The 455,276-nt window shown below is 63.0% G+C and carries 431 protein-coding genes, 9 tRNA genes, 3 rRNA genes and 1 other RNA gene (2 of these 444 running past the window's edge); 220 read left to right on the forward strand and 224 right to left on the reverse strand.

Annotated features, from left to right (window positions below; genetic code table 11):
- Positions 1–2,042, forward strand: the 3' portion of a protein-coding gene (locus VR863_RS01060) for a TonB-dependent receptor (RefSeq protein WP_324826587.1). 475 nt of this gene lie to the left of the window's left edge; the window shows 2,042 of its 2,517 coding nt (coding positions 476–2,517); its start codon lies off the left edge, out of view; the stop codon is at positions 2,040–2,042.
- A gap of 91 nt (positions 2,043–2,133) precedes the next feature.
- On the opposite strand, the gene VR863_RS01065 is transcribed toward VR863_RS01060, so the two are convergent.
- A complete protein-coding gene (locus tag VR863_RS01065; RefSeq protein ID WP_324826588.1) occupies positions 2,134–4,935 on the reverse strand; it encodes an ATP-binding protein in 2,802 nt (933 codons plus the stop codon).
- Positions 4,936–5,117: 182 nt separating this feature from the next.
- Between VR863_RS01065 and VR863_RS01070 the strand changes: the two genes are divergently transcribed.
- Entirely contained in the window at positions 5,118–5,738 is a 621-nt protein-coding gene (locus VR863_RS01070; protein ID WP_324826589.1) for a TonB family protein, read from the forward strand.
- A 21-nt stretch (positions 5,739–5,759) separates the two neighbouring features.
- Here VR863_RS01070 and VR863_RS01075 read toward each other — a convergent pair whose 3' ends face one another.
- The 6 genes from VR863_RS01075 to VR863_RS01100 all read right to left on the reverse strand — a co-directional run bounded on the left by VR863_RS01075 (position 5,760) and on the right by VR863_RS01100 (position 13,171).
- Entirely contained in the window at positions 5,760–8,315 is a 2,556-nt protein-coding gene (locus VR863_RS01075) for an HWE histidine kinase domain-containing protein (RefSeq protein WP_324826590.1), read from the reverse strand.
- The gene (locus VR863_RS01080) at positions 8,312–8,770 is read right to left on the reverse strand and encodes a biliverdin-producing heme oxygenase (protein ID WP_324826591.1); all 459 of its coding nucleotides are present in this window, start codon (positions 8,768–8,770) and stop codon (positions 8,312–8,314) included. Before VR863_RS01080 ends, VR863_RS01075 begins: the two co-directional genes overlap by 4 nt.
- 221 nt (positions 8,771–8,991) lie before the next feature.
- Positions 8,992–9,303, reverse strand: coding sequence for a polyhydroxyalkanoic acid system family protein (locus VR863_RS01085; RefSeq protein ID WP_324826592.1), 312 nt, complete (start codon positions 9,301–9,303; stop codon positions 8,992–8,994).
- The gene (locus VR863_RS01090; RefSeq protein ID WP_324826593.1) at positions 9,303–10,061 is read right to left on the reverse strand and encodes a hypothetical protein; all 759 of its coding nucleotides are present in this window, start codon (positions 10,059–10,061) and stop codon (positions 9,303–9,305) included. Before VR863_RS01090 ends, VR863_RS01085 begins: the two co-directional genes overlap by 1 nt.
- Position 10,062: 1 nt before the next feature.
- On the reverse strand, positions 10,063–11,274 hold the full coding sequence (locus VR863_RS01095) for a toxic anion resistance protein (RefSeq protein WP_324826594.1): 1,212 nt from the start codon (positions 11,272–11,274) through the stop codon (positions 10,063–10,065).
- Positions 11,275–11,437: 163 nt separating this feature from the next.
- On the reverse strand, positions 11,438–13,171 hold the full coding sequence (locus VR863_RS01100) for a fatty acyl-AMP ligase (protein WP_324826595.1): 1,734 nt from the start codon (positions 13,169–13,171) through the stop codon (positions 11,438–11,440).
- 130 nt (positions 13,172–13,301) lie between these two features.
- Here VR863_RS01100 and VR863_RS01105 point away from each other — a divergent pair, with 130 nt between their 5' ends.
- From VR863_RS01105 to VR863_RS01120, 4 genes are all read left to right on the forward strand, one after another.
- Complete coding sequence (locus VR863_RS01105; protein WP_324826596.1) at positions 13,302–13,886, forward strand: regulatory protein RecX; 585 nt, start codon at positions 13,302–13,304, stop codon at positions 13,884–13,886.
- Entirely contained in the window at positions 13,853–14,368 is a 516-nt protein-coding gene (locus tag VR863_RS01110; RefSeq protein WP_324826597.1) for a DUF192 domain-containing protein, read from the forward strand. The genes VR863_RS01105 and VR863_RS01110 overlap by 34 nt, the downstream gene beginning before the upstream one ends.
- Positions 14,369–14,429: 61 nt before the next feature.
- The gene (locus VR863_RS01115; RefSeq protein ID WP_324826598.1) at positions 14,430–14,828 is read left to right on the forward strand and encodes an NADH:ubiquinone oxidoreductase subunit NDUFA12; all 399 of its coding nucleotides are present in this window, start codon (positions 14,430–14,432) and stop codon (positions 14,826–14,828) included.
- Positions 14,825–15,328, forward strand: a complete 504-nt coding sequence (locus VR863_RS01120) for a DUF2155 domain-containing protein (RefSeq protein WP_324826599.1) — start codon at positions 14,825–14,827, stop codon at positions 15,326–15,328. Before VR863_RS01115 ends, VR863_RS01120 begins: the two co-directional genes overlap by 4 nt.
- Here VR863_RS01120 and aat read toward each other — a convergent pair.
- Entirely contained in the window at positions 15,268–15,951 is a 684-nt protein-coding gene (gene aat / locus VR863_RS01125) for a leucyl/phenylalanyl-tRNA--protein transferase (RefSeq protein WP_324826600.1), read from the reverse strand. The genes VR863_RS01120 and aat overlap by 61 nt on opposite strands.
- An 84-nt stretch (positions 15,952–16,035) precedes the next feature.
- On the opposite strand from aat, the gene VR863_RS01130 reads away from it, so the two are divergent.
- Positions 16,036–16,111, forward strand: a tRNA-Trp gene (locus VR863_RS01130).
- Between the two features lie 87 nt (positions 16,112–16,198).
- Here VR863_RS01130 and VR863_RS01135 read toward each other — a convergent pair.
- Entirely contained in the window at positions 16,199–19,015 is a 2,817-nt protein-coding gene (locus VR863_RS01135; protein WP_324826601.1) for a hypothetical protein, read from the reverse strand.
- A 244-nt stretch (positions 19,016–19,259) separates the two neighbouring features.
- Here VR863_RS01135 and VR863_RS01140 point away from each other — a divergent pair, with 244 nt between their 5' ends.
- Positions 19,260–20,147: an LOG family protein gene (locus VR863_RS01140; protein WP_324826602.1), complete on the forward strand. Its 888-nt coding sequence runs from the start codon at positions 19,260–19,262 to the stop codon at positions 20,145–20,147.
- On the opposite strand, the gene thiD is transcribed toward VR863_RS01140, so the two are convergent.
- The 3 genes from thiD to glmM are packed head-to-tail and all read right to left on the reverse strand — an operon-like array spanning position 20,144 to position 22,502.
- The gene (thiD, locus tag VR863_RS01145; RefSeq protein ID WP_324826603.1) at positions 20,144–20,944 is read right to left on the reverse strand and encodes a bifunctional hydroxymethylpyrimidine kinase/phosphomethylpyrimidine kinase; all 801 of its coding nucleotides are present in this window, start codon (positions 20,942–20,944) and stop codon (positions 20,144–20,146) included. The genes VR863_RS01140 and thiD overlap by 4 nt on opposite strands.
- Positions 20,941–21,165 (reverse strand): DUF1272 domain-containing protein, encoded by a 225-nt coding sequence (locus VR863_RS01150; protein ID WP_324827547.1) that lies wholly within the window; start codon positions 21,163–21,165, stop codon positions 20,941–20,943. The genes thiD and VR863_RS01150 overlap by 4 nt, the downstream gene beginning before the upstream one ends.
- Complete coding sequence (glmM, locus tag VR863_RS01155; RefSeq protein ID WP_324826604.1) at positions 21,165–22,502, reverse strand: phosphoglucosamine mutase; 1,338 nt, start codon at positions 22,500–22,502, stop codon at positions 21,165–21,167. Before glmM ends, VR863_RS01150 begins: the two co-directional genes overlap by 1 nt.
- Positions 22,503–22,675: 173 nt before the next feature.
- On the opposite strand from glmM, the gene VR863_RS01160 reads away from it, so the two are divergent.
- Entirely contained in the window at positions 22,676–23,287 is a 612-nt protein-coding gene (locus VR863_RS01160; RefSeq protein WP_324826605.1) for a superoxide dismutase, read from the forward strand.
- Positions 23,288–23,353: 66 nt separating this feature from the next.
- Here VR863_RS01160 and VR863_RS01165 read toward each other — a convergent pair whose 3' ends face one another.
- The 3 genes from VR863_RS01165 to VR863_RS01175 form a co-directional block, all read right to left on the reverse strand.
- A complete protein-coding gene (locus VR863_RS01165; protein ID WP_324826606.1) occupies positions 23,354–24,529 on the reverse strand; it encodes an AI-2E family transporter in 1,176 nt (391 codons plus the stop codon).
- Positions 24,530–24,596: 67 nt separating this feature from the next.
- The gene (locus tag VR863_RS01170) at positions 24,597–25,205 is read right to left on the reverse strand and encodes a sigma-70 family RNA polymerase sigma factor (protein ID WP_324826607.1); all 609 of its coding nucleotides are present in this window, start codon (positions 25,203–25,205) and stop codon (positions 24,597–24,599) included.
- Positions 25,205–25,381, reverse strand: coding sequence for a NepR family anti-sigma factor (locus VR863_RS01175; protein WP_324827548.1), 177 nt, complete (start codon positions 25,379–25,381; stop codon positions 25,205–25,207). The genes VR863_RS01170 and VR863_RS01175 overlap by 1 nt, the downstream gene beginning before the upstream one ends.
- A 244-nt stretch (positions 25,382–25,625) precedes the next feature.
- On the opposite strand from VR863_RS01175, the gene VR863_RS01180 reads away from it, so the two are divergent.
- Complete coding sequence (locus tag VR863_RS01180; protein WP_324826608.1) at positions 25,626–27,254, forward strand: CHASE domain-containing protein; 1,629 nt, start codon at positions 25,626–25,628, stop codon at positions 27,252–27,254.
- Between the two features lie 125 nt (positions 27,255–27,379).
- Here VR863_RS01180 and VR863_RS01185 read toward each other — a convergent pair whose 3' ends face one another.
- On the reverse strand, positions 27,380–28,171 hold the full coding sequence (locus VR863_RS01185) for a response regulator (protein ID WP_324826609.1): 792 nt from the start codon (positions 28,169–28,171) through the stop codon (positions 27,380–27,382).
- Between the two features lie 142 nt (positions 28,172–28,313).
- Between VR863_RS01185 and VR863_RS01190 the strand changes: the two genes are divergently transcribed.
- Complete coding sequence (locus VR863_RS01190) at positions 28,314–29,060, forward strand: Crp/Fnr family transcriptional regulator (protein WP_324826610.1); 747 nt, start codon at positions 28,314–28,316, stop codon at positions 29,058–29,060.
- A gap of 284 nt (positions 29,061–29,344) precedes the next feature.
- Here the strand turns inward: VR863_RS01190 and VR863_RS01195 are convergent, their stop codons facing one another.
- The gene (locus VR863_RS01195; protein WP_324826611.1) at positions 29,345–29,776 is read right to left on the reverse strand and encodes a response regulator; all 432 of its coding nucleotides are present in this window, start codon (positions 29,774–29,776) and stop codon (positions 29,345–29,347) included.
- Positions 29,777–29,893: 117 nt separating this feature from the next.
- Positions 29,894–31,051: an N-acetyltransferase gene (locus tag VR863_RS01200; protein WP_324826612.1), complete on the reverse strand. Its 1,158-nt coding sequence runs from the start codon at positions 31,049–31,051 to the stop codon at positions 29,894–29,896.
- Positions 31,052–31,198: 147 nt separating this feature from the next.
- Between VR863_RS01200 and VR863_RS01205 the strand changes: the two genes are divergently transcribed.
- Positions 31,199–32,293, forward strand: coding sequence for a fatty acid desaturase family protein (locus VR863_RS01205; RefSeq protein WP_324826613.1), 1,095 nt, complete (start codon positions 31,199–31,201; stop codon positions 32,291–32,293).
- A 93-nt stretch (positions 32,294–32,386) separates the two neighbouring features.
- On the opposite strand, the gene VR863_RS01210 is transcribed toward VR863_RS01205, so the two are convergent.
- The 7 genes from VR863_RS01210 to VR863_RS01240 all read right to left on the reverse strand — a co-directional run bounded on the left by VR863_RS01210 (position 32,387) and on the right by VR863_RS01240 (position 39,016).
- Complete coding sequence (locus tag VR863_RS01210; RefSeq protein WP_324826614.1) at positions 32,387–32,641, reverse strand: hypothetical protein; 255 nt, start codon at positions 32,639–32,641, stop codon at positions 32,387–32,389.
- A gap of 69 nt (positions 32,642–32,710) precedes the next feature.
- The gene (locus VR863_RS01215; protein WP_324826615.1) at positions 32,711–33,229 is read right to left on the reverse strand and encodes a GNAT family N-acetyltransferase; all 519 of its coding nucleotides are present in this window, start codon (positions 33,227–33,229) and stop codon (positions 32,711–32,713) included.
- Positions 33,226–34,323, reverse strand: coding sequence for an LPS export ABC transporter permease LptG (gene lptG, locus VR863_RS01220; RefSeq protein WP_324826616.1), 1,098 nt, complete (start codon positions 34,321–34,323; stop codon positions 33,226–33,228). Before lptG ends, VR863_RS01215 begins: the two co-directional genes overlap by 4 nt.
- Before the next feature lie 8 nt (positions 34,324–34,331).
- On the reverse strand, positions 34,332–35,552 hold the full coding sequence (locus VR863_RS01225) for an LptF/LptG family permease (RefSeq protein WP_324826617.1): 1,221 nt from the start codon (positions 35,550–35,552) through the stop codon (positions 34,332–34,334).
- Positions 35,553–35,644: 92 nt separating this feature from the next.
- The gene (gene clpS, locus VR863_RS01230) at positions 35,645–36,007 is read right to left on the reverse strand and encodes an ATP-dependent Clp protease adapter ClpS (protein WP_324826618.1); all 363 of its coding nucleotides are present in this window, start codon (positions 36,005–36,007) and stop codon (positions 35,645–35,647) included.
- 211 nt (positions 36,008–36,218) lie between these two features.
- Positions 36,219–37,037: a phasin family protein gene (locus VR863_RS01235; RefSeq protein WP_324826619.1), complete on the reverse strand. Its 819-nt coding sequence runs from the start codon at positions 37,035–37,037 to the stop codon at positions 36,219–36,221.
- A gap of 107 nt (positions 37,038–37,144) precedes the next feature.
- Positions 37,145–39,016, reverse strand: coding sequence for a PHA/PHB synthase family protein (locus tag VR863_RS01240; RefSeq protein WP_324826620.1), 1,872 nt, complete (start codon positions 39,014–39,016; stop codon positions 37,145–37,147).
- A 134-nt stretch (positions 39,017–39,150) separates the two neighbouring features.
- Between VR863_RS01240 and VR863_RS01245 the strand changes: the two genes are divergently transcribed.
- The 3 genes from VR863_RS01245 to VR863_RS01255 all read left to right on the forward strand — a co-directional run bounded on the left by VR863_RS01245 (position 39,151) and on the right by VR863_RS01255 (position 41,983).
- Positions 39,151–40,338 carry an LL-diaminopimelate aminotransferase gene (locus tag VR863_RS01245; RefSeq protein ID WP_324826621.1) on the forward strand — a complete coding sequence of 396 codons (1,188 nt, stop codon included), beginning with the start codon at positions 39,151–39,153 and terminating at the stop codon, positions 40,336–40,338.
- Positions 40,339–40,440: 102 nt separating this feature from the next.
- Positions 40,441–41,211: a winged helix-turn-helix domain-containing protein gene (locus VR863_RS01250; RefSeq protein ID WP_324826622.1), complete on the forward strand. Its 771-nt coding sequence runs from the start codon at positions 40,441–40,443 to the stop codon at positions 41,209–41,211.
- Positions 41,183–41,983, forward strand: a complete 801-nt coding sequence (locus tag VR863_RS01255) for a crotonase/enoyl-CoA hydratase family protein (RefSeq protein ID WP_324826623.1) — start codon at positions 41,183–41,185, stop codon at positions 41,981–41,983. The genes VR863_RS01250 and VR863_RS01255 overlap by 29 nt, the downstream gene beginning before the upstream one ends.
- Positions 41,984–41,986: 3 nt before the next feature.
- Here the strand turns inward: VR863_RS01255 and VR863_RS01260 are convergent, their stop codons facing one another.
- Positions 41,987–42,766, reverse strand: a complete 780-nt coding sequence (locus tag VR863_RS01260; RefSeq protein ID WP_324826624.1) for an acyl-CoA thioesterase — start codon at positions 42,764–42,766, stop codon at positions 41,987–41,989.
- Between the two features lie 125 nt (positions 42,767–42,891).
- On the opposite strand from VR863_RS01260, the gene VR863_RS01265 reads away from it, so the two are divergent.
- Together VR863_RS01265 and VR863_RS01270 are read left to right on the forward strand one after the other, a co-directional pair.
- Positions 42,892–42,965 (forward strand) — tRNA-Cys (locus VR863_RS01265).
- Between the two features lie 47 nt (positions 42,966–43,012).
- Positions 43,013–43,088, forward strand: a tRNA-Thr gene (locus VR863_RS01270).
- A gap of 190 nt (positions 43,089–43,278) precedes the next feature.
- On the opposite strand, the gene VR863_RS01275 is transcribed toward VR863_RS01270, so the two are convergent.
- Positions 43,279–43,710: a hypothetical protein gene (locus VR863_RS01275; protein ID WP_324826625.1), complete on the reverse strand. Its 432-nt coding sequence runs from the start codon at positions 43,708–43,710 to the stop codon at positions 43,279–43,281.
- A 188-nt stretch (positions 43,711–43,898) separates the two neighbouring features.
- On the opposite strand from VR863_RS01275, the gene VR863_RS01280 reads away from it, so the two are divergent.
- The 5 genes from VR863_RS01280 to VR863_RS01300 all read left to right on the forward strand — a co-directional run bounded on the left by VR863_RS01280 (position 43,899) and on the right by VR863_RS01300 (position 48,979).
- Positions 43,899–45,356, forward strand: coding sequence for a hypothetical protein (locus VR863_RS01280; protein ID WP_324826626.1), 1,458 nt, complete (start codon positions 43,899–43,901; stop codon positions 45,354–45,356).
- A gap of 53 nt (positions 45,357–45,409) precedes the next feature.
- Complete coding sequence (locus tag VR863_RS01285; RefSeq protein WP_324826627.1) at positions 45,410–45,796, forward strand: hypothetical protein; 387 nt, start codon at positions 45,410–45,412, stop codon at positions 45,794–45,796.
- A complete protein-coding gene (locus VR863_RS01290; protein WP_324826628.1) occupies positions 45,796–46,221 on the forward strand; it encodes a hypothetical protein in 426 nt (141 codons plus the stop codon). Before VR863_RS01285 ends, VR863_RS01290 begins: the two co-directional genes overlap by 1 nt.
- A gap of 25 nt (positions 46,222–46,246) precedes the next feature.
- Complete coding sequence (locus VR863_RS01295) at positions 46,247–47,587, forward strand: serine hydrolase domain-containing protein (protein ID WP_324826629.1); 1,341 nt, start codon at positions 46,247–46,249, stop codon at positions 47,585–47,587.
- Between the two features lie 249 nt (positions 47,588–47,836).
- Positions 47,837–48,979, forward strand: a complete 1,143-nt coding sequence (locus VR863_RS01300) for a mechanosensitive ion channel family protein (RefSeq protein WP_324826630.1) — start codon at positions 47,837–47,839, stop codon at positions 48,977–48,979.
- A gap of 110 nt (positions 48,980–49,089) precedes the next feature.
- Here VR863_RS01300 and VR863_RS01305 read toward each other — a convergent pair whose 3' ends face one another.
- Together VR863_RS01305 and VR863_RS01310 are read right to left on the reverse strand one after the other, a co-directional pair.
- Entirely contained in the window at positions 49,090–49,467 is a 378-nt protein-coding gene (locus VR863_RS01305; protein WP_324826631.1) for a glycine zipper 2TM domain-containing protein, read from the reverse strand.
- 79 nt (positions 49,468–49,546) lie between these two features.
- Positions 49,547–50,185 carry an EF-hand domain-containing protein gene (locus VR863_RS01310; RefSeq protein WP_324826632.1) on the reverse strand — a complete coding sequence of 213 codons (639 nt, stop codon included), beginning with the start codon at positions 50,183–50,185 and terminating at the stop codon, positions 49,547–49,549.
- Positions 50,186–50,690: 505 nt separating this feature from the next.
- Here VR863_RS01310 and VR863_RS01315 point away from each other — a divergent pair.
- Positions 50,691–51,080, forward strand: a complete 390-nt coding sequence (locus VR863_RS01315) for a DUF302 domain-containing protein (protein ID WP_324826633.1) — start codon at positions 50,691–50,693, stop codon at positions 51,078–51,080.
- Between the two features lie 35 nt (positions 51,081–51,115).
- Here VR863_RS01315 and VR863_RS01320 read toward each other — a convergent pair whose 3' ends face one another.
- The 3 genes from VR863_RS01320 to VR863_RS01330 form a co-directional block, all read right to left on the reverse strand.
- Entirely contained in the window at positions 51,116–53,665 is a 2,550-nt protein-coding gene (locus VR863_RS01320; protein WP_324826634.1) for an outer membrane beta-barrel protein, read from the reverse strand.
- Positions 53,666–53,693: 28 nt separating this feature from the next.
- Positions 53,694–54,281, reverse strand: coding sequence for a CC0125/CC1285 family lipoprotein (locus VR863_RS01325; protein ID WP_324826635.1), 588 nt, complete (start codon positions 54,279–54,281; stop codon positions 53,694–53,696).
- Positions 54,282–54,352: 71 nt separating this feature from the next.
- Positions 54,353–55,555, reverse strand: coding sequence for a hypothetical protein (locus tag VR863_RS01330; protein WP_324826636.1), 1,203 nt, complete (start codon positions 55,553–55,555; stop codon positions 54,353–54,355).
- Between the two features lie 370 nt (positions 55,556–55,925).
- Between VR863_RS01330 and VR863_RS01335 the strand changes: the two genes are divergently transcribed.
- A complete protein-coding gene (locus tag VR863_RS01335) occupies positions 55,926–56,303 on the forward strand; it encodes a hypothetical protein (RefSeq protein ID WP_324826637.1) in 378 nt (125 codons plus the stop codon).
- A 74-nt stretch (positions 56,304–56,377) separates the two neighbouring features.
- Here VR863_RS01335 and cysN read toward each other — a convergent pair whose 3' ends face one another.
- Entirely contained in the window at positions 56,378–58,297 is a 1,920-nt protein-coding gene (gene cysN / locus VR863_RS01340) for a sulfate adenylyltransferase subunit CysN (RefSeq protein ID WP_324826638.1), read from the reverse strand.
- Complete coding sequence (gene cysD / locus VR863_RS01345; protein ID WP_434784951.1) at positions 58,297–59,277, reverse strand: sulfate adenylyltransferase subunit CysD; 981 nt, start codon at positions 59,275–59,277, stop codon at positions 58,297–58,299. The genes cysN and cysD overlap by 1 nt, the downstream gene beginning before the upstream one ends.
- 23 nt (positions 59,278–59,300) lie before the next feature.
- Between cysD and VR863_RS01350 the strand changes: the two genes are divergently transcribed.
- Entirely contained in the window at positions 59,301–60,314 is a 1,014-nt protein-coding gene (locus tag VR863_RS01350; RefSeq protein ID WP_324826640.1) for a helix-turn-helix transcriptional regulator, read from the forward strand.
- On the opposite strand, the gene VR863_RS01355 is transcribed toward VR863_RS01350, so the two are convergent.
- Together VR863_RS01355 and VR863_RS01360 are read right to left on the reverse strand one after the other, a co-directional pair.
- Positions 60,311–61,048, reverse strand: a complete 738-nt coding sequence (locus tag VR863_RS01355; protein ID WP_324826641.1) for an acyl-CoA dehydrogenase family protein — start codon at positions 61,046–61,048, stop codon at positions 60,311–60,313. The two genes, VR863_RS01350 and VR863_RS01355, sit on opposite strands and share 4 nt — an antisense overlap.
- The gene (locus VR863_RS01360; RefSeq protein ID WP_324826642.1) at positions 61,045–62,181 is read right to left on the reverse strand and encodes an acyl-CoA dehydrogenase family protein; all 1,137 of its coding nucleotides are present in this window, start codon (positions 62,179–62,181) and stop codon (positions 61,045–61,047) included. The genes VR863_RS01355 and VR863_RS01360 overlap by 4 nt, the downstream gene beginning before the upstream one ends.
- A gap of 123 nt (positions 62,182–62,304) precedes the next feature.
- Between VR863_RS01360 and VR863_RS01365 the strand changes: the two genes are divergently transcribed.
- Complete coding sequence (locus VR863_RS01365; RefSeq protein WP_324826643.1) at positions 62,305–63,729, forward strand: aldehyde dehydrogenase family protein; 1,425 nt, start codon at positions 62,305–62,307, stop codon at positions 63,727–63,729.
- Between the two features lie 68 nt (positions 63,730–63,797).
- Here VR863_RS01365 and VR863_RS01370 read toward each other — a convergent pair whose 3' ends face one another.
- From VR863_RS01370 to VR863_RS01410, 9 genes are all read right to left on the reverse strand, one after another.
- The gene (locus VR863_RS01370) at positions 63,798–63,926 is read right to left on the reverse strand and encodes a DUF2474 domain-containing protein (RefSeq protein ID WP_324826644.1); all 129 of its coding nucleotides are present in this window, start codon (positions 63,924–63,926) and stop codon (positions 63,798–63,800) included.
- A complete protein-coding gene (gene cydB / locus VR863_RS01375) occupies positions 63,926–64,933 on the reverse strand; it encodes a cytochrome d ubiquinol oxidase subunit II (protein ID WP_324826645.1) in 1,008 nt (335 codons plus the stop codon). Before cydB ends, VR863_RS01370 begins: the two co-directional genes overlap by 1 nt.
- The gene (locus tag VR863_RS01380) at positions 64,930–66,375 is read right to left on the reverse strand and encodes a cytochrome ubiquinol oxidase subunit I (RefSeq protein WP_324826646.1); all 1,446 of its coding nucleotides are present in this window, start codon (positions 66,373–66,375) and stop codon (positions 64,930–64,932) included. The genes cydB and VR863_RS01380 overlap by 4 nt, the downstream gene beginning before the upstream one ends.
- A gap of 109 nt (positions 66,376–66,484) precedes the next feature.
- On the reverse strand, positions 66,485–68,266 hold the full coding sequence (locus VR863_RS01385) for a SulP family inorganic anion transporter (RefSeq protein ID WP_324826647.1): 1,782 nt from the start codon (positions 68,264–68,266) through the stop codon (positions 66,485–66,487).
- A 1-nt stretch (position 68,267) separates the two neighbouring features.
- Entirely contained in the window at positions 68,268–69,497 is a 1,230-nt protein-coding gene (locus VR863_RS01390) for an NAD(P)/FAD-dependent oxidoreductase (RefSeq protein WP_434784952.1), read from the reverse strand.
- 23 nt (positions 69,498–69,520) lie between these two features.
- On the reverse strand, positions 69,521–69,934 hold the full coding sequence (locus VR863_RS01395; protein ID WP_324826648.1) for a protein tyrosine phosphatase family protein: 414 nt from the start codon (positions 69,932–69,934) through the stop codon (positions 69,521–69,523).
- Positions 69,934–70,353, reverse strand: coding sequence for a DUF6691 family protein (locus VR863_RS01400; protein ID WP_324826649.1), 420 nt, complete (start codon positions 70,351–70,353; stop codon positions 69,934–69,936). Before VR863_RS01400 ends, VR863_RS01395 begins: the two co-directional genes overlap by 1 nt.
- Positions 70,350–70,799 (reverse strand): YeeE/YedE family protein, encoded by a 450-nt coding sequence (locus VR863_RS01405; protein ID WP_324826650.1) that lies wholly within the window; start codon positions 70,797–70,799, stop codon positions 70,350–70,352. The genes VR863_RS01400 and VR863_RS01405 overlap by 4 nt, the downstream gene beginning before the upstream one ends.
- A complete protein-coding gene (locus VR863_RS01410; protein ID WP_324826651.1) occupies positions 70,796–71,728 on the reverse strand; it encodes an MBL fold metallo-hydrolase in 933 nt (310 codons plus the stop codon). Before VR863_RS01410 ends, VR863_RS01405 begins: the two co-directional genes overlap by 4 nt.
- A gap of 72 nt (positions 71,729–71,800) precedes the next feature.
- Here VR863_RS01410 and VR863_RS01415 point away from each other — a divergent pair, with 72 nt between their 5' ends.
- Entirely contained in the window at positions 71,801–72,457 is a 657-nt protein-coding gene (locus VR863_RS01415) for a peroxiredoxin (protein ID WP_324826652.1), read from the forward strand.
- A complete protein-coding gene (locus tag VR863_RS01420; RefSeq protein ID WP_324826653.1) occupies positions 72,454–72,798 on the forward strand; it encodes an ArsR/SmtB family transcription factor in 345 nt (114 codons plus the stop codon). The genes VR863_RS01415 and VR863_RS01420 overlap by 4 nt, the downstream gene beginning before the upstream one ends.
- 40 nt (positions 72,799–72,838) lie before the next feature.
- Here the strand turns inward: VR863_RS01420 and VR863_RS01425 are convergent.
- A tRNA-Ser gene (locus VR863_RS01425) sits at positions 72,839–72,930 on the reverse strand.
- 230 nt (positions 72,931–73,160) lie between these two features.
- On the opposite strand from VR863_RS01425, the gene VR863_RS01430 reads away from it, so the two are divergent.
- The 6 genes from VR863_RS01430 to VR863_RS01455 all read left to right on the forward strand — a co-directional run bounded on the left by VR863_RS01430 (position 73,161) and on the right by VR863_RS01455 (position 78,497).
- On the forward strand, positions 73,161–73,949 hold the full coding sequence (locus VR863_RS01430) for a DUF1134 domain-containing protein (protein WP_324826654.1): 789 nt from the start codon (positions 73,161–73,163) through the stop codon (positions 73,947–73,949).
- Positions 73,950–74,055: 106 nt separating this feature from the next.
- Positions 74,056–75,237 carry an amino acid aminotransferase gene (locus VR863_RS01435; protein WP_324826655.1) on the forward strand — a complete coding sequence of 394 codons (1,182 nt, stop codon included), beginning with the start codon at positions 74,056–74,058 and terminating at the stop codon, positions 75,235–75,237.
- Positions 75,238–75,777 (forward strand): GNAT family N-acetyltransferase, encoded by a 540-nt coding sequence (locus VR863_RS01440; protein ID WP_324826656.1) that lies wholly within the window; start codon positions 75,238–75,240, stop codon positions 75,775–75,777.
- Between the two features lie 396 nt (positions 75,778–76,173).
- Complete coding sequence (locus VR863_RS01445; RefSeq protein ID WP_324826657.1) at positions 76,174–77,055, forward strand: OmpA family protein; 882 nt, start codon at positions 76,174–76,176, stop codon at positions 77,053–77,055.
- Positions 77,056–77,273: 218 nt separating this feature from the next.
- Positions 77,274–77,627, forward strand: coding sequence for a UrcA family protein (locus tag VR863_RS01450; RefSeq protein ID WP_324826658.1), 354 nt, complete (start codon positions 77,274–77,276; stop codon positions 77,625–77,627).
- Positions 77,628–77,750: 123 nt separating this feature from the next.
- Positions 77,751–78,497 carry a hypothetical protein gene (locus tag VR863_RS01455; RefSeq protein WP_324826659.1) on the forward strand — a complete coding sequence of 249 codons (747 nt, stop codon included), beginning with the start codon at positions 77,751–77,753 and terminating at the stop codon, positions 78,495–78,497.
- A 34-nt stretch (positions 78,498–78,531) separates the two neighbouring features.
- Here the strand turns inward: VR863_RS01455 and VR863_RS01460 are convergent, their stop codons facing one another.
- The 6 genes from VR863_RS01460 to VR863_RS01485 are packed head-to-tail and all read right to left on the reverse strand — an operon-like array spanning position 78,532 to position 82,443.
- Positions 78,532–79,149: a riboflavin synthase gene (locus VR863_RS01460; RefSeq protein WP_324826660.1), complete on the reverse strand. Its 618-nt coding sequence runs from the start codon at positions 79,147–79,149 to the stop codon at positions 78,532–78,534.
- Between the two features lie 7 nt (positions 79,150–79,156).
- Entirely contained in the window at positions 79,157–80,137 is a 981-nt protein-coding gene (ribD, locus tag VR863_RS01465; RefSeq protein ID WP_324826661.1) for a bifunctional diaminohydroxyphosphoribosylaminopyrimidine deaminase/5-amino-6-(5-phosphoribosylamino)uracil reductase RibD, read from the reverse strand.
- Positions 80,118–80,573 (reverse strand): hypothetical protein, encoded by a 456-nt coding sequence (locus tag VR863_RS01470; RefSeq protein WP_324826662.1) that lies wholly within the window; start codon positions 80,571–80,573, stop codon positions 80,118–80,120. The genes ribD and VR863_RS01470 overlap by 20 nt, the downstream gene beginning before the upstream one ends.
- 42 nt (positions 80,574–80,615) lie before the next feature.
- Positions 80,616–81,338, reverse strand: coding sequence for a M48 family metallopeptidase (locus tag VR863_RS01475; RefSeq protein WP_324826663.1), 723 nt, complete (start codon positions 81,336–81,338; stop codon positions 80,616–80,618).
- The gene (locus VR863_RS01480) at positions 81,335–81,835 is read right to left on the reverse strand and encodes a YcgN family cysteine cluster protein (RefSeq protein WP_324826664.1); all 501 of its coding nucleotides are present in this window, start codon (positions 81,833–81,835) and stop codon (positions 81,335–81,337) included. Before VR863_RS01480 ends, VR863_RS01475 begins: the two co-directional genes overlap by 4 nt.
- On the reverse strand, positions 81,823–82,443 hold the full coding sequence (locus VR863_RS01485; RefSeq protein WP_324826665.1) for an SCO family protein: 621 nt from the start codon (positions 82,441–82,443) through the stop codon (positions 81,823–81,825). The genes VR863_RS01480 and VR863_RS01485 overlap by 13 nt, the downstream gene beginning before the upstream one ends.
- Before the next feature lie 63 nt (positions 82,444–82,506).
- On the opposite strand from VR863_RS01485, the gene VR863_RS01490 reads away from it, so the two are divergent.
- The 5 genes from VR863_RS01490 (at position 82,507) to ssb (ending at position 86,596) form a co-directional block, all read left to right on the forward strand.
- A complete protein-coding gene (locus tag VR863_RS01490) occupies positions 82,507–83,121 on the forward strand; it encodes an ankyrin repeat domain-containing protein (protein WP_324826666.1) in 615 nt (204 codons plus the stop codon).
- Complete coding sequence (locus VR863_RS01495; RefSeq protein WP_324826667.1) at positions 83,108–83,785, forward strand: COQ9 family protein; 678 nt, start codon at positions 83,108–83,110, stop codon at positions 83,783–83,785. The genes VR863_RS01490 and VR863_RS01495 overlap by 14 nt, the downstream gene beginning before the upstream one ends.
- Positions 83,786–83,852: 67 nt before the next feature.
- Entirely contained in the window at positions 83,853–84,092 is a 240-nt protein-coding gene (locus VR863_RS01500) for a FeoA family protein (protein WP_324826668.1), read from the forward strand.
- Positions 84,089–85,963, forward strand: a complete 1,875-nt coding sequence (gene feoB / locus VR863_RS01505) for a ferrous iron transport protein B (protein ID WP_324826669.1) — start codon at positions 84,089–84,091, stop codon at positions 85,961–85,963. The genes VR863_RS01500 and feoB overlap by 4 nt, the downstream gene beginning before the upstream one ends.
- Positions 85,964–86,050: 87 nt before the next feature.
- Positions 86,051–86,596, forward strand: a complete 546-nt coding sequence (gene ssb, locus VR863_RS01510) for a single-stranded DNA-binding protein (protein ID WP_324826670.1) — start codon at positions 86,051–86,053, stop codon at positions 86,594–86,596.
- A 19-nt stretch (positions 86,597–86,615) separates the two neighbouring features.
- On the opposite strand, the gene VR863_RS01515 is transcribed toward ssb, so the two are convergent.
- The 3 genes from VR863_RS01515 to VR863_RS01525 form a co-directional block, all read right to left on the reverse strand.
- On the reverse strand, positions 86,616–87,428 hold the full coding sequence (locus tag VR863_RS01515; RefSeq protein WP_324826671.1) for a hypothetical protein: 813 nt from the start codon (positions 87,426–87,428) through the stop codon (positions 86,616–86,618).
- An 86-nt stretch (positions 87,429–87,514) separates the two neighbouring features.
- Positions 87,515–88,045 carry a YceD family protein gene (locus VR863_RS01520; RefSeq protein ID WP_324826672.1) on the reverse strand — a complete coding sequence of 177 codons (531 nt, stop codon included), beginning with the start codon at positions 88,043–88,045 and terminating at the stop codon, positions 87,515–87,517.
- Positions 88,042–88,557, reverse strand: coding sequence for a ubiquinol-cytochrome C chaperone family protein (locus tag VR863_RS01525; protein ID WP_324826673.1), 516 nt, complete (start codon positions 88,555–88,557; stop codon positions 88,042–88,044). Before VR863_RS01525 ends, VR863_RS01520 begins: the two co-directional genes overlap by 4 nt.
- Positions 88,558–88,714: 157 nt before the next feature.
- On the opposite strand from VR863_RS01525, the gene VR863_RS01530 reads away from it, so the two are divergent.
- The 4 genes from VR863_RS01530 to VR863_RS01545 are packed head-to-tail and all read left to right on the forward strand — an operon-like array spanning position 88,715 to position 91,522.
- Positions 88,715–89,179 (forward strand): outer membrane protein assembly factor BamE, encoded by a 465-nt coding sequence (locus tag VR863_RS01530; RefSeq protein WP_324826674.1) that lies wholly within the window; start codon positions 88,715–88,717, stop codon positions 89,177–89,179.
- 48 nt (positions 89,180–89,227) lie between these two features.
- A complete protein-coding gene (gene hslV, locus VR863_RS01535; protein WP_324826675.1) occupies positions 89,228–89,788 on the forward strand; it encodes an ATP-dependent protease subunit HslV in 561 nt (186 codons plus the stop codon).
- Positions 89,789–89,816: 28 nt separating this feature from the next.
- Entirely contained in the window at positions 89,817–91,118 is a 1,302-nt protein-coding gene (hslU, locus tag VR863_RS01540; RefSeq protein ID WP_324826676.1) for an ATP-dependent protease ATPase subunit HslU, read from the forward strand.
- Entirely contained in the window at positions 91,118–91,522 is a 405-nt protein-coding gene (locus VR863_RS01545) for an ACT domain-containing protein (protein ID WP_324826677.1), read from the forward strand. The genes hslU and VR863_RS01545 overlap by 1 nt, the downstream gene beginning before the upstream one ends.
- Positions 91,523–91,529: 7 nt before the next feature.
- On the opposite strand, the gene VR863_RS01550 is transcribed toward VR863_RS01545, so the two are convergent.
- From VR863_RS01550 to VR863_RS01585, 8 genes are all read right to left on the reverse strand, one after another.
- A complete protein-coding gene (locus VR863_RS01550) occupies positions 91,530–92,306 on the reverse strand; it encodes a hypothetical protein (protein ID WP_324826678.1) in 777 nt (258 codons plus the stop codon).
- A 47-nt stretch (positions 92,307–92,353) separates the two neighbouring features.
- The gene (locus VR863_RS01555) at positions 92,354–93,847 is read right to left on the reverse strand and encodes a SulP family inorganic anion transporter (RefSeq protein WP_324826679.1); all 1,494 of its coding nucleotides are present in this window, start codon (positions 93,845–93,847) and stop codon (positions 92,354–92,356) included.
- A gap of 106 nt (positions 93,848–93,953) precedes the next feature.
- Positions 93,954–95,774: an ABCB family ABC transporter ATP-binding protein/permease gene (locus VR863_RS01560; RefSeq protein ID WP_324826680.1), complete on the reverse strand. Its 1,821-nt coding sequence runs from the start codon at positions 95,772–95,774 to the stop codon at positions 93,954–93,956.
- A 51-nt stretch (positions 95,775–95,825) separates the two neighbouring features.
- Complete coding sequence (locus VR863_RS01565) at positions 95,826–96,797, reverse strand: retroviral-like aspartic protease family protein (RefSeq protein ID WP_324826681.1); 972 nt, start codon at positions 96,795–96,797, stop codon at positions 95,826–95,828.
- A gap of 104 nt (positions 96,798–96,901) precedes the next feature.
- On the reverse strand, positions 96,902–98,359 hold the full coding sequence (locus tag VR863_RS01570; protein ID WP_324826682.1) for a lipopolysaccharide biosynthesis protein: 1,458 nt from the start codon (positions 98,357–98,359) through the stop codon (positions 96,902–96,904).
- Positions 98,356–99,384: a glycosyltransferase family 2 protein gene (locus VR863_RS01575; protein ID WP_324826683.1), complete on the reverse strand. Its 1,029-nt coding sequence runs from the start codon at positions 99,382–99,384 to the stop codon at positions 98,356–98,358. Before VR863_RS01575 ends, VR863_RS01570 begins: the two co-directional genes overlap by 4 nt.
- Positions 99,385–99,421: 37 nt before the next feature.
- Positions 99,422–100,318, reverse strand: coding sequence for a glycosyltransferase family 2 protein (locus VR863_RS01580; protein WP_324826684.1), 897 nt, complete (start codon positions 100,316–100,318; stop codon positions 99,422–99,424).
- 167 nt (positions 100,319–100,485) lie between these two features.
- Complete coding sequence (locus tag VR863_RS01585; RefSeq protein ID WP_324826685.1) at positions 100,486–100,704, reverse strand: hypothetical protein; 219 nt, start codon at positions 100,702–100,704, stop codon at positions 100,486–100,488.
- A 314-nt stretch (positions 100,705–101,018) separates the two neighbouring features.
- On the opposite strand from VR863_RS01585, the gene VR863_RS01590 reads away from it, so the two are divergent.
- From VR863_RS01590 to moaC, 10 genes are all read left to right on the forward strand, one after another.
- Positions 101,019–102,507: ribosomal RNA gene (locus VR863_RS01590) — 16S ribosomal RNA — on the forward strand.
- Positions 102,508–102,689: 182 nt separating this feature from the next.
- Positions 102,690–102,766 (forward strand) — tRNA-Ile (locus VR863_RS01595).
- A 16-nt stretch (positions 102,767–102,782) separates the two neighbouring features.
- Positions 102,783–102,858 (forward strand) — tRNA-Ala (locus tag VR863_RS01600).
- Positions 102,859–103,148: 290 nt separating this feature from the next.
- Positions 103,149–105,941, forward strand: a 23S ribosomal RNA gene (locus VR863_RS01605).
- 113 nt (positions 105,942–106,054) lie between these two features.
- Positions 106,055–106,169 (forward strand): 5S ribosomal RNA (gene rrf / locus VR863_RS01610).
- The 16S, 23S and 5S rRNA genes sit together here with 3 tRNA genes alongside, the layout of an rRNA operon.
- A gap of 121 nt (positions 106,170–106,290) precedes the next feature.
- Positions 106,291–106,367: transfer RNA gene (locus tag VR863_RS01615), tRNA-Met, on the forward strand.
- A gap of 414 nt (positions 106,368–106,781) precedes the next feature.
- On the forward strand, positions 106,782–107,123 hold the full coding sequence (locus tag VR863_RS01620) for a hypothetical protein (protein WP_324826686.1): 342 nt from the start codon (positions 106,782–106,784) through the stop codon (positions 107,121–107,123).
- A 331-nt stretch (positions 107,124–107,454) separates the two neighbouring features.
- Entirely contained in the window at positions 107,455–109,074 is a 1,620-nt protein-coding gene (locus VR863_RS01625) for an alpha/beta hydrolase family protein (RefSeq protein ID WP_324827550.1), read from the forward strand.
- A 208-nt stretch (positions 109,075–109,282) separates the two neighbouring features.
- A complete protein-coding gene (locus VR863_RS01630) occupies positions 109,283–110,818 on the forward strand; it encodes a catalase (protein ID WP_324826687.1) in 1,536 nt (511 codons plus the stop codon).
- Positions 110,819–111,067: 249 nt separating this feature from the next.
- A complete protein-coding gene (gene moaC, locus VR863_RS01635) occupies positions 111,068–111,541 on the forward strand; it encodes a cyclic pyranopterin monophosphate synthase MoaC (protein ID WP_324826688.1) in 474 nt (157 codons plus the stop codon).
- A gap of 79 nt (positions 111,542–111,620) precedes the next feature.
- Here moaC and VR863_RS01640 read toward each other — a convergent pair whose 3' ends face one another.
- Positions 111,621–112,256, reverse strand: coding sequence for a TetR/AcrR family transcriptional regulator (locus VR863_RS01640; protein WP_324826689.1), 636 nt, complete (start codon positions 112,254–112,256; stop codon positions 111,621–111,623).
- A 73-nt stretch (positions 112,257–112,329) separates the two neighbouring features.
- Here VR863_RS01640 and VR863_RS01645 point away from each other — a divergent pair, with 73 nt between their 5' ends.
- Genes VR863_RS01645 through VR863_RS01660 form a run of 4 tightly spaced genes read left to right on the forward strand, consistent with a single transcriptional unit; the run spans position 112,330 to position 116,675 of the window.
- On the forward strand, positions 112,330–113,466 hold the full coding sequence (locus tag VR863_RS01645; RefSeq protein ID WP_324826690.1) for an ABC transporter permease: 1,137 nt from the start codon (positions 112,330–112,332) through the stop codon (positions 113,464–113,466).
- Positions 113,466–114,209, forward strand: coding sequence for an ABC transporter ATP-binding protein (locus tag VR863_RS01650; protein WP_324826691.1), 744 nt, complete (start codon positions 113,466–113,468; stop codon positions 114,207–114,209). Before VR863_RS01645 ends, VR863_RS01650 begins: the two co-directional genes overlap by 1 nt.
- Position 114,210: 1 nt before the next feature.
- The gene (locus tag VR863_RS01655) at positions 114,211–115,194 is read left to right on the forward strand and encodes an efflux RND transporter periplasmic adaptor subunit (protein WP_324826692.1); all 984 of its coding nucleotides are present in this window, start codon (positions 114,211–114,213) and stop codon (positions 115,192–115,194) included.
- On the forward strand, positions 115,191–116,675 hold the full coding sequence (locus VR863_RS01660) for an efflux transporter outer membrane subunit (protein ID WP_324826693.1): 1,485 nt from the start codon (positions 115,191–115,193) through the stop codon (positions 116,673–116,675). Before VR863_RS01655 ends, VR863_RS01660 begins: the two co-directional genes overlap by 4 nt.
- On the opposite strand, the gene VR863_RS01665 is transcribed toward VR863_RS01660, so the two are convergent.
- The 4 genes from VR863_RS01665 to VR863_RS01680 all read right to left on the reverse strand — a co-directional run bounded on the left by VR863_RS01665 (position 116,603) and on the right by VR863_RS01680 (position 123,884).
- Positions 116,603–117,367 (reverse strand): SDR family NAD(P)-dependent oxidoreductase, encoded by a 765-nt coding sequence (locus VR863_RS01665; protein ID WP_324826694.1) that lies wholly within the window; start codon positions 117,365–117,367, stop codon positions 116,603–116,605. The two genes, VR863_RS01660 and VR863_RS01665, sit on opposite strands and share 73 nt — an antisense overlap.
- 87 nt (positions 117,368–117,454) lie before the next feature.
- Positions 117,455–120,442, reverse strand: coding sequence for a TonB-dependent receptor domain-containing protein (locus tag VR863_RS01670; RefSeq protein ID WP_324826695.1), 2,988 nt, complete (start codon positions 120,440–120,442; stop codon positions 117,455–117,457).
- Positions 120,443–120,596: 154 nt separating this feature from the next.
- The gene (locus VR863_RS01675) at positions 120,597–122,636 is read right to left on the reverse strand and encodes a 3-hydroxyacyl-CoA dehydrogenase NAD-binding domain-containing protein (protein WP_324826696.1); all 2,040 of its coding nucleotides are present in this window, start codon (positions 122,634–122,636) and stop codon (positions 120,597–120,599) included.
- Between the two features lie 12 nt (positions 122,637–122,648).
- A complete protein-coding gene (locus VR863_RS01680; RefSeq protein WP_324826697.1) occupies positions 122,649–123,884 on the reverse strand; it encodes a serine hydrolase domain-containing protein in 1,236 nt (411 codons plus the stop codon).
- A 177-nt stretch (positions 123,885–124,061) separates the two neighbouring features.
- Here VR863_RS01680 and VR863_RS01685 point away from each other — a divergent pair, with 177 nt between their 5' ends.
- Together VR863_RS01685 and VR863_RS01690 are read left to right on the forward strand one after the other, a co-directional pair.
- Positions 124,062–125,798, forward strand: a complete 1,737-nt coding sequence (locus VR863_RS01685) for a class I adenylate-forming enzyme family protein (RefSeq protein WP_324826698.1) — start codon at positions 124,062–124,064, stop codon at positions 125,796–125,798.
- On the forward strand, positions 125,795–127,033 hold the full coding sequence (locus tag VR863_RS01690) for a TetR/AcrR family transcriptional regulator (RefSeq protein ID WP_324826699.1): 1,239 nt from the start codon (positions 125,795–125,797) through the stop codon (positions 127,031–127,033). Before VR863_RS01685 ends, VR863_RS01690 begins: the two co-directional genes overlap by 4 nt.
- Here the strand turns inward: VR863_RS01690 and VR863_RS01695 are convergent.
- The 13 genes from VR863_RS01695 to VR863_RS01755 all read right to left on the reverse strand — a co-directional run bounded on the left by VR863_RS01695 (position 127,025) and on the right by VR863_RS01755 (position 145,648).
- Positions 127,025–128,326: an MFS transporter gene (locus VR863_RS01695; protein ID WP_324826700.1), complete on the reverse strand. Its 1,302-nt coding sequence runs from the start codon at positions 128,324–128,326 to the stop codon at positions 127,025–127,027. The genes VR863_RS01690 and VR863_RS01695 overlap by 9 nt on opposite strands.
- Complete coding sequence (locus VR863_RS01700; protein WP_324826701.1) at positions 128,323–129,387, reverse strand: acyl-CoA dehydrogenase family protein; 1,065 nt, start codon at positions 129,385–129,387, stop codon at positions 128,323–128,325. The genes VR863_RS01695 and VR863_RS01700 overlap by 4 nt, the downstream gene beginning before the upstream one ends.
- Positions 129,388–129,402: 15 nt before the next feature.
- Positions 129,403–130,614 (reverse strand): acyl-CoA dehydrogenase family protein, encoded by a 1,212-nt coding sequence (locus VR863_RS01705; RefSeq protein WP_324826702.1) that lies wholly within the window; start codon positions 130,612–130,614, stop codon positions 129,403–129,405.
- Between the two features lie 91 nt (positions 130,615–130,705).
- Positions 130,706–131,440: a 3'(2'),5'-bisphosphate nucleotidase CysQ gene (locus VR863_RS01710; RefSeq protein ID WP_324826703.1), complete on the reverse strand. Its 735-nt coding sequence runs from the start codon at positions 131,438–131,440 to the stop codon at positions 130,706–130,708.
- Positions 131,441–131,530: 90 nt separating this feature from the next.
- The gene (locus tag VR863_RS01715) at positions 131,531–132,823 is read right to left on the reverse strand and encodes a sugar MFS transporter (RefSeq protein ID WP_324826704.1); all 1,293 of its coding nucleotides are present in this window, start codon (positions 132,821–132,823) and stop codon (positions 131,531–131,533) included.
- Between the two features lie 113 nt (positions 132,824–132,936).
- Positions 132,937–135,321, reverse strand: coding sequence for a glycoside hydrolase family 3 protein (locus VR863_RS01720; RefSeq protein WP_324826705.1), 2,385 nt, complete (start codon positions 135,319–135,321; stop codon positions 132,937–132,939).
- Positions 135,322–135,403: 82 nt separating this feature from the next.
- Positions 135,404–136,603 (reverse strand): MFS transporter, encoded by a 1,200-nt coding sequence (locus VR863_RS01725; RefSeq protein ID WP_324826706.1) that lies wholly within the window; start codon positions 136,601–136,603, stop codon positions 135,404–135,406.
- On the reverse strand, positions 136,590–137,651 hold the full coding sequence (locus VR863_RS01730) for a LacI family DNA-binding transcriptional regulator (RefSeq protein ID WP_324826707.1): 1,062 nt from the start codon (positions 137,649–137,651) through the stop codon (positions 136,590–136,592). Before VR863_RS01730 ends, VR863_RS01725 begins: the two co-directional genes overlap by 14 nt.
- Before the next feature lie 65 nt (positions 137,652–137,716).
- Complete coding sequence (locus tag VR863_RS01735) at positions 137,717–139,216, reverse strand: tryptophan halogenase family protein (RefSeq protein ID WP_324826708.1); 1,500 nt, start codon at positions 139,214–139,216, stop codon at positions 137,717–137,719.
- Positions 139,213–140,244, reverse strand: a complete 1,032-nt coding sequence (locus tag VR863_RS01740; RefSeq protein WP_324826709.1) for a cupin-like domain-containing protein — start codon at positions 140,242–140,244, stop codon at positions 139,213–139,215. The genes VR863_RS01735 and VR863_RS01740 overlap by 4 nt, the downstream gene beginning before the upstream one ends.
- Positions 140,237–140,956, reverse strand: coding sequence for a SapC family protein (locus VR863_RS01745; RefSeq protein WP_324826710.1), 720 nt, complete (start codon positions 140,954–140,956; stop codon positions 140,237–140,239). The genes VR863_RS01740 and VR863_RS01745 overlap by 8 nt, the downstream gene beginning before the upstream one ends.
- Complete coding sequence (locus tag VR863_RS01750; RefSeq protein WP_324826711.1) at positions 140,953–142,506, reverse strand: tryptophan halogenase family protein; 1,554 nt, start codon at positions 142,504–142,506, stop codon at positions 140,953–140,955. Before VR863_RS01750 ends, VR863_RS01745 begins: the two co-directional genes overlap by 4 nt.
- Positions 142,507–142,618: 112 nt before the next feature.
- Complete coding sequence (locus VR863_RS01755; protein WP_324826712.1) at positions 142,619–145,648, reverse strand: TonB-dependent receptor; 3,030 nt, start codon at positions 145,646–145,648, stop codon at positions 142,619–142,621.
- A 233-nt stretch (positions 145,649–145,881) separates the two neighbouring features.
- Here VR863_RS01755 and VR863_RS01760 point away from each other — a divergent pair, with 233 nt between their 5' ends.
- The 6 genes from VR863_RS01760 to VR863_RS01785 all read left to right on the forward strand — a co-directional run bounded on the left by VR863_RS01760 (position 145,882) and on the right by VR863_RS01785 (position 151,218).
- On the forward strand, positions 145,882–146,472 hold the full coding sequence (locus VR863_RS01760; RefSeq protein ID WP_324826713.1) for a flavin reductase family protein: 591 nt from the start codon (positions 145,882–145,884) through the stop codon (positions 146,470–146,472).
- A gap of 57 nt (positions 146,473–146,529) precedes the next feature.
- A complete protein-coding gene (locus VR863_RS01765) occupies positions 146,530–147,507 on the forward strand; it encodes an NAD(P)H-dependent flavin oxidoreductase (RefSeq protein WP_324826714.1) in 978 nt (325 codons plus the stop codon).
- Between the two features lie 13 nt (positions 147,508–147,520).
- Complete coding sequence (locus tag VR863_RS01770) at positions 147,521–148,663, forward strand: acyl-CoA dehydrogenase family protein (RefSeq protein WP_324826715.1); 1,143 nt, start codon at positions 147,521–147,523, stop codon at positions 148,661–148,663.
- A 10-nt stretch (positions 148,664–148,673) separates the two neighbouring features.
- Complete coding sequence (locus VR863_RS01775; protein WP_324826716.1) at positions 148,674–149,411, forward strand: SDR family NAD(P)-dependent oxidoreductase; 738 nt, start codon at positions 148,674–148,676, stop codon at positions 149,409–149,411.
- 11 nt (positions 149,412–149,422) lie between these two features.
- Positions 149,423–150,445, forward strand: a complete 1,023-nt coding sequence (locus VR863_RS01780; RefSeq protein ID WP_324826717.1) for an aldo/keto reductase — start codon at positions 149,423–149,425, stop codon at positions 150,443–150,445.
- A 98-nt stretch (positions 150,446–150,543) separates the two neighbouring features.
- Positions 150,544–151,218: a response regulator transcription factor gene (locus tag VR863_RS01785; RefSeq protein WP_324826718.1), complete on the forward strand. Its 675-nt coding sequence runs from the start codon at positions 150,544–150,546 to the stop codon at positions 151,216–151,218.
- Between the two features lie 62 nt (positions 151,219–151,280).
- Here the strand turns inward: VR863_RS01785 and VR863_RS01790 are convergent, their stop codons facing one another.
- Positions 151,281–154,004: a TonB-dependent receptor domain-containing protein gene (locus VR863_RS01790; RefSeq protein WP_324826719.1), complete on the reverse strand. Its 2,724-nt coding sequence runs from the start codon at positions 154,002–154,004 to the stop codon at positions 151,281–151,283.
- Positions 154,005–154,123: 119 nt separating this feature from the next.
- Positions 154,124–155,695, reverse strand: coding sequence for a beta-helix domain-containing protein (locus VR863_RS01795; RefSeq protein WP_324826720.1), 1,572 nt, complete (start codon positions 155,693–155,695; stop codon positions 154,124–154,126).
- A gap of 246 nt (positions 155,696–155,941) precedes the next feature.
- Here VR863_RS01795 and VR863_RS01800 point away from each other — a divergent pair, with 246 nt between their 5' ends.
- The 10 genes from VR863_RS01800 (at position 155,942) to VR863_RS01845 (ending at position 167,387) form a co-directional block, all read left to right on the forward strand.
- Positions 155,942–156,325 carry a hypothetical protein gene (locus tag VR863_RS01800; RefSeq protein WP_324826721.1) on the forward strand — a complete coding sequence of 128 codons (384 nt, stop codon included), beginning with the start codon at positions 155,942–155,944 and terminating at the stop codon, positions 156,323–156,325.
- A 160-nt stretch (positions 156,326–156,485) separates the two neighbouring features.
- Positions 156,486–157,115: a lytic transglycosylase domain-containing protein gene (locus VR863_RS01805; RefSeq protein WP_324826722.1), complete on the forward strand. Its 630-nt coding sequence runs from the start codon at positions 156,486–156,488 to the stop codon at positions 157,113–157,115.
- Between the two features lie 4 nt (positions 157,116–157,119).
- Positions 157,120–157,422 (forward strand): TrbC/VirB2 family protein, encoded by a 303-nt coding sequence (locus VR863_RS01810; RefSeq protein WP_434784953.1) that lies wholly within the window; start codon positions 157,120–157,122, stop codon positions 157,420–157,422.
- Between the two features lie 2 nt (positions 157,423–157,424).
- Entirely contained in the window at positions 157,425–157,709 is a 285-nt protein-coding gene (locus VR863_RS01815; RefSeq protein ID WP_324826723.1) for a VirB3 family type IV secretion system protein, read from the forward strand.
- Positions 157,710–157,727: 18 nt separating this feature from the next.
- Positions 157,728–160,157, forward strand: coding sequence for a VirB4 family type IV secretion/conjugal transfer ATPase (locus VR863_RS01820; protein ID WP_324826724.1), 2,430 nt, complete (start codon positions 157,728–157,730; stop codon positions 160,155–160,157).
- A complete protein-coding gene (locus VR863_RS01825) occupies positions 160,154–161,326 on the forward strand; it encodes a TrbL/VirB6 family protein (RefSeq protein ID WP_324826725.1) in 1,173 nt (390 codons plus the stop codon). The genes VR863_RS01820 and VR863_RS01825 overlap by 4 nt, the downstream gene beginning before the upstream one ends.
- Positions 161,326–162,105 carry a TrbG/VirB9 family P-type conjugative transfer protein gene (locus tag VR863_RS01830; protein WP_324826726.1) on the forward strand — a complete coding sequence of 260 codons (780 nt, stop codon included), beginning with the start codon at positions 161,326–161,328 and terminating at the stop codon, positions 162,103–162,105. The genes VR863_RS01825 and VR863_RS01830 overlap by 1 nt, the downstream gene beginning before the upstream one ends.
- A gap of 11 nt (positions 162,106–162,116) precedes the next feature.
- On the forward strand, positions 162,117–163,229 hold the full coding sequence (locus tag VR863_RS01835; RefSeq protein WP_324826727.1) for a TrbI/VirB10 family protein: 1,113 nt from the start codon (positions 162,117–162,119) through the stop codon (positions 163,227–163,229).
- A 14-nt stretch (positions 163,230–163,243) separates the two neighbouring features.
- On the forward strand, positions 163,244–164,269 hold the full coding sequence (gene virB11, locus VR863_RS01840) for a P-type DNA transfer ATPase VirB11 (RefSeq protein WP_434784954.1): 1,026 nt from the start codon (positions 163,244–163,246) through the stop codon (positions 164,267–164,269).
- 187 nt (positions 164,270–164,456) lie between these two features.
- The gene (locus VR863_RS01845; protein ID WP_324826728.1) at positions 164,457–167,387 is read left to right on the forward strand and encodes a TonB-dependent receptor; all 2,931 of its coding nucleotides are present in this window, start codon (positions 164,457–164,459) and stop codon (positions 167,385–167,387) included.
- An 80-nt stretch (positions 167,388–167,467) separates the two neighbouring features.
- On the opposite strand, the gene VR863_RS01850 is transcribed toward VR863_RS01845, so the two are convergent.
- Positions 167,468–168,205 carry a queuosine precursor transporter gene (locus VR863_RS01850; protein WP_324826729.1) on the reverse strand — a complete coding sequence of 246 codons (738 nt, stop codon included), beginning with the start codon at positions 168,203–168,205 and terminating at the stop codon, positions 167,468–167,470.
- A 61-nt stretch (positions 168,206–168,266) separates the two neighbouring features.
- Here VR863_RS01850 and VR863_RS01855 point away from each other — a divergent pair.
- A tRNA-Arg gene (locus tag VR863_RS01855) sits at positions 168,267–168,343 on the forward strand.
- Positions 168,344–168,374: 31 nt separating this feature from the next.
- Here VR863_RS01855 and VR863_RS01860 read toward each other — a convergent pair.
- The 9 genes from VR863_RS01860 to leuC form a co-directional block, all read right to left on the reverse strand.
- A complete protein-coding gene (locus VR863_RS01860) occupies positions 168,375–169,157 on the reverse strand; it encodes an NUDIX hydrolase (protein ID WP_324826731.1) in 783 nt (260 codons plus the stop codon).
- 297 nt (positions 169,158–169,454) lie between these two features.
- Positions 169,455–169,787 carry a Grx4 family monothiol glutaredoxin gene (gene grxD / locus VR863_RS01865; protein ID WP_324826732.1) on the reverse strand — a complete coding sequence of 111 codons (333 nt, stop codon included), beginning with the start codon at positions 169,785–169,787 and terminating at the stop codon, positions 169,455–169,457.
- 37 nt (positions 169,788–169,824) lie between these two features.
- Positions 169,825–170,058, reverse strand: a complete 234-nt coding sequence (locus VR863_RS01870) for a BolA family transcriptional regulator (protein WP_324826733.1) — start codon at positions 170,056–170,058, stop codon at positions 169,825–169,827.
- Between the two features lie 4 nt (positions 170,059–170,062).
- Positions 170,063–170,389 (reverse strand): DUF1476 domain-containing protein, encoded by a 327-nt coding sequence (locus VR863_RS01875; RefSeq protein ID WP_324826734.1) that lies wholly within the window; start codon positions 170,387–170,389, stop codon positions 170,063–170,065.
- A 68-nt stretch (positions 170,390–170,457) separates the two neighbouring features.
- Positions 170,458–171,456, reverse strand: a complete 999-nt coding sequence (locus tag VR863_RS01880) for an NADPH:quinone oxidoreductase family protein (protein ID WP_324826735.1) — start codon at positions 171,454–171,456, stop codon at positions 170,458–170,460.
- Positions 171,453–172,058 carry a 3-isopropylmalate dehydratase small subunit gene (gene leuD, locus VR863_RS01885; protein ID WP_324826736.1) on the reverse strand — a complete coding sequence of 202 codons (606 nt, stop codon included), beginning with the start codon at positions 172,056–172,058 and terminating at the stop codon, positions 171,453–171,455. The genes VR863_RS01880 and leuD overlap by 4 nt, the downstream gene beginning before the upstream one ends.
- On the reverse strand, positions 172,058–172,894 hold the full coding sequence (locus tag VR863_RS01890) for an N-acyl homoserine lactonase family protein (protein WP_324826737.1): 837 nt from the start codon (positions 172,892–172,894) through the stop codon (positions 172,058–172,060). Before VR863_RS01890 ends, leuD begins: the two co-directional genes overlap by 1 nt.
- 25 nt (positions 172,895–172,919) lie before the next feature.
- A complete protein-coding gene (locus VR863_RS01895) occupies positions 172,920–173,075 on the reverse strand; it encodes an isopropylmalate isomerase (RefSeq protein WP_324826738.1) in 156 nt (51 codons plus the stop codon).
- 13 nt (positions 173,076–173,088) lie between these two features.
- Positions 173,089–174,540 (reverse strand): 3-isopropylmalate dehydratase large subunit, encoded by a 1,452-nt coding sequence (gene leuC, locus VR863_RS01900; RefSeq protein WP_324826739.1) that lies wholly within the window; start codon positions 174,538–174,540, stop codon positions 173,089–173,091.
- 102 nt (positions 174,541–174,642) lie between these two features.
- Here leuC and VR863_RS01905 point away from each other — a divergent pair, with 102 nt between their 5' ends.
- From VR863_RS01905 to VR863_RS01915, 3 genes are all read left to right on the forward strand, one after another.
- Positions 174,643–175,044: an acyl-CoA thioesterase gene (locus tag VR863_RS01905; RefSeq protein WP_324826740.1), complete on the forward strand. Its 402-nt coding sequence runs from the start codon at positions 174,643–174,645 to the stop codon at positions 175,042–175,044.
- A gap of 17 nt (positions 175,045–175,061) precedes the next feature.
- Positions 175,062–175,580, forward strand: coding sequence for a sterol desaturase family protein (locus tag VR863_RS01910; protein ID WP_324826741.1), 519 nt, complete (start codon positions 175,062–175,064; stop codon positions 175,578–175,580).
- A 163-nt stretch (positions 175,581–175,743) separates the two neighbouring features.
- The gene (locus VR863_RS01915; RefSeq protein WP_324826742.1) at positions 175,744–175,986 is read left to right on the forward strand and encodes a hypothetical protein; all 243 of its coding nucleotides are present in this window, start codon (positions 175,744–175,746) and stop codon (positions 175,984–175,986) included.
- Between the two features lie 22 nt (positions 175,987–176,008).
- On the opposite strand, the gene VR863_RS01920 is transcribed toward VR863_RS01915, so the two are convergent.
- From VR863_RS01920 to VR863_RS01980, 13 genes are all read right to left on the reverse strand, one after another.
- Positions 176,009–176,167: a YqaE/Pmp3 family membrane protein gene (locus VR863_RS01920; protein WP_221587564.1), complete on the reverse strand. Its 159-nt coding sequence runs from the start codon at positions 176,165–176,167 to the stop codon at positions 176,009–176,011.
- Positions 176,168–176,240: 73 nt separating this feature from the next.
- Complete coding sequence (locus VR863_RS01925) at positions 176,241–176,588, reverse strand: YbaN family protein (RefSeq protein WP_324826743.1); 348 nt, start codon at positions 176,586–176,588, stop codon at positions 176,241–176,243.
- Between the two features lies 1 nt (position 176,589).
- On the reverse strand, positions 176,590–176,997 hold the full coding sequence (locus tag VR863_RS01930; RefSeq protein ID WP_324826744.1) for a SufE family protein: 408 nt from the start codon (positions 176,995–176,997) through the stop codon (positions 176,590–176,592).
- Between the two features lie 49 nt (positions 176,998–177,046).
- Complete coding sequence (locus VR863_RS01935; RefSeq protein WP_324826745.1) at positions 177,047–177,223, reverse strand: hypothetical protein; 177 nt, start codon at positions 177,221–177,223, stop codon at positions 177,047–177,049.
- Positions 177,220–177,453 carry a hypothetical protein gene (locus VR863_RS01940; protein WP_324827553.1) on the reverse strand — a complete coding sequence of 78 codons (234 nt, stop codon included), beginning with the start codon at positions 177,451–177,453 and terminating at the stop codon, positions 177,220–177,222. Before VR863_RS01940 ends, VR863_RS01935 begins: the two co-directional genes overlap by 4 nt.
- A 34-nt stretch (positions 177,454–177,487) precedes the next feature.
- On the reverse strand, positions 177,488–177,766 hold the full coding sequence (locus VR863_RS01945) for a hypothetical protein (protein ID WP_324826746.1): 279 nt from the start codon (positions 177,764–177,766) through the stop codon (positions 177,488–177,490).
- The gene (locus VR863_RS01950) at positions 177,763–178,068 is read right to left on the reverse strand and encodes a hypothetical protein (RefSeq protein ID WP_324826747.1); all 306 of its coding nucleotides are present in this window, start codon (positions 178,066–178,068) and stop codon (positions 177,763–177,765) included. Before VR863_RS01950 ends, VR863_RS01945 begins: the two co-directional genes overlap by 4 nt.
- Entirely contained in the window at positions 178,068–178,382 is a 315-nt protein-coding gene (locus VR863_RS01955) for a hypothetical protein (protein ID WP_434784966.1), read from the reverse strand. The genes VR863_RS01950 and VR863_RS01955 overlap by 1 nt, the downstream gene beginning before the upstream one ends.
- A complete protein-coding gene (locus VR863_RS01960; protein WP_324826749.1) occupies positions 178,382–178,696 on the reverse strand; it encodes a hypothetical protein in 315 nt (104 codons plus the stop codon). The genes VR863_RS01955 and VR863_RS01960 overlap by 1 nt, the downstream gene beginning before the upstream one ends.
- A gap of 28 nt (positions 178,697–178,724) precedes the next feature.
- Positions 178,725–179,102, reverse strand: coding sequence for an envelope stress response membrane protein PspC (gene pspC / locus VR863_RS01965; protein WP_324826750.1), 378 nt, complete (start codon positions 179,100–179,102; stop codon positions 178,725–178,727).
- Positions 179,102–179,395, reverse strand: coding sequence for an envelope stress response membrane protein PspB (gene pspB / locus VR863_RS01970; protein ID WP_324826751.1), 294 nt, complete (start codon positions 179,393–179,395; stop codon positions 179,102–179,104). Before pspB ends, pspC begins: the two co-directional genes overlap by 1 nt.
- 3 nt (positions 179,396–179,398) lie before the next feature.
- Positions 179,399–180,295 carry a phage shock protein PspA gene (gene pspA / locus VR863_RS01975; protein WP_434784955.1) on the reverse strand — a complete coding sequence of 299 codons (897 nt, stop codon included), beginning with the start codon at positions 180,293–180,295 and terminating at the stop codon, positions 179,399–179,401.
- Positions 180,292–180,444, reverse strand: a complete 153-nt coding sequence (locus VR863_RS01980; protein ID WP_324826752.1) for a hypothetical protein — start codon at positions 180,442–180,444, stop codon at positions 180,292–180,294. The genes pspA and VR863_RS01980 overlap by 4 nt, the downstream gene beginning before the upstream one ends.
- A 179-nt stretch (positions 180,445–180,623) precedes the next feature.
- Between VR863_RS01980 and pspF the strand changes: the two genes are divergently transcribed.
- The 16 genes from pspF to VR863_RS02060 all read left to right on the forward strand — a co-directional run bounded on the left by pspF (position 180,624) and on the right by VR863_RS02060 (position 196,116).
- Positions 180,624–181,649: a phage shock protein operon transcriptional activator gene (pspF, locus tag VR863_RS01985; protein ID WP_324826753.1), complete on the forward strand. Its 1,026-nt coding sequence runs from the start codon at positions 180,624–180,626 to the stop codon at positions 181,647–181,649.
- A 72-nt stretch (positions 181,650–181,721) separates the two neighbouring features.
- A complete protein-coding gene (locus tag VR863_RS01990) occupies positions 181,722–182,027 on the forward strand; it encodes a hypothetical protein (RefSeq protein WP_324826754.1) in 306 nt (101 codons plus the stop codon).
- Positions 182,028–182,182: 155 nt separating this feature from the next.
- Complete coding sequence (gene rimP / locus VR863_RS01995; RefSeq protein ID WP_324826755.1) at positions 182,183–182,749, forward strand: ribosome maturation protein RimP; 567 nt, start codon at positions 182,183–182,185, stop codon at positions 182,747–182,749.
- Complete coding sequence (nusA, locus tag VR863_RS02000; protein WP_324826756.1) at positions 182,749–184,413, forward strand: transcription termination factor NusA; 1,665 nt, start codon at positions 182,749–182,751, stop codon at positions 184,411–184,413. The genes rimP and nusA overlap by 1 nt, the downstream gene beginning before the upstream one ends.
- Positions 184,394–185,143, forward strand: coding sequence for a DUF448 domain-containing protein (locus VR863_RS02005; RefSeq protein WP_324826757.1), 750 nt, complete (start codon positions 184,394–184,396; stop codon positions 185,141–185,143). The genes nusA and VR863_RS02005 overlap by 20 nt, the downstream gene beginning before the upstream one ends.
- Positions 185,143–187,671 carry a translation initiation factor IF-2 gene (infB, locus tag VR863_RS02010; RefSeq protein ID WP_324826758.1) on the forward strand — a complete coding sequence of 843 codons (2,529 nt, stop codon included), beginning with the start codon at positions 185,143–185,145 and terminating at the stop codon, positions 187,669–187,671. The genes VR863_RS02005 and infB overlap by 1 nt, the downstream gene beginning before the upstream one ends.
- Positions 187,668–188,078 (forward strand): PaaI family thioesterase, encoded by a 411-nt coding sequence (locus VR863_RS02015; RefSeq protein WP_324826759.1) that lies wholly within the window; start codon positions 187,668–187,670, stop codon positions 188,076–188,078. The genes infB and VR863_RS02015 overlap by 4 nt, the downstream gene beginning before the upstream one ends.
- The gene (locus VR863_RS02020; RefSeq protein ID WP_324826760.1) at positions 188,078–188,614 is read left to right on the forward strand and encodes a DUF1697 domain-containing protein; all 537 of its coding nucleotides are present in this window, start codon (positions 188,078–188,080) and stop codon (positions 188,612–188,614) included. The genes VR863_RS02015 and VR863_RS02020 overlap by 1 nt, the downstream gene beginning before the upstream one ends.
- Positions 188,614–189,012 (forward strand): 30S ribosome-binding factor RbfA, encoded by a 399-nt coding sequence (rbfA, locus tag VR863_RS02025; RefSeq protein WP_324826761.1) that lies wholly within the window; start codon positions 188,614–188,616, stop codon positions 189,010–189,012. The genes VR863_RS02020 and rbfA overlap by 1 nt, the downstream gene beginning before the upstream one ends.
- 112 nt (positions 189,013–189,124) lie before the next feature.
- The gene (locus VR863_RS02030) at positions 189,125–189,703 is read left to right on the forward strand and encodes a thymidine kinase (RefSeq protein ID WP_324826762.1); all 579 of its coding nucleotides are present in this window, start codon (positions 189,125–189,127) and stop codon (positions 189,701–189,703) included.
- 24 nt (positions 189,704–189,727) lie between these two features.
- Positions 189,728–190,420 (forward strand): site-2 protease family protein, encoded by a 693-nt coding sequence (locus VR863_RS02035; RefSeq protein ID WP_324826763.1) that lies wholly within the window; start codon positions 189,728–189,730, stop codon positions 190,418–190,420.
- A complete protein-coding gene (gene truB, locus VR863_RS02040; protein WP_324826764.1) occupies positions 190,417–191,427 on the forward strand; it encodes a tRNA pseudouridine(55) synthase TruB in 1,011 nt (336 codons plus the stop codon). Before VR863_RS02035 ends, truB begins: the two co-directional genes overlap by 4 nt.
- Before the next feature lie 5 nt (positions 191,428–191,432).
- Positions 191,433–191,702 carry a 30S ribosomal protein S15 gene (gene rpsO, locus VR863_RS02045; RefSeq protein ID WP_324826765.1) on the forward strand — a complete coding sequence of 90 codons (270 nt, stop codon included), beginning with the start codon at positions 191,433–191,435 and terminating at the stop codon, positions 191,700–191,702.
- A 174-nt stretch (positions 191,703–191,876) separates the two neighbouring features.
- Complete coding sequence (gene pnp, locus VR863_RS02050) at positions 191,877–194,147, forward strand: polyribonucleotide nucleotidyltransferase (RefSeq protein WP_324826766.1); 2,271 nt, start codon at positions 191,877–191,879, stop codon at positions 194,145–194,147.
- Between the two features lie 123 nt (positions 194,148–194,270).
- Positions 194,271–195,320, forward strand: a complete 1,050-nt coding sequence (locus VR863_RS02055) for a succinylglutamate desuccinylase/aspartoacylase family protein (protein WP_324826767.1) — start codon at positions 194,271–194,273, stop codon at positions 195,318–195,320.
- A gap of 115 nt (positions 195,321–195,435) precedes the next feature.
- Complete coding sequence (locus tag VR863_RS02060) at positions 195,436–196,116, forward strand: spermidine synthase family protein (RefSeq protein WP_324826768.1); 681 nt, start codon at positions 195,436–195,438, stop codon at positions 196,114–196,116.
- Here the strand turns inward: VR863_RS02060 and VR863_RS02065 are convergent.
- Together VR863_RS02065 and VR863_RS02070 are read right to left on the reverse strand one after the other, a co-directional pair.
- Positions 196,113–196,637, reverse strand: a complete 525-nt coding sequence (locus VR863_RS02065; protein WP_324826769.1) for a DUF1993 domain-containing protein — start codon at positions 196,635–196,637, stop codon at positions 196,113–196,115. The genes VR863_RS02060 and VR863_RS02065 overlap by 4 nt on opposite strands.
- A gap of 70 nt (positions 196,638–196,707) precedes the next feature.
- Entirely contained in the window at positions 196,708–197,391 is a 684-nt protein-coding gene (locus VR863_RS02070) for a GcrA family cell cycle regulator (protein WP_324826770.1), read from the reverse strand.
- 73 nt (positions 197,392–197,464) lie between these two features.
- Here VR863_RS02070 and VR863_RS02075 point away from each other — a divergent pair, with 73 nt between their 5' ends.
- On the forward strand, positions 197,465–198,364 hold the full coding sequence (locus VR863_RS02075; RefSeq protein WP_434784956.1) for an ABC transporter permease: 900 nt from the start codon (positions 197,465–197,467) through the stop codon (positions 198,362–198,364).
- A gap of 92 nt (positions 198,365–198,456) precedes the next feature.
- On the opposite strand, the gene hspQ is transcribed toward VR863_RS02075, so the two are convergent.
- Positions 198,457–198,837, reverse strand: coding sequence for a heat shock protein HspQ (gene hspQ / locus VR863_RS02080; protein ID WP_324826771.1), 381 nt, complete (start codon positions 198,835–198,837; stop codon positions 198,457–198,459).
- Positions 198,838–198,998: 161 nt separating this feature from the next.
- Between hspQ and VR863_RS02085 the strand changes: the two genes are divergently transcribed.
- Positions 198,999–199,088: transfer RNA gene (locus VR863_RS02085), tRNA-Ser, on the forward strand.
- Between the two features lie 98 nt (positions 199,089–199,186).
- Here VR863_RS02085 and VR863_RS02090 read toward each other — a convergent pair.
- Together VR863_RS02090 and VR863_RS02095 are read right to left on the reverse strand one after the other, a co-directional pair.
- A complete protein-coding gene (locus VR863_RS02090; RefSeq protein WP_324826772.1) occupies positions 199,187–199,810 on the reverse strand; it encodes an outer membrane protein in 624 nt (207 codons plus the stop codon).
- 397 nt (positions 199,811–200,207) lie between these two features.
- Entirely contained in the window at positions 200,208–200,939 is a 732-nt protein-coding gene (locus VR863_RS02095; protein ID WP_324826773.1) for a carbonic anhydrase, read from the reverse strand.
- 103 nt (positions 200,940–201,042) lie between these two features.
- Between VR863_RS02095 and VR863_RS02100 the strand changes: the two genes are divergently transcribed.
- Complete coding sequence (locus tag VR863_RS02100) at positions 201,043–201,951, forward strand: hydrogen peroxide-inducible genes activator (protein WP_324826774.1); 909 nt, start codon at positions 201,043–201,045, stop codon at positions 201,949–201,951.
- A gap of 153 nt (positions 201,952–202,104) precedes the next feature.
- On the opposite strand, the gene VR863_RS02105 is transcribed toward VR863_RS02100, so the two are convergent.
- The 5 genes from VR863_RS02105 to VR863_RS02125 form a co-directional block, all read right to left on the reverse strand.
- Positions 202,105–202,710 (reverse strand): DUF305 domain-containing protein, encoded by a 606-nt coding sequence (locus tag VR863_RS02105; protein WP_434784957.1) that lies wholly within the window; start codon positions 202,708–202,710, stop codon positions 202,105–202,107.
- Positions 202,711–202,790: 80 nt separating this feature from the next.
- The gene (locus tag VR863_RS02110) at positions 202,791–205,151 is read right to left on the reverse strand and encodes a heavy metal translocating P-type ATPase (RefSeq protein ID WP_324826775.1); all 2,361 of its coding nucleotides are present in this window, start codon (positions 205,149–205,151) and stop codon (positions 202,791–202,793) included.
- Positions 205,152–205,191: 40 nt separating this feature from the next.
- Entirely contained in the window at positions 205,192–205,656 is a 465-nt protein-coding gene (locus VR863_RS02115; RefSeq protein ID WP_324826776.1) for a DUF411 domain-containing protein, read from the reverse strand.
- Positions 205,656–206,030: a RodZ family helix-turn-helix domain-containing protein gene (locus VR863_RS02120; RefSeq protein ID WP_324826777.1), complete on the reverse strand. Its 375-nt coding sequence runs from the start codon at positions 206,028–206,030 to the stop codon at positions 205,656–205,658. The genes VR863_RS02115 and VR863_RS02120 overlap by 1 nt, the downstream gene beginning before the upstream one ends.
- A 128-nt stretch (positions 206,031–206,158) precedes the next feature.
- Complete coding sequence (locus VR863_RS02125; RefSeq protein WP_324826778.1) at positions 206,159–210,187, reverse strand: chemotaxis protein CheB; 4,029 nt, start codon at positions 210,185–210,187, stop codon at positions 206,159–206,161.
- Between the two features lie 275 nt (positions 210,188–210,462).
- On the opposite strand from VR863_RS02125, the gene VR863_RS02130 reads away from it, so the two are divergent.
- Complete coding sequence (locus VR863_RS02130) at positions 210,463–211,710, forward strand: CapA family protein (RefSeq protein ID WP_324826779.1); 1,248 nt, start codon at positions 210,463–210,465, stop codon at positions 211,708–211,710.
- 27 nt (positions 211,711–211,737) lie between these two features.
- On the opposite strand, the gene VR863_RS02135 is transcribed toward VR863_RS02130, so the two are convergent.
- A complete protein-coding gene (locus VR863_RS02135; protein ID WP_324826780.1) occupies positions 211,738–212,577 on the reverse strand; it encodes a dienelactone hydrolase family protein in 840 nt (279 codons plus the stop codon).
- Positions 212,578–212,955: 378 nt separating this feature from the next.
- On the opposite strand from VR863_RS02135, the gene VR863_RS02140 reads away from it, so the two are divergent.
- The 7 genes from VR863_RS02140 (at position 212,956) to VR863_RS02170 (ending at position 220,861) form a co-directional block, all read left to right on the forward strand.
- Positions 212,956–214,248, forward strand: a complete 1,293-nt coding sequence (locus tag VR863_RS02140) for a P-loop NTPase family protein (RefSeq protein ID WP_324826781.1) — start codon at positions 212,956–212,958, stop codon at positions 214,246–214,248.
- Entirely contained in the window at positions 214,245–215,963 is a 1,719-nt protein-coding gene (locus VR863_RS02145) for an ABC transporter ATP-binding protein (protein WP_324826782.1), read from the forward strand. Before VR863_RS02140 ends, VR863_RS02145 begins: the two co-directional genes overlap by 4 nt.
- A gap of 142 nt (positions 215,964–216,105) precedes the next feature.
- Entirely contained in the window at positions 216,106–216,999 is an 894-nt protein-coding gene (locus VR863_RS02150; RefSeq protein ID WP_324826783.1) for an outer membrane beta-barrel protein, read from the forward strand.
- Positions 217,000–217,113: 114 nt separating this feature from the next.
- Positions 217,114–217,533 (forward strand): universal stress protein, encoded by a 420-nt coding sequence (locus VR863_RS02155; RefSeq protein WP_324826784.1) that lies wholly within the window; start codon positions 217,114–217,116, stop codon positions 217,531–217,533.
- A 5-nt stretch (positions 217,534–217,538) separates the two neighbouring features.
- Positions 217,539–218,288, forward strand: a complete 750-nt coding sequence (locus VR863_RS02160; RefSeq protein WP_324826785.1) for a VIT1/CCC1 transporter family protein — start codon at positions 217,539–217,541, stop codon at positions 218,286–218,288.
- 218 nt (positions 218,289–218,506) lie between these two features.
- Entirely contained in the window at positions 218,507–219,703 is a 1,197-nt protein-coding gene (locus VR863_RS02165; RefSeq protein ID WP_324826786.1) for an acyl-CoA dehydrogenase family protein, read from the forward strand.
- Between the two features lie 27 nt (positions 219,704–219,730).
- Positions 219,731–220,861: an acyl-CoA dehydrogenase family protein gene (locus tag VR863_RS02170; protein ID WP_324826787.1), complete on the forward strand. Its 1,131-nt coding sequence runs from the start codon at positions 219,731–219,733 to the stop codon at positions 220,859–220,861.
- Between the two features lie 189 nt (positions 220,862–221,050).
- Here VR863_RS02170 and VR863_RS02175 read toward each other — a convergent pair whose 3' ends face one another.
- Positions 221,051–221,275 carry a tautomerase family protein gene (locus VR863_RS02175; RefSeq protein WP_324826788.1) on the reverse strand — a complete coding sequence of 75 codons (225 nt, stop codon included), beginning with the start codon at positions 221,273–221,275 and terminating at the stop codon, positions 221,051–221,053.
- 146 nt (positions 221,276–221,421) lie between these two features.
- Here VR863_RS02175 and VR863_RS02180 point away from each other — a divergent pair, with 146 nt between their 5' ends.
- Positions 221,422–223,023 (forward strand): winged helix-turn-helix domain-containing tetratricopeptide repeat protein, encoded by a 1,602-nt coding sequence (locus VR863_RS02180; protein ID WP_324826789.1) that lies wholly within the window; start codon positions 221,422–221,424, stop codon positions 223,021–223,023.
- Between the two features lie 84 nt (positions 223,024–223,107).
- Here VR863_RS02180 and hemN read toward each other — a convergent pair whose 3' ends face one another.
- The 10 genes from hemN to VR863_RS02230 all read right to left on the reverse strand — a co-directional run bounded on the left by hemN (position 223,108) and on the right by VR863_RS02230 (position 233,239).
- Positions 223,108–224,418: an oxygen-independent coproporphyrinogen III oxidase gene (gene hemN / locus VR863_RS02185; protein WP_324827557.1), complete on the reverse strand. Its 1,311-nt coding sequence runs from the start codon at positions 224,416–224,418 to the stop codon at positions 223,108–223,110.
- A 252-nt stretch (positions 224,419–224,670) separates the two neighbouring features.
- Positions 224,671–224,826 (reverse strand): cbb3-type cytochrome oxidase assembly protein CcoS, encoded by a 156-nt coding sequence (gene ccoS / locus VR863_RS02190; RefSeq protein ID WP_324826790.1) that lies wholly within the window; start codon positions 224,824–224,826, stop codon positions 224,671–224,673.
- Complete coding sequence (locus VR863_RS02195; protein WP_324826791.1) at positions 224,823–226,946, reverse strand: heavy metal translocating P-type ATPase; 2,124 nt, start codon at positions 226,944–226,946, stop codon at positions 224,823–224,825. The genes ccoS and VR863_RS02195 overlap by 4 nt, the downstream gene beginning before the upstream one ends.
- Positions 226,943–227,389, reverse strand: a complete 447-nt coding sequence (locus tag VR863_RS02200; protein ID WP_324826792.1) for a FixH family protein — start codon at positions 227,387–227,389, stop codon at positions 226,943–226,945. Before VR863_RS02200 ends, VR863_RS02195 begins: the two co-directional genes overlap by 4 nt.
- A 2-nt stretch (positions 227,390–227,391) precedes the next feature.
- Positions 227,392–228,972 carry a cytochrome c oxidase accessory protein CcoG gene (ccoG, locus tag VR863_RS02205; protein ID WP_324826793.1) on the reverse strand — a complete coding sequence of 527 codons (1,581 nt, stop codon included), beginning with the start codon at positions 228,970–228,972 and terminating at the stop codon, positions 227,392–227,394.
- A complete protein-coding gene (gene ccoP / locus VR863_RS02210) occupies positions 228,959–229,870 on the reverse strand; it encodes a cytochrome-c oxidase, cbb3-type subunit III (RefSeq protein ID WP_324826794.1) in 912 nt (303 codons plus the stop codon). Before ccoP ends, ccoG begins: the two co-directional genes overlap by 14 nt.
- Entirely contained in the window at positions 229,860–230,024 is a 165-nt protein-coding gene (locus VR863_RS02215; RefSeq protein ID WP_324826795.1) for a cbb3-type cytochrome c oxidase subunit 3, read from the reverse strand. Before VR863_RS02215 ends, ccoP begins: the two co-directional genes overlap by 11 nt.
- Positions 230,021–230,785: a cytochrome-c oxidase, cbb3-type subunit II gene (gene ccoO / locus VR863_RS02220; RefSeq protein ID WP_324826796.1), complete on the reverse strand. Its 765-nt coding sequence runs from the start codon at positions 230,783–230,785 to the stop codon at positions 230,021–230,023. Before ccoO ends, VR863_RS02215 begins: the two co-directional genes overlap by 4 nt.
- A gap of 8 nt (positions 230,786–230,793) precedes the next feature.
- The gene (ccoN, locus tag VR863_RS02225) at positions 230,794–232,458 is read right to left on the reverse strand and encodes a cytochrome-c oxidase, cbb3-type subunit I (RefSeq protein ID WP_324826797.1); all 1,665 of its coding nucleotides are present in this window, start codon (positions 232,456–232,458) and stop codon (positions 230,794–230,796) included.
- 79 nt (positions 232,459–232,537) lie between these two features.
- Positions 232,538–233,239 carry a helix-turn-helix domain-containing protein gene (locus VR863_RS02230; RefSeq protein ID WP_324826798.1) on the reverse strand — a complete coding sequence of 234 codons (702 nt, stop codon included), beginning with the start codon at positions 233,237–233,239 and terminating at the stop codon, positions 232,538–232,540.
- 141 nt (positions 233,240–233,380) lie between these two features.
- Here VR863_RS02230 and VR863_RS02235 point away from each other — a divergent pair, with 141 nt between their 5' ends.
- From VR863_RS02235 to VR863_RS02250, 4 genes are all read left to right on the forward strand, one after another.
- Positions 233,381–234,043 carry an OmpW/AlkL family protein gene (locus tag VR863_RS02235; protein ID WP_324826799.1) on the forward strand — a complete coding sequence of 221 codons (663 nt, stop codon included), beginning with the start codon at positions 233,381–233,383 and terminating at the stop codon, positions 234,041–234,043.
- Between the two features lie 173 nt (positions 234,044–234,216).
- Positions 234,217–236,190, forward strand: coding sequence for a TonB-dependent receptor (locus tag VR863_RS02240; RefSeq protein WP_324826800.1), 1,974 nt, complete (start codon positions 234,217–234,219; stop codon positions 236,188–236,190).
- A gap of 76 nt (positions 236,191–236,266) precedes the next feature.
- Positions 236,267–236,560, forward strand: a complete 294-nt coding sequence (locus VR863_RS02245) for a DUF4212 domain-containing protein (protein ID WP_324826801.1) — start codon at positions 236,267–236,269, stop codon at positions 236,558–236,560.
- Between the two features lie 6 nt (positions 236,561–236,566).
- Complete coding sequence (locus VR863_RS02250) at positions 236,567–238,342, forward strand: sodium:solute symporter family protein (protein WP_324826802.1); 1,776 nt, start codon at positions 236,567–236,569, stop codon at positions 238,340–238,342.
- Positions 238,343–238,362: 20 nt separating this feature from the next.
- Here VR863_RS02250 and acs read toward each other — a convergent pair whose 3' ends face one another.
- From acs to VR863_RS02265, 3 genes are all read right to left on the reverse strand, one after another.
- The gene (gene acs, locus VR863_RS02255; RefSeq protein WP_324826803.1) at positions 238,363–240,312 is read right to left on the reverse strand and encodes an acetate--CoA ligase; all 1,950 of its coding nucleotides are present in this window, start codon (positions 240,310–240,312) and stop codon (positions 238,363–238,365) included.
- A gap of 95 nt (positions 240,313–240,407) precedes the next feature.
- The gene (locus tag VR863_RS02260) at positions 240,408–241,499 is read right to left on the reverse strand and encodes a TIGR03032 family protein (protein WP_324826804.1); all 1,092 of its coding nucleotides are present in this window, start codon (positions 241,497–241,499) and stop codon (positions 240,408–240,410) included.
- 186 nt (positions 241,500–241,685) lie between these two features.
- A complete protein-coding gene (locus VR863_RS02265) occupies positions 241,686–242,954 on the reverse strand; it encodes an acetyl-CoA C-acetyltransferase (protein WP_324826805.1) in 1,269 nt (422 codons plus the stop codon).
- Positions 242,955–243,069: 115 nt separating this feature from the next.
- Here VR863_RS02265 and VR863_RS02270 point away from each other — a divergent pair, with 115 nt between their 5' ends.
- The 6 genes from VR863_RS02270 to VR863_RS02295 all read left to right on the forward strand — a co-directional run bounded on the left by VR863_RS02270 (position 243,070) and on the right by VR863_RS02295 (position 250,580).
- Positions 243,070–243,831: a crotonase/enoyl-CoA hydratase family protein gene (locus VR863_RS02270; RefSeq protein ID WP_324826806.1), complete on the forward strand. Its 762-nt coding sequence runs from the start codon at positions 243,070–243,072 to the stop codon at positions 243,829–243,831.
- 51 nt (positions 243,832–243,882) lie between these two features.
- Positions 243,883–245,046: an acyl-CoA dehydrogenase family protein gene (locus VR863_RS02275; RefSeq protein WP_324826807.1), complete on the forward strand. Its 1,164-nt coding sequence runs from the start codon at positions 243,883–243,885 to the stop codon at positions 245,044–245,046.
- 86 nt (positions 245,047–245,132) lie between these two features.
- Complete coding sequence (locus VR863_RS02280; protein WP_324826808.1) at positions 245,133–246,509, forward strand: O-antigen ligase family protein; 1,377 nt, start codon at positions 245,133–245,135, stop codon at positions 246,507–246,509.
- A gap of 26 nt (positions 246,510–246,535) precedes the next feature.
- Positions 246,536–247,222, forward strand: a complete 687-nt coding sequence (locus VR863_RS02285; protein WP_324826809.1) for a polysaccharide biosynthesis/export family protein — start codon at positions 246,536–246,538, stop codon at positions 247,220–247,222.
- Positions 247,219–249,435, forward strand: a complete 2,217-nt coding sequence (locus VR863_RS02290; RefSeq protein WP_324826810.1) for a GumC family protein — start codon at positions 247,219–247,221, stop codon at positions 249,433–249,435. Before VR863_RS02285 ends, VR863_RS02290 begins: the two co-directional genes overlap by 4 nt.
- Positions 249,432–250,580, forward strand: a complete 1,149-nt coding sequence (locus VR863_RS02295) for a hypothetical protein (protein ID WP_324826811.1) — start codon at positions 249,432–249,434, stop codon at positions 250,578–250,580. Before VR863_RS02290 ends, VR863_RS02295 begins: the two co-directional genes overlap by 4 nt.
- On the opposite strand, the gene VR863_RS02300 is transcribed toward VR863_RS02295, so the two are convergent.
- From VR863_RS02300 to tsaD, 12 genes are all read right to left on the reverse strand, one after another.
- Positions 250,570–251,661, reverse strand: a complete 1,092-nt coding sequence (locus VR863_RS02300) for a glycosyltransferase (protein WP_324826812.1) — start codon at positions 251,659–251,661, stop codon at positions 250,570–250,572. The genes VR863_RS02295 and VR863_RS02300 overlap by 11 nt on opposite strands.
- 35 nt (positions 251,662–251,696) lie before the next feature.
- Positions 251,697–252,707 carry a fumarylacetoacetate hydrolase family protein gene (locus VR863_RS02305; protein WP_324826813.1) on the reverse strand — a complete coding sequence of 337 codons (1,011 nt, stop codon included), beginning with the start codon at positions 252,705–252,707 and terminating at the stop codon, positions 251,697–251,699.
- Positions 252,708–252,712: 5 nt separating this feature from the next.
- Positions 252,713–253,354, reverse strand: a complete 642-nt coding sequence (gene maiA / locus VR863_RS02310; RefSeq protein ID WP_324826814.1) for a maleylacetoacetate isomerase — start codon at positions 253,352–253,354, stop codon at positions 252,713–252,715.
- Positions 253,354–254,538, reverse strand: coding sequence for an acyl-CoA dehydrogenase (locus VR863_RS02315; RefSeq protein WP_324826815.1), 1,185 nt, complete (start codon positions 254,536–254,538; stop codon positions 253,354–253,356). Before VR863_RS02315 ends, maiA begins: the two co-directional genes overlap by 1 nt.
- A 60-nt stretch (positions 254,539–254,598) precedes the next feature.
- Complete coding sequence (locus VR863_RS02320) at positions 254,599–255,048, reverse strand: lasso peptide biosynthesis B2 protein (protein ID WP_324826816.1); 450 nt, start codon at positions 255,046–255,048, stop codon at positions 254,599–254,601.
- 76 nt (positions 255,049–255,124) lie between these two features.
- Positions 255,125–255,487, reverse strand: coding sequence for a response regulator (locus VR863_RS02325; RefSeq protein WP_324826817.1), 363 nt, complete (start codon positions 255,485–255,487; stop codon positions 255,125–255,127).
- A gap of 64 nt (positions 255,488–255,551) precedes the next feature.
- Positions 255,552–256,070, reverse strand: a complete 519-nt coding sequence (locus VR863_RS02330) for a helix-hairpin-helix domain-containing protein (RefSeq protein WP_324826818.1) — start codon at positions 256,068–256,070, stop codon at positions 255,552–255,554.
- 117 nt (positions 256,071–256,187) lie between these two features.
- Complete coding sequence (locus VR863_RS02335; RefSeq protein ID WP_324826819.1) at positions 256,188–256,928, reverse strand: OmpA family protein; 741 nt, start codon at positions 256,926–256,928, stop codon at positions 256,188–256,190.
- A 41-nt stretch (positions 256,929–256,969) separates the two neighbouring features.
- Positions 256,970–258,694 carry a vWA domain-containing protein gene (locus tag VR863_RS02340; RefSeq protein ID WP_324826820.1) on the reverse strand — a complete coding sequence of 575 codons (1,725 nt, stop codon included), beginning with the start codon at positions 258,692–258,694 and terminating at the stop codon, positions 256,970–256,972.
- A 95-nt stretch (positions 258,695–258,789) separates the two neighbouring features.
- Complete coding sequence (locus VR863_RS02345) at positions 258,790–260,265, reverse strand: lipopolysaccharide biosynthesis protein (protein WP_324827558.1); 1,476 nt, start codon at positions 260,263–260,265, stop codon at positions 258,790–258,792.
- A gap of 23 nt (positions 260,266–260,288) precedes the next feature.
- Positions 260,289–261,281, reverse strand: a complete 993-nt coding sequence (locus tag VR863_RS02350) for an NAD(P)H-dependent glycerol-3-phosphate dehydrogenase (protein ID WP_324826821.1) — start codon at positions 261,279–261,281, stop codon at positions 260,289–260,291.
- Positions 261,278–262,318: a tRNA (adenosine(37)-N6)-threonylcarbamoyltransferase complex transferase subunit TsaD gene (gene tsaD, locus VR863_RS02355; RefSeq protein WP_324826822.1), complete on the reverse strand. Its 1,041-nt coding sequence runs from the start codon at positions 262,316–262,318 to the stop codon at positions 261,278–261,280. The genes VR863_RS02350 and tsaD overlap by 4 nt, the downstream gene beginning before the upstream one ends.
- A gap of 45 nt (positions 262,319–262,363) precedes the next feature.
- Here tsaD and hemC point away from each other — a divergent pair, with 45 nt between their 5' ends.
- Genes hemC through VR863_RS02370 form a run of 3 tightly spaced genes read left to right on the forward strand, consistent with a single transcriptional unit; the run spans position 262,364 to position 264,913 of the window.
- Positions 262,364–263,293 carry a hydroxymethylbilane synthase gene (gene hemC / locus VR863_RS02360; RefSeq protein ID WP_324826823.1) on the forward strand — a complete coding sequence of 310 codons (930 nt, stop codon included), beginning with the start codon at positions 262,364–262,366 and terminating at the stop codon, positions 263,291–263,293.
- Positions 263,290–263,973 carry a uroporphyrinogen-III synthase gene (locus VR863_RS02365; protein ID WP_324826824.1) on the forward strand — a complete coding sequence of 228 codons (684 nt, stop codon included), beginning with the start codon at positions 263,290–263,292 and terminating at the stop codon, positions 263,971–263,973. The genes hemC and VR863_RS02365 overlap by 4 nt, the downstream gene beginning before the upstream one ends.
- A gap of 55 nt (positions 263,974–264,028) precedes the next feature.
- Positions 264,029–264,913 (forward strand): hypothetical protein, encoded by an 885-nt coding sequence (locus tag VR863_RS02370; RefSeq protein WP_324826825.1) that lies wholly within the window; start codon positions 264,029–264,031, stop codon positions 264,911–264,913.
- 3 nt (positions 264,914–264,916) lie between these two features.
- Here VR863_RS02370 and VR863_RS02375 read toward each other — a convergent pair whose 3' ends face one another.
- Positions 264,917–266,131 carry an FAD-dependent monooxygenase gene (locus VR863_RS02375; RefSeq protein ID WP_324826826.1) on the reverse strand — a complete coding sequence of 405 codons (1,215 nt, stop codon included), beginning with the start codon at positions 266,129–266,131 and terminating at the stop codon, positions 264,917–264,919.
- Positions 266,132–266,156: 25 nt separating this feature from the next.
- On the opposite strand from VR863_RS02375, the gene VR863_RS02380 reads away from it, so the two are divergent.
- Positions 266,157–268,307 (forward strand): protein-disulfide reductase DsbD family protein, encoded by a 2,151-nt coding sequence (locus tag VR863_RS02380; protein WP_324826827.1) that lies wholly within the window; start codon positions 266,157–266,159, stop codon positions 268,305–268,307.
- Here VR863_RS02380 and VR863_RS02385 read toward each other — a convergent pair.
- The 4 genes from VR863_RS02385 to uvrB are packed head-to-tail and all read right to left on the reverse strand — an operon-like array spanning position 268,213 to position 273,301.
- Positions 268,213–268,785, reverse strand: coding sequence for a hypothetical protein (locus VR863_RS02385; protein ID WP_324826828.1), 573 nt, complete (start codon positions 268,783–268,785; stop codon positions 268,213–268,215). The two genes, VR863_RS02380 and VR863_RS02385, sit on opposite strands and share 95 nt — an antisense overlap.
- A gap of 54 nt (positions 268,786–268,839) precedes the next feature.
- Positions 268,840–270,339 carry a S10 family peptidase gene (locus tag VR863_RS02390; protein ID WP_324826829.1) on the reverse strand — a complete coding sequence of 500 codons (1,500 nt, stop codon included), beginning with the start codon at positions 270,337–270,339 and terminating at the stop codon, positions 268,840–268,842.
- 26 nt (positions 270,340–270,365) lie between these two features.
- Positions 270,366–271,127 carry a hypothetical protein gene (locus tag VR863_RS02395; RefSeq protein ID WP_324826830.1) on the reverse strand — a complete coding sequence of 254 codons (762 nt, stop codon included), beginning with the start codon at positions 271,125–271,127 and terminating at the stop codon, positions 270,366–270,368.
- Positions 271,115–273,301, reverse strand: a complete 2,187-nt coding sequence (gene uvrB, locus VR863_RS02400; RefSeq protein ID WP_324826831.1) for an excinuclease ABC subunit UvrB — start codon at positions 273,299–273,301, stop codon at positions 271,115–271,117. The genes VR863_RS02395 and uvrB overlap by 13 nt, the downstream gene beginning before the upstream one ends.
- Positions 273,302–273,399: 98 nt before the next feature.
- On the opposite strand from uvrB, the gene VR863_RS02405 reads away from it, so the two are divergent.
- The 7 genes from VR863_RS02405 (at position 273,400) to VR863_RS02435 (ending at position 279,534) form a co-directional block, all read left to right on the forward strand.
- The gene (locus VR863_RS02405) at positions 273,400–273,942 is read left to right on the forward strand and encodes a DUF3617 domain-containing protein (protein ID WP_324826832.1); all 543 of its coding nucleotides are present in this window, start codon (positions 273,400–273,402) and stop codon (positions 273,940–273,942) included.
- Between the two features lie 43 nt (positions 273,943–273,985).
- The gene (locus VR863_RS02410; protein WP_324826833.1) at positions 273,986–274,750 is read left to right on the forward strand and encodes an esterase/lipase family protein; all 765 of its coding nucleotides are present in this window, start codon (positions 273,986–273,988) and stop codon (positions 274,748–274,750) included.
- Positions 274,751–274,813: 63 nt separating this feature from the next.
- Positions 274,814–276,241, forward strand: a complete 1,428-nt coding sequence (locus tag VR863_RS02415) for a circularly permuted type 2 ATP-grasp protein (RefSeq protein ID WP_324826834.1) — start codon at positions 274,814–274,816, stop codon at positions 276,239–276,241.
- 1 nt (position 276,242) lies between these two features.
- Positions 276,243–277,187 (forward strand): alpha-E domain-containing protein, encoded by a 945-nt coding sequence (locus VR863_RS02420; protein WP_324826835.1) that lies wholly within the window; start codon positions 276,243–276,245, stop codon positions 277,185–277,187.
- A complete protein-coding gene (locus VR863_RS02425) occupies positions 277,187–278,005 on the forward strand; it encodes a transglutaminase family protein (RefSeq protein ID WP_324826836.1) in 819 nt (272 codons plus the stop codon). The genes VR863_RS02420 and VR863_RS02425 overlap by 1 nt, the downstream gene beginning before the upstream one ends.
- 22 nt (positions 278,006–278,027) lie before the next feature.
- On the forward strand, positions 278,028–278,780 hold the full coding sequence (locus tag VR863_RS02430) for a proteasome-type protease (protein ID WP_324826837.1): 753 nt from the start codon (positions 278,028–278,030) through the stop codon (positions 278,778–278,780).
- 124 nt (positions 278,781–278,904) lie between these two features.
- Positions 278,905–279,534: a response regulator transcription factor gene (locus VR863_RS02435; protein WP_324826838.1), complete on the forward strand. Its 630-nt coding sequence runs from the start codon at positions 278,905–278,907 to the stop codon at positions 279,532–279,534.
- A 23-nt stretch (positions 279,535–279,557) separates the two neighbouring features.
- On the opposite strand, the gene VR863_RS02440 is transcribed toward VR863_RS02435, so the two are convergent.
- The 3 genes from VR863_RS02440 to putP all read right to left on the reverse strand — a co-directional run bounded on the left by VR863_RS02440 (position 279,558) and on the right by putP (position 282,146).
- Positions 279,558–280,226 carry an extensin family protein gene (locus VR863_RS02440; RefSeq protein WP_324826839.1) on the reverse strand — a complete coding sequence of 223 codons (669 nt, stop codon included), beginning with the start codon at positions 280,224–280,226 and terminating at the stop codon, positions 279,558–279,560.
- Positions 280,227–280,292: 66 nt separating this feature from the next.
- Complete coding sequence (locus VR863_RS02445; RefSeq protein ID WP_324826840.1) at positions 280,293–280,664, reverse strand: VOC family protein; 372 nt, start codon at positions 280,662–280,664, stop codon at positions 280,293–280,295.
- A gap of 3 nt (positions 280,665–280,667) precedes the next feature.
- Positions 280,668–282,146, reverse strand: a complete 1,479-nt coding sequence (putP, locus tag VR863_RS02450) for a sodium/proline symporter PutP (protein WP_324826841.1) — start codon at positions 282,144–282,146, stop codon at positions 280,668–280,670.
- 231 nt (positions 282,147–282,377) lie between these two features.
- Here putP and VR863_RS02455 point away from each other — a divergent pair, with 231 nt between their 5' ends.
- Entirely contained in the window at positions 282,378–283,223 is an 846-nt protein-coding gene (locus VR863_RS02455) for an outer membrane protein (RefSeq protein ID WP_324826842.1), read from the forward strand.
- Positions 283,224–283,297: 74 nt separating this feature from the next.
- Here VR863_RS02455 and typA read toward each other — a convergent pair whose 3' ends face one another.
- Positions 283,298–285,118, reverse strand: a complete 1,821-nt coding sequence (gene typA / locus VR863_RS02460) for a translational GTPase TypA (protein WP_324826843.1) — start codon at positions 285,116–285,118, stop codon at positions 283,298–283,300.
- A gap of 256 nt (positions 285,119–285,374) precedes the next feature.
- Here typA and VR863_RS02465 point away from each other — a divergent pair, with 256 nt between their 5' ends.
- Entirely contained in the window at positions 285,375–288,023 is a 2,649-nt protein-coding gene (locus VR863_RS02465; protein ID WP_324826844.1) for a TonB-dependent receptor, read from the forward strand.
- Between the two features lie 244 nt (positions 288,024–288,267).
- On the opposite strand, the gene VR863_RS02470 is transcribed toward VR863_RS02465, so the two are convergent.
- A complete protein-coding gene (locus tag VR863_RS02470) occupies positions 288,268–290,790 on the reverse strand; it encodes an ABC transporter permease (protein ID WP_324826845.1) in 2,523 nt (840 codons plus the stop codon).
- Positions 290,787–291,476 (reverse strand): ABC transporter ATP-binding protein, encoded by a 690-nt coding sequence (locus VR863_RS02475; protein WP_324826846.1) that lies wholly within the window; start codon positions 291,474–291,476, stop codon positions 290,787–290,789. Before VR863_RS02475 ends, VR863_RS02470 begins: the two co-directional genes overlap by 4 nt.
- A 47-nt stretch (positions 291,477–291,523) precedes the next feature.
- Here VR863_RS02475 and VR863_RS02480 point away from each other — a divergent pair, with 47 nt between their 5' ends.
- Complete coding sequence (locus tag VR863_RS02480) at positions 291,524–292,225, forward strand: arylesterase (protein ID WP_324826847.1); 702 nt, start codon at positions 291,524–291,526, stop codon at positions 292,223–292,225.
- Here VR863_RS02480 and recF read toward each other — a convergent pair.
- Positions 292,222–293,301 (reverse strand): DNA replication/repair protein RecF, encoded by a 1,080-nt coding sequence (gene recF, locus VR863_RS02485; RefSeq protein WP_324826848.1) that lies wholly within the window; start codon positions 293,299–293,301, stop codon positions 292,222–292,224. The two genes, VR863_RS02480 and recF, sit on opposite strands and share 4 nt — an antisense overlap.
- A 231-nt stretch (positions 293,302–293,532) precedes the next feature.
- Here recF and VR863_RS02490 point away from each other — a divergent pair, with 231 nt between their 5' ends.
- The 3 genes from VR863_RS02490 to VR863_RS02495 are packed head-to-tail and all read left to right on the forward strand — an operon-like array spanning position 293,533 to position 294,030.
- Positions 293,533–293,652: a recombination protein F gene (locus VR863_RS02490; protein WP_324826849.1), complete on the forward strand. Its 120-nt coding sequence runs from the start codon at positions 293,533–293,535 to the stop codon at positions 293,650–293,652.
- A gap of 40 nt (positions 293,653–293,692) precedes the next feature.
- Complete coding sequence (locus VR863_RS14935; protein WP_434784958.1) at positions 293,693–293,809, forward strand: recombination protein F; 117 nt, start codon at positions 293,693–293,695, stop codon at positions 293,807–293,809.
- A complete protein-coding gene (locus VR863_RS02495) occupies positions 293,806–294,030 on the forward strand; it encodes a PspC domain-containing protein (RefSeq protein ID WP_324826850.1) in 225 nt (74 codons plus the stop codon). Before VR863_RS14935 ends, VR863_RS02495 begins: the two co-directional genes overlap by 4 nt.
- Before the next feature lie 34 nt (positions 294,031–294,064).
- Here the strand turns inward: VR863_RS02495 and VR863_RS02500 are convergent, their stop codons facing one another.
- The 5 genes from VR863_RS02500 to VR863_RS02520 form a co-directional block, all read right to left on the reverse strand.
- Positions 294,065–294,859 carry an SDR family oxidoreductase gene (locus VR863_RS02500; RefSeq protein ID WP_324826851.1) on the reverse strand — a complete coding sequence of 265 codons (795 nt, stop codon included), beginning with the start codon at positions 294,857–294,859 and terminating at the stop codon, positions 294,065–294,067.
- A 2-nt stretch (positions 294,860–294,861) separates the two neighbouring features.
- Positions 294,862–295,404: an NUDIX hydrolase gene (locus VR863_RS02505; RefSeq protein WP_324826852.1), complete on the reverse strand. Its 543-nt coding sequence runs from the start codon at positions 295,402–295,404 to the stop codon at positions 294,862–294,864.
- Positions 295,405–295,406: 2 nt separating this feature from the next.
- On the reverse strand, positions 295,407–296,081 hold the full coding sequence (locus VR863_RS02510) for a TPM domain-containing protein (RefSeq protein WP_324826853.1): 675 nt from the start codon (positions 296,079–296,081) through the stop codon (positions 295,407–295,409).
- Complete coding sequence (locus tag VR863_RS02515; RefSeq protein ID WP_324826854.1) at positions 296,081–296,893, reverse strand: TPM domain-containing protein; 813 nt, start codon at positions 296,891–296,893, stop codon at positions 296,081–296,083. Before VR863_RS02515 ends, VR863_RS02510 begins: the two co-directional genes overlap by 1 nt.
- A 171-nt stretch (positions 296,894–297,064) precedes the next feature.
- On the reverse strand, positions 297,065–297,748 hold the full coding sequence (locus tag VR863_RS02520; protein ID WP_324826855.1) for a LemA family protein: 684 nt from the start codon (positions 297,746–297,748) through the stop codon (positions 297,065–297,067).
- A gap of 146 nt (positions 297,749–297,894) precedes the next feature.
- Here VR863_RS02520 and mscL point away from each other — a divergent pair, with 146 nt between their 5' ends.
- Positions 297,895–298,359: a large conductance mechanosensitive channel protein MscL gene (gene mscL, locus VR863_RS02525; protein ID WP_324826856.1), complete on the forward strand. Its 465-nt coding sequence runs from the start codon at positions 297,895–297,897 to the stop codon at positions 298,357–298,359.
- A gap of 51 nt (positions 298,360–298,410) precedes the next feature.
- Positions 298,411–298,753, forward strand: a transfer-messenger RNA (tmRNA) gene (ssrA, locus tag VR863_RS02530).
- Positions 298,754–298,813: 60 nt separating this feature from the next.
- Here ssrA and VR863_RS02535 read toward each other — a convergent pair.
- The 4 genes from VR863_RS02535 to VR863_RS02550 all read right to left on the reverse strand — a co-directional run bounded on the left by VR863_RS02535 (position 298,814) and on the right by VR863_RS02550 (position 302,666).
- Positions 298,814–299,059 (reverse strand): hypothetical protein, encoded by a 246-nt coding sequence (locus VR863_RS02535; RefSeq protein WP_324827559.1) that lies wholly within the window; start codon positions 299,057–299,059, stop codon positions 298,814–298,816.
- A 135-nt stretch (positions 299,060–299,194) separates the two neighbouring features.
- On the reverse strand, positions 299,195–300,448 hold the full coding sequence (locus VR863_RS02540; RefSeq protein ID WP_324826857.1) for an N-succinylarginine dihydrolase: 1,254 nt from the start codon (positions 300,446–300,448) through the stop codon (positions 299,195–299,197).
- Positions 300,445–301,461: an arginine N-succinyltransferase gene (locus tag VR863_RS02545; protein ID WP_324826858.1), complete on the reverse strand. Its 1,017-nt coding sequence runs from the start codon at positions 301,459–301,461 to the stop codon at positions 300,445–300,447. Before VR863_RS02545 ends, VR863_RS02540 begins: the two co-directional genes overlap by 4 nt.
- Positions 301,458–302,666: a hydrolase gene (locus tag VR863_RS02550; protein WP_324826859.1), complete on the reverse strand. Its 1,209-nt coding sequence runs from the start codon at positions 302,664–302,666 to the stop codon at positions 301,458–301,460. The genes VR863_RS02545 and VR863_RS02550 overlap by 4 nt, the downstream gene beginning before the upstream one ends.
- A 140-nt stretch (positions 302,667–302,806) precedes the next feature.
- On the opposite strand from VR863_RS02550, the gene VR863_RS02555 reads away from it, so the two are divergent.
- Entirely contained in the window at positions 302,807–304,900 is a 2,094-nt protein-coding gene (locus VR863_RS02555) for a malate synthase G (RefSeq protein ID WP_324826860.1), read from the forward strand.
- A gap of 64 nt (positions 304,901–304,964) precedes the next feature.
- Positions 304,965–305,741, forward strand: coding sequence for a DUF2189 domain-containing protein (locus tag VR863_RS02560; RefSeq protein ID WP_324826861.1), 777 nt, complete (start codon positions 304,965–304,967; stop codon positions 305,739–305,741).
- A gap of 3 nt (positions 305,742–305,744) precedes the next feature.
- Here the strand turns inward: VR863_RS02560 and rsmA are convergent, their stop codons facing one another.
- The 4 genes from rsmA to VR863_RS02580 all read right to left on the reverse strand — a co-directional run bounded on the left by rsmA (position 305,745) and on the right by VR863_RS02580 (position 311,451).
- On the reverse strand, positions 305,745–306,569 hold the full coding sequence (rsmA, locus tag VR863_RS02565; RefSeq protein ID WP_324826862.1) for a 16S rRNA (adenine(1518)-N(6)/adenine(1519)-N(6))-dimethyltransferase RsmA: 825 nt from the start codon (positions 306,567–306,569) through the stop codon (positions 305,745–305,747).
- A complete protein-coding gene (gene pdxA, locus VR863_RS02570) occupies positions 306,562–307,563 on the reverse strand; it encodes a 4-hydroxythreonine-4-phosphate dehydrogenase PdxA (RefSeq protein WP_324826863.1) in 1,002 nt (333 codons plus the stop codon). Before pdxA ends, rsmA begins: the two co-directional genes overlap by 8 nt.
- Positions 307,564–307,571: 8 nt before the next feature.
- A complete protein-coding gene (locus VR863_RS02575; RefSeq protein ID WP_324826864.1) occupies positions 307,572–308,930 on the reverse strand; it encodes a peptidylprolyl isomerase in 1,359 nt (452 codons plus the stop codon).
- Positions 308,931–309,060: 130 nt separating this feature from the next.
- Positions 309,061–311,451, reverse strand: a complete 2,391-nt coding sequence (locus VR863_RS02580; protein WP_324826865.1) for an LPS-assembly protein LptD — start codon at positions 311,449–311,451, stop codon at positions 309,061–309,063.
- A 100-nt stretch (positions 311,452–311,551) separates the two neighbouring features.
- Here VR863_RS02580 and VR863_RS02585 point away from each other — a divergent pair, with 100 nt between their 5' ends.
- The 6 genes from VR863_RS02585 to mddA all read left to right on the forward strand — a co-directional run bounded on the left by VR863_RS02585 (position 311,552) and on the right by mddA (position 315,619).
- Complete coding sequence (locus VR863_RS02585) at positions 311,552–313,012, forward strand: leucyl aminopeptidase (protein WP_324826866.1); 1,461 nt, start codon at positions 311,552–311,554, stop codon at positions 313,010–313,012.
- A gap of 19 nt (positions 313,013–313,031) precedes the next feature.
- On the forward strand, positions 313,032–313,187 hold the full coding sequence (locus VR863_RS02590) for a DUF2256 domain-containing protein (RefSeq protein ID WP_353545343.1): 156 nt from the start codon (positions 313,032–313,034) through the stop codon (positions 313,185–313,187).
- Positions 313,188–313,224: 37 nt separating this feature from the next.
- Positions 313,225–313,665: a DNA polymerase III subunit chi gene (locus VR863_RS02595; protein ID WP_324826868.1), complete on the forward strand. Its 441-nt coding sequence runs from the start codon at positions 313,225–313,227 to the stop codon at positions 313,663–313,665.
- Between the two features lie 34 nt (positions 313,666–313,699).
- Entirely contained in the window at positions 313,700–314,218 is a 519-nt protein-coding gene (locus VR863_RS02600) for a hypothetical protein (RefSeq protein WP_324826869.1), read from the forward strand.
- A gap of 90 nt (positions 314,219–314,308) precedes the next feature.
- Positions 314,309–314,731, forward strand: a complete 423-nt coding sequence (gene ndk, locus VR863_RS02605) for a nucleoside-diphosphate kinase (protein ID WP_324826870.1) — start codon at positions 314,309–314,311, stop codon at positions 314,729–314,731.
- A gap of 150 nt (positions 314,732–314,881) precedes the next feature.
- Positions 314,882–315,619, forward strand: coding sequence for a methanethiol S-methyltransferase (mddA, locus tag VR863_RS02610; protein ID WP_324826871.1), 738 nt, complete (start codon positions 314,882–314,884; stop codon positions 315,617–315,619).
- On the opposite strand, the gene VR863_RS02615 is transcribed toward mddA, so the two are convergent.
- From VR863_RS02615 to purM, 4 genes are read right to left on the reverse strand one after another with little or no spacing between them, the layout of a single operon-like run.
- On the reverse strand, positions 315,616–316,812 hold the full coding sequence (locus tag VR863_RS02615) for a sulfotransferase family protein (RefSeq protein WP_324826872.1): 1,197 nt from the start codon (positions 316,810–316,812) through the stop codon (positions 315,616–315,618). The two genes, mddA and VR863_RS02615, sit on opposite strands and share 4 nt — an antisense overlap.
- On the reverse strand, positions 316,809–317,009 hold the full coding sequence (locus VR863_RS02620) for a hypothetical protein (RefSeq protein WP_324826873.1): 201 nt from the start codon (positions 317,007–317,009) through the stop codon (positions 316,809–316,811). Before VR863_RS02620 ends, VR863_RS02615 begins: the two co-directional genes overlap by 4 nt.
- A 10-nt stretch (positions 317,010–317,019) precedes the next feature.
- Positions 317,020–317,997 carry a phosphoribosylglycinamide formyltransferase gene (gene purN, locus VR863_RS02625; protein ID WP_324826874.1) on the reverse strand — a complete coding sequence of 326 codons (978 nt, stop codon included), beginning with the start codon at positions 317,995–317,997 and terminating at the stop codon, positions 317,020–317,022.
- Positions 317,990–319,099 carry a phosphoribosylformylglycinamidine cyclo-ligase gene (gene purM, locus VR863_RS02630; protein WP_324826875.1) on the reverse strand — a complete coding sequence of 370 codons (1,110 nt, stop codon included), beginning with the start codon at positions 319,097–319,099 and terminating at the stop codon, positions 317,990–317,992. The genes purN and purM overlap by 8 nt, the downstream gene beginning before the upstream one ends.
- 69 nt (positions 319,100–319,168) lie before the next feature.
- On the opposite strand from purM, the gene VR863_RS02635 reads away from it, so the two are divergent.
- From VR863_RS02635 to VR863_RS02650, 4 genes are read left to right on the forward strand one after another with little or no spacing between them, the layout of a single operon-like run.
- The gene (locus tag VR863_RS02635) at positions 319,169–320,446 is read left to right on the forward strand and encodes a heavy-metal-associated domain-containing protein (RefSeq protein WP_324826876.1); all 1,278 of its coding nucleotides are present in this window, start codon (positions 319,169–319,171) and stop codon (positions 320,444–320,446) included.
- Positions 320,447–320,459: 13 nt separating this feature from the next.
- Positions 320,460–321,071: a P-loop NTPase family protein gene (locus VR863_RS02640; protein ID WP_324826877.1), complete on the forward strand. Its 612-nt coding sequence runs from the start codon at positions 320,460–320,462 to the stop codon at positions 321,069–321,071.
- Between the two features lie 27 nt (positions 321,072–321,098).
- On the forward strand, positions 321,099–321,788 hold the full coding sequence (gene epsC, locus VR863_RS02645; protein ID WP_324826878.1) for a serine O-acetyltransferase EpsC: 690 nt from the start codon (positions 321,099–321,101) through the stop codon (positions 321,786–321,788).
- Positions 321,788–322,138: a DUF2794 domain-containing protein gene (locus VR863_RS02650; RefSeq protein WP_324826879.1), complete on the forward strand. Its 351-nt coding sequence runs from the start codon at positions 321,788–321,790 to the stop codon at positions 322,136–322,138. Before epsC ends, VR863_RS02650 begins: the two co-directional genes overlap by 1 nt.
- Positions 322,139–322,294: 156 nt before the next feature.
- Here VR863_RS02650 and VR863_RS02655 read toward each other — a convergent pair whose 3' ends face one another.
- From VR863_RS02655 to VR863_RS02665, 3 genes are all read right to left on the reverse strand, one after another.
- A complete protein-coding gene (locus tag VR863_RS02655) occupies positions 322,295–323,437 on the reverse strand; it encodes a hypothetical protein (protein ID WP_324826880.1) in 1,143 nt (380 codons plus the stop codon).
- 71 nt (positions 323,438–323,508) lie between these two features.
- Positions 323,509–324,444 (reverse strand): SDR family NAD(P)-dependent oxidoreductase, encoded by a 936-nt coding sequence (locus VR863_RS02660; RefSeq protein WP_324826881.1) that lies wholly within the window; start codon positions 324,442–324,444, stop codon positions 323,509–323,511.
- A 133-nt stretch (positions 324,445–324,577) separates the two neighbouring features.
- The gene (locus VR863_RS02665; RefSeq protein ID WP_324826882.1) at positions 324,578–325,246 is read right to left on the reverse strand and encodes an HAD-IA family hydrolase; all 669 of its coding nucleotides are present in this window, start codon (positions 325,244–325,246) and stop codon (positions 324,578–324,580) included.
- 62 nt (positions 325,247–325,308) lie between these two features.
- Between VR863_RS02665 and glmU the strand changes: the two genes are divergently transcribed.
- Positions 325,309–326,673 (forward strand): bifunctional UDP-N-acetylglucosamine diphosphorylase/glucosamine-1-phosphate N-acetyltransferase GlmU, encoded by a 1,365-nt coding sequence (gene glmU, locus VR863_RS02670; RefSeq protein WP_324826883.1) that lies wholly within the window; start codon positions 325,309–325,311, stop codon positions 326,671–326,673.
- Between the two features lie 117 nt (positions 326,674–326,790).
- Here the strand turns inward: glmU and VR863_RS02675 are convergent, their stop codons facing one another.
- The 3 genes from VR863_RS02675 to VR863_RS02685 all read right to left on the reverse strand — a co-directional run bounded on the left by VR863_RS02675 (position 326,791) and on the right by VR863_RS02685 (position 330,865).
- Complete coding sequence (locus VR863_RS02675; RefSeq protein WP_324826884.1) at positions 326,791–327,030, reverse strand: PilZ domain-containing protein; 240 nt, start codon at positions 327,028–327,030, stop codon at positions 326,791–326,793.
- Positions 327,031–327,159: 129 nt separating this feature from the next.
- The gene (locus VR863_RS02680; RefSeq protein WP_324826885.1) at positions 327,160–329,280 is read right to left on the reverse strand and encodes a prolyl oligopeptidase family serine peptidase; all 2,121 of its coding nucleotides are present in this window, start codon (positions 329,278–329,280) and stop codon (positions 327,160–327,162) included.
- A 100-nt stretch (positions 329,281–329,380) separates the two neighbouring features.
- The gene (locus VR863_RS02685) at positions 329,381–330,865 is read right to left on the reverse strand and encodes an ArnT family glycosyltransferase (protein WP_324826886.1); all 1,485 of its coding nucleotides are present in this window, start codon (positions 330,863–330,865) and stop codon (positions 329,381–329,383) included.
- A gap of 120 nt (positions 330,866–330,985) precedes the next feature.
- On the opposite strand from VR863_RS02685, the gene VR863_RS02690 reads away from it, so the two are divergent.
- On the forward strand, positions 330,986–331,627 hold the full coding sequence (locus VR863_RS02690) for an SGNH/GDSL hydrolase family protein (protein WP_324826887.1): 642 nt from the start codon (positions 330,986–330,988) through the stop codon (positions 331,625–331,627).
- A 46-nt stretch (positions 331,628–331,673) separates the two neighbouring features.
- Positions 331,674–332,777 carry an acyltransferase family protein gene (locus VR863_RS02695; RefSeq protein WP_324826888.1) on the forward strand — a complete coding sequence of 368 codons (1,104 nt, stop codon included), beginning with the start codon at positions 331,674–331,676 and terminating at the stop codon, positions 332,775–332,777.
- A gap of 76 nt (positions 332,778–332,853) precedes the next feature.
- Here the strand turns inward: VR863_RS02695 and VR863_RS02700 are convergent, their stop codons facing one another.
- Genes VR863_RS02700 through VR863_RS02725 form a run of 6 tightly spaced genes read right to left on the reverse strand, consistent with a single transcriptional unit; the run spans position 332,854 to position 337,974 of the window.
- Positions 332,854–333,111, reverse strand: coding sequence for an ATP synthase F1 subunit epsilon (locus tag VR863_RS02700; RefSeq protein ID WP_324826889.1), 258 nt, complete (start codon positions 333,109–333,111; stop codon positions 332,854–332,856).
- Between the two features lie 4 nt (positions 333,112–333,115).
- Positions 333,116–334,573, reverse strand: coding sequence for a F0F1 ATP synthase subunit beta (gene atpD, locus VR863_RS02705; protein WP_324826890.1), 1,458 nt, complete (start codon positions 334,571–334,573; stop codon positions 333,116–333,118).
- Between the two features lie 20 nt (positions 334,574–334,593).
- Positions 334,594–334,959 carry a hypothetical protein gene (locus VR863_RS02710; RefSeq protein ID WP_324826891.1) on the reverse strand — a complete coding sequence of 122 codons (366 nt, stop codon included), beginning with the start codon at positions 334,957–334,959 and terminating at the stop codon, positions 334,594–334,596.
- An 11-nt stretch (positions 334,960–334,970) separates the two neighbouring features.
- On the reverse strand, positions 334,971–335,843 hold the full coding sequence (locus VR863_RS02715) for a F0F1 ATP synthase subunit gamma (RefSeq protein WP_324826892.1): 873 nt from the start codon (positions 335,841–335,843) through the stop codon (positions 334,971–334,973).
- A 31-nt stretch (positions 335,844–335,874) separates the two neighbouring features.
- The gene (gene atpA, locus VR863_RS02720) at positions 335,875–337,404 is read right to left on the reverse strand and encodes a F0F1 ATP synthase subunit alpha (RefSeq protein ID WP_324826893.1); all 1,530 of its coding nucleotides are present in this window, start codon (positions 337,402–337,404) and stop codon (positions 335,875–335,877) included.
- A gap of 15 nt (positions 337,405–337,419) precedes the next feature.
- Entirely contained in the window at positions 337,420–337,974 is a 555-nt protein-coding gene (locus tag VR863_RS02725) for a F0F1 ATP synthase subunit delta (protein ID WP_324826894.1), read from the reverse strand.
- Positions 337,975–338,181: 207 nt separating this feature from the next.
- Between VR863_RS02725 and VR863_RS02730 the strand changes: the two genes are divergently transcribed.
- Positions 338,182–339,012 (forward strand): TauD/TfdA dioxygenase family protein, encoded by an 831-nt coding sequence (locus VR863_RS02730; protein WP_324826895.1) that lies wholly within the window; start codon positions 338,182–338,184, stop codon positions 339,010–339,012.
- Here VR863_RS02730 and VR863_RS02735 read toward each other — a convergent pair.
- Positions 339,009–340,544 (reverse strand): S1 family peptidase, encoded by a 1,536-nt coding sequence (locus VR863_RS02735; RefSeq protein ID WP_324826896.1) that lies wholly within the window; start codon positions 340,542–340,544, stop codon positions 339,009–339,011. The two genes, VR863_RS02730 and VR863_RS02735, sit on opposite strands and share 4 nt — an antisense overlap.
- A 90-nt stretch (positions 340,545–340,634) precedes the next feature.
- Here VR863_RS02735 and ada point away from each other — a divergent pair, with 90 nt between their 5' ends.
- Positions 340,635–341,678: a bifunctional DNA-binding transcriptional regulator/O6-methylguanine-DNA methyltransferase Ada gene (ada, locus tag VR863_RS02740; protein WP_324826897.1), complete on the forward strand. Its 1,044-nt coding sequence runs from the start codon at positions 340,635–340,637 to the stop codon at positions 341,676–341,678.
- 133 nt (positions 341,679–341,811) lie between these two features.
- Positions 341,812–343,107 carry a SulP family inorganic anion transporter gene (locus VR863_RS02745; RefSeq protein ID WP_324826898.1) on the forward strand — a complete coding sequence of 432 codons (1,296 nt, stop codon included), beginning with the start codon at positions 341,812–341,814 and terminating at the stop codon, positions 343,105–343,107.
- Positions 343,108–343,122: 15 nt separating this feature from the next.
- Here the strand turns inward: VR863_RS02745 and VR863_RS02750 are convergent, their stop codons facing one another.
- The 3 genes from VR863_RS02750 to VR863_RS02760 form a co-directional block, all read right to left on the reverse strand.
- Positions 343,123–344,679, reverse strand: a complete 1,557-nt coding sequence (locus VR863_RS02750) for a cryptochrome/photolyase family protein (RefSeq protein WP_324826899.1) — start codon at positions 344,677–344,679, stop codon at positions 343,123–343,125.
- A gap of 53 nt (positions 344,680–344,732) precedes the next feature.
- On the reverse strand, positions 344,733–346,307 hold the full coding sequence (locus VR863_RS02755; protein ID WP_324826900.1) for a tetratricopeptide repeat protein: 1,575 nt from the start codon (positions 346,305–346,307) through the stop codon (positions 344,733–344,735).
- 201 nt (positions 346,308–346,508) lie between these two features.
- Positions 346,509–348,674, reverse strand: coding sequence for a primosomal protein N' (locus VR863_RS02760; RefSeq protein ID WP_324826901.1), 2,166 nt, complete (start codon positions 348,672–348,674; stop codon positions 346,509–346,511).
- A gap of 64 nt (positions 348,675–348,738) precedes the next feature.
- Here VR863_RS02760 and VR863_RS02765 point away from each other — a divergent pair, with 64 nt between their 5' ends.
- The 14 genes from VR863_RS02765 to VR863_RS02830 all read left to right on the forward strand — a co-directional run bounded on the left by VR863_RS02765 (position 348,739) and on the right by VR863_RS02830 (position 373,388).
- On the forward strand, positions 348,739–349,434 hold the full coding sequence (locus VR863_RS02765; protein WP_324826902.1) for a DUF4197 domain-containing protein: 696 nt from the start codon (positions 348,739–348,741) through the stop codon (positions 349,432–349,434).
- A gap of 62 nt (positions 349,435–349,496) precedes the next feature.
- On the forward strand, positions 349,497–350,156 hold the full coding sequence (fsa, locus tag VR863_RS02770; RefSeq protein ID WP_324826903.1) for a fructose-6-phosphate aldolase: 660 nt from the start codon (positions 349,497–349,499) through the stop codon (positions 350,154–350,156).
- Entirely contained in the window at positions 350,157–351,980 is a 1,824-nt protein-coding gene (cobT, locus tag VR863_RS02775) for a cobaltochelatase subunit CobT (protein ID WP_324826904.1), read from the forward strand.
- Between the two features lie 115 nt (positions 351,981–352,095).
- Positions 352,096–352,794 carry a hypothetical protein gene (locus VR863_RS02780; RefSeq protein ID WP_324826905.1) on the forward strand — a complete coding sequence of 233 codons (699 nt, stop codon included), beginning with the start codon at positions 352,096–352,098 and terminating at the stop codon, positions 352,792–352,794.
- Positions 352,791–353,321: a hypothetical protein gene (locus VR863_RS02785; protein WP_324826906.1), complete on the forward strand. Its 531-nt coding sequence runs from the start codon at positions 352,791–352,793 to the stop codon at positions 353,319–353,321. Before VR863_RS02780 ends, VR863_RS02785 begins: the two co-directional genes overlap by 4 nt.
- 90 nt (positions 353,322–353,411) lie before the next feature.
- Positions 353,412–354,083 (forward strand): nitroreductase, encoded by a 672-nt coding sequence (locus VR863_RS02790; RefSeq protein WP_324827560.1) that lies wholly within the window; start codon positions 353,412–353,414, stop codon positions 354,081–354,083.
- Positions 354,084–354,232: 149 nt separating this feature from the next.
- Positions 354,233–357,337 (forward strand): CHAT domain-containing protein, encoded by a 3,105-nt coding sequence (locus VR863_RS02795; protein WP_324826907.1) that lies wholly within the window; start codon positions 354,233–354,235, stop codon positions 357,335–357,337.
- On the forward strand, positions 357,327–359,087 hold the full coding sequence (locus VR863_RS02800; RefSeq protein ID WP_324826908.1) for a ShlB/FhaC/HecB family hemolysin secretion/activation protein: 1,761 nt from the start codon (positions 357,327–357,329) through the stop codon (positions 359,085–359,087). Before VR863_RS02795 ends, VR863_RS02800 begins: the two co-directional genes overlap by 11 nt.
- A gap of 2 nt (positions 359,088–359,089) precedes the next feature.
- Positions 359,090–367,387 carry a beta strand repeat-containing protein gene (locus tag VR863_RS02805; RefSeq protein WP_324826909.1) on the forward strand — a complete coding sequence of 2,766 codons (8,298 nt, stop codon included), beginning with the start codon at positions 359,090–359,092 and terminating at the stop codon, positions 367,385–367,387.
- A 61-nt stretch (positions 367,388–367,448) separates the two neighbouring features.
- Complete coding sequence (gene cysS / locus VR863_RS02810) at positions 367,449–368,894, forward strand: cysteine--tRNA ligase (RefSeq protein ID WP_324826910.1); 1,446 nt, start codon at positions 367,449–367,451, stop codon at positions 368,892–368,894.
- Position 368,895: 1 nt separating this feature from the next.
- Positions 368,896–369,207 (forward strand): endonuclease domain-containing protein, encoded by a 312-nt coding sequence (locus VR863_RS02815; RefSeq protein WP_324826911.1) that lies wholly within the window; start codon positions 368,896–368,898, stop codon positions 369,205–369,207.
- Between the two features lie 31 nt (positions 369,208–369,238).
- Positions 369,239–370,177: a D-2-hydroxyacid dehydrogenase gene (locus VR863_RS02820; protein ID WP_324826912.1), complete on the forward strand. Its 939-nt coding sequence runs from the start codon at positions 369,239–369,241 to the stop codon at positions 370,175–370,177.
- A gap of 96 nt (positions 370,178–370,273) precedes the next feature.
- The gene (locus VR863_RS02825; RefSeq protein ID WP_324826913.1) at positions 370,274–371,929 is read left to right on the forward strand and encodes an acetolactate synthase large subunit; all 1,656 of its coding nucleotides are present in this window, start codon (positions 370,274–370,276) and stop codon (positions 371,927–371,929) included.
- A 25-nt stretch (positions 371,930–371,954) separates the two neighbouring features.
- Entirely contained in the window at positions 371,955–373,388 is a 1,434-nt protein-coding gene (locus VR863_RS02830; protein WP_324826914.1) for an aldehyde dehydrogenase family protein, read from the forward strand.
- On the opposite strand, the gene VR863_RS02835 is transcribed toward VR863_RS02830, so the two are convergent.
- The gene (locus VR863_RS02835) at positions 373,385–373,738 is read right to left on the reverse strand and encodes a hypothetical protein (protein ID WP_324826915.1); all 354 of its coding nucleotides are present in this window, start codon (positions 373,736–373,738) and stop codon (positions 373,385–373,387) included. The two genes, VR863_RS02830 and VR863_RS02835, sit on opposite strands and share 4 nt — an antisense overlap.
- Positions 373,728–373,940 (reverse strand): hypothetical protein, encoded by a 213-nt coding sequence (locus tag VR863_RS02840; RefSeq protein ID WP_324826916.1) that lies wholly within the window; start codon positions 373,938–373,940, stop codon positions 373,728–373,730. The genes VR863_RS02835 and VR863_RS02840 overlap by 11 nt, the downstream gene beginning before the upstream one ends.
- Positions 373,941–374,052: 112 nt before the next feature.
- Between VR863_RS02840 and VR863_RS02845 the strand changes: the two genes are divergently transcribed.
- From VR863_RS02845 to VR863_RS02855, 3 genes are all read left to right on the forward strand, one after another.
- Positions 374,053–374,739: a LexA family transcriptional regulator gene (locus VR863_RS02845; RefSeq protein WP_324826917.1), complete on the forward strand. Its 687-nt coding sequence runs from the start codon at positions 374,053–374,055 to the stop codon at positions 374,737–374,739.
- A gap of 219 nt (positions 374,740–374,958) precedes the next feature.
- Complete coding sequence (locus VR863_RS02850; RefSeq protein WP_324826918.1) at positions 374,959–375,393, forward strand: hypothetical protein; 435 nt, start codon at positions 374,959–374,961, stop codon at positions 375,391–375,393.
- A gap of 73 nt (positions 375,394–375,466) precedes the next feature.
- Positions 375,467–376,108, forward strand: a complete 642-nt coding sequence (locus VR863_RS02855) for an MBL fold metallo-hydrolase (protein WP_434784967.1) — start codon at positions 375,467–375,469, stop codon at positions 376,106–376,108.
- A 49-nt stretch (positions 376,109–376,157) separates the two neighbouring features.
- Here VR863_RS02855 and VR863_RS02860 read toward each other — a convergent pair whose 3' ends face one another.
- Positions 376,158–376,556: an MAPEG family protein gene (locus tag VR863_RS02860; RefSeq protein WP_324826920.1), complete on the reverse strand. Its 399-nt coding sequence runs from the start codon at positions 376,554–376,556 to the stop codon at positions 376,158–376,160.
- A gap of 245 nt (positions 376,557–376,801) precedes the next feature.
- Here VR863_RS02860 and rpmF point away from each other — a divergent pair, with 245 nt between their 5' ends.
- From rpmF to VR863_RS02890, 6 genes are all read left to right on the forward strand, one after another.
- Positions 376,802–376,981, forward strand: a complete 180-nt coding sequence (gene rpmF, locus VR863_RS02865) for a 50S ribosomal protein L32 (RefSeq protein ID WP_200980932.1) — start codon at positions 376,802–376,804, stop codon at positions 376,979–376,981.
- Between the two features lie 27 nt (positions 376,982–377,008).
- Positions 377,009–378,046 carry a phosphate acyltransferase PlsX gene (gene plsX / locus VR863_RS02870; RefSeq protein WP_324826921.1) on the forward strand — a complete coding sequence of 346 codons (1,038 nt, stop codon included), beginning with the start codon at positions 377,009–377,011 and terminating at the stop codon, positions 378,044–378,046.
- A complete protein-coding gene (locus VR863_RS02875) occupies positions 378,043–379,008 on the forward strand; it encodes a beta-ketoacyl-ACP synthase III (RefSeq protein WP_324826922.1) in 966 nt (321 codons plus the stop codon). The genes plsX and VR863_RS02875 overlap by 4 nt, the downstream gene beginning before the upstream one ends.
- A 102-nt stretch (positions 379,009–379,110) precedes the next feature.
- The gene (locus tag VR863_RS02880; protein WP_324826923.1) at positions 379,111–379,410 is read left to right on the forward strand and encodes an integration host factor subunit alpha; all 300 of its coding nucleotides are present in this window, start codon (positions 379,111–379,113) and stop codon (positions 379,408–379,410) included.
- 24 nt (positions 379,411–379,434) lie between these two features.
- Positions 379,435–379,800 (forward strand): MerR family transcriptional regulator, encoded by a 366-nt coding sequence (locus tag VR863_RS02885; RefSeq protein WP_324826924.1) that lies wholly within the window; start codon positions 379,435–379,437, stop codon positions 379,798–379,800.
- A 106-nt stretch (positions 379,801–379,906) separates the two neighbouring features.
- Positions 379,907–380,158, forward strand: coding sequence for a hypothetical protein (locus VR863_RS02890; protein WP_324826925.1), 252 nt, complete (start codon positions 379,907–379,909; stop codon positions 380,156–380,158).
- A gap of 20 nt (positions 380,159–380,178) precedes the next feature.
- Here the strand turns inward: VR863_RS02890 and VR863_RS02895 are convergent, their stop codons facing one another.
- From VR863_RS02895 to VR863_RS02910, 4 genes are all read right to left on the reverse strand, one after another.
- Positions 380,179–383,601: an AAA family ATPase gene (locus VR863_RS02895; protein ID WP_324826926.1), complete on the reverse strand. Its 3,423-nt coding sequence runs from the start codon at positions 383,599–383,601 to the stop codon at positions 380,179–380,181.
- Between the two features lie 34 nt (positions 383,602–383,635).
- Positions 383,636–384,379, reverse strand: coding sequence for a thioredoxin domain-containing protein (locus tag VR863_RS02900; RefSeq protein ID WP_324826927.1), 744 nt, complete (start codon positions 384,377–384,379; stop codon positions 383,636–383,638).
- Between the two features lie 109 nt (positions 384,380–384,488).
- A complete protein-coding gene (locus VR863_RS02905) occupies positions 384,489–385,193 on the reverse strand; it encodes a thioredoxin domain-containing protein (RefSeq protein ID WP_324826928.1) in 705 nt (234 codons plus the stop codon).
- Complete coding sequence (locus VR863_RS02910) at positions 385,193–385,747, reverse strand: DUF721 domain-containing protein (protein ID WP_324826929.1); 555 nt, start codon at positions 385,745–385,747, stop codon at positions 385,193–385,195. The genes VR863_RS02905 and VR863_RS02910 overlap by 1 nt, the downstream gene beginning before the upstream one ends.
- A gap of 14 nt (positions 385,748–385,761) precedes the next feature.
- Here VR863_RS02910 and VR863_RS02915 point away from each other — a divergent pair, with 14 nt between their 5' ends.
- Entirely contained in the window at positions 385,762–386,784 is a 1,023-nt protein-coding gene (locus VR863_RS02915; RefSeq protein WP_324826930.1) for an A/G-specific adenine glycosylase, read from the forward strand.
- Here the strand turns inward: VR863_RS02915 and VR863_RS02920 are convergent.
- The gene (locus VR863_RS02920; RefSeq protein WP_324826931.1) at positions 386,781–387,002 is read right to left on the reverse strand and encodes a hypothetical protein; all 222 of its coding nucleotides are present in this window, start codon (positions 387,000–387,002) and stop codon (positions 386,781–386,783) included. The genes VR863_RS02915 and VR863_RS02920 overlap by 4 nt on opposite strands.
- Positions 387,003–387,111: 109 nt before the next feature.
- On the opposite strand from VR863_RS02920, the gene VR863_RS02925 reads away from it, so the two are divergent.
- Genes VR863_RS02925 through VR863_RS02940 form a run of 4 tightly spaced genes read left to right on the forward strand, consistent with a single transcriptional unit; the run spans position 387,112 to position 390,747 of the window.
- Positions 387,112–388,416, forward strand: coding sequence for a serine hydrolase domain-containing protein (locus tag VR863_RS02925; RefSeq protein ID WP_324826932.1), 1,305 nt, complete (start codon positions 387,112–387,114; stop codon positions 388,414–388,416).
- Positions 388,413–389,282 (forward strand): NAD(+) diphosphatase, encoded by an 870-nt coding sequence (gene nudC / locus VR863_RS02930; RefSeq protein ID WP_324826933.1) that lies wholly within the window; start codon positions 388,413–388,415, stop codon positions 389,280–389,282. The genes VR863_RS02925 and nudC overlap by 4 nt, the downstream gene beginning before the upstream one ends.
- Entirely contained in the window at positions 389,279–389,962 is a 684-nt protein-coding gene (locus tag VR863_RS02935) for a DsbA family oxidoreductase (RefSeq protein ID WP_324826934.1), read from the forward strand. Before nudC ends, VR863_RS02935 begins: the two co-directional genes overlap by 4 nt.
- Positions 389,959–390,747 (forward strand): SDR family NAD(P)-dependent oxidoreductase, encoded by a 789-nt coding sequence (locus VR863_RS02940; RefSeq protein WP_324826935.1) that lies wholly within the window; start codon positions 389,959–389,961, stop codon positions 390,745–390,747. Before VR863_RS02935 ends, VR863_RS02940 begins: the two co-directional genes overlap by 4 nt.
- On the opposite strand, the gene VR863_RS02945 is transcribed toward VR863_RS02940, so the two are convergent.
- Both VR863_RS02945 and mgtE read right to left on the reverse strand, forming a co-directional pair.
- Positions 390,744–391,133, reverse strand: a complete 390-nt coding sequence (locus VR863_RS02945; RefSeq protein ID WP_324826936.1) for a DUF1489 family protein — start codon at positions 391,131–391,133, stop codon at positions 390,744–390,746. The two genes, VR863_RS02940 and VR863_RS02945, sit on opposite strands and share 4 nt — an antisense overlap.
- A gap of 38 nt (positions 391,134–391,171) precedes the next feature.
- Positions 391,172–392,623, reverse strand: a complete 1,452-nt coding sequence (gene mgtE, locus VR863_RS02950; protein WP_324826937.1) for a magnesium transporter — start codon at positions 392,621–392,623, stop codon at positions 391,172–391,174.
- A gap of 112 nt (positions 392,624–392,735) precedes the next feature.
- Between mgtE and VR863_RS02955 the strand changes: the two genes are divergently transcribed.
- Both VR863_RS02955 and miaB read left to right on the forward strand, forming a co-directional pair.
- On the forward strand, positions 392,736–393,197 hold the full coding sequence (locus tag VR863_RS02955) for a peptidylprolyl isomerase (protein WP_324826938.1): 462 nt from the start codon (positions 392,736–392,738) through the stop codon (positions 393,195–393,197).
- A gap of 92 nt (positions 393,198–393,289) precedes the next feature.
- Positions 393,290–394,636 carry a tRNA (N6-isopentenyl adenosine(37)-C2)-methylthiotransferase MiaB gene (miaB, locus tag VR863_RS02960; RefSeq protein ID WP_324826939.1) on the forward strand — a complete coding sequence of 449 codons (1,347 nt, stop codon included), beginning with the start codon at positions 393,290–393,292 and terminating at the stop codon, positions 394,634–394,636.
- Here miaB and VR863_RS02965 read toward each other — a convergent pair.
- Entirely contained in the window at positions 394,625–395,191 is a 567-nt protein-coding gene (locus tag VR863_RS02965; protein WP_324826940.1) for a COG3650 family protein, read from the reverse strand. The two genes, miaB and VR863_RS02965, sit on opposite strands and share 12 nt — an antisense overlap.
- A gap of 146 nt (positions 395,192–395,337) precedes the next feature.
- Here VR863_RS02965 and VR863_RS02970 point away from each other — a divergent pair, with 146 nt between their 5' ends.
- The 4 genes from VR863_RS02970 (at position 395,338) to VR863_RS02985 (ending at position 398,754) form a co-directional block, all read left to right on the forward strand.
- Positions 395,338–396,369: a PhoH family protein gene (locus tag VR863_RS02970; protein ID WP_324826941.1), complete on the forward strand. Its 1,032-nt coding sequence runs from the start codon at positions 395,338–395,340 to the stop codon at positions 396,367–396,369.
- Between the two features lies 1 nt (position 396,370).
- Entirely contained in the window at positions 396,371–396,859 is a 489-nt protein-coding gene (gene ybeY / locus VR863_RS02975; RefSeq protein ID WP_324826942.1) for an rRNA maturation RNase YbeY, read from the forward strand.
- A gap of 21 nt (positions 396,860–396,880) precedes the next feature.
- Positions 396,881–397,798, forward strand: coding sequence for a hemolysin family protein (locus VR863_RS02980; RefSeq protein WP_324826943.1), 918 nt, complete (start codon positions 396,881–396,883; stop codon positions 397,796–397,798).
- 71 nt (positions 397,799–397,869) lie between these two features.
- Positions 397,870–398,754, forward strand: coding sequence for a LysR substrate-binding domain-containing protein (locus VR863_RS02985; protein WP_324826944.1), 885 nt, complete (start codon positions 397,870–397,872; stop codon positions 398,752–398,754).
- 3 nt (positions 398,755–398,757) lie between these two features.
- On the opposite strand, the gene VR863_RS02990 is transcribed toward VR863_RS02985, so the two are convergent.
- The 7 genes from VR863_RS02990 to VR863_RS03020 form a co-directional block, all read right to left on the reverse strand.
- Complete coding sequence (locus VR863_RS02990; RefSeq protein WP_324826945.1) at positions 398,758–399,660, reverse strand: lysophospholipid acyltransferase family protein; 903 nt, start codon at positions 399,658–399,660, stop codon at positions 398,758–398,760.
- Positions 399,632–400,054, reverse strand: coding sequence for a Fur family transcriptional regulator (locus VR863_RS02995; protein WP_324826946.1), 423 nt, complete (start codon positions 400,052–400,054; stop codon positions 399,632–399,634). Before VR863_RS02995 ends, VR863_RS02990 begins: the two co-directional genes overlap by 29 nt.
- A gap of 75 nt (positions 400,055–400,129) precedes the next feature.
- On the reverse strand, positions 400,130–400,570 hold the full coding sequence (locus VR863_RS03000) for a Ros/MucR family transcriptional regulator (protein WP_324827561.1): 441 nt from the start codon (positions 400,568–400,570) through the stop codon (positions 400,130–400,132).
- 117 nt (positions 400,571–400,687) lie between these two features.
- On the reverse strand, positions 400,688–401,140 hold the full coding sequence (locus VR863_RS03005) for a GNAT family N-acetyltransferase (protein WP_324826947.1): 453 nt from the start codon (positions 401,138–401,140) through the stop codon (positions 400,688–400,690).
- Entirely contained in the window at positions 401,137–401,751 is a 615-nt protein-coding gene (gene tsaB / locus VR863_RS03010; protein WP_324826948.1) for a tRNA (adenosine(37)-N6)-threonylcarbamoyltransferase complex dimerization subunit type 1 TsaB, read from the reverse strand. Before tsaB ends, VR863_RS03005 begins: the two co-directional genes overlap by 4 nt.
- Positions 401,752–401,787: 36 nt before the next feature.
- Positions 401,788–402,396, reverse strand: coding sequence for a malonic semialdehyde reductase (locus tag VR863_RS03015; RefSeq protein WP_324826949.1), 609 nt, complete (start codon positions 402,394–402,396; stop codon positions 401,788–401,790).
- Positions 402,397–402,422: 26 nt separating this feature from the next.
- Positions 402,423–403,004 carry a NifU family protein gene (locus VR863_RS03020; RefSeq protein ID WP_324826950.1) on the reverse strand — a complete coding sequence of 194 codons (582 nt, stop codon included), beginning with the start codon at positions 403,002–403,004 and terminating at the stop codon, positions 402,423–402,425.
- A gap of 99 nt (positions 403,005–403,103) precedes the next feature.
- On the opposite strand from VR863_RS03020, the gene VR863_RS03025 reads away from it, so the two are divergent.
- From VR863_RS03025 to VR863_RS03065, 9 genes are all read left to right on the forward strand, one after another.
- Positions 403,104–406,046, forward strand: a complete 2,943-nt coding sequence (locus tag VR863_RS03025; RefSeq protein ID WP_324826951.1) for a M16 family metallopeptidase — start codon at positions 403,104–403,106, stop codon at positions 406,044–406,046.
- A gap of 122 nt (positions 406,047–406,168) precedes the next feature.
- Positions 406,169–407,542, forward strand: coding sequence for a class II 3-deoxy-7-phosphoheptulonate synthase (locus VR863_RS03030; RefSeq protein ID WP_324826952.1), 1,374 nt, complete (start codon positions 406,169–406,171; stop codon positions 407,540–407,542).
- 71 nt (positions 407,543–407,613) lie between these two features.
- Positions 407,614–408,729 carry a GGDEF domain-containing protein gene (locus VR863_RS03035; protein ID WP_324826953.1) on the forward strand — a complete coding sequence of 372 codons (1,116 nt, stop codon included), beginning with the start codon at positions 407,614–407,616 and terminating at the stop codon, positions 408,727–408,729.
- A 134-nt stretch (positions 408,730–408,863) separates the two neighbouring features.
- On the forward strand, positions 408,864–410,114 hold the full coding sequence (egtB, locus tag VR863_RS03040; RefSeq protein WP_324826954.1) for an ergothioneine biosynthesis protein EgtB: 1,251 nt from the start codon (positions 408,864–408,866) through the stop codon (positions 410,112–410,114).
- Positions 410,114–411,112, forward strand: coding sequence for an L-histidine N(alpha)-methyltransferase (gene egtD / locus VR863_RS03045; RefSeq protein ID WP_324826955.1), 999 nt, complete (start codon positions 410,114–410,116; stop codon positions 411,110–411,112). The genes egtB and egtD overlap by 1 nt, the downstream gene beginning before the upstream one ends.
- 51 nt (positions 411,113–411,163) lie before the next feature.
- Positions 411,164–411,826 (forward strand): retropepsin-like aspartic protease family protein, encoded by a 663-nt coding sequence (locus VR863_RS03050; protein WP_324826956.1) that lies wholly within the window; start codon positions 411,164–411,166, stop codon positions 411,824–411,826.
- A gap of 40 nt (positions 411,827–411,866) precedes the next feature.
- The gene (gene otsB, locus VR863_RS03055; protein WP_324826957.1) at positions 411,867–412,610 is read left to right on the forward strand and encodes a trehalose-phosphatase; all 744 of its coding nucleotides are present in this window, start codon (positions 411,867–411,869) and stop codon (positions 412,608–412,610) included.
- Positions 412,607–414,394, forward strand: coding sequence for a glycoside hydrolase family 15 protein (locus VR863_RS03060; RefSeq protein WP_324826958.1), 1,788 nt, complete (start codon positions 412,607–412,609; stop codon positions 414,392–414,394). Before otsB ends, VR863_RS03060 begins: the two co-directional genes overlap by 4 nt.
- Positions 414,391–415,779: an alpha,alpha-trehalose-phosphate synthase (UDP-forming) gene (locus VR863_RS03065; RefSeq protein ID WP_324827562.1), complete on the forward strand. Its 1,389-nt coding sequence runs from the start codon at positions 414,391–414,393 to the stop codon at positions 415,777–415,779. The genes VR863_RS03060 and VR863_RS03065 overlap by 4 nt, the downstream gene beginning before the upstream one ends.
- Here VR863_RS03065 and VR863_RS03070 read toward each other — a convergent pair.
- Complete coding sequence (locus VR863_RS03070) at positions 415,776–416,234, reverse strand: response regulator (RefSeq protein WP_324826959.1); 459 nt, start codon at positions 416,232–416,234, stop codon at positions 415,776–415,778. The two genes, VR863_RS03065 and VR863_RS03070, sit on opposite strands and share 4 nt — an antisense overlap.
- A 147-nt stretch (positions 416,235–416,381) precedes the next feature.
- Between VR863_RS03070 and VR863_RS03075 the strand changes: the two genes are divergently transcribed.
- Both VR863_RS03075 and trxB read left to right on the forward strand, forming a co-directional pair.
- Positions 416,382–417,161: a tyrosine-protein phosphatase gene (locus tag VR863_RS03075; protein WP_324826960.1), complete on the forward strand. Its 780-nt coding sequence runs from the start codon at positions 416,382–416,384 to the stop codon at positions 417,159–417,161.
- 65 nt (positions 417,162–417,226) lie between these two features.
- Positions 417,227–418,198: a thioredoxin-disulfide reductase gene (trxB, locus tag VR863_RS03080; RefSeq protein WP_324826961.1), complete on the forward strand. Its 972-nt coding sequence runs from the start codon at positions 417,227–417,229 to the stop codon at positions 418,196–418,198.
- A 34-nt stretch (positions 418,199–418,232) separates the two neighbouring features.
- Here the strand turns inward: trxB and VR863_RS03085 are convergent, their stop codons facing one another.
- The 3 genes from VR863_RS03085 to VR863_RS03095 form a co-directional block, all read right to left on the reverse strand.
- Positions 418,233–418,667: an MAPEG family protein gene (locus tag VR863_RS03085; protein ID WP_324826962.1), complete on the reverse strand. Its 435-nt coding sequence runs from the start codon at positions 418,665–418,667 to the stop codon at positions 418,233–418,235.
- Positions 418,667–419,113 carry an MAPEG family protein gene (locus VR863_RS03090; RefSeq protein WP_324826963.1) on the reverse strand — a complete coding sequence of 149 codons (447 nt, stop codon included), beginning with the start codon at positions 419,111–419,113 and terminating at the stop codon, positions 418,667–418,669. Before VR863_RS03090 ends, VR863_RS03085 begins: the two co-directional genes overlap by 1 nt.
- A 71-nt stretch (positions 419,114–419,184) precedes the next feature.
- Positions 419,185–420,144 (reverse strand): threonine ammonia-lyase, encoded by a 960-nt coding sequence (locus tag VR863_RS03095; RefSeq protein ID WP_324826964.1) that lies wholly within the window; start codon positions 420,142–420,144, stop codon positions 419,185–419,187.
- Positions 420,145–420,205: 61 nt separating this feature from the next.
- Here VR863_RS03095 and VR863_RS03100 point away from each other — a divergent pair, with 61 nt between their 5' ends.
- Genes VR863_RS03100 through VR863_RS03110 form a run of 3 tightly spaced genes read left to right on the forward strand, consistent with a single transcriptional unit; the run spans position 420,206 to position 423,551 of the window.
- Positions 420,206–421,417: a saccharopine dehydrogenase family protein gene (locus tag VR863_RS03100; RefSeq protein WP_324826965.1), complete on the forward strand. Its 1,212-nt coding sequence runs from the start codon at positions 420,206–420,208 to the stop codon at positions 421,415–421,417.
- Positions 421,417–422,373, forward strand: a complete 957-nt coding sequence (locus tag VR863_RS03105; protein WP_324826966.1) for a peptidyl-alpha-hydroxyglycine alpha-amidating lyase family protein — start codon at positions 421,417–421,419, stop codon at positions 422,371–422,373. The genes VR863_RS03100 and VR863_RS03105 overlap by 1 nt, the downstream gene beginning before the upstream one ends.
- On the forward strand, positions 422,373–423,551 hold the full coding sequence (locus VR863_RS03110; RefSeq protein WP_324826967.1) for a carboxynorspermidine decarboxylase: 1,179 nt from the start codon (positions 422,373–422,375) through the stop codon (positions 423,549–423,551). The genes VR863_RS03105 and VR863_RS03110 overlap by 1 nt, the downstream gene beginning before the upstream one ends.
- Here VR863_RS03110 and VR863_RS03115 read toward each other — a convergent pair.
- Positions 423,548–424,501 (reverse strand): DUF3137 domain-containing protein, encoded by a 954-nt coding sequence (locus VR863_RS03115; protein WP_324826968.1) that lies wholly within the window; start codon positions 424,499–424,501, stop codon positions 423,548–423,550. The genes VR863_RS03110 and VR863_RS03115 overlap by 4 nt on opposite strands.
- Before the next feature lie 67 nt (positions 424,502–424,568).
- Here VR863_RS03115 and VR863_RS03120 point away from each other — a divergent pair, with 67 nt between their 5' ends.
- From VR863_RS03120 to VR863_RS03135, 4 genes are all read left to right on the forward strand, one after another.
- Positions 424,569–425,141, forward strand: a complete 573-nt coding sequence (locus VR863_RS03120) for a LemA family protein (RefSeq protein ID WP_324826969.1) — start codon at positions 424,569–424,571, stop codon at positions 425,139–425,141.
- Between the two features lie 179 nt (positions 425,142–425,320).
- On the forward strand, positions 425,321–426,523 hold the full coding sequence (locus tag VR863_RS03125; RefSeq protein WP_324826970.1) for a type III PLP-dependent enzyme: 1,203 nt from the start codon (positions 425,321–425,323) through the stop codon (positions 426,521–426,523).
- Positions 426,524–426,647: 124 nt separating this feature from the next.
- On the forward strand, positions 426,648–427,343 hold the full coding sequence (locus VR863_RS03130) for a glutathione S-transferase C-terminal domain-containing protein (protein WP_324826971.1): 696 nt from the start codon (positions 426,648–426,650) through the stop codon (positions 427,341–427,343).
- A complete protein-coding gene (locus tag VR863_RS03135) occupies positions 427,340–427,954 on the forward strand; it encodes a 2-hydroxychromene-2-carboxylate isomerase (RefSeq protein ID WP_324826972.1) in 615 nt (204 codons plus the stop codon). The genes VR863_RS03130 and VR863_RS03135 overlap by 4 nt, the downstream gene beginning before the upstream one ends.
- On the opposite strand, the gene VR863_RS03140 is transcribed toward VR863_RS03135, so the two are convergent.
- The 6 genes from VR863_RS03140 to murI all read right to left on the reverse strand — a co-directional run bounded on the left by VR863_RS03140 (position 427,951) and on the right by murI (position 433,502).
- Complete coding sequence (locus tag VR863_RS03140) at positions 427,951–428,646, reverse strand: nitroreductase (RefSeq protein WP_324826973.1); 696 nt, start codon at positions 428,644–428,646, stop codon at positions 427,951–427,953. The genes VR863_RS03135 and VR863_RS03140 overlap by 4 nt on opposite strands.
- Positions 428,647–428,724: 78 nt before the next feature.
- Positions 428,725–429,582 (reverse strand): TauD/TfdA dioxygenase family protein, encoded by an 858-nt coding sequence (locus tag VR863_RS03145; RefSeq protein ID WP_324826974.1) that lies wholly within the window; start codon positions 429,580–429,582, stop codon positions 428,725–428,727.
- Between the two features lie 86 nt (positions 429,583–429,668).
- Positions 429,669–430,853, reverse strand: coding sequence for a cell wall hydrolase (locus tag VR863_RS03150; RefSeq protein WP_324826975.1), 1,185 nt, complete (start codon positions 430,851–430,853; stop codon positions 429,669–429,671).
- Between the two features lie 44 nt (positions 430,854–430,897).
- Positions 430,898–432,118 carry a 5-aminolevulinate synthase gene (gene hemA / locus VR863_RS03155; RefSeq protein ID WP_324827563.1) on the reverse strand — a complete coding sequence of 407 codons (1,221 nt, stop codon included), beginning with the start codon at positions 432,116–432,118 and terminating at the stop codon, positions 430,898–430,900.
- A 102-nt stretch (positions 432,119–432,220) separates the two neighbouring features.
- Positions 432,221–432,700, reverse strand: coding sequence for a hypothetical protein (locus VR863_RS03160; protein WP_324826976.1), 480 nt, complete (start codon positions 432,698–432,700; stop codon positions 432,221–432,223).
- Positions 432,701–432,707: 7 nt separating this feature from the next.
- Positions 432,708–433,502, reverse strand: coding sequence for a glutamate racemase (murI, locus tag VR863_RS03165; RefSeq protein WP_434784959.1), 795 nt, complete (start codon positions 433,500–433,502; stop codon positions 432,708–432,710).
- Positions 433,503–433,629: 127 nt separating this feature from the next.
- Between murI and plsY the strand changes: the two genes are divergently transcribed.
- From plsY to VR863_RS03185, 4 genes are all read left to right on the forward strand, one after another.
- Positions 433,630–434,211, forward strand: a complete 582-nt coding sequence (gene plsY / locus VR863_RS03170) for a glycerol-3-phosphate 1-O-acyltransferase PlsY (RefSeq protein WP_434784968.1) — start codon at positions 433,630–433,632, stop codon at positions 434,209–434,211.
- Positions 434,208–435,305 (forward strand): DNA-processing protein DprA, encoded by a 1,098-nt coding sequence (dprA, locus tag VR863_RS03175; RefSeq protein WP_324826978.1) that lies wholly within the window; start codon positions 434,208–434,210, stop codon positions 435,303–435,305. The genes plsY and dprA overlap by 4 nt, the downstream gene beginning before the upstream one ends.
- Positions 435,306–435,570: 265 nt before the next feature.
- A complete protein-coding gene (gene topA, locus VR863_RS03180) occupies positions 435,571–438,168 on the forward strand; it encodes a type I DNA topoisomerase (protein WP_324826979.1) in 2,598 nt (865 codons plus the stop codon).
- A complete protein-coding gene (locus VR863_RS03185) occupies positions 438,168–438,350 on the forward strand; it encodes a hypothetical protein (RefSeq protein WP_324826980.1) in 183 nt (60 codons plus the stop codon). Before topA ends, VR863_RS03185 begins: the two co-directional genes overlap by 1 nt.
- Positions 438,351–438,360: 10 nt before the next feature.
- On the opposite strand, the gene VR863_RS03190 is transcribed toward VR863_RS03185, so the two are convergent.
- From VR863_RS03190 to lepB, 4 genes are read right to left on the reverse strand one after another with little or no spacing between them, the layout of a single operon-like run.
- Positions 438,361–439,614, reverse strand: a complete 1,254-nt coding sequence (locus VR863_RS03190) for an MgtC/SapB family protein (RefSeq protein ID WP_324826981.1) — start codon at positions 439,612–439,614, stop codon at positions 438,361–438,363.
- Positions 439,615–439,634: 20 nt separating this feature from the next.
- Positions 439,635–440,552 (reverse strand): GTPase Era, encoded by a 918-nt coding sequence (gene era, locus VR863_RS03195; protein WP_324826982.1) that lies wholly within the window; start codon positions 440,550–440,552, stop codon positions 439,635–439,637.
- Positions 440,549–441,223, reverse strand: a complete 675-nt coding sequence (rnc, locus tag VR863_RS03200; RefSeq protein WP_434784969.1) for a ribonuclease III — start codon at positions 441,221–441,223, stop codon at positions 440,549–440,551. The genes era and rnc overlap by 4 nt, the downstream gene beginning before the upstream one ends.
- Complete coding sequence (lepB, locus tag VR863_RS03205; protein ID WP_324826983.1) at positions 441,220–442,047, reverse strand: signal peptidase I; 828 nt, start codon at positions 442,045–442,047, stop codon at positions 441,220–441,222. Before lepB ends, rnc begins: the two co-directional genes overlap by 4 nt.
- 85 nt (positions 442,048–442,132) lie before the next feature.
- Here lepB and pgi point away from each other — a divergent pair, with 85 nt between their 5' ends.
- Complete coding sequence (gene pgi / locus VR863_RS03210) at positions 442,133–443,683, forward strand: glucose-6-phosphate isomerase (protein WP_324826984.1); 1,551 nt, start codon at positions 442,133–442,135, stop codon at positions 443,681–443,683.
- Between the two features lie 22 nt (positions 443,684–443,705).
- Here the strand turns inward: pgi and VR863_RS03215 are convergent, their stop codons facing one another.
- Positions 443,706–444,947 (reverse strand): divalent metal cation transporter, encoded by a 1,242-nt coding sequence (locus VR863_RS03215; protein WP_324826985.1) that lies wholly within the window; start codon positions 444,945–444,947, stop codon positions 443,706–443,708.
- 300 nt (positions 444,948–445,247) lie between these two features.
- On the opposite strand from VR863_RS03215, the gene VR863_RS03220 reads away from it, so the two are divergent.
- From VR863_RS03220 to gorA, 3 genes are all read left to right on the forward strand, one after another.
- Positions 445,248–446,678, forward strand: coding sequence for a DEAD/DEAH box helicase (locus VR863_RS03220; protein WP_324826986.1), 1,431 nt, complete (start codon positions 445,248–445,250; stop codon positions 446,676–446,678).
- Positions 446,679–446,752: 74 nt separating this feature from the next.
- Positions 446,753–447,439, forward strand: a complete 687-nt coding sequence (locus tag VR863_RS03225; RefSeq protein ID WP_324826987.1) for a CDP-alcohol phosphatidyltransferase family protein — start codon at positions 446,753–446,755, stop codon at positions 447,437–447,439.
- A gap of 85 nt (positions 447,440–447,524) precedes the next feature.
- Positions 447,525–448,880 (forward strand): glutathione-disulfide reductase, encoded by a 1,356-nt coding sequence (gene gorA, locus VR863_RS03230; protein ID WP_324826988.1) that lies wholly within the window; start codon positions 447,525–447,527, stop codon positions 448,878–448,880.
- Here gorA and VR863_RS03235 read toward each other — a convergent pair.
- A complete protein-coding gene (locus VR863_RS03235) occupies positions 448,877–449,986 on the reverse strand; it encodes an NAD(P)/FAD-dependent oxidoreductase (protein WP_324826990.1) in 1,110 nt (369 codons plus the stop codon). The two genes, gorA and VR863_RS03235, sit on opposite strands and share 4 nt — an antisense overlap.
- Before the next feature lie 61 nt (positions 449,987–450,047).
- On the opposite strand from VR863_RS03235, the gene VR863_RS03240 reads away from it, so the two are divergent.
- From VR863_RS03240 to VR863_RS03265, 6 genes are all read left to right on the forward strand, one after another.
- Complete coding sequence (locus VR863_RS03240; protein WP_324826991.1) at positions 450,048–451,073, forward strand: SDR family oxidoreductase; 1,026 nt, start codon at positions 450,048–450,050, stop codon at positions 451,071–451,073.
- 97 nt (positions 451,074–451,170) lie between these two features.
- Positions 451,171–451,728, forward strand: a complete 558-nt coding sequence (locus VR863_RS03245; protein WP_324826992.1) for a TspO/MBR family protein — start codon at positions 451,171–451,173, stop codon at positions 451,726–451,728.
- Positions 451,729–451,759: 31 nt separating this feature from the next.
- Positions 451,760–452,005: an accessory factor UbiK family protein gene (locus tag VR863_RS03250; protein WP_324826993.1), complete on the forward strand. Its 246-nt coding sequence runs from the start codon at positions 451,760–451,762 to the stop codon at positions 452,003–452,005.
- Between the two features lie 32 nt (positions 452,006–452,037).
- The gene (gene recO, locus VR863_RS03255; protein ID WP_324826994.1) at positions 452,038–452,637 is read left to right on the forward strand and encodes a DNA repair protein RecO; all 600 of its coding nucleotides are present in this window, start codon (positions 452,038–452,040) and stop codon (positions 452,635–452,637) included.
- Positions 452,634–453,701, forward strand: a complete 1,068-nt coding sequence (gene leuB, locus VR863_RS03260) for a 3-isopropylmalate dehydrogenase (protein ID WP_324826995.1) — start codon at positions 452,634–452,636, stop codon at positions 453,699–453,701. The genes recO and leuB overlap by 4 nt, the downstream gene beginning before the upstream one ends.
- A 32-nt stretch (positions 453,702–453,733) precedes the next feature.
- Positions 453,734–454,864: a glycosyltransferase family 2 protein gene (locus tag VR863_RS03265; protein ID WP_434784960.1), complete on the forward strand. Its 1,131-nt coding sequence runs from the start codon at positions 453,734–453,736 to the stop codon at positions 454,862–454,864.
- A 48-nt stretch (positions 454,865–454,912) separates the two neighbouring features.
- Here the strand turns inward: VR863_RS03265 and VR863_RS03270 are convergent, their stop codons facing one another.
- Positions 454,913–455,276: the end of a phospholipid carrier-dependent glycosyltransferase gene (locus VR863_RS03270; protein ID WP_324826997.1), read on the reverse strand. It continues 908 nt past the right edge of the window; the window shows 364 of its 1,272 coding nt (coding positions 909–1,272); its start codon lies beyond the right edge, outside the window — the gene reads right to left on this strand; the stop codon is at positions 454,913–454,915.

A 455,276-nucleotide genomic window follows, 5' to 3' on the forward strand; every position in this document is an offset into this window, starting at 1 on the left:
CCGCTTCGGCCGTTGGCGGCACCATCAACATCCGCACGCGTGAGCCCAGCGACGATTTCGCCATCACCGGCACGATGACCGTTGGCGATACCTTCCCCAGCGGCGACAATTCGGGCCGTTCGCGCCTGTACATGCGCGGCTTCGGCATGATCGACACCGGCGACATCACCGGCATGGGCACCAAGGCGTTCTTCGCCGCCAGCTACACGCGCTACAACAACCCGTTCAACAATTACGGGAAGGTTGAAAAGCAGCAGTACAACGGCCGTATCTGGCAGGATATCGGTTCGAACGGCGACTTCATCGCCGTTTCGGGTCACTATAACGAGAACCGCAACAACTTCTTCGGTTCGTTCGGCCTGACCGACTTCCCCGAAACGAAGTCGGATCGCTTCTACGACATCAACTATCCCTGCACGGTCGAAGCCGGCAACCTGTTCCAGGGCGGCGGCATCAACGGTGTTGCCGAAGGTTGGGATGACCGCGCCGGTTGCGGCGCCGAATTCGATCGTCGTTACAACCCGTCGAACACCGGCAACATCCGCGGTGCATCGCGTTTCACGCTGACCGACAGCCTGATCCTGACGGTCGATCCGAGCTACCAGTACGTCAAGGCGAACGGCGGCGGCCCCGAAGATCTTCGTGAAGGCTTCCGCAATGTCGGCGGCGTCGATTACACCGGCTTCATTGGCGGTGGTTACTACTTCGGCCGCGATCTCAACGGCGACGGCGACCTTCTGGACGAAATCGCCGGCATCGATCCGAGCCACACCGAAACCAACCGTTTCGGCGTGATCGCATCGCTTGCTTACGAAATCAGCCCGGAACACCGCGTACGTCTCGCCTACACCTGGGACCGCGCACGTCACCGCCAGACCGGTTCGACGACCTACCTGCTCCCCAATGGCGAGCCGGCGGACGTTTTCCCGATCAACGACCCGCTGCTGACTTCGGATGGCTTCACGCTCAACAAGCGTGACCGCATCTCGTACGCGATCCTCAACCAGATCTCGGGCGAATATCGCGGCGAGTTCGGTGCGCTGACCGCAGTGCTTGGCCTGCGTGCACCGTTCTTCAAGCGTGAACTGAACCAGAATTGCTTCACCACCACGCCGGACGCCGGTCGTGGCTTCATCGACTGCCTGGGCGACCAGGACACGACGGCCTATGAAGCTGCCAACCCGAACTACGCTCTGCCGCAGTCGCGTACCTACAAGTACGACAAGCTGCTGCCGAACGTCGGCTTCACCTACGATCTGGGCGAAGCCTCGATCTTCGGTAACTACGCCAAGGGCCTGTCGGTCCCCGGTACCGATCCGCTTTACGCATCGCTGTACTTCCCCGCAGGTACCGCAGGCGTGCAGCCGGCTCCGGAAACCACGGACAGCTTCGACCTTGGTCTTCGCTGGCAGAGCGGTGATCTGCAGGCGCAGATCGCTGGCTACTACACGATGTACGACAACCGCCTCGCAACCGCGTACGATCCGATCCAGGACACGGTCATCTTCCGTAACCTGGGCCGCGTCGACAAGTACGGCGTCGATGGCTCGGTCGCATGGCGCCCGACCACCAACGCCCTGCTTTATGTCTTCGGCTCGATCACCGAATCCGAGATCAAGAACGACCTCGACAACGGCGGTGGCAACATTCTTGAACTCGCAGGCAAGAACGAAAGCGGCGCTCCGACCTGGTCGGTCGGTGCTCGCGGTCAGCTCAGCTTCGGCGAGTTCGAGTTCGGTGCACAGGTCAAGCACACCGGCAAGCGTTTCGTGAACGACGAAAACCTGCCGCTTACCGACAACACCGGCGCCATCCTGTATCCGGCGGCAGTTAAGGGCTACACGCTCGTCGACCTCGACGTTCGTTGGACCTTCGCTGAAAATCCGTTCGGCAAGGACGTTGCTCTGCAGCTGAACGTCACCAACCTGTTCGACGAACTGTATGTCGGCGGTTTCGGTGGTTCGCTCAGCTCGGGTAGCTCGCCCTTCGTCCAGATCGGCCCGCCCCGTGCGGCCAGCCTTTCGCTGATCTTCGGCTACTAAGCTGAAACAGGTACCGGGCCATCGAGCCCGGATCTGAAAACCTCGGGGCGGCCTTCCTTCTGGATGGCCGCCCCTTTTCATTGGGCAGCCGTCAGGCTGCTTCGAGCAGTTCTTCGGCAAGTTTTCGGCGGGCCTCGGCGTCGTCGCCCGACCGCAAGGCCCGTTCGAACGCGGCTGCCCTCGAGCCGAGTTCCTGCTCCCCGAACATTCCCGCGGTTCCCGCCAGCTTGTGCACGATACGCGCCAGCCGTTCGATCGATGGGCCGTCCATCGGCCCGCCTCGGGCAGCAAACGTGACTGCTTCGATCGCTTCGCGGCGCCTCGCCTGCCACAGCTCTGTGACTCCGCGCGGCTGGGCCTGCGTGACATCCGTCACGACCTGTGGATGCGGCCCGGCTGTATCGGGCCAGTTGGGGGAAGGGAGCCACCGGGCGAGGGTGGAGGCCAGGTCCTCGAACACCAGCGGTTTTGCCAGATGCGCCTGCATTCCGGCATCGAAAGCGGCTTCGATATCCTCGGCATAGGCGTTGGCGGTCAGGGCGATGATCGGCAGCGCCGTTCCGTCGATGCCGTTTGCGCGGATGAGGCGGGTTGCGGCATAGCCATCGCACCCCGGCATCTGGATATCCATCAACACTATGTCGAAGGGGGCGGCGCTGCGATGCGCGGCCGATGCCGCCTCGACCGCCGCGATACCGTCGTGCGCCACTTCCACCGTCTGCCCCAATTGCTCCAGCATCGCGGTGACGAGGATGCGGTTTACATCGTGGTCTTCCGCCAGCAACACCCGGCAACCGGGAAGGGCAGCTAGCGATGGGGAAACGACCGCCCCTTCTGTCCTTGGCAGAGCATCGCATTCGGCGATGGGGATGCGAAGGGTGAAGCGCGATCCCACGCCCGGCATCGAATCGGCACCAAGCGATCCACCCAGCAATACGGCCAGCTGCCGCGAAATGCTGAGGCCCAGACCCGAGCCGCCGTAGCGCCGCGTCGTCTCTCCCTCGGCCTGCACGAACGGGCTGAATACGGCATCCAACCGGCTTTCCTCGATACCGATTCCGGTATCCTCTACCGCGATTGCCAGCTGCCCGTTTTCTTGCTGGATGCTGATTTCGACGCTGCCCTGTTCGGTGAACTTCAAGGCGTTGCCGATCAGGTTGAGCAGGATCTGGCGCAGCCGCAGGCAATCGCTGGCGATGCAGGCCGGAACATCGGCGCCGAACCGCACAGCCATCGCGATGTTCCTGGCGTTTGCGCCAGCCGCGTGCAGTTCGGCGCATTCTGCGGCCAGCTTTCGTATGTCCACCGGTTCACGGGTGATGGAAAGTTGACCCGACTCGATCTTCGAGATGTCGAGGATATCGTTCAGCAGCGCCATCATCGACCGGCCCGACCGCTCGATCAGCTCCGCATAACGGGCTGCTTCGCCTTTCAGGCCTTGCCGCAGCAGAAGATCGGCAAAGCCGAGCACCCCGTTCATCGGGGTGCGGATCTCATGGCTCATGTTGGCGAGGAACTGCGCTTTTGCCTGCGCGGCATTTTCAGCATGGCGCATTGCCCGTTTCAGACGCCGCTCCAGCGCCACTCTGGCGGTGACGTCGCGCGCGGACACCATGATCCCTTCGCGTTCGCCGGTGCGGGCGTCGAACACGGCGGCGCAGTCGGCCTCGATGTAAACCGGTTCGCCATCCGGCGAATCGATCAGGCGGCGATAGGTGAAACGCTCCTTTCTCGTCTCCCCGGTTACCAGGCGGCGTTCGGTTTCGCGCAAGTGTTCGGCGGTTTCAGGGTGGGACCGGTCGCTTGCACGATGCCCGACAAAGCTTTCGCGCGGTGCGCCGAGCACAGCCATCGTGGAAGGCGATGCGTATGTGCACAGGCCGGACGTATCGAAGCGCAGGATCGCGTCGGTGACATTTTCGGTCAGCAAGGCCAATTCGGCCTTCTGGGCCTTAACCTGACGGGTCATTCGTGCGCGCGTGGCGAGGATCGATGCGAACGGCAGGCCGACGAATATCGACGACGCGAGAAATGCCTCCAGCAACACCAATTGTACGTGGTGAGGCTGGGGCACAAGGTTGATCGGTCCCATGCCCATCTCGGTAAATGCGAGCGCGATGACGGCCACGGTTATGGTGGAAAAGGCGGTTCCAAGATTGCCCAGGCGGAAGGCATGAACGACGATGATCGGCGGGACGAGGAAGAGCAGCGGATAGGTCGTCTGCGCGAAGACGGCCACGGTTGCCGCGGTCCCGGCCACGGTCAGGACGACCCACTCTATCGCCTCCGAGCGGTTCGGTACCCGGCGGGCGCGCAGCGCGTCGATCACGATCATGGTGCTTGGCGCTATGATGAGAATGCTCAACGCATCGGCAATCACCCACTTGGTGAAACTGGTCAGCCAGTCCCCTGCGTGAAGGGAAAGCGCACTGGCCGCGATGGCACCCGACAGGATGGGTGCGCACAGCGCTGCGGCGAAGGTGAATTTACCGAGGTCGGTGATGTCTTCCATGCGCGGCTGGCGATGCGCCAACCATCGCGTCAAACGCACCGCCACCGCGATTTCCGCAAGATTTGCGACAGACAGTGTGACCGCGTTCAGCACCGGGTCGCCGGCTTCCAGATTGGCAGCAAGATTGCCAAGTGCCATCGATGCGAGGATCAACTTCTCCCGCGGCACGTCGCACCGCAACAGGATTGCGATGGCGATGGCATTGGGCAGCCAGAGTGCGGCGATGCGCTCTCCGTTGCGGGTGAAGTCGATGCAGATCGACGCGCAAAGACCGAACATGGCACCTGCGATCAGACACAGCACCAATGTCTGGAACGCGGCACCGGCTGGACCTTGACCAGGTGGGTTTGCGATTTCCGGGTTTGTTGCAGGCAGGCTCAAATGACGGCACTCCAGTATGGTCCGCACCACCATTTCGGGCAGGCGCGGAACGCAGAGGGCCTGTTCGCCGTTACTGCTGCATGGTGGACGAGGCGACGCGCTACACAGCAATCCGAAAACGACCCAACCCGTGGGTTATCGCGCTCATCGTTTTGATCCACTTGGGCCTGTTTTACGTACTTGTGCGTAGCTTCGCCCCCGGCGCGGTTGCGACGGTTGAACGCACCGTGGTGTCCGCCTTCACCGTAACGGTTACCGCGCCCGAAGAACCCGAACCCGAAGCGCCAGAACCCGAAGGCGAGCAGGGCGATCCGGGGCGCGACGCGGTCCCCAAACCGGTGACCGCTCCACCGCCCAAGATCCCCGTTCGCAAGGACCCTCCGGCTCCGCGTGCCGCATCGACCGGTGCGGCCAGCACCGCCGGTGCAACCGACGCGGGCGACGGCACCGGGCGATCCGGATCGGGCGTTGGTACGGGCAGCGGCGATGGCGGTTCGGGTCGCGGCGGGGGCGCCGTGACGAAGCCCGAAATTGTTTCGGGAACGCTCAATTCCGCTCGTGATTTTCCGGTGCCCCTGGGCGGACGGGAAGCGCGGATCGGCACCTCGGTCATTGTGAAGGTGACGGTGCAGACCAACGGCCGTGCGACCGATTGCTCAGTCTATCGCGCCAGCCCGTTTCCGGAAACGGACAGCGCGACATGCCGACTGGTCACCGAACGCCTGCGGTTCCGGCCAGCCACCAACGCCGCCGGCGAACCGGTTGCCGCGCCGTTTTATTACCAGCAGCGCTTCTTCAACTGACAACTACTCTGACGAGAGCGCCTACGCGTCGTCCATGTCGCTTGCGATAACCGTAGCGAGGTCGGCGCGGCCATAAGGCTTGGACAGCAATCCGCGAGCGCCGATTTCGTCCAGACGGTCTCTCATTTCGCCGTAGCCGGTGGCAAGCCAGAACGGGATGCCACGCGAAACGAGGTCCTTTGCTACCCGTTCGCTGTTTTCATCGCCCAGATTGTAATCGAGGATGGCAAGATCGGGCGTCTGTTTCTTCAAGAAGTCCAGCGCACCGGGCACCGTGCTTTCGATAAAGACATTGGCAACGCCCAAACCGCGCAGGCAATCTTCGGTGTCCAAAGCGATAATCATGCTGTCTTCGACGAGCAGTACGGTCTCGGGCACGGGCCCTCCTTGCGATGCGTCACCCTTGTCCGGTCCCGGCTTGCGCGTCTGCGGACGAATGGTGCTCCAGTCGACGAAGCGGGACGGGACCAGGAACTGGGCCTCGACGCCTTCCGGCGGGTACTCGATCTTGACGGTGCCGCCCAGTTCGAACGGGATGGAACGCTCGATTATGGTGCTTCCGAATCCCCGCCGCTGCGGTGGGCTGACCGGAGGGCCACCCGATTCGCGCCAGTCGATGAGCAGGTCGCCGTCGCTCTCGCGTGACATCGTGATCGACAGGAAGCCCTTGCGATCGCTGAGCGAGCCGTACTTGGCCGAATTGGTGATCATCTCGTGCAGGACGAGCGCGAGCACCGTGTAGGCTTCGGGTGCGATCATCGCTTCGGGACCGGTCAGTTCGAGCCGGTCGGTCTTGCCCGCCAGAAACGCCTCTGCCTCTGTGTCGATCAGTTCCGACAGCGAAGCGGACGACCAATTGCCCTTCGTGATGTTATCGTGAGCCATCGCCAGCGAGCCGATGCGGCCCCCGATGATGTCTACGAACCCCTCGATATCGGTGGCCTCGCCTTTCGATTGCCCGATCAGGCCGCGGATCAGGTTGAGGATATTGCGGACCCGGTGGTTGAGCTCCGCGATCAGCAATTCCTGCTGTTCCTGTGCCCTGGCGCGTTCGTTCACCGCATCGTCGGTCAACCGCAGGATGACCTCGAGCAACGTGACCCGAAGCCGTTCGGCCATCTGGCGGTCCGTAGGCGACCAAGCTTCTGCGCGGCCTTCGACAGTTTCCTGCCACGCCGCAAAGCTCTTGCGAGGGCTGAGGCGGATCCCGTTCTCGCCGTGTTCGGCCGGCTTTTCCGGATTGCCCGCCCAGGTCACCGTCTGGGACAGGGGCTTGCGCCACAGGACCAGGTAATCGCGCGGCGTGCGCGAAATGGGAATGACCACGGCGCCGGTGACCGTCCCGGCGAAGGCCTGGGCCTTCGGCAGGTGGTCCGCCAGCGCGTCGCTGACCAGCACGCGGCTTGTTGCCGCCGAATTGAGTGCAGGGACGATGGCCCGGAATTCGTCTTCCTCGGGCGCGGCTCCGAACCGGTCATAAACGTCGTCGACGAACACCGAAGCGCCGTCATGGTCGATGATTGCCTGAATGACGGGATCGATCGTTGGCAAGCTTTCAGCCATCGATGCGGCGTCGACAATGTCGCGCATCAACAGGTCATGCACTTCTTCGGCCTTGCTTTGCATGGCCGCCCGTTCGCGTGCCAGCGTGCGTTCGAGGACCAGCGAGAAAAGCTCGGAGAACAGCTCCGCCGCGGCGCGCTGCGAAGGCGGCACCAGCTTGGCAGAATAGTGGTGGCAGGCAAAAAGGCCCCACAGCTTGCCTTCGACCACGATGGAGATCGACAGGGATGCGCCGACACCCATGTTACGCAGATATTCTATATGGATGGGCGATACCGCGCGCAGCGTGCTCATGCTGAGATCGAGCGGGGTGCCATCGACCGACAGTGCCGGTTCGATCGCCACGGGATCGCTGCTGACGTCGGCGATCAGGCGAAAGCGGTTCCGGACATAGAGGGCGCGGGCCTGTTTCGGAATGTCGGTGGCCGGGTACCGCAGGCCGAGAAACGGCTCGACAGCGTCGGATCGCGATTCGGCGATCACCTCGCCCGACGAATCCGCACCGAAACGATAGACCATGACCCGGTCCATGCCGAGATTGGCGCGAAGCTGGCGTGCCGCTTCGTCGGCCATGGCGATGACATCGCTGCGCATTTCCAGTTGCGCCATGATGGGCCGCAACCGCGCCATCTGCCGCTCGATGTCGCTTGGGACATGGGCCTCGATCTCGATGACCGTGTGGTTACCCGAACGGTGAACGGTGCAATCGAACAGCGCCCCTTCGCCGGTCAGGTCGAGCCCGAATGTTCGCTCCACGTGATCGGGTAGCTGCAGGTTTGCAGCCAGGCTGCGCAACTGCGCCAGCGCATCGGGCGAAACGATGCTGGCTAACCGCTCGCCCACCTCGACGGGATTGGCGCGGCCCAGCAGCGCGGCGAAATTGGTCGAACAGTGCGCAATGATCCAATCCGAATTCAGCGCGACAAGTGCGCCGAACGGCTGAATCGTGCCCAGCTGGTGAATGGGCTCGCGGTCACAATTGGTGAGATCCACCGTTTCTGCGGCGGTGTTCATGCGGCGATCTGCATTTCTTCGCGACGTGCAAGTCCCAGGAACCGGTCGAACGTGCGCATCGCACCGCGCAAGGCGTTGTGTGCCGTCGTTTCGTCGGTGGGGGTTTCCAGCACAGGGCGCAGGCGCGACCAGGCAGCGGGCATGGCCGGATCGCACAGGAACCGGTTGGCTTGATCCAGACCGCGCTTGCGCCGTTGCATCAGGATTGCACGGTTGCCCATCGATGATCCCGCCAGCGTCCAGCAAATGCCCAGGGCTTCGCGCATATCGTCGGGTTCGAAACCGTCGAGATCAGTCGGCACGTCAATTCCAAGTTCGGCCAGATCGCGGGCGATCAAGGGGGTCTGCCGCGGCACGGTCACTTCCGATGCGCTGCGTTCGAGCCACGCCTCGATCGGGACGCGTGCACGATACTGAATGGACAGGAATTCGGCGTAACCGTCGCCAAGCGCCATTGGCCCCATCAGGAGGTCAAGCGCGTTATGCGTAGCGCGCGTGGCGCATTTAAGGTGTTCCCGTATCGTCTGCGACCCATCCATCCGTGTCTCCGCCTTCTGCGCAAGGCAAGTGCAGACGCGATTTCGATCCCGATCGAGCGCAGGCTACACCAATTCTAGAAAGTAATTCGAGAAAGGCCAATTAGTTCCACATAACGGCCATTTCCAGACCGGATTTTTCAGCCGCCCGATTTGTCCGCAAGCATTTTTTGTCCCTGGCTGCGGATTGCGCCGGCAATCATCGGTTCGACAAAAGAAAGGGCTGCGGGCAGATTTACTTCGAAGACAACTTGCCCTTCTTCGATCAGAACACGGCCGTCGATCGATTGGCCCATGGTTCCCACGGTCAACGTCATGGTGTCTTCGTTCGGCCACCCCGTGGCCACATCGGCGACGCCGCCGGGCACGAAATTGGCGATTTCACCGCTCCGCGAATGCAGGCGCCGGCGGACCTCTGCCTTGTCGAGTTCGTGCTTGATCGGAACGCGCATCAGGTCTTGTGCTCCAGTTGAGGGCTGGTTTCGATACCTTCCCCGAACTTGTAATCGAGGTAGCGGTGCTTGATCGCCAGATCGTCGAGCGACCCTTCGGCAAGCTGCCGGGTGATGGAATCGATTTCGCCGCTGATCTTCGAAAGGCTGTCGGTCAGCTGTTCGTCCGGCGTGATGCCCGCGCGCTTTTCGGTGCGAAGGTGGGCCGGAATCTTGCGATAGCTGTCGACCATTTCAGGCAATTGTTCGCCGACCAGGCTGCGGATTTCGCGCGCCTTCGGGTGGTTCTGGTCGAGGCCTTCGAGCTGGTATCCTAGCCCGTCAAGCTGGACCCCGATCGTATCCACCAGACCCACGGCGGGGGCGGGCAGGGCGGGGCGCTGGGCCTCGAGCCACAGTTCGGTGCGGCTGACCATTTGCTGGACGTTGCCCTTGTTGATGTCCGCCCGCCTGGGTGTCTTCATCTTCGGGAAATTGCCGAACACGGCCACCGCAACGACGCTTGCAACCACAAGCGCCATCACCCCGGCGAAACCGATCCCGTCAAGGATCAGCCCGAGCGCGCCCATGCCAACCCAGATCGCAAACAGCGCGATGGCGATATTGCGCAGCCTCTTGCCGAAATGCTGCCGTTTGGCGCGGGCCGATCCTTCTCCGATGGACGGTGCGCGCCGATGGCGCCCACCGTCACGGTTGTCGCGAACGAGCGCCTTGCCGTCGGACAAGATCCGGTCACTGTCGCGGGTAAGGTCGCTCATGCTACTCGACCGAAAGCAGGGCGCTTTCGCTGACCTGCTTCTGCGCCTGCGCCTGGCCTTCGGCGCGGGCGATGTATCCCTTCGATTTCTCGACCTCGTCGGTAAGCAGATTGACCGTCTGCTTCATGCTGTCGAGCGCGCGAAGCTTGAAGGAATCCACTTCGTCCATCGTGTCGTAGATGTTCTGGAACGCACGTTGCAGGGTTTCCAGCGGGATGGTGCTGGAGGCGGCCTGTTCGTGGATCTTGCCGGTCTGTTCGCGCAGCATGGTGCTGGTCGAATCGATGATGCCGGCGGTGGTTTCGTTGAGCGCGGTGATCTGCCCCAGCACCAGGCGCTGGTTGGTCATCGCTTCGGCCACCGTCACCGCAGTCCGCAGCGCGCCCACCGTGGTGGTGCTGGCGCGGTCGACGCCTTTCACCAGCTCCACGTTGTTCTTCTTGACCAGATCGAGCGCGAGGTAGCCCTGAACGCTGACCGCCATCTGCGTCAGCAGGTCCTGCGTGCGCTGGCGGACATAGAACAGCGCGGTTTCGCGAACCGCCTTGGCCTTGGCCGGATCGGTCGCGTCGAGTTCAGCGGCCTTTTCTTCAAGCTTTTCGTCCAGCGTGCGCGAAATATGGATCATCTGCTCCAGATTGCCCATCGCCTCCCACAGCTTCTGGCGCTCCACGTCGATCGCGGCGTTGTCCATGATCAGTTCGTCCTTGCCGCTGGCAAGGTTGGTCAGGATGCCCTGGATATGGCCTTGCGCGCTCTGATAGCTGCGGAAGTAATTGGTCAGCTTGTTGCCGAACGGAATGATGCCCAGGATCTTGCGGGCGCCGGACAATTTGCCGCGCTTGCCCGGGTCCAGTTCTTCGACCACGCGCCGCAATTCGGCCAGATCGGCGCCCACGCCCTGATCCTTGTCCATTGCCCGGATCGGTCGGTCGAGGAAGCGATTGGACATGCCCGCCGCCGCCAGGATTTCCTTGCGACCCATGTTGGTCAGCTGGTCGACCTTCTTGCCGAATTCAGGAGAATTGGCATCGATCGAGATGAGATCGGCAACGAAGCCGTCCACCTTGGTTTCCAGCTTGCTCTTCACGTCTTCCGACACGGGCACCAGCCCGACGGCCTGTTCGGGCGCAACCTGCGGCACCGGATCGGGCGGCGTCAGGTCGAATGCGGTCGCGGTGGCGGTGGCGGTTTGCTTCGTGGTGTCGCTCATGGTGGCGCGGGTCTCCCCTTATAGCGGGCGCAATTGTCTCTACCGCCTGTATTAAGGGCCTAAGACACGATGTTCAAGGCGGCACGCATCTTCTGCGCTCTACACGCCCCTGCGGGCAAGCCTTTTCAAGCACTCAGCCGCCCGAAAGCGCCCTGCGCGAATCTCAGGCTGCGAGGTCGATCGGTTGTATTTCGCCTGCCAGATAAAGGCGTTTTGCCTTTGCCCGGCTGAGCTTGCCCGAACTGGTGCGCGGCAACGTGCGCGGCGGAACGAGTTCGACGACACAGCTCATGCCGGTGACGCCGCGGACCTTGTCGGCAATCTGGTCACGCAGCTTGATGCGTTCTTCCGGGTCGGACACGCGGCAATGGACCAGCACGGCGGGGGCTTCTTCGCCGTTTTCGGTTTCGACCGAGAAGGCGGCAATGTCGCCATGGTTGAAACCGGGCAACTGTTCGACCGCCCATTCGATATCCTGCGGCCAGTGGTTCTTGCCGTTGATGATGATCATGTCCTTCGCCCGGCCGACGATGAACAGGTATCCGTTGGCCATGTAGCCCATGTCACCAGTGTCTAGCCAACCGTCGACGAGGCATTCGGTCGTCGCTTCCTCGTTGCGGAAATAGGAGTGCATCACGCTGGTGCCGCGGCACCAGACCTTGCCGATCTGGTGATCGCCGCGGAGCGCCGAATTTTCTCCGCGAATCTCGACTTCCATGCCCGGGATCGGTTTTCCGCAATTGACGATGGCGCGGTATCGGGCTGGCTTCGACAGGTCGCGCGGGCGGCCCGAAAGCTGTTCTTCCTCGACCAGTTCGACCCGAATGCCTTCGCGTGGCGGCATGACGGTGACCGCCAGCGTCGCTTCGGCGAGGCCGTAGCTGGGGGTGAAGGCGTTGGCCTTGAACCCGGCTTCGGCAAAGGCGTTGACGAAGCTTTGCATCACGTCGGGACGGATCATGTCCGCGCCATTGCCGGCCGTGCGCCAGCGCGACAGGTCGAAACGGTCCCCGACATGGCTCTGGCTGGAGATGCGGCGGGCGCAGATATCGTAGCCGAAGGTGGGCGAATAGGAGAGCGTGGTCCCGCCGTTGCGGCTGATGAGGTCAAGCCATGCGAGCGGGCGACGCGCAAAATGTTCGGTCTTCAGGTAATCGATCGAAACCTGGTTGGAAATCACCGAGAGAAAGCAGCCGACCAGGCCCATGTCATGGTACCACGGCAGCCAGCTGACCACGCGGTCGTTGGTGCCGATATCCATCGATTCGGCATGGCCCTTGAGATTGTGGAGCAAGGCTTCGTGGGTCACGGCGACCCCGGTGGGGAAACGCGTCGAGCCGCTGGAGTACTGGAGGTAGCAGATGTCTTCGGGGCGCGCTTCGGGAAGGTCGCATTCCGGGTCGGGACGCAGGGCGAAATCTTCCCAGCTTTGCCCTTCGCAGCCCTGCCGCTGTGCCGCAGCTGCGGCCATTTCGCCGATTTCGTCCGGATAGATCAGAATTCGCGGGTCGCTGCTTTCGAGCTGGACCGAAAGCTGTTCGATATAGCCTTCCTTGCCGCCGAAGCCCGTGGGCAGCGGCAGCGGGACGGGCCACGCGCCGGCGAAGACGCAGCCGCAGAACAGCGCTGCAAATTCGGGGCTGGTTTCGGCCACCAGGGCAACGCGGTCGTCCTTGCCGATGCCGGATGCCACAAGCTGGCGCGCAACCTTCAACGCATCGTCGCGCATGTCCGCGAAGGGATAAACCCGCTCCAGCGTGGCGCGCATATCGTGAAAATTGAGCCCCTTTGCACTTCGGGCGGCGTAATCGACCGCCTCGGTGAAGGTCGCAAAGTCGGAACGGCGACGTGGCAGGTCGCAATCGTTCGGCGTCGGCGTGATAACGGCGTCGGTCATAATTTTGTAGCGATACCCGTCGATTGTGTGGGCCTGTCGGCCACCGTTATGGTCCCAATGGCGCTTGCCTGCGTGCAAGAGCCCGCGCAGTCTTTCCCATTCGAAGCGTTGTGTGGCAAGATTATGGCCGATGGATCAGGACGGTGCAACATCGCGGCGCGCTCGTCGCACGCCAAAACCGCTCGACCGGACACGGTTGGAGGAACTGGCGCTTGCCTATGTGGCGCGATTCGCGACCAGCGCTGGCAAGCTGGAAGCCTATCTGCGCCGCAAGTTGCGGGAACGTGGATGGGACGGCGATGACCAACCGGACCTGCCTGCTCTCGTCGAACGGTTCGTGGAACGTAAGTACGTCGATGACGCCGTTTACGGCAAGGCCAAGGCCCAGGGCCTGCTTGCGCGGGGATACGGGGCGCGGCGAATCGACCAGGCGTTGCGTGCCGCGGACATCGCCGAGGATTTGCGCGCCGACCTGGGCCCCGACGAGACGCAGCGGCGCGATGCCGCAGTCGCCTTTGCCCGCAGGCGCCGGTTCGGGCCGTTCGATCCGCACCCTTCGCGCGATCCGCAAGAACTGACGGCCAAGCGCGAAAAGCGGCTTGCCGCGATGGTACGCGCGGGCCATGACTTCGACGCAGCGCGCCGTGTAACGGATGCCGCCACGATCGAGGAGCTCGAGCAATGGGTCGCCGAAGCACAAGACGAATATACCTGAACCGCGCCATCGCTTTCGCTTGTGCAGGCGTGTTGGCCGCGTGTTCGCCGCAGACGTCGGCGGAAACGACACCGTCCAACGAACCGGCGCAAAGCGCCAGCCATCCGGTCTCCGGGCTGCGGGTGGTGCCGCTCACGGTGACGGGCGCTGCAGGCACGCACAGCTTCGATGTCGAGGTGGCCGACACCGATCAGGCCCAGCAGCAAGGCCTCATGTTCCGGACCGAACTGCCCGACAATGAAGGCATGATCTTCCCTTACGAAGGGATCACGGCCCAAAGTTTCTGGATGAAGAACACCCCCTTGCCGCTCGACATCATATTTGTCGGACCCAACGGGACGATCAGCAACATAGCCGCGATGACGACGCCCTATTCGCTCGACCCGGTCTATTCCATCGGGCCGGTCCTGGCGGTTCTGGAACTTCGCGGCGGACTGGCCGCAGAACTGGGGATCGTTCCCGGCGACAAGGTGGAATGGTAGTGGCGAATTCCCGCATCGCGGCGCTTGGCCCGCGGGCGGGAATCGGCTAACCGCGCTGCCCATGAGTATCCTCGGCAAGATCTTCACCTGGTGGGACGGCGCTACTATTGGCACGCTCCTGTGGTCCTCGCGCAATGGCGAACGCATCGGCACCGATGCGCAAGGCAACGCATACTTCCGCTCGAAGAAGCGCGGCGCTGGCCAGCGTGAACGGCGCTGGGTAATCTACAACGGTGCAAACGATTCCAGCCGGGTTCCGGCCGAATGGCACGGCTGGCTGCACGGATCTTTCGACGACGTGCCCGAAAGCCACCTTCCGCCCCCGCGCATTTGGGAAGCCGATTATACGCCCAATGCCACCGGAACCGTGTCGGCCTACCGTCCGGCGGGCGCGCTGGAAAGCGGCGGCAAGCGGGCCCGTGCTACCGGCGATTACGAAGCATGGTCGCCGGACGCGTGAGCGTGAGGCGGGCGCTGGCCCTCGTTTGCGGCGTTGCGCTGCTCGGCGCGTGCGGGGATGACGGCCCGCAGGAGCCGGCTGCCGTCGAAACCGAAATTCCCGACGAATTGAAACAGGATGCCCTGGTTCCGCCGGTATCCGCCGAAGCCGGGCTGGGCACGCCGATGGAAGATCGGGTGGCAACGCTCGGCCTGTTGAACAAACGCAACAACGTCAGCCAGACCCTGGAAATGAAACCGGGCGAACAACGCCGCATAGGCGATGTGATTGTCCGCCTGCAGGCGTGCGAGCGGACCGCGCCGTGGGAAATGCCGAAGGAAACCGGCGCCTTTGTCCAGGTGCTGGTCAGCGATCGTGGCAGTAACGATCAGTTTCGCCGCGTCTTTTCAGGCTGGCTGTTCAAGAATTCGCCCAGCCTCAACGTGGTCGAACACCCGGTCTACGATGTCTGGGTCAAGGATTGCACGATGAGCTTTCCCGGCGAAGGCGAATCGGAATAACGCGCAATTGATGCCGGGATGGTCATGGTTGGCCGGCCCGCCGCCGATTTGAGCAGGCCCAGATATTGCGCTTGCGGGATCGCCACGGCGCCAAGGCTGGCGAGATGTTCGGTCATGAACTGACAGTCGAGCAGCTTGTAACCGGCATCGCGCATCGCCGCGATCAGCCACGCTAGCGCCACCTTGCTGGCGTTGTCGGCACGGCTGAACATGCTTTCCCCGCAGAACACCCGGTCGAACGCGACGCCATACAGCCCGCCGACCAGTTCCTGCCCCTGCCAGCATTCGATCGAATGGGCGTGACCGGCCTGGTGCAGCGCGTTGTAGCTGTCTTCGATCCGGTGGCTGATCCAGCTTTCGGCGTGCTCTTCGCGTGGTTCGGCGCAGGTGGCGATTACGGCAGCGAAATTCCGGTCGCAGGTCACGCGGAAGCGATCCTGCCGCAAGGCCTTCTTCAAGCTCTGTGATACGCGAAAGCCATCGAGCGGGAAGACCGCGCGTTCACGCGGTTCGACCCAGTACACTTCCTCGTCGCTGCGATGGTCCGCCATCGGGAACACACCGGCCCGATAGGCGCGCAGGAGCAATTGGGGCGGTATGGCGTGGGAAACGGGCGCATGCATGGCTGCTATCCTAACACTTCACCTTCGTGCGCGATATCCGCCTTGCCATTCGTCTGCGCCCATACTAATGCGCGCCCTCGCTGCAGGGGTGTAGCTCAGCTGGTAGAGCATCGGTCTCCAAAACCGAGGGCCACGGGTTCGAATCCTGTCACCCCTGCCATTTCTTCCAGCGCCGGTTTTTCGCGACCCCAAGAAATTGGGGCGCCCGGCCTTGGCCGGACGCCCCTGAAACGTGGCCTAAGCCGGTTTAGAAGATGAAGTCGCTCGATTGCAGGAAGTTGACGTCCTCGAGCCGCAGCACCAGGTCCGCATTGCCATCGCCATTGGTGTCCATCTGCAGCAATGAGCCATAGGCCGTTGCACTGTACCGCATCTGGCCTGCAACGCCGGTAAAGGCGTTCGTGCCGATAAAGGTGAAGGCCTGGTCGCCCGCCATGTCGGTGCGGGCATCGATGCCCGACAAATCGATACGGTCGCCCTCGACGCGGTAGAAATCCAGGATTGCATCGGTCGCATCTTCGGTCGACCCGAGATCGCCGTTGCCGAAGACGAACCGGTCGGCGCCGTAGTTGCCGAAAAGCAGATCGTTGCCCCCTCGACCGATGATGATGTCGTCCCCGCCGTTGCCCTGGATGTAATTGTCGAGCGCGTTGCCGGTCAGCCTCTGGCCGCTTTGGCCGGTGCCGATCAGATACTCGAAATTATCCAGCAAGGTGTAGTCGGTTCCCACCAGGACCGCATCCGTGCCCTGGTTGGCATATTCGATGATCTGATCGCCCATGTCGTCCAGAATGTAGACATCGTTGCCCTGGCCGCCGATCAGGATATCGGTTCCGGCACCGCCACGCAGCGTGTCGTTGCCGCCCCCGCCGTTCAACGTGTCGTTGCCGGAATCCCCGAAGAGTTCGTCGCTTCCGGCGCCGCCATACAGCGTGTCGTTGCCCCAGCCGCCATCGAGGGTGTCGTCACCCGAGCTGGCGTAGATGATGTCATCCCCGTCGCCGGCAAAAAGGACATCGTGCCCGCCATTGCCGCGCAGCTGATCATCGCCGTCGCCGCCATAGATCTGGTCATCCCCGGCCGCACCGGTCAGGCGATCGTTGCCGTATCCCCCTTCTATATAGCCGCCGAACGCACCGCGCAGGGTCAGGACGTTGTCCAGATCGTTTCCGCCGAGCGTGATCGGGCCGTTGTCGGTGATCCCGATCGCATTCTCGATATACTCACCGAGGTAATAGCTGACCGTCGTCTGGACGGTGTCGATACCGCCACCCTCATACTCGATGACGTAATCCAGATATTCGTCGATGAAATAGCGGTCATTGCCCGCGCCGCCGATCAGGGTATCGAAACCGGTCCCGCCATAAAGGCGGTCGTTACCGTCGCCGCCTTCGAGCAAATCGTTGCCGGCCCCGCCGCTCAGGAAGTCATTGCCGGCATTACCGATCAGCACATCGTCACCCGAATAGCTGGTGAGACGGTCGGCAAAGGCACCTCCGACCATGCGATTGTCGAGGCCATTGCCATAAAAGAAGTGCGAATTGTCGCGTTCGCCGATGATGTTTTCGAAGTTCGCGGCCAGCGTGAAATTGGCAAGCACGGTCCGGATCGTGTCTGTGCCCGAATTGGCATTTTCAACCACGACATCGCCGCTGCTGTCGATCACGTAGGTGTCGTTTCCGGCACCGCCGTTCATGTAATCGACCCCCTCACCGCCATCGAGCAAATCGTTGCCGTCGCCGCCGTAAAGGGAATCGCGATTGCGTCCGCCATAGAGGCTGTCGTTGCCGTCACGGCCATACAGGAGATCGTCCCCGCCATTGCCGTAGATGCGGTCGTTCCCGCCGCGGCCATTCACGGTGTCGTTGTAATTTGTGCCCCATATCCAGTTGGCGCTGTTGTTGCCCGTGATGTCGACGGCGGCATCGATACGGATGTCCAGATTTTCGACGTTGTCGGGCATCGTATAGGTGGAAAGGTTGGACAGCCGGATCGTGTCCATCCCTTGGCCGTAGCGTTCGACCACGACATCCCCGGCGTTGTCGACATAATAGTAATCGTCGCCCCGAAGCCCTTCCATCAGGTCCGCGCCGGTCGTGCCGGTGAAGGTTTCGTTGCGGCCGGACACGTTGATCAGCGTTACGCGGCCAATGTTGGTGTCCGTGATGGAGATAATCCCTCCGTCCGGAGAAATCTGGACCTGATCACCGAAACCGATGGTGTTGTCGAAGCTCGAGGCGGGAATATCGAACCGCTCGATCACGCTCCAGTCGGATACGCTGTACTGAACCAGTTGCCCCAGGTCGGGGTGGAGGACGTACAGCGATTCGCCATCGGCGCTGAAGACCAGTCCTTCGATGGTTGCATTCAGCCAGACGTTCTGGATTGCGACAAGATTGGTGTCGTAGACATTGATCGACCCGTAATAGCCGAACTGGACCACGAGGCCGGCCGTCTCGCTGATCGCCTGTGCCCCCCAGTTGAAGCCGGAATTGACGTTGCTCTGGTAGTTGTCGCCGGTGGCGGTCACGGTGTTGGTGCGGTCATCGAAAATGGCCAGAGGGCCGTTCGAGACACCGGGTTCGGCAATCAGCGTCAGGTGGCCGTCTTCGACCAGAACGCTGCTGCCCGAGGAATAATCGGCGAGGTCGATGGGGCTGAGGGTGCCTGCGCCCAGATCGATGACATAGCCCTGCGGACCGGTAACGATCGCAGTGTCGGCGTCGACCACTTCGATATCATAGAATTCGGTGTCGGCACGAATGTTCGACCGGGCGCCGGTCGCGGTATCGATGACCTTGATCAGACCAGCGCTTACACCGTCGCCGCCCTGGATCACGACGTAGAGCGTGCTGCCGTCTTCGGACAGGCTGATGCCGCCCGGCGTTCCGCCCGCATTCCAGTTGTTGACCACCGATCCGGTTGCGGTGTCATAGACGACGATGCGGCCGTCACTGGTGGCAACGTAGAACAGGGAGCCATCGGGGCTGAACTGCGTGCTTACGGCGCCCGACTGGCGAATAGTGCTCTGCGTATAACTGTCGTTGCCTATGTAACTTGGCATTGTCTTGCGCTCCCACAGCGGCACCCAATGCTCGACAAGGAGAGAGCGGCCGCGACCCTAAAATGAAACGGCCCTCTGCAGGCCCGCTGAGCCAATAAATAGCCGACCTGCAAGTATTGGCAAGATTTTGTATTTCGGTTCGAAATTTTTTCCGCAGTATTGGCGCGGGTCGACATCGCCCCATCGCGCAGCGCGGGCAAGCGCCCGCTTGTGCAGCCGTGTGCGGCGCACTATCGCGCTACGCATGACAGAAGATGAAAAGCGAAATAGCGATCTCGGGGATCGCAAGTTCTATCCCGCCGACCAAGAGGCCAAGTTCGAGAAAGAACAGACGCACCACACCCCCCAGACGTCGCACCCGGCTTACAAGCTGGCGTTTCAGGACCGCGATTTTCTGCTGCGGCAGGAACTGCGTCCGGTGCGTTTCCAGCTCGAATTGCTGAAACCCGAAATGCTCCTCGACGAAGCGGGCGTCGGTTCCACGCTGGTAATGTACGGGTCTGCCCGAATCCCTTCGCCCGAAGCGGCCAAGGCCGCGCTCGAGCAGGCAAAGGACCTGCCCGAGGACGAGCGCCGCGTGGTCGAGCGGCTGGTCGCCAAGAGCAAGTATTACACCGAGGCCTACAAGCTGGCCAAGCTGGCCAGCGACAAGTCGATCATCGAGGATGGCAAGCGCCAGTTCGTGGTGTGTTCGGGCGGCGGGCCGTCGATCATGGAAGCGGCCAACAAGGGCGCGAGCGACGCTGGCGCCGAATCGATCGGTCTCAACATCGTTCTTCCGCACGAGCAGGCCCCCAACACCTACGTCACGCCCTATCTCAGTTTCCAGTTCCACTACTTCGCGCTCAGGAAAATGCACTTCCTGTTGCGCGCCAAGGCCGTGGCCGTGTTCCCGGGCGGGTTCGGCACTTTCGACGAATTCTTCGAGCTGCTGACGCTGATCCAGACAGGCAAGATGAAGCCGATGCCGATCTTGCTGTTCGGCAAGGAATTCTGGAACCGCGTGATCGACTGGGACGCATTTGCGGAAGAAGGGACGATTTCGAAGAAGGACCTGGATCTGATCCACTGGTGCGAAACCGCGGAAGAAGCCTGGGCCTATCTGTGCGAGTTCTACGACCTGAACTGTTAATCCAGTGTCCGCACCGCCTGGTGTCCAAGGGGGCCGTTGCCTTCGCCGAAACCGGGCGCATTTTCGATCGCCGCATAGGTAAACGCACGCGCCACGCGCACGGCGTGGGTCAATGGTTGTCCGTGACCCAGCAATGTCGCCAGCGCGGCGGACAGTGTGCACCCGGTGCCATGCGTGTGCCGGGTGTCGATCCGGGCGTGGCCGAAACTGGCCAGCTTCCCCTTCGGCGATACGATCCGGTCGATGGCCTCGGCGCCTTCGCCGTGCCCGCCCTTGGCCAGCACGATGGTATCCTGCGCCTCGGCCAGTTGCTGCGCGGCTTCGAACACGTCGTCGTCCGCGATAGCTGCACGACCGGTCAGCGCGGCAAGTTCGGGCAGATTGGGTGTCACGATGGTCGCGATCTGCATCAGCGGGCCGAAGGATGCGATGGTCGCTTCATCGACGAGGTCGGAACCGCTGGTCGCAACCATGACGGGGTCGAACACGATTGCACCGGCGAAACTGTCGAGCCGTTCGGCCAGCAGCATGGCGATTTCGGGTGAGCCCAGCATGCCGATCTTGATGGCGTCGGCCCCGATGTCGTCCAGGCAACTGTCGACCTGGTCCATTACCAGTTCGGGATGCATGACTTCGATCCCTTGCACGCCGCGGGTGTTCTGCGCCGTGACAGCTGTGATTGCCGTCATCGCATAGCCGCCCAGCATCGTGATGGTCTTGATATCGGCCTGAATGCCGGCGCCGCCCGAACTGTCGGACCCGGCGATGGATAGAATGCGGGGCGGGGGCGTGGTCATCCCTTGAATTTCCGTTCGGCGCTGGGCGGATATTCAGCGTGCAATTTGGCTGCGCGGGTGGGGCGATCCATCAGTTCGCCTCCGCAATTGGGGCAGACGTCGTCGAGCGTGTCGGCGCAGCCGGCGCAGAACGTGCATTCGAAGCTGCAGATGAAAGCGCCGGGTGCCTCTGCCGGAAGATCAGTGCCGCATTTTTCGCAGTCGGGCCGCATTTCCAGCATCACACCGCACCCCTTACTGCATCGCAAATCCGGTCGACCACCGCCACGACCTGGGCGGCATCGTCCCCTTCGGCCATGACCCGAATCAACGGTTCGGTGCCCGAAGGCCGGATGACAAGACGCCCTTTGCCTTCCAGTTCCGCTTCGGCATCCGCGATCGCCTGCATCACCGTCCTGTTTTCGAGCGGCCGACCTTTCGAATAGCGCACGTTCTTGAGCAATTGGGGCACGGGATCGAAAGCGTGCAGCAGTTCGCTTGCCGGACGTTGCGAACGCACCAGACTGGCCAGAATGCGCAGCGCGGCCACCGTCCCGTCGCCCGTGGTTCCGTGATCGAGGAGGATCATGTGGCCCGACTGTTCGCCGCCAACATTGAACCCGCCTTCCTTCATGCGCTCCAGCACGTAGCGATCGCCGACCTTCGTACGCTCGAGCGTCAGGCCGATACCCTGCAGGTAGCGTTCCAGGCCAAGATTGCTCATCACCGTGGCAACCACACCGCCACCGCGCAACGACCCGCGTTCCTGCATGCGGCTGGCGATGACCGCCATGATCTGGTCGCCATCGATGGTGTTGCCCTTCTCGTCGATAACGATCAGCCGGTCGGCATCACCGTCCAGCGCGATGCCGATGTCCGCCCCTTCGGCAACGACGCGGGCCTTGATCGCATCGAGCGATGTGGACCCGACATCCTTGTTGATGTTGGTGCCGTTCGGCTCGACACCCATTGCAATGACCTCGGCGCCCAGTTCCCAGATCGCGCTGGGGGCCACCTGGTAGGCCGCGCCATTGGCGCAATCGACCACCACCTTCAGCCCGTCGAAGCGGATATCGCTGGCGACCGACTGCTTGACCGCGTGGATGTAGCGGCCCCGCGCATCGTCGATGCGGCGTGCCCGCCCGATCCGCGACGGTTCGACGAGCAGGGGTTCCTGCCCGATCAATCGCTCGATCGCCGCTTCCGCGTCGTCGGACAACTTGAACCCATCGGGCCCGAACAGCTTGATCCCGTTATCTTCGAAGGGATTGTGGCTGGCGGAAATCATTACACCCAGATCGGCGCGCATTTCCCGCGTGAGCAAGGCAATCGCCGGCGTGGGCAATGGACCGGTCATGATCACATCCATGCCGACGCTGGTAAATCCGGCCACCAGCGCGCTTTCCATCATGTATCCGGAAAGGCGGGTGTCCTTGCCGATCACGACACGGTGCCGGTGGCCGCCGCGAAGGAAGTGCGTGCCGGCGGCCTGGCCCACGCGCATGGCGGTGGCGGCGGTCATGACGCCTTCGTTGGTCCGCCCGCGGATACCATCGGTGCCAAAGAACTTGCGTGTCATCTGTTACTCGCCGCTGCTGTGCCGTGGACTGTTTGTGACGCGAATGACGAGCGAAGGAAAGCGCGTCCACCCCTTTTCGCCAGCGAATGTCATGCTAGGTGCAACCCAACGCCGTTATGGGCGTTGGAAACATGAGACCGATACCTATCACGCGAATAAGAGGGGCTACCTCCATGGCTTTTGACCTGATCGACCTTCCTTACGACGACACGGCGCTGGAACCTGCGGTTTCCGCCAAGACGCTCTCGTTTCACCACGGCAAGCACCACAAGGCCTATATCGACAAGACCAACGCGGCGATCGAAGGCACCGAACTTTCGGACAAGTCGCTCGAAGCGGTTATCGCCGCCGCCCGCGGTTCGAACCAGGGCCTGTTCAACAATTCCGCCCAGAGCTGGAACCACGGCTTCTACTGGCATTCGATGGCCGCTTCCGAAACCAGCGCATCCGACGAACTCAAGTCGATGATCGACGATGCGTTCGGTTCGGTCGATGGCCTCAAAAAGCAGCTGGCCGAACGCGGCGCCGGGCACTTCGCCAGCGGTTGGGTCTGGCTGGCGGTCAAGGGCGGCAAGCTTTCGATCGAAGAAACCCATGACGGCGATACGCTGGCCGATCAGGACGGCGTAAACCCCCTGCTGGTCATCGACCTGTGGGAACACGCCTATTACCTCGACCACCAGAACGCCCGTCCGGCCTATATCGATGCGGTCAACGGCAAGCTGAACTGGTCGTTCGCCAGCGAAAATCTCGCGCGCGGCGAAACCTGGGTCTATCCCAGCTGACAGGCTGAATAGCTGAATTAGGCAATGCCCGTCGCACCACGCGTGCGGCGGGCATTTTCTTTTGGGTCAGGGGGTTTCTTCGCTGCCGCCCTCGGAGATTATTTCCGAGGCAAACAACGGTTCTCCGAAGATGAAGCCAACCAGATTGGGCCGTCCGACGTGGTCGAACAGGGCCGTCAGCATCAGCAGGATGGGAACCGACAAAAGCGCACCGAACACGCCCCAGACCCACGAAAAATAGGATAGTGCGATCAGGATGAGCACGGGGTTCATGGTGAACCGCGCGCCGAGGATCGACGGGGTTACAACATTGGCTTCGACCGTATGCAGCGCCAGATAGGCGAGGGCGGGGACCATGCCGAGCAATATGGTGTCCGACGTGCCGATGCCGAACAGGCCGAGCAGGGTGACCATGATGATCGGACCGATATAGGGCAGGAAGTTGAGCAGGGCCGCCAGCCCGCCCCACATGATCGGCGCATCGACATCGAGCGCCCATGCGCCAAGCGCGACAATCAGGCCCACCACGCAGTTGATCCATCCGACCGTCAGAATATACGACGCCACCCGTTCCTGAACTTCGCGCAAGACGCGGGCGGCCTTGATGCTGGTGCCGAAGCTGGAGCGCCCGAACAAAAGGCGCTGGCGCAGCCGTACGCGGGCTTCGACCATGAAGTAGGTCATCAGCAAAGTAAGCACGGTTTCGAGCACGAAGCTCGGCGTTGCGAACGCCAGCTCTTCAAGCAGGCTTGGGCTGGCGAGCACGACTTCCCGGTTTCCGCCGCGATCGGCCAGTTCGGCCAGCTGGTCGTTGATCTGTCCGACCCAGGCGAACTGGCGCTGCACTTCGCCAAAGCGGACCATGACCTGCTGCGCCATTGCGGGCACGTCGTCGAACAACGCAAAAGCCGGCTGAAGGATGAGCGCGAGCGCGAGGATCAGGACGGCGAAGAAGAACAGCAGCGCCACGAGCGATGCCACAGCGTTGGGCAGGCCCCAGCCATTCAACTTGTCGGCGAGCGGGGACAGAATGACGGTCAGCACCAGGGCGGTGACCACGGGGAGAAAAACCACTGCACCGATTGAAAGCACGAAGGGTAGGGCCAGGAACAATCCCAGCCCGATCAACAGCACCAGCGAAGATATCAGCCGCAGTTCCTGTTCGGCAAAAGCCAGCCTGCGCGAACGGTCCGCAGCGCCCTGTTCAGTCGGTTCTGGCAACGGGGCGTCAGGCTCGGTCATGGCAACCTATGTGCCTTGCGGCATGTGACGAGACAAGAAAATTGGGCGGAATGCCCGCCGATGGTTATCAACCCCGTGCGGAGATACCGTTGCCGGCAGCTACCTCGTCGAGTTCCTCGAGGATGGCGCGGTGTGCGGTTGCATCGTCAGCAGAGCGTCGGGGAATGTCCCCGTCCGTCAGCATCGACGTCAGGGCAGCGCGGGCGCGTCCCACGCGGCTCTTGATCGTGCCGACGGCACAATCGCAGATCGTAGCCGCTTCTTCGTAGGAGAAGCCGCCTGCGCCCACGAGCAGGAGCGCCTCGCGGCGTTCCGCAGGGAGGGTGAGCAACGCGCGGTGCATGTCCGAAAGATGGATCGGTTCTTCCTGGCCAGCGGGTGCGGTCAGAATACGCTCGGCAACCGTTTCGTCGTATTCACCGCGGAAACGGTTACGACGCATATCGGTGAGATAGGCGTTGCGAAGGATCACGAAGGTCCAGGCGCGCATGCTCGTTCCGGGCTGGAACCGATCCTGCGCCGCCCATGCCTTGAGCAAGGCTTCCTGAACAAGGTCGTCGGCCATGTCGGCACGGCCGCAAAGGCCACGCGCGAAAGCGCGCAGGTGCGGAACGACCTGCGTCAGCTCGCGTTTGAAATCGGCCTTCTCGGAGGCCGTCCGTTCGGTGACCTCCATCAGTCCTTTGCGTCCAGTTGCGATAGCAAATCCTTGAAGCTGTCCGGCAAATCTTCGTCCACGACCGAGTCGTAGAGCTGCCGAAGTCCGTTGGCCCAATCTGGCGAGCGCTGGGCCTGGCTGTCTTTGGCCTTGCCGGTGACACTGCCGGGCTTGTCTGTCTTGGGGGAACTCATATCGATCAAGTTTGGCCCTTGGTTCTTAAAAGCCGGCGCGCAATTGGCGTCATTTCCCGGCGATAACACGATCCCTGTAGTGTTCCGCCAACGCAGAAAGCGCCAGTCGGTTCCCGCCTGTAAACATTGTGGAACCAAATGCTCAATACATCATAGTATACACCGCAGGCACGAACGCCGGGCAAGGGGCAAGTCGCTGGTCACCGAGGAACTACAACGCAAGGGTCGCCGCCGTCGCTGGCTGGTGGACTATCCGCGCGCCGTTCCGGTGCTCATCTTCCTCCTTGTGATGACGATGACGGTGCTGAGCGTCTTTGCCATCGAACGAGGCGAGGACGAGCGTGACCAGGCCGATATCCAGCGCCGCGCGCAGGCCATGGGATCGGCGATCGAACGCCGTGCGTTCACCGGCTCTTCCTATCTGCGTGCCGGTTCCGCGCTGCTGAGCACTCAGGATGTGATCACCGACGATCTTTTTCGGCGGTTCGTCGCAGAGCTGCGCCTCGATTCCGATTATCGCGGCGCGGAAGGGATTGGCTGGGCGCCGGCAATAACGCGATCGCAACTGGACGAATTCGAGCAGGATGTGTCGCAAGGGCGCGTAGCGGTTCTCACTGTGCGGCCTTCTCTTGTTCAGAAACCCCGCAATTTCATGGTCCCCGTCCTCTACCTCCACCCGGACACGCTGAGAAACAGGCGTGCCCTGGGCTACGATATGTATTCCGATCCCGACCGGCGGCAAGCGATGGATCAGGCGGTGCGCGACCAGCGACCAACCTCGACCGGCCGTGTCGTGCTCGTGCAGGAAGGCGGCAAAGAGGATTGGGGCTTCCTGATCTACATGCCCGTGTTCGAAGGCGCCGGCGAAGGCCGCGATCTGAAGGGTTTTGTTTACAGCCCGTTCAATGCCGAACAATTTCTTGAATCCGCGGCCGAACTGGTTCGGTACGATGGTTTCGCAGCCCGCCTCTACGACCTCGATGGCAACGATCGCCGCCTGATGGCGGAACTGGATGGTTGGGAGGACACCGGGCGCAGCGTCGAAAGGCGTGTCGAGCTGGCCAATCGATCAATGTTGCTGATGGTGCAATCCGTGCGCAACGAAGCCCTGTCGACCATGTCGATGATCACCTTGCTGTTCGGGTTGGCGGTTGCCAGCCTGCTCATGCTGGTTGCCCGCCTGCTCACCCAGCAGGCGCTGGAAGACAGCCGTTCGCTCGACTGGCTCGTGCAGCAGAACTCGATCCGCGATTCCTTGACGCGCGAGCTCAACCACCGGGTCAAGAACACCCTGGCCAATGTGCTGTCCATCGTTTCGCTGACCCGCCGACGTGCCAGCGATCTGGACGAATTCGCCGAAGGGATCGACGGGCGCATTCGCGCGCTGTCAGCCACCCACGATCTGCTTACGCAGTCGGAATGGGGCACCACACCGATCCGTTCTGTCGTCGAGGTCGAACTGGCACCCTATGCCCGCAACGACGATCATGAGATCACTCTGGACGGTCCGGACACGGAACTGGCACCCAACGACGCCTTGTCTATCGGCCTTGCTCTTCACGAACTGGCGACCAACGCGGCCAAGTTCGGGGCGCTGAGCGTGAGCGGGGGCAAGGTTTCGATTTCCTGGATGACGGTGAACGACAAGCTCGCCCGCATCGAATGGGTGGAAAGCGGTGGGCCGAGGGTAACAAAACCCGATCGGCGTGGTTTCGGAACCGAACTGATCGAGAAGATCATCGCGCATGAACTGCGCCACCCTGTCGAATTGCGTTTTGAAGAAGGCGGGGTGCGGTGCACCTTGCTGGTGCCGGTGCGATCGCCGAGCGAGTTTGCCCTGCGCCATGACCAGCTGGCAAGCCGCGGACATTAACGAACACTGGCGCGCGTGGATAGGCCCGCCGGGATGGATGGGCCTGCACCCTACAGCACAGAAAAAGGCCCGCTCCCCTTATCGGGGGAGCGGGCCTTTTCCCTTATCGCGATGCAGCGCCGGGTTTAACCCAGCGGGCGGCTCGAACCGAAGAACAGGGCCTGGCTGATCGCGGCGCGAACAGTCTGTTCCTGGAACGGCTTGGTGACCAGATAGGTCGGCTCGGGACGGTCGCCGGTCAGCAGGCGTTCGGGATACGCGGTGATGAAGATCACCGGAACGCTGCTGATCGCCAGAATGTCGTCCACCGCGTCGAGACCCGACGAACCGTCAGCCAACTGGATGTCGGCCAGGACGAGACCCGGTGTCTTTTCAGCGACGACTTCCTGCGCCTGGGTGCGGGTGGCCGCGGTGCCGCAGACTTCGTGGCCAAGGTTGGTCACGAGATCTTCGAGCTGCATGGAGATCAGCGGCTCGTCTTCGATGATGAGGACGCTCGTGGTGGACTCGCGGTCGATTTCGGTGACCGCTTCCTGGACCAGGCGCTCGACATCGTCGGCCGGGATATCCATGATTTCGCCGGCCTGTTCGACCGAGAAGTCTTCAAGGGTCGTCAGCAGCAAGGCCTGGCGGTTCAGCGGGGTGATCGACTTGAGACGATCCTGGGCCGCACCTTCGTGCGTTCCATCGTCGTCGCGGTCGGACACGTCGAGGTAGGCACTGGCCCAGACCTTGTTGAAAGCCCGATAGAGCGGCACACGCCCCCCTTCGAGCGAACGCTTAAGACCATCGTCGGCAAGCGCTGCTTCCAGCGTGGCTCTTACGAAGGCATCGCCGGTCGCTTGCGAGCCCGTGAGCGCGCGGGCGTAACGGCGGAGATACGGTAGATTACGGGCGATTTGATCACCGAGAGACATAGAACCCCTTCCAAATAGGTGCGCGCATTGAACGTCCTGCCAGACATTCGGTTCCACATCATCTGCGCCAACTCTTGCGCTTTCCAACGTGGATTGTATCCGTTTGTGAAATTCACTGCATAATCAAGGGGGATCGTTGCCGATGCACGACGTCGCAAATCCTGTCGATTGCAAGAACTGTCCGTTGCAGGCTTGCCCGGGGCTCCGCCCGCTCGAGCAGCGGCAGCTGGAATACATTGCCGACTTCAAGGATGGCGAAGTCCGCATCGACAAGGGCGGCACCCTGATCGAGCAGGGCGCCGAGAGCCACAATCTGTTCACGGTGCTGGAAGGCCTGATGATCCGCTTCCGCACTCTGGAGGACGGGCGTAGGCAAATCGTCAATTTCATGTTCCCCGGCGATCTCGCCGGTTTGCAGGGCGCCTTCGAGGAGCCATCGAGCCATTCGGTGGAGGCGCTGCTGGACGCGCGGTTGTGCCGATTCCAGCGAAACCACTTCACGCAGCTCGTGTCCCAGCACCCGCGTCTTGGGTATGACATCACCTGGCTGGCGGCAAAGGAAGAGACGGCGCTGGAGGAGCATATCGTCGCGCTCGGTCAGCGCAGCGCGCGCGAACGTGTCGCCTATCTTGGCGTGTGGTTGCTGGACCGCGCGCTGGCGACCGGAATGGCCTCGCGGGATAACGTGCTCAGGCTGTCGATCACCCAGTCGCAGGTTGCCGATATGCTGGGCCTGTCGCTGGTGCACACCAACCGCACCATCCGTCAGCTCGAACGCGAAGGGCTGCTGATCTGGAAATCGCGGGAAATCTGTATTCCGGATATGGATAAGGCCGCCGACTTTGCCCAGTATGAACGTCAGGCGGATCACTCCAGGCCATTCATTTAAAACGGGTTTTTCTGGTATCCAAAAATAATTCCAGAATTTTTGAGAAGGCGGGGAACCGGTTTTTCAGACGAGCATTTAGTCTATGTCACCGCCGAGACCCCCCTCCCGTCCAAGCGGCTGGTGATACGATCCCGAAAGGCCTCCGCCGGCTCAGCCGACGGAGGCCTTTTTTTGTCCGACGCGCGAGCGCGCAGCCGCGCGGACGCTTTGGACAGTCGTGGCGGGATGAAACGGATGTCGGGCGCGCTGGACCAAACGCGCGCCGGGAAAGTCGTGGCGCCGCTCTAGAGGAGCTTGCCGCGGAGCCGGGAAATGATCCCGACACGTTCCGGCTGGCGCAACAGGTCGATCAGCGTATCGGCGTCATACGGTTTGGTGAGCACAGAGCCCAGCGCAGCGATTTCTTCCGGAATATCGCCGGGCATACCGGTGGAGAAGATGATCCGGGGGCTGTCCGGACCCAGGGTCTTCACCAGTTCGGCAATGGCCCAGCCGTCATCGCGATCAGCCAGATGCACATCGAGAACGATAGCGTCGGGCTGTTCGCGGCGCAGCGCGTCCAGCGCAAGTTCCGAAGTCGGGCAGATTTCCACATGACGCACGCCCGCATCTTCCAGGGCCTGTTCGATCGAAAGGCCCAGGATCGCATCGTCTTCCACCACCAGAACGCGTTCGGGCAGGGTCGTTGCAATCGGTTTGGATGTGTTGGTTGCCATCGGTTCTCGCAGTGCGGGCAAATCGTCCGCGTCCGACCCCAACGGTCGGTGCGCGGGTCAGGTTCCGCCGGGCTGTGCGAGAATTGACGGTCGTTGCGGTTCGGCAACAGCGGTCCGTTACAGCGCCTTGCGGAAAATCACATACTCGCGGTTGACCGAGCTTTCGATGGCATCGGCAATGGCTTTCATGCCCTGGTTGTCGTCCAGGATCCATCCGATTTCCGCCCGCTTCGTGCCGAAGATGCTCTTCGCGTTGTCGCGGATGCGGCTGATCATCATGAAGGCCAACTGGCTGGCGAGCCGCGAATTGTGCAATTCGCGCAGCACACCCATCAGGGGCACACGCATGTCGGTATTCCTCGGCCGCTTCAACCAGCTGAGCATCCGCACCCAGCCGAAGGGGAACAGCTTTCCGTCGATCTTCTTGAGAACCTTGTTCATGTCGGGGAAGGTCAGCATGAAGGCCACAGGGCGCCCGTCGAGTTCTGCGATCATGTTGATTTCGGGATGGATGATCGGCTTCAGTTTTTTGCCGGCGTAGGCGATTTCTTCCGCGGTGAAGGGGACAAAGCCCCAGTTCTTCGACCACGCATCGTTCAGGATGCCAAGGACGATGGGCACTTCCTCGTCCCACCGCTTGGGGTCCACATGGCGGATGCGAATGCGTTGGTTTGCTTCGCCCGATTTGACGATCCGCTGGATCAGCGGCGGAAACTGGCTTTTCACATCGAGATCATAGGTCAGCAATGTCTTGGCCGGTGCGTATCCGGCCCCTTCGATCCAGCCGCGATAATGCGCGGGATGGTGGCCCATCATGATCATCGGCGAATGATCCTGCCCGCGAACCAGAAGGCCCGGCTCTTCCCAGATCGACATGGAAATGGGACCGAGCACCTTTGTCATGCCCTGCCCGCGCAGCCAGTCTTCGGCAGCCGCCAGCAGCGCATGACCGACAGCTTCGTCTTCCGCATCGAAATAGCCGAACATGCCAGTGCCCGGACCCATGCCCTGATCTTCGGGCAGCTCCAGCGCGAGGTGATCGATATGAGCCGAAATGCGGCCGACATCGCGGCCCGCGCGGGTTGCCACGAAAAGCTGATGGCTGGCATGGGCGAAGAACGGATTTCTGGCCGGGTCGACCAGCTCGAGCAATTCCGAGCGCAACTGCGGGACGCTGTGTTCCTCGCGCGCGGCGAAGGCCCGGCCGAGGTCCACGAAGCGTGCGCGCCCTTCCTTGCCCCCGACGGGTTCGATCCCTATTTCACTGCTCGACAATCTCGCGCCTTTCCGTTCAGCCTGCATTAGCCCGTTGTGTGCAGAATGATCTTTGTCAAGGAAACTGCCCGCGCGATCACTATGATCGAAAGCGGGCGCTGTATTCGTCAGCGGCTTTCCGTTAAGGGCACCCAAGGACAATTTGCCATGACAGCACATCAGTCGATGCCTTCCGCCGATCTTGTTGCGCGCCGCGATGCCGGCGCCGGCTGGCACGCGCAGTTGCCGGACGACAAGGCGATGCTCCGCGCTGCCCGCGATCTGACCAAGGATATCGCAGAGGCCCGCGCCGCGATTTACTGGCCGGACATGATCGGGTCGGCGCTGGTCGGATACGCGACACTGGCAGGCGCGATCCTGGTGGACAGCGTTCCGCTGGCGGTTGTCCTGGGCATTGTTTCGGCGCTCGCGCTCTATCGCGCGCTGCTGTTCATCCATGAAATTTCGCACCTTCGTGGAACGGCGCTGCCGGGCTTCCGCACCGCGTGGAACGTGATGGTCGGCATCCCCATGCTGACGCCGTCCTTCATGTACGAAGGCGTCCACACGCTGCACCACAAGCGCACCCAATATGGCACCATCGAAGATCCCGAATATCTCCCGCTCGCGCTGATGAAGCCGTGGAGCCTGCCGCTGTTCGTGCTCGTCGCTCTTCTGGCGCCCGTGGCGCTGCTGTTCCGGTTTGCGGTCCTGGTGCCGCTGGGGGCGATCATTCCGCCTATTCGCACGCTCACCTGGCAGCGGTTTTCCGCCCTTGCGATCAATCCCGACTTTCGCCGTCGCCCACCCGAAGGGGCGCTTCGTCCGCGTGTTCTTTGGCAGGAAACCGGTGGCTTCATCTGGTCATGGGCGCTGATCGGCAGCGTCTTTGCGCTCGGCTGGCGGCCCTTGCTGATTGCGCTGGCCATCGTGTCGGTAACGGCCACGCTGAACCAGCTTCGCACCCTTGTCGCCCATTTGTGGGAGAACGAGGGCGAAGCGATGACGGTGACGGCCCAGTTTCTCGATTCGGTCAATGTGCCGCCGCCTGGCTTCGTGGCGGAAGTCTGGGCACCGGTGGGGCTGCGCTATCATGCGCTGCACCATCTGATGCCTTCCATGCCGTATCATTCGCTACCCGAAGCGCACCGCCGTCTGGTGCGCGAACTTGGTGCCGCATCGACCTATGACGGGGCGAACCACAAGGGGATGGCTGTGCTGGTTTCGCGGATTGCGCGCAACACGATGCGCCCCCGCAGCTGACACGGCGAACGCGCGATAGAAAAAGGCCGCTTTCCCGATAACGGGAAAGCGGCCTTTTTCATGTTTAGGGAACCGTTGGGTTCCGATTGGGGATCAGTCGATCGTGATGTCGGCCTGAACGCCATCTTCGCTGACGCTGGCATCGACGTCGCTGCCGTCGATAGTCACACTCGAACCGGTTTCGCCGTCGACAGGCTCGGCAACGACCGTTTCGGTTGCGGTCGGGGTGATGACAGTGGTGTCTGCGCCGTCGGATACGACGGTTTCGTCGGCTGCGGGTGCATCGGCTTCGCCGCACGCGCCGAGCGCGAGGGTGGCGACGAGGGCGGGGATTGCAAACTTGTTCATGCCAGATCTCCTTTGTGGCAACATTGTGGCATCAATCCGCCACCGCCCCAAGGGTTCCCGTTTTCGGGTTCAGCCGAGGAAGCGGATCATGGCAATCCGGCGATCGGCGGGAAGGCCGCCTGCAATTTCATCCGCAATTTCGGCTGCGAGCCGGGGATGTGCCGGCAGGTCTTCGATTTCGACAAAACCGATGCGGGCATAGAAGGGCCCGTTCCACGCCAGATCGCGAAACGTGGTCAGGGTTACCGCGCGAAAGCCCGCGTTCTCTGCATCGATCAGGGCCGCGCGTAACAGGATCGTCCCGATGCCCTGGCCCTGAAAATCGGGATGGACATCCATTTCGCGGATATGCAGTTCGCGGGCAAAAGGCTGCGCTGCCAGGAAGCCGACGACCCTGTCCCCGGCTTGTGCAACGAGGCAGCGGCCCTTGGCGATCAGGGTGCGGTGTTCGGCAACGCTCAGCGTGTCATCGAAATCGAGTCCGGCGCAATCGGGATCGTTTGCGAAAAGGACCGCCGCGGCGCGTTCGATTTCGGGCAGATGCTCGGCATCTCCGGCTCGGGCGAGGCGGATGCGCCAGGCGCTCATTCCTCGGTCCGGATAAGAACCGTTTCACCGATGAGGACGAACAGTAGCACGGGCGCCCAGGCTGCCAGGAACGGCGGATATCCCCCGAAGCTGCCCATGGCCAAGGCGGCGTTGTCGACCACGAAGAAGGCGAAGCCCATCGCCATGCCGATAACCGCGCGGACGAACAGCTGTCCCGAACGCGCGAGGCCGAAAGCCGCCACAGCACCGAGCAGCGGCATGAGGAAAGCGGACAGGGGGCCGGAAATCTTGTGCCACCACTTGGCGCGCAATTCGGCGGTGCGCCGGCCTGCCTTCTCATAAGCATCGATCGATTGCGACAGGGTCCAGAACGGCTGCGTTTCGGGATCGATCTTGGCAAGATCGATCTGGGACGGGGTCAATCCTGTCCCCACCACCAGGTCGCCGGGCCGATCGGTGACCGCGTTCTGGACGCGGAAACGCTGCGTATCCTCCAGCCGCCATCCAGGCGCCGCATAGGTAGCCCGTGCGGCGTCCACCTGTTCGACGATGGTTCCATCCGGGTTGCGCAGATACCAGGTCACGTCGTTCATCGCGATTGCGTCACCGGAACCGGTCAACTGGGCGGCGGTGAGGACGCTTGTGCCATCGGTGAGATATATGTTCGCGCGCACACCGGAATCGCGCGGCACGGCACCGTAATCGACCGCCTCCCATGCCTTCAGCGTGGCTGTGGAGCGTGTCACGACTCGTTCGTTGAAGCCGAAGCTGACGAGCGAGATGATACCAGCCGTCAGCAGCAGCGGTGCAAGCACCTGGTGCGCGGAAAGGCCCGCTGCCTTCATCGCGATGACTTCGCTGTTCTGGTTCAAGGTAACCAGCGATATCAGCGTGGCGAGAAGGACCGAATAGGGCAGGAAGCGCGAGATAAGCTGGGGTATCCGCAGCCCCGTGTAGGTCAGGAGTTCCCCCTGCCCGTTGCCTTCCACCGCCAGGATGTCCCCGCTGTTGGACAGCAGGTCCAGCATCATGAGGACAAGCACCAGCATGATCAGCATGGCAAAGATGCGCACGACGAACAGCTTGGCGAGATAGATCGTCAGCGTGCGCGAAGGGAAGAAGTCGAGTTGCATACGGCCCCCTATTCCGCCGGTGCGGCGACAAGGGCCGGGCGACGTTTGCGGAACAGTTTGCCGATCCGCTTGCCGATCTTGGCGAACCAGATTTCCAATGCGCCAATGGCCTGCCCGCCCGGCACGAAGGCGACGCGCCAGTACATCCACACGATCAGCGCCGAAAACAGGGCAAACGGCCCCCACAAGGCAAGGATCGGATCGAACCGGCCAAGGGCAGCGATGTCTTCACCGTACTGGTTCACCTTGTGGTAGGCGACGACCATCACGATCGACAGGAAGACGCCCAGTGCGCTTGTCGATCGTTTGGGGGGAATGCCCAGCGCCACGGCAAGCAGCGGCAGCAGCGCCATCATGACCACTTCGACAAGGCGGAAGTTGAAGCTGGCCTGGCTGGCGTCCCGCTTGGCCTCGCTCGCGTCGTTGTTCCAGCCGATGCGCAACAATTCGGGCAGGATATATTCGCGTTCCGCATCGCCGCGGGCGCGGAACTGTTCGATTGCGGGCAGGTCGATCGGCAGGTCATGGCGGGTGAAGGTCAGAACGCGCGGCGTCTGGCTGCCGGTGTCCTGAACGATCGTGCCCTGTGTCAGCCGCAGGATGATCGTGTCGGGCGCATCGGTGGTCGCCAGAAAGGCACCCTCGCGGGCGGAAATCGACAGGACCTGGCCCTTGTCGTTGGCGACGCGGGCAAAGATACCCTTGAGCTGGCGCCCCTCGTCTTCGCTTTCCTCGATACGCAGGGCCATCTTGTCGGCCAGCGTGGTGAATTCCCCGACCTTGATCGAAGCGCCCAACGCGCCCGAGCGCAAATCGTATTCGAGCTGTTCGTAGTAATACCGGCTGACCGGCTGGACATAGAACACCAGGGCCACGTTCACCGCCATCAGCACCGCGGTAATGATGTAGGGCACGCGCAGCAGGCGCCCATATCCCATTCCCACTGCGCGCAGCACATCGAGTTCGCTGGTGGTGGCCAGTTTGCGGAAGGCGAGCAGGATGCCGAGCAGAAGCCCGAGCGGAATGGCGAGGCTGGCGTATTCGGGGATCAGCGCGGCGAGCATCTTGAACACCACGCCGACCGGCCCGCCTTCGACCGCAACAAAATCGAACAGGCGCAGCATCTTGTCCAGCAGCAGCAGCGATGCGGCGATCGCGAACACGCTCATCATCGGCACGATGACGAGCCTCAGGATGTAACGGTCAATTGCTGGTAGGATATGGGACAAGTTGCTGCCGGTCAGTTGTCTTCGAACCGCGCCCTAGCGCGATTTGCCGCGCAGGTCATGCCTCTTGTGTCCCGGTATCCCGGGAATTGCCGTCAGGCCTTCTCCAGCGTGCACTGCAAGGGGTGCTGGTTCTGGCGGGCGAAATCCATCACCTGGTTCACTTTGGTTTCGGCAACTTCGTATGGGAAGATTCCGCACACCCCCACGCCCTTCTGATGGACGTGCAGCATCACGCGGGTGGCTTCTTCCATGTCCATCCGGAAGAATCGCTTGAGCACGATCACGACGAATTCCATCGGCGTGTAATCATCGTTCAGCAGCAGAACCTTGTACTGGCTCGGCTTCTTGGGTTTCGTGCGGGCCTTGGTGGCAACGCCGACCTGGCCTTCGCCTTCGCGCGAATCGTCATCGCCTTCGGCGGCGCGGATCGGGAAGGGGGTGGGGACGTCGATCATTGCTGGGCTCATTATCGTAACGCGCGGGAAAATCGCAAGGCATGAGCGCGTGCCTAAATCATTCGCGGGTTAACAAACGGCTGAACGATGCGGATCTGCGCGGGAAAAGAAAGCGGGCCGGACGGCTGTAACAGCCATCCGACCCGCAATGTCCAATCGCCGGGCGGGGGAGAGAGGAGAGAGTGCCCGGCCGATTGAAGTTCGGTAACGCTTAAGCGGCCTTCGAGAACTTCTCGGCTGCCAGGCTCATGCGGTTCGAAACCGGTGCGAAAGCTTCGTTGACGAGCTTCAGCATGGCTTCGGTGTTCTTCGAAGCGGTTGCAACGGCGACGTCGAAGTTGCGACGGGCCAGTTCACCCTGGAGCTGGAACAGCTCGGTCGGGGACTTAACGGCGACCAGCTTCTTCACGTCGGTCTGGACGGTTTCGACAGCGCCCTTGGCTTCTTCGACATAGGTGCGGCCCATGTCCTGCATGCCAGCGGCCAGGATCTTGCCCGATTCCACGAGAGCTTCGAGGTTGCCCTTCTGGAATTCGACGACGTCCTTGGTCATTTCGGTGCCCTTGCCGTAAGCAGCCTTGGCGCGGGTCTGCACGTCGGCAGCCACTTCCTTGGCCTTGGCGGTGTAATCGGTGGTCTTTGCGGTCTTGGCAGTAGCCATGATGGTATCCTTCAGCTTGGAAATCGGGGTGGTGTTCGTGGCGGCCGCCTTCTTCGGGGCTGCCTTGATCTTCTTGGCGGCGACCGGCTTCTTCGCCGGTGCAACCTTCTTGGCGAGGGCCTTCTTCGGCGCTGCCTTCTTGGCGACAGCCTTGGCCTTCTTGGGCGCGGCCTTCTTGGCGACGACCGGCTTTGCAGCCGGTGCGGCGACCGCTTCGGCGACCTTCTCGGTCTTCACGGGTGCGGGCTTTTCCGCTTCGACTGCCTTTTCGACAGCCTTGACGTTCACCGTTTCAGCGGTCTTCTTTTCCGCGGCGTCGGCAAAAGCCTTCTCGGCAGCGGCATCGATCTTGCTCTGGCTATCAGCCATGGGAACCTCACGTTTGTTGCACTGCACAAAATAGACATTGCAACTGCGAAGTCAAGCAATTTTTGTGCACTGCACAATAAACGAGATAATAATTTATAAACAGCGCTTTAGCGCGTGGCAACGTACCTTCCGGGCGCGTCTTCGATGACTTTATCGCCCTTGCCGCCGGGCTTGCGCTTGCCCGTCGCGGGCACAGTGGCATCCCCGCGAGCGCGAAGCCATTCGATCCAGTCGGGCCACCAGCTGCCGGGATGTTCCACCGCATCCTTGCGGAATTCGGCGAGGCTGCGCGGACTGCCATCGTTGGTCCAGTATTGGTACTTGCCCGCTTCGGGAGGGTTGACCACCCCGGCGATGTGCCCAGACCCGGCCAGCACGAACTTGATCGGCCCCTTGAAGTGTTCGGTGATGCGCCAGACGCTTTCGGCGGGTGCGATGTGATCTTCCTTGCCCGCCTGCACGTATGTCGGCGTTTCGACGAGGCCGAGGTCGACCGGCGTTCCATCGACACTCAGCGCGTCGGCTTCGACCAGCTTGTTGTCGCGATAGAGGTCGCGAAGATACTGACCGTGCCATTTGCCCGGCAGGTTCGTGACGTCGCCGTTCCAGTGCAGCAGGTCGAAGGCAGGGTAGTCTTCGCCCAGCAGGTAGTTGTTGACCACGTAGTTCCAGATCAGATCGGTACCGCGCAGCATGTTGAAGGTCGCAGCCATGACCCGCCCGTCCAGATACCCGTCGGGAGACATGGCCTGAATGACGCTCATCTGCTTGTCGTCGATGAAATTGAGCAATTCGCCCGCTTTCTCGAAATCGACCTGAGCGGTAAAGAAGGTCGCGCTGTTGACCTTGTCCTGTTCCCCACGCCGATGCAGCAGGGCGAGGGTCGCCGCGAGCGTGGTCCCGGCAACGCAATAGCCGATGGCGTTGACGCTTTCGACGCCGAACCGATCGCGCACATGGTCGATCGCGTCGATCTGGGCGCGCACGTAATCGTCCCACACCACGTCCTTCATGCTGGCATCGGCCGATTTCCAGCTGACCATGAACACGGTCACGCCCTGTTCGACGGCCCAGCGCACGAAGCTTTTCTTGGCGTTGAGGTCGAGGATGTAGAACCGGTTGATCCACGGGGGGAAGATGATCAACGGCGTTTCCAGCACTGTTTCGGTGGTCGGTGAATACTGGATCAGCTGATACATCGGCGTTTCGTGCACCACCTTGCCCGGCGTCACCGCGATGTTCCCGCCAAGCTTGAAGGCGCTGGCGTCGGTATGGCTGAGCTGGCCCCGCCTGAGGTCGGTCAGGAGATGCTCCATCCCTTTCACCAGATTGTCGCCACGGGTTTCCAGCGTGCGTTCCAGGACGACGGGGTTGGTAAGCGCGAAATTGGCCGGGCTGGCGGCTTCGGTGATGGCGCGGGTGGTGAAGCGAAGCTGTTCGCGCTTGTCTTCCGGCATGCCTTCCATGCGGTCGACCATCTCGTTCACCCGCTCAGCCAGAAACAGGTACGTCTGGTGGATCAGGGCAAACGCAGGGTGCGCGCGCCAGCGTGGGTCGGCAAACCGGCGGTCGGAACGCGGCAATTCGGGTTCGCCGTCGCTCGTCGCTTGGGGGCCAAGGCCGTATTGGCCAAGCACCTGCTGCCACAGGACCATGCCTTCGGTGAACAGTTCCTGCTGCTTGGCCGGGTCCGCGATCGGCATCTGGCGGAACCAGTCCTGCGCCATACGGGTCCAGCGCGACGGATCGAGGTAAGGGGCGAGCGCTTGCGGGTTGGACAGCTGTTCGGCCTGGTATTCCAGCCACATTCCCTGAAGCTTGGCGCCGACTTCGGTCCAATGCTGCATGTCTTCGGGCTTTATCGCGCCAGACGGCATCGCAGCGCCCTGGAAACCGGCCATCGGCGCGAACATGGCCTGTGCCAGTTTGGCAGGCGCTTCGAACATGTTGGTGAAGGGGTCTGGGGTGCTATCGTCCATCATCGGTCCTCGTGGGGGCAAGCCCGGGTTTGCGGCTTGGTAGGATATTCCGCAAGGGTGATCGCGCGTGGCGATTGCGCCTGCCGGATGAATAGGTAATCAGTGTTACACAACCAATGCCCAACGGAGCTGGAATGTCCGAGGAATTTTACCGCATCAAGCGCCTGCCACCATACGTCATCGCGGAAGTAAACGCGATGCGGCATGCCGCGCGCCGTGCGGGGCGGGACATTATCGACCTTGGCATGGGCAATCCCGACCATCCTCCGCCCCAGCATGTGATCGACAAATTGTGCGAAGTCGCGCGCAAGCCCGACGCGCACGGATATTCGCAATCGAAAGGCATTCCCGGCCTGCGCCGTGCCCAGGCCAATTATTACGCCACCCGTTTCGGGGTCGAACTCGATCCCGAAAGCGAAGTCGTGGTCACGATGGGGTCCAAGGAAGGCCTGTCGAGCATGGCCACCGCGATCATCGCGCCGGGCGATGTCGTGCTGGCGCCCAGCCCGTCCTATCCGATCCACACATTCGGATTTATCATCGCCGGTGCGACGATCCGGTCGGTGCCGACCACGCCCGACGAACGCTATTGGAAGGCGCTGGACAACGCGATGGCCTTCACCGCGCCGCGCCCGACGGTTCTGGTGGTAAATTACCCCAGCAATCCGACGGCGGAGACGGTCGATCTCGATTTCTACGAACGGCTTGTCGACTGGGCGCGCGAAAACAAGGTCTGGGTTCTGTCCGATCTCGCCTATTCCGAACTCTATTACGACGGCAAACCGACCCGCTCGATCCTGGAGGTTCCGGGCGCCAAGGACGTGGCGGTCGAATTTACGTCGATGTCCAAGACCTATTCGATGGCCGGCTGGCGCATGGGCTTTGCCGTCGGCAATCCGACGCTGATTTCCGCGCTCACCCGGGTGAAGAGCTATCTCGATTATGGTGCCTTCACCCCGATCCAGGCGGCTGCCTGCGCCGCGCTCAACGGGCCGCAGGATATCGTCGCGGAAAACCGCGAGCGGTATCAGCGGCGCCGCGACGTGATGGTGGAATCGTTCGGGCGCGCCGGTTGGGACATCCCGGTTCCGCCCGCCAGCATGTTTGCCTGGGCTCCGCTCCCGCCCGGTTTCCACAACGTCGGCAGCCTCGAATTTTCCAAGCAATTGCTCGAACACGCCGGTGTGGCCGTCGCCGCAGGCGTCGGTTACGGCGAGGAGGGCGAGGGCTTCGTTCGCATCGCGATGGTCGAAAACGAACAACGCATTCGCCAGGCCGCCCGCAACGTGAAGAAGTTCCTTGCGGAACACGGCAATTCCTGAGGCCGCAGCGGTGATTGATCGCCGTTAAGTAACTGGCCCGATTGGGGGTCCGGGTCCTTCCTGCCTACTTGGCGCATTGAGCCAAGGAGGTAAGGAGGCTCGGTGACGCAGCGAAGATTTTCATGGTTCTCGCAAAAGGCGGAACCGCCGGCACGGTGGGATCTGCGCCATATCGGCTGGGGGCTGGCCTGCGTTGCCGCCTGCCGCAAGGGCATGGCGAAGGTGCCCTGCCTGGTGGACTGGAGGGCGGGGTGCCGCCCCCCCGATGTGGACAGCATCGCGCAGCCGGCAACCACCATGGCGGTGGGTGTGGACGATGGCCGGGCGCGGGCCCGCCTGCTGGCGCGCGGATTCGGGGATGCCGTGGGCACACAGGTTGCGCTGGTCGAACTGGCTGCGCGCCTTATGAAACTGGAAATCCTCGCCGGTGCCCTGCCGCGTCGCCGCGTGGCCGGGCCCGTGACGCTCGACCTGTTTCTTCGGGACGGGCAGGCAGGCGGTGTCTGGCTCGGGCTCCATCCGCGGGAATTCGCGCTGCTCTGGCGGTTGGCGGAAACACCGGATCGACCGGTTTCACGGCGCGAGCTGCTGGCAGATGTCTGGCGGCTCGACCATATTCCCGAAACAAACTCGCTCGAGGTCCATGTATCGCGCCTTCGGGCGGAGCTGGCGATCTCGCGCTGCGCCTGGCTTGTCGAAACCCATCCGCGCGGAGGCTATTGCCTGGGCAAGTCGGAGGAAACTGCGCGCAGCGTCTTTGCGTTCGGCACTTGCGAAGCGCTGGACAGACAGGTTTCGATCGGCAACGGTAATGATCAGGACAACACTTCGAAGGAAACCGAACATGCAGGCGAACGATCGGGTATCGATTGATCTTGGGGCCAATGGCGTTGCGCAGGTGCGCTTCACGCGCGGCGACAAGATGAACGCTCTGGACCCGGCCCAGTTCGAAGCCATCCTCGAGGCGGGCGAAAGCCTGCGCACGATGAAGGGCCTGCGGGCGGTTGTCCTTTCGGGCGAAGGACGCGCGTTTTGCGCGGGTCTCGATCTCTCCAATTTCGGTTCGGCGCCTGCCGGAGAGCCGAGCCCGCTTGCCGATCGCACGCATGGCAACGCCAACCGGGCGCAGGAAGCCGCCATGACCTGGCGCAAATGCCCTGTTCCCGTCATCGCCGCGATCCACGGCGTATGCTTCGGCGGCGGCCTGCAGATCGCCAGCGGTGCGGACATCCGCGTGGTTCACCCCGATACGCGTATGGCGGTGATGGAAATGAAGTGGGGCCTTGTGCCCGACATGGGCGGCTACGCCTTGTGGCGCGGGCTGGTGCGCGACGATGTGCTGCGCGAACTTACCTACACCAACCGCGAATTCACCGGGGCGGAGGCGAAGGAACTGGGCCTTGCCACGATCCTTGAAGATGATCCCCATGCCCGCGCAACCGCGTTGGCTGAAACCATCGCTGCAAAGAACCCCGAGGCAATCCGCGGCGCCAAACGCCTGTTCAAGGTGATGCACGAGGAAGGCGAAGACGCGATCCTGATGGCCGAAAGCGTCGAACAGGACGCAATCATGCGCCAGCCCAACCAGATCGAAGCGGTCATGTCCGAAATGCAGAAACGCGCGCCGAACTTCACCGACGTGTGACGTTCAGCCGAATACGGCCACGCTCTGCATTCCGTCGAGGACCTGCTGGCCATCGGCATTCCATAGCCTGAGCCGTTCCGACGAATAGCCGTCGTCGGCATGCTGGCTGGCATTTTCCGACAACCACCAGCCATCGCGCGTCGTGGGCGCAGTGTCGAGCAGGTTGAACGACCAGTTGATCGAACTGATCGGCCCCTGCCGCTTCATTGCGCGCATGGCACCCGGCGGCAGCACATCGCCGAGCAGGATAAGTTCGCTGATCGCATCCAGCCCGCTGCGATCGGTCAGTCTGGCCCATCGCCTTACGACCGGATCGCCCGGCCCGCGCGCATCCTGCGCGCGCCGGATTTCGAAATTGTTCTGGATGAAGGCGGGGCCCTTGCCGTTCATGGCGTTGTCGGCGTCTTCCGGCGGGCCGGGCCAATCCGCGACTGGGGCCGCCGCATGGAGGGCGTTCGGTTCGCGTCCGGTTCCAAACAACAGGAATGCGGACAGTGTGCAGCTTCCCTCACACCAGATTTCGCTGCGCACCTGCGCCACGTTGCGCCCCTGGCGAATGATTTCGCGGCGCAGTTCGACATCCGGCCCCGTCGGGGCGACAAAGGCGATCTGCGCAGCGCGCAAGGGCGGCAAATCGGGAAAGGCCCGGATCGCGGCGGTGTAGGCGATCAGGGCAGACGCACCGCCATAGAGGGTGCGTCCCTGCAGCCAGTTGTCAAGATTGTCGAAGCGAGCCGAACCACCGCTGGCGGTTATCGGATCGAGAAGGTCGGATAGGCTCATGGGCCTGTCATTGCGGCTGGATCGGCCGACGTCCAGACTGACGTTACGTAAAGTGCCCATCAAGCCGATTGCCAATGCCGCACAGAATCGCTAGTGGGCCGCTTCCCGTCCGGCAGGGCGGGCGAGGCCCGATGGCGGAGTGGTTACGCAGAGGACTGCAAATCCTTGCACGCCGGTTCGATTCCGGCTCGGGCCTCCACTCCAACGCTGACCTTGGCGCAACCGCGCTGACGACGCTGACGAAGTGCCGCTTTAGCTCAGTTGGTAGAGCACATCATTCGTAATGATGGGGTCACAGGTTCGAGTCCTGTAAGCGGCACCACTTCTTCCCGAAAGCATCAGTCTTGCATCCATCGTGAAGACCGCTCCGGCAGGTTTCACGAGCCGGGTCATGTTTGCGAAGCTTGCCGCGTGGGAGGGTGCGAACGGCGCATAGGCCGAACGTCAGTTTCGGCGCTTAGCCTCGGTCTGCGGAGGGGCTTTGGCGCAATTGATATCGGGGGTCGCCTGCCTTACGCAGATCTGATAACTTCAGCGATGCTCGACAGGTATTCGAGCGAGAGATCCGTCATCGGCTGGAGATCGCTCGCACCATTCGGGCCGATTTCCCAGTATCCGTTGTCGCCCCGTTGGACCCACTTCTTGCTTTCCATCGCCAACAGCTTGCGGCGCACACTTTCGCGCGGAATACCTGTAATGTCGGCAATCGAGTTGGTGTTGAGGGGAGACGCGTACCGGTCGCGATCGCTGCCGCCGGTAAACTCCGGGTAGGACAGATCGGGAGGCAGTTTCCCCTGCGGCAATGCCGCCGATCCGATCACCGCCAGAATAAGCACGGAATCAAGATCGCCGCCGAATGCCTGCCGCAAACTTGTGAGAAGGCGGATGATTCCGTCCACGTGACGGGGCCAGATCACGCCGAAATTTTCCGAAGCGAAGTTCATACAGCCTCTCCCTACGCAAGGATTCCATCCTTGGGTAAGCCCGGTGCCCAAAATGGGCAACTAGGCAATTGCAAACGCGGCGGGTTAATGAGAACTCAGGTTGGTAACGTTCTCGGGGTCGCGCCTTGGGAGTGACAATCTTGAAAAAGTCATGCGTTCGACACATTCGTGGCTCTGCCTCGTCAAGCATGCAAACATCCGGCCTGCCCAGGCGCGCTGGTCGACTCGCCTTCACGGCTTTTGCGTTCGGCGTTCTCGCCGGTTCGCCCGCGGTGGCCCAGCAATCCAATCCGCTCGCGATCCATGACGATGGTGACACACGGGTAACAGCTACTCTGGATGGCGGTGTCAACGCCGTGGCGGAGCAGAACCTTTACTGGAACCTTGCCGACAAGTTCGCGCCCAGCGCCAATTTCGATTCTGACGCGGAATGGCTCGAGGCTTACGTCAAACCTGGCATCAACTTCGAACAGGACACGGGAGGCGAAAGCCAGCTCTACGGCCGTGTGTCAGGTGTGGCGTCGACAACGCTGGGCACCGACGCTTTCTCTCAAAGCGATACGGGCAGGGTGACGCTCGAGGAGGCCTACGTCGGCTTCAGGACCGGAACCCGGGAATCGGGGCAATTCGACGTATCGGTGGGCGCGCGGGAATTGAAGCTGGGCACGGGGATGCTGATTTCCAACGGGGCTTCCAACGGCTTCGAACGTGGGGCGGTCAAGCTTGGTCCCCGCAAGGCTTGGGAGCGCTCTGTCATCGCAGCGTATCGCAAGAACGGTTTCGCCCTTACCGGCTTCTATATCGACCCCAATGAGCTGGAATCGAACAACACCGGCACGCGCATAGCGGGTGCCGATGCCCGTATCGATCGCCAAGGGGGCGATTATGCGGGGCTGAGTTACATCAACGTCTTGAGGTCAGGCGCCCCATACCCCCAGGCGGCACCGGGCGGCCTGGGCCCTCCCGCCTTCCTCGATGGCGGAAGGGACGGTCTGAACGCCATTACTCTCTATACGAAGTTCCATCCCCTGCAGAGCAGTGTGAAGGGTCTCTACGTGGCGCTGGATGGCGCTTACGAATGGAACGATCGTATTCGACTGCGCGCATGGGGCGGCAGGTTCCAGCTTGGCCATCTCTGGGCCCAGTCCAAGTGGCGACCCGAGCTGTTCTATACGTACCAGCGTTTTTCGGGCGACGATCCCGATACCGCCACGCTGGAGCGGTTCGACCCGCTTAATTACGAAGGCTCTCCGGCCAGCTGGGCGACAGGGTCCAAGTCCGCGCTCGTCTTTATCAATTCCAACGTTCAGTCGCATCAACTGACGTTGAAGCTGATGCCCAGTCCGAAGGACTTCCTGACCTTCCGGACTGCGCACATCCGGGTCGATGAATTGCGCAGCCCGATCCAGTTCGGCCAGGCGACGCGCCTGGAAATCGCGGACGGATTGGGCAGCGTCATCTCCGGCGTGACGAACGGCCATCTCGCCGACGATTTCTTCGTCGAGTACACCCACCTGCTTAACCAGAACATCTTCGTCACCGCAGGGGCGAGCGTGTCCACGCCGGGTAAGGGTATCAAGGTCGCATCGGGCGGGGATGCCCCGTCCTGGACGGGCGGGTTCGTGAATCTCGTCGTCAAGTACTGACGAGTAAATGGTTCCGGAAAGGAACCTCGCGAAAACGGGAAAGGAATATTGAGATGGCAAAATTCGTGCGACAGAAATTGTTGATCGCGGGTCTCGCGGCTGGATTGCTGGCCGGCTCGCCCGCATTGGCCCAGGACCCACAGGAACCGGCGGAAGAACAGACCGAGGAAGCCTTCGACGAGGCCCTCAACCAGTTCGGCTATGCGGCCGGCGTTACCCACCAGTGCAGCGAAGCCGACGCAAAGGCCCAGACCCTCTACCGGGTGCAGCAGGTCTTTAACCGCCTCTCGCAGCTGTTCGGCACCGATCGGGCCTTCTACTTTTCGGCCGCCTTCGGAGCGGGAAGCGTGGACACCATCGAGGAAGGCGGCTGCGATTCCTACAAACGCGCGTTCTGGGATGCGCTGAAGGCCCGGAACCTCACCGATGGAGGACGCTGATGGACAGGTTGCGAAAAGCAGCGTCGGCTGCCGTAGCAGCCGCCTTGCTCGCCGGTTCGTTTCAACCCGCACAGGCTGCTTCTCCGCGAAAGGAATATTGGGAAGGCCAGCGTGAAATCGCCCGTGAACGGGCAGAATTGCGGCGCGACATCCTGAAATCCGAGTCCAAGGAAGAAGCGCGCCAGGCCTACAAGGAAGGGATGCGCGAAATTCGTCGCGAGCAGCGCGAGATGCGTCGGGAAATCCGCCAGGCGGTACACCAGCGCTACATCGGACGCCTGATCGCCGGTGTGATCCTTGGTGAAATCGTCGGTGTGCCGGTGATGGGTCGACCGCCGGTTCGTCCCCCGCGGCCCGACCTGTGCTGGTTCTGGTCCAATACCCGCCGTGACAGTGGGTACTGGTATTACTGTACTGGGTACTGATTTTCTTTATCTTCCGGAGGCGAACATGCGTTCTTTGAAATCCACTCTTGCCCTTGGGCTTGCCTGTTCGGGCCTTGCCCTGTTCGCGCCGCAGGCCGCCAGTGCCCAGCAGGCTCCGCTGTCTGCGCAGGATTCCGATCCCCGGGTGCTTGGCTGGATGCAGGGTTTTCCGTCTCCGGAAGACAAGATCATTACCCAACCCGATTCTGTCTATTTCAGCTTCCCGCGGTTGCGCTGGAGTGTCTGTCACCTGCGGGAGTTCCTGCCGACTGAAGAAATCAGCAAGGGGCTGGGTGCCCCTGTCCCGCTGCCATACTTCACGCCGGACGAACTTGGCCAATATGCCAAGGAAATCGACGCACTCACCTTCATGCCCATGGATGGCAAGGAGCCGATGACCTGGGCCCAATCGCTCGATGCCAATTACACGGACGGCTTGCTGATCATCCACAAGGGCAAGGTGGTTTACGAAAAATATTCGGGTTGCCTTGCCGAGGATGGCAAGCATGCCGCCATGTCCATGACGAAGTCGGTCACGGGCTTGCTTGCCCAGATCCTCGTCGCCGAAGGCAAGCTCGATGAAACCAGCCTGGTGCGCGACATCATTCCTGAAATCGGATCGAGCGCCTTTGCGACCGCAACCGTGCGCCAGGTCATGGATATGACTACCGGCGTCAAATATTCCGAGAATTACGCCGATCCGAAGGCCGACATCTGGGTATACTCGGCCGCTGCAAGCCCGCTGCCCAAGGCCAAGGACTACAAGGGCCCCAACGGTTATTGGGAATATCTTCAGCAGGTGCCAGCCGACGGCAAGCACGGCGAAACCTTCCATTACAAGACAATCAACTCCGACATGCTCGGCTGGATCATCTCGCGTGTCTCCGGGAAGTCGGTGACCGAACTGGCTTCGGAACGCATCTGGCGCAGGATGGGCGCGGAGCAGGATGCCTACCAGACCGTCGACGGCAAGGGCGTACCTTTTGCCGGCGGGGGTATCACCGCGGGCCTCCGTGATCTTGGCCGCCTGGGGCTTCTGATGCTCAACGAAGGCGTCATCAACGGTAAGCGGCTGTTCCCGGCCGAAGTCGCGCAACGTATCCGTGCAGGCGGCGACCCGTCGAAATTCGCCGGTTTCCCGACGATCCCGAACGGCAGCTACACCAGCCAGTGGTGGGTGTTCCACAATCAACACGGCGCGTATGCCGCGCGCGGGGTTCATGGCCAGACCGTCTATGTCGATCCGACTGCGGAAATGGTTCTGGTGCGGTTCGCATCGTTCCCCTCGGCGGCGAACGGCAGGATCGATCCCACCTCGCTGCCTGCCTATCAGGCCGTAGCCGAGTACCTGATGGCCAAGGAATAACGCCTCGTGGGACCGGTGCCTTTCGGATACATCAAAGCGCCAGGGAAGTGGGCGGGATTTCTTGTCGCCTGCCTGACAATTTTCCTGGCCTCGCCGGTCCTATCCCAGGTCTCGGAACCTGTTGCACCTTCCGAGGAAATTTCCTCTGCGACGGACCAGCCGGGTGCCGTGCCTGCCGAAATTCCGGGCACTGATCGAGCGATCGATCCGGCGGTTTCCACCCCGGAACTCACCTTCCTCCTTATTCCGATGACGAAGGCGGAACTCGAGGGCACCGCCCGGCAATGGCAGGAGATCGTGCGGGCAAAGACGCAGGAAATATCCCATCTCCAGGTCGCCCGGGCGCGCGCAGACAGCACGGCCAGCGGTGAACAATTGGCCGCAATCGTGGCTCTGGTCGAGGAGCGCGCCCGCTTGCTCGAGCGCTTCGCGCTGGTCATCGACTCGCTCGAAAGGAAGGGCGGGGATCCGGATCTCGTCGCGGAACTGCGGGCTTATCGAAAGGCGATCCTTTTCGAAGAAACATCCCAGGCCAGCTTCAAGGCATTGGCCGGCTCATTCCTCGAATGGCTGGGCCGTGCGGATGGAGGGATTGCCCTTCTCATCCGGATAGCCATCGCCGGCCTCGCGCTCCTGGCGATCATATTCGTCGCCCGCCTGCTGCGCTCCGTTGCCAGGCTGTGGATCGGTCATGCGACGCAGCTGTCCAAACTGCTCCAGGGCTTCATCGTCGCAGTGCTTTACTGGGTGTTCATCATCATCGGTCTGGCAATCGTCCTTTCGTCGGTCGACGTGGATATCACGCCAATGTTCGCTGTGATCGGCGGTGCATCGTTCATCCTCGCGTTTGCGTTTCAGGACACGCTGGGTAACCTTGCGAGCGGGTTGATGATCATGATCAACCAGCCCTTCGACGAGGGGGATTTCATCGAGGTTGGCGGGGTGGGCGGCACCGTCAGAAAGGTCACCATGGTCGGGACGACCGTGGCCACACCGGACAATCGCATTGTGGTGGTTCCGAACAAGAATGTCTGGGGGAACGTGATCGTCAACGCATCGGCGAGCGACACGAGGCGGGTCGATCTGGTTTTTTCTGCCTCCTACGACGACCCCATCCAGACGGTACTCAAGGTCATTTCGGAGCAGGTTATTGCGCATCCCAAAGTGCTGTCCAATCCTCCGCCGGAGATCCGACCGAGCGAACTTGGGACAAGTGCCGTTCAGTTCGTATGCCGCCCATGGGTTCAGGCCGCGGACTACTGGGACGTACACTGCGACCTCACCCAGACCGTCAAGGAAGCGTTTGACGATAATGGCCTGTCGATGCCGTACCCCCAGCAAGACGTGCACGTGAAGTCGATGAGCAGCGCGGGAAGTGCCACGCCACTCTAGGGGCGGGGACATTGCGGGTCCTTCGCCGTGGTCTGCTGAGAGGTCAGGTGCCAGCTTGGAGAGTGCTCAGGGATAGGCGTGGCCAGATCCTTGCGCCCCCACCATCGGCGTCAGGTGCAGTACAGGGTGCCGCGGTCGATTTCCCGGCCCAGCAATGCGCCGGCTGTTGCGCCTATCAGTGTGCCGACGATGCGGGATTCGCCGTAATCGAGCTCTCTTCCGATCAAGGCCCCCAGCGCCCCGCCGACGATCAGTCCCGTCGTTCCGTCCGATCGCCGGCAGTAATAGCGACCGTCTCTGCCGCGGTGGATCCAGTCACGCCGCGTCAGCTTGCGATCGCGATAGTGTCGGCCATCGCGGTAATGATCGTCCGCGTAATAGCCATAGGGGCTGTCCCGGTACCCATGGGCAGGTGCCCACATCGGCGGTCCGGCGCACGCGGTTGTCGTGAGGCAGGCGGCCATGGCCAGCGCTATTGAGTGTCGCATCTCGCGTCCTTTCCCAATGTGTCGCGATCGATGATCGGGGTGAGCCGCGCGCGCGGGGGGCACGCGCGCGGCCCATCGGCTACATTCCGCGATTGAACCGGTTCAGCTCCCTGAAGCTCAGCCGTCCGTCGTCATCGGCGTCCGCATCGAGGAAATGCATCGCCCCGAAATTCATGAACTCGTTGCGGGTAACGAGGCCATCGCCATTGCCGTCCATGAGCCTGAACCGTTCTGTCTTCCGCACCCGGGACCGCTCTTCGCGTTGCGCCAGATTGCGCGTCCCGCCCTGGGCGCCGGGACCTGCGCCAAGGCGCAGCGCCTGGAACTCACTCAGTGACATCGCGCCATTGTTATCGGCGTCGAAGGCCGCGAAGCTCTGCATATGCCACGCGTCGAGTTCGGCACGGTCGATGGTGCCATCGCGATCCCTGTCGTGCAGCTGGATGCGATCCTTCGTGCCGAGGTAGAGGTGATCCCGGTCGCGGTCTCGATCCCGGTCATGATCGGGCGTCTGGAGCCGGTCGCGGTCCCGGTCGCGCAGCTGGTCGGGCTCGTCGACCCGGTCCCTGTCGCGGGTGCGATCCTGAATGACATCGCCTGAAGCGGGTGAAGTGGTCCGCTTCGGAGGGGGAGCCGAACGGCCACCGCTTTGCGCCATCGCCGCCGACGTCATGGCGAGCCCGACCACAACGGCCAGGCATGTACTTCCAAATCTCATGCGTTTCTTCGGCATGGTGATCTCCGGTTCCGAAATCCTGTTTGCCTGACATGGTCGGCCCCGCGCTCTGGCGAAGCCGGTTCTTCATCAGGCGTTCGATGCCCCGCCGGAGAATGGCTCTGTGGGATCGGGAGGGGGGTGAGCCGACTCCAACGAGGCATCCCAAGGCTGCGCAATCGGGCAGTCGCCACAAATGCGTAGTGATACGGAGCGGGATATTGCCGAGGAGAATTCTCGATTGTTTGTGCGCGTATGGCGCGTCGCGGCCCGGCTTTCTGGAGGCGGCGTGATTGCTGCCAATGGTGGTCCGAAGTCCGCTCCATCACCGGTTGATCGGCGGTCCCGGAAACCCCGATGGCCGCACCGCGTTGAACGCGCATCGGGGCAAAATAGGCAGGCAAGATGCGCGGCACGCGTAGAAACACGTATCCAGATTGTTTCTGGCAGCCCTAATTTGACGGCAACACCCATCACGGTTTCAAGCACGTAAGGAAACGGATTTCCCATGAGTTATTATCTGGCCGCAACAGTCGACGCACCGTTCGATGAGACAATCGAGCGGGTCGAAACGGCGCTCAAGACCGAAGGGTTCGGCGTGCTGACGCGTATCGACATTCAGGCCACCTTGAAGGCCAAGATCAACGCGGATTTCCGGCCCTATACGATCCTGGGGGCGTGCAACCCCGCCCTGGCGCACGAAGCCTTGTTGCTGGAAGACAAGGTCGGGACCATGCTGCCCTGCAATGTGGTGGTCCAGCAAAAGTCCGACGGAACGGTCGAAGTGGCGGCGGTCGATCCGGTGGCGTCCATGCAATCGATCGACAATCCCGACCTCAAGAAGGCGGCGTCCGCCGTTCGCGAGAAACTGGCCCGTGTGATCGCATCGCTGGGCTGAGGTCCGGGGCGCTTTTGGGCCCGGCGGGTCACGGTTCACAATTTCCAGGAAAGTCCGACGCGGAACAGGTTTTCCCCATGATCGAAACCGTCGACTGACGAGCCTACTTCCACATCGTATCTGCGATAGTCGGTCAGGCTGTAATCCACCCGCATCCGGGCCCGCGTGCCAAGACCGATTTCCATGCCCACACCGTACCGCAGGCCCGTTTGCGTCTTTTCCGATCGAACGGATGTGTTGGTGGTGCTGTACGGGATGGCGAAGCGCGTGCGCACCACGCCGGCATGGCCGTAAATCATGGCTGCCTTGCCGATCTGGTATCCGGCCCTGGCGCGCGTTGCGAAGGAATAATCGTGCCGGGCCGAATAGACCCGGCCAGTAGGATCGCGTTCGATATTCCAGCTGGTGTTCGTGACATCGGCATCGATTTCGGCACCCAGGTAGAAGCCCGAAAGCACCGCGCCTGCGCCAGCGTAAACGCCGACCATCGGGCCCTGGCTTGCGCGCTGGATATCAATCGCGGTGTCGCCGCTTCGCGTGCCGACATTATCGCTGGCCAGTGCGGTGTGACCAAACTGGGCGCCGATGTAAAAGCCGGAAAAATCCGTTCGCGCTGGCTCGTCTTCCTGGTTTGCCGGAGAGCCGAACCGAACGCCGCCGCCCAGCAGGAACTGGCTGCGCGAGGATGAGAAATTGTCGAAATTGCCCTCTCCGGTCGGCACGTCGACATCGCCGTACGAGGACAGCGCGTATTCCATGCGGACGAAGCCGCGCTTCCCGGCGGCGGCATCGATACCGACACCGAATTCCGGACCGGTCAAGCGGTCGCTGCTGACAAAGTCGGTATCGGAATGAAGGTAGGTGGTGCGCAGCCTGGTGCTGGCCACACCGGCGCGCGCGTAGGCGATATTTCCGGCTGGACCCGCGTATCCGATCCGCCCCGACACACCGAAACTGTCTTTCTGCTCGAGCGAAAAGACACGGCCTGCGGTGTGCAGCCAATCCGGTCCGTCCCTTTGCCCCTGCGCCTCTATGCCCAGATAGAGTCTGCCCGCCAGAACCCCGTAGCCCAGCGCCCCGCCGTAACTCGCCCCCGCATCGCCAAAATCGGCCGTGTTGGTGCCGGGGCCGCGCGGTCCATCCAGGCCGGTGATCAGCGCGCCATGCCCCAATGTCACCGCAACATAGGGGCCGCCGGGCAGGGCGCTGCCTATCGCGATTGGGTTCGTTCCGTTTTCGTAGGCTGGCCACGACTGTGCGCCGATGCGCAGCATGACGCGGTTCTGGTCATAATCGAAGCCTGCCGCATTCGAGCTGCGTTCCGCCAGCGTGTAATCGGTGCCGATGAACAGGTATCGGTTGAGGTAGTAGCGGGCCCACAGGTTTGCGCTGATGACCGATTCCGAACGGTCGACCCCGCGATAATCGTAGTGCGAACCGCGCAAACCTAGACCTGCGGACAACCGCGGGTGCGGATCGGCCCTGACCGACAGGCTGCCGGATGTCAGCAGGTAGGACGCGGCCCCCGGAAGCGTCGTTTCTTCCACGCTGCGATCCAGCTGAAACGATGCCGATAAACCCGCTGGCCCCTGCCAGTCGAGGGCCGCACCCAAATCGATCGTTGCGATATCCTCGTATCGCGGGTCCCGGTAATTTTGCTGAAGGTATCCGGCGAACACCTCGCCCGATAACCGGTTGGCGAGGGCGCGGCGAAGCCCCGCTGCCAGCGCAAATCCATCGGAATTGCGATCGAAGCCGAAGTCGTCTCTGGCCTGATCGTAGGTGCGCTTGTCGTAACCACCCTGGATGAAGATTTCCGAACCCGTTCCGATGGCGTACCCAACCCTTGTTCCGATCTCGAATTGGGTCCGGTCGCGGTCGTCGTTGTTGATCGTTCCATCGGGTGTTTCCACATCGCCGTAATCGAGACGGTTCACGGTGCCGACAAGGCGGACCGACGCCGGCTGCGCCTTGATCAGGACGCCCCCGAAACCATAGGCCCGCTGAAACGTCGTGGGGCGGGCCCCGCTGACCGCTTCGGGCGATGCGCGGCTTTCATGGTTCCAGCGATAGTCGCCGCCGCCGACCAGCGTCACATTTTGCGAAACGCGCGACCGGCCATCGAATCCGATTTGCCAATCGTCGAAGTCTTCGCTTTGCTGGTCGAGATAGCGGCCAATTTCCCCCGATCCCGAAAAAGTTAGGCGGCTCTTCCGGTCTGCGATTGTAAATTCGGCGCTGGGACTGAGGGAAAACACGACATCGTCGACCTCGCCGTTGCGGGTCGCGAAAATGTTGTCGTTATACTCTGCGCCGGTTTCGAAGGAGATTTTCAGGCGCTGGCTGGTGGCTGGCGCGGATCCGGCGTCCGGTTCGTCTGCCGATGCCACGGCTTGGCTCGATGCGGCCGGGGGAACGGGTTCGTCCGTACCCGCCTGAGGCCTTACCGCGGTTTCCTGGGCGATTGCGGCGCCGGGAAACGCCGCGGCGGCCATCAGGCCAACTCTGAAATTACGGAAGCGGCGGCGCGCAGGGACAAGCGATCTGCAGGCCCGATCGGTTGCCGGATCAACTGCATTTTTCAATCGGATACGCCCCCTGTTGTCTTATGGTTCATTCGGGTCGTTGAATTGTCGGCTCCAGATCCGCGATCACGGCGCTTGCGACGAAGGCCCGGTCCTGGCCGGGTGACGGTGAACCGCGGTGCATGACAATTTCGGCATGGGCTTCGAACCGTTCTACCGTGCGGACATTGGTCCGTTCGGCCCAGAACGGCGTGCCCCATTCGGGGTGCCATACAGTCCATCCGATGCCCGGTTCGTAATACCGCCAATGGGGGCGCCAATAGGCGTAGGCCGTCCCGTAATACGGGCGATAGAACCGGTCCGGTTCGACGTAAGTGCGAACGTCGCGTTCGGTGAGCCGATCGACGATCACGAAATAATCGAACCCGCTCTGAAGCGTCAGCTCCGCGGCCCGGTAGAGCAGATAACCTTCGACCCTGTCCCGCGACGTCAGGCTGTTGCCGGCAAAATTGACCCTGAAGCTGTTCGCGCTCAGCCGCTGCTCCGAATAGCCGCCCGATACCGCCTGGCCGCGTATTTCGGGCTGGTATGGGGTCGCCGTCATGCAGCCGATCAGCAGGGTGGCCGATGCGGCGGCCACCAGCATCCTTCCAAGTAATCCGACCTTCGTCGTCATTGTCCGACTTCCTTCGTGATGGCGAAATTGATGTGCGTGGCGGACACGGCCGCCAGCGCAGCCTTCGTGTGTCACGGAACTACCGGGACGGCGTATTCATGGATGTATTCGATCACCGCGCGGGCATCTTCGGCTGCCTGTGCGAACGCGGTCAGCGATCCCGACCCGCTGAAGTCCACATCGGCGAAGACGGCTTCGTAGATGTCGACTTGCGTCGGAACCCAGGAGCCATCGGGCTGCTGGATCAGGACCGTGATCATGGTGCCTTCGTAGATGTCGGACCGATCGTAGGTGAAGCCGCTGTAATCGATGTCCGAATAGGTGACATCGCCCTGGCTGGTCGTGTTGATGTCCAGGAAGGCGTTGATGTACGCCACCTCATCGGCTGTCAGCTCGCCTGCCTTGTCGCTCGCCGCGGCGAGGAAGGCGGTTGCCGACTGGAGATCGGCGGTGGTCAGGACGCCGTCGACCAGATGGTCGAATTCGGTGCCGGGAAGATCGGTCACTCCGGGGATCGTCCCCGTGGTCATCAGCGCGACGTAGATCGCGAGATTTTCCAGCGGGGAATCGATGGTGTTGGCGACCCCGTCGACCGTGACCACCAGACGTCCGGCAGCGTCGAGCGAGAGGTCGGTCGCGTCGTTGAGAAGATTGACGACTTCCTGTGCGCGGCGATCGAGAACGGAGTTCGGCGAACGGCCGACGTTCAAGCGGCCAAGTTCGACCTCTATCGCCAGCGTTGGATCGATCGGGGCACCTTCGGCATCGAGCGGTATCGGATTGCCATCGAGGTCGAGCGGCTGGACATACCCTTCCGGGGTGAGGATCGGAATGCCGTTGGCGTCGCGCAGGATGACGTACATGTCGCCAAACAGGTCGCCTCTCTTGTCGCCGGCGGAACCAGGCTTGCCGCCACGTTCGTTCTTGCCGCCCTTTTCGCCGGCCCAGTCGGGGCGATCGGAATCGTCGCCCTCGTCTTCGCCCGATATGGCCCGGAAGATATCCTCCATGCTGCCCTTTCCTTCGCCCCTTCCGGATGTCGTTCCGGGTTCGCGCCCTTTCCCCTTTTGTCCCTTCGCTCCGCTGTCCTGATGGTCGGAACCGGAATCATGGGCATCGCTTTCGTGGCCGCTGCCGCCCGAATGCTGCGCCATCGCCGAGTTGTCTGCTATGTCCCGTGCAAAGGCCGGCGCGCTGGCGCCGCAAATGACCAAGGCTATTGCAGTGGCGGTGGATTGCAGGATTGCCTTGCTCGAAATGGTCGTGATCGTCACTGGGAAGTCCCCTACTTACGGTGATGGACAGGACCCGATCCGTGCGAACCGGTCCGTGTCCCGCTATGTTGAGCAGGCTTACATCAGTGTAAGTAAGGGAATGTTCGATACGGGATTTTGCGGATATCCGGGAAACAGCGACGGGCCAAGACTGGTGATTTCGTGCGGGTTCTCAAAACGCTTTCCAAGCCAGCACCCGGGTGCGCCGGAAACGCGGAGATTGGCTTTGCGGTGCCACTCTGCCGCATCCACATCGTCGCATTCGGTGGATCGAAGTGTGTGCGTTGCACAATTTCCGGCCGGACTGTATGATGGTATCGATATTTTGGTTTCGGGATGATTTGGTGTGCGCAAGGCATCGCTACTTACAGTGACGGTCATCGCGGCGATGATCGCCGGATCGGGTGCCGCGCAGGACACCGTGATCGCGTCGGACACGCCCGGCGCGCTTGACGTCCCCGAACGGTGGGATTGCAACCGCATCCGCCCCGATTATTCGGCCTGGCTGGACAAGGGCAATCCCGCGGCAAACTGGAAATATGTCGGCAAGACGTACCGTGACACCCAAACGGGTGAAACGTACAATTGGCAGAACTGGCTCGATTGGGCCGAAGAGGCGCGCTGCGCCGCTGTCCCTCCGGAAACCGCCAATCCCAACACGAACTTGCTGATCGGTGGTGCGATCACGGTCTTCGGCGCGGGCCTGATTGCCATCCACGCCGGATCGGGACCCAAAAGCCCGGGCTGAGCCGGCAATCGCCAGAAGCGTTGCGTTAGACCGAGGACGTGAAAAAAGGGGCGGCCCGAAACCGCCCCTTTTTCTTATTTCAGCGGCAGGATTTGGCCGATGATGTAATCGGCCGCCTCTTCCGGGCTCATCGCCACGGTGTTGACGCGTATTTCCGGCGCTTCGGGTTCTTCATAGGGGCTGTCGATCCCGGTGAAGTTCTTCAGTTCACCCGCCCGCGCCTTCTTGTACAGGCCCTTCACGTCGCGCGCCTCCGCCACTTCGAGCGGGGTGTCGACATGGATCTCGATGAATTCGGCTTCGTCCATCATGTCACGCACCAGCTGGCGATCGGCGCGGAACGGGCTGATGAACGCCGTCAGCACGATAAGACCCGCATCGGTCATCAGCTTGGCGACTTCACCAATGCGCCGGATGTTCTCGATCCGGTCGCTTTCGGTGAAGCCCAGGTCCTTGTTGAGGCCGTGGCGGATATTGTCGCCATCGAGCAGGAAGGTGTGGCGGTTCATCACTGCCAGCTTCTTTTCGACTTCGTTGGCGATGGTTGATTTGCCGGACCCTGAAAGGCCGGTGAACCACAGCACGCGCGGCTTCTGGTTCTTCATGTCGGCATGGTGGTCACGGGTGATGTCCGTCGCCTGCCAGTGAACGTTCTGGCTGCGTCGCAGGCTGAAGTGCAGCATGCCTGCGCCAACCGTGTGGTTCGTGATCTTGTCGATCAGGATGAACCCGCCCAGCGCCCGGTTTTCGGTATAGGGGTCGAAGACCACGCGCCTGTCGGTGGTGATTTCCGCGACGCCGATCTGGTTCAGGTGGAGGGTCTTTGCGGCGAGATGTTCCATCGTGTTGACGTCGATCTCGAACTTGGGTTCGGCCACTGTGACGGACACGACCTGCGTGCCCAGCTTCATCCAGTAGGCGCGCCCGACAACCAGCGGCTCGTCATCCATCCACACAAGCGTGGTTTCGAACTGGTCGGCGACTTCGGGTGGGCTGTCGGCTGCCGCCAGGACATCCCCGCGCGAACAGTCGATTTCGTCTTCCAGCGTGATCGTGACCGATTGTCCGGCAATTCCGGCATCGAGCTCGCCGCCCATCGTCACGACCGACTTCACCTTGCTGGTCTTGCCCGAGGGCAGCGAACGCAGCGTGTCGCCGGGCTTGACGCTGCCGGTGGCGATCAGGCCGGAAAAGCCGCGGAAATCCAGATTGGGCCGGTTGACCCACTGCACCGGCATCCGGAACGCCTTGCCCAAGTTCACGTCGGTGCGAACTTCGATCGCCTCGAGATGTTCCATCAGCGTGGGACCGTCGTACCAGTCCGTGTTGCCCGAACGCGACGTGATATTGTCGCCCGCAAGGCCCGACATGGGAATGGCGGTAAAGCTGTCGATCCCGATGCTTTCGGCAAAATGGGCGTAATCGGCAACGATCGCGTCGAATTTGGAGCGATCGTAATCGATCAGGTCCATCTTGTTCACCGCCAGCACCAGGTTCTTGATGCCGAGCTGGTGGCACAGGAAGCTGTGGCGTTTGGTCTGGACCAGCACGCCCTTGCGCGCATCGATCAGGATGACGGCCAGATCGGCGGTCGAAGCGCCGGTCACCATGTTGCGCGTATACTGTTCGTGTCCAGGGCAATCGGCGACGATGAACTTGCGCTTTTCGGTCGCGAAAAAGCGGTATGCGACATCGATCGTGATGCCCTGTTCGCGTTCCGCGGCAAGCCCGTCGACCAGCAGCGCGAAGTCGATTTCCTGCCCCTGCGTGCCCACGCGCTTGCTGTCGCTTTCAAGCGCGGCCAACTGGTCTTCGAAGATCATCTTCGAATCGTACAGCAGGCGGCCGATCAGGGTCGATTTGCCATCGTCCACGCTGCCGCAGGTGATGAAGCGCACCATCGATTTGTTCTGATGCTGCTGGAGGTATGCGTCGATATCCTCGGCGATCAGGGCGTCGGTCTTGTAGACGGGGTCGGTGTTGAGCGTGGCCATCAGAAATAACCCTCCTGCTTCTTCTTCTCCATCGACGCGTCGCCTGCGTCCTTGTCGATCACACGGCCCTGCCGTTCGCTCGTGGTTGTGAGCAGCATTTCCTGCACCACCTGGGACAAGGTGGCCGCTTCGCTTTCCACCGCGCCGGTCAGCGGGAAACATCCCAGCGTGCGGAAACGGATCGACCGTTCGGTGATTTCGGGGCGGTATCCCATGGCCTTCTCGAGGCGTTCCATATCGTCGGCCATGAACAGGCCGCCTTCGTGCTCGTACGTTGGGCGCACGGCGCTGAAATACAGCGGCACGATCTCGATATTCTCGGCCATGATGTACTGCCAGATATCCAGCTCGGTCCAGTTGGACAGCGGGAAGATGCGGATGCTTTCGCCCTTCTTCTTGCGGGCGTTATAGAGGTTCCACAGTTCGGGGCGCTGGTTCTTCGGGTCCCAGCCATGGGTCGCGGTGCGGAACGAGAAGATGCGCTCCTTCGCGCGGCTTTTTTCCTCGTCGCGGCGCGCACCGCCGAAGGCTGCGTCGAAGCCATATTTGTCCAGCGCCTGCTTCAGCCCTTCGGTCTTCCACATGTCGGTGTGCAGCGGGCCGTGATCGAACGGGTTGATCCCGCGTTCGGCGGCTTCCGGGTTCTGGTAGACCAGCAGCTCCATACCCGCATCCTGCGCCGCTTTTTCGCGCAGCGAATACATGTCCTTGAACTTCCAGGTCGTGTCGACGTGGAGGAGCGGGAAGGGCGGCGGTGACGGGTAGAACGCCTTCTTGGCCAGATGCAGCATCACGGCGCTGTCCTTGCCGACCGAATACAGCATGACCGGGTTTTCAGCCTCGGCCACCACTTCGCGCATGATGTGAATGCTTTCCGCCTCGAGCCGTTCAAGGTGGGTGAGTGTCTTGGTGTCGCTCATCGAAGAACTCCCTTTTCGGAGTGGGGCAGTAACGCCGGCGCTATTCGTTGGACCTCCCATTTGGGAGGTAGTATGCGCATTGAATGCGTATTCCCAATCTTGGCGAGACCGAATTGCTCGTACCGCTCCACGACGGGGTTTTCGAACAGCCGATGTGGCAGACGTTCCTGCGGCGGTTGCGCAGCGTGTCCGGGGCGAATGGCGCGATGCTCGCGATCCGGACCGAAGGGGCGCGGGACGATCTGCTGCTGGCCGCAGGGGACATGGCCGATACAGCCGGCGTTCTGTCGTCCGACATGCGCGACGGGCGCGTCTACACGCTGGCGGAACTCGGGCCGCAATCGGGCGGAGACGCACGGCTGATGCGCCTTGGCAGCGGCCACGGGATGCAGGCATGGCTAACCATCCGGCGCGAGGCCCCGCTGGACGCCGAGCATTCGAGCTTGCTGGCCGCGCTGGCACCTCATTTGCGCGTGGCCTTGCGGGTGCTGGCGACGCTGGAACGCGAAAAGGCGCGCGCATCGCTGAGCGCGGACGCATTCAGCCGCATGAATTTCGGCTGGATCGCAATCGACGAGCGGTGCAGGATTGTCGATTGCGACCCGCAAGCCGACCGTTTCCTGCAACGATCGGGGACGCTGCGGCGCGGACCTTATGACCGTCTGACGCCATCGTCCCCGGAGATCGACCGGCAGTTGACGGCGTTCACGCGCGATTGTGCCAGCGAGGGGCGGCATCGCCCGCGGGCCTTCACGCTGAGCCGCGATCCCTGGATCGACGTGCTGGTTTCGCCTGTCCGGCTGGAATCGATGGCAGGGGACAGCAAGGCGGTGGCGCTCGTCTATCTGCGCGGCGACCGCAGTTCGAATGCGGACCGGTGCGAGCAATTGGGCGACCTGTTCGACCTGACCCCCGCCGAGGCCCGCCTGGCGTGGTCGCTGGCCCAGGGCCAATCCATTGCCGAGGCATCGGCGCAGCATGGCCTCACGCTGGAAACGGGTCGGTATTATTCCAAGAAGATCTACGCGAAGACCGGCGCGCGCGGACAGGTGGACCTGGTCCGCAACATCCTCACCGGCGTGCTCGCGCTGGCTTAATCGGTTCGCGCCACCAGGTCGGGCCAGAAGGCTTCGGCCCCCCGCTCGATTACCCTGTCGCCCAGAAACCGGCTCCAGTAAGCGTCGTTGCCGAATTGCGAACGCCATTCCCAAAGCCGGGTGGTCAACGGATGCAGGCCGTATTCCTGCGTGAAACCGATTGCACCGTGGACCTGGTGGGCAAGCGATGTGCCCACACCCACCGCGCGGTTGGCGCGCAGTTTGGCCGCGGCAATTTCGAACGATGCATCACCGCCCCTGTCGAGGGCCTGCGCCGCGCCGGTGGCCGCGCAATTGGCCGCCGCCGCTTCCGAAGCGAAGGTCGCAAGGCTTTGCTGGACAGCCTGAAACTTGCCCAGCGGGCGACCGAATTGCTGCCGTTCGTTGGCGTAGGACACCGACATGGCGAGCGCGGCGTCGAGCGCGCCGGCAATCTGCGCGCAGCGCGCGAACGCACCGAGCAGGAACCCGTCGCCGCTTGCCAGATCGTCGGTTCGCGCCGCCAGCACGCGTTCGGCCAGGGGAAGGGCCAGCGCGTGGTATCCCGCCAGCCGCAACACCGTCAGCGCGTCTTCCCAATTGCCGCCGAACCCGCCGTCCTCTTCGGGCACGAGGAGGAGGGGGAGGCCCAGTTCCTCGACCCTGTCCCAATCGCGTTCCACCGTGGCGCCAGGCCCCAGTTCGGCGAACAGCGGGTCGGCCATTTCGGCCAGCATACGCCGCGTATCGTTCATCTCAGCCCCAGTCCGCGCGCGATGATGCCCTTGATGATTTCCCGCGTCCCGCCGCGCAGGGAAAAGCTGGGAGATACCTGGAGGAGGTATCCCATGACCTGACCCAGCGCCTCTGGCCCTGACGGGGCAACGTCGACGGCGGCCTGCACCAGTTCGGGCAGCGCCTGTTCGAAGGCGTTCCCCAGGTCCTTGACGATGGTGGCCTCCAGCGCCGGGTCTTCGCCGCGCGCCAGCTTGGCGGCGACCGATGCGCTCATCAGGCGAAGCGTCCAGGTTTCGGCGGTCAGCCGGCCGATCAGGTCGCGCACCGCCGGATCGGGATGCCTGCTGGCGTGACGCACCAGTTCAAGGAACAGCACCATGGACGAGAGGTATCTTTCGGGGCCCGACCGCTCGAGCGAAAGTTCGGCGGTGGCCTGCGACCACCCGTTGCCCTGGGTGCCCAGCAGGGCCGTGTCGGGCAACCGGACATCGTCGAAGAACACTTCGTTGAATTCGTGCGCGCCGGTAAGGTCGATGATCGGTTTCACCGTCACGCCGGGTGCGTCCATCGGGATGACGAATTGCGAAAGTCCCTGCTGACGCTCGGACCCTTCTTCGGAACGAATCAGGGCAATCATCAGATGGGCCACGTGCGCGCCGGTGGTCCACACCTTCTGCCCGTTGATGACCCAGCTATCGCCGACCCTGCGCGCCGACGTGCGCACCGATGCCAGATCCGATCCCGAATTGGGTTCGGACAGGCCGATGCAGGCGAACACTTCGCCGCGGGCCATACCGGGCACCCAGCGGCGTTTTTCATGCTCGCTGCCATAGCGGAGCAGGAGCGGCCCGCTCTGCCGATCGGCGATCCAGTGCGCGCCCACCGGTGCGCCCGCCGCGAGCAGTTCCTCGATCACGATGTACCGTTCAAGCTGGCTGCGTTCGTGGCCGCCGTATTCGCTGGGCCATGTCATGCCCAGCAGGCCGGCTGCACCGAGCCTGGCGCTGAAGGAGGGATCGGGCTTGGTCCAGCAGTTCGCCCTTCGCACGGGATCGCTTTCCCCGTGTTCGGCAACCAGCGCGCGCACGCGGCGCCGCAAATCGGGCGCGCTGTCAGGCCAATCGATCGCCTCGGTGGCGAATGTCTGCATCCGTCTCCTCCTGGCGTCCTCTCTCACCAATTTCTCGCCGCACCGCAAGACCCGTTGCATCGAGCAACGAATCCCGACAGAGTGTGCGCCACAGAGACGGGACCAAATTTTTCCGGGAGAGATATGATGACCGACTACCGCAACCTTATTGATGGCGAAATGGTCGACAACGGCCAGTGGCTCGACGTGGTGAACCCCGCGAACGAGGAAGTGATTGCCCGTGTCCCGTCCTGCGGCAAGGACGAACTCGACCGCGCCGTGGCCGCGGCGCGCCGCGCGTTCAAGACCTGGCGCAAGACCAGCCCGGAAGAACGCCAGAAGGTGGTCCAGGGAATCGCCGCTGCGATCAAGGACAACGCCGACGAGCTTTTCCGACTCCTGACCAGCGAGCAGGGTAAACCCCACGCCCAGGCGCAACAGGAAATCTATGGCGCTGCCGGACTGGCTGCCGCGCAATCCACGCTGACGCTGGACGACGTGATCAACCAGGACGACGATGAACGCCTCAGCCGTACCCGCCGCGTGCCGGTTGGCGTGGTGGGCGGCATCGTGCCGTGGAACTTCCCTGTCATGATGGCGATCCAGAAGATCGTGCCCGCGCTGATCGCTGGCTGCACCATCGTCCTCAAGCCGTCGCCGTTCACGCCGCTGACCACGCTGCGTATCGCGGAACTGATCAAGGATGTCGTTCCGGCAGGTACGGTCAACATCATCACGGGTGAAGACAGCCTCGGTCCGCTGATCACCTCGCATCCCGATATCGACAAGATCACGTTCACCGGGTCCACCGCGACCGGCAAGAAGATCATGGAAGGCGCCAGCGCCGACCTGAAGCGCATCACGCTGGAACTGGGCGGTAACGATGCGTCGATCGTGCTTCCCGATGCCGATGTCGAAAAGGTGGCGGAACAGCTGTTCTGGTCCAGCTTCTCCAACGCCGGCCAGATCTGCGTCGCGGCCAAGCGCATCTACATCCACGAAGACATCTACGACGATCTGTCGAAGGCGATCGCGGAATATGCCAAGGGCGTTACCGTGGGCGACGGTTCGCAGCAGGGAACGGGCGTCGGTCCGATCCAGAACAAGAAGCAGTTCGACCGTGTCTGCGAACTGATCCAGGATGCCAAGGATCACGGATACCAGTTCCTGACCGGCGGCAATGTCGACCCGTCGGGCACGGGATACTATGTTCCGATCACGATCCTCGACAATCCGCCGGAAGAAGCCCGCATCGTGGCCGAAGAACAGTTTGGCCCGGTCATGCCGCTGATGAAGTTCTCCACCGTCGATGAAGTCATCCAGCGCGCCAACAACTCCGAATACGGGCTTGCCGGCGCGGTGTGGACGAAGGACACCGACAAGGGCATCGAAATCGCGGAGCAGCTGGAAACCGGCACCGTGTGGATCAACGAATTCCTTCACATCTCGCCGTTTGCGCCCTTTGGCGGGCACAAGCAGTCGGGCTTCGGGGCCGAATACGGCGTCGATGGCCTGAAGGAATTCACCTATCCGCAGGTGATTACGCTCAAGCGCGACGCACTGGTCTGACAAGACCCGATCGACCCGGCGCCCCGCGGCCATAGCCGCGGGGCGCCGGTGTCATTTTCTCGCGCGGCTCACGGTGCGACCCAAAGGCGGATAACCCAGGCAAGCGCGCCCAGCGCGGCAACGCTTGCAGCCCAGATCCCGGCCATCCACGCGAGCCGTTTCCACAGCGGACCGGCAGTGTCGTCCGATGCCGGCATCAGTGATACCCCTCGTCCGAAACCTTGCCGCGGAACACCCAGTATGCCCACGCGGTGTATCCGATGATCAGGGGCAAGGTGATCGACACACCGACGAGCATGAAAACCTGACTGCGTTCGGGCGCTGCGGCATCCCAGATCGTGATGCCCGGCGGCACGACATAGGGCCACATTGTGATCCCCAGGCCTGCCATCCCGAAGAAGAAAAGAGCGATCGCGTACCAGAACGGCTTGCTGTGCTGGTCGCGGGCGATTGCCCGGACCATCAGGACTGCGATGATTGCCGTCAGGACGGGCACGGGCGCCGCCAGATAGATTTCCGGCGCCGTCAGCCAACGCTCGGCGTATTCGGCGTTGAGGAAGATGTTGTAGAGGCTGACCGCGCCCATCAGGACGATCGTGGCAAACGCGGCGCGTTTGGCCAGGGTGCGCGCATGGGCCTGTCCGGCCCCTTCCAGTTTCCAGATCAGCCATGTGCTCCCCAGCAGGGCGTATCCGGCAACGACGCCCAGGCCGGTCAGCAAGGTGTAGGGCGTCAGCCAGTCGAACCAGCTGCCCGAATAGGCGCGGCCCGTCACCTCGATACCCTGCAGCAGCGCGCCCAGCGTCATGCCTTGCGCCATGGCGGCGACCAGCGATCCGCCGGAAAACGCGGCATCCCAGAACCGGCGGTGCGCCGGATCGCGCCAGCGGTATTCGAACGCCACGCCCCTGAAAACCAGCCCCAGGAGCATTGCGATGATGAGCGGGTAAGTAGCCGGGAGGATGACCGCATAGGCCAGCGGGAAAGCGGCCATCAGCCCGCCGCCGCCCAACACCAGCCACGTTTCGTTCCCGTCCCAGACCGGCGCGATCGAATTCATGGCGCGGTCCCGTTCAGGCCCCACATCGAAGCTCGGGAAGAGGACGCCGATACCAAGGTCGAACCCGTCCATCACCACATAGGCGAAAACCGCGAAGGCGATGATGAACGCCCAGATCGTGGTCAGATCGTAGGAAACACTCATCGCGCATCCTCCTTGTCCGTGGGCAGAACTTCCTCGCGGCCCGGGTTCTGGGTGGGACCGGGGGTGATTCCCGCCGTGCGAATGGGACCGGTATCGCCGCGTTTGACGCCGAGTTCGCCCGTATGCGGCCCCTTGGCCATCAGGCGCAGGATGTAACAGATACCCACGCCGAACACGGCGAAATAGACCAGCACGAATGCGACCAGCGATGCACCGACGGCGGGGGCATCCAGCGGGCTTGCCGCGTCCGCGGTTCGCAACAGATTGTAGATGACAAAGGGCTGGCGCCCGACTTCGGTCGTGATCCACCCGGCCAGAACGGCAATAAAGCCGGACGGGGCCATGACCAGCGCCGCCCGGTGTAGCCACGGCGTATCGTACAGCGATCCGCGCCACCGCGCCCACAGGCTCCACATGCCGATGCCAAGCATGGCAAAGCCGATCCCCACCATGATGCGGAAAGACCAGAAGACGATGCCGACCGGCGGTTCGTCTTCATCGGGTATCGTGTCGAGCCCGGCCAGCGGCGCATCGGGATCATGCTTGAGGATCAGCGATGACGCCTTGGGTATCTCGATGGCATAACGGACCGTCTTGGCTTCGCTGTCGGGGATGCCGAACAGGATCAGCGGCGCCCCGTCGGGATGGCTCTGGAAATGCCCCTCCATCGCCATGACCTTCTGCGGCTGATGCTCGAGCGTGTTGAGCCCGTGCAAGTCGCCGGCGAAAATCTGCAACGGCGTGACGATCGCGGCCATCCACATCGCCATGGAAAACATCGTGCGCGCGTGCCCGTTGGTGCGGTCTTTCAGAAGGTGCCATGCACCAACCCCGCCCACGGCAAAGGCGGTGGTCAGATAGGCGGCCATGACCGTGTGCACCAGGCGATACGGAAAGCTGGGGTTGAAGATGATCGTCCACCAGCTTTCGCCTGGCAGGAACTGGCCGTTCGCGCCCATTTCGAACCCGGTCGGGGTTTGCATCCAGCTGTTGACCGACAGGATCCAGAACGCGGAAATGAACGTGCCGAGCGCCACCATGCAGGTGGCAGCGAAATGCAGCTTGCGGCCTACCTTGTTCATGCCGAACAGCATGACGCCGAGGAAACCGGCTTCGAGGAAGAATGCCGTGAGGACTTCGTAAGCCATCAGTGGGCCAATCACCGGTCCGGCAAAATCGGAAAAGACCGACCAGTTCGTGCCGAACTGGTAGCTCATCACGATGCCCGACACGACGCCCATCGCGAAAACTATGGCGAAGATCTTGATCCAGTATTTGAACAGATCGAGATACAGCTGCCTGCCGGTCTTCAGCCACAACCCCTCCAGCACCATCAGGTAACTTGCCAGCCCGATCGAGAAGGCGGGAAAGAAAAAGTGGAAGCTGACCGTAAAGGCGAACTGGATACGGGCGAGCAGCAATGCGTCGACGTGTTCGAACATGGGAACCCTTTAAAACCGAAGCGCAGGCAGGTGTAATGCAAAGCGCGCAGCGGCTGTGCCTCGGCGCGCAAGTCACGATCCGCAGCGGCCCCGCAGCCCGGGACGCCGATCAGATCATGCCGCGGGCAAGGTAGTGATCGACCGGTGGCGGAGGTTCGCCCGTGTCGCGGGACAGTTCGGTGAAGGCGCGGTCCTGCGAAAGGAACACCTTGCCGTTCAGTTCATCGAGGAAGTGCGTGCGTTTGAGCCGGTCCATCACCGGTCCCTTCACTTCCGACAGGTGCAGCCCGATGTTGCCATCGCCCAGGCGGTGGTTGATCGCCTCGAGGCTTTCGAGGCCCGAGGCATCGATTTCGTTGACCGCGCTGCACATCAGGATGACGTGGCGCACCGCGGGCCGGTCGGCGGTCTGTTCGAGCACGTATTCCTCCAGCCAGCGCGCGTTGAGATAGGTCAGCGCTTCGTCGATCCGGATCGAAAGGACATGCGGCACGGTGAAGACGCTGTGCCGCTCGACATTGCGAAAATGCTCGGTTTCCGGAACACGCCCGACAATCGCGGCGTGGGGGCGGCTGGCCCGCCACAGGTAAAGCAACAGGCCCACACCCACACCGGCAATCACGCCCAGTTCGACGCCAGCCAGCAAGGTGATGCCGATGGTGACGATGTGCGCCGCAAAATCAGCCTTGGAATAACGCCACAGCTGCCCGGGGGTCTTCAGGTCCACCAGGCTCAACACGGCCACGATGATCGTTGCCGCAAGGGTCGCCACCGGCAGATTGAACAACAAGGGCGTCAGGAACAGCGACGCTAGCGCAATGCCGACCGCGGTGAAGGCGCCGGCTGCGGGCGTTTCAGCCCCGGCATCGAAATTCACGACCGATCGCGCGAACCCGCCGGTCACGGGGTACCCGCCGGAAAAGGCGCTGGCGATATTCGCGGCCCCAAGCCCGATCAGTTCCTGGTCCGGTGCAATGCGCTGGCGCCGCTTGGCGGCAAGGGTCTGGGCGACCGAGACGCTTTCGACGAAGCCGATGATCGAGATCAGCAGCGCGGGCACCCACAGACGTTCGATCAGCGCAAGGTCGGTCGACGGGACGGCAAACGGCGGCAGGCCTTGCGGGATCGCCCCCACCAGTTTCACGCCCTGGGCGTCGAGATTGAAGGCAAGCACTGCCAGGATCGTCAACGCGACGGCAACTACCGGACCGGCCTTGGCCGTCATCTCGGCCGTGCGCGGTGCCAGGCCCAGCCGTTGCAGCGCAGGTTTGGCGCCCTTGCGAACCCAGAACAGGAACAGTGTTGCCGGAATGCCGATCGCCAGTGTCGCGGGGTTCGTGTCGGCAATTGTGGCGGCAAGGCCGCCCAGCATGTCAGGCCAGTTGTCGCCGCCCGCACTGATGCCAAGAATTTGCTTCACCTGGCTGGTCGCAATAAGGATGCCCGACGCGGTGATGAACCCGCTGATCACAGGGTGCGACAGAAGATTGGCGAGAAATCCGGCGCGTAGGAAACCCAGAACCGCCAGCATGACGCCGGAAAGCGCGGCCAGGGTAATCGCCGCTTCCATGTATTGCGCGGTGCCTTGCGCCGCCACGGCGCCTGCCGCCGATGCGGTCATCAGCGACACGACCGCCACCGGTCCCACCGCCAGCGTCCGGCTGGTGCCGAATATGGCATAGAGCACAAGCGGAAGGATCGAGGCGTAAAGGCCGACGACCGGCGGCAATCCGGCAAGCAGGGCGTAGGCCAGGCTTTGCGGGATAAGCATGATGGTGACAATCACGGCCGCCATCATGTCGTTGGTCAGCACGGAGCGGTTGTACGTCCTCCCCCATTCCAGAATCGGGAAATAGGCGGAGAGCATGGCGCGGCGTTGCTTGTCGGCCATTTTATTGTGCGATCATATTGCCGGGCCCGGCAAGCCATTCGCGCCCCTTCAGCATGCCGTTCCAGTAGATCCACGGCAGGGCGTCCGCCTTCAATATCCACGACAGGCGCTGGGCCTTGGTGCCGTCGATCAGCCAGCTCGGGAAGCTGGGCATCAGCTTGCCGCCATAACCGAATTCGGCGAGCACGATCTTGCCGCGTTCGACCGTCAGCGGACACGAACCGTATCCGTCATATCCGGCAATCGGACCCTTCTGGTCCAGCGCGCGCAGGGCGTTGACCGCCACGACCGGAGCCTGCTTGCGCGCCGCGGCGGCCGTTTTCGCATTGGGCATCGATCCGGCGTCGCCCAGCCCGAAGACATTGGGATAGCGGGTGTGCTGCAAGGTATGCGGATCGACATCCGTAAATCCGCTTTCGGCTGCCAGCGGACTGTCGGCCAGGAATTGCGGTGCGACTTGCGGCGGCACGACGTGCAGCATTTCGAAATCGCAGGTCTCCTGCCCGGCTTCCGTCTGGAATGTGGCCTGGCCGCCTTCGCCATCGACCGCGATCAAATTGCTGCCCAGCTTCAGGGCGATATCGTATCGTTCAACGTATTCCATCAGCGCCGGGACGTAATCCTGCACGCCGAACAAGACGCCGCCGGCGTTCCGGAATTCGACATCGATGCTATCCAGCACGCCGAGGCGCATCCAGTGATCGCAGGACAGGTACATCGATTTCTGCGGAGCACCGGCGCATTTGATCGGCATCGGGGGCTGGGTGAAGATCGCACGACCGGATTTGACCTGCTGGACCAGTTCCCAGGTATAGGGGGCAAGATCGTAACGGTAATTCGACGTGACACCGTTCCTGCCCAGGGTTTCTTCCAGCCCTGCGATCTTTTCCCAGGCAAGGCGGATGCCGGGGGCGACGATCAGCAACTCGTATGCAACCGTCGATCCGTCGTCGAGAGTGACCTGGTTGTCCTCCGGCTGGAAGCTGGCGGCAGACGCCCTGATCCAGGTCGCGGCCTTCGGCATGACGCTGGCCATCGGGCGGCGGGTCACCTCGGGTTCGAAGATGCCTGCGCCGACCATGGTCCAGCCCGGTTGATAGGCATGGACATCGGACGGTTCGACGATGGCGATGTCCAGTCCGCGCTGGCGCTTGAGCATGGAAGCGGCGGTCGCGATCCCGGCTGCTCCGCCGCCGATGATTACAACGGTATGGGATAGGGATTGCGCCACGGCACTTCTCCAGGTTCTGGGGCTTACGCGCCCAATCGATCGGCAAAGGGGGAAAGGTCGTATCCGGCCGCTTGGGCCAGCTTCAGGCGATCCGATGCGCTTCGGCCTTGGGGGTTGGCCAGCGTTTCCAGCGTGATGGACCGCGTGCCGGTGCGGCAATATGCCAGAACCGGCCCGTCGGTGCCGATCCGCACCGCCCGGAACGCGGCAATCGCGGCCTCGGGAAATGCGCCCCCGCTTACGGGAATGTGATGGAACGCCAGCCCGGCAGCCTGCGCCCGCGCGCGCATTTCGTCGACTTCGGGCTGGCCGCTTTCTTCCCCGTCGGGGCGATTGCAGATCACCGCCCTGAAGCCCCGCTGCGCCAATTCGGCCATATCGGCAGGTTGCAATTGCGGCGCGACGGCAAACCCGGGTTCCACCTCGATGATCTGCATCACGCGTCCTTTTCCATCATGCGCACCACGCCCATGCCTGCCAGCAGGGCGACCACGAATATCGCCGCGGAAGCCGGTTCGATAACCAGCGCCGCGATGCCTGGGCCAGGACACAAACCGGCAATTCCCCACCCGATGCCGAACAGCGCCGATCCGCCGACAAGCGGCAGGGTCAGGTCGCTGCGATCGGGTATGGAGAATTTCTCCGCAAAAATGGGCCGTGCCATGCCGCGCTGGAAACGCCAGGCGATGGCCATCACGAGGACGGCGCCGCCCATTACGAAGGCCAGTGTCGGATCCCAGCCCCCGAACAGGTCGAGAAAACCGCGAACACGCGCAGGGTCGGTCATTCCGCCAAGGGCCAGCCCTGCGCCGAACAATCCGCCCGAAACAAGTGGGGGGAGCAATCGCTTGATCATTTCAGCACCTCCAGCCCCATGGAATTCATGATGGCAACGGTGGCGATCCCGGCGATCATGAACGTGATCGTCGCCACTACGGATCGTTGCGACAGGCGGCTGACACCGCAAACGCCGTGCCCACTGGTGCAACCGCTGCCAAGCCGTGTGCCGATGCCCACAAGAAGGCCCGCAATCGCCAGCACGATGGGATCGGCGAATTGCGCCTCCAGTCCGCCCGATGCAAATGCCACGATCGCCGCGCCCAGCGGCAAGCCCACGAGGAACATCCAGGCGCTGGAGCGGGACATGCCGCTGTCGCTCAGGCCGGTGGCCCGGGCCGCGATGCCGGACACGCCGGCGATCCGGCCCGCACCAAGCAACATCAACGCTGCCGCCAGTCCGATCAGGACGCCGCCGCCAAGTCCGGCCATAGGTGCCGCTTCGGGAAAGCCGGGGAGGGTCATACCGCGTTCACCGGAATCTTGATGTAGCTGACGCCGTTATCTTCGGGTTCCGGCAAGCGGCCACCGCGAATGTTCACCTGAACCGACGGCATGATGAGGTTTGGCATCGCCAGCGTTTTGTCGCGGCTGGTTCGCATGGCGACGAATTCGTCCTGGCTGATGCCGTCCCTGACATGGATGTTCTCCCGCCGCTGCTGGCCCACGGTGCTTTCCCAGGCGTACTCATCGCGACCGGGCGCCTTGTAATCATGGCACAGGAACAGGCGCGTTTCTTCGGGGAGCGAGAGAAGCCGACGGATCGAACCGTAGAGCTGGCCCGCATCGCCACCGGGAAAGTCCGCCCGTGCGGTGCCGAAATCGGGCATGAAGATGGTATCGCCGACGAACGCCGCGTCGCCGATGATGAAGGCCATGTCCGCAGGGGTGTGGCCCGGCACGTGCAGGGCGATGCCCTCGAGCGTGCCGAGCGAGAACGTCTCACCATCCTTGAACAGATGATCGAACTGCGAACCGTCACGTTCGAAATCGGTGCCGGCGTTGAACAATTTGCCGAACACTTCCTGAACCCGGATGATATCGGCTCCGATGCCCAGCTTGCCGCCCAGCTTTTCCTGGAGATAGGGGGCAGCGGAAATGTGATCGGCATGGGCATGCGTTTCGATTAGCCACTTCACTTTCAGATTATTAGAAGTAACATATTCGATAATCCGGTCAGCAGACCCGAAGGACGTGCGGCCCGAAGCCGCCTCGTAATCCAAGACCGAATCGATAATTGCCGCTTCGCTGGTTGCCGGGTCGTGCACGACGTAGCTGACCGTAAAGGTGGCCTCGTCGAAGAAACCGGCGATCGACGGGCGGAGCGCCTTGTTCGCACCGGCCCGCAAAACCTGTTCGGACGCCGCTTGAAGGGTGGTGTCAACTTCGGCCATTGCCATCTCCATTGATTACATAAAACGTGTATATGTATTGCCTTTATGAAGTCAAGTGGTATGGCTACTGTGATGAGCGTTCAGGAAACCCAGCCGCCCGCCATGTCGGGCTTGAGGATCGGTGACACCGCTCCCGATTTCGAGGCGCGGAGCACCACCGGCCCCGTCAAGCTTTCGGCGTTCCGCAAGCGGTGGCTGATCCTGTTTTCGCACCCGGCCGATTTCACGCCGGTTTGCACCACCGAATTTGTCGAGCTGTCGCGCCGTGCGGACGATTTCGCCGCACGCGATTGCGCGCTGATGGCGCTGTCCGTCGACAGCCTGTTTTCGCACTTTGCCTGGCTGCGCCTCATCAGGGACCGGTTCGATGTGGAAGTTCGCTTCCCGATCGTCGAAGACCCGACACTGGTGATCGGCCGCGCTTTCGGGATGGTCGCTGCGGGGGATTACGACAGCGCAACCGTCCGGACGACGTATTTCATCGATCCCAAGGGCGTGATCCGCGCGATGACCTGTTACCCGGCCAATGTCGGGCGTTCGATACCGGAAATGCTGCGGACGCTCGATGCGTTGCAGCGTGTCGATGCCGAAGGGGCGCTGGCGCCCGCCAACTGGACCCCGGGAGACGCGTTGCTGCGGGCCCCGAGCCACGATCTTGACGATGTCTACGCTGCAGAAAACGGGGCGGACTGGTTTTACCGCGACGTGCCCGCAAAGGCCCCGCGATGACCGACGGGCCGCCGATCGATGAGCTCAAGGCCATCGCGCACCCGCTGCGGTTCGCGATTCTTGAAACGCTGAAATCGGGGGAACGCAACGTCGGGGAAATCGAACAGGCATCTGGCATCGCGCAACCGGCCCTGTCCCAGCAACTGGGCGTGCTGCGGCGCGCCGGCCTCGTCGATACCCGCAGGGAAGCGAAGCTCGTCTATTACAGCGTCAGTGCGGAAAGCCTGGGCAGGCTGGCGCAATCGATCGCGGCGTTCCGGCCTGCGGATACGGATGCGGATGCGACAGAAGGGACCCGCGCCCTTTTTACCGGTGCCGCGAACTTCGCCCGGATATATTGAACGCTGACCTTGCGGGCGGATAATTCGTTGAAGGGTAAAGTGGCGGAGACGGAGGGATTCGAACCCTCGATACCCGTTACCAGGTATGGCTCCTTAGCAGGGAGCTGGTTTCAGCCACTCACCCACGTCTCCGCACATCGCAACCCGACCATGTCGCTTGCGAGGGGCGCGCTATAGCCACGCGGCATGGCGGCATCAAGGGCTGAATCGCCTTCCTTGCAGGGACCGCTCGAACGGCCTGCATCGACTCGCTTCGGCGCATTTTGGAATCGGTTCATCGCCGTTTCATTGCCCGCATGGTGAAAGGGGATTCTTCTGACCAGATAGCTGCCTTCGTGGATAACGCCGGCAGGGAGGGAAACATGATCAAGTTTGCATCGAAACTGCCGCGATTCGGCATCGTGCTGGCCGCATTCGGCCTCGCGGCTGGCCCGCTTCACGCGCAGGTCGAAACCATCGACCCCGATACCGCCATCGATGGCGATCTGGTCGAACAGCCGGGCCAACAGTCCGTGTATGGCGAGACCGCCGATAGCGCTGCCGGCACGGCCCAGGCGGAAACTCCGGACGTGCAGGACATGGCGACCCAGCAGCCGCAATGGTCTGAACAGGGCGCCGAATCCGCGGCCAAGGATGCGGTCCAGTCTTCGTCGGTCGACGATCCTTCGACCACGTACCGCGAAGACGATCTGATCGGCGCTGCGGAAGGCGTGTTCGGCAAGGGCGCGCAGGGCGTGGCCGAAATGATCCAGAAATTGCTGAAGGACCAGGGCGAGCCGAACGCCTACATCGTCGGGCGTGAAGCCAGTGGGGCGTTCGTGGTCGGTGCCCGTTACGGCTCCGGAACGCTGTTCCACAAGGTCGAGGGCGAACGTCCGGTTTACTGGACCGGGCCATCGATCGGTTTCGATGCGGGCGCCAACGCAGGCAGCACGTTCGTGCTGGTTTACAATCTGTGGGACAGCGAAGATCTCTACGAACGTTTTCCCGCCGGTGAGGGGCAGATCTACGTCGTTGGCGGCCTGACGGCCAGCTACGTGCGCAAGGGCGATGTCGTGTTGATCCCCATTCGCGTGGGTGCCGGTCTTCGCCTGGGCGTCAACGCGGGATACATGAGATTTTCGAAGAAGCAGCGGTGGCTTCCATTCTGACGGGGAAAGCAGCCCTAACGGTCGCAATAGAACAAACCTGAATGGCGCTGGGGCCGCAACGGGATTTCCTGTTGCGGCCCCACGCATATCCGGCGATGAGGCGCCCATGCTAGACCGTCTCCAAGCCCAAGCCCCTGACGCGCTGCTCGCGCTGATCAAGATGCACGCTGCCGATGCGCGGCCCGATACGATCGACCTCGGGGTCGGCGTCTATCGCACCAACGAAGGTGCGACGCCGGTGTTTCGCGCAATCAAGGCAGCCGAGCAGCGGTTGGTCGATGAGCAGGATTCCAAGAGCTACCTCGGTCCCGAAGGCGACACCGGCTTCGTCACCGCGCTGATGCCGTATATTTTCGGCCGGGACGCGACGATGGGCGGCCGGATCGAAGGGATGCAGACACCGGGCGGAACGGGCGCTGTGCGCCTTGCCGTGGCGCTGTCCAAGGCGGCTGGCGTGACCCGCATCCACATGGGCACGCCAAGCTGGCCGAACCATGTTCAGATCCTGTCCGATGTCGGGGTGGAGCCGGTTCTCTTCAGCCACGCGACGGCGGAAGGGGGCGCTGATCTCGATGCCGTTCTCGGGGCAATCCGCAACGCGGCGCCAACCGATGCCGTGATGCTGCACGGTTGCTGCCATAACCCCACGGGCGTCGACTATACCGACGAACAGTGGGATGCGATCGCCGGCGCGCTGGCCAAAACCGGCGTGTTGCCGATCCTCGACATCGCCTACCACGGCCTTGGCAAGGGACTGGATGAAGACGTTGCGGGCGTTCGCAAGGTTCTGGCCGTCGTTCCCGAAGCGTTGATCGCCTACAGCTGCGACAAGAACTTCGGCCTGTACCGCGACCGCGTTGGCGCCTTCTACATGATGGCCGAGCAGCCGGACCAGCTTGGCGCCATCACCTCCAACGCCAACGCACTCGCGCGCGCGAACTGGTCGATGCCGCCAGACCACGGCGGCGCAGCGGTACGCACCGTGCTGCGCGATGAGAGCCTGACCCAGCAATGGCTTGACGAGCTCGACGAGATGCGGAGCCGGATGCGCCGCGTTCGTGCACGGTTGGCCGCTGCCGATAACGAAGCCCCGGGATTGAACCTGGCGGTGCTCGGTGAACAGAACGGATTGTTCGCCATGCTTCCGCTTTCCAAGGATCAGATCGTGAAGCTGCGTGAAGACCACGGGATCTATATGGCCGGATCGGGCCGGATCAACGTGGCGGGTCTGCACGAAGGCAACACGCCCAAGTTCATCGCCGCGCTTGCTGACGTCACGAAGGACTGAATGGACCGCCAGCCGACCCTCGAGACCGATCGGCTGATCATCCGACCGCTGGAGGAAGGCGACCGCGAAGCCTTGTTCGGCATCGCATCCGACCCCGCGGTCTGGGAACAGCATCCGATCCATGATCGCTGGCGGCGCGACGTTTTCGATGCCTTCTTCGACGAAGGCATGGCGTCGGGCGGCGCGCTGGCGGTTATCGACAAGCGGACGGACCGGATCGTGGGCTCGACCCGCTATGATCGTTTGAGCGAAGACGAGGGTGGCTCGGTCGAGATCGGCTGGACGTTTCTTGCCCCTGTGTGCTGGGGGAAGGGCATAAACCCTGAGATGAAGCGGGTTATGCTGGACCATGCCTTCAGGCATGTCGCGCTGGTCGAATTTCGTGTGGGCGACACCAATTACCGGTCGCGCAACGCGTTGGAAGCCATCGGCGCCGAGCGCAGCGACCGGTACGAGCTGGGAAAATACGACGGCAAGCGGGTGCTCCATCTCTATTACGAGATCACTCGCGAAGGATTTGCCCAAGGCCCGCTGGCCTGAAGGTGCGATTCATTCGGAAGGCTAGCAACCGGCAGCCCTCCCGAAGCACCCTTTTCCACCCGCGGATCCGCAACAAAATCCGGTTTCCGGGGCGCCTCTACGTCAGCAGATGCGACGGCAAAGGGGTGCGAAATACTGTTTACAGCATATGCCGCCTGCTTCGGTTCGCCGCATCGAGGGCCCGAACCATCCGCACGGCCAAGGGTGTCGCTGTGGGCGTTCATGTGGCAGAAAGGCTGGCCTGAACACGGGCCTTCGCGTGCGGCCGATACGCCGCACTTCGTATCGAACGGTATAAAGGGGGCTCTGACAGCCGGCCACGCCATCGCAGGGGGGCGTCGCATTACGTGTGCTGAAGACGCAGCGCGGGCCGGTTCAGTTTGAAGGAGTAACGTAATGAGTGTCATTTTGAAAAGCCCGAGAAGCCTTCTCTTGCTTGCCATGCTTGCCTTGCCGGCAACGGGCACCGTCTCCGCCCAGGAGATGGATACGTCTGAAGGCGAAGTCCTGACGACCGTTTACGGCATGCCGCCGTCGGACATGTCCGGCATGACGCAAGGGCCGGAGATCGAAGGCATCATCTCCGCGCGCAGCGACAACCGGATGCAGATCACGCTTCCCGATGGCTCGACCACGGTGGTCGTCATCAGCGAAGGCACCCAGATCAAGTCGAGCGGAGGCTTTCTTGGCATCAACCGCAACACGCTGGGTGCGGAATCGCTGCTCAACGGCCTGCCGGTTACGGTGGAAACGGTGCAGTGGGGCGATGGGCTGCTTGCAAACAAGATCGACCTGAAGAGCAAGGATCTCAAGACCGCCGCCATGATCCGCAGCGGCACGAACCAGCGTTTCGAGCAGCAGGAAGCAGCCACCGAAGCGTTGCGTGGTCGCATGGCCGACATCGACAAATACAACATCAAGGGCACGACCAACGTCTATTTCGACACCGGCAAGTGGAAGCTTTCCCCTCAGGCCGAGAGCGAACTGTGCACTGCGGCAAACCAGGCCGAAGCCATGGACAACGCGCTTCTGCTTATCGTCGGATACACCGATTCGGTCGGAAGCCAGGACTACAACCAGGAACTGAGTGAGAAGCGCGCCGGTCGCGTGGTCAATTACCTCCAGCAGGCGTGCGGCTGGAAGCCCTGGCGCATGCTGACACCCACCGGAATGGCCGAAGCCGACCCGATGGCCAGCAACGACACCGCTGAAGGCAAGGCCCAGAACCGCCGCGTCTCGGTGAATATCCTCGTCAGCAAGAGCGTTGACGGAATGTAAGTGACGCGGGGCGGGCACGGCGCCCGCCCCGCCATTTCCCGCCGGCGATCGGTTTGCCCGATCCGCCGTACGCGCATGTCGGGGAGCGCGGCGGCCCTCCGGATGAGTATCATTACGTATGACGTAAGGCTTTTCGCCAGAGCAACTTTGCGATGCCGTTCCAGCGGAACCGCCCGATTTCGGGCGCCGTTCCGCGAGCCGCAAGCAAAGGATTGATCATGACAAATCTTCGCAAGACATGTTTGCCAATCGTCGTGGCCGCGGGTGTGGCCCTTATCGCTATGCCCGCCAGTGCGCAGGGGCAGGAAATCGTCGTTACCGGCAAGATGAACGTCCCCGAAGGGTACGACCCCGTTACCAGCGTCGTCAGCATCGCGGACCTCGATCTTTCTTCGTCCGCCGGCGAGGCGGAAATGGAAGAGCGGGTTGCTGCGGCCGTGAAGAAGCTGTGCTGGTCGCACCCCAAGCCCGCGCGATGGCAGGTCAAGGACAGCGAATTCTGCAGCGAATTCGCGTGGGAAAGCGCGCGGCCACAGATGGAAGCCGCCCTCGAAAGAGCCCGCGCGGACTGATTTCGCGACGGACTTGGGAACCACGCCCCCCTCGCTTCCTTCCGCGCACGCCCCGAAATGCATTGCCGAACCGCTTCTGACCGGTAAAGTGCCGCGCAGGGTCGCGCATCGGGGGGATGCGCAATGGATCAACGTTTCGTCAAACGGCATGATTACGACAGCCGGTTCTGGGTTTTCGTCTGGCTATACATCGTTGTTGTGGTGATGGTGGGTTTCAGCCGCCCGGTGCATGACCGTTTCTTCGATGGCGTGCAGGAGCCCGCGGCCATTGCCCTTCAGGTTCACGTGTGGAGCTTCGGCGCCTGGCTTGTCCTGCTCGCACTGCAGGCCCGGCTTGCCGCGACCAGGCAGATGGACTGGCACCGCAAGTTCGGCCTCGCAATGCTGCCGCTCGCGGCGATCATGATCGTGTCGGCCGGGATCAGCGAATTCCGGTTCCAGAAGGCGGATATGGCCGATGGCGGGGATGCCTCGTTTACAGCCATTTCCATTCCCTACCTGTTGCCGTTCTGCATCCTGGTGCCCCTCGCATGGATCGCGCGCACCCGCCCCGATGCGCACAAGCGCCTGATCCTCATGGCCACGGCGAGCATCTGTGCCGGCGCGCATCTGCGAACCGCTTCGGCCATCGATCCGACGCTGTTCTGGGAAGCGACGACCTTTCTGCCTCGGTTCGTTATCGCGTTCGGCGGGGCCTTGCTCATCATCGGCTTCGGGATCGCCTACGATTACATGACGCGGGGCGCGGTCCATCCCGTTTACAAGGTGGGCACCCCGATCCTGGCGACCCTCTACCTTGTGGCCACATGGGCATACGGCAGCGAAGGGTACGCTGCCTTTGCGCGTTCGGTGATCGGATCGATCGGTTGATCTGCGCCCGGGGCGGGAAGGCCCTGGCCCGGGCCTATCCCTGCAGGCTCTGCATTCGCTTGAGGTAGCGCGCAAGAACGTCGATCTCGAGATTGACCCGGTCGTCCATCGCCAGGCCGCCAAGCGTCGTCACCTCGCCCGTATGCGGGATGATGTTCACCGCGAAATCGCAGGTTCCGTCGCTGCGGTCCCGCACATCGTTGACGGTCAGCGAAACGCCGTCGATCGTGATCGACCCCTTGGCGGCGACGAAAGGGGCGAGATCGCGCCCGATCCGGAACGCCAGCTTGCGCGAGCCGCCTTCGTCGCGCGACAGAACCACCGTGCCCACCGCGTCGACATGGCCGGTAACCAGATGGCCGCCCAGTTCATCACCCAGGCGAAGCGCGGATTCGAGATTGAGCTTGCCGCCTTGCGTCCACATGCCCGGCTTGGTGCAGCGGACAGTTTCGTCCGATACGTCGAAGGAAATGCGCGCATCGCCTGCGGTCCCGCCAAGCGCAACCACCGTCAGGCAAACACCCGAACAGGCAATCGACGCGCCGATATCGATGGCCGAGGGATCGAACGGGCACGCAACCGTGACGCGCAGATCCCCACGCTTCTCGACGCTTTCGATGGTTCCGATTGCCGTAACGATGCCGGTGAACATGCGTGTCTTACTCCTGTCGGGTGCGGCTGTAGGCTTCGTAAGTGTCACTGCCAAGCTGGCGGCGCTCGTCCAGCGCCCATCGGCCATGCGCTCCGGCAAGCGATGACAGGCCGATATCGCCCAGCGCATGGCGCCCGCCCCCGATGACGATGGGGGCGCGGTACAATTCGATCCGATCCACCAGATCGCGTGCAAGAAAGCTCGACGCCACTTGAGCCCCGCCTTCGACATACAGGTATTGCGCCTGATCCAGCCGTTCGATCTGTTCGGGCGCGTTGATAACCTTCATCCCGTCCGGCGGCACACCGCGCGTCAGGAGGATGCGTTGGGGTGCACGGTCTTCGAGGCCGGGCAGGCGCACGTCGAGCCTTGGCTTGTCGCTGCGCCAGGTGCCGCCGCCCACGAGAATCGCATCGGCCATCGCACGGCGCGAATGGACGTGGGCGCGGGCTGTTTCGCCCGTGATCCATTGGCTTTCACCGCTTGCAAGGGCGATGCACCCGTCGAGCGATGTCGCCAGCTTCAAGGTGACGTGAGGGCGGCCCTTGCGCACGCGCACGAGATACCCGGCGAGACTGGCCTCCGCCTGGGGGGACGGGAGGAGAGCGGCGTCGATTCCGGCCTTTCGCAGGCGGGCGATGCCTTGCCCTGCGGTGCGCGGGTCTGGGTCCTGCACGCCGATCAGAACGCGGGCGACACCGGCCTCGACAAGCGTATCGCTGCACGACGGGCCGCGCGGCGAGCGATGAGCGCACGGTTCGAGCGTGACGTAGACGGTGGAGCCGCGCGCAGCGCCGCCGGCAGCGTCCAGCGCCATGGCTTCGGCGTGCGGTCGTCCGCCGCGCTGGGTCCAGCCGCGCCCCACGATCCTGCCGTGGCGCACCACCACGCAGCCGACCGCCGGATTGGGGTTGCTTAGCGGGCGCGCGCGTGACGCCAGCCGCGCTGCAGCGGCCAGCCAGTCCGCGTCATTCGGGCTTGTCTGCAACGGCCCCGTCCGCCGTGTAGAGCTGTTCGCGCTTTGCCGCTTCGGCGGCTTGTTCGCGGGTGCGTTCTATCTCGGCCTCGGCCTCGATCGCATCGACATCGAGGCCGGTTGCACGGCCCAGCGCCTTGTAGGCATCCACCTTGCGGCCAAAGGCGGCTTCGCGTTCGGCCTGTCTCAGTTCCTTGATCCGCTGGTTTTCGATATTGGTCGCGCGGATTTCGGCATCCGTGCGCCCTTCGGCAAAAGTGCTGATCAGGACGACCTTGGGGCGTTCCGGGGGCACAAAGGTTTCCTCCTGTGTGACCCAGAACAGCAGGGTGAAGGTCATCAGGCACGACGCGGCAAGGATCGGCCAGCGATAAGGGGTCGGCTGGCGGAAATATTCGACGAAATCGGTAATGCCGCCGGCCGGATTGTATCGGGACTTGAAACGCATGATCGCTAGATAGGGCGCTTTGCCGGCGCGCGCCAGTAGTGCCTAACCGAAGCTGGCGTAGAGCGTGCGCCCGTGACCGCTCAACCACGCGTTGGCATCGTCGATATCGCCTTCGTAAAGTCGGTCCAGCAGGCTGTGGAACGCGGGGCTGTGGTCGAAATGCACAAGATGGGCGACCTCGTGGGCGACAACGGACCGCCGAACGAAATCGGGTGCCTGCACCAGCCGCCAGTTCAGCCGCAGCACACCTTCGCTCGAACAGCTGCCCCAGCGCCGCTTCGCACGGGTCAGGCGGGCTTCGGCCGGTGCGAGGTCAGCGCGGGCGCAATAATCGCGCGCGTCGTGCGTGAAAAGCCGCACCGCTTCGTGTTCAAGCCAGCGGTGGAGGCGTTTGCCAAGCGTGTCCCGCGGCCCGCCGACGACCAGCGCGCCATCGGCAAGAAAGGGTTTGCGGGGTGCCGCCTCGCGCCAATCGATGGCGATTTCGGTCCCGCGATACAGCATGACGCCTTCGTTCACCGGGTCGCGCGCCTGGGGCACCTTGGCCAGTTGGCCAGCCAGCCAGTCACGCCGCGCACGGGCAAAGGCCACCGCTTCGGCGGTGCGGCACCATTGCGGCAGGGTTATCCGCACCGCGGTGCCATCTGGGGCAAGGCGCAACGTCAGGCGGCGCGCACGGGCGTTTCGCTTCAGCTCGATCGGCAGTTCGCGGCCTGCGACCTCAACGACCGGATCGGCCGGTTCGCGGCGCATCCAGTCGATCACGAGGGGTTCTCCTCGTGGCCGACTTCGTCCTCGTCGTAATCGTCATCGTCATCGTATCCGTCGTCCCATTCGACCACATGGTGTTCCAGGGGACCGGCCATATCTTCGCTGATGACCCGCCCGGCCACCGAAATTCCGGCGCGAACCACATCGTCCCGGTCGCCGGTCAACAGGTAATGCCAGCGCGGCAGCGGGTCGCCATCGGCGCGAAGGCGATAGGCGCAGGTCGGGGGGAGCCACGAAACAGTGTCGACGATCTTGAGCGTCAGGCGCAGGCAATCGGGCACGAATGTCTTGCGGCGCTTATAGTCGGTGCAACGCGCGGTCTGGATATCGAGCAGGGTGCAGGCGACATTGGTGTGCTCGATCTCGCCCGTATCTTCGTATTCGACCTTGTGCAGACAGCAACGCCCACACCCGTCACACAGGGCTTCCCATTCGTCCTGGTCGAGCTTGGCGAGCGGAAGCTCCCAGAAACGCTCCCTCAACGCACCCATTTGTCCAGTTCCGCGGCAACCGCTTCGGCGCCCATTTCGGTGGGCAGGGTGGTGATCGGCTTACCATCGGGACCGAACAGCAAGGTGACGTTGGTGTGGTTGACCAGGTATCCGCCACCGGGCGCTTCATCGCCCTTGGAAAAGCTCGCCGCGTATTGGGAGGCGACCTTGGTCAGCGTTTCTTCGTCGCCGGTCAGGCCAATCAGGCGCGGGTGGAAGTTGGCCGTGAACTCGGACAGGACCGGCGGCGTGTCGCGCGCGGTGTCTATGCCCACGAACAGGGGCTGCACCTTCATGCCGCGTTTCGGATCCTGTTCCTCGAACAGCTTGAGGCCGGCCATCGCCCGCTGCACGTCAACCGGGCACACGTCGGGGCAGTAGGTATAGCCGAAATAGATCGTACGGTACTGCCCGTCGAGTTCGCTCCAGCTGAAGGGTTGGCCATCCTCTGCGGTCAGCGTGAAATCGCCGCCGAGTGCCGCGCCTTCGAGCGGCGGCGGCTCGGCCGGAGCGGGCAGGATATCGCTGCATCCGGCAACCGCAATGAGGGCGGCCAGGGGCAGGGTGCGGCAAAGGTCTTTGAGGCGAGGCATGGTATCGCGGTTCATGGTCTGCTAACCGCGCGTGTTCAAGGGCGTATGCCCCAGACGATTGCGGAAAAGCGAAGAGGAATGAAGCAGGTGGTACGGCGGGCGACAGCGGTGATCCTTGGTGCAGCGGCGTTGGCCATGGTGGCCACACCGGCAACGGCCCAACGCAAACGCGAAGGGTACGAGTTCCTCGAGGCGGTGCGAAAGCGCGACGGCGAAAAGGCGACCGACATGCTGAACCAGCCCGGTAGCGTCCTCGTGAACTCGCGCGACCTGACCAGCGGCGAAAGCGCGCTGCACATCGTAACCCAGCGCCGCGATCCGGTGTGGATGCGGTTCCTGCTGGACAAGGGGGCCAACCCCAACACCGAAATGAAGGACGGCGTTTCCCCGCTGGAACTGGCGGCACAACTTGGTTTCGTCGACGGGATCGAGATCCTGCTCAACAAGGGCGCCGATATCGACCCCACCAATGTCGCCGGCGAAACGCCCCTCATTTCGGCGGTTCATCGCCGCGACACCGCCATTATCCGCCTGCTGATGGAAAAGGGTGCCAATCCGGACCGGGCCGACAATTCGGGCCGTTCGGCGCGCGATTATGCAACGCTCATGGGTGCGCGTTCTCCGGTGCTGGAAGAAATCGAGCGGGCGGAAAGCGAACGCGCCAAGGATGCGCCTTCGTATGGTCCCAACTGAACCGATGGACGTAGCCGATCTCACGCTCGACGAATTGCGCCTGGCGCTGGCACCCGGACTTGCCGATGCAGCCGTGTTCGACGGCTGGAGCGATGCCGCGCTCGACATGGCTGCCGATCAGCTGGGCGCGGATCGGGACGTTGCGCGCCTCGCCTTCAAGGACGATGGCGCGATGGGCATGATTGCCGCGTGGATCGAGACCATCGATCGCATGATGACGCTGGACCTGCCCCCTGAAAAGCTGGCAACGATGAAGATCCGTGAACGTATCCGCGTCCTTGTCCAGTACCGCCTCGATGCGATTGCGGGGCGGGAAGAGGCCTTGCGCCGGGCGATGGCCATCATGGCGATGCCGCAGAACGCGGCGACATCGCTGAAGCTGGGGTGGAACAGTGCCGACGTGATGTGGCGGCTCGCGGGCGACACGGCGACCGACTATAACCACTATACCAAGCGCGCGATCCTGGCATCGATCTACGCCGCGACCCTGGCCGTTTTCAGCACTGACGAGAGTGAGGGCAAGGCCGAAACGCGCGCCTTTCTCGAACGCCGGATCGATGGCGTCATGACCTTCGAAAAGGTCAAGGCCAAGTGGCTCAACCCTGAACGCGAACGCTTCAACGTCTCGCGGTTCCTGGGGCGTTTGCGGTACCCCTCGCGGTAATCGGGCAACCGCTAGCCGCTATTGATAATCGGTTGCAATTAGCGCGCCGCTGCGGCAGGGGCTTCGCATGACTCTCGATGGGTTCGAACACGATAAAACGGCGCGCATCGTCGCGGTCGACTGGGCGCGGCTTGCTGCTGACGAGGGCAAGCGGCTGAAGGCGCTAGGCGTGGACGAAGGCGCTGAAGTCGCTGTGATCCATCGCGGCATTTTCGGCGGACGCGATCCGCTGGCGATCCGCATCGGCAGCATGACTATCGCGCTGCGCCGTTCGCACGCGCTGGCAATCGAGGTCGAGGCGGTATGAGCCTGCAAGACCCAGCTCAGGCCAAGAGCCTCCACCGGACCGCGGCGCTGGTCGGCAATCCCAATTCGGGAAAGTCCGCCTTGTTCAACGCGTTGACCGGTGCAAAGCAGAAGATCGCCAATTACGCGGGCGTGACCGTGGAGCGAAAGGCCGGGCGGCTGGCGTTGCCTGGGGGGGAATCGGTCGAACTGATCGACTTGCCCGGATCGTACAGCTTCGATGCCGCAAGCCCCGACGAAGAAGTGACGCGCAAGGTGGTTCACGGCGAATTTGCTGGCGAACCGACACCCGAAGTCATCATCCTCGTTCTCGATGCCTCCAACCTGGAACAGCATCTGGTCTTTGCGCAGGAAGTGCTCGAACTGGGCCGCCCGACGGTGGTTGCGCTGAACATGGTCGACCTGGCCGAACGCGATGGTCTGACGCTCGATCCCGATGCGCTGGCCGATGCGCTGGGGGTGCCCGTGGTGCCGACGGTGGCGGTTCGCCGCCGCGGCCTGAAGGAACTCGCCGAGGCGATTGCGGAAGCCGAAACGCACGCCGAAGAAGAAGCGCACACGCGCTGGCACCTGACCTTGCCCGAACGGCGGCTGTCGGCAAAGCACATGGCGCGCGCTGCCATCCTGTCCAAATCGGCTCGTCACACCGTCGAAAACGGCATCGACCGGGTGCTGCTCAATCCGTGGGTCGGGCCGCTTATCCTGTTCGGCCTGCTGTTCGTCATCTTTCAGGCGGTGTTTGCCTGGGCAACGCCTTTCGCCGATGCGCTGGAAGGGGCGGTGGGCGCTGTTTCCGAAGCGGTGAGCGCCAATATGGCGCCCGGTTTCGTCCGCGATTTCCTGACGGAAGGCGTGCTGGCGGGGGTCGGATCGGTGGTGGTGTTCCTGCCGCAGATCGTGATCCTGTTCTTCTTCATCCTGGTGATGGAAGCCAGCGGTTACATGGCGCGCGCCGCGTTCCTGATGGATCGTCTGATGGCGGGCGTTGGCCTGTCGGGCAAAAGCTTCATCCCGCTGCTGTCCAGCTTCGCCTGCGCGATCCCCGGCATCATGGCCACGCGCAGCATTCCCGATCCCAAGGATCGATTGACCACCATTCTGGTTGCCCCCCTGATGACCTGTTCGGCGCGGCTGCCGGTTTACGCCGTCATCATTGCCGCCGTTATCCCGCAGACCTCCGTCGGCCCCGGAGTGGGCCTGCAAGGGCTGGTCCTGTTCGCCCTTTATGTTGTCGGCATCGTGGGGGCGATGGTTGTGGCACTGGTGCTTCGCGGCACGGTGACCAAGGGTACCGCCAGCGGGTTCATCATGGAACTGCCGCGTTACCAGATGCCGCGCCTGACCGATCTGGCCATTGGCCTGTGGCAGCGTGCATGGGTGTTCCTGCGCCGTGCGGGCACGATCATCTTCGCTGTCACGATCGTGCTATGGCTGATGCTCAGCTTTCCCAAGGCGCAAGGCGACGAAAGCCAGCTTGATGCCAGCATCGCGGGATCGATCGCCGATGTGATGCACCCCGTGCTCGAACCGATCGGGTTCAACCGCGAGATCAGCCTCGCTCTCATCCCTGCCATGGCGGCACGCGAAGTGGCCGTTTCGGCGCTGGCGACGACCTACGCCGTGGACGCTGAGGACGAGGATCTGGCCGCCGCCGGCGTGACCGACCGGATCGCTGCGCTGTGGAGCCTGCCGACCGCGCTGGCCTTCCTCGCCTGGTTCGTGTTCGCCCCGCAATGCATTTCCACCATCGCGGTGGCGCGCCGCGAAACCAACGGCTGGAAATGGCCCGCTTTCATGGTCGGGTACCTGTTCGGTCTGGCCTATGTCGCGGCCGGCCTCACCTATTGGGGCGCGGTCGCTCTGGGCCTTTGAGCCTTGTGGGAAGCGGCCCTGGCGGGGTGGCGACTCGCCCTCCCATCCGATAGGCCCACCTTCGAACTCAGATAAGGACGCGAATCGATGGCCGGTAGCCTCAACAAAGTCATGCTGATCGGAAACCTGGGCGCAGACCCGGAAATCCGCAGCTTCCAGAACGGCGGCAAGGTTGCAAACCTGCGTATCGCCACCTCCGAAACCTGGAAGGATCGCAACACCGGCGAACGCCAGGAACGGACCGAATGGCACACGGTCGCGATTTTTTCCGAAGGCCTGATCGGCGTCGTCGAACGCTTTCTGCGCAAAGGCTCCAAGGTTTACATCGAAGGCCAGCTGCAGACCCGCAAATGGCAGGACCAGCAGGGCAACGACCGGTATTCGACCGAAATCGTGCTGCGCGGCCTGAATGGAACGTTGACCATGCTTGATGGCGCGAGCGGTGGCGGCAGTGGAGGCGGCGGCGGTGGCCAGCGTTCCGGCGGAAGCTGGGATCAAGGCGACGGCGGCTCTTCCGGCGGTGGCGGCGGCTGGAACAAGGGCGGCAATTCGTCGGGTGGCGGATCGCAGGGCGGCACCGGCGGTGCCGGCGGCTCGAACTACGACGATCTGGACGACGACATCCCGTTCTGAGGCGTGAATTTGTGGGGCGCTAACCCAGCCCCCCGATCCGTCCGGCAAGTTCATGCCATCCGGGCGTACCCCACAAGGACGAAACGACGACGGCTGCCGGTATCGTCAGCGCGGCCCACACGATGTAGGCTGCATGGACGCGGCGCAGCCGGAAGAGATCCCACAAGAACATCGGCGCGATGAGCGCCAGCGGATAAAGATCGGCTGAAAGCGGGCTTGCGGGGAAGCTGTGCGGCAGGAACGTCATACGGTCGATTGCGGCGGGCATCGGCACCAGCGTGGCCAGGAACATCAGCCGCTTGTGCATTCCGGAATTCCGGCGGCGATACCACAGGGCAAGCAAAGCCAGTATTCCGAACAACAGGCCTGCACGGATCTGCAGCAGCATGATGTTGTTCACCATCGGAACGACTTCGGCCTGAAGCTGCAAGGCAACTTCCTGCGGCGCGGATGCGATCATCTGGGCAAGCTGCGACCGTCGGACAGGCACCAGAATGGTCCCAGCAATCAGGATCGCCGGTGCGATAAGCATTCCTGCTATTCCCAGTTGCATGTGCCAGGTGCGGCGCCCCGTCGCCATCAGCGTCGATTGGACCAGAAGCAGAGAAATCCAAGCCCCCATCAGGACGGCGTGGACGTGCAGTATGGGCGGAAATGGCGGGATCGTGCCAGCTTCGACGGCTGCGATGCGCTGAAGAGAGTCGGGAATAAATCCGACCAGCACGACGACAAAGAACACCGCGGCGGTAAAAACATAAATCCAGCGGTCGACGAGAGCGACGAAGTCGGGTTCGTCCGATCCAACCGGAAGAGCATCTTGCACGGTCGCCATTTTTTCCCTCCCCCAGAGGCGCGACCGCGTGGCACGCCTACCACGAAACCGTGGCCGGAGGAAGGATGGGCCCTTTTGCCCTGCCTTCAGTCCTTCTTGAGCGCCGCCAAAGCCTCGGCCAGGGGGCCGCTTGGGGCAACGTTCTCATCGCTTACGATGCCGGCCTTCCTGCGCATTTCGTCCGCCTGCGGGCCTTCCTTGTATGGGTCGATCGCCAGAGCCAGTGTTTGTGCGAGGGCTTCGCCCAGATCGAAACTCTCGCCTTCATAGGGGATCTCGTCGATGTCGCCGGCGTCCAGTTCGATTTCTTCGTCCGGAGAATATTCCGGGACGCCCGCCGCCGGTACAAACCGCAACTCCAGCGGTTCTTCCACCGTGTAGATGAAATCGTCCTGCGTGACCGCACACGGTTGTTCGATGGTGGCGCGCAACGTGCCGTTGACCAGAACAGCGCCGTCCTGCGTGTCGAAATCGACGGCCGCGGTGAGCGCGTGGATCGCGGTGACGCTGAAGCGCCTGGCGAGGGCGGCGCATTCCGCCGCATCGGCTTCTATGTTCAACGCGCCTGACGGGAGCGCGCGCGGCCTTATCGGCCGGACCAGTTCGCCGGCGGTCATTCGCTGATCGTCCCGGCCTGGAGGTCTTTCACCGTGGTGCGGCCGAGCCGCGCATCGAGCGCGGCCATGCGCTGGACCAGTGCCTCGGCCTCGTCGGGCTGGGCCATCGTCACATTGCGGCGCACCGCATCGACCAGCACCTTGGGATCGCTCCGCAGGCCTTCACGATAGGCGCCGATGCGCCCGTTCATGCTTTCCATCAGGGCGCCGATCTTCTTGCCCACCGTCGGATCGCCGATCCCGGCTTCGCGAAGCTGCCCTTCCATGTCCTCGACGAACAGTTCGGTGAGCCGCGCCGTCATTGCCGCATTGTCGGTCTCGTCTTCCAGGCGCAGCATCACGAGGGCGAGCACGAGTGTGATCATGTCGTACCGCCCCTCGACCGAATCGGCGACGCCGCACATCCGGTACCAGTCGGGATCGCGGGCTTCCGCCACGACGCGGTGCCACAAACTGCGCCATTCCTCGCGCGGGTTGGGGGCGGTGCGGAACAGGCGGGCAAATAACGACATGGAAACTCCGTTCAGCGGCAATTCAAGCCACGATCCCCAAGCGACGGGCCCAAGCACGTTGCAAGGGGCTGCGCTTTCAGACTAAGGCGTGGCCCGAGCATATAGGGACGTGGCCGCCAGCGGCCAAGCGTCCGGAAGACGGAGATTTGCTGGTCCCATGAACAGGTCGAAAATTCTTGGCCTCACCGCCGTCATCGTGGCGGGTGTCGCAGCCGCAGGTTGCCAGCCGATCCGCGAATCGCGTGGCTACATCGTCGACCCGGTTCTGACCGAGGCGATCCAGCCGGGCATCGACAACCAGACCTCGGTTGCCGGAACTCTCGGGCGGCCGACCTTCACCAGCCAGTTCGGCGAGCCGACCTGGTATTACGTGTCGAGCACGTCGGGCCGGCGCCCCTTGGTGCGCCCCCGGATCAACCAGCACCAGGTTCTGGCGATCAAGTTCGACGCGGCGGGCAATGTTGTCGCCGCCGAACGCAGCGGGATCGAAAAGGTCGCCTACCTGCAGCCCGATGGGGACAAGACGCCGACCCTTGGCCGCGAGCGGACCTTCCTGGAAGATCTGTTCGGCAATATCGGTGCGGTTGGCGCACCGGGTGCCGCGGGCGGTCCGGGACAGTAATCGCCGGCATCGCTTGACCACCGGCGCGCGCCCCCCATATCGCGCAGCATGAGCGGAAAAAGCGACAGCCACGGCCTCGTGCAGTGGCACTCCACCACGATCATCGGCGTCAAGCGCGGCGATGTGACCGTTATTGCCGGGGACGGACAAGTCTCCATGGGCAACACGGTAATGAAACCCAACGCCAAGAAGGTTCGCCGGATCGGTGAAGGTGGGAAGGTCGTGGCCGGGTTTGCCGGTGCGACCGCGGATGCCTTCACCCTTTTCGAACGGCTCGAGAAAAAGCTGGAGCAGTATAACGGCCAGCTCCTGCGCGCCGCGGTCGAAATGACCAAGGACTGGCGCATGGACAAATATCTGCGAAATCTGGAAGCCCTGATGATCGTGGCGGACAAGGAAAACCTCCTCGTCCTGACCGGTAACGGGGACGTGCTCGAACCCGAAGGCGGGATTGCCGCGATCGGCAGCGGCGGCATGTACGCGTTGAGCGCGGCCCGCGCCCTGGTCGATTACGAAGACGATCCTGAAACGATCGCCCGCAAGGCGATGGCGGTGGCCGCCGACGTCTGCGTTTTCACCAACGGCAATCTGACCCTCGAAACCGTTTAAGGTCCCAGAACCGGACTACAGGGAAACCATGATAGAAAACCTCACCCCCAAGGCGATCGTCGCCGCGCTCGATGAACATATCATCGGCCAGCACGACGCCAAGCGCGCCGTGGCCGTGGCCTTGCGCAATCGTTGGCGCCGCCAGCGGCTGGCATCCGAGCTGCGCGACGAAGTGACACCCAAGAATATCCTGATGATCGGCCCCACGGGTTGCGGCAAAACCGAAATCAGCCGCCGTCTCGCGAAGCTGGCGGAAGCGCCGTTCGTAAAGGTGGAAGCGACCAAGTTCACCGAGGTCGGCTATGTCGGCCGCGACGTCGAACAGATTGCCCGCGATCTGGCTGAAGAAGCCGTCCGCCTTGAAAAGGAACGCCGCCGCGAGGCGGTGCGCGAAGCGGCAAGCAAGGCGGCGATGGACCGGCTGCTGGTGGCGCTTGTCGGCGACAGCGCCAGCGAAGCGACGCGCGAGGCTTTTCGCGAACGCATCGTGCAGAATGCGATGAACGACACCGAGGTCGAGGTGGAAGTGCGCGAAACGCCCAGTTCGCCCATGGACGTGCCCGGTATGCCCGGCGGTGTCGGGATGATCGATCTGTCCGAGATGCTGGGCAAGGCAATGGGCAAGAGCCCGCTGAAGCGCCGCAAGCTCAAGGTGCCCGACGCGTGGGACCGGCTGGTCGAGGAAGAAGCCGAAAAACGCATGGACCAGGATGACGTTGCCCGCGTCGCGCTGGAGAACGCGGAAACCAACGGCATCGTGTTCCTCGACGAAATCGACAAGATCGCCGTAAGCGACGTGCGCGGTGGATCGGTGAGCCGTGAGGGCGTTCAGCGCGATCTCCTGCCGCTGATCGAAGGAACCACCGTGGCCACCAAATACGGCCCGATGAAGACCGACCACGTGTTGTTCATCGCCAGCGGCGCGTTTCATGTGGCCAAGCCATCGGACATGCTGCCCGAACTGCAGGGCCGTCTGCCGATCCGTGTCGAGCTGCGCGCGCTGACCGAAGAAGACTTCGTGCGCATCCTCAAGGAAACGCGCGCCAACCTGGTCGAACAATACATCGCCCTGATCGGCACCGAAGACGTGGCGCTGGAAATCACCGATGATGCCATCGCCGAAGTCGCCAGGATCGCCGCACAGGTCAACGAGGGGGTCGAGAACATCGGCGCCCGCCGCCTGCAGACGGTGATGGAGCGCCTGCTCGAGGACATCAGCTTCGAAGCGGAAGAACACGCCGGCGAGACGGTGACTGTCGATGCCGCCTATGTTCGCGGACGGCTGGAAGAGCTGGCGGGCGATACCGACCTCAGCAAATACATCCTGTAATGGCAGGACGCGTCAGCGAGACGCGGGCGATGATCGCTGGCATGTCCCCGCGATTGGACGAAACGCTCTGGCGCTTCGTCCTGGTCAGTCCCGACACTGCGCCGCAATTGCTGGGCGCGGCCATCGGCACCTTCCGCGAGGACGAAGGCGTGACGGCGATTGTGCCCTCAGGGCTAGCTGACGAGTTGGGCATCGAAGGCCCCGATTTCGCGCGCGTCACGCTGATGGTGCATTCGGACCTTGAGGGCGTGGGGCTGACTGCCGCAGTTGCAAGCACGCTCGCCGAGGCTGGCATCGCCTGCAACATGGTTGCCGCATTCCATCACGATCATGCTTTCGTGCCTGCTGCCAAGGGCGAGGAGGCACTATCGTTGCTGAGGGATTTAGCCAGATCCGCCACTTAGGCGGCGGTCAGGATTCCACCTGTTCGTCCAGCCGCTGCTGCAGTTCGACCAATATGGCTTCGCGCTCTTCGTAACCAAGCAGGACATGCCCGTTGCGGCCCATGTTGTCGAAGAGCTCGTTAAGGAACTGCCGGTTCGAGCGCATCTGTTCGACATTGCACTGCGGGATAAAGCGCGTGTCCGGATTCCTCATGTAGCCCCAGTCGAGATCCGTATCTGACCCCCTCGGGACCTGCGCCATCTGGATGGCGTCGGGATGGCGGCTGTACAGGCGGAACAACTCATTCGTCCGCTCTTCATGATTGGCGCGCTGACGGTCACGAAAGAGGATGTAGCGGCGCAGCTGGCTCTTGATCTCTTCGTCCCTCAGGCGATCGAATCGCCCGGTCGACAGCATTTCTTCGAGAATCGGTAATTGGTCGGATTCGCGTCGATAGATATGCGATGCGGCCACGGCGTTGCATTCGGACTGGGTTAGCGGCCTCGGTTCGGCCGAAGAGTAAATGACGCTTTGGGCCTGCGTGAAGCGGTTTGCTCGCGCTTGCAGTTCTTCGCGTTCCTGACGAACTACCTCGAGAAGCGTGGCGGTTTCGGCCTGAAGCCGTGTGAGAATCGTCTTCTCGTCCTCGCGCTCCTGTCGTTCCTCTTTCCAGTTCGAGGCCTGCAGACCGAGGAATACACCGCTCACGACGATCATGAACTCAGCCGCGAGAGCGAACCAGTTCTGTTCGCGCAGATGCACGGCGATCTTGTTCAGAAATACTGGTGTCTTTCCCCCTGCCATGACCGGAGTATGGAACGCCTGTCACGGGGCGCAAGGGAAAACCTTGCCTAGGGATGAGGCGCCAGGCCGATCTCCACGCCGGTCTTGTCGGTCAGCGCGAACTTGTCGACCAGGTCGCTGCTCGCCCGGTTCAGCCCGCGCACCTGCACGCTGCGCCCGTTGCGCCGCATCCGTTCGACCACCTTGTCGAGCGCGCCGATGGCCGAGATGTCCCAGAAATGCGCCTTGCGCACGTCGATGATCACGTGGTCTGCCGGGTCGGGCATGATGCTTTCCGGGCCCAACGCGGCTTCGAACCGTTCCACGCTGGCGTAGAAGATCTGCCCCTTGGCGCGGTAGATCGCCGTGTCGCCTTCGCGGGTGCGGGTGACTTCGAACATGGTCATCACCTTGTGCGTGAAGAACACGCCCGACAGGATCACACCAGCCAGCACACCCAGCGCAAGATTGTGCGTGGCCACGACGACGACGACGGTCACCAGCATCACCACCGACGATTGCCACGGGTGTTTGCCGATGTTGGGGATCGAGTTCCACGAGAATGTCCCGATCGAAACCATGATCATGATGGCGACCAGCGCCGGCATCGGCACCTGCCCGACAAGATCGCCGAGCGCGGCAAGGAGCACGAGCAGCGAGAAACCCGCTGTGAAGGTCGACAACCGTCCGCGCCCGCCGCTGGTCACGTTGATGACCGACTGCCCGATCATCGCACAGCCGCCCATTCCGCCGAACATGGCGGCCACGATGTTGGCAATGCCCTGGCCGGCGCTTTCGCGGCGCTTGTTGCTGCCCGTGTGGGTCATGTCGTCGACAATCTGCGCGGTCAGGAGCGATTCGAGCAGGCCAACCGCCGCCATGGTTGCCGCATAAGGCGCGATGATCCGCAGGGTTTCCCACGTCAGCGGGACGTCGGGCAGGGTGAAATAGGGCAGGCCTTCGGGCAGTTCGCCCATGTCGGCCACGGTGTTGACCGGCGCGCTGATCCAGATCGACAGCGCGGTGAGGACAACGATCGCCACCAACGGGCTGGGAACGACGGTCGTAAGCTTGGGAAGCAGATAGATGATGGCCAGGGCGGCAGCGACCATCGCGTAGGTTTCCCACCCCACGTTGGTCAGTTGCGGCAGCTGCGCCATGAAAATCAGGATCGCCAGCGCGTTGACGAAGCCGGTAATGACCGAGCGGCTGACGAACTGCATCACCAGATCCAGGCGAAGCGCAGCGGCGATACCCTGGAAAACACCCATCAGGATCGTCGCGGCGAACAGATAATCCACCCCGTGATCGCGCACCAACGGAACGACAACCACGGCCACGGCTGCCGTTGCGGCGCTGATCATGCCGGGACGCCCGCCCGTAAAGGCGATCACCATCGCAATCGCGACAGAGGCGTAAAGCCCCACACGCGGATCGACGCCGGCGATGATCGAAAAGCCGATGGCTTCGGGGATCAGCGCCAGCGCGACGACGATGCCAGCCAGCACGTCGGCGCGGATGTTGGAGAGCCAGTCGCGGCGAAATGCGCTGCGGTCGAGCATAGTGTAGTCCGTTCGTCAGGAGGGCGGGCACGCAAGAAGGGCACCCAGATCGGGGGGCTCATGGCCTATGCTGCAATGCAGCACAACCCCGTGGGGTGCCGAAGCCTTACTCAGCCGCTTCGCCGATTTCCTCGCTCTCGGACTGCTGCCGCGCCCACATGTCGGCGTAAAGACCACCCGCACGAAGCAAATCGGCGTGGCTGCCGCTTTCGGCCAGGGTACCATGATCGAGCACCATGATCGTGTCCGCATCGGCAATGGTGGAGAGGCGGTGAGCGATCGCCAGGGTCGTTCGATGCTGCGACACGCGGCGCAGGGTGCGCAGGATTTCCTGTTCGGTTCGGCTATCGAGCGCGCTGGTCGCTTCGTCGAACAGCAGGATCGGCGGATCCTTGACCAGCGTGCGCGCGATGGCGACGCGTTGCTTCTCTCCGCCTGAAAGTTTCAGCCCGCGCTCACCCACTTCGGTGTCGAAACCGTCGGGCAGGCGTTCGATGAACGGCATGATCGCGGCATCGCGTGCGGCGGCGTGGATATCTTCGTGTGTCGCACCGGCGCGGCCATAGGCGATGTTGTAACCGATGGTGTCGTTGAACAGCACGCTGTCCTGCGGGACGATGCCGATATGGGCGCGCAGGCTTTCCTGTGTGACCTGGGCAATGTCCTGCCCGTCGATCAGGATGCGCCCCGAAATCGGGTCGTAAAAGCGGAACAGCAGGCGCCCGATGGTGCTCTTGCCGGCGCCCGAAGGGCCGACGATCGCGACATGGGCTCCGGCAGGCACTTCAAAGCTCAGGCCATGAAGGATTGTCCGGTCGGGTTCGTACCCGAAGGTGACATTGTCGAAGATGACCGACGGGCGGCGCACGACAAGCGCCGGCGCACCGGGAGCGTCCTCTACCTCCACCTCGCTGTCCATCAGCCGGAACATCGCCGCCATGTCGATGATGCCCTGCCGGATCGTGCGGTAAACCCAGCCAAGCATGTCGAGCGGGCGAAAAAGCTGCATCAGGTAGGTGTTCACCAGCACCAAGTCCCCTGTCGTCAGCTCGCCCTTGCTCCAGCCCCACACGGTATAGGCCATCGCCGCGCCCATCAGCAGGTTCATGATCAGCGCCTGGGTGATGTTGAGCAGGCCGAGCGAGTTTTCGCTCTTCACGGCCGCTTCGGCGTAGGAGTGCGCGGCGCGCCCGTAGCGTTCGCGCTCGCGGTCTTCGGCCCCGAAATATTTGACGGTTTCGTAATTGAGCAGGCTGTCCACGGCACGGGCCAGTGCCTGCCCGTCGAGATCGTTCATCTCGCGGCGCAGCTTGGTGCGCCATTCGGTGATCCAGCGGGTGACCGCGATATACGCGACCACGGTCGCCCCGGTCGCCGCGACCAGTTCCCACCCGAAGTTGATATAGAAGATGATCCCTACCGCGATCAGTTCGAGAATCGTCGGGGCAATGTTGAACAGCAGGAAATAGAGCATGGAATCGATGCTCTTGGTTCCGCGTTCGATGGTCTTGGTCACTTCGCCCGTGCGGCGCGAAAGGTGGAAGCGCAGCGAAAGCTGGTGAAGGCGGGCGAATGTGTCCTGCGCCAGCGTCCGCGTTGCTTCCTGGCCGACCCGTTCGAACGTGATGTTGCGAAGGTTGTCGAAGGCCACCCCGGCGAACCGGCCCGCGGCGTAGGCCACGACGAAGGCGAGGGCGACCATCGCCGCTTCGTTTGCGGGCGTGGTCATCGCATCGACGGCGCGCTTGTACGCGAAGGGCAGGGCCAGCATCGTTGCCTTTGCCAGCAGCACGAAAACCATCGCGCCGACGATCCGCCGTTTCAGGTGCGGATTACCTTCGGGCCACAGATACGGCAGGAACCGCCGGATCGTAGCCCAGCTTTCGGCGTCCTCGCGTTGGTCGGAAGTGGCTGTGTCTGGCGGCATCGTGCCGCCCATCTGGGGGCAAGCGCCGTTTCACACAAGCGCGTGGCCGCGTTAAAGCGTCTTGCGCGACCGCGAAAAGCTGTCCTGCGAGGAAAGCCGTGCGTTGCGCGGCAAGTCGAACAGGATTTTCTGGGTGGAGAAGTCGATCGCCACCCGGTCGAATGCGCGAAGATTGCCGATACCGAGCACCAGAGCGGGGCGGTTATCGAGGCCCAGTGCCGCGAAAATCGGACTGTCGGCAAATCCGATCGGCGCGTTGCTGATTTCAACCCCGCCGATCTGGAGGCTGCGAACAAGCGTGGAATTGCTGACCAATTCCATGCCGTGAACGTCGATGCTGGTCATTTCGGAACGGTTGCGCGACCGCAATTTCGCCAGCAGTTTGGAATTGGCGATGCTGTTCTGCGCTCCGGTGTCGATGATCACGGCGGTCTTCACACCGTTCAGCTTGGCATCGGTGATGATCATCTGGCCCAGCTTGCGCCGCGCGCGCACCACGATCTCGTAGCCGGAATTGCTGGTTTCATCCTCGGAATCGGCGACCTGAATACGCCGTTCGCGAAAGTCGATGAGCACCCGCGTGTCCTGGAGACTGTCGAGGCCAAGGATCCCGTCCGCCCCGATATTTTCGGCATGGAGCAGCGGGGAAATCAGGCCGCTGACCGATCGGTTGGCGAATTCCAGATCGTCGAGCTCGATCGTCTCGACCTGTTGGCTGCTGGCCATCGCGACGAGCGTCGCGGTGCCGCTGCGGCGCAGGGAAAGATTGTCGACCAGTTCATGCGTCACGACTGTCGCCTGTGCGCCGGTATCGATGAGAAAGCGGTACGGGCCTTCGCCTGCAATGGTGACGGGCACCGTCATGCGTTCGTGGCGGTCCCGTTCTATTGCGGCTTCATCGACCTGGGCATCGCCAAGCAGCTGGCCGACCGCATCGGTCTGCGCCGCAGCGCCGCCGGCAAGGCCCGCAGCACCGCCGACAAGGCAAAGGGCGGTTGCGGCTATGAAGCTACGTAGCGCCATGGCGTCTCTCCCGTGGCCGGCTGCATTGCTCCGGCTTGTGTGGGATCATGATACCATGATGCGGCGAAACAGTCCAAGCCCGCCGGTCGGGCGGGGTCGTCGCTTTATCGGTTGCGCACGAGAGAGATGAGTTCGGTGAGGCGAGGCCGAGCGATGGCCAGCATCACGGCAAGATACACCGCCCCGCCAAAGGCGACGAGAACTGCCAGCCGTTCCACGGGGCTTTCGCCCGCGAAATGTCGATCGGCCACTGTCACCGCGAGTGCCATTGCGGCACCGGCAAGCGCGGATGGCGCGACCGCCCCGCCAATCTGGCGCACCGTGACCCCGATCGCACCAGCCGACATGGCGGCGCTGAAAACAGTGATCGCCGGATAGGCGGCGAGCCAGGCCAGCGCCATTCCCTCGATGCCCCAGCGCACACCGACAAGCAGTGCGGCTGGCATGACGATGGCGCCAGCGACCGAATTCTTCATGGCGATTGCCGGCCTGCCAGCCGCGTTGGTTGCCGGGGCGAACAGCACCTGGAGCGTCATCCAGGGGATTGCGAACCCTATGATCTGGAGGATCGGCGCAACGCCGAGCCATTTTTCCCCCAACACCACCTGCACCAGTGGCTGGGCCGTCACCGCAAGCCCGAAACAGAACGGGATCGAAAGCAGCATGATCACGCGCACGGACAGAAGAAAGCCTGATGCAAAGGCCGCCGGATCGTCCTGCATCCGTGCCAGCGCGCTGAAGGTCACTTCGTTGAGGGGAGGCACCACCTTGTTGACGAAGATCTGCGCCAGGAACAGCGACGTGGTGTAAAGTCCGACCGTGTGGGCATCGAATACCCGTCCCGCGATCACCACGTCCGACTGGGTCTGGGCGAAGTAGAAGATGCTGGATAGGGCGACCGTCCCGCCATAACCGGCCATTGCCCACGTTCCGCGAAAATCGAAACTCGGCCACATGAACGCGCGTGCCACCGCTGCCATCGCAAGGCCGCGGCTGATGAACATCGCCAGCGGGGCGAGGACGAGCGTCCAGACACCCAGGCCCGCCACTGCCCCGCCCAAGGCCACCACGGCCCCGAGCAGGGCGGTCGCCAGATTGACCTGTGCCTGCCGCCGGAAATCCATCTCGCGCGCAAGGATGCAGTATCCAAGCGCCAGGAACGGGTTGCTCAGGAATACCAGAGACAGGACGCGCAGTATGTCGGTCACGGCCGGTTCGCCGTAATACGACGCCACGGCTGGCGCGGCCGCGATCTGGATGGCCGCCAGGCCGGCGTTCACCACCAGCAGCATACCGAACAGCTGGCGCAGGTCCTGCCGCGAAACATTCTCACGCTGCACCAGGGCGTTCGCCAGGCCATATCCGTTGAGCAGCGCCAGCAGCGCGAGCACGGCCGCCGCCATGGCATACAGGCCGTAATCGGACGGCGACAGGATGCGCAGGACAAGGAAGGTCGCGGCCCAGGTGATGATCTGGCCGACGATCTGCGAACCCGAACGCCAGATCACCGCGCTTCGGACGAGCGACCGAAAACCCCCGGACCTGGCTTGCGCGGTGTTCATGATCGCTCGCTTCCCGGACGCGCCAGCGTGCGCAGGAAACTGGCAAAGCTTTCCGTGCTGCCGCGGCTGTGGGCGCGGCGCCGCCATTGCAGGGCGGGGCGGGCAAGGGCTGGCCAGACACTCCATAACTTCTGGGCCAGCACCCAGTGCGGACCCTTGAGGTCGCCCGAAGCCTTCAGCGCGGCGAGCCCTGCATGGGTATCGCCATCGATCACCCTGTCGATGGCATGTTCGAAGCCGAGCGCCCGCCGGTTGTCCGCCAGCAGCTGCTCGACGAGTGCGGCTTCGTCATGCCCGCCAAGCTGTGCCAGCGCCTTTTCATAGACCCTGATATTGCCCAGCAGCATCCGTTCGCCGCTGGCGGAAGCGGAATCGGAACGGATGCGATATTCGCCCAAGATCTCGTCGATATAATAGGCATGGCCGCCCGGCAGCATCAGTCGCACCCACAGGTCCAGATCCTCGGCGTGGGTCATGTCTTCGTCGAACCCGCCGATGGCTTCGAACTCGGCGCGCCGGAAGGCGGTGCCGATATAGACGCCGAACTTGCGGTCGAGGACATCGGCCAGGCTTCCGCGAATACCGTCGCCGGTCCCTTGTTTGGCGCTGAAGCAGCGGCGGGGTTTCGGGATGGCACCGAAGATCATCGCGTTGCAGGTGACCAGGCGCGCGTCGGCATGTGCGTCGAGCGCGTCGACCACGCGCTCGAGATAATGGGGCCGGAACCGGTCGTCCCCGTCGAGCAAGGCGATATAGGGCGCCTGCACGTGGGCGGCGGCACGGTTGCGCGCTGCGGAAACCCCGCGATTGTCCGTGGCGAGGAAACGGATACGCGGATCTCTCAGATAGGGCGCGACAGCGCCTGCCACATCATCGGGCGCACCATCGTCGATAACGACGCACTCCCAATCCGCCATCGTCTGCGCCTGCAACGAATCCAGCGCTTCATGCAGCAAGTGCGCGACGCCATAGGCAGGCACGATCACCGCTACGCGTGCGCGCGTATAAGGGGAGGGGGCAGACATCAGGATCGCGTATAGGCCGAGACGGGTAAAATTGGCATTAGCGTATCCGGCTGGCCAACGATGCCTTCAGCCACCCTGCGATCGGCCGCCACGCGCCCAGGACCGTCGGCAGGTCGTCACGCATGGCGCGGATCACCAGCCCGATACGAAAGGTGAAGGGATCGCGCGTTGCCAGGGACAGCAAAGCCTGTGCCCGGCGCCTGGGCAGATCGATCGAGTCGATGTGATCCATCAGCAGGTCAGCGACCAACGTCTTTATCGCACGTGCGCGTTGATCGGTCAGGCTGCCGCCGTGGCGCCGGTACAGGTAAAGTTCGCGGTGGACCGGATGGAAGACGAAACCCTTTTGCGCGGCGCGCAGCCAGAAGTCGTAATCCTCGACCCCGAACAACGTCTCGTCATAGCCGCCAAGCGCCTCGTCCACTGAACGTCTATATAGGAAGCTGCAGCCCACGGCGTTTTCCATCACGAGATCGTCGCGTGTGCCCACGGTGACCAGGCTGCGGCTCTCGCCGCGCTCGTCTATGATGCGATAATCGGAATAGATGACATCGGCCTGTGGCGCCCGGTCGCGTTCGGCCACCAGCACCTCCAGCATTTCGGGGCGCAAGACATTGTCGTCCGAAGTCCAGGTCCACCAGCTTCCCCGCGCCTGGGCAAACCCGGCGTTCAGGCTGGCGGGCAGCTTGCAGTTAGCCGGCTGGGTGATGATGCGCAGGCGATCGTCGCGCGCGGCATAGTCGGCCAAGATCGCCGGACTGTCATCGGTCGAACAATCGTCGACCGCGATCAGTTCGAAATCGGTGAAGGTCTGGCCGAGGATGGAATCCAGAGCGGCGCGGAGAAACCGCTCCCCGTTATATACGGGCAGCACAACAGAGATCGCGGGTGCGCCCGATATGCCGTCAGCTGCGGTGCCTTTATTCAGACCCATGCAAAGCCAGTCCCTGGTTACGAACGATCTGGAGCCGGGGTAGCGACGAATCGTAACGAAAGCGAGAATCGGCGTCGAACCGCCTGTCTGAGCGTGAATCGGGTCAGAAATCGGGATTCGCGGGTGAATCAGGGGCGGAATCGCCATTAATTCGGCGGTGAATCGGCTCATTTCGCCAAAAACGGAAAGGGGTGCGGTTGAACGTTACCCCAGCCCCCCTTGACGAGGGATATTGGAATGGCTCTGAAACCCGCAGAATTCTGGGATTTTTCAAAAAAGGCGCAATAAAATTGCAAAAAGCCGTTGACCGAATCCCGACCTACACCTAGATGGCCCTCACCGACGCGGCGCTGGCGGCTTCCACCGCCCACCGCATCGGTCGCCAACAGAAACGGATAGCCGGTCCCCCGGTGTAAATCGGGGAACCAATCGCTGTCCGCTATAACTGTCTCGGCGGCTCTTTGACATTGTTGATTTTTGATGAAGGGACATGTGGGCGACGGCGCCCGGTCCGGGGATTTTTAGGCTCCGGATACCGGTTAACTTATGCCGATTGCCACATCCTGATCGCCACCACGGCGGTCTGTGATGATGCATGTTCATTCGTATCCATTACGTTTGATGTGCAGGTATCGGCTCCTAGAAGCTCATGCCTTGCGGATTGGCGATCTTCGGATCGTGTCTGCTTGGTGTGTGACACAAACTTGAGAGTTTGATCCTGGCTCAGAACGAACGCTGGCGGCATGCCTAACACATGCAAGTCGAACGAACCCTTCGGGGTTAGTGGCGCACGGGTGCGTAACGCGTGGGAACCTGCCTTTAGGTTCGGAATAACAGTTAGAAATGACTGCTAATACCGGATAATGTCTTCGGACCAAAGATTTATCGCCTTTAGATGGGCCCGCGTAGGATTAGGTAGTTGGTGGGGTAAAGGCCTACCAAGCCGACGATCCTTAGCTGGTCTGAGAGGATGATCAGCCACACTGGGACTGAGACACGGCCCAGACTCCTACGGGAGGCAGCAGTGGGGAATATTGGACAATGGGCGAAAGCCTGATCCAGCAATGCCGCGTGAGTGATGAAGGCCTTAGGGTTGTAAAGCTCTTTTACCAGGGATGATAATGACAGTACCTGGAGAATAAGCTCCGGCTAACTCCGTGCCAGCAGCCGCGGTAATACGGAGGGAGCTAGCGTTGTTCGGAATTACTGGGCGTAAAGCGCACGTAGGCGGCTTTTTAAGTCGGGGGTGAAATCCCGGGGCTCAACCCCGGAACTGCCTCCGAAACTGAAAAGCTAGAATCTTGGAGAGGCGAGTGGAATTCCGAGTGTAGAGGTGAAATTCGTAGATATTCGGAAGAACACCAGTGGCGAAGGCGACTCGCTGGACAAGTATTGACGCTGAGGTGCGAAAGCGTGGGGAGCAAACAGGATTAGATACCCTGGTAGTCCACGCCGTAAACGATGATAACTAGCTGTCCGGGCTCATGGAGCTTGGGTGGCGCAGCTAACGCATTAAGTTATCCGCCTGGGGAGTACGGTCGCAAGATTAAAACTCAAAGGAATTGACGGGGGCCTGCACAAGCGGTGGAGCATGTGGTTTAATTCGAAGCAACGCGCAGAACCTTACCAGCCTTTGACATCCTAGGACGACTTCTGGAGACAGATTTCTTCCCTTCGGGGACCTAGTGACAGGTGCTGCATGGCTGTCGTCAGCTCGTGTCGTGAGATGTTGGGTTAAGTCCCGCAACGAGCGCAACCCTCGTCCTTAGTTGCCATCATTTAGTTGGGCACTTTAAGGAAACTGCCGGTGATAAGCCGGAGGAAGGTGGGGATGACGTCAAGTCCTCATGGCCCTTACAGGCTGGGCTACACACGTGCTACAATGGCATCTACAGTGAGCAGCGATCCCGCGAGGGCTAGCTAATCTCCAAAAGATGTCTCAGTTCGGATTGTTCTCTGCAACTCGAGAGCATGAAGGCGGAATCGCTAGTAATCGCGGATCAGCATGCCGCGGTGAATACGTTCCCAGGCCTTGTACACACCGCCCGTCACACCATGGGAGTTGGATTCACCCGAAGGTGGTGCGCTAACCTGCTTGCAGGAGGCAGCCAACCACGGTGGGTTCAGCGACTGGGGTGAAGTCGTAACAAGGTAGCCGTAGGGGAACCTGCGGCTGGATCACCTCCTTTCTAAGGATTGGTACGAAAGCGCCGGCACTTGTTGCCGGAAGTGCTTCGCACCTTTTCAAAGAAACATGCCGTCGTCCTCATGTCCTTTCATCACTGGAGATCGCCTAGCGGGCTTGCCTGCTAGACGAGACGCCTGAGCTGGCTCACGCCGCCTGCGGCCTTATGGCCAGCTGGGCTGTGTCGGGCCTGTAGCTCAGTTGGTTAGAGCGCACCCCTGATAAGGGTGAGGTCAGAGGTTCAAATCCTCTCAGGCCCACCACCTTACCAGGCTATACGGGGCCTTAGCTCAGCTGGGAGAGCACCTGCTTTGCAAGCAGGGGGTCATCGGTTCGATCCCGATAGGCTCCACCAGCCTTCTAACCGCTTTCGGCCCCGCGCCGTGGCATTCGTTCTCCAGGATGAAAAGAAAACAGATCCCGCATTTGGCGGGTAGGCGGTTTCGACCGCTGTCTTTGACATTGTGAATGGGTTTTTAAATCGATGCCGTGGCGCATGGATTGTATTGTTCGGCTTCGGCCGTTCGTGCGATCGATGCATCACAAACAAGATCAATCAAATTGATTTATCTGGCTGAGATATCCTCCGCACTATCGTGAGACTTCAGACTTTTATGCAGGTCTGTCGTTGATGGTGTGGATTCTCAAGCGTGAGGTAAGAGCATTTGGTGGATGCCTTGGCATGTGCAGGCGATGAAGGACGTGGCACGCTGCGATAAGCGTCGGGGAGATGTGAGCAATCTTTGATCCGGCGATTTCCGAATGGGGAAACCCACCCTCACCATTTCCTTTCGATTGTCCCTCGGGGCGGTCGGAAAGAGGTGGATAGGGTATCACCGAGTTGAATAAAATAGACTTGGTGAAGCGAACCCAGGGAACTGAAACATCTCAGTACCTGGAGGAAAAGACATCAACAGAGATTCCCGTAGTAGTGGCGAGCGAACCGGGACCAGGCCAATGCTTCTTCGTAAATTAGCGGAACACTTTGGAAAGAGTGGCCATAGCGGGTGATAGCCCCGTACGTAAAAATGATCGAAGAAGATTCGAGTAGGGCGGGACACGTGAAATCCTGTCTGAACATGGGGGGACCACCCTCCAAGCCTAAATACTCGCACATGACCGATAGCGAACACAGTACCGTGAGGGAAAGGTGAAAAGCACCCCGATTAGGGGAGTGAAACAGTACCTGAAACCGGATGCTTACAAGCAGTTGGAGCCCCATAGGGGGTGACAGCGTACCTCTTGCATAATGGGTCAGTGACTTAATCTAACATGCAAGCTTAAGCCGTTAGGTGTAGGCGCAGCGAAAGCGAGTCTGAACAGGGCGACAGAGTATGTTGGATTAGACCCGAACCCCGGCGATCTAGGCATGGCCAGGTTGAAGGTGCGGTAACACGCACTGGAGGACCGAACCGGTGAATGTTGAAAAATTCTCGGATGAGCTGTGTTTAGGGGTGAAAGGCCAATCAAGCCGGGAAATAGCTGGTTCTCCGCGAAATCTATTGAGGTAGAGCGTTGGATGTATGCCGATGGGGGTAGAGCACTGGATGGGCTAGGGCTGCGCGAGCGGTACCAAACCTAACCAAACTCCGAATACCATCGAGTCTTGTCCAGCAGACAGACGGCGGGTGCTAAGGTCCGTCGTCAAAAGGGAAACAGCCCTAACCTACAGCTAAGGTCCCCAAGTCATATCTAAGTGGGAAAGCATGTGGGAATCCCAAAACAACCAGGAGGTTGGCTTAGAAGCAGCCATCCTTTAAAGAAAGCGTAACAGCTCACTGGTCTAATTAAGGGTTCCTGCGGCGAAGATGTAACGGGGCTAAAGATATGCACCGAAGCTTAGGGTTCAGAATTTATTCTGAGCGGTAGCGGAGCGTTCCGTAAGCGAGTGAAGCCGAAGGGTAACCGACGGTGGACGTATCGGAAGTGCGAATGCTGACATGAGTAGCGACAAACAGGGTGAGATACCCTGTCGCCGAAAGACCAAGGGTTCCTACGCAATGCTAATCAGCGTAGGGTGAGCCGGCCCCTAAGACGAGCCCGAAGGGGGTAGTCGATGGGAACCACGTTAATATTCGTGGGCCTGAAGATGTGTGACGGATCGTGGAAGTTGTTCGACCTTATTGGATTGGTCGGGCGGCCAAGCGGTTCCAGGAAATAGCCTCTTCATATAGACCGTACCCGAAACCGACACAGGTGGTCAGGTAGAGTATACCAAGGCGCTTGAGAGAAGTATCCTGAAGGAACTCGGCAAATTGCCTCCGTACCTTCGGAAGAAGGAGGCCCCATCTTAGCGCAAGCTTTGGTGGGGGGCACAGGCCAGGGGGTAGCGACTGTTTAGCAAAAACACAGCACTCTGCTAAGTCGGCTTCAAGACGACGTATAGGGTGTGACGCCTGCCCGGTGCTCGAAGGTTAAGAGGAGGAGTGCAAGCTCCGAATTGAAGCCCGAGTAAACGGCGGCCGTAACTATAACGGTCCTAAGGTAGCGAAATTCCTTGTCGGGTAAGTTCCGACCTGCACGAATGGCGTAACGACTTCCCCACTGTCTCCAGGATATGCTCAGCGAAATTGAATTCTCCGTGAAGATGCGGAGTACCCGCGGTTAGACGGAAAGACCCCGTGCACCTTTACTGCAGCTTCAGAGTGGCATTAGGAAAGAGTTGTGTAGCATAGGTGGGAGGCTTTGAAGTGACGGCGCCAGCTGTCATGGAGCCATAGGTGAAATACCACCCTGCTGTTTTCTGATGTCTAACCTCGCACCGTTAGCCGGTGTAGGGACCCTCTGTGGCGGGTAGTTTGACTGGGGCGGTCGCCTCCTAAAGAGTAACGGAGGCGCGCGATGGTAGGCTCAGGACGGTTGGAAACCGTCTGCGAGAGTGCAATGGCATAAGCCTGCCTGACTGCGAGACTGACGAGTCGAGCAGAGACGAAAGTCGGTCATAGTGATCCGGTGGTCCCTCGTGGAAGGGCCATCGCTCAACGGATAAAAGGTACGCCGGGGATAACAGGCTGATGATTCCCAAGAGCTCATATCGACGGAATCGTTTGGCACCTCGATGTCGGCTCATCACATCCTGGGGCTGGAGCAGGTCCCAAGGGTTTGGCTGTTCGCCAATTAAAGTGGTACGTGAGCTGGGTTCAGAACGTCGCGAGACAGTTTGGTCCCTATCTGCCGTGGGCGTCGATTGTTGAAAGGAGTTGCCCCTAGTACGAGAGGACCGGGGTGAACATACCTCTGGTGTACCTGTCATCCTGCCAAGGGTGCCGCAGGGTAGCTATGTATGGACGGGATAACCGCTGAAAGCATCTAAGCGGGAAGCCTCCCTTAAGATAAGCAATCTTCGAACCGTCGTAGACCACGACGTTGATAGGCCGGGTGTGGAAGCGCAGTAATGCGTGTAGCTAACCGGTCCTAATAGTTCTTTTCGCGCTTGTAGAATTCATACCATCAACGACAGCCCTGGGCTGTCCGCGATTTGGAGGATTACTTCAGCCGGATACGCCCGAAAGGGGCATCGATTTAAACCCGCATATTCGCCTGCTTCATTGCTTGGTGACCATGGCGTCTGTGACCCACCCGATCCCATCTCGAACTCGGCCGTGAAACCAGACTGCGCCGATGGTACTAGTGCTCAAGCACTGGAAGAGTAGGTCGTCGCCAGGCATTGCAGCAGGCGAATGTGCGAGGAAAAAACCCATTCACAAGTCAAAGGGCTGACCCCAAAAGGGCAGCCCTTTTGGCGTCTCTCGCGGCCGTAATTTCGGCCACTGGACGCTAACGGTGCCGCGGGGTGGAGCAGTCCGGTAGCTCGTCAGGCTCATAACCTGAAGGTCGTTGGTTCAAATCCAACCCCCGCAACCACCGTTGCCTGAAGTCCCAAATCAAGTTCACCCCACTGCTTTCAGTGGGGTTTTTGTCGTTCCTGCCAAGGGCTTGAATTGGGAGGGAGGCCTAGGTCGGTTTATCTTCGGTTGGTGTGCAGTTGGATGAGCGGCATTCCTTATGCTCCGCCGAGATTGCCCCCCGATCTGACGGATTTGATTGTCGAGGCCGGTCGGCATTGAAGGTCCAGGAGGCGATTACGCTTCGCAACGCTGGCGGCAGGTTCGATGCGGCGAAGTATCCGAACACGGAGGCCGTCCGGAAAGTCCGGTGTGGGAAGGCCAAATGGCCGAGAGTGATTGGGGTGCGGTTTAGGCATGCCCTCGGTGTGGTGTCGGCGAGCAAATCGACGTAGGTGAGCAGCACAAACTTTAGCAATTCAGGTGCAGACCCATGGCCCGCAAACATCCCAAGCATGGTCGCTATGACGACCAGCATCACGAGGAGCAGGAGGTTCCGACCGAAGCGGTAGCTTGCTGGCTTTGTGGGCGGCCTACGGGGAAGACCATTGTCTGGCATCATCCCGTGCCCAAAAGCCGGGGTGGCCGCGATGTCGTTCCCATGCACCCGATTTGTCAGCAGACGTTGGTCGCCAATTTCTCCAACGCGGAGCTGCAGCGGCACGGTACCGATGTGGATGCGCTGCTGTCCTATCCGAATGTGCGCAAATTTGTCGATTGGGTCGCGAAAAAGGAGCCTGACTTCATGGCCACTCCGACAAAAAAGCAGCGTTGATCGGGCGAAGATTTCGCTGTTGGTGAGGTCGCTCATTCCCGAATTCGAGGTTCATCGCCGCGCCCACTGCCTTGCCAACCTGCGCAGGGTAGGGGCGCTTGCCTGGAGCGCGCGCGGGTAGCCTGCGGTCTCTCGTTCTGGTTGTCACGCGGAGCGATAGGTGCAATCTCCGCAGCGTCCTCTTAGCCGTAAGCTATGAGGATTGACCACGGGGGAGGTCCAAGTGACGGCCACAGAACAGGCGATCACCTACCAAACGAGCACCAAACGCAGCTGGTGGCTGATCGTGGCTGGCCTTGTGCTTGTTTTAGCCGGTGCGTTTCTGGCTCAGATGATCCGCACAACCGATGGCACGACCGTTCGGGATGTGCGGTTTGCGGGCACCAACGGGACCGTCATGAGCGCGCTGCTGTACGTTCCGAAGAACGCTACCTCATCGAACCCCGCACCAGGCATTCTAGCGGTCCACGGTTACATTAATTCACGCGAAACGCAGGACGGCTTTGCCATCGAGTTTGCTCGCCGCGGTTACGTGGTTCTGTCTCTTGATCAGACCGGGCACGGATATAGCGGGGGTGCGGCGTTCTCGAACGGCTTCGGCGGTCCCGATGGACTTAAGTACCTGCGATCCCTGCCGATGGTCGATACCGATCAGATTGGTCTCGAAGGGCATAGCATGGGAGGCTGGACGGTGCTTGCTGCGGCGGCCGCCATGCCCGACGCGTACTCGTCTATAGTGCTTGAGGGATCGTCTACGGGTGCGCCTTTTGCCCAAGAAGGTTCGACCACCTGGCCGCGCAATCTTGCGCTTGTCTTCAGCCGCTACGACGAATTTTCGAAACTCATGTGGAACGTCGATCGCGCGCGAGACGTGCCGGCGAGCGAGAAGCTGCAAGCGCTGTTTGGCACCGATGCTTCCGTTGCACAGGAACGTTTGTACGGATCGCTTGCAGAGGGGACCGCTCGAAAGCTTTATCAGCCGAACACGACGCATCCCGGCGATCATTTTTCACCGGCTGCAATCGGCAAAGCTACGGATTGGTTTGCGGCTACGCTTGTTGGCGGCACGCCCCGTCCGGCAAGCGATCAGATCTGGCATTGGAAGGAATTCGGCACGGCGATTGGCCTTGTCGGTTTCATCATGATCATGCTCGGCACATTTGATGCGCTCGTCCGGCTGCCACTGTTTGCGACGATGCGGGTGGAGGCGATCCCGGGAGCCGAGCATCGGGACCGCCGCTGGTGGCGCGTCTTTGCAATGGATACCGCGCTGCCGGCCGTGTTGTTCTTCCCGGCATTCATTGCGGCCTTCGTCCTGTTGCCCGCGTCGAGCCTGTTGCCGCAGGCAGTGACCACGCAAATTACCCTTTGGGCCGTGGCTGGCGCTGGACTGAGCCTTTTGATTGGACGCTTCATGCGGCAACCCGCCGCATCCCCGCAGTCGGACTGGACCCGATCGATCGCGCTTGCCGCGGTAACAGTTGCAACGGGGTACTCGGCCCTCTGGCTTGTCGATCAGCTTTTCCTCACCGATTTCCGGCTGTGGGTCGTCGCCGTCAAACTTCCCAGCTTGCGCCAATTGGGCATTGCGGCAATCTATGTGGTGCCGATCACATTTGCATTTCTGGTGATGGCGAGGTCGCTTGCGAACGCCGCGGTCGGCAGTGACACATCTATTGTTCGGTATATTGCCGCGATCCTGGCGCTCACGACCGGGTTCATCGTGATGTTGAGCGTCATCTACGGCATCTTCTTCATGACCGGCTCGCTCATCACGGCCTTCGATCCTCTCAGCACGGTTATTGCGCTGCAATTCGTGCCGGTGTTGGCCGCCGTGGCGGTCATCGCAATCTTCACGTGGCAGCGAACGGGCAGCTATCGCCCGGGCGGGCTGGTGGCAGGGTTCCTGGTGACCCTGTACGTCGTTGCCGGGACCGCCACCCAGGTCTGAGCGGATCTTCCCCAGCCCGATTTCGGGCGTGCGCAGCAGGCCGTGAACCTCGATCGAACCGTCTTCGATCAAAAGGCCATAGAATAATCGCCTCGGGACATCCGCGCCCGCTGCCGTCCGAAGAATCAGGAGGGTCGAGGAACGCTTTCGGTCGTCCTTCCGTTGAGTACGGTGAAGCGATTTTCCGCTGTTTCCAGAAAGACTTGCCATGACAAAGAAGACGATTGTGCCGCCGACCACGACCGATGCCGGCATCCGCGCACCGAGTGACGAGCATTCGCTGACCTTGGGGCCCGATGGACCGATCGTCCTCAACGATCACTATCTGATCGAGCAAATGGCGAACTTCAATCGCGAACGTATCCCGGAACGCCAGCCGCATGCCAAAGGTTCGGGCGCCTTCGGGTATTTCGAATGCACCGGAGACGTTTCGCAATACACCAAGGCCGTGTGTTTCCAGCCCGGCACGAAGACCGACACTGCGATGCGTTTCTCCACTGTTGCAGGTGAGCGCGGTAGCCCGGACACGTGGCGCGATCCGCGCGGGTTCTCGGTCAAGTTCTATACCGAAGCCGGCAATTTCGACATGGTCGGCAACAACACGCCGATCTTTTTCATCCGTGATCCGCTCAAGTTCCAGCACTTCATCCGCAGCCAGAAACGGCGGGCGGACAACGGCCTGCGCGATCACGACATGATGTGGGATTTCTGGACATTGTCGCCCGAAAGCGCGCACCAGGTTACCTACCTTATGGGCGATCGCGGCGTGCCGAAGAACTGGCGCGAAATGAACGGCTATTCCAGCCATACATACATGCTGATCAACGAGGACGGCGAGAAATTCTGGGTCAAGTTCCACTTCATGACCGATGTCGGCAAGGAAAGCGGCAACGCCCATCTTACGCAGGACGAGGCGGTGAAGAAGGCGGGAGAAGACAGCGACTACCATCGCCGCGACCTGTTCGATGCCATTCACAAGGGCGATTTTCCGAGCTGGACGCTGAAGTGGCAGGTCATGCCGTATGAGGGCGCCAAGACCTATCGCATCAACCCGTTCGACCTGACGAAGGTCTGGCCGCATGCCGATTATCCGCTGATCGAGGTCGGAAAGCTGGTGCTGAATGAAAACCCGGTCGACTGGGACACGCAGATCGAGCAGCTCGCTTTCGAACCGAACAACATGATCCCCGGCATCGGGATGTCGCCCGACAAGATGCTGCTCGCCCGTGGGTTTTCCTATTCGGACTCGCACCGTGCGAGGCTCGGCGTCAATTACAAGCAGATCCCGGTCAATTCAGCCAGGAATGCCGAGGTCAATTCCTACTCGCGCGCCGGTGCGATGCGGACGGTCAACGCTGTCGATCCGGTCTATGCGCCAAATTCCTATGGCGGTCCCGCGGCGCAGCCGGGGACCGGCAACGAGGCGACGTGGCACGCCGATGGTGACATGGTTCGCCAGGCTTATACCCTGCGTCCGGACGACGATGATGTCAGCCAGCCGCGCGCGCTGATCAACAGCGTCATGGACGACGCACAGCGAGACCGCCTTGTCTCCAACGTGGCCGGCCACCTCGCCGAAGGGGTGAGCGAGAAAGTGCTGCTCCGCGCGTTTGAATATTGGAAGGCGATCGACCAGCCAACCGGCGTGCGGATCGAGAAAATGGTCCGCGACAAGATCGGGGGCAAGTCGAAGGCACCCGGAATGGGCTCGGCCAAGTCGACCACCGACGAAGCCACGCTCTGACGACCGGGCGCGGCTGAATGCGAACGCGAGACGGGACCCGCCGAGGTGCCAACGTGTCGCTTCAGTCGAGCGACCTGTTCAGTTGTCATTTCCCTTGCCATCGCCGCGGCCATCCCTTGGCCGTGTGGCGATCGCGCTCTGGGCCTCTGCTGCTCGGCCACGTTGGCCGGGCAGCGTACCCAGTGAGCTTAGCGGCTCGTCGGCGATAGCGGCTTGGCGCAGCGCGCCGCACACGGCACAGTGCCGAACATGACCGATCTCACGCACATCGACGACAACGGCCGGGCGCGAATGGTGGACGTGTCCGCGAAACCCGTCACGAACCGTATCGCCAGGGCCAGCGGCCATCTGATTTGCCAGGCGGAAACCCTGACAGCCGTATCGGAGGGGCGAACACCCAAGGGCGCGGTTTTATCGACCGCCGAATTGGCCGGTATCATGGGGGCCAAACGGACGGCGGAGCTTGTGCCGTTGTGTCATCCCTTGCCCCTTTCCAACGTCGTCGTGGCCATCGAGGCCGATCCCCGATTGCCCGGTTTCTCGATCGTGGCCGAAGTTGGGACCAGCGGCCAGACGGGCGTGGAAATGGAGGCGCTGACAGCGGTTTCGATCGCGGCGTTGACCCTGTTCGATATGCTCAAGGCAATCGACCGTTCGATGGAGATCGGGGCAATCCGCGTTGACGCCAAGACAGGTGGTGCGACGGGCGACTGGATCCGCTGAGAGCCGCGTTACGTGCCGAATGCCTCGATCATCCGAGGCGCTGGAGTCGAGCGCGAAGGCAGTGTGCCCCGGCTTCTTCTCAGGAGCAGCCCTTGACCGCGTAAGCGTTGCAGAAGACGTCGACGGCGCCCTCGATGCGCTCCCGGTTTCGGACAGGATCCGAGGGGTGGCCAAAGCGGCGCTCCAGGTCCCCCATACCCTTGCACATGCTGACAAACTGTTCGGCTGCCAGTTCGGGATCGGCAACTTTCAATTCGCCAGCTTGGCTCATCGCGTCGATGAAGGCGGCAAAGACGCGCTTCATCCGGTGGGGGCCGGCTGCCAGGAATGCCGCACCCACTTCCGGCTCACGTTCGGTCTCGGCGGCAATGCGGCGTTCGAACTGGACCATTTCCTCGCGCGAGAGGAAGGCGACCATGGCCTCGCCGATTGCCATCAATCGTTCGCGCAACGATCCGCTGGCGAACGCGTCGATGGAAAAGTGCCCCCGCATTTGTTCGCACTGGCTTTCTACAGAGGCGGTGAACAGTCCGCTCTTGTCCCCGAAATGGCTGTAAACCGTAACTTTGGATACGCCCGCATCCGCTGCGATCTGCTCGATCGAGGCTCCGGCAAAACCTTCTTTGAAAAAGGCACGCGTCGCCGCCGCGATAATCGCATCGCGCTTGGCCGGATCGGTCGGCCGGCCCTTGGCCTTTGTCTCGTCGCTTGACAAAATGAACGGTCCCGTTCAGTTGAACGTATCCGTTCACTAATGGACGGGTTGCAAGGGGAAGGCAACCAAGCGCATGATCTGGATTGCCATCCGCATGCTCACGGGGGACGCGCAGAAGTTCTACGGGCTGGTCTTCGGGATCGCCTTTTCGACGCTTCTCATCACCCAGCAGCTCACCATTTTCGTCAATCTGGTCGAACGCGGCGCGAGCGGCGTATACAACGTCGGCAATCCGGACGTCTGGGTAATGGACGAGGTCAGCCGCACGACCGAAGTCAATTACGCCATGCCGTCGACCGCGCTCGACAAGGTTCGCGGTGTGCCTGGCGTCGAATGGGCCGTGCCGCACCTGCGTGCTGCGGCTTCGGTGCGGTCGGGTGACGGCGATCTGGAAGGCGTGGCGATAATCGGCGTCGATGACGCAACGCTCATCGGCTTGCCCAAGAACATGGTCGAAGGCAGCATCGACGTCCTTTCCCAGCCCGACAGCGTCATCATCGATGATACCGGGGTGATCCGCTTGTTCGAAGACGGGAGGGACCCCATCGGGCAGCGTCTGGAATTGAACGATCAACGCGCCGTCATACGCGGGATTGCCGATGCCATTCCCAGCTTCACCAGCCAAGTGACGCTTTATACCAAATACAGTCAGGCGCTCAGCTATGTCCCCGGAACGCGCAACAGGCTGTCGTTCGTGCTGGTTGGCGCAGCGGACGGGGTGACCGCAGAAGAGCTGGTAACCCGCATCGAAAGCGAGACCGGATTAAGGGCGCGGACACGGGCCGATTTTGCCCAGGACGGGATCGACTTTATCATCGAGAACACCGGAATTCCGCTCAATTTCGGGATTACCGTGGCTCTGGGTTTCATCGTGGGTGTCGCGATTGTCGGCCTGACGTTCAGCCTGTTCATCCGTGACAACATCAAACAGTTCGGCGCGCTCAAGGCGATCGGCGTGACCAATTCGAAGATCAGCGCGATGGTCGCCGCGCAGGCCGGATTGGTCGGGCTGATCGGTTATGGGCTGGGCGTGCTGGGGACGGTGGCCTTTATCTCGAGCTTTTCGGGCAACCCCTTTTTCAAGGGTTTCTACATCCCCTGGCAAATTCCGCTTATCAGCCTGACTGCCGTGGTCTTGATACTGGCGCTGACGGGCTGGCTCGCCCTGCGAAACGTGCTCAAGACCGAACCTGCGTCGGTGTTCCGCTGATGGGACAACCGTTCGACACGTCCGCAATCGGCGGGTGCAATCCCGAAGCCGCGATCTGCACGCGCGGGGTAACCCGCGATTTCACGGCCGGTCAGCAGACGATCACCGTTCTGCATGGTATCGACCTGGATATTCGTGCCGGCGAACTGACCTTTCTCGTGGGGGAAAGCGGCTCGGGCAAGACCACGCTCATATCGATAATGTGCGGGATTCTCTGGCCGACGCTGGGCGAAGTGAAGGTGTTCGGCACCGATATCTACGACCTAGATGATACCGGGCTGGTGGAATTCCGCCTCCGGAACATCGGTTTCATCTTCCAGCAGTACAACCTCATTCCTTCCATCGACGCTGCCAGCAACGCATCGGTGCCGCTGATCGCGCAGGGCATGGGCCGCAAGGAAGCGCGCGAACGCGCGATCGCCATGATGGCAAAACTCAACATCGCGGACCAGGCGGAAAAACTGCCCAGCCAGCTGTCCGGCGGCCAGCAACAGCGCGTCGCCATCGCGCGCGCGCTGGTCCACGAACCGCGGCTGGTCGTGTGCGACGAACCGACGGCGGCGCTCGATGCTGCTTCGGGACGGCGGGTGATGGACCTTCTTCGCGAAGTGGCCGTGGCCCCGGACCGGGCCTGCATCATCGTGACCCACGACAACCGCGTTTTCGATCTCGCCGACCGTATCCTCGTGCTCGAGGACGGCCGGATTACGTATGACGGCAGCGATATGCCGGAAGGACACTGACATGGCCCTCAACCTGAAGAACCTCAGTTTCTCGCGGCAGGTGCTGCCGGTTATCGCCCTGATCGGTCTGCTCCTGGCGGCTTTCTTCATCTGGGGCGGTTTGCCCGACCGCGAATTGTCCGAACCGGAACGCGAACCCGCGCGCGCGCCCGCAGCCCTGGCCAACGAAAGCCGCGTGGCCGGCTCTGGTGTGGTCGAGCCATCCAGCGAGGTGATCCAGATCGGGTCGGCGCTGTCGGGCCTTGTCACTGCCGTCCAGGTCAAACCGGGCGACCGGGTATCGCGGGGACAGTTGCTGTTCACGGTCGATGATCGTGCCGCGCGGGCCGCGCTGCGCGAAGCGGAGGCAGCGATCGGCGAAGCGCGCGCGGCAATCGCCGAAGCGCAAACCGCACGCGCCACGGCCGCGCGCCAGCTCGCGCTCTATCGCAGTGTCGACGATCCCGCCGCGGTCAGCCGTTCGGAAGTCATCCGCGCCGAAGGCGAGGCCGCGTCGGCCAACGAGCGTCTGCGGCTCGCCCACGCCCGCGTGCAGGCAGCCGAGGCACGCGCGGGATCTGCCCGGACCGAAATTGGCCGGTTGACCATCCGCGCACCGATCGCGGGCGAAATCCTCGCGGTAAACATCCGCACGGGCGAATACGTCAGCACGATGGGCGGGGGCGGTTCGCAGCCCTTTATCGAAATGGGCCAGACACAGCCGCTCCACGTTCGGATCGACATTGACGAAGAACAGGCTCCGCGCCTGGCGATGGGGGCATCGGCCACCGTTTCGCCTCGCGGTGCCGCAGACCGGCAGGTCACGGCGCAGTTCGTGCGCGCGGAACCGCTGGTCGTACCCAAGCGGTCGTTGACCAACAGCGCAGCGGAACGCGTCGATGTGCGTGTGCTGCAAGTGATCTATGCGCTGCCTGAAACCGACGGGTTGTTCCGTGTAGGCCAGCAGGTCGACGCCTATATCGCGGCCAAGGACACAGGCCAGTGAATGGCCGCGCGCTTCTCGCTGCCGCAAGCGCGCTGACGCTGGCGGCTTGTGCGGCGGGTCCGGCACCGGAGATCGCCACGCCGATGCCGGTTCTGCCGGAAAGTTACCTTTACGCGCCGGACGCCCAAACAGGCGCTGCGTTGGGGGCCCTGCTGCCGGTGGCGGACCCGGCGTTCGATACGCTTGCCGCGCAGGCGCTGGCGTCTTCCCCGACCTTGGCCGAAGCCGCCGCCCGGGTCGAACAGGCGAGGGCCGGCGCCCAGCGGGCGGGGGCCGAACGGTTGCCGTCAGTCGGCGCCAACGCCTCTGTTACCGGCCAACGTACCAATCCGGACCAGTTCGGAAGCAATCTTCCGGCTGGGCTATCGATCGATACCGAACGGGTCGCCTATGCGGCCAATATCACCGCGCGCTGGGATCCCGACCTGTTTGGCCGCCTGCGGGCACAGGAACGTGCCGCGCTGGCCCGTATCGACCAGGCCGATGCGTCGGCCCGCGCGGTGCGCCTTGCCCTGCTCGCGGAAATCGCGGCCAGTGTTATCGACTGGCGCACACTCGAAGCCCGTGACGCGGCAATCCGCGACGACCTTTCGTCCGCCACCGAACTTGCCCGGCTGGCGGGGGTGCGCGAACGGGCCGGAATCGCCCCCGGTTTCGATCGGGTGAGGGCGGAAAGCGCCGCGGCAGCATCGCGTAGCCGGCTTGCCGCATTGGACAGCGAGCGCGCCCGCCTCACCGGCCGACTGGTCACGCTGACCGCGCAGGGCGGGGAACAGGTGCGCGCGTCCCTGGCGCAGCAGCCCCAAGACGTTGCAATGGCCGCATCGGTGGTGACCTTGCCGTCCAGCCTGCTGTCAAACCGGCCCGACGTTCTGGCGGCAGCATCGGCACTGGCGGCTCAGGATGCCGAACTGGCGGCAACGGCGCGGCAACGGTTTCCCGTGTTCAATCTGTCCGGGGCGATCGGCTTGCTGGCGTTCGGAATTGGAAATCTGTTCGACGCGGATTCGCTGGTCGGCTCGCTCGCGGCTTCGGTTGCCGCACCGCTGTTGGACTTTGGCCGTATCGAGGCGGAGATCGCCGCTTCTGCCGCCCAGAAGAAGGCAGCTTTCGAAGCCTACAGGGGCACTGTCTATACCGCGCTGGGCGATGCCGAGGCCGGGTATGGCTTGGTGGCAGGCGCCGATGCAGAAGCCCGCGCCGCCGATCATGAGGCAGCCAGCCTGCAGCGGGCCGCGCGCCTGGCGAACACCCGGTACGAAGCCGGGCTGGCCGACTTCCTGACCGTTCTGGAGGCACGCCGCGCTGCCGATGCCAGCGGCGAACGCGCCGCGGCGGCACTGGGCCGCGCGCGGCGCGCAAGGGTAATCTTGTGGCAGGCGCTCGGCGGGGACCCGCCGAATAGCCCTCAGATGGTGGCACCGCCATCGACCACGATGGTCTGGCCCGTGGTCCAGCGCGCTGCGGGCGAGGCGAGGTAGACTGCGGCCCCGGCGATATCGTCCGGTTCGCCGATACGCCGCATCGGCAGGGCCTTCTCGGTTGCCGCCCGCGCCTCGGGGTTTTCCCAGAGCGCCTTTGCGAAATCGGTTTTGACAAGGCCCGGTGCGATGCCGTTGACGCGGATGCCATGCTTGCCGTTTTCGGCTGCGTAGTTCCGCACCAGCTGGAAATCGGCCGCTTTCGATATGCAATAGGCGCCGATGGTCGTCGACGCGCGCAGGCCGCCGATCGAACTGATGATGATGATAGCACCATCGCCCTTCTTGCGCATATCGGGCAGGGCCTGCTGGATCAGCCAGTGGTTTGCGACAACATTGTTATCCAGGATCTTGCGGAACTGTTCGTCAGCGATGCCGTCCATCGATCCATAGTAAGGATTGCTCGCCGCGTTGCAGACGAGGATGTCGACGGGGCCAAGCGCAGCCTTTGTCCGGGCGAACAGATCTTCCAGCTGCGCCTTGTCGGAAATGCTTGCAGCGATCGCTACGGCCGTTCCTTCGCCATGCTCGGCGTTGATCGCGGCTGCGACCACTTCGCAGGCGTCCTGCTTGCGGCTGGAGATCACGACACGGGCACCTTGCGCGGCCAGGCTTTCGGCAATGGCGCGACCGATACCGCGGCTCGATCCGGTGATGACGGCGATTTTGCCCGTCAGGTTGAATGTCGACATGGGGAATTCCTTACTGGCTGACTGAAATGAAAAAGGGGGCCCAAGGCAAATGCCCCGGGCCCCCTGATCGTGTGTTTCGGGCCGAGCTTAGAAGCGGGCGCGAAGACCGACGCGGTAGTTGCGTCCGAGGGCGTTACCGATGAACGGGTTGTAGCCCAGCGGCAGCTGTGCCTCAGCTGGCTCGTTGTCGGTGAAGTTCAGCACGGCACCCTGCAGCTGCAGGTCGAGGCCACCCAGATCGAAGTCATAGGTCACGAAGAAATCGTGCTGGGTGTACGAACCGCTGTTCACGCCGAAGTCCGTCGGGCCCTGCGAAGTGGCAAAGCACGGGTCCTTGTCGATGCAGAGATCGTCGGTGACACCATCGATGTACAGCAGCGTGTAGCGCGCGTTGAAGTTGCCCAGCGCCAGGTTGGCATAGGCATTTGCGCGCCATTCGGGCACCGTGTTCGGATCGCGGAAGTAGTTTCCGTAACCGATCGCGTCATAGGCCGGCTGGACCAGAACACCGTCGATTTCAAAGTCGTCGAACTTGTAATCGAGGTTGTAGACGGCGTTGGCACCGACCGAAACGACCGCGGCATCGCCAACCGGAACGTCGAGGTTCAGAGCGAAGTCGAGACCCGAGATCTTGACGTCCGGTCCGTTGACGTAATCGGTCCGAACGCGGCTGATGTCGATGCCTTCGGTGGTACCCTGGACGCAGGTGTTGCCGCTGAAGGTGATCAGATCGACCAGCGGGCTCGAACAGTCCGCCAGCGGAGTGCCACCTGCACCGCGGCCCAGCGCACCGCTCGCCACCAGGCTTGCGATTGCATCGCCGGGAGTGGTCGTGATGCGGTCTTCCAGATCGATCGACCAGTAGTCGACCGAGAACGTCAGATCCGCGGCACCGAGCGGCGCCTTGATGATCGCGCCGATGTTATACGTCAGAGCGGTTTCGGGACCGAGGTCGAGCGGGTTGCCGTACACGTCGAGCGACTTGTAGTTACCACCCGCTGCAGTGAAGCCCTGAAGCGCGGTAACCGAGTTGTCTGCCACGTTTGATGCCAGCGGACCACGGAAGGTGGTACCAATGGAACCGCGCAGCGTCAGCCAGTCGGTTGCCTCGAAGCGGATCGAGCCCTTGGGATTGACGGTCGAGCCGACAGGGCTGCCGTAATCTTCGAAGCGGACCGCGGCGGTCAGTTCGATGCGGTCCGTGAGGGGCGCGTTGACTTCGGCGAAGATGGCGTAAACGTCTTGGCTCAGGCTAACTGGGCGGGTGCCGCCAAGGAAGATGAACGGACCGACACCTTCGGTCGATGTGCCGACGCAGCTCGTGTCACCTTCAACGAAGCACGGATTGATGTTGAGGTTCGACACGTCGTTCATCGGACGGCTGCGATACTTGTTGCTGCGGTATTGCGCGCCGACAGCGAAGGCCAGCGGGCCACCGCTGAGTTCGATGCCGGTATCGCCCGACAGGACCACGTCGAACACGGCCTGCGTTTCTTCCTGACGGACGCCGTTGGGGATCTGCAGCCAGCGGACCAGATCAACGTCGTTCTCGTTACCCGGCACGTAGAACGGGTTGTCGAGGCCGAGCGAGGGGCTGTTGGGCCCCGCGTTCACGAACGGGTTGAAGTACGAGCAACCATTCGCACCAGGCGTTGTGCCGGTGCAGTTTGCGCCGCCGAAACCGTTGAGCGCAGCCTGCAGGCGAGAGCCAACGATGCCGGGAGCGTAACGATCGCGCTTCGATTCCCAGAAGGTGCCGTTGATGTCGACCTGCAGATTGTCGGTCAGATCGTAGGCGAAGCCGCCGCTGATGCGCCATGCATCGTTCGATGCGAAACCTGTGCCCGCGCCGCGGCTGGGATCGGAATCAGCCGGATTCCCGAGGTAACCGAACGGACGGTAATAGACGTTTGTCACGCGCACGATCGGATTGGTCGCCGTGCTTTGCGGCAGGCCGACCTGATCGAGGAACGCGGCAACGCCGGGGTTGTTGGGCGAGGTGGTGAAGGCCGAAATGAAGCCTGAACCATTCGGACCCTGCGTTGGCGGGAAGGCAGGCGAATAGTTGATCGATTCAAGGTCGCTGCGCGCCCACATCCCGTCCATCTGGAACTTGAGGCGGTCGCTCAGGTCGGCCGTGAACTGGGCAAAAACCTGATAGCGGTCTTCGTCTTCGACGATGTTGTCGAAGGGAACATAGCTGAACCGGCAGACGGCGCCATCCTGGAAGCCGCCAAGGTCGTTACAACCACGGTCGCCGGCAAGGCGTGTCGTCACCGTCGAAGTGGCGGTGTCGAAATAGCTGACCGCGAACAGACCCGGGGTTGCGAGCGCCGAATAGGCCGAAGGATTTTCGGCATAGCCGACGTTCACGAAATCGCGATCGGTGGTCGCCAGTTCCGAACGGTGCTGCCAGCCTGCGCCGATGACGAGGTTGGCATCGGAGCCGAGTTCGAACCCGACGAGTCCGCTCACGCTGTAATTGTCATCGGAACCGTCGATGAAGTTGTAGTCCGCCTGCGCTTCGAACCCGACGAAGTTGCTGCGGGTAATGAAGTTGGCAACGCCGGCAATCGCATCCGAACCGTAGGTCGAACCGGCACCGTCCTTAAGCAGTTCGATGCGTTCGAGCGCAAAGAGCGGGATCAGCTGGGTGTCGACGAAGCCTTCACCCGGGCTCTGGATCGTGCGCTTGCCGTTGAGAAGGACCAGGGTACGCGTCGGGCCGAGACCGCGAAGGTTCAGCGAGCCGACGCCCTGAAGCGCCTGCGCGGTGGTTGCGAACTGGTTGGTGTCGCCGAGAACGGCGCCGACCGAAGGCAGCTGCTTGATGAATTCCAGCGGGCTGTCGATGCCCTGCTTGGCAAGATCGTCAGCGGTGAAGACATCGACCGGCAGGGCCGCATCTTCGGGCGTGCCGCGGATGTAGGAACCCGTCACGACGATACGATCGTCGGTAACTTCGGCTTCGTCCGCCGGATCGGTTACTTCCTGTGCGAAGGCAGGGGTTGCCGCGATCGCCGAAATGGCAAGCGCCCCCAAGGCGCATGTGTGGCGTAGTCCGAACTTCCTCATCACTCTCTCTCCCTCTGGCTGCGCCTCCGGGCGCATACCCTCTCTCCGAAACTCAATTACTATTGTTGCCATGTGTCAAGGGTTGCGGGTCAAATGCGCCACTTCAACTGACGAATGCCGTACCGTCGTTTCGAAAATGTCGCACTTTCTCCCATCACCTGGTGAAATGCTGCCCGCTATCCGCTTTGTTACGCAGATAGTCGCTTACGGGCAGACCGTGTTTTTCCAGCCCTGCGACGACCGTGTCGAGCCCGATCGTGTCCGCCCAGAACATCGGCCCGCCTGTGAACAGCGGCCAGCCGTATCCGTTGATCCATACGACATCGATGTCGCTTGCGCGCTGGGCCATGCCTTCTTCGAGGATCTTCGCGCCCTCGTTGACCATGGGATAGAGCAGGCGCTCGCGGATCTCGTCCTTGGAAATTTCGCGTTGCGGCGTGCCTTCCTTTTTCGCGAAATCGGCAATGATCGCCTTCACTTCGTCCGAAGGGGTCCGGTTGCGCGCTTCGTCATAGTCGTAAAAGCCCTTGCCGGCCTTCTGGCCGAAGCGGCCCACGGCGCACAGCGCCTCGCGCACGGTGGTCACCTTGCCTGGATCGCGGTGCCAGCCGATGTCGATCCCGGCCAGGTCGCCCATCTGGAACGGCCCCATGGGGAAACCGAAATCCAGCAGGACATCGTCGACGTCCCAGTAATTGGCGCCTTCCATGATCAGCGCGTTGGCCTGTTCCTGGCGCTTGGACAGCATCCGGTTGCCGATGAAGCCCGGGCACACGCCCGATACGGCGGCAACCTTGCCGATCTTCCTGGCCAGCTTCATCACGGTTGCCAGCACATCGTCGCGAGTTTTTTCGCCGCGCACCACTTCGAGCAGCTTCATCACGTTGGCGGGCGAAAAGAAGTGCATGCCGACGACGTAACCCGGGCGCTTGGTGGCCGCCGCGATTTCGTTGACGTCCAGATAGCTGGTGTTGGACGCCAGTATCGCGCCCTGTTTCACCACTTCGTCCAGTTTGCTGAAGACTTCCTTTTTGACATCCATGCTTTCGTACACGGCCTCGATCACCAGGTCGCAATCGGCAAGATCACCGTATTCGAGGGTCGGGGTCAGGATGCCCATCGCCGCTTCCACCGCTTCGGGGGTCATGCGGCCCTTCTTGGCGGTGTTCTCGTAATTCCGGCGCATCACGCCCGTGCCGCGGTCGAGGGCATCGGCGCTCATCTCAAGGATCGTCACGGGAATGCCCGCCGACAGGAAGTTCATCGAAATGCCGCCACCCATGGTGCCGGCGCCGATCACGCCGACCTTGCGGATCGGGATCAGCGGGGTGTCGCGCGGCACATCGTCGATCTTGTTGGCGGCGCGTTCGGCGAAGAAATAATGGCGCATGGCCGCGCTTTGCGTCCCGCCCATCAGCCCCATGAACAGTTCGCGTTCCTTCTTTACACCTTCGGCATAGGACAGTTGCCCGGCGGCCTTGACCGCCTCGATTGCCGCGTTCGGAGCGTCGAAGCCACGGATGCGTCGCGCCTGGCTGGCACGGAACCGGTCGAACAGGTCGGGGTCGCGAACGCCATCTTCGTTTGCCGTGCCTTGCGATGCGCGGGGTACCGGCTGGCCGATTTTCGATTTCGCAAACGCAATCGCGTCGGCTTCCAGAGTGTCTTCCCCCGCCAGCGCGTCGAGCAGGCCGATTGCCTGCGCCTTCTTGGCCGATATCGGATTGCCGCCGACTACCATCGGAAGGGCTGCTTCAGCGCCGACAAGGCGGGGCAGGCGCTGGGTACCGGCCGCGCCCGGGATGAGGCCGAGCTTCACTTCGGGCAGCCCCAGTTTCGCGCTGGGCACGGCAATGCGGTAATGGCACGCCAGCGCAACTTCGCATCCGCCACCAAGCGCCGTGCCGTGGATCGCGGCAACCACCGGCTTTTCGCTCGCCTCCATCGCGTCGAGGGTTTCGGGCAGGTTCGGGCCCACCGGAGGCTTGCCGAATTCGGTGATGTCGGCGCCTGCGAAGAACGTCTGCCCATCGCAGCGGATCACGACCGCTTCGATGCTGTCGTCGGCCAACGCTTCGCCGATGGCATCCTTCAGCCCCTGGCGGACCGCCTGGCCAAGGGCGTTGACCGGCGGATTGTCGGAAATGACGACAAGAACGTTGTCATGGCGGGTCGTTCGGATGGGGGACGTCATCGGTGAAACTCCTCAGGCGTAACTGTCGGTAAGGGCGGAATAGATCAGCGTCTTGAGTTGGCGACGGATCGGATAGGTTGACGATGGGTAGACCTGGGTCATGAAGACGCAGGTGATCCGTTCAACCGGATCGACGAAGAACGCGGTCGAATAGGCACCGCCCCAATAGAATTCGCCCAGGCTGGACGGCATCAGGGTTTTTGCGGGGTCGATCACCATCGCGAAGCCCAGGCCAAAGCCGGTGCCGGCGTTGTTCGCTTCGGAAAACAGGCTGCTCGACATATCGGTCAGGTCGGAGTTGTTCGGCAGGTGGTTCGTTCGCATCAGGCGAACGGTCTTGGGGCTGAGGATGCGCACACCATCCAGTTCGCCGGCGTTCAGCAGCATGGTGGCGAAGCGGTGGTAATCCTCGATCGTACCGATCAGTCCGCCGCCGCCGCTGTCGAAGGTGCCGTCCTGGTTCAGCTTGCTGGTTGCGCCGGCGTTGATCATCTTGGGCGTCTGGCCGGGGCGATAGGCGTAGGCATCGACCAGTCGATCCGACTGCCCATCCGCCACGCCAAAGCGGGTATCGTCCATCCCCAGCGGCCCGAAGATGTGCTTTTCGAAATAGTCGCCGAGGCGCATGCCCGAAATCCGTTCCACCGCGATGCCCAGCACATCGGTGGAAACCGAATAGTTCCACCCTCCGCCGGGCGCGAATTCGAGCGGCAGCTTGGCCAGCCGCGCGACGAATTCATCGCTGTCGAGATGGTCGCGGGCAAAATCGAAATTGTGTTCGCGGTAAACCGCATCGATGTTGTTGCGATTCTGCAGGCCATAGGTGAACCCCGACATATGCGTCAGCAGGTCCACGAACCGGATCGGGTGGGCCGGCGCGCCGGGCGCAAACGGAATGGCACCGCCGCCGCCCGCATAGATCCTCAGCCCGGCAAATTCGGGAAAGACCTTGGTCACCGGTTCTTCGAGGGCGACCTTGCATTGTTCGACAAGCTGCATGAACGCGACCGATGTTACCGGCTTGGTCATGCTGGCGATGCGGAACAGGGCGTCGTCGCGCAAGGCGCGGCCATCGTCACCCATGCGGCCGAGCCGCGTGTAATGAACCGGTTTGCCGTCACGGGCGACGACCAGCTGCGCGTTCGGCAGGCGGTCGTTGTCGATATAGGTTTCGGCTAGGAAAGGCGCGATGCGCGCCAATCGATCCGTGTCGAACCCCATCGTCCCGGCTGGTGCCAGATCGAACATACCTCTCTCCCTATTTGCGCATACCTATGCTTCTGTTTTCACCGAATAGCGATTTCAATCGTTCTTGCCACCCTCATACCTGACCTTCGAAGGCGACTTGCGCCCGATGGCGGGTGAAGGGTAGGACTAGCAGGGAGAGAGAGTCGCCCGCACCATGCGGCGAACGAGGGGATGCAAATGAGCGATCTTGCGAGCGCGATCGGCTGGGCGCCGCCCGCCGGTTGGCCGGCGATGAGCCGGGCGCAATGCCGGGACCGGTTGACGAAGCCGGGCGAGCGGTTCGAAATGGAAACGGTCGATATTCGCGGCGTTCCCACGCGCGTTTGGAAGAACAGCCCGCCGAACCTGCGGGCCATCGCCCTTGCCGGGCGCGCGCACGGCGATCGCCTGTTCACCATCTACGAAGACGAACGCGTCAGTTTCGATGCCTGGTTTCGCGCGGTCGCACGGCTGGCGGCAGAATTTCAGAATCGCGGCGTGACCAAGGGGGACCGCGTGGCGTTGGCCATGCGGAACCTGCCCGAATGGCCTGTGGCGTTTTTTGCCGCCACCACGATCGGCGCGATTTGCGTGCCCCTGAACGCGTGGTGGACGGGGCCGGAACTGGCCTTCGGTCTGGCCAATTCCGGGGCCAGACTGCTGGTCTGCGATGACGAACGCTGGGACCGTATCGCACCGCATATGGGCGAATGCCCCGATCTTGCGACCGTATTCGTATCGCGCTGCGAAGCCGAACCGGAGCAGGCCGAACGGCTGGAATCGATCATCGGTTCGCCAAGCCAGTATAGTTCGTTGCCCGCCGCAGACCTGCCCGATGTCGACATCGGGCCGGACGATGAAGCGACCATCTTCTACACCAGCGGAACAACCGGCCAACCCAAGGGCGCGCTCGGCACGCACCGGAACCTGGCGACGAATATCCTGTCGAGCGGGTGGAGCGTGGCGGTTGCCGCGCTGCGCCGGGGCGACGATCCGCCCGAACCGGTTCAGAAGGTTGGCCTGACGGTGATCCCGCTGTTCCACGTCACCGCCTGTTCGGCGAGCATGATGGGTGCGGTGGTGGCCGGCCATACGCTTGTCTTCATGCACAAGTGGGATCCGGTTAAGGCGTTCGCGCTGATCGAGAGCGAGAAGGTCAATCTGACCGGCGGCGTGCCGACCATCGCCTGGCAATTGATCGAGCATCCCGAACGGTCGAAATTCGATCTCTCCAGCCTGGAATCGATTTCCTATGGAGGGGCGCCCGCCGCGCCCGAACTGGTGCGCAAGATTTACGAAACGTTCGGTGCTCTGCCGGGCAACGGCTGGGGCATGACCGAAACCATGGCCACGGTGACGGGCAACAATTCGGAAGACTACTTCAACCGTCCGGCAAGCTGCGGACCGCCGGTAGCGGTGGCCGATCTGAAGATCATGTCGGAAGACGGCACGCGCGAACTTGCGACCGGCGAAGTGGGCGAATTGTGGGCGCGCGGGCCGATGGTGGTGAAGGGCTACTGGAACCGCCCCGAAGCGACGGCGGAAACCTTCATCGACGGCTGGGTCCGGACCGGCGATCTCGCGCGGCTCGATGACGAAGGTTTCTGCTATATCGTCGACCGCGCGAAGGACATGATCATCCGCGGGGGTGAAAACATCTATTCATCCGAAGTGGAGAACGTCCTTTACGACCATCCGGCGGTTACCGACGCGGCGCTGATTGGCCTGCCGCACAAGACGCTGGGCGAAGAACCGGCCGCAGTGGTCCACCTTGCACCCGGCACCAGCGCGACCGAGGACGAACTGCGCGAATGGGTGGCCATCCGGTTGGCGAAATTCAAGGTTCCGGTCCGGATTGCGTTTGTCGAGGAAACCTTGCCGCGCAACGCCAACGGCAAGATCCTGAAGAAGGATCTCGGAGCCTTCTTCGCATGAGCAAATCGGTCGCCAAGGGCGTGGAAACGCGCAAGTTTGGCGAAAAGCGCGGAGCGATTGTCCATGCAGCGGGCGCGCTCATCAACGAAGTCGGGGTTCAGGCCACCACGCTGGCCGATGTGGCGCGCGCCATCGGGCTGAACGCCACCAGCGTGACCTATTATTTCCCGCGCAAGGAACAGCTCGTCGTCGCAGTGTACGACGAGACGCTGACGGTGATGGAACGCATGGCGAGCGCCGCGCTGGCCGAGAAAGACCCTGCCGCCAGGCTGCGGCGCTACATCGCGGATCATGTGGCGTTGCGAAAACGCATTCGCGCGGGCGAACGGGGGCGGGTGGCCGCGCTTTCCGAAATTCGCACGCTGGACCAGGAAGTGCAGGAGCCGCTGCTGGCGCATTATCGCCGGGTGGTGGACATCGTCAGGCGGTTCTTCGGGGAAGCCGGCAGCGATGGCGAACGCGCCCTGTTTTCGGCACGCGCGCATATCCTGCTGGAAGCGCTGATGTGGTGGCCGGTGTGGTCCCTGCAATATTCGGTTCTCGACTTCAAACGGATCGAGGCGCGGCTTTTCGACGTGCTGGCGCATGGGCTTCCGGCGATGAAGGGCCGTTTCGATCCGCAGGCGCTGATCGGTAACTGGCGCACGGGTGATGACGGGGACGTCAACCAGAACGAAGCGTTCCTGCGCGCCGCCACGGTCATGATCAACGAACGCGGGTATCGCGGGGCTTCGGTGAACCGGATCGCGGAAAGCCTCAACGTTACCAAGGGCAGTTTCTACCACCACCATCAGGCCAAGGACGACCTCGTGCTCGCCTGTTTCCAGAAGAGCTATGACCGGATGTCGTCCGTGCAGATGGGCGGCATGGGCATCGGCACCGATTACTGGACCCGCCTGTCGAGCGTGCTGGCAGAACTGGTCGACATGCAGTTCTTCGACGCCACGCCGCTGCTGCGGACCACCGCGCTGCAGGCGCTCGATGCCGATCACAAGATCAATGTGGTAACGCGCTCCAACCGGCTGGCCCGCCGGTTTGCAGGAATGCTGATCGACGGGATTTCCGATGGATCGGTGCGCCCCATTGACCCGCTCGTTGCCGGTCAGGTGATCATGTCGACTGTGAACTCGGCCTATGAAGCGCGCTTGTGGGCGGCCCGGTTCGAACGGCCCGAACAGGCTATCGGCACGTATCTTTCGGCCCTGTCGGACGGGATGCTGGCGCCGTCACGCTAAGGAGCGCGGTTCGCGCACCTTCCAGATCATCACGACCAGCGAGGCCAGCAGCGCGGCAACCGACACCGCGATCAGCGGCGTGTAACCCAAGCCGGCAATCGCCAACCCGCCCAACACCGGCCCGACCGAGGACACGGCCCCTTCGACCGCTGTCACAAGCGCCAGGCGCATGGGGATATCCTCATGCTCCCCGAATTCCAGGACCAGCGTCATCGCAGCCATCATCCAGCCGGAAAACCCGATCCCCAACGCGACGAAGGCGAGGTGCAGCAACCAGCCATCGCCAAGGACCAGCAGTGCCATGCCCGCAAGGCTGCTGGCCAGCGATCCGACATAGACTAGGCGGAAACCGAAGCGGTCCCCTATCGCGCCCCACGCCAGGTTCGCGAGGGTATCGGCAGCAAGGAATGCGAGACTGAGCGAGCCGATCAGCGCCCCGCTCAGGCCGAGCCGGTCGCCGACATACAGCGTCCAGAATGGCAGGCCCACGCGCGCGATCGCGGCCAGGCCGTGGGCGACCAGAAAGGCGCGGAAATCCCGGTGGGTTAGCAATTCTCCGAACTGACCCAGCCGTTCGCGCAAGGGAATGGCCGGCCGCAGCGTCGGTGCATCGGGTTCGCGCAGGCCAGCCTGCAGCGCGAACAAGCCGATCGAGGTCAGGATAAAGGCGAGCAGGAACGTCGTGGCATATCCGTTGCCTAGCCACTGCTGCTCGATGAAATAATGGCCGGCCACCCACGCAAGGCCGGCGGCGATCAGCCCGCCGAGCATGTTGCGAATTCCCTGGAGGCGGCCACGCCGGCGGATCGGGATGACCTTTGCCATCAGCATCTGGAACGCGACCCTTTGCGCGCCCGAGAAGAAGCCGAGCAGCAGGAATGCGGCCAACGTGACGGCAAGCAACGCGGTGCCTTCGAGCGTCCACGCAGCGATCGCGACGGCCAGCACCATGACGCGCATCATCGACCCGACGCCGACGGCGTATGGCATGATCCGTTTTCGGCTTTCGACCTTGGCCCCCGACAAGATGGGAGAGACCGTGCCGCCCAGTTGAAGAAGGGCGGTTCCCAGACCGACGGCAGCGGCACTGCCGGTGAGAAGGTAGAGGTAGGCGGGTATGATCGTCGGCGCGTAGATCAGGCGAAAGCCGGTCATCCCGAACACGCCATGAAGCAGCGTTACGCGGTAATTGCGCGCAAGATTTGCCTCCATGTAGGTATGGTGGCGCTCCCAGCTATCACTTGCCGGGAGCGCCTCCAGATCTTCGCCCGAGGGGGCGAGCGCGTCGCTCAATAGCTACCCAGCTTCGCGAAGCGGTCCTTCATCTGGCTGCTCGACCCGAAGCTGGCTTCGAGAACCCGGGCACGCTTGAGATAGAAGCCGACATCGTATTCGTCCGTCATGCCGATACCGCCGTGCAACTGGATGCCCTCGTTGCTCATCTTGTGGAGCACGCGGTTGGCTTCGGCCTTGGCGATGGTTGCGGCACGGTCGATCCCGAACCCTGAATCGACCGCCTGAAGCCCGGCTTCGACCGCCGAACGCATCTGCGCAAGATCAGCAAACAGATCGGCCATGCGGTGCTGCAAGGCCTGGAAGCTGGCAAGGACCTGGTTGAACTGGACGCGCTGCTTAAGGTAATCGAGCGTGGTGTCGAACACATGCTGCGCCATGCCGAGCATTTCGGCTGCCGTCAGCACCCGCGCCCGGTCGAGCACGTCTTCGAGCAGCGTCTCACCCCCGCCTTCAAGCCTGCTGGCCGTTGCCCCGTCGAACGTGACATGGGCGTGGCTGCGCTGGTCGGCTAGCTTGCGGGTGGCGAGCGAAACGCCGTCTCCCTTTTCGACGAGATAGAGGCCGTCCTTGGCGGCGACCACGAACAGGTCGGCCCCATGCGCTTCGTGAACGAAGGCCTTTGTCCCCGTCAGCGTGCCGTTGGACACGGTCGTTTTCCCGTCACCAGTGTCGCTGGCATCATCGATGGCAAGCGTTGCAATCGCTTCACCGCTGGCCAGTCGGGGCAGCCAGTGTGCCTTTTGTTCGTCGCTGCCGCCCAGGATGATTGCGCTGGCGGCAATCGTGTTAACGACCAGCGGGCTGGCGGTCAGCGTCTTGCCCAGTTCCTCGACCACCAGGCCGGCCGAAAGCCATCCGAAGTCCGACCCGCCGTGCTCTTCGGGAATAATAACCCCGGCCCAGCCCATTTCGGCCATCGTGCCATAGGCATCCCGATTGAACGCTTCGGGTTCGCCGCTTGCGCGAACCTTGCGGAATTCGGTCACCGGGCTTTCGTTGGTCGCCCAGTCGCGCGCCATGTCGCGCAGCATTTCCTGTTCTTCGTTGAGAACTGCCATGATCCTGCGCTCCTCTTACTGGTGGTCGAGCATGCCGAGCACACGCTTGGCGATGATGTTGTTCTGGATTTCGGTCGAACCGCCGTAGATAGTGGTCGCCTTGCCGAAGAGCCATCCGCGCACGGCATCCAGCTCGCCACCGGAAAAACCGTCACCTTCCCAGCCCAGCCCTTGCAGGCCGCGGATTTCGATCAGCAGCTCGGATCGCTCCTGGCTCAATTTGGTGCCCAGCTTCTTCAGGACCGAACTGATTTCGGAAACCCCGCCCGCCGCCTTGCTTTCCTCGACCGCGCGGCGCGCCGTCATCAGGAAGCTGTTCCAGCGGATCTCGAAGTCGGCGATCTTGTCGCGCAGGACCTTGTCCTCAAGCGCGCCATCGGCGTCGGTGGCGCGGTATTTTTTGGCGATATCGCCAAGGCTCTGCCCCATCAGGCGCGCCAGGCCGCCGCCGCCCGAAATGTTGGTGCGTTCGTGCTGGAGCAGGCGCTTGCCGATCGTCCAGCCCTGGCCCTCTTCGCCAACCAGGTTTTCCTTGGGCACTTTCACATCGGTGAAGAAGGTTTCGCAAAACGGGCTCATGCCGCTGATCATCTGGATGGGGCGGACTTCGACGCCCGGCGCATCCATGTCGATCAGCATGAAGCTGATGCCCTTGTGCTTGTCGCTCTTGTCGGTGCGGACGATGGCGAAGCATTTGTCGGCCCACTGACCGCCGCTGGTCCAGGTCTTCTGGCCATTGACGATGTAATGATCGCCCTTGTCTTCGGCAAAGGTCTGGAGGTTCGCAAGGTCGGACCCGGCGTTGGGTTCGGAATAACCCTGGCACCATCGGATTTCGCCGCGGGTGATCGGGGGGATGTGCTCCGCCTTCTGGGCCTCGCTGCCGTATTCCAGCAGGGTGGGGCCGAACATCATCACGCCCATGCCGCCGATGGGGTTGTAGGCACCGGCCTTGGCCATTTCCTGGTCGAGGATCTTGGCCTGTTTGCGCGACAGGCCGCCCCCACCATATTCCCTAGGCCAGGTGGGCGTGCCCCAGCCGCGTGCGCCCATCGCTTCGCGCCACGCGGTCTGCGCGGGTGTTTCGCGCGTCGGGCCGTCGACCCCGGCCAAAGCGTTCGACTTGTTCTTCAGTTCGGGGGGGAAATGCTCCACGAGGAATTGCTGCACTTCCGCACGGAAGGCCTCCTCGTCGGAACGGGTGTCGGCTTCTAGCTGCGTGGCCATGGCGCTGTTCTCTCCTCTATGCGGCGACTCCCATACCGCAATTCGGGACAGCGCGAAAATACGCTAGGGCAGGGCGGCCCGGCGTGCGTGCTCAATCACCCAATCGGGCCACTTCATCGAGGACTCGGGGCGCCCATTCGGGGCGGCAGATCAGCAGGTCCGGCATGTATGTGTCGGTCTGGTTGTAGATCAGCGGGCTGCCATCGACACGGCTGGCGTGCAGTCCGTGCGCCAGTGCGACTGCGGCAGGTGCGGCGCTGTCCCATTCATACTGTCCGCCGGTGTGGAGATAGATTTCGGCTTCGCCCCGCACCACGGCCATCGCCTTTGCACCAGCCGATCCCATGGCCACCAGCTCACCGCCAATGGTTTGCGCCACGGCGACGGCTTCCTTGGCTGGGCGCGTACGGCTGACGACCAGCCGCGGGGTCTGTGCCGCCTCTGGCAAGGCAACGGGGGCATCGGTCCGCAAGACCGAGCCAAGGCCGGGCAGCGCGACAGCGCCGATTTCCGGCCGCCCATCGATGCACAAGGCCACATGGACGGCCCAGTCGCTCCGCGCTTCGCCGTATTCGCGCGTGCCGTCGACAGGGTCCACAATCCAGACGCGCTTTTTCGAAAGGCGGTCGGCGGTGTCCTTGCTTTCTTCGGACAGCAAGCCGTCGTCGGGGCGCTGTTCGCGCAAGGCATGGACGAGGAACTGGTTGGCGGTTTCATCGCCCGCCTTGCCCAGGGACTTGCCCTGGAACATCCCGCTTTCCCGCACTTCGATCAGGATCCTGCCCGCAACTTCGGCGAGATGGGCGGCAAGTTCGGCATCGGTCATGCGGAAAAAGTCCTTGGGTCAAAAAGTTCGGGGGCCCGCATGGCAGACCAAAGCCGCCATGCGAACCCCCGATGTTGTGCGGTTGCGAAATCAGGCCGGTCGGCGGGCGAAAACCCCGAAGCCGGCAATGATCGCGTAGCAGGCGATCGGCAGCACCATGGCCGTGGCCAGGCTTCCGCTGACATCGGCAATCATGCCGAAAAGCAGCGGGACCACCGCACCGCCGAAGATGGCGACGTTGATGATGCCCGAACCGTCCGCAGCGCGCGGCCCCAGCTTTTCGCAAGCAAGCGAGAAGATGGTCGGGAACATGATCGAATTCATCAGGCCGACGGCCAGCAGGCTGTAAGCCGCGACTTCGCCGGTGGTCATCGTGCTGATCAGGATCAGCAGGATCGAACCGGCGGCGTTGAAGGCGAGGATCTTGCCCGGCGAAAAGATGCGGAGGAAGTACGAGCCGATGAAACGGCCAATCATGGCGCCGCCCCAGTAAAGCCCGATCATCCACCCCACGACGCCTTCGGGCTGGCCGAGCACGCGATCGAGAGCGAGATAGTTGATGATGATCGAACCGATCGAAACTTCCGCGCCTACATACAGGAAGATGCAGAGCGCGCCGTAACCGAACCGCCCGCGCTTCAGCAGGTCGAGCCCGGCAAGCCCCGAAGACGCTTCGTGTTTTTCGCCCTTGAGGCGATCGCGGAACGACCACACGGCCAGAGCGACAAGCCCGATCAGCACGGCAACACCGAGATAGCCCTGCCAGATCGCTTCGCTTTCCGCCTGGCGATAGGCGGTCAGTTCGGCGCCCGACAATTGGTCCGCACTGACGTTTGCCAGGCTACCGAGAATGACGGCGGCCCCGATGATCGGGAAGATGGTGGTGCCGAGCGAATTGAACGCCTGCGCAAAGGTGAGGCGGCTGTGCGCCGTTTTTTGCGGACCGAGCAGCGAAATCAGCGGATTGGCCACGACCTGCACGATCACCACACCGCTCGCCAGCACGAAGAGCGCCAGCAGGAAAACCCAGTAAGTGGCGTTCTGGCTCGCTGGAATGAACATCAGGCAGCCGACCATCATGGTGAGCAGGCCGGCAACAGCCCCGCGCATGTAACCGATCTTCTTGACCAGCTTGGCACCAGGAATGCCCACCACCAGATAAGCCGTGAAGAAGCAGAACTGCACCAGCATGGCCTGGGTGTAATTGAGGGTGAAGAGCTCTTTCAGCTTGGGGATGATCACATCGTTGAGCGAGGTGATGCCGCCAAAAATGAAGAACAGCCCGAAGACGAAATATTGCAGACCCGGTGCGTTGATCGGGGTGCCTTCTTCCTCGATCGCATTGGGGTCGGTGCTCGACGTGATGTCGGGTGCCAGTGCCATTTCAGTTTTCCTCCCGATACCGGCTTATCGGTGCCGGCTGTTATGATCCGGGCAACTTGCGCCAACCCTGCGCCAAGTGCCAGATCGAATACGAATACGTCTGTACCCGTCCGTCAGAACGAACAGGCGGTCCCTTCCGGCATTTCGCGGCGCGCAATTTCGGCGATGCGGAGCTTCAATGTCCCCTGCGCCGTGATCGACACGCTGTCGCCGAGCCCCGGCGCGCAAGCTTCGGTCACGATCATCTCGCGCCAGTCCTTGCCTTCTGCATGGGCAAGATGGCGGGTGATGTCGATTTGCGTCTGGCCGATGGTCAGCATGACGCGTTCGGCAGGGCGCGCGTCGATCGCATAGGTAATGCGATACCCGCCGGTGCCGGTGCCCGACTGGGTCAGGGTCAAGGTGGAACCGGGCGCAAAGGTTACTTCGCGCGCGTCTTCCTGGCGCTGGTTGTCGATCCCGCGGGCATCGATGCCGCCAGCCGATCCGCGCAGGTTGGGCAGGGCAGCACCACCGGCGCTGGCGGTAATCGCCGTGCCAAGCCGGCCGTTGACGAACCATTCGGCGCCGACGCCGCCGGTCAGGTATCCGCAGGTTTCCTCGAGCGCACCCGTTGGTGCGGTATCGCCAAGCGAACGGCCAAAACCGAGCGGGAAGAGAGAGCCTTGCGGTCCGTTTACCGGCGTTCCGCCGCAATCGGCCGGCCAGCTGAAGGACAGGCGGCCTGTCGCAGCGCGCTTGCCGAACAGGATATCGGCCACACCGGCGCCTTCGCTACCCGGAAGCCACGATGCGACGAACGCGTCCGCCGCGTTGATTTCGCGGTTCATCCACATAGGGCGGCCCGACAGGAATACCGCCACGGTGGGCACGCCTTCGGATTTGAACTTCCGCAACAGCGAAAGCCCTTCTTCATCGGTGAAGACAAGGTTCTTACGGTCACCCGCGAATTCGGCGTACGGCTCCTCGCCAAACACCACCACGGCAACATCGGGCTTTTTCGAATAGGTGCCGTCTTCGGAAAGAACCGCGCTTCCGCCCGCTTCGCGAGCCGCGCGTTCCAGGCCCGCCCAGATGGAAGTCGCGCCGGGGAAATAGTCGTTGGTCAGTTCGCGCCCGCCCTGCCAGGTCAGCGTCCAGCCGCCCGATGCCTGCGCGATGCTGTCGGCTGCGCGTCCGGCGACGAGAACCGATTTCGCACCGCCCAGCGGGAGGATGCCTTCGTTCTTGATGATGACCTGCGACTTGGCCACCGCTTCGCGCGCAATCGCACGATGTTCGGGCGAACCCAGCTTGGCCATGTCGCCCGCGTGGATGCGTTCGACGGGGCGTTTGGCCCCGGCTTCCAGCAGGCCGGCGCGCATTTTCATCCGCAGGACGCGGCCCACGGCTTCGTCCAGCTTGGCCATCGGGATGGTGCCATCCGCGACCTGCGCGACGAGGTTGTCCATCAACCCCTTCCAGTCGTCGGGGACCATGTAGATATCGAGTCCGGCGAGCAGAGCCTGCGGGCAATCGGTCACGGTGCAGCCCGCAACCTGTCCGTGGCCGTTCCAGTCGCCCACAACGACGCCGTTGAAACCCATTTCGCCGCGCAGAACGCCGGTCAGCATCGCTTCGTTGCCATGCATCTTGTGGCCGTTGATCGAATTGAAGCTGGCCATCACGGACTGGACGCCCGCACCGATTGCGGCGGGGTATGGAACCGCATGGATCGCTTTGAGCTGATCGATATCGCCGTTCACATCGCCCTGGTCGACGCCCTGATCGGTGCCGCCATCGCCGAAGAAATGCTTGGCGGTCGCGATGACGTGGCCATCGCCCAGGAAGGCCTGCGTGCCGGGCTGGCCCTGCAAACCTTCGACTAGCGCGGCGCCCATCCGGGCGGTAAGGTTGGGGTCTTCGGAATAGCTTTCATAGGCGCGGCCCCAGCGATCGTCGCGGGCCACGGCGACCGTGGGAGAGAAGTTCCAGTCGATGCCGGTAACTTCGATTTCGACCGCGGTTGCCGACCCGATGCGGCGCACCAGATCCGCATCGCCCGTGGCTCCCAATGCCACGTTGTGCGGAAAGATCGTCGCCCCGATGACATTGGTGTGGCCATGAACGGCGTCGGTGCCCCAGATGGTCGGGATCACCGGTTCGCCGCCAGCCAGGGGCTGGACCGACGCGACATACATTTCGTCCGCCAGCCTGAGCCATTCGGCAGCCGGCGCGTATTCATCGCCATAGGGGCCGCCGTTGCCGCCGTTCAGATAGCTGCCGAAGCGATAGCGGCGCATGTCTTCGGCGGTGAAGGAATTGATTTGCGGCTGGATCAGCTGGGCGACCTTGCGCTCCACGCTCATGCGCGAAAGCAGATCGGAAACGCGGGCGCCTTCGGCCTGTTGGGCTGCGGTGATTTCGGTAACGGGGGCGGCGCTTTCGATCCCGGCCTGAGGAGCAGTGCACCCGACCAGTGCGACACACGCCACGGTAGCAGACAAAAACGCTTTCATTCCCAATCCCCTCACCGTCCCCGATTCAGTTGGGAACGTTCTCAATTCGGAATTGCCATGCGTCTTGTGCAAGGTCAAGCTCCTAGAGCCGTCGGACCGACACGAGCAGGAGGCAGGCTGTCGCGGAAAGCGCCGCGAGCACGAGGAAAAGCGCGCCGAACCCGAACAGCGGAACCAGCGCGAGGGTGAGCCAGGGCATGATCAGCGACGGCACCGTGTTGGTGAGGTTGAACAACCCCAGATCGCGGCCGCGCGTGGCCGGTTGTGGCAAGACCCGCAGGGTCTGGCTCGAATGGAGGGACAGGAACACGCTGGTTGCCAGGCCGAACAGAATGTATCCCGCAATGCCTGTTGCCAGGTCGTCCGCCAGAGCCATTGCCAGCAGGCCGAGCGCGCCTACCCCCGCGCCAAGCGTGAGGGGCAGTATCGGCCGATCGGTCCGGTCGGACCAGCGCCCGCTTGCCAGCGCCAGAGGCACGGAGATGCACAGCACCACGCTGAACACCGCTGCGGTATCGTTGTCGGTCACCGATGGATCAATGCTGCGGAACCAGTACAACAGGAACGCGAACAGCGCCGCTTCGGCGATCTGCACCAGCAGACGGGCCAGCCACATTCGCGCCAAAGTGCCCCGTGGGCGCGGGTTCGGCGGGCTTTGCGCCGGTTCTTCCGAAGCCATCAGTTGCGGCATCGCCCGCGGCTTGCCGAACATCAGCACGGGCAGAACCATGGCCGCGACCAGCGCCGCGACTACACCCAGACGGGTATCGGCATGGGCAAGGCCCGGCAGGGTTACAAGCGCCCCGGACAAGGCGCCCAGCGCAGGGGCGAAAGCCAGCAAACCGCCCAGCAGCCCTTTCTGGGCGTCGGGCACGCAATCGCCGGCCCATGCGGCCAGCGGGCCCAGCATCATGTTGAGCGCGAACTGCCAGGCGACAAGAAGGATGACGAGCGACGGCAAGTCATCGGCCATCCGCATGGCGACCAACAAGGCGCACGATAGCGCCAGCCCGCCCGCGATAAGTGGGCGGCGGGTGCCGATCCGATCACTTAACCAGCCGAAACCGATATTGGCGAGACTGGCGGCAATCGCCCCGGCAAACGCGGCGTAGGCAAGGACCGTGACCCGCTGCTCCCCGGCGAAGTCACTGATCCGTTCGGGCAGCAGGACGGTGAGGAAGGGCACATAGGCAACGGCTCCGCCAGCCGCGGCCATCGCGTAAAGCCACAGAAACCGGCGTGACTGGTGTGCGGGTGCCGCGGCGCGATCAGTTGCCGGCACGGTGCGGCGCCCGTGCGGTCGATCCGCGTACCACGATTTCGCCTTGCAGTACGATGGGTTGGTCCGGCGGCGTCTGGTCGCGGCTGTCGATCAGCAATTCCACGGCGCGCGCAGCGGTGGCGGCGATCGGCTGGTCGAGCGCGGTCAGCGGCGGACGGGTAAAGCGCACGATGGGTGTGTTGTCGAAACTGATCAGTGAAAGATCGTCCGGAATTACCAGCCCCCGCTGCTGCGCGACCTCCATCGTGGCCAGTGTCATCTGATCGCTGCTGGCGATGATGGCTGTAGGCGGGTCGGCAAGGTCCAGCAGTTCTGTCGCGGCAACCAACCCGCTGTCGAAGCCGAAATCGCCGCGCGCACACAGATCGTCATGGGCAAGGCCTGCCCTGTCCATCGCTTCGCGCCAGCCATCGATACGCCATCCGGCAAGGCTGTATTCCTCGGGCCCCGCGATGAAGCCGATGCGGGTGTGACCCAGTTCGACAAGATATTCGGTGGCCATGGCGGCCAGGTGTTCGTCGCCCATCGTCATGGCGATGCCCGGTCCCGGCTTCTTCGAACCGATACGCGCAAACGGAATCTGACGCTTGGCAAGCAGGCCGGTGATCAACGGATTTTCGGAGTGGGGCGGGGTGAGCACCACGCCATCGGGTTGAAGCGCGGCGATGGCCGCACCCAGTTCGCGTTCTACGTGGTCGCTGTGGGTGTCGACCAGTTCGACCAGCATCCGGTACCCGCGATCGGCGCAGGTCAGCATCCCGCCAAGCAGCATCTGGTCGACCCAGTCCGTGCCCTGCCGTGCCCGCCAGTCGGCAATCGTGCGTTCGCGGTCGTTGATCGCGAGGATCAGGTAGGACCGCGATCCGCTCATCCGCTGTGCGGCGATGGAGGGCACATAGCCGAGCTTGTCGATGCTGGCCTGGACGCGTTCCTTCATCTGCGGACGCACGTTGGGTTCGTTGTTGATGACGCGGCTTACCGTCTGCAGGGAAACCCCTGCATCGGCTGCGACATGCTTGATGGTGACCGCCTGACGACGCCGTCCCATGAACTCAAAACCCCCTGTATTCGGCAGATTCCCTAGTGCGCCCCTTGGGCAATGGCCAGCCCCGGTCAGGCGGCTTGCGCTTCTTTCGCCCCGCAATATTGCGCCACATATTCGTGGTGTGCGGGCATCGATGCGACGGTTGCAGCCACATTGTCCCGCAAGCCCTTGAGAAACATGGCCAGTTCGTCGTCGGGCATCTTGCGGGCGATGGGGTGGTGCGCGCGGGGCATTATGCCCTGGCCCATCATCACCTGCACCCAGCTGTTCTCCACGAACAGTTCTTCGTTCTTGCGAAACACGCGGCCCGTTTCGCGGAAGAGTTCGATCTTCTGTTCCAGGCTATCGGGAATTTCCATGGCCGCGCACTGCCGCCAGAACGGGCTGTCGCGCCGGTCGGTGGCCTTGTAGTGCAGGATCAGGAAATCGCGGACCTGGACCATGTCGGTCATCTGCTGGTCGTTGAATTCGTCCACATCGCGCTGGCTGACTTCGCCTGCCGGCATCATCCGCAACAGGCGCAGGATGGCGCGCTGGATCAGGTGGATGCTGGTCGATTCCAGCGGCTCGAGGAACCCGCCCGAAAGGCCCACGGCTATGCAGTTGCGATGCCACTGCTTGCGGCGTGCGCCGGTAACGAACGGGATCGCCCGCGGTTCGGTCAGCGGTTCGCCCTCGATCGTCGACAGCAGGCGGTCGAGCGCGGCGTCCTTCGACAGGTAACGGCTGCAATAGACGATGCCGTTGCCGCCGCGATGCTGCAACGGAATGCGCCATTGCCATCCGGCGTCATGCGCGATCGCACGGGTATAGGGGATGGGCGGGCGCACGCTTTTGGTTTGCACCGCGATTGCGGAATCGCACGGCAGGTAATGGCGCCAGTCGTCATAGCCGACATGCAGCGCCCCTTCGATCAGCAGAGCCCGAAATCCGGTGCAATCGAGGAACAGGTCCCCTTCGATCCGCTTCCCTCCTTCGAGCACCAGCGCCGCGATATCGCCGCTTTCGTGCAGACGCACCTCGTCGATCTTGCCTTCGGTCCGCACACAGCCGGCTTGTTCGGCAAGGCGGCGCAGATACGCGGCATAGCGGGTGGCATCGAGCTGGAAGGCGTAGTTGACCTTGCCGTCGGGCAAATGCGCAAACTTGCCGGCATGGGCGGCCTGCAGTTCCAGACAGTAATCGTCATAGCTTTCCTGGTGCCCGCGCTCACGCCCTTCCATCCAGAAATGCTGGAAGCCGGCGGTCCAGTGATCGCGCCCGGTCATGCCGAAGGAGTGGAAGTAGTTTTCGCCATCCACGCGCCAGTTTTCGAATTCGATGCCCAGTTTGAAAGTGGCCTGGGTTTCGCGCATGAATTCGTTTTCGGGAATCCCGACGATACGGTTGAAGTTGACCAGCGGCGGGATGGTGCTTTCGCCAACGCCGACAGTGCCGATGGCATCGGATTCCACCAGCGTCAGGTCCACCGCTTCGCCCATCGTGCGGGCAATCGCGGCGGCGGCCATCCATCCGGCGGTTCCACCGCCGGCGATCACGATACGCTTGCGCGGATGGTTGGTGTTCATCGGTTTAGGGTCCTCAGCAGAAAGGCGCGGATCTGGCCGGCGGTTTCGGGTGTCAGAGTGTCAAGGATGCCGCGGGCGGCCTCGGGGATATGGTCGGTGACATCGGGCGCGCTATCGAACACGTAATAGTCGAACAGCTCGCGCCAGATATCCTTGTCGGCCTGCGGCAGATCGCGCAGCGCAAGGATCGCGTGGTTCAGCGCTTCCTGCGGCTGGCCCAGAAAGGCCGGGGTTTCGCGCCACCAGTAATTCACGAGGATGTTGAACGGATCGAGCCCTTCGACGTGGTGCCACCACATCGACGGGATGTAGATCGCATCGCCCGGCTCCAGTTCGGCGACCATGCCGTTCTCCATCGCTTCGGCGAAGCGTGGATAGGCATCAAGGTCCGGGGCGTGAAAATCGACCATGCTGACCGTACGACCGGCGGGGGTGTTCTCGATCGGGCCGAGATACAGGTTCCTGTACTGGTCGGGCGGAAAGACGGTGAAACGCCTGTGGCCCACCGCGCAGCAGGCAAGGTTGCGCGGGAAATCGCTGTGGGCGGCAACGCGCGTGGCGGTGCCGATCCAGATACTTTCCAGCGGTTCGCGGTCGATCACGGGGGACGGATTGTCTTCGGCAAGGCCTGTGAAGAACGTCCGCATGTCCACCGATGTCAGGTAGATGGCCGGGGCATCGGCGCGGCCTTCGTTGTCGTCGAACCCGCGGAAGATATCGGCCAGCTTCCCGCGAGCCGTGCGAAAGTTCATGGCGAAATCATCGTCGTAGAACAGCCGCCCGTCGCGGCCCGGTTCGCCGATCGAGACGGTGAACGGGGCAGGGCGCGCCCGTTCGAGCAGATATTGTCGTGCCGCGCGGCCCGATTCGAGGCCTGCACGCACCAGCGGCCAATCGCGCACCAGACCGCGCACCACAAACGGTTCGCTCGCCTTGTCGATCGCGGCGGCCAGCGCGGCCGGGTCGCCGGCCTCACGCTCGTCGACCGTTCTCATGGCGGAGAAAATGGCGGGGTCCGCGTCAGCCACCTGTGTGCCTTGCGTCCTTTCTCGCGGCCAGTCCGGACAGGTGCGAAAGCGATGCGATCGCCATGAACAGCGGCATCAGGTGGCCTTCGCCATGCAGATCGGCCAGCGCGTCTGCATCGAGCGCGCGCAGCGTTTCTTCGTTGACGATGTGGAAGCCGACCAGCGAATGCTTCGATCCGTCGCTCAGCGGCACTTCGAGGGAAAACGGTTCCAGCAATTCGTGCCGTTCGAGCGCGGCGTAGAAGCCGGCGCTGCGTTCATATCCCACGTGCAGCGAACCGAGCATTTCGGCGATGGTTTCGAGAAACGGGGTGGGCTGGCCGGTTTCGTCGAACACGCGCGTGCCTTCACCGCTGGTTGAAATGCGCGGGTGATCCATGTCGACATGGACCTGACCTTCGCCTTCCCCATCGGCAGGGCGGCCGACCAGGAACGGCTGGATCGCCATGGAAAGGGGGCGATAGCGTGCGTCCCATTTTCCGTTCGACAGATACAGGTTCTCCCCGTTTTCGAAGCCCAGCAGGGCCATGGCGGAAAAGCTGCCCGATCCAGCGTCCCGCTTGAACAGGATGGGATATTCGGCCTGAACCTTGCGAAATTCATCGGGCACGACCAGCGCAGCCATCGCAGCGTCACCCAGCGCGGAATCGGCGTGCGTGTGCACGCGCAGATCGGCGTGCTGGGCGTTGTTGAGGATCTGGTGGTTGCTCATGGTAAGGCGTTTTCTCCCTGCGCCGTCGCTGCGGTCGCCGTCGTTTTCATTGCATCTGTGTAGATGCGGTTCGTGGGCAAGGCGGATACCAGGCCCCGCGCCCGTTCGTGCACCTCGGCAAGCCGGGCGCGTGCCTGTGCGCCGACCGTGTTGCTGCCGCCTGCGCGCGGGATGGCAAAGCCCATTCCGTAGAGCACATATTGCTGGCTGGCAGCGGAAAAAATCTCGTCGATTTGTGGAAAATCCCATGTCGATGGCGGCTGATCGCGCCACAGCACAAGCTGGTTGGCGAGGCTTTGCGGGATCGTGGCCGGATCGCGCTGTGCCATCCAGTAGGGTTCCGCGCGCGCGCTGAGGACATAGTGCAGCTTGAGGAAGTCGACGATCCTGTCCCAGCGATACCGGAACAGCGCGTTGAACCGTTCGGCATGGATCGGCATCGCATCGCTGCTGGTGGGGAAATTGTCCGCCAACGCCTTCAGGGAAAGTTCGATCATCACGATGGCCGATGCTTCCAGCGGTTCAATGAAACCGGCCGAGAGACCCACGGCCAGACAGTTGCCGCGCCAGAAATGTTCGCGGTGCCCCGTCGCGAAGGACAGCTTGCGCGGAGACAGCGATCCGGCGTCCGCACCTGGAACGTGGCTGGCGATATGCGCGCGAAGGATTGCCTCTGCCCGGTCATCATCCATGTAGCGCGAGGAATAGACGCAGCCGACGCCGCGACGGGTCGGCAGGGCAATGTCCCATATCCAGCCGCCCTCGTGAGCGGTCGCCACGGTTTGCGAGGCGATTGCGCTGCCCGGTACGACCGGCACCTGAACCGCCAGCGCCCGATCGTTGAAGGACACATCCGACCGGTCGACCCAAGCGCTTCGGCAGTGGTCGCCGATGAGCAGGGCCTTCATGCCGCTGCAATCGAGGAAGAAATCGCCTTCAAGCCGGCCGATCCCGGCCAGTTCGACGGCTTCGATCGCATCGGGGCGGCCCACCACCCCCGTCACCCGGTCGCTCAGGTGGGTGACGCCCAGGTGCATGGTGGCGTGTCGGCGCAGCATGGCGGCAAGTTTGCCCGCATCGAGATGATAGCCGTAGTTCAGCGCGCCTGCGTATCCGGGCATCGCCCGCTGGCGCGGGGCAAGATCACGCGCGCAAGCGGCGGCCTGAGGGGTCATCGCTGCGGCGAAGCTGCCGTGCGGGCCTGTGTCCTGCCATGCGGCCAGCAAAGCCCGCATATCGTCCGGGGGCGGGGGAGTGAAGGGGTGGAGATAGCTGTCGTCCGGCGCGCCCGTGACCCAGCCGTCGAACCGCGATCCCTGCTTGAACGACGCATCGCATTCGCGAAGGAAATCGTCTTCGGCGATGCCGATGGTGCGCAGTGTCTCCCGCAAGGTCGGCCAACTGCCTTCGCCAACCCCGATGGTGGGAATATCGGGCGATTCCACCAGCGTTATGGCGAGATCCGGCCTGCGCGCAGCCATCACGCAGGCGGCAAGCCAGCCTGCGGTTCCGCCGCCGACGATCACAAATCTGTCAATCGTTCCGGTCATCGTCCTGCACCATAACCATGTCCGCGCCCGATCCGAAAGAGAAGAGCCGCACTGCGCGGGCAGTGCGGCTCTCTCGTTCAACCGGTGGAGGGCACGAAGCCTTCCTTCCCGATTACCAGGTGAAGCGCACCCCGCCTGCATAACGGGCATAACCCGGTGCAGCGAAGAACGTGGTCTGGTCGTTCCGCATGTGGCCGCGGCGATCTTCGTTCAGGATGTTGATCCCTTCGACGAACACCGAGATGCCGTTGTTGAACTCGAAGCTCGCGCTGGCGTCGAACTGGCCATAGGCCTCGACGTAGAACGGATCGAGACCGAAGCCCGAGAGGAACTCGTCGCGCCAGTTGTAGGCGACACGAGCCTGCAGCGGACCCTTGTCATAGAACAGCACCGCGTTGGCACTGTCGCTGACGCCGGTCACCGCGAACTGCGTTTCGGTGTAACGCAGCGCGTTGTCGTACGACGTGTCGCTGTCCACCATTGTGTAGTTCAGGATGACGCCGAAGCCGGTGTCCCAGAAGTTGTTCTGAATGGCGAATTCAAAGCCGTCGAGCGTGGCTGTCTGGTCGCTGTTGCCCGGCTGGCCGAGGGTGAAGAACACCGCAGGGTCACCCGTTACGCCGAGGATACCGGTAGCAACCTGGTTTCCGCCAGCGTCGGTGGTGTAATACACCGCGTCCGGATAGTTGGTTTCGACGTAGTTCACGACATCCGAGAACGGTGCGTTGGCACCGACCGCGTTGACCGCTTCACGGTAGATCGCGCCCTGACCGGGGTTGACCAGCCCGAACGCCGGGCTCTGCGTGGTGGTGGTGCCGATGAAGTTGCTCACGCTCTTGCGGAAGTAACCGACCGAAATGTAGCTCGCCGGGCCGTAATACCACTCCGCCGACACGTCGATGTTCTTCGACTTGTAGGGGAGCAGGCCAGGGTTGCCCGCACCACCGGTGCTGCCGCCGTCCGGACGGATCGGCGATGCAACGGTCAGGCCGCCCTGCAGGTTGTTGTAGGTCGGGCGGGTGATCGTGTGGCTGTACGATGCGCGAACCACAACGTCCTGGACAGGCGAGAAGTCGAGATCGACTGCCGGAAGCCAGTTGTCGTAGCTGCCCTTCAGGGTGGTGTAGGTGGAATCGCTCAGGTCGTCATCGATGATGGCGACTTCGTTGTACGAAATGATCGCGGTGCCCGAGGGGACCGGAACAAGTGCCGAGCTGCTGATGTCGGTCGCTTCGTAACGCAGGCCGAGGCGAAGGTGTGCCTCGTCTGCACCCACGTCGAACGTGTGGAGCGACTGGACATACGGAGCGATGGTCTTTTCGCGGATGCGACGGTCGACCGAGAATTCGGCAAGACAGCCTTCACCGGTCGGCGTACCGACCCACGGCGAAGTACAGATGCCGACGGCCGAATTCAGGACGTCGATCAGGCCCACCGTGTCGACACGGAAGTAGTTGGCGATGATCGAGGGATCCTGAGAACCGCTCATTCCAGCGAGGTCCGTCGGGAGGTCGGTGAGCGTGTACAGGCCATCGGGCGTGTCTTCCGCACTCAGCGTGCCGCCCCAGCTGTCGGTCTGGAGGAAGCCGTAAGCCGAACGCACCTTGTTGTCGGTGTAGGTCGCGCCGAAATCGAGGCTTTCGATGAAGCCCGCGTCGAAATCCTTGCTGCCACGCAGCGCGACTTCGTTGATGCGGTCCTTCATGTAGGCGTTGCGGAAGGCGTTGCCTGCCGGACGGATGTTCGACGCGTCGATTTCCGAACCCGGATACATGTCGACCGAAATCACCGGCATGTCGGTGGTGAAGTCGACGCTCTGGTTCTGAACACCGAAGATCGCGCTGCCGACAGCGATGTTGCTGCCATAGGGCGAGGTCGGCTTGGATGTTGCGGTCGAATGGTGCGCGTCGAGCACGAAGGTCATGCCCGCAGGGCCGTTCCATTCGAGGTTGCCGCCGATCGAGTGGTTCACGTTGCGGTTGGCTGCAACCGCACCGGTAATTGCCAGATCCTTGCCGGGGCCGAAGCTTTCCGCGTAGAAATTCGGGCCTGCTGCCGGGCCGTCGGTCCAGCTGCTGCTGGTCTGGTCGTGGTTGAACCATACGCCGATGCTGCTGGTGCGCGCCTCGAGAGTGTTCTGCGAGAACGTGTAATCCAGCGTCGCCGTGAGCGAGTCTGCCGGGCGAAGCTGCAGGACGGCCTGGCCGTTGAAGCGTTCGCGATCGATGTCGGTAAAGTCGTAACCGGCATTCTGGGTGACCTGATACACGGTGTTTTCATCCGGACGGTTTTCCGTCCGGCTGAAGTTTCCGCGCCAGTCGTTTTCGTCGACGGGCAGCGAACCCCAGTTGTTTTCGTTGCCGAGGTAGCCTTCACGCCAGCCGGCGTTGAACTGGGCCAGGCTAGCCTTGCGGCGCTGGTACGAACCGCTCAGCAGCACGCCGATGGAGTCGTCGGCAAAGGTCTTGCTGACGATGCCCGAAACTTCCGGGGTGATTTCGGTGTCGTCGAACGTGTGGTCGATCACACCCTTTACGCCGATGCTGCCCTGGAAACCGGGGCGATCGAGCGGGCGGGGGGTCTTGATGTTGATGACCGAGCCGATGCCGCCGGTGGGAAGCGATGCGCGGCCCGACTTGTACACTTCGACGCCGGCGATGCCTTCGGAAGCGAGGTTGGCGAAATCGAAGCTGCGCGAAGCGGGCGCTTCGCAGCACGAGCCGAGGCCCGACGCCGGCATCTGGCGGCCGTTGAGAAGGACCAGGTTGAAGTCGGGGCCGAAACCGCGAACCGTGACCGTCGAACCTTCGCCGCTCTGGCGGTCGATCGACACACCGGTGATGCGCTGCAGCGATTCAGCCAAGTTGGTGTCGGGGAACTTGCCGATGTCTTCGGCGGAAATCGCATCAACGACGCCGACGGCGCCGCGCTTGATGTTCATGGCGTCACGCAGCGAGGCGCGGATACCCGAAACGACGATCACGTTGCCATCGTCGGTGACGACTGCGGTGTCTTCGTCGCTGGTTTCCATGGCCGCTTCGTTGGCTTCCTGAGCCATGGCCGCGGAGGCCGTGGCGCCGAGCGCCAGTACCGATGCGCCTGCCATAAAGCTGACGAGCGAGGGCTTGCCCTTCCAATTCATTCCGATTCTCCTCCCAAAACCATGCATTTAGCACGCGTGGCATTCCAATTGTGAACGTTCACCTATTTGATAACGTTCACTTCGTCAATCGCGCGCCCGCCTTTTGGCCCGGTGGTGTGACGGTTGTTGCATTTGTGTTGCAATTTTGCAGCCCTTCTCACCTTCGTGCGATCTTGCGTGGCGGAACAGTCTTTCCATTGCGGTGTGCGCCAAGCCCGACTAGCGAAGCGGCGATGTATGATGCCCAGGCCTTCCGCGATGCGCTCGGTTCCTTTGTCACCGGTGTGACCATCGTGACCGCGCGCGATGCGGAAGGAAACCCGTTCGGGCTGACCGCCAACAGCTTCAATTCGGTCAGCCTCGATCCGCCGATGGTGTTGTGGAGCCTGTCGCTCCAGTCGGGCACCTTGCCGGTGTTTCGCGATGCGGAAAGCTGGGCTGTCCATGTTCTTGCTGCAGACCAGCAGGCCATGTCCGATCGCTTCGCCCGGGCAGGCGAGGACAAGTTCGCCGGGCTGGATGTTGAAGATGGACCGGAAGGCGCCCCCAGGATCGCGGGTTACGCGGCGCGATTCGGATGCCGCGCGCGGTTCGAATATGAAGGCGGGGACCATGCGATCTTCCTTGGCGAAGTGGTCGATTTCGACCGGCGCGAGGTGGAACCACTGATTTACCATTCGGGCCGGTATGGGCGGGTGATGGCCGCGCCCACCGGTGACAACCTCGAACGCGAAGGGCTTGCCCAGCGCAGCAATGGCGCGCTTGCCCTTACGGCACGCGGGAACGAACTGCTCGCCGCGCTGGAAGCTCTCGCGAAGCGCTAGACTCGCGCGGCTTGCCCCGATACCGGTTGCGAAAAGCAACTGTGGAGGGAAGAGCCCATGAAGACGCGCATCACCGAAATGTTCGGCATCGAACATCCGATCATCCAGGGCGGCATGCACTATGTCGGCTTCGCCGAAATGGCGGCGGCGGTTTCCAACGCCGGCGGACTGGGCGTGATTACCGCGCTGACATTGGGCACACCCGAAAAGCTCGCCAATGAAATCGCGCGCTGCAAGGACATGACCGACAAGCCGTTCGGCGTGAACCTGACATTCCTTCCGACCGTCAACGCCCCTGATTATCCGGGCCTCGTCCGTGTCATCATCGAAGGCGGGGTCAAGGCGGTCGAAACTGCCGGCAACAATCCGGTCCAGGTGCTGCCTTTCTTCAAGGATGCCGGCGTCAAGGTGATCCACAAGTGCACCAGCGTGCGGCACAGCCTGAAGGCCCAGTCGATCGGCTGCGATGCGGTATCGGTCGACGGTTTCGAATGCGGCGGCCACCCCGGCGAAGACGACGTGCCTAACATGATCCTGTTGCCGCGCGCGGCCGACGAACTGGAAATTCCGTTCGTTGCCAGCGGCGGCCAGGCCGATGCGCGCAGCCTGGTGGCGTCGCTCGCGATGGGTGCCGACGGCATCAACATGGGAACGCGCTTCATCGCCACCAAGGAAGCGCCGGTGCACGAAAACGTGAAGAAGGCGATCGTTGCGGCCAGCGAACTCGACACGCGGCTGGTCATGCGCCCGCTTCGCAACACCGAACGCGTGATGACCAACGATGCGGTCGAACGCCTGCTGGAAAAGGAACGCAAGCTGGGCGCGGACCTGAAATTTGAAGATATCATCGAAGAGGTCGCAGGCGTCTATCCGCGTATCATGACGCAAGGCGACATGGACGCCGGTGCTTGGTCGTGCGGCATGGTCGCGGGCCTCATCAACGACATTCCGACGTGCAAGGAATTGATCGACCGGATCATGAGCGAAGCGGATGCCATCATCCGCCAGCGACTGAACGGCTTCCTGGACGACTGAGGACACAACCACCATGCTCAACATCGCCAAACGCACCGCGTATAACGACGACCACGAGGCTTTTCGCGACACGGTTCGCAAGGTCTTTGCCGAACACATGACACCGTTCCTCGACAAGCACGAGGAGGAGGGCATCGTGGGGCGCGAGGCGTGGAAGGCGCTGGGCGATGCGGGAATGCTGTGTCCGACCGTTGCCGAAGAGAATGGCGGCCTGGGGCTCGATTTCGGGTTCAACTGCATTATCGCGGAAGAACTGTCCTACCTTGGGTCGTCGGCCGGCTTCACCCTGCAGAACGACATCACGGTGAATTATTTCGAGCGGCTGGGCACGGACGAACAGAAGGCAAAATACCTTCCGGGAATGGTCAGCGGGGATGTCATAACCGCCATCGCCATGACCGAACCGGGGGCCGGATCGGACCTTCAGGGCGTTCGCACCACTGCGGTGATGGATGGTGACGAATGGGTCATCAACGGATCGAAGACCTACATCACCAACGGCCAGAACGCCGATTGCGTGATCGTGGTCTGCAAGACCGATCCGAGCCAGGGTGCCAAGGGCACCAGCCTGATCCTCGTCGATGCAGGCACGCCGGGCTTCGAGCGCGGGCGCAATCTCGACAAGATCGGCCAGCACGCCGCCGATACGTCCGAACTTTTCTTCAACGACTGCCGTGTCCCGCGCGACAATCTGCTGGGCAGCGAAGGCCGCGGATTTATCCACCTGATGGAAGAACTGCCGCAGGAACGCCTGTCGATCGCAGTCGGCGCGCAGGCCGGTGCACAGCGGGCGTTCGATGAAGCGGTCAAATTCACCAAGGACCGCAAGGCGTTCGGGCGCACGGTGTTCGAATTCCAGAACACCAAATTCGTCCTGGCCGATCTGTCGGCCAAATTGCAGGTCGGCTGGGCGCATCTCGACTGGGCGATCAAGCGGCATCTTGCCGGTGAACTGACAACCGATGAAGCAAGCGCCGCCAAACTGTGGCATACCGAATTGCAGTGGGAATGCTGCGACAAGTCGTTGCAGCTTCACGGCGGCGCCGGTTACATGAACGAATATCCCATCGCCCGCCTGTGGCGCGATGCGCGTGTACAGCGAATTTATGGCGGCACGAACGAGATCATGAAGGAAGTCGTCAGTCGCGCCATCTGAGGAGACCGATTTGGAAAATCCGCTCGACTATTCGAACAAGACCGTGCTCGTGGTCGGCGGGACAAGCGGGATCGGCAACGGCATAGCGCAGGCCTTTCGGGCGCAAGGGGCCACGGTCCATGTCACGGGCACCCGCGCTTCGGTCGATGATTACAGCGAAGACCAGGGCAGCGACCTTTCCGGCCTGACCTTCCATTCGCTGGACGTTTCCAATCATGACCGGGTGGCCGCGTTCGCGGTGCCCGATCCGCTGGATGTCGTCGTCCTGTGCCAGGGCACGGTCCGGTATCGCCGCGAAGAGTTCGACCGGCCGGGCTGGGACGCGGTAATCCACGTGAATCTGAATTCGCTGATGGACTGCGCGCGCACGGTGCACCCGCACCTGTCGCAGCGGTCCGGCTCGCTCATCATCGTAAGCTCTGTCGGCGCCTACCACGCAATGATCGGTAATCCGGCCTACGCAGCAAGCAAGGCCGGGGCGGTCAGCCTGGTGGGATCGCTGGCGCAGGCCTGGGCACCCGAAGGCATCCGGGTAAACGGCATTGCGCCCGGCCTCGTGCCGACAAAACTGACCAAGGTGACGACCGGGAACAAGGCACGCGCTGCCGGGGCCATTTCGAGAATCCCTGCCGGTCGCATGGGCACGCCGCAGGATATGGCCGGGGCAGCGCTGTTCCTCGCGTCGCCGCTGGCGAGTTACATCGTGGGGCAAACGATCCGCGTCGACGGCGGCATGACGCTCTCCTGAGGAGACAGGTAATGGATTACGTCAATCTGGGCCCTTCGGGTCTCAAGGTATCGCGCCTCTGCCTGGGGTGCATGAGCTATGGCGATACCAGCCGTGGCTGGCATGGGGACTGGGTCTTGTCGCAGGAAGAAAGCCGTCCGTTTATCCGTGAGGCGGTGGACGCGGGCATCAACTTTTTCGACACGGCCAACATGTATTCGATGGGCGCGTCCGAAGAGGTCATGGGCAAGCTGCTGCCCGAATTCGCCAAGCGGGACGAAATCGTGCTCGCGACCAAGGCCTTTCTCCCCTGGCGCCAAGCGCCCAACACGGGCGGCAATTCGCGCAAGAGCCTGTTTCAGGCGATCGATGACAGCCTGTCGCGGCTGAACATGGATTATGTCGACCTGTTCCAGATACACCGATGGGACGAAACCACGCCTGTCGAAGAAACGATGGAGGCGCTGCACGACATCGTGAAGGCCGGCAAGGCGCGGTATATCGGCGCGTCCAGCATGGCTGCCTGGCAATTCGCCAAGGCACAGGAAGTGGCCCGCACGCGCGGGTGGACCCCGTTCATATCCATGCAGAACCACGTGAACCTGCTCTACCGCGAGGAAGAGCGCGAAATGATCCCGCTGTGCAACGATCAGGGCGTGGGCATCATCCCGTGGAGCCCGCTGGCGCGCGGGAAACTGGCACGCGCTTGGGACGAAAGCACCGTCCGCAGTGAAACCGATGGCTTCGGCAAGCTGCTCTACCGTCAGAACGAGGATGCGGATCGCCAGGTGATCGATGCGGTCGGCACGATTGCGGGCTCCCGCGGTGTATCGCGGGCAACCGTCGCGCTGGGCTGGCATTTCGCCAAGGGCATCACCGCGCCGATCATCGGCGCGACGAAGGAAGGCCATATCGCCGCGGCGGTCGCCGCGATGGATCTGGATCTTGCACAGGACGAAGTGGCGAGCCTCGAGGCGCCGTACCTGCCCAAGAACCCGGTAGGCGTTGCATCGACCGCGCCGCGCAATTGGAGCCTGTCCACAAACGGCGAATAAATCGCCGAGTTTGGACAAAGTGTTACAATCCTGAAATTCCGGTCACATGCCGGTCATATCAGCGCGCCACGCCACCCTGAACAGGGTGGGAAAAACGCATGAACGCCATCAATATCTTCCTGACCGACGCGCTCGGGGAAGAAGCGGAAGACTTTACGCACGGCGAAACACGGTATGCGTTCGCGCGGCTATTTCCCGATGGCCCGCACCGCGTGATCGAAGGGCCGGTCTATATTTTCGTCGACTGGGTGATGGACGAGCTGTCGGGATTGGAAATGTGCCGCCGGCTTCGCGCCGACAGCCGCACGCAGGATGCCCACATCACCATCGTGCTCGACGATGACGATCCGCAGAACAAACGCCGTGCGCTGCGTGCCGGGGCCGACGATTACATGATCGGACCGGTCATGCGTTCGGCCCTGCTGGACCGGGTAATGGTTCTGCAGGCGGGGAGTGGCCAGACCGCCGTGTCGGACATCCACGTTCTTGGCGACCTGACGATCGACGCGGCGGCCCTGCGCGCGCGCTGGGCGGGGGAGCCGCTCGATCTGCGGCCGAACGAATTTCGCCTGCTGCGGTTCTTCGCCCAGAATCCCGACCGCGTGCTTACGCGCGCCGCGCTCATCGCCGCGCTGGGCAAGCAGGAGCCGCCAATTGACGAACGCACTGTCGATGTCTGGATCGGCCGCCTTCGCAGCGCCATGCGCCATGCCGGGTCCGGCGACCGTGTCCGCACGGTCCGGTTCCTCGGCTACGTTTACGATTCGCATTGACGTTTGCTGTCGGGGGGTATCTCCCGGCGCAGTGCGCCGGGAGATAGAGGCTTTCGGCAGGCTCAGAATTCTGCCGAGAGTGATACGCTGAAGCTGCGCCCCACATCGTAGCTGTTGATGTCGATCCGGTTGGTGCCGTTGGTCTGGTATTCTTGGTATCCACGGCCCGTGATGTTGCGCGCTTCCAGTTTCAGCTCCAAATCCGCGCCAGCCATTTCGAAGCCCTGACGAACAACGAAGTCGAGCCTAAGGCCCGGGTCTTCGAGAATGTCGGGCAACGATCCTGTTCCGCGGCTGGTCACGCGTTCGCTGGAATAACTGACCAGGAAAGTCGCCTGGCTCAGCCGGTCGAGGTCTTCCAGGCCCAGCTGCAGATTGACCAGGTGGTCGGACTGACCCGTCAGCGGAACGCCATCGCGGAAATAATTGGTGGCGGGCTGCGGGGCTGACGGGAACACCAGCGCCACGTCGCTTGCCGTCACCTGCAGTTCGGACTGGGTATAGGTGTAGTTGGCGATCGCCACGAACCGCTTGCTCTCCCACCAGTCGCCCAGCGAATAGAGGTCCTTGTTCCACTGCAGCTCCAGTTCGGTGCCGTAGAGGGTTGCGGAAGGCGCGTTGGCGAAGCCGCTGATCCGTTCGTTGTCCGAAAAACTGGAGAAGACTTCGATCGGGCGTTCAATGTCCTTGTAGAAGCCCGCGATACTCAGGCGGCTGCCCGATCCCCAGTAATATTCCAGTCGTGCTTCGTAATTGGTCAGTTCGCTGTCGACCAGTTGCGGGTTGCCGTTGAACTGCCGGTTGGTTTCCGGATCGAAATAGGTCTGGAATATCAGTTCGCGGAATTGCGGGCGGGCGATGGTGCGCGATGCGTTGACGCGGGCCTGGAAGTTGTCCGTGATTTCCCACGTCAGCGTGGCTGCCGGCAGGAAATAGTCGTTGGCGATCAGGGTCGTGTTGGCCGATCCGCTTGGCAGCCCGTCGAGGCCGAGCGGGATGACCTGCTGCAACGCGTCTTCGTATCGCACACCCAGATCGAGCGAGACCGGTTCGACCGGTTGCGCGCGGGCCTGGATATAACCCGCCTTGATTTCCAGCCCGGCTTCAAACGCCGGGTCGGACCCGGTGGTGTCGAAGATCGTGTAGCTGAAGGGGCCGATACCGGCTGCGTCCTGCGCTTCGCGATCATAACCCAGTTCGATCAGCGCATCGCCCAGCAGATTGTCCGGCCGGAAGGCGCCGAAAACATCGGGATAATCGCCCTGCGCGCGGATATCGAATTCGCGGCGCTGCGAAAGACGCTGGGTGTCGGTGTATGCGCCGCCCACCGTGAGGCCGAGCCAGTCGGCGAGCTGATAACTCACATCCAGACCGCCGTAATACAGGTCTTCGGTCAGGTCCGAGAATGCGACGATGGCCCCGCCACGCTGCGGATCGAGCGTGTTGAGGAAAACATCGCCAAGCGGATCGTTGGCGTTGTTGGAACGGGTGTAGCGGAACGTCCATTCGTAAGGGGCTTCGCGCTGCGTCTGGGCGTAACCGGCGCGAAGGTCGATGGACAGATCGGCAAATTTCAGTTCGCCGGTGAACTGTGTGTCGAACAGCTGGCGCTCGAACCATGCGGTGTTCTGCGTCAGATCGGTATCGTCGTTCTGGAAATCCTCGCTCTGTTCGAGCGAGGCGCGTTTCAGCGAATCGCGAATGAACAGATTGGTGAGGCGAAAGCGATGTTCGCCAACCTCGAGTCCGAAACCGAGCATCGTGTTCACGAGGATGCGGTTGTCGGTCACGAATTCGCGCGCATCACTGTCGAGGTCGAGGTCCTGGTTCACCGCCGTTTGCGACGTGATGTAGCGGTTGCGCCACTTGTTGCTGATCGACGCCGTGGCAATCACGCCGAAGCGCCCGTCGCCGAACACGTCGAAACTGGTGCCGGCGGTAATCCCGCCCGAAAGATTGAGCGGCAATTCGTCGATCTGCTGCAACAGGATCAGGTTGGGATCGCCCAGTTCGAGCAGGATGGCCCGCTGGTCCACGTCGGGGTCTTCGATCGACAGCCCGCTGTCGAGATAGCTCTGAAGCGCGGGGCGCACGGTGCGGCGGCCATCGTCGAACCCGAACCAGTCGTAGCTGGAACCATAATATGTATAGCCGCGACCGCCGGTGGTTTCACCATCGCCGCTGGCGCCCACGCTGACCTTGACGAAGCTTTCATCGGGCACGGCGCGGGTGGTCAGATTGATCACGCCGCCGCCGAATTCGCCGGGGAAGTTGGCCGAATAGGTCTTCTGCACCAGGCTCGATGCGATGACGCTGGTCGGGAAAATGTCGAGCGGGACCACACGGCTGAGCGGCTGGGGGGATGGCAGCGGCAGCCCGTTCAGTAGGGCGAGCGAGTAGCGATCGCCAAGCCCGCGCACATAGACCAGGCCATTACCCACGGTGGACAGGCCCGTGACCCGCGTGAGTGCGCCGGCGATGTCGCCTTCACCGGTTCGTGCAATGCTTGCGGTGTCGAGCACCGAGACCACCTGGCTCGACGCGCGGCCCACATCCTGCCGGCGCCGACCGGTGACGACGATGGCACCGCCGGGAACCGAAACCTCGGTCTCCTCGAACTCTTCTTCGGTCTCGGCCACGGGTTCGACAGCGGCAACGTCGGCATCGTCGGCCGGTTCGTTCTGGATGGCTGTGTCCGGTGCGGCCTCCTGTGCCAGCAGCTGGCCGGGCAAGCAGAGCGCGGTGGTGAGCAGGAGCAGCGCGGAAACCCGCTTGCTGGTCGACATGGTACGAGACCCCCTTATGTCCAGGTCTTTGATCTGGCGGGGCTACGCGGCCCCGATGGCATGCAAAAAAGTGGCCGCGGGACACGCGCTTCATGCGCGCCCCGCGGCCATTGTCCGGATTAGTTGTAGACCGGCAGGCTGGTGCAGTTGGAAACCGCGCTGTCGAACGACACGGTTGCCGAATTGCAGGTCCATCCGTTCACCCAGGTGCGGTTCGCTGCGAACACGGCACCGATTTCACCGGGAACTTCGAAGAAGCTCGAAAGGGCGGTGGGATCGAAGACCACGACGCCGCTTTCGTTGCTGCCGTTGACGAAGGTCATGGTCAGCGTGTTGGTGAAATTGGCGTTGTTGTTCGAACCCGCATCGTAGCGTGCCTGGATCGCAGCGGCTGTCACACCGCCCGAACTGTCACGGAAGTCGGTGGCGCAATCGAGCACGAAGGAATTGAACGCCACCGGACCCGATTCATCGTTTGCACCGGCCGCCCGATCGAGCGTCTCGGTACCGTCGATGCGCAGGCACGGCGTGCCGCCGCTGCGGTCGAACAGCAGCGAATTGACGATCGTGTAATCGGCAAAGCCGCGGATGCGGATGGCCTGATCGCCAACGCCGCTGTCGGCGATGAAGGTCGCGTTCGAAATCCGGGTGTTCTGGCGCGGGGTCTGTTCCTCGAGACCGTTGGTCGAATCGGCTTCGATGATGGTGTCTCCGGTGCCGGGGCGCTGGACGACGATCACGTACTGCATGTTCGACTTCACGCCGGTATCGGTGTCGAGGCCGTCATCCTCGGCGCCGACCACGATCAGGCGCTTGACGTTCACGTTGCCGCCGAAGAATTCGACGCCATCGTCCGAGCTGTTGTAGCTCATGATGTTTTCCAGCGTCGTGCCCGAACCGACGCCGCCGGTCGTCAGCGACTGCAGTTCGTTGTCGCCCGAAAGGACGAAGCCGGAATAGCGGATCTGGACGAACTTCATGCTGCCGGAACTGTCGTTCCCGGTCGCGCCGCCGAAGAGGGCGGGCTGGGCCGCGCCTTCGACCTGGCGTTCGCAGGCGGTGGTGCCCGGCGTTGCGCCCGGCGCGATGCAATCGGTTACCGGGGCCCGGCCCGAAAGGACGACGCCGCCCCACTGGCCCGACGAATTGCTGGTGTTCAGGCCCTGCACGTTGTCACGGCTGGTAAAGATGATCGGGCGGGCGGCGGTGCCGTTGGCCTGGATGGTGTTGCCGCGGTTGACGTTGAGGAAGCTGGAACCCGATGCGTACACGATCACGCCGGGTTCGATGGTCAGCTGCACATCGGTGTCGGCGCCGGTCGCGACGGGGCCGCCGTCGGTGCCCACGTCGACGCGGCCATCGATGCGGTAAACCAGCCCTTCGATGTAAGGCAGGGTCGAACTTGCCGCGATCCGCGCGGGCAGGGTGCACACGCGGTATTCGCCGGTCGGGCCCGAAATCGTACCGCTGTCGGTCAGGCCGGTCGGGTCGGAAATGGTCGGACACCCGGCTGCCGGGGTTACCAGCGACGTGGTCGGCGTGGGTGTCGGCGTTGGCGTGGCCGTAGGGCTGCCGGTGTTGTTGATGGTGATATTGCCGCCGGTGCCGGGCGAGACGATTTCGTCGGCACCGCAGCTGGCAAGGGCCAATGCGCTGCAGCCCAGGACGAGTGAACGATGAATAGTGGTCACGGGTAACGGTCCCCTCAAAAACCGGATGAATCGAAAGCGCGAATGTTTTGATCGCGATTCGCCAGCTAGGGGTGGTTCGTGACAGTTTTTGTCGCTTCATGACCGTTGTGTTGCAGTATCAACAGGAAGTTGCAGCACCGGCCGCGAAATCCGCAGATTGCAGTTTTGTGACAATGTTTCAGTTTTGTTGCAGTTCGCGGCCGCTGCGCGCAAAACTTCCCGTCACGAACTCATGGGAGAGATGTGATGGCACTGGTAACCACACTCGCACTGGCGCTGATGGCACAGGGTCCGACCAACGCGGTGGTCGAACCCGCAACCACGTTCGATGTCGGCTATGAAGAACTGGTCGCTGGCCAGGATCGCGCCGCTATCGAAGCAATCGAGAATTGCGATGGGCTGGCGCAGGACGATCCTGCACGGTTGATCAACCACGGCATTGCGCTTGCCCGGCTCGGCCGCTTCGATGAAGCGCGCACCGAACTGGAAGCCGCAGCCAATTCGCGCGAAAGCGTGGACCTTGAAACCGCCGAAGGCGACTGGGTTGATTCGCGCCGGCTGGCCCGCCGCGCGCTGGCCATGCTCGAAGCCGGCGATTTTTCGCGCTATTATGCGATGTCGATGCGCTGACAGTATCCGCCAGGCGGCGGTCTTGGTGGCCCGCGCACCCGCAATGGGGCGCGGGCCTTCCTGTATCTGGTCCACAGGATGTGAAGAAGGCCGTGGATATTCAGCTTTCTGTCACCTCCTTGTCATGTAGTATGCGCAGAGGGACCGGACGGAGGGTGCAATGATTCTCGCACGCTTGGCGCTCGGTATGGGATTGTCCTGTGCAGCGCTGATTGCTTTCCCCGCGAAAGCAGATGTCATGGAGATAGACGCTGACGGAGCGCGCTGGATTGCCGGTGCAGGGTCCGCGATGGCGGCTGCCCCGCTTGCACAGCCGCTGGCAGAAGCTGTCGGCGCAGTGCCGGATGGCCTGTTCGTGCCCGATATCGCCGTGGCCGATCCGCACACGCAGGCGCGGCTCGTCCCTGACCTCTACAAGGCCAAGGTTGCCGAACTTGCCGCCCGTTTCGATCTCAGCCCGGCTTTGATCGAAGCGATGGTGTGGCAGGAAAGCCGGTGGCGCGCCGGTGCGGTTTCGCCCGTCGGTGCGCGGGGCCTTGCGCAACTCATGCCCGGCACCGCGCGCGATCTTGGCGTCAATCCCGATGATCCCTTCGCCAATCTGGAAGGCGGCGCACGCTATTTGCGCGAACAGCTTGACCGGTTTGACGGCGATATCGAGCGCGCCCTTGCAGCTTACAATGCCGGCCCTGGCCGCGTAGAACGCGCTGGGGGCGTTCCACGCATCCGTGAAACGCAATTATACGTGGCAGCGATAATGGGTCGCCTGTCCGATCACTCTCGGGAGTAAATACTTGAGTCGCACATTCTCCATCGCCGCTGCGCTTGCGGCATTGACGGCCCCTTCCGCCGCTTTCGCACAGGTCGCCGATCCCGCCGGGTCTGGTCCGATTGTTTCGGCGCTGGGCTGGTTGCAGGGAACGCTGCTGGGCAATGTCGCCACCGCCGTGGCGGTCATGGCCGTTGCCGCCGTCGGTTTCATGATGTTGACCGGCCGCCTGAACTGGCGGTTCGGCGCAACCGTGATTATCGGTGTGTTCATCCTGTTCGGTGCCGCATCGATCGTGGCCGGCATTCAGGGCGTTTCGGCAGGCTGACGATGACCGGTCTCGTCCGCCATCCCGTGCACCGTGCGCTGACACGCCCGCAAATGTTTGCGGGCGTGACGTACAATTATTTCATCATCAACGGGATGGTGACGACGGAGATATTCCTGATCACCGGCAGTTGGCTGGCGCTGGTTGCCGCGGGCGTGATGCACGGCGTTGGGTACTTCGCCTGTCTGCGCGAACCGCGCATCTTCGACCTTTGGATCACCAAGGTTTCGAAGTGCCCGCGCGTCAAGAATTACAAACGCTGGGGCTGCAACAGCTATGCTGCCTGAGCGGGAAGGGTCCGAATAATGTCCAAGTGGAAGGGACCAGCATCGTGGAGCGCGAAAGAAGCGCGCGCCGGTGATCGCCTGCCCTATGCCCGGCTGGTCGACGAAAGCACGCTGTTGCTTCGCGACGGTTCGGTGATGACCGCAATCCAGGTGCCCGGCCTTCTGTTCGAGACCGAGGGCAGTGAGGCCCTGAACGCCCATGCCGCGACGCGTGAAGTGGTTCTGCGCTCGACGCTCGATGCGCGGTTCGTCCTCTATCATCACGTCCTTCGGCGCCGCGTTTCGGTGGAACTGGACGCGGCGTTTCCCGATCCGATCAGCCGGCATATCGATGCCCGCTGGCGCGAACGGCTGGGTTCCGGCCAGCTGTTCGTCAACGATCAGTTTATCACGCTGATCCGCCGCCCGGCGCGCGGCAAGGCGGGCCTGGTGGAACGCGTTGGCAAGGGGTTCAAGCGCAAGGGGCGCGAAACTGTCGAAGCCGATCCCAAGGATCTGCGCAGCCTGCGCGCCGCGGCGACCGGGCTGATCGCGGCATTGCAAGCCTACGGCGCGACTTCGCTCGGCGATTACGTCACCGCGCAGGGTTCCACCAATTCGGAAATGCTGGAGCTCCTTTCGGCGCTCTATAACGGCGAAATGCGGCCCGTCCGCCGCCCGGCAGACGATGTCGATATCGGCCATATGCTGCCGTACCGCCGGGTCAGCTTCGGGCTGGACGCGATCGAACAGCGCGGCTCGGGCGCCCCAGATTTTGCGGCGGTGCTTGGCCTGAAGGATTATCCGGAAGCAACCACGCCGGGGCTGCTCGATGGCCTGCTTCGCCTGCCCTACGAGATGGTCGTCAGCGAAAGCTATGCGCCGACCGAACGCCAGACGGCGCGCGAACGGATGGATCTGGCGATCCGCCGCCTGAAATCCGCCGACGAGGAAGCCGCCGCGGAACGCGCGGACATGATGGCGGCACGCGACGCACTGGGCAACGGGGCGGTCGGTTTCGGCGATCACCACCTTACCGTCATGGTGAAGGAGCGCGATCTTGGCCGCCTCGATGACGCGATGGCCGCCTGCGCCGCCGCGCTCGCCGATACCGGGGCAATCGCGGTGCGCGAAGATACCAATCTCGAACCCGCGTTCTGGGGCCAGTTTCCCGGAAACGAAGGCTATTTGGTCCGCCGAGCGCTGATTTCCAGCGCGAACATGGCCAGCTTCGGCAGCCTCCACGGCTTTGCCCTCGGCCAGGCACAAGGCAACCATTGGGGCGAAGCGGTAACATTGCTCGAAACGACGAGCGCGACGCCGTTCTTCTTCAATTTCCACCACGGCGATCTGGGCAATTTCTCGGTCATCGGACCGTCGGGTTCGGGCAAGACCGTGGTGATGAATTTCCTGGCCGCGCAGGCGCAGAAGTTTTCTCCGAGGACCATACTGTTCGACAAGGATCGCGGTGCGGAATTGTTCGTGCGCGGCATTGGCGGGCGTTATGACAGCATCCGTGCGGGCGAACCTACTGGGTTCAATCCCTTGGCCCTGCCGGACACGGCGGGAAACCGGGCGTTCCTGCGCGACTGGCTGGGAGTGCTCCTCAAGGCCGAAGGACCCGAAGAGGAACAGACCATCGCGGGCGCGGTCGATGCGGCTTACGCAAACGATCCATCGCTCCGCCGCCTCCGCAATTTCCGGGAACTGCTCTCGGGCAGCCGGCGCCCGCAGCCCGGTGACCTGGCCGATCGGCTTGGTGCCTGGATCGGCGAAGGCGAACACGCATGGCTGTTCGACAATGTCGATGACCAGCTCGACCTGACTGCGCGTGTGCTCGGCTTCGACATGACCGCGCTGTTGGAAAACCCGCGGCTGCGCACGCCGACCATGATGTATCTGTTTCACCGGATCGAGGAACGTCTGGACGGCAAGCCGACCATGATCCTCATCGATGAAGGGTGGAAGGCACTCGACGACGAGGTTTTTGCCGCCCGTATCCGCGACTGGCTCAAGACGTTGCGTAAGCGCAACGCGCTTGTCGGCTTCGCAACGCAGAGCGCGCGGGACGCCCTGGAAAGCCGGATTTCGACCGCCCTGGTCGAACAGACCGCGACCATGGTGTTCATGCCCAACAGCCGCGCACGCCCGGAAGATTATTGCGACGGTTTCGGCCTGACCGAACACGAACTCGCCCTGATCCGCAGCCTGCCTGCGCACAGCCGGTGTTTCCTTGTCCGCCAGCCGGACGCCAGCGTGGTCGTCCGCCTCGACCTGTCGGGCGCGCCCGAAGTGCTGACGCTGCTTTCGGGCCGCGAAAGCTCGGTCCGCCGGCTCGACCTGCTGCGCGAAGCGTTGGGCGATGCCCCGGCGGAATGGTTTCCTGCGCTCACCGGCACGAAATGGCCGGGCGGAGCGAATGATACCGGGGAGGCCGGGGTCATCCCCCTCGGTCTTGCTGCGGAATGACCAGCGCGACCTGCCAGCAGGCCGCCGAACAGGTCGGCAACGGCGTTGCCTCTGCGCTGAAGGGCGTCGATTGCGTCGCGGGCGAAGCTTCGGCTGCCGCTTTCGGCCGCCTATTCGCGCCCGGCGGTTCGCTGGGCACGGTGCTGACAATTGTTCTGACGCTGTACGTCGCCCTGTTCGGCTTCGCATTGCTGACGGGACGCACCAATGTGGGTGTGCGTTCGCTGGTGCCGCGCATGGCGACGCTGGGGATCGTGCTCACCTTTGCGACGAGCTGGATCGCCTACCAGAGCTTCGTCTGGAACCTTGCAATCGGTACGCCCGATTATCTTGCCGGCATTCTGACCGGGACGTCTGGCGGCGCGACCCAGGTGTTTGCGCAGAAGATCGACGTCGTATTTCTCGCCATCCAGGAAGCGAGCGCGGGGGGAGAGGATTTCTCCGCTTTTTCGCCCGAAGGGATGATGTGGCTGGGCGCGATGCTGTTCATGCTGGGCACAGTCGGCCTGTTGGTGACGACCAAGATCGCGCTGGGCGTGCTGGTCGCGCTGGGGCCGATCTTCGTGGTCATGGCGCTGTTCAACGGGACGCGCGGCCTGTTCACAGGCTGGGTGAAGGGCGTGGTCATGTGCGCGCTCGCCCCGCTGTTCGCCGTCATGGGTGGCAGCGTCATGCTGGAACTGGCGGTTCCGGTGCTTGGCGCGCTGACCGCCACGCCGGGACAGGTCGACCCGCAGGCCGGCATGGCGTTCTTCATGATCGGCGCCGTGCATGTGGCGCTGATGATACTGGTGCTGAAGGTTGCCGGGGCGATGGTAGCGGGATGGACCGTGTTCGGACTGACCCCATCGAAAGACGAAACGTCCGCAGCGGCCGCCCCTGCGCCCCAGACCGTCCTGCCCAGCGCCGCGTTGGTGCAGGCGCAGGCGGCCAACCAGGCCAGTTCACAGGCCCGCCGTATCGACGTGTCTGCCCTGCCGACGTCCGCCGCCGCCAACGATGGCGGCGCAGGCGGAGGGGGGACGCGCACCACCAAGATCTTCGCGACCGCTTCAGGCAACGGTCAGGTCGCGCCGCTCAATTCGGGTCCATCGCGGGCAGTCGGCATCGGCAACCGCTTCAAGGCTGCGCCGCCCAAGGCGCTCGATCGTTCTGTGGAGAAACGCTGATGAACCGCGCGCTCTTTCCCGCGCTTGCCCTGGCCATGCTGGCCGCACCAGCCGCAGCAAAGGATTCGCGGCTGGTCGAGGTCATGTACGACGAAATGCAGGTCGTCCGCGTCGACGGGCGCGTCACGGTTCAGGCCAGCATTGTTTTCGGTGACGATGAAGTCATCGAAAATGTCGCCATCGGCGATTCGCAGACCTGGCAGGTGACGCCTAATAAGCGTGCCAACATCCTGTTCGTGAAGCCGCTCGACCCGCGGGCGTCGACCAATATGACCGTGATCACCAGCAAGCGCACCTACCTGTTCGATCTGGTGGCCAATCCGAATTCGAAGCCGCTTTACGTGCTGCGGTTCGATTATCCTCCCGAACCCGAGACAAAGGAAACGCAGCTGGCGCAAGGCGCCAGTCCGGTTGAGCAGCAGGCGGCGCGCGATCCGTACGCGGTTGTCGATCCTTCGGACCTCAACTTTGCGTGGCAGGGATCGGGCGACACGTCGCTGCTTCCCGAAAACACCTTTGACGATGGTACCGCCACCTTCCTGACCTGGCCGGAAGGCCGGCAGGTGCCGGCCATTCTCGTGACCAATTCCGCCGGTGTCGAAGGCCCGGTGAATTTCACTGTCCGCGGCGACACCATCGTGGTCGATGGCGTTCCCCGGACGATCGTGCTGCGGGCGGGCGAAGACCGCGCAGAACTGGTCAACACCGGACCCGAACGGTCCGCCACACCCGTTTCCTCGCGCGGCGAAACCGCGCTTGCCTCGAGGGGAGGTAACTGATGCGCCTAGCCATGCGTCTGCCCGAAAAGAAGCCGGGCGATAGCGCCGTCGCCAACGATATCGATCCGCGTGACGAAGCCGATGCAGAGGTAATCGAACTCGCCCAGCGCAACGCCTTTCCGGCCGTTGCACGCCCGGCGGGCAAATCGGATGCGGTCGGCCTAGTGGCGGGCATCGCCATCGTCGCCGCGCTGGGCGCGGTCACGCTGTGGAGCATGAACGCCGCGCGTGTCGCCCCACCCGAAGGCGTGGGCGGACAACAGGCACAGACGGTCGAAACCGTGCCGATGGTCCCTGCCGAAGCGATCACCCCCGTTCCCGTCATGCCGCCGCAGGACGTGGCGGTCATGCGCGCGGATCCGGCGCCGCAGCCGGTCTATGCGGTCGAACCGGCGGCGGGTCTGGCGGCCAATCGTTACGCCAGCCCGACCGTTGTCTTCGACGCAGGTGCCGCCCCCGGCGGGATCGCCGTTCTCGACCCCGCAACGGGTGAAGCCGCCGCCGCGACGGGCAATTCCGCGTCCGATTTCGCCAGCCGCATCGGCGGTGTCGGCGGGGCGCCAGCGCAGGCACGGGCGATGGTCAATCCATCGACCACCGTGACGCAAGGCACCTTGATCCCCGCGGTTCTGGAAACCGCCATCGACACGAACGTCCCGGGCTATGTTCGCGCTGTGGTCAGCCAGGATGTCCGCAGCTTCGATGGGACGAAAATTCTCGTGCCGCGTTCGAGCCGGCTGATCGGGCAATACCAGTCGGGTCTGCAGAACGGCCAGAAAAGGGCCTATGTCATATGGACCCGCCTGATCCGGCCCGATGGCGCTTCGGTGAATCTCGCGTCGCCCGCCATCGGTTTTGACGGGACGACGGGGCTTGCCGGCAAAGTCACCGGCAACAGTTTCTTCAAACGGTTCGGTTCGGCAATGCTGCTGTCGGTCGTTGGCGGGGTCGGTTCGCTGGCCACCGGCGGGGCTGCGGGTGTCCTGATCGGCGGCGCAAGTTCGTCAGCCGCATCGTCCGCCGCCCAGCAGGACGGCCAGCGCAGTCCGGTCGTGCGTGTACGGCAGGGTGAACCGATCCGGATTTTCACCGCCCGCGATCTCGATTTCACGTCGGTCAGCTGAAGGCAGGCCTTGTGGTGAGCGCCGATATCCATCCCTTCCTGTCGGACGAGAATGCCGACGAGGCGGTGCCGCCAGTGGACCTGCACGGCGAACGCAGCGTCTATCTCGACGCTTATCTGGCCCCGTTCCGCGAATGGCTGGAGCGCGACACGGTGACGGAAATCCTGGTCAACCGACCGGGCGAAGTCTGGGTGGAAGAAGCCGGTGCGGGCGGAATGCAGAAGGTTACGCGGCCAGAGATCACGGACCGGCTTGTGCAGCGGCTGGCCGAACAGGTGGCGCGCGTCAGCCATCAGGGCATCAACCGCGAACATCCCCTTCTGGGGGCGACCTTGCCCGATGGGGCGCGTGTCCAATTCTGCGGGCCGCCTGCGGCGCGCAAGCATTGGGCCATGGCCATTCGCCGCCACCGCCGGCTCGATCTCCCGCTTGACGCGTACGATACCGGCCCGCTCAGCCCGCCGCAGCGCGATGCCATGCCCGATGCCCAGGCACAGCCGGTCGCCTTCCTGCGCGAAGCCGTGCGTCAGCGCCGCACCATCCTGGTGTCGGGCGGCACAAGCACCGGCAAGACCACCTTTCTCAACGCCATGCTTGGCGAAATACCCCAGCAGGAACGCGTCGTTCTGGTGGAAGATACGCCGGAACTGCGGCTGCCGGGGGAAAACGGCGTTGGTCTCGTCGCGGTCAAGGGCGAGCTGGGCGAAGCCAAGGTCACCGCCAATGAATTGCTGCAGGCTGCCTTGCGACTGCGGCCCGACCGGATCGTGCTGGGCGAATTGCGCGGCGCGGAAAGCGTCAGCTTCCTGCGCGCCATCAACACCGGCCATCCGGGTAGTTTTTCGACGATCCACGCCAACAGCCTTCGCGGCGCGCTCGAACAGCTGTCGCTCATGGTGATGCAGACCGGGATCGGCCTGACGCGTTCGGACACGATCGCTTACGCCGCCAGCGTGATCGATGTGTTCGTGCAACTGGGCCGCGATTCGTCGGGCAAGCGCGGTATTTCGCAGATCGCCGAGAGCCACGAACTGATCTGATCCGGTCCGATTTGGCCCCATTGGAGGCCGCCTTGCGCATCGCGCAGTGCGGACTTTTGATAACACATGCAAAAATCCGTGCGTAGTTTACGCAATAATCCTGCGTATTACCTTGCGTGCATACGAATGTGTGTTAGCCTTGCTTCCCTAAGCCGCATTAGACGGCCGATTGGAGAGGAGAGGGTTTATGAGGGTAAGGGCTACCTTGCTTGCGGGTATCTGCGCGAGCGCAATTACGTTCCCTGCACATGCACAAGAGGTGACCGACGACGAGCTGGACAATCCCAGGCTCAATCAGAACGTCATCGTGGTTACCGCGCAGCGCCAGTCGCAAAGCCTGCAGGAAGTTCCGATCGCGGTTTCGGCGTTCAACGCAGAAGCGCTTGAAGCGCAGCAGATCGAAAACGCCAGCGATCTTCAGCTCACCCTTCCGAACGTCTCGTTCACCAAGTCCAACTTTACCGGATCGAGCTTCACCATCCGCGGCATCGGCGACCTTTGCGTCGGCACGTCGTGCGATGCGGCCACCGGCATCCACACCAACGGCTCGCCGCTGTTTGGCACGCGCCTGTTCGAAACCGAGTATTTCGATCTCGAGCGGGTCGAAGTTCTTCGTGGTCCGCAGGGCACCCTGTTCGGCCGCAACGCAACTTCGGGCGTGGTAAACGTCGTGACGGCCAAGCCCGAACTCGGCGCCTTCCGGGGTGCTGCCGAATTCGAATACGGCAATTTCAACAGCATGAAGGCCAAAGCGATGGTCAACGTGCCGATCGGCGATACCATCGCCGCGCGCGTTGCCGGTTTCTGGCTCAATCGTGACGGTTATACCTACAACACCTATACCGACAGCGACATCGACGACCGCGATATGTATGCGATCCGCGGATCGCTGCGGTTCGAGCCTTCGGCAACGACAACGCTCGATCTCATGGGCTATTATTTCCGTGAGAAGGACAGCCGTCTTCGTATCCAGAAACAGCAGTGCCAGCGTGACGACACCGGCGTGCTTGGGTGCCTCAACAACCGCCGCGACTTCGACAGCACCAACACGAACTCCACGTTCACAGGTACGCTCGGCTCGCAGCAGTTCTTCGGCATCTTCCTTGGATCGCCGCAGTTCGGCCTCAACAATCTGTACGGGCCGGATTCGTTCAACAACTACGACGAACCCGATGATGTCCGCGTAGTCGGCACGCCGTTCAAGCCCGAGTATTTCGCCGACGAGCTTCAGCTCCAGGCACATCTCGATCAGGATATCGGCGCATTCAACCTGTCGCTGACGGGCATGTATCAGGAAACGAGCGTCAATTCGCGCCAGGACTACAACCTTGGCATTGGCGATCGCAGCATCCTGGCCGGGGGCCTGAACACCCTTCAGGCCTATGCAGACAACCCCCTGACGGCGGCGTATTTCGCCCCCGTGGCCGCTGCCCTCATCCCCCAGGGACCGAACGGTCCGCTGTGTACATCCGACACCCGTGTCGATGGGCAGGGCGCGTTTGAAGGGTACTCGATCTGCGGCGATACGCCGGGCGCGTTCGACCGTTCCAGCACGAGCGGTTCCGCATGGTCGGCAGAAGCGATCCTGAGCAGCGACTTCGACGGTCCGTTCAACTTCCTCCTCGGCGGCATCTACGCCAAGGCGAAAGCCAAGAACACCGACTACTTCGTGAACGCCTTCGCAATCGATTACATCACCGGTGTGGTCGGCGCGCTGGCCAGCCTGGGAACGCTGCTTGATGCGAACCCCGCGAACGACCTTCCGCCGTCCTACGCCGGCACGTCCTATTATCGGAACAACAACAAGGACTTCGAACTCGATTCGTTCGGGATCTTCGGTGAAGTGTATTTCGATATTTCGGACAAGCTGAAGTTCACCGGCGGTCTTCGTTACAACGACGACAAGAAGGCCCTTACGGCGCGTACCACATTGCTGAGCTTCTTCGTACCGCATGGCCTGAACGCCGATCCGTTCACGTCACCGATCTTCCCGAATGGTCCGTTTGGCCCGTTCGATGCGGATCCGGGTACAGCTGGCCTGCAGGACATCCAGGTTCGTGAGGTCGGTTTCAACGAAATCACCGGCCGCGCGGTTCTTGATTACCAGATCACGCCGGACAATCTGATCTACCTGTCCTATTCGCGTGGGTACAAGTCGGGCGGTATCAACCCGCCGCTGTCGCCGATCTTCGAAGTTTCCGACAGTTTCGGATCGGAGAAGATCGACGCATTCGAAATCGGTACCAAGAACACGATCGGAAACGGTGCCTTGCAGCTGAATGCCACGGCATTCTACTACAAGTACAAGGGGCTCCAGCTCAGCCGTATTATCGCTCGTACGTCGGTCAACGACACGATCGATGCGAATATCTGGGGCGTCGAACTGGAATCGATCCTGCGTCCTGCCGACAACTGGCTGATCAACGCCAACTTCAGCTACCTCAGCGCGAAGGTCGCAGGCGATCAGCTGTTCTCCAACCCGCGTGATCCGGGCGGCGGCGATCCCGATGCCGTCATCATCAAGGACATCACCAACGGTGCCCTTTGTGCGGTTACGGGCGCAGGTGCCAACGCCTTCGTTGCAGCGGTCAACGCGGGCCTTGGCCTGGCAGGCCCGGCTCCGTTTGCATCGGATGGTGGCATTGCATCGAACGGGGCGTTCAGCATCTGCTCGGCGCTCGATGCCAACACGGCCAATCCCGCATTCGATGCACTTGGTCCGCTCGCTGTTCTCAGCCCGGGTGTCGAAGTCAACCTGAAGGGCAACAAGCTGCCCCAGGCACCGGAAATGAAGGCATCGATCGGTGTACAGTACACTGCCGAATTCGGCAGCGGCATGACCCTGGTTCCGCGCGTTGACGTGGCCTTCACCGGCGAACAGTACGACAACGTGTTCAATGGCCGGGTCAACCGGATCGAACCGTTCGTCCAGGCGAACGCATCGATCCAGCTGAACAGTGCAAACGACACGTGGTTCGTCCGCGGCTTCGTGCAGAACATCTTCGACAGCGATTCCGTGACGGGTCTTTACGTCACCGATGCTTCGTCGGGTCTGTTCAGCAACATCTTCACGCTCGACCCGCGGCGCTACGGCATCGCAATCGGGGCGAAGTTCTAAGCCCGATACCCGTTCAAACGGGAGAGGGGAGGGGCGGCCTGCGGGTCGCCCCTTTCATTTTGGGTATCGGAAATCCGGGGTCAGGATTTCGTCGACGTTGCGAAGGGCGAGAAGTCGGTGTCGGTATCGTAAACCTCCACCTTCTCGGCGCGCTTCAAGGCACCCACGACGAGATAGGTGACCGGGGTCAGGAAAGCTTCCCACGCCGTCTTGATCAGCCATTGCGACAGGACAACCTGCCACAACAGTTCTACCGGCCAGCCTGCAAGGCCCCAGAAGGCAAGCGGATAGAAGATCAGGCTGTCGAGGCCCTGGCCCACCACGGTCGAACCGATGGTCCGCATCCACAAGTGGCGGCCCTGCGTCCACACCTTCATCTTGGCCAGCACGAAACTGTTCGCAAATTCACCGACCCAGAACGCCACCATCGACGCCAGCACGATCCGCCAGGAATTTCCGAACACGAATTCGTAGGATTCCTGCCCGGGCCATCCCGCAGCAGGCGGCAGGCTGACCACCACCCACGCCATGAACGCCATGAACGCCAGCGCGCCAAAGCCGGTCCAGATCACGCGCCGCGCGCGGGCATAACCGTACACTTCGGTCAGGACATCGCCGATGATGTAGCTGACGGGGAAGAACAATACCCCTGCGCCGAAGGACCATTGCCCGATCCCGGGCAAGGTTATGTAACTCGGCTTGGATGCCCCGATCAGGTTCGACAGCAGGAGGATGGTGACGAATGCCGCCATCACGAGGTCGTAATAGCGGAACTGGGGTGTTTGCGGCGCGGGCGCGGGCGAAGTGTCGTTTTCCATGGCAAAGCTGCCTAGAGCCGATTGGCCCCGCGCGAAAGCGGCGTTATGGCAGGGGCCGAGCGCGCCCGTAGCTCATCTGGATAGAGCGCGAGACTTCTAATCTTGAGGCAGCAGGTTCGAGTCCTGCCGGGCGCGCCAAATTTGCATTGCTTTGCAGACTTTGCGCGGATCAGCCCCGCGCGACGTTTTCCAGCGGTTCGCCGGTTACCGGATAGCCGAGATCTTCACCGATGTTCAGCCATGCCTCGCCATCTTTTTCACCCATGAAGGGGGTGATGGTACGGACGGGTATCGCATCGGCCTGCGCCTTCGCTTCGGCGTAGCTGCCAAACTGCGCGAGCCGTTCGAGATTGCGCCGCGTCGGGAAGATCACCTTGATCTCGTCGCGTTCAGCAGCTTCCAGCGCGCCTTTCGCACTGACCCAGAACAGATGCGTGTTCTCCGACAGGTCGGCCTCGATTTCGACGGCTCCGGTACCAAGGTCGGCGAGGTAGAAACGGGTGTCGTAGACGCGCGGGATGCGTTCGTTCTTGGGAAACCAGCGCGCAAAAGGCGTGAGCTGAGCCAGATCGAGCGTCCAGCCGAATTCTTCCAGGACCGGCGCGAGTGTACCGGTTTCCAGCAACCGTGCGCGCGCGGCCCGGGCAATGGCGGCATCGACTTCGCCGGCAATGCCGATCGCGAGACCCGTTTCCTCCAGCGTTTCGCGTACCACCGCGATCTGGTGGGCCGCTTCGTCGGTTTCCATGACATGGGCAAATTGTTGGCCCAGATCGAAATCCGCCGGGTCGACCCGGCCACCGGGAAACACCGCCATGCCCCCGGCGAAAACCATGTTGCGCGAACGGATCGTCATCAGGATTTCCGGTGGGCCATCATCCGGCGCGTTGCGGAAAATCACGACGGTCGCCGCAGGGATGCCGTCCGGGCCGGGTTCAGATCTATCGTTCATGGATGCAGTTGTGCCCCTGCACCGGCCACTTGCCAAGTGGCTGACGGCGCGATGTCGGGATATTTTACAGGGTGCTGGGCATGGAACGTGCGGTTAACCATCGCGGTGGCCGTAAGTTGGGGAGTTTTGAAGTTTGGCACGCAGTGTGCATATTCCCCTGTGTACCGTTTCAGTTTCTTCGACGGGGTGCGCCGCTCCTGGTTCTCTGGCAGCGCCCCAAACCACAAAAAGGCCCGCCCGGTTGTCCCACCGGGCGGGCCTTTCCCGTTCTGGTTCAGGCGTGAGCGGCGAAAGCCGTCAGCTTTCAGCCTTGGCCACCTGCTTTTCGGTCATCATCTGCTGAAGCTCGCCGGCTTCGAACATTTCCATCATGATGTCGCTGCCGCCGACGAATTCGCCTTTCACATACAGCTGGGGAATGGTCGGCCAGTCGGAAAATGCCTTGATACCCTGACGAACTTCCATGTCCTGGAGAACGTCGACGCTGTCGTAAGCGACGCCGCAATGGTCAAGGATCGCAATGGCACGGCTGGAAAAGCCGCACTGCGGGAAAAGCGGTGTGCCCTTCATGAACAAAACGACGTCGTTGGCACCCACGATGTCGGAAATACGCTGGTTTACATCGGACATGTGGTCCGTCCTTTGTGTGAAATTGCTTGGTAGCGAATCAGGTGGGGGCTTGGGTTGTCAGTTGCAAGGCGTGCAGTTCGCCGCCCATGCGCCCACCCAGAGCTTCGTAGACCAGCTTGTGTTGCTGGACACGGGATTTGCCCGCGAACTGCGGGGCAACGACCTTGGCAGCCCAATGATCGTTATCGCCCGCCAGATCGCGCATCTCGACTTCGGCGCCCGGAAGGGCCGCCTCGATCATCTCGACGATATCCTTGGCCGCCATGGGCATCGGATCAGGCCTGGTCCGACATGAACTGGCGACGCGCTTCGACCGCGCATTCTTCAAGCTTCGAACGGATGTCGGATTCGCTTACATCGCAGTCCGAACCCGTCAGATCGCCCAGCAGCTTGCGGATCACGTCCTCATCGCCCGCTTCCTCGAAGTCGGCCTGGACGACCGCTTTCTTGTAGGCATCGGTTTCTTCGGCGGTCAGGCCCATGAGGCCAGCGGCCCATTCGCCCAGCAGACGGTTACGGCGCGCCGCAATCTTGAAGGCGTTTTCTTCGTCGAAAGCGAACTTGCTTTCCTCGCCGCGTTCGCGATCCTTGAAATCGGTCATGGTAGTCCTCTCAGGGGATGAAATTTCAGGCCGGGAATAGGCGCGGCCCTTCTTACCCGCAAGGGCGGTTAGTCCATCACCACAACGAGTTTGCCGATCGCGCCCCGGTTTTCCAGCTTCGCAATCGCTTCGTGCGCGCGTTCGAGCGGGTAGGTTTCGCTGACCAGCGGATCGATCTTGTCCGCCTTCCAAAGGTCGAACAATTCGTCGATGTTTCTGGCGTTGCGTTCCGGTTCGCGCGCGGTGAAGGCACCCCAGAACACGCCCCTGATGTCGCAGCTTTTCAGCAAGGTCAGGTTGAGCGGCATCTTGGCGATCCCTGCGGGGAATCCGATCACGAGGAAGCGGCCTTCCCAGGCAATGGCCCGCAACGCCGGTTCGGAATAGTCGCCGCCGACAATATCGTAGACTATGTCCGCGCCATCGGGGCCGACAGCCGCCTTGAAATCGTTTGCCAGCTGCTTCGATGTGTCCTTGTCGAACGGTGCGCGCGGGTAAATGACCACTTCGTCCGCACCGTGCCTTTTGGCGACTTCGCCCTTTTCCTCGGTCGAGACAGCCGCCACGACGCGGCAGCCATAGGCTTTGGCCAGTTCGACCGCGGACAGGCCCACACCGCCTGCAGCGCCGAGGACGAGGACGGTTTCCCCTTCCTTGATATCGCCGCGATCCTTCAGGCCGTGAATGGTCGTGCCATAGGTCATCAACAACGCGCTGGCTTTCACCAGATCGATGCCTTCGGGCACCTTGAACAGGCGCGCCGCGGCTACCGCGACCTTTTCCTGCAGGCCGCCGTTGCCGACGCCGCACATCACCCGGTCGCCAACAGCCCAACCGGTAACGCCTTCGCCCAGCGCCTCGATCGTGCCCGAAATCTCGCCGCCCGGCGCGAAGGGCCGGGGCGGCTTGAACTGGTACATGTCACGGATGATCAGAGTGTCGGGAAAGTTGATCGCACAGGCAGCAACCTTGATCAGAACTTCGCCCTTGGAGGGGGTGGGTTCGGCGATGTCTTCGACCACGAGCGTTTCGGGGCCACCGGTTTCCTTGGACAGGACTGCTTTCATGCTGCGTCTCTCTTCTGGGGCGCGTCGAGCCAGGGGAGGCCCACGGCGCGCGTTTCTTCGTGTCGGGCGATAGCCGCATCGCTTGCAAGCGTGAGGCCGATTTCATCCAGTCCTTCGATCAGGCAGTGCTTTCGAAACGGGTCGATCGCGAATTCGAACCTGTCCTGGAAAGGCGTGGTCACGACCTGGTTTTCAAGGTCGATGGTGATCGGGTTGTCCTGCGCCACTTCGAGGAGGCGGTCGACCTGATCCTGGGACAGTTCGATGGTCAGGATGCCGTTCTTGAAGGCGTTGCCGGAAAAAATATCCGAAAAACTGGGTGCGATCACGGCCTTTATGCCCAGGTCGAGCAGCGCCCAGGCAGCGTGTTCGCGGCTGGAGCCGCAGCCGAAATTGTCGCCGGCGATCAATATCGGCGCGCCCGCAAAATCTTCGACATCGAAGGGATTGCCCGGGGCTTCGCGGATGCTTTCAAAGGCGCCCTTGCCGAGCCCTTCGCGGCTGATCGTCTTGAGCCAGTGGGCTGGAATGATCACGTCGGTATCGACGTTCTTGAGGCCCAGCGGGATGGCCCGTCCGGCAACGGTGGAAACGGGGTTCATTACTTCGCGGACTCCGGAAATTCGGGCAGGCGGACAAGGTGCCGCGTATCGTGCTGGATGATGATGGTCGCATCCAGATTGTCGGCCATCTGGTTGAACCGATGGAACGATGCGAGCGTATCGGCCCGGTCCGTGTTGAAGGCCGGGACCCCGCGGTTCTCGATCTGCTCTTCGAAATGATACAGATCGCCCGTCAGCATCAGCGTGCCGGTGCGCGGCAACTTCACCACCAGCGATTTGTGGCCGGGCGTGTGGCCGGGCATGGCGACAACCGTGACAGACCCATCGCCGAACACGTCATGATCGCCCGCGATACGATTGACCTTGCCGGTTGCCCCTTCGGCCAACCAGGGCGCGAACTGGGCGCGGGTGGCTTCCATCTTCCCGGAAACGATCGCGGCCGCGTCGCCCGATCCGATCAACAGTTCCGCCGATGGAAACTCGCTTGCCTGGCCGATGTGGTCGTCATGGTAATGGCTGACCGCCACGAAATCGATGTCGGCGGGTGAAAGGGCGATGTCCGCCAGCTGTTCGGCAAGTGTCAGATCGAGGCTGATCGTGAAGACGGCCTGGCTCGCGCTGCTGCCCTTCAGCGCTGCGGGAAAACCCGCATCCCACAGCAGATATCTGTCACCGTTACGGATGACATAACAGCTGTCCGTCAGCGTGCGCGCTTCGCCATCGTACAGATGCGTATCGGAGAACGGGCCAGTGTCGCTCAGTTCGATCGTGCCGCAATGAAGGCGCCACATTTCGATGTCCGGCGCATCTTGTGCGGCGGCGGGCATGGCGATGCCTGCCAGCAGTGCGGCAAGCAGTCCCTTGGCCTTGGTCATCCGTCTCTCCCCTGTCGGCGCGACCTCAGTCGGTTTCGGGTTTTTCCCCCGAAGGGATCGTCCCGATCTGCGTAGGCTTGTTCTTTTCCCGACGCTTGTTCGCATAGAGCAATGCAGCGGCCACGGCAGCAGAGCCGATGGCGCCGGCGATGGCGGCCTTGCCTTTGAGGTTCTTGGTCATTTCATCCTCATGGTCAGGCGTCGGCGGATTGGCAAGGGGCCAGCGTTCGCACGTCGGCCAACCGACCCGTCACCGCGGCCGCGGCAGCCATCGCCGGGCTGACCAGATGCGTGCGTGCGCCCGGCCCCTGACGGCCAACGAAGTTCCGGTTGCTGGTCGATGCGCATCGTTCGCCAGGCGGAACCTTGTCGGGGTTCATCGCAAGGCAGGCGGAGCACCCCGGCTCGCGCCACTCGAAGCCCGCATCGATGAAGATCCTGTCGAGCCCTTCGGCTTCAGCCTGGCGCTTCACCAAGCCCGATCCCGGTACGGCGATCGCCCAGCGCACATTGGGGGCCTTGGTGCGGCCCCGCAGCACCTCTGCGGCGGCGCGAAAATCCTCGATACGGCTGTTGGTGCAGCTGCCGATGAAGATGTTCTCGACCGGAATATCCACGATCCGCGTGCCGGGTTCGAGGCCCATGTATTCCAGGCTCTTGCGGGCAGCGGCCTGTTTCGACGGATCGGCAAAGCTTTCCGGCGCCGGGACGGTCCCGCCTACGGGCACCACGTCCTCGGGGCTGGTGCCCCAGCTGACGGTGGGTTCGATTTCGGTCGCATCGATGACGACCGACTTGTCGAATTCGGCCGCCGGGTCCGTGCGCAGCGTGCGCCACCATGCGACAGCGCGGTCCCATTCTTCGCCCCGCGGGGCGTAGGGACGGCCTTCAAGATACGCGAAGACGGCTTCGTCCGGCGCGATGATGCCGGCGCGGGCCCCGGCTTCGATGCTCATGTTGCAGACCGTCAACCGGCCTTCCACGCTCATTTCTTCGAACACCGGGCCGCGGTATTCGATCACGTGGCCAGTGCCGCCCGCCGTGCCGATGCGGCCGATGATGTGCAGTATCAGGTCCTTTGGTGTCACTCCCGGCCCCAATTGCCCTTCGACGCGCACTTCCATGCTTTTCGAACGGCGCAGCTGAAGGGTCTGGGTGGCAAGGACATGTTCGACTTCACTCGTCCCGATGCCGAACGCCAACGCGCCGATGCCGCCATGGGCGGCTGTATGACTGTCGCCGCAGACAATGGTCGCACCGGGTAACGAGAAGCCCTGTTCCGGCCCGACGACATGGACGATGCCCTGCTGGGGTGCGGACGCGTCGATGTAATCGATGCCGAAGGCGGGCGCATTCGCTTCCAGTGCGGCCAGTTGCGCTGCGCTTTGCGGATCGGCGATGGGCAGGCGGTTGCCGTTGGCGTCCAGCCGCGGCGTGGTGGGCAGATTGTGATCGGGAACGGCCAGCGTCAGATCGGGCCGCCGCACCTTGCGCCCGGCAAGCCGGAGCGATTCGAACGCCTGTGGACTGGTCACCTCGTGGACGAGGTGACGATCGATATAGAGGATGCAGGTGCCGTCCTCACGCCGTTCAACGACGTGGGCGTCCCAGATCTTCTCGTAAAGGGTGCGCGGTTTGCTGGCCATCGCGGCAAAATGTGCGGCAGGCGGGCAACAGGCGCAAGTGCGCGAACCGATGGCATTCCAAGAGTCATGGAAAGGTAAGCTTTACTGCGCTAATTGACATCAATGTCAGCAAAACCCTTCGCCTTCGCCATCAAGGTCCTCCCCGAGGATATCGACTTCATGGGGCACGTGAACAACGCGCGCTACCTCAACTGGGTGCAGGACGCGGTGCTGGCGCACTGGCAGAAACTCGCCCCTCCACAGGCAGTGGCGGAACGCGCATGGGTCGCGATCAAGCATGAAATTACCTACCGGCGTCCGGCGTTCCTCGAAGACGAGGTGATCGCCCGCACGGTGCTGGAGAAGATACAGGGTGCCAGCGCGTTCTACTCCACCGTGATCCAGCGCGGCGAAGAGGTGCTGGCCGAAGTGCAATCGCGCTGGTGCTGCATCGATGCCGAGACGCTTCGTCCGGCTCGGATCGGCGAAGAAGTGTCACGGTTCTTTTTCCCGCTCAAGGAATAGCCTATATCGGGTGGACTATGGACGTGCTGCTGCCAATCCTGCTCGTGATCGCGACCTTCTTCGCCATGGAGTGGGTCGCCTGGGCCAGCCACAAGTACATCATGCATGGTTTCGGCTGGGGCTGGCACCGCGATCACCATGAACCGCACGACAATGTGCTGGAAAAGAACGATCTCTACGCCATCGTCGGCGCCGTGATGAGCATTTCGATGTTCGCGCTGGGCAGCGACATGGTGATGGGAAGCAATGCGTGGTGGCCGGCGACATGGATCGGCATCGGCATTCTGCTCTATGGCATTGTCTATACGCTGGTTCATGACGGCCTGGTGCATCAGCGATACTTCCGCTGGGTGCCCAAGCGCGGTTACGCCAAGCGCCTGGTGCAGGCGCACAAGCTGCACCATGCGACCATCGGGAAGGAAGGCGGGGTCAGCTTCGGCTTCGTCATCGCGCGCGATCCGGCAAAGCTGAAAGCCGAACTCAGGCGCCAGCGGGAAACCGGCGTCGCCATCGTCCGCGAAAGCGCAGGGGCCTGACGCAATCGCTGACCCATTCGACCTGACGGGGGAGTGGGAAGGGACGTTCAGCTATCCGGCCGGAACTGGCCCGACGACGCCGTTTCAGGCGTCAATCAACGAAAACGGCACAGGGATTTCCGGTTCGATAATCGAGCCCCATCTGTATCGTCCCACATCCACGGTGGGTGCCGTAATAGCCGGTTTCCGTTCGGGACGGGCGGTCGATTTCACCAAGACGTACGAAGGTTCTGCGTCGGGCTATGAGAACCCGGTCGATTATGTCGGAAGGCTATCGCAAGACGGCCTGATCGTGACGGGTGTCTGGAGCCTGCTCGAATGGAACGGGACGTTCGAGATGCACCGCGACGCGCCGGGCGGCGAAGCGCAGGAAGCCGAGACACAAGAAACTGTCCCGGCTTCCTGACCCGGTATCCGGTACGCGGCGATCAGCGCGCGTAGTTCACGTAAAGCCCATGCACGAGGCCCGGGATGAAACCGAGCAGCGTCAGCACGAGATTGATCAGCGTGGTCTTGCCCAGCCCATGCTTGGCGGCAACGCCGAGCGGGGGAAGCAGGATCGTCGCGATCAGGATGAGGATAGCCATTGAGAGTGTCCTTTCGTCTACCCTCCCGTCGTCCGGTTTCCCAACGGCCCGGCCCGGCCGCGGTTCCGAACCTCTATTCGTTGCGCGTGGCGATCCAGCTACCCGCCACCACCAGGATCGCCAGCGAAACATAATACCACGGTGCGCCGAGGGTGTACCAGGTGAACACTGCGCCGGTAGTCATCGCGCCGATCGCCATCGTCTTGGCCCGGCGGCTGATGGCGCGGCGTTCGCGCCAGTTGAGAACCTGCGGCCCCCAATGCGGATGTTCGAGGATCTTGCGTTCCCATTCCGGATTGCTGCGGGCGAAGAAATACACCGCCAGGAGCAGGAAGGGTACCGTCGGCATGATCGGCAGGAAGGCGCCGATCGCACCCAGCAGCACGCTCAGCAAGCCCAGGGCGCTGTAGAAAAGGCGCATGTCAGCCGGCGGCGATCCGCGCGGCGTGTTCCTGCACCAGCGCGATCATGTTCGGCACGCCTTGCGTGCGGTTGCTCGACAGCTGGTTCTTCAGGTCGAACGGTTCGAGGGTGGCGGTGATATCCATGGCGGCAACATCGCTAGCGGGGCGATCCTGAACCGCGGCAATCACAAGCGCCACGATGCCTTTGGTGATCGCGGCGTTGCTGTCGGCAAGAAAATGCAGGTTTGCGGCATCACCGGTGGGATAGACCCAGACGGCGGCCGAACACCCGCGGACCAGCGTGGCATCGGTTTTCAGCGCGTCCGGCATCGGTTCGAGGTCGCGGCCCAGTTCGATCAGCAGGCGATAGCGTTCGTCGCCTTCGAGAAAATCGTATTCTTCGGCGATGTCGGAGAGGTTGCGCATGGGCGCGGCCTTTAACGGTGCGCCGGCGTCTCGTCCATCGGGCAAAGGGTCATGCTGCCAGCCCGCCAGGGCGGGTAAGGGCGAAATAGATCACGTAGAACCAGCCGAAGAAGCCGTGGATGATCGCCCACACGATCGAACTGTGCAGGCTCCAGCTGATCGCCACCGCAATCGCGCTGCCGAGGCCGATCCCGGCGCGCGCGGCGTCGGTGCGGACGACCGTCACAGGTCTACTCCGCTGGCGATGGCCTCGAGCTTCTTGATGCGTTCTTTCAGGTCCGCCAGCTCGATGCGCGCCGCACCCATGGTCGAGCCCTGTTCGGGGTTACCGGTGTGCGTTTCAAGTTCGTGGCGTTTCAGGGCCAGCCAGCACTGCCACCCGTGCAGCAGTGCCGCTGCAACGATGAGCAGGCCGACGAGCGATGCCGCCGCGATAATGATGGTCGGTTCGAACATTTCCCTCATGTCCTCCTTGCACCTGCCGAAATCTTCAATCGGCCTGCTTGTCGCGCAGGGCCTCGATCTCGGCTGCTATCCTCTGGGTTTCACGGGCATCGAGCGAATTGCCTTCGGTGGCGATGCGCTCGAGCACCTTGATACGTTCCTGGAGATCGCCGACTTCGCGCTCCAGTTCTTCCTTGCGCTGGGCCAGATGGCCCGACGTTTCGCCCGTTCCGGTTGACGCGCTGCGTGCCGCCAGGCGCGCGATCTGCACACATCCCCACACGAGGATGGAAACAATGACGATTGCGACCACTCCGCCACTCATCGAGCAGTTTCCCTGACCGCGTCGATGCCGTCCAGATCGCGAAGCTGCTCGATTTGCGCGGCGAGGGCGTGATTGCCGTCGGTCGCGATCCGTTCGAGCACGCGGACCCGCTCTTCCAGCTTGCGGTAATCGCCAGCGTTCCTGGCCGGTTCCACGGCATTGGCGGCGGCGATCTGCGCCTGCAATTCCAGCTTGCGTTCCTCGTGCGCCACCGTCCGCTTGTGGAAGATGTGCGCCATCGAAAATGCGAGCGATGCGATCACGATGATGAAGGCAAAAATCAGGAGCAGATTGGGGTCCATCAGTTCGCCTCCTCCCGATCGCGCAGGCGGTCGATCTCATGCGTGAGATGGTAGCCGCTGTCGGTGACGATACGCTCGACATTGGCGAGGCGGTCTTTCATCGACCCGACCTCGGCGCGCAGCTGGGCGTTTTCCTGCGTCAATAGAGAGACGCGTTCTTCGGCAACGGTGCTTTTCGGATACACCGCCTTGCCCCAGCTGTTTTCGAGCGGGTAGCCGTTCTTGACCCGGATCAGGGTGTTCAGAACCCAGGCGATGGACATGCTGCCGATGCCAATGCCGATCACGGCCGGGGTGAGGAAACTGGCGTCCATCATGCATGCTCCTTGCGATCGAGGCCGAGCGGTGTGCCGGCATCGCTGTTTTCGACGCGTTTCTGGTCGCGCAGCGCTTCGATCTGAGTGGCGACGTCGTATCCGCCGTCGGTGACGATGCGTTCAAGAACGCGAACGCGATCCTCGAGCTGTTGCACCTTGCTGGCGTATTGGGCTGCCTGTTCGGCGGTAGCCTGGGCGGTTGTGCGAATGTTCATCTGGGCGATCTTCTGCTGATGCCTTGTCCAGATCGCCACGATCGGGATCATCAGCGCGATGATCGGGATGAAAACTCCTATGGTCCCTGCGTCCATTACCTTGTCCTCCCCCTGGAGTTAGCGCTTAGCGGAGCCGTTCGATTTCGGCGTTGAGGCGCGGATTGCTGCTGACATAGAAGGATTCCACGTCGGCAAGGCGCCGGTCGACATCCTTCATGCGGCTGCGAATTTCGCGGGCCGTGCGCTTCGGGTTCTGGCGAACCCGCTGCCAATACTTGCTCTCGTCCTGGTCGACATAGAGGTGCGGCGGCTTCTTGTTCAGCAGCAGACCTCCGATGAAATAGAACGGGATGGTCGAACCGCCGGACATGAAGGTCAGGCCGATCAGGCCGAGCCGGACCCAGAAGACATTGACGCCGGTGTAATCGGCGATGCCCGAACAGACACCCATGAGCTTGGCGTTCTGCTTGTCACGATAGAGCGTGGTGCGGGGGCTGTTCACTAGAGGGCTCCTTTCTTCTCGGCCATCATCTGCTCGAGTTCGCGCAGCTGCTGGTTGTCGGCTTCACTGTTGTGGACCAGGCGGGCGGGACGGAATTCGGGATTGTCCGAAGCGACCAGCCGTTCGACCGTGTCCATCCGGTCATCGAGACGCTTGGCGAGGTTGTAGAGCTCTTCGAGCAGGACCTCGTCGTCGGTGGTGATGCTGGCGGAAGTCTTCCACTTGGTGATGTAGTGAAGGACGATCCACGGCAGGGCGATGAATATGGCTACGATTGCAAATACGTCTTCCATGGATCAGTCCTCCTTGGCCGCGTCGCCCTTGCCGAGCGCGCGTTTCATCTGTTCGAGTTCGTCGTCGATCGCGTCCTGGCCGCCCAGCGCCGCGATTTCGTCGGACAGGCTCGGCTTGTTCGAGTTGTCGGAAATCGACAGCGCATCGGCGCGGCCTTCGGCGTAGTCGACACGGCGTTCGAGCTGGTCGAACCGGCTGAGCGCTTCGTCGACGCGTTCGTTGGTCATCAGGCTGCGCAGCTTGACGCGGTTTTCCGCGCTTTCGAGGCGGGCGGCGATGGCCGTCTGGCGGCTGCGCGCTTCACGCAGGCGGTTCTGCAGCTTCTGGATGTCCTGTTCGTAAGCCCGAAGCGCATCGTCGAGTACGGCGATTTCCTGCTTGAGCTGTTCGGTCATGTCGGTCGCCTTCTTGCGTTCGACCAACGCTGCGCGGGCCAGGTCTTCGCGATCCTTCGACAGCGCGAGCTGGGCCTTCTCGCCCCAGTCGGCCGACAGCTTGTCGAGCTTGACCGTGTGGCGATGCATTTCCTTCTGATCGGCAATGGTGCGCGCGGCGGAGGCGCGGACTTCGACCAGGGTTTCCTCCATTTCGAGGATGATCATGCGGATCATCTTCTGGGGATCGTCCGCCTTGTCGAGCATGTCGTTGAAGTTGGCAGCGATGATATCGCGGGTACGGCTGAAAATTCCCATCAGAGGTGCTCCATTGGAGAAGAAATCGGCGCCAGGCGCCTTGCCGCCTTCGCGGGTCGGGGTGGGCGAGCGGCGAAGCCGTTCTACCTCTTCCTCGATACGCGACAAGCGGGGGCGGGCCGAAGCGCCATCGGCATCGCTGCCGGGGGGACTGTCGGGGGAGCGGCGCTCCGGCCCAAGGGGGTCATGGTCGGGGGGCAATGTCATGCGATCTCGACCTGTTCGTAGGTTGCCAGAACCGGGGCCGGTGCCGTCACCGCGATCTGCGAGCTGAAGACCACGAAGATGGCCATCGCTGCGATGCTTGCGAAAGCGGCTTGCCCCAGTTGGGTCCGGAAAAAGCTGCGGTTGTACATGTGGGTTTCTCCCGATTGACCCGCTTGATGAACGTAGGGTCGAATTGCTGTTGTGAACTATTCAGCAAGCCCCGTGCCAAAGTTGCAAAACGGGAAGAAAGGGCGGCTTTTTCAGCATCCGGACCCAGCGGTATTGGTTTTTCTTGCCAACCCTTGGTGATATTTCCTATATCTTGGTCATGGAACGCGATAGCCAGTTCATCGGCCAGTCCGGGGCCTTCCTCGATGCGGTCGAACGTGCCAGCCGCGCGGCCCCCATGCGGCGCCCTGTCCTGGTGATCGGAGAGCGCGGCACGGGCAAGGAATTGATCGCGGAACGCCTGCATCGCCTGTCCACCCGCTGGGACGAACCGCTCGTCACCATGAACTGCGCCGCGCTGCCGGAAACGCTGATCGAAGCCGAATTGTTCGGCCACGAAGCGGGCGCTTTCACCGGTGCTACCAAACAACGCATCGGGCGGTTTGAAGAAGCCGACAAGGGTACGCTATTTCTCGACGAACTGGGCACCTTGTCGATGGGCGCGCAGGAACGCCTGCTGCGTGCGGTGGAATATGGCGAGGTCACGCGCATCGGTTCGTCGCGCCCGGTCCGGGTCGATGTCCGCATCGTTGCGGCGACCAATGAAGATTTGCCGGAAAAAGCGGCCCGCGGCGAATTTCGCGCCGATCTTCTCGACCGGCTGAGCTTTGAAGTCATCACCTTGCCGCCGCTGCGTGTGCGCGAAGGCGATATCGAGGTGCTGGCCGATTATTTCGGGCGCCGCATGGCCGCCGAACTGGGCTGGGAAGGGTGGCCCGGCTTTGCGCCTCATGTTGCCGAAGGGTTGGACAAGCACGATTGGCCCGGCAACGTTCGCGAACTGCGCAATGCGGTTGAGCGGGCGGTGTATCGCTGGGACGATTGGGAACAGCCCATCGGCCATATCCAGTTCGACCCCTTCGACAGCCCCTGGAAGCCGGTGTCGCCGGTTCGGCCGTCGTCGCAGCGTGCCGCCAGCCCTGCGCCGGCGGGGCCAACCGGCCCGGATCTCGAGAACATCGAGGATTTGCGCGCCGCGGTGGACGATCATGAAAAAGCCATCGTGGAACACGCGCTCGGCAAACACCGCTGGAACCAGCGTCAGACGGCCAAGGCGCTGGGGCTGAGTTACGACCAGCTGCGCCACTGCATCAAGAAGCACGGATTGATGCAGGAAAGCGATTAACCGGAACGCCACCTGTTCCGGGTATCGTGAAACGATATCAGGACCTGGGGAGGGCTGGCCGGAATGTGGACGGTGAAGAAAATCGTGGGCGTGGTGCTGCGCATCTGGTTCGGCGTGATGATCCTATACGCGATCCTCGCGCCGATGCTGGTGAGCAATTCCGAAGAGGCCGGCCGGGCGCTGGCGGAATCGGGAATGCTGGAAACCCAGGGCATGAAAGAACAGCGCGCCATGATCCAGAGCGAAACCTGCCGCGTTATGCGCGAGAACCGCGACCGTTTGTGGGACCGTGCGGTGGAGAGGAATTTCCCGCCCACGATGGAAGACGCACTGGCCAGTTCCGAGGATGCCGTGCGCCAGCATTGCCCCGAAGACTAGCCCGGTTCGGCGGCCTTTAGACGGCGCTTGCTTTTCGCAGGACTCGCGCTTATCTGGCCACCAATCCCAACATTGTCGCGACACTGGAGGGGCTGGCGCCGCAAGGGGCCGGCACGAAACCCCGTTTCAGCGACAATGCCACGAATGGAAACCGAATGGCCGATATTGCGCGTATTGCAGAAGTGATCGAACCCGAGGCGAAGGCCCTCGGTTTTGACCTGGTGCGCGTAAAGATGATGCCGTCGGAAGCCGGCGACGGCGGCCAGGCGCTTCAGATCATGGCCGAAGACCCTGCCACCGGCCAGCTGGTGATCGAACAATGCGCCGCCCTGTCGCGCCGCGTCTCCGACCGGATCGATGCGCTGGAAGAACAGGGCGAAACGCTGGTCGAAGGGGCCTATCACCTCGAAGTGAGTTCGCCCGGCATCGACCGCCCGCTGACCCGCGCCAAGGATTTTGCCAACTGGTCCGGCCACGAAGCCAGGATCAGCATGGACAAGGAATACGAAGGCCAGCGCAATCTGCGTGGTCCCCTGAAGGGCATCGAAGGCGACATGGTCACCATCGATGATCGCAAGGCAGGGGAAGTTTCTGTCCCCCGCGAACACATTCATTCGGCGCAACTCGTCTTGACCGACGAGCTTATCGCCGCCACCCAGCCGCTCGACACGAGCGGTGCCGACGAAATCGTCGAAACCGAAGAAGAAAAGGCAGACGACTGATGGCCAGTGCCATTTCCGCCAATAAGGCCGAACTCCTAGCAATCGCCAACGCGGTCGCCACCGAAAAGATGATCGACAAGTCGATCGTCATCGAGGCGATGGAAGAAGCGATCCAGAAGAGCGCGCGCAACCGCTACGGCGCGGAAAACGATATCCGGGCCAAGCTCGACCCGCTGACGGGCGATCTTCGCCTGTGGCGCGTCGTCGAAGTGGTCGAGGAAGTCGAAGACTACTTCAAGCAGGTCGACCTGAAGGCCGCGCAGAAGCTCGACAAGGATGCCAAGCTGGGCGACTTCATCGTCGATCCGCTGCCTCCGGTCGATCTGGGCCGCATCGACGCGCAGAGCGCGAAGCAGGTGATCTTCCAGAAGGTCCGCGATGCCGAGCGTGAACGCCAGTTCGAAGAATTCAAGGACCGTGCCGGCGAAGTCATCACCGGCGTGATCAAGTCGGTCGAATTCGGCCACGTGATCGTGAACCTCGGCCGTGCCGAAGGCGTGATCCGCCGTGACCAGCAGATCCCGCGCGAAGCCGCCCGTGTCGGCGAACGCGTGCGCGCGCTGATCAGCAAGGTGGAACGCAACAACCGCGGGCCGCAGATCTTCCTGACCCGCGCCCATCCTGATTTCATGCGCAAGCTGTTCGCGCAGGAAGTGCCGGAAATCTACGATGGCATCATCGAGATCAAGGCCGCCGCCCGCGATCCAGGCAGTCGCGCCAAGATCGGCGTCATCAGCCACGATAGCAGCATCGACCCCGTCGGCGCCTGCGTCGGCATGAAGGGCAGCCGCGTTCAGGCCGTCGTGCAGGAACTGCAGGGCGAAAAGATCGACATCATCCCATGGAGCGATGACCAGGCGACCTTTATCGTCAACGCGCTTCAGCCGGCCACCGTCAGCCGCGTCGTCCTTGACGAGGAAGAAGGCCGTATCGAAGTCGTGGTGCCCGACGATCAGCTCAGCCTTGCGATCGGCCGTCGCGGCCAGAACGTGCGTCTGGCCAGCCAGCTGACCGGCAACCAGATCGACATCATGACCGAGGAAGAGGCGAGCGAGAAGCGACAGAAGGAATTCGCCGAACGCTCCAAGATGTTCGAGGAAGAACTCGACGTCGACGAAACCCTTTCGCAGCTGCTGGTTGCCGAAGGCTTCGTCGAGCTGGAAGAAGTCGCCTATGTCGAGCTGGACGAACTGGCGGGCATCGAAGGCTTCGACAGCGATCTTGCCGAAGAACTCCAGAACCGTGCGATCGAAGCGATCGAGCGCCAGGAATCCACGCACCGCGAAACGCGCCGTGAACTTGGCGTCGAGGATGCGCTGGCCGAACTGCCCCACCTCAACGAAGCCATGCTGGTGACGCTGGGCAAGGCGGGCATCAAGACGCTCGACGATCTGGCCGACCTCGCCACGGACGAACTGATCCAGAAGAAGCGCGAAGCGCCTCGCCGCCGCAACAACCCCGAAGCCGGCCCGCCGATGCGGCGTCCTTCGGTGCGCGAGCAGGACAAGGGCGGCGTTCTGGGCGAATACGGACTTTCCGAAGAGCAGGGCAACGAGATCATCATGGCTGCCCGTGCGCACTGGTTCGAAGACGAGGAGCCGGCTGCGGCTCCCGCTGACGAGCCCGACACTCAGGAGGCCGCCGATGCGGACTCCAACCAATGAGGGCCTGACGTCCGACATCTCTGACACGCCCAAGGCACGGACCGTTTCCGAGCCCGAGAGGCGCTGCGTAATCACGGGCGAAACCGGTCCGCGCGAAAAACTCGTGCGGCTGGCGGTTTCGCCCGAAGGCCTGGTGCTTCCCGATGCCCATGAAAAGGCGCCCGGACGCGGCGGCTGGATTGGCGTGGGTCGGGCGGGGCTGGAAGCCGCGATTGCTTCGGGCAAGCTGAAGGGCGGGCTTTCGCGCGCCTTCAAGACAGGCGATCTGGAAATTCCCGATGCGCTTCCCCAAATGGTGGAAGACGCGCTGAGGCGTGTGCTGCTCGATCGGCTGGGCCTCGAAATGCGTGTCGGGGCCGTTTTGCTCGGCACCCAGCGGATTGCCGAAACGGCCCGGACGGGCGGTGTGGCGCTGCTGTGCCATGCGTGCGATGCGAGCGAGGACGGGCGCAAGAAGCTCGATCAGGCATGGCGCGTAGGCCGCGATGCGGAAGGTTCGGGCGAACGGGGACTGATACTCCCACTGGACCGGGACGCTTTGTCTGTGGCATTGGGCCGCGACAATGTCGTCCATCTGGCGCTGGCTTACGATGCGTCTGCACAAAGGGTCATCAGGCCTCTTGCGCGCCTCATGCATTATCTGGGGCAGGAAATGCCCCCCGATGGCGGGCGCACCTTGCCGCACGCTGACGATGAACTGAACGATACGAAGAAGAGAAACGAGCAATAATGAGCGACGACGAAAACAAACCTGCCCGCAAGCCCCTCGGCCTCAAGAGGTCGGTGGATGCCGGCGAGGTTAAGCAGACCTTCAGCCACGGCCGTACCAACAAGGTCGCGGTCGAGGTGAAGCGCCGCCGCAAGCTCGTCAAGCCGGGCGAGGCTGCTCCGCCGCCGCCGCCTCCGGCTCCCGCGCCTGCGCCCGAACCGGCGCCGGCTCCGGCACCTGTCGCCAAGAAGGCTGCGCCCAAGAAGGCAGCGCCAGCTGGCGAAACCCCTCAGGAACGCGTGGCCCGCATGGCTCGCGAAGCCGAGGAAGCGCGCCTGCGCATGGGCGAGGAAAGCCGCAAGCGCGAAGACGAGGAAGCGCGCCAGCGTGAAGAAGACGAAAAGAAGCGCGCTGAAGAGAACCGCAAGGCCGAAGCCGAAGCCGAAAAGCAGGCGGAAGTAGAAGCAAAGACCGAAGAAGAAGCGCCTGTCGCAGCGCCTGAAGAGCAGGTCGAGGCCCCGGCCGAAGATGCCGGTGGTGGTCCTGCGCCTGCGCCGCGTCGTTTCACGCCCGTGGCCCGTCCGGAAACCAAGAAGCCGGAAAAAAAGAAGAAGACCGACAAGCGCCCCGACGCGGTTGCCCCGGAACGTCCGGACAAGCGCCGTGCAGGCAAACTGACGGTCAACCGGGCTCTCAACGAAGACGAAGGTCGTCGTGCCCGCAGTCTCGCCGCGCTCAAGCGCGCCCGCGAGAAGGAACGCCGGATGCAGGGCGGCCCGTCCAAGCCGCGCGAAAAGCAGGTCCGCGACGTGATCGTCCCCGAGGCGATCACGGTCGGCGAACTGGCCAAGCGCATGGGCGAAAAGGGCGCCGATCTGGTCAAGGAACTGTTCAATCTGGACATGATGGTCACGGTCAACCAGACCATCGACCAGGACACGGCAGAGCTGCTGGTCGATCAGTTCGGCCACAACATCCAGCGCGTGTCCGAAGCCGATGTCGACATCGTCAACGATGAAGACCGGGATCCGGAAGAAACGTTGAAACCGCGTCCGCCCGTGGTCACGATCATGGGTCACGTCGATCACGGCAAGACCAGCCTGCTCGATGCGCTGCGCGGCACGAATGTGACCAAGGGCGAAGCCGGCGGCATCACCCAGCATATCGGCAGCTACCAGGTGAAGACGAAGGACGGGAACACCGTCACCTTCCTCGATACGCCCGGTCACGCCGCCTTCACCGAAATGCGCCAGCGCGGCGCGAACGTCACCGATATCGTGGTGCTGGTGGTTGCGGCGGATGACGGCATCATGCCGCAGACGATCGAGGCCATCAATCACACCAAGGCAGCCGGTGTTCCGATGATCGTGGCGATCAACAAGATCGACAAGCCCGGTGCCAACGCCCAGAAAATCCGCGAGCGCTTGCTGGAGCAGGAAGTGGTCGTGGAAGCCATGTCGGGCGATGTGCAGGATGTGGAAGTGTCCGCAACCAAGGGCATCGGTCTTGACGAACTGCTGGAGAAAATCGCGCTTCAGGCGGAACTGATGGAGCTCAAGGCCCGTCCGGATCGCCTTGCCGAGGCGACGGTGATCGAAGCACAGCTGGACAAGGGCCGTGGCCCGGTTGCCACGGTGCTGATCACGCGCGGTACGCTGAAGAAGGGCGACACCTTCGTGGTCGGGACCCAGAGCGGCCGTGTGCGCGCCATCGTCAACGACCAGGGCAAGCAGATCAAGGAAGCTGGCCCGGCCATGCCGGTCGAGGTCCTGGGCCTTGGCGGCGTACCGTCGGCAGGCGATGTCCTGACGGTTGTCGAAAACGAACAGCGCGCACGAGAAGTGGCGCAGTATCGTCAGGAAAAGGCCACTGAGAAGCGCACAGCGCTTGCGCCGACCAATTTCGACACGATGTTCAACAACCTGCAGAGCGACGTGGTCGAATTCCCCGTCCTGGTTAAGGCGGACGTGCAGGGTTCGGTCGAGGCGATCGTCACCGCGCTGCACAACCTTTCGAACGATCTCATCAAGGTCCGCGTCCTGCACGCAGGCGTCGGTGCGATTACGGAAAGCGACGTATCGCTGGCAGCAGCCAGCAAGGCGCCGATCATCGGCTTCAACGTCCGGCCCAATCCCAAGGCCCGCCAGCTGGTTGCCCGGGACAAGGTGGAGATGAAGTATTACGACGTCATCTATCACCTGACCGAGGAAATCGCGAAGGAGATGGCAGGCGAACTTGGTCCTGAGCGGATCGAACACGTGGTCGGCCGCGCGCTGGTCAAGGAAGTGTTCCGTTCGGGCAAGAAGGACAAGGCCGCAGGTCTGCTTGTCGAAGAAGGCGTCATTCGCAAGGGGCTGCATGCACGTCTCACGCGCGAAGACGTTATCGTCAGCGCCACGACCATCGCTTCGCTGCGACGCTTCAAGGACGACGTGGACGAAGTCCGCACCGGCCTCGAATGCGGCGTCGTGCTGGCCGACACGAACGACATCAAGGCGGGCGACCAGCTTGAAGTCTTCGAGGTCGAGGAGCGTGAACGCACGCTGTGAGCGATACCGAACACGCCCTTGGGCACGCCCATGCCGAATTGATGGGCGTGCAGTTCGACAGCTTCGATCGGGAGCGCGAGGAGATTACCTTGCGCTTCCACGCGCCTGACAGTTTCATCACCCCGCGCGGCAGCGTGCAGGGGGGCCTCGTTGCAGGCTTTCTCGACGAGGTGATGGGCTGGGCGCATGTCTGGGCGACAGATCAGGCCGAAGCGCCGCTCAACCTGGAAATCAGCATGAGCTTGCTGAAACCCGTGCTGGCCGGACCGCTGGTCGGGAAGGGCCGTGTTCTTCGGCGCGGCCGCAAGGTGATTTTCCTCGAGGGCGAACTGTTCGACGCGGCGGGCAATCTGCTCGCGCGTTCGACCAGCACCGCCATTCCGACCCCAAGGCCCGTGAAGGACTGATGCAGCGCACGCTTGCCCTGCTGGGTTCGGTCAATGTCGGGGGCAATCGCATCAAGATGGCCGATTTGCGCCGAGAGCTTGAAAGCCGCGGCTTTGCCAAGGTGGAAACGGTCGCGGCAAGTGGCAACATCCTGTTCGACGGGAACCACGGCGCGGGCAAGGATCGTCGCAGCGAAATCGCGGGCGTCCTGCGCGAAGTCTTCGGCTTTGAAAGCCTTGTCGTGCTCTGCGATCCCGAGCAGCTGGTTTCGGCGATTGAAGACAACCCTTTCCATGGCCGCGGCGAGGACCGTTTCGTCCATACGATCTTTCTCGATGGACAGCCCGATGAGACCCGGTTCGATGCCCTGCTGGCCGAACACCGCGAAAAGGGGTCTGAAAGGCTGGCGCTGGGGGACCGGGTTCTCTATCTCGACTATGTCCACGGCGTTGGAGTATCGAGCCTGACCGGACCGTTTCTCTACCGCCGCCTGGGCTGCCGCGGGACCGCCCGCAACATGACGTCACTCAAGCGAATTCTGGACAGGTTACCCTGATGGCCCGCACCCAATCCACTCCCGAACAGCAATCTGTCCGCGTCCTGAAGGTGGGCGAACGGGTTCGTCACATCCTGTCGGAGCTGCTGGCGCGCGGCGAAGCGCATGACGACGTCCTGCGTGCCGGCAATATTTCCGTCACCGAGGTTCGGCTGACGCCCGACCTTCGCAACGCCAAGGCCTATGTGAAGCCGCTGCTGGGCAAGGATGAAGCCATTGTGCTGAAAGCCTTGCGGACAAACACGGCGTTCTTCCAGCGCGAGGTGGCAAAGCGGCTTGGCCTCAAGTTCGCGCCCAAGCTCAATTTCCAGCCGGACGAAAGCTTTGACGAAGCCGAGCGGATCGAACGGCTGCTCTCCGATCCCAAGGTTTCGCGGGATCTCGACGAGGAAGAATGATCGCGGCCCGGGTATCCGGCGCGACCTGATCTGGCCGGGCCTCTGCGCTCCAGTTGTGAGGAACTGCCGGGCGTGGATTGGCAGGCCGTCCTGTCCGGCCTAGCTGCCTTTCATGGCCAAGCTCTATTTCTACTACGCCAGCATGAACGCCGGGAAGTCGACCACGCTGCTGCAGGCCGACTTCAACTATCGCGAACGCGGCATGACAACCATGCTGTGGACCGCCGCGCTGGACGATCGCAGCGACCACCAGGCCATCGAGAGCCGTATCGGCCTTGGTGCGGATGCACACCGCTTCACCCCTCAAACCGATCTCTGGAACACGGTCACTGCCGCCCATAAGGTGGAACCGATCGGCTGCATGTTGGTGGACGAGGCCCAGTTCCTGACCAAGGACCAGGCATGGCAATGCGCGAAGCTGGCCGACACGGCCAATATACCGGTGCTGTGCTATGGCCTGCGAACAGATTTCCAGGGCGAACTTTTTCCGGGTTCGGCGGCCTTGCTCGGGATCGCCGATGCCTTGGTTGAACTCAAGGCAATCTGCCATTGCGGGCGCAAGTCGACGATGAACCTTCGGGTCGATGAAAGCGGAGCTGCGGTCAGGGCTGGTGCGCAGACGGAGATCGGCGGAAACGATCGCTATGTCGCGCTGTGCCGCAGGCATTTTTCTGAAGCGCTGGCGGGCTGACCCCGCACACCCTATCTACCCGCCATGACAGAAACCCTCATCCTCGCGGCCATTCTTGTGCCGTGCCTCATCATCGCGATCGTTTTCCACGAAGTCGCCCACGGCTGGACGGCGTTGATGCTGGGCGATCCGACCGCCAAGGAGCAGCGACGCCTGTCTCTCAACCCGCTGCGCCATGTCGATCCGGTCGGCACGCTGCTGGTGCCGGGTGCGCTGGCGTTGATGGGTGGGCCGGTGTTCGGCTGGGCCAAACCCGTCCCTGTGCGCCAGGACCGGCTGGACAACCCGCGCTACGGCATGATCGCGGTGGCAGCGGCCGGGCCGTTGACCAACCTCGTTCTTGCGCTGGCGGGTGCCCTCATCCTCGGCACGATTGCTGGCGTTACCGTCAGCGGCGGCGGCGAGGTGAGCCAATGGGTGCTGACCGGGCTGGGCACCTTCATACTGATCAATGTGTTTCTTGCGCTGTTCAACCTGCTGCCCATTCCGCCGTTCGACGGGTCGCACATTGTCGGCGGCCTCCTGCCCCCGCGCCTCGGCATCCAGTGGCAGAAGCTGCAATCGCTCGGCATGTTGCTGTTCGTCATCCTGATCGCGGCGACCTGGGCCTTTCCCGACAGCGGCCTGATCGAAAAGACCGTTCTGCCGCCGGTGCTTTGGCTTCAGGAGCAATATTTCGCGCTTGCTGACGGGATCGCGCGCGGCATCGTCGGATGAGCGAGCGGAAACCGGCGTCCGGGCACCCGCTTTCGGGGTGGCTCATACTCGACAAACCGCGCGGCCTCGGTTCGACGCAGGCTGTCGGCGCGGTCAAGCGGGCGTTGCGCGAGGGGGGCTATTCCAAGACCAAGGTCGGGCACGGCGGAACGCTCGATCCGCTTGCCGAAGGGGTGCTGCCGATCGCGCTCGGCGAAGCGACCAAGCTGGCCGGGCGCATGCTCGATGCCAGCAAGATTTACGCCTTCACGATCCAGTTCGGGGAAGAAACCGACACGCTCGATACCGAAGGCGAAGTGGTGCATCGTTCCGATCGCCGACCGCCCATGGAAGCGGTCGCGGCGATCCTGCCGCTTTTCACAGGCCCGATCGAACAGGCACCGCCGGTTTATTCGGCAATCAAGGTTGGCGGCAAGCGCGCCTATGACCTCGCCAGGGCGGGCGAGGACGTGGAGATGAAGACGCGCAGCGTGACCATCCACTCGCTCGAAATCGAAGGGGGCTACGAATGCGACCACGAACCCTCGCAGCTTGCCACATCCTTCGCACAGCCCGATCCGTTCAACCCCACCGCGCCGCTCGTCACCGCCAACACCGTCACGCTGGTCGCCCATGTTTCGAAGGGGACCTACATCCGGTCTCTGGCACGGGATATCGCACGGGCCCTTGGTACGGTCGGTCATGTGACCTATCTGCGGCGTCTGAAGGCTGGCCCGTTCCTCGAGGAACAGGCGATTTCGCTGGACAAACTTGGCGAAACAGCTAAGGGCGCGCCACTTGAATACCTCCTCCTGCCGCTCGAAGCAGGGCTGGACGACATCCCGGCCATGCAACTCGATCCCGACAGCGCGCAGGCGGTCCGCCAGGGCCGGGTATTGTCGGGGCTGCCCCAAACCGACGGGCTCTATTTCGCGAGGCTGGAGGAAACTCCGGTGGCGTTGATGGAACTCAGCGGCGGTATGGCCAAAGTGGTCAGGGGCTTCAATCTTCCAGATGTCGCGGAGTAAAATGAATGTCGGTAACTACCGAAAAGAAAGCTGAAATCATCAAGGACAACGCCCAGGCACAGGGCGACACCGGTTCGCCGGAAGTCCAGGTCGCGATCCTGACCGAACGTATCCGTAACCTGACGGATCACTTCAAGGGTCACCACAAGGACAACCATTCGCGCCGTGGCCTCCTGATGATGGTCAACAAGCGCCGTACCTTGCTCGCCTATCTCAAGAAGAAAGACGTCGAGCGGTACAACGCGCTGATCCAGAAGCTGGGTCTTCGCAAGTAAGAGTTTCGCAGGAAGGCGGCTCCAAGGGGCCGCCTTTCTCGCATTTGGGCTGGATGACATCCGGTCGACAGCCCGGGGGCGTACAAGAGCCCCGCACCGGACCGGGACGGCTTACCCGGAAAAACGTAGGCCCCGCGGCGCAATAAGGCCCGTGGGTTCGATGAAGGAAAATACATGTTCGACACGAAAACCGTATCGCTGGAGTGGGGCGGAAAAACCCTCACCCTCGAAACAGGCCGCATCGCCCGTCAAGCCGACGGTGCCGTTCTGGCCACCTATGGCGAAACCGTGGTGCTTTGCGCCGTGACCGCCGCCAAGGGTGTGAAGGAAGGGCAGGATTTCTTCCCGCTGACCGTTCACTACCAGGAAAAATTCTCCGCAGCAGGCCGCATTCCCGGTGGCTTCTTCAAGCGTGAACGCGGCGCGACCGAAAAGGAAACGCTGACCAGCCGCCTGATCGACCGTCCGGTCCGCCCACTGTTCCCCGAAGGTTTCTACAACGAAATCAACGTAATCGCACAGGTTCTCAGCTATGATGGCGAGACCGAGCCAGATATCGTTGCGATGATCGCGGCGTCGGCTGCCCTGACGATTTCGGGCGTACCCTTCATGGGCCCGATCGGCGCTTGCCGCGTTGGCTTCGTAGACGGCGAATACACGCTCAACCCGGCCCAGTCGGTTGCCGCCGACGGCGCGCTGGACCTGATCGTTGCCGCAACCGGCGATGCCGTGATGATGGTGGAATCGGAAGCCAAGGAGCTTTCCGAAGAAATCATGCTCGGTGCCGTTCTGTTCGCGCATGACGAATGCCGCAAGGTCGTCAACGCGATCGTCGATCTGGCCGAACAGGCTGCCAAGGACCCGTGGGACATCGCGATCACCGACAATTCGGCGATCAAGGACAAGCTCAAGGGCATCGTCGGCGGTGATATCGCTGCCGCCTACAAGCTGACCGACAAGTCGGCTCGTTCGGATGCGCTGAACGCCGTCCGTGCCAAGGCCAAGGAAGCCTTCGCTGGCGAAGACGGCCAGACGCAGATGGCCGCCGGCAAGGTGGTCAAGAAGCTCGAAGCCGAAATCGTTCGCGGTGCCATCCTCAAGGACGGCCAGCGTATCGACGGGCGCAAGACGGATCAGGTTCGTCCGATCGAAGCCATCGTGGGCTTCCTGCCCCGCGCGCATGGTTCTTCGCTGTTCACACGCGGTGAAACGCAGGCAATCTGCACCACCACGCTGGGCACCAAGGACAGCGAACAGATGATCGACGGGCTGGAAGGCCTGACGTACACGAACTTCATGCTGCACTATAACTTCCCGCCCTATTCGGTCGGTGAAGTGGGCCGTTTCGGGGCGCCGAGCCGTCGCGACATCGGCCACGGCAAGCTGGCATGGCGTGCGCTGCGCGCCGTGCTGCCTTCGAAGGAAGATTTCCCTTACACCATCCGCGTTCTCTCGGACATTACCGAGTCCAACGGTTCGTCCTCGATGGCGACGGTGTGCGGCGGCTGCCTTTCCATGATGGACGCCGGTGTTCCGGTGACCCGTCCGGTTTCGGGCATCGCCATGGGCCTCATCCTTGAAGGCGACGATTTCACCGTCCTGTCCGACATCCTGGGTGATGAAGATCACCTTGGCGACATGGACTTCAAGGTTGCCGGTACGTCCGAAGGCATCACCACGATGCAGATGGACATCAAGGTTGCCGGGATTACCCGTGAAATCTTCGAAGCCGCACTGAACCAGGCCAAGGAAGGCCGCGCGCACATCCTCGGCGAAATGGCCAAGGCGCTGAGCGGCGCACGGACCGAACTTTCGGCCCACGCACCGCGCATCGAAACGATGCAGATCGACAAGTCGAAGATCCGCGACGTTATCGGCACCGGCGGCAAGGTGATCCGCGAAATCGTGGCCGAAACCGGCGCGAAGGTAGACATCGACGACGAAGGCCTGATCAAGATCAGTTCGTCCGACATCAGCCAGATCGAAGCGGCCCGCAAGTGGATCGCCGGGATCGTGGAAGAAGCGGAAGTCGGCAAGATCTACGACGGCAAGGTCGTCAACATCGTCGACTTCGGCGCATTCGTGAACTTCATGGGCGGCAAGGACGGTCTCGTCCACGTGTCAGAAATGAAGAACGAGCGTGTCGAAAAGCCGACCGATGTCGTGTCCGAAGGCCAGGAAGTTAAGGTCAAGGTCCTCGAGATCGACCAGCGCGGCAAGGTTCGCCTGTCGATGCGTGTCGTCGATCAGGAAACCGGTGAAGAGCTGGAGGACACCCGTCCTGCCCGCGAACCGCGCAACGATCGTGGCGGCGACCGCCGTGGTCCGCGTTCGGGCGGTGGTGGCCGTGGCGGCGACCGTGGTGGCCGTGGCCCCCGTCGTGAAGGTGGCGGAAACCGGGACGGGGGCGGCGAAGCCCACGTTCCGGATTTCCTGAAGGACTAAGTCCATCCCGATCTGACAAGGAAGGGCCGCGGGTTTTCACTCGCGGCCCTTTCTTTTTGTCCGTTGCTCGCGCACAAACCCGGCTGGCCCGGGATGCGGCCATGGGTGGGAGACGAGCGCATAGTGGCCAAGGCCGTAAAAAGACCCCCGTTCCAGATCGGTGGTCAATCCGTCGCAGCCGGCACGAGCGCGATAGTCGATATTCCGGTCAGCCGGATGTCGACCGATACGGAAGTCTCGCTTCGGGTCCGCGTCCTGCACGGCAAGAAACCCGGTCCGGTGCTGTTTGTGAGCGGCAGCGTCCATGGCGACGAGATCATCGGCGTCGAAATCATCCGCCGCCTGCTGCGCTCCGTGTCGGCCAAGCGGATGGCGGGTACGCTGCTATGCATCCCGATCGTCAACGCATACGGCTTCGTGTCCCATTCGCGCTATCTGCCCGACAGGCGGGACCTGAACCGCGTATTCCCCGGTTCGGCCAAAGGGTCGCTTGCCGCGCAGCTTGCCCATCAGTTCACCCAGGAAATCCTGGTCCGAAGCGATTACGGCGTCGACCTTCACACTGCCGGACTCCACCGTGAGAACCTGCCGCAAATCCGCATCAGCGCCGACCGTCCCAAGGCAGAGGCCCTGGCCCAGCTGTTCGGAGCGCCTGCCGTGATCGTATCGAAATTGCGGGAAGGTTCGCTACGTCAGGCGGCGGCCGACAACGATTGCGATGTCCTGCTGCTCGAAGCGGGGGAGGCGTTACGTTTTCACGAGCTGGGTATTCGCATCGGGGTGAGCGGCATCCTGCGGGTGATGCATGCGCTGGAGATGGGCGTGCGCCCGCCCGCCAAGCCGCCCGCCCGTTCCATCCAGAGCATGCGCACGCTGTGGCTGCGCGCGCCTGAGGGCGGCATTTTCCGCGCGCACAAGCGACCCGGCTCGTTCGCGATCACCGAGGAAATCGTGGGCGAGATATCCGACCCCTTCGGCGATCGGAACATCGCGGTGCGCACACCGATTGCCGGGATCGTCATCGGCATCAGCAATTTGCCGGTGGTAAACCAGGGCGATGCGCTGATCCATATCGCCGAGGTGGAGGTGCCGGGCACCGCGCCAGCCCGGCTTGACGCGATCGAGGAGGCGGCCATGAACGACGCTCTCTTCGACGAAGACGAGATCATCTGAGCGCAACTTTCGTCGCAGGCGGTGCGATCCACGCCTACTCGGTGCTTGAAGTCACCGGCGGGACGTCTAGGCAGACGCGCACAATGGCTGGCCCGAGGGTCAATGGAGAAACACGATGTTGCCGCGCGAAACCATCGCAACTGCCGAAGTGCCCGATGGCGGCACACTGACCCTCGTCAGCCACGGCAGCGATTTCATCATCATGCTCGGCCGTGACGAGTTGATGGGAACGCGGATGCAGTTCTCGGAAGAACAGCTTGCCCTGTTGACGCTGGAAGAACTCGATGTGCCGCGCCCGCGTATGTTGATCGGCGGCTACGGGATGGGCTTTACCTACCGCGCTGCGCTGTCCAGGCTTCCCGAAGGCGGCAAGGTCGTTGTGGCGGAAATCGTGCCCGAAATCCTGGAATGGGCGGAAGGTCCGCTGGCCCATTTGACGCAAGACAGCCTGAAGGACCCGCGCGGGGAAATCATCCTGTGCGATGTTGCCGCGCTCATCGACGATGCGAACGACGGCACCACCATGAAATACGATGCCATCCTGCTCGATGTGGACAACGGGCCGGACGGGATCGTGCGCGACGCGAACTTCCGGATCTACAGCAAGACCGGTCTCGGCAAGGCGCGCGATGCGTTGAAGCCGGGCGGTATCCTGGCCGTGTGGTCGGCAGCGCCGGACCACAAGTTCACTCTGCGGCTCAAGGAATCCGGATTTGACGTTGAAGCCCGCGAAGTGCGCGCGCGGCCCAACAACAAGGGGCCGCGCCACACAATCTGGTTTGCCAGGAAGCGTTAGGCGGCCTTGATCCGCAGCCGTCCCATGAAGTCGCGTTTGCCCACCGCAACGCCCTTCATTCGCAGGATGTCGTAAGCGGTCGCGCAGTGAAAATAGAAATTGGGCTGGCTGAAGCTGAGGAGGAAGTCTTCGGCGGTGAAGTCCATGCCATTGCCCTTGAACTCGAAACGCATTGGCTGGCCGATAAAGCCTTCCATCTCGTCTTCGGTCAGAGCCTCCATCGCGTCGACGGCCCCTGAAATCTTGGCCCGCAACGATTCGAAATCGGCGGGCGGCGGGTTGAGGTCGGGGGAATAGAGCCCGGCCTTTACGCCCTCGATCGACCCTTGCGTATGTTCTGCCACGCATTTCACCTGGTAGGTGAAGGGCAGCATATCGTCATAGATACGCGCGCCGATGACGTCGCCATGATCGACGTTTTTTTCGCCGCACCATTTTTCGGCCGTGTCGATCAGATGGCGCGCCGTGCCTAGCATCTGGAGCGCGCTGGGTACGTAGGCTGCGTGAAGCGAAAGCGGCATCGGTCTCTCCTGTCAGAAAAAGAAAAGGCCCGGCAGTCGCATGACCGCCGGGCCTCGTTATGTCGTCGTGTCAGCGCACCCGCGGGCCGCCGAAAGGCAGCGGCGGAGGGGGGCGGCGGGCGCCGCGCGGAAGCTGTGCCTGGTAGGCCCGGCCGCAATGCTCGACGCAATAAGGGAAGCCGGGGTTCACGGCGGTGCCGCAGAAATGGAAATCCGGTTCGCCCGGATGGCCCATCGGCCAGCGGCAAACCTTGTCCGACAGGTCGAGCAGGCTGGTCTTGTTCGCGATTGACGCGTCCGGCTTGGCCGGCACCAGACGGCGCGGCGGGGCCGGCGGGATGGGCGGCTGCTGGTCGCCTGGTCCCTGGCGCAGGAATCCGCCTGGGCCGACAGACACGATCTTGGGCAGGTCCGCCGACTTGTTCGGCAAGGGCTGCGTGGGCGTGGAAGCGTCGGTGGCGGGTGCCGCGGGACGTTCCACGGGCCTGGCCGGTGCCGCCGCGGGAGCGGCTACCTTTGGTGCGGGCTTTGCTGCCGGTGCCTTGGCCACAGGCTTTGCAGCGGGCTTGGGCTTGGCAGCTTTCTTGTCGTTCGCCTTTACGGGCGAAGGGCGCGATTTCAGTCCGAGGCGGTGGGCCTTGCCGATCACGGCGTTACGGCTCACCCCGCCCAGTTCTTCGGCGATCTGGCTGGCGGTCGAGCCGCCTTCCCACATCTTCTTCAGCGTTGCGATCCGTTCGTCGGTCCAGCTCATTCGCGCAGTCCTGTATCTCGTGTCATGTCGCCACGGCTTGCAAGCCGCAGCGGTTGGCCGTAGTCGCCCCCTCATGGCCGATCAAGTCCGCACCCTGCCGCCGTCAAGCGAACACCCGGACGCCTCTATGGTGGAGGAGAATGCCGGAGGGGCAGGCCGTTTCCCGCCGCGAGGACGCCCGGTGATCACTGGGATCAATCGGATCGGCCTGTGGAGCCTCTATATTAAGGAGGTCCGCCGTTTTCTCAAGGTCCAGACGCAGACAATCTGGGCTCCGGCGGTCACGACTCTGCTGTTTCTTGTCATTTTCTCGGTTGCGCTGGGTCGCGGGGGCCGCGAAGTGCTGGGCGTGAACTTCCCGAGCTTCGTCGCGCCGGGCCTGATCGCAATGGCAATGATGCAGAATGCGTTCGCCAATTCCAGCTTTTCGCTGCTGTCCGGCAAGATCCAGGGCACGATCATCGATCTGTTGATGCCGCCGCTTTCCGAAGGCGAATTGATGACCGGCATCGTCGGTGCGGCCATTACCCGCGCGCTCGCGGTCGGCTGCACCGTGGGCCTGGCGATGCTGCTTTATCCCGGAGTGAGCCTTGCGATGGCGCATCCCTGGGCGGTGGTGTGGTTCGGCCTGATGGGGGCCGCCATGCTGGCGCAGATGGGCCTGATCGCATCAATCTGGGCAGAGAAGTTCGATCACAACGCGGCGGTGACCAATTTCGTCATCGCACCGCTTTCGATGCTGTCCGGCACGTTCTACGTGATCGACAATCTGCACGGCGTGTTCCAGACGATCAGCCGGGCGAACCCGTTCTTCTACGTGATTTCCGGCTTCCGCTATGGCTTCCTTGGGGAAAGCGATATCGGCGGCGCCGGCCATGTCGCCTGGGCCGCGCTGGGATTGCTTGCGGTGAACGCGGCTTTGGCCGTGCTGACGTATCGGTTGTTGAAATCGGGCTGGAAGATCAAGAGCTGACGCTCGGGCGATGACCGTCGGTCAGGAATGCCTGACCAAGCCCGAAATCCTGATTATCGATTGGCTCGACCGGCGTCTGAGAGGCGCCGCTGTCAGTGCGTAAGGCTGCGGCGCATACGGTAGCGCCCGTTCTCGAACTGCTGAAAATACTCGTGAACCTCGGGGTGCTCCACCGGACCAGAACGCGAATCGTTGAGCAGGTTCTGCTGGCTGACGTAGGCAACGTAGGTGTTCTCGTCGCTTTCGGCCAAAAGGTGATAGAACGGCTGGTCGCGATCGGGGCGTATGTCTTCCGGAATGGAGGCGTACCATTCGTCGGAATTGGCAAACACCGGATCGATATCGAAGATCACGCCGCGGAAATCGAACACCTTGTGACGCACCACATCGCCAATGGCGAAGCGGGTTTTTACGCGGCGCGGTGCATCGATAGTGCGGCCTGCCTGGGCGGAGAAAAACTGGGCGCGTTCCATGATCCGGCAGGATATGGTGCCCCGTGGAGTCGAAACAAGGCTGCGCCGAAGCTGATCCCCCGTTTTCGCGTGGAAAGGGGCTTGGCAAGGGCAGGCCGCTCGGCTAATCGGCGCGCCTTGCTTCGACCGGGGCCCTGGGCCCGAAAGCACACCCGACATGCGGAGAGGTGGCAGAGAGGTCGAATGCGCCGCACTCGAAATGCGGTGTACTGGCAACAGTACCGTGGGTTCGAATCCCACCCTCTCCGCCAGTCACCCCCAGCACTAGTCTCTGTTGGCAGCGATGTGTCCGCAGGCTGTGGCGCGGCCCACAGGGCGATATCGAGTCTCGATGCCGGCCTGCACCCCATCAAAACCCTAGCAGCAACCCAGCCATAATTTGACTGCGCGATGCATCGATACCCGTCGGGTATACATCCACACCATCGTTGTATTTGAACTCGCCGTAGTCCGAATAACGATATTCGGCGCGAAGACGCAGACTGCTGGTGGCGGCGAACTCGATCCCCCCACCTACACGGTAGCCGCCCATATTTTCGCCCTCGCTGTCAGAGAACCCTGCGCCGTCATTGTAAGTTCCTTCGACAGAGGCACTGGTGAAACCGACCTTACCGTAAATCAGGACCGTGTTGCTCGCGACCAAGCCTGCTCGTGCGCCAATGTAGAAGTCCAAACCCGCGTCGAGCGAAACGCTGTCGTCAGCGTCGAGGACGTCGTATTCAGTGTAACCCGCTGTGCTTTCCGTTAGCTCTACTTCCGCACCGAACAACATACTGCCCACGGAGAAGTCGTAACCACCGACCGCACCGAACACGGCGCCATCCGAACTGCCTTCGAGACCACCGGCCTCAAGAGTGACGTCGTCATACCCGCCCACAGCGCCCAAATAGAAGCCATCGAACGTCAAGGTTTCCTGAGCCACGGCAGGAGCTGAAATGCTACACAGTAGTGCAGCGGCTATCGATCTTTTCATGAAGTCAAACCCTCAAAATACCGAATAATATCGGCAGTAAATAGGTATAACCATGAATATTTAGATGATAGTATATTTTCGTCATGAATTAATAGATACAAATTTTTTGCTTATTCGCGTAAATTGGAATTGCCGAAAGCGTCACCGCTTCTGTCAGAGAAAATGCTCCGGTTGGTAGGGGGCAGGCAGGGCGGTGAGATGGCGCGCAAGAATAAGCCACTAGCCCGGTGCCCTACTTCAACTCCGAACGCCGCCTTATTGACGAAGGGGCCTTCACGGCCCGCCACTCAGCCGCCTTGGCTGAGTGGCGGGCCGCGTGATCCGGGCCCAACGCAGGGGGAGGTAGGACTGCGTCCACCGGATACGCGTATCAATTAAACTGAAAGCGACCTGATCCTTATCGCGGAGCGACCAGCAGGCGGCCATTACGATCCTGGATCGTACGAGCCGTCGGGCCGAGCGCGCCAGCCAGTCTGGCGATCTGATCTTTGCTGGCCTCGACCGGCACATTGGCGACGTGCCAGTTCACCCCTTCGCTACACGGCGGTGTGGTCAGAGACCCCATGTAGCGGTAAACTTCGACTGTCTCGGGCATGAATTCGTCGAGATCGATCGCAAGAGCCGTGCCGTTACCTTGCGTGTGCGCACGCAGCAGCGAATCCAGCGCCGGGTTCGCACGACCCTCGGTAAAGAATATTCCGAGCACTCCGAGTTCGCCCTTGCTCGTCGCATGGACAAAGTGCCCGACCAGCGGATAGCGCATTCCGTTCACGGCATGCTCGGCTGGCGTGTGGAAATGAAGCTGCAATAGATTGAAGGTCTTGTTGCCGCTGACCATGCCCTTGTTCTGACCCTGATCGAAATCGATCTGGACCTTCTCCTTGCTCAGGGAAAGCTTGCCCGTCGCCTGACCGTAGTTGGTGGCGAGGCGGACGGAGCCGATCGCATCGGGATTGGTAAGATCGATTGGCGATTGCATCGTGCCGATATCGCAAGTGGCATAATCGGCATTGAGCTGGCCCCAGCGTTCGGGCGTTTTTCCATCACCAAACTTCCAGTCCTTGTCCTGCGCGATTGCAGCACCCGATACGCCCATTGATAGGGCTGCTGTGATTGCAAGATACTTCATATGACACACTCCACCTTTCGATGGCGGCGATATGGGGGAGGTGTGTCCGAGAACCCAATCAGAAGTATTGCGCCTTATCGATAAGAAAAGCTAATGGGATCACATGCCGACCATTCGCCAGATCGAGATATTTGTCCGCCTTGCCGATACGGGAAACATGGGCGATGCGGCCGCAGCGCTGGGGCTGACGCAACCTGCGATAAGTCAGCAGTTGCGCAACCTTGAGGATCGACTTGGCCTCAAGCTGTTCGAGCGTGTCCCCAAGGGAATGCAGCTTACGCCCAGCGGACGCGACTTGGTGGCCAGCGCCAAGCAGATCCTCAACACCCGCCGCGAATTTCGCGATATGGCTGACCATGTGGCGCAACGGTCGGCAGGATCGATCCGGTTCGGGGTCACGCCCACGATCGGACCCTATCTCCTTCCAGCGGTCATCCGGGACCTGCACCAGCGTTACCCGGATCTGCGGCTCTACATGCGCGAAGGAATTCCCGCGCTCCAGCAGGCCGAACTCGCTTCAGGAGAACTCGACATGGTTCTTTCCCCGATGCCGATCGCGGGGCGCGGTCTGCATGTCGAACCGCTTTTCCGCGAATCGCTTCGCATCGTTGCGCCGCCGGACGATCCGCTCGTCTCTTCCGCCATGCCGAGAGCTTCAGATTTCGCCTCGCGGACCTTCCTCACCCTCGACCATCGCCACCATTACCATCGGCAAGTGAAGCACATTTGCGCCACTCTGGAGGCCAATATCCAGGAAGATTACGAAGGAACCAGTCTCGACGCGTTGCAGCAAATGGTCGGATCGGGAGTAGGACTGGCAGTCCTTCCCGAACTCTATATCCGCTCAGACGCAGGCGGCCTCGATGTCGTGAAAATCGTTGATCCGGAGGGGTGGGCCGAACATCGCACCATCGGAGCTGCCTGGCGCTCGTCCGCCGCCTTTGCCGATCTTTACGCCGAGATCGCGGCCATCATCGCGAAAATCGCACGGAGCCGCCTCGCGGATGCATAGTCGCGGCCTTGCCAGAGTAAATGAACCACTTTTGGTATGGGCCGCGCGGTTGCATGCCAGGAAAAGCCAAGCGCGCTAGCCCGATTACATCCCAACGTCGGTCACCTACGTATCGAGGGCTCGTAGATCCCGCGCTGGAAGGGTGCCGCTGCGTCAGTCGCCTGTGTCGGGGTTTTTGGCGCGTTGCGCGGCGCGTTCGGCCTCTTGCAGCAATTGGGGGGTCAGCTTTGTCGTCCGCGCGGGCAGTACGGTACCGTCGCCCATCGCGCCGTTCTTCTCGATGTCTTCGAGCAGCAACTTCATTTCGGCGATTTCCCTGACCTGTGCCGCAATGATGGAATCGGCGAGTTCGCGCACGCGCGGGTCGGTGATCCTGGCCCTCTCGCTTGTCATCACGGCAATCGAATGGTGCGGGATCATCGCTGACATCCACTCCTCGTCATCGACGGTTGCCTGGCTGCGCACCAGCCACAACGCTATCGCGAACACCGCCGCTCCCACGACCAGAATGATGACGTTCTTCGCCTTGTCCTTGTACATGCCCCACATGAAGAGGAGCATCACGATCATCATCGCTCCGCCCATCATGAAGGTCATCCACAAGCGCGTTTCGCTCCAGAAGACATGCTGGCGTTCATAAGTGTTTAGATACATCAGCCCGAACATGACCGCGGTCGACGTCGCGACCATCGCCATGAAACGCCAGTAATTTCCGCCGCCATGATCTTGCCGGTGGCTCGGCCCGCGTGTTTCGGCCATTCCGATCCTCCTGTTTCGTCAAGTCCGCAAAGGGCTGGGACTATCAACTCTCAGGCAACCTCCAGGTTTCCCGTTCGCTCCTACTCGCTGGCCAGTGTTGGCAACTTCAGACCGCGCAGGCGCAAGGCGTTGGCGATCACCGAAACCGACGACAGGCTCATCGCGGCAGCTGCAATCATCGGGTTGAGAAGCAAGCCGATGGCGGGGAAAAGAACCCCTGCCGCAACCGGAATGCCGAGCGCGTTATAGCCGAACGCAAACACCAGGTTCTGACGGATATTGCGCATGGCTGCGCGCGACAGGACGATGGCCTGCAGCACGCCGGTGAGATCCCCGCGAACCAGCGTTACTCCGGCGCTCTCGATTGCCACGTCGGTGCCCGTGCCCATCGCGATCCCGACATCCGCGGCTGCCAGCGCGGGTGCATCGTTGATTCCGTCCCCTGCCATGGCCACCCGTTTGCCTGCCGCCTTGAGCGCCTCCACCGTGCGGTGCTTGTCTTGCGGCGAGACATTGGCCTCGACTTCTTGGATGCCCAGCTGGCGCGCCACGGCATCCGCTGTGGCGCGGCTGTCCCCCGTCAGCATGACCACGTCTATCCCTTGCTCATGCAACGCCCTGATCGCCGCTGCGCTGGTCGGCTTGATCGGGTCCGCCACGGCAATCAGCCCGGCCGGAATGCCGTCGATCGCAACGAACATCACTGTCTGGCCCTTCGATCGCCCGTCTTCCGCGGTGCCGAACCAGGCCGCGTCCTCGATGCCGGTGCGCCGCATCAGTTTTTCGTTGCCGATGGTGATCTGTGTTTCGCCCACACGCGCCTCAATTCCCAGTCCGGTAATCGATGCCAGATCGGAGGCAGGCTGAAAGGTTACGCCGCGCGCCTTCGCGCCTTCGACGATGGCATGGGCGAGGGGGTGCTCACTGCCGGCCTCCACCGCGGCCACGGCGGAAAGAAGTCCCGTTTCATCGAACCCGTCACGCGGCGTTATCGCCACGAGATCGGGTTTGCCCATGGTCAAGGTGCCTGTCTTGTCGACCACCAGCGTATCGATTTTCTCGAGCGTTTCGAGCGCTTCGGCGTTGCGGATCAGTATGCCGTTCTGTGCGCCCTTTCCCATTCCGGTCATGACCGACATCGGCGTGGCAAGCCCGAGCGCGCACGGGCACGCGATGATCAGGACTGCGATCGCGTTGACGAGGGCAAAGCCAAGCGCAGGGTCCGGCCCCCAGATCGCCCAGACGATGAAGGTGAGCACGGCAACCAGGACCACCGATGGCACGAACCAGGTTGCGATCCGATCGGCCAGGCGCTGGATCGGCGCACGGCTGCGTTGCGCCTCGGCGACCATCTGGACGATCTTGGACAGCATCGTGTCCTTGCCGACCGCGCTGGCGCGCATCACGAAGCCGCCGGTCTGGTTGACCGTGCCGCCGATGACACGGTCGCTTGTGCGCTTTGTCACGGGCAACGGTTCGCCGCTGTACATCGATTCGTCGATCGTGCTCGCGCCTTCGGTGATTTCGCCGTCGACCGGGACCTTGTCACCGGGACGAACGCGGAGAAGGTCACCGGTCATCAGCTGGTCGATAGATACCTCGCGCTCGTCGCCGGCGCCGAAGATCTTGAGCGCCGTCGGCGGCGCCAGTTCGAGCAGCGCACGCAGCGCGCTCGAGGTCGAGCCGCGTGCCCTGAGTTCGAGCACCTGCCCTAGCAGGACAAGTGTGGTGATGACCGCGGCCGCTTCGTAATACACACCCACCCGTCCCGAATGGTTGCGGAAGGCAGGCGGAAAGATATCGGGCGTGAGGGTCGCCGCGAGGCTGAACAGGAAGGCTATCGCCACGCCAAACCCGATGAGCGTGAACATGTTGAGATTGCGCGTCCTGAGCGACTGCCAGGCGCGCACGAAGAACGGCCATCCACCCCACACCACCACCGGCGCTGCGAGTGCCAGCTGCACCCACTGCGAAAGCGCCGGCTCGATCAGCCGGTCGAAGCTGAACCCGGCGATCATGTCGCCCATCGCGTAAATGAACAGCGGCAGGGTGAAGATCGCGCTGACCTGGAGCCGGTGGGTCATGTCGACAAGTTCGGGATCGGGTCCGTCATCGAGGCTGACCGTTTCCGGTTCCAGCGCCATCCCGCAGATCGGGCAGCTTCCCGGTCCCGCCTGGCGGATTTCGGGGTGCATCGGGCAGGTATAGATCGTGCCTTCGGGCAGGTCTTCGACCGCCTCCAGATGCGCGCCGGACAGGTAATGCCCCGGATCGGCAGCGAACTTGTCCCTGCATCGGGCCGAACAGAAAAAATGGTTCGCCCCGTCGTGCTCGGCGACATGCGCCGCGCCCTCGATCTTCACGTTCATGCCGCAGACGGGATCGATCGCTGTGCCTTCGGGCTTCGGTTCATGCGATTGGTGCGTGTCGCAGCCGGTCATCATGTGCCTCTTTCGACAGGCGGGAAGGGCGTGTTCCAGTTCACGGATAGGATGCAAAAACCTCGCGGCGTCCGTTGCCGAAAGCGATCACCTGGTAAGGCTGGATGCGTCCTCCCGCTTCCATGCCCGGCGAACCGAGCGGCATCCCGGCAACCGCCAGACCGTCAACCCATTCAGGGCTTTGCGCCAGCAGCCGCTCGACATCGGCAGCAGGGACATGGCCTTCGATCACGTAACGCCCGGCAATCATCGTGTGGCACGACCACAGATCATCCGGCACCCCATGCTGCGTTTTCACTGCTCCCATGTCCGGATGATCGACAGTCGTCACCTCGTGCTTCTCGTCTTGCTCCATGTGGGCAGCCCAGGCCTCGCAGCATCCGCAACTGGGGTCGCGATACATGGTGAAGCTGGCCGCCTGGGCCGCGCCGGTGCAGGCAGCGAGAAGGATCGTGCCGAGAAGCGGGAGCAGCGGGCGCCTTGCTGAAATGGTCGGTCGCGTCATCAGTTGTTCTCCATTTTCTTCATGTCTTCGCCGGACATTTTCGACATGTCGTGCCCGGCATGCGGGTCGACGGTCGGTGTGGATGCCGCGGCCGGCACGGGTGGTGCGATATTGCGGGCTGCGGGTGCCGGTGTCGGCGCAGTTCGCGTCGGCGCCGGAGCGGAAGCTGACGCGGCAACCGGTGGTTCCTGATCGGTCGCCACTTGGGCAGGTCCCGCTTCGAGTTCGGCGGGAACGGAAGCGTCGACCGCACTGTCGACACTAGGCGTTTCGTCCGCAGCCGGAGCGGATGCATCGTTGCATCCGGCCAGAATACCCAGAAAAGCGGGGATCAGCAGAGATCTGTTGGCAAGGTTGAGCGCATTCTTACGCATGATGGCAATCCCTAAAGGTGGAGGTGGTGGGTGCCAAAAATCGATCCGGCACGCCACCATTTGGGTCGCACGGTAGAAAACAGCAATCGCGTTCGGTCCAGCGAACCTCAAGCGCCGCCGCCAACGTATCAGTTCGCGAGCAGCCGGGTCATCGTGTCCAATAGCTCGTTGCCGCCGGTTGGCTTGAATATGACCTGCACACCGTTGCGCTTCAGGTCTTCGGCATCCAGCCCGGAATCGCCCGACACGAGAATGGCGGGGACTTTCTGACCGGCATGTTTCCTCGCATCCTCGATCACGTCGAGGCCATTCTTGGCCGCCCCGAGATGGTAATCGGTCACGATGATATCGAGTGGTTCCGGTCCCATTTCGGCAAGAATGCCGTCGACTTCCTTGGGTGAACTTGCCGCCAGGACTTTAAGGTTGGGCCGCGTCGATAACAGGAACTTCGTCGAATTCAGGACCGATGCGTCATCATCGACCAGCAGCACCGTGCAGCTTCTGGTGACGGAGGAAGGCCTTTCGATCTTCTCCAGCGCGACCTTGGGCAGCAAGACGTTGCTCAGCGGCAATTTGATCGAGAAGGTGGATCCTTTACCCACCTCCGAGCGGACATCGATCTGGCCGCCGATCATGTGGGCAGAACGGCTGGCAATTGCCAGACCCAGCCCAAGGCCGGTGCCCGCTTGCTGCGGATCTCTGCCGATCTGATAGAATTCATCGAAGATGTGGGACAATTGATCGGCGGGGATACCAGGCCCTGTATCCCTGACCTCGATTTCCACCTCGTTGCCGACAATTGATGAAACGATATCGATGCGGCCCCTGTCGGTGAACTTGATTGCATTGCCGATCAGGTTCTGAAGGATTTGCTGGACCAGGTGGATGTCCGACCAGACGATCCGGTCATGGACATCGACCACCAGTTCATTGCCCTTCTTGACCGCTTCCGGGGTCAGGCTGGCGCAGATTTTTTCGATAACCGCGTGGATATCTACGTCCTGAAATTCGACCTTCACCGAGTCGGCATCCAGCTTCGAAATATCCAGCAGTGAATTCAGCAGGTCCCGCAGGTTCGACACGGATTCGCTCTGTTGATCCACGATCTGCAGCACCTCGGGATCGATGGCCTTCGTTTTCAAGCCTTCGGTGAGCATGGCGAGCGCCTGGAGCGGCTGACGCAGGTCATGGCTGGCCGTTGCCAGGAACCGCGATTTTGCGGCCAAGGCCGCTTCGGTTTCCGCCTTGGCATGGCGAACATCGCGCACCGCTTTCTGATGTTCGCTGATGTCCCGGATGGCCACGCATACCATGGTCCCGGCTTCGGTTTCGACAGGGCTGAGGCCAACCTCGATGGGCAATTCCTCGCCGTCCTTACGCAAAGCCCAAAGTTCCAGTCCCGAACCCATCGCCCGGACCTGCACCTCATTCATGTAGCCGTGTCGCAGCAACGCGTGACGCTTGCGAAACCGTTTCGGCATGAGCTCTTCGATGCCCATCGCCAGCAGCCGGTCCTGATCGTAGTCGAAGAAATGCTGGGCCTGGGTGTTGGCCAGCGTGATCGCGCCGTGTTCGTCCACCAGCAGCAGCGGGTCGGGCGCGTTCTCGAACAGGTTCCGGAAGCGCGCTTCGGAATCGCGCAGCTTGCGCTCGTTCTCGACCCTCTGCGTGATGTCGATGAAGGTGATGATCACGCCACCGGCGCGCAGTTCGCTGTCCCGATAGGGCGCAATCCGCATCAGGTATCGCGCGCCTTGCAGATCGGTGATCTCGCGTTCGATGGCGGTGTGATCGCGAAACACGGCATCCACATCGCGCGAGAAATTCTCGTCATCGAATTTCTGTCGGATATCGATAAGAGGGCGACCGACGTCGGCGTCGATCAGGTTGAACAGCTGCTTCGATGCCGGGGTGAACCGGCCGATCTTGTGCTTGGCGTCGAGCAACAGCGTGGCAATGCCCGTGCTCGCGACGAAGTTCTTCAGATCGGCATTGACCTCCGCCAGCTCCTCCACCTTGTCCTTGAGCTGGTTGTTGACCGTCGACAGCTCCTCGTTCATCGCCTGGAGCTCTTCCTTGGAGGTTTCGAGCTCTTCGTTCGAGGATTGCAGCTCCTCGTTCAGCGACATCATTTCCTCGTTTGAGGCCTGCAATTCCTCGTTGATGGATTCCAGTTCCTCCAGGCTTATCTGGAGATCTTCCTGCGCGTCGCGCAGCTTCGCTTCCAGATCGTCGACCGTCGATTGATCCGTCGCCAAGGCCTTTGCCGGAACGGTCGTCGCGGCCTGCAGGGTCGGCATGTCTTCGAACGTCACCAGATAAAGCTGTTCGGCGCCCCCGGACGTCGCCAGCGGCTTGATCGAAATCCGGATGTGCCTGCTCGCCGTGCCACGCTGGAACACGACATCGTTGGCCACCACCGATTTGGTTGTCTCGATCGCACGCTTAAGACCGGCGCGAAGCTCTCTTCGCAGTTCGGCATGGGCTAGCGTCAGAAGGTCCTGGGTCGGCAAGCCACTGGGCTGTTCCAGGTAATCCGCTGTCGGGCCCATGAAATACAGCACCTGGTGCCTGGCGTTCGTCAGCACCGCGGCCGGCGCGTAGCTGCGCAGCAACTGGTGCTGCATCAGTTCGCGGAAACGGACGGAATCCTTGGGCCGAGTAGCCGGGATCATGGTGTCCGCCGGGCCGCGTGCGCGCAGGTTGTTCAACGGGAAACTGAGCCCGGCCGGCGGAGAATTGGCCAGTTTGCGGAATATCCGCCACTTCTTGTCGACCACCTCGAAAAGTCCGTTGAGCTGACTTGTCCCTTCCGAACGGCCGAGGAAAAGAATGCCGCCATCGTTCAGGGAAAAATGAAAATACCCGATGATCTTCTCTTGCAGGTTGCTTTCGAGATAGATCAGCAAATTGCGGCAGCTGACGAGATCGAGCTTGGAAAACGTGGGGTCGCTGATGACATTCTGCACAGCGAAGGTGACCGTTTCGCGCAGTTCCTTGGTGACGGTGTAGGTGCTGTCCTGCTTGACGAAGAAGCGATTGATCCGCTCCTCCGCCATGTTTTCCACCACGTCGGCTGCATAGGTTCCGACCCTCGCGACAGCGAGCGCCTCCTCGTCGATGTCCGAAGCGAACACGCGTATGGCGCAGTCCTTGTGCGCCGCCTCGCAATGCTCGATCAGAAGCATGGCAATCGAATAGGCTTCTTCGCCGGTCGCGCATCCGGGGACCCAGACGCGGATTTGATCGCGTCTGGCCTTACTCTCGACGATGGGTGCGATCACATGGCTTTCGAGCGCCTCGAACGCTTCTGCATCTCGGAAGAAGGACGTGACGTTGATAAGCAGATCGCTGTAAAGTTCCTGGAGTTCCTTGTCGTTTTCTTTCAGGAACGCGAGATAGTCGGACATGCAATCGATGTCGCGCAGGGCCATCCTCCGCGCGACCCGCCGGCCCAGTGTGCCTGACTTGTAATTCCTGAAATCATGACCCAGCCGTGCCTGAAGCAGGGCGATAACCGCCTTGAGACTTGCTTCGTCGGTTTCCGGCACTGCCTGGCCGTCTTCGCCGGCGTCCAGCTTGCCGTTCGGGCGGCTCAGAAAGTCTTTGATCCGGGCCGGCATTTCTTCGACCGGGCATACCACGTCGATCAGCCCAGTCGCGATCGCGGCGCGCGGCATACCGTCGAATTGAGCCGTTTCCGGTTTCTGGGCCAGGGTTCTGCCGCCTACTCCCTTGATTTCGCGAATGCCGACGCTCCCGTCGCTGCCCGTGCCCGACAGGATGATCCCGATGGCGCCCCGCTCCCGGTTCACGGCCAGGGATTCCAGGAACGTGTTGATCGGCAAGCGCGAGCTGTGGAGCGCGGCGGTATCGCCCAACCTAAAGGTGTCGCCATCCATCGTCAGGGTGGCGTTCGGCGGGATAACGTAGACATTGTTGGGTTCGGCAACGGTGCCGTCTTCGACCTGTTTGGTCGGCATACTGGTGTGTCTGGCCAGAATCTCGGCGGTCATGCTCGGGTGCGACGGATCGAGGTGCTGAATGACTACGAACGCAGCATCCAGATCTTCCGGAGTGCTGTCGAAAAACGTCTTGAGCGCAATGAGCCCTCCGGCGGAGGCACCGATTCCAATGATCGGAAACTCACTTTTCATCGAACTCGATCCCAGTGCGTGGTTCCAACAGGCCGCGACCCGTTGCCCGGTTGTACAGCCTCGGCTGCAAAAGTGTAAACTGACACATCGCGGCGATGGCATTCAAGCTTGTCGGCAAGGGCTTCGCAACGTGCGTCGCGGCTGTGACATGGCGATGCCGGGTTCCAAGGCGACAGCCAGCTGCCGCCGCAACGGCGTGGCTCGGCCATTGGCAAGCGCAAGCAACCTTTGCCGCTGGCATTGGAATGGCGATAATCGCGCCAGCACCCGATTTGATGCTTCTTAGATCGGGCATTTGCGATAATGTCCGCATCGTTGGGGAGAGGTATTTCGTGTCGATAAAGCTTTCAGGCGTCCCGACCCGCATTGGGGAATGCACCAGGGCAATCGTGTTGGCGGTGGTTGCCGCTTGCGCCCTGTCCGCTTGCGACGACAAAATTGAGGAAGGCGCGAAAACCCCAGCGGCAACGGTCCTTCTCGGCGGGGATCTCCACTTCGCGGAAAGTTACGAGCGCACGAAGAGCGGCCGATGGAAAGCTGGCCCCCGCACCATGGAGGGGCGCTATCGTGACAGTTTCGACGGCCTTCTGCCGCTGATCGCCTCTGCCGATCTGACAATCGCCAATCTGGAGGGGCCTCTGGCACCGATGCAGGAAGGCAACCCGTTGGCGGCGACGCGCCAGTATCTCCATTGGTCTCGACCCCGCGAAACCGGCGATGCGATCCGCAACGCGGGCGTCGATGTGGTCAATTTGTCAAACAATCACACCATGGACCAAGGGGAAGCTGGGCTGACGTTAACGCTCGATCAACTGGGCAGGGACGGAACGTCGCATTTCGGCGCCGGTATCAATCTCGACGCGGCGCGGCGGCCTTTTCTCTATACGATCGAGCGCGGCGGCGGACCATCGACCGTTTTGGCGGTGTTTCCCGGTTTCGCCGATAGTACGCCATCCGCGGACGGTTTCGACCCCCTTGCAGCGCGGGACCGGGCAGGGCTCGCGCCTGTCGATCCCGAGTATCTGCGCGAGGAGGTTGCACGCCTGCGCCAGCAAAATCCGAACATCTTCGTGATCGCTTACCCGCACTGGGGCCGCAACTATTCCTGGGTCTACAAGGATCAGGTCGATCTGGGCCGACGCCTTATCGATGCCGGGGCCGACATGGTGCTGGGTCACCACGCCCACACCATCCAGGAAATCGAAAAGTACAAGGGACGGTGGATTGTTTATGGGCTGGGGAACTTCAACTTCCTCGCACCCGGACGTTACCGGCAGTTCACCAAGGTTCAGCCCTACAGCTTCGTCGCGCAATTGCGGTTCGAGGGGGAGGCCGGCGCTCCGCCGCGTTTGCGCCTTTTCCCGCTCCTGTCCGACAACCGGCAAACGGGCTTCAAGCCGCACCTCGTGAACCTCGCAGACGCCAGGCGGGTGATCAGTGCGGTCCAGGCGCGCGAGGGTTCCAACGGCTTGTCCGGTGTGTTCGGCGAAACTGAACTGGGCGCGTATTTCGAACCGCGCTGAACCCGTTCTTCTTCATTGAAGGTGGGCTTATTGACGGTGGGCGAGCCAGGCTGCGTATGCCCTGGCCGCGGCCCGGCTGTCATGTTTGGCGTCGGGCAGAATTCGCATAGCCCAGTTGAACGGGAGGCTCCGCTCGCGGGCGAATTCTCTTGCGACCGAGAAAAAATGCTGGCCCCGCTCGAGCCGATGCCGCCCCTGCGACTTGGCGAGCGAGCTGCGCCGCAACTGGTCGGCGTAGGGATCGTCATCGTTTTCGCCGAGAACCAGGCTGCATTCCCGCTCGAACAGGGACGCGAAGTCGCCTTCGTCGATGGCGACATCGTGTGTGCCATAGGGCCAGGGCAGCCGTTCGTTCGGCAGAGTGTACCATCCCGCCATCGACAGCACCGTGCGAGCGGCGCGGGCCTCGCGATTGAACAGCAGGAACCGCTCGACGAATTGGGCCCCCGCCGAATGGCCGAACAGGGAGTATCGCGTGCGCCGCAGGCCCGTTTCGGCCCTCAGGGCATCGAACATCGGTTCGATCGCGCGAAAGGCCGACCTTTCGGCCGGAAAGCCCCGGCGCACACCGCCGAGCGCGAACTTGTCGCCCCCGAAACTGCGATGCGTAAAATGCGGGATGACCGGCATGAAGCCGATCGATTGCGCTAATGGCAACCACGTATCGAGGGTGAACTGGAGGTTCCGGTTCGCCCCGTGAATAACCACGATGGCGGGCCAATTGGGTGTCCAGGTTTCAGGTCTGTAATAGTAGGTTCGCAAGGGCGCGCCGCCCCAGCCCGCGACATCGAGATACTCGACTTCGCTCTGCGGTTGCCGCGGCCTCGGGGCCATGCCCCCCAGAAAAGCGCCGCTGAAGAGGCTCATGGCACCCGCACCGAAGCGTCGACGCGACAGAAGGCCAACTACCCCACCTTTCATGACTGGTACGAAATCGACTGAAAGCCTTGTTCGCGAAGGTGCAAAAAATCAAATTATGGCCAAACGCGCAGAGCTGTCAAACGCGTTCGCTGCATGACCGCTACCGCGGTTTCCGGCCGCGCAAGCCTCGCTCCGGTGTATTACCGGTATTCTGATCGGGCCAAATCGTGTGTCAGAATTTGGAACAGCCGCTTTGTGGCGATTGCCGTGGAGGCGGTTGCATATAAGGCAATACACTATGCAACCAGAGGGTTGCGTAATACGATACTAAAAAACAACCATAAAGTCCGAGTCGCATCGGTGTTGGCGGGATTGGAATTATAGATGCGGTTCGAGAAAACAGAAGGCGACAGGCAGAAATTGGGCGAACAGGAACACGCAGAGATGCTATTGGTCGCCAAGGCGCTGGAAGAAAATCCGGGCGTCACGTTCGATGCACGCGATACCCGCGCGGAACAGCTTTTTGCCCGTTCCGAAAAGCGCAAAACGCTGTCCCGACGGCTCAAGATCACACCGGTCGATCAGGAAAGGCTCATGGCCGCACGGCAGGGATTTGCTACCCGCCGGCTCGACCTCGCGGCGGTATCCAGCCTGATTGACGGACCGATCCGACCGCGGCCCGGCGATGTGGTCCTCGCGCGGGTCGATCGGCTGCGCTATCATCGCAGGATCGAACTTCCCAACGGCCGCAAGGCGAACCTTCACACGGGCGACGAGATTATCGTGGCCTATGGAAATCGTTACGCCACGGATCAGTACGAAGGCGTGGTGCCGTTCGACCTTGCGAAGACCAATCTGATCGCAACAGGCGGCGTGGCGGCAACCATGCTGGGCCGCAATTCCGCGATGCGTTCGGCCACTGACATCACCCCGATCGGACTGCTCGGCAACGAACGGGGTGATCCCATCAACCTGCGGGACCTGGTGGAAAGGGGCGATTTCCCCACGACGCCGCGGCCGCAGACGATTGCGATCCTCGGCACGTCGATGAATTCGGGCAAGACGACGGTGTGCAAATCGCTGATCCGCGGCTTGCGTGCGGCTGGCAAGCGCGTGGCCGGGCTCAAGATCACCGGCACCGGTTCGGGCGGCGATTACTGGGCGATGGTCGATGCCGGCGCGCAGGTGGTGGCCGATTTCACCGACGCCGGTTACCCATCGACCTACAAGGTGGCGTTGCAGGAACTCGAGCAGATCCTTCTGGAACTGCTTGCCCTTGCCACGAGGCACCAGGTCGATGTTGCGGTTATCGAGATCGCCGATGGAATATATCAGGCGCAAAACATGGCGCTCATGGCATCTCCCACGTTCCAGGAAGCTATCGACCGCGTGGTTTTTGCCGCTGGCGATTCGCTGGGTGCGGCCCAGGGGCTGCGGTATCTTCAGGAAGCCAGCCTTCCGGTCGTGGCGGTCTCGGGCCGCCTGACCATGTCCGAACTTTCCGTGCGTGAGACATCCGGCGTGTGCGATCTGCCGATCTTGTCGCGGCGGGAACTGGAATCGCCCTTCTTCGCCACCACGCAGGTGCTGGAGGCAGAAATCCAGACCCCGCCAACGGATGGTCTGTCGGGCGTGGGCGGTGACGGTCCCAGCGTGTTCAAGTGGGCCGAACGATGAGCACCACCGAGACGCGGAAGCTGCGCTTCCGGGACTGTCTCAGCAGGGGCGAAATCGCGATCATCGTCTTGCTGGCACTTGTGGCGGCGATCATCACCGCTGCCCTCATTCTTTCCGTTCGCGATATCCTCCAGCTGCTGGAAACGGTTGCGATCGAGCAGACGCTGGCGCCGCTGACCACGCCCTTGCTCCTGTTTGCCGGCATTGCGTTCGTACATGCGATGATCAATGCGCTGGAATTCTCCATTGCCGAGGCAATAAGTTTCCGCGCGACCCACCGCCTGCGCATGGAAATCTACCAGCACATGTCGGGCATGGCGCCGCACCAGATCCAGCATCGTTCGCGAGGCAGCCTGATCCTGAGATTGACGGGTGACCTGACCATGCTGCGCACGTGGCTTTCGCGTGGCTTTGCCCGTGGACTGGTTGCGCTGTTCGCGGCTTTCGGAAGTCTGGCAGTAATCGCGTATTTCAATGTCGCAATGGCGGCCGTTGTCGTCGTGACATTCGTTGCCGGGGCGCTTGTATCGGCGATCCTCGGGCGGTTCATGCAGCGCTGGACGCGCGCTGTCCGTCGTCGTCGTTCGCAGCTGACGAGCAATGTCGACGAGCAGGTGAACGCGCTGGCCGTCGTTCAGGTCTTCGGACGTTCGAAGGGCGAAACCTTTCGCGTGCGCCGCCAGAGCGAGGGGCTGACCGATGCCCTGATCAACGAGGCCCGGTTTCGTGGCTCCCTGCGCGGTATCTCCAACTTTGCCGGCTGGCTTGCTGTCGTCTTCGCCCTGTGGGTGGGCGCGATCCTCATGCTCGATGGCGGCATCGATCTGGCTTCGATGTTTGTTGTGCTTCTCGCGGTGCGCCTCATTCAGGGGAATGTCCGCACGCTCGGCAATTGCCACGAATATTGGCGCAGGGCCGCCATTTCCCGAGCGAAGCTGGAAGATTTCCTGAACAGCTCGTCGAGGCAGCTCGCCAACCCGGATGAACAGGTCCTTCGCCATCGCCGTGCGCCCGTCAGTTTCGAAGACGTGTCCATCGAAGGAGCGCTCGACCAGTTCACCGCGCGCGTCGATGCCGGTCGTCACATCGCGATCACGGGCCATAGCGGCAGCGGCAAATCCACGGTCCTGAACCTGGTCGCGCGACTTGCCGAACCGCAAACCGGCGCGGTATTCATTGGCGATCAGGAATTGGCCGAATGCCAGTTGGCCAGCGTCTTCAAACGCGTGGGCATGGTCAGCCCGCATCTGCCGCTGATGCGCGGCACGCTGAAGCGCAACCTGATCTATCGCAAGCCGGACGCGACCGACGAGGAAATCCAGGCACTGATCGAAACGAGCCACCTTGGTGAGCTGATCGCTTCCCTCGATGGCGGGCTCGACTTCTGGTTGACGGAGGGCGGGGCCAACCTCCCGGTCGGAGCGGCACAACATATCCGGTTCGCGCGGGCGCTTTTGGGCGGGCCGCCGGTCTTGCTGCTCGATAATGCGATGACCAACCTCGACGAGCCGAAGCGCATCGTTCTGCGCAGCGTGATTGCCCGATATGCGGGCACCATCCTCAGCGTGACAAGCGATCCGGACGACATCGCAATCGCCGATTGCGTGTGGACGCTCGAGAACGGCCGTCTCGCCAATGTGCAGTCGGCGGAAGAATATCTGCTGGCCTGCAATCCGGGCATGCCGGCGTTCTTGCGCCTGGCATCCGTAGCCTGACCTCACGACGTAGGAACCATCAATGCAAGACATCTCGCCGACCAGCAGGATCCCGTCAGATTGCCCCGGCAAAATCCTCGCTTCACCAATACAAGGTGCGCGCGCCGGAGGGGCCGGCCGAAGGCTCGTTCTTGGCATGGCAATGGCAACGCTTCCGCTTGCGGCTCCCGCCCCGCTGTGGGCGCAGGACGAAGATCTCCCCCCGGATGTTCGCGAACGCACCTATCTCGATCTATCCGCGACAGGCGTGGCGGCATCGGGCGATTCCTTCGATGCCAACGAAGACGAAGACCGGTCCGGCGGCATCGTTCGTGCTGCCCTGGGCTGGGACCGCGACAGTGGGGCCGATCATTTCGATCTGCGGGCATCCACGTCCTATTACGTCTACACCGACGATACCCGATCCGATCGGAACAGTAACCGGCTGGAGCTGGGTTACGGGCGCGACGTTTCGGACAAGGTCCGCATCAGCGTGATGGCCCGTGGGGCAACCGAACTTTCCACGCTGGAAAGCGACTCGGCTGACGAAGCGCGCGTCCTGGGGCGTGTTGCCTTCGAAGATGGCCCGCACCGGGTGCGTCTGACGGGCGGCTGGCGCTGGCGGGATTACAACGGTGCCGGCCTGGTGCATGGTGACGGGGCGATGGCCGAAATCGAATATCGGCACCGTCTGGGCCCGGGCACCTATATCCTTGCCGAAGCCGTCTATGACGAGATATCGGCGGTCGTTCCCCGCCTGACCTACGAACGGTACACGCTGCGCGCGGCGGCAGGCATTCGGGTGAACAAAGATGTCGACGTGGATATCGGGGTGCGCTGGCGCGACTGGGAAAACAAGTACCGCCTTGTCGGAACCGAAAGCCGCACGGCCAATTCCTTCGCACCCGAAGTCGGCGCGACGTACGAGTTTGCACGCCGCTGGTACATTCAGGCATCCGGCACGCTGATCTGGCGCAGTTCGAACGATCCCGATTACGATCGCGATGTCCAAAGGGTATCGCTGACCCTCAGAAAGCGTTTCTGGCTCCAGCGTTGACGTTCCGGCATCGGCGGGCCGCCTGTCGGCCACGCCGCAGCCGAGGGAGTTTACGTATAGTCCGGTCTGGCCAAGTGCTGAAGCATCCGCGGTTCGCCACAGCGGAGTTTAGCAGTGTATTCACGCATTCTAGTGCCCGTCGATCCGGATGAGCCCAGTTCCTGGTCAAAGGCGGTGCCGGTGGCCCAGGCCATCGCCCGGTCTTTCGACGCAGGCGTGACGATCTGCACGGTCGTGCCCGACAGGGTTGCGATGTTCCAGGCACCCTGGACGAGCGTTGCCTACGAAGCGTTGCTGGACAAGGCTTCGACCCGGTTGCACGCGATTGCCCGCGAATTCGACGACGAGGATATCGGGAAAGAGGTCGGATCGGGCAGTATCGCGGGCGGCATCCTGTCCATCGCCGACAAGATCGGTGCAGACCTCATCGTCCTGTCGTCGCACAGGCCGCAAATGAAGGACTGGCTGCTGGGTGCCAACGCCGAGCGTGTCGCGCGTCATGCACAGTGTTCGGTCCTGATCGTTCGCGATTAACGGCCATGGTTCAGGAATTCGGCGACCATGTCAGGGATCATTCTCCCCCGCGCATTCGCACCCGGTTGGACGACCCGCGCGGTCTCAGCCCGCTGGGCGATTTCATGCTGGGCGGCGTGGACGGGGTCGTCACGACATTCGCCGTGATCGCGGGGAGCGCAGGGGGGCAGCTTCCTTCGACGACCGTGATCATACTGGGTATCGCCAACCTGATTGCCGACGGGTTCAGCATGTCGGTGAGCAACTATCTTGGCACCCGCGCGCGACAGGAGGAAATCAGGCAGGGCCGACGTGAGGAAGAACGGCAGATCCGTGTCTATCCCGAAGGCGAACGGCGAGAGATCCGGGAAATCTTTGCCAGAAAAGGGCTGTCGGGCAATGTTCTGGAAAAGGTCGTCGAAGTCGTCACCGCCGACGAGGATATCTGGGTGGATACGATGATGGCAGAGGAACTCCATCTGACCGATGTGACCGCGCGTCCGATGCGGGCGGCCATCACGACGTACATTGCCTTCACCCTGTGTGGGCTGGTCCCCTTGATGCCGTTCCTGATCGGACTGGGCGATTTCCACACGATGTTCCTTGCCAGTTCGCTGCTGGGGTTCGGGACCTTCTTCGTGCTCGGGATCGGGAAGGGGCGCGTGCTGGGTACGCCCTTACTCGGTTCGGGCCTGAGAACCCTGGCAATTGGCGGGGCAGCGGCCGCCCTGGCCTACGGAGCGGGGTACGCGCTGCGTGCTCTTGTCTCCCTTTAGGGGGCGACCTGCCGAACCCTGATGGCCTGATCGTGGCCGGGGTATAGGATAGCTGTATTGATCGCGGACGAGTTGCGGTTAGACTGGCACCTGCAACCGACGAAGCGGGGCAGCTTGCCCCGCTGACTGTCGGTGCCAGCTCGAACTTTTCGGCTTTGAGCGTGGGCAAACTCATGAAAGTAAGCAACGCCAACACCGTTCCGCAGGAGACCGTTTCCATGAATTTAGAGTTCACCGCCGAAGAACTGGCGTTTCGCGATGAGGTTCGCGCCTTTATCAGCGAGAACTACCCGTCTCATCTCGCCGATTTCGGCATGCGCGAAGACATGTCGCCGGAAGACATGCTCGCCTGGCACAAGATCCTCGGCAAGAAGGGGTGGTCGGTGCCCGCATGGCCCCAGCAATACGGCGGTACCGGCTGGACCCCCACGCAGCGATACATCTGGCAGGAAGAAAACGCGCGGGCCAACACGTTCATGCCGCTGCCGTTCGGTGTTTCGATGGTCGGCCCGGTGATCTACACCTTCGGCAACGAAGAACAGAAGGCGCAGCACCTTCCCGGCATCCGCAGCGGCGATGTGTGGTGGTGCCAGGGGTATAGCGAACCGGGCGCAGGATCGGACCTCGCATCGCTCAAGACGACTGCGGTGCGCGATGGCGATCACTACGTCATCAACGGCCAGAAGACGTGGACCACGCTTGCCCAGCATGCGGATTGGGGCTTCTTCCTCTGCCGTACCGATCCCGATGCGGCAAAACCGCAGGAAGGCATCAGCTTCATCCTCCTCGACATGAATACGCCGGGTGTTGAAGTGCGTCCGATCAAGCTCATCGATGGTGGGTACGAGGTCAACGAAACCTGGCTGACCGACGTTCGCGTTCCCGTCGAAAACCTGGTGGGCGAAGAGAACAAGGGCTGGACCTATGCCAAGTTCCTGCTGGCCCATGAACGCAGCGGAATTGCGGGTGTCGCCCGCTCCAAGCGGGGGGTGGAAAAGCTGCGGGAAATCGCCGGATCGGAACTGCTCGACGGTCAGCCGTTGATCAAGGATTTCGATTTCGCCCGCAAGGTCAGCCAGCTGGAAATCGACCTGGCAGCGCTCGAGTTCACCGAATTGCGCACGCTCGCTGGGGAACAGGCCGGCAAGGGCCCGGGCGCCGAAAGCTCGATCCTCAAGATCAAGGGGACCGAGATTCAACAAAGATTGACGGAACTGACGCTCGAAGCCGTCGGCAATTACGGCGCGCCGCTTTTCAGCAGCATCGACGATGAAGGATCGAACCAGTACCCGATCGGTCCGGATTACGCGCAGCACGCTGCGTCGACCTATTTCAACATGCGCAAGACATCGATCTATGGCGGATCGAACGAGATTCAGCGCAACATCATCACCAAAATGATCCTCGGCCTTTAAGGCCGCCGGCTATCTCGGAGAGAACTTGTGGATTTCAATTTCACCGAAGAACAAGAGATGGTGCGCGACGGCCTGACACGGCTGGTGCGCGAACAGTATGATTGGGACACACGTCACGGTGTGATCCAGAGCGAAGCGGGCTGGCGTCCGGAAATCTGGGCGCAGCTGGCGGAACTGGGCCTGCTCGGGATGCCGTTTTCGGAAGAAGACGGTGGTTTCGGCGGCGGCGCTGTCGATGCCATGATCGCCATGGAAGAATTCGGCAAAGGCCTGGTGGTCGAGCCGTTCGTGCCGACCGTCGTATGCGCGGGCGGATTTCTGAAGCACGCCGGCAGCGAACAGCAGAAGGCCGAACACCTTGGCGGGATCATCGATGGCAGCCGTATTTTTGCCTTCGCCTATGCCGAACCGCGCGGCCGCTTTGATTACGCCGATCTTCAGACCACCGCCAAGAAAGATGGCAGCGGCTACATTCTGAACGGGCACAAGGCCGTGGTGGTGGGCGCACCCTGGGCGACACACCTGATCGTGACGGCACGTACGTCGGGCGACCAGCGCGACCGCGACGGCATTTCGGTCTTCGTGATCGAGAAGGGTGCCGATGGTGTGGTGACGCGCAATTACCCCACGGTCGACGGACGTCGCGCCTCGGAAGTGTATCTGGAGAACGTGTCCGTTCCGGCCGAAGCGTTGATCGGGTCGGAAGGCGCGGGACTTCCCCTGATCGAGCGGGTCACCGACGAAGCGGTTGCCGCCCTGTGCGCCGAAGCCTGCGGCGTCATGAAGGTGGCACACCAGATGACGGTCGAATATTCGCGCCAGCGCAAGCAGTTCGGCGTGCCGATCGGCTCGTTCCAGGTGCTTCAGCACCGCATGGTCGACATGTTCACCGAGTATGAGCAGGCGGTATCGATGACCTATTTCGCCACCTTGAAGCTCGACGCGCCTGAAAAGGAGCGCAAGCGGGCGGTTTCTGCCGCCAAGGTGCGGATCGGGCAGGCTGCCCGGTTCGTCGGGCAGGAAGCGATCCAGATCCATGGCGGCATGGGCATGACCGACGAGATGGCGATCGGCAGCTATTTCAAGCGCCTGACGATCTTCGATTCCGAATTCGGGAATGTCGATCACCATATGAAGCGTCATATCGCGCTGGCCTGACAGACCAGCATTTCGGCAAGGGGGCATCCGAACGCGCGCTGCCTCATCCCTTTGGCGTAAGCAGGGGGGGCCGGTGCCCATGGGGCACTGCAATTGCCGAAGGCGGGAACGGGGCCACGTGGACCACGAACGAACAAAGGCCGCTCCACCGTTACGGTGGGGCGGCCTTTTTCGCGATCAAATCGATGCTCAGGCGGCTTTCTGACCTGACATGGCATGAACATCCGCAGCGCCGAGCCGCTGGCCGCCGATGGCCCAATCGCCTTGCTCGACCTCCATGACCCGGACCCATGTGACCGGACGCATCGCTTCGCCTTCCACGGCGATCATCGCTTCGGTGACATTGTCGATCAGGGCGTGCTTCTGTTCTTCGGTGAATACGTTCTTGATCACGTCGATGGTAACCAGCGGCATTTCAAATCTCCTTGTTCCGTTGTGTGTGTCGGTTGTTTCCGATGCCAGTGTGATAGCTGTGCGAATGCCGCGATGCTTGACGCGGGCGTGAATATGCATGACCTTTTCGTGAAGATTTCGGGGGTTTTCAGGAAAGGAGAACCCGATTGCCGGATTCCGGCGCACGAACTTACTGTTTCGAGGAATTCGAACTGGACAGCGCCCGGTTCGAACTGCGGCGGAATGGCTCGCGCCTTCATGTCGAACCGCAGGTTCTCTCGCTGCTGATCCTCCTGGCGGCCAACCGCGAACGCATGGTCGGCAAGGACGAGATCATCGAACGTATCTGGGATGGGCGGGCCGTGTCCGAATCCGCGGTGGCCGCCCGTATCAAGGCGGCTCGCAAATCGGTCGGGGACGATGGCAAGGGCCAGCGCCTGATCCGCACCATTCACGGTAAGGGCTTCCGTTTCGTTGGTGACGTGGTCGAACGCGGCGCGGTGCAGACAGTCACCATAACTACCCCTCAGCCCGAACTGGTTGCAGCCGACGCGATCGATTCCGCATTGCGAACATCGCGCAACGGCCGGCCCTCGATCGCGGTGTTGCCCTTTACGCTCGTCGGGGAACCCGGCCCGCACGACATCCTGGTCGATGCCCTGCCGGCCGATATCATCATGGACCTTTCGCGGATGCACTGGCTGTTCGTCATCGCGCGCGGTTCGAGTTTCCGTTTCCGCGAACCGGACACGGACCCCCTGGCGGTCGGGCGCGAGCTGGCGGTGCGCTATTGTCTGACAGGTTCGATCGAAATCTCCGGCCAGACGGTCACGGTCGGGGTCACATTGGTGGACACGCGCGACGGGGAGGCGATCTGGGCCGACCAGTACCGCGGCGATCTATCCGAACTGCAGCAGATGCGCCCCGATATCGAGGCGCACGTGGTTGCGGCGCTCGAGCTTCAGATCCCCCGCAACGAGGTTCGCCTGGCCCGGATGCGCCCGGCGAGTGGGCTGGATGCGTGGGCCTGTTTCCACCTTGGGCTCGATCACATGTATCGCTTCACCCGTGACGATAACGCCCGCGCCGCGCAGCTTTTCGAACAATCGCTCGAGCGTGATCCCTATTTTTCGCGAGCGTTGGGCGGTTTGTCCTTCACCCATTTCCAGAACGCCTTCCTGCTTTATGCCGACGATCCCAAGGCCGAAATGGAAGTGGCGCGCACATTCGCCCATCGCGCGGTCGAAGCGGACCGGCTGGACCCCTTTGCCCACTTCAATGTCGGGCGCAGCTTCTGGATCGACGGCAACCTTCAGGATTCGCTCGTCTGGTTCGATCAGGCCACCAGCCTGAGCCCGAACTTCGCGCAAGGCGTCTACAATCGCGGGCTGGTGGGGGTCATGGTGGGCAGGACCGATCAGGCCGACGCCGACCTTTCGCTGGCCCTTGACTTAAGCCCGCTCGACCCGCTTGCCTATGCGATGGTGTCGAGCCGCGCCCTGGCGGCGCTCCAGAACGGCGACTTGGGGCAGGCTGCCGAACTGGGGGCCCGTGCTGCTCGCATGCCCGGCGCGCATAAGCACATCGAACTGATCGCGGCCTTCACCGCCCACTTGGTCGGGGATCAGGCCGGGGCCCAACGATGGCTCGCCAAGGCAAGGTCGGCTGATCCGGCACTGAGCGCGGACACGTTCTTTCGCGCATTTCCGTTTGCCAACACAGTGGCGCGCGAAGTGATGGAGCGGAGCATGAAGGACCTCGGGCTGTAACGGGCCTTCCGACCGGCAGACACCGGCTCACATCGAAACCATGGCTCGATCTTTCTTTCGATCGCGCTGGAGAAACTTCGCGGGTCAGACCGCCGAACTGAACTGGCGCTGCGCCTTGCGCCGATACGGATCGCACAGCGCGGCGATGGTGCGGGCATACGGCAATCCATCATCTTCGATAACCAGCCAGCCGCCATCGAAGCGGGCAAGGCCGCGTTCGCGGAACGGGGCGAGGCTTGCGTTGATCTCGGCATACAGTTTTGCGCCAATCTGCGCGCGACCCGAACAAAGCAATTGCTCGATCACCGCGCCTCGATACCGGTCATCGGCGGTACGGACCTTGCCGCGATTGGCGGTGAGTTGCCCCTGCGAAGCCTGCATTCGATACCGGCCGGTGTTCTTCTCGTTCTGCGAAAGCAGGCCCGGGAAACTGCTGATCGCCGACGCCCCGAGGCCAACAAGAACGTCGTCAGGGTCGTCGGTGAACCCCTGGAAGTTGCGCCGCAACGTGCCCGCCTTTGCGGCATGGGCGAGGGGGTCGCCGGGCTTGGCGAAATGGTCGAAACCGACCGGTGTGTATCCTTGGGCCGAAAGGTAGGAAAAGCCGAGTGCGGCCATTTCAAAGCGTTCGGCCTGACCGGGCAGCGCTTCGGCTTCGATCACGCGCTGGCGTGGCACGATGTGGGGCACATGGGCGTAACCGAACAGGGCAATCCGGTCCGCACCCAGGACACTGGTGCGATGCAGCGTGTCCAGCAGGTCCTCGCGCGTCTGAGCGGGCAGGCCATACATCAGGTCGAAATTGAGCGATGTCACGCCTGCGTCCCGCAGCCAGTCGACCGTACGAGCAATCACCTCTTCATCCTGCACACGGCCGATGGCCTGTTGGCAGTGCGCGGCGAAGGTCTGCACGCCCAGACTGGCGCGCGTGATGCCGATCGCCTTGATGACCGCGCTCCATTCGGCCGACATGGTGCGCGGGTCGAGCTCGATGGAAAATTCCGGATTGGTCAGCCCGAACTGCAAGGTCAGTTCATCGACCAGTCGCACGAAATCGACGGGGGCCAGCGCGTTGGGGCTGCCGCCGCCGAACGACACGCGGCTCACCTTGGACCCGCGCGGAAGGCAGACGGCAACCGCCTCTATTTCGGCATGAAGCGCATCGAGATAGGAATCGAGCCGCTGGCGACGACCCGCATTGCCCGTGTTGCACCCACAGTAGAAGCAGATCTTCTCGCAGAACGGGATATGCACATAGAGCGAGATATCGCCTTCGACCCGCTCCAGTTCGCGCTCGTGAGCACCTTTGGGAATGTCACCGAAATCGGCGGCGGTCGGAAAGCTCGTATAGCGCGGAACAGGCGTTGCGAGCAGATCTGGATAATATGGCCACATGCGGACCGGATGGGCGCTGAACGCGCGCCCGTCATTGAGACAGATCAAACCGTTTGCGGCATGATCCTGCGTGGCACCCTTTCGCGCCACACGGCGGCGGTGCATCGCGCCGCTGCCCACCGATCGGTATTTCGATCGTAGTTGTAACGGCATTGCCGCTGCACAACCGGGCGGTGATGGTCCGCGCCGCTGCGGGCAGCGGTCCGATGGCCAGAGGCAGTAAGGCTGCAAGGGCAAGAAGCGCTACCTGTTTCACGCGGCGTCATCGTCCTCGTCATCGATCAGGATGCGCTGCGCCGCGCCATCGAGGTCTTCGAACTGACCGGCTTTCATGGCCCAGAAGAACACCGCCAGTCCGAAGGCGCCCATGCCGAGCGCAATGGGAATCAGGATGGTCAGCCCGGTCATCGCGCCGCCCGCGCAAGCCGAAGGGAATTGGCAACCACCACAAGCGAACTGAGCGACATGGCAATCGCAGCGACCAGCGGAGTGACCATTCCAGCCAGCGCCAACGGCACGGCCAGCACATTGTAGACGATGGAAAATCCGATGTTCTGGCGCACGACGCGCATCGTCGCCCTGGCAACGCGGATGGCGAGCGCGACGGGCATCAACCGTTCCCCCAGGAACACGGCATCGGCGGCCTGCTGGCTCGCATCGCTTGCCGTTCCGGGCGCGAGCGAAGCGTGAGCGGCGGCAAGGGCCGGCCCGTCGTTCAGTCCATCGCCAACCATCAGGGGAAGGTGGCCCTGGGCCTTCAACTGTTCCAGCGCCTCCAGCTTGCGGGTAGGAGAAACGCCGCCTTGCCCCGCGATGCCGAGCGTGTGCGCGACTGCCGCAACGGAATCCGCCCGGTCGCCCGACACGATGCGGCTTTCAAGGCCGATGGCGTTCAGCTGTTCGACCGTTTCCCTGGCATCGACGCGCAGGGGATCGCCGAATTCGATGAGCTGTGTGCGATCTCCGATCCTCAGGACCGTGGCAAGGTTGCTACCTGCATCGCCGGGCCGCTCCAGCGCGACGATTTTGCCGCCGAATTGCCCGACCAGTCCGTGGCCGCTTTCCTCGTGTAGGCCGGTAACCGCGGCAGGGACGATCCCGGCCCCCTGCAAGCTGGCGGCAAGGCCGCGGCTAAGCGGATGGCGGCTGGTCTGTGCCAGACCAAGGGCGATCCGGCGGGCATCCGCGTCGAGCAGCGAGATATCCGCGCGCGCTTCGCCCAAGGTCAGCGTGCCGGTCTTGTCGAACACCGCCGTGTCGACTTCGGCGAGCCGTTCCAGCGCGCTGCCATCCTTTACCAGGACGCCTTTCCTGACCAAGGCGCCCGATGCCACGACTTGCGCGGCGGGAACGGCCAGACCCATGGCGCACGGGCAGGTAATGATGAGGACGCTGATGGCGATCACCAGCGAATGGTGCCACCCCGCGCCAGCCATCATCCATCCCGCAAAGGCGAGCAGCGCAAGGCTGTGCACCGCTGGTGCGTAGAGCCGCGCTGCACGATCGGCGATACGGACATAACGACTGCGCGACTGACCCGCTTCGTCCATCAGACGGGCAATTTCGGCAAGGGCGGTATCGCACTGCGTGGCGGTGATACGAATGCGCAAGGGGGCGGTCAGATTGACCGCACCGGCATGGACCATATCCCCCACCGCCACCGGTTCCGGCGCACTTTCCCCGGTGAGCATGGCGTTGTCTACGGCGCCGGCACCTTCGATAATTTCGCCGTCGGCTGCCAGGGCTTCGCCTGCCGCCACCAGCATCACCATTCCGGGGGCAAGTCCGGCGGCGTCGACGCGCCGGGTCGATCCGTCCGCTTGCAGCACACTTGCGCTTTTGCCCATGCGGCCCAGCAGCGCGCCGATTCCGGCCCGCGTCCGCCCACGCATCATCGCATCGAGCGCACGTCCTGCGAGGAGGAAGAACAACAGCATGACCGCGCCGTCGAAATACGCGTGTTCCCCGCCGGTCAGCGTTTCGTAGAAACTCATCCCTGTCGCCAGCAGCACGCCGATCGAAATCGGCACGTCCATGTTCGTGCGCCGGTAGCGCAACGCCATCGCGGCGCTCGCGAAGAACGGCTGACCGGCATAGGCGACGACGGGCAAGGCGATCAGCGCCGACAACCAGTGAAACATTTCGCGCGTCACGCCGCCGGCGCCCGACCAGACGCTGACCGAAAGCAGCATGATGTTCATCATGCCGAAACCGGCCACGGCAAGCGCGCGCAGCAGGCGCCGGGTGTCCTTGTCATCATCGGCCAACGGGTTTTCCGATGCCGGTTGGGCTTCGAACCCGAGCTGGAGCAGCGCTTCGACCAGCGCGTCTTCATCCAGCGTGGCATCATGCCGGACCGCGACACGCTTGGCCGAAAAATTGACCCGCGCCGCTTCGACGCCCTTCAGACCACCCAGGCCGCGTTCGATCTTGGCGATGCAGCCGGCGCAGCGCATCCCAGGCACGGTAAACCGGCTGTCGAACGCCGCGTCATGCGTATCCGCGGAAAGGGCCGAAAACTGGTTCATCCCAGCGGCCGTTCGAGCCGCATGGTGCGGCCTGCGTGTTCGAGCGTCACGCGGACCAGCCAGCGTCCTTCGGGCACTGCTTCGACGCTGGTGAAACGTCCGTTTCCGGCATCGATCAAGGTCCATTCCAGAACGTCACGCTTGCCGAGCGGATGGCGAAGCTCCGCCTGGGCGAAGGTTCCCTGAGGCGTCCCGCTGGTGGCCACGTCCAGCCGCCCGTCGCCCGCGCGCGTTACCCGTGCGCTCCAGCCAAGGGCGTTCTGCTTTTCCGCTTGATCCAGCCAAGTGTTGAACTGCTGGCTGGCGACGTAGGAGTTTTCGACCACCACCCCGCCAAAACTGCCGATGGCGCGGCTGGCCATGAACAGGTTGACCGCCAGCACGACAGAAAACCCGCCCACGAGGATCGCGGTCATGTGCCAGCCGGTGAAGCGTTTGGTCATACTCATTCCTCCGGTGCGCTGAAGCGCGTCGTGCTGGTATCGGTTTCGGGCTGTTCGTCCTGCGTCGTCAGCACGAATGCAAATTCCTGTTGGCCGCTGCCCCGGGGCGCGACAACATAGGCGCGGACCGTCTGGGTCGCATCGGCCGGAACAGTAAACGCCTGGCTGCGAGCGGCAGCGCTGCGGGCGATGCTATCGGTCCACACTAGACCACCCGGAAGCCCGTCCAGTGCAATTGTCATCGGCCTGGGCGCGCTGGTCATGTTGCGCAGTTTGAGTGTGTAGGCGTTACGTACCGATCCGTCGCTCATCAGCATGAAGGGCGGATTGCGGTCCGCAGATACGGTCAGGTCGACATGGGTTCGCGCGCCAAGGGCAAACAGCAGGGCGAAACCGATGGAAGACCAGATGCCGAGGTAAACGAGCGTGCGGGGGCGAAGCAGGGCCTTGAATGCCGGACGCGGCGTGCCGCCGGCCGCCTCACGCTCGCAATCTTCCAGCGTGGCGTAGTCGATCAGGCCGCGGGGCCGCCCGATATCCTTCATCACCCGGTCGCACGCATCGATGCACAGGGCGCAGGTGATGCAGCCAATCTGCGGACCTTCGCGGATATCGATACCCGTCGGGCACACCTGGACGCATTGCATGCAGTCGATGCAATCGCCGAATTCCCCGGGGCTTTTCTCTGCCTTCTTGACGCTGCCACGCGGTTCGCCGCGCCAGTCCTTGTAAGTCACCAGCAGCGATTTTTCGTCCATCATCGCAGTCTGGATCCGTGGCCAGGGGCACATGTAGATGCACACCTGTTCGCGCATGAAGCCGCCCAGCGTAAAGGTAGTCGCGGTCAGGATTGCCACCGTGACATAGGCGACCGGCGCAGCCTGCAACGTAAAGAAATCGCGGATCAGCGTTGGCGCGTCAGCGAAATACAATATCCACGCACCGCCCGTGACGAACCCGATGATCAGGTAAATCGTCCACTTGAACGCCCGCCGGGCGATCTTGCCCGGACCCCACGGCGCCTTGTCCAGCCGAAGGCGTGCGTTACGGTCACCGTCAACCAGCCTGTCGACGTGCTGGAACACGTCGGTCCACACGGTTTGCGGACAGGCATAGCCGCACCATGCGCGTCCAACCGCGCTGGTGACCACGAACAGGCCGATGCCCGCCATGATCAGCAGGCCGGCGACGAAATAGAATTCGTGCGGCCAGATCTCGATACCGAACATATAGAACCGGCGGTTCGCCAGATCGATCAGGACGGCCTGGTCCGGGGCATAGGGGCCGCGGTCCCAGCGTATCCACGGGGTGGCGTAATAGATCGCCAGCGTGACCAGCATGACCAGCCATTTGAACCGGCGAAACGGCCCGTCGATACGCTTGTTGTGGACTTGTTTGCGTTTTTCGTAGAGCTTTTCGGGCAGGTGGACGCGCGGCGGTTCGTGCGGCTCGTGCCGCCTGGTCGCATCGGCGGGGTCAGCCACCGCGCCCGAAGCGGGCTTGCCTGTCCTGGCAGTGCCATCCCCGATGACAGCCGACCAATCGCGGCCAGCACCGGGTTTTTCGCCGTCAGGGCTGTTCATCGACTTCGGCTGCCGGTTGCTGAACCGGTGCCTCCGCGAAGTTTTCGCCTCCCCCGAGCGAGTGGACATAAGCGGTCAGCATCTTGACGGTGACCGGGTCGAGACGTTCGCCCCACGCAGGCATGGCACCCATCTTGGGGTTAAGTATCTGCGCGCGGATCGCTTCCGCGCTCTTGCCGCGAAGCCAGATCGCATCGTTGAGACGCGGTGCGCCCAGATCGCGGTTACCTTCACCCCCGGCACCGTGGCAGACAGCACAGTTTTCCTGGAAGATGACGGCGCCTGCGGCATTGGCCTTGTCCATCCCGCTGAGCGAGCGGACATGGCTGACCAGGGCGGTAAGCTGGGCGCTGGCGAACATGCCCTCGAACGCGGGCATCGCGCCCTGGCGTTCTTCGGCGGAGGCCTGGCGAATGCCGTGGCGGATCGAATATTCGATATCCTCCATCGTGCCGCCCCACAGCCAGTCATCGTCGTTCAGGTTCGGATAGCCCAGTTCCTGGTTACCCGCCGCACCCGAACCGTGGCATTGAACGCAATTGACCTTGAAGGCAGCGGCGCCGCCTGCACGGGCCAGCTGCATGAGTTCGGGATTGGCTGACAGCTTCGTCACGTCCACCGCCGCGATCCGTTCGCCCACCGACACCTTGGCCAGATCGGCCGCGGTCATTTCCTCGGCAAGCTGTCCGCGGCTGGACCAGCCCAGAAGCCCTTCGGTGCCCTTGGTAATCATCGGCAGCGCCGGATAGGCGATGACATACCCGATGCCCCATAGGATCGTGGCGTAGAGCGTCCACAGCCACCAGCGCGGCAAGGGCGTGTTGAGCTCCTCGATACCGTCCCATTCATGGCCGACGGTTTCGGTGCCTGTCGGCTGGTCGATGCGCTTATTCGCCATCGTCTTGTCCTTCGAAAATCATGTTGGCGGCTTTGCGGTTGGCCTCGCGTGCTCCCGGCCGGAAGGGCCACAGACACAGCAGCAGGAAGACCGCGACCATGATCGCCAGCCCGTAGCTGTCGGCGAAATGGCGCAGGGTTTCGTAAGTCGTCACCGGCCCTTCTCCGTTGCCAGGTCTTCCTGCGCCGCGGCGCTGTTCACGTCGACCAGCGTGCCCAACATCTGCAGATACGCGACAAGGGCATCCATTTCCGTCAGGCGGCCCGGATTGCCATCGTAATCGCGGATCTGCGCCTTGGGATAGCGGGTCTCCAGATCACCGGCGTCGGCATCCGGGTTGCCTTGCGCCACGAGGTCCGCATTCGCCTTGGCGATATCGTCGTCGGTGTAGGGGACGCCCAGCCGCCGCAGCGCGGTCAAATTCGCGCTGACATCGTGCACCGCGAGATCGTTTTCGGCGAGGAAACCGTATTGCGGCATCACGCTTTCGGGGACGACCGCCTGCGGGTTCTTGAGATGCTGCACATGCCATTCGTCCGAATAACGGCCGCCGACGCGCGCGAGATCGGGCCCAGTACGTTTCGAACCCCACTGGAAGGGCCGGTCGTACATGCTTTCGGCGGCAAGGCTGTAGTGCCCGTACCGTTCCACTTCATCGCGGAACGGGCGGATCATCTGGCTGTGGCAGACGTAGCACCCTTCGCGAATGTAAATGTCGCGCCCGGCCAGTTCCAGCGGGGTGTAGGGGCGCATCCCATCCACTTTCTCGATCGTGTTATCGATCCAGAACAGCGGCGCGATTTCCACGATGCCCCCCACGGTGACGGTGAGGAACGTGGCCACCGCCATCAGTGTGACATTGCGCTCGAGCCGCGCGTGGCCCTTCACGGTTTCCTTTACGACAGGATCGGTCATGTTCGCACTCACTCTGCCGGTACGGCGACTGGGGGAAGGGGACGGTCGGCGCTCTCGTCGTAAGGCGTCTCGGTCATCGGGGCTTCGTCGCGCAGGCGGCCGGCAAGGGTCTGCCAGACGTTGAAGAGCATGATCACGAAGCCGGACAGGTACAGCAGCCCGCCGAATGCGCGCATCAGGTACATCGGGTGCAGCGCCGCGACGGTGTCGACAAAGCTGTTCACCAGATATCCGTCCGCGCCGTATTCGCGCCACATTAGGCCCTGGGTCACGCCCGCGACCCACATGCTGGCGGCGTAGAACACGATCCCCAGTGTCGAGAGCCAGAAGTGCCAGTTGATCATGCGGAGCGAATACATCCGCTTGCGCTTCCACAGGCGCGGGATCAGGTAATAGAGGCAGGCAAAGGTAATCATTCCGTTCCATCCCAGCGCACCCGAATGCACGTGGCCAATGGTCCAGTCGGTGTAGTGCGACAGGCTGTTGACGGCCTTGATGCTCATCATCGGGCCTTCGAACGTGCTCATCCCGTAAAAGGCCAGCGCCATCACCATCATGCGAATGATGGGATCGGTGCGGATCTTGTCCCAGGCGCCGTTCAGCGTCATCAGGCCGTTGATCATGCCGCCCCAGCTGGGCATCCACAGGATCACCGAAAACACCATGCCGAGCGTCTGCGCCCAGTCGGGCAGGGCGGTGTAGTGAAGGTGGTGCGGACCTGCCCAGATGTACAGGAAGATCAGCGACCAGAAGTGGATGATCGACAGCCGGTAGCTGTAAACTGGGCGTTCGGCCTGCTTCGGCACGAAGTAATACATCATCGCGAGAAAGCCCGCGGTCAGGAAGAAACCGACCGCGTTATGCCCGTACCACCACTGGGTAAGCGCATCCTGCACCCCGGCAAACGCGCTGTAGCTGCGCGAGCCCAGCAGGCTGACCGGCATCGCCAGGTTGTTGACGACATGCAGCATCGCGACGGTGACGATGAACGCCAGGTAGAACCAGTTCGCGACATAGATATGCGGTTCGCGGCGTTTGACGATCGTGCCGACGAAAACCACGAGGTAGGAAACCCACACGATGGTCAGCCACAGGTCGACGTACCATTCGGGTTCGGCGTATTCCTTGGACTGGGTAACGCCGAGCAGATAGCCGGTAGCCGCCAGGACGATGAACAGCTGGTATCCCCAGAACACGAAACGGGCGAGGCCCGGGAACGCCAGCCGTGCGCGGCAGGTGCGCTGCACGACATAGAAGCTGGTCGCGATCAGCGCGTTGCCGCCGAATGCGAAGATGACCGCGCTGGTGTGCAGCGGGCGCAGGCGCCCGAAGTTGAACCAGGGTTCGATGTTGAGGGCCGGAAAGGCGAGTTGAAGGGCGATGTACAGCCCCGCAAGAAAGCCCGCGAGGCCCCAGAAAAGCGTCGCCAGCGCCCCCCAGCGGATGGGGTCGTCATCGTATCGCGATTCCCCTTCTGGCGGGGCGAGGATCGGAAATCTGGCGGTCGGATCGAACTGCGATGCCGATACCCAGATCATGACGAAGCCGACCAGGGCGATGATGGTGGCGTGGGCTGCAAATCCCGCATCGTGCGCCGCCACCGAGGCGGCAAGCGCAAGAAGCATTATCGCAAACCACAGGCCGACCCTTCCCAGGGCTGTTTCCGCTTTCATGTGAATCTCCGTCCGTTTGCGCCATGCCTAGGGTGCCGCGCAGGTCCCGACATTGATCCAGCGCAAATTTGAAAAACTTTCATTTCGCTTCGGTCAGGAAGCCGGCGCCCGCCCACAATCGTCCCGGATCGAGGATCCGTATCTGCGATCGTCCGATGGTTTCGATGACGTTGGTGTCGCGAAGGCGGGTTATCTGCCGGCTGACCGTCTCGATCGTAATGCCCAGACTGTCGGCGATATCGCGGCGGGACATCGGCAGCGGCACCAGGACCGAGGTTCCTTCGCGCGTACCCGCACGATCTGCCATCGTGACAAGAAAGCTGGCGACCCTTTCGGGCGCTGTCTTGCGGCCCAAGGTGATCGACTTTTCGCGGCATCGCGCCAGCGATACATTGGTTGTGACTAGCAGGTTGCGCATGATTTCAGCATCGCCGGCGGCCAGTTCCAGGACCTTGTCGAGCGACATGGCCAGCAAGGTCGCCGGGGTCAGGGCAACGAGGCTGTAGGCGTGCGTGGCCCTTGCTGGGACGCACACCAGATCGTCGGAAAAATGAAAAGCCACGATCTGCTCGCGCCCCTGGGAGGCATAGGCGACCAGCTTGGTCGCGCCTTGGGCAATGTAGACCAGCTGGTCGCAGCTTTCATCGAGACGAACGGGTTCCTCACGCTCGACCGCGATCCTGCGCGATGCCGCGGCAAGCTGCATACGCAGCGCGGCGTCCATTCCATCGGGCGCAATGCGGGCGGCGAATCGTTCGTTGATGTTGGATTTTGCCAGCATGGCTGACCAATGGGGGCAGCGGGTCGTGCAATCATTGACGTGGATCAATGCGGCACCGGGGGTCCTTCGCCATCTGGATGCGCACGCACTGCAAAATCCTTGGCTGCACCGGGTAGCCACTGCGGTGCAAGGATACGATTCATGAAGACCTGCATCGCTGCCGCACTGGCCGGCATCGCATTCATTGCCGCCCCCGCATCGGCCCAGGACGGACCGCTCCAGGTAAAGGTGCTCGGAACCGCGGTCCTGCCCGACGGCAAGATTACCGACGTGAACATCGATCTGGTCAATCTCCCGGTCGGCACCCAGACGACCGCCAACGACAATTTCGTGCCGACAGTGGCGATCGAATATTTCATCAGCGAAAACTTCTCGCTCGAAACGATCTGCTGCGTGACGCAGCACGATGTCGATGCCGTGGCGGGCCTTCCCGGCGCGGAACTGGTGTCCAACGCCCGCCTGATCCCCGCCACATTGACCGCGAAATTCCATTTCCCCGTCGCTGGCGTGAAGCCATATGTCGGTGCCGGGGCGACCTATTTCTGGTGGATCAGCGACAAACCCGGCGCGGCGACCATTCCGCTGGCCGTGACCGACACCGACCTTTCGGACGAATTCGGTTTCGTCCTCCAGGCTGGGATGGATGTCCCCTTGGGTGATAGCGGCTACGGCCTGACCTTCGATGCCAAGCGCTATTTCGTGGACACCACCGCGCGCTGGTATGCAGGCGATACGCTGGCGATCGAAACCGAACACAAGCTCGACCCATGGGTTCTGAGCGCAGGGGTTTCCTACCGGTTCTGACCGCGCATTCCGGATAGTGCACGACCCCCGGGCGCCCTGCGTTCGGGGGTCGCTTTGCTTGACCCCCGCCAACCAATCGTCTGAATGGCGGCAATGCAACTTTCGGGGTCGATCATTTGACAGTTTTTTCTGGCCGCAAACCGGTCCTCGCCCCGCTTTTCGCGGGGATCGCCATGTCTGCGACCCCGGCATGGGCGCAGGATGCTGAGGACACTCCGGCCGTAATTGTCGTTACCGGCGAAGGGCTGGAGGAAACACCGGCAGCGCCAGCCTATGCGACGCAGGAAATTCGCCGCGAACGTCTGGTCGCAGCGCCTTCGGGCCGGATCGAGGATGCCTTGGCAAGCGTGGCAGGTTTCCAGCAATTCCGCCGATCGGACAGCCGTTCGGCCAATCCGTCCGCGCAAGGCGCCACGCTGCGCGCGCTGGGCGGGAACGCAACCAGCCGCGCCATCGTGCTGCTCGACGGTGTGCCGATGTCCGATCCGTTCTTCGGCTATATTCCCTTCAGCGCCATCGCGCCGGAACGTCTTTCATCGGCACGGGTCACGCGCGGCGGCGGATCGGGCCCGTTTGGTGCCGGCGCGCTTGCCGGTACGATCGAACTGACCAGCGCGGACGCGGAAACGCTCGGCGCGTTCGGCGGGCAGCTGCTTGTCAACGACCGCGGCGAAACCGAAGCGAGTGCGACTGCGGCATCGCGGCTGGGTGACGGGTTCGGCGTGATTTCCGGCCGATGGGATCGGGGCCAGGGTTTCTGGACAACCCCGCTGGCCGACCGTGTGCCCGCCAGTGCCCGCGCCGCGTTCGACAGTTATTCCGTCCAGGTTCGCGGTGTTGCGCCCCTGACTGATTCGATCGAGTTGCAGGCTCGCGGGCTTGCCTATCGCGACGAACGCACGCTTCGTTTCGACGGCGCGGACAGCAGCATGGAAGGGCAGGATGCAAGCCTTCGCCTCGTCGGACGGGGCGAATGGCAGTTCGATGTGCTGGGCTATGTTCAGGCCCGCAATTTCACCAACCGCGTCATCAGTTCCACCCGCTTTGTCCCGGTGCTCGACCAGCGCAACACCCCGGCCACCGGTGTCGGCGGCAAGATCGAACTTCGTCCCCCCGTGGGCGATACGCACGTGCTTCGGATCGGCCTCGACTATCGCAAATCGGAAGGCGAATTGTTTGAAACCGCAATCAGCGCGTTCAGCGGTGCGGTGACGGCCCGCCGCAACGCGGGCGGGACGAACACCGATCTCGGGCTGTTCGTGGAAGACGATTTCACCCTTGGCGCACTGACGCTGACTGCCGGTGCGCGGCTCGATCGGTACACGATCCGGGACGGGTTCTACACCGAAGCCGACGGTACCGGTTCGCCGGTAATCGACGACCGATATACCAACCGGGCCGGTTGGGATGCCTCCTTCCGCGGGGGCGCGCTTGTCCGGCTGGGCGGGGGGCTCAGCCTGCGCGGGGCCGCATACAGCGGCCTGCGGCTTCCCACCCTGAACGAACTGTATCGGCCCTTTGTTGTCTTTCCGGTAACCACGCAGGCCAACGCCGCGCTGGAAAACGAACAGCTGGAAGGGTTTGAAGCGGGCATCGATTTCAAACCGGCTGAAACCATCGCCCTTTCGCTGACCGCTTTCGACAACCGCGTGAAGAACGCCATCGCGAACGTCACGATTGCCGCCAATTTGCGCGAACGGCAGAATATCGACGAAATCCGCGCGCGCGGTATCGAAGCCAACGCCGCGATGACGCTCGGCAAGGTCGCGTTCGACGGGTCGCTTGCCTTCACCGATGCCGAAGCGCGGGGGACGGGCTTTGCCGCCGCGCTGGACGGCAACCGCCCTTCGCAAACGCCCCGGTGGGTTGGCAGCGCGACGGTAAGTTATCGCCCGGCGGCTCGCTGGCTGCTTGCGGCGACGTTGCGCCATGTCGGCGCGCAGTTCGAAGACGATCTGGAAACCGATATCCTGCCTGCCGCGACGACGTTCGACGCCTATGCCCAGTTTCCGGTGACAGGGTCGCTTGCCCTGGTGCTGCGCGGCGAGAACCTGACCGACGAGAGGGTTTTTACCCGCAACCAGGGCGGTTCGATCGACCTTGGCGTGCCGCGTACCGTGTGGGCCGGGGTGAAGCTGGGGCTATAGACGCGCATCCCAGACGCTTGGGCGTGGACCAACCGCAAACCGCGGCTATAGTCCTGCACGAGGGGAGGGCGTGCACATGTCCCAGGACGATCCGAAAGTGGCTGCGGCCCGCGCCTATTGGCGCGCAAACATCCGGTTACTGATTGCGTTGATGTCCATCTGGTTTCTGGCCAGCTTCGGCGCGGGAATAGTGTTCCGCCCGTTCCTCGACCAGTACATGATCGGCGGCTTCCCGCTCGGTTTCTGGTTCGCGCAGCAAGGGTCGATCTATGTCTTCATCGGCCTGATCGCCTTTTACGCGTGGAAAATGCACCGCATCGAACGATCCTTCGAACTGGATGACGACGATGCCGCAGACGGTGAAGGCTGACGGACGATGGAAACGCAGACGCTGATCTACCTGTTCGTCGGGCTGAGCTTTGCCCTTTATATCGGCATTGCGATCTGGAGCCGGGCGGGATCGACATCCGAATTCTACGTGGCGGGCGGCGGGGTGAACCCCGTGGTCAACGGCATGGCAACCGCCGCCGACTGGATGAGTGCGGCCAGCTTCCTGTCGATGGCGGGCCTCATCGCCTTCATGGGCTATGACGGATCGGTCTACCTCATGGGCTGGACCGGCGGATATGTGATGCTGGCGCTGTTGCTAGCGCCCTATTTGCGAAAGTTCGGCCAGTTCACGGTGCCGGATTTCATCGGAACCCGGTATTATTCCAACGTTGCGCGCACCGTGGCGGTGGTGTGCCTGATCTTCATCAGTTTCACCTATATCGCGGGCCAGATGCGCGGCGTGGGCATCGTGTTCAGCCGCTTTCTGGAAGTGGACGTTTCCCTGGGCGTCATAATCGGCATGGGGATCGTGTTCTTCTATGCCGTGCTGGGCGGGATGAAGGGCATTACCTACACGCAGGTGGCGCAATATTGCGTGCTCATCTTCGCCTATCTGGTCCCGGCGATCTTCCTGTCCCTGCTGGCGACCGGCAATCCGGTCCCCCAGATCGGGCTTGGTTCACAGATGGTCGACGGTTCGGGTCTGAGCGTTCTTCAGAAGCTCGACAGTTCGCTCGTCGACATGGGCTTTACGGCCTATACTAGTGGCACCAAGTCGATGATCGACGTGTTCTGCATCACGGCGGCGCTGATGATCGGAACCGCCGGCCTGCCGCACGTGATCGTCCGGTTCTTCACGGTTCCCAAGGCGTCCGACGCGCGCAAATCGGCTGGTTGGGCGCTGGTGTTCATCGCGCTGCTTTACACGACGGCGCCGGCGGTTGCCGCCTTCGCCCGCATCAATTTCAACGAAAGCGTCACCGACACATCCTACGCCCAGGCACCTGCCTGGTTCAAAAACTGGGAAACCAACGGCCTGATCGCATGGCGGGACAAGAACGGCGACGGACAGATGCAATACGGCCCCGGCGATGCTTTCGTCGGAGCACCGGAATACACACCGGGAGGGACGGGAAATTCGGGCGAACGGCTGCTCGACAACGCAGGCACCGACAACGCGAACGAAGTTTATGTCGATCGCGACATCATGGTGCTGGCCAACCCGGAAATCGCCGCCCTGCCGGGATGGGTGATCGCGCTGGTTGCCGCAGGCGGGCTGGCGGCGGCGCTGTCGACAGCCGCGGGGTTGCTGTTGGTGATTTCGTCATCGGTAAGCCACGATCTTCTGAAATCCACCTTCCGGCCGCAAATCAGCGAGAAGGGTGAATTGCTGGCTGCCCGCCTGGCGGCAACGGCTGCCATCGTCGTGGCGGGGATACTCGGGATCTACCCGCCGGGATGGGTGGCACAGGTTGTGGCCTTCGCCTTCGGGCTGGCGGCGGCATCGCTGTTTCCGGCGATCTTCATGGGCATTTTTTCCAAACGTATGAACCGCGAAGGGGCGATTGCCGGAATGGTTTCGGGTCTCGCGTTCACATTCGTCTACATTGCCTATTTCAAGCTGTGGAACCCGGATGCGAACGTGGAAGCCAACTGGTTGATGGGTATTTCGCCCGAAGGGATCGGCGTGATCGGCATGCTGGTCAATTTCGCGGTGGCGATTGCCGTGGCGCGGGCAACCGCGCCGCCGCCTGGCGAAATAGACGCGCTGGTCGAAAAGATCCGCGTCCCGCGCGGGGCAGGTTCCGCCCAGCGGCACTGACGGGTGGCGGCGCGCGGCGCCTAGCGGCCCTTCCGCCCCTCGATCAGGCTGTCCACGACACTGGGATCGGCCAGCGTCGACGTGTCGCCCAGCGCACCGAATTCGTTTTCCGCAATCTTGCGCAGGATGCGGCGCATGATCTTGCCGCTGCGTGTCTTGGGCAGGGCAGGGGTGAAGTGCAGGTGGTCGGGCGTGGCGATGGGGCCGATTTCCTTGCGCACCCATTGCCGCAATTCCGATGTCAGTTCATCGCTCGGTTCCTCGCCCGAGTTGAGCGTGACGTAGCAGTAGATGCCCTGGCCCTTGATGTCGTGCGGATAGCCCACCACCGCGGCCTCGGAAACCTTGGGGTGCAGCACCAGCGCGCTTTCGACCTCTGCGGTTCCCATGCGGTGCCCGGATACGTTGATGACATCGTCGACCCGTCCGGTGATCCAGTAATAGCCATCGGCGTCACGGCGGCAGCCATCGCCGGTGAAATACTTGCCTTTGTAGGTGGTGAAATAGGTTTGCACGAACCGGTCATGGTCACCGTAAACGGTGCGTGCCTGGCCGGGCCAGCTGCGGGTGACGCACAGATTGCCCTCCGCTGCGCCATCCAGAACGGCGCCGTCATTGTCCACCAGTTGCGGGCAAACGCCAAAGAACGGGCGGCCTGCGCTGCCCGGTTTCATGTCGTGCGCGCCGGGCAGTGTGGTAATCATGCAACCGCCCGTTTCGGTCTGCCACCAGGTGTCGATCACGGGGACCGCGCCCTTGCCAACCGTGTCGTGATACCAGCGCCAGGCTTCGGGATTGATCGGCTCGCCCACGCTGCCCAGCAGGCGAAGGGTTGACAGATCGTGCTTGGTCACATGGCTTTCGCCTTCGCGCATCAGGGCGCGAATTGCGGTGGGTGCGGTGTAGAAGATGTTGACCTTGTGCTTTTCGCATACCGACCAGAAACGGTCATGGTCGGGGTAATTGGGCACGCCTTCGAACATCAGCGCCGTCGCACCGTTCAGCAGCGGGCCGTAAACGATATAGCTGTGGCCCGTGACCCAGCCGATGTCCGCGGTGCACCAGAAAACCTCGCCCTCGCGATAGTCGAAAATGTGGCGGAAGGTCGTTTCGGTCCACACGGCATAACCGCCCGTCGTGTGGAGCACGCCCTTGGGCTTGCCGGTCGATCCGCTGGTGTAGAGGATGAATAGCGGATCTTCGGCGTTCATCGGCTCGCAGGGGCAATCGGCAGCAACGCCTTGCGACAGGTCGTGGTACCAGTGATCGCGGCCCTGTTTCATGGCGACATCGCCACCCGTATGGCGCAGCACCAGGACCGCCTTCGCGGTGACCTTTTCCAGGGCGGCGTCGACATTGGCCTTGAGCGCGATCCGTTTGCCGCCGCGCAGTCCTTCGTCGGCAGTCACGATCCAGTCGCTCGCGCAGTCTTCCACCCGGCCGGCGATCGCATCGGGGCTGAAGCCGCCGAAAATCACCGAGTGGATTGCGCCAATGCGCGCGCAGGCAAGCATCGCGTAGGCGCCTTCGGGAACCATCGGCATGTATATCGTGACCCGGTCGCCCTTCTGCACGCCCATCTTGACCAGCGTGTTGGCCATCCGAACGACTTCACGCTGGAGTTCGGCGTAGGTGATGTGCCGCACGTCCCCGTCAGGATCGTCTGGTTCGAAAATGAGGGCCACGCGGTCCCCCTTTCCGGCTGCGACATGCCGGTCGACGACATTGTGGCAGATGTTGAGCGTGCCATCTTCGAACCAGCGGATGCTGACCGGATCGAAACTCCAGTCGGAAACGCGCGTCGGCTGTTCGAACCAGTCCAGCCGCCGCGCCTGTTCGGCCCAGAAGCCGTCCGGGTCTTCCAGGCTGCGGGCGTACTTCGCGTCATACTGGGCGGCCGTGCAATTGGTGCCCTGTTCGGCAGACGCCGGGCGGCGGACCCATTCCTGATCGTGCGCGGTATTCGTCATCGCCTGCTCCCGGTGCGTTTGGTTGTTGGATTGCAGAGAAAGCGGATTTGAACGCAAGTTTCAACTTGCGACATCATCGATCCGGCCAAAACGCTCTAACCTTCCCATGCGGGTCGCTCCCACGTGACAAGCTCCGCGATTTCTTTCGATTGGGGGCCGATCGTAATGGGATTGGCCACGCGCGGCAGGGCTGCAATCGAAAACAGTTCGGAAATCGCGCCATCGAAGCGCAGCCACTCGGCCACCTCGCCGGTTTCGAGCGAGATCACCTGTATGCCGCACCACGCGTCTGCGCCCCTGTCGGCCAGCGCCTGATCGAGAGTCAATCCTTCGAACCGCCCGTTGCGCGGTTTCGACAGCCCGACCACCGCGTAATCGCCGATGAAGGCGAGTCCGCGCAGGAAACCGGGCAGAAACGCCAGCGGCCGGAAATCGCCGCTCGAACGATCAATCCGGCCAAGTTCGCCCGTGCCGGAATTCAGCACCCACAGTTCCCCCCTGTGCCAGCGGGGCGAATGCGGCATCGACAGCCCATCGGCAACGATCCGATCGGATTCGACATCGATCACCAGTCCGCCGTCCTGGCGCATCGCACGCCAACCTTCGGCGGTGTCGGATCGGCCCACTGCCGTCACGTATTTCGGCCGACCGTCGACCATCGCGAGGCCGTTTAGATGGCACCGGTCCTCCGGTGCCAGACCGGATATGAAATCGGGCTTCCAGATAGGCCGGAAACTGTGCGTCAGGCTGGGTTCGCAAAGGCAGGAATAGCGCGTGTTGACTACGACCACGCCGCCCCCGTCACGGATACCAAGCTCGTGAAAGTCGATGTTCCCGAACGTCTGCATGTTGCGTGGGACGAACAGGCGATCATGCCGTTCATTCGCCATTTGACCCGGGCTCAGAACATTCTCCAGCCGGACCAATTGGGTCAGCGTGCCCAGATAGATGCGGTTCGCATCGCCGACCACGCCCATCGCTTGCGGGTAGAACGCTTCGTGCAGGGCCAGCTTTCCGTCCGGCGAATGGCCGGCAAGGTAAAGGCGTCCCGATTGGTACGAGGTGAAGGCGAACGAGGTGTTGGCAGCTTTCAGAAATGCGGCGAACCCGGCCGAAAAGTCGATGCCGACTTTCGGTGTATCGTTGTCGGCCTGATTGCCCGCGCGCGGCGCGTCGCTCTCCCTCATCGGGCAAGGCGTAGCGTGCGGATTGAGCGTGCGCCAGTCAGGCTGGGGTGTAGTCAGGCAAATTGCGTGAGCAGGCGCCCAGCCTCGTCGCCGTTTCGCGGCGCAAGTGCGGTAGCCCCGAGCAAGGGTGACAGCGTGACGCTGGCTCCCTGGGGCTACCGCCTGATGGCGACCGCAAATCCGTGATCAGTCGACGAAGTCGTCGACCCGCTCGACGATGATCGCCGGAGCCATGCCGCCGGCGGCGCACATGGTGACAAGACCATAGCGCTTGTTCTGCCGTTCCAGTTCATCGACGATCGTGCCGATCAGGATCGATCCGGTCGCGCCGATCGGGTGACCGAGCGCGATCGAACCGCCGTTGACGTTGACCTTGTCCCAATCGAGATCGAGATCCTTGACGAACTTGGCGGCGACCACGGCGAACGCCTCGTTGATTTCGTAAAGGTCGATATCGTCCTTGGTCATACCGGCCTTTTCCAGGACCTTCCTGGCCGCGGGGACAGGCGCGTTCAGCATCAAGGTGGGGTCATCGCCCATGTTCGCGGTTGCAACGATGCGCGCCCGCGGCTTGAGGCCGTGCTTCTGGGCGTATTCCTTGCTGGTGACCAACACCGCCGCGGCACCATCGACCACGCCCGAGCTGTTTCCGGCGTGGTGGAAATTCTTGATTTCCAGGTCCGGGTACTTCTTGTTCACGAGCTTGCGGAAAGTCGTTCCCGAAGCGTCCAGCGGCATGTCGGCGATCTTGGTGAAGGCCGGTTCCAGTTCGGCCAGGCCTTCACGCGTGGTTTGCGGGCGGGGATATTCATCGTGATCGAGGACGACGTTGCCCTCGTCATCGGTGACCGGAACGACAGACTTTTCAAAGCGGCCTTCCTTGATCGCTTCGGCTGCGCGCTGCTGGCTGCGGTAGCCGACCTCGTCCAGTTCTTCGCGGGTGAAACCGTCCATGCTGGCAATGGCATCGCCGCAGATGCCCTGGTGGCTCTGCGGATGCACCTGCTGCAAACGCTCGTTGTAGCTGCCCATCATCGGCGGCTTCAGTCCGGCGGCCATCTTGTCGCGGCTCATCTGTGCGGTCAGGCTCATCATTTCGGTGCCGCCGGCCACGACGCAGTCTTCCATGCCGCTCATCACCTGTGCCGCGGCAAGCGCAACGGAGGTGATGCCGCCGCCGCAGAAACGGTCGAGCGTGGTGCCGGATGAGGTGATGTCATAGCCAGCGTCGAGCGAAGCCATGCGGCCCATGTCACCGGCCTGCATTCCGTCCTGCGTGCTGACCGACCAGATCACATCGTCGACCGTCTTGGTATCGAGATGGTTGCGGTCCTTGATCGCCTTGAGGACGGTCGCGGCGAGATGCTGGGGGTGCATGTGCGCCAGCGCGCCCTTGCCCTGCTTCCCAATCCCGCGCGGGGTGCGGACTGCATCGATGATATATGCTTCGGCCATGGCGTGAACTCCTCTCAACTTGTCGATTCTTGCGGCAGTTGCCGGTTGACGTTTGCGTAAACGTGACGCAGCAAGGGCGCAAGACAAGTTTCGAAATGAAATGGGAGAGAGCCGGATGTCCGAAGAAGTCCTGACGAGCGAAGAAGACGGCATCCTTGTCGTCACGATCAACCGCCCCGAAGCCAAGAACGCGATGACCAAGGCGGCGGCGGAAGGGATCGCTGCGGCCATGGATCGCCTCGACAGCGACGACAATCTGCGCGTCGGCATCCTGACCGGGGCCGGCGGCACGTTCTGTTCGGGCATGGACCTCAAGGGCTTCCTGCGCGGCGAATCCCCCAGCATCGAAGGCCGCGGTTTCGGCGGGATCGTGCAGGCGCCGCCCAAGAAGCCGCTGATTGCCGCAGTCGAAGGGTATGCGCTGGCCGGCGGGCTGGAACTGATGATCGCCTGCGACCTGGTCGTGGCCAAGGACAGCGCGAAATTCGGCATTCCCGAAGTGAAGCGCGGCCTGGTGGCTGCCGCTGGCGGGGTGATGATGCTGCCCGACCAGATTCCCGAACGTGTCGCCATGGAACTGGCGCTGACCGGCGAATTCATCGATGCGGCCCGGGCATATCAGCTCGGCCTTATCAATCGCGTGACCGAAGGGTCGGCGCTTGACGGGGCAAAGGAACTGGCCGCCAGCATCGTGGCCAACGGCCCGTTCGCGGTGCGGGTGTCCAAGCAGATCGTGAAGGAATCGCGCGGCTGGCCGATGGACGAACGCTATACCCGTCAGGGCCAGCTGATCGCCCCGGTCTTCGTCAGCGAAGACGCGCGGGAAGGCGCGGCCGCCTTTGCCGAAAAGCGCAAGCCGAACTGGAAGGGCAAGTAACCCTCAGCGTCACGGCGACCTAGAACCAGATATCCGGAGAGGACCCCAGAAATGCCCGCAATCAACGTACCCCAGCCCGAGTTCATGAACGACGAGGAAATTTCGATTTTCGCCGATGCCGTGGGCAAGTTCTATCAACAGCACGCGCCCGAAAAGCGCGTGTTGAAATGGCGCGAGGACGGGCAGGTCGAACGCGAGTTCTGGAACGAGGCGGGCCAGGCTGGTCTTCTGGGCGTATCGGTACCGGAAGAATATGGCGGCCACGGCGGCGATTTCCGGCACGATATGGTGGTGATCGACCAGCAGGCCAAGCACAGCGTCGAAGGCTTTGCAGCGTCGCTGCACAACACCGTTATCCTTCCGTACCTGGTGCGCCACGGCACGGAAGAACAGAAGAAGAAGTACCTGCCCAAGCTGGTAACCGGCGAACTGGTTAGCGCGATTGCCATGACCGAACCGGGCGTCGGCTCGGATCTGCAGAGCATCACCACGACGGCGCTCAAGGATGGCAATGGCTACCGCATCAACGGTGCCAAGACCTACATTTCGAACGGTCAGACGGCCGATTTCATCATCATCGTCGCCAAGACCGACCCGAACGAGCGCGCCAAGGGCATCTCGCTGATGCTGCTCGAAACCGAAGGTGCCGAAGGGTTCCAGCGCGGCAAGAAGCTGGACAAGATCGGGCTGGATGCGGCTGACACCTCGGAACTGTTCTTCGACGATGTCTTCGTCCCGGCGGAAAATGTCCTCGGCGGCGTGGAAGGCAAGGGGTTCTACCAGCTGATGGGCGAACTGCCGCAGGAACGCCTGATCATCGCCATGGGCGCCATGACGGGGATCGAGAAGGCGCTCGAGACGACCCTCGATTTTGTCAAGAATCGCAAGGCGTTCGGTCAGACGATCTGGGATTTCCAGAACACCCAGTTCGTTCTTGCCGATCTTAACGCACGGGGAACCGCGGCTCGGGTGTTCGTCAACGATTGCATCGCCCGGCACCTGAAGGGCGAACTCGATGTCGCCACTGCCTGCATGGCCAAGTTCTGGGTCACCGAACTGCAGGGTGAAGTGGTCGACAAATGCCTGCAATTCCACGGCGGGGCAGGCTTCATCAACGATTATCCCATCGCGCGGATGTACCGCGACAGCCGTATCACCCGTATCTTCGGCGGCTCGAATGAAGTCATGAAAATGGTGATCGCGCGCTCGATGTAAGGCGAGAGTCCGGTGGATAGGCCGCGCGGGCGCTTGCGGGCGCGCCGCGCGGCCTTACACTTGCGTGGAATAATTCGAGGAAATCGATGACGGGTCTGCGCAAGCGTTTGCCGGAAACACGCCGGGGCATGGTGGTCGGCACCTACCTTGCCGCCGCGCTGGTATTCGGCGGGGGCGGTTCGCCCAGCGCAGCGGCCGAAATCATCGTCCAGCTGGTGTTTGCCCTGTGCGCGATTGCCTGGCTTTGGTGGGCACGCACCGCCGATGACCATCCGCCAAAAATCGCCAAGCCGCTGGTGTGGTTGGGGGCGATGATCATCGTTCTCCCGATCGTGCAGGTCATCCCGCTTCCCCCTGGTTTGTGGCAGGCGCTGCCAGGGCGCGGCCTCGCCAGCGATGCGCTGGCGGTTATCGGTGACCGGGACGGGTGGCGGCCCATGTCCGTCGCGCCTTACATGACCCTTGCTGCGATCCTCGCGATCGTCCCTGCGGTCGGCGCGATGCTGGCCGCGGCAACGCTTACGGGCCGCGACAGGCGTTTCGTCCTGTTGCTCGTGGCAATGGTCGGCATCGCTGGCGCGGCGCTGGGCGTGCTACAGATGGCCAGCGGACCCGGCGAATTCCGGCTCTACGAGGTCAGCCACGATGTCTGGCTTACCGCCTTTCATGCCAGCCGCAATTCGGCCGCCGATGCCTTGCTGATTGGGTCGCTGGCGTTGACCGCCTGGTTCGCATCGACGGCGGGCAGGCGCCCGGTGTTGCGAAGCGATGTCGGCATTGTCGCCGTGCTGCAAATCTTCCTGATCGTCGCCCTTGCGCTTACCGGGTCGCGCGCTGGCATCGCGCTGCTTCCGCTCGTGCTGCTGGTGCAGTACGCGATGCTTCGCAGCACGGGGGTTGCCCGTCAGCTTTCCAACGGTCTTGCTGCGGCTGGGGCACTTGCAGCGCTTGTGGCCGGTGCCGCGGTGATGTTCTCGGGCAATTCGCGGCTCGACAGCGTGTTGGCGCGGTTCGACGCCAGCCGCGATTCGCGCGTTGACCTGTGGCAGGATACGCTGACGGCGATCGGCCAGTACTGGCCGTGGGGTAGCGGTGTCGGCACCTTCACGCGTACATTCCTTCCAGTGGAACGCGTCGAGACACTCGACGATCTTTTCCCGAACCGCGCGCACAACGATTACCTGGAATTCCTGCTCGAAGCGGGGGCTCTGGCGCCGCTTATTTTGCTGGCGGGGCTGGGGTGCCTTGCGTGGCTGGCGCGGCGCGCGTGGAACGCGCATCGGGCAGACCGTCCCGCCGTGCTCTTCGCGCTTGGAACATTCATGGTGATAGGCCTGCATTCCTTCGTTGATTACCCGCTCCGGAACATGGCAATAGCAAGCCTCGCAGGGGTCGCGGCCGGCCTACTTGGCGCAATCGCGCTGAACGCTTCGGGTCGCCAGGAAATGGACGCGCTAGAATGACGGATCGCCGGTCCATGCCACGACGCATGATTGCAGCTTTTGCTGCCGCGGCAGCGCTTGCGCTCGGGGGATGCGAATCAGGTGCGGATCCGATCGTACCGTCCGGCGATGCCGGTTACGCCGCCATCGCGGTCGACAGGTCAGCCGCCGCACCGCAGCGTTACGCGCTCGCTCCCGGGGACATAGTATCCGTTCGCGTTTACGACGAAGCTGAACTGAGCGTCGATGAAATCGCGCTCGACAACGCGGGCGTCGTCAGTCTGCCGCTGATCGGCGACGTGCGCGCGGCAGGGCGCACCGCAACCGAACTCGCGCAAACGATCGAAGCGGCCTACGCGGCCGATTACGTTCGCGATCCGCGGGTGTCGGTGCTGGTCAAGAAAACGCAAGTGCGGACCATCGCGGTCGAAGGCGAAGTCGAACTGCCCGGTGTGTACCCCTATACCGATGGGCAGACCCTGCTCACCGCGCTGGCCCTTGCGCGAAGCCCGACGGAAAAGGCGAAGCTGGACGAGGTGATGATTTTCCGCACGGTCGGGGACGAGCGCATGGCCGGGCGCTTCGATGCGCAGGCCATTCGCGGCGGGCGTATGCCCGATGTCGCATTGCTGCCGGGTGACACGGTTGTCGTCGGCTTCTCCAGTGCGCGGGGCATCTTCCTCGACGCCGTTCGCGCCTTGCCCGTGATCGGCATTTTCCGGCCGTGGCCATGAACGCAGAAACCCACCTTTCCGCGCCGCAACCGGCGCCGCAGGGCAGCCGTTATCAGGCGGCCTATCTTGCCGCGGGCGAAAACCCGATCAGCGCCAACGTGCGCCATGCCATCGCCGCCATTCGGCGCCATTTCTGGATGGCGATTGCCATTGTGGGCGCGGTGTTGGTGCTGGCGCTCATTTCGACGTTGCTCGACACGCCGCGCTACACCGCCAAGACCAGCGTCCAGATCAACGATCAGAGCGACGAGGTGCTCGGCAGCGAGTTCGAGACGGGCAATGTTTCGCCGCCATCCGATTGGGACATCGACCGGTTTCTCAACACCCAGCTCGATATCCTGCGCAGCCGCGGGCTCGCCGAGCGCGTGGCCGACCGGCTCGACCTGTCCGGCAGCGAACGCTTCTTCTCCGCCATGGAAGTGCCGACTTCGGCGCTGAGCGGCGATCAGGCCAAGGATCGCGCCCTCGCGGTCGAACTGCTGCGTGACAACCTCCAGATCGAACTGCCCCGTTCGACTCGCATTGCCGAAGTCAGCTTTACCGGCACCGATCCCGGGATGGCGGCAAATGTCGTGAACGCCTTTGCCGAGGAGTTCATTCAGGCCAATCTGCAACGGCGGTTCGACAGCACATCCTACGCGCGCGATTTCGTGGAAGAACAGCTGGAAGAGGCGCGTGTCGACCTCGAACAGTCCGAACGCGACCTCAACGATTACGCGAAGAGCGTTGGCCTGATCCGCACCCGCGACGTGCTTTCGCCGGACGGGCGCGACACGCTGGCCGGTACGGTGACAACCTCCAGCCTCATCCAGTTGAACGATGCGGCCATTCAGGCGCGTGCCAACCGCATCGCCGCGCAATCGCGCTGGCAGGCGATCCAGGCAACGCCGCTGCTGTCGTCGCAGGCCGTTCTGGCCAATCCGACCGTGCAGGCCCTGATGACGCGCCGTGCCGAAATCGACAGTGAATTACAGGTCGCGCGCGAACGCTATCTCGGCAAGCATCCGGCGATCGACCGGCTGGAGGGCGATCTGGCCGCGGTAAGCCGCCAGTTGCAGACCACCGCATCGCAGGTCCGCGAATCCATTCGCGCCGAATACCGTGCGGCCCAATCGGCGGAAACCCAGCTCGACGGGCAGGTTTCACAGGCACGCGGCAATTCGCTTGCCGAACAAGACCAGTCGGTGCGTTACAACGTGCTTGCGCGGCAGGCCGATACGGCGCGATCGATCTATGACGGGTTGCTCCAGCGGTATCGCGAACTGAACGCGTCCGCCGGCATCTCCTCGAGCAACATCGCGATCATCGACCGGGCCGAAGCGCCGACCACGCCATCGTCGCCCAATGTGCCGCGCAACCTTGCGCTCGGCCTCCTACTGGGCCTCGGGCTTGCGGGCGTTGCGGTGTTCATGCGCGACCAGTTGGACGATGTGATCCACACGCCGGAAGACGTCGAAGACAAGCTCGATCTTGCGTTGCTGGGCGTGGTGCCAAGGGCCGAAGAGGGCACCCCCCTGGAGGCACTGGACAACCCGAAATCGCCCATCGCCGAAGCCTACAATTCGATGCGCGGCGCGCTTTTGTATTCCACACCGCAGGGCCTGCCCAAGGTCATCGTGGTCACCAGCGCGCAGGCCCACGAAGGCAAGAGCACCACCAGCTTTGCCATTGCGTCGGGATTTGCGCGGATCGGGATGAAGCCGCTGCTGATCGACGCCGATCTGCGGCGGCCGGCGCTGGACAAGCTTCTCGGCATCCGGGCGGAACGCGGCCTGACCGACCTTCTGGTATCGCAAGCGGATCCGGCCAGTTCCATCCTGACGATCAAGGATCACGGCTTCGATCTGCTGCCTACCGGCCCCCTTCCGCCGAGCCCATCCGAATTGCTCAGCTCGCCGCGAATGGCGCAGTTGCTGGAAATGTTCGCGGAAAGCCACGATGTCGTGATCGTCGACAGCCCTCCGGTCCTCGGCCTAGCCGACGCGCCGATGCTTGCAGCCATTGCCGATGGTACGGTGTTCGTCGTCGAAGCCGAGCGGGGCCGTAGCGGATCGCTCAAGGCAGCGCTGCGACGGCTGCGTTCGATGAAGCCGGTGCTGCTGGGTGCCGTGCTGGCGAAGTTCGATCCCACCCGGTCGGGCAATCGATATTCGGCGTATTACGGGTACGATTACTACCAGTACGCCACTGGCGACGTGCGTCACGAGGCATGAGCGTGACGGGCGCGCGGATTGGCGCCACGACCGCCATAATCCTGTTCGCAATCCTGGCGATGATTTCCGGCTTCGACCGGATGACCGAGACACGCCAGGCGTTCGAACGGTTCGTTCCTTCCGCTTTCCAGGTCGGCGCAGCCAAGCGGCACGCCGCGCGCGCGTTGGGCGAAGGCGATCTGGAGGAAGCGATCGCGCTATCGCGCGTGGCGGTTGCCCGCGATCCGATGGACGCCCGCGGGCTCGCCTTTCTAGGGGCCGCGGCAGAATTGTCGGGCGATCGCGCGCAGGCAGCGCGGGCGTTCGGAGTGTCGTCGCAGCTTGGACACCGCAACCCGCTGACCCAGATCTATCTGTTTTCCGAGGATCTGGCGCGGGGCAATTTCGATGCCGCGGCATCGCGTGTCGACGCCCTGCTGCGCGCTGGCGATGCAGCGGGCGTCACGCAAACCTATTTGGCCATGCTGGAAGCCAGCCCCGAAGGACGGCGCGCACTTGCTTCGCGGCTCGGCAGCAGTCCGCAATGGGCGAACGCCTATCTGTCGGCCGCGGGTGCGGATGCCGCCCAGCTTCGCACGCGCGCTGATTTTCTGGCCCGCGACGATGCCGATATTGGGGTGCTGGGGTGCGAGGCGACCATGCCCATGATCCTGGAGCTGGCGCGCGGCAATTTCCGCGCGGAGGCGGACGGGGTCGCGCGTCGCCATTGCCCCCAAGCGGTTCCGTCCGGTGTTATCGCCGATAACGAATTCGAACAGTTCGGTGATGACGGGTCGGTATCGATCGGATGGCGCCGTTATCGCACGGGCGACGTGCGGGTTACCCGGCTTTCCGGTGACGAAGCCCGGATCGAGCTGGAGAACCGTTCCAGCGTGACGAAGCTGGTCCTGTCCCAGCCGGTCGCGCTTGAAACGGGCCGTTATCGGGTTGCCGCCAAGGTTGACGGGCCGGGGGGGCAGCGATTGATTGCCGCCCTCAATTGCACTACGCCGTCGCGTCCGCAGGCGTTACGAGAGCGGATCGACCAGGGCGGGCAGGCGCTTGACGCGCCGACGTGTTCGGACGCCATCCTGAGCCTGTGGCTCAGGCCGGGGGCTGGGCGGGTCGTGGTCGATCGCATCGACCTGGAACCTGTCACCCGCTGAGCAGGGCGGAATAGAACGCTTCCCATTTTCCGGCGATTGCCGGGCGACCGAACGGCCCGGCGGCAAGTGCGCGCGCCGCGACAGCCATCGCCATCCATTCGTTTTCCCCAAGCGAAAAACCCTGCTCCAGCGCCGTGGCAATCTCGTCCGCGCTGGTGCGGCATCGTATCGCGGCCCCGGCTTCAAAACCGATCGGGACGTGGCAGTGATCGGACATGATCGTGGGCCTTCCGGCGGCCCACGCGTCCAGCACCGCCATGGGCAATCCCTCGCTCAGCGATGGCAGGATCAGGAACCGCGACACATCGAAAAGTGCCGCCTTTTGCGAGCCGAAGGCCGTGCCGACGAACTGGATAGAGGTGTCCGCGCCGCCCATGGCGTGTTCCAGCATTTCGATCCCGGCATCATCGCCCCATCCCGCGATGGTCAAGGTCGCATCGTGGGGGAGGTTGGGCCGCGCCTTGGCCCATGCGGAAACGAGTGCCGCGATGTTTTTCTTCGCGTGAATGCGCCCGAGGTAGAGCGCGTTTGCCGGTGGCATTGCATCGGGCGCTGCGCTGGGGTTTGGCGCCGGGTTCGCAATTGTCGCAATGTGCGCACCGCCCGTTTCATGCACGATATCGTGTGCCTCCGCCTCGGTAAGGGCATGAAAGGCAGTGGCCGAGCGCCAGCTGCGGCGTTCCCAGATCGTGCGGGCGAGGGTCTTCTTCCACGCGTTGCGTCCGGTGATCCAGGGGTCCAGCATCCCATGCGGACTGATAACGAGCGGCCGGCCCGTACGCCGTGCCCAGCCATCGGCGGCGTGACTGGGAAATTGCCAGATGCCATGAAGGTGCAGCAGGTCGAGCTTCGCACGATCGAGCGTGGCGCCAAGTTGCGGCGCATAGCCAAGCTGGGCAGGGCCTTTACCCTGAGCCAGCAGGATTTCTGCTTCACCCAACCGCCAGCGGTCGTCGGCATGGGCCGGGTCGTCTATCGCGATGATGACCGGCGTAGCGCCCAGATCGCGCAGCAGCGCAGCCTGAGCGGCGACGGCTTCGAAAACCCCCCCGTTCGCCCGGCTGGCCCAGGCCGACAGCAAACCGATCCGCTGTCCGGCGAGGGGGGAATGCGAAGTCAGGCCTGAACCACTTTCTGTTCGATGGCGCCGAAGATCGAATGCCCGTCCGCATCCTTCATTTCGACCCGCACGGTATCGCCCGGCTGCATGAAGCGCGTGCTGGCTTCGCCCTTGTCGATGGTTTCGATCATGCGGATTTCCGCGATGCAGGAATATCCCAGACCGCCTTCGCTGACCGGCTTTCCAGCGCCGCCGTTTTCATCCTGATTGGAGACCGTACCCGATCCGATAATCGTCCCCGCACCGAGATCGCGTGTCTTGGCGGCATGGGCAACCAGTTGGGCAAGGTTGAACGTGGCATCGACGCCCGCGTTGGCCCGGCCGAACGCCTCGCCATTATAATCGACCATCAGCGGCAGGTGGATGACATTGCCCTGCCAGGCATCGCCCAGCTCGTCGGGCGTCACGGCCACGGGGCTGAACGCGCTTGCCGGTTTGGACTGGAAAAACCCGAAGCCCTTGGCAAGTTCGCCCGGGATCAACCCGCGCAAGGAAACATCGTTGACCAGCATGACCAGCTTGATGTGGCCGGCCGCCGTCTCTGCTGTCACGCCCATCGGCACGTCATCGGTGATGACCGCGATTTCCCCCTCCATGTCGCAGCCCCATGCGGTGTCCTTCAGGGGAATGTCGTCACGCGGGGCGAGGAATGTGTCGCTTCCACCCTGATACATCAGGGGGTCGTGATAGAAGCTTTCGGGCACTTCGGCACCGCGCGCTTTGCGCACCAGTTCCACGTGGTTGATATACGCCGATCCGTCGGCCCACTGGTAGGCACGCGGCAGGGGCGAATGGGCTTCGCGTTCGTGGAACCGCTCGCACGGCACCGCCTGGTGTTCGACATCGCGGTAAAGCGCGTCGAGCCGGGGCGCGACAGTGTCCCAGTCGTCGAGCGCGGCCTGCAGCGTGGGGGCAATGTTATCTGCGGCGCAATACCGGGTGAGGTCTTTCGACACGACCACCAGTTTGCCGTCGCGGGTTCCGTCCTTGAGCGTGGCTAGTTTCATGGTGGTCAGGTCCTTTCAGGAGAATCGGGCTGGTTGTCAGGGTGCGCGCGCTGGAATTCGGGCAGCGCGAGACACGCCGCCTCGATCCGCGTGATGTGCGGATGCGCGGAAAAATCGAACGCGAACTTGCGCGCGTTATACACTTGCGGAAGCAGGACCACCTCGAACAGACCCGGTGTATCGAACAGGAAATCGCCCGCTTGCAGCTGGGCAAGGCGTGCCTCCAGCGGGTCGAGCGTGCGGGCCAGCCAGTGGCGGTACCAGACGTCGATCTCGTCCTGCGAATGGCCCAGCGGATCGGCAAGATAGCGCAGCACCGGCAGGTTGTTCACGGCGTGAATTTCCGTCGCGACGGCATAGGCGAGTTCGCGGGCCGTATACCGGTCCTCGATGTCGCGCGGCAGAAGCGGCGGTAGCGGGTAGGCTTCTTCCAGCCATTCGATCAGCGCCATCGACTGCACCCGGTCACGCCCGTCGGCTTCGAGCATCGGGACGCTGCCGAAAGGGTTGCGCGTGGTGAAGGCTTCGCCCTTCTGTTCGGCTGTCCTCAGATCGACCGGCACGACATCATAGTCGAGCCGCTTGAGGTTGAGCGCGATGCGCAGGCGATAGCTGGTCGAACTGCGGAAATAGGCGAAGAGCTTCATCAGAACGCGGCGATCCCGGTGACCGCGCGACCAAGGATCAGGGCATGTACGTCATGCGTGCCTTCGTAGGTGTTGACGGTTTCCAGGTTCACCATGTGGCGGATCACCTGGTATTCGCCCGATATCCCGTTGCCGCCGTGCATGTCGCGGCTCTTGCGGGCAATATCGAGCGCCTTGCCGACATTGTTGCGCTTGACGATGCTGATCATCTCGGGCGCGAACTTGCCTTCGTCCATCAGGCGGCCGACGCGCAGCGAGCTTTGCAGGCCGAGCGAGATTTCGGTCATCATGTCGGCCAGCTTCAACTGGTACAGCTGCTTGGACGCCAGCGGCACACCGAACTGGAACCGGTCGAGACCATACTGGCGCGCAGCGTGCATACAGAATTCCGCAGCGCCCATTGCGCCCCAACTGATCCCGTAACGGGCGCGGTTGAGGCATCCGAACGGACCCTTGAGGCCCTGGACTTCCGGCAGAAGGGCGTCCGCGGGCAGCTTCACTTCGTCCATGACGATCATGCCGGTGGTGCTGGCGCGCAAGGACAGCTTGCCTTCGATCTTGGGGGCGGACAGCCCCTTCATGCCCTTGTCGAGAACGAAGCCGCGGATACCGCCGCCATGGGCTTCGCTTTTCGCCCAGACGACGAAAACATCGGCAAAGGGGGCGTTGGAGATCCAGGTCTTCGATCCGGAAATGATGTAGCCGTCGCCATCCTTTTTCGCCACGGTCTTCATGCCTGCCGGATCGGATCCGGCATCAGGCTCGGTCAGGCCGAAGCAGCCGATCAGCTTGCCGCTGGCGAGGCCGGGCAGATACTTGCGCTTCTGTTCTTCCGAACCGTAGGCGAGGATCGGATACATCACGAGGCTGGATTGCACGCTGGCCATCGAACGATAGCCGGAATCGACCCGTTCGATTTCGCGCGCGATCAGGCCATAGGCGACATAGGAAGCGCCGGCGCCGCCGTATTCTTCGGGGACCGTCGCGCCCAGAAGACCCGCTTCGCCCATCATCGGAAACAGTTCGGGATCGTCGATTTCCTTGGCGAAACCTTCGATTACCCGCGGCTGGAGTTCGCCCTGCGCGAAACTGTGCGCGGCGTCGCGGATCATCCGCTCTTCTTCCGTCAGCTGATCGTCGAGATTGAAGGGATCGTCCCACGCGAAAGGCACCATACCGGCCATGTGCTCTCCTTTGATATTGATCTGCCGATGGCAGGCTTGCGGACACTCCGCAAGGGGCCGTCAGGCAGTTCCCGCGTCTGCGGGGACCAACAACGCGTATCGGCTTTCGTCGCACATGCCTGTCACCCATTCGCCGCCGACCTTGAGCCAGGCGTGAAAACGCGGCCCCGCGTCAGCGGAGCGCGATGTGCCGAGAAACAGGGACGACCGGATGCCGCGCCGGTCCAGCATTCGCCGCGCGGCAAGCGCCTGGGGCAGGCAGTTGGGGTCGGTCGGAAGATTGCGCGCGGCACGCGCTATGGCGAGGCGAACGATGCGTATGGTGGTGAGGTTTGCCGCATCGATCCGATCGGGCTGGTCGTTGCCCGCCACCGCCCCGAAACGCGCCCGCCAACGGCGCGGGGGAACGAGCCGGACGAGCGCCTGCGCCACCGCGAGCGCGGCCAGGGCCTCGAAACTCGCGAGACGTTCGACGCTGTCGAGAGCGAGAAAGGTGCGTAACTTGGGCACGGTACACAGGCTACCATGGATCACGCCCGTGCCAATCGGAACATCGATTAGGGGCGCGGCCTCGGCATCCAAAACGTCAGTGGACGGCAAGCGCCTGCTGGAGCGCGGCGATCACTTCGGTCGGCGGGCAGGGCTTGGTAAGCGACTGGGCCTGAGGATACCGGCTTGCGAAGTCTTCCGAAATCACGCCACCCGAATGGAAGATGACGGGGACATTTTCGGCCATCATCTGTTCGGCAAGCGGGTACACGGTCCCATCGCCCAGAGTGACGTCGAGGATCGCGAGGTCCGGCTTGTTCGTTTCGTAGGCGAGCGTGGCCGACGACAAATCGTCGTAAGGGCCTTCGACGACATAGCCGGCCTCTTTGACCGTGTTGCACAAATCGAAACCGATTATCAGTTCATCTTCCGCCACAAGGACGCGCATTTTCTGCTGCATGGTACCTCTCCACCGACAGTCGACCCGAGAGATTCAACCGGAGGAAGAGGGATTCGTTCCGCAGTCAGGAAAGGCGGCCGTATTTCCCGGCGAAACCGGCATCGTCTCCAGCCGCCAGAAGCCTGGCCTGGCCGACCCAGTCGTCACGCCGGATGCGGCCTTCGAACCGGCCCAGCTTCGCGTCGATCCGGTCGATTTCGGAATCGTCCCATGCTGCCATCTGGGCAAAGGTCGTCACCCCGTTTTCGTTGAGGAGGCTTGCCAGTTTCGGGCCGAGACCCTTGATCCGCGTCAGGTCATCGCCCCCAGCGGCGGGCGCGATGTTCGCTGCGCCAACGGGCGCGGGGATCGGGCTGGTGGCTGGAATTTCGGGTGCGACGGGCGTGGCGGCGGGCGCCGCTGGCGCGGTATCGATCAGCGCCTTGTTGCGTTCGGCACGCGATGCGCCTTCGTCGAGCACGTCTCCGCCAGTGCCGGTAACGCGCGTACGCCGCGATGCGTTGAAGACGTACCAGGCAACCAGCAGGCCGACGACCAGCGCAGCCACGATGGCTGGCCAATAGGCGGTGAGCAATTCGGTCATTCGCTATCCCCTTGCGTATCGATTGTATCGCTGCGGCCCCAGACGACCCAGCCAAGACCCAGCCCGAAGCCATAGGCGGCGAGCATCATGGCCACCAATTCGAACCACACAGCCATGTCAGCGCGCTCCCGGGGTATCGATGGGGGTCGGGGTCAGCGGTTCGGTGCGGACCACTGCAAATTCGATCCTTCGGTTGGCCGGATCGCCGGGTGCCAGCCCTTCGACCGGTTCGGACGAACCCACGCCGCGGGCGCGGAGCCCGTCGCGCGGTATTCCGCGGCTGACCAGCGCCTCGCGAACGGCGCGCGCGCGCTCCATGCTCAATTCGATATTGCCCGGTTCGGTCCCCGAAGCATCGGTATGGCCGGTTATGGAGATGATCGAGCCAAGGCAGGGCCGAAGCGCGGCAGCAACTTCATCGAGCAACACCCGGCTGGCGGGCAACATCGCGCTGGACCCTTCTTCGAAGCGAACGGATCGTGTGCGAAGCAGGCCGTCGACATCTTCCTGGCAATGCAGCGGTTCGTAGGCTGGCGCATCGCTTTCGGCGCGCAATGTCCCGTCGCTCCATACCACCCCGCCCACGCCCGGGACGGCGGCGACAGCGCGGGCAACCCTGGCCCGGCTCGTTTCGTCCAGATTTTCGCCGCCGGTCAGAACGGGATGGCGCGATGGCGAGCCAGCCGGCCCGGCAAAGCGCGCGGTCACGCCTGTGCCACCGGCCTCGGCAATCGCCTTGGACGCCATGGAGCCCAGCGGGGCGACGAAATCGGTCGCGGTTGGCCCAGCAACGCCGTAACCGGCAACGGCGACGAGCATGGCTCCAGCGAATATGGCAAGGCCCGGACGGATCGGCATGGCCGCCTCTTAGCCGCCAGCCGACCCGCCTGCCAAGCGCCCTAGTCGAGGCTGTCCGCCGTCTTCACCAGCTGGATGAATTCCTGCCGCCAGAAGTCGCGCGGGCTGCCGGCGAGCGCCGTGATGCGGTCGTAATCGAAACCGGCCAGCAGCGGGTCGCCGCGCAGTTTCTGGCCGAAAGCCGCCACAGCGCTGGCGAAGGCGAAATCGCCGACCGGTGCGCGCGCGGTGCGCAGCGCGCTGGCGGGAAGCGTGTAGGTCAGCAATTTCGACACATCGCCGCCGGGCTTCTTGTAACGCAGCTTGATGTGCGCGGCTTCGGCCGCAAGCTGCAAGGCGCGTTCGTCGGGACGTGTTTCGTAGCGGCGTTCGCTGATCCATCCCCTGGCGCCTGCGGGCACCACTTCGTAGATCGCGGTTACCTGGTGGCCGGCACCGATATCGCCCGCATCGACGGCATCGTTGTCGAAATCCTCTTCACGCAGGAACCGGTTTTCGTACCCGACGAGCCGGTACTGGCTGACCACTGCGGGGTTGAATTCGACCTGGATCTTCACATCCTTGGCGATCGTGAAAAGGGTTGCGCCCATCTCGTCGCCCAACACTTTGCGGGCCTCGAGAGCGCTGTCGATATACGCGTAATTGCCGTTACCGTGATCGGCGACCTGTTCCATCATCGCATCGTTGAGGTTCCCACGCCCAAAGCCCAGCACGGTGAGCGTTGTGCCGCTGTCCCGTTTGGCCTCGATCAGTTCGATCAGGGCGTCCCGGTCGGATGTACCGACGTTGAAATCACCGTCGGTTGCCAGAATCACGCGGTTTACGCCGCCCTTGATCCGGTTGGCTTCGGCCACGCGGTAGGCGAGTTCGATGCCCGCTCCGCCCGCCGTGGAGCCGCCGGATTCCAACTGGTCGAGCACGTCCCTGATCTTGCGCTCGTCGTTCGTCGGCTCGAGCACGAGGCCCGCTGCACCGGCGTAAACGACGATCGAGATGCGATCCTTGTCGGTCAGTTGGCCCGCCAGCTGGCGCATGGCGGTCTTGACCAGGGGGAGCTTGTCGGGGCTCGACATCGAACCCGACACATCGAGCAGGAACACCAGGTTTGCCGGGGGGCGATCCTGCTTGGGCAGTTCGTACCCGGCCAACCCGATGCGGACGATCCGAGTATCGGAATTCCACGGCGAAACCGCGACATCGGTGTTGACGGTAAAGGGCTGTTCGCGATCGGCCGGACGATCGTAATCGTAGCGGAAGTAATTGATGAATTCTTCGGTTCGCACCGCGCCCTTGGGCGGAAGCTGCCCTTCGGAAATGAACCGCCGCGCGTTCGTATAGGCACCCGTATCGACATCGACCGAGAAGGTGGAAACCGGTTCGTTGGCCACCATCTTGACCGGGGAGACTTCCTCTCCGTGATACTGGTCCCGGCTGGGCTGCGTGGGCACGAACACCGGGGGGAAATACCGGTAACTGGTGTCGATGACGGTCTGGCCGGTCGCCTCGTCGACGACCCTTTCCGGCGCGGCCACGATCATTGGCGCAACCGATTCATACATCGGTGCCTTGACCCTGGATCCGGTCACCACGACGGCCTGCGTTGACAGGGTCGGAGGGGGCGGTGGCGGTGGCGGCGGCGGTGGCGGGGGTGCATTCCCGTCCTGCGACGTGGCCTTTCCACTTGTCAGGACGATTTCCTCGCCCTGGCTCGAAGCGCATCCTGCAATCAATGCGGCCAACGCGCAGGCGGTGGCGATCTTGGTCATTCTCATCGGCAAACCTCCCCAACATGTCTGTGATACACAGTTACATCATCAGGGCGTGAACGCCGACTGAACGTGCCGTGACAGGGACAAACCGATCAGTCTTGGTCCGACGGATCCTTGTCGACATTGCGGCGGAACAGGACCCTGTCCTCGGGTCCGAATCCGCGGTGCCAGATCACGAAACCATAGACGAGGAGAATGGCGGGGACACCGAAGGCAAGTTCGGCCCATTCCGGCAGGCGCGTCGCCAGCCAGCCCACCAGCACCGCTGGCGCGGTTGCATAGACCAGCGCCCAGCGGAAGTTGTTGATCGTCTGGCCCAGGAAACGGGACAGGACGAAGGCCTTCACAAGGCTGGCGGTCCCCAGCGCAAGGGCCAATGCAATTGCAGCGGCGGCGGCCTTGTACGGTTCGCCGTAACCGCCTGCGACCATGGCCTGGATGAAGATTACCGTGAGTACACCCTGCAGCGCGATGGTACCGATGGAGATCCACAGGTTCTTGACCCGCGCCACGTAAATAAGGACCGCTTCGGATACGACCGCGGTGGCGGCCACCACTTCGGCGATAAGAAGAAAGGCAAGGGCCCCGGTGCCGCCGACAAATTCCGGCCCAACCAGTCCCATCACCGCTTCGCCCGGCACGCCCAGCGCCAGAGCGATGCCGGCCTGCATGGCGACGATCCAGAACCCCACCTGGCAAACCTGTTTGGCAATCGCGTCGTAGTTCCTGGTCTTGAGGTTCTTCGTGATGACCGGACCCAGGATCGGCTCGAAACTGGTCTTGAGCTTTTGCGGCAAGCTGGCGACCTGTTGGGCGATGTAATACACGCCAACAGCCGTCGGCGCGGCAAACAGGCCGAGGATGAAGATATCCAGTCGGCGCGTGCCCCATTCGATCGCATCGGCGGTTGCCAGCGGCAATGCACGCGCGGTCATCCGGGCCATGTAAACGGGGTGCGGACGCCAGCCGCGCGGGCGGCCATAGCTGCGGAAGAACGCCCACAGCCCTACGGCCAGACCGGCATAGATCGACACGAGGTAGGCCAGCGCGAGGCCGGACTGGCTGGTTTGCGGCAGGAACCAGAAAACCCCGGCCATGATCGAAATCGTCCAGGGTTCCACCACGGCGCGCGCGCGCACGGTGGTGGCAATGTCATACCGATATGCCTGGGCAGCCAGCACGATCTCGGTCAGCGCGTAACCGGGGATCGCGAAAACGATCAGCCGATCGAATTCGGTAAACTCGCCGCTGGGAAACAGCGGTGCCGGTACGAACCAGAAGAACGCGGCGGCAAGTCCTGAAAACAATAGCGCCAGCAGCATCCCGTCATAGACGAGGTTTGCCGGATGCGCTTCCTCTCCGTCGGCAAGCCGCTGCGCCAGACCGCGTTTTTCGCCCATTGCGCAAACCAGTGCGACCAGTTCCACCACGACCAGCGCGGATGCAAACCGCCCCAGCGCTTCTGGTCCGTAAAGGCGCCCGGCAATGAACAGGAAGGGCAGGCGCGCCAGCAGGCGCAGCAGGAAACCGATGAAATTCTGCCTGCCACCCTTGGCCAGTGCGGTCATGTCTTCGTCGGATTGGGCTGCTGTCACGCAGCGCTCTCCTGTTCGGCGCGCAGGGGGCGCGACAACAGGCCCGACACGGTCGTGTGCGGATCGTCGCCCTTGATGAGGCCGTAAACGGCAGTCACGATGGGCATTGCGACACCGTGGCGCGCCGCCAGTTCGACCAGTACCGGAGCGGTGTGCGCGCCTTCGGCAACAGTGCGCCGGTCGGCCATCAGCTCCGCCGCGCTCTGCCCTTCGCCAAGGGCCTTGCCGAGCGAAAAATTGCGGCTCGATGTGGACGAACAGGTCAGCACGAGATCGCCAAGGCCGCACAGGCCGGCGAGCGTTTCCGTGCGGGCGCCCAGCACTTCGCCGAACCGCAGCATTTCGGCATATCCGCGCGCAATGAGCGCGGCGCGGGCGTTCTGGCCAAGGCCCAGCCCCTCGACCACGCCGCACGCGATGGCGAGCACGTTCTTCACCGCTCCGCCGATTTCCGCGCCGGTCACATCGTCGGAGAAATACGGTCGGAAAGTCGGGCGCGCGACGACGGGGGAAATCCGCTCCCATTGCTCCTCGCCGCCGCCGCAGGCCAGGGTTACCGCGGTGGGCAGACCGGCCGCGACTTCATGGGCGAACGTGGGGCCGGAAAGGACGGCGATGGCGCTGCCGGGGGCCGCATCGCGGGCCACATGGTTCATCAACCGACCGCTGCCTGCCTCTATGCCCTTGGAACACAGAACCAGATCGCGCGGATGCGAAGGCATGGACTCGAGAACACGGCCCATGTGCTGGGCCGGGGTAACCACCAGAAGGGTATCGAGCGCCGCCATTTCGGTCAGGTCGCCGGTTGCATGGATGCTGGGTGCCAGACTGGCCGATGGCAGGAACAGCGTGTTCGTGTGGCTGGCGTTGATTTCCGCCACCAGTTCGTCCTCGCGCGCCCAGATCAGCACATCGCGGCCGTCGCTGGCGAGCATCTGGGCAAGGGCCGTTCCCCACGCGCCTGCACCAAGAACACCGACGCGGCTCATGCCTTGACCCCTGCGCCGCGCACGGGTTCAGCCCCGGGATCGAGGGGCCAGCGCGGACGTGCCGAAATGTCCAGCGGGTCGGGCGCGAACGTGGGCATCGCCAGGCGTTCGATGCCCGCCCACGCGATCATCGCCGCGTTGTCGGTGCACAGTTTCGGCGGGGGCGCAGCGAAAAGCATGGAATGGTCCTGCGCCAGCGTTTCGAGCGCGGCGCGTACGGTTGCGTTCGCCGCAACCCCGCCTGCGACAACCAGCGTGTCGACGTCGTCCATCCGGGAAAGCGCGATATGCAACCGGTCGGTTACGCAATCGACGGCTGCCTGTTGAAAGCTGGCCGCGATATCGGCGGCACCATATTTGCCGCTGTCATGGGCGCGCAGGACCGCGCTTTTCAAACCGGCAAACGAGAAATGCGGTTCCCCGCTGCCCACCATCGGGCGGGGCAGGGGCACAGCCTTGGGATCGCCTTCCTTCGCCGCCTGTTCGACCGCGGGTCCGCCGGGGAAGCCCAGCCCCAGTATCTTTGCCGTCTTGTCGAACGCTTCGCCCAGCGCATCGTCGATGGTCGTGGCAAAGCGGCGGTATTGCCCCACGCCGTCGACCCGCAGGATCTGGCAATGGCCGCCGGAAACCAGCAGCAGGGCATAGGGAAAAGCGATTCGCGGGTCCGCAAGGCGCGGGCTCAACGCGTGGCCTTCAAGATGGTTGATCGCGATAAGCGGCGTATCGCTTGCCATGGCCAGCGCTTTTGCCGTCACCAGTCCAACCATGACGCCGCCGATCAGGCCCGGCCCGGCCGTCGCTGCGATCGCGTCGCATTCGGCCAGTGTCACGCCTGCATCGGACAGAACGCCTTCGATCATCGGGGCGAGCCGTTCGGCGTGGGCGCGTGCGGCGATTTCGGGGACGACGCCGCCATAGGGCGCGTGATCCGCGTCCTGCGACGCGATGCGCTGCGCGACAATACGGCGGTCGCTGTCCACCAGCGCCGCTGCGGTTTCATCGCAGGAACTTTCGATGCCGAGCACAAGGGCCATGGCGCTTTCCCTTAACGCGCTGGGCCGCTAGAGCAAGGAAACGCTATGCCGGCCTCCCCACTCATTCGCCTCGGAACCCGCCAGTCACCGCTTGCCATGGCGCAGGCGCACGAGACGCGCGCACGCTTGTGCGCCGCTCACGGATGGGACGAAGCGGCGGTCGAACTGGTCCCCGTGGTGGCCAGCGGCGACAAGATACAGGATCGCCCCCTGGCCGAAATCGGGGGCAAGGCGCTGTGGACGCGCGAACTGGATTTCTGGTTGGTCGAAGGCCGCATCGATGCCGCTGTGCATTCGATGAAGGACGTGGAAACCCTGCGGCCCCAAGCGATCGCCATTGCCGCGATCCTGCCGCGCGCCGACAAGGCCGACAGGCTGCTGGGCGCAGCGTCCATCGCCGAGATACCGCACGGCGCGCGTGTCGGCACAAGCGCGCCGCGCCGCGCCGCACAATTGCTACACCTGAGGCCCGATCTCGCCGTGGTGGGCATTCGCGGCAATGTGGCGACGCGGATGGCCAAGCTGGCTGCCGGGGAAGCCGATGCCACCTTCCTGGCAGCCGCCGGTCTGGACCGGTTGGGCGAAGACGCGGTCGGCGTTCGCCTCGCCCCCGAAGACTGGTTACCCGCGCCCGCACAGGCTGCGATCGGCATCGAATGCCGCACGGGGGATGACCGGACCCGTGATTACCTCTCCGCAATCAACCATCCACCCAGCCATGCCGAAGTGATGGCAGAACGCCGCCTGCTGGAAGGGCTGGGGGGCGGGTGCAGCAGTCCGATCGCCGCACTGAGCGACACGGCTGGCGGAAGCATCCATCTGCGCGCCGCGATCTTCAGCCCTGACGGGAAGGTGCGGATTGGTGACGAAGCCCGCTTCGAGGCTGGCGATACGCAGGCACCGCTTGATCTGGCGCGCGCCTTGCTGAACGAGTCTCCGCCTGAAATTACCGCGCATTTCGGATCAGTCCCATGAAACCGCTGTTTCTGTTCCGGCCCGAACCGGGATGGACCCTGTCGGCCCAGACTGCCCGGGCGATGGGACTGGATGTGCACGGTGCACCGCTGTTTTCCGTCGAACCGGTCCCTTGGGACGCGCCCGATCCGGCGGATTTCGGCGGGATTCTGGTCGGCAGCGCAAATGTGTTTCGTCACGGCGGGGCTGGGCTGAAGACTTTGCAGCGCCTCCCCGTCCATGCCGTCGGACAGGCGACCGCCGATGCGGCACGAGGCGCGGGCTTCATCGTCGGGCAAACCGGTTCAGGCGGGTTGCAGCGTGTTGTCGATGCACTGGACGGGCGCGAAATACGGCTGCTTCGGCTTGCGGGCGAAGACCGTGTCGCCTTGTCCGCCCCTGATGGCATCGCAATCGAAACACGGGTTGTCTATCGCGCCATCCCCAGGCCGCTGGCGGGCGAGGGCGTGGAAAAACTGCGAATTGGCGGGGTTGCTGCGCTGCATTCGGGCGCGGCGGCGGTGCGCCTGGCTGCCGAATGCGATCTGAACAGGATCGACCGGTCGCTCGTCGATATTGCCGCGATTGGTCCCCGGGTCGCCGAGATGGCCGGTGAAGGGTGGCGTTCCGTTCACATTGCAGACGGGACGGGCGACAGCGAGCTACTGGCCTTGGCGAAATCTTTGTGCCAAAACTTGTGAACGAGAAAAGGATGCATCGGGCAAACCGGTGCCCGTGGTCGCAGAACGGAACTCGATGAACGAATATACCAGCACCAGACGCAAAGGTCCGTCGATGCGGCCCGTACTCGTTGCTGTGCTTGCGTCTTTCCTGCTCGGCAGTGCCGTCGCGGGCTATCTTGTCTACCGGATGACGGATGACGGCGATGCCGCATCGACCGCGACCGGCGAACCGCAGGCGATTGCCGCCAGCCCGTCCGCATCCCCGCGCCCCACGCCAAGCGCGACCGCAAGCGAAGCGGCGCAAAAGGCGGTCCAGCGGGTCGAAGAAACGCAGGGCGGCATCGACCAGCGCCTCGCCGCTGCCGAGCAACGTCTTTCGCGCCTGGACCTCCAGGCCCAGGCTGCCGCCGGCAACGCCGCGCGCGCCGAAGGCCTGCTGATCGCTTTCGCCACCCGGCGGGCGCTGGAAAAGGGCGCAGAACTGGGGTTTCTCGCAGACCAGCTGCGGTTGCGGTTCGGTGATGCCATGCCCAATGCCGTGGATACCATCATCCGCACCAGCCGCGACCCGATTACGCTCGACCAGTTGATCGCCCGCCTCGAAGGTCTGTCGCCGCGCCTTTCCGAACCCACCGAACAGGCGGGTTTCGAACGGTTTCGCGAAGAATTGTCCCAATTGTTCGTGATCCGCCGCGAAAGCGCGCCATCGCCGCAGCCCCAGCGCCGCCTTGAACGCGCGCGCCTGTTCCTCGAAAGCGGCCGGACCGAAGCGGCCATTGCCGAAGTGAAGAACCTGCCGGGTGCCACGAACGCCGAAGGCTGGATCCGCGATGCCGAACGCTATGCAGCGGCGCAGCGTGCGCTCGATCTGATTGAAACGTCCGCAGTTCTCGAACCGCGCCGCCTGCGTGACGGGCTGGGCAACCGGATCGAGCAGCCTAGCCCGGCGGAAGAATAAGCGTCAGGCCTTGAGCATTTCGGGCAGCTTGCCCGATACGCCGCGCGCTTCGTCCATGAAGAACCGCTTGAGCCAGCCCGATCGCTGGACCCCGGCCATGCCAAAGCGGCGGATTGCGCTCGCGGCCTTGCCGGGCACCCCGAACAGGCGGGTCAGGCCATCCGTCGCGCCCATCACCATGATCGCATCCAGCGCGCGCCACTCTTCGTATTTCCTGAGCACCTGCGCATCGCCCAAATCGAGGCCGAGCCGCATGGCTTCGTCCAGCACTTCCACCAGCGCACCCACATCGCGCAGGCCCAGGTTCAGGCCCTGACCCGCAATCGGGTGCATCCCGTGCGCGCTGTCCCCGACCAGCGCCAGCCGGTCACCCACGATACGGGCAGTGTGCTGGAAGCTGAGCGGCCATGACGAGCGCGGGCTGTTGAGCGTTAGTTCGCCGAGAATATCGCCCATGCGCTTGTGCACTTCGGCAAGAAACGCACGATCCGAAAGCTTGAGCACGCCGGCGGCGTCCTTTTCATCGACGGTCCATACCAGAGCGCTGCGATGCTGGCCCTGCGGCCCGTCGATCATTGGCAGCAAGGCAAAGGGCCCGTCAGGGTAGAAGATTTCCCAGGCGACGTTTTCATGCGATTTGGAGTGGTCCAGACCGGCGATCATCGCGCGGTGGCTGTAATCCCAGCTGGCCATCTTGAGACCCGCTTCCTCGCGCGTGGGCGACCGGCGGCCTTCGGCCCCCACCATCAGCGCCGCTTTCAGAACGGTGCCGTCTGCCAGAGTGGCCGATACGCCGAATTCGCCCCGCTCACGCGAAACGACTTCGACAGGGGCGTGCCACGCGATCAGCGGTTCCTTCGCGGCGGCTTCGTGCAGCGCCAGGCGCAACTGCCGGTTCGCGAACATCCGGCCCAGCGTGCCTTCGTGCGGTTCGGGACGAAAATCAAGGCGGCCCGGTTTCATCTGGTCGAGTACGGCGATTGCCGCGATATCGCAGCCATGCGGTTCGAGCGTTTCTTCAACGCCGATGTTGCGAAACAGGCGCCAGCTTGCCGTCGATATGGCCGAAGCGCGCCCATCGAAGTTTTCGGACGTCAGGTCGGCGGGGTCGGCCCGGTCGACCAGATGGCTGGAGATACCCTTTTTGGCGGCGGCAAGCGCTAGGGTCATTCCCACCAGGCCACCGCCCAGGATCAGCAGGTCTCGCTTGTCGTCCATAGGCCGTGTCTCTAGATGCACGGGCATGAGCGAGGCAAGGACAATGGTGCGCGGCTGGTCGCTTGCGTTCGCGATGCTGGCGCTGGCGTGCGCGGCGTTGTGGGCTGCGGCGGTAACCGCCCAACCCGGCGGCGTCGGCGATACGAACATCCGCGCCGAGATTTTTGCCGATACACCGCGCATCGCCGATGACGGCAGCGAAACACTGACACTCGCTCTCCACTTCACCCCGGTTTCGGACGAATGGCACGGCTATTGGTCGAATCCGGGCGATGCCGGGCTGGGCATGGAGGTCGAATGGTCCTGGCCGCAGGAATGGTTCGGCCAGGCTTTGTATCCGATGCCCCGCACGCTGGTGATCGGCGACCTGATGAACCATGTGTTCGAAGGCGAATATGCCGTGCTGGTGCCGGTCACGATTCCCGCAGGCGTGGACAGGAACGATCTTGGCCCCCTTCGCGGGACGGCCGAATACCTTGCCTGCACAGACACGATCTGTGTGCCCCAGCGTGCCGAGTTGAGCCTGACCGCCGACCGATACGCAGCCCCGCAGTTCGACAGTTGGCGCGCACGCATCGTGCCCCCGCTCGACAGTCGGGCGGGTTTCGAATTCAAGGGTGACAGGCTGCGGATCGGCATCCCCTTGCCTGCGGCCAGCGATCTGGGGCAACCGCATGTTTTCATTGCCACCAGTGAAATCGGTGCGGGTCAGCAGGTGGTGTATTCGGGCGTGCAGACTTTCCTTCGCGAAGGCGATCTGCTGGTTGCCGAAATTCCGATCCGCGATTTCGATGTGCCGGCCACGGGGCCGATGAAGGCCATGCCGCGTCCCGAAGCGGTCGAAGGGCTGATCGACCTTGGCGATGGACGCGGGGTCCGGTTCACAGCCTACCCCGCGGACGTGCCGCTTGAAGGGGTGAAGCCAATCCGGGGCGGAGCGGTGCCCGATCTTCTGCCGTTGCTGCTGGGGGCACTGGTCGGCGGATTGCTGCTGAATATCATGCCGTGCGTTTTTCCGATCCTCAGCCTGAAGGCGATTGCGCTGGCGAAGGCGGGGGGGGATCAGCACGCGGCCCGCGCCGATGCGTTGGCGTATACCGCGGGGATCGTGATCGCGTGCTCGGGGCTTGGCATCGCGATCCTCCTGCTTCGGTCGGCAGGCGAACAGGTGGGATGGGCGTTCCAGTTGCAAAGCCCAACGGTCGTCGTCGGCCTGTTCCTGGTGGCTTTGGCGATTACCGCCAATTTCCTTGGCCTTTACGAGGTTCCCGGAATGGCGATTTCCGGGCGCGGCCCGTCGCGCGGCGGATCGTTCACGACCGGGTTGCTGGCCGCCTTCGTCGCCACCCCGTGCACAGGCCCGTTCATGGCGCTCGCGCTGGGTGCGGCGCTGGTAATTCCTCCGCTTTATGGCCTGATGGTGTTCGTCGCGTTGGGGATCGGCCTTGCCTTGCCGTTCCTGGCCGTGGGGTTCGTGCCGTCGATCCGCAATCGGCTCCCCCGCCCCGGTCCGTGGATGGAGCGGTTCCGGCGGTGGATGGCCGTGCCGATGGGGCTGACGGCCCTTGCGTTGCTGTGGCTGGTCTGGCGCATCGGGGGCGTGAATTTCCTGTTCATCGTCGGCCTTCTCGGGGCGGTGCTGGTGATGTGGCTGTTCCTGGCGGGCAAACTCCAGCGCAAGGGTCGTGCGGGGCCGGTTCTCGTCGCCCTCGGGCTGGCCGTGGCCGCCGCGCTGGTTTTCCTGCCCCAGCCGCAGGAACAGGCCCGCGCATCGGCAAGTCTGCTCGCGCCTGTTCCCTATAGCGAGGCGGCGCTGTCCCGTGCGCGCGCATCGGGCAAGCCGGTGTTCGTGTGGTTTACCGCCGATTGGTGCGTAACCTGCAAGGTCAACGAAAGCGTCGCGATCGAACGCGAAGCGACCAAGGCCGCATTCGGGGACGCCGGGGTGGTTGCCTTGCGCGCCGACTGGACGTTGCGTGATGAGGAGATTTCGCGCGCGTTGACCCGTCAGGGGGCAGCAGGGGTGCCGTTATACCTGTGGTATGAACCCGGCGCGGACGCCGAACAGCTTCCGCAGGTCCTTACGCCGGATCTTCTGGTGCAGAAGGCCCTGGCGTCGGCTCGACGTTCGGCTGCGCCCGGCAGTTCTCCACCAGTTCCCCCGGAAGCGCGCTAGCGTTCAGGATGATGCTGCCCGCACCGGGAACCGTGGCTTCGACATCGCGCGTGCCCGTCAATGCGTCGAGGCCCTGAATATCGGCTTCGACAGATCCCTGCCACAGCCACGCATCGTTGACCTGCACGGCGTCGATCTTGAACCGGGCCACGTGGCCGTTGCCGATCAATGCCAGCAAGGCCTTGGCGTGCGGATCGGCCGCCGCAAACCGGGTGTAGGCGATGCGCGGCCCGGCTGCGTCGTCAACGCACTCGATCGCGAACAGCGGGCGTTCCCCCGGTTTGCCGTAGAGCAGGCGCGTGTCCTTGCCCCCCGGTGCCCAGATCGCCCCGGTGGTATCGGGGGACGTGATGGGCTGCGATGCGCCTTCGCCGGACTGGGCGATGCGCGAACGTTCGACATATTCATCCGATGCAGGCGGCTGGCAGGCCGCCAATGCAACGAAGGGTAACAGGGTGAAAACGGATGCGCGAGCCATCCGTGCGCTATGGCACAGCCGCGCCGCCATTCAAGCTACCCGCATCGACTGTCCTCAGCGGGATCGAATGAAGGTGCGAATATCGCTGGAAAGCTTGGCCCGATCCTCGTCGCGGATATACATCATGTGGCCCGCACCATAATAATGGAACTCGACCCGGTCCTGCGGAATGCCGATGCGATTGAGGGAATATTCCGCCCCGAAGAACGGTGTGGCAAAATCGTAATATCCTTGGCCGACGAACGTTCGCAGGCCCGAATTTTCGCGCATGGCGGTGCCGATATAGGGCGCGACATTGAGATAGGCGCCGCGGAATTGGCCTTCCAGCGACCATTCCCAGCTGCGCCCCGGCTCGCGCCCGATGGACTGGTATTCGCGCTTGGTTTCGAAGCCCAGCGTATCGCGCGCCCAGGCGTTGATCGCAGCGGTATATCCTGCGTCGATGCCGTAAAAACTGGGGTCGTTGTCGGGCGTTTCGCCGGCCGCATCGTAATCGCGCCCGGTGTATCGGGAATCGAGGCGGCCGATGGTTTGCCCGCGGTCGCGCAACAATTCCTTGTAGAACCGCTGGTCGGTAACGCGCAGTTCCGCCCGGTCGAGATACTCTTCCGAAAGACCGGTCAATCGCGAAAGTTCCGCCCGCACGGTGGCGCGTTCGGCGGCGGGCAGATCCTGCCCCTTCATCAACGCCGCGGCGTATGGACCGATGGCGAATTCGCGTGCCTGCTGGGCAATCGCTTCCACCGAAGGGGCTTCGGCTTTCCCGTGGAACCACGCAGCCGTGGCCATGTTCGGCAAGGTCATCACGTAAGCCATTTCGTTGCCCGGCGTGGGTTCGCGGGCTGCGAAGTCCAGGATCGTGGAAATCAGGACAAATCCGTTCAGGGCGACATCGTTGTAGGTGCCGCCTTCCAGTTCGTTTGCCAGAGCGGCCGTGCGGGTCGTCCCATAGCTTTCCCCGCCGACATACTTCGGGCTGTTCCAGCGCCCGTTTTCGTTGATCCACCGGCGAATGACCTGCCCGACTGCGCGGGCATCGGCGTTTATGCCGTAATAGCTGGCCGGATCGGTCCCGGGCGTCAGGTAACTGAAACCGGTGCCCGGAGGGTCGATGAAGACCAGATCGGCAACATCGAGCAGGCTGTCAGGATTGTCGACCAGCGGGTAGGGCGGGGCGCCATCGTCCCGCGCGTCCGACGGGATGGCCACGCGCTTGGGTCCGAAAGCGCCCATCTGTAGCCACACCGACCCCGAACCCGGCCCACCGTTGAAAATAAAGAAAACCGGGCGTGACTTGTCGAGGGGCTGCTTCACATAACTGGTGGTGACGATGACCGCTTCGGGCTTGTCGTCGCCGGAGGTCAGGACCGTTTCGCCGATCGTTGCCCGGTAGGAGATGCGCTGGCCGCCAAACGTGCCGACAAGGTCGCGCACGCGCACCTGCGGATCGATCGTGATTGCGGATTTCGTTTCGGTGGCTTGCCCTTTGTCCTGCGCGAAAAGCGGTGCGGAAAGGGCGAGTGCGGCTGTGGCGGCAAGAAGGCGAAGTGTCATGATTCCCTCTATGGCAAAGCCACGCGTTAACGCAAACGGGCGCTGGAGGCGGCGATGCGGCAGTTTTCAACGAAGTCGAGGAAATCGGTAAATCCATCCGGCGTGGGCAAGTGCCCGTTTTGCATTTCGCGCAGGCATGGATTCGTGTCGGCGCTTTCGCGGCCCAGCCGGTCCATGAATTGCCCCACGTATGCCGCGTTGCCCGGGTCGTGCCGGCCATACTCAATGGCGATCGGGGGCGCGTTGCGGATGCGCCAGACACGCGGGCTCTGCGCGCCGGATAACAACCCCACGCCGGCCCAGCCGTTGAGCGATCCTTCGGCCCAGGCGACGGACAGGAAATAGGCGCCGCGCGACAGGCCCGCCGCCTGCCGTCCTGCAAAAGGTCCGTGTGGCTGCTGCAGGGTATCGATCCAGCGATCGAGCGAACGCATCTGCCTGGCCGCATCGCGCACAGGCCAGCAAAACCAGTCGCGGTTCCGGTCCTCCAGCCCTTCGCACCGGTCTTCGCGGGCAAGCGGAACCAGCAACGCCATGCGGTGGGCAGCGGCCCAGCGCGAAAGCGCGTCCAGATACCCGGTCTGGCGCTCTATCCCGATCGGATCGCCGCGTTGCATCGCGTGAAAATAGACCAGCAATCGCGCAGGGTTGGGGCCATCTTGGGGCGCGGGCTGGAAATAGTATGCGCGACCGGCCCGCTCAAACCGCTCCAGTTCGGGCGCGGCAAACGCCGGCATCGCCGCAAGGGCGGATGCCAACGCCAGGAGAAACGCGGCTAGCCGCCCCATTTCCGCTGGGACTTGCCGTAGCGTGTCTTGCGCGTGCCCGGCTTTCCTTCGTTGCTGCGACCGACAAGCGGGGCCTTCTTGTCGCTATCTGCAAGACCAAGCTCGTCATTTTCCAACCGCCGTATCTCGTCACGCAGACGGCCCGCTTCTTCGAATTCCAGATCGGCGGCTGCGTTGCGCATGCGCTTTTCCAGATCCTCGATATAGACGCGCAGGTTGTGACCCACGAGGTTGTTGCGTTCATCGTCGCCGGTGCCCACCGTGACACCGTCCTGCGATGCGGTGTGGGCGACGATGTCCGCGATCTGGCGCTTGATCGTGGTCGGCGTGATGCCGTGTTCTTCGTTGTAGGCGCGCTGCTTTTCGCGGCGACGGTCGGTTTCCGCCATGGCGCGTTCCATGCTTCCGGTTACCCGGTCCGCATACAGGATTACCCGCCCGTCGACGTTGCGCGCGGCGCGCCCGATGGTCTGGATAAGGCTGGTTTCGGACCGCAGGAACCCTTCCTTGTCAGCATCGAGGATCGCCACCAGCCCGCATTCGGGGATGTCGAGGCCTTCGCGCAGCAGGTTGATACCCACCAGCACGTCATAGACGCCCAGCCGCAAATCGCGGATCAACTCGATACGTTCCAGCGTCTCGACGTCGGAGTGCATGTACCGCACGCGCACGCCGGCTTCGTGCATGAATTCGGTCAGGTCTTCGGCCATACGCTTGGTCAGCGTGGTGACAAGGGTGCGATAACCCTGCGCCGCAACCTTCTTGCATTCCTCGATGCAGTCCTGAACCTGGTCCTCGACCGGCTTGATCTGGACCGGCGGGTCGATCAGCCCGGTCGGGCGAATGACCTGTTCGGCAAACACACCCCCGGTCTGCTCCATCTCCCAATTGCCCGGTGTGGCCGAAACGGCGAATGTCTGCGGACGCATGGCGTCCCATTCGTTGAACCGCAGCGGCCTGTTGTCGATACAGGACGGCAGGCGAAAGCCGTATTCCGCCAGCGTGATCTTGCGCCGGTGGTCGCCCTTGGCCATCGCGCCGATCTGCGGCACGGTCTGGTGGCTTTCATCGACAAACAGCAGGGCGTTTTCGGGCAGATATTCGAACAAGGTCGGCGGCGGTTCGCCGGGCAGGCGGCCGGTCAGGAAGCGGCTGTAATTCTCGATGCCCGCGCACGATCCGGTGGCAGCAATCATCTCAAGGTCGAAATTCGTACGCTGCTCCAGCCGCTGGGCTTCGAGCAGGCGGCCTTCTTCGTGCAGTTCCTTCAGGCGTTCGGTCAGCTCGAACTTGATGGCCTCGCTCGCCTGTTTCATCGTCGGGCCGGGCGTGACGTAGTGCGAATTGGCGTAAACGCGCACCTTGTCGAGACTGGCGCCCTTCTTGCCGGTCAACGGATCGAATTCGCTGATTTCCTCGATATCGTCACCGAAGAAGCTGATGCGCCACGCCATGTCCTCGTAATGCGAAGGGAAGATTTCCAGGCTGTCGCCGCGCACGCGGAAATTGCCGCGGGAAAATCCGGCGTCGTTGCGCTTGTATTGCAGGGCAACCAGCTTGCGGATCAACTCTCGCTGATCGACCGTTTCGTCCTTCTTGATATCGAAGATCATGGCCGAATAGGTTTCGACCGAGCCAATACCATAGAGGCAGGACACCGATGCCACGATGATTACGTCGTCGCGCTCCAGCAAGGCGCGGGTGGCCGAGTGGCGCATCCGGTCGATCGCCTCGTTTACGGAGCTTTCTTTCTCGATATAGGTATCGGACCGCGGGACGTATGCTTCGGGCTGGTAGTAATCGTAGTAGCTGACGAAATACTCCACCGCGTTTTCGGGGAAGAAGCTCTTGAATTCGCCATAGAGCTGGGCGGCGAGGATCTTGTTCGGCGCAAGGATCAGCGCCGGACGTTGCATCGATTCGATGACCTTGGCCATGGTGAAGGTTTTGCCCGAGCCAGTGACGCCCAGCAGAACCTGCGTCTGGTCACCTTGTTCGGCTGCGCCGACCAGTTCGGCAATCGCGGTGGGCTGGTCGCCAGCCGGTTCATAGTCGCTGACCAGCTTGAACGGCCTGCCGCCCATCGATTTTTCCGGCCTTGCCGGCTTGTGGGGCACGAAATCCCCGGTTGTATCGGGTTCTTCCAGACCGCGGCGGATGACGAGTTCGCTCATGTGCGCACATATGGGGAACGCGGCGGCAGCCTGCAACGGCGTCTTGCGGTTGCCACCGGGGCTGCTAGCCTTCGGGCCTATCCAAGGGAGCAAGATCTATGCGCATGATTTTCCTGGCAGGCGCCGCTGCACTGTCGCTTTCGGCCTGCGGTTCGGACGGCGCGGATGCCGACGGCGACGGCACCATTTCGAACGAGGAAGTGGCCGAGGCTGCGCGTGACATGGTCAAGCCACTGGCGGGCCAGTACCGCGCAACCACCGAACTGGTTTCGTTCGAGGCACCCGGCGCACCGCCCGAAGCGGTTGAGATGATGCGCGGCGCGATGAGCCGCAGCTTCGAATATTGCATGAGCCAGGAAGACGCCGACAAGGGGTTCGAGGAAATGGCCCGCGAATCGCAGGACGACAGCTGCAAGTTCGAAAAATTCGACGTCGACGGCGGATCGATCGATGCCGTCATGGCGTGTTCGGGCGGAAGCGGTGAGGAGATGCGGATGACCATGCAAGGAAACGGCACACCGACTGGATCCGACATGACCATGACCATGCAGGGCACGATACCCGGTCAGGGCGAAGGCAAGATGGTCATGAACACCAAACACGAACGCATCGGTGACTGCGACGCCAGCGTGACAAACTAATTCGCGGGACCGCAACCGGCGCTTCGTGCGTTATGACGAAGCAATGACAACATTACCGTTCAAAGTCAGCGCTGCACTCGATCGCGCGGAAATCGCGCGACGCTGGGCGTTGGCAAACGAGCCAAGCCCCGACGATTCGCGCGGTCCGCGCTTGCCGCTGTTGCTGCGCGAATTCCTGTGGCCGGTCGAACCGCTTCGCCGCGCGTTCTCCAAGCCGTTGGACATCACCCCCGCAAGCCGCCCCAAGACAGTGATGCTGCTGCCCGGCTTCGGCGCGCATCCGATCCGGATGCGCTGGATGGCGCGAAAGCTGGAACAGGCCGGACACACCACCAAGCGGTGGGGGCTGGGATATAATCTGGGCGCCACCGCCGAACGGTTTGCCAGGGTGGAAAAACGCCTGCTGTCGGTATTCGAGCGTGCAGGCGAACCGATCGTGCTGGTGGGGTGGAGCCTGGGGGGCGTAATGGCCCGCGAACTGGCCAAGAAGCACCCCTGCAAGGTTGCCAAGGTCGTAACCATGGGTTCGCCCTTTTCGGGCAGCCCGCGCGCGAACAACGGCTGGCGGGCCTATCAGGCGATTGCCGGTCATCGCGTGGACGAACCCGAAATCGACACCGTACCGGCCCAAAAACCGCCGGTGGAAACCGTGGCGCTATGGAGCCCGCGCGATGGCATCGTGCACCCCCGATCGGCCTGCGGGCGACCGGGGGAACGCGATCGCGCAGTGGCGCTGCGCTGTTCGCACATGGGGTTCGTTCTGACCAATGAGGCCGTGATCGCGGTATTGGGGGAACTGGACGGATGATGAGGGCTTGTGTTCGTGTGGAGCAGGTGGTCTTAAGACTCCTATCCAAGATCTAGGAGGACCATGACCGGCAGTACCGATAAGTTCGACGAGATGCGCGATGCTGATGGCAACGTGCGACCCGCTTATTCCGATTACTGCAGCTGGTTCAACGATCAGGAAACGGCTCTCCTTCGCCGCAAGCACGGGGAAGCGGAAACGAATTTCCGCAAAACCGGCATCACCTTCAACGTCTATGGCGAAGATGAAGCCGAAGAACGGCTGATCCCGTTCGACATGGTGCCCCGTGTTATCACGGCGGCCGAATGGCGGAAGCTGACGCGCGGGATCGAACAGCGCGTGTCTGCCCTCAACGCGTTCATGCACGATCTTTATCACCGGCAGGAGATCATCCGCGCCGGACGCATTCCCGAACATCTCTTTCGCGACAACGAGGCGTGGTTGCCCGACATGGTGGGCTTCACCCCGCCCGGCGGTATCTACACCCATATCGTCGGCATCGATCTGGTTCGCACGGGTCCCGACGAATTCCTCGTGCTGGAAGACAACGCCCGCACGCCATCGGGTGTCAGCTACATGCTGGAAAACCGCGAAACGATGATGGCGATGTTCCCCGAACTGTTCATGCGCGTTCCAGTGGAAAGCGTCTCGGATTATCCGCGCCGCCTCGCCAAGAGCCTCGCCGCCTGTGCGCCCAAGTGCACCGAAGGCAAGCCCGTGGTCGCGGTGCTGACGCCGGGTATCTACAATTCGGCTTATTTCGAACACGCCTTCCTTGCCGATCAGATGGGTGCGGAACTGGTCGAAGGCAGCGATCTTCGCGTGGTGAACGGCCGGGTCGCGATGCGGACCACGCATGGCTACACGCCGGTCGACGTGATCTACCGCCGTGTCGACGACGAATTCCTCGATCCGCTCAGCTTCAACCCGGACAGCATGCTTGGCGTGCCAGGCATCATGGATGTGTATCGTTCTGGCGGTGTCACCATCGCCAACGCCCCGGGCACCGGCGTCGCCGACGACAAGGCGATCTATTCCTTCATGCCCGACATCGTCGAATTCTACACCGGCGAAAAGCCGCTGCTGAACAATGTCGAGACGCACCGCTGTGCCGAGGAAGAGAGCCTAAAATATGTGCTCGACAATCTCGAGGAGCTGGTGGTCAAGGAAGTCCACGGGTCCGGCGGATACGGAATGTTGATCGGCCCGACATCCTCCAAGAAGGAAATCGAGGAGTTTCGCCGCAAACTGGTGGCGAAACCGGCCAATTACATCGCCCAGCCGACACTGGCGCTTTCGACCTGTCCGATCTTCACCAAGAAGGGACTGGCCCCGCGCCATGTCGATCTGCGGCCCTACGTTCTGGTGTCGCCGAACAAGGTGGACATCACGCCGGGCGGCCTGACCCGCGTTGCGCTGAAGGAAGGATCGCTGGTCGTGAATTCAAGCCAGGGCGGGGGCACCAAGGACACTTGGGTGCTTAAGGACTGATATGCTGGGACGCACTGCAAACGGACTGTTCTGGATGTTCCGCTATCTCGAGCGGGCCGAAAACACCGCGCGCCTGCTGGATGCGGGCCTGCGCATGGCGCTGACCCGCGATCTGGTGACGGCGGAGGAGGAATGGCGATCGGTCATGTCCACCGCGGGCCAGCGGGTCGGCTACGAAACGAAGCACGCCAGCTATACCGGTGTGCAGGCGTGGAATTACATCCTGCGCGACAAGGATAACGGATCGTCGATCCTCGCCATGTTCGGGCAGGTCCGCCAGAACGCGCGGCTGGCGCGCAACGCCATCAGCAGCGAACTGTGGGAAGCGATCAACGAAAACTGGCTGGAGATGCAGGACCAGCTGTCCAAGCCCGTGGGCGAAAACAGGGTGCTGGACACGGTGGCCACCATCCGCCGGGCCGGCACGCTGGCGCATGGCGCGCTGGCCGGGTCGATGTTGCGCGACGAGGGGTATCACTTCGCCCGCGCCGGTACCTTCGTCGAACGTGCCGACAGCATCGCCCGCATCCTCGACATCAAGTATTATCTGCTGTTGCCGTCGCTGTCCTATGTGGGCTCAAGCCTCGACACGGGCCAATGGGACCAGGTCTTGCGCTCGGTTTCGGGTGACCGGGCCTACCGCTGGCTCAACGCGGGGCAGATCGATGCGCGCGGGATCTGCGAATTCCTGATCCTCGACAACCGCTTCCCGCGCAGCCTGGCGTTTTGCCATTCCACCTTGCGCGACGAACTGGCGGCACTGGCACGAATGCACGGCTCCGAAGGGGAGAGTAACGAACTCATGCGCGAAGCCGACACCCGTCTTTCCGATCTCACGATCGAAGAGGTTTTCGACAAGGGACTGCATGAATTCGTGGTTGAATTCACCGCTGCCAACGCCGCGATCGGCCGTGCGATCGCCCAAGATTACAGGTTCCTTGCCTGATGCGCCTCTCCATCCGCCACACCACCCGTTACCGTTTCGAGACGCCCGTGGTTCATGCGCTTCAGCGCCTGCGTCTGACGCCCAAGGAAACGCAAGGGCAGAAGATCATCGACTGGGCGATGGAATACGAAGGCGCGAATCCCGAACTGACGTACGAAGACCAGCACCACAACACCGTGACCCTGGTGGCGGTGGAGCAAGGCGCGCAGAATGTGACAGTCAGTTGTCACGGCCACGTCGATACCAGCGACCACGCCGGTGTGATCGGGCTGCACGCCGGCCATCTGCCCTTGTGGAGCTTTCGCGGGCAGACCAAGCTGACGCGTCCGGGGCCCGGGATCAGGAAACTGGTTGCCGAACTCGATCGGCGCGGCGGGGAACGGCTCGATATGCTGCACAACCTGTCATCGGCCGTCCTCGACAAGGTGTCCTACATCACCGGAACCACCAATTCCACGACGACCGCCGAAGAGGCGTATGCCGCCGCGAACGGCGTTTGCCAGGATCACGCCCACATCTTCATCGGGGCGGCCCGCGCGTTGGGAGTGCCCGCACGGTACGTAAGCGGATACCTGATGATGGACGACCGGATCGAACAGGAAGCCGGCCATGCCTGGACCGAAGCCTATGTCGAGGGACTGGGCTGGGTCGGGTTCGACGTTTCGAACGGAATTAGTCCCGATGCCCGCTATGTGCGTGTGGCGACGGGCCGCGATTACCGCGATGCAGCACCGATCACCGGGATCAGTTTCGGCTCGTCATCGGCTGTGCTCGAAGTGGATGTTGCGGTCGAACAACAGCAGGTGCAGCAGCAATAGCTGCCCCAAAGGAAAAGAATTCATGACGTATTGTGTTGGAATGGTCCTTGAGAAGGGCCTCGTCCTGATGAGCGACACGCGGACGAACTCCGGCGTCGACAACATCTCTGTCTTCCGCAAGATGTTCACCTGGAGCGTTCCGGGCCAACGGATCATCACGGTGATGACGGCCGGCAATCTGGCATCGACCCAGGCCGTTATCGGGCAACTCGAAGAACGGATGAAACACCCCGGCGAACGGGACAACATCCTGCTCGAAAGCCCGACGATGTTTCAGGTCGCCACAGAAGTCGGGCGGCTGCTGCGGACCACCATAGCCGAACGCCAGAACGCCAACGGTCAGCGCGGGCAGGGCAAATTCACCGCATCGGTCATCGTCGCCGGTCAGATCGCGGGCATGGAACCGCGATTGTTCATGGTTTATCCTGAAGGCAATTTCATCGAAGCAAGCCACGACACGCCCTTCTTCCAGATCGGCGAAACCAAGTATGGCCGCCCGATCATCATCCGCGGTTATGATCGCGAAATGAGCCTGGAAGATGCCGCAAAACTGCTGATGGTCAGTTTCGATTCGACGCTGAAGGCCAATCTGTCGGTCGGCCTTCCGCTGGATTTGCAGGTCATCAATCGTGACGCGTTCGAACCATCGCATCAGCACCGGATCAACGCCGACGATCCCTATTTCCAGGCGATTTCGTCAAGCTGGGGCGATGCGCTGAAAAACGCGTTCCATTCGCTTCCCGACTACAGTTTCTATCGCGACGACGAAAAGTAGATCCGAACTGGATGTTTGTTTCCCAAGGTTCGCTGCCGGGTTGACGGGACGAGCCTTGCCTTAACCTCCATATAGGTGGTGTCCCGCATACCGTAATAGTCCGTAGTGCGGCATGATTTGCCTTATGGAACAGCGACAAACACTGCACATCGTCGGCGGGACAAGCCGGTCCAGGGCCGAACAGGCGCACATGGGGTTCGACCTTGGCCACCATTGCGAAATCTACGCGGACGCCGACGAACTGATGGCTCATCCGCCCCAAAACGGCATTGTCCTTGTGTTTGACGATGAGAGCAGGGGCGGGGTCGCCAAGGTGTTGCAGGCCCTGTCGGCCAAGGGGCTGTGGCTGCCGATCGTCGGCACCGCCTTCGATCCCCGCCCGACCCGTGTCGTGGAAGCGATCAAGGCAGGTGCACTGGATTACCTCCGCCTACCGCTGCGGCAGGATCGTCTGGCGGACATGATCGGGCGGATCGGCGGGGAGGCCGATGCCTATGCGCAGGCGCGGCGCAAGATGATGGAAGCGCGAAACCGTATCGCGGCGCTGTCGCCGCGCGAACGCGAAGTGCTCGACTGGCTGGCCGAAGGGTGCAGCAACAAGATGATCGCGCGCGAACTGGCGATCAGCCCGCGTACGGTCGAGATCCATCGCGCGAACATGATGTCCAAGCTGGGCGCCGAACACCCGAGCCAGGCCGTCCGCCTGCGCCTCGAGGCGCATCTGGAAGGCGGCACGAGGTTCGTTGCGGGATAGGGGTGCGGTGGTCTTGCGGCGGATCAGCGGCAGTAGGAACCGTTGCCCGCTTCGAGATGAAAATGATCGCGGTGGGCAACGTTGTAGTCGGGTCCGAGGACCGTGCCGAACCGTTTGCACGCGCTTTCGTGGACCGTTCTCAGGAACTCGCGTTCCTTTTTCGATGCGTTCCAACCGCCGATAACCGAAATCCTGCGACCATCGGCCAGCACGAAGGCTGCGACATCGATCGCCTCCGCGCGTGCGTGGGCCGAGAGGCGTCCGCTTCCCGCGACATTGCGGCAGGAATAGCTGCCCATCGTTTCAATCCGCGCAAGCGGGCTGCCCATGATCTGGCGCGCGGCGCGGTCCACGCCAAAACGCGCCCACCCGGCCAGGGTGCTTGCAGCCGGACAGGCGAGCGGTCCCAGGTTCGTGACCAGGAATTCGCTTTCGTCGCCGCCGATCCCGTCAAGCCGGACCGAGTTTAGCGATGAACAGCCTGCGCCGTAATATTTGTCTGGTAGCGGAGCAAAGCGCGAGCCGGTCTGGCCGAGTTCGGCGTGGCACTGGCGTGTTTGGGGCCGCGTCTGTGCGATGGTGGCAGCGGCGGCTTCGTTGCGAACGCGCTTGGGTTCGCGGCTGTCGGGTACAGCGCCGCACCCTGCCATCAACAGGAGGATTGGAAGGAGAATGGCAGGATACGGTCGCATGAGCGGATTATCCCGACTTTATGGTTAATTTTTCCCTAACACGGTGAAATTGCAGGCATCGGCGGGTCAGTCGGGTGCGTCGACCTGCTGCCACAGTTCGATCTTCACACCATCGGGATCGAGCAACCACGCGAATTTGCCGTAGCCTTCATCGACACTGTCGAGCACCTCGACGCCCTTGTCTTTCAACTGGGCGACGAAGGTATCCAGATCGTCGACCCGAAGGTTGATCATGAAACTGCCCTGGCCGGGCTTGATATAGGTGTCGTCGGCGAAGTGGCTGATGAGGGAGTAGGGTTGTTTTCCCTGTTCCTCGGACCAGTTAAGCTGCGGCCCGTATTCGCCCCCGATACCCAGCACATCCTCATACCAGGCGCGCGTCGCCGCAGGATCCTTCACGACATAAAATACACCGCCAAGTCCAGTAATCTTCGCCATGGTTCAGGCTCCTTGCGCTTGAGGTTCGCTCCGGGTGACGCGGCTGACCACCACGATGGCAAGCCAGGCTGCAAGGAAGCCGGGGACGATTTCGTAGAGCCCGCCATCCATTCCCGGAAGCGCGGCATTCCACCCCAGCGCGATCCACACCATCACCACCCCGGCGCCGGTCACCAGCCCGGCCAGCGCGCCCGCGCCGGTCATCCGGTCCCATGTCAGCGACAGGACGATCAACGGGCCGAACGCGGCACCAAAACCCGCCCACGCGTTAGACACCAGTCCCAGCACTTCACTTTCCGGATCGTTGGCAATCACGATTGCCGCCAGCGCCACCAGCGCAACGCATATCCGTCCCACGTTCACGCTCTCCCGTTCGCCCGCGTTCTTGCGGAAGAACAGCTTGTAGAAATCCTCGGTGAGCGAAGACGACGCAACCAGCAGCTGCGAGCTGATCGTGGACATGATCGCCGCCAGCAACGCAGCCAGGAGGAAGCCCGTTATCAGCGGGTGGAAAAGAAGGTTCGCCAGAACGATGAAGATCGTCTCCGGATCGTCCACCACCAGGCCGTTGCGTTCGACATAGGCGCGCCCGGCAATGCCGATACCGATCGAACCGAGCAACGCCACGCCCATCCAGCTCATGCCGATGGTGCGCGCTTTCCTGACGTTCGCAAGGGTATCGATGGCCATGAACCGCACGATGATATGCGGCTGCCCGAAGTATCCCAGGCCCCATGTGACCGCGCTGATGAAGCCGAGCACAGTCAGCCCCTGTGTCAGACTGAGAAACCCGGGCACCGGAACGTCCGCCAGCGATCCGCCGGCGCTGCCGCCGGGGCCGAACATCACGACGAGCGGCATGAGAATCAGTGCGATGACCATGATCAGGCCTTGCACGAAATCGGTCAGGCTTACCGCCAGGAAACCCCCGACCATCGTATAGGCCAGGACGACCAGTGCCGTGATCCACAAGCCCAGCGTGTAATCGCTCATTCCCAGACCGGGCATCAGGCCGGCAAAACTGGTTTCGAACAGCTTGCCGCCGCCGACAAGCCCGGCGGCCGTGTATACGGAAAAGAACACCACCACGATCAGAGCGGACACGATCCGCAGGGCGATGGCATGGCTGGGGAACCGGTTGGCCAGAAATTCGGGAATGGTCAGGGAGTTGCCAAGATCTTCCGTCTGTTTGCGCAGGCGCGGTGCCACCACGATCCAGTTCACCAGTGCGCCAAGGAAAAGGCCGATCCCGATCCAGGCTTCAACCAGGCCGCTTGCGTAAAGGGCGCCGGGCAGGCCGAGCAGCAGCCAACCGCTCATGTCCGAGGCACCGGCCGACAGGGCCGCAACCGCCGGCGGCAGGTTTCGTCCGGCCAGAAGATACCCTTCGCTGGTATCGGTAGAGCGCTTCCACGCCCACAGACCGATCGAGAGCATGAGGATGAAATAAAGGGCGAGTGAAATCAGTGTACCTGTTTGCATATGCGGGCAGGTAACAAAAACGGCAGCCCTTGGCCAATCTGGCGCGGATGGGGGAGTGACGGTCCGTGCAGAATCGTCTTTCGGCCTTCGATGTGTGCCGCGGGGCCGCCCGATCGCCGGGATGGCTTGTGTAAATCCTGCGATCCGCCGTGAAAAACCTTCAGAAAATGATGGAACTATTCGATCCGGCAGGGATTAGGGCAGTATCTGTTTCACAGAGGGTAGCAAATCATGAAAAAGACAATTCTGTTCGCCGCGTCTATCGCGGCAGCAAGCCTCGCGTCACCAGTAATGGCGCAGGATTCGGGCAAGACATACTTTGACGGCGTTTATGTCGGTGGTACGTTCGGCCTAGACGCAATGGACGACAATGCAAACGATCGCCTGGTATTCGACACCGACGGCGATGGTGACTTTGACGATAATGTCCGCACCGTGACCAATATCGACGCCTTCAGCCCCGGTTTCTGTAACGGCCAGGCAAATGGCGCGACCAGGACGGCCGGTTGCCGTGACGACAAGTCCGACTTCGGATATGCCGTCCGCATCGGTTTCGACAAGCGTCTTGGTGACGGACCCATCGTGGCCGGCCTCCTCGTCGAAGGTGCGATGTCCGATTCCGTCGAATACACCTCGGGCTTCAGCACCACCCCTGCCAGCTACACCCTTGCGAGCAAGCTCGACAAGTCGGTCGCTGTGCGTGGCCGCCTCGGCTTCTCGCCGGGTAACGGCCAAGGCCTGTTCTACGTGACCGGCGGTGTCGCCTATGGCGATATCGAGCACGAGTTCACCACCACCAACACCGCGAATTCGTTCGACGTGGTTGGCGACGACAAGTGGCGTCTTGGCGGCCAGATTGGCGGCGGCGCGGAACTGATGCTCACCGACAACATCTCGTGGGGCCTCGAGTACCTGTACTCGCGCTACGACGACGACAAGGCATCGGTCCTCGTTGGACCTGGCACGGCAGGGGCGACCAATCCGTTCCTTCTCGACGCTGGCCAGACCAACCTTGCATCGGCGGATTCGAACTTCGACATCCACTCGATCCGCACCTCGCTGAGCTTCCGCTTCTAAGCGAACGGCGACAACGCAAAAGAAAAGGGCCACCGCATTGCGGTGGCCCTTTTTTTGTCTGTCGTTCGAACCGGTTACATGCCGCCCGAACGCTTGGCGCGCTTGCGCTCATGCGGATCGAGCAGGGCCTTGCGAAGACGGATGCTCGACGGCGTGACCTCGACCATCTCGTCGTCGTCGATATAGGCGATGGCCTGCTCCAGCGTCATGACGCGCGGAGGGGTGAGGCGGATCGCATCGTCCTTGCCGGTCGAACGGAAGTTCGTGAGCTGCTTGGACTTCATCGGGTTCACTTCGAGATCGTCCGGCTTGGCGTTTTCACCGATGACCATGCCTTCGTAAATCTTGGCGTTGGCGCCGATGAACAGTTCGCCGCGATCTTCCAGCATGTTCAGGGCGTAGGCAGCCGCTTCACCCGGAACCATCGAGATCAGCACGCCGTTCTGGCGGCCTTCGATGGGGCCTTTGTGAACATCGTACTTTTCGTAGATGCGGTTCATGATCCCCGTGCCGCGCGTGTCGGACAGGAATTCGCCGTGGTAGCCGATAAGGCCGCGGCTTGGTGCGGAGAAGGTGATGCGGGTCTTGCCCTGGCCCGACGGACGCATTTCCGTCAGCTCGGCCTTGCGGCGCTGCATCTTCTCGACAACCGTGCCGGAGTGTTCGTCATCCACGTCGATCACGACGGTTTCGAACGGCTCCATGCGCTTGCCATTTTCTTCGCGGAACAGCACGCGCGGGCGGCTGATGCCAAGTTCGAAGCCTTCGCGGCGCATGGTTTCGATAAGCACGCCGAGCTGCAGTTCGCCGCGGCCGGCCACTTCGAAGCTGTCCTTGTCTTCGCTTTCCGTGATGCGGATGGCGACGTTGGTTTCGGCTTCGCGGTACAGGCGATCGCGGATCATGCGGCTGGTCACCTTGGTGCCTTCGCGGCCCGCGAGGGGGCTGTCGTTGACGGCAAAGCGCATGGCGAGCGTCGGCGGGTCGATCGGCTGCGCCCGGATCGGCTCCTTGACCGCCGGATCGGCGATGGTGTTCGACACGGTCGCCTTTTCCAGACCGGCAAGCGCGATGATGTCGCCCGCTTCGGCGCGTTCTACGGGAACGCGCTCGAGCCCGTCAAAGCTCAGCAGCTTCGTCGCGCGGCCGACTTCCACGACGTTGCCGTCGCCATCGAGCGCGTGGATCGGATCGTTGATGTTGACCGTGCCCGACTGGACGCGGCCCGTGAGGACACGGCCCATGAAGTTGTCACGATCGAGCAGCGTCGCAAGGAAGCTGAACGGACCATCGGGGTCGAGACCCGGCGAAGGCACGTGGTCGACGATGAGCTGGAACAGCGGATTGAGATCGCCTTCGCGGGCGGATTCGTCATCGCTGGCATAGCCATCGCGGCCCGAAGCCCAAAGCGACGGGAATTCAAGCTGGTCGTCGTTGGCGTCGAGGCTGGCGAACAGATCGAACACTTCGTCGAGCACTTCCTGCGGACGCGCGTCGGAACGGTCGATCTTGTTGACGACGACGATGGGGCGCAGGCCCAGGGCCAGCGCCTTGCCGGTGACGAACTTGGTCTGCGGCATCGGGCCTTCAGCCGAATCGACCAGCAGGATGACGCCATCGACCATGCTCAGGATACGTTCGACTTCGGCACCGAAGTCGGCGTGGCCCGGAGTGTCGACGATGTTGATGCGCGTGCCGTTCCATTCGACGCTGGTGCACTTGGCGAGAATGGTGATCCCGCGTTCTTTTTCCAGGTCGTTGGAATCCATGGCGCGTTCTTCAACGCGCTGGTTTTCGCGGAAGGTGCCGGACTGGCGGAAGAGCTGGTCGACAAGGGTGGTCTTGCCGTGGTCGACGTGGGCGATGATCGCCACGTTGCGAAGGTCGCGGGACATGGGGTTTTTCTTTCGTAATGTAGGCCAAGCGACAGCCGTATATCGGCGGGTCGCGTATTTGCCGCGCCCCTAGCGCAGATGCTGCAATGCGGCAAGACGTTGCGGTGTAACGCGAAAGGCACACACGACGAATGGCTTGGTGCCGATGCCCCTAAGTGCTTGAGGGGGCGGGGTTCTGCACCTATCGGGCGTACGCCTGCGCAATTTGGGGACTGCGCAGCAGACGAAAAGACGTCTTGTGAGAAGAGGAAAATTCATGAATTTCAAGTCAATCGGCCGCACCGCGACCGTTCGTACTACCCTCATGGCTGGCGCCGCTGCGCTTGCCTTGCCGACTGCCGCAGTTGCTCAGGATGCAGGCGCGGACGACGAAGGCGTGCTCGAAGAGCAGGCCGAGCCTGAAATGGGCAACGTCATCATCGTGACCGCTACCAAGCGCGAACAGACGCTGCAGGAAATCCCCGTTGCAGTCAGCGTCACCACTGCCGAAACGATCGAGCGCGCCCAGATCCGCGATCTCAAGGATCTGCAGACCCAGGTTCCTTCGCTTCGCGTCAACCAGCTGCAAAGCTCGGCCAACACCAACTTCCTCATCCGCGGCTTCGGCAACGGTGCCAACAACGCCGGTATCGAACCGTCGGTCGGCGTGTTCGTCGATGGCGTGTACCGCAGCCGCACGGCTTCGCAGATCACCGATCTTCCCGACGTTCAGCGCGTCGAAGTGCTGCGCGGCCCGCAGTCGACCCTGTTCGGCAAGAACGCCAGCGCCGGCGTGATCTCGATCGTCACCAAGGACCCGCAGTTCGACTTCGGCGGCTCGGTCGAGCTCGCCTATGGCAACTATGACGCCATCGTCGGCAAGGGCCTGGTAACCGGCCCGATCACCGATAGCATCGCATTCAGCCTGGCAGGCGGCGTCAACAAGCGCGACGGCTACCTCGATGACCTCGGCACCGGCAACGACAGCAACGGCCGTGACCGCTGGTTCACCCGTGGCCAGCTGCTGTTCGACAACGGTGGCCCGCTCAGCCTGCGGATCATCGGCGATTACGACAAGATCGACGAAGTCTGCTGTGGCGTGGTCAACCTGCGCCAGAGCGCAGCCAGTGGCGCGGTCTTCGCCATCGGCGGCCAGATCCCGAACCCGAACGATCCGTTCGCGGACGTGATCTACAACAACTTCGATTCGGCCAACGACATCGAAAACTGGGGCGTTTCGGCACAGGCCGATTACGACATCGGCGATTTCACGCTGACCTCGATCACCGCCTATCGCGAATCGCGCGCGCTGACCGACCAGGATTCGGATTTCACCAGTGCCGACCTGATCGGCCGCAACTTTGCGGACGTGGGCCTCGAAACCTTCACGCAGGAAGTGCGCCTTTCCGGTGAAATCGGCGACCGTATCAACTTCCTGCTCGGCGGTTTCTACTTCAACGAAGACATCGACCAGAAGAACGAGATCTTCTTCGGTCAGGACTTCCGCGAATACGCCAACCTGCTGATCGGCGGCCCGGTCACCAGCCCGCCGAACGATTTTGCGGTGCAGAGCATCGAAGCCACCATCGGCGCGCTGTCTGGCCAGAATTACGCGGGCCAGTTCTTCGCTCCGGGCCAGGGCCTCGTCGAAGCCTACACGCTCTCGAACGAAGCGCTGTCGATCTTCGGCCAGGTCGATTTCGAAATCCTCGATGGCCTCGTGCTGACGCTGGGTGCGAACTACACCGACGACAGCAAGGAAGTTGCCACCAACGTCCTTTCCACCGACGTGTTCTCGAATATCGACCTCCAGCAGGTTCGCGACACGGCCTTCAACTTCGGTCTCGCGTCCACAATCGGCGGCATCCTGAACGTACCGGGCGGCCTTGCCGACGCGGCGACGATCCAGGCGTTCGCCCAGGCTAACCCAGCCGGTTTCGCGCAGATTGCCGCGGGTTCCGCTGCCGCTGCCGATCCGCTTCTGGACCTGCAGCCGCTTCAGTTCCTGCCGCCCTTCCTCAACGTTCCGAACAGCGTGGAAGACGGCAAGACCAGCGACAACGACTGGAGCTGGACCGCGCGTCTGGCGTACGACATTGCGCCGTCGCTCAATGTCTACGTGTCCTACGCAACCGGCTTCAAGGCGAGCTCGTTCAACCTTTCGCGTGACAGCCGTCCGCTGGCGAGCGACCTTCCGGCGATCGTTGCCGGTGGGCTCAACCCCGTCAACCTGACCACCGGTTCGCGCTTCGCGGGTCCGGAACAGACCGAAGTTGCGGAACTGGGCTTCAAGGGTAACTGGGATGTTCTCTCGGCCAACCTCACGTTCTTCAACCAGAAGATCAAAGGCTTCCAGTCCAACATCTTCACCGGCACGGGCTTTGCCCTGGCCAATGCAGGTGAACAGGAAACCTTCGGCATCGAATTCGACAGCGTCGTGCGCGTGTCCGATTCCTTCAGCGTGATGGCAGCCTTCACCTACCTCGAACCGGAATACGTGACGTTCCCGAACAGCTCGATCGGCGATCTGTCGGGCCGCGAAGTTGCGGGCATTTCCGAATTCACGATGGCGCTGGGTGCCCAGTACGACAAGGAGATCAACTCCGCTGGCGACCGCATCATAGTGAACACCAACTTCTACCACGAAGCACCGGTGCAGATCGCTGACGGCCTGCCCGGCTTCATCAGCGGTGGCCAGCAGGCTGCGTTCGACGCTGCCCGCCCGTTCCGCCGCCAGGTGGACGAACTTTCGGCCAGCTTCACCTACGCGCTGGCCATGGGTCTCGACCTGACCGTGTGGGGCCGCAACCTGCTCGACGATCGCTACATCACCACGATCTTCGATTCGGTGGCTCAGTCGGGTTCGATCTCGGGTTCCCCGAACCAGCCGCGCACCTACGGTGTCGCTGCGAAGTTCAAGTTCTGATCGCCAGCCGATCCGATCTGATTTTGGGGAAGGGGGCTTTCGGGCCCCCTTTTCTTTGCCTGAAGCCGACGGGCAGGCGATCTGTCCCACTTCGCGACACGGTTAATCATCGCGGTAACCAGCGCCCCAGGATGGTATAGGCAGGCGGTCTGCGGGGTCTTTTATCTTCGGCCCCGCGCAGCCTTAAGGCCCCGCACCAGTGATGGTTGCGGGGTTTCTTGTCTCTGGGACAGGGGGAGGTTCGCTAGAGGGCCCGCAGCGCCTGTGCCGGCTTTGCCCGCAACAGCGGCAGCGAAGCGCCGATGGCGAAGGCGAGCACAACCGCCAACCCTATGCCAAGGACGGCCAGCACGACGCCCCAATCGGGCAGCCAGTCGAATTCGAACAGCTGGGTGATAACCAGCCAGCCGGTGAAGCTGCCCACGGCCAGCGCAACAATCGCCAACGCCGCGGCCAGCACGGCGTATTCGATCAATTGCATCGTCAGGATCTGGCGCCGGTCGGCGCCCAGCACGCGAAGCACGACGGTATCGTAGGTGCGCGCCGCCCGTGCGGCGGCGATTGCGCCCAGCAGGACCGCGAGGCCAGCCAGCACCGCAACGCTCGCAGCGGCCAGTGTGGCAAGGCCCACCTGTTCGAGTATTATGCGGGCCTGGCCCAGGACGCCGCCGACTTCGATAACCGACGCCGAAGGGAATGCACCCACCAGCGCCTGCAACAACGGCGCGGTCGGCGTACCGTCCGACAATTCGATCGTGCCGGCAAGATTATGCGGCACATCGGCCAGGGCGTTGGGGCTGAGGACGAAGACGTAGTTGAAGCCCATGCTTTCCCAGTCGATCCGGCGATAGCTTGCGATGCGGGCTTCCTTTTCCACGCCCAGCACGCCGAAGGTCAGCATGTCACCGATTTCGAGCCCCGCAGCCTCGGCAAATTCCTCGTCGATGGAGACCAGCGGTTCGCCCGCATAGGCCGGACCCCACCATTGCCCCTTCGTCACCGTGTTTCCTTCGGGAACCTGATCGGCATAGGTCAGGCCGCGTTCGCCGCGCAGCGGCCACGCGCCGTCGGGGATTTCTTCAAGATCGGACGTGCGCGTCATGGCGTTCTGGGGGCCGAATGCCAGCACCGAACCCCGCATGGCCGGCACCGTGCGCCAGTTGGCCTGCGGATCGGCATCGCGGATTATGGCCTCGAAATCGGTGACGCGGTCCCGCGGTATGTCGAGGACGAAATAATCCGGTGCCTGCGCGGGGACACGCTTCTCGATATTGCCATCGATCGCGGATTGTACGGCGGCAAGCAGGACGAACGCGGATAATCCGAAGCCCAGGGCGGTTACCAGGGCGCCCGTCGAACTGCCGGGACGGTGCAGGTTGGCCAGGGCGTTGCGGGCAATCGGGTTTCTGGGCCGGGGCAGGCTTGCGGCAAGATTGCGGATTCCCAGGCCGAGAAGGGCGAGCAGGCCCAAAAGGACAGCCGCGCCGGCAAGAAATCCGCCAGACAGCATCGGCTGTTCCGCCGTCAGGAGCGCCAGCGCCACGATCGCGGACAGACCGCCGCCCACCACGACCAACGCCGCGCGGTCGCGGGCGAGCGGGGCGACACGCGCCCGCATCAGGGCCATCGCGGGGTAATGGCGCGCCCGCAGCAGCGGAGGCGCGGCAAACACCAGCGCCACCAGCAGGCCATAGGCCAGCGCCAGCAACAGCGGACCGGGCGCGATGACCAGGCCGGCCGATACCGGCAGCAAACCGTCCAACGCACGCGCCAGCAGGGGCACGAGGGCAACACCCGCGGCCATTCCGGCAAAACTGCCTGCCAATGTGGCCGCGGTAATCTGCAAGGCATAGATACGCGCGATATCGCGGCTGGTCGCGCCCAGGATCTTGAGCGTTGCGATGCCCTGCCTGCGCGCATCGAGATAGGATGTGACGCCCCCGCCGATGCCGATGCCCGCGATGACCAGCGCTGCCAGCCCCACGAGGGTCAGGAACTCGCCCATGCGGTCAACAAACCGGTCGGTGCCGGGCGCCGCGCGTTCGGCCGTGTCGATATCGAAACCTGCGTCGGGGTAACGGTCCTTCAGCTCGTCCGCCACGTCGGCGGGGTCGGGCGTTCCGGCGAACCGGACCCTGGTCTTGGACTGGTACATCGATCCCGGTGCGATCAGCCCGGCACGCCGGGGCAGGTCTTCGTCGACGATGATCGTCGGACCCAGCTGGAAGCCTTCGCCAAGCCGATCGGGCTCGTCCGCTATCAGCCCGCCCACGCGCACGGTTTCGGTGCCGATCAGGATCGTATCGCCGGGCGCGACGCCCAGCCGGTCGGCAGCGCCGGGCGCCAGCCACGCCTCACCCTGGGCCGGGGGACCGACTGTTCGGCCATCGGACAGGACGAGGTCGCCATAGAGGGGGTAAGCCGCGTCGACGGCTTTCAGTTCGATCGGGGCGGCTTTTGCATCGACCCGCGCCATCGCCTGCATCCGGGTGCCCGACGATACGACGCCATATTGCTCGAGCGCGGTGCGTTCTTCCGCCGTCAGTCCGCGTTGCCACAGTTCTATCTGCAAGTCCCCGCCGAGGAACTGGCGCCCGTTGGATTCCAGCTCGCGCTCGATCGCGGACGTTAGCGTGCCGATGGCGGCCAGCGCACCGGTGCCGAGGAACAGGCATACCAGCAGCAGGCGAAGGCCACGGAAACGGGCGTGGAGGTCACGCCGGGCAATCCGCCAGGCGGTTGCCCAGCTCATGCCGGGCCGTGTCATGCGCGGGTATCGGTTGCTATGCGGCCATCGCCCAGCGTCAGGACGCGCTCGCAATGTTCGGCAAGCTCGGGGTCGTGGGTGATGACCAGCAAGGTGGCGCCTGTTTCGGCGCGGCGCGCGAACAGCAGTTCGACGATTTCGTGGCCGGTGGCGGCGTCGAGGTTGCCGGTGGGCTCGTCCGCAAAGATAAGTTCGGGCCGCGAGGCGATGGCCCGCGCGATGGCCACACGTTGTTGCTCGCCGCCGGACAGCTGCTGGGGATAATGATCGAGGCGGTGGCCAAGGCCGACGGCCTCAAGTTCGGCACGCGCGCGCTCCTGCGCGTCCGTCTCGCCGGAAAGCTCCATCGGGGTGGCCACGTTTTCCAGCGCGGTCATCGTCGGCAGCAAGTGGAACGCCTGCAACACAATGCCGATATGCCCGCGCCGCGCATGCGCCAGCGCGTCTTCGTCCATCGCGGCAAAGTCCTGCCCCGCAACGGTCAGCTTGCCGCCGCTTGCCCGTTCCAGGCCGGAGAGAACCGCCATCAGCGAACTTTTGCCCGAACCCGATGGCCCCAACAGGGCAACCGTTTCGCCTTGGGCGATTTCGAGGTCGATACCTCGCAGGATCTCAACCGGCGCCGCATCGGAGCCAAGGGTGAGGGTGAGGTTGCGGGCTGAAATCGCGGCTTGAGAAGTCGTCACAGCGCTGCGATGGCATAGGGGCACAGCTTGCACAAGGATACTTGCCGATGCGGCTATACCATTTGTCGATTGCCACACTCGTTTTCGCGCTTGCCTCGTGCGGGGGCGAAGCGGACGAGACAGCCACCGTCGAACGCCCTTCGGCAGAGGCCAGCGCCCGTCCCGATATCGCGGTCGAGGGGCCCGAGCGTCATATTCTGGCGTTCGGTGACAGTCTGTTCGCCGGCTACGGCATCGGGCGTGAGAGCAGCTATCCTGCTTTGCTCGAAGACGCCCTGCGCGCAAAAGGCATCAACGCCCGCATAACCAACGCCGGTATCTCGGGTGAAACGAGCGGCGCCGGGGCGCAGCGGTTGGCTTATACGCTCGACGCACAGGACCCCGCGCCCGATCTGGTGATCCTCGAACTGGGCGGAAACGATATGCTGCGCGGCCTTTCGCCCGCCGAAACGCGGACCCATTTCGAAACGATGCTGACCGAACTGAAGCGGCGCGACATCCCCGTTCTCCTCATGGGTATGCGGGCACCGCCGAACTACGGTCCGGAATACCAGGCAGAATTCGATGCGCTCTATGGTGCGTTGGCAAAGGAATACGGCACCGGGTTGATACCGTTCTGGCTGGAGGCGATCTATCAGGACACCTCCAAGTTCCAGGCCGACCGTATCCATCCCACGGTCGACGGGATCGAAATCCTGGTGAACGATACGGTGGACGAGGTGGCCGCGGCTTTGCCTGCGGAAGGCTAAAGCCGCTCCACATTCCCGCCGTCGACCCGCCAGGTCACGGCTTCGCCCGCTATGGTGTCGAACGGTGCCAGTTCGGTGCCGGTCATCCAGACCTGCGCCCCGCTGCCGCGCAGTTGATCGAACAGGGCCGCGCGGCGCACAGGGTCGAGATGAGCGGCCACTTCGTCGAGCAACAACAGTCCCGCGCGGCCCTGTGCGGCCATTCCCGCATGGGCGAGGGTGATCGCCACGAGCATGGCTTTCTGTTCGCCAGTGGAGCTTTGTGCGGCGACGACGCGCTTTGCCGCGTGGATTACCTCCAGTTCGTCACGGTGGGGGCCTGACAGTGTGCGCTGCGCCGCGCGATCGCGGCGGCGACCTTCGTAAAGCGCCTGCGAAAGCCCGTCGGGATGGTCGGGGGCACCGGGCGCATAGGTCAGGGCGGGCCGCGCAAACGGTTCCGCCGGCATGACAGCCAGCCGCGCGGCAAGTGTTTCGACCAGGCGGGCCCGCCCGGCCATCAGCGCGCCGCCATGCACCACCATCTGCGCCTCTATCGCGTCCAGCCATCCGCTTTCCGGTTCGCGCTGGTCGGCAAGCAGGCGGTTGCGTTCGCGCAGCGCCGCTTCGTAGCGCGATGCGTGGCTGGCGTGCGCAGGGTCGAGCGCCAGCGCCATGCGGTCCATGAAACGGCGCCGGTCGGCGGCGGGGCCGGTAAATAGGCCGTCCATGGCCGGCGTCAGCCAGGTCACAGCCAACCATTCGCCCAGCGCCACCGCGCTGGTTTCCGCACCGTTGACGCGGACGCGCCGGCGGCCGGGGCTGGCAGCTTCGCTGTAGGTGCCCAGACGGACCGGTTCCCCGGGCTGGCGCAAATCGGCGCCGATCGCAAAGCCGCCGCTGACGGCGTGGCGGGCCATGTCCGGCAAGGCCGCACGGCGCAATCCGCGCCCCGGCGCAAACAGCGACAGAGCCTCGAGAATGTTGGTCTTGCCCGCCCCGTTCTCTCCCACGAGCAGGTTGAATCCGGCCGTGGCCGAAAGCTCGGTCGCGGCGTGGTTGCGGAAGTCGGAAAGAGAGATGCGGTCGAGCGCCATGAATGGCCCAGGCGATAGCGTGACCCGGCTCGTCCCGCCACTTTAAAGGCGCGATTCCAAATGTTGGGAAAATTCACCAACCTTTCGGATCGATGAACGGCAATTCATCCGACCGTTCAGTTAAGAATGGCTGAATTCCGGCGTTTATCGAGTTTGGCACGCCCCATGCAATGTATTGAACATCTCCGGATTGGCCGGAGGGACACAACAGATTTCAAAGGGAAACACACCATGTCCGCATTCGACTACGCCAGCAACCGCGCTCTCGCCGCCGTCTTCGCAATTGCCGTTTCGGCCGTTTGCATGGCCGCAGCCATCGTCCCCGCAAGCCCGGCTGGCCTCATCGCCTGACCGCCTGACCAACCATTTTCAAGCAATAGGAACCACACCCATGTTCACTTCGGAAAACAGCAGCAAACTCTACGCAGCTGCCTTTTCGCTGGCCCTTTCGGCAATTTTCTTCGCCACGGCCATCATCCCTGCATCGCCCAATGGAGTGCTCGCATGAACGACCTGAAATTCCGCACCGAAGACGATAACGCGGTCCGCCCCGCAAAGGCATTTCGCCTCGACCGGGCCAATGGCAAGATGCTGGGCGTTTGCGCCGGTATCGCCCGCTACTTCGGCATCGACACGACGCTGGTTCGGATCGGCTTCGTTTTGGGAACACTGCTCGGTTTTGGCAGCTTTATCCTGATCTACCTCGCGATCGCACTGATCGCGGATTGAAGGGGACGCGGGGCACCCGCGTCCCTTTTCACAATCACATGGCCGATATACCGCCGTCGAGCTTGAGCTCCGCACCGGTCATGAACTTGCTCTCGTCACTGGCGAGGTACACCACCGCATTCGCAATATCGTCCGGTTCGCCCACCTTGCGCAACGGGATCTGACGCGCCAGCTTCTCCAGCAGCACGTCCTTGTCGATGTTGTGGTTGCGCGCGGTCCCGTCCAGGATCGGCGTATCCACGAACGTCGGGTGGATCGAATTGCAGCGGATATCCATGTTCTTCTTCGCGCAATGGAGCGCGATGGATTTCGACAGCATCCACACCGCAGCCTTGGACGAATTGTAGGCCGGCATCGTGTCGCTGGCGATCAGTCCGGCAATGCTCGAAATATTGATGATCGAACCCGGCGCGTGTTCGCGCATCAGCGGCAGGGCCTTCTGGCAGCCGTGAAAGATGGAATCGACATTGACCGAAAAGCACCGCTTCCAGTCTTCGAAGGTGCAGGTTTCAATATTGCCGCCAACACCGATGCCGGCGTTGTTCACCAGCACGTTCAACCCGCCGATTTCTTCGCGAGCGGCGTCCACCGCGCGTTCCCAATCGTCAGGGCTGGTTACATCATGGCCGATACCGAAGGCGTGGCCTGCGCCCATTTCTTCCACGATTTCGGCGGCGGTCGCTTCGGCGCCATCGCTGTTGATATCCGTGCACAGCACCCGTGCGCCCTGCCGAGCGAGCAATTTTGCGTGCGCCCGGCCGAGGCCCTGTGCTGCACCTGTAACCAGCGCGAGCTTGCCCGCACACCGTCCGCCACCTGTCTTGGCCATTTTCACTCTCCTGCCAGAAATCCTTGTCCCAGCAGCATGAGCATGCGCACGTCGATCCCGCAACCGTCGTTGCGCTTGGCGGCGATAAAGTCGGGCAAGTCGTCGAGCGCGACGCGGTGCACGGTGATGTTTTCCCCTCCGACGCCGCCACCTGGACCGACCTTGGTCAACCCGCGCGCGCGGACCAGTGTGAAGCTTTCGCTGACCATGCCGGGCGACGAGAAATACATGCCGAGGTCGTCCAGCCGCGCGGCGCGATAGCCCGTCTCCTCCTCCAGCTCTCTTCCGGCAGCGACGAGCGGGTCTTCTTCGGGAGCGCAGTCATCGTCACCGATCAGTCCGGCCGGCAATTCGAGGCAGTTGCGCCCCAGGGGCACGCGGTACTGTTCGACGAGGAGGACATGACCGCTTTCGACGGCCAGGATAACGGCGGCGCGGATGTTGCGGCTTCGGCCGACATATTCCCACCGGCCGCGTTTCTTGGCGACGACGTAGCGGCCTTCCCAGACGATCTCCTCGTCCGCGTCGTGGTCGGGAACGCTCAAGGTCAGACCTCGATCAGCCGATCGGGCAGTTCGTTGGTATCTTCCCGACCGCGCGGGAAATGCTCGGACAGCACCTTGCCGACATCGCGTACGCCAGCAGCAAGCCCTTCGGCGAGGTGATGCTGACGGATTTCGACAAGCATGTCGGCCATCGCTTCGCCCCACACTTCGGCGGGGACGATTTCGGCAATGGGTTCGTCGGCCACGATTTCGGCACGGTGTTCGCGCATCGACAGGTACAGCAACACGCCGGTGCGTCCGTGCGTGCGGCGCTCGGCCCCGACCTTGAAGTGCTTGACCGCGGCGGCGCGGACGCGCGCGCGCTTGACCGGGGCAGGGGTCAAGGCAAAGCGCAGCGGGTTCCAGCTGGCGGCCAGCCAGGTCGCGGCAAAAGCGGTCAGGCCAAGGGCGATGGTCATGCTGGCGAGTTCGCCGGTGGTCCATTCATGGCTCCACCCGCCGACCAGCCTGTCCCACAGGTCGAGGAACGGCTTGGGCAGGGCGGCAAACAGGCTCATCGCGGTAAAGGCAAAGGCAGCAGCGTAGACCAGCACCACGTCGCTATATCCGTCCGACCGGTCGGCCAGCACGGTGACGATTTCACCCGATGTGCCGCGTTCGGCAGCCGCGACGGCGTTTGATACGATATCGTGCTGCGCGTTGTTCAGATACGCCATTACCACCCCCCGGAGGCGCCACCGCCCCCGAAACTGCCGCCGCCGCCGGAAAATCCGCCGCCTCCACCGAAGCCGCCACCGCCGCCCCAGCCGCCGCCACCGCCCCAATCGTCGGAATCCGTGATCCCGCGGGCAATCGCCTTGCCGGCTTCCCACAGGATGATGTCGCCCACAGCGCCGCCCACGCCGCCGCGATAATGCCTGCGGCGTCCACCGCGCATCATGGGCAGGATGAAGAAGAAGAAGAAGAAGGCAATCCAGATTAATACGCCGATCGGTCGCCCGCCATCGCTTTCGCGCTTCTGCGAAGATTGCTGGGCAACCAGTGCGGCTTCTTCGGGTGGTAGTTCGAGCTGTTTGATGATCTCGTCCGCGCCCCAGGTGATCCCTTTGGAATAGTCACCGTCGCGGAAATAGGGCTTCATGCCCTCGATGTATTCGAATGCCAGGCCGTCGGGGATTACCCCTTCCAGGCCATAGCCGACCTCGACCCGCATCTTGCGTTCGTTCGGCGCAACGATGAGGATGATGCCGTCATCGTTTTCGCTGTCTCCCAATCCCCATTCGCGGCCCAGACGATAGCCGTAATCGGCAATGTCGTAGCCATCGAGAGTGGATAGCGTGACGATGACGAATTGGCGCTGGTTCGCCTTCTCGAACTCTTCGAGTTTCTGGGTCAGTTCGGCTTCGGTCGCTGCGTCGATGATGTCCGCGGCGTCGACCACCGGCGCGTTCCCACGTTCGGGAAAGGTCTGCGCCATGAGCGGAGACGCCACCAGCATCGCGAAAAGGGCCAGTATGTAGCGCATCATGCAGCCTTCTCGCGCGCTGGTATCGGGTTGTCGTTGGCGGGGGCGGTCGGGTGGCGGCGCATCTGGCCGACCCCCTCGTCAAAATGGCGAACGGAGGGGGCCGATGCGGCCTGATCGCAACCCAAGTCGAGCACGTTCAGCGAGATAGGGGCGAGGCGTCCCACGCTTCGCTCAGTTGGTCGCGGCTGCAGCAGCCTCGGTGCCCGTGTTGTCGTTGGCACCCGTTGCCGCAGTGCCCGCCGCCGCGCCGCCCGTACGCATGTTCAGTTCGGGTGCGGTTTCGGCACCTTCGCTCACGGCTTCGTACGGAACCATCGGTTCTGCACCGTGAATGATGTTCGCGCCGATCGTGTCGGGGAAGGTGCGGATCGTGGTGTTATACTGGCGCACCGCTTCGTTGTAGTCGCGGATGGCGACGCGGATGCGGTTTTCCTGCCCTTCGATCTGGGTCATGAAACGGCCGAAGTTTTCCTGGCTGCGAAGCTCGGGATACTGTTCGACCGTCACGAGCAGTCGGCTGATCGCGCTGCCGAGCGAATTCTGGGCCTGCTGATATTGGGCCATCTTGGCCGGATCGTTGAGATCGTCGCCGTCCAGCTTGATTTCGGGACGGGTTGCCGAAGCGCGGGCCTGCACCACCGCATCGAGCGTTGCGCGTTCCTGTTCGGCGGAGGACATGACGATCTGTTCGAGGTTGGGGATCAGGTTGGCGCGTTCCTGAAACGCCGCTTCCACGTCGGCCCACTTGGCCTTGGCGTTTTCTTCAGCCGCGGGGACGGAATTTATCCCGCAAGCCGACAAGGCCAGGGCGGCAGCGGCCACTATTGAAGCGCGAAAAGCGGCGAAACGGTTCATCGGATGGTCCTCTCGTGGGGAGTCGGGGGGAAACTGTCTTGGTTAGATAGCACACCTTTTCTGGCGTTCAAGATTAACGCGCGCTTGTGACCGGTTTGTGGCCGTGGCAATCAGGGCGCCCAATCGATGGTTAAGGGGGATTTTGAATGTTGAAGGATTTCAGGGAATTCATTGCCAAGGGCAACGTGATGGATCTGGCCGTGGCCGTGATAATCGGCGCGGCGTTCGGCAAGATCGTGACGTCCCTTACCGACGAAATCATCATGCCGGTGGTCGGCGCGCTGTTCGGGGGGGCGGATTTTTCACGCTATTTCCTGCTGCTCGACGTGCCCGAAGGGTATGACGGTGCCCTGACCGACTACGCGGCCCTCAAGGAAGCCGGAGCGGCCATGATCGGTTACGGAAGCTTCATTACGGCAATCATCAATTTCGTGATTCTCGCCTTCATCATCTTCATTCTGGTTCGCTACACCAAGAAGGTGATGGCGGAGTTCGAAGAGGAAAAGGTTGCAGAACCTGCCGGCCCTACCGAAATCGACCTGCTCAAGGAAATCCGCGACGAACTGCGTTCCTCGCGCCCCGGTGCACCGCAGAACGGCCCCATGGGCTGACGTGACGCTGGCCCTCCTCGCGGCCCTTTTTTGCGCCGCGAGGAGGGCCGGACACTTCCCATTAATCAGGAAACGCCTATATGGGGTTTGCCGGTTTCGACCGGCTATGGTGATAAATTGCGCTGTGCAATAGGTACAACGGACCCGGGGGCAGTACCCGGCGGCTCCACCAAAATCCCCGGATTTCCGGGTGTCTTGACGGGGCCGAACTAGGATCGACGTGTGCTGAAAGACTTCGTTTTTACCCGGGCTGAGTAACCCGTCTAAGGCTCACAACACACAAGTGCCAACGATAACGAAGCACTCGCAATCGCAGCGTAATCTGACGGCCTAACGGCCTGATCTTACAAAGCTAAAGCGCGGTTGGACCCACCGGGCAACAGAAGCGGATTCCGGGGCTCCGGGGGTAGCTAGCAACAGAAACCCCCACCTTCTTCCCATCACGATACGGCGGTCAGTCGGCTTCGGACTTGGCGGATGCTTTCGCTTCCTGCTCGTAACGGATCGCGTCGAGGATCTTGGCGCCGCCCAGAAAGACCGCGCCGGCTGTGGCGGCGAACAGGAGATAGCCGCCGACACCGGGATATTCCTGGGTGTAGTGCGCCCCGCGGGTCATCGCACCAAGGGCAAGGCCATAGATAATCAGAAACGCTTCGAAGCGAGTCTTGATTACAAAAAGCCGTTTCACCTTTTTTAGCACGAAGCCGGTATCTCCATCTCTTAACCATTCGACCTGCAAACACCGTGCCATCAACGCTGGCCTGCGCGTTCCAGTGGTTAATTCGGTCCGGAGTGTAAGGCGCGCCGACAAAGCGTGTCCAGCGCGTTAACCAGCTTAGGCAAGTTCGTCCAAGGATAGGACGCCAAGCAAGGCTTCGCGGGCCTCGAGAACGGTCTTCGCCAGTGCATCGGTGCCGATATCGCGCGGATCGATCTGTTCCGGCCACATCTGCGCGATGACCGATTCGATCCGTTCGGCCTTGGCTTCGTCGAGCATGAAGCGCGCGTCGACCGTTGCGGGGTCGGCCACGACGCGAAGGCGCAGGCAGGCCGGTCCGCCGCCGTTCGCCATGGACTGGCGCACGTCGACGGGGATGACCTTGCGAATGGGTCCGTTGCCCGCAAGCATCTTTTCGCACCACGCCCAGACGCTGGCGCTTTCCTGGCACTCCCCGGGAACGACGAGGGCCATGGTGCCATCGGGCAAGGTCAGGAGCTGGGCGTTGAACAGATAGGTGCGGATCGCTTCGGCCAGGCTGACGTCCTCTTCCGCCACTTCGACCACTTCCAGCGCCGGGAAGGCGGCGCGGATAGCCTCATACGCACCTGCCTGATCGGCAAAAGCGCGGGCATGGGTGAAGAGCACCCGTTCGTTGGCAACCGCGACGACATCGTTGTGGAACGCGCCTGCGGCAATCGCTTCGGGGTTTTGTTCGACGAACACGCAACGGGCGGGGTCCAGCCCGTGGAGGCGGGCCACCGCGCGGCTTGCCTGTTCGTGCTGGCGCGCCGGGAATCGCCCGCCTTGCTTGCCATAGACGAACACTTCCACCCCGGCTGCGCCATGCCCTTCGCAAAAGCGCATGTGGTTGGCCGCCCCTTCATCGCCAAAGCTGGCGGGAACGGCATCGTGGATGGTAAAGTGCCGCGGGTCACCGAAAGCGATCCTGAGCTGCGCCTGAGTATCCTGCCATTCCTGCGCCCGGTGGAGCATGGTCACCAGGTTGGCCGGGGTCAGATGGCAACGCCCGTCGGCAGTGTCGGGCGCGGGGCTGACGGTGGCGGCATTGGCCGTCCACATGCTCGAGGCGGACCACGCCGCAGCGCGCAGCGCCGGTTCCGCATCATCGCCCAGCGCAAGGTCGTTCAACAGGCGGAAATTCGGACGCGGCAAGGGCAGCAGAAACCCCTGTTCGAGCCCGCGGCCCATGTTGCCGCGCATCTTGGCGATCCCCTGCAAGGCCGCGGCACGTGGATACGAAGGATCGCCCTTGTGGCTGGCACTTGCAATATTGCCGAGGCTGAGGCCTGCGTAATTGTGCGACGGGCCGACGATACCGTCGAAATTGATCTCGACCAGCTTGTTCACCGGGCCACGCTCCACACTTCGTCGCCTTCTGTCACGCCAAGGGCCGCGGCGCAGGTGGCATCGATTGCAATCGTGCCATCGTCTGCCAGGGCACGCTGGCCATAGGCGCAGCGAAAATCGCCGAGCCTGCCGGTGGCGACCAGGGCGCGATCGCCGCCTTCCAGATCGGTGGCGCTGAGCGTTGCGGCAACGCTGTCGCGGATGGACACGACGTTGTCGGTCCGTGCGGTCATGGTCGGCCCGCCGTCGAAGATGTCCAGATAGCCTTCGAAGCGGAACCCTTCCTTCTCCAGCATCTGCATCGCGGCACGCCCCGTGGGATGAGGAACGCCAATGACCTTGCGCGCTTCACCGTTGAGCATGGCGACGTACACCGGGTGCTTGGGCATGAGGTCCGCAATGAACTGGTTGCCGTTGATGGCGTTGAAGTAATCGGCTTCCTGGAACGTCATGCCGAAGAAGCGCCCGGCAACCCCGTCCCAGAAGGGCGAACCGCCGCGATCGTCGATCACGCCGCGCAATTCGGCCAGAATGCGGTCGGCAAACCGTGCCCGGTGCATGGCAATGAACAGATACCGGCTGCGTGCCAGCAGCAGGCCAAGCCCGCCCGCCCGTTCGCCGGGGTGCAAGAACAGCCCGCCCACTTCCGATGCGCCTTCAAGATCGGTGACGAGGCTGAGCAGTTCGGCGCGCACGGTGCGGTCGAGTTCCTGGCTATGCTGCGTCAGCGTGTTGAGACGATAGGAATAGAAAGGCCATTGCTGGCCGACCTGCGTGAACAATTGGCAGGTGCCCCGGACCTGGCCGCTCTCGGTGTTTTCCAGAACCAGCACGAACTGGTCGTCGCCTAGCTGCTGATCGTCGCGTGAAAACGCGGTTTCGGCGCGCTCAAGCTTCCTGGTCAGCGCGTTGCGGTCGGGCGGCAAATTGGTGAACCCGCCACCGGTCAGCTTGGCCATTTCGTAAAGATGTTCGAGATCGCCGGCTTTCGCGGCGCGCAAGCGGAAGGTCACAGATGGTCTCCGGTGGATAGCTTCGCCAGCACGAGCGCGGACAGGGCCGCCCGTTCGCGCAGGGAAGGAACGATCATGAATTCGTCCGGTGAATGGATCGCGCCGCCGCGCACGCCCATGGTGTCGACCACGGGCACGCCGCAGGCGGCAATGTTGTTGCCGTCGCACACGCCGCCGGTCGATTTCCAGCCGATGGTCTGGCCGAGTTCGGCACCGCAATCGCGAACCAGGTCGAACAGGCGCTGGGCGCGCTCGTCGACCGGCTTGGGAGGGCGGGTGACGCCGCCATGACGATGGATGCCGACTTCGTGTTCGGCTTCGATAGCGCGCAGCACCGCGTCGAGCTGGCCATCGAAACGGTTCATCGCGTCGGTCGATTTCGGCCGGATGTTGAACCGCAGGACTGCGTGGTCGGGCACGACATTGTTTGCCGCGCCGCCTTCAATCTTGGCGGGGTTCACGGTGATGTCTTCCGCTTCCAGCGCCTTGATGCGGAGCACCAGGTCGGATGCGGCCACGATCGCGTTCCGGCCTTCGTGGGGGTTGCGCCCCGCGTGGGCCGATCGGCCGGTGAAGGTAATCGAATAATTGCCGGTTCCGCCGCGCGCATGGGCCAAGGTGCCGTCGGGCAGGGCGGACGGTTCATAGGTGAGCGCCGCGTATTTGCCGCGCGCCAGCCGTTCGATCAGGTCGCGGCTAGCAAGGCTGCCGGTTTCCTCGTCCGAATTGATCATGACATCGTAGCCGACACGGCCCGCGTCGTCACACGTCTCGAAGAGCTTGAGAGCGTTCAGGATCACGCACAGTCCGCCCTTCATGTCCGCGGTGCCGGGTCCGTTGATCGTGTCATCATCAAGCCATGACACCTGCTGGAAGGAATGATCGACCGGAAACACGGTGTCCATGTGACCGGTAAGCACGAAACGACGTTCGGCCTGCGGGCGTACGCGAAGCACCATGTGGCGGCCGTGGGGCTTTTCGAATTCGCGGCCGTCGGCTGCAATGGCGGTCACCGGAGCCGGTTCGACCAGTTCGACATCGCCCGGCAGGACCGAAAACGCGTCTGCCAGCACCCCGGCCATGCGGTCCAGTCCGTCGATATTCGCGGTGCCGGTGTTTATTGCCGCCCAATCCTGCACATCGCGCAGCATCGTATCGGCATCCACCATGTCGAGCAGGGCTGCGGGTGTCTTATCCGGTTTCATCAGCAACGGTCTCTACCTCCCACGGCCCTCAAGTCCAGCCCTGCGGCAGGACGCGAGGTTGCAAAGCGGTGGATGCTTGGTATGGGAAAGCCCTCCTCCCCGGACCGACATTGCCATTCGCACACCCGCAGAGGAACTCCATGACCGAATACGTGACGCGCGCCGGAATCGAAGTCGATCCCGCCCTTGCCAGTTTCATCGAAACCAAGGTGGTGGCCCCGCTGGGCCGCGACACTGCGGATTTCTGGACCGGTTTCGCCGAACTGCTCGGCCGCTTCGCGCCGCGCAACGCCGCCCTTCTGGCTAAGCGCGACGATCTCCAGGCGAAAATCGACGCCTGGCACATGGAGCGCGCGGGCCAGCCGCATGACGCATCGGCCTATCACGCCTTCCTCAGCGAAATCGGCTATCTCGTGCCCGAACCGGGCGAATTCACCATCGAAACAGAGAATGTCGATGCCGAGATCGCAATCATGGCGGGTCCCCAGCTGGTTGTGCCGATCCTCAACGCACGCTTCCTTCTCAACGCGGCGAACGCGCGCTGGGGCAGCCTTTACGATGCGTTTTACGGGACCGACGCGCTCGACGCGGCACCCGCGAAGCCGGGTGGGTATGACGAGGAACGCGGCGCTGCGGTCATCGCCGCGGGCCGTGCGTTTCTGGACGAAGCTGTACCGCTGAAGGATGGGAGCTGGGCGGATCTGTCCGACCTGGAATTCCTTCAGCTCGCCGTTCCGGACCAATTCAGTGGCCGAACCGGGCGCGGCATGTTGTTTCACAACAACGGCCTGCATATCGAAGTCGTGGTCGATCCCGAAAGCCAGGTGGGCCGGACCGACCGGCTTGGCATTGCCGACATCGCCTTGGAAGCCGCGTTGACCACGATCGCCGATTGCGAGGATTCGGTCGCCGCGGTGGACGCCGAGGACAAGCTGCTCGCCTATTCGAACTGGTTGGGGGTGATCAGGGGCGATCTGTCCGAAAGTTTCGAGAAAGGCGGGCGAACCCAGACCCGCACGCTGAACGGCGATGTCCACTACACCGCGCCCGACGGCAGCGCCCATACGCTGCCGGGTCGCAGCCTGATGTTCGTGCGCAATGTCGGCCATCTGATGACCAACCCGGCGATGCGCTGGGACGGGGTGGAAATTCCCGAGGGGATCATGGATGCCGTGGTGACGTCCGCCATCGGTGCCCACGATGTGTCGGGCCTCGGCAAGTTCGGCAATTCGCGCTGCGGCAGCATCTACATCGTGAAGCCCAAGATGCACGGGCCGGAAGAATGCGCCTTCACCAACGATTTGTTCGATGCTGTGGAAGACCTGCTCGGCCTGGCGCGCAACACGATCAAGGTGGGGGTGATGGACGAGGAACGTCGCACCAGCGCCAACCTTGCCGCCTGTATCCACGCCGTGAAGGACCGGATCGTCTTCATCAACACCGGCTTCCTCGACCGGACCGGCGACGAAATTCACACGTCGATGCGTGCCGGACCGATGCAGCGCAAGGGCGAGATGAAGAATTCCGCCTGGCTCAAGGCCTATGAAGCGCGAAATGTCGGCATCGGCCTGCGCCACGGTCTGTCGGGCCGTGCCCAGATCGGCAAGGGCATGTGGGCGGCACCCGATCTGATGGGCCAGATGATGATCGAGAAAATCGGTCACCTGCGCGCAGGTGCCAACACCGCCTGGGTGCCAAGCCCGACCGCCGCGACGCTTCACGCGATCCATTATCACCGCGAGGATGTGTTCGCGATCCAGCAGGGGTTGGGCGATGTGCCGCCGCTCGGCGATCTGCTGACCATTCCCCTGGCCGATGGGATCAACTGGTCGGCAGAGCATATCCGCACGGAACTCGACAACAATTGCCAGGGCTTGCTGGGCTATGTCGTCCGCTGGATCGATAGCGGTGTCGGGTGTTCCAAGGTGCCGGACATCAACGATGTCGGACTGATGGAAGACCGCGCCACGCTCCGCATCTCCAGCCAGCATATCGCCAATTGGCTGCTTCACGGGATCGTCAGCGAAGATCAGGTTCTGGACAGCCTGCGCCGCATGGCCGCCAAGGTGGACGAACAGAACGCAGCCGATCCGTCTTACGAACCGCTTGTCACAAACGAGGGCGGACCCGCCTTCAGTGCGGCGAAGGACCTGATCTTCAAGGGTATGGAACAACCCAGCGGATATACCGAGCCGCTTCTGCACGCATGGCGGCGACGCAAGAAGGGCGGGTAAGCCACGCTTGATGTGAAGCCCGCTTTGTATCACTTTACAGGCGAGGAACAGTAAGGAGAGGGCCATGAACGCGGCCGCGCAGGCACCGCTTGCTCCGGCAACCGTCGCCAGGGACTTGTCGGCGGCAGACTTGCGGCGGGCCTTGTCCGCCGGTTGGTCGGATTTCCTCGCCCATCCGGTCTATGGTCTGTTCTTTGCATCGATCTATGTCGCGGCGGGCCTGTTCCTCATGCTGGCCCTGTTCCGCTGGGGTGAAGCGGTTTGGCTGATACCGGCCGCCGCGGGATTCCCCCTGATCGCGCCGTTTACGGCGGTCGGCCTGTACGAAGTGAGCCGTCGGCGTGAAGCCGGGCTGGCGCTGTCCTGGTCGGGCGTGCTCGGCGCGCTGGGCGGGCGCGGGGATCAGCAGGTCGTGATGATGGGCGGGATCGTGTTTGTCGCCTTCGGTTTCTGGCTGATGGTGGCCCACGGAATTTTCGCCGTTTTCGTGGTGGAATCGGGGGCTGGATCGGAATCGCTCGCCTTTCTTGCCACGCCATCGGGCATGGCGATGCTTGGGGTGGGCAGCGTCGCCGGCGGGTTGATGGCGCTGGCCTTCTACGCGATCACGGTGGTCAGCCTGCCGATGCTGGTCGACCGCGAAGTCGATTTTCTGACGGCAATCATCGTCAGCCTGGCAGCGTTCCGATCCAACCGGGGCGTGTTGCTGTTATGGGCGGGGGTAATCGCTGTCGTGCTGGCTTTGGCAATGGTGCCAATGTTCCTTGGCCTGCTGGTCGCGCTGCCCGTGCTCGGCCATGCGACGTGGCATCTTTATCGCAGGATCGTCGACCCGGCGTAGCGTCTAACGGCACAGAATCCGTGCGAGGGCCACGAAATCGGTAATCGCCAGCGTTTCGGCCCGACGCTGCGGGTCTATTCCCAGTTCATCGAGCGCTTCAACCGCGCCCGGTACGCCTTTCAGGCTCTGGCGCAGCATCTTGCGGCGCTGGCCAAAGGCCGCTTCGCTCAGCCGTTCGACCATCCGCGCGGTTACGCCTTCGGGCATTGTGCCGGGCGTCACATGGACGATCGCGCTCATCACCTTGGGCGGGGGCGTGAAGGCGCTGCGATGGACTTTCATCGCCAGCTTTGCCTGCGCACGCCACTGGGCCAGAACCGCCAGCCGCCCGTACGCCGACCCACCGGGTTCGGCCACGATGCGCTGCGCCACTTCCTGCTGGAACATCAGGGTGAGCGAAGTCCACAGCGGGGGCCATTCCTCCCCGCCCAGCCAGCGCACGAACAAGGCGGTGCCGACGTTGTAGGGCAGGTTCGAAAGGACGGCGAAGGGTTCGCCGCCCATCACTTCGGCATGGTCCAGCTTCAGCGCATCGCCTTCGATAACGGTGAGCTGTGCGGGAAAGGCATCGGCCAGTTCGGCAAGCGCAGGCAGGCACCGCCGGTCCATTTCGATTGCCGTCACGCGCGCACCTGCGCGCAGCAGCGCGCGCGTCAAACCGCCCGGTCCCGGTCCGATTTCGAGCACGGCCTTACCGTCGAGATCGCCGGGGATCGCGGCAATACGGCCGAGCAACTGTTCGTCGAACAGGAAATTCTGCCCCAACGCCTTGCTCGCGCTGAGCCCATGCCGGGCGATCACTTCGCGAAGCGGCGGAAGTTCAGCCATGCGCCGCGCGCCTCGTGGCCATGTCGCCAGCCATCAGGATGGCGGCCATCATCGCGCCGGGGTTGGCGATACCAGTACCTGCGATGTCGAAGGCGGTCCCGTGGTCGGGGCTTGTGCGTACTATGGGCAGGCCAAGCGTCACGTTTACCCCTTCATCGAAATCCAGCGCTTTCAACGGCACGAGCGCCTGATCGTGGTACATCGCCAAGGCCGCATCGTACCGTGCACGGGCCCGCGGGGTGAACATGGCGTCGGCCGGATGGGGACCGGTCACGTCGACGCCGGCTTCCTGCAAGGCCGCGATGGCCGGGGCGATGATCCGCACTTCCTCGTCGCCGAACTTGCCGCCTTCTCCGGCATGGGGGTTCAGGCCGCAGACCGCGATGCGCGGGTTGTCGATACCGAAATCACGCTCCAGCGCCCTGGCCAGGATTCTGGCGCGGCGCTCGATAAGCTGGCGCGACAGGCGCGACGGCACCTCGGCCAAGGCGCAATGGACCGTCAGCGGCACGGCGCGCAGCGAAGGGCCAGCCAGCATCATGACCGCATCGCTTTCGTCCACACCGCACGCCGCGGCGAGAAATTCGGTTTGTCCGGGATAGGTGAAGCCCGCCTTGGCCAGCTGCGCCTTGGCGATGGGCGCGGTGACCAGGGCAGACGCCCTTCCTTCGCGGACCAGCCCGGTCGCATGTTCGAGCGAGCGCAGAGCCAGTCTTGCCCCATCGGCGTCCGGTTGGCCGGGCACCGCGTTGCAATCGTCCATACCCAACACCGGCAGGGCGCGGGCAAAGACATTGGCCGCGTGCTCGGGGGCGGTGATCCGTTCTACCCGCAGCGAAAGTCCGCGCGCGTGGGCCGCGGCCGCGAGGACGCCTGCACCGCCGACCACGAAGAAGGGCGCGAGGGAATTGCCTGCCCTGCGCGCCCAGCATTCGGCGATGATTTCAGGTCCGATTCCGGCCGGATCGCCGATGGATACGGCGAGGGGGGCCATGTCAGCCGTCAATTGTACTCGATATAGGCATCGTTGCGCAGATCACGCAGGTAACGCTGTGCACGGCGCTGGATACGCTCTTCTTCGAGCTGGCCCATCAACGTGTCGAAATCCGGGCCGCCAGCAGCTTTCGGATCATCACGGCCGCACAGCATCAGAACGCGCACACCTTCTTCGAACGAACCGAAGGGCGGGGTGGTCTGGCCAAGTTGCAGGTTGAGAATGATTGGCTGGAGCTGTTCGGGCAGGGCGCGCGCGGCGATCTGATCGTTGGTCACCACCGTTGCGCCAAGCGCTGCGGCACCGGATTCGGCATCGCCGCAACCGCGCAATTGCTGGATGCCCTGCAGAAACGCTTCGAGTTTCGCGTTGCGCTGGTTCTGCGGGGTCGACTGGTCGAACGCGATCTGGATCTGCTTGAGCGAAAGGACCGCATCGCGGGGGTCCGCCATCAGCACCTGGCGCTTGTCGATCAACAGGCCGATCCAGTAACCACCGGGTATCTGGATCGGGCCGACCAGCTGGCCGGGGCTCATTTCGCGGGCGACCGATTCGAGCGCGGCATTCTTCAGCTGAGCAAGCTGGATCCAGCCGAGATCGCCGCCGACCGCTGCTGTCGATGCTTCGGAAAACTGGCGGGCATACGCAACGAAGCTGCCGCCCTGGCGAAGCTGTTCGACGATCTGCTGGCCATTGCTTTCGACCTGCGCGGCGGTTTCCGGCGTGGCCGAAAGGAAGATTTCGCCCAGCCGGTATTCGTCCGTGCCACGGCTGGCTTCGAGCCGTTCGATCAGTTCGTTCACCTCGTCCGAGGAGACGTTCACGAACGGCGCGATGTTGCGGCGCAGGAGGCGCTGCCATGCCAGTTCGCCATGAATCTGGCGCTTGAGCGAATTGGCCGACGAGCCGAGATTGGAAAGATATTCGTCCATCGCCTGGGGGCGCTGTTCGAAGTTCTGCGCGGCGATCCGGGCGTAGGTCTGGTCGATTTCAGCCTGCTCGATCGAGATTTCCTGTGCTTCGGCGGCCTGGATCTGCAAGGTTTCGTCGATCAGGTTGCGCAGGACCTGCGTCTTCACCCGCTCGATCTCTTCGGCGCTCATTTCCTGTTGGTTCGCGGCCACGAGGAGTGCTGTGCGCTGGTCCACATCGGTTCCGGTGATGACATACCCGTTCACAACCGCGGTCGCCTTGCGGACATTCGGGTTGGAATTGCCCAGCATGCTGAAATCGGATGGCAGGCCCAGCGGGTTCTGCGCCTGTGCGGCCGGAACTTCGGCCTCCTGGGCAGCCACGCCAATCGGCGACAGCGCCAGGCTGGCGACTGCGGCGACGGAAAGAAACTTGGAAATCGAGTGTGCGCTCACGTGTGCTACCCAGTTGCGGCACGGCCTGCGTGCCCGGATTAATCCCGGCCATTGCCGCCCCGCGGCTTAACCTTAGCTGATTGCGCCGCGGCGGATAGCGCGTTTGTCGGGACGTGCCAACACGCGCGGTCTACCGAAAGCCCAGATTTCGCAAACTGAAAAAGAGCTGGATGGTGTCGCCGCGCTCGGCATCGCCCGAAGTCACGTAATCGCGCTTCCATGTCAGGCCCATTTCAAGGCAATCGTCGGAATAGGCCACGCCAAGGCGCGTTCGTATCGCTTCGAACCCGTCAGCCTGCAGGGTCGGGTCTTCTTCGCGGTCGGTGAGGTTGAACACGCCGGACCCGAAAAGGGACCAGTAGTTCGCAAAGGAAACCCGTACCGCGCCGCGCAATTCCTCGCGGTCCTGCAAATCCTCGACCTGCGTGATGTCCCTGTTGAGGCGCAGATAACCGATTTCCGCGTAGGTCTTGCTCGATCCCACGGTCGCATCGATTTCGTTACGCCGAACGGCGAAATTATCCTTGTCCAGTCGGAACCGGTGCGTGAGCTTGACGAAGTCGCGGTAGCGCACCTCGGTGCGTCCGACGAAATCGGAGAACTGTTCGGACAGGCCAGTGCCGTCGGGCAGAATATCCCGGTCGGTATCGAGGCGATAGGATTGCCCGAAACTGGTTTTCAGGTTCCAGTCCGGCACACGAAGCTGCCAGTCGAAACCATAGGTGACGCGCGCGCCGTCCTCGATCCGGTCGTAACCGGGAAAACGGTTGAGCGCGAAGAGATTGGAATCTTCCAGGTCGATCGCGCGGGCATCTTCGTTCGGAATGGTCAGATTGCGAATGGGGGGGGTGGCCACGAACTGGACGCGCGGTGTCAGCACCTGTTCGCCGCCGAACAATGTGCCCACGAGCGGCCACTTGGCATCCAGCGCGGCCAGCGCGACGCCGCGGGTCTGCCAGCCGGGGTTGCCGCGGTACGATACGGTGGATGTCAGCGCGTTCTCGTCCGAATGGTAGACATCGCCGCGCACCATGCCCGTCAAGGTAACGACCTGGCCCATTGCCGTGACACGGCTCAGATCCCATTGCGCGCGGGCAAAGGCGCGCTGGGTATCCTGGCCGATATCGCGCGTGATCGCGAGCGTGTTGGCCTGCACCTCGATCATGCCGCCCAGCACCGGATCAGCCAACCGTCGACGGTAATCCATCACGGGCAGGGCAACCGGAACCTCGCCCTGCGGCTGATTCAGCCTGAGCGTCTGCGTCGCCCAGCCGGCCAGCGAGAAATAGCTGCTGTCGTCGATCCGTTCGAGGTTGATTGTGGACCGCAAGCGGTCATCGCGGCTGATATCGTACCGACGCAGGAACGTGCGGTCGGTGGCGCGGCGGATCGAGGTGGTCAGGCTCCATTCGGGTGAAAACTGGAAGGTGCCGTTGGCAAAGACATAGCCGCGAAAATCGCTTTCGCTGGCTGTTTCGAGCCCCGTGAAGTTCGATATCCGCCGGCTATTCGTGGCGTAGCCGGTGATCTGGTACGCGCCCTTTTCGGTCAGGTGACGCCACTGCCCCGCGACCATCGGCGGGGCATCAGTGTAGACGTGTCCCGTGAGCGTGAGGTCCTTGTTGTCGCCCAGGCGCACGTAATAGCTGCCGCTGACCTCCACGCCGTTGCTTTCCGAAAAGCGCAGGTCGGGGACCAGAAAGCCGGAAACCGCGCCGCCATCGGTTCGCACGGCGAGCCCCGGAAGCGGCAGCAATCGCATTCCGAACAATTCCAGATAGGCGCCTCGGAACCGGACCCGTGAACTGGCTGGATCGTAACTGACGCGCTCGGCGGTGATCCGCCAGCTGGGTTCCTTGGGGCAGCCTTCGGGGTCGATCACGGCGCATCCGCTGTAGGCAGCCTGCGTCAGGGTAATCGTCCCGTCTGCCTCGCGCATGCCGGTGTTCGCGGCCAGTCGGCCACCCTGCCTCAAGGCAAGGAGCAGGTTTTCCATGGCGCCCGCTTCGAATTCGTCCGTCAGCTCGATTCGCTCGGAAAACAGCTGGTTGCCATTTTCGTCGACGAAGCGAACCCGTCCTTCGGCGAGAATGACGCCGCTCTTGCGGTTCCAGCTGACCGAATCGGCGCGCAACGAGCGGTCTTCGCTGCGAAGCACGACATTTCCGGTGGCGGTCACCACATCGGCATCCGAATCGTAACTGAGAATGTCGGATTCGAAGGCAATTTCGCGGGGGGCATCGGGCCCGGCGGCGTCGGGGGCAGGGGGGCCGACGGTGTCTTGCGCCGTGAGGACAGGGGCGCCGACCTGCTCGTCGGCGCTCGCCTCGGTATTGATCGATGCGTCAGGAGCGCCAGTGCCCGTATCGCCGGGTTCGCCTTGCGGGTCGGCAACGGTCCCGACATCGTCGGCTGCGTCCTGCGCGGCCAGCGGCGCGGCAAGGGCCAGCGCGCCTGCAAACGCAAGGGAGCGTGCCGCCAGCCGGCTGGCCTCGAAAGCTGTCTCGGCGGGCGGGACCATGCCTTGCCTATCGCACCCGCCACGCCTAATCGCAATCGCCATCCTACGGGGCGTGCCAACATTCGGCTCGCTACCCACAGCAGACACTTCGGGAGATCCCATGCACATCCAGTTCAGCCAGTCCCGTCCGCAATCGGCGCGCCTTCTTGCCCAAGTCGTCGGCAAGGGCAAGCTGCCAGAGGGACTTGAAAAATCCGTCGTCGAAGGCGCGAGTGCCGCGCGCTTCAAGGGAACCGCCGGCCAGATGTTCGAAGCGTTTGTCGAACGCGACGGCGCCGTCCTGCGCCTTGCTCTGGCGGGGGCGGGCGACCGCAACGATGAAGCGCGCTCGGCCAATCTCGAAAAGGCAGGCGCTGCGATCGCCGCGAAATACCAGTGTTCGGGCGAAACCGAACTGGTGCTCGACCTCGCCGGAAGCGGCCTGTCCGCCGATGAAGCGGCCAGCGTCATCATGGGCCTGCGCCTGCGCAACTGGCGTTACGATATCTATCGTACGCGGATGAAGGACGACCAGAAGGTCACGCTCGACAAGGTAACCGTGATTGGCGGCCCCGATGGGTGCGTAGCTGCGTGGGAACAGGCGAGCCATGTCGCCGAAGGCGTGGAATTCACCCGTGAACTGGTCACCGAACCGGCAAACATCATCTACCCTGAAAGCTTCGTGGCGCGTTGCCGTGAACGTTTCGAAGGGACCGGCGCTGAAATCATCGTGCTGGACGATGCCGAGATGGAAAAGCTCGGCATGGGTTCGCTGCTGGGCGTCGGACTGGGTTCGGAGCGCGAATCGCGCCTGCTGGCCATCCGCTGGAACGGCGGCAACGCCGGCGATGCCCCCACGGCGTTTGTCGGCAAGGGTGTAACGTTCGACACCGGCGGGATCAGCATCAAGCCGGGACCCGGCATGGAAGACATGAAATGGGACATGGGCGGTGCCGGCGCGGTGGCCGGGGCCATGCTCGCGCTGGTCGGTCGCAACGCGAAAGCCAACATCGTCGGCGTCATGGGGCTGGTCGAGAATATGCCGGACGGCAAGGCGCAGCGCCCGGGCGATGTGGTCACCTCGATGTCGGGACAGACGATCGAAGTGCTCAACACCGATGCCGAAGGGCGGCTGGTGCTGGCCGATGCGCTGCACTGGACACAGGAAGAATTCCAGCCCGCGAGGGTGATCGATTTCGCCACGCTGACCGGGGCGATCATCGTTTCGCTCGGGAACGAGCATGGCGGCCTGTTCTCCAACGACGACACGCTTTCCAAGGACCTGCTCGATGCCGGGATTGCCAGCGGGGACAAGCTGTGGCGTCTGCCGATCAGCCCGGCTTACGACAAGCTGATCGATTCGCCGATTGCCGACATGAAGAACATTGGCGGCAAGGGCGCGGGTTCGATCACGGCGGCGCAATTCCTCAAGCGGTTCATCGCCAATGGCACGCCCTGGGCGCATTGCGACATCGCCGGGATGGTGTGGTCGGACAAGCCGGGTCAGACCTGGGGCAAGGGCGCAACCGGTTACGGCGTGCGCCTGATCGACCGGTTCGTCGCCGACACCCTGGAAGCCTGAACGGTCGGGTCCCCCTGAATTGCCCAGGATGCGCCGCAAGGGGGACCTGCCCACCAAGGTTTGCGCATCGTGCGGTCTGGACTTCGCCTGGCGCAAGAAATGGGCGAAGGACTGGGACGAAGTGCGCTATTGTTCCGAGCGGTGCAGGCGCAACAAATCAGGCAAGGGGGCATGACCGCGATGCCCCCGCAATGGGAGCCGCAAGGCCGGACATGAGGATCGACTTCTACCAGCTCAGCCGCGACCCCGTCGACGAGACGGTCGCCAGGCTGGCGCGCAAGGTCATGCAGGCTGGTGAACGGCTGGTGGTCGTCAGCGGTGACGATGCGCAGCGCGCCTTGCTGTCGAAGGCGCTCTGGTCGCAGGGCGGTGCAGCCTTTCTTGCCAACGGTGCAGCCGGTGGGCCACACGATGCGCGGCAACCCATCCTCGTGTCGCCTGTGTGCGATGCGCCCAACGATGCGCGCATGGCGATCATCGCCGATGGCGTCTGGCGGGACGAGGCGCGCGGTTTCGACCGCGTGATGCTGCTGTTCGATCCGGCAGGCCGCGCTGGTGCGGTGGACCTCTGGCGCCGCTTCGATGCCGACGAAGCGATCGACAACCGGATATTCAAGCAAAGCGAAAACGGCGGTTGGCGCGAAGGGCGTTGATGGAACCCGCAGGCGCTTCACCCGTCAAAGGGTTATGAACCGCCCGTTTGCCACCGCCGCCCCGTTGGCCCTGATTTTGGGGGCATGCGGCACGGGTGCGGAAGATCCCGCTGCAGTCCCGGAAAGCGAGCACGCGCAAACGGCGCGCGGCAGCTACGATATCGACCCTTCGACGGGCGAGACGCGGGCGCGCTTCGAAGACGATGACGGCAAAATCACGACCATGGTGGCAGGCGACAAGGTTCCGTTGCGGCTGCCCGCTGGTTTCACCCTGTTCCCCGGTGCGCGGGTAACGCACAACACGCGGGTCGAACGGGCCGATGGCAGCCTGGTCCTGGTCGACATGGAAACCGACGATTCACCGGAGGACGTCGTAAGCTTCTACCGCGAGCAGGCGCAGGCTGCGGGGTATGCCGTCGATATCGAAATGAGCAGCGGGGCGATGATGATGGTTGCGGGCAAGGCACGCGACGGCAGCAGCTTTTCCTTCACCGCTACGCGCAAGACGGATCTGACCCAGGGGCAGCTTTCGGTCGGGGTCGGGCTACCCTAGCGGGCGACACATACGCTTGCCCGCGCGCGCACGCGGCGCTAGGGGCGCGCGCGAGAACTCTCTCCCAAAATATTTCGCAAGGAACATCCCATGGCGGTTACCCGCACCTTTTCGATCATCAAGCCCGATGCCACCCGCCGCAACCTGACCGGTGCGGTTACCAAGATGCTGGAAGAAGCCGGCCTCAGCGTCGTTGCCTCCAAGCGCATCCACATGACCCGCGAACAGGCCGAAGGCTTCTACGCGGTCCACAAGGAACGCCCCTTCTTCGGTGAACTGGTCGACTTCATGATTTCCGGCCCGGTCGTGGTCCAGGTTCTCGAAGGTGAAGACGCCGTGAAGCGCAACCGCGACGTCATGGGCGCAACCAACCCGGCCGATGCCGAAGAAGGCACGATCCGCAAGACCTATGCCGAAAGCATCGAAGCCAATTCGGTCCATGGTTCGGACAGCGAAGAGAACGCAGCGATCGAAATCGCGTTCTTCTTCAACGATGACGAGATCGTCGGCTAATCATCCGCCAGGATTTCTGAAGCGGGCGTGCTCCATCGTGGGCGCGCCCGCTTTTGCGTCCGGGCCGAAAATTGGCATCCTGCCGAAAAAGGGAGTAGTGTTCCCGTCATTGCAAGGAACCGGGTCGCGTCTCCTTTGGGGGGAGGACGTATGACACGATCACTGGTCTTGGCGCTTTCAATCGTCATCTACTTCGCATTTTTCGGTGCGTTTCTGTACCTTGTCGGGTTTGTCGGCGGGTTCGATTTCATGCCGACGCATATCGACAAGGGCCTTTCCGCGCCGGTCGCGACTGCGGCCATCGTCGATCTTGCGTTGATCGCCCTGTTCGGCATCCAGCATTCCGTCATGGCGCGGCCCGGCTTCAAGGCCGGCTGGACGCAGATCATCCCCGCCGCGCTCGAACGAAGCCTCTATTGCCTTGCGTCCGTCGTTGCGCTCGTCGTGATGTTTGTATTCTGGCATCCGATCGAAGGCACATTCTGGGCGGTCGAAAGCGAAACGGGGCAAACGATCCTGCGCGGTCTTTTCTGGGCCGGTTTCGGCATGGTTTTCATCTCGACCTGGCTGATCAACCATTTCGAGCTGTTCGGACTTCAGCAGGCGTGGCTGAACTTCCGCGGCGAGCAGGAAAAGCCGCCAGTCATGCGGACCCCGCTGTTCTACAAGCTGGTCCGCCATCCGATCTATACCGGCTTCTTCATCGCGTTCTGGGCGACGCCCACGATGACCTACGGCCATCTGTTGTTTGCAGTCGGGATGACGATCTACATCAGCATCGGCATCGCGCATGAAGAACGCGACCTGCTGGGCATTTTCGGTGAGGATTACGCCGCTTACCGCCAGAAGGTCGGCGCGTTCATTCCCGGCTTGGGCAGGAAAGCCTAGGCTTCTGCAAAGCTGGCGATCTGCCCGCGATGTGCGTGGTGCGGATCGCTGGCGGCGCGGCCCATTTCGCGTTCCATCGCCGCGATAGCTTCACTTGTCAGCGTAAGGCCGATCGCCTCGTAGATGCTTGCGATCTCGGCGTGCCAATCGGCCCCGAGACGGGTGAAATCGACGCGCGCCAGCGGGCCGTCGAACGCGTCGAGCGCCGCATCCATACGCGCTTCGCGCAAGGCCAGCTTGCGGCGCCATTCGATTTCCAGAGGGCCGATGTCCGCCTCGTTCGACTGGAAGGCCATCTGGCTGGCAACCATCGAAAGCGTACTGTCCAGAACCTCCGCATGGTCACGGCGGGTGACGACGACGCGTGCATCGGGAAACTGGTCCAGCAAGGCTGGCAGGTCTTCTGCGAACTGGGGGCATTTCAGCACCCGGGGCCGCTCCGCATCGCCCATCGCTGCGGCGTCGGTGCGCAAGATACGGGAAAATTCGCGATACACGGCACCCGCGTCGCGCGCCTCGTTCAACGCCACATAGGACGGAATGCGCCACTGCGCCTCGTAGGCGCAGGCATCGAGCGCGCCGGCAAGCCAGCCGATTTCTTCATCCACCCGCGTCGCCCCGAACGGGTGCAGCGTATCCAGCCAGGGATTGATCCGCCGCGCGATGGCAAGGCCGACAACGCTTTTCAGCGGCCGCCAGTCGGGGCGTCGGGGCACCGGATCATGGCTGTTGCAGAACAGCGTTCCCGCGTGACGGGGATCGGACGCAAGCAGCCGGTGAACACGGGTCGTCCCGGCCCGCATCTGGCCCACGACGATGATCGGGGGCGCAATCGGTGTGTCGGCCATTTCCGGATTGGCCAGCCATATCCGGCCAAGCGCATGGCGTTTGCGGATGGCGGAGGTCAACTGACCATACGCCATGGTGTGGCCGAGCGAATTCAGGGACGCCTCGTCGCGCAGAGATGCGCAAAGGTGTGCCAGCCGTTCGCGGAAATCGGCAATGTCGGTATCGGACCGGATCGATCGCTCGTCCGCTTCGGTGAAACCGCGTGCCCCGATCTGCCACAGAAAATCGGGTTCCAGCGGCGGCTTTTCCGTCCACCCGCGGGCCCACATCGATTCCACCGTCCGGCCCGCCAGTTCAGCAGCCCTCGAGCGTGCGAAGGGATGCGACCGGGGCGGAGCGGTCACTCCCGGCCCCCGCCTTGCGGGGCGAACCGCGCCAGCAGCAGCCGCACGACCAGCGCAACCGCCAGCGCACCGCCAATGACGATCAGCGTTTCGGCCATGCTCGCTTCGCTGTTGCGGCCTTCGATGTCGTCGGCGTTGACGGCGACGATCAGCAGCCCTGCGGCGGCGATGGCATAGAAGAGAATAGAGCGACCCATTACTTCTTCCCTAGAACGCATCTGCCGCGTCGAGAAGCCCGGTTAACCGTTTTGGTGCGACAGATCGCCAGCTGCGTTCGAGCCAGGCGGCAACATCGTCCCAATCCACGCCGGGCCGATTGAGGATCACCCCGATCCAGCCGGCGGCCCCGTAATAGGCGGGCTTGTGGTAGGCATGCGGCTGCGCTTCGACGAGGTTTTCCAGTTCGTCCATCGTGCCGCATTTGACCAGCAGCGAAACATGCGGCGTTCCGTGATGCTGATCGGAAAAATAAGCGAAGAACTTGCCCGATTTCTCGCTCCCCACCCGAAAACCGGGCGAGCCATGGCTTTCGCGCTCGTGCGTTTCGGGAAGGGCGAGGGCACGCTGACGCACCCGGTCCAGCAACCAGGCCGGATCGCTTTCGCGCGATACATAATCGGCCAGCACGCGCGGATAGAGCTGGTGTTCGGCAACCCGTACGCGGTTGGCGAGCTTTTCGGGTGAATCTCCGGGCCAGATGGCCACTCTGATCTGTCCCAGCGCCTCTCCGGCGTCCAGATCCTCGGTTACCAGATGCACGGTGGCACCGGCATGGCTGTCATGCGCGGCAAGTGCGCGGGCATGGGTATCGAGCCCCGGATACTTGGGCAGCAACGAGGGATGGATATTCACCATCCGGCCTGCCCAGCGTGTCACGAATTCGGGGGTCAGGATCCGCATGTAGCCGGCCAGGGCGATATATTGGGCGCCAGCCTTGCGCGCCGCAGCTTCCATTGCCGCATCGTGATCGGCCCGCGCCGTGCCCTTGTGTGCCAGCGCGAAGGTGGCGACGCCTTCTGCCGCAGCCAGGACCAGCGCTTCTGCGTCCGGATCGTTTGCTGCCACCAACACGATTTCATAGGGGCACGAAGGGTGCTGACTGGCGTAAAGAAGGGCGGCCATGTTCGTGCCCTTGCCGGACACGAAAACTGCGACCTTGGCCCTTTCAGGCGCCGTGTCAGGCATTATGGGTCGCCGACCAATCCTCGCGGGAAGACCACGTGCCCGCCGCCCCGCGGACCGTGCAGCCCTTGGGTCCATCGACGATACGCCCGACGGGCAACACCGTTTCGCCCGCTTCCTCGAGCCGGGTGCGGACAACTTCCGCGTTGGCAGGATCGACCGCGAGCACCATGCCGACACCGCAGTTGAACGTGCGCGCCATTTCCGCGGGCTCGATATTTCCCTGCGCCTGCAGGAACGCCATCAGCGCAGGCTGTTCCCAGCAACCTGCATCCACCTCGGCATGGGCGCCCTCGGGCAGCACGCGGGGGATATTTTCCAGCAACCCGCCGCCGGTGATGTGCGCCAAGGCGTCGATCAGCCCGTCACGGACGACCGGAAGCAAGCTTTTCACATAGATTCGCGTCGGTTCGATCAGCGCGTCGATCAACAGGCGGTCCCGGTCGAACAGGGCAGGTCGGTCGAGTTTCCAGTTTTTATCCGCAGCCAACCTTCGAACCAGCGAATATCCGTTCGAATGCACGCCCGAGCTGGTCAGGCCGAGAAGGATATGGCCAGGTGCCACGCGTTCACCGGTGATCTGTTCGCCGCGTTCCACCGCCCCGACACAAAAACCGGCAAGATCGTAATCCCCGCTCGCGTACATGCCCGGCATTTCCGCGGTCTCGCCGCCGATCAGGGCGCAGCCGGCGGTCTTGCAGCCATGCGCGATGCCCGCGATCACGCGTTCGGCAACGCCGTTCTCAAGCTTGCCGGTGGCAAAGTAATCGAGGAAAAACAACGGTTCGGCGCCTTGCACGATCAGATCGTTCACGCACATTGCCACCAGATCGATGCCGACGGTGTCGTGCCGGTCGGTGTCGATCGCCAACTTCAGTTTGGTGCCGACGCCATCGTTGCCCGCCACCAGCAACGGGTCCTTGTACCCAGCCGCTTTCGGATCGAAAAAGCCGCCGAAGCCCCCGATCTCGCTGTCGGTACCGGGACGCATGGTGGCCTTCACCAAGGGGCCGATCGCCTTGACCAGGGCGTTGCCCGCTTCGATGGATACGCCCGCCTGTTCGTAGGTGTAGGACGACGGATTGCTGCGGTTTTGATCGCTCATCCAACCCGCCTTACGCATTCGCGCTTGGATTTCCAGAATCCTTTGGGCAAAAGGCCCGCGGTTTTCCCCATGCACCAGGCAATCACTCTTCCCAGCGCCCTTCGCCGCCCCGGCCTGCTTTTCGCAGGTCTGGCGTTGCTGTGCGCGCTGGGCGCTGTGGTTTGGGCGCAAGTCGGCGGGGAACGGGGCATCGCGCCGATCGCTGCGTCCACCGATATCGAGGTTGCGGGGATCGAAGTCGACGTGACCGCCAAGACCGGCGCGGAAGCACGCGAACAGGCATGGCAGGAAGCGGCGAAGAAGGCCTGGGCCAAGATCGATGGTCCACAGGTGTCCGATTCGCAGATCGCGGGCCTTGTTTCCGCAATCGTGATCGAACGCGAACAGCTGAGCTCGAATCGCTATATCGCCACCCTTGGCGTCATCTTCGATCGCCAGCGCGCATCAGGCTATCTCGGCTCGGCAGGGCTGGCCTCGCGGTCGGCACCGATGATGCTGATCCCGGTGACCGTATCGGCCGGTACCGAACTCGTTTTCGAACAGCGCAATCCCTGGCAGCGCGCCTGGGCGGAATATCAGGCCGGATCGAGCACCATCGATTATGTGCGCCCGGTCGGGTCGGGCGGCGATTCGCTCCTGGTCACATATGGGCAGGTGGGGCGTCGCAGCCGCGTATGGTGGCGCAATGTCCTCGATCAGTTCGGCGCGGCGGACGTGCTCATCCCGATCGCAAGGCTTCGCTACACCTATCCCGGCGGGCCGGTGGAAGGGACGTTCACCGCACGGTTCGGCCCGGACAACACCTATCTCGACAGTTTCACCATGAGCGCCGAATCGCCCGACAAGCTGCCCCAGATGCTGACGCAGGCCGTCAGGCGCTTCGACGGCATCTTCGCCAAGGCGCTGGCCGACGGCAAGCTGCGGCCTGATCCGACGCTCAATCTCGGCGCGCTCGAACTCGATCCGGCGATTCAGCGTCTGGTCGAACTGGGCCGCGCGCTGTTGGCGCAGGACCGTGCGGCGCGCGAGGCCCCTCCGCCCGAAGCTACATCGGAAAGCGGCGACGCGATTACCGCTGCTCCGATCCGCACACCTCCGCCCGAAGGTTCGGTGGCGCTTTACACAGTGCAGGTGGCAACCCCCGACGCGGCCGCCTTCGACAGCGCGGTTGCCGCCGTGAGGGGTACGACAGGCGTTCGCAGCACGGGCGTTCGCAGCACGGCCATCGGCGGCACGTCGGTGATGACGGTCAGCTACGGGGGTTCCATCGGGGAACTGGCCGACGCGTTGCGGGCCCGCGGCTTTACCGTCCGGCAGGGCAGCAACGCGCTCGCCATCAGCCGCTGAGGCGCGGTTGGCCGTGTCGCAACTCGCGCTTCCGCTCTCGCTGTCCGATTCGGACACCGCACGCACCATCGTCGTGGGACACGGCAACCGGTCGGTAGCCGAAGCCCTGGCGTCGCCGGATTCCTGGCCCTTTCGCACGGCAATTTTGATGGGGCCGCCGCGTTCGGGGAAATCCTTGCTGGCGCGCTGGTTCGAAGCGCAAGGTTCGGGCGAAACGATCGATGGCGCGAACCGGGCCGACGAAACTTCCATCTTCCATTGCTGGAACCGCGCGCAGGAAAGCGGCACGCCGCTGTTGCTGGTGGTGGATGGCGAACGCTGGGATATCTCCCTTCCCGATCTGAAAAGCCGGATGGGCGCCGCGATGCAGCTTGAAATTGCTGCCCCGGACGATGCGATGGCGGCCGACCTGATGCTGGCGCATGCGGCGCAGCGGCGCCTCGCGCTGGGCGAAGGTGCGCCCGCCTATCTCGTGCCGCGGATGGAGCGAAGCTATACCGCGATCGAGCGGGTGGTGGGCGAAATCGACCGGCTGAGCCTTGAACGCAAGGTGCCCGCGACCTTATCTGTCTGGAGAGACGCGCTGGACGCGGTACAGGGGCCCGAGCAGGGCCGCTTGCTTTAACGCCCGGTTGGTGGGAGAATATTTGCGATGTTGGAACGTCTTGTCGCCTATCTCGACAGCGTCAAAGCGCGCGATCCGGCCCCCCGAAGCCGTTGGGAGGTCCTGCTGTATCCTGGTGTCTGGGCGGTGGGTTACCATCGGCTGGCGCATTGGCTGTTCGAAGCGGAACTCTATTTCCTGGCACGGCTGGTCAATCACTGGAGCCGCTGGCTGACCGCAATCGATATTCACCCCGGCGCCAAGATCGGGAAGAACTTCTTCATCGACCACGGTTTCTCGGTGATCGGCGAAACCGCCGAAATCGGCGACAACGTCACGATCTACCAATGCGTCACTCTGGGCGGGACCAATCCGACCAGCGGGCAGGGCGGCAAGCGCCATCCGACGATTGAAGACGAAGTGATCATCGGTTCAGGCGCGCAGGTTATCGGCCCCATCACCGTAGGCCGCAGGGCGCGTATCGGTGCCAATGCCGTTGTCACCGACGAAGTGCCCGAAGGTGCCACCATGATCGGGTTGAAAGCGCGCAGCACGCTGGTGCCGGCCGAACAATGGCTCAAGGAATTCATTCCTTATGGCACGCCATGCGACGACCCGTGCGAGCCGAGCCGGGACTGCCTCGAAAAGCTCGAAGCGGAACTCAAGTCCCTGCGTGCGGAAGTTGCCGCCCTGCGCGCCGAACGTGAACCGGTGATGCGGAGCGGGACCGACGATTGATGAACGCATTTGGTGACACCATCGTCGCCTTCCCTGGCCGCAAACCCCTGCAGGTCGGGTTTTCCCGTGAAGAACTGACCCGCATTCTCGATCTCTACGGACGCATGGTGGCGGCGGGCCAATGGCGCGATTACGCCATGGATTTTGCACGGGAGGCGGCAAGTTTTGCGGCATTTCGCCGCACGGCCGAACGGCCCCAGGCGCGTATCGAGAAGCGGCCTGCACTGCGCAACAAACAAGGCATGTGGACGCTGTTCGGGGAACATGGCCAGGTGCTCAAACGTGGGCATGAACTTGCCGGGGTAATCGCCCCGGTCGAGCGGCGGCTGATGAAAGCCGTCGACGACTGAAGCTCAACCTCGTGGATCTGACCGGCGGAGCGCGCAGCGGCGCCGGTTGAAGGGCCGCCATCACGCTACTGCGCATCGCCAATCAACGTAATAACCGACCAAACGAATGCGGGCCCGCGCCGAAGCACGGACCCGCTATCGTTTGGCCGCCCCAGATCAGGCTGTGGCGGGCAGGCGGCCCCGCAACTCTCCTGGCAGGGTGTTGACCACCGCGCGGCGGATCGGCGTCCACAGCGCGCTGAGCGTCAGTAACGCCGACCCGATCACCAGCGCGGTGAGCGCGAAGTTGAGTTCGACCGCACCGAATTCGCGGAACAGATAGGTCAACGCGATCAGCACATAGGCCAAGGCCGAAACCAGCAAGGCCCGCCGGTCCACCGCGAGCGCAACCAGCCCGAAGGCGACATAGACCGCAACCACGGCCAAGGCCGCGCCCGCGCCGATGTTGTCGCCGTCGGTCACGCCAATCAGCGCAAAGACGGGGTGTGCGATCATCGGGGCTGCCAGAAGGTGCAGCCAGAATGCGACATCGCTTCGCCGTGTAGACCGGCTTGTGTCGCTGACATCCCACCGCATCGCGAAGCCGAAGACTACCAGGCCAGCGAGAAACACGAGGGTGAGGACGATGGTTTCGATGTTCTGGGCGTTGGGGCCGATTGCGGCCACCAGCAAAAGCACCGCCATTCCCGCGATTGCCGCGGTACCCGCCGCAATAGTGATCGGCACCATGAACCGTTTCCAGTGCAGCCACGCCGCACCTGCGGTGATCAGCGCCGCACCGGCCAACAGAACGATGCCGAAGGTTTCGTTGCGATCCTGCGCCCCTTCGGCCCACCCGATGATGAAGCCGGCCTGGGTCACCATCACGCCGCCCACGAACGCCAGCAGCAACAGGATGCTGGGCAGGGCCATGCGGCGCTTCAGGGTGAAGAATTCGGCAAGCAACCAGGCTGTGCCGGCGACGAAGAAGGCCGCAAGCCCCATGGAAATTCCCTGGGCGAGGGAGCGTTGGCTACGCGTTTCGTTCCACCATTCGGCATCCCACTCGGTGCCGGTGAAGACCGGTGCCGGGTATATAGCGCCCGCAACGGCCTGACCGATTGCGCCCACCGCCAGAAGCATGATGACCACGCCGATCGACACGAAAATGTCGTTGAAACCGGTGATCAGGCGAAAATGTTCGGCATCGGCCGGGACCGCATCGCGTTCTGCGGCGACATGCGCACGAAGTGCGTCTGCCGCTTCGGCGCTCAACGCACCTGCTGCGACGGCGGAATTCAGGTCTTCCTGACTATACAAAAGCCTATCCTCCCCAATTGAAGAAAGGGGAGGATAGGCTTAAGTGTATTAGTCAGTCAATACGGTAACTGTCATCCGCGTGTGGACGAGGGTCCCGCGCCGGCGCCCAGCACCTTCTGCATCGCGGTCAGGATGGCACCCGACTGCTCGCTGCCCGACTGCGGGGCCTTGAGGTTGGAAAATTCGCTGATCTTGTCCCAGTTGGCGGCAAAGCCTTCAACCGTGCGATCTTCTTCCTTCAACCACACCGCGTCGTTCATGACGGTCCAGGCCGAGTGGTATCCACCCGCACCGGCGCCGACGATGGCGTTGGTCGGCGAATCTTCGCTGACGAGGAAGAGCGCGGCCGGAACAACGTTTACCGGATCGAACAGCTTGAAGGCTTCTTCGGGGAACAGGTCTTCGGTCATGCGCGTGCCGGCAACCGGACTGAGCGTGTTGACCTTGATGTTGTACTTTGCCCCTTCGAGCTGAAGCGTCTTGGTTAGACCGGCAAGGCCCAGCTTGGCCGCGCCATAGTTCGCCTGGCCGAAGTTGCCGAACAGGCCGGTGCTGCTGGCGGTCATAAGGATGCGGCCATAGGCCTGTTCGCGCATGGTTTCCCAGCACGCCTTGGTGACCATGGCCGAGCCGGTCAGGTGAACCTTGACGACGAATTCGAAGTCTTCGGGGCTCATCTTGGCAAACGTCTTGTCGCGCAGCACGCCCGCGTTGTTGATGAGGACGTGGACGCCGCCCCATTTCTGCTTGGCGTCGGCGACCATCTTTTCCATCTGGTCGAATTCAGTAACGCTGCCGCCGTTGGAAACGGCTTCGCCGCCCATCTTCTCGATTTCCTCGACGACCTGCAGGGCCATGTCGGAATGGCCGGTGCCATCGCGCGAACCGCCCAGGTCGTTAACTACCACCTTGGCGCCGCGGCGGGCGAGTTCGAGCGCGTATTCGCGGCCCAGACCGCCGCCGGCGCCGGTCACGATGGCTACCTTGTCCTTGAAGTCGATGCTCATGGGCGTGCTCCTCGTATCTCGTTTACGTAAAGGTCAATTGCGGCGGGCGGAGTGGCACTTTCCGCCCCCGCTTGCAACTGTAGGCGCGGCGATCCGCCATGCCGTAGGGGCAGGGCGATCGGTCGATTGCAGCCTACAAACGCTCGAGCGCTGGAATCAGCTGGTCGAGCGAATCGATGTGCGAATCTGCGCCCAATTCGGCTGCCGGCTTGTCGCAATAGCCATAGCCCGCCGCGATCACGGGCACATTCGCCGCCCGCGCCGCCATGACGTCATACGAGCTGTCGCCGACAAAAGCGATGCTGCCGCCACCGCCGCGCGCGCGGGCCTCGATGATGGGATCGGGCGCGGGCTTTGCGCGTCCCTTGCCCATGGTGTCCCCGCCGATGATCGTGAAGAAGTGCCGCGAAAGGCCGAGCGTCTGAAGGATCTGCCCGGCAAAGCTTTCGAACTTGTTGGTTACCACGGCCATGGCAACACCCCGCGCCGCAAGGTCCGCCAGCATGTCTTCCGCGTGGGGATAGGGCCGGGTGTGCACGGCGTTGTGCTGCGAATAATAGGCGAGCATGGCTTTGTAGAGCTGATGGAAACGCTCGTCCGGGAGGCCGCCCTGTTCGTCGACGGCCTTTTTCAGCATGATCTTCGCGCCCCCGCCGATCAGGTCGCTGGCGTGGTCGGCCGGAACCGGGGAAAATCCGCCAAGTTCGAGCGCGTGGTTCACGGCCGCCCCAAGATCGCGATGCGTTTCCAGGAGGGTGCCGTCCAGGTCGAAGCCGACAATGTCGAAGCGAAAATCAGTCATACGCCGCATGGGTGGCGGATGGTTCTTCAAACCGCAAGAGATTGGTGGCATGGCCCGCACCCATGAACACAACACGCGAATTCGCCGCCGTCATCCTCGCCGCCGGAAAAGGCAGCCGCCTCAAGAGCGGGCTGCACAAGGTTCTTCACCCGGTCGCGGGCCGGTCGATCATCGACCACCTGATGGCTTCGGTGGAGGCGCTTTCTCCGGCCCGCACCATCGTGGTCGTGGGCGACGAGCGTCAGCAGGTCATCGACAGGGTGGGCGCACGGGCAGAATGCGTGGTGCAGGAACCCCAGCTTGGCACCGGTCATGCGGTCGCCCAGGCGAAGGATGCCCTGAAGGGCTTTACCGGCGACGTCCTGATGCTGCTGGGCGATGCGCCTTTCATCAAGAGCCAGACGATGCAGGACATGCTGGCACGTCTTCACGCGCCTGACGCACCGGCCGTCGTTGTCCTTGGCTTCGAACCGGCCGATCCGCTGCAATACGGCCGCGTCATCACCCACGCCGATCACACGATCGAGAAAATGGTCGAATTCAAGGACGCGAACGAGGCCGAACGGGCCTGCCGGCTGTGCAATTCCGGCTTGATGTCGGCACGGGCGGAAGACCTGTTCGACCTTCTCGACCGGCTGGATAACGACAACGCGCAAGGCGAATTCTACCTGCCCGATATCGTCAACATTGCAGTGAAGGACGGGCGGACCTGCGCCGCGGTCACCACCGAAAACCCGGACGAAGTGGCCGGTATCAACAGCCGTGCCGAACTGGCTCAGGCCGAAGCCCAGTGGCAGGCCCTCAAGCGCGAAGAAGCGATGGCCGCCGGTGTGACCCTGCGCGCGCCCGAAACGGTTTTCTTCAGCTGGGACACCGTGCTGGCGAACGACGTCACGGTCGAGCCGAACGTGGTTTTCGGGCCGGGCGTTACCGTTGCCAGCGGCGCCACTATCCGTGCCTTCAGCCACCTCGAGGGCGCGACGGTAGGCGAGGGCTGTTCGGTCGGTCCCTACGCCCGCCTGCGCCCGGGTGCGGTCATGGAAAAGGGCAGCTTCGTCGGCAATTTCGTCGAAATGAAGAAGGCCACTCTGGGCGAAGGGGCCAAAGCCAGCCATCTGACATATCTCGGCGATGCGGAAGTGGGCGCGGGGGCCAATATCGGCGCCGGTACCATCACCTGCAATTACGATGGCTATTTCAAATACAAGACCGTGATCGGCGAACGCGCCTTCATCGGGTCCAACAGCGCGCTGATCGCGCCTGTGACAATCGGCGCGGATGCAATCGTGGCAGCCGGAAGCGCGGTCAGCCGGGATGTCGGCGCGGGCGACCTGCGGATGGTCCGCGGAGAGCAGATCGTGAAACCCGGCTGGGCCGACCGCTTCCATGACGCGATGAAAAAGAAGAAAGCCGCCGAACGCAAGTGAGCGTTCTGGCGCTGAATTCCGCCTTCGGCAGGCGGTGAGACCGGGAGCGGGCTGAAGTCTCCTGCCGACCCAGTACGATCAGGCGGACAAGAGCAGCCCGCACACTATCGACCCGCTTCAGTCGAGAAACTGGCCGCCGACCTCCCCGAGCGAGGCCCAGCGGATTGCCACACTGTGTTCGCGGTCGGAAATCTGGAGCGTGTAATCGCAGCCCACGCGCACGGCGCCGGGAACCTTCAGGCGGAACCCATCGGCGGAAACGTCGACGATCGTGCAGGGAACATCCGGCCCGCCATCCGAACGAAGGATAGCTGCCTGGCTGACGGCAATACGGGGCTTGTGGGCCTGTGCTGGCACTCGCGCATCTCCTGAACAAGTTGTTGGAGCTGCGACCTTTTTGTTCTTGGGGCTATCCTAGGCGGGAAGGCTTTCCCAACGGTTAAGTCGTGCATCGGGGGGACGCACATTCCCCCCGATGCCAACCCGTCAATCCGCCAGTCGCTGCAGCAGGTAGACATACTGCAGCGCCTGCAATTGCGCACGCTGTTCGTTGTCCACGCCGCCGGAATGGCCGCCGGTCATTTCTTCGTAATAGTAATAGGGCTGGCCGAGCGCCTTCAGCTTGGCCGCGCCCTTGCGCGCATGGGCAGGGTGCGTGCGATCGTCGGCGGTCGATGCCCACAGGAAGGGCGACGGGTAATCCACCCCGGCCACGATCTTCTGGTAGGGCGAATAGCCTTCGATCCATTCCCTCTGCTCTGGAATGCGCGGGTCGCCGTATTCGCCGATCCACGATGCGCCGCGGCCGATCAGGTGATAGCGCAGCATGTCGAACAGCGGGATCTGCACGATAGCCGCATCGAAAAGATCCGGCCGCTGGGTGAAGGCCGTGCCTACCAGCAACCCGCCCTGCGACCCGCCCTGAATGCCCAGATGATCCGGGGCCGTTACCTTGCGCGCCACGAGGTCTTCGGCGACCGCGATGAAATCGTCCCACGTGCGCTGCTTGTTTTCGCGGATCGCGGTCTGATGCCACATCGGTCCGAACTCACCGCCGCCCCGCAAATTGGCTAGGACATAGACGCCGCCGCGTTCGAGCCACATCTTGCCCGTGCTGGCGAGATAGGCCGGAAGGCGCGGGACCTGAAAGCCGCCGTAGCCGGTCAGCAGCGTCGGATTGGTCCCGTCGAGTTCCATGCCCTTGGGCTTGACCACGAAATACGGGATTTTGGCCCCGTCGGCGCTGGTCGCCTCGAACTGGACGACCTCCATGCCTTCCGGTTCGAAAAAGGCCGGCGAAGTCTTGAGGACCTCGAGCGTGCCGGCGGCGCCATCGCGATAATAAAGGCGCGAAGGGTTGAGGAAATCGGTGACCGTAAACATCACCTCGTCGCGTTCGTCCGAAGACGATCCGATGCCGATGGTGGAATTTTCCGGCAGGTCGATGGCGCTTTGCGCCCATTGCCCATCGGCATAGTCGAACTTGACCACCTTGCCGCGCACATTGTCGAGCAGGCTCACATAGAGACTGTCGGATGTGATCGTTGCGCCTTGCTTGGTCTGACGGTCGCCCGGAGCCCACACCAGCGTTTTGGCCGCGCCATTGGGATCGGCCTTGAACGCTTCGAGGTTGACCGAAATCAGCGAGTCCGGCGCAAAGGTCTGCCCGTTGGCTTCCCATTCGACATCGGTCGAGAACAGCAACTGGCCATCAACGATCCCATAGGGCGAAGCCTTGAGCGGGATGTCCAGGCGCAACCATTCGCCGTCCTTGAGGAAGAAGTGTTCGGTTTCGTGGAAGCTCACCGCCCGAAAGGCGCTGTATCCGTGAACCGTTCCGCGCCCGTCGCGCAGCAGGCTGGCACCCGACCACACATCGCCCGATTCGCCGCGGAAGATTTCCTGCGCGTCGCCGATATCCGTTCCGCGTTTCCACAGGCGCGTTGTGAAGGGGTACGCGCTGTCGGTAAGCGTGCCGTCGCCAAAATCGCGGCTGACCAGCAAGGTGTCGCGGTCGAGCCACTCGACGCTGCCCTGGCTTTCGTTGTCGAGGACGAAACCGCCTTCGACGAAGCTCTGTGTCTCCATGTCGAATTCGCGCAGGATGGTGGCATCCTTGCCCCCGTCCGACAGCGCGATCATGCAGTATTTTTGCGCGGGCGGCAGGCAGCTGGACCCCTTGTAGACCCATTCCTTGCCCTCGGCGGCGGCAAGCGCATCCACATCGAGCACGGTTTCCCAAACCGGGCTGTCGGTGCGGTAGCTTTCCAGCGTGGTCTTGCGCACGAGGCCGCGGGGGTTCTGCTTGTCCTGCCAGAAATTGTACAGGCCGTCGGGGCGGATGGAAACGTCGGGAATGCGGTCTTCGCTGTCGTAGATCGCCAGCGCTTCCGCCTTGAGAGCCTCGAACCGGGGATCGTTGACCAGCGCGGCCATGGTGCGCGCGTTCTCGGCGCGGACCCAGGCCAGCGCTTCGTCGCTACGCGCCTCTTCCAGCCAGATGTGGGGATCCTCGTCGGGACCGGGGATACCGTCTTGTGCGGCAGCGGAATTGGGGGTGGCAAGCGTCATGGCTGCCGCCATGGCCAGCATGGATACGAGTTTCAAGTGCAGTCTCCCTAAGCGTGTAACGCATTGAGAGCGCTAGCGTGAAGGCGGCTCGCAGCCAGCCCCTATCGACGGATAGGAAACCTTGCCGGTCGAAGGGTTAGCGGTTCAACGCCCAGACCCGGATGGTGCGTTCGTGAAGTGTCTCGTGGCCGATTTCGGAATACCGGCTGGCGAGGGCGCTCTCCACCAGCGACGTGGCGGCTTCGTTCTGCGGCGTGAACGCGCTGTCGGCAGTGACGATGACCGAAGGGCGCGTTGCAAGAATGCGCGCGACTTCGGCTTCCTGCGATAGCCCGAGCGCGTCCTGCTCGAGGGCATTGTTCAGGTGATCGGGATAGATGAACCGCGTGGGCAGGCAGCTACCCGACAGCCGGTAAAGCGATGTCGGCCCATCGAACACCCAGAGGCAGCGCGCGGTGCTGTCCACCCTCGGCGAAATGGCGGCCGAAAGCCTGTCCAATGCCGCGCGGTGCATGCGCGATTGCTCGAATTGGGTTGGCAGGAACAGAAGGTAGGAAAAGCCCGCAAGCACCAGCAGCATCGGAAGAAGACGGGCCGCCCCGCTGCGATCGATCAGGGGGAGCGCGAAGAGCGCGACCGAAGGGGCAAGCGCGGCGTAATAGTAACGGTAAACCGTCGCGGGCATGTGAACGGTGGCGAGCGCCGCCAGCAACCACAGCGATAGGAACAGATACGCACGCCGGTTGCTGGGCGGTGCGAGGCGAAGCGCGGCGTAGGCACCGGCCATCACTAGGGCGCCGAGCGGCAGGAGATAGAGAAAGCTGTCCGAACTGTATCGCCCGGTCGAGGATGGCAGGCGATCGAAGAACGACAGGAAATTGGCAAAGAGGAATTCATCCCAGTACCCTGCCGCCGCATAGCCACCGGCAACCAGTGCCGTCGGCAACAGGCCCAGGGCGCAGAATGCCGCGCCCAGCCAGACCAGGCGGATCGGCGCATCGCCGGCACGGTATCGGCCCCACAAGGCCCACATTCCGAAGAAGATGCACTGCGGCAAAACGGTGTACTTCACCTGCAGGGCAATTCCGCCAAGCAGCATGGCGGCAAGCGCGCGCGGCACCGCCTGCGAATGCGCGGGATCCCGCACCAGCAGCGCCATGCCCAGCATCATCGGGACATGGAACGCTTCCGATTGACCGGAATGGCTGCCGTAGGTCGACACGAGCAAGACATACAGGACTGCTGCCCCACCTGCCGTCACCCGGTCGACGAGATCGCGGGCGAGCACATAGGTCATCCATGCACCAGCAACCGTGAACAGCGCGGCGAGAACCTGGTAGGCGGCGGGATCGGGCCCGCCGACGGAGTGCGCCAGCGCGTACAGCGCAAACAGCCCGAAGGGTTTGCGATCCCACAGGTCCACGAACGGCAGGTGGCCCTGCGTCATTGCGTTGCCGATCAGCGAATACAGTTGTTCGTCAATGTCGGCGTTGGCATCGCCGAACCAGGGCGAGCGCACGAAGAATGCGATCATCGCCAGCAACGCGAGCACGAGTGCGTCGCGGCGGCCGAGGCCATCCGCGGGCACCGCCGCTCCATGCTTGGTTGCTGTCGATGCCACGCTCAATGATCCCCGCTCGGCCCCTGCCATGCCGCCCGGATGGTTAATTATCCGCTTAACCGCCAAGGTTCCAGCACCGGCTTTCACGATTTCTTGAAAGGATCGGGATAGGCAGCGCCCATGGCACTTCGCATTCGCGCCCTTGCCGGGATAATTTCCTGGGCCTTTCTGGCTGGAGTGGCCGGACTGCTGGTGCTTTCGGCATGGGCCATGGCACCGTTTTCAAGCGCACCCGCCGATGTTCTGCAGGCGGCGGATCGACTGGCGAGGGCGCCGTTTGCGAGCCGCGTTGTGATCGGCGACAGCCGCGTCCAGTTCGCAACCCAGCCGCCCGATGCGCTGTTTGCCGGGTTCGGCGGCGCGACATCGCGCGATCTCGATCGTTTCGCAGCCCTCATGTGCACGTTTTCGCGCGCGCCGGTGACGGTTGCGTTGGGAATAAACGATACCAAACCTGCCGAAGTGAATGTCGGCGAGAGCCGCCGGGCTTTCACCCGTATCGCGCAAAGCTGCGAGCGCGAAGGCTTGTGGATCGCGGGGATCTGGCCGGCCGAAGCAGGGGTGGAACCGGCAGGGGACGATTACGACCCGCTGGCCATTGCCTCGCTCGATGCGTTTCTCGAAGAACTGGCCGCCGAAGTCGGCGCGCGCCGCATCGACGTGCCAACGCTCCGCCCCGGGTTCACCTATGACGGCGTCCACTTCACCCAGCCGGTTTCGCAGGATTATGCCGACCGGCTAGCCTTCCCTGACGGGCGGTGAGAGCCGGGTTAACCGGTCTCTAATCGGTATCGCCTAGACAGGGCATATGGACCGGCCGCACTTCATCACTCCGGCGATGTCGATCCTGCTCGACGCTGTTCGGGCAGGGGCGGCCCTGCTCGTGCTGGGCGGTCATGCGGTTCAGATGGGCCTCTATACAGGCCCGTACCCCTTCGGACCGACGATGCAGCACAACGCCGTAATCGTCTTTTTCGTCCTTTCCGGCCTGGTGATCGCGCACTCCGTTCAAAAGGGGGGCTACACGCTGGGCGAATACGCCATCGCCCGCGCGGCGCGGATCGTGCCGGTTTCGCTGTTCGCCATCGGATTTGCCGCGGTAATCTATCTCGCTGTCACGGCGCGCGGTTTGGTTCCGGCCCTGGCGCCGTCACCCTATGACGAATTCTCGCTGGCCGCGCTGGTCATGCCCGCCTTGTTCCTGAGCGAGAGCACCGGCGGTGTGGGGCCGGTGTGGAACCCGCCGTACTGGTCGCTGACATACGAGGTCTGGTTCTACGCGATTTTCGCGGCGGGATTCTTTCTGCGTGGCCCCAGCCGGATACTGTGGATCGCGGTGCTGTGCTGGGTCGCGGGCTGGAAGATCCTGCTGATGCTGCCGATCTGGCTGCTGGGTGCGGGCCTGGCGCGGTATGGTGGTGCCTGGCAGCCCGATGCCACCCGGTCTGTCCCGCTCGCGCTGGCAGCCACCGTTTGCCTGGTGGCCGGGGCGCAATTTGCCAATCCGGCGGCCTATCTGATGCATCAGCTCCATGCGCCGTTCGGCGTCCGACTGGGCTTTTCCGAATTCTTCGTGACCGATTTCGTGATGGGCCTGGGGATCGCGATGCTGTTCGTGGCTTCGAAGCCCTGGGCCGAACGGTTCCACGGCGCGCTGGTCCTTGCAAAGCCGCCCATTGCGTGGTTCGCGGGCTTTTCGTTCTCGCTCTATATCCTGCACTGGCCGATGCTGTCGGCGCTGTCGGCGCTCGGCATTGGCGCTGGCGACAGCCCCCTGGCGTTTGCGGCGCTGCTGGGCGGCATTATCGGTGTTTGCGCGCTCGCTGCACAATTTACCGAATACCGCAGCGGCGACATTCGCAGATGGATGGCCAGCCGGGTCCTGCAGGTTCGCGGAGCAGCCACCGCCTGACCGGATCTCCGGAGCATCACGAAAAAGGGCGACCCGCAGGCCGCCCTCAATTCGTTTTCGCAGTGGTCGTCCGGGCTTAGCCTTCGACATGTTCCGCAAGCACGGTGAGGCCGTTTTCGCCGACTTCGGCGAAGCCGCCGCGGACTTCGATCAGTTCCGGGGCAGCGCCTTCGGTCTTGTAGACCTGCACCGCACCGTCGCGGATCGTGGACATGAAGGGCGCGTGGCCCTCCAGCACGCCGAATTCGCCTTCCGCACCAGGAACGACCACCATGTGGACGTCCTCGCTGCGGACCAGCTTCGCCGGCGTGACGAGTTCGAAGTGAAGGGCCATGTTCTTAAGCGTCCTCGGCCAGTTTCTTGGCCTTTTCGACCGCCTGGTCGATGCCGCCAACCATGTAGAAGGCGCTTTCCGGCAGGTGGTCGTATTCGCCATCGACGACGGCCTTGAACGACTTCACGGTGTCTTCCAGCTGGACGAACACGCCCGGAATGTTGGTGAACACTTCAGCCACGTGGAACGGCTGCGACAGGAAGCGCTGGATCTTGCGGGCGCGCTGCACGGTCAGCTTATCTTCTTCCGACAGTTCGTCCATGCCGAGAATGGCGATGATGTCCTGCAGGCTCTTGTACTTCTGCAGGGTTTCCTGGACGCGGCGGGCAGTTTCGTAGTGCTCCTGGCCGACGACACGCGGTTCGAGAACGCGGCTGGTCGAATCGAGCGGATCGACCGCGGGATAGATGCCAAGTTCGGAAATCGCGCGCGACAGGGTCGTCGTTGCGTCCAAGTGGGCGAACGAGGTTGCCGGGGCAGGGTCGGTAAGGTCATCGGCGGGAACGTAGATGGCCTGGACCGAGGTAATCGAACCCTTGGTGGTCGAGGTGATGCGTTCCTGCAGGTTACCCATGTCGGTCGACAGGGTTGGCTGATAACCGACGGCCGAAGGAATACGGCCGAGCAGGGCCGACACTTCCGAACCCGCCTGCGTGAAGCGGAAGATGTTGTCGACGAAGAACAGGACGTCCTGACCTTCCTGGTCGCGGAAATATTCCGCCATGGTGAGGCCCGAAAGCGCAACACGGGCGCGCGCACCGGGAGGTTCGTTCATCTGGCCGAAGACCAGCGCAACCTTGGAACCTTCCGAAGTGGCGTTCCCGTCGGCATCCTTGGCGATAACGCCGGCGTCGAGGAATTCGTGGTAGAGATCGTTACCTTCGCGGGTACGTTCACCAACACCGGCGAACACGGACACGCCGCCGTGGCCCTTTGCGATGTTGTTGATCAGTTCCTGGATAAGCACGGTCTTGCCCACGCCGGCGCCGCCGAACAGGCCGATCTTGCCGCCCTTTGCGTAGGGCGCGAGAAGGTCGATGACCTTGATGCCGGTAACCAGAATGGCCGACTCGGTCGACTGGTCGATGAAAAGCGGCGCTTCCGCGTGGATCGGAGCGGTCTGTTCGGCACCGATCGGGCCGCGCTCGTCAATCGGCGCACCGACGACGTTCATGATCCGGCCGAGCGTCTTGGGACCGACGGGTACGGAAATCTGCGAGCCGGTGCTGATGACTTCCTGCCCACGGACGAGACCTTCGGTCGCGTCCATCGCGATGGTACGCACGGTGTTTTCACCGAGGTGCTGCGCGACTTCGAGAACCAGCGTGTTCTCGCCGTTCTTGGTTTCGAGCGCGGTCAGGATCGCGGGCAGTTCGCTTTCGAAATGCACGTCGACGACAGCGCCGATGACCTGGCTGATGGTGCCATTGGGGCTCTGGTTAAGCTTGGGTGCGGTGGCCATGATACGTAAGTCCTACTGGATCAGGAGGCGGAGTGGTGGGCGCCGTGTTCGGCGCAGATGGCTGCGGGATCGGTCAGGACCCATGCAGTGCTGTCTTCGTTGGCGGTAAGCGTTGCCTTGTGGCGCAGGTAACTGTCTTCACCGAGGCCGAATTCGCATACGACATCGGGCGAACCCATGCCAGCGCGCTTGCACACGGCCGTGTTGACCGGTTCCGCACCTTCGCAGGTCGAACCGAACACTTCGGTGAACAGCGCCTGGTCGGGCGCGGGCAGCGATGCAACCGGCTCGGGAGCGGCGGTTTCGGTCGCAACCGGCTCGGGTGCCGGTTCCTGGCCGCAGGCGGCAAGCGCCAGCACGGAGATAAGAAGGGCGGTTTTCTTCACGGTGCGAGTCCTTAAAGCGCTTCGGCGCCAGCAATGATTTCGATGAGTTCGGTGGTGATCGCGGCCTGGCGGCTGCGGTTGTACTGGATGGTCAGCTTCTGGATCAGGTCGCCGGCGTTGCGCGTGGCGTTGTCCATCGCGGTCATCGAAGCGCCCTGTTCGGATGCCTCGCGTTCCAGCAGGGCACCGAAGATCTGCGTCTTGACGTAGCGTGGCAGCAGTTCTTCGAGGATTTCTTCCTCGCCCGGTTCGTATTCGACCACCGCATCGCCGCCAGCCGTTTCGCCTTCGGGCGACGGTACGGGGATCAGCTGAACCGTGGTCGGTTCCTGCGCCAGCGCCGACTGGAAAGTCGGGTAGACGAGGTGCGCGACATCGAACTTGCCGTCTTCGAACATGGCAATCAGTTCATCGGCGATGGCTTCGGCTTCCACGAAACCGGGCTGACGCACGGTCGAGGTGTCGAAATGCTTTTCGATCAGATTGGCGAAATCGCGCTTGATCGGTGCACGGCCCTTCTTGCCGACGAGGTAGAACGAAACGTCCTTGCCTTCGGCGATCAGGGCGCGGGCGCGCAGCTTGGCTTCCTTGACCAGATTGGCATTCAGACCGCCGCACAGTCCCTTGTCGGTGTTCACGACCACCAGCAGGTGGCGCTTGTCCGATCCGGTGCCGCGCAGCAGCTTGGGTGCGCTGTCGCCGCTGACCTTGGAGGCCAGGCTGGCCATCACGCCCGAAAGCCGGTCGGCATACGGGCGTGCGGCTTCGGCAGCCGCCTGCGCACGGCGCAGCTTCGCAGCTGCGACCATCTGCTTGGCCTTGGTGATCTTCTGGGTCGATTTGACCGAGTTGATCCGGCCCTTGAGTTCCTTGAGGCTAGCCATTTCGGCTCCCTATCTCGTGTTCTCTTGGGACTTACGCGAACTGCTTGGCGAAGGTTTTCAGCGCGTCGACGACCTTGGTCTTCGTGTCGTCCTCGAACTTGCCGGTGTCGCGGATTTCCCCGAGCACAGCGGCGTGTTCGGCACGCATGTAGCTGAGCATCTGCGCTTCGTATTCGGTTACGCGGTCGGTCGGGATGGCATCGAGGTAGCCGTTGGTACCTGCGAAGATCGAAACGACCTGCTCTTCCACCGGCATCGGCGTGAACTGCGGCTGCTTGAGCAGCTCGGTCAGGCGCGCGCCGCGGTTGAGCAGCTTCTGCGTTGCCGCATCGAGATCGGAACCGAACTGCGCGAAGGCAGCCATTTCGCGGTACTGTGCAAGGTCCAGCTTCATTGAGCCGGCAACCTTCTTCATCGCCTTGGTCTGTGCGGCACCGCCAACGCGGCTGACCGACAGGCCGACGTTGATCGCCGGGCGGATGCCCTGGAAGAACAGGTCGGTTTCGAGGAAGATCTGGCCGTCGGTGATCGAAATCACGTTGGTCGGAATGTAGGCCGACACGTCGCCTGCCTGCGTTTCGATGATCGGCAGGGCGGTGAGCGATCCGTGGCCGTTTGCCGCGTTCATCTTGGCCGCACGCTCGAGCAGGCGGCTGTGGAGATAGAACACGTCGCCCGGATACGCTTCGCGGCCCGGAGGACGGCGCAGCAGCAGCGACATCTGGCGATAGGCGACGGCCTGCTTGGAAAGGTCATCGTACACGATCACGGCGTGCATGCCGTTGTCGCGGAAGAATTCACCCATCGTGCAGCCGGTGTAGGGTGCCAGGTACTGCAGCGGAGCGGGCTCCGAAGCGGTCGCGGCGACAACGATGGTGTATTCCATCGCGCCGTTTTCTTCGAGCTGGCGCACGATCTGGGCAACGGTCGAACGCTTCTGGCCGACGGCGACATAGATGCAGTAGAGCTTCTTGCCTTCGTCGTCGCCCTGGTGCGCGTCCTTCTGGTTGATGAAGGTATCGATCGCGACGGCGGATTTCCCGGTCTGGCGGTCACCGATGATAAGTTCGCGCTGGCCGCGGCCGACGGGAACGAGTGCGTCGATGGCCTTGAGACCCGACTGCACGGGTTCGGAAACCGATTCGCGCGGGATGATGCCCGGAGCCTTCACTTCGACGCGGCGGCGTTCGGAGGAGACGATCGGACCCTTGCCGTCGATCGGGTTGCCGAGGGCGTCGACGACGCGGCCGAGCAGGCCCTTGCCGACGGGAACGTCCACGATGGTGCCGGTGCGCTTGACGCTGTCACCTTCGGCAATGTCCGTGTCCGAACCGAAAATCACGGCACCGACGTTGTCGGCTTCGAGGTTCAGGGCCATGCCCTGGATGCCGTTGGCGAATTCGATCATCTCGCCTGCCTGGACATTGTCGAGGCCGTGGATGCGGGCGATGCCGTCACCCACCGACAGCACGGAACCGACTTCGCTGACTTCGGCTTCGGTGCCGAAATTGGCGATCTGGTCCTTGATGACCTTGGAGATTTCTGCGGCGCGGATATCCATGAGTATGTCCTTTGATCAGGCCTTCATCGCCTGGGCGAGGGAATTGAGACGGGTGCGGATAGAGGCGTCGATACGCTTCGATCCGATGGTAACTACGAGGCCGCCGAGCAGATCGGGATCAACCTTCGTGGAAAGCTTCACGGTGCGGCCTTCGCGCGCGGTCAGCTTGGTGCGAAGCTGTTCGAGCTGCGCGTCGGTCAGCGCGTGGGCGCTGGTCACTTCGGCGGTCACTTCGCCGCGCTGGGCGGCGGCGATAGCGCGGAAGGCGCGGATCACGGCAGGCAGCTGCGCCAGCCGGCGGTTCTGCGCCAGCGTGCCGAGAAAATTCTGGGTCAGTTCGGTGAGACCCATGATCGCAGCCACGCCCCACAACGCCTTCTGCGCGGCACCGCGCGAGACCTTGGGGTTGGTGGTGAGCAATTTGAGCTCGTCCGATTGTGCCAAACCGGCCTCGATCTTGTCGAGATCCGATTCGACAGCCGTGACGGTCCCGTTCTCGCTCGCAAGGTCGAACAGGGCCGATGCGTAACGGCCTGCCAGGCTAGCCTGAATACCGGCGGAAATATCCACGCGCTTGAGGTCCTCTCGGGTCCGGAAAAAAAGTCTGTGCGGCCATGCCGATGAATGGGCGAAGCAGAGTCGCCCCGGCAGGGTCGGCGCGCGCCTAGCAAAGCCCCCTTGCGATGGCAAGCCGAGTCCGGACGGGAAATCTGGACTCGCACCCCGCTTTACCTAGAATAGGTGGCGGAGAGAAACCGGTCGCACGGGAGAGAGAACATGGAATTGGTGCCGCTGGCCCCCAAATGCGGGGTAGAAATCAAGGGAGTGCGTTTGGCCCAGGCCGAAGGGGAAACGCTCGATGCGATTCGTTCGGCGATCTATACGCATGGCGTCGCGCTCGTGCGGGGGCAGGACGATTTCACCCCAGACGCGCATATTGCCTTTGCCAAGCGGTGGGGCGGGATCGACATCAACAATTATTTCCCGCTGACCGACGAACACCCGGAAATTGCCGTGGTCCGCAAGAAGGCCGATCAGGAAACCAACATCGGCGGCGCGTGGCATACCGATCATTCCTATGACCAGGTGCCGGCGATGGGATCGATCCTTGTGGCACGCCTTCTCCCCCCTTCCGGCGGGGACACCATGTTTGCCCACATGGGCGAAGCGTACGATGCGCTTCCCCAGGGTCTGAAGGACGAGATCGACGGGTTGCAGGCCTTCCACACCGCCGACCACGTATACAAGGAAGACGGTATCTACGCCCAGACCGACATGGCCGGCGATCTGCGCGGCCAGGGGCTGAAGACCGGCGCGGTCCACCCCGTCGTCATCCGCCATCCGGTGACAGGGCGTAAGCTCCTTTACGTGAACAGCGCTTTCACGATCCATTTTGTGGGCAAGACCCGCGCGGAAAGCCTGCCGCTACTCCACCGGCTTTACGATGCGGCCACGGCTGCGGATAACACCTGCCGGGTGGCGTGGGAGCCGGGATCGGTGGCGATCTGGGATAACCGCACCACCTGGCACAACGCGCTCAACGATTATCAGGGGTATGCCCGCGAGATGCACCGCATCACGTTGAGCGGCGAGCCACTGGCGGCCTAGGGCCGGGTTCTGCACTCGTATACCAGGCGTTCGTTCGGCTGCTGCGGCAGCAGGCCGAGTACTTCGCCTTGCAGATCGCCCAATTGTCCCGCTGCGCCTTCATCGCCGCATTTGGGGGCATCGTACTTGCCGCGCGCGATACGGGCCTCTTCCATGGCGCTGCGCGAGAGGAGATACCGTTCGACGCGATAGGTCCGGCGATCCGGATCGAAGCTGTTTACCGAAACCGCGTCTTCCGAATTGGGGACGAACAGGCGCGACCATGTGCCGCCTGCAAACCCGTATTGTGTGCGTCCGTTCACGCAGCCGCCTTCCTGCCAATCGAAGTCGATGTCTTCTGCCTGTGCGCTGGTGATGCGGCTGCGTTCGGGCAGCAGCGTGCAGGTCAGGGCAAGATCGCCGGTTGCAGGCTCGTCCGGGGAAGACGGGACACCGTCCTGCATGGCTGCGGCGACACGGCGGTCGATTTCATCGAGGCCGGGGCGCGTGAGATAGGCCGCCAAAGCCGCCAGGACGCAGACGATGGTGGCCGCCGCCACAATCCGCAGGCGTTTCTCGTCACGCGGATCGGAATTGTGGATTGCCAAAGTCCACTGTCCCAGCCCGAACGCCGCGAGCAGCAGTACGAAAGAGAGGAACACGCGGTCTTCGCGGTCGGTGATGACACCTTGTTCCGCCTCGACTTGCGCGCGGTCACGTTTGGCGCGCGTCTTTTCCGCACGCGACGACATTTCCTGGCGCGCCGCCGTTTGTTCGCGATCCGCACGTTCGCGCTCGGCGGCATCGAGGTCGGCCATGGAACGGCACGGCATCTCGTTGACACGCGGGGTAACGCCGTTGGCGCGCAGGAACGGGATCAGTTCGCGATTGGACACGGCGAAGAAGAATTCCGCATCGCCGCCGTCGTTGTCGGCCCCGAAGCTGTTCACCCCCAGCACGCGTCCGCAATTGTCCAGCAGCGGCCCGCCCGAATTGCCGCGCGCGATGGGGGCGGTGTGCAGGATGGTGTCGAACTGGCGGCTGGGACGTGTGCCCGAAATGAAACCCCGGCTTTTGACTGGTGGCTGGCTGCGGAAGATATCCCCCATGCCAAGCCCCTGCGCCCGATCGACGTTCATCGGATAACCGACGCTGGTCACATCGCCATTATCGGGCGGCATCCCGCCGGATAGCGCAAGAGGGGGGAGGCGCAGCGAGCCGGTGATGCGGACGAGCGCGAGATCGTTGGTCGGAGATATCGCGATCGGCTGGCCATAAACGGCTTCGCCGCCGCCGCTCGGGATTATGCCGATCCGCAAGTCACGGTCGCGCATGGCATCGCGAATGACATGCGCGTTCGTCACCACCTTGTCCGACGACACGGCAAAGCCGGTCCCGTGGCTAACGGGGTAAAGCTCGTCCCCGTCGCTGGAGATGATGATCACCCGCACGACGCCGCGGGCGGCGGCATCGATGTCAGCCGGTTCGGCCTGCGCCAGCGCGGGAACCAGAAAGGCGCAAATCGCAAGGGTGAAGGATAGAATGCGTCCCATTCGGCCCTGCTTTTGGCGGGCAATCGCTTTGACCGCAAGGCGCGGGATGCGCGCGCATGAATTCTTCCGCACAAGGCTGGCAGTTCGGCTATGGAAGGCAGCAAGATGATCGACAGCGATACAGCATGGTCCGCGGTGATGCGCCGTGACCGCGCCTTTGACGGGCAATTTGTCACCGGTGTGCTGACCACCGGGATCTATTGCCGCCCGTCATGTGCCGCGCGGCACCCTAATCGGACCAATGTGCGGTTTTTTGCCAACGGGGCCGACGCGCGTGCCGCCGGCCTTCGTGCCTGCAAGCGGTGCCTGCCTGACGAGGTATCGCGCGACGAAGCGGCGGTCATGGCCGCGATTGACGAAATCCGCGGTGCCGAGGACGCGCCGTCGCTGACCGCACTGGCGCAGCTTACCGGTTATTCGCCCACGCATTTCCAGCGCGTGTTCAAACGCGCCATCGGCCTTTCCCCCGCTGCCTATGCGCGCGCGTTGCGGGAAGAACGGGCGCGCGATGCGTTGACGGGCGGGACAAGCGTGACGGGCGCGATCTACGAGGCGGGATATTCCTCCGCCTCGCGGTTTTACGAGGGTACAAAGGGGCGATTGGGCATGAGTGCGAGCGATTGGCGTGACGGGGGCAAGGGCCGCGTAATTCACTGGAGCGTGATCGAAACGACCCTGGGTGCGATGCTGGTTGCGGCGACGGACAAGGGCGTGTGCTGCCTTTCCTTCAACGAAGGCGTCGACGATCTGCGCGCCCGGTTTCCCAAGGCCGAGCTGGTCGCGGGCGGCGAGGGCTTTCGCGACCTTTTCGAAACCGTCACGGCTACGGTCGAACAGCCGGTGATGGCGACTGCGGTCGATATCCCGCTGGACGTGAAAGGCACCGCCTTTCAGCAGCGTGTGTGGGACGAACTGCGCCGCATTCCTGCGGGCGAAACCCGCAGCTACGGGCAATTGGCCGCAGCGCTGGGTAATCCCAAGGCCAGCCGCGCAGTCGGCGGCGCCAATGGGGCGAACAATATTGCGGTGCTGATCCCCTGCCACCGCGTCATTGCGCATGACGGCGGGCTGGGGGGATATGCCTATGGTACGCAAATCAAGGCGGAATTGCTGCGGCGAGAGCAGGCAGAGTAGGCGGCGTAGGCCAGGGCGCGCGATCGATCGTCGCGCCTGGGCAAATCTCCAGCGGCACCGGGTGGCCGAAGACGCGACGGGAACGACAGTTTTCGTGGATGCAGAGCGTAAATCGATCGTGTATCGAACACGGGTGAAGCCAAAGATCCTCACCACGCTACACACCTATAGCTGGCGCCAGTTCGGCGCGGACAGTTTTGCAGGCATCACCGTGGCGCTGGTCGCGCTACCGCTCAGCGTTGCGATTGCGATTGCTTCCGGCGCGCCGCCGGCAGCAGGTCTTGTTACCGCGGTCGTGGCCGGTTTCCTGATATCGGCGCTCGGTGGAAGCCGGGTTCAGATCGGCGGCCCGACCGGTGCCTTCATCGTGGTTGTCTACGGTGTGATCCACGATCACGGATACAACGGGCTTCTGGTCGCCACCCTGATGGCAGGTGTGATCTTGCTTGTTGCCGGCCTCCTTCGCGCTGGCCGGTTGATCCGGCACGTGCCCGAACCCGTTATCGAAGGGTTCACGATCGGCATCGCGGTCGTGATCGCGGTGAGCCAGATCAAGGATCTCGCCGGGATGACCGGGACAAATCTGCCCGCAGATTTCCTTCCCAAGCTGGAGGGGCTGTGGGCCATGCGCCAATCGGCAGATGCCAGCAGCCTTGCGCTGGGTGCCGTTTGCATCGCGGCCATCCTTGCCCTTCGCCGGATTGCCCCGCGTTTCCCCTGGCTGGTTGCCGTCGTGGTGCTTGCCAGCGTTATTGGCGCCCTTGGCTTGCCATCGGTCGAGACAGTTTCGCAGCGCTATGGTGCCTTGCCCCACGGTTTGCCTTTTCCTGCCTTGCCAGAGATTTCGCAGGAGCTGCTCGGCGAGCTGCTCCTGCCGGCACTCACCATCGCGTTTCTTGCAGGCGTCGAATCGCTCCTGTCCGCGATCGTGGCCGACCGCATGATCGGCGGTGCGCATCGCCCCAACGCCGAACTGATTGCCCAGGGCGCGGCCAACATCGCCTCGCCGCTGTTTGGCGGCTTGCCCGCGACGGGCGCGATTGCGCGCACCGCCACCAATGTGAACGCAGGCGGGCGCACGCCGGTGGCGGGCATTGTCCATGCGCTTGCGATCCTGCTGGCGTTGGTGGTCGTCGCTCCGCTTGCGGGGAAGCTTGCGCTACCGGCGCTCGCGGGCCTGCTCATCGTGACAGCATGGACGATGAGCGAGCCGCATCGCTGGGGCGAGCGTATGGAACTGCCCAGGCCCGATCTGCTTCTGCTCGTGGTGACCGCGTTGCTGACAATTCTGGCCGACCTTGCCATCGCGATCGGTGTCGGGACGATCCTGGGGCTTATCCTGCGCTATACGCGGGGAGAGAAGTCGGCGCCAAATTGGCATATCCCGCTGGGTTTGGGCCGCGGGATAAAGGACGATGACGCTGAATGAGGGCCACGAACGGCCTCAGGAACGCGCCCAGCCTTTGCCTGCGGGCCGAAGCGTATCCAGAAACGCCTCGGCACTTTCCAGATAGTCGCGCTGCTTGTCTTCGCCCATCCGGTCCCACGTAGCGTAGATGCGACCGATGCGCGGGTTGCGTTCCAGCCGGTCGCGGTGCCGTTCCATGAAATGCCAGTACAACGGGTTGAAGGGGCAGGCGCCGTCACCCGTTTTCTTGTTGGGCGAGTATGCGCATCCGGCGCAATAATTGCTCATCTTGTTGATGTAATTGCCGCTGGCGGCATAGGGCTTCGAAGCCAGTTTCCCGCCATCGGCATACAGGATCATTGCGGCCACATTGGGCAATTCGACCCATTCGTAAGCGTCGGCGTAGACGACCAGAAACCAGTCCTCCACCGCGCGGGGATCGAGCCCTGCGATCAGCGCAAAATTGCCCAGCACCATCAACCGCTGGATATGGTGGGCATGGGCGTTGTCGCGCGTGGACCGGATGCAATCGGCGAGGCAGGCCATATCCGTTTCGCCCGTCCAGTAGAATTCGGGCAGCGGGCGGCTGGCGCCAAGTTCGTTTGCTTCGGCAAGGCCCGGCATCCGGTTGAAATAGAACCCGCGCACATATTCGCGCCAGCCGATGATCTGGCGGATGAAACCTTCGACCGAATTGAGCGGGGCCTTCCCTTCGCGGTAGGCTTTTTCCGCCCTTCGGCACAGGTCGAGGGGGTCCAGCAGACCCAGGTTGATGCTGGTGGACAGCATGGAATGGAACAGGTCGTCCTCGCCCGCCACCATCGCGTCCTGATAGGGCCCGAAATTCTCGATCCGTTCGGCAAAAAACGCGTCGGCGGCTTCCTCGGCCTCGTCGCGCGTCACCGGCCAGCCGAACCGGTCGAGGTTGCCGAAATGGTCCGCGAACTGGCGGTTGACGAGGGCAATCACGTCAGCCGTGATGCCATCGGGTTCGAAGGTCGGGCGTGCAGGGGCGGACAGGCCTTCCTTGGGAGGCTTGCGATTTTCGCTGTCGTAGTTCCAGTCGCCGCCTTCGGGTTTGTCACCGTCCATCAACAGGCCGGTCTTGCGGCGCATCTCGCGATAGAAAAATTCCATCCGCAATTCCTTGCGGTCTTTCGCCCATTCATCGAATTCGGCCTGGGTGCAGATGAACCGGTCATCGCGAAGAATTTCCACCTCGCATGCGAACTTGTCGGCCCATTGGTCCATCGCCTGGCGCACCCGCCATTCACCCGCTTCCACAACCCGGACCAGCCGCGAATCGTGCCGTTCGATGGCGCGGACGACTTCGCCGGTGAAGCTGCCGGAATTCTCCGCATCGTCGAGCTTGACGTAATCGACGCACCAACCGGCATCGCGCAACTCGGCCGCGAAATGCCGCATGGCGGAAAACACCAGCGCGATCTTCTGTTTGTGATGGCGAACATAGGTAGCCTCGTCCCACACCTCCATCATGAGAATTACGCTGTCGTCCTTCGCCCGCCCGCGCAGGCTGGCAAGGTCGCGGGTCAGCTGATCGCCGAGGACGGGAACGAGAACGGGGCCGGGCATCCGTCTGGAAATGCCCGACCCCGCGTTAGGTGCCCGATTGCCGGCAAGGAAAATCAGGAGATATCGTCTTCCTCGTCCTCTTCTTCGTCCAGAGAAGGACGCAGCTTGTCCATCAGCGGCTGGCGGTCGCCCGCTTCGGCCTTCTTCACCAGTTCGCGGATTTCCTCGATTTCCTCGCCCGATGCGTGCGGAAGATTGATCACCGGCCCAAGGATGATCATCGCTTCCTTGTCGCGGTTTTCGAGCAGCAGGAGATAGGCGAGGGATTCGCGGATGCCGCCATCGAAGGGGGCGATCCGGAAGGCCCGTTCCAGACCGATCTTGGCCGCTTCGGGGATCGTTTCATTGGCCAGCACGAAGCTGTTGAAATATCCGAGCAGGATGTCCGGCCGCTCGGGATCGATCTGGTTGGCCTTGACGAAGTAATCGCGCGCAGTCTGGATCGCGGCGGGATCTTCCTTTGCCGCTTCCAGGGCCACCCGCGCCAGGTAGAGGCGGGCGCGAATGGAATCGGGATCCACCGTGATCAGCTTTTGTGCCATCGCTTCGGCCCGGCTGAAATTCTTCGCGTCGAATTCCGCCTCCATGGCGGCGTCGATCACCGCCGGTGAATTGGGGAACCGGGCGAGCAGCGCCCGCGCATCGGGGACCAGACCTTCGGCAATGCTGGGTGTGACGCCCGCCGTGGAACGGATGTGCAACGGCATCGCGGCGGCCTGCGCTTCGTCAAGCTGGGTCAGCTTGATTTCCGGTTCGCTGCCGACCGGGAAGGTTACGGCGATCGCGCGGGCGCGGCCGCGGTGGTACTTCTCCAGATCCTTCTGCAATTCGCCCAGGTCGCCAAAGGCTTCGCGGGCGGCATCGAGATTGGGTTTGCCCGCCGTGACCAGCCGCAGATACTGGGCCAGCTGCCCGGTGCGCGACGGCTCGAAGCTCAGATAGCTCGTGAACATCCAGCCATAGGCATATTGCCGGGCGATATCGATCCCGCTGAAACGGCCGTTTTCGCCATCGAGGTCGAGGACATCTTCCACATCGAAGCTGAGTTCACTGAGGATGAAATCGCGGTACTTCGGCGGTTCGCCGAGGTTGAAACCGTCTTCGCGGAAGTTGATCGTCGCGAACAGTTCGGCAAAGCCTTCGCTGTACCAGAACGGGTAGGCCGCCGGCGCGTGCTGACGCGAGAAATAGTGCGCGTATTCGTGGAACAGGACCTGTTCCGACTGCAGCGCGTAACGCGACTGGTTGCTGTCCCGCGTGCCCAGCCGGCCGCGCGAGCGACGCCCTTCCTCTGCCGGAACGAAGGCCACCGAATTGCCGGCCCGCGGGCTGAAGAAGCCCGCCACGTTGGACGAATTGGCCAGCCGGCCGATGTCGCTCGTGGTGCCGGTCTGGTAAATCGTGACCTTCGCGCTGTCTTCCACCTCGCCCGCATCGAGCGGGAGGCCGCGGAACAGGCGCATGGACTGGTCGAGCCGTTCAAGGTTTTCCGCAACGTCGCGCGCGGTGTCCTTGCCCCCTTCCGATATCACGCGGAAATGATCGCTTTCGGCAACCCACCAGTCTTCGGCGGCAAAAGCCGGCGTCGCAGCCAAAGCCGCGCCCGCCATGAGCAATTTTTTCAACATTCGCAGACCCTCTTGAATTCCTGTTAGCCCCTAAGTCCCGCGGCGCGATCGTGGCGGGGGCTCAAAAAACCTCCGCGCACAAGCTGGCCGCAAGTACCCTACTTGATCGAACAGATGACGCGGCGTCAACTAATCGTCCCACGGCAATGCTAAGGGAAGACTTCCCGATCGTGCAAGATGGCGGTGGTATACTTCGTGCGATTACACGAAGCTGTACGGATCGATATCCACCGCAACACGCACGCCAGCCGGGTGGTCCACCTGGCCCAGCCAATGGCGAATGACGTCCTGCAACTGCACCGAACGCCGCGCGTTGACGAGGAACCGATAGCGATAGCGACCGCGCAGCAAGGCCATCGGCGCGGGGGCCGGGCCGAGGATGACGCAATTGTCCACATGCGGGCGGAACCCGCCGATGCGGTTGGCGGCCTCGCGCGCTTCGCCATCGTCTTCGGAAGAAATGATGATGGCGGCCCAGCGCCCGAAGGGGGGCGCGCCGGCGTGGCGCCGCGCTTCGGTTTCGGCATCGTAAAACGCGTCGCGGTCACCCGCAGCCAGGGCGGCGATCACCGTGGCTTCGGGATGGCGCGTCTGGATCAGCACTTCACCCGGTTTCGACCCGCGCCCGGCGCGCCCGGCAACCTGCGCGACCTGCTGGTACGTTCTTTCGCCCGCGCGCAAATCCCCGCCTTCCAGCCCCAGATCGGCATCGACCACACCGACCAGCGTCAGATCGGGAAAGTGGAAACCCTTGGTCACCAGCTGCGTGCCGACGATAACGTCGATCTGGCCGGTTTCGACCGCTGCAATGAATTCGGCTGCCTTGACGGGGGAATTGAGCGTGTCGGATGTCGCCACGAAAACGCGCGCCTGCGGCAGGCGTTCGGCGACCTCGTCGGCAATGCGTTCCACACCGGGCCCGCAAGCGACAAGACAGTCGGGTTCGCCGCAGTCGGGGCAGGTTTCCGGCTGGGCGGTTTCATGCCCGCAATGGTGGCAGGCAAGGCGCCGGGTAAACCGGTGTTCGACCAGCCAGGCGCTGCAATTGGGACACTGGAAACGGAACCCGCAATTGCGGCACAACGTCAGCGGGGCATAGCCACGACGATTGAGGAAAAGCAGCGATTGTTCGCCCCGCGCCAGCCGTTCCTCGATGCCTTCGACCAACCGCGTGGCCAGCCATTGTCCAGCGCCCGGCTTTTCTTCGGTCAGGTCGATCGTTTCGATGCTGGGAAGGGTGGCCCCGCCAAACCGGCTGGGAAGATCGATTTTGCGATAGATGCCGCTTTCGGCCATCTGCAGGCTTTCCAGCGCCGGTGTCGCGCTGGCGAGGATGACCGGCACTTTCTCGAAGTTCGCGCGCATAACGGCCACGTCGCGCGCATTGTACCGTACACCGTCTTCCTGCTTGAAACTGACCTCGTGCGCTTCGTCCACGACGATCAGGCCCAGCCTGGCGAAGGGCAGGAACAGGGCAGAGCGTGCGCCGACGACGACCTGCGCACTGCCGTTCGCCACGGCCCGCCAGGCGCGCCGTCGCTCGGTCGACTTAAGCGAGGAATGCCACAACACTGGAGCGGTTCCGAAACGGTCCTCGAAGCGCGAAAGGAAGTTTTCCGTCAGCGCGATTTCGGGAAGCAGGACGAGGACCTGGCGGCCCATTTTCAACGCGTCGGCCACCGGTTCGAAATAGGTTTCGGTCTTGCCCGATCCGGTAACCCCATCGAGCAGGAACGGGGCGAATTTCCCCGCCCGCACGGCGGCACTGAAGACCGCCGACGCTTCTGCCTGCTGCGGGCTGAGATCGACCTTGGCGAAATCGGGCCGCGCCGGATCGTAAGGCCGGTCACAATCGACTTCGACCGGTTCGAGGACGCCGTGATTCACGAGCCCGCGCAGCACGCCTTCGGAGACACCGGCAATGCCCGCGAGTTCGCGGATATTCGCCTGTTCGCCCTCCAGCGCCTCCATCGCGGCGAGCCGCTGAGGAGTCAGGCGTTCCGGCATACCGCCGGTCAGACGGTATTCGGTCATGGTCGCCGGTCCCTTCAACGCTCCGCCCGATGACAGCGCCATGCGCGCCACGCCGGCCATCGACGCGACGTAATAGTCGGCTGTCCATTCGATCAGGCGGCGCAAGGGGGCGCCAAGGGGCGGGACGGGAAGCGCATCGCGCAAGGGGCGCAGTTTTTCGGCTGGAACGTCCGTGCCCGGTAGCCGTTCAGCCTCCCAGACGATCCCGGTAACGGTGCGTGGCCCCAACGGGCATTCGACAACCGATCCGGGTTCAACGTCCATGCCGTCCGGCACCCGGTAATCGAGCGGGCCAAGGGCGGCATTAAGAACGAGGCAGCGCACGCGTTTCATCGGTGGCCCATATGGACGGCGCGCGCGGTGACACACAAGGGTGGGAAGCAAAGGGACTGCAAATATGACCGACATTCTCGTTAAACCCACCGGCCGCAGGGCCTTTCTGGGCGGGCTTTCGCTCGGCACAGCGGCGCTGGCGCTGCCGGGCTGCACCGGACTGCCCGGCTTCAGCCTCGTGGACGCCGTCCAGCGTATCCTCTTCCTGTCGAGCGAGCGCGCCTTTGGCAGGATGCTTCAGGCAGACGGTTTCTGGGATGCACAGGTGGCGCAGCTTGGTCTGAACAACTTGCTCGGCACGCGCGGCGATGTGCTCAGCCGCATTCTGACGTCCGCCCTGTTCAAGAACCGGTTGGAAGATGCCTTTGCCGATATCGCTTTCGAAGGGGCGGAACGCGCCGCCCCGCTGGTGACCGAGGCGGTTCGTACCGTCGGCATCCAGAACGCAATCGACCTGGTGCGCGGCGGTCCGACCGCAGCGACCGGTTTCCTGCGTGGCTCGATGGGTACAACGCTGGTCGAAGCCATGGTGCCCGAACTTGGCCAGGCCATGCGCGTGGCGCAGGATCCGCTGGTGGGCCAATTGCTCAGCAGCCTGACCGGGGTTGACCTGTCGGGTGCGACGAACCGCTTTGCGACCACGCTCGACAACACGATCTGGCGCGAGATCGGCGTCGAGGAGGCCGCAATCCGCGCCAATCCGGGCGAAACCCGCGATCCGCTGATCATCGGCGTGTTCGGGGCCGGATCGGGGTACTAGCCGCGCCGTTCCTGCATCGCTAAGGCTTCCGGGGAATCGCGAAATCCCCGGAGCCAGCACACATGAAATTCTTCGTCGACACTGCCGACATCGCCGACATCAAGGAAATGGCCGACACCGGCCTGCTCGATGGCGTCACGACCAACCCTTCCCTGATTGCGAAATCGGGGCGGGATTTCATGGAAGTGACGAAGGAAATCTGCGCTCTGGTCGATGGGCCCGTCAGCGCCGAAGTCGTCGCTCTCGACCATGAAACCATGATGCGCGAAGCCGAAACGCTGCGGAAAATCGCGGACAACGTCTGCATCAAGGTGCCGCTGACGATCGACGGGCTCAAGACCTGTCGCAAGCTCACCAGCGACGGGACGCAGGTCAACGTCACGCTGTGTTTCTCGGCCAACCAGGCGCTTCTGGCCGCCAAGGCGGGCGCGACCTTCGTATCGCCCTTCGTCGGGCGGCATGACGATAACGGTTTTGACGGGATGGAACTGATTGCCGATATCCGCCGCATCTACGACAATTACGATTTTGGCACCGAAATCCTTGTCGCTTCGATCCGCAACCCCGTTCACGTGCTGCAAAGCGCGCGGATCGGCGCCGATGTCGCCACAATGCCGCCGGCCGTGATCAAGGGCCTGTTCAAGCATGTCCTGACCGACAAGGGCATCGAAGGGTTTCTCGCCGACTGGGCGAAGACCGGGCAATCCATCCCGACCGACTAAGTGGCCGAGCAGACCCCCCTCGATCGTTTCAAGCAAACGTTGACCGGCGCAGCGCGTGCCATCGCGCGCGAACCTGAAATCGAGGTCGCGTGGAGCGCGGACAGCCCGGCGCAATCGGGCAAGAACTTCCGCGTTCCCCTGCCGGGCCGCACCCTGCCGGTCGACCAGGCGCGGGAGGCCCGCGGCTTTGCCGACAGTTTCGCGCTGCGTTTGCGCCACCATAACGAGAAGCTGCACGCGTCCGCCGCGCCGCCCGAACCGATCGCGCGCGCCTGTTACGATGCGATTGAGCAGGTCCGTTACGAATCGATTGGCGCAACGCGCTACGCCGGGATGCGCGACAATCTTGGTTCGGCTGTCGAAATGCGAACCAATTCGGACCCCATCGTGCGCGCTGACGATGCGGACGAAGTTCCCTTGCCCACCGCGCTTTCGCTTATCCTGCGCGAGGCGTTGACGGGAGAGGCCGTGCCCGACCGGGCGAAGACCGCGGTCGACCTGGTGCGCGAGGATATCCTCGCCAGGATCGGCACCGATATGGACGGCCTGGCCGATGCGCTGGACGATCAGCGCGCCTTCCAGGATCTGACGCTGGACATGTTGCGCCACCTCGACCTCACCTTGCCCGAGAACCCCGACGGTTCGGACAATGAGGAAGGCGACGACGAAGAAGGCGAGACGCCCGAGGAAGAGGATTCCGCCGACGAGGAAGACCAAGGCGGGGCCGAACCCCAAGCCGCCGACATGCGGTCCGAAACCACCGAGGGCGAAGCCGATGGCGACGCCGACCAGGAGGTGGAAGGCGAGCAGGAAATGGCCGACGGCGACCCGTCGGACGAAGGCGAGGAAGGCATGCAGCCGGTCCGCCCGAACCGGCCGTGGACCGAACTGCCCGATAATTTCAACTACACCGCCTACACCGACAAGTTCGACGAGGTCGTCGAAGCGCCTGAGCTGTGCGATCTCGAGGAACTGGAACGGCTGCGCGCGTATCTCGACAGCCAGCTGGCCGGCTTGCAGGGTGTGGTGACGCGGCTTGCCAACAGGCTTCAGCGGCGTCTGATGGCGCAGCAGAACCGCAGCTGGGATTTCGATCAGGAAGAAGGCCTGCTGGACGCCGCGCGGCTGACCCGCGTGGTCGTGTCGCCGGGCCACGCGCTGTCCTACAAGATCGAACGCGATACCGAATTCAAGGATACGGTCGTGACCTTGCTGATCGACAATTCCGGATCGATGCGTGGCCGTCCGATAAGCATTGCCGCGATCAGCGCCGATATCCTCGCCCGCACGCTGGAGCGGTGCGGCGTGAAGACCGAAATTCTCGGCTTCACCACCCGTGCGTGGAAGGGCGGGCAGAGCCGCGAAGCGTGGCTGTCCGATGGCCGGCCGGCCAATCCCGGACGTCTCAACGATTTGCGCCACATCATCTACAAGAAGGCCGACGAACCGTGGCGCCGCGCGCGCCGCAACCTTGGCCTGATGATGCGCGAAGGCCTGCTCAAGGAAAACATCGACGGCGAAGCCCTGCTGTGGGCGCACACCCGCCTGCTCGCCCGTCCCGAAGACCGCCGCATCCTCATGGTGATTTCGGACGGCGCACCGGTGGATGACAGCACGCTGAGCGTGAACCAGGCGGGGTATCTGGAAAGCCATCTTCGCAAGGTGATCGACTGGATCGAGAAGCAGTCACCCGTCCAGCTCGTCGCCATCGGCATCGGTCACGACGTGACGCGTTACTACAAGCGTGCAGTCACGATCATGGACGCCGAGCAGTTGGGCGGAACTATTATCGAACAATTGGCCAGTCTGTTCGAGGACGAATAGTTACCCCTGACTAGTTTCCCGCTTGCGCGCCAAGTCGTCTGTGTTATGTGCGCGAAATACAGGGGGTTGAGGGGTCCATTTCCAAATGAAGTCAGGTGTTTTCGGCAGTGGGGCCGTGAGCGTTCTTGCCGTGTGCGCCATCGGGGCTGCGGCCTTGGCGCAGGCAGCAGATCAGACGGTTGAGCCAGCCTTGCAGGGTCCTGTCGCGGAGACGCGGGAAATGGCCGCTGCGCCAGACAAGCCGGCTGTTTCCAGCAGCGCGACAATCGCGAAACTGACGCCCGTGACGATCGAAATTCTCGACCCTCTCGGCAGCAAGACGAGCGCGTCGCTCGATCACTATCGCATTTCGCTTGTCGAGCCGATCATGGTGGACGGTGTCGAAATTATCCCTGCCGGCACGACGGGTATGGGCGAGGTTGTCCATGCCAAGAAGGCGGGCGGCATGGGTGCGGCAGGCGAACTGGTGCTTGCGGCCCGGTATCTGGATTTCGGTGGTCGCCAATTGCGCCTGCGCAGCATGGAACTGCTTGAGACTGCCGAAGGCAAAAGCCGCACGAATTCCGTGAACGCACTCAACGCGGCATCTGCCGCGTCACCCATACCGATCGGCCTGATCGGCTATTTTATCACGGGCGGAAATATCGACATTCCGGCAGGCGCGCTGGCTTCGGCCAAGATCGCTGCCGAGTTTGTTGTCGACCTTCCGCGCGGTGCGGCACCGGTGACCGCGGTGGAAGCTGCTCCTGTTGAAGAATCCGTGGCCGATCCCGAGGGGGGAACGGACGTGATCGTTGAAGGAATCATCGAATGAAGCTCACCCGTATTCTTGCAGCGTCGCTGCTGATCACCGGCATCGCCGCACCGGCCATGGCGAAGGACAAGGCCCAGGCCGAACCCATCGTCCTGCCGACCCCGGCCGAAGGCACCGGCCACATCGTGTTCTTCCGCCCCGGCGGATCGGGCTTCGCCATCGGCTGTTCGGTCAATGAAAACGGCGAGAAGGTCAGCTCGCTTGGCGCGGGCCGTTACTTCGTGATGCGCACGACGCCGGGCCGCCATGAATTCACCGTCAAGAGCGAAGCCAAGGACGTGCTCGCCCTCGAAGTGGAAGAAGGCGAAACGCAGTTTGCCGCGTGCAAGATCAAGATGGGCATCCTCGTGGGCCGGCCCGACCTTGCACCCGCCAAGGAAGCCGATTTCCGCAAGGGCAAGTTCAAGCTGGTCGACGCCGACGACATGGGCCCCGGACCGGGTGCGCTGCGCGAAGCGGACATGACGACTGCCGAAATCGTGGTCGAGGAAGAGGTCGTGATCGAAACGACCGGCGATTCCGAATGATCTGATCACTGCCGAATCTATCTAATCCGGCGCGTCGGGGCGGGAGTGCTTGCACTTCTTCCCCGGCGCGCTAGCGTTCGGGGCATGAACATGTCCGTCAGCGAAGCCGTCCAGTCGCGCCGATCCGTCCGCGCATTCACCGACCAGCCGGTCGACCGCGACGCCCTGATCCGTGTGCTGGAAAAGGCGCAACGATCCCCATCCGGCGGCAATGTCCAGCCGTGGAACGCGATCATGCTCACGGGCGATCCGATGCACGCCCTGTTCGACCGGGTGGCGCAGGAATTTCCCAAGGGCCGCGCCGCCATGCAGCCCGAATATCACATCTATCCCCCCGGCCTCGATGGTCTCTACGAAGAACGACGGTTCGGCATCGGCGAGGATATGTACGCCGCGCTGGGGATCACCCGCGAGGACAAGGCCAAGCGCCTGATGTGGTTCGCCAACAATTTCCGTGCTTTCGGGGCGCCGGTCCTGATGCTCGTGCACACGCCGAAATACATGGGGCCGCCGCAATGGTCGGACATCGGCATGTGGTTGCAGACAATCATGCTGTTGCTGCGTGAAGAGGGACTGGATTCGTGCGCTCAGGAAGCCTGGGCCGCCTATTCGCCGCAAGTGCGCGAAATGGTCGATATTCCCGAAGATCATACCTTCTTTTGCGGCATGGCAATCGGCTGGCGCGATGCCGACGCGCCGGTCAACGCGTTCGACGTTGCGCGCGCGCCCCTGGATGAAGTGGTCCGCTGGGAAGGCTGGTAACGCTCACGCGCCGGGGTCATCCCCAAGAAGGGGGTAAACGCGGTTGCACAAGAGCTTGCGTGGGGCCTAGGCTAGCCGCCTGAAGACAATATCCGTGGAGTCGCTTGCTGTCACATGGGCCGGGGGGTCCTGTGGGGAGGAGGACACAAGTGCGCCTTGAGTTGAAGTTGCTGGCCGGCGCTGCTGCGCTGGCCATGGCGGTGCCGCAGGGTGCCGCTGCGCAGAGCGCGCCCGTGCTGCTGCGCGATTCCTTTCCCATTGGAGAGGATGGCGGCCTGCTGTGCCAGGTGCAGGATCGCAGCATTTCCAATCCCGCGCGGCAATCGATCTTCGACCGCAGCTGGGCCGTCGTCTGCCGGGATTCGGCGCTGCCGGTTGCGACAATCTACGCGTTCCATTCCGATTCCGGCGATGCGCTTGCGCGGATCGCGCCCCTGCGCCGCGAAGACGTCGATTGCGAAGGGGCAGGCAGCAGCGCCCTTGCATCGGTTGAAGGCGTACGGACTGCGTGCCGCGTGACCGGAACGTCGCTGGGCTGGTCGCTGATCGACATCCGCAGCGGATCCATGCGCTACGTTGCGGAGGGATTTTCCGCCTATGACGATGCCACCGTTCTCGCGCTGCGCTCGGTCCTGGACAACGCGATTGCCAGCGGGCGGATAGATGTCGCCAGTACGCAGGCCAGCGATCCCTTCGCCTTTGCCCGCGTGCAGGCCCAGACACTGGAACCCAAGCAGGCGCTGGCCGAAGGTTACCGCCGCAATCTGGGCGGCGACTACGCGGAAGCGGCCGCCTACTTCGAAGCGTTGCAGGATCGGTTGCAGGGCAGCGGGGCACAAGGCATCAATCCCGGAGAATTCGCGATCAACCGCGCCCTCCAGCTGAGCAATCTGGGCGAATTTGCGGCCGCCTCCCGCCTGTTTGCCGAGGGCGCGCCGCAGACCAGCGGCGAACCGGTGGCTGAACGGCTGCAGCGCAATTTCGAGGCGATCAATCTGCTCAACCAGGCGATGCCGCTGCGCGCGGTGGAGCGGCTGGACCAGCCGCTCAGCGCAGGCGCGATGGATTTCAGCGAAGAGGCCATGCAGCTGGAGATCAGCCTGCCGCTCGCGGAACGGATGAACGGCAGCGGTGACGGCCTGTTCGGTTTTGTCGACGATCTGACCCTGAGCGCGCGCGAACGGGCCGAAATCATCGACGCGCAGGCGCTCCAGCTGCGCGGGACCGCGCTCCGCCTCGAAGGACGGTACGATGAAGCACGCGGCGCCCTGCTCGATTCCTATGCGCGCGCCATCGCGGTCCGCGACGGGCGCGTAACCTCGATCACGCGGCTGCGGGCACAGACGCTGGCGGAGCTTGCGGTGATTGCCGAAGCACAGGGCAAGATGGGGGACGCCGAAGGGTATCTGCGCAACGCGCTGACCTTATTGGAACTGCGCTATCCCCAGCGCCGCGCCGTCAGCGCGACGCGGGCCCGGCTGGCGGCCTTTCTGCTGCGCCAAGACCGCCGCGACGAGGCATTGGGACTGTATCGCGAGGTTATCGATTCCGCGGTGGGGCAGTCCAACCCGGTCACCGGGTTCGCAAACCAGCTGTCCCCTTATTTTCGCGAGCTGGCCGGCAGCGTGGAACAGGACCCCGCGATTGCGGAGGATATCTTCAAGGCGATGCAGGTTCTGGTACGACCGGGCGTGGCCGAAACGCAGGCGATCCTCTCGCGCGAGCTTTCAGCAGGAGACGACGAGGCAGCGCGGCTGTTCCGCCAGTCGACCGACCTTGCGCGCGATATCGAACGCAGCCGGTTCCGCCTGCAATCGCTGCTCGCCGCCGATGTGGCGCCGGGCGATCCGCGCCGGGTCGAATTGTCGGCTACGATCGATCAGCTTGAGCAAGCGCAGCTGCGGACACAGGCGCAGCTCAACGACTATCCCCAATACCGCGTGGTCGCGCCGCGATCGCTCTCGCTGGCCGATTTCCGGCAAAGCCTGAAGCCGGGCGAGGCCTATGCCCGCATCGCGCTGGTCGGGCGGGACCTGTTCATGTTCTGGACCGACCGCGACAGCGCCAAGGCCTGGCGGCTCGACATGCGGGAGGACGACCTCGACTTCCAGGTCGATATGCTGCGCGCATCGATTTCGATCGACGAAGGCGGGCAGCTGGTAACCTACCCCTACGAAATCGGCATTGCCCGCGATCTGTACCGCGCCCTGTTCGAACCGGTGGCCGACCGGATGGCCGCGACCGACCACCTGGTGTTCGAACCCGATTCCGCCATGCTGCGCCTTCCGGTCGATATCCTCGTGGCGGACGACCGATCGGTGGCGGATTACACGACGCGGGTGGAAGCCGGCGGCGATCCCTACGATTTCACCGGCGTTGCCTGGCTTGGCCGCGCAACCCGCGTCAGCACCGCGGTTTCGGCGCAGGCTTTCGTCGATGCGCGGACAACGCCGCGTTCGGCCGCAGCGCGCGAATATCTGGGGATGGGGCAGAACCAGCCGGTCGGCGATCAACGCCCGGCACAGCCGCGTGCGATCCTGGCGAGCGGCAACGACCGCTGCGGCTGGTCGACCGCGCAGTGGAACAGGCCGATCGACGATGCCGAATTGCTGGCCGCCAGCGCGTTGATCGGGGAAGGGCAGTCGCAGGTCATCACCGGTGCCGCCTTCACCGACGACGCGTTGATGGCAAAGACGGATCTGGACCAGTTCCGCGTGCTGCACTTTGCCACCCACGGCCTCGTCACGCCGCCCGATCCCGCCTGCCCGGCGAAGCCCGCGCTGCTTACATCCTTCGGGGACGAAGGTTCGGACGGGCTGCTTTCGTTTGACGAGATTTTCGACCTCGACCTCGACGCCGATATCATCATCCTTTCCGCCTGCGACACGGCGGGCGAAGCCAGCATCGAAGCCACCCGCGCCGCCGGGGTGGGCAGCGGTGGGGGAACCGCGCTCGACGGGCTGGTTCGCAGTTTCATCGGGGCTGGTGGACGTGCCGTGCTGGCGAGCCATTGGCCCGTGCCGGACGATTTCAACGCCACCACCCGCCTGATCAACGAAATGTTCCGCCTGGGCCGCACACAGGACATCGGCGTCGCGCTGCGCGGATCGCAGGCGAAGCTGATGGACGAAGCGGACACTTCGCATCCCTATTACTGGGGCGGATTCGCCATCGTCGGGGATGCGGCCCGCCCCCTCCTGACCGACGGCAGCGCGCGCGACGCACGCAAGGAAGGACCAAGTCTTGGCCAGTAAGATGTTCGTGATTGCCGCCCTGATGGGCGGCATGGTTCCGGCTTCCGCTCTGGCGCAGAACGTGGCGCCTCCCACGCGCGAGGAAGTGCTGCGCGAGCGACTGGACGACCGCCTGACCACGGCGGGCGAAGGCGTGAACATCGAAGCCGATCTTGCCCGCGCGCCGTGCCCGCTGGCCGATCCGCGATACGCCGATGTCCGCTTCACCCTGTCGGGTGCAACTTTCGCCGGGGCCGAGCTGATCGAGCCGGGCCTGCTCGAAAACAGCTGGCGCGGGCTCGTGGGGCAGGAACTGGCGATTGCCAGCGTGTGCGACATTCGTGACCGGGCGAGCGATTTGCTGCGCGATGCAGGGTATATCGCCTCGGTTCAGGTGCCGCCGCAAAGGATCGAAGACGGGATCGTCCGCCTCGATGTGATCGTTGCGCGGATGACGGGCCTGGTGGTGCGGGGCGATCCCGGACCTTCGGGCACCATGTTGCAGCGGTATTTCGAAGGTTTGCGCGCGGCGCCTGCCTTCCGCCGCGACGATGCGGAACGCACACTGATGCTGGCGCGCGACATTCCGGGGATGGACGTGCGCCTGTCGCTGGCCCGCGATGTCGGTCCGCAGGCACGGCCGGGCGATCTGATCGGCATTGTCGATGTCATTGCCGACCGGTTTCAGGCCGACATGTCGATCCAGAATTACAGTTCGAGCGAAAGCGGCCCGTTCGGCGGATTGCTGCGCGCGCAGGTGAACGGGATTACCGGTCTTGCCGATCTGACCGAACTGTCGATCTATTCCAGCCAGGACCCGGACGAACAGGTGGTGCTCCAGGGGCGGCACGAATTCGGCATCGGCAGCGATGGCCTGCGCCTTGGCGTCAACGCCGTTCACGCCTGGACGCGGCCCGATGTGCCGGGACCGAACGTGTTCGAATCCACGACGTTCATCGGTACGCTGTACGCCGCCTATCCGATTGTCCGCCGCCAGACGGAAAACCTGTTCGTGACGCTGGGTTTCGACTGGATCGACCAGCAGATCGATTTCACTGGCCTGGACCTGTCGGAAGACAGCCTTCGCGTGCCTTTCGTGCGGGTGGAAACATCCTCCATCGACCGGCCGAGCGCCGAAGGGCGCGGCGGCTACACCATTGCCGAGCCACGGCTGGCCACATGGGGCGCATTGGAAATGCGCCACGGGGTTGGTGGGTTCGGCGCAAGCGACGATTGCGGGCCAGCGCTCCTCGATTGCGCCGCGCCGGGGATCATCCCGCTTTCGCGCCTCGACGCCGATCCTTCGGGGCTGGTGTTGCGGGCCGAGGGGCGGATCGATTTTCGTCCTTCGCCCTTGTGGATGGTTTCGTTTGCCCCGCGGGTCCAGTATTCGCCCGATGCCCTGCTGCCTTACGAGCAGTATTCCGGCGGCAACTTCACGGTGGGACGCGGTTACGATCCGGGAGAAATGATCGGCGACAGCGGCGTCGGCGCACGCACGGAACTGGCTTATGGCTCGCTCCAGCCGCAAACGCCGGGCGGCGTTGCCTGGCAGGGTTTCGGCTTCTGGGACACCGCAGCGGCCTGGGTGAACAACGCCGGCGGCGATCCCTTCACGATCAATTCTGTCGGTGGCGGGGTACGGTTCAATATTGCGCGCCGCGCCTTCCTCGAAGTCGCCGGTGCCGTCCCGCTGGAACGCGCGCCGCTCGAACTCCGGCGTGACGATGTGCGTCTGCTCGTCAATCTGTCGGTCAATCTGGGATCATGAAAATGAACGCCTGTCCCGCCGCATCCGCCGCCACACCCGCCGCACATCATACGCGTCGGGGCCGATGGCTTTCGCAGGGTTCCGGGGTGGCGCTGGCGCTTGGCCTTGCGCTGGGCGGCGGGGCCGATGCCGCCGCGCAGACCATGCCGGGCGGTGCGGGAAGCGTCACGACCCGTATGCCCGCGATGGAGGACATGGCGGTTCGCGGAGTGCAGCGCACAGGCACCGCTCCGCGCGCTTCGGCCACAGCCGTGCCGACGGGCGCGGTGCGCGCCGCATCGCCGCCGCCCACCATCGCGCCGCGCGAAAGTGCGACACAGGCGGTGCAGGGCACCCCAACCTTGCCCGGCAGCGCGACTTTCGGCCCGCGAACGGCCGATACGGATGTCATCAACATCGATGCCGGCAGCGCCGTCATAAACTGGACGACGCTCGACACGCGAACGATCGACCAGACCAGCGATTACGTGAATTTCCTGCCATCGGGCACCACGCTGACGTTCAACGGTCCGGACTTCGAATTCACCGTTCTGAACCGCATTTTCCCAACCGCAAACGCATCGGGCCAGTATCGCGGTGTGGCGTTGGATGGCCGGGTGGAAAGCTTTCTCGCCGATGGATCGATCGGCGGGAACATATGGTTCTACAGCCCGGGCGGTCTGCTGATCGGTAACAACGCCCGCTTCAGCGTGGGCGGCCTGATGCTGACCAGCAGCGATGTCACGGGCATCACGGCGGGACGCATCGACTTCGAAGGCGCGAGCGACGATTTCTCGTCGGTCTATATCGATGCCGGGGCGATCATCGACCTGCCCCAGGATAACAGCTATTTCGCCGTGGTTGCCCCCACGATCGAGCAGCACGGCACTGTTCGGGTCAACGGCAGCACGACCTATTTCCTGACCGATGCCGGTTCGATCCTGCTGGACGGGATCGGGGGGCTTGTCGCGCAGGTGCTCGACACCGATTTCAACCCTGACACCCGCGAAGGTTTCGCAGCCGAGGGCAATTACCTGGTCCACACCGGATCGACCGGCGGTGCTGCCTCGATACAGGTTCAGGACGTGAACGGGACGGTGTTGAATGCCGATCCCCATGTGATCGAATTCTTCGCCCCCAACAGCCCGCTTTCGCTCGGACTGTCGGGTTCGATCGGATACGATGCGGCAACCGCTGTTTCCACCGGCGACAATGGAGCCATCGTCCTCGAAGCCGCTTTCGGCGGAACCGCCACGTTCGGTGACACCTCGATCACGTCCGACCTGCTGGTCAACGCCGCGAACGCCAACATCGTTCTGGCGGCCGGCGATGCGTTTTCCGTCGGAAGCGACGGGCGCGGTGCCTATGATCTCACCCTTTCAACATTGCTCGGTTCGATCGAAGTCGCGGCAGGCGGCGCGTTTGCCATCGCAGGCGATCTCGATCTGGTTCAGATCGCGCCCAGCCGCGAAGACGACAAGACGATTTCGATCACGGTCGAAGGCGCAACCGCCACGGCGGCAGGCGGCAGTTTTTCGGTCGGCGGCAATCTCACGGTCGACAATTCCGCTGGCGCGGACACGGTCGGCGGCACCTACAGCGAATTCGACACCGACGGCATCGCGCAAGCTGGCGACATCTCGATTTCGATCGGGTCGGGGGCCATTTTCTCAGTCACGGGCGATCTGGTGTTCGACGCATCGGCCACCGCGGGTCTGCTTGAATCTTCGGCTGCCGGTTCGATCGGCGGGAACGTATCGATTGCCAGCGAGGGCAGCTTTTCCGCAGGTTCGCTGACCATCCTGAGCAACGCCAATGCCGCGACCGGCTTCATCGATATCGGCGGCCTGGGCACTTCGGGCACGGTTGCGCTGGCGATGAACGGGCAATCCAGTTTCGGTTCGGTCCTGATCGACGCAGGCGCCGCGGCCAGCGGCAGTCAGTTCAGCCCCGGGGCCCCGCTCGACGCAACGGCGCAGCAAACCACGATCGATATCGCTTCGGGCTCGCACAGCTGGGGTGCGCTGACAGTGAATGGCGCTGCGACGGGCGGCAGCGGGGCTGCGGGCGAAACCGGTGGGACCGGACAGGGCGGGAATTTTTCGCTCACCGTGCGCAGCGGCGCGTCGCTTACCCTTACGGCGCTGGATGTCGACGGCAGTGGAACGGGCGGCACCAGCGGTTCGGGTGCGTCGGGCGGCGAAGGCCGTGGCGGTGCGCTCGAGGTGGTTGTCGAACAGGATGCGGTTCTCGATGTGACCGACCTCACGCTCGTGGCCGACGGCATAGGCGGTGCAGGCATCGATGCCGATTTCGGGACCTCGGCGGGCATCGGCGGGCTGGGCAGCGGCGGCAGCGCCGAACTGCGGGCAGGCACCACCATCCAGAACCTTGCAACGCTGGTGCTGACCGCAACCGGGACCGGGGCGCCGGGCGGCGCGGGCTATAACGGTTCGGGTGTTTACGATGGCAATGCGGGCGGCGACGGCGTGGGCGGATCGGTCCGCGTGGTCACCAGCAACGCTGGCACTACCTTGCAGGGCCTCAGCCTCCTCACCCTCGACGTTACCGGAACCGGCGGGGACGGTGCGGCGGGGATCTACGGTTTCAGTGGTGCTTCGGATGGTTTTGCCGGCGGCGACGGAACCGGCGGTTCGCTTGCGCTCGAAGCGCTTGCCGGATCGCTCATCGAACTGCCGGTTGGTGTGTATGGTCTTTATGCCGATGGCGTGGGCGGAAGTGGCGGCGCCGGGGGATATTCCTACGCTTCGCCGGGATCGGCTGGCGGCGATGGGGGAACGGGCAATGGCGGATCGCTCAGCCTGCTTGCCCAGGGTGGCACGATATCGGGCGGCGATATCGACCTGACCGCAACGGGCACCGGCGGCGCCGGTGGATCGGGCGGGTATTACGGCGCATATTCGGGGGCGGGTACCTTCGGACCGAGCGGGATAAACGGTGGCGGCAACGGCGGCACGGTCTCGATCTCCGCGCTGGAAGGCAGCCCGGGGGTAATTTCTCTCGACAACGTGACTATCGACGCCAGCGGCTTTGCCGGGGGCGGGGATATTACCGTGCCGACGTCGGGTGGGTCGATCACGATCACCGATGCTTCGACCGACGTGGCCGGACTGATCTCGATGGCATCGCTGACCGCGGTTTCCAGCGGCGGCACAGGCATTCCGGGCGATTTCACCATGTCGGGTGACAGCGGATCGATCAGCGTTGCGGGCGCGGTCGACATCGATGTGGCGGGCGATATCCGGTTCATCTTCGGGAACACCGGGCAATTGGTGGCCGGTGGCACCACAACACTGGCGGCAGGCGGGTCCATCGGGATCAGCCACGAAGCCAACGCAGTGCCGACACTCTCGATCGATACCGCAGGGGATTTCATCGCCGCTGCTGGCGGCGATTTTACGATCGGAACGGGTGCCATCGTCAACAGCGGTGGAAACGCCATCGTGCGCGCCGAAGGGCTGATCGATGTGGACGACATCCGCGGGGTGCCCGTCGTGGCGCTTTCGGCAGGCGGCGATGTGACAGTCAACAATGCCGCCGCGTCCGGTAGTCCAACGTCCATAATCCTGTCCGACGGGCTGGGCTTCGTCACTTCCGGCGTGTTCATCACCGCAGGCAGCGACGGGGGCGCAACCCCGATTTACGATCCTTCGGCCAACGCCGCAATCAACGGCACGGTCACATCCTCGGGCCAGGTTTTCGTCACGGCAGGCGGAAACGTCACGTTCGCCGGCGGCAGCAACACACGGTCGGACAACGGCCTGTTCGTGCAGACCGGCGACGATATCGTTATCGCTTCGGGAGCGGTGCTCGAAAGCGGGATCAATCCCGTCGATCCGCCCAACACGCTCGACCCGTTCAACGAACTCAACAACATGCGCCTGTTGGCAGGGGCGATTACCGCGCTGTCGGCGGCACCGCTTACGCCGCTGTCGTCGGTGGTGACGGCTGGTACGCTTGCGACCAACGGCCACGGGCTGGTGATAACCGGCAACGCCATCGACGGGCGCGGCGGCACGATCGATGCAGGGTCGATCCGCGCCGACATCAACGATGCACCACCCCTGGCCGCTATCCAGGGCGACGATGCGGGCGTGCTGGCGGGGCCGTGCCTCGAAGGCGTTGTCTGCCTTGGCACGATCAGCGCGACGAACCGCGTGGAAATCGGTCAGCAAAGCAATAACGACGTGATCGCGCTGATTATCGAAGGCGGCGACGTTGCAGCCGATTTCGTGTTCATCACCACCCGCGAGGATATCGCCTTCGGGACCGGCGGGGTCCCGTCGAGCCTGGGCGCGGCCACGGCGTTCCGGGCCGAAAGCCTGACCGGCGACATCAGCCTGTCCGATACGACGATCACTTCGGACCAGATCGTGATCAGCGCGGCGGGAAGCCTGCTGGGCAACGGTTCGCTCATATCTTCGAACACCATTGAAATCGACGTGGGGCAGGACCTCAACGCGGCGCTGATCGACAGTGCGGGCCAGCTCTCCAATGTTCTGATCGACGGTGAATTGCCCGGCGCGGTTTATTCCGTTCCCGGCTCGATCAATGTCGGTTCCCTGGTGCAGGCGGCGCCGGTTGCCGCCAGTTTCACCGCGGGCGGCGACATTTCCTTCGGTTCCATCATGACGCCCGGACAGGCCATCGTGCTGGTGGCCAACAACGGTTCGGTGTTCCTCGGAACGACCACGCAGGCCGGTGCGGGTTCCATCGACATCACCGGGCAAACCGTTGATTTTACAGATCTTGCGGCGGCGGGCGATATCACGATCCTGGCCACTACCGGTGCGCTGATCGGCAACACGCTGACCGCTGGTGGGGCAATCGACCTTGCGGGCGCCAGCATCGCGGTTGGCGATCTCGCGGCTGGTACGACGATCGATGCAAGCGCCAGCGCGGGCGACCTCTCGGTTGGCAATTTCGTTGCCGGAAATGGGTCGGCCGCATTCTCTTCAGCCGGTGCCATGACGCTTGGCAATGGCAACACCGCGTTGCTCGGATCGTCGATTTCGGCCGATGCGGGGACAGGGTTCAGCGCCGGTGCGCTGGGCACCAATCGGGGCGACATTCTCATCGCGTCGGGCGGCGGAATTATTCTCGGCAGCGCGACCACGGGTATCAACGATCCGGCGAATGCGCCTGTCGCGGGCACGATTGCCCTGCTGGCCGGCGGCGATATCGCGGCCGCCACCGCGGCGGGCAGCAGCCTGACCGCTGGCGAGGATATTGCCTTGTCCGCCAGTGGTGCAGCCAATGTCGGCACGCTGATTGCCGGTGACGATATCGACATTGCGGCCGCCAGCGTGACGCTGGGCGATGCGACCACGCTGGGCACCGGGATCGACCTGTTCTCGGTCAGCTTCGGGTCCGGTGTAATCTCCTTCGCCGCCGAAGTTCTGGCTGGCAGTGCCTTCCACGTGGCTGCGACGGGTCCGGTCAATGTGACGGGGAATGTGATTTCGGCCGGTGATTACAGCGTTTCGGGCGCTTCGATTGCGCTGGGCGGCGGCACGCACGCCGCGGCTGGCGCCCTCGATATGCTGGCAAATGCCGGCGATATCACGGGGGCTGCCGGCCTCGTGGTCCAGTCGAACAGCGATGGGTCCGGCGCAGAGGAAATGTCGCTCGTTTCGGATACTGGAACCATCAGCCTTGCGGGATCGACCTTGCTCGGCGGCACGGCAGCGGACCTGTCCGCCGTATCCGTACAGACCGCGTCATCGCTGGTGCTTGGCGACGTGACGGCCGCAAGCCTTGCATCGCCCGGCAGCACCATATTGGCGATCACCGGTCCGGCGACGCTGGGCAATTTGGTGATCGGCAATGGATTTGCAGGCGTCACCACCGGCGGATCGTTGACCGTCGGTTCCGTGACGACGGGTGCACCGGGCGCAGCAATCAACCTCTACGCATCGGGCGGGACGAGCGATGTCGCGGCGGGCGATCTGTTGACCAGCGGCGGCGATATCCTCGTCTCCGCAGGCCGCGATATTGCGCTTGGTTCGGCGGCCACCGGAACGGGTGCACCGGCATCGGGCACGATAGCGCTGCTCGCGGGACGCGACATCACGGCGAACGGCGACCTTTTCTCGGGCGAGGACACGGCGTTGCGCGCGCTGGGCGATGTAACGCTGGCGAACGTGGTGGCGGGCGATGATGTGGTGGTGCAGGCAGACGGCGCCATCACCCTTGTTTCGGCAACAGCCACCGGCACCGGGATCGACCTGTTCTCCGCCGCGTTCGATCCCGCCAATGCAGGCACCCCATCGTCGATCGGCTTCGCTGCGGAGCAGGCAGGCCTGGCCGGTGCGAACATATTGCTCGACAGCGGGACCGACATCACCGCCAGCGGGACGCTCGATGCAGCAGGCGACATCACGATTTCCGCAGCAGGCACGCCAGCGATCGCCAACGCGATCAGCGGCGGAGATACCTCGGTCACCGGGGCGGCAGTGGTGTTCGGCAACGCTGCGGTCGGCGGCGATCTGGTGCTGACCGCCACCGCCGGGGACATCGACGCGGCCGAAACCGTCAATGTCGGCGGCGGGATCACCCTTTCCGCGACAGGCGATGTGGGCTTCGGCACCCTTGCCGCGCAGGGGGGCAATTTCCTGGTGCAGGCGGGCGGTTCGATTGCCTTCGTATCTGCCAGTGCCAGCGGAAATATCGATTTCACGGCCGCAAACGCCATCGTCGGCACCGGCGGTGCGGCAGCAGGGGCAAACGCGGCCTTTGCGGCAGGGCAGGGGGGCGTGACTCTCGCCGTGCTCGATGCGGCAACCGCTTCGCTGCTGGCAACGGGCGGGGCCATCAGCGTGAACGCGGCCAGCGTTTCCAGTCTGCTTCAGGCCAATGCCGACGATATCTTCATCCGCGCACCCGGAACGCTCACCCTGCAGGCGACTTCACTGGGTGCGATCGATGTCGCTGCGGTCGGCGATCTCGCCGTTCTTGGGGCCAATGGCGGCGGCGACGTGCTGCTGGCGAGCGACACCGGAACGCTGTCCATAATCGCGCCCACCTCTGCCGCAGGCCCGGTGGTTACCGGCACCAACATCGCCCTGACGGCGGGCCAGGACATTGCGGTTGGCGGCGCGGTTGCCGCCGACGATGCGCTGGCGATGACAGCAGGCGGGCTCATAGCGCTCGACGCGGCGGCGACGGGCATCGCGATCCAGACGACGAGCGCGGACATGGCGATCGGTGCCTCCGGCAGCCTTGGCGACGCCGGACAGACGCTCGACATCGTGATTGCCAGCAACGGTGCAGGTCCGATGACGTTGGGCGGAACCGGCAACGCTGCGGGATTTGCCCTGTCTGCCGACGAGATTTTGCGCGTTTTCGGCAATGGAAACCTCACCTTTGACGCGGCTGCGCCTGCCAGCGGCACCGGCCCGGCGCTGGTGGTGGAAGATATGGTCATCGCCACAAGCGGTGGGCAGACACCCGGCCAGATCGGCTTGGGCGCAACGCTTTCCCTGCTGTCCGCAGGGGATGCAGCCGTCAGGGGCGCGCTTTCCGTGCTAGGGGCGGACGATGCCACCAGCCTTGTCATCGAGGCGGCCGGGGCGCTGCGGATCGATAGCCGGACGGGCAACATCCTGATCGCCGACGCCAGCGAACAGGCGACGGGTTCGGTCTTCATCACCGCGACCGATCTGTTCGCGATGACCGACGAGGCTTTGGCTGATATCGACGGCATGACCCTGACGCAGATCAACCAGCGCCTCGCCCAGAACGACGGTGTCGACCGGCCGGACGGGGTCATCCAGGCGGGTGGCCTGCTGATCGACACGATTGCCAGCCGGGTCTTCATCCAGAACACTGCACCGGGCACGGATTTCGACCAGCGCCGCGGCCTTGTCGTAGGGTCGCTGGTGCTCACCGACAGCGCCGGTACCCAGCAGCCTATCGTGATCAACGGCGTTGTCGGCCAGGCCCTGGGTGTGGACGCGATTGCCGCGACGCAGATCGATTCCACGTTCGCCCCGGGTTCGACGATCAACGGGTGCCTGATCGCCAACCCGGCGGGCTGCGCATTGGGCAACCCCACCCGGGTCATTCCGGAAGAAGTCCAGTCGCTGGTCGAAAAGGAAATCCTCGGTGACCCGGCGAATGGCGCGGGCAGCCTTTCGTCATCCATGGTGATCGACAAGGTGGAGCAGGAGGAATACCTGAACGACCCGCTTATCGATGAACCAGTTACCGGCGCCGGCAACGAGGATCTGTGGACCGTCGAACCCGACTGCGACGATCCCCAGTACAGCGGCCCGGACTGCCCGGTGCCCGAGCAATAGGACACGCAATGCACGCCTGCAGTCTTGACCGGCGCGCGGGTGTGCCTATTGCCGCAAACCGATGACACAGACGCCGCTCAAGCTGTTCAATTCGCTGACCCGCACGCTGGAAACCTTCACCCCCGTCCACGAGGGCGAGGCGCGGGTCTACACCTGCGGGCCGACCGTCTATAACTATCCCCACATCGGCAACATGCGCGCCTATGTCTTTGCGGATGTTCTGGGCCGGACGCTGAGCTGGAAGGGGTACTCTCTCACCCACATCATCAACATCACCGATGTCGGACACCTGACCGACGATGGCGATGCAGGCGAAGACAAGATGGAAAAGATGGCGGCCGCCAGGGCGCAGTCCATCTGGGATATCGCAAGGCATTACACCCAGGCGTACTGGGCCGATGTCGAAGCGCTGAATATCCGCCAGCCGGCCAAATGGTCGATTGCGACCGATTACATCGACGACATGATCGCCTGGGCCGAGAAGATCGCGCCCGAGCATTGCTACGAACTGGACAGCGGCCTGTATTTCGATGTCTCGACCGTGAAGGATTACGGCCGCCTCGCCCGCGCGGTGACCGAGGACGGCGAAGGCCGCATCGAGACTGTCGAAGGCAAGCGCAACGCCGCCGATTTCGCGATCTGGCGGAAGACACCCGCTGGCGAAAGCCGCCAGATGGAATGGGACAGCCCGTGGGGCCGGGGCGCGCCCGGTTGGCACCTGGAATGTTCGGTCATGGGGGAAAAGCTGCTCGGCTTTCCGTTCGATATTCATACGGGCGGTATCGACCACCGCGAAATCCACCATCCCAACGAAATCGCCCAGAACCAGGCCTTCTGCGGTTGCGGCGGCCTGGACGTCGCGGCGAATTCGGGCGCCCGCATCTGGATGCACAACAACTTCCTGGTCGAACGCAGCGGCAAGATGAGCAAGAGCGCAGGCGAATTCCTGCGCCTGCAGCTGCTGATCGACAAGGGATACCACCCGCTTGCCTACCGGATGATGTGCCTTCAGGCGCATTATCGCAGCGAACTAGAATTTTCGTGGGACGGTCTGGGCGCTGCGCTGACCCGGCTCAAACGTATCGTGATGGTGGTCGAACGCCTCCGGGACGCCAGCCCCGCCGATCCCGCGCATCCCAAGTTCGCCCCGATGCGCGACAAGTTCGATGCGGCCATGTCGGACGATCTCAACACCGCTGCCGCCCTGGTGGCGCTTGAAGAAGCCCTGGCGGTCAAGAAGGTGGACGACGGCGTCAAACGGTCCGTGATCGAGGATATGGACCGTGTCCTGGGCCTTGGCCTGTTCGATCTGACGCGCGCGGCCTTGCGTATCCGCCCCAAGGATGCCGCGATCACCGAAGCCGAGATCGAGGCCGATTTGCTCCGCCGCAAGGAAGCGCGCGTGGCCAAGGATTTCGCCGCATCCGACGCGATCCGGGAAAGCCTTGCGGCGCGGGGCGTGGAAGTTATGGATGGCGATCCGCTCGGATGGGAATGGAAGCTCTGATATGGCCGACCCGCAGACCTTGTTATGGCAACATCTCAAAGATTCGCCGCGGGGTCTGGAATTCATCCGCGGTTTCGATGCCGGCGGTTTCGAACTGCCCTTCTTTTGCTCCGACGCGCATCTGGCGGTCGAGATCGAGGATGACCCCTTCAGGAACGCCAAGGATGCCGCGCGCGAAGCCTGGCTTGAAGAACACCGGGTCGATGTGATGCAGATCCCCTCGTCGCATGTTCTGCGCAACGCGTCCGAAGTGGCCGACGCAATCCTGTCCATCGCTGGCCCACGCAAGGAACGGTTTGCGAAACAGGCCTGAACCGGCAAGGAAGGGCGACGAGGAGAAGTCCATGACCAAAGCCCTGCTTTCCGCCCTGATCCGCCCCCTGGTCGAACCGCGCCTGCCCGAATGGGTGGAGCCGTTGTGGTTCGCATCGACAGATCAGGCCCTGGAAATGGCGCCCGAAGCGGAAATCGGGTGGTTCGATCTCAACGAAAAACAGCCGATGATCGAAATCGCGAAGGCGGCGACCAATCTGAAATGGCTGAATTCGATTTACGCGGGCCTCGATTTCATGCCGCTTGATTTGCTGGCCGAACGCGGGGTGGTGGTGACCAACGGGGTCGGCATCAACGCGATAACGATTGCCGAATACACGGTCATGCTGATGCTGACCCATGCCAAGGGCTATCGCAACGTCGTGCGCGCGCAGGAACGCCACGAATGGTTGCTGGAAAGCCCCGGCAAGCGCGAACTTTCGGGCGAACGCGTTCTGCTGCTGGGTCTTGGTGCGATCGGCAAGCTGGTGAAAACGCGGCTGGAAGCCTTCGACATGACTGTTGTGCCGGTGCGCCGTTCAGGCGGCGAGGGCACGCTGCGTCCGGGCGAATGGCGCAGCCAGTTGGGCGAATTCGACTGGGTGGTGCTGGCCGTGCCGTCTACCGCCGAAACCCGCCACATGATCGGCGCAAGCGAGCTTGCATCCATGCGGCCCAACGCCGTGCTGGTGAACATCGCGCGCGGCGACGTGGTGGATCAGGACGCGCTGGTCGACGCGTTGAAACACAACAAGATCGAGGGCGCCCTGCTCGACGTGACCGATCCCGAACCTCTGCCGGAAAACCACCCGCTGTGGGATCTGGAGAACGCGCAGGTCACGATGCACCTTTCAGGTCGGGCGCAAACCAAAATGTTCCAACGATCCGCGGACCGGTTCGTCGAGAACCTCGACCGGTGGAGCCAGGGGCAGCAGGTCGAACCGCGGCTGGACCTCGCGCTCGGCTACTGACTGGACCGGGCGGCTCGGATGGGCCACGGTCAAAACCTGGGGGATCGGGTCGCGAACACGGGACGGGCTGCGCGCGCGTCCCTGGGGGGGATAATCATGACAAAAAGCCGCAAAGCGTCCGATCTGTTCATCGAATGCCTCGAAGCGGAGGGGTGTGAGTACATCTTCGGCGTCCCGGGTGAAGAAAACCTGGATTTTCTCGACAGCCTGAGCCGTTCGAAGACCATTCGCCTGATCCTCACCCGCCACGAACAGGGCGCAGGCTTCATGGCCGCAACCTATGGCCGCCATACCGGCAAGACCGGCGTGTGCATTGCGACATTGGGGCCTGGCGCAACGAATTTCGTCACCGCCGCCGCCTATGCCCAGCTGGGCGGAATGCCGATGATGATGATCACCGGGCAAAAGCCGATCAAGAAATCGAAGCAGGGACAGTTCCAGATTCTCGACGTAGTCGCGATGATGGACCCGATCACGAAATACACCCGCCAACTGCACGCGGGCGACAACATTCCCAGCCGGGTCCGCGAAGCCTATCGTCTGGCCGAGGAGGAAAAGCCCGGCGCGGTGCATCTCGAACTGCCCGAGGATATCGCCGAAGAGCCGACCGATGCCGTGCCGATCCCGCGCAGCGTCGCGCGCCGCCCGAGCGCGGAACCCAAGGCCGTGCGGCAGGCGGTCGATACGCTGGAAAAGGCGAAGAAACCGATCCTGGTCATCGGCGCGGGCGCCAACCGCAAGATGACCGGGCGGATGCTCAACCAGTTCATCGAGAAAACCGGCATCCCCTTTGTCACGACGCAGATGGGCAAGGGCGTGATCGACGAACGCCACCCGCTGTTCCTTGGCTGTGCCGCACTGTCTGCGGGCGATTTTTGCCACCGCGCCATCGAGGAAGCCGACGTCATCGTGAACATCGGCCATGACGTCATCGAAAAGCCGCCCTTCTTCATGAAGCCCGAAGGGGTGACGGTGATCCACGTCAGCACCAAGACCGCGGAAGTGGACCCGGTCTATTTCCCGCAGATCGAGGTGATCGGCGACATTGCCAACGCGATCTGGCAGATCAAGGAAGACATCGTGAAGCAGGGCCACTGGGCCAGCGGACAATTGAAACGCTATCACCAGGCGGAACTCGATCACACGGCCACGCTTGCCGAAGATACCCGTTTCCCGATCTTTCCGCCGCATCTGGTCCAGCAGGTGCGCGATTGCCAGCCGCAGGACGGGATCATCTGCCTCGACAACGGGGTGTACAAGATCTGGTTCGCCCGGGGATACACGGCGTACCTGCCGAACACCGTGCTGCTCGATAACGCGCTGGCGACGATGGGCGCCGGCCTGCCTTCGGCCATGATGAGCGCGATGCTGTATCCCGATCGCAAGGTCATGGCGATCTGCGGCGATGGCGGGTTCATGATGAACGATCAGGAGATGGAAACCGCGGTGCGCCTCGGCCTCGATCTCACGGTCCTTATCCTGCGCGACGATGCCTATGGCATGATCCGCTGGAAACAGGCGAACATGGGCTTCGAGGACTTCGGCCTGACATACGGCAATCCCGATTTCGTCAAGTTCGCCGAGGCGTTCGGCGCGCATGGCCACAGGATCGAATCGAGCGAACACCTGCGCGAAACGCTGGCGCATTGCCGGGATACACCCGGTGTCCACCTGATCGATTGCCCGGTCGATTACACGGAGAACGACCGCATCCTGAACAAGGATATCAAGGAACTGTCCAGGCAGCTCTGAGGTTGGCCAGGTAAAGGAGGACGTCGTGCCCTATCTGAAAGACACATACCCGCTCTATCTCAACAACAAGGCAGAGCAGCCGAACAGCGATCTCGAAGTGACCGACAAGTTCACCGGCGAAGTCGCGTTTCGTGTGGCGCAGGCCGATGCCGCGACCATCGACAAGGCGATTGCCGGTGCGGTGCACGCCGCCGAACCGATGGCGCGCATGGCCAGCTACGAACGCAAGGCCGTCCTCGACCATTGCGTAAGGCGATTTCAGGAACGGTTCGACGAGCTGGCCTATTCGCTGTGTGTCGAAGCGGGCAAGCCGATCAAGGACAGCGAAGGCGAAGTCACCCGCCTGATCGATACCTTCCGTATCGCGGCCGAAGAATCGGTCCGGATGTATGGCGAGGTCATGCCGCTCGACATTTCCGAGCGGGCGAAGGGCTATGAAGCGATCTGGAAACGGTATCCGATCGGGCCGTGCAGTTTCATCAGTCCGTTCAACTTCCCGCTCAACCTTGCCGCGCATAAGATTGCCCCTGCCATCGCAGTCGGCTGCCCCTTCGTGATGAAGCCGGCATCCAAGACGCCGCTCGGCGCGATCATCATGGGGGAAATCCTGGCTGAAACCGATCTGCCGGAAGGCGCGTTCAGCATCCTGCCCGCCAGCCGCGACGGCGCGGACCTGTTTACCGAGGACGAGCGGCTCAAATTGTTGAGCTTCACCGGGTCGCCGGGGGTGGGCTGGGCGCTGAAGGCCAAGAGCGGGAAAAAGAAGATCGTGCTCGAACTGGGGGGCAATGCGGCGGTGATCGTCGACAGCGATGCCGATCTCGACGATGCGCTCGAACGGATCATCTTCGGCGCCTTCTACCAGTCCGGGCAAAGCTGCATCGGCGTGCAGCGGATCATCATTCACGAAGACGTCTACGATCGGTTCAAGGCCATGCTGGTCGCCAGGACGAAAGGGCTTGTCGCAGGCGATCCCAAGAAACGCGAAACCTTCATCGGTCCGATGATTTCCGAAGGCGAGGCCAAGCGTCTGAAAGACTGGATCGACGAGGCGGTCGAAGGCGGCGCAACGCTGCTGTGCGGCGGCACGCGCGATGGCAACATGCTGGAAGCCACCCTGCTCGAAAACGTCCACCGCGATGCGAAGGCGATCAACGAAGAGGCTTTCGGCCCGCTCGCCATCCTGCAGAAATTCTCGACCTTCGACGAGGCGTTGGCCGAAGTGAACCGGTCGACATTCGGGCTGCAGGCGGGCATTTTCACGCGCGACCTGTTCAAGATGTTCGACGCGTGGGACCGGCTTGAGGTCGGCGGGGTCGTCATCAACGACGTGCCGAGTTATCGGGTCGACAACATGCCCTATGGCGGTGTGAAGGATTCCGGCCTCGGCCGCGAAGGGATCCGGTTTGCCATGGAAGACATGACCGAGATCCGGAACCTTGTCATCCGCCGGACCTAGGCGTCCTCGAGCAAGAGAAGTTCGCAACGCACGACCAGCCGGGGGCAGGGCAACATGCGCTGGTCCACTTCGATGATGTTGGCATCGGCGACGATCTGGCCGGGCAGGGTAAACTCGTGATCGGGCAGGGTGGCCACGAACCGTTCGCCCGCTTCAACCGCACTGTCGCCTGCAAACAGGATGGCAAGACTGTGCCTGGTGCCCGCAAAAGTGATGCTGGCCCATGCCTTTTCGCTGTGGGTGATCACCTGCCCGCGATGCTGACCCAGCACGACCAGCGCTTCCCTCAACCGGTCCCCGGTGGTGCGGCGACGGCGCGTCTGGCGCGGGGGCTTTACCTCAACCGACATGGGCGGCCTCCGGGCTGACGGTATCACGCGCGGCTTCGAAACCGGCCATGAACCCCAGGATGCGTTGCTCCGTGCGGTCGCGCGGCTCGCGGCCCATGCGAAGGTCCAGAACGAATCGTGGATCGTGGGCGGCCAGACGCCCGAATTTCGTAGGCGGCATGTCGTGGCGACGCAGGAATGTCTCGACGGACCGGATTAGCATGCGGTGCTCCCCAAAGCGTTGTGATGGAAGGGCGAATCGCCCCTTATGTTCCTTATTCGTTCCAGTCCAAATCCTACTTGTCTAGGAAAAATCCTATGGTATAGGAATTTTCATGGATAACGTTTCTAAAGACGAGCGTCACGCAAGGGGCCGGTTGCAGGGCCTTGTCCGCGACAGTGGCTCCAGCCTGGCCGCGCTTTCGCGTCTGCTTGGGCGCAATCCGGCCTATTTGCAGCAGTATGTCACGCGGGGCAGCCCGCGCCATCTCGATGAACCCGATTTGCGCAAGATCGCTGAATTTCTTGGTGTTTCACCGCGCGTAATCGAAACCCGCCAATTCGACGACGCCGGATACGAGGCACCGTCACGGAGCCGGCCCGGCGCCAACGGCGATGCGGGCGACTGGGTCGAAGTGCCGCGTCTTCCGCTGGATGCTTCGGCAGGACCGGGGGCGATATCGGCAGAGGAAATTTCCTTCGATGCATTCCGTTTCAGCCGCCGCTGGCTGCGCGAAATGGGCTTGGAAGGCGCCGATCTAACGGCGATTCGGGTGGAAGGTGACAGCATGGAGCCGCTGCTGCGAAGCGGTGACGAAATCTTCGTGGATCGCCACAAACGCGCGGGGGAGGGCATTCACGTGGTCCGCATTGGCGACGCGCTGCACGTCAAGCAGGTCCAGGCCAGCGCGCCCGGGCGCATTGCCCTGATCAGCGCGAACGATGGCTATGCCCCGATCGAACTTGCGCGCAACGAGGTCGAGATTATCGGCCGGGTCGTGTGGAAGGGCGGGCGGATATAGCTCTGCCTTGACAGGACCCGGCCTCGGGAACAGCCTTCGCCCATGGACCGGACGCACGCCAGCGCCAGACGACAAGGATACCACCCGATTGGGCGGTGGCCCGTGGCGCGCCCGTGTGCTGATCGTTTCCCGCGTCAGCCATAGCATGCTTCCAGACCCCGCCCGGCCGGCGGGGTTTTTCGTGCCGCTCGGGCGCATTCCACCCAAAGGATTGCATCGATGACCGAATTCACGACTGAACCCGACTTCGAAGCCCTTGCCATGCGGGTGATCGACACCACCCTGCCGCGCGATGCATGGACCCATACGGCCCATTTTGCGCTGGCTTTATGGATCCTGCGCCACCGACCCGATCTGGGCGATCCAGGGCGTTTTCGGGAATTGATCGTGCGCCTGAACGATGCCCACGGCACGCCGAATACCGAGGATTCGGGCTATCATCACACCATCACCGTTGCATCGCTTCGGGCGACAAGGGCTTTGCTGGCGCAGCATCCTCCAACGACGCCATTGGTGCCTATTCTGGCGGAATTGCTGGCCGGGCCTTATGCCCGCCCGGACTGGATATTCGCCTATTGGTCGCCAGCCCGGCTATTCAGTGCACACGCGCGGCGTGAATGGGTCGAACCCGACGTGAGCGAGCTGCCCTTTTGATGCCGTGCATCTTGCATAGCGGTGCCGGGCGGGCCATTCCTAGGCCATGAACAGCACGCCCACCCAGCCTCCGATGAAAGCCGGCATCGTTCCGGTAACCCCCCTCCAGCAGAACTGCTCGTTGATCTGGTGCACCAAGACCAACAAGGGCGCGCTGATCGATCCGGGCGGCGATCTCGACAAGCTCAAGGCGGCGGTAATGCAGACGGGTGTGGAACTGGAGAAGATTCTCATTACGCACGGCCACATCGACCACTGCGGCGAAGCGGGCGTGCTGGCAAAGGAATTGGGGCTTCCCATCGAGGGCCCGCACGAAGCCGATCGCTTCTGGATCAGCCGCCTTGGCGAAGACGGTGCCAAATACGGCGTCAACGGCCAGGTGTTCGAACCGGACCGCTGGCTGGACGATGGCGATACGGTAACCGTGGGTGAGCTTGAGCTGGAGGTTATCCATTGCCCCGGCCACACACCCGGCCACGTCGTGTTCTTCCATCGGCCGAGCAGGTTTGCGGTGGTCGGCGACGTGCTGTTCCAGGGCAGCATCGGGCGCACCGATTTCCCGATGGGCAATCATCAGGACCTGATCGACGCGATCACCCAAAAGCTCTGGCCGCTGGGCAACGACGTTACCTTCATTCCGGGGCACGGGCCGACCAGCACGTTCGGGCAGGAACGCAAGACCAACGCCTTTGTAAGCGATTACGCGTTGTCCTGAACCTGAAGGGCAGGGCCGGAACTCTGCGTCCCGGCCCACTTGTTTTTCCCTACATCACGCCCATTGCGATCAGCGTGGCGACAACCGCCAGGCCAAGCAGTGTGAGCATCGTGATTACCGTGCCGATCATGCGCGGCTTCGTTCCGGTTTCCGCGTCCATACCCATGCCATGCGCCAATCGGCCGAGCATGTAGAGGCCGGCCACGAAGGGCAGCCAGGGATCGCCGCGTCCGGCCAGTTCGATGCCGGCTATCAACACCAGGACGAACGGCGTGTTTTCCACGAAATTCAGCTGGGCGCGCATGCGGCGCGTTAGCGGGCCGCCTCCGTCGTCACCGTGGATTGTCTTGGTCGCTTCGCGCATCTGACCGACGCGCGTGGCAAGCCACAGGTTGATGATGGCCGCCGCCGCAGCAGCGGTAAGCGTAACCGGCAGAATAATGTCCATGCGATCCCTCCCCTTGTTCCTCTTCGGATGCGACCCCACTTCTGGCTATATCGGAGCGGAGCCATGGGCAATGGGCCGCCAGGCGATTGTTCGCAGCGCTTGCAAGCATGCGAAAAATCGGTATAGCGCGCGCCTTCACCGCAACCGTGGGGAATAATCGGGTTCGCGCACTCTTGTGCGATGCCTGACTGTCCCCTAGGGCGGCCAACCGAAACGACAGATTTATTTGAGGAACAGGTGCCGCCATGGCCGTCCCCAAGAGGAAAGTATCGCCCCACCGTCGCGGCAACCGCCGTGCACACGATTCGCTGAAGGTCGAAGCTCATCACGAGTGCTCGAACTGCGGCGAACTCAAGCGTCCGCATAACCTGTGCCCGCATTGCGGCCACTATAACGGTCGCGAAATCATCGCCGTCGGTCTCTAAGACCGTAAGCTGAATTCGGAGACGCACATGAGCCTGCCGCGTATCGCTGTCGATGCGATGGGCGGTGATGAAGGCGTGCGCGTAATGGTCGACGGTGCCGCCCTTGCGCGCCGTCGCCATGACCGTTTTAAGTTCCTGCTGGTTGGTGACGAGACGCGGATCAAGGCCGCGCTCGAAACGCATCCCGGCATGGCCGGTGCGTCCGAAATCCTGCACTGTGACGATGTAATCGGAGGCGACGAAAAGCCTTCGAAAGCGCTGCGCCGCGCCAAGACCACCAGCATGGGCCTTGCGGTCGACGCGGTGAAGCGCGGCGAGGCCGGCGCTGCCGTATCCGCCGGAAACACCGGCGCGCTCATGGCGATGAGCAAACTTGCCCTGCGCACCATGCCCGGCCTCGACAGGCCCGCGCTTGCGGCCTTGCTGCCGACGCTGGGCGAAAACGATGTCATCATGCTGGACCTTGGTGCCAATCGTGAATGCGATGCGCGCAACCTCGTGCAGTTCGCCATCATGGGTGCGGCCTATTCGCGCATCGTGACGGGCCGCGAACGCCCGCGCACGCGCCTTCTCAACATCGGCACCGAAGAAACCAAGGGCACCGAAGATATCCAGGAAGCGGCCGACCGGCTGCGCGCGGCCACCGGCCTTGCGATGGAATTCGAAGGGTACGTCGAGGCCGACAAGATCAACCGCGGCGATTGCGATGTCGTCGTGTGCGATGGTTTTTCGGGAAATATTGCGCTCAAGGCGATCGAGGGAACGGCCCGGTTCGTTACCGATCTGCTGCGCACCGCGTTCAGCTCGTCGATCCGTTCCAAGGTCGGTTTCCTCGTTTCGCGGCCCGCGACCGAGCTGCTCAAGCACCACCTCGATCCCAACAATCATAACGGCGCCGTCTTCCTTGGCCTCAACGGTGTGGTGGTCAAAAGCCACGGCAGCGCCAACGCCAAGGGCGTGGCCAACGCGGTGGAAGTCGCCGCGCGCCTGCTGGAGGACGATATCCTGAACCGCATCCGCCACGATCTGGGCGAAGTCGGCACCGACGGGCTGGCCTCGAGATGATTCGTTCGGTCATCCGCGGGACGGGTTCCGCACTTCCCGCGCATTGCGTGTCCAACGCCGAACTGGCCGAGCGCGTCGACACGTCCGATGACTGGATTGTCGAACGCACGGGCATCCGCCAACGCTATATCGCCGACGAAAGCGAAACCACGTCCACCCTGGCAACCGCGGCGGCCCGCGCGGCCCTGGCAGCGGCGGGCGTCGATCCTTCCGAAATCGGTCTCATCATCCTTGCCACGGCAACGCCGGACCATACGTTTCCGGCCTCCGCCACGCAGGTGCAGGCCGCGCTGGGGTGCGGCGGCGGCGTGGCCTTTGATGTCCAGGCCGTGTGTTCGGGTTTTCTCTATGCCCTTGCTACTGCCGATTCGCTGCTGCGGACCGGCATGGCGAAAAAAGCGCTGGTTATCGGCGCGGAAACCTTCAGCCGCATCCTCGACTGGGAAGACCGGACAACGTGCGTGCTGTTCGGCGATGGCGCCGGCGCGGTGGTCCTCGAAGCGCAGGATGTGGACGAAGACGGGCCGGGCATCCTGGCCAGCCGTCTTCATGCCGAGGGCGCCCACAAGGACATGCTTTTCGTCGACGGCGGCCCCTCGACCACCGGAACGGTGGGCAAGCTGCGCATGAAGGGCCGCGAGGTGTTCCGTCACGCGGTCGTCAATCTGGCCGATGTGCTGGGTGAAGTGCTGGTGGAAACCGGTATGACCGCGGACGATATCGATTGGGTCGTGCCGCATCAGGCCAACGCCCGCATCCTCGACGCCACCGCCCGCAAACTCGGCCTCCCGCCGGAAAAGGTCGTGGTGACGGTGGATCAGCACGCGAATACGTCGGCCGCATCGGTGCCATTGGCGCTCGATACCGCCGTTCGCGACGGTCGGATTAAGGCCGGCGATCTCGTCATGTTCGAGGCAATGGGCGGCGGATTTACATGGGGTGCATCGCTGGCGCGCATGTGAACGGGAATGATTTTCCGCCGACATTGCGATAATGGCCAAAATACAGTAGCTTGATAGAGTCGCTTCGCTCAGGGTCGCGTCTGGGGAAGGGAATACATGGACATGATGCGCTCAGTGGGAACGCTCACACGCGCCGATCTGGCAGAAACGATCAATCGCAAGATGGGGCTTTCGCGTGCCGAATCCCTCGACATGGTCGAGGCTATCCTCGGCAAAATGTCGGATGCGTTGGCGGCTGGTGAAAACGTGAAGATCTCCGGATTCGGCAGTTTCGTGCTGCGGGACAAGAAGGAACGCGTAGGACGCAATCCGAAAACCGGCATCGAAGTGCCGATCACCCCGCGCCGGGTGATGACATTCCGTGCAAGCCAGTTGCTCAAGGAACGGATTGCCGACGGCTAATCGCCGGAGGACAGGGAACAGGTCATGGCGGTATTCGACGACGGCAAGGAAGAAGGCGCGCTGCGCACCATCGGCGAAACCGCCAAGGCAACCGGCGTGAAGCCGCATGTCCTGCGGTATTGGGAACAGCAGTTCCCGATGCTCAAACCTGTAAAGCGAAGCGGCGGTCGGCGGTATTACCGTGCAGAGGACGTGTCTCTGGTGGAAACCATTGACCGCCTCGTGAACCACGAAGGATATACGCTGAAGGGCGCCAAGGCGGCGTTGAAGGGCGCGTCCGTTGCGCCGCCGACCGTGATGGATGGGGCCACCGCAGCAGACGCGGGCGGGGATATCCTGCCGCGCCTCAAGGCAATCCGCGCCGATCTGCAGGCTGCGCTCGACGCCTGAGGCCTGCCATCTGGGGGCGTCCGCTCCCGGTTTCCAATACGTCACGCGCATGACACGAAGGTGAAGCGATTCGCTTGGTGCGCTGCTCGATGCGATTGAGCCTGGCATGCAAAAGATCACGGATTCGCGCAGCGTCCTGGCCGACGCTATTCGCCGGGCGCTCTCCGGCCAGGAAATCGTCGCGGCGCCGTTGGCGCAAATGATGTCGGGCTGGCACCATTTGAACCGGGCGGAACGGGGTGCGCTGCTGCAACTTCAGAACTGGTCGGACGATGGGCCTTTGCGACAGCAGTTCGCGCGCCATGCCGAATACAGCGAAAACCGGCTGGCCCGGCTCCTCAATATTCTGGAAGGCTAGACCGGCGGGCTTTGCAGCCCCTATTCGGCTGCGAGCAGTTCCTCCGCCGCGCCCAAGTCCACACTGACGAGGCGGCTCACGCCCTTCTCGATCATAGTCACGCCGAACAGGCGGTGCATCCGGCTCATGGTCACGGCGTTATGGGTGACGATGAGGTAACGGGTGTTCGTTTCCTTCACCATTGCATCGAGCAGATCGCAGAACCGGTCGATATTGGCATCGTCCAGCGGCGCGTCGACTTCGTCAAGCACGCAGATCGGGGCGGGATTCGTCAAGAACAGCGCAAAGATAAGCGCGGTCGCGGTGAGCGCCTGTTCGCCGCCCGACAGGAGGGTGAGCGACTGAAGTCGCTTGCCCGGCGGCTGGGCAAAAATCTCGAGGCCAGCTTCGAGGGGATCGTCGCTGTCGATCAACGCGAGGTAGGCTTCGCCGCCCTCGAAAAGCCGGGTGAACAGGCGTTTGAAATGCGTGTTCACCTGCTCGAAGGCGGCGCGCAATCGCTCGCGACCTTCGCGGTTCAGGTTGCCGATCGAACCGCGCAGCCGGTTGACCGCTTCCCGCAGTTCTTCCTGCTCGGCAGAATTGGAACCGTGCTCGCTCTCGATCCGGTCGAGTTCTTCGGCAGCGACCAGATTGACGGGGCCGATTCGCTCGCGGCTGGCGGTCAGCCGGTCCATTTCCTCGCTCTCGGCCTCGGCATTGGCGATAACCGCTTCATCGAAGGCGAATTTTTCGGGCAACAGCGGGGGAGGCGATTGGAACCGTTCGCCTGAAATACGGGCCATTTCGATCCGCCGTGCGTCCTGATTCTCGGCCCGCGCAGCAAGACCGGCGCGATCCTCGCGCGTTCCGGCCAACGCTTCGTTGGCTGCGGCGAAGGCCCGTTCCGCTTCCTGTGCGGCTGCCGATGCCGCCGATACGGCCGCTTCGGCGGCGGCCAGTTCCTTGCCCAGACGCGCGCGCACCTGATCGCCCTGTTCGATCTCGCGGATCAGGCCTGCGGGCTTGGCGGCAACGACCGCGCGTTCCTGTTCGATCTCTTCGCCGCGAATTTCCATGTCCGACAGGCGCCGCGCGGCATCGCCCGAACGGGCCTGCCAATTGGCCATGTCGCCGCGCTGCGCCGATGCCCGCTCGCGCGCGACGGCAAGTCCCTGATCGTGTGCGGCAAGCTCGGCAGCGCGTGCCTGAAGCATCGTGCGCGACGCTTCGTTGTTGGCTCTTGCGGTTTCCAGCGTGGCGCGGCCCGCAGCCGGATCGGGCAGGGCATCGCGTTTCGCTTGCGCCTGAGCCAGGTCGGTCTTGGCGGTGTCGATAAGGTCGCCGTGTTCGCGCTGAGCGCGAGCCAGTTCCTCGAGTCGCGCCGCCAGCCGCTCGCGCGCCGCTTCGGCCTGGTCGAGGGCGCGCAGGGCCTGCCTTTCCGCATCCGCGGCCTGGGCAAGTTCGCGTTCTGCGCCCACCAGATCGCGCTGCAACCCGGACAGTTCGGTTGTCGCATTGTCGAGGGCGGATTGCGCCGCATCGGCAGCCTTGCGCAGGGCAGGCAGGCGTTCCTCCAGGTCGGCAAAGCGGTTCTCAGCTTCCAGACGTGCGGCTTCGGCGGACCCTTCGCCGCGCACCACCAGTCCATCCCAGCGGCGCAGTTGGCCCGCCATGGTGACCAGCGAGTGACCCGGTGCCAGCGTGCGCCCGTCATCGTCGCTGGCCACATGCACCAGCGCGAGCAGCGCGCGCAGTTCGGACGGGCAGGTTTCGACATGGTCCGAAAGACTGTCGTCCACCGGTGCGGGGGGGCTGGCCCCGATCCAGTACCGGCCTTCGGCATCGCCGTCGGGCGTGCCAAGCAAGGCCTTGCCGTCACGCCCCAACGCCGCTGCTACGGCGCGTTCGTATCCCTTGGCTGCCCTGACACCGTCGATCGCCTGCTGGCGGCCGCTGCGTTTTTCCGCCGCGCGAACGCGGGCATCGCGGTCACGCTTCAGGGCATCGTGTTCGCGTTGCACTCCCGACAGCTCGGCCTTCGCCTCGGCCAGCGCGGTCGATGCTTCATCGCGCGCGGTTTGCAGGTGGCTCTTGCGCGCCTGCATGGCCTCGATGGCGGAATGCTGTGCGGCAAGCGACTTTTCCGCCTGCGCCAGGGCGATCTTCGCCGCGTCAAACGCCGCTTCGGGGTTTTCGGCGGCAAGCACGCTGCGCTGGTCGGCCATACGCCGCGCCTCGGCCTCGATCCGGTCCAGGCGGTTGCGGGCTTGCGCGATTTCGGCTTCGGCCACGCGCCATTCCGCTTCGACCCCGGCGTTGTCGGCCGTTGCCTTGGCGAGCGTGAGTTCTGCGGTCCGGCTGGCGCGTTCGGCATCGTGCGATGCGCGTTCGAGTGCGGGGCGCTTTTCCTCGTCTGCGGTCAGTGCCCGCTCGCTCGCAGCAAGATCGCGTTCCAGACGCGACAGGGCTTCGGCTGCGTCCTTGGTCAGTCGGTCCGCTTCACCGCGGTCTGCCTCCAGCCGTGCCTTCTGGCGGTCAAGATCGGCGAGACGCTCCTCCGCGGCTTCCAGCTGGCTGGTGAGCGATGCCATGCGGTGCCCGTGCGCGGTGGCATCGTCGCGCCGGTCGGCCTGTTCGTCGCGCGCCTCCGCCAGCGCCTCTGCGGCCTGCCGCTGGGCCTTTTGCGCTGCTTCAGCGGCTTTCTGGGCTTCTGCAACACGGTGTTCGGCGGATTGGGCAGCCTTCTTTGCTTCGTCCGCAGCGGCGGCCGCATCGCGCCAACGTGCAAATACCAGGCGGGCTTCGGCCGTGCGGATTTCGTCAGACAGCTTCTTGTACCGTTCGGCCTGCTTGGCCTGGCGGCGCAGCGAGGCAATCTGGCTGTCGAGCCCGGCCATTATATCCTCGAGCCGTTCGAGGTTCGCCTCGGTCTGCCGCAGTTTGCTTTCCGCATCGCGGCGCCGGACGTGCAGGCCGGCGATCCCGGCCGCTTCTTCCAGCATCATGCGCCGTTCCTGGGGCTTGGCGGCGATGACCTGGGCAATCTTTCCCTGGCTGACCAGCGCCGGGCTGTGGGCGCCGGTGGCCGCATCGGCGAAGATCAGCGCGACATCCTTGGCGCGCACGTCCCGCCCGTTCAGGCGATAGGCGGAACCGGCCCCGCGTTCGATCCGGCGGACGACTTCCAGGTCATTGTCATCGTCGGTTTCGCCCTGCAGCACGACTTCGGCAAAATCGCGCGCGGGCCGGGTCTGCGTACCGGCGAAAATAACGTCTTCCATCCCGCCCGAACGCATGGATTTGGGCGAATTTTCGCCCATAACCCAGCGGATGGCTTCGAGCAGGTTGGATTTGCCGCAGCCGTTCGGGCCGACAACGCCGGTCAGGCCCGGTTCGATATGCAGGGTGGCGGGTTCGACGAAGCTCTTGAATCCACTCAGTCTGAGCTTCGAAATGAGCATTGCCGGTGTCTATCCCCCCGTCCGGCCCGGCGCCTTACCGGGCGCCGGCGCGTTGCAGGATGGGTTCGAGCGCGGCCCAGGTATTGGCGTCGACATTCTGGCCGTTGAGCACGAAGGTCGGCGTGCCCGCGATGTTGAATTCCTGCGAATAGCGCTGGGTGTGGGCGGCGGCCTGTTCGATCGCGGCAACATCGGCAAGACACTGGCGGCCCTGGTCGACGCTGATCCCACGCTCGGCGAAGAAATCGAGATATCCCATCTGCTCGGCAGCCACGATGAAGCGTTGTTCAAGCGGGAGTTGCATGGCCGCTTCGAGGGCCTGGCCGTTGGTCTGCACCGGCTGCATGATGGCCTCGAGGTTCAGCCATACCTGGTCGGACAAGGGAAGCGTGGCTTCCTTGGGACCGCACTTGGTCAAACGGCCCAGCATGAGGTCGACCGGACCGTGGATTGCGAACTGGCGCAGTTCGAAGCTGACCGTGCCCTTGTTCACATAGTCCTGGATCAAGGGTTCGGATCCTTCCTGCGCGAAGCGGGCGCAGGTCGGGCACGTGAGCGATCCGTATTCGATCAGCTTGAGCGGCGCATTGGGATTGCCGACGAGCGTTCCGCCATCGGCGGTTTCGGTCACCTGATCGGACCACTGTGTGCCCTCCGGTGCAGGCACGGCGGCAACCGCTTCGCCTTCCAGGCTGCCAGCTTCCTCGGTCCCGGAACCACACGCGGCGAGCGCGAGGGCGAGCGGGGCGGCAAGTGCGAAACGGAGCGTCTTGATCATGGGATTCCTCGTCTTTGAACTGGCAAGGCTAGGGCAGGGCGCGCGGGCATGGGAAGGCGCAGCGCAGGGTATCCACAGGGCTTTCCCCCGAAAAGCGGACATTCAGGTGTCAGAGCGCCCCATCGAGCAACGGTTGAAGCGCGTTCCAGGCGTGTGTGCCTTCGAGCAAGGTACCGTCGAGCACGAAGCTGGGCGTGCCCTGAAGCTTGTAGGTTTCGATATTGCTGCGCGACGAATTGGCCAATTCGTTCGCTTTCGCTTCGTCCGAGAGGCACAGGTCCGTCTGGACGCGCGAATATCCGCGGCTTTCCATGATATCGTAGAAATCGAGGTCGCTGGCGATGGCCTGGAAGCGGGCGCGGATCGAACCGAACTGCCAGCGTGAACGCTGGGCCTGCGTGGCGTGGTGCGCCTTTTCCATCCATTCGCCATGGCTGACCATGAAGGCTTCATGGTTTCCGGGGAATTTCTTGGCATCGCCGCAATGGGTGAGCAGCACGGCGGTCAGGTCGACCGGATCGCGAACCAGGTGGCGGATTTCGTAGCTGACCTTGCCGGTCGGCACATACAGCAGCTTGATCGCCCCATCGCCTTCGCGCGCGAAAGTCGCGCAGTGCGAACAGGTGTAGCTCATGAATTCGACCAGCTTGGTCTTTGCTTCGGGATTGCCGAGCAGGTGTCCGCCGGGCGTGGCGGTAACCATCGCGGCCCAGTTTCCGCCCTTCAGCACAGAACGTTCCTGTGCGCTGGCGCCAAGGGCCAATGTACCGGCGGTGGCAATGAGCAACGTTTTGAGCAAACCAGACTTTTTCATCACGATTGGTCGTCACCTTTTTCCTGCGAACCCATGCTGCGAGCCAGCGATTCGAGCACTGCGCGCAATTCAGGGTCGCCGATATCGCGCAGACTGTCGCCCAATTCCATAGGAATCGGCTTGAGCGACGGCGGCGCCTTGGGACGATCCCTGCCCGGGGGCGGCTTAACCTCGCCTTGCCGCAATTTGATCCGTGCCACGGCACGGTAGCCAAAGAAACGGTTCACCCGCTCCATGATGTCGGGGATGACCTGCTGGATCAGCGGTGCATGAGCGGGCTTGACCACCAGGTGCATGATCCCGTCCGACTTTTCGCCCGGGGGGAAACGGATCATTTCGGGCGCGCACACCTTGGCGTGGGTGTCGCCCACGATTTCGGGCCAGCGTGACACGATCGAACTCTGCACGAAACCGAACCGGCGGAAGGCGCTGCGCCCGATCTGGGGCATAAGGTCCGATATCGGTTTGGCCGCGCCGCCGCGCGCGCGCTCCCACTTGCGTGCGGCTTTCGGCTTGCCGTCGGTCTTGTCGCTTCCCATGATGCGGCAGGCCATGCCATAGGCTGGGCGTGGCCGCCACCGTCTCCGACATATTACTCGACTGGTACGATGATCACGCGCGCGAATTGCCATGGCGCGCGCGGCCCGGTGCATCACCGCCCGATCCTTATCGCGTGTGGCTGTCCGAAGTGATGCTGCAACAGACCACGGTTACCGCGGTAAAACCGTATTTCACGGCCTTTACGCAGCGCTGGCCAACGGTCGATGCGCTGGCCGCCGCCGATGAAGCGGACATCATGGCGGCATGGGCGGGGCTGGGGTATTATTCCCGCGCCCGAAATTTGGTGAAATGCGCGCGCGCCGTCGCCGATAGGGGCGGGTTTCCCGATACGGAGGAGGCTTTGCGCGAACTGCCGGGACTGGGCGCCTATACGTCTGCCGCTGTTGCCGCGATCGCTTTTGGGCGCAAAGCCGTGGTGGTCGACGCCAATGTGGAGCGGGTGGTTGCGCGGCTGTTCGCGATCGAGGAACCGCTGCCCGCTGTCCGCAAGGCCATTCGTGAAGCAACCGCCTCGATCACGCCTGCCCAGCGGGCAGGCGATTTCGCCCAGGCGATGATGGATCTGGGCGCCACGATCTGCACCGGCCGCGAACCAAAATGCCTGCTCTGTCCGCTGTCGGGCGCGTGCGCGGCCCGCCGTTCGGGCGACCCTGCACGCCTGCCGAAAAAAGTACCGAAAAAGGCGAAGCCTGTGCGGCAAGGACAGGCTTTCTGGATCCAGCGGGACACGGACGTCTGGCTGGTGCGGCGCGAAGGAACGGGAATGCTGGGCGGCATGCGCGCGCTTCCCGATGACGGCTGGAATGCGGCCGGCGATGGCCACGGCATCCCGCCTGCCGACGGGAATATCCAGTCGCTGGGACTGGTGCGCCATACCTTCAGCCACTTTTCGCTCGAACTGGCGGTCGTGCGGCTTGAATCCGCCGGTTTCGAACCGGACGGCGGCGAATGGTGGCCGCTCGAAACGCTGGACGAGGCCGGTTTGCCGACCTTGTTCGCGAAGGCCGCGCGATTGGCCCTGGCGGGTTAGATAATCCCGCCGCCAAGGCTCAGCCGCACGACTGCGATCGCTGCGACCACAAGGCAGAAATTTCGACCCGACCGGCTTGACGAAAGCTGGCCCAGCACGACGCCGATCGCGATCAGCGGCAGGGCGAGCCAGTTGGCCCAGCCAAGCAAGGGGATGGTCGCCGGGATGACGATGACGAGGGACACGAGTCCGAACAGGATGGAGAGTATATTCAGCATGTGTCTTATATGGATAGGACAGCGCGGTTTGGCAAGAGTTTCACTTCGCAATTGACCGTTCATTTCTGCTCCCGCACAGATGCGCGCACACAAATCGGAGAGAGATTGCATGGCTTATCGCACGTTCGAAACCCCGCAGATGTCCCGCCGCGGCATTCTGCGCGGAGGCGCCTGGCTCACTGCCGGCGCCGCGCTTGCAGGGGTTCCGATGGGTCGTGCCGCCATGGCGAAGGGTGGCTCTACCGAATGGCGCAACGTCGCCGCGATGGTCGAAAAATATGTCGGTGAACGCAAGGTCGCCAATATGGTCGCCACGCTGGGCTGGGGCCAGCGCGATGCGTTGACCATCGCGCAAGGCGACCTGACGCTGGGCAGCGGCGTGGTGGCCGATGCGGACAGCCTCTATCGCATCTATTCGATGACCAAGCCGATTACCGGCATGGCGGCGATGATGCTGATCGACGATGGGAAGATCGGTCTCGACCAGCCCTTGGCAGAAATTCTCCCGGCCTATGCCAACATGATGGTGCAAAAAACCTATGACGGGTCGGTGGCCGATGTCGTGCCTACCGTGCGGCCGATCACCATCCGCCAGCTGCTCACCCACACCGCGGGCCTGGGGTACGGGATTGTGCAGAACGGTCCGATCAAGGCGGTTTATGAAGAACGGGGCCTTGTTCCGGGACAAGTCAGCCGCCTGCCGATCCCCGGCCTTGGCCGCGCACAGGCGGTCTCGGGCCTTGCCGAATTCGCGGATCGGCTGGCCAAGGTGCCGCTGGTTCTCCAGCCGGGCACGAAGTGGAGCTATTCGGTCGGTCTCGACCTGCTGGGACGCGTTATCGAAGTAGCCGGTGGGATGCGATTCGACGAATTCCTACGGACGCAGATTTTCGAACCCGCTGGCATGACCAGCACTTATTTCCGTGTTCCGGCAAGCGAAGTGGGCCGTTTCACGACCAATTACGGCATTCTCAACGGAACGCCCCTTCCGATCGATCCGGCCCGCGCCTCGATCTATCTCGACAATCCGGCATTCCCGTTCGGCGGGGCCGGACTGGTTTCCAGCCCACGCGATTACGACCGTTTCCTGCGGATGCTGCTGGGCTACGGCGTGATCGACGGCAAGCGGGTCATGGGCGAACTGGCCGTGCGGGTGGGTACATCCAACCTTATGCCTGAAACGGCCACCACCAAGGGGACATGGGTCGAAGGCCAGGGCTTCGGCGCTGGCGGGCGCGTTTCGGACGGGTCCTTCGGCTGGGGCGGCGCGGCGGGCACCGTGGCGTTCGTGAATTTCCAGGCGGGCCTGCGCGCCAATTTGATGACCCAGTACATGCCGTCCGAAGCCTATCCGATCCATGCCGCCTTTCCCAAGGCGGTGGTGGACGATCTTGCCGCCATGCAGGGGGCGTGAGGCAGGACGTGCTGTCGTTCACCGGATCACGGCTCGACCGCGCCGATCATGTCCGCGCCGATCCCGAGCGGCTGGCCGGGTACATGAACTGGAAGGCGCGTCTGCTCGTGCTGGACGGGCTGATGCCCGCAATGGCGGACGACGGGGGGCTGGCATGGACGAGCCTGGCCGACGCTTCCGAAGATGCCGAGCTGTGCTTCCTCGGCCTGGATGACGGGAAGGCCTGCTTCGCCGCGGTGCCGCCGAAGGGCGATGCCGCGCCGCGTATGGCCAACCCCCAGCTGTGGCAGCTGATGGCCACGTTGCGTCCTGATGATCTCGCGCTCTACGGCGGGGCAAGAAGCCTCACCGATTGGCACGCACGCCACCGGTTCTGCGCGCAATGCGGCGGGCCGACCGCAATCGCCAAGGGCGGCTGGCAGCGCAATTGCACGCGCTGCGCCGCGCAGCATTTTCCGCGTACCGACCCGGTCACGATCATGCTGGTCGAACACGAGGGCCGCCTCATGCTCGGCCGGGGGTTGGGCTGGCCCGAGGGGCGTTTTTCCGCTCTGGCGGGCTTTGTCGAACCGGGCGAAAGCATCGAAGAAGCGGTTGCGCGTGAAGTTCTGGAAGAAGCCGGTGTAACGGTGCGCGACGTCACCTATGTCGCCAGCCAGCCGTGGCCCTTTCCCAGCCAGCTGATGATCGGCTGCCATAGCCATGCCGACAACGACGAGCTGACCATCGATCAAACCGAAATGGCCGAAGTCGTCTTCTTCAGCCGCGACGATGTCGGCGCTGCCTTGGTCGGTTCGGGACCTTTCGTTGCCCCGCCGCCCCATGCTATTGCCCATCACCTGATGAACTGGTGGATGAACCGATGAGCGAACCGCGCAGGCTGAGAATCGATATCTGGTCCGATGTCATGTGCCCCTGGTGCCTGGTCGGGTGGGGCAATCTGCAAAAGGGACTCGAACAGCTCCACGGCGAAATCGAGGCCGACGTTCGCTGGCATGCGTTCGAATTGAACCCCGACATGCCGGCCGAAGGCGAGGAACGCACAGCGCATATCGCCCGCAAGTACGGCTCCACCGTCGAACAGTCGAAGGCGGTACAGGGCCGGATGCGCGAAGCGGCGACCATTGCCGGCGTCTCGCTCGATTACGAAGGCAGCGATCCTGCGCCAGACGCGATGATGTGGAACACGTTTTCCGCCCACAAGCTGCTGACCTGGGTGGGTGAGGAGTTTGGACCTCAAAAGCAGACCGAGCTTAAACTCGCGCTGTTCGAAGCCCATTTCAACGCCCGCCGTCCGATTGGCCAGCATGACGTGTTGCTGGACATTGCGGCGGAAGCCGGCCTTGATCGGGAAGCCGCCGCCGCCGCACTCTCCAGCGATGAACTTGGCCACAAGGTCCGCGCCGAAGAACGTGCCGCGTGGGATATGAACATCTCCGGCGTGCCGGCCATGGTGGTCGAGAACAAGTTCATGATCCCCGGCGCGCAGCCGCCCCAAACCTATGCCGATGCGCTTCGGCGGGTGGCCGAGAAAGTGCCCGCGTGAGCGAATGGGTCCCCGCGACTGCCGTCATCACCGGCGGCGCTTCGGGGATCGGTCTTGCCATTGCGCAGCGCCTCGCTGCCCTTGGAACGCGGGTCATGCTGGCCGACTTGCCCGGTGCAAAACTGGAGGCGGCTGCGGCCACGATACAGGGGGCGTTGGCGCAACCGTGTGACGTGTCGGTTCCGGCGCAGGTCGATGCACTGGCCGAAGCGGCGTTCGACCGGCTCGGGACTGTTGAGCTGCTGCTCAACAATGCCGGTGTCGGCGGGCCACGCGGAAAGCTCTGGGAAATCGACCTCGACGAAGCGCGTCGCCATTTCGACATCAATTTCTGGGGCGCCTGGCATGGTTGCCGTGCCTTTGCCCCGCGGATGATTGCACAGAATTTGCCGAGTGCGCTCTACAATACCGGTAGTGAAAACAGCCTTTTCTGCGCGATGCCTCACGCGGCGGCGTACATCGCGGCAAAGCATGCGTTGGTCGGCATGACTGAGAGCCTGCGTGAAGACCTGCCCGACACTGTTCACGTCGGCCTCATCATCCCCGGCTGGGTCTTTACTCCGCTGGGTGATCCTCGCGTGATGCGACACGGGATGGATGTGGGCGAATATGCCGATGCGGTGTTTCCGCAACTTCTTGCGCGGCGCCGGTTCGTGGTCAGCCACCGCAGCAATGTGAAGAGGATCGACGAGAGAATGGGCGAGCTTCGCGAAAGCTACGCGCAATTTGGCGTGGATGACGACATGGATGTGCGCGACGTTATCGCCCGCTTGAAAGGGGCCTAGATCAGGCCCAGCCGCTCGAGCTTGCCCGCCAGTTTGCCCGGTAGCGCGTCACCGATATCCTCGCCTTCGGCCAGGTCTTTCGGTGGGTCGCCCTTCAGATAGCGCCAGCCTTGGTGCGCGCGCTTGGGGCGCGGGTGGACGCGGACGAGTTCGGGCTTGAGGTCGATCGACCAGCGCCCGTCCGAGGTTTCGCTGAAACTCAGGATTTCGCTGCGGGCGACGATGATGTGCTGGTGGATCCAGTAAAGCGATCCGCCGATGCACTGTTCCCACTTCGTGGGGCGATAGCGAGTGGTCAGGTTGGGGCTGCGCCGCGCGGCATACCAATTTTCGATATCGCCATAGCTTTGCGCACCGAAAGCGATCTTGGTCAGGTTGAGCGGCATGATCCTGATGTAGGGGATCGGGCGGGGCGCTCAACCCCTCAGCCGACGATCCCGCTCGCCACGGCGAGACCCAGGAAGGCGAAAAAGCCCATGGAATCGGTGATCATCGTCACGAACACGCTGCTGGCCACTGCCGGGTCCTGGTCCAGCCGTTCGAAAGCTACGGGCACCAGCACGCCTGCAAGGCCGGCGGTTATGACGTTGAGGATCATCGCCAACGCGATCACGCCGCCCAGCATGGGGGTGAATATGGCGGCGGTGGCCAGCCCGACCAGCACGGCGATGGTTGCGCCGTTGAGGATGGCAACGCGCAGCTCGCGCATCAGGATACGCTTGGTGTTGGATCGGGTCAGCTGGTTGGTCGCAATGGCGCGAACGGTGACGGCCATGGTCTGCGTGCCCGCGTTCCCGCCGATGCTGGCAACGATCGGCATCAGCACGGCCAGAGCTACAAGCTGTTCGATAGCGGCGCCGAACGCGGCGATGATCAGCGAGGCCAGAAGCGCGGTGCCAAGGTTTGCGACCAGCCACCGCACACGCGCGGAATAGGCATCGCGGATCGGTTCGTTGATGTCGCCTTCGCCCGCGCCTGACATCAGCAGGGCATCCTCGCCCGCTTCTTCGGAAATGATGTGGACCACGTCGTCCACGGTCATCTGGCCCACCAGCCGGTCGTTCTCGTCGACCACGGCGGCGCTGATCAGATTGTACTTCTGGAACATCAGCCCGACCTCTTCCTGGTCGAGCGTGACGGGGATCAGCGTCTGGTCGCGCTTCATCACATCGGACAGGGCGATGTTTCGCGGTGCCCGCAGCACCCACGACAGCGCGCAGGTGCCAACCGGATGATGCTTTTCGTCGACCACGAAGATTTCGTAGAATTCGTCCGGCAACTCGCGCCCGTCGCGCAGGAAGTCGATCAGGTCGCCCACCGTCAGATGCTCGGGCACGGCCACCAGATCGCGGCTCATCAGGCGCCCGGCGGTTTCTTCCGGATAAGCCAGCGCGGACTGGATCGCGATCCGGTTTTCCGCGTCCAGTTCGGCGAGAACGGCACGCTGGTCGTCCTCGTTCAGATCTTCGATCAGCTGGACCGCGTCATCGGTTTCCAGCTGTTCGGCGATCTGCGCCACTGCCCCGGCGGGCAGCGCTTCCATCATGTCTTCGCGGACATAGTCGTTGAGTTCGGCAACGACTTCGGAACTCATCAGGTCGGTAATCGCGCCGACAAGCTGGTAACGGTCCTCGCGGTCCAGCAGTTCGATAAGATCGGCAATGTCGGCCGGGTGAAGCGGTTCGACCAGCTCGTAGACGACCTGCGTGTCGCCAGCGTCCAGCGCTTCTTCGACGGATCGGACGAAGGCGGGCTTGAGGGTGTTTTCCTCGTCCATCCGCTCGTCGTCGATGCGATCGTCGGGGCGCGCCTCCTCGACCGGCGAATTTGCCAGCATCACGTCGTCGTCTTCGAGGGGGCGTTTTTCCTCGGCCATGGCCTCGCTCTAGGGGGCGGGAAACGAAAAGCAAGCCGCCTGCGGGCACCAGGTGTCGACAGCGCGGCTGCAATCCCTATATCGGCCCCAACATTCACAGGAGACACGACCCATGGCCGATAAACTGACCTTCACCCTCGACACAGGCAATGGCGCCGGCGGCGACGTTGTCATCAAGTTGCGCCCCGATCTGGCCCCCGGCCACGTTGCGCGCATTTCCGAACTGGTGGGCGAAGGGTTCTATGACGGCGTGGTGTTCCACCGCGTGATCCCCGGCTTCATGGCGCAGGGCGGCGATCCGACCGGCACGGGCATGGGCGGCAGCGACAAGCCCGACCTGAAGGCCGAATTCAACGCCGAACCGCACACCCGCGGCACGTGTTCGATGGCCCGCACCCAGGTGCCCGACAGCGCCAACAGCCAGTTCTTCATCTGCTTCGACGATGCCCACTTCCTTGACGGCCAGTACACCGTCTGGGGCCAGGTCGAGAGCGGCATGGAACACATAGACGCGCTGCCCAAGGGCGAACCGCCGCGCGAACCGGGCAAGATCGTCAAGGCGACGGTTTCCTGATCGCATTTGCGAAACCACGGGTTGGGAAGGGCGGCCACTGGCCGCCCTTTTCGTTGAATAGCGCAGCCAAGTTGGGTATTGGCGCCCGGTTCATGAAACCCACAACGCCCCCCAGGACCTTCAGGGTCAAAAGCTTCGGCTGCCAGATGAACGTCTATGACGGCGAGCGCATGGCCGAGATGCTGGCGCAGAAGGGCATCACGCCCGCTGCCGATGGGGAGGATGCCGATCTGGTCGTTCTCAACACATGCCATATCCGCGAGAAGGCGGCGGAGAAGATCTATTCCGACATCGGGCGGCTGACAAAGGGCAAGACCCAGAAGAAGGCCCCGATGATCGCGGTTGCCGGCTGTGTCGCGCAGGCCGAAGGTGAAGAGATCATGGCGCGCGCGCCAGCGGTTTCGATGGTCGTCGGCCCACAGGCCTATCACCGGCTTCCTGAAATGCTGGACCGGGCGGTAGCGGGCGAGCGATCGACCGACACCGACATGCCCGCGATCGCGAAGTTCGCCGCGTTGCCCGAACGCCGCAAGATCGGGCCCGCAGCCTTCCTCACCGTGCAGGAAGGGTGCGACAAGTTCTGCACCTATTGCGTTGTTCCATACACCCGCGGCGCCGAAATTTCGCGTCCTTACAGCGATTTGGTGGCCGAAGCGCGCAAGCTGGTGGAAGCCGGTGCCAAGGAAATCACCTTGCTCGGCCAGAATGTCAGCGCGTGGTCGGGTGAAAACGATAAGGGCCATGCCGTCGGCCTTGCGGGCCTGATCCGCGATCTTGCCAAGGTCGATGGCCTGGCGCGGATCCGGTATACCACCAGCCACCCCGCCGACATGGATGATGCGCTGATCGCCGCCCACGGCGAGGTCGACAAGCTGATGCCGTTCCTCCACCTGCCGGTCCAGGCAGGCAGCGACCGCGTGCTGCGCGCCATGAACCGCAGCCATACCGTCGAAAGCTACCTGCGGCTGCTCGAACGGTTTCGCGCCGCACGTCCCGATCTGGCGTTGTCGGGGGATTTCATCGTCGGTTTCCCCGGCGAAACCGATGCCGAGTTCGAAGAGACGCTGAGCCTGGTGGGCGAAGTGGCCTATGCCCAGGCGTTCAGCTTCAAATATTCGCCGCGCCCCGGTACGCCGGCTGCAACCATGGATGACCAGGTTGCCCGCGAAGTCATGGATGTGCGCCTCCAGCGGTTGCAGGCGGCGCTGAACCGCGACCAGCACGCCTTCAACGAAGCAAGCGTTGGCCGCACCTGCGAGGTGCTGGTCGAACGCAAGGGCAAGCATCCGGGCCAGTGGCTTGGCAAATCGCCTTGGCTCCAATCGGTGTGGTTCGAAGGCGACGTCGCCATCGGCGATCTTGTCGAGGTCGACCTCCTCGAGGCCGGCCCCAACTCGCTCAGGGCATCCGTGCGTGAAGGCGCGCTGTCACTCGCCTGACTTGGCTGCGGCTTCCAGCGTCTTCAGCTCAGGCTCTTCGGATAGCAGGACGGTCCCTGTTTCTTCCGTAGGTTCGGCCGGGGCGACCGTCGGATTGGAGGGATAGCTTTGCCCGTCGAAGGCAAGGCGCATCACGCCTGAAGGACCACCGCCCCCCGACACGCTGATGGCAAGGTCCTTCCAGCCGATGGTCTCGCTGTCGAGGACCGAGATCGGTGTGCGCGAGACCGAGATTTCGCCAACTTTGCTCCACATCGGGCCTGCCGGGGTCAGGACGAGCGTGTTGCATCCGCCAGTGCCGCAGAAATAGGGGGTGATGAGGTGGACGATTGCCTCGTCCGCTCCGTCGCCGTTGAGATCGGACCAGGCGAGGGCGTACCGCATCGGAGCTGCATCGGGGTATTCCTGAAGCAGGAAGCGGCGAATGTCCTCTTCCGCATTGGCAGGGGCAGGCGATGTGTCTTCGCTTGCGGCATCTGCAGCGGGCGCGGCCTGCTGTGTACACGCGGCAAGGGCCAGAACGGCGAGCGGTGCGGCATGGGCGAAACGAAGCATTGCGAACCTTCTCGAGCCAGGGGCCATGCAAGAATGCCGGACCGCGCGGCCTGTTACAAGGCGGTGACTATCCACCGCCTCGTCGCACGATGACTTGCGCGGCCACCATCACACCCTAAATTCCGATTCGTAACCGAAAGGAGCGCATGGCTCGCAAACCCGCACCGAAGGCCGATCGGGCCTTCTCGCCGCCGCCCAGTCCGCAGCGTGAAATCCGCCGCGCGCAGGTCGATGTAAGTTTCGACAACCAGAGTTTGCTGGGCGCCTTGTTCGGCCAGTTCGACGCCAATCTGGTGCAGGTCGAAAACCGCCTCGGGGTGTTCATCTCCGCCCGCGGAAACCAGCTTCACATAGAAGGTCCCGAAGACAGCGTCGCGCGCGCGCGCGACGTGCTGGCGACCATGTATGACAAGCTGGCCATGGGGCAGGAACTGGACGCCGGCGCCATCGAATCGATGATCGCCATGTCCAACGAACCCACGCTGGACGGGATCATGGACGCCGAGCCCAAGGGCCCGCCGATCATGATCCGCACTCGGCGCAAGACCATCGTGCCGCGCAGTGCCATGCAGGCGACCTACATGCGCAGCCTGGTGCGTGACGACATCATATTCGCGCTCGGCCCGGCGGGTACCGGCAAGACCTATCTCGCGGTGGCGCAGGCCGTCGCGCAGCTGATCACCGGCAGTGTGCAGCGCCTGATTCTCAGCCGCCCGGCGGTTGAAGCGGGCGAAAAGCTCGGCTTCCTTCCCGGCGACATGAAGGAGAAGGTCGATCCCTATCTGCGCCCGCTCTACGATGCCTTGTACGATTGCATGCCGCCCGAACAGGTTGAACGGCGGCTGGCATCGGGCGAGATCGAAATTGCACCGATTGCCTTCATGCGCGGGCGCACGCTGGCCGACGCCTTCGTTATCCTGGACGAAGCGCAGAACACCACGCGCGAACAGATGAAGATGTTCCTCACCCGTTTCGGCCAGAACAGCCGCATGGTTATCTGCGGCGATCCGCGGCAGGTCGACATTCCTGGCGGCGACCGGATGAGCGGCCTTGCCGACGCGGTCGACAAGCTGGAAGGCGTCGATGGTTTCGGCACGATCCGCTTCACCGCAGCGGATGTGGTCCGCCATCCCATCGTGGGCCGTATCGTCGAAGCTTACGAAGGTCCGACAGTCTGACGTGGATTTCGATATCGAGATAGACGGCTGGCCGCAGGGGACCGACTGGGCCAATCTTGCCGAACGCGCGCATGGGGCGGTGAAAACCGTCGAACCGGCGCTGGGTAATCCGCGCCTCACCGCCAGTGTCCTGTTCACCGTGGACAAGGAAGTCCATGCGCTGAACCGCGAATGGCGTGCGAAGGACAAGCCCACGAACGTTCTGTCATTCCCGATGCTTTCGCGCGACGAATTGCTTGCGCTCGCGCCCTCAGGCCCGCCGGAAATGCTGGGCGATCTGGCGCTGGCGTTCGAGACGTGCGCGCGTGAGGCGGAAGAAAAAGGCGTGCCGCTGGAAGACCACGCGGCGCATCTCCTGGTTCACGGATTGCTTCACTTGGCCGGCCACGACCATGTCGATAGCGACACACAGGCCGAAGCTATGGAAAACCTAGAGATCGCAACGCTTGCAAAACTGGGTGTCGCGAACCCATATGGGGATCGCAACTGACTGGAGCGCATTGTTAGGGCCATGCCCGATTCGCCATCACCCGCTGGAGAAGCGGACAGTAGAAGCGGGCTCTGGCTCGCAATCCGGAAATTTTTCGATCCCGACCTCGGAGAGCGTTCGCTTCGTGCGCAGCTCGAAGACGCGATCGACGAGCACGAGGGGGAGAACGGCGACGCCGCGCTTTCCCCGACCGGCAGCGGCGACCTGTCGCCGGTGGAGCGGCAGATGCTGCGAAACCTGCTGCATTTCAGCGAGCACGATGCCGACGACGTGGCCGTGCCGCGCGGCGAAATCATCGCGATGAACGCCGATGCAAGCTGGGACGAACTGGTCGCCACCTTTGCCGACCATGGCCATTCGCGAATGCCGGTCTATCGTGATCAGCTGGATGACGTGATCGGGATGATCCACATCAAGGATGTGTTCCCGTTTCTGGCGAAGGGCGACACTCCCCCTGCGGACTGGACGGTGCTTATGCGCCAGCCGCTCTATGTGCCGCAAACCCGCAACGCGCTCGATGTTCTGGCCGACATGCGCCAGCAGCGTATGCACCTTGCCATCGTGGTGGACGAATTTTCGGGGACAGACGGGCTCATCACCATCGAAGACCTGGTCGAGGAAATCGTCGGCAATATCGAGGACGAGCACGACGACGCGCCGGAGGAATGGATCGTTCCCATCGGTGCCGGCATGTGGGATTGCGACGCGCGGGCCGAACTGGATGACGTGGCCGAAAAGGTTGATCCGAAACTCGCAGAAGTTGCCGAATCGGTGGACACGCTCGGCGGCCTTGCCTTCGTGCTGGCCGAACAGGTCCCCCAGGTGGGCGCAATGCTCGAACACGACAGCGGTTGGCGGATCGAAGTGACGGGCGGGGACGAAACGCACGTCACGCGCCTGCGCCTTCATGCACCCGAGGAACCAGACGAGCAGGAATGACCCTGGCGGGTTGCAATTTTTTGCACATTGTCCCTCGACAGTGTTCGATTTGATCCATAGGCCGACCAATCATGGCAACCCGGCGGCTTCCCCCTTTGCGCGCGCTCGAGGCCTTCGTACGCACCGTACGGTTGGGCTCTGCACGCGCTGCTGCGGACGAACTTGGCCTTAGCCCGTCTGCGCTTTCGCGGCGGATTGGCAATCTGGAAGAATTCGTCGGCAAGAAGCTGTTCACCCGCGCGCGCCAGTCGATGCAGCTGACCGATGATGGCCATGCTTTCTACGAAGCGGTCAATCCGCAGCTCGAGGCGCTGGCACGCGCCGTGGAAAGCCAATCGGAAAACGCATCGCTTCTGCGCCTCCACCTTGGCGTGTTGCCGCTGTTCGGGACCCAGCGCCTGTTCCCCAGGCTGGGGGAACTGCGCCAGCGCCATCCCCTGCTACACATCGACATCGATACCGGCGCCCATCTGGAAGACCGCGTCGGCGATCTGCTGGACGCCGCGATCATCCTGTCACGCGGCCCGCAGAAGGGGCTCCATGCGGTTCGCCTGGATTACAACAAGGTCCACGCGATCTGCAGCCGTGAACTAAAAACCAGACTGGGCGACGCTCCGAGCCAGGACCTGCTTTCGCGCCAGACCTTCCTGATCCACAACGAACTCTCGGAAAGCTTTTCCGCGTGGAAGGCGGAACTGGGCATGCCCGAGCTGGAGCCGGCGGCGATCGATCATTTCGATTCCGGCCAGATCATGCTCGAAGCGGCCGCGCAGGGCCTTGGTATCGCGATCATGCACGACGATCACCTCCGCCGTGCGGCCGACAACCGGCTGGCGCATGTCTTCGATATCGAGGTGGAGAGCCCGTACAGCTACTGGTTTGTATGCAAACCGACGGCGCTCGAAGAACGGCCCGTGCGCCTGTTCCACGACTGGTTGGTGAGCGCCGGGCTCTGACCCTTAATCGCCGGGCGATGCGGCCTTCGGGCGATAGCGGACGGCATCGACGACATGCTGGAAATCGCGCAGGGGCTTGCCCAGCGCGACCACGAGCGCTTCCTCGATTTCGATGCGAGCCTTTGCGGCAATCGCCTTGCGTCCGTGATGGTCTTCGGGACTGAACGGTTCGAGGAAGGTAATCCGCAGCTTGAAGGTGCCGGATCGGGCCATGATCCGCATGGCGTTGTTGACCCCGGTCTCTTCGCCGACCCAGCCGATTTCTTCCGACGTTTCTCCGTAATCCAGCATCACGGGTTGCACGAGGACACCTGGCGGCGGCGGTTCCAGAACCGACAGCATGGACGATTTGAAAGGCAACAGGGAATGCCCGTCTGTTACCGTGCCTTCAGGGAAGACGGTGACCGACCAGTTGTCCTGGAGCGCTTCCTTCAGGGCGTTGATCTGCTCTGCAACGCCCATGCGGTTCTCGCGCTTGACGAAAACGGTGCGATTGAGCCGGCACAGCCAGCCGATCACCGGCACTTGCGACAATTCGTACTTGGCCACGAACGCGGTGCCGCTGGCCCCCGCAAGGGCGAGGATATCGATCCATGAAATGTGGTTCGAGATGAAGAACACGTCACGCCGCAGCGGAGTGCCCGACGTTTCTACCTGTGCGCCGACCACCCGCGCGCTGTAGCGGAGGAACAGCATGGGGAAGGGCGAACCATACGCGAAAACGCGGTAGAGATAATGCAGAGGCACCAGCACCAGCAGCAGCACGACGATAGCGGCCATGCGGAGGCCAAACCGCACCCAGCCACCAGCGCTCAGCGCGGTTTTTTCCCCGCGCGCGGCAGCAAGGCGCTGCTCGCTATACCGCGCGAGACGGCGTTCAGCCTTCGCGGTCGAGGCGGACGCCATACAGTTCCAGCCGGTGATCGACGAGGCGATATCCGAGTTTTTCGGCGATCTGTTTCTGAAGGGCTTCGACTTCGGGATCGACGAATTCGATCACCTTGCCGGTTTCGACGTCGATCAGATGATCGTGATGGGCTTCGGGCGCCGCTTCGTAGCGGGCGCGCCCGTCACCGAAATCGTGCCGGTCGAGAATGCCCGCCTCTTCGAACAGGCGGACGGTGCGATAGACCGTGGCGATCGAGATGCCCGGATCGATCTTGTTTGCACGTTCGTGCAACAATTCCACATCCGGGTGATCGTCGCTCTCCGACAGCACGCGCGCGATGACCCTGCGCTGTTCGGTGATGCGCAGGCCCTTGTCGGCACAAAGTTGTTCGAGATCGATTTTCTGGTGCAAGTCTGTTTCCCGAATGAAAAACGCCCCGTACCCTTATCGGGCCGGGGCGTCTTCCTCAAGGCGAACCGAAGAGCCTTAACCGGCCTTTTTCTTACGGCCACGCTTTTGCCCGGGCTTGCGACCCAGTCCGATCTTCACCGCGAGGTCGCGGCGGGTCGCCGCGTAGTCGGGTGCAACCATCGGATAGTCGGAAGCAAGGTTCCAGCGTGCACGATACTCGTCTGTCGTCAAACCATGTTCGGTCGACAGGTGCCGTTTGAGCATCTTCATCTTCTTGCCGCAGTCGAGGCAGACAAGATGATCTTTCTTTACAGAAGACCGAACAGAAACCGCAGGTTCCGGTATTTCGACGGAAGCAATCGCTGCTCCGCCAACACCAGCCAGTGCGGCATAGACATTCGAAATCAACGAAGCGACCTCGTCCACTGAGACGGTATTGTTGCTGACGTGCGCGGCTACGATGTCGGACGTCAAAGTGATCAGGGTTTCAGCCATATCGGATTCGAAATTATCCATCAGCAGCCTTCTCTCGGTAATTTTATTAGTGGCGCGAACCCTTTTTTCGACCGCCATTGTATAAAATCGACAAGAGTTCGTCCACTCCCTTGATTTGGGGACTTGTGTGGCGCGTACTTACAACTTTTTCCCGTACGTTATCGCATCGACAGGCTCGCCGTCGGTGGTGCGATAATAGCCTTTTCTCCGCCCGATCGGCTTAAAACCGCAAGACTCGTAAAGACTTGCGGCCGAATTGTTCGCGCGCATTTCGAGGAAAACCTGCTCCGCCTCGGATTCCAGCGCCACCTGGCAGAAGCAATCGATCAGCTTGCGGCCAAGGCCTTGCCCGCGCGAATCGGGGTGAACGGCAATCAACAGGAGTTCGACTTCTCCGGGCGCACGCCGTGCCAGAACAAATCCTGCAGCGGGCGAACCTTCGGGCGGAGGCTTGCCGTCCTCGTCGAGCAGAACGGCAAAGGTGTGGGGCATGGCCAGCGAACCTTCGACCTGCGCGCGGGTCCAGGCTTCGCGCCAGTGCGGATCGAAGGCGGCCTCCATCACCGCCATCAATTGATCGATTGCGCTCATTGGCCGGGCAATTTGGCATCTGGCGGACGGCCGTAAATGGGCGCCAGTGCGGGAGTGAGAAGAGTGTGCGGGATGGCGAGCGCGTGGCGCGCGTCCGGCAAAATGGAAATCGTCGATCCGCGGCCCCGCAAATCGGCAATTTCCTGCGCCCGGTTCCCGGCAACGATGTCCTGTTTCAGGAATTCGGCGGCGCGGGCAGGGGGCAGGGCGGCGTGGTCTGCCACCGGCAGGCCGCGTTCGTCGAATGGCTGCACGAAAAATTCGCCGTGCCCACCGGACATGGCGACATCGACCGGATGGGTGCCGGTCACGTCGCGCGCGCAGGCAGCGACCAGCGCCAGCGTCGGGTAACCCAAAACCTGCGCGCCCCATGCAATCCCAAGAGCGCGCGCCGCGGCAAGGCCGATGCGCACGCCGGTGAAACTGCCGGGGCCAAGCGATACCAGAATGCGGTCCGCGCGGCCCCGCCCGGGCAGTTCGCTGATAAGCGGTACGAGACGTTCGGCATGGCCGCGCCCGATGGTGACGTGGCGCGCGTCGACACACACGTCCTCGTCGAACAACGCGACCGAACATGCCTCGGTAGCCGTTTCTATCGCAAGAATACGCATGGGCGCGCCCTGCCTCAGCGCGGCGCGCGCATCAAGTCAGTCGATGCGGTTGAACGTCTCGAAATCGGGGCGAGGGCTGCGTTCGAAGATGGTCGAACGGTCGCCATAACCGATGGCACAAATCCAGTCGGCCCGGTGGCGCGGTTCATCGGCGAAGAACGCTTCCGTGACCTTGTCCAGATCGACGCCCGACATCGGACCGCAATCGAGGCCGAGCGCGCGTGCGGCAATCATCAGATAGGCACCCTGAAGGGCGGAATTGCGCTTGGCGCCTTCCTTGCGGCCTTCCTCGTCACCTTCGAACCAGCTTTTCGCATCGGTGTGCGGGAACAGCCACGGCAGTTCTTCGTGGAAATCGATATCGTAACCGATGATCACCACGACCGGAGCGGTCTTGATCTTCTCGACGTTTCCTTCCGACGCGAACTGCGCCAGCTTGTCACGCGATTCCTGCGATTTGCACCACACCAGCCGGGCGGGCTGCATGTTGGCCGACGTCGGCCCCATCTTCAGCAATTCGTAAATGGCGTGGACCTGTTCGACACTCACGTCCTTGTCGTGCCAGCCGTTATAGGTGCGCGCGTCGCGAAAAATCAGGTCGAGCGCTGCATCGTCGAGCGTCTGGTCGTTTGAAGGCTGTGTCATGAAGTCCTCTGGTTGCGGGATTGAATTCAGGCTGCGCGGACTTCAACGACCTCCGGGACATAATGTTTCAGCAAGCCTTCGATGCCGTGCTTCAATGTCGCGGTAGATGACGGGCAGCCTGAACACGCGCCCTGCATCTGGAGGTACACGATCCCGTCGCGAAAGCCGCGATACTGGATGTCCCCGCCATCGCCCGCCACGGCGGGCCGGACGCGGGTTTCGAGCAATTCGTTGATCTGCGCCACGATGTCGGCATCTTCGTCGCGTTCTTCCACCAGCATGTCCGCATCTTCGGGCGGTACGGCAATGCCGCCAGCGGTTCCGGGAGTGAACAGCGGGGCTTCGGACACGAAATGGTCCAGAAGAATGGCAAGAACCTGCGGTTTCAGATCCGTCCAGCTTGCGCCGGGCGCAGCGGTGACGCTGATGAAATCGGCCCCGAAAAACACGTTCACCACTTCGCCGGTATCGAACACGGCTTGCGCCAGCGGACTGGCGTCGGCGGCTTCGGGCGTGGCGAATTCGCGGGTACCCGACGCCATGACCTCGCGGCCGGGAAGGAACTTGAGGCTCGCCGGGTTGGGCGTGGTTTCGGTCTCTATGAACATGAACCGCGATGTAGGGATGCGGGACAGTACCGACAAGCAAAGAAGCATTTGTCGCATGTTCACTGTCCCTTCACTTCGATCACCCCTATATCCCGCCTCATGGCTATTCTACCGCGCGCCGTAGGGCGTCTCGCGCTTGTCCTTCCCCTTGCTTTGCTCGCCCCGCAGGCGATGCACGCGCAGGAACCTGCTGCGCCGGCCCCGTCGCATCTGACGCCGCAGGGCGAAACGCCGTGGATCTACGAAGGCAGCGACGTTCCGCGTGACGAGGAATGGACGTTCGGCAAGCTACCGAACGGCCTTCGCTACGCGGTGCGCAAGAACGGCGTGCCGCCGGACCAGGTTTCGATCCGGGTTCGCATCGACGCCGGATCGCTTCATGAAGAAGAGAGCGAACGCGGTTACGCCCACCTGCTCGAACACCTGCTGTTCCGCGAAAGCAAATATGTCGGGCGTGCCCAGGCGATTCCCACGTGGCAGCGCCTCGGGGCGACTTTCGGCAGCGATACCAACGCGGAAACCAGCCCCACGCACACGGTGTACAAGCTCGACCTGCCCAACATCAACGCAGGCAAGCTGACCGAAAGCATGAAGATCCTGTCGGGGATGGTCCGCGAACCGGTGCTGAACGACGCGAATATCGATGCAGAAGTGCCGATCGTTCTGGCTGAAAAGCGCGAGCGTGGTGGCCCGCAGCAGCGTTCGGGCGAGGAAACCCGCGCCACCCTGTTTGCCGGGCAAAGGCTTGCCACGCGTGTTCCGATCGGGACCGACGAAACCTTGCAGGCGGCAACCGGCGCGTCGGTCGAAACCTTCTACAAGCGCTGGTACCGGCCCGAAAACACCGTGATCGTCGCGGTCGGCGATATCGATCCGATGCAATTGGCGGCCGAAGTCGAACGCTGGTTCGGTGACTGGAAGGGCGTTGGTCCGGCCACGCCTGCGCCCGATTTCGGCGATCCGGTCGCACCGGCGGGGGCCGATCCGGCAAATCCTGTGGGCGAAGTGACGGCGATCGTCGAACCTTCGCTCCAGCGCAGCTTTTCCTACGCGATCATGCGCCCGTGGCGCCCGGTGCAGGACACGATCATCTATAACGAGGGGCTGCTGCGCGACAGCCTGGCCCAGGCGCTGATCAACCGGCGCCTGGAAGCCCGTGCGCGCGCCGGCGGCAGTTACCTGTATGCACAGGTCCAGCAGGAAGATGTCAGCCGGTCCACGGATGCCACCTTTGTCGCATTCGCTCCGCTGACGGCGGACTGGAAGGCCGCGCTGTCCGATGTTCGCGGCGTGATTGCAGATGCTCTCGCGAACCCTCCCACGCAGGAGGAAATCGACCGCGAGGTGGCCGAGTTTGAATCGATCTTCGCCAGTTCGGTCGAACAGCGCCGCGTGATGGCGGGCGCACGATTGGCGGACGACATCGTCAACGCGGTCGATATCCGCGAAACGGTGGCCGCTCCCGAAACCGTGCTCAACGTCTTCAATTCGATGAAGGACAAGGTTACGCCTGCACAATTGCTCGACCATACGCGCAAACTGTTCGACGGGGCGGTGATCCGTGCCGCCTATGTCACGCCGCAGACCGGCGAGGCGAACGCGGCCGACATCCGATCCGCGCTGAGCGCGAAGGTCGTTGCCGCCGATGACGCGCGCATCGCAGCGCAGGACATTTCCTTTGCCGATCTGCCGCGCGTGGGCGCACCGGGTGCAATTGCGCAGCAGGGCCCGATCGGCGTTCTCGACATCGAGCGGGTGGATTTCGCCAACGGCGTGAAAACAATCCTGTGGGCCAACGATGCCGAACCCGGCCGCGTGGCGGTCAAGGTTCGCTTTGGTGGTGGCTGGCGTTCGATCGGCGAAGGCGAGGCGGCCTATGCCACCCTGGGCCAGATGGCGCTGATTGGTTCGGGTGTCGGTGAATTGGGCCAGGAAGAGCTCGACCGTATTTCGACCGGACGCCGCATGGGCTTTGATTTCGACATCGGCGACGGGGCGTTCACCTTCTTCGCCCAGACGCGCAGGCAGGATCTGGAAGACCAGCTCTACCTGTTTGCCGCCAAGCTCGCGATGCCGGGATGGGACCCCAATCCCGTGCTGCGGGCCAAGGCCGCAGCACGGCTGGCGTACGAAAGCTATTCCTCCAGCCCCGTCGGGGTTGTCAACCGCGACCTCGAATTCCTGCTGCGCGACAGTGATCCGCGTTTCCGCACCCCGGACCAGGCCATGCTGGAACAGGTCACCGCGGACGGGTTCCGCAAGGTGTGGGAGCCGCTGCTCAAGCAGGGTCCGGTGGAAGTGCTGGTGTTTGGCGATTTCGACAGGGCCGAAGCGATCGAGGCGCTGGGGCGCACGTTTGGCGCGCTTGAACCGCGTGCGCCGCTTCCGGCCAGCGTTGCCACCCGCGGGTTCGATTTCCCGGACGCTGGCGAAACGGTGGTCGAAAACCACCGCGGCGATGCGAACCAGGCCGCGGCGGTCATTGCCTGGCCAACCGGTGCAGGAGTTGCCGGATTGCGCGAATCCCGCCAGCTCGAAATCCTCACGCAGGTGTTCAACAACCGCCTGATGGATGCGATGCGCGAACGCGCCGGTGCCAGCTATGCCCCGGTGGTCAGCACGCAGTGGCCGACGGATGTGGAAAGCGGAGGCCGCATCAGCGCCTTCGCACAGCTGCGCCCGCAGGACGTACCGGCCTTCTTCCAGGCCGCCGACACGATTGCCCGTGATCTGGCCACCACCCCGCCGGGCGAAGACGAGTTGCAGCGGGTAACCGAGCCGTTGCTGCAATACATAAACCGGGCGTCCACCGGGAACCTGTTCTGGCTGTTCCAGCTGGAAGGGGCCACCCAGGACCCGCGCCGGATCGAACTGCTTCGTTCGTTGCTGATCGATTTCACCCAGACCACGCCGGAAAACATGCTTGGCCTGGCGCAGAAATACTTCGACGGCACACCGGGCTGGCGTCTTGCGATCATCCCCGAAGGGCAGCCACTGGCAACGCGCGCATCGTCAGCCGCCCCGGCAGAAGCGGGCCGCTGACCCGGAGACTGCAATCGGGTTTTTGTGCTGGCCAAGCAAAAGCTGCTTGCTCCATCATGACCGCTCGTCTGCGGTAGACGAGCATTCAGGCGCCATTCGGTGCGCCGCAACTGGAAATGACAATGGCTACGAACTGGGCACCCGACAGCTGGCAGGATTTCGAAGCACGGCACCTGCCCGATTATGCCGACAAGGACGCGCTGATCGCCGCACGCACGACGCTGGAAACGCACCCCCCGCTGGTGTTTGCCGGTGAAGCGCGCGCGCTGAAGGCCGATCTGGCCGAAGTGGCGGAAGGCAAGGCGTTCCTGTTACAGGGCGGCGATTGCGCCGAAAGCTTCGCCGAATTCCATCCCAACAACATCCGCGACACCTTCCGGGTGCTGCTGCAGATGGCCGTGGTGATGACGTTTGCCAGCAAGAAGCCGGTGGTGAAGGTCGGCCGGATGGCGGGCCAGTTCGCCAAACCGCGCAGTTCGGCCACCGAAACGCAGGGCGACGTCACGCTGCCCAGCTACCTGGGTGACAATATCAACGGAATCGAGTTCGATCCGGTCGCCCGCGTGAACGATCCGCAGCGCATGGTGCGCGCCTATTCGCAGGCCGCTGCGACGCTCAACCTGCTGCGGGCCTTTGCCAACGGCGGCTATGCCAACCTGCGGCAGGTCCACCAGTGGACCCTCGATTTCATGGGCCGCAGCCCCTGGGCGGACAAGTTCAAGGACGTGGCCGACCGTATTGGTGAAGCGCTGGATTTCATGGAGGCTTGCGGGATCGACCCGGCCACCGTGCCGCAATTGCAGGGCACCAGCTTCTACACCAGTCACGAGGCCCTGTTGCTGCCCTACGAACAGGCGCTGACCCGCCGCGACAGCCTGACGGGCGACTGGTACGATACCAGCGCCCACATGGTCTGGATCGGGGACCGCACGCGTTTCGAAGGCAGCGCCCACATCGAATATGCGCGCGGCATCGGCAATCCCCTCGGCATGAAGTGCGGACCCAGCCTCGAACCCGATGCGCTGCTCAAGCTTCTAGACACGCTCAACCCCGCGCGCGAGCCGGGGCGGATCGTGCTGATCAGCCGGTTCGGCCATGACAAGGTCGAAGAAGGCTTGCCGCGCCTGATCCGCGCCGTGCGCCGCGAAGGCCATCCGGTGGTGTGGTCGTGCGATCCGATGCACGGCAACGTCGTCAAGGCGGACAGCGGTTACAAGACGCGGCCCTTCGATCGCATCCTCACCGAAGTGAAGGGGTTCTTCGCGGTCCACCGCGCCGAAGGCACGCACCCCGGCGGCATCCATGTCGAGATGACCGGGCAGGACGTGACCGAATGCGTGGGCGGTGCCGTTGCGATCACCGACGCTGCGTTGGGCGATCGCTATCACACCCATTGCGATCCGCGCCTCAACGCGGCGCAATCGCTGGAACTGGCGTTCCTGATCGCGGAAATGCTCAACGAGGAAGAAACGGTCCGCCGCGCCGACGCTGCCTAGGGGACACTACCTAGGCGGCTGTTGCCGCCGTTTACGCAGGGCATGGGCCACACACCCGTTCGGAAAGGGTGGTGGCTGTGCGCGCACGCGGGTTCGATGCAGTTCTGGTTCTGACAAGCTGGGCGCTCGTTGCGGTCCCGGCGGTGATGCTGGTGCGCGACCAGACGCACTATATCGAAGGCTGGCTGATTGCGGCGACCGTGTTGCCGTTGCTGGGCCTGCTCATCCGGCATTACCGGCTCTCCGGCTATCTCGATCGCCGCAGTCGCAAGCTGGAAGCACGCGTTTCGCAACTGGAACTGGCGGAAGAACTGGCCGGGTTCGGGCGGTGGAGCATCGATCTTGCCACCGGGCAAAGCCGGTGGTCGGAGGAATTCTGCAACATCGCCGGGCTTCCTGCGGGCACACCGCCCGAGGCGGGTTTGATCGACCGTCTGCTTCCCGATGGGCGATCGCAAATGGAGGCGACCTTTGCTTCCCATGGCGACGACCGCGAAGCCTTTGCGGTGGAATTCGAAATCGAAAATCCGCAACGAGGCCCGCGCATCTTGCGAGCCCGCGCGCGCAACTGCTTTTCCCCCGAAGGCAGTCTCGAAATGATTCTGATGGTCGTGCGCGACGTGACCGATGAGTACACGCAGGTCGCCCGCATCGAACAGGAGAAGGACTGCGCCCTGCGCGAGGCGGAAGAAGCGCGGCAGCTGGCAAACACCGATGCATTGACAGGATTGGCAAATCGCCGGTCGGCGATGGCCGCGCTCGACCGGGCGATTGTCGAGGCGCGATCTGCGGGCACTGCGATTGCCCTGATCGTTTTCGATATCGACCATTTCAAACAGGTCAACGACACCCACGGCCACAGCACCGGTGACAGGGTCATCGCAACGATCGGGGAGATTGCCGGTCGCCAGGCGCGCGCAGGCCAACTGGTCGCCCGCATCGGCGGCGAGGAATTCCTGATGGTGATCGCCGGCGCAACACCGCAGGGCGCTTCGGGTGCGGCGGAAAGGCTGCGTCTGGCGATCGAAGCGGGTACCGCCCTGTCGCCTGTTCCGCCCGTGACCGTGAGCGTGGGGCACGCGATGATGGAGGCGGCGGATACCAGCCTGACGCTGTTCGCCCGCGCCGACGAGGCGCTGTATGCCGCCAAGCGGGCGGGGCGCAATCGGGTGGCGCTGGCCGCATGATGGGTCGGCCCGATAAACATATGTTTGATTCGTCACAAAAATCGGCGCCGCGTCTTTAAACAGCCGCCGACATGCGCCATGATGGACCATGGTTGCCGCATTCTGGCAGCCGCCATGCAAGGGGGACACGGTCTATGCCCCAGCCAGAGCAATCAGTGCCCCTCACTCCATCGCGGCTTGGCGAGAGTTACCGTGCCACGCGCGCGCTCAGCGAAGCCCTGGTTCAGCCACTGTCGGACGCCGATGCCACCATCCAGTCGATGGAAGACGCATCGCCGACCAAGTGGCACCTGGCGCACGTCACGTGGTTCTGGGAAACCTTCCTGCTGCGCGATCATGATACGGATTACCGGTTGTTCAACGACGACTGGCCGTTCGTCTTCAATTCCTATTACGAAGCTGAGGGCGAGCGTATCGCGCGGTTTTCGCGCGGGATGCTGTCGCGCCCCACCCTGGCCGATATTCTCGAATGGCGCGCGCATGTCGACGCGGCGATGGCGCCCTTGTTCGAACGCGACGATTGCGCCGGACTGATTGCGCTGGGTATCGCGCACGAACAGCAGCATCAGGAATTGCTGCTGACGGATATCAAGCACGCGCTTTTCCAGAACCCGCTGGGTCCTGCGATGTGGGACGAAAGCCCATCCCGCGCCGCGCCAGGCGAACAATCGTGGCATTCCCATCCCGGCGGCATTGCGCGGATCGGGCATCAGGATGGCGGCTTTGCCTTCGATAACGAGGGCCCGGTTCACCGTGCGTTGCTGGAACCCTTTGCCCTGTCGTCGCGGCTGGTGACCAATGGCGAATGGGCCCAGTTCATCGCCGACGGCGGTTATACCAATCCCGCCTTGTGGCTTTCGGATGGTTGGACCTGGGTGAAGGGTGAGGGCATATCGGCACCGCTTTACTGGCGCGGGGACGAACATTTCACCCACGCAGGATGGCAGGCACGCGACCCCCATGCCCCCGTGACACATATCTCGTATTTCGAAGCGGATGCGTTTGCCAGCTGGGCCGGGTTGCGCCTGCCGACCGAATTCGAATGGGAAGGCATCGCGCGCGGACAGGAAGGGGACAGCCCTGCCCACGATCCGGCGGGTGGCAACCAGCTTGACGGGCCGACACCGCCGTTGCCGATGGGCGGTGGCGGATTGTTCGGGGACTGCTGGCAATTCACCCGTTCCGCATATCTGCCATATCCGCGTTTCCGCCCCGCCGAAGGGGCCGTGGGCGAATACAACGGAAAGTTCATGAGCGGGCAGTTCGTGCTGAAAGGCGCAAGCTGCGCAACGGCGCGTGGGCATTCGCGCGCATCCTACCGCAACTTCTTCTACCCGCACCAGCGCTGGCAATTCACCGGGCTGCGCCTGGCAAAGGATCTTTGATGAAGACTGAAAAGGGCATCGCCCTTGTCGACCGTGACGATGACGGCGTGGACCGTGCCTTTCGGGCCGATGTGCTGAACGGCCTTCGCCAACGCGACAAGGCGGTGCCGGCGCGCTGGTTCTACGACGAGGCCGGATCGCAGCTGTTCGAGGATATCACCCGGCTGGAGGAGTATTATCCCACAAGGGCCGAAACGCAGATCTTGCAGGACCGGTGCGAGGAATTCGCCCGCTTGATCGGCCCGGACCGCGCCGTGGTGGAGTTCGGATCGGGCAGTTCAGTCAAGACGCCGTTGCTGCTCGGCTGCATAAGCCCTGCCGCTTATGTGCCGCTCGACATTTCAGGAGATTTCCTGCGCGAGTCCGCGGCGGCGCTGTCGGAGAAATTTCCCGGCCTTCCGGTGCACTCCGTCGAAGCCGATTTCATGCGCCGCGTCACCTTGCCCGATGCCGTCCTGCCTTTGAAGAAGCTGGGTTTTTTCCCCGGATCGACCATCGGGAACATGGTGCCTCGTACGGCGGTCGATCTGTTGCGGTCCATGCGGGCCACCTTGGGGGCCGACGACGGGGAAAGCCCGCTGCTGTTGATCGGCATGGACCTGGTGAAGGACCGCTCGCTCCTCGAGGCGGCGTATGACGACGGCAGCGGGGTTACCGCGGCGTTCAACCTCAACCTTGCAACACGGATCAACCGCGAACTCGCTGGCACCATCCCGATCGACGCGCTCGAGCACGTAGCGCTCTGGAACGATGAATTTGCCCGGATCGAGATGCACCTTCGCGCCCGGTGCGACATCGCCTTCACGGTTTCGGGGGAACGGTTCGTCATGGCCAAGGGCGAAACGATTCACACGGAAAACAGCCACAAGTTCACCCGCAGGAGCGGCAACACGCTGCTGCTCGCGGGCGGGTGGACGCCTGTCGAGCGCTGGCTGGATAGCGATGGGCAGTTCGCCCTGATCCTTGCCCGCGCCACCGAACAGCGCGACGCACCCTGATCCATGCGGGCATTCATGGACGCGCCACCCACGCGTCCCTATATCGCGGCAATGGACATTGAACCTGCCTTCAGCGCGGCTGCCGACCTGCTGCGCTCCATTCCGCGCTCGGAATTGCTGATTGCGGCGGTGGCCGCGCTGGTGCTGGGATGGGTCGGTGCGTTGGTTGCCCGCCGGTCCGCACTTGGTGGGATCATGCGCGGGATCAGCACGGTGGTACTGGGCGCGATCCTCGTCACCGTGGTGCTGCAATTGTCGCGCTTCGATCCCCGCTTCGATGTTGCCGTGCCGCAGATCGGTTTGCCCGAACAGGTGGTTGCCGGCGGCGAGACGCGCGTTCCCCTGTCACCCGATGGACATTACTGGCTTCGGGCCGAAGTGAATGGCGTGCCCGGAAACTTCCTTGTCGATACAGGGGCCACGCTTACTGCCGTATCGTTTGGCCTTGCGGAAAAGGCCGGGCTGACGCCGCGACGGGGCGGCATTCCGATCATGATCGGCACAGCCAACGGCACCATTCAGGCGCACGTCTCCACGATCGACAGCCTCACTTTCGGCAATGTCCAAGCAAGCGGGATCGACGCCGCTGTCGCGGAGAATTTCGGGGACTACAACGTGATCGGCATGAATGTGCTGGCGCGGCTGGGATCGTGGCGGGTCGAAGAAGGCACGCTGATCCTGGTCCCTTCAGCGGCTGACCGTATTCCTGAGTGACCGTTTGACCTCGATGCGCGAGCCGTTAAGGCTGCGCCCGATGGCCAGCCAACCCCCGCTCCCATCCCCGCCGCCCCTGGCCGACCTCGTCGCGTCTGGCCCGCTGGCGCTGTTTCTCGATTTCGACGGCACACTGGTGGAGATCGCGCCCGATCCCGATGCCATCGTCGTTCCGCCTACGCTGGCGAGGCGGCTCGCTGCCTTGAACGACCAACTCGACGGGCGGCTTGCACTCGTCAGCGGCCGTGCGCTCGACGACCTGACGCGGCATCTCGGTCCGATTGGCATGGCGCGGGCGGGATCGCACGGCGCGCACTGTGTTCGTGCCGATGGATCGCTGGCCGGTGCGCCGCCTGAGCCCTTGCCCGGCGAAATCGTGGCCCGGATGCGTGCGTTCGCGCAGGAATGCGGCCTGCGTTACGAAGCCAAGAGCCATGGCGGCGCGCTTCATTACCGGGCGCGTCCCGAAATGGCTGACGCGGTTCACGCGCTTGCGGACGAACTGGCGGCAAGCAACGGGCTGTGCATCAAACGCGGCAAGGCCGTGGCCGAACTGGTCCGCCCCGGCGCCAGCAAACGCGGCGCGGTACAGACCTTCATGGCCGAAAACCCCTTTAGCGGATCCACCGCCATCTTCGTCGGAGACGATGTCACCGACGAGGACGGATTTGCCGGTGCAATCGAATTCGGAGGGTTCGGGCTGGCCGTGGGGGATCGCATGAGCGACAAGGCGCGTTACCGTCTCGACACCGTTTCCGCAGTACATGAGTGGCTGAACCTATGACGAAACCCAACCTCGAACTTGCACCGATCGGCAATTGCCAGGTCAGCGCGCTGGTAGACGAGGAGGGCGGTTTCGTATGGGGTTGTGTTCCGCGGGTCGATGGCGACCCGGTGTTCTGTTCGCTGCTGAACGGCGATCGGCAGGATCGCGGCACATGGCGGTTCGAACTGGAGGGGCAGGTCCGTTCGAGCCAGCGTTACGAACGCAACACCGCAATCCTCGTCACCCGCCTCGAGGCGGAAGACGGAAGCGCTGTCGAAATCAGCGATTTTGCGCCGCGTTTCGAACGATCGGGCCGGATGTATCGCCCGGTCGCCTATTCCCGCATCGTGCGCCCGGTGGTGGGCGCGCCGCGCATGAAGGTGAACCTGTCACCCATGCACGAATACGGCTCGCAACTGGCGGCCACCACCAACGGCACCAATCACATACGCTATCTTGTCGGGCCGCAGGCGCTGCGCTTGTCGACCGATGCGCCGATCGGATACATTCTCGAAGGGCGCAGCTACCGGGTCGAGAGCGATCAGCACTTCTTCCTCGGCCCGGACGAACCCTTCGTCGGCAACATCCGGAGCGAACTGCGCCGAATGGAAGCCAACACGGCACGGTACTGGCAGCATTGGGTCCGTGGACTGCACATCCCGCTCGAATGGCAGGACGAGGTAATTCGTGCCGCCATCGCGCTGAAGCTGTGCCAGCATGAAGAAACCGGTGCGATCGTTGCCGCGCTGACCACGTCCATTCCCGAAGCGCCGGGCAGCCAGCGCAACTGGGATTACCGGTACTGCTGGATCCGCGACAGCTATTACACGGTGCAGGCATTGAACCGTCTCGGCGCGCTCGATGTGCTGGAAAAATACCTGCATTATCTGCGCAATATCATCGATCAGGCGCGCGGCGGACAAATCCAGCCGCTCTATTCGGTGATGGGCGCCCAGGAACTTCATGAATTCGAAGCGGGCAATCTCGCCGGGTATCGCGGGATGGGTCCGGTGCGCGTGGGCAACGCGGCGTACAAGCAGGTGCAGCACGATTGCTATGGCCAGATAGTGCTGCCGACCGCGCAGGCCTTCTTCGACACCCGCCTGCTGCGGATGGCCGACGAGACCGACTTCGCGCACCTTGAAGAAGTTGGCGAAATGGCCTGGACCAAGCACGACCAGCCCGACGCCGGTCTGTGGGAATTCCGCACGAGGCAGGAAGTTCACACCTATTCCGCGGTGATGTGCTGGGCGGCCTGTGACCGGCTTGCCAATGTCGCGGCGCAATTGGGGAAGGGCGACCGCGTCACCTTCTGGAACGATCGGGCCGAACAGATCCGTGCGCGGATCGAACGCGACGCCTGGAACGAGGAAGGCGGCCATTACGGCGCCAGCTTCGAAAGCGAATATCTCGATGCCAGCCTGTTGCAGATGGTGGAATTGCGCTATCTCAAGCCGGGCGACGCCCGGTTTCTCAAGACCTTCGCCGCGGTGGAACGGGACCTGCGGCGCGGCGATCACATGCTGCGGTATGCGGCGGAAGACGATTTCGGTTCGCCCGAAACGGCTTTCAACGTATGCACCTTCTGGCTGATCGAGGCGCTGGCGCTGGCTGGCCGCAAGGACGAATCCCGCGACATTTTCGAAGCGATGCTGACCCACACGACCGCGTCCGGAATGTTAAGCGAAGATCTCGACTACGAAACGGGCGAACTGTGGGGGAATTTCCCCCAGACCTACTCGCTGGTTGGCATAATCAATTGCGCCGGCCTGCTGAGCAAACCGTGGAGTGAAGTACGCTGAGCGATCCCCAACGTCTTGTTGTCATCTCCAACCGCGTAGCCGTTCCCAAGGCGCGGGGTGCGGCGGGTGCGCAAGGCGGATTGGCAGGCGCGCTGAACGCGGCGCTGCAGGCGCGGGCGGGCATCTGGTTCGGCTGGTCGGGCGAAGCGTGCGAGGAACACAGCGGCGACATCGCCACGCAGACCACCGATGGCGTCACCACCGCCACGATGGACCTGAGCAAGCGTGATGTGGACGAATATTACAACGGCTACGCCAATTCGACGCTGTGGCCGCTGTTCCACTACCGTCTCGATCTGGCCGAATACGAACGCGAGACGGGCAAGGGCTACGAACGGGTCAACGAACGCTTCGCGGAGGCGGCGGCCCCGCTGATCGAACCCGACGACATCGTATGGGTGCACGATTACCACCTTATCCCGCTGGGCGAGCGTCTGCGCGCACGCGGGCTGAGGAACCGTATCGGCTTCTTCCTCCACATCCCCTGGCCGCCCACGCGGCTGTTCGTGTCCCTGCCGTTTCACGAACGGCTGGTGCGCACGATGCTGCATTACGATCTGCTCGGCTTCCAGACCGAGGAATGGCTTTCCAGTTTCCTGCATTATTGCGAGCATGAACTTGGTGCCCAGGTCGACGAAGCGACGGGCAGCGTCACCCTCGAAGGGCGGACCACCCTGGCGCGCGCCTATCCCATCGGCATCGATTGGGAGCACTTCAGCCGGCTTGGCGAGGAAGGCGATGCGCGGCAGGCCCAGCAACGGCTGATCAGTTCGACCCGCCGACGCACCGCGATGATCGGGGTGGACCGGCTCGATTATTCCAAGGGGCTTCCCGAACGGCTCGACGGGATTTCACGTTTTTTCGATCGCTATCCCGAACGCGTGCGCGACCTCGTGTTCGTGCAGATTGCCCCGCCCAGCCGCGAGGACGTGGAAAGCTATCAGAACATCCGCGCCCTGCTGGAACAGAAGGCTGGCCAGATCAACGGCGCACGGTCCGAAGTGGATCTGGTGCCCGTTCGTTACGTCAATCGCGGTTACAGCCACGCCGAACTGTTCGGCTTTTTCCGGGCGTCCAAGATCGGGCTGGTAACCCCGCTGCGCGACGGGATGAACCTGGTGGCCAAGGAATACATCGCGGCGCAGGACCCAGAAGATCCCGGTGTCCTGATCCTGTCGCGTTTCGCCGGTGCGGCGGCGCAGATGCAGGATGCGGTGCTGGTCAACCCGCACAGCCCGGATGACCTCGCCCATGCGATCCGCATCGCGCTCGACATGCCTCTGGAAGAGCGCAAGGCCCGCTACGAAAAACTGGTCGTCAGTGTGCGCGAAGACAACGTGCAGGACTGGACAGCCAATTTCCTGCGCGATCTTGCTGCGGGCTAGACCGCGCGGCGCGGGGACGGTCCGTCCCGGCGGACCCCGGCGTTCATCTCCAGCACTTCGCGCAGATCGCGGTGTTGCGGCGTCTCGGCCCGCGAACGCAGGACCAGGTCGACCTTGCGCAGCAGGAACCGGTCGTCGAACGGCTTGCGGATGTATTCCTGCGCCCCGTTATAAAGGGCCGACGCTTCGTCCTGTGCCCCGCTCATCGCGGTAAACATGATCACGGGCAGGTCGTAATTCTTCGCCGAACTGCGCAGCTCGCGCAGCACCTGTCCGCCTGAAATGCCGGGCATGTCCTGATCCAGCAACAGCAGGTCGGGCCGCCTCCATTTGAGCAGGTCCAGCGCCTTGTGCCCGTCGGTCACCCAGCCGCAGGCGTGACCGGCCTCGATCAGGAGGTTGGCGGCCAGTTCCGCTATCAGTTCGTCATCGTCCACGATGAGGATATGAGCCATAGAGTGCGCCCTTCTGTTATGTGCCTGTTGCAGATGGCTTTAATGAAGGATGGTGCATCCAACCCCTCGATCCAACTACGTAGGGTTACGAAGGTCGTCGGACGCATGTCATTGTGTGTGTGCACGCACAGTGCCACGGTCCCCGCCATGATTCGCGAACCATTCTTGAAGACCCAGGGCATCCACAATTTCCGCGATTACGGTGGTTGGGCGGTGGCGGGCGGCGGACGTGTGCAAACCGGCCTGCTGTTCCGTTCCGGCCAACATGTCGATGCGACCGAGGAAGACCTTGCCGCCATTGCCGCGCTCGACATTCGCACGGTCATCGACCTGCGCGGCGAAAGCGAACGCGAACGCCACCCGTGCCGCCGCGTCGAAGGCTGGAACGGGGAAGTGGTGTTCTATGACGGCGAAACCACCTCCAGCCCCCCGCACATGGATGTTGAACCGGGCTCCAGTGCAGGTGATTTTGCCCGCCAGCGGATGATCGCGGTTTACACGCGTATGCCGCACAATCCGGCGATGATCGACATGTTCGGCCGCTATCTCACTGTCCTCGACCAGCGCGAGGGGGCCAGTCTGGTCCACTGTTTTGCCGGCAAGGACCGCACTGGCATCGCGGCCACCATGCTTCTGCACATCCTGGGCGTGAACAAGGACGACCAGCGCGAGGAATTCCTTCGCACCAACCAGAGCCCGACTTTCGACGTGCTGGTGCAGCAATCCTTGCCCGGGATAGAGGAACGCCTCGGGCGCAAGCTGGAAGTGGACGCCGTGCGCGACCTGCTCGGCGTGCGCGAGGAGTATCTCGACACGTTCCACGCCGAAGTCGAACGCGACTACGGCAGCTTCGATGATTATCTCACACGCGTGATAGGTGTGGATGAACCCCAGCGAGAACGCCTGAAGGAACGCTTCCTGGCGTGACTCCGGCGCGCAGGCTTCCCATATAGCGCGGCCAACCCGAACCCAGACTGCAAGAGATACCCGACATGGCTACCCATCGTACCAAGATGCTCATCATCGGCTCCGGCCCGGCGGGCTATTCCGCCGCGATTTACGCAGCGCGCGCCATGATGGAGCCGATCGTGGTGCAGGGCCTCCAGCCCGGAGGTCAGCTGACCATCACCACCGATGTCGAAAATTATCCCGGTTTTGCCGATGTCATCCAGGGCCCCTGGCTGATGGAGCAGATGCAGAAGCAGGCCGAGCATGTCGGCACGCGGATGATGTGGGACACGATCGTCGATGTCGATCTGGCAGGCGGAAGCCCGTTCCGCGCGGTCGGCGACAGCGGCGATGAATACATTGCCGACGTGCTGGTCATTGCCACCGGGGCGCAGGCGAAATGGCTCGGCGTGCCGGGCGAAATGGAATTGGGCGGCAAGGGCGTGTCCGCCTGCGCGACGTGCGACGGGTTCTTCTATCGCGGCAAGAAGGTCGCGGTGATCGGCGGAGGCAACACCGCAGTGGAAGAGGCGCTCTACCTCACCAACCATTCCGACGACGTAACGCTGATCCACCGCCGCGACGATTTGCGCGCTGAAAAGATCCTTCAGGAACGGCTGCTCAACCACCCCAAGATTTCCGTCCTGTGGAACAAGACGGTCGACAGTTTCGAAGCGGGCGAAAACGGGACGCTGGGCCATCTCAATCTGCGGGACACGCAAACCGGTGAAGGCAGCACCTTCGATTGCGATGGTGCGTTCGTGGCTATCGGCCACGCCCCGTCGACCGAACTGTTCAAGGGCAAGCTGCCGATGGACGATGGCGGCTATCTGCTGACCGAAGCGGGATCGCCCAAGACCGAAATTCCGGGCGTTTTTGCCGCTGGCGATGTCACCGATCACACCTATCGGCAGGCGGTCACGGCTGCGGGGATGGGCTGCATGGCCGCGCTCGATGCCGAACGCTTCGTCGCAACGCTCGAAACGGCGCAGCGGATGGAAGAAGCCGCCGAATAAATGTGGGTGGCCCCGCCGAAGCGGGGCCACGACCTTACAGGTGGATGTCGAACGCGAAGATCGCGGCGTGGAAGATGAGCGCCATGAGGACCAGGCTCGACAGTGCGAACAGGACAAAGCGCACCATCACGACATTTGCCGTCACCTGCACGACCGAATGGATGATCCGCAGGCCGACGTAGATCCACGCCAGCAACGCGTTCATCCCGTCACCCCATCCGACCATCGCCAGCAACAGGGCGACGGCGTAGAACACCGTCGGCTGTTCATGCAGATGATTGTAATTATGGGCTTTCCATTGCACTTCCTGGGGAAGCGCATCGTCGAGCGACTTTGTTCGGCGCGCGTCGTTGGGATCGATCCCCGCTTTCGACATGGCGGGAATGCGGGTGGCGTACATCCACAGCCACATGACCATCGTCCACGCAAGCAGGACGACGACGGGCTGGAAAATCTGCGACTGGATCATCAAAGGGCTCCCGGATCGGCGAACAGTGTCAGCGCGACAGCGCGATAGGCGAGATAGACAAGCGCGAAGGTCGACAGCAGGAACAGCGCGAAACGCACCGACACCACGTTGACGGTCGCCTGCCAGATCGAATGGACGATCCGCAGCGCAACATAGACCCATGCAACCAGCGGATCGATCGCGCTTGCGCCCATGAGCGCGATGATCATCACAGCCGCGTAGAAGACCGTCGGCTGCTCCATCAGGTGGGCGTAATTGTGGGCTTTCCAGTTCACCTTGTCGGGAATGACGCCTTCAAGGTCCACGCCGCGCCCGCCGGGTTTCGCGTCCTTGAGGTTTGCGCCGCTGGCGCTGATCGCGGGAAACCGCGTGAAGGCCATCCAGAAAAGCATGACGAGCGACCATGCGACAAGGACTGCCGCCGGTGCGAGCATTTGAGCCTGCATTGAAATTTCTCCCCCATTTTCGACCCTTGGCCGCGAAATTGCGGCGCGTTCAGGCGATTGTCAAACGCAACCTATCGGCCAGCCAGCGTCCTGGCGAAACTGGCCATGTCCGTGTTTCCCCCGGTGAGCATGATGACCGTATCGGCATCGAGCGGAACTTTCCCGGCCAGCGCCGCAGCCAGCGCGGCTGCGCCGCCGGGTTCGACCACCAGCCGTAGCTTAGAAAAGGCGAACCGCTGGGCAGCGCGTACCTCTTCGTCGGTAACCTCGACCCCCGGTTCGGCGCGGCCTTGCAGCACGGCGAGGTTGATCGGTTTTGTCGCATCGGGTTGCAGGGCGTCGCATATCGTTGCCGGCGGTGTCGATCCAACGCGCACGATTTCGCCCCTTGCGAGCGATTGTCCCACCATGTCCCATCCCTGTGGTTCGACCACATGGATCGCGGCATCGGGGCAGGCGAGGGCAAGGCCCGCCGCAAGCCCGCCGCCGCCGCAGCACGCAAGGATGCGCGAGGGGCTATGGCCCAATTGCGCCTGCGCTTCGATGCCGGCGCTGCCCTGGCCTTCGATCACCCAGGGATCGCCGAAGGCGTGCACCAGAACGGCGCCGCGTTCTTCCACCAGACGTGCGGCCACTTCGTCGCGGTCTTCGCCGGGGCGTTCGTAAAGCACGATCTGTGCCCCCAGCGCACGGGTGGCATCCAGTTTCACCTGCGGCGCGTTTCGTGGCATCACGATGGTGGCGGGTATTCCGAGACGCCTTGCCGCCCACGCCACCCCTTGCGCGTGATTTCCCGACGATACGGCAACGACGCCGCGTTCGCATTCTTCGGCGGTCAGCGCGGTCAGCCGATGCCAGGCACCCCTGATCTTGAACGCGCCCACCGGCTGGAGGACTTCGGCCTTGGCCCAGCAGGTGACGCCCCCGATTTCCACCGGCAGCAGCGGTGTCGGCGGCAAAATCAGTGCGATCTTGGCGGCTGCGTCGAGGACGCCTTCGCGCGTCGGCATTCTCAAATCGTCTCGGATCATTTGGCGGCACTAGCGCATTTCGCTAGGGGACCGGCAAGATTCGAATTCGGAGAACCACAAAATGTCGACAGTCCTGGTAATCGGTGCGGGCGGCGTCAGCTCGGTCTGCGTCCACAAGATGGCAATGAACAAGGATATCTTCAGCGATATCCATCTCGCCAGTCGGACCAAGTTGAAATGCGACACGATCGCGAAAAGCGTGATGGAGCGCACGGGCGAAAGCGTCCAGACCTACGAGATCGATGCGGAAGAAGTGCCCGCAATGGTCAACCTCATCCGCAAGGTAAACCCGTCGCTCGTCGTCAATCTGGCGCTACCGTATCAGGACTTGCCGATCATGGACGCGTGCCTCGAAGCGGGGGTCGATTACCTCGACACCGCCAATTACGAACCGAAGGACGAAGCCAAGTTCGAATATCACTGGCAGTGGGCCTATCATGATCGTTTCAAGAACGCGGGCCTGATGGCGCTGCTGGGTTCCGGCTTCGATCCGGGCGTGACCAGCGTGTTCACGATGTGGTTGAAGAAGCACAAGCTGAAGACCATTCGCCAGCTGGATATCCTGGACTGCAACGGCGGCGATCACGGGCAGGCGTTCGCCACCAACTTCAACCCGGAAATCAATATTCGCGAAGTGACCGCACCGGCACGCCACTGGGAAAACGGCGAATTCGTCGAGACCCCGGCGATGGGCAAGAAGGTCGAATTCGACTTCGAGGCCGTCGGCCCCAAGAACATGTACATGATGTACCACGAGGAACTGGAAAGCCTCGCCAAGTTCAACCCGGAGATGGAGCGCGCGCGTTTCTGGATGACCTTCGGTGACGAATACATCAAGCACCTGACCGTGCTGCAGAATGTCGGCATGACCCGGATCGATCCGATCAAGTACAAGGGCAAGGAAATCATTCCGCTGCAGTTCCTCGCCGCGGTTCTCCCCAAACCCGAAACGCTCGGCGAAACGACTAAGGGCAACACCAATATCGGCGTCATCGCGACCGGCGAAGCCCTCGACGGTTCGGGCGAGAAGACTTTCTACATCAACAACATCTGTAGCCACGAGGCAGCTTACGAGGAAACCGGCAACCAGGCGGTTTCCTACACCACCGGCGTGCCCGCCATGATCGGTTCGGCCATGATGGTCACCGGCAAATGGGCTGGCGATGGCGTTTTCAATATGGAAGAAATGGACCCCGATCCGTTCATGGACATGCTCAACGCACACGGTTTGCCGTGGCAGGTGAAGGAACTCGACGGGCCGGTGGACTTCTGATGCACCGCAGGCTGACCGCTTCGGCCATGCTGCTGGCGCTGGCGGCCTGCAACGCGCCGCAGCGCGAGCAGGTGCCGTCCGCCACGATCGATGCAGACTGGCCGACGATCCCCGAGGACGCGGTCTTCGGGCAGGTCAGCGCGGTCGAGGTGGACAGCCACGGCCATATCTTTGTCCTCCATCGGGCAGGGCGCGTATGGGAGGAGCCGTTTCCGGCCGATCCCATCGCGCAGCCCACGGTGTTCATGTTCGCACCCGACGGCACGTTGCTGGCCCGGTGGGGCGCCGGGCAATTCGTGATGCCGCACGGCCTTTCCGTCGATGCGGACGATGCCATCTGGATCACCGATGTGGGACGCGAGCAGGTGTTCCGTTTCAGCCATGACGGCGAGGAACAGCTGGTTATCGGCGAACGCGGTGTGACCGCGCAGGACGCAGCCCATTTCGGGCGCCCGGCCGATGTCGCATTCATCGACGACCGGGTTCTGGTGGCCGACGGTTACGTCAACACGCGGGTCGCCGAATTCGACCCGGCCGGCGCATTCCTGCGCGATTGGGGCAATTTCAGCACTGCACACGGTATTGCGGTGGACGACCAGCGCATTTTCGTCGCCGACCGCGAGAATGCACAGATCCAGGTCTTCGACCTCGATGGAAACCAGGTCGAAACCCGCAAGTCGCCCAACGGCAGCCACACTTACGGACTGGCATCGCTGGGCGGCGGCTGGCTGGCTGCGGTGGAAGGGCGGGACGGGGCAGATCGTTTCGGTGCCATCGTGCGCATCTACCGGCCCGACGGGACGATCGAGCGTTCGCTCGACGTCGGGCTGGCCGGCAAGGACGCCAGCCTCGGCCATGATATCGCGGTGGGGCCCGATGGCATGGCCTATGTCACCGATGTCTACGGTGACCGGGTGATACGCTTTGAACTGACGGGCGGGAAAGACAGCGAATAATGGAAACGAAAGCCGGAGATCCGGGCGCCTTCGCTCATTTCGACCTCGAACGGGTCAGCAGCCCTGCGTTCGTCGTCGATGCGGCGAAGCTGCGTGCCAACTGCCAGGTGCTGGCCAATGTTCGCGACGAAGCGGGTATCAAGGTGCTCGCCGCGCTGAAGGCGTTCTCGATGTGGTCCACCGCGCCGATCATCGGCGAATATCTCGATGGCGTGTGCACCAGCGGCCTGTGGGAAGCACGCCTTGCGAGCGAATTCTACGATGGCGAAATCGCGACCTACTCGGCCGCTTACAAACCGGAAGAACTGGAAGAGGTGTGCCGCCTCTCCGACCACGTGATCTTCAATTCCCCCGGCCAGATGGAACGGGCGGCGCTGATTATCGAAGCGGCGCGCGCTGCGGGGCAGGATTTCGATATCGGGCTCAGGATCAACCCGATGCACCCCACCGGTGAAGTGCCACGCTACGATCCCTCCAGCCCCGGAAGCCGGTTGGGGTTTCCCATCGACCAGCTGACGCCGGAAATCATGGAAGGCGTCGACGGCATCCATTTTCATAACCTGTGCGAACAGGATTTCGAACCGCTCCACGCCACGTGGGACAAGGTCTTCGACGCGATCGAACCGTGGTTCGGACAGCTCAAGTGGATCAACATGGGCGGCGGGCATCACATCACCCGCGCCGATTACCAGCGCGAGGAGCTGACCGAATTCCTGCGTGACGCAAGGGAAGACACCGGGGCGGAAATTTACCTCGAGCCGGGCGAGGCCGTGGCGCTTGATGCCGGCATACTGGTGGGCACGATCCTCGACACAGGGTTCAACGGCGTTCCGGTCGCGGTGGCGGACATTTCGGCCACCTGTCACATGCCCGATGTGATCGAGGCACCCTATCGCCCCGCAATGCTGGGCGAAGACGGTGCCGACGGTTCTCCGGTCGTCAGGATCGGTGGCCCTTCGTGCCTCGCGGGGGATGTGATTGGCGATTACCGGATACCGGGCGGCGCCGAAGTGGGCAGGCGGATCGCCTTCCTCGACCAGGCGCATTATTCGATGGTGAAGACCAACACGTTCAACGGGGTCCAGTTGCCCGCGATCTACATGTGGGACAGCGAAAGCGACCAGCTCGAACTGGTGAAGGAGTTCGGTTACGAAACCTTCCGCGACAGGTTGAGCTAGGCCGCGCCCCGATCGCGGTTGAGTTCGTCGGCCAGGCTGGCAAGGCTGGCGAACTGTTCGTTGCATTCGCGCACCTTGGCGTGGTCCTCGTGCGGGTTCATCGATCCGCTTTCGAACATGTTCCCGCTTTCGATGGCGATCACCAGTTCGCCGCGATGGAAAAGAGTGCGAACGTCCTTGCCGTTGAAGGCACGTTCCAGATCCACCAGGCGTTCGATATATTCGGGATGGGCCAGCCAGCGCGCTTCGACCTGATCGGTCGACCACAGGGCGAAAACGTCCTGGAATTCCGGGTTCACCATATCGACAAGGCCCAGGACCTGGCCGCCCAGCGTCACCGAATCCTTGCGCCCCCCAAGCCCGAAGAAACTCCGGTGCTTCTTGGCCCGTTGAAGCAGCGTCACACCATGAAAACGGCGCTGCGAAGCGATGCGGATGATAGCCCCGCGAAACACGGTAACCCAGTGGCGGCTCTTGCCCGACCCGCGCCGTTCTTCGCAATGCGCCTCGTACAGGCGGAAGGTATGTCCGCCCAGCGCGCCATTCCAGTCGTCTTCGAAAGTAACGCGGTCGAACGAGGGGACCAGGCCGAAGCTGCGTGACAGGTCCCATTCCTCGCCCGGTTCAAGGTCGTGCGAATATTCCAGGCCGATGGATGCCGCGATCGCCGCGTTGATCCCGACCTTGATGTCCTTCTTCGCCGCGGCGATCGGCCGGTATCCCCAGTATCCCAGCAGGGCGGCTGGAATGGCGGTAATCCAGAACTTGGGTTCCGTACCCCAGTCGGGTCCGAACCACATGAACGCCAGCAAGGGGAACAGCACCGCAAACGATATCGTCCAGCGCCAGTGCGCCTTGTCCTTCGCGGCGGCACGCACGGCAACCTGGCTTTGCAGCCAGTTTCCCAAGTCACCCGACAACAGGCTGTCGACGTCCGCCCGAGCCGCCATAAGCGGTGTTCCTCCCTTAACAATTCCAGACTAACATAGGCGGCGAAACGTAAAAGGGGGGTGTGTAATGGTCGATATTCTTGGCTGGTTCTGGACCTCTGCGATCCTGGTGATCGCGGTTGTCCTCGTGGTCATGCTGGTTGCAATCTATAACCGGCTGGTCGGCTTGCGGCAGAACGTGAACCAGGGCGTGGCCGATATCGATGCACAATTGCGTCAGCGGCACGATCTGATCCCCAACCTGGTCAGCACGGTGAAGGGTTATGCCCGCCACGAACAGGACACGCTGGATGCGGTTGTGGCGGCGCGGAACAAGGCAGCGCAAGGTGCCATCAGTTCGTCCGACGAACAGCAATTGCGCGTTGCCCTCGACCGGTTGCTGGCGCTTGGCGAAGCGTATCCCGACCTCAAGGCGTCGGCCAATTTCCAGGAGCTCCAGCGCGAGCTGGCCCATGTCGAGGACAAGCTGGCCGCCGCGCGCCGCGCGCTGAACGCGGCAGTGTCGCGCTACAACACCGGACGCGAAAGCTTCCCGGCCGTGCTGTTTGCCGGTTTGCTGGGTTTCCGGCAGGCGGATTTCCACCGGCTTGACGATAGCGAGAAGGGCACGGTCGATCAGGTTCCGCAGATCGACTTCTGATCAACAACCCGCCGCAGATGAGGCCCGCCACGGCGTGTGGCGGGCTTGACGCTTTTTTGCGCGTATTCACTTGTGTTTCATGACCCAGCTTTTATATGCGCCGCTCCGCTGCCCCAAGGGGACTCTAAACCGCAAGGCAGCCCTTGTCTGAAACTTCACCGTTCAGGGGGTCCCTTGAGTTGCACACCTATCCCGACGCTCAGGCTGTAATCCGCGCTCTCCGGCCGGACGAACCCGTCATTCTCAACCGCCCGCATGCTGCGGCGCGCGCCGCCCGCTTCTTCGTCGAGAAGTTTCCGGGCAAGTCCCTTTATGCCGTAAAGGCAAACCCTTCGCCGGATCTGCTGCAGATCCTGTGGGACAACGGGGTGACGCATTACGACGTCGCCTCGATCGCGGAAGTGCGGCTGGTGCGCCAGACGCTGCCCGGTGCGACTCTGTGCTTCATGCACCCCGTCAAGGCGCCCGGCGCAATCCGCGAAGCCTACCACCAGCACGGCGTACGGACCTTCAGCCTCGATTCGGTCGAGGAACTGGAAAAGATCGTCGACGCCTGCCGCGACGATGCCGGTGAACCCGCCAGCGACCTGCGCCTGTGCATTCGCCTGCGCGTGTCGAGCGAGCATGCAGCGCTGAGCCTTGCTTCCAAGTTCGGCTGCGACCTCACCGAAGCGCCGCTGCTGCTCCAGCAGACCCGCCAGCATTGTGACTGGTTGGGCGTGTGCTTCCACGTCGGCAGCCAGGCGATGAGCCCGTTTGCCTATGTGCAGGCGCTGGACCGTGTCCGCGCCGCGATTGCGGACGCGTCGGTCGTCATCGACATGATCGATGTCGGCGGCGGTTTCCCCAGCGTCTATCCGGGGATGGAACCGGCGCCGCTGGAAGATTACTTCAAGATTATCCACCAGCACTTCTACGCCCTGCCGATCGCCTACAACGCGGAACTGTGGTGCGAACCCGGCCGTGCGCTGTGTGCCGAATATTCGTCGCTTGTCGTGAAGGTGGAAAAGCGCCGCGGCGATGAACTTTACATCAACGACGGTGCCTATGGTGCGCTGTTCGATGCGGCGCATGTGGACTGGAAATTTCCCGTTCGCGCGCTGGAGGACGATCTGATCAAGCCGGACGCGGATTTCGCGTTCTATGGCCCGACCTGCGACGATGCGGACTACATGCCGGGACCGTTCCCGCTGCCCGAGGATATCCAGGCCGGCGATTACTTCGAGATCGGGATGATCGGCGCGTATGGCGCGGCGATGAAGACCGATTTCAACGGCTTTGGTGCTGCCGAACGGATCGTCGTGACGGACGAACCGATGGCAAGCCTGTATGACGGCAGCCGTGCGCGTCCGGCAGCGGACAATGTGGTCAGCCTGCGCTGATCGGCAATCGCCCGCAAACATCCAGACAAGACCCCCGGCCAGCCCAGCTTGCCGGGGGTTTTTTCTTGCATACCCCGCAGCGCGGCCTGATGTTCAAGCCCGACGTCAGGGAGGCCCACTGCACATGATCGAATTTTTCACGGCGCCAGCGCCCAACGGCTGGAAGGTCGCGATCATGCTGGAAGAATGCGGCCTTCGATACGAACCGCGATGGGTCAATCTGGCGCAGGGCGACCAGCACACCGAAGCGTTCCTCCAGATCAATCCCAACGGCCGGATTCCCGCCATCACGGACCATGCGCCCGGCGACGGCGGCGATCCGGTGACCGTGTTCGAATCCGGGGCCGTGCTGATCTATCTGGCAGAGAAATCCGGCCAGTTCATGCCGACCGACCTGCGCGGCCGGTCGGCCGTGCACCAGTGGCTGTTCTGGCAGGTCGGTCATCTTGGCCCGACGCTGGGGCAACACGGCCACTTCCACCTCTATGCCGAGGAAAAGCTGCCCTACGCGATCGACCGGTTCCACCGCGAAGCGCTGCGGGTGTACGGTGTGATGGACAGGCAACTGGCCCGCGCGGAGTTCATCACCGGCGACGATTACACCATCGCGGACATGGCCTGTTTTCCGTGGGTTCGCACGTGGAAAGCGCAAGGCATCCCGCTGGAGGAGTTTCCCCATGTCCGCCGCTGGTACGATGCCCTGAAGCAGCGCGAAGGTTTGCGGCGGGGCGTATCGCTCGGCAGCGAATTGCAGCGAAGCGGGGAGATGGATGCGCAGACCCGTAAGAACCTGTTTGGCGGCGGCGAGGCCCGATCATGAGTGTTGCGATAGAATTCTTCTTCGACCTTTCCAGCCCGTGGACCCGCCTGGCATTTGCCAATATCCGCCCGGCGCTGGAGGGCCTGGATTACGACCTGCGTTGGCGCCCCTTCCTCGTTGGCGGTGTGTTCAACGCGGTAAACCCTTCGGTCTATGAAAGCCGCAAGCCGGAAAACGCCGCGAAACTTGCGCGCAGTTTCGGCTGGCTGAAGCAATGGGCCGAGTTAGCCGGGGTGGGAATGAACTTCCCGTCCGAACACCATCCGCTGAAATCGGTTCACGCCATGCGCTTTTGCTGTGCGCTCGAGGACGACCAGCCAGCGCTGGACCGGTTCGCTTCGGCGGCCTTCGATGCCTATTTCACGCAAGGTCGCAATCTGGACGATCCGGCTGAACTTGTGGCGGTGGCGGATGTGTGCGGCCTCGATGGCGCGGCCCTTGGCGCCTTGGCCATCAGCCAGCCGGTCAAGGACCGCCTGCGCACCAACACCGAGGAAGCGATCGAACGCGGCGCGTTCGGTTCACCCACGATCTTCGTGGCCGGTGAACACATGTATTTCGGTAACGACCAACTGCCCCTGGTGCGCCAGAAAGTCGCGCAGCTGGCCTAGTCGGCAAACCCCACGAAACGCGCGGCTTCGTCCACGTCCTTGCGGGTACTGACAACCGCGTTGGCGGGAAACGATTCATCCGGATAGCCTAGCGCAACCGCCTTCAGGATGACCTGATCGTCCGGAATTCCGGCGTGTTCGCGCACGACCGGGCTTTGCATGATACCCTGGGAGTTGATCACACAGCCAAGCCCGCGGCTCCACGCCGCGTTGACGAGGGCGGTGGTCACCGCGCCGCAGTCGAAGGCGGTATCGTCGCTTTCGGAGAGTTCCCGATCGTAGGTCACGATGACGCAAACCGGCGCGTCAAACTGGCGAAAGCCGCGCAAAACCCAGTCCTGCCGCCGTTCCTTGTCGTCGCGTTCGATCCCCATTGCGCCAAACAGCTGCTTGGCGACGCCGACCTGGCGTTCGCGATGGACGCCCGCGAACGGCTGGCCCCGGCGAAATTCGCGGCTGTCGGGTTCACCCGCAAGGATGCGTTCGGTGTTGCCCCGCCGGATCCGGTCGAGCGGTTCGCCGGTAATGACATGGAAATGCCAGGGCTGCGTGTTCATCGACGACGGCGCGCGCATGGCGATCTGCAGCACTTCCTCGATCACGTCGCGCGGCACTGGCTTGTCGAGATAGCCGCGGATCGATCGGCGTCCGCGCACCACTTCGTCGAAAGTCATTTCCGGATTGCCGCTCATTCACTCTCTCCCAGGGATTTTGCGGAAGGCTTAGCCTGCCGCGAAGCCAGCGCAAAATCCGCTACGTCACGGGCGCCCTCAGGCGTCGAAATAGGGCGTGTCGCCTGCTATGGTTACGCGTTCCATCACGCGGCGCGCAGGAAAATAGTCGGAAACGGCCAGGTGCTGGCACACGCGATTATCCCAGAAAGCGATCGATCCGGCGCGCCAACGGAACCGGCACTGGATCTCCACATCCATCGCGGAGGTGTAAAGGTGGTCCAGCAGCCAGCGGCTTTCCTTGTCGCTGAGGCCTTCGATATGGCTGGTGAAGCCGGTGTTGACGTAGATTGCCCGCTGGCCGGTTTCAGGGTGGGTGCGGATAACAGGGTGGCGCATCGGCGGGTATTTTTCGTGCAGTTCCTCAGGCGCCTTGCCCAACCGCTTGGCGAAGACGCGCGCAATATCATGCACCGCAGTCAGCCCTTCGCAGAAACGCTGCATCTGCACCGACAGACGTTCGTAGGCGAGGTGCATGTTGGCGAACAGCGTATCGCCGCCGCATTCGGGCACGTCGCGCGCGAGCAGGATCGAACCGAGCGACGGGCGCTCCCGCCAGGTCACATCGGAATGCCAATTGTTTTCCTGCCCGCGGCTTTGCGGCCCGTGCTCGATCCGCAGAACTTCCGGATTGGGCTGATCCTTCGGCGTCGCCGGGTGAATTTCGAGGTCACCGAAGTGCCGCGCAAAGGCAATATGCTGGTCCTGCGTGAGCGTCTGGTCGCGAAAGAAGATGACGCCGAATTTCAGCAACGCCGCGCGAATTGCGGGAATGCTGTTGGCGATATCGGTCGCTGCCAGATCGATGTCGAGAATCTCGGCGCCAATGGCCGGGGTCATCGGGTGAATATCAAGCGCGCCGGTATCCAGCCTGTTCTTGTCGATTTGCGTAGCCATGTCTCTCCCCATCGCCTTTCCAGACCGCAGGACAGGTATCATGCCGCGCTATCGCGATCCATACGGCAGGCGTGCAGGGTAAGGCATCAGGGCCGCGCGCGGGGCAGGCAGCTGCCGTAGCCCGGCCATTTGTAGAGCCTGCAATCGTAATAGATGGCTTCTGCGTTACCCGATCGCGCGGGGAGAAAGCTGAATCGCAACTGCGCCCGCGCTTCGCCTTCAACCGGCAGCGCGGCCGGAATGGCGGCCGCCTCGCTCCAGCCGTACACTTGGCAGAACTTGTCCCCCGGACACAGCGCGCGGGCCCTTTCGACCAGCTTGCGCGGATCGTCGGTGGTGGAGACGAGCACGAAATGCACGCCGGGGCCGGGCGAACCCGCCTGGCCAGCGTTTGCGGGATCGGCCGCGCCATCGCCCGGTGCGGTGATCGAGCGGACGGGTGTACCGTCTTCGGCAAGAGTGGGAACGATATCTTCGGGCCGGTCGACTTCCTGTGCCTTGGCACGCAGGATCATGGGGTCGGGTTCGCCGCCGACATAGCGCGCCGAAAGCGCCCTTGTGCCGCCCCACGATCCGCGCCAGCGAAAGAACAGGTGCGGCCCCACAGCGGCAACCTTGTCGAGCGAGCTGCTCCAATAGGGATAGACGTAATCGGCGTGGTAATGCGTGGCTGTGCCGACCGGGGCGTGCACATAGCCGCCCAACGCTTCCTGCGCCCGTTCGCGCGCTGCGCGCCAGAGGGAATCGCCATAGGTGCGGGATAGCGAACCATCGCAGGTGAAGGTGAACTGGCAACCGGTTGGCCGCTGCGACCCTTCGTAGACGACACCGCAAACGGTGTTGGCGAACGCGGGGTGGCGCACGCGGTTGAGGACGACCTGCATGACAGATCTCTGGTCCCGGTCGCCGCTACCGGCTTCCGCGATGGCGGCCAGCGCCAGGCAATCGCGTGCACGGCTGCGGTCGGCTGTCGAACCGCGGAAGATGAACGGGGGGGCGGAGACCAGCAGGCCATCGGCAATCGGCACGGCGGCGTTGCGCACGCGTGCATCGTCGGGATCGAGCGAAGAAACGATCGTCCCGTCTTCCTCCGCGCTGCCGGGCAAGGCTTCCACCGGCGCGGCGGGCACGCGCCCGGTATCGGTGCGGGCGATGCGCGCGGCATCGGGGCGTGCGAAAGCCGCCAGAGCAACGAAGGTCAGGACAAGGATGGCCACCACGCCAAACAGCGGCGCGTTGTCGCGAAACCGGCGGGGGTTGGGCGTGTCCATTCCCGCTATCTAGAGATAACAGCGGAGATGAACAGGGGGGCGCGTCAGGCGGCTTTGCGCAGTTCCAAGTCGAGACGGCCCCAGATTTCCACCAGAGCGCCGACCAGGTTGTCCATCATCGCAGGCGTGTGCGCCGGACCGGGGGTGAAGCGCAGGCGTTCCGTCCCGCGCGGTACGGTGGGGAAATTGATCGGCTGAACATAGACGCCGTATTCGGCCAGCAGGACGTCGCTGATCTTCTTGGCGCGAACCGGATCGCCCACCATCAGCGGGACGATGTGGGTTACGCTGTCCATCACCGGCAAGCCGGCATCGCGCATCTTCTGCTTGAGCAGGGCAGCGGCGGCCTGCTGGCCGTCGCGTTCCTCGCTCGAACCCTTGAGGTGCCGCACGGCGGCCAGAACGCCCGCAACCAGCACGGGGCTGAGCGATGTGGTGAAGATGAAACCGGGCGCGTAGCTGCGAATGCAATCGATGATGCGCGTGTCGGCGGCCACATAGCCGCCCATGACGCCAAACGCCTTGCCCAGCGTGCCTTCGATGATGTCGATCCGGTGCGCCGCTTCGTCACGTTCCGAAATGCCGCCGCCGCGCTTGCCGTACATGCCGACGGCGTGAACTTCATCGACATAGGTCAGTGCGTTGTATTTTTCGGCAAGGTCGCAAATCGCGTGGATCGGGGCGATGTCGCCGTCCATCGAATACACGCTTTCGAACGCGATCAGCTTGGGCGTGGCGGGATCTTCCGCAGCCAGCAATTCTTCCAGATGGTCGAGATCGTTGTGGCGGAAGACGCGCTTTTCGCAGCCGGAATTGCGGATGCCGGCGATCATGCTGGCGTGGTTCAGCTCGTCGGAAAAGATGATGCAGCCCGGCAGCAGCTTAGCGATGGTCGACAGCGTGGCATCGTTGGACACATAGCCGCTGGTGAACAGCAGCGCGCCGTCCTTGCCATGCAGGTCGGCCAGTTCGGCCTCCAGCTGGATGTGGTAATGCGTGTTGCCGCCGATGTTGCGCGTTCCGCCCGAGCCTGCGCCGACATCGTGCAGCGCTTCTTCCATCGCGGCGATGACCTTGGGGTGCTGGCCCATGGCGAGGTAATCGTTCGAACACCACACGGTGACCGGCTTGGGGCCGTTGTGGCCTGCAAAACAGCGCGCGTTGGGAAACGCACCCTTGTTGCGGAGGATGTCGATGAAGACGCGATAGCGGCCCTCCGAATGGAGCCGGTCGATCGCTTCGTCGAATATCTGGTCGTAATTCACCCGGGGCCCAACCGTTCTGACGCCGCCCGTCCGCGGCTGGAAACGGCCCTGCACATAAGCGGGAAAGTCGCGGAATTCCACCGCGATCTTTGCGAATCGTTCTTAAGAGAGGTGGGGTGGTTCGAAGGCGGGCAAGGGCTCGCCGCCGTCGCTGCGAAAGAAGTCCCGGCGCAGGCTCTGGACGAAATCGGCAAACTCTGCGCGGATCGAAAGCCACAGCGCGCGTTCGGCATCGGCGTCGAGGGGCAGGGTGGCCATCAGCACTTCCAGCGCGGCATCGACCAGGCCGAGATACCAGCGGGCAGGGACCAGCAGCGTGTCGTTGTGATGAATGACGGCCGTGCCCTGGTCGATCCGGGCCGTGGCGGGATTGTCCACCCATTGCAGCAGCAGGAAAAAGCTTTCCGCGACCATCCGATCTTCCAGTTCGCGCGTCCTACCAAGTCCGTGGTGATCGAACGAGGCGCGGGCATCGGGATGGCGGGCGTAAAACCGCGCGAGGACCGGTTCTGTCGCTTCTCCGTACACGTCGGCCAGCCGTTCAAGGCCGATCTGGGCAAGCGAGGCGCGGTCCATGGTCATGCTGCCCTCAAAACTTCTCCAGCCGTTCGATGCCATAGGCGGCAAAGGCCGGCGCCAGGAGGTTGAAATCCGCAAGTTCGCCTGTGGTGACTGCGCGATCCGGACCGGTCCGAGTAAATTCCTGGCCCAGCGTGAGGTGGGCGATCCGGCGCGCGATGCCTTGCGCCCCGTGGACGAACACCACGTGATCGCCAAAAGCGGCGCGCAGTTCGTCTTCGAGGAGCGGAAAATGAGTGCAGGCGAGCACGACCGTGTCGATCTCCTCGCCGTGGGGTTGCAGGACAAGTCCCTTTGCCGCTTCGGCGACGGCGTCGATGCTGACCTTTTCGCCGCGCAGCTTCGCTTCGGCCAGCGGCACCAGCCCGTTGGCGCCATGACGCAGCAGGCGTTTGCCCCCGGCAAATTCGTGTTCGAGCCGGTCGACATAGGACTGGCGCATGGTCGCTTCGGTGCCGAGCAGGCCGAACACCCCGGATTTCGTGATCGCGGCGGCAGGCTTGATCGCCGGCACCGTCCCCACGATCGGCGTTTCCAGAACGTCGCGGACCATGCCCAGCGCAATGGTGCTGGCGGTGTTGCAGGCGATGCAGATCAGCCGCGGTTGCCAGCGTTCGGCCATTCTCCCCAGCAGCCCGGCAACCCGCGCGGCAATTTCCGCTTCGCTTTTGTTGCCATAGGGCAGGCCAGCCATGTCGGCGGCGTAAATGATCGGCGCGTCGGGCAGCAGTGTGCGCACCTCGCGCAGAACGGTGAGCCCGCCGACGCCGGAATCAAACAACAGGATTGGGGCAGAAGCGTTCAAATCGGATATTCCCATGCGCGCCGCGCTTGTCGAAGCGCGGTATTTCCCGTTACGTCGGGTTTATCAAGTGCGGGGTATTGATCGCCCTGCAACGAAAAGGGAAATCAGCGTGCCGACCGAACTGACCATCACCGTCCTCTACGCTGCCTTGCTCGGCTATGGATTCGGGTCGATCCCGTTCGGCCTGATTCTGGCGAAACTGGCGGGCAAGGGTGACATCCGTTCCATCGGCAGCGGGAATATCGGGGCCACCAACGTGCTGCGGACAGGGTCCAAGGGGCTGGCGGCGGCCACGCTCCTGCTGGATCTGGCAAAGGGTTTCGTCCCCGTCTGGCTGGCATCGCAGTGGTTCTGGCAGGATATGGGCTGGACCGCGATCTTCGCGGTGATCGGCCATTGCTTCCCGGTCTGGCTAGGTTTCAAGGGCGGCAAGGGGGTAGCTACCAACGCAGGCGTTGCCTTCGGCCTCGCGTGGCCGCTGGGCGTTGCGTACGCTGCGGTGTGGATTGCCATGCTGGCGATCACGCGGATCAGTTCGCTTGCCGGGATGACCGCGGTGGTCGTAGCGGCGGGTGTCGCGGCGTTCATGGGGATGACCACCTTTGCCAAGGTGCTGGCTATCATCGCCGTGCTGGTGCTGTGGCTGCACCGTGAAAACATCAAGCGCCTGATGGCCGGGACCGAACCGAAGGTCGGCTCCAAAGGGTGAGCGCTTCGTTATCGCAGGCAGAGGCGTTCGCGCGCATTCGGTTGCTGCGCTCGCCCAATATCGGGCCGGTGTCCTATGCCATGTTGCTGCAACGGTTCGGCACGGCTTGTGCCGCGCTCGATGCCTTGCCCGATCTGGGGAAACGCGGCGGGCGGCAATACCGCGCAGCGCCGGTCGACCGCATCGAACGCGAGATCGAGGCGGTGCGCAAATCGGGCGCACGATACCTCTTCCATGATCAGCCCGCCTATCCGCCGCTGCTTGCCGAAATCGACAGTGCGCCGCCCATCCTGACCTGGCGCGGCAATCTGGCGCTGGCGCAGGAACCTTGTGTTGCCATGGTCGGCGCGCGCAACGCCAGCGCCGCCGCAGTTAAGCTGGCGCGCGAATTCGGCACGGCGCTGGCGAACGCGGGCTTCACGGTGGTTTCCGGCCTGGCACGGGGCATCGACGGTGCCGCGCACGAAGGCGCGCTGCCGACAACGATCGGGGTGATCGCGAGCGGGATCGACATCGCGTATCCGCCGCAGCACGCCGATCTGCAGGATCGCATCGCGGACGAAGGGCTGCTGCTGGCCGAACAGCCGCCCGGCACCGAACCGCGCGGCAGCCACTTTCCCAGCCGCAACCGGATCATTGCCGGTCTGACGCTGGGTACGCTGGTGGTCGAAGCCGCGCCCAAATCCGGGAGCCTGATCACCGCACGGCTGGCGGGGGAGGCCGGACGCGAAGTGATGGCCATACCGGGAAGCCCGCTCGATGCGCGCAGCCAGGGCTGCAACAAGCTGATCCGCGAAGGTGCCGTGTTGATCCAGCAGCCCGAAGACGTGGCTGAACTGCTGAACACGTTCGATGGCATCCCGCGATCCACCTTTCGCGAACCGGTTGCCGCGTTCGATTATTTGCCCGACGACCTCGCGTCCGCCGAACCGGCGCAGCTTGCCGACCTGCTCAGCACGGCTCCGGTGGGGGTCGACGAACTGATCCGCCAGTCTGGCACCGGCGCGGCGGCCGTCCAGCTTGCCCTGCTGGAGCTGGAGATAGCCGGAAGGTTGGATCGCCATGCCGGCGGAAAGGTATCGCTTTCGGCCTGAAATTTTGCGCGGACGTGACGCATTCGTGCAATGCGAATCGCGCCGCCGCGTGGCATCGCAAACCAGGTGCTGGAACACCCCTTCCGCACCAAGGGTCGCACATATTGAAATTTACAGCTAGCGGGAGCGCCACTGCGTGCCCTCGCGACGGGCCGCCGCAGTACCTCCTGTACGGGCGGCCCGTTCCCTATTGACTGGTCCAGAGCCCGAACGCCATTTTCGCGCGTATACGCACATGCACACGTAAGGGACTGTCCAGACACCCATGCAATTAGTTATCGTCGAATCGCCCGCGAAGGCGAAGACCATCGAGAAATACCTCGGCAAGGACTTCAAGGTTCTGGCTTCCTACGGCCACGTCCGCGACCTTCCTCCCAAGGACGGTAGCGTGCGCCCGGACGAAGACTTCGCGATGGACTGGGAACTGTATCGCGACAAGCAGAGCCGCTTCAAGGAAATCGCCGATGCGGCGAAGAAGGCCGACCGCCTGGTCCTCGCCACCGACCCTGACCGCGAGGGCGAGGCGATTTCCTGGCACGTCAAGGAACTGCTCGCCAAGCGCAAAGCGCTGCCCAAGGAAGTCGATCGCGTCACCTTCAACGCCATCACCAAACAGGCGGTGACCGATGCGATGAAGGCGCCGCGCGAACTGGATGGCGATCTGATCGACGCGTATCTTGCCCGCCGCGCGCTGGATTATCTCTACGGATTTACCCTTTCGCCCGTGCTGTGGCGCCGCTTGCCCGGTGCAAAAAGTGCGGGCCGCGTCCAATCGGTCGCGCTGCGTATCATCGTCGACCGCGAGCGCGAGATCGAAGCGTTCACCGCGCAGGAATACTGGTCGGTCGTGGCCAAGCTGGAACAGGACGGCACCGAATTCGATGCGCGTCTCGTGAAGTTCGATGGCACGAAGCTCGACAAGCTTACGCTGGGCGATGAAGGCAGCGCCAAGGCAGCGAAAAAGGCGGTCGAAGAAGGCCGGTTCACGATCGAAGAGATCGAGACCAAGCCGCTCAAACGCCACCCGTCACCGCCGTTCACCACATCGACGCTGCAACAGGAAGCCGCGCGCAAGCTGGGCTTTTCCGCCAGCCACACGATGCGCTGCGCCCAGTCGCTCTATGAAGCCGGTGCGATCACCTACATGCGTACCGATGGCGTCCAGATGGATGGCAGCGCCATCAACGCCTGCCGCAAGGCCGTGGCCGATCGTTACGGCGGCCATTCGCTGCCCGAAAAGCCGCGCATCTACCAGACCAAGGCCAAGAACGCGCAGGAAGCCCACGAAGCGATCCGGCCCACCGATTTCAGTCGCGATCGTGCGGCATCGGGTGACGAAGGCCGCCTTTACGAGCTGATCTTCAAGCGCGCGATGGCCAGTCAGATGGCTGCTGCAAGCCTCGAACGCACGACCGTCACCCTGCGTGATCCCACCGGACGGCACGAATTGCGCGCAACCGGACAGGTGGTGAAGTTCCCGGGCTTCCTTGCCGTGTACCAGGAAGGTCGCGACGATGCGGAAGACGATGAGGACGGCCTGCTGCCGCAGATGTCCAAGGGCGATAGCCCACTGAAGAAGGACGTGGCGGCAAACCAGCACTTCACCCAGCCGCCACCGCGTTTCAGCGAAGCCAGCCTGGTCAAGCGACTGGAAGAATTGGGCATCGGTCGTCCGTCGACCTATGCCAGCACCATCCAGACCCTGCGTGACCGCGAATATGTCCGGATGGAGAAGAACCGCTTCTTCGCCGAAGAAAGCGGCCGGTTGCTGACGGCCTTCCTCGAACGCTTCTTCGAACGCTATGTCGCGTATGATTTTACGGCCGGCATGGAAGACGAACTCGACACGGTTTCCGACGGGCGCGAGAAGTGGAAAACGCTGCTCGAAGCGTTCTGGCGCGATTTCAAACCCAAGACCGAAGAGGTCATGGAAAAGAAGCCTTCCGAGGTCACCGAAGCGCTCGACGAATTCCTGTCCGATTTCCTTTTCCCGCCGCGCGCCGACGGCAAGGATCCGCGCCATTGCCCGCTTTGCGAAAGCGAAGGCCGCGATGGTGGCCGGCTTGCGCTTCGGGGCGGCAAGTTCGGTGCGTTCGTTGCGTGCGCCAATTACCCGGACTGCAAGTTCACCCGCCAGTTCGCCAAGCCAGGCAGCGATGGCGATGACGGCGCGGGCGAAGATGCGGTCATGGGCCAGGACCCTGCAACCGGCCTCCCGGTTGAACGCAAGACTGGCCGGTTCGGCCCGTATATCCAGCTGGGCGAAGGCAAGGATGCCAAGCGGGCCAGCATTCCCAAGGACCTCGACGATTTCGATCTGGAATGGGCCCTGAAGTTGCTCGACCTGCCGCGCATCGTCGGCACTCACCCGGAATCGGGCAAGGAAATCGAAGCGGCCATAGGACGTTACGGGCCGTATCTGCGCCATGATGGCAAATATGCGAAACTGTCGAACACGCGCGAAGTGTTCGAAGTGGGCATGAACGCGGCTGTCACGCTCCTGGCCGAAGCGGCCAATCGCAAGGGCGGCACACGCGGCAAGGCTGAACCGATCAAGACGCTGGGCGAACACCCGACCAGCGGCGGCGAAATCAAGGTCATGCCGGGGCGGTACGGCCCCTATGTCACCGACGGCACGACAAACGCCACGATCCCCAAGGACGTGAAGCCTGAAGACATCACCGAGGCGCAGGCCATCGAACTGATCGATGCCCGCGCGGCCAAGGGTCCGGCGAAAAAGAAGCGCAAGGCCCCGGCCAACAAGAAGGCCGCGCCGAAGAAAAAACCCGCTGCGAAAAAGCCTGCTGCCAAGAAAAAGGCTCCGGCCAAGAAGGCGACGGCAAAGACGGCGGAGGCCGACTGATGGCGAAAGAGCATTTCGAACGCCACAAGCAGGCGTGGAAGGCGGACGAGGCGGGCCAGCTGCGAATGCTGGCCGCCAAGGGCAAGGGCCTGAAAGAGATCGCCAAGGCGATCAACCGGAGCGAGGAATCGACCAAGGATTTCGCCAAGAAGAACAAGATCGAAATCCAGAAAAAACGGTGATGGCGGCGCGCTACAGGCGCAAATACCCTACGGTCAGGCTTGCTGCCAGAGCGGCCATGCTTGCCGCCAGCGCCAGGGCAGCGGGCCGTGCAGCGCCCCTGCCGTAAACAAGGGTGATGCCCAGCTTCACACCCATGTTCGCCATGATGGTGCCGGCAATGGCGAGGGCAGCAAGGTTCGAGCCGATCGCTTCCTTGCCAAGCCCGCCCGCCGTGACGATGGCCGCATCGACATCCATGCTGCCCATCAGCAGCAGCAGCACCGCAATGCCTTCTTCGCCGAAACGCCCTTCGGCCCAGCGCGCCGCGACCGCTGCAACCGCCACGAAGGCGACGAAGCTGAGCGCGGGAAGCAGGGCGATCGGATTCCCGGGCGGTGACGATCCGGTGCCGCGTGGGGCGTTGCGATAGAGGATAAAACTGGCCACGCCCCCCACCACGAGGGCCGGGGCGACCAGCAGCGCGAACGGGGCGAGCAGGCGCGTCGCGAGCACCGCCACCAGCACGATGACACGCAGGTACATGACCGCCGTGGCCAAGGCGATCCCTGCGTTCTCCGCTCCGCCGCCCTGGTTAGCGCCCAGCCTCTGGGCAAGCGAATGGGTTACGGCAGTGGAGCTGTACGCTCCGCCGATGATGGCGGTGGCAATGGTGCCGCGCTTCGCCCCGAACAGGCGGTTGGCGACATAACCGACGAAGGAAAAACCGGTGACCAGCACCACCACCAGCCACAAGGTGCGTGGCTCCCACGCGTCGTAGGGGCCATACCGGCCCTCGGGAAGAAATGGCAGGACCGCCAGAGCGATCACGGCGTAACGCGCAAACGCCTTGATATCGGCCGTGTCGAGCAGGCCGATCCAGCGGTGCATCTCCTGCCTCAGCGCAAGAAACAGCGTGATGATCGCAGCAATGGCAACAGCCAGCGCGGCTTGCCCGCTGCCTGCCATGAAACCCAGCGCCAGGGTCGCCATCGCCACGATGGCCGACGTCGCGTCGGGCCGGCCGCTCGTCCCGCTCGAACGGGAATAGCCGATCGCCACGACAGCGGCGCTCCCGGCCACCAGCGCACCGGCGACAAGGGCGTACTGGGCCGCGCCGAGCAATCCCGCCAGGCCCGCGACAAGTCCAAGCAAAGTGAAGGTGCGGATACCGGCAACGCGTTGCCCGTCAACCTCGCCGCGCAGTCGCCAGCCGCGTTCTATGCCGATCAGCAAGCCAACCGCGATGGCCGCGCCCAGGGACAGAAGCTGATCGGTGAAATCCATCTATCGCCTCTGCCCGGCAGCTAGCGCACCCAGTCGAGCCCCATTTCCTCGAACATTTCCTTGTCCTCGGTCCAGCGTTCGTCGGTTTTGACGTGCAGGAACAGGTGGACCTTCTGGCCCAGAAGTTCGGTCAATTCCTTGCGCGCGGCTTCACCGATCGCCTTGATCCGGCTGCCGCCCTTGCCCAGCACGATCGCGCGCTGGGTGTCGCGTGCAACCACGATCTGCTGGTGGATCTCGACGCTGCCGTCCTTGCGCTGGATGTACTTTTCCGGCCGCACAGCGCTGTCGTAAGGCAGTTCTTCGTGGAGTTGCTGGTACAGCTGTTCGCGCGTGATTTCGGTGGCCAGCAAGCGTTCGCTGGCATCGGAAACCTGGTCCTCGGGATAGTGCCAGACGCCCTGCGGCATCAGCTTGGCCAGCGCGTCCTTCAGTTCGGGCACGCCATCCCCCGTCAGGGCCGAGATGAAATAGATTTCCGCGAAATCGCCCTTTTCGCCAAGCTCCTGAGCCAGCGCGAGAAGAGGTTCCTTCTTGGCGCGGTCGACCTTGTTGAGAACCAGAATCTTTCGTTCGGGACGATTGGCCAGGCTTTCCAACAGCGGTTCCAGCTCGTGCCGACGCTGCTTGATCGGATCGACCAGCAACAGCACCGCATCGGCAGCCTCCGCGCCTTCCCATGCGGCGCTGACCATGGCGCGGTCGAGCCGCCGCTTCGGCTCGAAAATGCCGGGCGTGTCGACCAGGATCATCTGCGTATCGGCATCGTCGGTCTTGTGGAGCGCGATGCCCATCATCCGCGCACGGGTGGTCTGCGCCTTGGCGCTGGTAATCGCGACCTTCTGGCCGACCAGCTGGTTGACCAGTGTGGATTTGCCCGCGTTGGGCGCACCGATCACGGCAACCACGCCGCAGCGTGTTTCTCGATTGTCGCTCATCCGAACTTCTCCATGAATGCCCTCGCGGCCTCGCGTTCGGCTTCTGATTTTGAACTGGCGGTGCCTTGCGCGCTGCCGACGTTTAGAACTGTGACTTCGACGGTGAAGGTCATCGAATGGTCGGGGCCTGATCGTTCGACCACTTCGTATTCTGGCGGTTTGCGGCGGTTGCCGGCGGCCCATTCCTGAAGCGCGCTCTTGGGGTGCTTGGAAATCCCTGCACCGCTTTCGAGGGCGGGGCGGAAGAGGACGTGAACCAGATCGCGCGCGTCCTTGAAACCATTTTCGACGAACTGGGCGCCGAGCAGGGATTCGACCACATCGCCAAGGATGTTGTCGCTATCGCGGCCGCCATCGGCATGGGCCTGCTTGCTGATCCTTATGTGCGACGCCAAGCCGATCCCGCGCGCCACCTTGGCGCACATTTCGCGGCTGACGATGGCGTTGAGGCGCTGGGCAAGCTTGCCTTCGGGCGCCTCGCTCTGGTCATACAGCCATTGTGCGATGGCCAGCCCCAGAACCCGGTCGCCGAGGAATTCCAAGCGCTCGTAATCGCGTTTCTCGCCCATGCTTCCATGCGTGAGGGCCACCTGCCAGAGGGCTTCGTCCTTGACCGTGAAGCCAGTCGATTCGAGCCATGCGCGGGTGTCGGGTACCATGCCGCCGCTCATATGCCCTTGCCCATCCGGTCCCAGCGCGCGGCGCTGAACCATGTCCAGGGCAGCAGCCATTCGGCCGTGCCATCGGTGGACCAAAGGACCACGCTGGCCCGTGCCACCAGGCTGCGCTGGTCGATCAGTCCGACGCCGCCACCCGGCACAGCGGGAAACCGGCTGTCCATCGAATTGTCGCGGTTATCGCCCATCACGAACAGCTTGCCATCGGGAACCACGACGGGGCCGAAGCTGTCCTGCACGCTGGCCCCGAAATCGATGACATTGTACGTCTTTCCGCCGGGCAGCGTTTCTTCGAACTGGTCGTAGCGGCAAACCGGAGCCGTGCCATCAGCGCGGATTTCCTGTCCGCGGGGATGGCAGCGGGTGTTGGGGCTAAGGGTGACATCGAAGCTGTCGATGCGTTTCTTGGGCACCGTTTCGCCATTGAGAACGAGGACGCCGTTTCGCATGGCGACAGTGTCGCCGGGCTGGCCGATCACGCGTTTGACGTAATCGGTCCCGTCGACCGGATGCTTGAACACCACCACGTCGCCGCGATCCGGAATGCTTGCGAACACGCGCTCTTCGGGACCGGGAATGCCCAGCGGGAGAGAGTTTTCATTATAGCCATAGGGCCATTTGGCCGCGACCAGGTAGTCGCCTGTTTGCAGGCGCGGCAGCATGCTTTCGCTCGGGATGGTGAAAAACGATCCCACGAAAGCGCGGAACACCAACACCGCAAGGACCAGCTTGACGCAGAACCACAGGAAGCTGCCCCAGCTTTCCTGCTTTTCCGTGCGGTCCATCGTTGCCGTAGGTACGGTGGTGTCGTCGGTCATACGTTTGCGCGGCGCTGTTCGGGGTTTGCAATCATGGTCCGGTTCCCTAGTCGCGGGCAGCCGGACACGAAAGGATTTTTGCGCCATGACCAGCCCTGCCGATATTTGGGACACGCTTGCCAGCTTGCCACGCCCCACTCTGGGCGAATTGTTCAGCGCAGCGCGCGACGGAGGCGAGGGCGGCGCCGAACCAGCTGGCGCGGACCGGGTGGCGATGCTGTCGGGACGCCTCGAGCTGGAGGACGGCGGCATCCTGTTCGATTGGTCCAAGACCCATCTCGACCGGGCTGTAATCGCCGCGTTCGAGGATCTGGCAGAGGCCATGGATTTTGCCGGAATGCGCGCAAAACTGTTTGCCGGCGAAGTGGTGAATCCGACCGAAGGCCGCGCCGCCGACCATGCGACGCTGCGGGGCACGGGCGATCCGGCCAAGACCGAAGAGGCCGCCGCGCTGATCGACCGGATGGGAATGCTGGTCGAAGCGATCCACCAGGGCGCGCTGGGCGAAATCGAGCATCTCATCCACATCGGCATCGGCGGCAGCGCGCTGGGCCCGGCGCTGGGTGTGGACGCGCTCAGCCGGGATCTCAGCTATTGCGATGTCCATGTGGTTTCCAACATCGATGGCGTGGCGCTGGAAGCCGCCTTTGCCAAATGCGATCCGGCCAAGACCCTGATTGCGGTAGCCAGCAAGACCTTCACCACCATCGAAACCATGACCAACGCAGAATCGGCGCTCAAGTGGCTTGGCGAAAACGGGGTGTCCGATCCGGGTGGCCGCGTGATCGCGCTGACCGCGGCACCTGACAAGGCGGTCGAATGGGGGGTAGACGAAACACGCATCCTGCCGTTCCAGGAAAGCGTGGGGGGGCGGTATTCGATCTGGTCGTCGATCGGTTTTCCCATCGCGATGGCCGTGGGCATGGACGATTTTCGCGCCATGCTGGCGGGTGCACGGGCGGTGGACGAACATTTCCGCGGCACCGATGGATCGGCAAACCTGGTGCTGCGCGCGGCCTTTGCCGACCTGTATTACACCCGCGTGCGTGGTTGCCAGACGCGCGCGGTTTTCGCCTATGACGAACGGCTGACGCTGTTTCCGGACTATCTCCAGCAGCTGGAGATGGAGAGCAACGGCAAGAGCGTGACCGCCGATATGCGCCCCGTCGACGGGCCGACCGCACCGGTTACCTGGGGCGGGGTGGGGACCGACGCGCAGCACGCGGTGTTCCAGTTGCTTCACCAGGGCACGCACCTGATCCCGGTCGACTTCATTGCCAGCATCGCGCCGGGCGATGAACTGGACCCGGTGCACCACCGGATACTGCTGATGAACTGCTTTGCCCAAGGCGCCGCGCTGATGGCGGGCAAGGCGGGCGAGGACCCGGCGCGCAATTATCCCGGCGACCGTCCCAGCGCGACCATCCTGTGCGACGATCTGGACGCAGCCGTGCTTGGCGCGCTTATCGCTTTCCACGAACACCGCACATTCTCCAGCGCAGTGTTGATGGGGATCAACCCGTTCGACCAGTTCGGTGTGGAACTGGGCAAGCAGATGGCAAACGCGATCGAAAAGGGCGGCGAGGAATTCGACGCGAGCACGAAAGCCTTGCTGGAGCTTGCCGGCCTGGGGTGACGCTCAGCCGGTTCCCGGCAAGTCAGATGTAGACGAAATACATCGCCGCCAGCGCCGTCATGACCACGATGGCGATTCCGTTGTGTATCAACGTGGCGCGGGACGGTCGCGCCTCGTCCGCCATTTCGCAGCGGGTGACGACGAGGTGGTTGAGCAGGGCCACCAGCGGGGCAATCACGAAACTTGCCGAGGTCACGAAGTCGAGGAAGGTCGTGAGATCGGACAGCAGGGTGAAAATCACCACCAGCGCGATCGCCACGAACATCAGGCAAAATCCGGCGTATTCCTTGCGGGAATAGCTCACATCCTCGCGGCCCTGGAAGATCGCGAGTGAAGCCCCGAAAATGCGCGAATAGGCATCGATCCCCGCGATCACCGTCGTGATCATCACCGACAGCGCGGCCAGAGCGGCGAGAAACGCAGCGCCCGGACCGAGCGCTTCGCGGTAGAGGTTCACGACCTGTCCAGCGAAACCAGGTGCATCCGGCAAGGGCGCAATGCCCTGCGGGTGCATCACGCCGGCCCCCATGATGCAAAAACACACCGCCATGAAAGCGGTCAGGACATAGGGCCAGAAAAAGCTGCGGCGCACGGCACCGATGTCGGGATGGGCGCCTTCGGGCAACAGGTTGTCCCCTTCCACCTTCCACAGCGAAAGCGCGACAGAAACATCCATCGGATTGGGCATGAAGCCCGCCAACGCGACGATGAACAGCAGGGCCGCGGTCTGGCGGGTCCAGCTGAAATCCACCAGCGTGCCCCATTCGACACGCGGCAGGACCAGCGCCGTGGTGATCAGGGTGGCGACAACCAGAAACGCGAGCAGGACGGCGTTGACCTTGTCGAGGATACGGTAGCCCCCGACGAGGAGCAGCAGCATCGCCAGCACGAGGATCAGCGCGGCAATCGCCGGAACAGGTGCGACCGGCCCGATGATGACCGTGACAATGCCCGCTGTCGCCGCCGCGAGGGCCGCCCAGATGATCGGAACGAGCGGGGTCACCGCCACGAGGAACAGGACCAGCGCCCAGGTGCCAAGTTCGCGGTAACCGGCCAGAAGCGATCGGCCCCGCGAATGCGCGAAATCGATGCCGAAGCGATAGGCGGGGTATTTCAGCACGTTCGCAAGCACGATGACGATCACCAGCGCCAGGCCGAAAAGCGCCCCTGCGCGAGTGGATTGGACAAGGTGCGAGGTGCCGATTGCCGCGCCGGTGAACAACAGGCCCGGACCGGCAAGCTTGCGAAAAACAGAAGTCGTCATCGGCATCCCCCCAAATTCCGCGACGGGCATGAGATGCGCTGCCGGCTGCGCGCTCGCAAGTGAAATGATCGTGCCCGATGACGAAACAAATTGACTTTTTGCACTGCAGCATCCACATGGGCCGCATCGAAGCGCGCTAGCCAGCGTGAAGCGGCGATTGGGAGACATCCAACGCCCCGGCCGTGCCTCGGTCTATTTCCCCAAGGACTACCCTTTTCACGCGGGTCGTTTGACACCCGCGCCGCGCCCGGATTCCGCACGGAATCCGCTTGCGCGCCGCATTTTGAATGCGAGTTACACATGACACCCAATTCCGAAATCCAGAATTCCGAAACCCAGAATTCCGATAACCTTCGTTTCGAAGACCTCGGGCTTTCGCAGCCCGTCCTTCAGGCGCTTGACCTGAAGGGTTACACCGAACCCACGCCGATCCAGGCACAGGCGATCCCGCCCGTGCTGGAAGGTCGCGACCTGATGGGCATCGCCCAGACCGGTACCGGCAAGACCGCCGCCTTCATGCTCCCGAGCATCGACCGGTTGCGCGATGCCGAAAACCAGACACCGTTCAAATCCTGCCGCATGCTGGTACTTGCACCGACCCGCGAACTGGCCGGACAAATCGCCGAAGCCGCAAAGGATTATGGCGCACTTGCCGGTCTGAAGGTGCACAGCATCGTCGGCGGCACTTCGGTCAACAAGGACCGCAACAAGCTGCATCGTGGCACCGACATCCTTGTCGCCACGCCGGGCCGCCTGCTCGACCTGATCGACCAGAAGGCGTTCACGCTCGACAAGGTCGAAATCCTCGTCCTCGACGAAGCGGACCAGATGCTCGACCTCGGCTTCATCCATGCGTTGCGCCGGATCAGCCAGCTCGTCCCGGAAAACCGTCAGACGCTGTTCTTCTCGGCCACCATGCCGAAGCAGATCCAGGAACTGGTCGGCAAGTATTGCCGCAACCCGGTAAAGGTTTCGGTGACGCCGGAAAGCACCACCGCCGAACGCATCGACCAGTATCTTTTCATGGTGCAGCAGGACGAAAAGCAGACCCTGCTCGAAATGCTCCTGTCCGAACGCCACCAGGTGCCGGGCAAGTTCGAGCGTGTCCTGATCTTTGCGCGCACCAAGCACGGCTGCGACCGTGTCGTGAAGAAGCTGGCCCAGTGCGGCATTCCCGCCAACGCCATTCACGGCAACAAGAGCCAGCCGCAGCGCGAACGTGCGCTGGATGAATTCAAGCGGGCCAAGACCCCGATCCTGATTGCTACCGATGTTGCCGCACGCGGGATCGACATCCCCGGCGTCAGTCACGTGATCAATTACGAATTGCCCAACGTGCCCGAACAGTATGTTCACCGCATCGGGCGTACCGCGCGCGCAGGCAAGGGCGGCATCGCGATCGCTTTCTGCGCCGAGGACGAGCGCGATTACCTGAAGGACATCCGCAAGAAGACCGACGCGGAATTCGAACGCCTGCCCCTGCCGGACAATTTCCGGTCGGTGGTGGAAGGTGTCGGTCCGACGAAGCGCGAGCAGAAGCCCAAGCTGGCACGCCCCAAGGTTCGCCCCACGGGCGATTCCGCCGGACGCAAGCCGAAGCCCAAGAAGAAGCACACGGCCCGCGCCGGTCAGCCGCGCCGCGAAGGCGCAGCCGGACAGGAAGCGTCGCGCAGCCCGCGTCCGGGCGGCGGTAACCGTCGTCGCCAGTCCGGGGCGCGTCGCCCCGGCTGATCCTTGCCTGGCTGGACACAACGCCCAGCCAGGCGCACAGCCATCGCGTCTTCGAACCGGGACGGACAAGCACTATGGAACCAGCTTTCAAGCCAAAGATCACACCGATCGACCGCATCCAGGAAAACTTGGTTGCGCGGGTCGAGCGGCGGATTTTGAACTGGATCTGTGCGCGTCTGCCCCGGCGCATCTCGCCCGACATGCTGACAGCGTTCGGCATGTTCGGCGCGCTGCTGGTTTTCGCCGGTTACATCGGTAGCAATCTGGATCGCGATTGGCTGTGGCTCGCCGTGGGCGGCTATGTCGTCCACTGGCTCGGGGATTCGCTGGACGGAAGTCTGGCGCGTTTTCGCAAGATCGAACGTCCCCGTTATGGCTATTTTCTCGATCACAGCTGCGATGGCTTTGCCACCACGCTGCTGGTGGTGGGGATTGGCCTTAGTCCCTTCGTTCTGCTCGAAGTGGCACTGGTCGCGCTCGCCGGATATCTGTTGATGTCCATCCACGCGTTCCTTTCGGTGCGTGTGCTTGGCGAGCTGCGGTTGTCCTACATGAACGCAGGACCGACGGAACTGCGGCTCGTGCTGATCGCGCTGACGCTGTCGATGTATTATTTCGGCCGCGAAAGCCCGGTGCTGTGGCACCTCAACGGCTTCGACCTGTTCGTGGGCGGAGTGGGCATGGTCCTGATCGGCCTGTTCCTCATCCAAACGCTCCAGATCGCGCGGCGCCTTGCGGTGGACGAACCTTCGCGCAACTGACCGCGGCCCGGTCATTGCAACTCGTGCCTTGGCAAAAGCGCATCGCACGGCGATAGCGCACCCGCGCGCAACACGGAGCATGGGCATGGCCGCCGAAGAATACGATTACGACCTCTTTACCATCGGTGCAGGATCGGGCGGCGTTCGCGCCAGCCGCGTTGCCGCCGCGCACGGGGCGAAGGTCGCCATCGCGGAAGAATTTCGCGTTGGGGGAACCTGCGTCATCCGCGGCTGCGTGCCCAAGAAGATGCTGGTCTATGGCGCCCATTTTGCCGAAGACCTCAAGGATGCGCAGAACTTCGGCTGGTCGACCGAGAACGCGACGTTCGACTGGATCAAGCTGCGCGACAATGTGCTCAAGGATGTCGACCGGCTTGAAGGCGCCTATACCGACACGTTGGAAAACCACGACGTCATCGTCTTTCGCGAACGCGCCGAAATCACCGGCGCGCACCAGGTCACGCTGGCCAGCGGCAAGACCGTCACCGCGAAATACATTCTGGTTGCCACCGGCGCCCGCCCGCAGATCCCTGAGGTGAAGGGGAGCGAGCATGCGATCACTTCGAACGAGGCGTTCCATCTCGACAAGGTGCCCGAACGCATCATCATCGCGGGCGGCGGCTATATCGCCAACGAATTTGCAGGCATTTTCAACGAATTCGGCAGCAAGGTAACGATCGTCAATCGGGGCGACCAGTTGCTGCGCAGCTATGACGAGGCTCTGCGCGACCGTCTGCTCCAGATATCCCTGATGAAGGGCATCGAATTCAAGTTCAACACGGTGTTCGAGTATATCGAACCCACCGATGACGGCCGTTTCAAGGTCAAGCTGTCCGATTGCGACGAGGAAATCGTCGACAAGGTCATGTTCGCCACCGGGCGCATGCCCAATACCGAAGGGCTGGGCCTGGACAATGTCGGCGTCGAGATTGGCGACAAGGGACAGATCGTGGTCGACCCCTACAGCAAGACCAACATCGATCACATCTACGCCGTGGGCGACGTGACCGACCGGGTCCAATTGACCCCGATTGCGATCCGCGAAGGGCAAGCCTTTGCCGATGCCGTGTTTGGTGGGATGGAGCCGGTGGCCGTGGACCACAGCTGCATTCCCAGCGCGGTGTTCAGCCATCCGCCGATTGCCGCCGTCGGGATGACGGAAGGCGAAGCGAAGAACAAGCTCGGCTCGGTCAAGGTCTATCAATCCGATTTTCGGCCGATGAAGAACGTGCTTGCCGGCCGCAACGAACGCAGCCTTTTCAAGATGGTCTGCGACGGCGAAACCGGAAAGATCGTGGGCATCCACATGATCGCGCCAGAAGCGGCCGAAATGATGCAGGCGGCGGCGATTGCCGTTAAGGCCGGTCTGACCAAGGAAGATTTCGACGCCACCACGGCGATCCACCCGACGATGGCCGAAGAACTGGTGCTGATGCGTTAGGCAAGGCGCGCGGGCGACAGGTCGTCCGCCGTCACGCCCACCGCGCGCAACGCATCGGGCCATGGCGTCCCTGCCGCGGCCGATTCTGCCGCCCGTGCCATGGCCGGCGATGTCTGCAGGCCAAAGCCGCCTTGTCCGGCCAGCCAGAAGAAACCGGGCGCATTCCGGTCGTACCCGGCGACCGGCAACCGGTCCGGGGTAAAGCTGCGCAGTCCGGCCCATTTGCTGGCGAGGCGCGGAATGGCGAGGGTGGTCGCCTGTTCGACCCGCCAGGCGGCCAGCGCCACGTCCTCATCTTCGGGTTGTGCGTCGCACGGTGGGCTGGGGCCTTCGTCCATCGGGCAGGCGAGCAGCCGTCCGCGCCCTTCGGGTTCGATGTAGAAACCCGGGCCGACGGTCTTGGTGAAGGGCCAGCGCGACACATCCATGCCGCCGGGTACATCGAATGTGATTACCGTGCGCCGCAGCGGGCGTATGCCGATGGGCGCGACACCGGCCATCCGCGCAACCGCATCGACCCATGCACCGGCCGCGTTGACGATCGTTCGCGCGGAAAAGCTTTCGCCGGGCGTGTCCACGATCCATCGACCGGCGTCATGCCGCACCGCTGTCACCGGCGCCTTGACGGCAATTTCGCCGCCTGCGCCAACCAGTTCGCGGCGGCTGAGTTCAAGCAAGGCGTGGGCATCGAGCCGGCGTCCGTTTCGATCCAGCAGGGCCGCAACAACGCCGCTGTCGCCGGTCCTCAGCACCGGGACCAGCGCGCGCGCATCCCCGGCCGAAATATGTTCGACCGAGGGGGACCATTCACGATAGCCTGCAAGCACCCGCTCGAGCGCGGCTTCCTGCCCCTCTAGCGCGATGAACAAGGCGGGATGGACCTTCGCGGCCGGTTGTTCGAGAAACGGGAGGCTGGCCGCCGTCAGCGCGCGGACGAGCGCGGCGTCCATGTCGAAATGGGCGAAGGCCGCGCTGCGCCCCGATGCGTGGACGCCGGGCGCGTCCTCGCCTTCGCACACCACCACTGATCCGTGCCGGGCCAGCCGGGCCGCCGCCGATAGCCCGGCAATGCCTGCCCCGACGATGAGGTAATCGACCTTGCGCATGGATACTCCGTTGCCGCGCGCCTGCGTTCACCGTAGTTTCGCAGGTCCAGGGAGAAAACACATGGCAGGCACTGTACTCGTAACCGGCGGCACGGGCTATATCGCGGGCGAACTGATCCGCCAGTTGCTGGCCAAGGGCTGGACCGTCCACGCCACGGTTCGCAGCAAGGCGAAAAGCGAAGACCGGCTGCGCGCGCGGCTGGGCAATCCGGGTCCAGACCGGCTCATGATATTCGAAGCCGAACTGATGAGTGACGAGGGCTGGGCCGAAGCGACAGCGGGGTGCACCCATGTGGCCCATGTCGCATCGCCAATCGCGGCGTCGACCCCCAAGGACGAGAACGAGATGATCGTGCCTGCGCGCGAAGGCACGTTGCGTGCGCTGCGTTTTGCCAAGGAAGCGGGGGTCGGAAGGTTCGTCCAGACCAGCTCCATGGCCGCCGTCGCCTATGGCCGCAGCGAGAAGGAATACACCGTCGACGAAAGCAACTGGACCGATGTCACCCACCCCGATGTCTATCCCTACGTAAAGTCGAAGACCATTTCCGAACGTGCCGCGCGCGACTGGGTGGCCGAACATGGCGACGGCATGGAATTCGTCTCGGTCAATCCGGCGATGGTGCTCGGCCCGGTGGACGATCCGGATTTCAGCCCTTCGGTCGAAGCGATCAAGCAGTTGCTCGACGGGTCGATACCGATGGCACCCGATCTGGGATTTGCCATCGTCGACACGCGCGACGTGGCCGATCTGCATGTGCGCTGCCTTGAAGAACCGGGCCTCGCCGGCGAGCGGTTCCTGGCCGCGGGCAAGTTCTACAAGATGATGGAAATCGCCACGATCCTGCGCCGCGATCTACCCGCCGAACACACGCGCAAGGTACCCCGGCGCCCGATGCCGAACTGGATGGTGTCGGTGCTGGCGCTGTTCAACGAGGGTGTCCGCTCGATCAAGGCCGAACTCGGCAAGACCCGCAACGTCGATGCGAGCCACGCGAAACAGCGGCTCGGCTGGCAGACGCGGAACGAGGAGGAAAGCATCGTCGACTGCGCAAAAAGCCTGATCGCCCATGGCGTTGTGAAAGTTTGAAGCGCACCGGATCGGGACTATTGCTCGGCGCACGTTGCGCCCGCGCGCCGCGCCCGTCACAACATCGAGAAACGAATCGGGAAACCGGGGAGATTGCATGAACATGCTGGCGTCGCGCGGGCAACTGCGCGCGAGTTTCATTCGCTGGGCGCTGTTTGCTGTGCCCCTGATCGTTTTGCTCGGTTTCCTGTCGGGGACCGCTGCCGGGCCGGATTCAGCGTGGTTCCAGGCGCTGGAAAAACCCGCGATCTACCCTGAACCCAAGTGGTTCGGCATCGTGTGGACCACACTGTACATCATGATCGGCGTTGCCGTTGCGCTGGTCGCATCGGCGTGGGGCGCGCGTGGGCGCGGGGCTGCGCTTGAGGCTTTCGTGGTCCATTTCCTGCTGAACCTGGCATGGTCGCCCGTGTTCTTTGCCGCCCAGAACATCTCCGCCGCGCTGGTGGTGATCGGCATGATCGACATCACGCTGATCGTGGTGATCGCGATGTTCTGGAAGATCCGGCGGCTGGCCGCGTTGCTGCTGTTGCCGTATCTTGCATGGGTGTTGTTCGCCACGGCGCTCAATTTCCAGTTCCTGCAACTCAATCCGGATGCCGATGGCGGCATGGGGGACAGCGGGGCGGTCGAACGGGTGCGTATCGGCAATTGATGTTGCCGCCTGCCGCGCCTAAATAGCTGCCATGCAAAGCCAGAACCCGCTCATCGCCGATTTCGTCAAACTCGCCAATTCGGCGGCCGGCACGCTTGCCGGAATGGGCCGCGAAGCGCGTGACGCCGCGCGCGAACGCGCCCGGGAAAGTTTCGGCGGGATGGATTTCGTCACCCGCGAGGAATTCGACGCGGTGAAGACGATGGCCGCCCGCGCCCGCGAAGAGGCCGACAAGCTGGCCGATCGCATCGCCGCACTCGAAGCCAGGATCAAGTGATCGCCGCCCCTGCCGTGTGGTAGGGGATACCGATGCACCTTTCCGCACCCGCCATTCTCGTTGCCGCGCGCCCGCATGGGGAAACGGCGGTGATCGCGCGGTTGCTGACCGAACAAGGCGGCCTCGTGGCTGCCTATGTCGCCGGTGGACGTGGCAGGCAACTGCGTCCCGTGATGATCCCGGGCAATGTGGTTCAGGCCGAAATCCGCGCCAGGTCCGACAGCCAGCTGCCGTTTGCGCGCCTCGAACTCGTCTCCAGTCGCGGGCCGTGGCTGGGTGAACCGCTGCCTGCCGCAGCAATTGCGTGGGCAACGGCGATTACCGCCGCCGTCCTTCCCGAACGCAACGCCTATCCCAGCCTCTATTCCGCACTGCTGGGTTTGCTCGATGCCATCTGCAACGCGCCATCCGCACGGGGGTGGGTGGAAGGTCTGGTGGGCTATGAAACGCTGTTGTTGCGCGAACTTGGCTATGGCGGAGAACGACCCGAGATAGCCGACCTTGGGCAGGCGCTGGAAATTCTCGACCGGCTGGAGCCGCAAATATCGCGCTACCTGCTTGCCGACACGCGGGCCGACGTTCTAGCCGCAAGAACGCTCTTGAGAGCGCGGCTGGCACGGATGGTGGAATGAAGATCGCAGTTTTTCCCGGTGACGGGATCGGACCAGAAGTCACGGCGCAGGCCCTGCGTGTGCTGGACACGCTGTCGCTGCCCGGCCTGACCCTGTTCGAAGGCGACGTGGGGGCGGTCGCCTATCGCCGTCATGGCAGGCCGCTGCCTGAAGAAACGCTGGAGATGGCGCGCGCATCGGACGCAATCCTGTTCGGCGCTGTGGGGGATTTCTCGTGCGACGATTTGCCCCGCGAATTGCGGCCCGAACAGGCGATCCTGGGTTTGCGCGCCGAACTGGGGCTGTTTGCCAACTTGCGGCCCGCCGCAGGCTTTCCGGGCCTGGAGCACCTTTCGCCGTTGAAGCCGGAGCTGGCCCGCGGGATCGATCTGCTGGTCGTGCGCGAATTGAACGGCGACGTATATTTTGGCGACAAGGGCGAACGGCAAAGTCCCGGCGGCCGCGAAGGCTGGGACGCCATGTCCTATAACGAAGCCGAAGTCCGGCGTATCGCACACAGTGCCTTTCGTGCTGCCCAGAAGCGCCGCAAGAAACTGACCAGCGTCGACAAGGCCAACGTGCTGGAAACCAGCCGCATCTGGCGCGAAACCGTGATCGAGGTCGCTGGCGACTATCCCGATGTCGAGCTCGATCACATGTATGTCGACAACGCGGCCATGCAGATGTGCCGCAGCCCGGGCCAGTTCGACACCATCGTCACCGGCAATCTGTTCGGCGATATCCTGTCCGACCAGGCAAGCGCAGTTGTCGGCTCCATCGGGCTGCTGGCCAGTGCAAGCCTTGGCGAACGCCAGACCGCGCACGGCACGTTCGGTCTCTACGAACCCATCCACGGCAGCGCACCCGATATCGCGGGGCAGGGCAAGGCCAACCCGATCGCCGCAATCCTGAGCCTCGCCATGCTGCTGCGCCATTCGTTGGGCCGCGAGGAGGAGGCGGGGCATATCGAACGCGCCGTGTCGCTGGTGCTGGCCGATGGAGTGCTTGGCGGCGACCTAGGCGGGACCGCCTCGACCGGCGAGATCGGCGATGCGATTGTTAGGAAGCTGGTAACCATATCTTGAGAATTGGCCCGTAAGCGGGTCAAGCAATGGATATGACCCCTTCGATGCAGCCCGTAGCGGCCACCACCGCACGTCCTCTGGACCTTGCTATCATCCTGCCGACGCTCAACGAGCGCGACAACCTTGCCCCGCTGGTCGAGCGGATCGAGGGTGCGCTGGGCACGTCTGGCTGGGAAGTGCTTATCGTCGACGATAATTCGTCGGACGGCACATCGGACGAAGCGCGCCGCATTGCGCTATCGGATCCGCGCGTTCGCGTGATCCAGCGGATCGGCCGCCGCGGCCTGTCCAGCGCCGCGATCGAGGGGTTCTGCGCCACCGCCGCGCCATACGCAGCCGTGATGGACGCCGATCACCAGCACGATCCCAAATTGCTTGTCGACATGCTCGCCTGCGTCAAATCGGGCGAGGCCGATGTGGCCGTCGCCAGCCGGTTTGCCGATGGCGCGAGCATGGAAGAATGGGGCCGCCCCGACCGCGAAAAGCTGTCCAGCGTCGCCAATGCGCTGGCCCGCAAGCTGACGGGTGTGGACCTTTCCGACCCGATGAGCGGGTTCTTCATGCTTCGCACCGAGATCGCCCGATCGCTGGTGCCGAACCTTTCGGGCATCGGGTTCAAGATCCTGCTCGACCTGCTTGCCACTTCGGAAACGCCGCTCAAGGTGAAGGATTTCCCGATGAACTTTTCCGCGCGCCGTTCCGGCGAATCCAAGCTCGACCGGGCCATCGCCCTCGATTTTCTGGCGGGACTTTACGACAAGAGCTTCGGCCGCGTGATCCCGACACGGTTCGCCCTGTTCGGAACGGTCGGGGTGATCGGCGTGGGCGTGCACATGGCGATCCTTTACGCCTTCCTGCTGCTGGCCGGCACGAATTTCAGCTGGAGCCAGGCCGTCGCGACCTTCGGGGCGATGACCTTCAACTTCTGGCTCAACAATTTCCTCACCTACCGCGACCGCCGCCTCAAGGAAGCCAGCAAGGTGTTCTGGGGCTGGGCCAGCTTCATCGCGGCCTGTTCCATCGGGGCCTTCGCCAACGTTGCGGTTGCCACGACGTTGCACGACCGCGGCCTGCACGAAGTGCTTGCGGCGCTGGTCGGCATTGGTATCGGCTCGGTGTGGAATTACGCCCTGTCGAGCCGGTTCGTCTGGGGCCGTTACTGATCGGACAACAGCCGGTGGGGCTTCGCATCCTCTGACGGCTGTGCGCCGCTATCGCCAGCTTTCGAGCCAGGTCCACACGGCGAAACTGTTGGGCCCTTCAAGCGGAGCCGCGCTGAGGATCGGGTAAAACCACGCGAACAGCGCGACGCTACCGATGATCGGCGCCACCGCCATCATGCGCCATCCCCCGCGCCACAGCGCATCACACGCCAGCGCCAGCGCCGCCAGCAACGCCATGCTGGGCAGGGCATAATGGTAATAGAACTGGACCGGCTTTGCCGCCACGATCCAGAATCCCAGGCTGCTTGCGTAAAGGACCACCGCACCCAGAGCCGCGCGATTGGCGCGAAGGATGCCGTGCAGCGCACACCACGCGAGGGCGGGCAGGCCAAGTATCATCGTCAACGGATTG

The sequence above is a fragment of the Qipengyuania zhejiangensis genome (assembly GCF_035607565.1).
In the GTDB taxonomy this organism is placed as follows: Bacteria; Pseudomonadota; Alphaproteobacteria; order Sphingomonadales; family Sphingomonadaceae; genus Qipengyuania; species Qipengyuania zhejiangensis.

Bases quoted from the DNA above. Each gene is read 5' to 3' on its own strand.
- VR863_RS01770 (WP_324826715.1), top strand. From the start codon at position 147,521: ATGCTCAACATCGCCAAACGCACCGCGTATAACGACGACCACGAGGCT.
- VR863_RS02935 (WP_324826934.1), top strand. From the start codon at position 389,279: ATGAGCGAACCGCGCAGGCTGAGAATCGATATCTGGTCCGATGTCATG.
- VR863_RS01580 (WP_324826684.1), bottom strand. From the start codon at position 100,318: ATGGGTCTGAATAAAGGCACCGCAGCTGACGGCATATCGGGCGCACCC.
- VR863_RS01480 (WP_324826664.1), bottom strand. From the start codon at position 81,835: ATGGGTGCGTTGAGGGAGCGTTTCTGGGAGCTTCCGCTCGCCAAGCTC.
- VR863_RS01650 (WP_324826691.1), top strand. From the start codon at position 113,466: ATGGGACAACCGTTCGACACGTCCGCAATCGGCGGGTGCAATCCCGAA.
- miaB (WP_324826939.1), top strand. From the start codon at position 393,290: ATGAAACCCACAACGCCCCCCAGGACCTTCAGGGTCAAAAGCTTCGGC.
- VR863_RS02700 (WP_324826889.1), bottom strand. From the start codon at position 333,111: ATGGCCCTTCACTTCGAACTCGTCACGCCGGCGAAGCTGGTCCGCAGC.
- VR863_RS03060 (WP_324826958.1), top strand. From the start codon at position 412,607: ATGACGAAACCCAACCTCGAACTTGCACCGATCGGCAATTGCCAGGTC.
- VR863_RS02785 (WP_324826906.1), top strand. From the start codon at position 352,791: ATGAAGCTCACCCGTATTCTTGCAGCGTCGCTGCTGATCACCGGCATC.
- VR863_RS01290 (WP_324826628.1), top strand. From the start codon at position 45,796: ATGGACAGGTTGCGAAAAGCAGCGTCGGCTGCCGTAGCAGCCGCCTTG.
- VR863_RS02555 (WP_324826860.1), top strand. From the start codon at position 302,807: ATGACCGAATACGTGACGCGCGCCGGAATCGAAGTCGATCCCGCCCTT.
- VR863_RS02115 (WP_324826776.1), bottom strand. From the start codon at position 205,656: ATGACGCGACCGACCATTTCAGCAAGGCGCCCGCTGCTCCCGCTTCTC.
- VR863_RS03000 (WP_324827561.1), bottom strand. From the start codon at position 400,570: ATGGATAATTTCGAATCCGATATGGCTGAAACCCTGATCACTTTGACG.
- VR863_RS01295 (WP_324826629.1), top strand. From the start codon at position 46,247: ATGCGTTCTTTGAAATCCACTCTTGCCCTTGGGCTTGCCTGTTCGGGC.
- VR863_RS02755 (WP_324826900.1), bottom strand. From the start codon at position 346,307: ATGTTGAAAAAATTGCTCATGGCGGGCGCGGCTTTGGCTGCGACGCCG.
- lepB (WP_324826983.1), bottom strand. From the start codon at position 442,047: ATGACCGACGACACCACCGTACCTACGGCAACGATGGACCGCACGGAA.
- VR863_RS01430 (WP_324826654.1), top strand. From the start codon at position 73,161: ATGATCAAGTTTGCATCGAAACTGCCGCGATTCGGCATCGTGCTGGCC.
- VR863_RS03015 (WP_324826949.1), bottom strand. From the start codon at position 402,396: ATGACACAGCCTTCAAACGACCAGACGCTCGACGATGCAGCGCTCGAC.
- otsB (WP_324826957.1), top strand. From the start codon at position 411,867: ATGGCCAGCCAACCCCCGCTCCCATCCCCGCCGCCCCTGGCCGACCTC.
- VR863_RS01755 (WP_324826712.1), bottom strand. From the start codon at position 145,648: ATGAATTGGAAGGGCAAGCCCTCGCTCGTCAGCTTTATGGCAGGCGCA.
- VR863_RS01395 (WP_324826648.1), bottom strand. From the start codon at position 69,934: ATGCAGATCATCGAGGTGGAACCCGGGTTTGCCGTCGCGCCGCAATTG.
- VR863_RS01100 (WP_324826595.1), bottom strand. From the start codon at position 13,171: ATGACCGACGCCGTTATCACGCCGACGCCGAACGATTGCGACCTGCCA.
- hslU (WP_324826676.1), top strand. From the start codon at position 89,817: ATGATAGAAAACCTCACCCCCAAGGCGATCGTCGCCGCGCTCGATGAA.
- VR863_RS02620 (WP_324826873.1), bottom strand. From the start codon at position 317,009: ATGGGTCGCTCTATTCTCTTCTATGCCATCGCCGCCGCAGGGCTGCTG.
- VR863_RS03235 (WP_324826990.1), bottom strand. From the start codon at position 449,986: ATGCGCAAGGTCGATTACCTCATCGTCGGGGCAGGCATTGCCGGGCTA.
- VR863_RS02490 (WP_324826849.1), top strand. From the start codon at position 293,533: ATGTCCGCATTCGACTACGCCAGCAACCGCGCTCTCGCCGCCGTCTTC.
- VR863_RS01450 (WP_324826658.1), top strand. From the start codon at position 77,274: ATGACAAATCTTCGCAAGACATGTTTGCCAATCGTCGTGGCCGCGGGT.
- VR863_RS02250 (WP_324826802.1), top strand. From the start codon at position 236,567: ATGGAAACGCAGACGCTGATCTACCTGTTCGTCGGGCTGAGCTTTGCC.
- topA (WP_324826979.1), top strand. From the start codon at position 435,571: ATGCAATTAGTTATCGTCGAATCGCCCGCGAAGGCGAAGACCATCGAG.
- VR863_RS02635 (WP_324826876.1), top strand. From the start codon at position 319,169: ATGCACCAGGCAATCACTCTTCCCAGCGCCCTTCGCCGCCCCGGCCTG.
- VR863_RS01765 (WP_324826714.1), top strand. From the start codon at position 146,530: ATGAAGACGCGCATCACCGAAATGTTCGGCATCGAACATCCGATCATC.
- VR863_RS02375 (WP_324826826.1), bottom strand. From the start codon at position 266,131: ATGGACGACAAGCGAGACCTGCTGATCCTGGGCGGTGGCCTGGTGGGA.
- pdxA (WP_324826863.1), bottom strand. From the start codon at position 307,563: ATGGCCCCCCTCGCCGTATCCATCGGCGATCCGGCCGGAATCGGACCT.
- VR863_RS02820 (WP_324826912.1), top strand. From the start codon at position 369,239: ATGACCAAAGCCCTGCTTTCCGCCCTGATCCGCCCCCTGGTCGAACCG.
- VR863_RS02410 (WP_324826833.1), top strand. From the start codon at position 273,986: ATGACAACATTACCGTTCAAAGTCAGCGCTGCACTCGATCGCGCGGAA.
- VR863_RS02600 (WP_324826869.1), top strand. From the start codon at position 313,700: ATGAACCGCCCGTTTGCCACCGCCGCCCCGTTGGCCCTGATTTTGGGG.
- VR863_RS02500 (WP_324826851.1), bottom strand. From the start codon at position 294,859: ATGGCCAAGACAGGTGGCGGACGGTGTGCGGGCAAGCTCGCGCTGGTT.
- VR863_RS02850 (WP_324826918.1), top strand. From the start codon at position 374,959: ATGACCGAATTCACGACTGAACCCGACTTCGAAGCCCTTGCCATGCGG.
- VR863_RS03215 (WP_324826985.1), bottom strand. From the start codon at position 444,947: ATGACGACTTCTGTTTTTCGCAAGCTTGCCGGTCCGGGCCTGTTGTTC.
- VR863_RS01845 (WP_324826728.1), top strand. From the start codon at position 164,457: ATGAGGGTAAGGGCTACCTTGCTTGCGGGTATCTGCGCGAGCGCAATT.
- VR863_RS02195 (WP_324826791.1), bottom strand. From the start codon at position 226,946: ATGAACCAGTTTTCGGCCCTTTCCGCGGATACGCATGACGCGGCGTTC.
- VR863_RS01895 (WP_324826738.1), bottom strand. From the start codon at position 173,075: ATGACCAAGAACCTCAAAGGCAAGGCCGCCATCGCCGGCGCCATCGGC.
- VR863_RS02515 (WP_324826854.1), bottom strand. From the start codon at position 296,893: ATGATGCGCTACATACTGGCCCTTTTCGCGATGCTGGTGGCGTCTCCG.
- ccoG (WP_324826793.1), bottom strand. From the start codon at position 228,972: ATGAACAGCCCTGACGGCGAAAAACCCGGTGCTGGCCGCGATTGGTCG.
- mddA (WP_324826871.1), top strand. From the start codon at position 314,882: ATGACACGATCACTGGTCTTGGCGCTTTCAATCGTCATCTACTTCGCA.
- mgtE (WP_324826937.1), bottom strand. From the start codon at position 392,623: ATGGCCGAGGAAAAACGCCCCCTCGAAGACGACGACGTGATGCTGGCA.
- VR863_RS03050 (WP_324826956.1), top strand. From the start codon at position 411,164: ATGGACATTGAACCTGCCTTCAGCGCGGCTGCCGACCTGCTGCGCTCC.
- VR863_RS01875 (WP_324826734.1), bottom strand. From the start codon at position 170,389: ATGACCGATTTCAAGGATCGCGAACGCGGCGAGGAAAGCAAGTTCGCT.
- VR863_RS01285 (WP_324826627.1), top strand. From the start codon at position 45,410: ATGGCAAAATTCGTGCGACAGAAATTGTTGATCGCGGGTCTCGCGGCT.
- VR863_RS01500 (WP_324826668.1), top strand. From the start codon at position 83,853: ATGACTCTCGATGGGTTCGAACACGATAAAACGGCGCGCATCGTCGCG.
- VR863_RS01805 (WP_324826722.1), top strand. From the start codon at position 156,486: ATGATTCTCGCACGCTTGGCGCTCGGTATGGGATTGTCCTGTGCAGCG.
- VR863_RS01365 (WP_324826643.1), top strand. From the start codon at position 62,305: ATGATGACCGACTACCGCAACCTTATTGATGGCGAAATGGTCGACAAC.
- VR863_RS02650 (WP_324826879.1), top strand. From the start codon at position 321,788: ATGAACGCATTTGGTGACACCATCGTCGCCTTCCCTGGCCGCAAACCC.
- VR863_RS03120 (WP_324826969.1), top strand. From the start codon at position 424,569: ATGGTCGATATTCTTGGCTGGTTCTGGACCTCTGCGATCCTGGTGATC.
- VR863_RS02550 (WP_324826859.1), bottom strand. From the start codon at position 302,666: ATGAAACCGGATAAGACACCCGCAGCCCTGCTCGACATGGTGGATGCC.
- aat (WP_324826600.1), bottom strand. From the start codon at position 15,951: ATGCATGCGCCCGTTTCCCACGCCATACCGCCCCAATTGCTCCTGCGC.
- VR863_RS03110 (WP_324826967.1), top strand. From the start codon at position 422,373: ATGGAAACGAAAGCCGGAGATCCGGGCGCCTTCGCTCATTTCGACCTC.
- VR863_RS03100 (WP_324826965.1), top strand. From the start codon at position 420,206: ATGTCGACAGTCCTGGTAATCGGTGCGGGCGGCGTCAGCTCGGTCTGC.
- VR863_RS01255 (WP_324826623.1), top strand. From the start codon at position 41,183: ATGCAGGCGAACGATCGGGTATCGATTGATCTTGGGGCCAATGGCGTT.
- truB (WP_324826764.1), top strand. From the start codon at position 190,417: ATGAGCGAGCGGAAACCGGCGTCCGGGCACCCGCTTTCGGGGTGGCTC.
- VR863_RS02660 (WP_324826881.1), bottom strand. From the start codon at position 324,444: ATGAGCATCGACTTCAAGGACAAGGTAGCCATCGTGACCGGCGCCGGC.
- VR863_RS02895 (WP_324826926.1), bottom strand. From the start codon at position 383,601: ATGCTCATTTCGAAGCTCAGACTGAGTGGATTCAAGAGCTTCGTCGAA.
- VR863_RS01780 (WP_324826717.1), top strand. From the start codon at position 149,423: ATGGATTACGTCAATCTGGGCCCTTCGGGTCTCAAGGTATCGCGCCTC.
- VR863_RS02385 (WP_324826828.1), bottom strand. From the start codon at position 268,785: ATGGCTCGCGCATCCGTTTTCACCCTGTTACCCTTCGTTGCATTGGCG.
- VR863_RS01460 (WP_324826660.1), bottom strand. From the start codon at position 79,149: ATGTTCACCGGCATCGTTACGGCAATCGGAACCATCGAAAGCGTCGAG.
- grxD (WP_324826732.1), bottom strand. From the start codon at position 169,787: ATGTCCGATGTAAACCAGCGTATTTCCGACATCGTGGGTGCCAACGAC.
- thiD (WP_324826603.1), bottom strand. From the start codon at position 20,944: ATGACCACGCCCCCGCCCCGCATTCTATCCATCGCCGGGTCCGACAGT.
- VR863_RS01315 (WP_324826633.1), top strand. From the start codon at position 50,691: ATGAGTTATTATCTGGCCGCAACAGTCGACGCACCGTTCGATGAGACA.
- VR863_RS01090 (WP_324826593.1), bottom strand. From the start codon at position 10,061: ATGAGCGACCTTACCCGCGACAGTGACCGGATCTTGTCCGACGGCAAG.
- cysS (WP_324826910.1), top strand. From the start codon at position 367,449: ATGACACAGACGCCGCTCAAGCTGTTCAATTCGCTGACCCGCACGCTG.
- VR863_RS02005 (WP_324826757.1), top strand. From the start codon at position 184,394: ATGCGGACTCCAACCAATGAGGGCCTGACGTCCGACATCTCTGACACG.
- VR863_RS02330 (WP_324826818.1), bottom strand. From the start codon at position 256,070: ATGACCGAATTGCTCACCGCCTATTGGCCAGCCATCGTGGCTGCGCTG.
- VR863_RS01520 (WP_324826672.1), bottom strand. From the start codon at position 88,045: ATGACCGCCGGCGAACTGGTCCGGCCGATAAGGCCGCGCGCGCTCCCG.
- VR863_RS01385 (WP_324826647.1), bottom strand. From the start codon at position 68,266: ATGGCCGACAAGCAACGCCGCGCCATGCTCTCCGCCTATTTCCCGATT.
- VR863_RS02435 (WP_324826838.1), top strand. From the start codon at position 278,905: ATGGAACAGCGACAAACACTGCACATCGTCGGCGGGACAAGCCGGTCC.
- VR863_RS03265 (WP_434784960.1), top strand. From the start codon at position 453,734: ATGACCCCTTCGATGCAGCCCGTAGCGGCCACCACCGCACGTCCTCTG.
- uvrB (WP_324826831.1), bottom strand. From the start codon at position 273,301: ATGAGCGAACTCGTCATCCGCCGCGGTCTGGAAGAACCCGATACAACC.
- VR863_RS01685 (WP_324826698.1), top strand. From the start codon at position 124,062: ATGAGCGATCTTGCGAGCGCGATCGGCTGGGCGCCGCCCGCCGGTTGG.
- VR863_RS02885 (WP_324826924.1), top strand. From the start codon at position 379,435: ATGGCGGTATTCGACGACGGCAAGGAAGAAGGCGCGCTGCGCACCATC.
- moaC (WP_324826688.1), top strand. From the start codon at position 111,068: ATGACCGATCTCACGCACATCGACGACAACGGCCGGGCGCGAATGGTG.
- VR863_RS02120 (WP_324826777.1), bottom strand. From the start codon at position 206,030: ATGCGTAAGAATGCGCTCAACCTTGCCAACAGATCTCTGCTGATCCCC.
- VR863_RS01645 (WP_324826690.1), top strand. From the start codon at position 112,330: ATGATCTGGATTGCCATCCGCATGCTCACGGGGGACGCGCAGAAGTTC.
- VR863_RS01575 (WP_324826683.1), bottom strand. From the start codon at position 99,384: ATGTCTGCCCCCTCCCCTTATACGCGCGCACGCGTAGCGGTGATCGTG.
- VR863_RS01095 (WP_324826594.1), bottom strand. From the start codon at position 11,274: ATGAGCGACACCACGAAGCAAACCGCCACCGCCACCGCGACCGCATTC.
- VR863_RS01135 (WP_324826601.1), bottom strand. From the start codon at position 19,015: ATGCCAAGTTACATAGGCAACGACAGTTATACGCAGAGCACTATTCGC.
- VR863_RS01405 (WP_324826650.1), bottom strand. From the start codon at position 70,799: ATGACCCTCCCCGGCTTTCCCGAAGCGGCACCTATGGCCGGACTTGGC.
- rsmA (WP_324826862.1), bottom strand. From the start codon at position 306,569: ATGGCTGAACTTCCGCCGCTTCGCGAAGTGATCGCCCGGCATGGGCTC.
- cysD (WP_434784951.1), bottom strand. From the start codon at position 59,277: ATGGGAGGTCCAACGAATAGCGCCGGCGTTACTGCCCCACTCCGAAAA.
- purM (WP_324826875.1), bottom strand. From the start codon at position 319,099: ATGAGCGATCAAAACCGCAGCAATCCGTCGTCCTACACCTACGAACAG.
- clpS (WP_324826618.1), bottom strand. From the start codon at position 36,007: ATGATCGACGTCCCCACCCCCTTCCCGATCCGCGCCGCCGAAGGCGAT.
- VR863_RS02465 (WP_324826844.1), top strand. From the start codon at position 285,375: ATGAATTTCAAGTCAATCGGCCGCACCGCGACCGTTCGTACTACCCTC.
- VR863_RS03075 (WP_324826960.1), top strand. From the start codon at position 416,382: ATGATTCGCGAACCATTCTTGAAGACCCAGGGCATCCACAATTTCCGC.
- VR863_RS02395 (WP_324826830.1), bottom strand. From the start codon at position 271,127: ATGGGGCGGCTAGCCGCGTTTCTCCTGGCGTTGGCATCCGCCCTTGCG.
- lptG (WP_324826616.1), bottom strand. From the start codon at position 34,323: ATGCAACTCGACTTCTTCCCTTCGCGCACGCTGACGATCTATCTCGCC.
- VR863_RS02335 (WP_324826819.1), bottom strand. From the start codon at position 256,928: ATGCCGATCCGTCCGGGCCTTGCCATATTCGCTGGAGCCATGCTCGTC.
- VR863_RS02135 (WP_324826780.1), bottom strand. From the start codon at position 212,577: ATGAGCCTCTTCAGCGGCGCTTTTCTGGGGGGCATGGCCCCGAGGCCG.
- VR863_RS01980 (WP_324826752.1), bottom strand. From the start codon at position 180,444: ATGTACAACCGCAGCTTTTTCCGGACCCAACTGGGGCAAGCCGCTTTC.
- ccoO (WP_324826796.1), bottom strand. From the start codon at position 230,785: ATGACCGATCCTGTCGTAAAGGAAACCGTGAAGGGCCACGCGCGGCTC.
- VR863_RS01215 (WP_324826615.1), bottom strand. From the start codon at position 33,229: ATGAGCGCCTGGCGCATCCGCCTCGCCCGAGCCGGAGATGCCGAGCAT.
- VR863_RS01080 (WP_324826591.1), bottom strand. From the start codon at position 8,770: ATGGCGCTTGGCGACGGTTACGCCGAATTCCTGTCCATTCAGTATCGT.
- VR863_RS01930 (WP_324826744.1), bottom strand. From the start codon at position 176,997: ATGCGCAACCTCTCCGACATCGCCGAAGAATACGATTTTCTCGAAGGC.
- hspQ (WP_324826771.1), bottom strand. From the start codon at position 198,837: ATGGAACGCGCCCAGTTTTTCTCCGCCCAGGCAGGCCGCACTATCGAT.
- leuD (WP_324826736.1), bottom strand. From the start codon at position 172,058: ATGAACCCCGTTTCCACCGTTGCCGGACGGGCCATCCCGCTGGGCCTC.
- VR863_RS01150 (WP_324827547.1), bottom strand. From the start codon at position 21,165: ATGCTGGAAATGCGGCCCGACTGCGAAAAATGCGGCACTGATCTTCCG.
- VR863_RS01680 (WP_324826697.1), bottom strand. From the start codon at position 123,884: ATGTTCGATCTGGCACCAGCCGGGACGATGGGGTTCGACACGGATCGA.
- VR863_RS01870 (WP_324826733.1), bottom strand. From the start codon at position 170,058: ATGCCCATGGCGGCCAAGGATATCGTCGAGATGATCGAGGCGGCCCTT.
- ssb (WP_324826670.1), top strand. From the start codon at position 86,051: ATGGCCGGTAGCCTCAACAAAGTCATGCTGATCGGAAACCTGGGCGCA.
- VR863_RS03160 (WP_324826976.1), bottom strand. From the start codon at position 432,700: ATGACCATGGACCGCGCCTCGCTTGCCCAGATCGGCCTTGAACGGCTG.
- pgi (WP_324826984.1), top strand. From the start codon at position 442,133: ATGACCAGCCCTGCCGATATTTGGGACACGCTTGCCAGCTTGCCACGC.
- VR863_RS03185 (WP_324826980.1), top strand. From the start codon at position 438,168: ATGGCGAAAGAGCATTTCGAACGCCACAAGCAGGCGTGGAAGGCGGAC.
- plsX (WP_324826921.1), top strand. From the start codon at position 377,009: ATGAGCCTGCCGCGTATCGCTGTCGATGCGATGGGCGGTGATGAAGGC.
- VR863_RS01730 (WP_324826707.1), bottom strand. From the start codon at position 137,651: ATGGGACGGCGTCGTCAGGCGGTCACCATCAAGCATGTCGCAGCCGAT.
- VR863_RS03140 (WP_324826973.1), bottom strand. From the start codon at position 428,646: ATGAGCGGCAATCCGGAAATGACTTTCGACGAAGTGGTGCGCGGACGC.
- glmU (WP_324826883.1), top strand. From the start codon at position 325,309: ATGAACACAACACGCGAATTCGCCGCCGTCATCCTCGCCGCCGGAAAA.
- putP (WP_324826841.1), bottom strand. From the start codon at position 282,146: ATGCAAACAGGTACACTGATTTCACTCGCCCTTTATTTCATCCTCATG.
- VR863_RS02425 (WP_324826836.1), top strand. From the start codon at position 277,187: ATGCGCCTCTCCATCCGCCACACCACCCGTTACCGTTTCGAGACGCCC.
- VR863_RS02295 (WP_324826811.1), top strand. From the start codon at position 249,432: ATGAGCGTGACGGGCGCGCGGATTGGCGCCACGACCGCCATAATCCTG.
- VR863_RS02845 (WP_324826917.1), top strand. From the start codon at position 374,053: ATGGATAACGTTTCTAAAGACGAGCGTCACGCAAGGGGCCGGTTGCAG.
- VR863_RS02145 (WP_324826782.1), top strand. From the start codon at position 214,245: ATGAGCACCACCGAGACGCGGAAGCTGCGCTTCCGGGACTGTCTCAGC.
- VR863_RS01165 (WP_324826606.1), bottom strand. From the start codon at position 24,529: ATGACCGAGCCTGACGCCCCGTTGCCAGAACCGACTGAACAGGGCGCT.
- VR863_RS02695 (WP_324826888.1), top strand. From the start codon at position 331,674: ATGGACCGGCCGCACTTCATCACTCCGGCGATGTCGATCCTGCTCGAC.
- VR863_RS02835 (WP_324826915.1), bottom strand. From the start codon at position 373,738: ATGTCGGTTGAGGTAAAGCCCCCGCGCCAGACGCGCCGTCGCCGCACC.
- VR863_RS02920 (WP_324826931.1), bottom strand. From the start codon at position 387,002: ATGCTGAATATACTCTCCATCCTGTTCGGACTCGTGTCCCTCGTCATC.
- hemC (WP_324826823.1), top strand. From the start codon at position 262,364: ATGCCGGCCTCCCCACTCATTCGCCTCGGAACCCGCCAGTCACCGCTT.
- recO (WP_324826994.1), top strand. From the start codon at position 452,038: ATGCACCTTTCCGCACCCGCCATTCTCGTTGCCGCGCGCCCGCATGGG.
- VR863_RS02270 (WP_324826806.1), top strand. From the start codon at position 243,070: ATGTCCGAAGAAGTCCTGACGAGCGAAGAAGACGGCATCCTTGTCGTC.
- VR863_RS03005 (WP_324826947.1), bottom strand. From the start codon at position 401,140: ATGAGCGCAATCGATCAATTGATGGCGGTGATGGAGGCCGCCTTCGAT.
- VR863_RS01470 (WP_324826662.1), bottom strand. From the start codon at position 80,573: ATGCGTTTCAAGTCCCGATACAATCCGGCCGGCGGCATTACCGATTTC.
- VR863_RS01355 (WP_324826641.1), bottom strand. From the start codon at position 61,048: ATGAACGATACGCGGCGTATGCTGGCCGAAATGGCCGACCCGCTGTTC.
- VR863_RS02105 (WP_434784957.1), bottom strand. From the start codon at position 202,710: ATGGCCGAAACACGCGGGCCGAGCCACCGGCAAGATCATGGCGGCGGA.
- VR863_RS01940 (WP_324827553.1), bottom strand. From the start codon at position 177,453: ATGTTCGAACCGACCATCATTATCGCGGCGGCATCGCTCGTCGGCCTG.
- VR863_RS01925 (WP_324826743.1), bottom strand. From the start codon at position 176,588: ATGCGCCTTTTCTACAGCGCCCTGGGCTTGCTGAGCGTGCTGCTGGGT.
- VR863_RS01530 (WP_324826674.1), top strand. From the start codon at position 88,715: ATGAACAGGTCGAAAATTCTTGGCCTCACCGCCGTCATCGTGGCGGGT.
- VR863_RS02370 (WP_324826825.1), top strand. From the start codon at position 264,029: ATGAACGAATATACCAGCACCAGACGCAAAGGTCCGTCGATGCGGCCC.
- rbfA (WP_324826761.1), top strand. From the start codon at position 188,614: ATGGCCCGCACCCAATCCACTCCCGAACAGCAATCTGTCCGCGTCCTG.
- VR863_RS03020 (WP_324826950.1), bottom strand. From the start codon at position 403,004: ATGTTCATAGAGACCGAAACCACGCCCAACCCGGCGAGCCTCAAGTTC.
- VR863_RS02760 (WP_324826901.1), bottom strand. From the start codon at position 348,674: ATGAAACGCGTGCGCTGCCTCGTTCTTAATGCCGCCCTTGGCCCGCTC.
- VR863_RS02235 (WP_324826799.1), top strand. From the start codon at position 233,381: ATGAAGACCTGCATCGCTGCCGCACTGGCCGGCATCGCATTCATTGCC.
- VR863_RS01785 (WP_324826718.1), top strand. From the start codon at position 150,544: ATGAACGCCATCAATATCTTCCTGACCGACGCGCTCGGGGAAGAAGCG.
- VR863_RS02060 (WP_324826768.1), top strand. From the start codon at position 195,436: ATGTTGCCGCGCGAAACCATCGCAACTGCCGAAGTGCCCGATGGCGGC.
- VR863_RS01240 (WP_324826620.1), bottom strand. From the start codon at position 39,016: ATGGACGATAGCACCCCAGACCCCTTCACCAACATGTTCGAAGCGCCT.
- VR863_RS01835 (WP_324826727.1), top strand. From the start codon at position 162,117: ATGCGTCTGCCCGAAAAGAAGCCGGGCGATAGCGCCGTCGCCAACGAT.
- VR863_RS03030 (WP_324826952.1), top strand. From the start codon at position 406,169: ATGGCTACGAACTGGGCACCCGACAGCTGGCAGGATTTCGAAGCACGG.
- VR863_RS02910 (WP_324826929.1), bottom strand. From the start codon at position 385,747: ATGGCCTGCCGCATCATGGGAAGCGACAAGACCGACGGCAAGCCGAAA.
- pspB (WP_324826751.1), bottom strand. From the start codon at position 179,395: ATGGAAGACGTATTTGCAATCGTAGCCATATTCATCGCCCTGCCGTGG.
- VR863_RS01410 (WP_324826651.1), bottom strand. From the start codon at position 71,728: ATGGCCGAAGTTGACACCACCCTTCAAGCGGCGTCCGAACAGGTTTTG.
- VR863_RS02175 (WP_324826788.1), bottom strand. From the start codon at position 221,275: ATGCCGCTGGTTACCATCGACGTGATCAAGAACGTATTCACCGAAGAA.
- VR863_RS02110 (WP_324826775.1), bottom strand. From the start codon at position 205,151: ATGACCGGCTGCGACACGCACCAATCGCATGAACCGAAGCCCGAAGGC.
- VR863_RS02265 (WP_324826805.1), bottom strand. From the start codon at position 242,954: ATGGCCGAAGCATATATCATCGATGCAGTCCGCACCCCGCGCGGGATT.
- VR863_RS02470 (WP_324826845.1), bottom strand. From the start codon at position 290,790: ATGACACGGCCCGGCATGAGCTGGGCAACCGCCTGGCGGATTGCCCGG.
- VR863_RS02790 (WP_324827560.1), top strand. From the start codon at position 353,412: ATGTCCGTCAGCGAAGCCGTCCAGTCGCGCCGATCCGTCCGCGCATTC.
- VR863_RS01705 (WP_324826702.1), bottom strand. From the start codon at position 130,614: ATGGCCACGCAGCTAGAAGCCGACACCCGTTCCGACGAGGAGGCCTTC.
- VR863_RS02560 (WP_324826861.1), top strand. From the start codon at position 304,965: ATGAACGCGGCCGCGCAGGCACCGCTTGCTCCGGCAACCGTCGCCAGG.
- VR863_RS03240 (WP_324826991.1), top strand. From the start codon at position 450,048: ATGGCAGGCACTGTACTCGTAACCGGCGGCACGGGCTATATCGCGGGC.
- VR863_RS02345 (WP_324827558.1), bottom strand. From the start codon at position 260,265: ATGACCGCACTGGCCAAGGGTGGCAGGCAGAATTTCATCGGTTTCCTG.
- VR863_RS02750 (WP_324826899.1), bottom strand. From the start codon at position 344,679: ATGCCCGGCCCCGTTCTCGTTCCCGTCCTCGGCGATCAGCTGACCCGC.
- VR863_RS03225 (WP_324826987.1), top strand. From the start codon at position 446,753: ATGGAACCAGCTTTCAAGCCAAAGATCACACCGATCGACCGCATCCAG.
- fsa (WP_324826903.1), top strand. From the start codon at position 349,497: ATGAAATTCTTCGTCGACACTGCCGACATCGCCGACATCAAGGAAATG.
- feoB (WP_324826669.1), top strand. From the start codon at position 84,089: ATGAGCCTGCAAGACCCAGCTCAGGCCAAGAGCCTCCACCGGACCGCG.
- VR863_RS02855 (WP_434784967.1), top strand. From the start codon at position 375,467: ATGAAAGCCGGCATCGTTCCGGTAACCCCCCTCCAGCAGAACTGCTCG.
- VR863_RS02350 (WP_324826821.1), bottom strand. From the start codon at position 261,281: ATGAGCCGCGTCGGTGTTCTTGGTGCAGGCGCGTGGGGAACGGCCCTT.
- VR863_RS03095 (WP_324826964.1), bottom strand. From the start codon at position 420,144: ATGATCCGAGACGATTTGAGAATGCCGACGCGCGAAGGCGTCCTCGAC.
- VR863_RS03135 (WP_324826972.1), top strand. From the start codon at position 427,340: ATGAGTGTTGCGATAGAATTCTTCTTCGACCTTTCCAGCCCGTGGACC.
- VR863_RS01800 (WP_324826721.1), top strand. From the start codon at position 155,942: ATGGCACTGGTAACCACACTCGCACTGGCGCTGATGGCACAGGGTCCG.
- VR863_RS03070 (WP_324826959.1), bottom strand. From the start codon at position 416,234: ATGGCTCATATCCTCATCGTGGACGATGACGAACTGATAGCGGAACTG.
- rpsO (WP_324826765.1), top strand. From the start codon at position 191,433: ATGTCGGTAACTACCGAAAAGAAAGCTGAAATCATCAAGGACAACGCC.
- epsC (WP_324826878.1), top strand. From the start codon at position 321,099: ATGTTGGAACGTCTTGTCGCCTATCTCGACAGCGTCAAAGCGCGCGAT.
- VR863_RS01825 (WP_324826725.1), top strand. From the start codon at position 160,154: ATGACCAGCGCGACCTGCCAGCAGGCCGCCGAACAGGTCGGCAACGGC.
- recF (WP_324826848.1), bottom strand. From the start codon at position 293,301: ATGGCGCTCGACCGCATCTCTCTTTCCGACTTCCGCAACCACGCCGCG.
- VR863_RS01960 (WP_324826749.1), bottom strand. From the start codon at position 178,696: ATGGACGCAGGGACCATAGGAGTTTTCATCCCGATCATCGCGCTGATG.
- VR863_RS01675 (WP_324826696.1), bottom strand. From the start codon at position 122,636: ATGACGTCCCCCATCCGAACGACCCGCCATGACAACGTTCTTGTCGTC.
- trxB (WP_324826961.1), top strand. From the start codon at position 417,227: ATGGCTACCCATCGTACCAAGATGCTCATCATCGGCTCCGGCCCGGCG.
- VR863_RS02095 (WP_324826773.1), bottom strand. From the start codon at position 200,939: ATGAAGTATCTTGCAATCACAGCAGCCCTATCAATGGGCGTATCGGGT.
- VR863_RS01700 (WP_324826701.1), bottom strand. From the start codon at position 129,387: ATGGCAGTTCTCAACGAAGAACAGGAAATGCTGCGCGACATGGCGCGC.
- VR863_RS01325 (WP_324826635.1), bottom strand. From the start codon at position 54,281: ATGACGACGAAGGTCGGATTACTTGGAAGGATGCTGGTGGCCGCCGCA.
- rpmF (WP_200980932.1), top strand. From the start codon at position 376,802: ATGGCCGTCCCCAAGAGGAAAGTATCGCCCCACCGTCGCGGCAACCGC.
- VR863_RS01140 (WP_324826602.1), top strand. From the start codon at position 19,260: ATGACAGAAGATGAAAAGCGAAATAGCGATCTCGGGGATCGCAAGTTC.
- VR863_RS01690 (WP_324826699.1), top strand. From the start codon at position 125,795: ATGAGCAAATCGGTCGCCAAGGGCGTGGAAACGCGCAAGTTTGGCGAA.
- gorA (WP_324826988.1), top strand. From the start codon at position 447,525: ATGGCCGCCGAAGAATACGATTACGACCTCTTTACCATCGGTGCAGGA.
- VR863_RS02390 (WP_324826829.1), bottom strand. From the start codon at position 270,339: ATGACACTTCGCCTTCTTGCCGCCACAGCCGCACTCGCCCTTTCCGCA.
- VR863_RS01210 (WP_324826614.1), bottom strand. From the start codon at position 32,641: ATGAACAAGTTTGCAATCCCCGCCCTCGTCGCCACCCTCGCGCTCGGC.
- VR863_RS01415 (WP_324826652.1), top strand. From the start codon at position 71,801: ATGAGCGTTCAGGAAACCCAGCCGCCCGCCATGTCGGGCTTGAGGATC.
- VR863_RS02900 (WP_324826927.1), bottom strand. From the start codon at position 384,379: ATGATCAAGACGCTCCGTTTCGCACTTGCCGCCCCGCTCGCCCTCGCG.
- VR863_RS01545 (WP_324826677.1), top strand. From the start codon at position 91,118: ATGGCAGGACGCGTCAGCGAGACGCGGGCGATGATCGCTGGCATGTCC.
- VR863_RS02325 (WP_324826817.1), bottom strand. From the start codon at position 255,487: ATGCAGCAGAAAATGCGCGTCCTTGTGGCGGAAGATGAACTGATAATC.
- glmM (WP_324826604.1), bottom strand. From the start codon at position 22,502: ATGACACGCAAGTTCTTTGGCACCGATGGTATCCGCGGGCGGACCAAC.
- VR863_RS01445 (WP_324826657.1), top strand. From the start codon at position 76,174: ATGAGTGTCATTTTGAAAAGCCCGAGAAGCCTTCTCTTGCTTGCCATG.
- VR863_RS01115 (WP_324826598.1), top strand. From the start codon at position 14,430: ATGAGTATCCTCGGCAAGATCTTCACCTGGTGGGACGGCGCTACTATT.
- pnp (WP_324826766.1), top strand. From the start codon at position 191,877: ATGTTCGACACGAAAACCGTATCGCTGGAGTGGGGCGGAAAAACCCTC.
- VR863_RS01735 (WP_324826708.1), bottom strand. From the start codon at position 139,216: ATGAACACCAACCATCCGCGCAAGCGTATCGTGATCGCCGGCGGTGGA.
- ccoS (WP_324826790.1), bottom strand. From the start codon at position 224,826: ATGACCGGGCTGACCATCCTGATTCCCATTGCGCTCGGCATGGGCGCC.
- VR863_RS03190 (WP_324826981.1), bottom strand. From the start codon at position 439,614: ATGGATTTCACCGATCAGCTTCTGTCCCTGGGCGCGGCCATCGCGGTT.
- VR863_RS01305 (WP_324826631.1), bottom strand. From the start codon at position 49,467: ATGCGACACTCAATAGCGCTGGCCATGGCCGCCTGCCTCACGACAACC.
- VR863_RS02240 (WP_324826800.1), top strand. From the start codon at position 234,217: ATGTCTGCGACCCCGGCATGGGCGCAGGATGCTGAGGACACTCCGGCC.
- VR863_RS01750 (WP_324826711.1), bottom strand. From the start codon at position 142,506: ATGACCGGAACGATTGACAGATTTGTGATCGTCGGCGGCGGAACCGCA.
- VR863_RS01490 (WP_324826666.1), top strand. From the start codon at position 82,507: ATGAAGCAGGTGGTACGGCGGGCGACAGCGGTGATCCTTGGTGCAGCG.
- VR863_RS02245 (WP_324826801.1), top strand. From the start codon at position 236,267: ATGTCCCAGGACGATCCGAAAGTGGCTGCGGCCCGCGCCTATTGGCGC.
- VR863_RS01195 (WP_324826611.1), bottom strand. From the start codon at position 29,776: ATGGCAACCAACACATCCAAACCGATTGCAACGACCCTGCCCGAACGC.
- VR863_RS03250 (WP_324826993.1), top strand. From the start codon at position 451,760: ATGCAAAGCCAGAACCCGCTCATCGCCGATTTCGTCAAACTCGCCAAT.
- VR863_RS02690 (WP_324826887.1), top strand. From the start codon at position 330,986: ATGGCACTTCGCATTCGCGCCCTTGCCGGGATAATTTCCTGGGCCTTT.
- VR863_RS03150 (WP_324826975.1), bottom strand. From the start codon at position 430,853: ATGGACACGCCCAACCCCCGCCGGTTTCGCGACAACGCGCCGCTGTTT.
- VR863_RS01420 (WP_324826653.1), top strand. From the start codon at position 72,454: ATGACCGACGGGCCGCCGATCGATGAGCTCAAGGCCATCGCGCACCCG.
- VR863_RS02305 (WP_324826813.1), bottom strand. From the start codon at position 252,707: ATGAAACTAGCCACGCTCAAGGACGGAACCCGCGACGGCAAACTGGTG.
- VR863_RS01820 (WP_324826724.1), top strand. From the start codon at position 157,728: ATGTCCAAGTGGAAGGGACCAGCATCGTGGAGCGCGAAAGAAGCGCGC.
- VR863_RS01665 (WP_324826694.1), bottom strand. From the start codon at position 117,367: ATGTCGACATTCAACCTGACGGGCAAAATCGCCGTCATCACCGGATCG.
- VR863_RS02365 (WP_324826824.1), top strand. From the start codon at position 263,290: ATGAAACCGCTGTTTCTGTTCCGGCCCGAACCGGGATGGACCCTGTCG.
- VR863_RS02415 (WP_324826834.1), top strand. From the start codon at position 274,814: ATGACCGGCAGTACCGATAAGTTCGACGAGATGCGCGATGCTGATGGC.
- VR863_RS02035 (WP_324826763.1), top strand. From the start codon at position 189,728: ATGACAGAAACCCTCATCCTCGCGGCCATTCTTGTGCCGTGCCTCATC.
- pspA (WP_434784955.1), bottom strand. From the start codon at position 180,295: ATGACATTGCCCCCCGACCATGACCCCCTTGGGCCGGAGCGCCGCTCC.
- VR863_RS01920 (WP_221587564.1), bottom strand. From the start codon at position 176,167: ATGGCTATCCTCATCCTGATCGCGACGATCCTGCTTCCCCCGCTCGGC.
- VR863_RS02315 (WP_324826815.1), bottom strand. From the start codon at position 254,538: ATGGCCGGTATGGTGCCTTTCGCGTGGGACGATCCCTTCAATCTCGAC.
- VR863_RS01710 (WP_324826703.1), bottom strand. From the start codon at position 131,440: ATGACCGATGCCGAACTTGCCGCCCATCTCGCCGAAGTTGCGGGCAGG.
- VR863_RS01560 (WP_324826680.1), bottom strand. From the start codon at position 95,774: ATGCCGCCAGACACAGCCACTTCCGACCAACGCGAGGACGCCGAAAGC.
- VR863_RS03220 (WP_324826986.1), top strand. From the start codon at position 445,248: ATGACACCCAATTCCGAAATCCAGAATTCCGAAACCCAGAATTCCGAT.
- VR863_RS01850 (WP_324826729.1), bottom strand. From the start codon at position 168,205: ATGGAAAACGACACTTCGCCCGCGCCCGCGCCGCAAACACCCCAGTTC.
- VR863_RS01160 (WP_324826605.1), top strand. From the start codon at position 22,676: ATGGCTTTTGACCTGATCGACCTTCCTTACGACGACACGGCGCTGGAA.
- VR863_RS01310 (WP_324826632.1), bottom strand. From the start codon at position 50,185: ATGAGATTTGGAAGTACATGCCTGGCCGTTGTGGTCGGGCTCGCCATG.
- VR863_RS03090 (WP_324826963.1), bottom strand. From the start codon at position 419,113: ATGCAGGCTCAAATGCTCGCACCGGCGGCAGTCCTTGTCGCATGGTCG.
- VR863_RS01555 (WP_324826679.1), bottom strand. From the start codon at position 93,847: ATGCTCGACCGCAGCGCATTTCGCCGCGACTGGCTCTCCAACATCCGC.
- VR863_RS02285 (WP_324826809.1), top strand. From the start codon at position 246,536: ATGATTGCAGCTTTTGCTGCCGCGGCAGCGCTTGCGCTCGGGGGATGC.
- VR863_RS01170 (WP_324826607.1), bottom strand. From the start codon at position 25,205: ATGGAGGTCACCGAACGGACGGCCTCCGAGAAGGCCGATTTCAAACGC.
- VR863_RS02880 (WP_324826923.1), top strand. From the start codon at position 379,111: ATGATGCGCTCAGTGGGAACGCTCACACGCGCCGATCTGGCAGAAACG.
- acs (WP_324826803.1), bottom strand. From the start codon at position 240,312: ATGACGAATACCGCGCACGATCAGGAATGGGTCCGCCGCCCGGCGTCT.
- VR863_RS02990 (WP_324826945.1), bottom strand. From the start codon at position 399,660: ATGGCGTCCGCCTCGACCGCGAAGGCTGAACGCCGTCTCGCGCGGTAT.
- VR863_RS02985 (WP_324826944.1), top strand. From the start codon at position 397,870: ATGGCAACCCGGCGGCTTCCCCCTTTGCGCGCGCTCGAGGCCTTCGTA.
- VR863_RS01175 (WP_324827548.1), bottom strand. From the start codon at position 25,381: ATGAGTTCCCCCAAGACAGACAAGCCCGGCAGTGTCACCGGCAAGGCC.
- VR863_RS02735 (WP_324826896.1), bottom strand. From the start codon at position 340,544: ATGGGACGCATTCTATCCTTCACCCTTGCGATTTGCGCCTTTCTGGTT.
- purN (WP_324826874.1), bottom strand. From the start codon at position 317,997: ATGCCTGACACGGCGCCTGAAAGGGCCAAGGTCGCAGTTTTCGTGTCC.
- VR863_RS03105 (WP_324826966.1), top strand. From the start codon at position 421,417: ATGCACCGCAGGCTGACCGCTTCGGCCATGCTGCTGGCGCTGGCGGCC.
- VR863_RS14935 (WP_434784958.1), top strand. From the start codon at position 293,693: ATGTTCACTTCGGAAAACAGCAGCAAACTCTACGCAGCTGCCTTTTCG.
- VR863_RS02805 (WP_324826909.1), top strand. From the start codon at position 359,090: ATGAACGCCTGTCCCGCCGCATCCGCCGCCACACCCGCCGCACATCAT.
- VR863_RS02020 (WP_324826760.1), top strand. From the start codon at position 188,078: ATGCAGCGCACGCTTGCCCTGCTGGGTTCGGTCAATGTCGGGGGCAAT.
- VR863_RS03245 (WP_324826992.1), top strand. From the start codon at position 451,171: ATGAACATGCTGGCGTCGCGCGGGCAACTGCGCGCGAGTTTCATTCGC.
- VR863_RS01515 (WP_324826671.1), bottom strand. From the start codon at position 87,428: ATGGCGACCGTGCAAGATGCTCTTCCGGTTGGATCGGACGAACCCGAC.
- VR863_RS01400 (WP_324826649.1), bottom strand. From the start codon at position 70,353: ATGATCAAGCGATTGCTCCCCCCACTTGTTTCGGGCGGATTGTTCGGC.
- VR863_RS01105 (WP_324826596.1), top strand. From the start codon at position 13,302: ATGGATCAGGACGGTGCAACATCGCGGCGCGCTCGTCGCACGCCAAAA.
- VR863_RS02715 (WP_324826892.1), bottom strand. From the start codon at position 335,843: ATGGCTAGCCTCAAGGAACTCAAGGGCCGGATCAACTCGGTCAAATCG.
- atpA (WP_324826893.1), bottom strand. From the start codon at position 337,404: ATGGATATCCGCGCCGCAGAAATCTCCAAGGTCATCAAGGACCAGATC.
- VR863_RS01370 (WP_324826644.1), bottom strand. From the start codon at position 63,926: ATGCCGGCATCGGACGACACTGCCGGTCCGCTGTGGAAACGGCTCGCG.
- leuC (WP_324826739.1), bottom strand. From the start codon at position 174,540: ATGGCCAGCAAACCGCGCACCCTTTACGAGAAGATCTGGGACGCCCAC.
- VR863_RS01670 (WP_324826695.1), bottom strand. From the start codon at position 120,442: ATGAGGAAGTTCGGACTACGCCACACATGCGCCTTGGGGGCGCTTGCC.
- tsaB (WP_324826948.1), bottom strand. From the start codon at position 401,751: ATGCGTATTCTTGCGATAGAAACGGCTACCGAGGCATGTTCGGTCGCG.
- VR863_RS02090 (WP_324826772.1), bottom strand. From the start codon at position 199,810: ATGAAAAGATCGATAGCCGCTGCACTACTGTGTAGCATTTCAGCTCCT.
- hemN (WP_324827557.1), bottom strand. From the start codon at position 224,418: ATGTGGCCATATTATCCAGATCTGCTCGCAACGCCTGTTCCGCGCTAT.
- VR863_RS02200 (WP_324826792.1), bottom strand. From the start codon at position 227,389: ATGACCAAACGCTTCACCGGCTGGCACATGACCGCGATCCTCGTGGGC.
- VR863_RS02230 (WP_324826798.1), bottom strand. From the start codon at position 233,239: ATGCTGGCAAAATCCAACATCAACGAACGATTCGCCGCCCGCATTGCG.
- hslV (WP_324826675.1), top strand. From the start codon at position 89,228: ATGAGCGGAAAAAGCGACAGCCACGGCCTCGTGCAGTGGCACTCCACC.
- VR863_RS02340 (WP_324826820.1), bottom strand. From the start codon at position 258,694: ATGACCAAGATCGCCACCGCCTGCGCGTTGGCCGCATTGATTGCAGGA.
- VR863_RS01910 (WP_324826741.1), top strand. From the start codon at position 175,062: ATGGACGTGCTGCTGCCAATCCTGCTCGTGATCGCGACCTTCTTCGCC.
- VR863_RS01890 (WP_324826737.1), bottom strand. From the start codon at position 172,894: ATGACCAAGGCCAAGGGACTGCTTGCCGCACTGCTGGCAGGCATCGCC.
- VR863_RS02905 (WP_324826928.1), bottom strand. From the start codon at position 385,193: ATGAAAAAGTCTGGTTTGCTCAAAACGTTGCTCATTGCCACCGCCGGT.
- VR863_RS02585 (WP_324826866.1), top strand. From the start codon at position 311,552: ATGCACATCCAGTTCAGCCAGTCCCGTCCGCAATCGGCGCGCCTTCTT.
- VR863_RS02665 (WP_324826882.1), bottom strand. From the start codon at position 325,246: ATGACTGATTTTCGCTTCGACATTGTCGGCTTCGACCTGGACGGCACC.
- VR863_RS02130 (WP_324826779.1), top strand. From the start codon at position 210,463: ATGCTTCTTAGATCGGGCATTTGCGATAATGTCCGCATCGTTGGGGAG.
- VR863_RS02980 (WP_324826943.1), top strand. From the start codon at position 396,881: ATGCCCGATTCGCCATCACCCGCTGGAGAAGCGGACAGTAGAAGCGGG.
- pspF (WP_324826753.1), top strand. From the start codon at position 180,624: ATGGAACGCGATAGCCAGTTCATCGGCCAGTCCGGGGCCTTCCTCGAT.
- VR863_RS02140 (WP_324826781.1), top strand. From the start codon at position 212,956: ATGCGGTTCGAGAAAACAGAAGGCGACAGGCAGAAATTGGGCGAACAG.
- VR863_RS02825 (WP_324826913.1), top strand. From the start codon at position 370,274: ATGACAAAAAGCCGCAAAGCGTCCGATCTGTTCATCGAATGCCTCGAA.
- VR863_RS02075 (WP_434784956.1), top strand. From the start codon at position 197,465: ATGGCCGATCAAGTCCGCACCCTGCCGCCGTCAAGCGAACACCCGGAC.
- VR863_RS02445 (WP_324826840.1), bottom strand. From the start codon at position 280,664: ATGGCGAAGATTACTGGACTTGGCGGTGTATTTTATGTCGTGAAGGAT.
- VR863_RS02580 (WP_324826865.1), bottom strand. From the start codon at position 311,451: ATGGTCCCGCCCGCCGAGACAGCTTTCGAGGCCAGCCGGCTGGCGGCA.
- VR863_RS01860 (WP_324826731.1), bottom strand. From the start codon at position 169,157: ATGAACGATAGATCTGAACCCGGCCCGGACGGCATCCCTGCGGCGACC.
- leuB (WP_324826995.1), top strand. From the start codon at position 452,634: ATGAAGATCGCAGTTTTTCCCGGTGACGGGATCGGACCAGAAGTCACG.
- VR863_RS01905 (WP_324826740.1), top strand. From the start codon at position 174,643: ATGTCAGCAAAACCCTTCGCCTTCGCCATCAAGGTCCTCCCCGAGGAT.
- VR863_RS02455 (WP_324826842.1), top strand. From the start codon at position 282,378: ATGAAAAAGACAATTCTGTTCGCCGCGTCTATCGCGGCAGCAAGCCTC.
- cydB (WP_324826645.1), bottom strand. From the start codon at position 64,933: ATGAGTGTTTCCTACGATCTGACCACGATCTGGGCGTTCATCATCGCC.
- VR863_RS02875 (WP_324826922.1), top strand. From the start codon at position 378,043: ATGATTCGTTCGGTCATCCGCGGGACGGGTTCCGCACTTCCCGCGCAT.
- VR863_RS02730 (WP_324826895.1), top strand. From the start codon at position 338,182: ATGGAATTGGTGCCGCTGGCCCCCAAATGCGGGGTAGAAATCAAGGGA.
- VR863_RS02070 (WP_324826770.1), bottom strand. From the start codon at position 197,391: ATGAGCTGGACCGACGAACGGATCGCAACGCTGAAGAAGATGTGGGAA.
- VR863_RS01630 (WP_324826687.1), top strand. From the start codon at position 109,283: ATGACAAAGAAGACGATTGTGCCGCCGACCACGACCGATGCCGGCATC.
- VR863_RS02165 (WP_324826786.1), top strand. From the start codon at position 218,507: ATGAATTTAGAGTTCACCGCCGAAGAACTGGCGTTTCGCGATGAGGTT.
- VR863_RS01275 (WP_324826625.1), bottom strand. From the start codon at position 43,710: ATGAACTTCGCTTCGGAAAATTTCGGCGTGATCTGGCCCCGTCACGTG.
- maiA (WP_324826814.1), bottom strand. From the start codon at position 253,354: ATGAAGCTCTTCGCCTATTTCCGCAGTTCGACCAGCTATCGCCTGCGC.
- VR863_RS02970 (WP_324826941.1), top strand. From the start codon at position 395,338: ATGGCTCGCAAACCCGCACCGAAGGCCGATCGGGCCTTCTCGCCGCCG.
- infB (WP_324826758.1), top strand. From the start codon at position 185,143: ATGAGCGACGACGAAAACAAACCTGCCCGCAAGCCCCTCGGCCTCAAG.
- VR863_RS02430 (WP_324826837.1), top strand. From the start codon at position 278,028: ATGACGTATTGTGTTGGAATGGTCCTTGAGAAGGGCCTCGTCCTGATG.
- ccoP (WP_324826794.1), bottom strand. From the start codon at position 229,870: ATGGCGAATAAGCGCATCGACCAGCCGACAGGCACCGAAACCGTCGGC.
- VR863_RS01085 (WP_324826592.1), bottom strand. From the start codon at position 9,303: ATGCGCGTTCCGATCAAGCACGAACTCGACAAGGCAGAGGTCCGCCGG.
- egtD (WP_324826955.1), top strand. From the start codon at position 410,114: ATGAAGACTGAAAAGGGCATCGCCCTTGTCGACCGTGACGATGACGGC.
- egtB (WP_324826954.1), top strand. From the start codon at position 408,864: ATGCCCCAGCCAGAGCAATCAGTGCCCCTCACTCCATCGCGGCTTGGC.
- VR863_RS01360 (WP_324826642.1), bottom strand. From the start codon at position 62,181: ATGCAGACATTCGCCACCGAGGCGATCGATTGGCCTGACAGCGCGCCC.
- VR863_RS01455 (WP_324826659.1), top strand. From the start codon at position 77,751: ATGGATCAACGTTTCGTCAAACGGCATGATTACGACAGCCGGTTCTGG.
- VR863_RS02965 (WP_324826940.1), bottom strand. From the start codon at position 395,191: ATGCTTCGTTTCGCCCATGCCGCACCGCTCGCCGTTCTGGCCCTTGCC.
- VR863_RS02495 (WP_324826850.1), top strand. From the start codon at position 293,806: ATGAACGACCTGAAATTCCGCACCGAAGACGATAACGCGGTCCGCCCC.
- rnc (WP_434784969.1), bottom strand. From the start codon at position 441,223: ATGAGCGGCGGCATGGTACCCGACACCCGCGCATGGCTCGAATCGACT.
- VR863_RS01720 (WP_324826705.1), bottom strand. From the start codon at position 135,321: ATGAAAGCGTTTTTGTCTGCTACCGTGGCGTGTGTCGCACTGGTCGGG.
- VR863_RS01190 (WP_324826610.1), top strand. From the start codon at position 28,314: ATGCACGACGTCGCAAATCCTGTCGATTGCAAGAACTGTCCGTTGCAG.
- VR863_RS01625 (WP_324827550.1), top strand. From the start codon at position 107,455: ATGATCCGCACAACCGATGGCACGACCGTTCGGGATGTGCGGTTTGCG.
- era (WP_324826982.1), bottom strand. From the start codon at position 440,552: ATGAGCGACAATCGAGAAACACGCTGCGGCGTGGTTGCCGTGATCGGT.
- VR863_RS01745 (WP_324826710.1), bottom strand. From the start codon at position 140,956: ATGAGCAACCACCAGATCCTCAACAACGCCCAGCACGCCGATCTGCGC.
- VR863_RS01205 (WP_324826613.1), top strand. From the start codon at position 31,199: ATGACAGCACATCAGTCGATGCCTTCCGCCGATCTTGTTGCGCGCCGC.
- VR863_RS01955 (WP_434784966.1), bottom strand. From the start codon at position 178,382: ATGGACGCCAGTTTCCTCACCCCGGCCGTGATCGGCATTGGCATCGGC.
- VR863_RS02290 (WP_324826810.1), top strand. From the start codon at position 247,219: ATGAACGCAGAAACCCACCTTTCCGCGCCGCAACCGGCGCCGCAGGGC.
- VR863_RS01950 (WP_324826747.1), bottom strand. From the start codon at position 178,068: ATGGACCCCAATCTGCTCCTGATTTTTGCCTTCATCATCGTGATCGCA.
- VR863_RS02380 (WP_324826827.1), top strand. From the start codon at position 266,157: ATGAGCGAGGCAAGGACAATGGTGCGCGGCTGGTCGCTTGCGTTCGCG.
- VR863_RS03145 (WP_324826974.1), bottom strand. From the start codon at position 429,582: ATGGCTACGCAAATCGACAAGAACAGGCTGGATACCGGCGCGCTTGAT.
- VR863_RS02510 (WP_324826853.1), bottom strand. From the start codon at position 296,081: ATGGCGTATCTGAACAACGCGCAGCACGATATCGTATCAAACGCCGTC.
- VR863_RS01440 (WP_324826656.1), top strand. From the start codon at position 75,238: ATGGACCGCCAGCCGACCCTCGAGACCGATCGGCTGATCATCCGACCG.
- atpD (WP_324826890.1), bottom strand. From the start codon at position 334,573: ATGGCCACCGCACCCAAGCTTAACCAGAGCCCCAATGGCACCATCAGC.
- VR863_RS02280 (WP_324826808.1), top strand. From the start codon at position 245,133: ATGACGGGTCTGCGCAAGCGTTTGCCGGAAACACGCCGGGGCATGGTG.
- VR863_RS01550 (WP_324826678.1), bottom strand. From the start codon at position 92,306: ATGGCAGGGGGAAAGACACCAGTATTTCTGAACAAGATCGCCGTGCAT.
- VR863_RS03025 (WP_324826951.1), top strand. From the start codon at position 403,104: ATGGCTATTCTACCGCGCGCCGTAGGGCGTCTCGCGCTTGTCCTTCCC.
- ndk (WP_324826870.1), top strand. From the start codon at position 314,309: ATGGCGGTTACCCGCACCTTTTCGATCATCAAGCCCGATGCCACCCGC.
- VR863_RS01245 (WP_324826621.1), top strand. From the start codon at position 39,151: ATGTCCGAGGAATTTTACCGCATCAAGCGCCTGCCACCATACGTCATC.
- VR863_RS01945 (WP_324826746.1), bottom strand. From the start codon at position 177,766: ATGAGTGGCGGAGTGGTCGCAATCGTCATTGTTTCCATCCTCGTGTGG.
- VR863_RS01350 (WP_324826640.1), top strand. From the start codon at position 59,301: ATGCGTATTCCCAATCTTGGCGAGACCGAATTGCTCGTACCGCTCCAC.
- VR863_RS01620 (WP_324826686.1), top strand. From the start codon at position 106,782: ATGGCCCGCAAACATCCCAAGCATGGTCGCTATGACGACCAGCATCAC.
- VR863_RS02840 (WP_324826916.1), bottom strand. From the start codon at position 373,940: ATGCTAATCCGGTCCGTCGAGACATTCCTGCGTCGCCACGACATGCCG.
- VR863_RS02440 (WP_324826839.1), bottom strand. From the start codon at position 280,226: ATGCGACCGTATCCTGCCATTCTCCTTCCAATCCTCCTGTTGATGGCA.
- VR863_RS03115 (WP_324826968.1), bottom strand. From the start codon at position 424,501: ATGGCGGCTCGGGCGGACGTCGACAGCCTGTTGTCGGGTGACTTGGGA.
- VR863_RS02160 (WP_324826785.1), top strand. From the start codon at position 217,539: ATGGTTCAGGAATTCGGCGACCATGTCAGGGATCATTCTCCCCCGCGC.
- VR863_RS01830 (WP_324826726.1), top strand. From the start codon at position 161,326: ATGAACCGCGCGCTCTTTCCCGCGCTTGCCCTGGCCATGCTGGCCGCA.
- VR863_RS02275 (WP_324826807.1), top strand. From the start codon at position 243,883: ATGCCCGCAATCAACGTACCCCAGCCCGAGTTCATGAACGACGAGGAA.
- VR863_RS02260 (WP_324826804.1), bottom strand. From the start codon at position 241,499: ATGAGGGAGAGCGACGCGCCGCGCGCGGGCAATCAGGCCGACAACGAT.
- ccoN (WP_324826797.1), bottom strand. From the start codon at position 232,458: ATGAAAGCGGAAACAGCCCTGGGAAGGGTCGGCCTGTGGTTTGCGATA.
- VR863_RS01260 (WP_324826624.1), bottom strand. From the start codon at position 42,766: ATGAGCCTATCCGACCTTCTCGATCCGATAACCGCCAGCGGTGGTTCG.
- VR863_RS01790 (WP_324826719.1), bottom strand. From the start codon at position 154,004: ATGTCGACCAGCAAGCGGGTTTCCGCGCTGCTCCTGCTCACCACCGCG.
- VR863_RS01110 (WP_324826597.1), top strand. From the start codon at position 13,853: ATGGGTCGCCGAAGCACAAGACGAATATACCTGAACCGCGCCATCGCT.
- VR863_RS02860 (WP_324826920.1), bottom strand. From the start codon at position 376,556: ATGGACATTATTCTGCCGGTTACGCTTACCGCTGCTGCGGCGGCGGCC.
- VR863_RS01380 (WP_324826646.1), bottom strand. From the start codon at position 66,375: ATGTTCGAACACGTCGACGCATTGCTGCTCGCCCGTATCCAGTTCGCC.
- ada (WP_324826897.1), top strand. From the start codon at position 340,635: ATGGAAGGCAGCAAGATGATCGACAGCGATACAGCATGGTCCGCGGTG.
- VR863_RS01185 (WP_324826609.1), bottom strand. From the start codon at position 28,171: ATGTCTCTCGGTGATCAAATCGCCCGTAATCTACCGTATCTCCGCCGT.
- nusA (WP_324826756.1), top strand. From the start codon at position 182,749: ATGGCCAGTGCCATTTCCGCCAATAAGGCCGAACTCCTAGCAATCGCC.
- VR863_RS01495 (WP_324826667.1), top strand. From the start codon at position 83,108: ATGGTCCCAACTGAACCGATGGACGTAGCCGATCTCACGCTCGACGAA.
- VR863_RS02815 (WP_324826911.1), top strand. From the start codon at position 368,896: ATGGCCGACCCGCAGACCTTGTTATGGCAACATCTCAAAGATTCGCCG.
- typA (WP_324826843.1), bottom strand. From the start codon at position 285,118: ATGTCCCGCGACCTTCGCAACGTGGCGATCATCGCCCACGTCGACCAC.
- VR863_RS01570 (WP_324826682.1), bottom strand. From the start codon at position 98,359: ATGAACACCGCGCAAGCCAGGTCCGGGGGTTTTCGGTCGCTCGTCCGA.
- VR863_RS01815 (WP_324826723.1), top strand. From the start codon at position 157,425: ATGACCGGTCTCGTCCGCCATCCCGTGCACCGTGCGCTGACACGCCCG.
- VR863_RS02420 (WP_324826835.1), top strand. From the start codon at position 276,243: ATGCTGGGACGCACTGCAAACGGACTGTTCTGGATGTTCCGCTATCTC.
- VR863_RS01565 (WP_324826681.1), bottom strand. From the start codon at position 96,797: ATGGCGCTACGTAGCTTCATAGCCGCAACCGCCCTTTGCCTTGTCGGC.
- VR863_RS02945 (WP_324826936.1), bottom strand. From the start codon at position 391,133: ATGCCGCTCAACCTGACCAAGATCGCTTTCGGTGCGCAAAGCTATGGC.
- mscL (WP_324826856.1), top strand. From the start codon at position 297,895: ATGTTGAAGGATTTCAGGGAATTCATTGCCAAGGGCAACGTGATGGAT.
- VR863_RS01300 (WP_324826630.1), top strand. From the start codon at position 47,837: ATGACGAAGGCGGAACTCGAGGGCACCGCCCGGCAATGGCAGGAGATC.
- rimP (WP_324826755.1), top strand. From the start codon at position 182,183: ATGGCCGATATTGCGCGTATTGCAGAAGTGATCGAACCCGAGGCGAAG.
- VR863_RS01525 (WP_324826673.1), bottom strand. From the start codon at position 88,557: ATGTCGTTATTTGCCCGCCTGTTCCGCACCGCCCCCAACCCGCGCGAG.
- tsaD (WP_324826822.1), bottom strand. From the start codon at position 262,318: ATGGCCCTTGTGCTCGGCATCGAAAGTTCCTGCGATGAAACCGCAGCG.
- VR863_RS01880 (WP_324826735.1), bottom strand. From the start codon at position 171,456: ATGAAAGCAGTCCTGTCCAAGGAAACCGGTGGCCCCGAAACGCTCGTG.
- VR863_RS03085 (WP_324826962.1), bottom strand. From the start codon at position 418,667: ATGATCCAGTCGCAGATTTTCCAGCCCGTCGTCGTCCTGCTTGCGTGG.
- VR863_RS02150 (WP_324826783.1), top strand. From the start codon at position 216,106: ATGGCAACGCTTCCGCTTGCGGCTCCCGCCCCGCTGTGGGCGCAGGAC.
- VR863_RS02520 (WP_324826855.1), bottom strand. From the start codon at position 297,748: ATGAACCGTTTCGCCGCTTTTCGCGCTTCAATAGTGGCCGCTGCCGCC.
- cysN (WP_324826638.1), bottom strand. From the start codon at position 58,297: ATGGCCACGCTCAACACCGACCCCGTCTACAAGACCGACGCCCTGATC.
- VR863_RS01075 (WP_324826590.1), bottom strand. From the start codon at position 8,315: ATGAACACCGCCGCAGAAACGGTGGATCTCACCAATTGTGACCGCGAG.
- VR863_RS03130 (WP_324826971.1), top strand. From the start codon at position 426,648: ATGATCGAATTTTTCACGGCGCCAGCGCCCAACGGCTGGAAGGTCGCG.
- VR863_RS02925 (WP_324826932.1), top strand. From the start codon at position 387,112: ATGGCTTATCGCACGTTCGAAACCCCGCAGATGTCCCGCCGCGGCATT.
- VR863_RS02955 (WP_324826938.1), top strand. From the start codon at position 392,736: ATGGCCGATAAACTGACCTTCACCCTCGACACAGGCAATGGCGCCGGC.
- VR863_RS01760 (WP_324826713.1), top strand. From the start codon at position 145,882: ATGTATGATGCCCAGGCCTTCCGCGATGCGCTCGGTTCCTTTGTCACC.
- VR863_RS02065 (WP_324826769.1), bottom strand. From the start codon at position 196,637: ATGCCGCTTTCGCTTCACGCAGCCTACGTACCCAGCGCGCTCCAGATG.
- VR863_RS02405 (WP_324826832.1), top strand. From the start codon at position 273,400: ATGCGCATGATTTTCCTGGCAGGCGCCGCTGCACTGTCGCTTTCGGCC.
- VR863_RS02595 (WP_324826868.1), top strand. From the start codon at position 313,225: ATGAGGATCGACTTCTACCAGCTCAGCCGCGACCCCGTCGACGAGACG.
- VR863_RS02890 (WP_324826925.1), top strand. From the start codon at position 379,907: ATGCAAAAGATCACGGATTCGCGCAGCGTCCTGGCCGACGCTATTCGC.
- VR863_RS01235 (WP_324826619.1), bottom strand. From the start codon at position 37,037: ATGGCTGATAGCCAGAGCAAGATCGATGCCGCTGCCGAGAAGGCTTTT.
- VR863_RS02480 (WP_324826847.1), top strand. From the start codon at position 291,524: ATGCGGCTATACCATTTGTCGATTGCCACACTCGTTTTCGCGCTTGCC.
- VR863_RS02765 (WP_324826902.1), top strand. From the start codon at position 348,739: ATGACCGACATTCTCGTTAAACCCACCGGCCGCAGGGCCTTTCTGGGC.
- VR863_RS01715 (WP_324826704.1), bottom strand. From the start codon at position 132,823: ATGGCACTGGCACCCGACATCACGTCGAGCACCGACCCCAATGCGATC.
- VR863_RS02030 (WP_324826762.1), top strand. From the start codon at position 189,125: ATGGCCAAGCTCTATTTCTACTACGCCAGCATGAACGCCGGGAAGTCG.
- VR863_RS01280 (WP_324826626.1), top strand. From the start codon at position 43,899: ATGCAAACATCCGGCCTGCCCAGGCGCGCTGGTCGACTCGCCTTCACG.
- VR863_RS02125 (WP_324826778.1), bottom strand. From the start codon at position 210,187: ATGAAAAGTGAGTTTCCGATCATTGGAATCGGTGCCTCCGCCGGAGGG.
- VR863_RS01485 (WP_324826665.1), bottom strand. From the start codon at position 82,443: ATGAACCGCGATACCATGCCTCGCCTCAAAGACCTTTGCCGCACCCTG.
- VR863_RS01655 (WP_324826692.1), top strand. From the start codon at position 114,211: ATGGCCCTCAACCTGAAGAACCTCAGTTTCTCGCGGCAGGTGCTGCCG.
- VR863_RS01435 (WP_324826655.1), top strand. From the start codon at position 74,056: ATGCTAGACCGTCTCCAAGCCCAAGCCCCTGACGCGCTGCTCGCGCTG.
- VR863_RS02100 (WP_324826774.1), top strand. From the start codon at position 201,043: ATGCCGACCATTCGCCAGATCGAGATATTTGTCCGCCTTGCCGATACG.